General features: G+C 62.7%; 319 protein-coding genes and 10 pseudogenes (1 of these 329 only partly in view). 167 read left to right on the top strand and 162 right to left on the bottom strand.

Features of this window, described 5'->3' with window-relative positions; all coding sequences use genetic code 11:
- From IPM84_05370 to lepB, 10 genes are all read right to left on the bottom strand, one after another.
- Positions 1–352, bottom strand: the start of a protein-coding gene (locus IPM84_05370; protein ID MBK9092196.1) for a hypothetical protein. 353 nt of this gene lie to the left of the window's left edge; 352 of the gene's 705 nt are visible here — the first part of the coding sequence; the start codon lies at positions 350–352; its stop codon lies beyond the left edge, outside the window.
- Positions 353–373: 21 nt separating this feature from the next.
- Complete coding sequence (gene eutM, locus IPM84_05365) at positions 374–673, bottom strand: ethanolamine utilization microcompartment protein EutM (protein ID MBK9092195.1); 300 nt, start codon at positions 671–673, stop codon at positions 374–376.
- Positions 674–759: 86 nt separating this feature from the next.
- The gene (locus IPM84_05360; protein MBK9092194.1) at positions 760–1,143 is read right to left on the bottom strand and encodes a DUF2442 domain-containing protein; all 384 of its coding nucleotides are present in this window, start codon (positions 1,141–1,143) and stop codon (positions 760–762) included.
- Positions 1,106–1,360 carry a DUF4160 domain-containing protein gene (locus IPM84_05355; GenBank protein MBK9092193.1) on the bottom strand — a complete coding sequence of 85 codons (255 nt, stop codon included), beginning with the start codon at positions 1,358–1,360 and terminating at the stop codon, positions 1,106–1,108. The genes IPM84_05360 and IPM84_05355 overlap by 38 nt, the downstream gene beginning before the upstream one ends.
- Before the next feature lie 28 nt (positions 1,361–1,388).
- Complete coding sequence (locus tag IPM84_05350) at positions 1,389–2,903, bottom strand: aldehyde dehydrogenase family protein (GenBank protein MBK9092192.1); 1,515 nt, start codon at positions 2,901–2,903, stop codon at positions 1,389–1,391.
- A 10-nt stretch (positions 2,904–2,913) separates the two neighbouring features.
- On the bottom strand, positions 2,914–3,204 hold the full coding sequence (locus IPM84_05345; GenBank protein MBK9092191.1) for a EutN/CcmL family microcompartment protein: 291 nt from the start codon (positions 3,202–3,204) through the stop codon (positions 2,914–2,916).
- A 21-nt stretch (positions 3,205–3,225) separates the two neighbouring features.
- Entirely contained in the window at positions 3,226–3,477 is a 252-nt protein-coding gene (locus tag IPM84_05340; GenBank protein MBK9092190.1) for a hypothetical protein, read from the bottom strand.
- A gap of 107 nt (positions 3,478–3,584) precedes the next feature.
- Positions 3,585–4,247 (bottom strand): deoxyribose-phosphate aldolase, encoded by a 663-nt coding sequence (gene deoC, locus IPM84_05335; protein ID MBK9092189.1) that lies wholly within the window; start codon positions 4,245–4,247, stop codon positions 3,585–3,587.
- A gap of 209 nt (positions 4,248–4,456) precedes the next feature.
- Positions 4,457–5,170 carry a ribose 5-phosphate isomerase B gene (gene rpiB / locus IPM84_05330; GenBank protein MBK9092188.1) on the bottom strand — a complete coding sequence of 238 codons (714 nt, stop codon included), beginning with the start codon at positions 5,168–5,170 and terminating at the stop codon, positions 4,457–4,459.
- A 57-nt stretch (positions 5,171–5,227) separates the two neighbouring features.
- Complete coding sequence (lepB, locus tag IPM84_05325) at positions 5,228–5,929, bottom strand: signal peptidase I (GenBank protein MBK9092187.1); 702 nt, start codon at positions 5,927–5,929, stop codon at positions 5,228–5,230.
- Between the two features lie 304 nt (positions 5,930–6,233).
- Here lepB and sat point away from each other — a divergent pair, with 304 nt between their 5' ends.
- From sat to IPM84_05285, 8 genes are all read left to right on the top strand, one after another.
- On the top strand, positions 6,234–7,448 hold the full coding sequence (gene sat / locus IPM84_05320; GenBank protein ID MBK9092186.1) for a sulfate adenylyltransferase: 1,215 nt from the start codon (positions 6,234–6,236) through the stop codon (positions 7,446–7,448).
- Entirely contained in the window at positions 7,445–8,851 is a 1,407-nt protein-coding gene (locus IPM84_05315; protein MBK9092185.1) for an alkaline phosphatase family protein, read from the top strand. The genes sat and IPM84_05315 overlap by 4 nt, the downstream gene beginning before the upstream one ends.
- A gap of 70 nt (positions 8,852–8,921) precedes the next feature.
- A complete protein-coding gene (cysC, locus tag IPM84_05310) occupies positions 8,922–9,539 on the top strand; it encodes an adenylyl-sulfate kinase (GenBank protein MBK9092184.1) in 618 nt (205 codons plus the stop codon).
- Between the two features lie 79 nt (positions 9,540–9,618).
- Positions 9,619–11,010: an alkaline phosphatase family protein gene (locus IPM84_05305; GenBank protein ID MBK9092183.1), complete on the top strand. Its 1,392-nt coding sequence runs from the start codon at positions 9,619–9,621 to the stop codon at positions 11,008–11,010.
- Between the two features lie 186 nt (positions 11,011–11,196).
- The gene (locus IPM84_05300) at positions 11,197–12,810 is read left to right on the top strand and encodes a hypothetical protein (GenBank protein MBK9092182.1); all 1,614 of its coding nucleotides are present in this window, start codon (positions 11,197–11,199) and stop codon (positions 12,808–12,810) included.
- Positions 12,811–13,179: 369 nt separating this feature from the next.
- On the top strand, positions 13,180–16,188 hold the full coding sequence (locus IPM84_05295) for a right-handed parallel beta-helix repeat-containing protein (GenBank protein ID MBK9092181.1): 3,009 nt from the start codon (positions 13,180–13,182) through the stop codon (positions 16,186–16,188).
- Between the two features lie 204 nt (positions 16,189–16,392).
- Positions 16,393–18,969 carry a right-handed parallel beta-helix repeat-containing protein gene (locus IPM84_05290; protein ID MBK9092180.1) on the top strand — a complete coding sequence of 859 codons (2,577 nt, stop codon included), beginning with the start codon at positions 16,393–16,395 and terminating at the stop codon, positions 18,967–18,969.
- 156 nt (positions 18,970–19,125) lie between these two features.
- Positions 19,126–21,636 (top strand): right-handed parallel beta-helix repeat-containing protein, encoded by a 2,511-nt coding sequence (locus IPM84_05285; protein MBK9092179.1) that lies wholly within the window; start codon positions 19,126–19,128, stop codon positions 21,634–21,636.
- Between the two features lie 555 nt (positions 21,637–22,191).
- On the opposite strand, the gene IPM84_05280 is transcribed toward IPM84_05285, so the two are convergent.
- Positions 22,192–22,935: a class I SAM-dependent methyltransferase gene (locus IPM84_05280; protein ID MBK9092178.1), complete on the bottom strand. Its 744-nt coding sequence runs from the start codon at positions 22,933–22,935 to the stop codon at positions 22,192–22,194.
- Positions 22,936–23,482: 547 nt separating this feature from the next.
- Between IPM84_05280 and IPM84_05275 the strand changes: the two genes are divergently transcribed.
- Positions 23,483–24,763 carry a tRNA uridine(34) 5-carboxymethylaminomethyl modification radical SAM/GNAT enzyme Elp3 gene (locus IPM84_05275; GenBank protein ID MBK9092177.1) on the top strand — a complete coding sequence of 427 codons (1,281 nt, stop codon included), beginning with the start codon at positions 23,483–23,485 and terminating at the stop codon, positions 24,761–24,763.
- 140 nt (positions 24,764–24,903) lie between these two features.
- Here IPM84_05275 and IPM84_05270 read toward each other — a convergent pair whose 3' ends face one another.
- Entirely contained in the window at positions 24,904–25,995 is a 1,092-nt protein-coding gene (locus IPM84_05270) for a hypothetical protein (protein ID MBK9092176.1), read from the bottom strand.
- A gap of 257 nt (positions 25,996–26,252) precedes the next feature.
- Between IPM84_05270 and IPM84_05265 the strand changes: the two genes are divergently transcribed.
- The 15 genes and pseudogenes from IPM84_05265 (at position 26,253) to IPM84_05195 (ending at position 63,577) form a co-directional block, all read left to right on the top strand.
- Complete coding sequence (locus IPM84_05265) at positions 26,253–29,576, top strand: hypothetical protein (protein MBK9092175.1); 3,324 nt, start codon at positions 26,253–26,255, stop codon at positions 29,574–29,576.
- Positions 29,486–29,995: pseudogene (locus tag IPM84_05260) on the top strand (hypothetical protein). The gene IPM84_05265 and the pseudogene IPM84_05260 overlap by 91 nt, the downstream one beginning before the upstream one ends.
- 2 nt (positions 29,996–29,997) lie before the next feature.
- A pseudogene (locus tag IPM84_05255) lies at positions 29,998–30,144 on the top strand (hypothetical protein).
- A 300-nt stretch (positions 30,145–30,444) separates the two neighbouring features.
- A complete protein-coding gene (locus IPM84_05250) occupies positions 30,445–30,804 on the top strand; it encodes a hypothetical protein (GenBank protein MBK9092174.1) in 360 nt (119 codons plus the stop codon).
- Between the two features lie 162 nt (positions 30,805–30,966).
- On the top strand, positions 30,967–31,281 hold the full coding sequence (locus tag IPM84_05245) for a hypothetical protein (GenBank protein ID MBK9092173.1): 315 nt from the start codon (positions 30,967–30,969) through the stop codon (positions 31,279–31,281).
- Positions 31,269–31,610 carry a hypothetical protein gene (locus tag IPM84_05240; GenBank protein MBK9092172.1) on the top strand — a complete coding sequence of 114 codons (342 nt, stop codon included), beginning with the start codon at positions 31,269–31,271 and terminating at the stop codon, positions 31,608–31,610. Before IPM84_05245 ends, IPM84_05240 begins: the two co-directional genes overlap by 13 nt.
- A 261-nt stretch (positions 31,611–31,871) precedes the next feature.
- Entirely contained in the window at positions 31,872–34,976 is a 3,105-nt protein-coding gene (locus IPM84_05235) for a hypothetical protein (protein MBK9092171.1), read from the top strand.
- A gap of 514 nt (positions 34,977–35,490) precedes the next feature.
- Positions 35,491–45,828: a hypothetical protein gene (locus IPM84_05230; GenBank protein MBK9092170.1), complete on the top strand. Its 10,338-nt coding sequence runs from the start codon at positions 35,491–35,493 to the stop codon at positions 45,826–45,828.
- Between the two features lie 303 nt (positions 45,829–46,131).
- Positions 46,132–52,413, top strand: coding sequence for a hypothetical protein (locus IPM84_05225; protein ID MBK9092169.1), 6,282 nt, complete (start codon positions 46,132–46,134; stop codon positions 52,411–52,413).
- A gap of 4,178 nt (positions 52,414–56,591) precedes the next feature.
- A complete protein-coding gene (locus IPM84_05220) occupies positions 56,592–58,076 on the top strand; it encodes a hypothetical protein (GenBank protein ID MBK9092168.1) in 1,485 nt (494 codons plus the stop codon).
- 314 nt (positions 58,077–58,390) lie between these two features.
- Complete coding sequence (locus tag IPM84_05215) at positions 58,391–58,663, top strand: WXG100 family type VII secretion target (GenBank protein ID MBK9092167.1); 273 nt, start codon at positions 58,391–58,393, stop codon at positions 58,661–58,663.
- Positions 58,664–58,671: 8 nt separating this feature from the next.
- Positions 58,672–59,667 (top strand): ParB-like nuclease domain-containing protein, encoded by a 996-nt coding sequence (locus IPM84_05210; GenBank protein MBK9092166.1) that lies wholly within the window; start codon positions 58,672–58,674, stop codon positions 59,665–59,667.
- Positions 59,664–59,879: a hypothetical protein gene (locus IPM84_05205; protein MBK9092165.1), complete on the top strand. Its 216-nt coding sequence runs from the start codon at positions 59,664–59,666 to the stop codon at positions 59,877–59,879. The genes IPM84_05210 and IPM84_05205 overlap by 4 nt, the downstream gene beginning before the upstream one ends.
- Positions 59,880–60,091: 212 nt before the next feature.
- Positions 60,092–60,622 carry a hypothetical protein gene (locus IPM84_05200; GenBank protein MBK9092164.1) on the top strand — a complete coding sequence of 177 codons (531 nt, stop codon included), beginning with the start codon at positions 60,092–60,094 and terminating at the stop codon, positions 60,620–60,622.
- Between the two features lie 327 nt (positions 60,623–60,949).
- Positions 60,950–63,577, top strand: a complete 2,628-nt coding sequence (locus IPM84_05195) for a hypothetical protein (GenBank protein ID MBK9092163.1) — start codon at positions 60,950–60,952, stop codon at positions 63,575–63,577.
- 96 nt (positions 63,578–63,673) lie between these two features.
- Here IPM84_05195 and IPM84_05190 read toward each other — a convergent pair whose 3' ends face one another.
- The 4 genes from IPM84_05190 to IPM84_05175 form a co-directional block, all read right to left on the bottom strand.
- Entirely contained in the window at positions 63,674–63,895 is a 222-nt protein-coding gene (locus IPM84_05190; GenBank protein MBK9092162.1) for a type II toxin-antitoxin system HicA family toxin, read from the bottom strand.
- Complete coding sequence (locus IPM84_05185; protein MBK9092161.1) at positions 63,892–64,164, bottom strand: type II toxin-antitoxin system HicB family antitoxin; 273 nt, start codon at positions 64,162–64,164, stop codon at positions 63,892–63,894. The genes IPM84_05190 and IPM84_05185 overlap by 4 nt, the downstream gene beginning before the upstream one ends.
- 92 nt (positions 64,165–64,256) lie before the next feature.
- Positions 64,257–66,476, bottom strand: a complete 2,220-nt coding sequence (locus IPM84_05180) for a lamin tail domain-containing protein (GenBank protein ID MBK9092160.1) — start codon at positions 66,474–66,476, stop codon at positions 64,257–64,259.
- 231 nt (positions 66,477–66,707) lie between these two features.
- Positions 66,708–68,249 (bottom strand): long-chain fatty acid--CoA ligase, encoded by a 1,542-nt coding sequence (locus tag IPM84_05175; GenBank protein ID MBK9092159.1) that lies wholly within the window; start codon positions 68,247–68,249, stop codon positions 66,708–66,710.
- Between the two features lie 290 nt (positions 68,250–68,539).
- On the opposite strand from IPM84_05175, the gene ndk reads away from it, so the two are divergent.
- Positions 68,540–68,989 carry a nucleoside-diphosphate kinase gene (ndk, locus tag IPM84_05170; protein ID MBK9092158.1) on the top strand — a complete coding sequence of 150 codons (450 nt, stop codon included), beginning with the start codon at positions 68,540–68,542 and terminating at the stop codon, positions 68,987–68,989.
- Between the two features lie 49 nt (positions 68,990–69,038).
- Here ndk and IPM84_05165 read toward each other — a convergent pair whose 3' ends face one another.
- Positions 69,039–69,755, bottom strand: coding sequence for a Crp/Fnr family transcriptional regulator (locus IPM84_05165; GenBank protein MBK9092157.1), 717 nt, complete (start codon positions 69,753–69,755; stop codon positions 69,039–69,041).
- A gap of 23 nt (positions 69,756–69,778) precedes the next feature.
- On the bottom strand, positions 69,779–71,047 hold the full coding sequence (obgE, locus tag IPM84_05160; protein MBK9092156.1) for a GTPase ObgE: 1,269 nt from the start codon (positions 71,045–71,047) through the stop codon (positions 69,779–69,781).
- Between the two features lie 340 nt (positions 71,048–71,387).
- On the opposite strand from obgE, the gene IPM84_05155 reads away from it, so the two are divergent.
- Positions 71,388–74,018, top strand: coding sequence for a M36 family metallopeptidase (locus tag IPM84_05155; protein MBK9092155.1), 2,631 nt, complete (start codon positions 71,388–71,390; stop codon positions 74,016–74,018).
- A gap of 231 nt (positions 74,019–74,249) precedes the next feature.
- Here IPM84_05155 and nadD read toward each other — a convergent pair whose 3' ends face one another.
- Positions 74,250–74,858, bottom strand: a complete 609-nt coding sequence (gene nadD, locus IPM84_05150; protein ID MBK9092154.1) for a nicotinate (nicotinamide) nucleotide adenylyltransferase — start codon at positions 74,856–74,858, stop codon at positions 74,250–74,252.
- A gap of 420 nt (positions 74,859–75,278) precedes the next feature.
- On the opposite strand from nadD, the gene IPM84_05145 reads away from it, so the two are divergent.
- The 12 genes and pseudogenes from IPM84_05145 (at position 75,279) to IPM84_05090 (ending at position 88,704) form a co-directional block, all read left to right on the top strand.
- Entirely contained in the window at positions 75,279–76,253 is a 975-nt protein-coding gene (locus IPM84_05145) for a TRAM domain-containing protein (GenBank protein ID MBK9092153.1), read from the top strand.
- Positions 76,254–76,269: 16 nt separating this feature from the next.
- A complete protein-coding gene (locus IPM84_05140) occupies positions 76,270–77,742 on the top strand; it encodes a cysteine--tRNA ligase (GenBank protein MBK9092152.1) in 1,473 nt (490 codons plus the stop codon).
- 12 nt (positions 77,743–77,754) lie between these two features.
- Complete coding sequence (rlmB, locus tag IPM84_05135) at positions 77,755–78,501, top strand: 23S rRNA (guanosine(2251)-2'-O)-methyltransferase RlmB (GenBank protein ID MBK9092151.1); 747 nt, start codon at positions 77,755–77,757, stop codon at positions 78,499–78,501.
- A 125-nt stretch (positions 78,502–78,626) separates the two neighbouring features.
- Entirely contained in the window at positions 78,627–79,085 is a 459-nt protein-coding gene (locus IPM84_05130; GenBank protein MBK9092150.1) for a YbhB/YbcL family Raf kinase inhibitor-like protein, read from the top strand.
- A gap of 9 nt (positions 79,086–79,094) precedes the next feature.
- Entirely contained in the window at positions 79,095–79,916 is an 822-nt protein-coding gene (locus IPM84_05125; protein MBK9092149.1) for an FAD binding domain-containing protein, read from the top strand.
- Between the two features lie 8 nt (positions 79,917–79,924).
- On the top strand, positions 79,925–80,185 hold the full coding sequence (locus tag IPM84_05120; protein MBK9092148.1) for a hypothetical protein: 261 nt from the start codon (positions 79,925–79,927) through the stop codon (positions 80,183–80,185).
- A 151-nt stretch (positions 80,186–80,336) separates the two neighbouring features.
- On the top strand, positions 80,337–82,157 hold the full coding sequence (locus IPM84_05115) for a PAS domain S-box protein (GenBank protein ID MBK9092147.1): 1,821 nt from the start codon (positions 80,337–80,339) through the stop codon (positions 82,155–82,157).
- 125 nt (positions 82,158–82,282) lie between these two features.
- Positions 82,283–83,482, top strand: coding sequence for an AAA family ATPase (locus IPM84_05110; protein ID MBK9092146.1), 1,200 nt, complete (start codon positions 82,283–82,285; stop codon positions 83,480–83,482).
- A 15-nt stretch (positions 83,483–83,497) separates the two neighbouring features.
- A complete protein-coding gene (locus tag IPM84_05105) occupies positions 83,498–84,199 on the top strand; it encodes a hypothetical protein (protein MBK9092145.1) in 702 nt (233 codons plus the stop codon).
- Between the two features lie 164 nt (positions 84,200–84,363).
- A pseudogene (locus tag IPM84_05100) lies at positions 84,364–87,367 on the top strand (DUF1156 domain-containing protein).
- A gap of 705 nt (positions 87,368–88,072) precedes the next feature.
- A complete protein-coding gene (locus IPM84_05095) occupies positions 88,073–88,393 on the top strand; it encodes a type II toxin-antitoxin system RelE/ParE family toxin (GenBank protein MBK9092144.1) in 321 nt (106 codons plus the stop codon).
- Complete coding sequence (locus IPM84_05090; GenBank protein ID MBK9092143.1) at positions 88,390–88,704, top strand: helix-turn-helix domain-containing protein; 315 nt, start codon at positions 88,390–88,392, stop codon at positions 88,702–88,704. The genes IPM84_05095 and IPM84_05090 overlap by 4 nt, the downstream gene beginning before the upstream one ends.
- Before the next feature lie 101 nt (positions 88,705–88,805).
- On the opposite strand, the gene lpdA is transcribed toward IPM84_05090, so the two are convergent.
- Genes lpdA through IPM84_05070 form a run of 4 tightly spaced genes read right to left on the bottom strand, consistent with a single transcriptional unit; the run spans position 88,806 to position 93,667 of the window.
- On the bottom strand, positions 88,806–90,221 hold the full coding sequence (gene lpdA, locus IPM84_05085) for a dihydrolipoyl dehydrogenase (GenBank protein ID MBK9092142.1): 1,416 nt from the start codon (positions 90,219–90,221) through the stop codon (positions 88,806–88,808).
- 45 nt (positions 90,222–90,266) lie between these two features.
- The gene (locus IPM84_05080) at positions 90,267–91,637 is read right to left on the bottom strand and encodes a 2-oxo acid dehydrogenase subunit E2 (protein ID MBK9092141.1); all 1,371 of its coding nucleotides are present in this window, start codon (positions 91,635–91,637) and stop codon (positions 90,267–90,269) included.
- 21 nt (positions 91,638–91,658) lie between these two features.
- Positions 91,659–92,642 carry an alpha-ketoacid dehydrogenase subunit beta gene (locus tag IPM84_05075; GenBank protein ID MBK9092140.1) on the bottom strand — a complete coding sequence of 328 codons (984 nt, stop codon included), beginning with the start codon at positions 92,640–92,642 and terminating at the stop codon, positions 91,659–91,661.
- Between the two features lie 8 nt (positions 92,643–92,650).
- Positions 92,651–93,667 carry a thiamine pyrophosphate-dependent dehydrogenase E1 component subunit alpha gene (locus IPM84_05070; protein ID MBK9092139.1) on the bottom strand — a complete coding sequence of 339 codons (1,017 nt, stop codon included), beginning with the start codon at positions 93,665–93,667 and terminating at the stop codon, positions 92,651–92,653.
- Positions 93,668–94,117: 450 nt separating this feature from the next.
- Here IPM84_05070 and IPM84_05065 point away from each other — a divergent pair.
- Positions 94,118–95,933 (top strand): annotated as a pseudogene (locus IPM84_05065) (ABC transporter ATP-binding protein).
- Between the two features lie 5 nt (positions 95,934–95,938).
- On the opposite strand, the gene IPM84_05060 reads toward IPM84_05065, so the two are convergent.
- Positions 95,939–96,217, bottom strand: coding sequence for a hypothetical protein (locus IPM84_05060; GenBank protein MBK9092138.1), 279 nt, complete (start codon positions 96,215–96,217; stop codon positions 95,939–95,941).
- Between IPM84_05060 and IPM84_05055 the strand changes: the two genes are divergently transcribed.
- The gene (locus IPM84_05055) at positions 96,186–97,745 is read left to right on the top strand and encodes an ABC transporter ATP-binding protein (protein MBK9092137.1); all 1,560 of its coding nucleotides are present in this window, start codon (positions 96,186–96,188) and stop codon (positions 97,743–97,745) included. The genes IPM84_05060 and IPM84_05055 overlap by 32 nt on opposite strands.
- 41 nt (positions 97,746–97,786) lie before the next feature.
- Here IPM84_05055 and IPM84_05050 read toward each other — a convergent pair whose 3' ends face one another.
- Complete coding sequence (locus tag IPM84_05050; protein MBK9092136.1) at positions 97,787–98,272, bottom strand: hypothetical protein; 486 nt, start codon at positions 98,270–98,272, stop codon at positions 97,787–97,789.
- 480 nt (positions 98,273–98,752) lie between these two features.
- On the opposite strand from IPM84_05050, the gene IPM84_05045 reads away from it, so the two are divergent.
- Positions 98,753–99,445, top strand: a complete 693-nt coding sequence (locus IPM84_05045; protein MBK9092135.1) for a metal-dependent transcriptional regulator — start codon at positions 98,753–98,755, stop codon at positions 99,443–99,445.
- Between the two features lie 141 nt (positions 99,446–99,586).
- Here the strand turns inward: IPM84_05045 and IPM84_05040 are convergent, their stop codons facing one another.
- On the bottom strand, positions 99,587–99,952 hold the full coding sequence (locus IPM84_05040) for a toxin-antitoxin system HicB family antitoxin (protein ID MBK9092134.1): 366 nt from the start codon (positions 99,950–99,952) through the stop codon (positions 99,587–99,589).
- Between the two features lie 469 nt (positions 99,953–100,421).
- Here IPM84_05040 and IPM84_05035 point away from each other — a divergent pair.
- The 19 genes and pseudogenes from IPM84_05035 to IPM84_04945 all read left to right on the top strand — a co-directional run bounded on the left by IPM84_05035 (position 100,422) and on the right by IPM84_04945 (position 118,999).
- Positions 100,422–101,991: pseudogene (locus IPM84_05035) on the top strand (menaquinone biosynthesis decarboxylase).
- 153 nt (positions 101,992–102,144) lie between these two features.
- On the top strand, positions 102,145–103,359 hold the full coding sequence (locus IPM84_05030) for a CofH family radical SAM protein (GenBank protein MBK9092133.1): 1,215 nt from the start codon (positions 102,145–102,147) through the stop codon (positions 103,357–103,359).
- A gap of 8 nt (positions 103,360–103,367) precedes the next feature.
- Entirely contained in the window at positions 103,368–104,228 is an 861-nt protein-coding gene (locus IPM84_05025; GenBank protein MBK9092132.1) for a UbiA family prenyltransferase, read from the top strand.
- 34 nt (positions 104,229–104,262) lie between these two features.
- Positions 104,263–105,468, top strand: a complete 1,206-nt coding sequence (gene mqnE / locus IPM84_05020; GenBank protein MBK9092131.1) for an aminofutalosine synthase MqnE — start codon at positions 104,263–104,265, stop codon at positions 105,466–105,468.
- Between the two features lie 20 nt (positions 105,469–105,488).
- Positions 105,489–105,749: a hypothetical protein gene (locus tag IPM84_05015; GenBank protein MBK9092130.1), complete on the top strand. Its 261-nt coding sequence runs from the start codon at positions 105,489–105,491 to the stop codon at positions 105,747–105,749.
- Positions 105,746–106,159 carry a type II toxin-antitoxin system VapC family toxin gene (locus tag IPM84_05010; protein ID MBK9092129.1) on the top strand — a complete coding sequence of 138 codons (414 nt, stop codon included), beginning with the start codon at positions 105,746–105,748 and terminating at the stop codon, positions 106,157–106,159. Before IPM84_05015 ends, IPM84_05010 begins: the two co-directional genes overlap by 4 nt.
- 32 nt (positions 106,160–106,191) lie before the next feature.
- Positions 106,192–107,073 carry a menaquinone biosynthesis protein gene (locus tag IPM84_05005; protein MBK9092128.1) on the top strand — a complete coding sequence of 294 codons (882 nt, stop codon included), beginning with the start codon at positions 106,192–106,194 and terminating at the stop codon, positions 107,071–107,073.
- A gap of 4 nt (positions 107,074–107,077) precedes the next feature.
- On the top strand, positions 107,078–108,127 hold the full coding sequence (locus IPM84_05000; GenBank protein ID MBK9092127.1) for a s-methyl-5-thioribose-1-phosphate isomerase: 1,050 nt from the start codon (positions 107,078–107,080) through the stop codon (positions 108,125–108,127).
- Between the two features lie 128 nt (positions 108,128–108,255).
- Positions 108,256–108,669, top strand: a complete 414-nt coding sequence (locus IPM84_04995; GenBank protein MBK9092126.1) for a hypothetical protein — start codon at positions 108,256–108,258, stop codon at positions 108,667–108,669.
- Positions 108,666–108,956: a hypothetical protein gene (locus tag IPM84_04990; GenBank protein MBK9092125.1), complete on the top strand. Its 291-nt coding sequence runs from the start codon at positions 108,666–108,668 to the stop codon at positions 108,954–108,956. Before IPM84_04995 ends, IPM84_04990 begins: the two co-directional genes overlap by 4 nt.
- A 58-nt stretch (positions 108,957–109,014) precedes the next feature.
- Positions 109,015–111,726, top strand: coding sequence for a GAF domain-containing protein (locus IPM84_04985; protein MBK9092124.1), 2,712 nt, complete (start codon positions 109,015–109,017; stop codon positions 111,724–111,726).
- Complete coding sequence (locus tag IPM84_04980; GenBank protein ID MBK9092123.1) at positions 111,723–112,409, top strand: response regulator transcription factor; 687 nt, start codon at positions 111,723–111,725, stop codon at positions 112,407–112,409. The genes IPM84_04985 and IPM84_04980 overlap by 4 nt, the downstream gene beginning before the upstream one ends.
- A gap of 134 nt (positions 112,410–112,543) precedes the next feature.
- Positions 112,544–113,866 (top strand): amino acid ABC transporter substrate-binding protein, encoded by a 1,323-nt coding sequence (locus IPM84_04975; protein ID MBK9092122.1) that lies wholly within the window; start codon positions 112,544–112,546, stop codon positions 113,864–113,866.
- Between the two features lie 71 nt (positions 113,867–113,937).
- The gene (locus tag IPM84_04970; protein ID MBK9092121.1) at positions 113,938–114,804 is read left to right on the top strand and encodes a branched-chain amino acid ABC transporter permease; all 867 of its coding nucleotides are present in this window, start codon (positions 113,938–113,940) and stop codon (positions 114,802–114,804) included.
- Positions 114,801–115,772 carry a branched-chain amino acid ABC transporter permease gene (locus tag IPM84_04965; GenBank protein MBK9092120.1) on the top strand — a complete coding sequence of 324 codons (972 nt, stop codon included), beginning with the start codon at positions 114,801–114,803 and terminating at the stop codon, positions 115,770–115,772. The genes IPM84_04970 and IPM84_04965 overlap by 4 nt, the downstream gene beginning before the upstream one ends.
- Positions 115,769–116,581 carry an ABC transporter ATP-binding protein gene (locus tag IPM84_04960; GenBank protein ID MBK9092119.1) on the top strand — a complete coding sequence of 271 codons (813 nt, stop codon included), beginning with the start codon at positions 115,769–115,771 and terminating at the stop codon, positions 116,579–116,581. The genes IPM84_04965 and IPM84_04960 overlap by 4 nt, the downstream gene beginning before the upstream one ends.
- A 1-nt stretch (position 116,582) precedes the next feature.
- On the top strand, positions 116,583–117,293 hold the full coding sequence (locus tag IPM84_04955) for an ABC transporter ATP-binding protein (protein ID MBK9092118.1): 711 nt from the start codon (positions 116,583–116,585) through the stop codon (positions 117,291–117,293).
- Between the two features lie 57 nt (positions 117,294–117,350).
- On the top strand, positions 117,351–117,989 hold the full coding sequence (locus IPM84_04950) for a CBS domain-containing protein (GenBank protein ID MBK9092117.1): 639 nt from the start codon (positions 117,351–117,353) through the stop codon (positions 117,987–117,989).
- 221 nt (positions 117,990–118,210) lie between these two features.
- Positions 118,211–118,999: a hypothetical protein gene (locus IPM84_04945; protein ID MBK9092116.1), complete on the top strand. Its 789-nt coding sequence runs from the start codon at positions 118,211–118,213 to the stop codon at positions 118,997–118,999.
- Positions 119,000–119,149: 150 nt separating this feature from the next.
- Here the strand turns inward: IPM84_04945 and IPM84_04940 are convergent, their stop codons facing one another.
- Positions 119,150–119,335 (bottom strand): hypothetical protein, encoded by a 186-nt coding sequence (locus IPM84_04940; GenBank protein ID MBK9092115.1) that lies wholly within the window; start codon positions 119,333–119,335, stop codon positions 119,150–119,152.
- Between the two features lie 142 nt (positions 119,336–119,477).
- Here IPM84_04940 and IPM84_04935 point away from each other — a divergent pair.
- A pseudogene (locus IPM84_04935) lies at positions 119,478–119,795 on the top strand (DUF433 domain-containing protein).
- A gap of 326 nt (positions 119,796–120,121) precedes the next feature.
- Positions 120,122–120,913, top strand: coding sequence for an MTAP family purine nucleoside phosphorylase (locus tag IPM84_04930; GenBank protein MBK9092114.1), 792 nt, complete (start codon positions 120,122–120,124; stop codon positions 120,911–120,913).
- A 271-nt stretch (positions 120,914–121,184) separates the two neighbouring features.
- Here the strand turns inward: IPM84_04930 and IPM84_04925 are convergent, their stop codons facing one another.
- The 4 genes from IPM84_04925 to IPM84_04910 form a co-directional block, all read right to left on the bottom strand.
- A complete protein-coding gene (locus IPM84_04925) occupies positions 121,185–122,237 on the bottom strand; it encodes an alpha/beta hydrolase (protein ID MBK9092113.1) in 1,053 nt (350 codons plus the stop codon).
- Positions 122,234–123,460 (bottom strand): AI-2E family transporter, encoded by a 1,227-nt coding sequence (locus IPM84_04920; GenBank protein MBK9092112.1) that lies wholly within the window; start codon positions 123,458–123,460, stop codon positions 122,234–122,236. Before IPM84_04920 ends, IPM84_04925 begins: the two co-directional genes overlap by 4 nt.
- Positions 123,461–123,572: 112 nt before the next feature.
- Positions 123,573–125,267, bottom strand: a complete 1,695-nt coding sequence (locus IPM84_04915; protein ID MBK9092111.1) for a hypothetical protein — start codon at positions 125,265–125,267, stop codon at positions 123,573–123,575.
- A 12-nt stretch (positions 125,268–125,279) separates the two neighbouring features.
- Positions 125,280–126,197, bottom strand: a complete 918-nt coding sequence (locus IPM84_04910; protein MBK9092110.1) for a GNAT family N-acetyltransferase — start codon at positions 126,195–126,197, stop codon at positions 125,280–125,282.
- A gap of 261 nt (positions 126,198–126,458) precedes the next feature.
- Here IPM84_04910 and IPM84_04905 point away from each other — a divergent pair, with 261 nt between their 5' ends.
- From IPM84_04905 to IPM84_04890, 4 genes are all read left to right on the top strand, one after another.
- Positions 126,459–129,398, top strand: coding sequence for an AAA family ATPase (locus IPM84_04905; protein MBK9092109.1), 2,940 nt, complete (start codon positions 126,459–126,461; stop codon positions 129,396–129,398).
- Positions 129,395–132,241 (top strand): VCBS repeat-containing protein, encoded by a 2,847-nt coding sequence (locus tag IPM84_04900; protein MBK9092108.1) that lies wholly within the window; start codon positions 129,395–129,397, stop codon positions 132,239–132,241. The genes IPM84_04905 and IPM84_04900 overlap by 4 nt, the downstream gene beginning before the upstream one ends.
- 19 nt (positions 132,242–132,260) lie before the next feature.
- Entirely contained in the window at positions 132,261–135,614 is a 3,354-nt protein-coding gene (locus IPM84_04895) for a hypothetical protein (protein ID MBK9092107.1), read from the top strand.
- A gap of 118 nt (positions 135,615–135,732) precedes the next feature.
- Entirely contained in the window at positions 135,733–136,359 is a 627-nt protein-coding gene (locus IPM84_04890) for an NYN domain-containing protein (GenBank protein ID MBK9092106.1), read from the top strand.
- A 31-nt stretch (positions 136,360–136,390) separates the two neighbouring features.
- Here IPM84_04890 and IPM84_04885 read toward each other — a convergent pair whose 3' ends face one another.
- On the bottom strand, positions 136,391–136,903 hold the full coding sequence (locus IPM84_04885; protein ID MBK9092105.1) for a hypothetical protein: 513 nt from the start codon (positions 136,901–136,903) through the stop codon (positions 136,391–136,393).
- A 171-nt stretch (positions 136,904–137,074) separates the two neighbouring features.
- Between IPM84_04885 and IPM84_04880 the strand changes: the two genes are divergently transcribed.
- On the top strand, positions 137,075–138,892 hold the full coding sequence (locus IPM84_04880; GenBank protein ID MBK9092104.1) for a L,D-transpeptidase family protein: 1,818 nt from the start codon (positions 137,075–137,077) through the stop codon (positions 138,890–138,892).
- A gap of 182 nt (positions 138,893–139,074) precedes the next feature.
- Here the strand turns inward: IPM84_04880 and thrC are convergent, their stop codons facing one another.
- The 3 genes from thrC to IPM84_04865 all read right to left on the bottom strand — a co-directional run bounded on the left by thrC (position 139,075) and on the right by IPM84_04865 (position 144,115).
- Positions 139,075–140,664 (bottom strand): threonine synthase, encoded by a 1,590-nt coding sequence (gene thrC / locus IPM84_04875; protein ID MBK9092103.1) that lies wholly within the window; start codon positions 140,662–140,664, stop codon positions 139,075–139,077.
- 51 nt (positions 140,665–140,715) lie between these two features.
- Positions 140,716–142,761, bottom strand: a complete 2,046-nt coding sequence (locus tag IPM84_04870; GenBank protein ID MBK9092102.1) for a protein kinase — start codon at positions 142,759–142,761, stop codon at positions 140,716–140,718.
- 70 nt (positions 142,762–142,831) lie between these two features.
- A complete protein-coding gene (locus IPM84_04865) occupies positions 142,832–144,115 on the bottom strand; it encodes an FAD-dependent oxidoreductase (protein ID MBK9092101.1) in 1,284 nt (427 codons plus the stop codon).
- Positions 144,116–144,551: 436 nt separating this feature from the next.
- On the opposite strand from IPM84_04865, the gene IPM84_04860 reads away from it, so the two are divergent.
- Both IPM84_04860 and IPM84_04855 read left to right on the top strand, forming a co-directional pair.
- Entirely contained in the window at positions 144,552–145,697 is a 1,146-nt protein-coding gene (locus tag IPM84_04860) for a site-2 protease family protein (GenBank protein ID MBK9092100.1), read from the top strand.
- Positions 145,698–146,022: 325 nt separating this feature from the next.
- Positions 146,023–148,626 carry an ATP-dependent DNA helicase gene (locus tag IPM84_04855; GenBank protein MBK9092099.1) on the top strand — a complete coding sequence of 868 codons (2,604 nt, stop codon included), beginning with the start codon at positions 146,023–146,025 and terminating at the stop codon, positions 148,624–148,626.
- Positions 148,627–148,638: 12 nt separating this feature from the next.
- On the opposite strand, the gene IPM84_04850 is transcribed toward IPM84_04855, so the two are convergent.
- The 3 genes from IPM84_04850 to IPM84_04840 form a co-directional block, all read right to left on the bottom strand.
- Complete coding sequence (locus IPM84_04850) at positions 148,639–149,292, bottom strand: hypothetical protein (GenBank protein MBK9092098.1); 654 nt, start codon at positions 149,290–149,292, stop codon at positions 148,639–148,641.
- A gap of 152 nt (positions 149,293–149,444) precedes the next feature.
- Complete coding sequence (locus IPM84_04845) at positions 149,445–150,398, bottom strand: SDR family oxidoreductase (GenBank protein MBK9092097.1); 954 nt, start codon at positions 150,396–150,398, stop codon at positions 149,445–149,447.
- A 140-nt stretch (positions 150,399–150,538) separates the two neighbouring features.
- Entirely contained in the window at positions 150,539–153,514 is a 2,976-nt protein-coding gene (locus IPM84_04840; protein ID MBK9092096.1) for an O-antigen ligase family protein, read from the bottom strand.
- A 178-nt stretch (positions 153,515–153,692) separates the two neighbouring features.
- Between IPM84_04840 and IPM84_04835 the strand changes: the two genes are divergently transcribed.
- The 9 genes from IPM84_04835 to IPM84_04795 are packed head-to-tail and all read left to right on the top strand — an operon-like array spanning position 153,693 to position 163,518.
- Entirely contained in the window at positions 153,693–155,159 is a 1,467-nt protein-coding gene (locus tag IPM84_04835; protein MBK9092095.1) for an aspartate aminotransferase family protein, read from the top strand.
- Between the two features lie 18 nt (positions 155,160–155,177).
- Positions 155,178–156,680, top strand: coding sequence for a polysaccharide biosynthesis tyrosine autokinase (locus IPM84_04830; protein MBK9092094.1), 1,503 nt, complete (start codon positions 155,178–155,180; stop codon positions 156,678–156,680).
- Complete coding sequence (locus IPM84_04825; GenBank protein MBK9092093.1) at positions 156,677–158,146, top strand: O-antigen ligase family protein; 1,470 nt, start codon at positions 156,677–156,679, stop codon at positions 158,144–158,146. The genes IPM84_04830 and IPM84_04825 overlap by 4 nt, the downstream gene beginning before the upstream one ends.
- On the top strand, positions 158,143–159,789 hold the full coding sequence (locus IPM84_04820; GenBank protein ID MBK9092092.1) for a glycosyltransferase family 39 protein: 1,647 nt from the start codon (positions 158,143–158,145) through the stop codon (positions 159,787–159,789). Before IPM84_04825 ends, IPM84_04820 begins: the two co-directional genes overlap by 4 nt.
- Positions 159,790–159,815: 26 nt before the next feature.
- A complete protein-coding gene (locus IPM84_04815) occupies positions 159,816–160,301 on the top strand; it encodes a hypothetical protein (GenBank protein MBK9092091.1) in 486 nt (161 codons plus the stop codon).
- A 20-nt stretch (positions 160,302–160,321) separates the two neighbouring features.
- Positions 160,322–160,600, top strand: a complete 279-nt coding sequence (locus IPM84_04810; protein ID MBK9092090.1) for a hypothetical protein — start codon at positions 160,322–160,324, stop codon at positions 160,598–160,600.
- On the top strand, positions 160,513–161,508 hold the full coding sequence (locus tag IPM84_04805; protein MBK9092089.1) for a glycosyltransferase: 996 nt from the start codon (positions 160,513–160,515) through the stop codon (positions 161,506–161,508). Before IPM84_04810 ends, IPM84_04805 begins: the two co-directional genes overlap by 88 nt.
- A gap of 16 nt (positions 161,509–161,524) precedes the next feature.
- Positions 161,525–162,631 (top strand): DUF1972 domain-containing protein, encoded by a 1,107-nt coding sequence (locus tag IPM84_04800; protein MBK9092088.1) that lies wholly within the window; start codon positions 161,525–161,527, stop codon positions 162,629–162,631.
- 14 nt (positions 162,632–162,645) lie between these two features.
- Positions 162,646–163,518, top strand: coding sequence for a phosphodiester glycosidase family protein (locus IPM84_04795; GenBank protein MBK9092087.1), 873 nt, complete (start codon positions 162,646–162,648; stop codon positions 163,516–163,518).
- 21 nt (positions 163,519–163,539) lie between these two features.
- On the opposite strand, the gene IPM84_04790 is transcribed toward IPM84_04795, so the two are convergent.
- Entirely contained in the window at positions 163,540–164,442 is a 903-nt protein-coding gene (locus IPM84_04790) for a CHAT domain-containing protein (GenBank protein ID MBK9092086.1), read from the bottom strand.
- 940 nt (positions 164,443–165,382) lie between these two features.
- Here IPM84_04790 and IPM84_04785 point away from each other — a divergent pair.
- From IPM84_04785 to IPM84_04755, 7 genes and pseudogenes are all read left to right on the top strand, one after another.
- Positions 165,383–165,721 (top strand): DUF4143 domain-containing protein, encoded by a 339-nt coding sequence (locus IPM84_04785; GenBank protein ID MBK9092085.1) that lies wholly within the window; start codon positions 165,383–165,385, stop codon positions 165,719–165,721.
- Between the two features lie 192 nt (positions 165,722–165,913).
- The gene (bcp, locus tag IPM84_04780) at positions 165,914–166,375 is read left to right on the top strand and encodes a thioredoxin-dependent thiol peroxidase (protein MBK9092084.1); all 462 of its coding nucleotides are present in this window, start codon (positions 165,914–165,916) and stop codon (positions 166,373–166,375) included.
- An 11-nt stretch (positions 166,376–166,386) separates the two neighbouring features.
- Positions 166,387–168,276 (top strand): peptidase M14, encoded by a 1,890-nt coding sequence (locus IPM84_04775; protein ID MBK9092083.1) that lies wholly within the window; start codon positions 166,387–166,389, stop codon positions 168,274–168,276.
- A 493-nt stretch (positions 168,277–168,769) separates the two neighbouring features.
- Complete coding sequence (locus IPM84_04770) at positions 168,770–169,336, top strand: CoA pyrophosphatase (GenBank protein ID MBK9092082.1); 567 nt, start codon at positions 168,770–168,772, stop codon at positions 169,334–169,336.
- Positions 169,333–171,397: pseudogene (locus tag IPM84_04765) on the top strand (NAD(+) synthase). Before IPM84_04770 ends, IPM84_04765 begins: the two are co-directional and overlap by 4 nt.
- A gap of 363 nt (positions 171,398–171,760) precedes the next feature.
- Complete coding sequence (locus tag IPM84_04760; GenBank protein MBK9092081.1) at positions 171,761–172,471, top strand: ATP-binding protein; 711 nt, start codon at positions 171,761–171,763, stop codon at positions 172,469–172,471.
- Positions 172,458–172,853 carry a DUF4143 domain-containing protein gene (locus tag IPM84_04755; protein ID MBK9092080.1) on the top strand — a complete coding sequence of 132 codons (396 nt, stop codon included), beginning with the start codon at positions 172,458–172,460 and terminating at the stop codon, positions 172,851–172,853. Before IPM84_04760 ends, IPM84_04755 begins: the two co-directional genes overlap by 14 nt.
- A gap of 65 nt (positions 172,854–172,918) precedes the next feature.
- Here IPM84_04755 and IPM84_04750 read toward each other — a convergent pair.
- From IPM84_04750 to IPM84_04665, 18 genes and pseudogenes are all read right to left on the bottom strand, one after another.
- Positions 172,919–173,017 (bottom strand): annotated as a pseudogene (locus IPM84_04750) (hypothetical protein).
- A 243-nt stretch (positions 173,018–173,260) separates the two neighbouring features.
- Complete coding sequence (locus IPM84_04745; GenBank protein MBK9092079.1) at positions 173,261–177,220, bottom strand: hypothetical protein; 3,960 nt, start codon at positions 177,218–177,220, stop codon at positions 173,261–173,263.
- A 146-nt stretch (positions 177,221–177,366) separates the two neighbouring features.
- On the bottom strand, positions 177,367–178,308 hold the full coding sequence (locus IPM84_04740; protein ID MBK9092078.1) for a hypothetical protein: 942 nt from the start codon (positions 178,306–178,308) through the stop codon (positions 177,367–177,369).
- A gap of 173 nt (positions 178,309–178,481) precedes the next feature.
- A complete protein-coding gene (locus IPM84_04735) occupies positions 178,482–179,615 on the bottom strand; it encodes a hypothetical protein (GenBank protein MBK9092077.1) in 1,134 nt (377 codons plus the stop codon).
- Between the two features lie 8 nt (positions 179,616–179,623).
- Positions 179,624–180,661 (bottom strand): hypothetical protein, encoded by a 1,038-nt coding sequence (locus IPM84_04730; GenBank protein ID MBK9092076.1) that lies wholly within the window; start codon positions 180,659–180,661, stop codon positions 179,624–179,626.
- Between the two features lie 641 nt (positions 180,662–181,302).
- On the bottom strand, positions 181,303–183,810 hold the full coding sequence (locus IPM84_04725; protein MBK9092075.1) for a hypothetical protein: 2,508 nt from the start codon (positions 183,808–183,810) through the stop codon (positions 181,303–181,305).
- A gap of 230 nt (positions 183,811–184,040) precedes the next feature.
- Positions 184,041–184,781, bottom strand: a complete 741-nt coding sequence (locus IPM84_04720; protein ID MBK9092074.1) for a hypothetical protein — start codon at positions 184,779–184,781, stop codon at positions 184,041–184,043.
- Between the two features lie 986 nt (positions 184,782–185,767).
- The gene (locus tag IPM84_04715) at positions 185,768–186,511 is read right to left on the bottom strand and encodes a hypothetical protein (protein MBK9092073.1); all 744 of its coding nucleotides are present in this window, start codon (positions 186,509–186,511) and stop codon (positions 185,768–185,770) included.
- On the bottom strand, positions 186,468–187,970 hold the full coding sequence (locus IPM84_04710; protein MBK9092072.1) for an Ig-like domain-containing protein: 1,503 nt from the start codon (positions 187,968–187,970) through the stop codon (positions 186,468–186,470). Before IPM84_04710 ends, IPM84_04715 begins: the two co-directional genes overlap by 44 nt.
- On the bottom strand, positions 187,870–191,190 hold the full coding sequence (locus IPM84_04705) for an Ig-like domain-containing protein (protein ID MBK9092071.1): 3,321 nt from the start codon (positions 191,188–191,190) through the stop codon (positions 187,870–187,872). Before IPM84_04705 ends, IPM84_04710 begins: the two co-directional genes overlap by 101 nt.
- Positions 191,191–191,215: 25 nt before the next feature.
- The gene (locus IPM84_04700) at positions 191,216–191,362 is read right to left on the bottom strand and encodes a hypothetical protein (protein MBK9092070.1); all 147 of its coding nucleotides are present in this window, start codon (positions 191,360–191,362) and stop codon (positions 191,216–191,218) included.
- Positions 191,363–191,375: 13 nt separating this feature from the next.
- Positions 191,376–191,900, bottom strand: coding sequence for a hypothetical protein (locus tag IPM84_04695; GenBank protein MBK9092069.1), 525 nt, complete (start codon positions 191,898–191,900; stop codon positions 191,376–191,378).
- A 428-nt stretch (positions 191,901–192,328) separates the two neighbouring features.
- A complete protein-coding gene (locus IPM84_04690; protein ID MBK9092068.1) occupies positions 192,329–192,895 on the bottom strand; it encodes a hypothetical protein in 567 nt (188 codons plus the stop codon).
- A gap of 467 nt (positions 192,896–193,362) precedes the next feature.
- Complete coding sequence (locus IPM84_04685; protein ID MBK9092067.1) at positions 193,363–196,761, bottom strand: hypothetical protein; 3,399 nt, start codon at positions 196,759–196,761, stop codon at positions 193,363–193,365.
- Positions 196,762–196,776: 15 nt separating this feature from the next.
- Positions 196,777–200,160, bottom strand: coding sequence for a CHAT domain-containing protein (locus IPM84_04680; protein ID MBK9092066.1), 3,384 nt, complete (start codon positions 200,158–200,160; stop codon positions 196,777–196,779).
- A gap of 110 nt (positions 200,161–200,270) precedes the next feature.
- Positions 200,271–200,618, bottom strand: a complete 348-nt coding sequence (locus IPM84_04675) for a hypothetical protein (protein MBK9092065.1) — start codon at positions 200,616–200,618, stop codon at positions 200,271–200,273.
- Positions 200,513–203,050, bottom strand: coding sequence for a hypothetical protein (locus IPM84_04670; protein MBK9092064.1), 2,538 nt, complete (start codon positions 203,048–203,050; stop codon positions 200,513–200,515). Before IPM84_04670 ends, IPM84_04675 begins: the two co-directional genes overlap by 106 nt.
- Before the next feature lie 379 nt (positions 203,051–203,429).
- Positions 203,430–203,816 carry a hypothetical protein gene (locus tag IPM84_04665; protein MBK9092063.1) on the bottom strand — a complete coding sequence of 129 codons (387 nt, stop codon included), beginning with the start codon at positions 203,814–203,816 and terminating at the stop codon, positions 203,430–203,432.
- A gap of 321 nt (positions 203,817–204,137) precedes the next feature.
- Here IPM84_04665 and IPM84_04660 point away from each other — a divergent pair, with 321 nt between their 5' ends.
- Entirely contained in the window at positions 204,138–206,783 is a 2,646-nt protein-coding gene (locus IPM84_04660) for a helix-turn-helix domain-containing protein (GenBank protein ID MBK9092062.1), read from the top strand.
- A 178-nt stretch (positions 206,784–206,961) separates the two neighbouring features.
- Here the strand turns inward: IPM84_04660 and IPM84_04655 are convergent, their stop codons facing one another.
- A complete protein-coding gene (locus IPM84_04655) occupies positions 206,962–207,711 on the bottom strand; it encodes a hypothetical protein (protein ID MBK9092061.1) in 750 nt (249 codons plus the stop codon).
- 241 nt (positions 207,712–207,952) lie between these two features.
- Between IPM84_04655 and IPM84_04650 the strand changes: the two genes are divergently transcribed.
- Positions 207,953–208,450, top strand: coding sequence for a helix-turn-helix transcriptional regulator (locus IPM84_04650; GenBank protein ID MBK9092060.1), 498 nt, complete (start codon positions 207,953–207,955; stop codon positions 208,448–208,450).
- 2,223 nt (positions 208,451–210,673) lie between these two features.
- Here IPM84_04650 and IPM84_04645 read toward each other — a convergent pair.
- The 3 genes from IPM84_04645 to IPM84_04635 form a co-directional block, all read right to left on the bottom strand.
- Positions 210,674–212,557, bottom strand: coding sequence for a peptide ABC transporter substrate-binding protein (locus IPM84_04645; GenBank protein ID MBK9092059.1), 1,884 nt, complete (start codon positions 212,555–212,557; stop codon positions 210,674–210,676).
- A 426-nt stretch (positions 212,558–212,983) separates the two neighbouring features.
- Positions 212,984–213,358, bottom strand: coding sequence for a hypothetical protein (locus tag IPM84_04640; GenBank protein ID MBK9092058.1), 375 nt, complete (start codon positions 213,356–213,358; stop codon positions 212,984–212,986).
- Positions 213,359–213,460: 102 nt separating this feature from the next.
- Positions 213,461–213,847 (bottom strand): hypothetical protein, encoded by a 387-nt coding sequence (locus IPM84_04635; protein MBK9092057.1) that lies wholly within the window; start codon positions 213,845–213,847, stop codon positions 213,461–213,463.
- Between the two features lie 340 nt (positions 213,848–214,187).
- Here IPM84_04635 and IPM84_04630 point away from each other — a divergent pair, with 340 nt between their 5' ends.
- Positions 214,188–214,997 (top strand): XRE family transcriptional regulator, encoded by an 810-nt coding sequence (locus tag IPM84_04630; GenBank protein ID MBK9092056.1) that lies wholly within the window; start codon positions 214,188–214,190, stop codon positions 214,995–214,997.
- 461 nt (positions 214,998–215,458) lie between these two features.
- On the opposite strand, the gene IPM84_04625 is transcribed toward IPM84_04630, so the two are convergent.
- Both IPM84_04625 and IPM84_04620 read right to left on the bottom strand, forming a co-directional pair.
- A complete protein-coding gene (locus IPM84_04625; GenBank protein ID MBK9092055.1) occupies positions 215,459–215,974 on the bottom strand; it encodes a nuclear transport factor 2 family protein in 516 nt (171 codons plus the stop codon).
- A 349-nt stretch (positions 215,975–216,323) separates the two neighbouring features.
- Positions 216,324–219,620: an AAA family ATPase gene (locus tag IPM84_04620; GenBank protein MBK9092054.1), complete on the bottom strand. Its 3,297-nt coding sequence runs from the start codon at positions 219,618–219,620 to the stop codon at positions 216,324–216,326.
- Positions 219,621–219,837: 217 nt separating this feature from the next.
- On the opposite strand from IPM84_04620, the gene IPM84_04615 reads away from it, so the two are divergent.
- Positions 219,838–222,438, top strand: coding sequence for a helix-turn-helix domain-containing protein (locus IPM84_04615; protein MBK9092053.1), 2,601 nt, complete (start codon positions 219,838–219,840; stop codon positions 222,436–222,438).
- A 215-nt stretch (positions 222,439–222,653) separates the two neighbouring features.
- Here the strand turns inward: IPM84_04615 and IPM84_04610 are convergent, their stop codons facing one another.
- The 12 genes from IPM84_04610 to IPM84_04555 form a co-directional block, all read right to left on the bottom strand.
- Positions 222,654–223,397, bottom strand: coding sequence for a hypothetical protein (locus IPM84_04610; GenBank protein ID MBK9092052.1), 744 nt, complete (start codon positions 223,395–223,397; stop codon positions 222,654–222,656).
- A gap of 437 nt (positions 223,398–223,834) precedes the next feature.
- Complete coding sequence (locus IPM84_04605) at positions 223,835–225,232, bottom strand: MazG family protein (protein MBK9092051.1); 1,398 nt, start codon at positions 225,230–225,232, stop codon at positions 223,835–223,837.
- 309 nt (positions 225,233–225,541) lie between these two features.
- On the bottom strand, positions 225,542–227,890 hold the full coding sequence (locus IPM84_04600) for a hypothetical protein (GenBank protein ID MBK9092050.1): 2,349 nt from the start codon (positions 227,888–227,890) through the stop codon (positions 225,542–225,544).
- A gap of 227 nt (positions 227,891–228,117) precedes the next feature.
- Positions 228,118–232,374, bottom strand: a complete 4,257-nt coding sequence (locus IPM84_04595) for a hypothetical protein (GenBank protein ID MBK9092049.1) — start codon at positions 232,372–232,374, stop codon at positions 228,118–228,120.
- Positions 232,375–232,567: 193 nt separating this feature from the next.
- The gene (locus IPM84_04590; GenBank protein MBK9092048.1) at positions 232,568–235,828 is read right to left on the bottom strand and encodes a DUF11 domain-containing protein; all 3,261 of its coding nucleotides are present in this window, start codon (positions 235,826–235,828) and stop codon (positions 232,568–232,570) included.
- Positions 235,829–236,244: 416 nt separating this feature from the next.
- On the bottom strand, positions 236,245–236,760 hold the full coding sequence (locus IPM84_04585; GenBank protein ID MBK9092047.1) for a helix-turn-helix domain containing protein: 516 nt from the start codon (positions 236,758–236,760) through the stop codon (positions 236,245–236,247).
- Between the two features lie 219 nt (positions 236,761–236,979).
- The gene (locus IPM84_04580; protein ID MBK9092046.1) at positions 236,980–237,396 is read right to left on the bottom strand and encodes a helix-turn-helix domain containing protein; all 417 of its coding nucleotides are present in this window, start codon (positions 237,394–237,396) and stop codon (positions 236,980–236,982) included.
- A gap of 244 nt (positions 237,397–237,640) precedes the next feature.
- Positions 237,641–239,956 (bottom strand): hypothetical protein, encoded by a 2,316-nt coding sequence (locus IPM84_04575; protein ID MBK9092045.1) that lies wholly within the window; start codon positions 239,954–239,956, stop codon positions 237,641–237,643.
- On the bottom strand, positions 239,908–240,873 hold the full coding sequence (locus IPM84_04570; GenBank protein ID MBK9092044.1) for a hypothetical protein: 966 nt from the start codon (positions 240,871–240,873) through the stop codon (positions 239,908–239,910). The genes IPM84_04575 and IPM84_04570 overlap by 49 nt, the downstream gene beginning before the upstream one ends.
- Positions 240,874–241,158: 285 nt before the next feature.
- Positions 241,159–245,826: a carboxypeptidase regulatory-like domain-containing protein gene (locus IPM84_04565; protein MBK9092043.1), complete on the bottom strand. Its 4,668-nt coding sequence runs from the start codon at positions 245,824–245,826 to the stop codon at positions 241,159–241,161.
- Between the two features lie 252 nt (positions 245,827–246,078).
- A complete protein-coding gene (locus tag IPM84_04560; GenBank protein MBK9092042.1) occupies positions 246,079–246,477 on the bottom strand; it encodes a response regulator transcription factor in 399 nt (132 codons plus the stop codon).
- Between the two features lie 272 nt (positions 246,478–246,749).
- Complete coding sequence (locus IPM84_04555) at positions 246,750–250,892, bottom strand: DUF11 domain-containing protein (GenBank protein ID MBK9092041.1); 4,143 nt, start codon at positions 250,890–250,892, stop codon at positions 246,750–246,752.
- 100 nt (positions 250,893–250,992) lie between these two features.
- Here IPM84_04555 and IPM84_04550 point away from each other — a divergent pair, with 100 nt between their 5' ends.
- The gene (locus IPM84_04550; protein MBK9092040.1) at positions 250,993–251,148 is read left to right on the top strand and encodes a hypothetical protein; all 156 of its coding nucleotides are present in this window, start codon (positions 250,993–250,995) and stop codon (positions 251,146–251,148) included.
- Positions 251,149–251,325: 177 nt separating this feature from the next.
- The gene (locus tag IPM84_04545; GenBank protein MBK9092039.1) at positions 251,326–251,751 is read left to right on the top strand and encodes an FmdB family transcriptional regulator; all 426 of its coding nucleotides are present in this window, start codon (positions 251,326–251,328) and stop codon (positions 251,749–251,751) included.
- Between the two features lie 75 nt (positions 251,752–251,826).
- On the opposite strand, the gene IPM84_04540 is transcribed toward IPM84_04545, so the two are convergent.
- Entirely contained in the window at positions 251,827–252,126 is a 300-nt protein-coding gene (locus IPM84_04540) for a hypothetical protein (GenBank protein ID MBK9092038.1), read from the bottom strand.
- A gap of 149 nt (positions 252,127–252,275) precedes the next feature.
- Here IPM84_04540 and IPM84_04535 point away from each other — a divergent pair, with 149 nt between their 5' ends.
- A complete protein-coding gene (locus IPM84_04535; protein MBK9092037.1) occupies positions 252,276–254,258 on the top strand; it encodes a hypothetical protein in 1,983 nt (660 codons plus the stop codon).
- A gap of 225 nt (positions 254,259–254,483) precedes the next feature.
- Positions 254,484–256,865 carry a transglutaminase domain-containing protein gene (locus IPM84_04530; GenBank protein ID MBK9092036.1) on the top strand — a complete coding sequence of 794 codons (2,382 nt, stop codon included), beginning with the start codon at positions 254,484–254,486 and terminating at the stop codon, positions 256,863–256,865.
- A gap of 8 nt (positions 256,866–256,873) precedes the next feature.
- Here the strand turns inward: IPM84_04530 and IPM84_04525 are convergent, their stop codons facing one another.
- Both IPM84_04525 and IPM84_04520 read right to left on the bottom strand, forming a co-directional pair.
- Complete coding sequence (locus tag IPM84_04525) at positions 256,874–257,533, bottom strand: MBL fold metallo-hydrolase (GenBank protein ID MBK9092035.1); 660 nt, start codon at positions 257,531–257,533, stop codon at positions 256,874–256,876.
- Between the two features lie 233 nt (positions 257,534–257,766).
- Positions 257,767–258,147 (bottom strand): hypothetical protein, encoded by a 381-nt coding sequence (locus IPM84_04520; protein ID MBK9092034.1) that lies wholly within the window; start codon positions 258,145–258,147, stop codon positions 257,767–257,769.
- 253 nt (positions 258,148–258,400) lie between these two features.
- On the opposite strand from IPM84_04520, the gene IPM84_04515 reads away from it, so the two are divergent.
- The 10 genes and pseudogenes from IPM84_04515 to IPM84_04470 all read left to right on the top strand — a co-directional run bounded on the left by IPM84_04515 (position 258,401) and on the right by IPM84_04470 (position 266,728).
- Positions 258,401–259,087, top strand: coding sequence for an HTH domain-containing protein (locus tag IPM84_04515; protein ID MBK9092033.1), 687 nt, complete (start codon positions 258,401–258,403; stop codon positions 259,085–259,087).
- 119 nt (positions 259,088–259,206) lie between these two features.
- On the top strand, positions 259,207–260,061 hold the full coding sequence (gene sufC, locus IPM84_04510; protein MBK9092032.1) for a Fe-S cluster assembly ATPase SufC: 855 nt from the start codon (positions 259,207–259,209) through the stop codon (positions 260,059–260,061).
- Between the two features lie 24 nt (positions 260,062–260,085).
- Positions 260,086–261,503, top strand: a pseudogene (sufB, locus tag IPM84_04505) (Fe-S cluster assembly protein SufB).
- Positions 261,504–261,585: 82 nt separating this feature from the next.
- Positions 261,586–262,938 carry a Fe-S cluster assembly protein SufD gene (gene sufD / locus IPM84_04500; GenBank protein ID MBK9092031.1) on the top strand — a complete coding sequence of 451 codons (1,353 nt, stop codon included), beginning with the start codon at positions 261,586–261,588 and terminating at the stop codon, positions 262,936–262,938.
- A gap of 28 nt (positions 262,939–262,966) precedes the next feature.
- A complete protein-coding gene (locus IPM84_04495; GenBank protein ID MBK9092030.1) occupies positions 262,967–263,818 on the top strand; it encodes a sulfurtransferase in 852 nt (283 codons plus the stop codon).
- Positions 263,819–263,897: 79 nt separating this feature from the next.
- Positions 263,898–264,356 carry an iron-sulfur cluster assembly scaffold protein gene (locus IPM84_04490; GenBank protein ID MBK9092029.1) on the top strand — a complete coding sequence of 153 codons (459 nt, stop codon included), beginning with the start codon at positions 263,898–263,900 and terminating at the stop codon, positions 264,354–264,356.
- Positions 264,357–264,361: 5 nt separating this feature from the next.
- Positions 264,362–265,597, top strand: coding sequence for a cysteine desulfurase (locus tag IPM84_04485; GenBank protein MBK9092028.1), 1,236 nt, complete (start codon positions 264,362–264,364; stop codon positions 265,595–265,597).
- Between the two features lie 9 nt (positions 265,598–265,606).
- The gene (locus tag IPM84_04480; GenBank protein ID MBK9092027.1) at positions 265,607–265,993 is read left to right on the top strand and encodes an SUF system NifU family Fe-S cluster assembly protein; all 387 of its coding nucleotides are present in this window, start codon (positions 265,607–265,609) and stop codon (positions 265,991–265,993) included.
- 54 nt (positions 265,994–266,047) lie between these two features.
- Positions 266,048–266,362: a non-heme iron oxygenase ferredoxin subunit gene (locus tag IPM84_04475; GenBank protein ID MBK9092026.1), complete on the top strand. Its 315-nt coding sequence runs from the start codon at positions 266,048–266,050 to the stop codon at positions 266,360–266,362.
- 60 nt (positions 266,363–266,422) lie between these two features.
- Positions 266,423–266,728, top strand: coding sequence for a metal-sulfur cluster assembly factor (locus IPM84_04470; protein ID MBK9092025.1), 306 nt, complete (start codon positions 266,423–266,425; stop codon positions 266,726–266,728).
- A gap of 20 nt (positions 266,729–266,748) precedes the next feature.
- Here IPM84_04470 and IPM84_04465 read toward each other — a convergent pair whose 3' ends face one another.
- Together IPM84_04465 and IPM84_04460 are read right to left on the bottom strand one after the other, a co-directional pair.
- On the bottom strand, positions 266,749–267,198 hold the full coding sequence (locus tag IPM84_04465) for a D-tyrosyl-tRNA(Tyr) deacylase (protein MBK9092024.1): 450 nt from the start codon (positions 267,196–267,198) through the stop codon (positions 266,749–266,751).
- Positions 267,199–269,013, bottom strand: a complete 1,815-nt coding sequence (locus tag IPM84_04460; protein ID MBK9092023.1) for an AAA family ATPase — start codon at positions 269,011–269,013, stop codon at positions 267,199–267,201. It lies immediately after the preceding gene.
- Between the two features lie 323 nt (positions 269,014–269,336).
- Here IPM84_04460 and IPM84_04455 point away from each other — a divergent pair, with 323 nt between their 5' ends.
- On the top strand, positions 269,337–270,278 hold the full coding sequence (locus tag IPM84_04455; GenBank protein MBK9092022.1) for a hypothetical protein: 942 nt from the start codon (positions 269,337–269,339) through the stop codon (positions 270,276–270,278).
- A gap of 30 nt (positions 270,279–270,308) precedes the next feature.
- Here IPM84_04455 and IPM84_04450 read toward each other — a convergent pair whose 3' ends face one another.
- From IPM84_04450 to IPM84_04425, 6 genes are all read right to left on the bottom strand, one after another.
- On the bottom strand, positions 270,309–270,665 hold the full coding sequence (locus IPM84_04450; protein ID MBK9092021.1) for a hypothetical protein: 357 nt from the start codon (positions 270,663–270,665) through the stop codon (positions 270,309–270,311).
- 15 nt (positions 270,666–270,680) lie between these two features.
- Positions 270,681–270,965 (bottom strand): hypothetical protein, encoded by a 285-nt coding sequence (locus IPM84_04445; protein MBK9092020.1) that lies wholly within the window; start codon positions 270,963–270,965, stop codon positions 270,681–270,683.
- Positions 270,966–271,076: 111 nt separating this feature from the next.
- A complete protein-coding gene (locus tag IPM84_04440; GenBank protein MBK9092019.1) occupies positions 271,077–272,585 on the bottom strand; it encodes an acetyl-CoA carboxylase biotin carboxylase subunit in 1,509 nt (502 codons plus the stop codon).
- Between the two features lie 74 nt (positions 272,586–272,659).
- Positions 272,660–273,295 carry a Uma2 family endonuclease gene (locus tag IPM84_04435; GenBank protein ID MBK9092018.1) on the bottom strand — a complete coding sequence of 212 codons (636 nt, stop codon included), beginning with the start codon at positions 273,293–273,295 and terminating at the stop codon, positions 272,660–272,662.
- Positions 273,296–273,364: 69 nt separating this feature from the next.
- Positions 273,365–274,975 carry a methylcrotonoyl-CoA carboxylase gene (locus tag IPM84_04430; GenBank protein ID MBK9092017.1) on the bottom strand — a complete coding sequence of 537 codons (1,611 nt, stop codon included), beginning with the start codon at positions 274,973–274,975 and terminating at the stop codon, positions 273,365–273,367.
- A gap of 16 nt (positions 274,976–274,991) precedes the next feature.
- A complete protein-coding gene (locus IPM84_04425) occupies positions 274,992–275,435 on the bottom strand; it encodes a GatB/YqeY domain-containing protein (GenBank protein ID MBK9092016.1) in 444 nt (147 codons plus the stop codon).
- A 547-nt stretch (positions 275,436–275,982) separates the two neighbouring features.
- Between IPM84_04425 and IPM84_04420 the strand changes: the two genes are divergently transcribed.
- Together IPM84_04420 and IPM84_04415 are read left to right on the top strand one after the other, a co-directional pair.
- Positions 275,983–278,184, top strand: coding sequence for a DUF11 domain-containing protein (locus IPM84_04420; GenBank protein ID MBK9092015.1), 2,202 nt, complete (start codon positions 275,983–275,985; stop codon positions 278,182–278,184).
- A complete protein-coding gene (locus IPM84_04415) occupies positions 278,127–278,393 on the top strand; it encodes a hypothetical protein (GenBank protein MBK9092014.1) in 267 nt (88 codons plus the stop codon). Before IPM84_04420 ends, IPM84_04415 begins: the two co-directional genes overlap by 58 nt.
- Before the next feature lie 825 nt (positions 278,394–279,218).
- Here IPM84_04415 and IPM84_04410 read toward each other — a convergent pair.
- Together IPM84_04410 and IPM84_04405 are read right to left on the bottom strand one after the other, a co-directional pair.
- Positions 279,219–280,034: an ATP-binding protein gene (locus IPM84_04410; GenBank protein MBK9092013.1), complete on the bottom strand. Its 816-nt coding sequence runs from the start codon at positions 280,032–280,034 to the stop codon at positions 279,219–279,221.
- Positions 280,031–281,548: an IS21 family transposase gene (locus IPM84_04405; protein ID MBK9092012.1), complete on the bottom strand. Its 1,518-nt coding sequence runs from the start codon at positions 281,546–281,548 to the stop codon at positions 280,031–280,033. Before IPM84_04405 ends, IPM84_04410 begins: the two co-directional genes overlap by 4 nt.
- A 130-nt stretch (positions 281,549–281,678) precedes the next feature.
- On the opposite strand from IPM84_04405, the gene IPM84_04400 reads away from it, so the two are divergent.
- From IPM84_04400 to IPM84_04390, 3 genes are all read left to right on the top strand, one after another.
- A complete protein-coding gene (locus IPM84_04400; protein MBK9092011.1) occupies positions 281,679–285,233 on the top strand; it encodes an RHS repeat-associated core domain-containing protein in 3,555 nt (1,184 codons plus the stop codon).
- Positions 285,234–286,272: 1,039 nt separating this feature from the next.
- Complete coding sequence (locus tag IPM84_04395; protein MBK9092010.1) at positions 286,273–286,605, top strand: recombinase family protein; 333 nt, start codon at positions 286,273–286,275, stop codon at positions 286,603–286,605.
- A 406-nt stretch (positions 286,606–287,011) separates the two neighbouring features.
- Complete coding sequence (locus IPM84_04390; protein ID MBK9092009.1) at positions 287,012–287,182, top strand: hypothetical protein; 171 nt, start codon at positions 287,012–287,014, stop codon at positions 287,180–287,182.
- Between the two features lie 647 nt (positions 287,183–287,829).
- On the opposite strand, the gene IPM84_04385 is transcribed toward IPM84_04390, so the two are convergent.
- Both IPM84_04385 and IPM84_04380 read right to left on the bottom strand, forming a co-directional pair.
- Positions 287,830–288,900 carry a hypothetical protein gene (locus IPM84_04385; GenBank protein MBK9092008.1) on the bottom strand — a complete coding sequence of 357 codons (1,071 nt, stop codon included), beginning with the start codon at positions 288,898–288,900 and terminating at the stop codon, positions 287,830–287,832.
- Positions 288,888–289,910: a recombinase family protein gene (locus tag IPM84_04380; protein MBK9092007.1), complete on the bottom strand. Its 1,023-nt coding sequence runs from the start codon at positions 289,908–289,910 to the stop codon at positions 288,888–288,890. The genes IPM84_04385 and IPM84_04380 overlap by 13 nt, the downstream gene beginning before the upstream one ends.
- Before the next feature lie 302 nt (positions 289,911–290,212).
- Here IPM84_04380 and IPM84_04375 point away from each other — a divergent pair, with 302 nt between their 5' ends.
- The 4 genes from IPM84_04375 (at position 290,213) to IPM84_04360 (ending at position 294,009) form a co-directional block, all read left to right on the top strand.
- Positions 290,213–290,392, top strand: a complete 180-nt coding sequence (locus IPM84_04375; GenBank protein MBK9092006.1) for a hypothetical protein — start codon at positions 290,213–290,215, stop codon at positions 290,390–290,392.
- 47 nt (positions 290,393–290,439) lie between these two features.
- Entirely contained in the window at positions 290,440–291,156 is a 717-nt protein-coding gene (locus IPM84_04370) for a hypothetical protein (protein MBK9092005.1), read from the top strand.
- A 639-nt stretch (positions 291,157–291,795) separates the two neighbouring features.
- Positions 291,796–292,821, top strand: coding sequence for a hypothetical protein (locus tag IPM84_04365; GenBank protein ID MBK9092004.1), 1,026 nt, complete (start codon positions 291,796–291,798; stop codon positions 292,819–292,821).
- A gap of 3 nt (positions 292,822–292,824) precedes the next feature.
- Positions 292,825–294,009 carry a hypothetical protein gene (locus IPM84_04360; GenBank protein MBK9092003.1) on the top strand — a complete coding sequence of 395 codons (1,185 nt, stop codon included), beginning with the start codon at positions 292,825–292,827 and terminating at the stop codon, positions 294,007–294,009.
- Between the two features lie 33 nt (positions 294,010–294,042).
- On the opposite strand, the gene IPM84_04355 is transcribed toward IPM84_04360, so the two are convergent.
- Complete coding sequence (locus tag IPM84_04355) at positions 294,043–295,257, bottom strand: hypothetical protein (GenBank protein MBK9092002.1); 1,215 nt, start codon at positions 295,255–295,257, stop codon at positions 294,043–294,045.
- A gap of 193 nt (positions 295,258–295,450) precedes the next feature.
- On the opposite strand from IPM84_04355, the gene IPM84_04350 reads away from it, so the two are divergent.
- The 4 genes from IPM84_04350 (at position 295,451) to IPM84_04335 (ending at position 300,199) form a co-directional block, all read left to right on the top strand.
- Positions 295,451–297,439, top strand: coding sequence for a hypothetical protein (locus IPM84_04350; GenBank protein ID MBK9092001.1), 1,989 nt, complete (start codon positions 295,451–295,453; stop codon positions 297,437–297,439).
- Between the two features lie 146 nt (positions 297,440–297,585).
- Complete coding sequence (locus IPM84_04345) at positions 297,586–297,864, top strand: type II toxin-antitoxin system RelE/ParE family toxin (GenBank protein ID MBK9092000.1); 279 nt, start codon at positions 297,586–297,588, stop codon at positions 297,862–297,864.
- A gap of 13 nt (positions 297,865–297,877) precedes the next feature.
- Complete coding sequence (locus IPM84_04340) at positions 297,878–298,186, top strand: HigA family addiction module antidote protein (protein MBK9091999.1); 309 nt, start codon at positions 297,878–297,880, stop codon at positions 298,184–298,186.
- 201 nt (positions 298,187–298,387) lie between these two features.
- On the top strand, positions 298,388–300,199 hold the full coding sequence (locus IPM84_04335; protein MBK9091998.1) for an aldehyde ferredoxin oxidoreductase family protein: 1,812 nt from the start codon (positions 298,388–298,390) through the stop codon (positions 300,197–300,199).
- A 103-nt stretch (positions 300,200–300,302) separates the two neighbouring features.
- Here IPM84_04335 and IPM84_04330 read toward each other — a convergent pair whose 3' ends face one another.
- The gene (locus IPM84_04330) at positions 300,303–301,778 is read right to left on the bottom strand and encodes a hypothetical protein (protein MBK9091997.1); all 1,476 of its coding nucleotides are present in this window, start codon (positions 301,776–301,778) and stop codon (positions 300,303–300,305) included.
- A gap of 396 nt (positions 301,779–302,174) precedes the next feature.
- Here IPM84_04330 and IPM84_04325 point away from each other — a divergent pair, with 396 nt between their 5' ends.
- From IPM84_04325 to IPM84_04300, 6 genes are all read left to right on the top strand, one after another.
- Entirely contained in the window at positions 302,175–303,314 is a 1,140-nt protein-coding gene (locus tag IPM84_04325) for an acyl-CoA dehydrogenase family protein (protein MBK9091996.1), read from the top strand.
- 63 nt (positions 303,315–303,377) lie between these two features.
- Positions 303,378–304,514 carry a thiolase family protein gene (locus IPM84_04320; protein MBK9091995.1) on the top strand — a complete coding sequence of 379 codons (1,137 nt, stop codon included), beginning with the start codon at positions 303,378–303,380 and terminating at the stop codon, positions 304,512–304,514.
- A 268-nt stretch (positions 304,515–304,782) separates the two neighbouring features.
- Positions 304,783–305,124 carry a nucleotidyltransferase domain-containing protein gene (locus tag IPM84_04315; GenBank protein MBK9091994.1) on the top strand — a complete coding sequence of 114 codons (342 nt, stop codon included), beginning with the start codon at positions 304,783–304,785 and terminating at the stop codon, positions 305,122–305,124.
- Positions 305,108–305,497, top strand: a complete 390-nt coding sequence (locus tag IPM84_04310; GenBank protein MBK9091993.1) for a HEPN domain-containing protein — start codon at positions 305,108–305,110, stop codon at positions 305,495–305,497. Before IPM84_04315 ends, IPM84_04310 begins: the two co-directional genes overlap by 17 nt.
- Before the next feature lie 36 nt (positions 305,498–305,533).
- Positions 305,534–306,415: an S-methyl-5'-thioadenosine phosphorylase gene (gene mtnP, locus IPM84_04305; protein MBK9091992.1), complete on the top strand. Its 882-nt coding sequence runs from the start codon at positions 305,534–305,536 to the stop codon at positions 306,413–306,415.
- A 71-nt stretch (positions 306,416–306,486) separates the two neighbouring features.
- Complete coding sequence (locus IPM84_04300; GenBank protein MBK9091991.1) at positions 306,487–308,913, top strand: hypothetical protein; 2,427 nt, start codon at positions 306,487–306,489, stop codon at positions 308,911–308,913.
- A 28-nt stretch (positions 308,914–308,941) separates the two neighbouring features.
- Here IPM84_04300 and IPM84_04295 read toward each other — a convergent pair whose 3' ends face one another.
- The 3 genes from IPM84_04295 to IPM84_04285 all read right to left on the bottom strand — a co-directional run bounded on the left by IPM84_04295 (position 308,942) and on the right by IPM84_04285 (position 312,216).
- The gene (locus tag IPM84_04295) at positions 308,942–310,954 is read right to left on the bottom strand and encodes an amidohydrolase (protein MBK9091990.1); all 2,013 of its coding nucleotides are present in this window, start codon (positions 310,952–310,954) and stop codon (positions 308,942–308,944) included.
- A gap of 83 nt (positions 310,955–311,037) precedes the next feature.
- Complete coding sequence (locus IPM84_04290; protein MBK9091989.1) at positions 311,038–311,487, bottom strand: vitamin K epoxide reductase family protein; 450 nt, start codon at positions 311,485–311,487, stop codon at positions 311,038–311,040.
- Positions 311,488–311,502: 15 nt separating this feature from the next.
- A complete protein-coding gene (locus IPM84_04285; protein ID MBK9091988.1) occupies positions 311,503–312,216 on the bottom strand; it encodes a DsbA family protein in 714 nt (237 codons plus the stop codon).
- A 288-nt stretch (positions 312,217–312,504) separates the two neighbouring features.
- Between IPM84_04285 and IPM84_04280 the strand changes: the two genes are divergently transcribed.
- The 6 genes from IPM84_04280 (at position 312,505) to IPM84_04255 (ending at position 317,823) form a co-directional block, all read left to right on the top strand.
- On the top strand, positions 312,505–314,127 hold the full coding sequence (locus IPM84_04280) for an O-antigen ligase family protein (protein ID MBK9091987.1): 1,623 nt from the start codon (positions 312,505–312,507) through the stop codon (positions 314,125–314,127).
- A gap of 72 nt (positions 314,128–314,199) precedes the next feature.
- The gene (locus tag IPM84_04275; GenBank protein ID MBK9091986.1) at positions 314,200–314,640 is read left to right on the top strand and encodes a GtrA family protein; all 441 of its coding nucleotides are present in this window, start codon (positions 314,200–314,202) and stop codon (positions 314,638–314,640) included.
- Positions 314,641–314,661: 21 nt separating this feature from the next.
- Positions 314,662–315,801: a glycosyltransferase family 4 protein gene (locus IPM84_04270; GenBank protein MBK9091985.1), complete on the top strand. Its 1,140-nt coding sequence runs from the start codon at positions 314,662–314,664 to the stop codon at positions 315,799–315,801.
- 14 nt (positions 315,802–315,815) lie between these two features.
- Positions 315,816–316,280: an acyl-CoA thioesterase gene (locus IPM84_04265; protein MBK9091984.1), complete on the top strand. Its 465-nt coding sequence runs from the start codon at positions 315,816–315,818 to the stop codon at positions 316,278–316,280.
- Between the two features lie 9 nt (positions 316,281–316,289).
- On the top strand, positions 316,290–316,958 hold the full coding sequence (locus IPM84_04260) for a hypothetical protein (protein ID MBK9091983.1): 669 nt from the start codon (positions 316,290–316,292) through the stop codon (positions 316,956–316,958).
- Positions 316,951–317,823, top strand: coding sequence for a DMT family transporter (locus IPM84_04255; protein MBK9091982.1), 873 nt, complete (start codon positions 316,951–316,953; stop codon positions 317,821–317,823). Before IPM84_04260 ends, IPM84_04255 begins: the two co-directional genes overlap by 8 nt.
- 77 nt (positions 317,824–317,900) lie before the next feature.
- Here IPM84_04255 and IPM84_04250 read toward each other — a convergent pair whose 3' ends face one another.
- The 6 genes from IPM84_04250 to IPM84_04225 all read right to left on the bottom strand — a co-directional run bounded on the left by IPM84_04250 (position 317,901) and on the right by IPM84_04225 (position 324,299).
- A complete protein-coding gene (locus tag IPM84_04250) occupies positions 317,901–318,350 on the bottom strand; it encodes a hypothetical protein (protein ID MBK9091981.1) in 450 nt (149 codons plus the stop codon).
- A 17-nt stretch (positions 318,351–318,367) separates the two neighbouring features.
- Complete coding sequence (locus IPM84_04245; protein ID MBK9091980.1) at positions 318,368–319,663, bottom strand: LCP family protein; 1,296 nt, start codon at positions 319,661–319,663, stop codon at positions 318,368–318,370.
- 161 nt (positions 319,664–319,824) lie between these two features.
- Entirely contained in the window at positions 319,825–320,964 is a 1,140-nt protein-coding gene (locus tag IPM84_04240; protein ID MBK9091979.1) for an LCP family protein, read from the bottom strand.
- Positions 320,961–322,139 (bottom strand): LCP family protein, encoded by a 1,179-nt coding sequence (locus IPM84_04235; GenBank protein MBK9091978.1) that lies wholly within the window; start codon positions 322,137–322,139, stop codon positions 320,961–320,963. The genes IPM84_04240 and IPM84_04235 overlap by 4 nt, the downstream gene beginning before the upstream one ends.
- Before the next feature lie 14 nt (positions 322,140–322,153).
- Complete coding sequence (locus tag IPM84_04230) at positions 322,154–323,050, bottom strand: NAD-dependent epimerase/dehydratase family protein (GenBank protein ID MBK9091977.1); 897 nt, start codon at positions 323,048–323,050, stop codon at positions 322,154–322,156.
- Between the two features lies 1 nt (position 323,051).
- Positions 323,052–324,299, bottom strand: coding sequence for a CinA family nicotinamide mononucleotide deamidase-related protein (locus tag IPM84_04225; protein ID MBK9091976.1), 1,248 nt, complete (start codon positions 324,297–324,299; stop codon positions 323,052–323,054).
- Positions 324,300–324,558: 259 nt separating this feature from the next.
- On the opposite strand from IPM84_04225, the gene IPM84_04220 reads away from it, so the two are divergent.
- The 5 genes from IPM84_04220 (at position 324,559) to IPM84_04200 (ending at position 330,332) form a co-directional block, all read left to right on the top strand.
- Positions 324,559–325,671, top strand: a complete 1,113-nt coding sequence (locus IPM84_04220) for a response regulator (GenBank protein ID MBK9091975.1) — start codon at positions 324,559–324,561, stop codon at positions 325,669–325,671.
- 4 nt (positions 325,672–325,675) lie between these two features.
- Positions 325,676–326,143 (top strand): chemotaxis protein CheW, encoded by a 468-nt coding sequence (locus tag IPM84_04215; protein ID MBK9091974.1) that lies wholly within the window; start codon positions 325,676–325,678, stop codon positions 326,141–326,143.
- Entirely contained in the window at positions 326,140–327,609 is a 1,470-nt protein-coding gene (locus IPM84_04210; protein ID MBK9091973.1) for a hypothetical protein, read from the top strand. Before IPM84_04215 ends, IPM84_04210 begins: the two co-directional genes overlap by 4 nt.
- 84 nt (positions 327,610–327,693) lie before the next feature.
- Positions 327,694–328,251 carry a purine-binding chemotaxis protein CheW gene (locus tag IPM84_04205; protein MBK9091972.1) on the top strand — a complete coding sequence of 186 codons (558 nt, stop codon included), beginning with the start codon at positions 327,694–327,696 and terminating at the stop codon, positions 328,249–328,251.
- 80 nt (positions 328,252–328,331) lie between these two features.
- Positions 328,332–330,332 carry a methyl-accepting chemotaxis protein gene (locus IPM84_04200; protein ID MBK9091971.1) on the top strand — a complete coding sequence of 667 codons (2,001 nt, stop codon included), beginning with the start codon at positions 328,332–328,334 and terminating at the stop codon, positions 330,330–330,332.
- Here IPM84_04200 and IPM84_04195 read toward each other — a convergent pair.
- A complete protein-coding gene (locus IPM84_04195) occupies positions 330,297–330,515 on the bottom strand; it encodes a hypothetical protein (GenBank protein ID MBK9091970.1) in 219 nt (72 codons plus the stop codon). The genes IPM84_04200 and IPM84_04195 overlap by 36 nt on opposite strands.
- On the opposite strand from IPM84_04195, the gene IPM84_04190 reads away from it, so the two are divergent.
- The 4 genes from IPM84_04190 to IPM84_04175 all read left to right on the top strand — a co-directional run bounded on the left by IPM84_04190 (position 330,493) and on the right by IPM84_04175 (position 336,354).
- Entirely contained in the window at positions 330,493–332,832 is a 2,340-nt protein-coding gene (locus tag IPM84_04190; protein ID MBK9091969.1) for a hybrid sensor histidine kinase/response regulator, read from the top strand. The two genes, IPM84_04195 and IPM84_04190, sit on opposite strands and share 23 nt — an antisense overlap.
- 14 nt (positions 332,833–332,846) lie before the next feature.
- Positions 332,847–333,917 (top strand): chemotaxis-specific protein-glutamate methyltransferase CheB, encoded by a 1,071-nt coding sequence (cheB, locus tag IPM84_04185; GenBank protein ID MBK9091968.1) that lies wholly within the window; start codon positions 332,847–332,849, stop codon positions 333,915–333,917.
- A 143-nt stretch (positions 333,918–334,060) separates the two neighbouring features.
- Positions 334,061–335,830: a formate--tetrahydrofolate ligase gene (locus IPM84_04180; GenBank protein ID MBK9091967.1), complete on the top strand. Its 1,770-nt coding sequence runs from the start codon at positions 334,061–334,063 to the stop codon at positions 335,828–335,830.
- A gap of 155 nt (positions 335,831–335,985) precedes the next feature.
- A complete protein-coding gene (locus tag IPM84_04175) occupies positions 335,986–336,354 on the top strand; it encodes a DUF433 domain-containing protein (protein ID MBK9091966.1) in 369 nt (122 codons plus the stop codon).
- 458 nt (positions 336,355–336,812) lie between these two features.
- Here IPM84_04175 and IPM84_04170 read toward each other — a convergent pair whose 3' ends face one another.
- The 12 genes from IPM84_04170 to IPM84_04115 form a co-directional block, all read right to left on the bottom strand.
- Positions 336,813–339,584 carry a valine--tRNA ligase gene (locus IPM84_04170; protein ID MBK9091965.1) on the bottom strand — a complete coding sequence of 924 codons (2,772 nt, stop codon included), beginning with the start codon at positions 339,582–339,584 and terminating at the stop codon, positions 336,813–336,815.
- A gap of 243 nt (positions 339,585–339,827) precedes the next feature.
- Positions 339,828–340,418 (bottom strand): VTT domain-containing protein, encoded by a 591-nt coding sequence (locus IPM84_04165; protein MBK9091964.1) that lies wholly within the window; start codon positions 340,416–340,418, stop codon positions 339,828–339,830.
- 67 nt (positions 340,419–340,485) lie between these two features.
- Complete coding sequence (locus IPM84_04160) at positions 340,486–341,784, bottom strand: peptidylprolyl isomerase (GenBank protein ID MBK9091963.1); 1,299 nt, start codon at positions 341,782–341,784, stop codon at positions 340,486–340,488.
- 110 nt (positions 341,785–341,894) lie between these two features.
- Positions 341,895–342,911 carry an undecaprenyl/decaprenyl-phosphate alpha-N-acetylglucosaminyl 1-phosphate transferase gene (locus IPM84_04155; protein MBK9091962.1) on the bottom strand — a complete coding sequence of 339 codons (1,017 nt, stop codon included), beginning with the start codon at positions 342,909–342,911 and terminating at the stop codon, positions 341,895–341,897.
- Positions 342,908–346,240 (bottom strand): tetratricopeptide repeat protein, encoded by a 3,333-nt coding sequence (locus IPM84_04150; protein ID MBK9091961.1) that lies wholly within the window; start codon positions 346,238–346,240, stop codon positions 342,908–342,910. Before IPM84_04150 ends, IPM84_04155 begins: the two co-directional genes overlap by 4 nt.
- A 114-nt stretch (positions 346,241–346,354) precedes the next feature.
- On the bottom strand, positions 346,355–347,464 hold the full coding sequence (locus tag IPM84_04145; protein ID MBK9091960.1) for a glycosyltransferase: 1,110 nt from the start codon (positions 347,462–347,464) through the stop codon (positions 346,355–346,357).
- 5 nt (positions 347,465–347,469) lie between these two features.
- Positions 347,470–348,090 carry a DUF4276 family protein gene (locus IPM84_04140; GenBank protein MBK9091959.1) on the bottom strand — a complete coding sequence of 207 codons (621 nt, stop codon included), beginning with the start codon at positions 348,088–348,090 and terminating at the stop codon, positions 347,470–347,472.
- Complete coding sequence (locus tag IPM84_04135; GenBank protein MBK9091958.1) at positions 348,087–349,343, bottom strand: AAA family ATPase; 1,257 nt, start codon at positions 349,341–349,343, stop codon at positions 348,087–348,089. The genes IPM84_04140 and IPM84_04135 overlap by 4 nt, the downstream gene beginning before the upstream one ends.
- 166 nt (positions 349,344–349,509) lie before the next feature.
- Positions 349,510–350,727, bottom strand: a complete 1,218-nt coding sequence (locus IPM84_04130) for a hypothetical protein (GenBank protein MBK9091957.1) — start codon at positions 350,725–350,727, stop codon at positions 349,510–349,512.
- Positions 350,724–353,930, bottom strand: coding sequence for an AAA family ATPase (locus tag IPM84_04125; protein MBK9091956.1), 3,207 nt, complete (start codon positions 353,928–353,930; stop codon positions 350,724–350,726). The genes IPM84_04130 and IPM84_04125 overlap by 4 nt, the downstream gene beginning before the upstream one ends.
- A gap of 346 nt (positions 353,931–354,276) precedes the next feature.
- Positions 354,277–355,704 (bottom strand): putative DNA binding domain-containing protein, encoded by a 1,428-nt coding sequence (locus IPM84_04120; protein ID MBK9091955.1) that lies wholly within the window; start codon positions 355,702–355,704, stop codon positions 354,277–354,279.
- A gap of 205 nt (positions 355,705–355,909) precedes the next feature.
- Positions 355,910–356,206 carry a winged helix-turn-helix transcriptional regulator gene (locus tag IPM84_04115; protein ID MBK9091954.1) on the bottom strand — a complete coding sequence of 99 codons (297 nt, stop codon included), beginning with the start codon at positions 356,204–356,206 and terminating at the stop codon, positions 355,910–355,912.
- 237 nt (positions 356,207–356,443) lie between these two features.
- On the opposite strand from IPM84_04115, the gene IPM84_04110 reads away from it, so the two are divergent.
- The 5 genes from IPM84_04110 (at position 356,444) to IPM84_04090 (ending at position 373,327) form a co-directional block, all read left to right on the top strand.
- Positions 356,444–360,784, top strand: coding sequence for a hypothetical protein (locus IPM84_04110; GenBank protein ID MBK9091953.1), 4,341 nt, complete (start codon positions 356,444–356,446; stop codon positions 360,782–360,784).
- Positions 360,781–363,675, top strand: coding sequence for a hypothetical protein (locus IPM84_04105; GenBank protein ID MBK9091952.1), 2,895 nt, complete (start codon positions 360,781–360,783; stop codon positions 363,673–363,675). The genes IPM84_04110 and IPM84_04105 overlap by 4 nt, the downstream gene beginning before the upstream one ends.
- A 39-nt stretch (positions 363,676–363,714) precedes the next feature.
- Complete coding sequence (locus IPM84_04100; protein ID MBK9091951.1) at positions 363,715–365,916, top strand: hypothetical protein; 2,202 nt, start codon at positions 363,715–363,717, stop codon at positions 365,914–365,916.
- An 18-nt stretch (positions 365,917–365,934) separates the two neighbouring features.
- Positions 365,935–369,039, top strand: a complete 3,105-nt coding sequence (locus tag IPM84_04095; protein MBK9091950.1) for a hypothetical protein — start codon at positions 365,935–365,937, stop codon at positions 369,037–369,039.
- A 1,747-nt stretch (positions 369,040–370,786) separates the two neighbouring features.
- Positions 370,787–373,327, top strand: coding sequence for a hypothetical protein (locus IPM84_04090; GenBank protein ID MBK9091949.1), 2,541 nt, complete (start codon positions 370,787–370,789; stop codon positions 373,325–373,327).
- A gap of 42 nt (positions 373,328–373,369) precedes the next feature.
- Here the strand turns inward: IPM84_04090 and IPM84_04085 are convergent, their stop codons facing one another.
- The 10 genes from IPM84_04085 to IPM84_04040 form a co-directional block, all read right to left on the bottom strand.
- Positions 373,370–374,011, bottom strand: coding sequence for a hemolysin III family protein (locus IPM84_04085; GenBank protein MBK9091948.1), 642 nt, complete (start codon positions 374,009–374,011; stop codon positions 373,370–373,372).
- A gap of 112 nt (positions 374,012–374,123) precedes the next feature.
- Complete coding sequence (locus IPM84_04080) at positions 374,124–374,534, bottom strand: VanZ family protein (GenBank protein MBK9091947.1); 411 nt, start codon at positions 374,532–374,534, stop codon at positions 374,124–374,126.
- Between the two features lie 50 nt (positions 374,535–374,584).
- On the bottom strand, positions 374,585–375,955 hold the full coding sequence (locus tag IPM84_04075; GenBank protein ID MBK9091946.1) for a glycosyltransferase: 1,371 nt from the start codon (positions 375,953–375,955) through the stop codon (positions 374,585–374,587).
- Between the two features lie 52 nt (positions 375,956–376,007).
- Positions 376,008–376,568 (bottom strand): hypothetical protein, encoded by a 561-nt coding sequence (locus IPM84_04070; GenBank protein ID MBK9091945.1) that lies wholly within the window; start codon positions 376,566–376,568, stop codon positions 376,008–376,010.
- A 23-nt stretch (positions 376,569–376,591) separates the two neighbouring features.
- Positions 376,592–378,439, bottom strand: coding sequence for a glutamine--fructose-6-phosphate transaminase (isomerizing) (glmS, locus tag IPM84_04065; protein MBK9091944.1), 1,848 nt, complete (start codon positions 378,437–378,439; stop codon positions 376,592–376,594).
- Positions 378,440–378,906: 467 nt separating this feature from the next.
- Positions 378,907–379,665 carry a segregation/condensation protein A gene (locus IPM84_04060; GenBank protein MBK9091943.1) on the bottom strand — a complete coding sequence of 253 codons (759 nt, stop codon included), beginning with the start codon at positions 379,663–379,665 and terminating at the stop codon, positions 378,907–378,909.
- 5 nt (positions 379,666–379,670) lie between these two features.
- The gene (locus IPM84_04055; GenBank protein ID MBK9091942.1) at positions 379,671–384,095 is read right to left on the bottom strand and encodes an N-acetylmuramoyl-L-alanine amidase; all 4,425 of its coding nucleotides are present in this window, start codon (positions 384,093–384,095) and stop codon (positions 379,671–379,673) included.
- Between the two features lie 131 nt (positions 384,096–384,226).
- Entirely contained in the window at positions 384,227–384,514 is a 288-nt protein-coding gene (locus tag IPM84_04050; GenBank protein ID MBK9091941.1) for a hypothetical protein, read from the bottom strand.
- Positions 384,480–386,060, bottom strand: a complete 1,581-nt coding sequence (locus tag IPM84_04045) for a hypothetical protein (protein ID MBK9091940.1) — start codon at positions 386,058–386,060, stop codon at positions 384,480–384,482. Before IPM84_04045 ends, IPM84_04050 begins: the two co-directional genes overlap by 35 nt.
- The gene (locus IPM84_04040; protein ID MBK9091939.1) at positions 386,057–387,829 is read right to left on the bottom strand and encodes a DEAD/DEAH box helicase; all 1,773 of its coding nucleotides are present in this window, start codon (positions 387,827–387,829) and stop codon (positions 386,057–386,059) included. Before IPM84_04040 ends, IPM84_04045 begins: the two co-directional genes overlap by 4 nt.
- Positions 387,830–388,204: 375 nt before the next feature.
- Between IPM84_04040 and IPM84_04035 the strand changes: the two genes are divergently transcribed.
- The 8 genes and pseudogenes from IPM84_04035 (at position 388,205) to IPM84_04000 (ending at position 398,948) form a co-directional block, all read left to right on the top strand.
- Positions 388,205–389,224 carry a thiamine pyrophosphate-dependent dehydrogenase E1 component subunit alpha gene (locus tag IPM84_04035; protein MBK9091938.1) on the top strand — a complete coding sequence of 340 codons (1,020 nt, stop codon included), beginning with the start codon at positions 388,205–388,207 and terminating at the stop codon, positions 389,222–389,224.
- Positions 389,225–389,254: 30 nt separating this feature from the next.
- Positions 389,255–390,260: pseudogene (locus tag IPM84_04030) on the top strand (alpha-ketoacid dehydrogenase subunit beta).
- Positions 390,261–390,264: 4 nt separating this feature from the next.
- Complete coding sequence (locus tag IPM84_04025; protein ID MBK9091937.1) at positions 390,265–391,833, top strand: 2-oxo acid dehydrogenase subunit E2; 1,569 nt, start codon at positions 390,265–390,267, stop codon at positions 391,831–391,833.
- 264 nt (positions 391,834–392,097) lie between these two features.
- Positions 392,098–393,423 carry an AAA family ATPase gene (locus IPM84_04020; protein MBK9091936.1) on the top strand — a complete coding sequence of 442 codons (1,326 nt, stop codon included), beginning with the start codon at positions 392,098–392,100 and terminating at the stop codon, positions 393,421–393,423.
- Between the two features lies 1 nt (position 393,424).
- Positions 393,425–393,937: a type II toxin-antitoxin system VapC family toxin gene (locus IPM84_04015; GenBank protein MBK9091935.1), complete on the top strand. Its 513-nt coding sequence runs from the start codon at positions 393,425–393,427 to the stop codon at positions 393,935–393,937.
- 47 nt (positions 393,938–393,984) lie between these two features.
- Complete coding sequence (locus IPM84_04010) at positions 393,985–397,353, top strand: isoleucine--tRNA ligase (GenBank protein ID MBK9091934.1); 3,369 nt, start codon at positions 393,985–393,987, stop codon at positions 397,351–397,353.
- 9 nt (positions 397,354–397,362) lie between these two features.
- Positions 397,363–398,448, top strand: a complete 1,086-nt coding sequence (locus tag IPM84_04005; protein MBK9091933.1) for a CehA/McbA family metallohydrolase — start codon at positions 397,363–397,365, stop codon at positions 398,446–398,448.
- A complete protein-coding gene (locus IPM84_04000) occupies positions 398,448–398,948 on the top strand; it encodes a nucleotidyltransferase domain-containing protein (GenBank protein ID MBK9091932.1) in 501 nt (166 codons plus the stop codon). The genes IPM84_04005 and IPM84_04000 overlap by 1 nt, the downstream gene beginning before the upstream one ends.
- A 63-nt stretch (positions 398,949–399,011) precedes the next feature.
- Here the strand turns inward: IPM84_04000 and IPM84_03995 are convergent, their stop codons facing one another.
- Entirely contained in the window at positions 399,012–399,950 is a 939-nt protein-coding gene (locus IPM84_03995; GenBank protein MBK9091931.1) for a hypothetical protein, read from the bottom strand.
- Positions 399,951–400,234: 284 nt separating this feature from the next.
- Here IPM84_03995 and IPM84_03990 point away from each other — a divergent pair, with 284 nt between their 5' ends.
- From IPM84_03990 to IPM84_03965, 6 genes are all read left to right on the top strand, one after another.
- Positions 400,235–400,795: a PDZ domain-containing protein gene (locus IPM84_03990; GenBank protein ID MBK9091930.1), complete on the top strand. Its 561-nt coding sequence runs from the start codon at positions 400,235–400,237 to the stop codon at positions 400,793–400,795.
- A 157-nt stretch (positions 400,796–400,952) separates the two neighbouring features.
- Entirely contained in the window at positions 400,953–402,404 is a 1,452-nt protein-coding gene (locus IPM84_03985) for a DUF2079 domain-containing protein (protein MBK9091929.1), read from the top strand.
- A complete protein-coding gene (locus tag IPM84_03980) occupies positions 402,325–404,436 on the top strand; it encodes a DUF2079 domain-containing protein (protein MBK9091928.1) in 2,112 nt (703 codons plus the stop codon). Before IPM84_03985 ends, IPM84_03980 begins: the two co-directional genes overlap by 80 nt.
- Before the next feature lie 15 nt (positions 404,437–404,451).
- Complete coding sequence (locus tag IPM84_03975) at positions 404,452–405,504, top strand: NAD-dependent epimerase/dehydratase family protein (protein ID MBK9091927.1); 1,053 nt, start codon at positions 404,452–404,454, stop codon at positions 405,502–405,504.
- Between the two features lie 98 nt (positions 405,505–405,602).
- On the top strand, positions 405,603–406,721 hold the full coding sequence (locus tag IPM84_03970) for a DegT/DnrJ/EryC1/StrS family aminotransferase (GenBank protein MBK9091926.1): 1,119 nt from the start codon (positions 405,603–405,605) through the stop codon (positions 406,719–406,721).
- 27 nt (positions 406,722–406,748) lie between these two features.
- Positions 406,749–407,615, top strand: coding sequence for a glycosyltransferase (locus IPM84_03965; protein ID MBK9091925.1), 867 nt, complete (start codon positions 406,749–406,751; stop codon positions 407,613–407,615).
- Positions 407,616–407,626: 11 nt separating this feature from the next.
- Here the strand turns inward: IPM84_03965 and IPM84_03960 are convergent, their stop codons facing one another.
- From IPM84_03960 to IPM84_03935, 6 genes are read right to left on the bottom strand one after another with little or no spacing between them, the layout of a single operon-like run.
- Positions 407,627–408,340: a dihydroorotate dehydrogenase electron transfer subunit gene (locus IPM84_03960; GenBank protein ID MBK9091924.1), complete on the bottom strand. Its 714-nt coding sequence runs from the start codon at positions 408,338–408,340 to the stop codon at positions 407,627–407,629.
- The gene (locus IPM84_03955) at positions 408,337–409,278 is read right to left on the bottom strand and encodes a dihydroorotate dehydrogenase (GenBank protein ID MBK9091923.1); all 942 of its coding nucleotides are present in this window, start codon (positions 409,276–409,278) and stop codon (positions 408,337–408,339) included. The genes IPM84_03960 and IPM84_03955 overlap by 4 nt, the downstream gene beginning before the upstream one ends.
- Before the next feature lie 11 nt (positions 409,279–409,289).
- On the bottom strand, positions 409,290–410,717 hold the full coding sequence (pyrF, locus tag IPM84_03950) for an orotidine-5'-phosphate decarboxylase (protein ID MBK9091922.1): 1,428 nt from the start codon (positions 410,715–410,717) through the stop codon (positions 409,290–409,292).
- A gap of 22 nt (positions 410,718–410,739) precedes the next feature.
- Positions 410,740–411,912, bottom strand: a complete 1,173-nt coding sequence (locus IPM84_03945; GenBank protein ID MBK9091921.1) for an ATP-dependent 6-phosphofructokinase — start codon at positions 411,910–411,912, stop codon at positions 410,740–410,742.
- Between the two features lie 58 nt (positions 411,913–411,970).
- The gene (pyrB, locus tag IPM84_03940) at positions 411,971–412,912 is read right to left on the bottom strand and encodes an aspartate carbamoyltransferase (protein MBK9091920.1); all 942 of its coding nucleotides are present in this window, start codon (positions 412,910–412,912) and stop codon (positions 411,971–411,973) included.
- Positions 412,913–412,942: 30 nt separating this feature from the next.
- The gene (locus IPM84_03935; GenBank protein ID MBK9091919.1) at positions 412,943–414,031 is read right to left on the bottom strand and encodes an amidohydrolase family protein; all 1,089 of its coding nucleotides are present in this window, start codon (positions 414,029–414,031) and stop codon (positions 412,943–412,945) included.
- Between the two features lie 234 nt (positions 414,032–414,265).
- Here IPM84_03935 and IPM84_03930 point away from each other — a divergent pair, with 234 nt between their 5' ends.
- Entirely contained in the window at positions 414,266–415,711 is a 1,446-nt protein-coding gene (locus tag IPM84_03930; GenBank protein MBK9091918.1) for an alkaline phosphatase family protein, read from the top strand.
- Positions 415,708–416,073 (top strand): hypothetical protein, encoded by a 366-nt coding sequence (locus tag IPM84_03925; protein ID MBK9091917.1) that lies wholly within the window; start codon positions 415,708–415,710, stop codon positions 416,071–416,073. Before IPM84_03930 ends, IPM84_03925 begins: the two co-directional genes overlap by 4 nt.
- 25 nt (positions 416,074–416,098) lie before the next feature.
- On the opposite strand, the gene IPM84_03920 is transcribed toward IPM84_03925, so the two are convergent.
- The 7 genes from IPM84_03920 to IPM84_03890 all read right to left on the bottom strand — a co-directional run bounded on the left by IPM84_03920 (position 416,099) and on the right by IPM84_03890 (position 424,248).
- Positions 416,099–419,179 (bottom strand): hypothetical protein, encoded by a 3,081-nt coding sequence (locus IPM84_03920; protein ID MBK9091916.1) that lies wholly within the window; start codon positions 419,177–419,179, stop codon positions 416,099–416,101.
- Positions 419,180–419,291: 112 nt separating this feature from the next.
- Positions 419,292–420,962 carry a HAMP domain-containing protein gene (locus tag IPM84_03915; protein ID MBK9091915.1) on the bottom strand — a complete coding sequence of 557 codons (1,671 nt, stop codon included), beginning with the start codon at positions 420,960–420,962 and terminating at the stop codon, positions 419,292–419,294.
- Positions 420,955–421,686 (bottom strand): response regulator transcription factor, encoded by a 732-nt coding sequence (locus tag IPM84_03910; GenBank protein ID MBK9091914.1) that lies wholly within the window; start codon positions 421,684–421,686, stop codon positions 420,955–420,957. Before IPM84_03910 ends, IPM84_03915 begins: the two co-directional genes overlap by 8 nt.
- A gap of 190 nt (positions 421,687–421,876) precedes the next feature.
- Entirely contained in the window at positions 421,877–422,635 is a 759-nt protein-coding gene (locus IPM84_03905) for a hypothetical protein (GenBank protein ID MBK9091913.1), read from the bottom strand.
- Positions 422,632–423,585 carry an FAD:protein FMN transferase gene (locus IPM84_03900; protein ID MBK9091912.1) on the bottom strand — a complete coding sequence of 318 codons (954 nt, stop codon included), beginning with the start codon at positions 423,583–423,585 and terminating at the stop codon, positions 422,632–422,634. Before IPM84_03900 ends, IPM84_03905 begins: the two co-directional genes overlap by 4 nt.
- A gap of 2 nt (positions 423,586–423,587) precedes the next feature.
- Positions 423,588–423,887, bottom strand: a complete 300-nt coding sequence (locus tag IPM84_03895; GenBank protein MBK9091911.1) for a hypothetical protein — start codon at positions 423,885–423,887, stop codon at positions 423,588–423,590.
- Positions 423,880–424,248 carry a hypothetical protein gene (locus IPM84_03890; protein ID MBK9091910.1) on the bottom strand — a complete coding sequence of 123 codons (369 nt, stop codon included), beginning with the start codon at positions 424,246–424,248 and terminating at the stop codon, positions 423,880–423,882. Before IPM84_03890 ends, IPM84_03895 begins: the two co-directional genes overlap by 8 nt.
- 354 nt (positions 424,249–424,602) lie before the next feature.
- On the opposite strand from IPM84_03890, the gene IPM84_03885 reads away from it, so the two are divergent.
- Positions 424,603–425,748, top strand: coding sequence for a c-type cytochrome (locus IPM84_03885; protein MBK9091909.1), 1,146 nt, complete (start codon positions 424,603–424,605; stop codon positions 425,746–425,748).
- Between the two features lie 107 nt (positions 425,749–425,855).
- Here the strand turns inward: IPM84_03885 and IPM84_03880 are convergent, their stop codons facing one another.
- Together IPM84_03880 and IPM84_03875 are read right to left on the bottom strand one after the other, a co-directional pair.
- Positions 425,856–426,521, bottom strand: a complete 666-nt coding sequence (locus IPM84_03880) for a hypothetical protein (protein ID MBK9091908.1) — start codon at positions 426,519–426,521, stop codon at positions 425,856–425,858.
- Positions 426,522–426,576: 55 nt separating this feature from the next.
- Positions 426,577–428,454, bottom strand: coding sequence for a hypothetical protein (locus IPM84_03875; GenBank protein ID MBK9091907.1), 1,878 nt, complete (start codon positions 428,452–428,454; stop codon positions 426,577–426,579).
- A 523-nt stretch (positions 428,455–428,977) separates the two neighbouring features.
- Between IPM84_03875 and IPM84_03870 the strand changes: the two genes are divergently transcribed.
- Positions 428,978–430,621 carry an NAD-dependent malic enzyme gene (locus tag IPM84_03870; GenBank protein ID MBK9091906.1) on the top strand — a complete coding sequence of 548 codons (1,644 nt, stop codon included), beginning with the start codon at positions 428,978–428,980 and terminating at the stop codon, positions 430,619–430,621.
- Positions 430,622–430,710: 89 nt separating this feature from the next.
- Here the strand turns inward: IPM84_03870 and IPM84_03865 are convergent, their stop codons facing one another.
- Positions 430,711–432,048, bottom strand: a complete 1,338-nt coding sequence (locus IPM84_03865; protein MBK9091905.1) for a hypothetical protein — start codon at positions 432,046–432,048, stop codon at positions 430,711–430,713.
- 166 nt (positions 432,049–432,214) lie between these two features.
- Here IPM84_03865 and IPM84_03860 point away from each other — a divergent pair, with 166 nt between their 5' ends.
- Together IPM84_03860 and IPM84_03855 are read left to right on the top strand one after the other, a co-directional pair.
- The gene (locus tag IPM84_03860; GenBank protein MBK9091904.1) at positions 432,215–432,499 is read left to right on the top strand and encodes a hypothetical protein; all 285 of its coding nucleotides are present in this window, start codon (positions 432,215–432,217) and stop codon (positions 432,497–432,499) included.
- Between the two features lie 6 nt (positions 432,500–432,505).
- Positions 432,506–433,177 (top strand): nucleotidyl transferase AbiEii/AbiGii toxin family protein, encoded by a 672-nt coding sequence (locus IPM84_03855; GenBank protein ID MBK9091903.1) that lies wholly within the window; start codon positions 432,506–432,508, stop codon positions 433,175–433,177.
- A gap of 120 nt (positions 433,178–433,297) precedes the next feature.
- Here IPM84_03855 and IPM84_03850 read toward each other — a convergent pair whose 3' ends face one another.
- The 9 genes from IPM84_03850 to IPM84_03810 form a co-directional block, all read right to left on the bottom strand.
- Entirely contained in the window at positions 433,298–434,365 is a 1,068-nt protein-coding gene (locus tag IPM84_03850) for a hypothetical protein (GenBank protein ID MBK9091902.1), read from the bottom strand.
- Between the two features lie 540 nt (positions 434,366–434,905).
- Positions 434,906–435,259, bottom strand: coding sequence for a DUF5615 family PIN-like protein (locus IPM84_03845; GenBank protein ID MBK9091901.1), 354 nt, complete (start codon positions 435,257–435,259; stop codon positions 434,906–434,908).
- Positions 435,260–435,264: 5 nt separating this feature from the next.
- Positions 435,265–435,492, bottom strand: coding sequence for a DUF433 domain-containing protein (locus IPM84_03840; protein ID MBK9091900.1), 228 nt, complete (start codon positions 435,490–435,492; stop codon positions 435,265–435,267).
- 280 nt (positions 435,493–435,772) lie between these two features.
- Positions 435,773–437,014, bottom strand: coding sequence for a hypothetical protein (locus tag IPM84_03835; protein ID MBK9091899.1), 1,242 nt, complete (start codon positions 437,012–437,014; stop codon positions 435,773–435,775).
- Between the two features lie 66 nt (positions 437,015–437,080).
- Positions 437,081–438,415 carry a hypothetical protein gene (locus IPM84_03830; GenBank protein MBK9091898.1) on the bottom strand — a complete coding sequence of 445 codons (1,335 nt, stop codon included), beginning with the start codon at positions 438,413–438,415 and terminating at the stop codon, positions 437,081–437,083.
- Between the two features lie 639 nt (positions 438,416–439,054).
- Positions 439,055–439,435 (bottom strand): hypothetical protein, encoded by a 381-nt coding sequence (locus IPM84_03825; GenBank protein MBK9091897.1) that lies wholly within the window; start codon positions 439,433–439,435, stop codon positions 439,055–439,057.
- The gene (locus tag IPM84_03820) at positions 439,432–439,773 is read right to left on the bottom strand and encodes a hypothetical protein (protein MBK9091896.1); all 342 of its coding nucleotides are present in this window, start codon (positions 439,771–439,773) and stop codon (positions 439,432–439,434) included. Before IPM84_03820 ends, IPM84_03825 begins: the two co-directional genes overlap by 4 nt.
- Before the next feature lie 61 nt (positions 439,774–439,834).
- Positions 439,835–441,103 (bottom strand): hypothetical protein, encoded by a 1,269-nt coding sequence (locus IPM84_03815; protein MBK9091895.1) that lies wholly within the window; start codon positions 441,101–441,103, stop codon positions 439,835–439,837.
- A gap of 298 nt (positions 441,104–441,401) precedes the next feature.
- On the bottom strand, positions 441,402–442,427 hold the full coding sequence (locus IPM84_03810; protein MBK9091894.1) for a hypothetical protein: 1,026 nt from the start codon (positions 442,425–442,427) through the stop codon (positions 441,402–441,404).
- A 544-nt stretch (positions 442,428–442,971) separates the two neighbouring features.
- Between IPM84_03810 and IPM84_03805 the strand changes: the two genes are divergently transcribed.
- Positions 442,972–444,531 (top strand): hypothetical protein, encoded by a 1,560-nt coding sequence (locus IPM84_03805; protein ID MBK9091893.1) that lies wholly within the window; start codon positions 442,972–442,974, stop codon positions 444,529–444,531.
- A gap of 12 nt (positions 444,532–444,543) precedes the next feature.
- On the opposite strand, the gene IPM84_03800 is transcribed toward IPM84_03805, so the two are convergent.
- From IPM84_03800 to IPM84_03790, 3 genes are read right to left on the bottom strand one after another with little or no spacing between them, the layout of a single operon-like run.
- On the bottom strand, positions 444,544–445,980 hold the full coding sequence (locus IPM84_03800) for a ferrous iron transporter B (protein MBK9091892.1): 1,437 nt from the start codon (positions 445,978–445,980) through the stop codon (positions 444,544–444,546).
- A complete protein-coding gene (locus IPM84_03795; GenBank protein ID MBK9091891.1) occupies positions 445,977–446,843 on the bottom strand; it encodes a 50S ribosome-binding GTPase in 867 nt (288 codons plus the stop codon). The genes IPM84_03800 and IPM84_03795 overlap by 4 nt, the downstream gene beginning before the upstream one ends.
- Positions 446,840–447,868, bottom strand: coding sequence for a metal-dependent transcriptional regulator (locus IPM84_03790; protein ID MBK9091890.1), 1,029 nt, complete (start codon positions 447,866–447,868; stop codon positions 446,840–446,842). Before IPM84_03790 ends, IPM84_03795 begins: the two co-directional genes overlap by 4 nt.
- 184 nt (positions 447,869–448,052) lie before the next feature.
- Here IPM84_03790 and IPM84_03785 point away from each other — a divergent pair, with 184 nt between their 5' ends.
- Positions 448,053–449,561, top strand: coding sequence for a site-specific DNA-methyltransferase (locus IPM84_03785; GenBank protein ID MBK9091889.1), 1,509 nt, complete (start codon positions 448,053–448,055; stop codon positions 449,559–449,561).
- On the opposite strand, the gene IPM84_03780 is transcribed toward IPM84_03785, so the two are convergent.
- The gene (locus IPM84_03780; GenBank protein ID MBK9091888.1) at positions 449,489–450,739 is read right to left on the bottom strand and encodes a class I SAM-dependent methyltransferase; all 1,251 of its coding nucleotides are present in this window, start codon (positions 450,737–450,739) and stop codon (positions 449,489–449,491) included. The two genes, IPM84_03785 and IPM84_03780, sit on opposite strands and share 73 nt — an antisense overlap.
- Positions 450,740–451,022: 283 nt before the next feature.
- Here IPM84_03780 and IPM84_03775 point away from each other — a divergent pair, with 283 nt between their 5' ends.
- Complete coding sequence (locus tag IPM84_03775) at positions 451,023–451,736, top strand: methylated-DNA--[protein]-cysteine S-methyltransferase (GenBank protein ID MBK9091887.1); 714 nt, start codon at positions 451,023–451,025, stop codon at positions 451,734–451,736.
- 37 nt (positions 451,737–451,773) lie between these two features.
- Positions 451,774–452,898 (top strand): thermonuclease family protein, encoded by a 1,125-nt coding sequence (locus IPM84_03770; GenBank protein ID MBK9091886.1) that lies wholly within the window; start codon positions 451,774–451,776, stop codon positions 452,896–452,898.
- A 66-nt stretch (positions 452,899–452,964) separates the two neighbouring features.
- On the opposite strand, the gene IPM84_03765 is transcribed toward IPM84_03770, so the two are convergent.
- The 8 genes from IPM84_03765 to IPM84_03730 form a co-directional block, all read right to left on the bottom strand.
- On the bottom strand, positions 452,965–454,182 hold the full coding sequence (locus IPM84_03765; protein ID MBK9091885.1) for an MFS transporter: 1,218 nt from the start codon (positions 454,180–454,182) through the stop codon (positions 452,965–452,967).
- 20 nt (positions 454,183–454,202) lie between these two features.
- Positions 454,203–457,238, bottom strand: coding sequence for an excinuclease ABC subunit UvrA (uvrA, locus tag IPM84_03760; GenBank protein MBK9091884.1), 3,036 nt, complete (start codon positions 457,236–457,238; stop codon positions 454,203–454,205).
- A gap of 203 nt (positions 457,239–457,441) precedes the next feature.
- Positions 457,442–458,116, bottom strand: a complete 675-nt coding sequence (locus IPM84_03755; GenBank protein ID MBK9091883.1) for a 50S ribosomal protein L25 — start codon at positions 458,114–458,116, stop codon at positions 457,442–457,444.
- A gap of 1,193 nt (positions 458,117–459,309) precedes the next feature.
- Positions 459,310–459,534, bottom strand: a complete 225-nt coding sequence (locus IPM84_03750) for a hypothetical protein (GenBank protein MBK9091882.1) — start codon at positions 459,532–459,534, stop codon at positions 459,310–459,312.
- Between the two features lie 8 nt (positions 459,535–459,542).
- Positions 459,543–459,917 carry a hypothetical protein gene (locus IPM84_03745; protein ID MBK9091881.1) on the bottom strand — a complete coding sequence of 125 codons (375 nt, stop codon included), beginning with the start codon at positions 459,915–459,917 and terminating at the stop codon, positions 459,543–459,545.
- 86 nt (positions 459,918–460,003) lie between these two features.
- Positions 460,004–460,390, bottom strand: a complete 387-nt coding sequence (locus IPM84_03740) for a hypothetical protein (protein ID MBK9091880.1) — start codon at positions 460,388–460,390, stop codon at positions 460,004–460,006.
- Positions 460,387–460,779, bottom strand: coding sequence for a hypothetical protein (locus tag IPM84_03735; protein MBK9091879.1), 393 nt, complete (start codon positions 460,777–460,779; stop codon positions 460,387–460,389). Before IPM84_03735 ends, IPM84_03740 begins: the two co-directional genes overlap by 4 nt.
- Before the next feature lie 89 nt (positions 460,780–460,868).
- Complete coding sequence (locus tag IPM84_03730; GenBank protein ID MBK9091878.1) at positions 460,869–461,276, bottom strand: hypothetical protein; 408 nt, start codon at positions 461,274–461,276, stop codon at positions 460,869–460,871.
- Between the last annotated feature and the right edge of the window lie 97 nt (positions 461,277–461,373).

Below are 461,373 nucleotides of genomic sequence, written 5' to 3'. Positions count from 1 at the left end.
GGGATGGCGCTGCGCCCGCGTCCTTCGACGCCGGGGCCGTGGCCGTGGCCGTGGCCGTGCCCATGCGCTGGAGAACGGCGCTGACGATGCGGGCCACCAGGTCGTCAGAATGGGCCGGCGGCGCGGCGGCCGCCGGTTTTTCCCACAACGGCCCGCGCAACAGCGTGTCGCGCTTGCCCGCAGCCGACCAGGCGGGCAGCGGCTCGTAATTGACCAGCCGCAACCCCAGCTCACGCGCCGCGTCCAGCGCCAGCGCGGTCAGCACATCGCGTGGCTCCAACACCAGTTCGGACCGGCCCTCTTCTTTGACCAGGCGCCGAATGTCGGCCTCAGTGAAGAATCGTCGTGCCATGTTCTAGGCTGCGCCGGCCATTCAGGCGGCGTCTTCCGTTGCTTTGGGCAGAATCATCTCCACATCGCCGTGCGGTCGCGGGATCACATGCACGCTGACCAACTCGCCCACGCGTTGCGCTGCGGCCGCGCCGGCATCGGTTGCGGCCTTGACCGCGCCCACATCCCCGCGCACCATCACGGTGACGTAGCCGCCGCCGATGATTTCCTTACCGATCAGGCGCACATTGGCCGCCTTGACCATCGCATCGGCCGCCTCGATCGCGCCGACCAGGCCCTTGGTCTCGATCATGCCCAGGGCGATCATCTGAATACTTGCCATGCTGATTGTCTCCTTCTCACATGCGATACTTGTCTGAAAGCTCGACAGGGACGCTGTCCGGCCCGTGAAGCCTGGCACGCTCCCTGTCAGCGCGTAACCACCCGTTGTTCCCGGCGGTCATCTCCGTTATTTGGCCGCCGCGGCGCCGTCGCCAGTTTTACCTGCTGCCGCCTTTGCAGCCACTGCTCCAGTGATTCTCGACTCTCTCCCAACCCCCGCCCCAGCAGAAGCGTCCTGATGCTCACATCTTCGTCCAGGTCGGGCCAATGAATCCCGCGGCGTTCGATCTCGAAGTTCTCTCGTTCAGCAGGTGTGGCGTAGGCGAGACGCGGAAACCAGAGTATCGGAACCGAAATCGTACGCCCGTCGGCCAGATGCACGGTCAACTCGTCCTCGGTGATGCCAGCGTTCGTGATTTCTGCCTGCGCCAACTTAAGGTTGATCAGTTCTAGCTCTGTTGCAGTGTTCATCCCACCTATTCCTTAGCACCTCTACCTGATCGTTGATGATGCGCTCGATGTTTCGCAGTTCGCTCGGTCGAAAGCCATCATTATCGGCAAGCACAATTGGATCAAGCCAGAACTTCGCCGTTAAGCGATCGCGGGTTACGTGAACATGCCGCGGTTCTGAACAGTCGTATGACCAGATAAACAGCCGATATGGGCCGATAATCATCAGTGTTGGCATAGCTGCAAAGCAGGAAACCCCAATGCTCTCACTTCGTTTGCAAATCGCGTAGGACTCTTCGCACGATCTGTTCGATCTCGACGGCTGAGATTGCGCCCTGAGCTGCACCGCCGGCGGGCGCCGCAGGGGCGGCGGCGCTGCTCAGCGGCTGCACGCCAGGCGCCAGCGAGCTGGCGAGCGAGGGCGGCGCGGCGCGTTCGTAGGCCAGGCGCTTGATATTCAGCAGATGATGCACGGTGATGTTGTCGCTGACCGCCGCGCCGCCGATGCCGCCGGGCGCCAGGGTCATCGAAGGCATGACGCCGGTGGTCGCGCCGATGGCGCCCAGAGAGCCCCAGGTGTTGACGACGATGCGGAACGCGGGCTTTTCGATACCAAAGGCCAGGATCACCGCCTCGTCACGGCTGTGAATGACGAGCGAATGCCCGTCGCCGCCATACTTGAGCATCTCGATGCAGCGTTCACAGCCGGCGTGCCAGTCGTCCACCTCGTACCAGCCCAGCACCGTGGTCAGTTTTTCGGCGCTCAGCGGCTCCTCCGGCCCCACCTTATGCAGCGGGGCCACCAGGATGCGCGCCCAGGCCGGCACGCTGATCTTCGCGGCCGCGGCCAACTGCTGCGGCGTCTTGCCCACCATCTTAGGATTGATCAGTTGCCCGCCGCCGAACAGCGTGCGCCCCAGGGCCGCCGCCTGTTCTTCATTGACAAAATAGGCGCCGTGACGTTCCATCTCCGCCTTCAACTGGCTGGCAATGGGCTTGTCTGCCACTACTGCCTGCTCCGTCGCGCAGATCACCGAACAGTCGAACGCCTTGGAATTGACGATGTCCCAGGCCGCCTTGGCCACGTCCGCGCTGCGATCCACGTAGACCGGCACATTGCCTGGCCCCACGCCCAGTGCTGGTTTACCCACGCTGTGCGCCGCCTTCACCATGGCGGAGCCGCCGGTAGCCAGGATCATGCTCACCGCGTAGTGCCGGATCAGCTCCTGCGAGCCGGGCAGGGTGACGAACTGCATACAACTGACCAGGCCTTTGGGCATACCGGCCGCCTCGCCCGCCTCTGCCATCACGCGCGCCGTCTCGTAAGCGCAGGCCTTAGCCGCCGGATGCGGCGCGACGATGATGCCGTTGCGCGCCTTGACCGCAATCAGGATCTTGAACATGGTGGTCGAGGTGGGGTTGGTGCTGGGCGTCAACGCGGCCACCACCCCAACCGGCCAGCCGATCTCCACGATCTTGCGCGCCTCGTCGCGGCGCAGCACCCCCACCGTCGGCACATCTTTGATGGATTCCCACACCGCGCGGCTGCCAAATTGGTTCTTGACCGTCTTGTGATCGGGGACGCCGTAGTTGGTCTCGTCGTACGCCATGCGCCCCAACCGCGCCGCCTCGCGATAGGCCGCGTCGGCCATGGCCTGGCAGACTCGGTCCACCTGCTGCTGTGAAAAATGGAAGAAGGCGCGCTGCGCCTCGCGCGCGGCCACGGCCAACCGCCGCGCTTCTTGCATGGACTTCAGGTCAAGATCGAATTCTTCAGCCATGTTCCGCCCTTCAGTTCTTGACGTAGGTCAGCGCGCCTTCGACTTCCAGCGAGTCGAGGATCGCCATGATGACTGCATCCACCGGTTTGTTGTTGGTGATCGTGGTTTGCCGCGCCGAGCTGCCGCTGGCGATCAGCACTAACTCGCCTGCCCCGGCGCCCACGGCGTCAATGGCCACCAACGGCTTGCCCACCAGTTCATTGGCGGGCGTGACCTCGCGCACCACCAGGAGTTTCAATCCGATGAGCTTATCATCTTTTACGGTTGCCACGGCAGAGCCAACCACACGTGCAATCATCATGGTGCTATGTTCCTGCCACCCCTACAGATGGCGCAGCCGGCAGCGCGGGTTGTTCATGATTTCGTCCAGCGCATGACGGTCGAGATGCAGTGCCTGCGCCAGCGACGTCACCGTCGCAAAATCGGCGCGACTGAGCTTGCTCAAAGCCTGCTGTTCCTCCTCCATCAAACGGTGGCTGATCACCGCCTTGACAGGATCGGCCAATAGCTTGGTTTGACAGTCCAGGCATTGCCAGGCGTGCCCGGCGACGATGAGAAGATTTTCGCTGCGCATGATCTCACTTTCTCACTGGCGTTGGCGGTCGCCGCCCTTAGCGCCTATCCGAACAACCTGACATTCGCCTCGATCAGGCGCCCGACGGTAGTTATTCGGATAGGCTATTACTTTCGGTTTTCCTGCACGATCTTGACGCTGGCGCTGGCGCCGATGCGCGTGGCCCCGGCCTCGATCATGGTTTTGGCATCGGCCGCCGAACGAATGCCGCCCGAAGCCTTGATGCCAATGCCCGGCCCCACCACGCGGCGCATCAAGGCGATGTCACTGGCCGTGGCGCCGCCGCCGGAGAAGCCGGTCGAGGTTTTGACATAATCGGCGCCGGCCGCCTGCGCCAGCGCACACGCTTCCACCTTCTCTTCGTCGCTGAGCAGGGCGGTCTCGATGATCACCTTCACCAACACGTTGCAACTGTGCGCCGCCTGCACCACCGCGCTGATGTCGTGCGCCACCAGGCGGTAGTCGCGTGACTTCAGCGCGCCGATGTTGATGACCATGTCCACCTCGCGCGCACCGTCCGCAATGCAGCGCTGCGCCTCGAAGGCCTTGACTTCCGGCATCGTCGCGCCCAGGGGAAAACCCACCACCGTGCAGACCGGTACACTGCTGCCCCGCAGCTCACGTGCGGCCAGCGCCACCCAGCTCGGGTTCAGGCAGACGGAGGCAAACTGATATTGACGCGCCTCCTGACACAGTTGCATCACCTGGTCAGCGGTGGCATCAGGCTTGAGCAGCGTATGGTCAATCATGGCAGCCAGGTCAGGCGCAATCTGCCGGATTCCCAGCGGCGCGCTCAGGCGATCTGCGCCTGCGCTGACCACCACGCGGCAATCATCCGGGCATTGTTGCGCGCACATGCCCGCGCAGCCCCCACTGCAGCCGGCGCACGCCGTCGCGCCGGAAAAGTTTTGTAACACCTGCTGCGTAATCAAGCGAACCAGTTCTTCAGTGTTCACACGCAACTCCGCCTAGCTTTGCGTTACGATTTGAGAAAACGCTGTTCCACCTGCATGATCTTGGCCACGCGCTTGGCATGGCGCCCGCCGCCCCACGGGGTTTCCAGCCAGGTCTTGACGATCTGACGCGCCAGGCCAGGGCCGATCAAGCTCGCGCCCAGGGTCAGGACGTTGGCATGATTGTGCTCGCGGCTGTTGAGGGCGGAGGAAAGGTCGTAGCAGAGGGCGGCGCGCACCCCCGGCACTTTATTGGCGACCATAGCCGAGCCGATGCCGGCGCCGTCAATGATGATGCCGGCCGCGGCGCGTCCATCGGCCACCAGCCGCGCCACCGCATACGCCAGGTCGGGATAATCAACCGCTTCCGGGCTGAAGCAGCCCACATCGGTCACCGTGTAGGCCAGTTCGGCCAGGTAGGCTTTGAGCAAGGTCTTGAGTTCGAAACCGCCGTGGTCCGCGCCAACAGCCACGGTGCGTGACGCGTCAGGCGACGGCGCGGGAGCCGCAGCGGGTATCGCCGATGCAGCCGGTACGTCACCCACGCGCAGCGTAATGCGGCGGCGTTCGGCCTCTTCTCGGGCCAGGGGCGTAATCAGGGTGTCCGCTGCAACCCACAGTTCTGCACCCAGGGCCGTGCTCTGCACTGCGGCTGCGGAAAGCACAGCGCGACCGGCTCTGGTCGGCGCAACGCCGCCGTTGGGCAGGTCTGTCTGGTGTTTTGTCTCCGTGGCAACCATGGCACCTCGACATCTGAAAGTAGGGGCGCATCCTTGCGGTCGCCCACGCGGGCAGGCTCAGGGGCTGGCCGCAACCGGGTTACTGATGATACGCCACGCATTGGGCGGCCAGTACGACACGATGGCGCGACCGATGACCTTGTCCATCGGCAGCAATCCCCAACTGTGCGAGTCGCTCGAATTGTTGCGATTATCGCCCAGAACGAAGAGCTGATTGGCCGGCACCAGGGTGGGCGCGGCATCGTAGGAGCCAGGCGCCGGCCCGTACGGTTCGTCAATCGGTTTGCCGTCAATGATCACCTGGCCGCTCCGCACCTCAACCGTTTGGCCGGGCAGACCAATCACGCGCTTGATGAAATCCCGCGAGGGATCACGCGGGTAGTGGAACACGATGACATCGCCCCGCTGTGGCTCGCCCAGCCTGTAGGAGAGCTTGTTGATGATCAGGAACTGACCGTTTTGGAAGTTCGGCTCCATGCTGATCCCGTCAATGCGGTAATTCTGCATGACCGTCCGCACCAGGAAGAAGATGACCAGGGTCAGAACGACTGTTTCGACCAGTTCACGCAGGATACTGCCGAGGTTCGTGGCGGTATTACCCTCATTACCTGCATTACCTGCATTGCCTGCGTTGACCGCACTAACCGGCAACACCGCCGCGGGTGGTGGCGTGTCGTCCGTCACCGTGACCGGTGTCGGTTCGCTGACTGGAAATGACAACTGCCAGCCTGTGCGCCCTGCGACGGGTGCATCTGGCATCATAGCTCCTGTTTCTGCCACGGGCAGTCTGTCTTGAGCTTGTTCAGGTATATTTTCGGAAGTCACTAGTAAGCCTCGTTCAGAATCTGGGCTGAATTATAACACCCTGCCAGTGAAAAGCCAAAACCCTTCTCCCAACCTGTCCAATTGATTTGACAGCCCCTAGCCCCTTTGCTATACTGCCCGTACATGCGCCAGGCTGCCTGGCGTATTATTTTGGCCGCCGACCACCGGTTTATAACCGCTTGCTGACGGCTCTTGTTCCAAGGAGCTTTATCATATTATGCCTACTGCGATTCGCCAGATGACGCCCCACGGGGGCGTTTTGGTGGATCGGGTGCTGCGCGGCGTCGTACGCGAAGCTGCGCTTGAACGCGCCCAATCCCTGCCCAAAGTCTATCTTGCGCCGATGGCCGTCTCCGATCTGGAGATGATTGCCGTGGGCGCCTTCAGCCCGTTGACCGGGTTCATGGACAAGCTGACCTACCAGACCGTGTTGGACGACATGCGCTTGCCCAACGGCCTGGCCTGGACCGTCCCGGTGACGCTGCCGGTGACCAGCGAACAGGCCGCGACGCTGTCCGAAGGCCAGGAGATTGCCCTGGTTGAGCGCACCGAAGCGGGCGCCGACAACATCATGGGCATCCTGCAACTGGCCGAGAAGTTTGGCTATGACCAGCCAGAAGAAGCGGAAAAGGTCTACCGAACCACGGAGGACGCGCACCCCGGTGTGGCTCGTCTCTACGCCCAGGGCGACGTTCTGCTGGCCGGTGACATTTTCCTGCTGAACCGCCCCAGTGTGCTTGAGTTCCCGGAACTACGCCACGATCCCGCGCAGGCGCGGCGTCTGTTTGCCGCCAACGGCTGGCGCCGTATCGTGGCCTTTCAGACACGCAATCCGATCCACCGCGCGCATGAATACATCCAGAAGGTCGCGATGGAGATTGTGGACGGCCTGTTCCTGCATCCGTTGGTTGGCGAAACCAAGAGCGACGACATTCCGGCCGATGTGCGCATCGAGAGCTATCAGGCCATTCTGCGTGACTACTACCCGCCGGAGCGCGTGCTGCTGGGCGTTTACCCGGCCGCCATGCGCTATGCCGGCCCGCGTGAGGCCATTTTCCACGCCATCGCCCGCCAAAACTATGGCTGCACCCATTTCATCGTGGGGCGCGACCATGCCGGCGTCGGCCGCTATTACGGCACCTATGACGCCCACTACATCTTCGATGAATTCTTGCCCTACGAACTAGCCATTACGCCGCTCTTCTTCGAGCACGCCTTCTTCTGCACGCAGTGCGGCACGATTGTGTCGCCCAAGATCTGTCCGCACGACAAGAAGTATCATGTGTCCCTGAGCGGCACCCAGGTGCGCCAGATGCTCGAAGCTGGTCAGCAGTTGCCGCCGGAGTTTACACGACCGGAAGTGAGCAAGGTGCTCGTTGATGGGATGGCGCGCAAGCGCGAAGAAGAAATCCGCAGGGATGAAGCAAAAAAAGTGAGCGCGGCGCCAGCCTGACAGCGGTCGGGACTGGGCGCCGGGTATTAGTGATCGGGCTGGATTGTGCAGAGCCAACGCTGGTCTTCGAGCAGTGGCGTTCCGAGCTGCCAACCTTGAATCGTCTGTTGACCCACGGCACCTTCGGCCGCCTGCGCTCATCCGACCCGCCCATCACGGTGCCGGCCTGGGCCTCGATGCTCTCCGGCCTGGACCCCGGGCAGTTGGGCTTCTACGGCTTTCGCAATCGGCGTGACTATTCATATGAAGGCATGACGATCGCCAGCGGCGCCTCGGTCAAGGCTGACCGGGTGTGGGATGTGGCCGGTAAGGCTGGTAAACGCTCGGTCGTCGTGGGCGTGCCGCAAACCTACCCGGTCAAACCTATGGAAGGCTGGTTGGTCAGTTGTTTCTTGACCCCGCCGGGCGCTGAGAAATTCACCTGGCCGCCGGAACTGAAGGATGAAATCGGCCAGGTGCTCGACGGCGCGCCCTATGAGGTGGATGTTCATAACTTCCGCACCGACAACAAGGCGCAGTTACTGGCCGATCTGTATCGGATGACCGACAAGCGTTTCAAGGTGCTTCATCACCTGCTGCACAAGCCGTGGGACTTCGGCATGGTGGTGGAGATGGGCACCGACCGTATTCACCATGGCTTTTGGGCCTTCATGGACCCTCGCCATCGCAACTACGTGCCGGGCAATCCGTTCGAGAACGCCATCAGGGACTACTACCGGCATGTGGACCGCCTCATCGGTGAGCTGTTGGCGCAGGTGGGCGATGACACCCTGGTCATGGTGGTCTCCGATCATGGCGCCAAGCCGATGATGGGCGCTTTTTGTATCAACGAGTGGCTGATCGGGCAAGGCCTGCTGGTGCTCAAGGAATATCCGGAGGCCCAGGTTCCGCTGGAGAAGTGCGAAGTGGACTGGAGCCGCACGAAGGTGTGGGGCAGCGGCGGCTATTACGCGCGCATGCACTTCAACGTCAAGGGCCGGGAGCCGCAGGGGATCATCCCGCGGGCGGAATACAACGCCTTTGTGGACGAGATGATCCAACGGCTGCACGCCACCACCGATCAGCACGGCCGGCTGTTGGGCACCACGGCGGTGGCGCCAGCGCGCATCTACCGGCAGACCGTCAATATCCCGCCCGACTTGATGGTTTACTTCGGTGATCTCTCCTGGCGCGCGCTCGGCTCCGTGGGCGGCGGCAAAGTGCATACCTTCGAGAACGACACCGGCCCGGACGATGCCAACCACGACTGGCACGGCATCTTCATTATAGATGATCCGCGCCGCGACCTGGGCGGACGCAGGCTGGACGGGCTGCAATTACAGCAGGTGGCGCCCACCATCCTGACCGCGCTGGGTGTGCCCGTGCCGCCAACCATGACGGCGCCGGTCATCGCATGGGACTGACCCCCCCGGTTTGATCTGCAGAGGCCTGGTCAGGAGACCGGCCAAAATCGTTAGAAATTAGGAAGAAGCAATGTCTCAAAAAGGATTCACACTGTGGTTTACCGGCCTTTCCGGCGCCGGCAAGACAACCCTGGCCGACAGGGTTTACGATGAGCTAAAGGGGCGCCGCGTCCTCAAGGTGGAAAAGCTGGACGGCGACGTGGTGCGCACCAACCTGAGCAAGGGCCTGGGCTTTAGCAAGGAAGACCGCGACACCAACATTCGACGCATTGGCTTTGTGTGCGACCTGCTTTCACGCAATGACGTGATCGCCATCGCCTCGGCCATCAGCCCTTACCGTGCGGTGCGTGACGAAAATCGGGCGCTGATCGGTTCGGACCGGTTCGTCGAAGTCTACGTCGAGGCTACGCTCGACACCCTGGTGCAACGTGATGTCAAGGGACTCTACAAGAAGGCCCTGGCCGGCGAGATCAAGGAGTTTACTGGGGTCTCTGATCCCTACGAAGCGCCTTTGCATCCCGAGGTACACGTCAATAGCAGCACGGAGACCATTGATGAGAGCTTCGACGCCATCATCGGCTATCTGGAGGCCCGGGGCCTGATCGAACCGCTGCCAGAGCAGGCCGGTTATTCGGCCGCTGAAGAGCAGGCCGTCTCTGCGCACCTGGAGGCGCTGGGATACCTCTGAAAAAATCAGGCGTCAGGGCACAGCGGGAATCTTGCGTTTCCCTTTGCGCCCTGGCGCCTTTGCGTTCAAGGGGGGCTGGATGAGTTTTCTGAATCGTCTGCGGGGTAAGGACCCCAAGGCGCCGGCCAGGCCGGTGCGCAAGCGTGTCTGTTTCATCGGGCTGGATGGCACGCCCTATTCCCTGTTGCAGCGCATGATCCGTGAGGGCATCACCCCCAATATCGCGGCGCTGACACGCGCCGGCTCTCTGCGTCCGATGCACTCGATCTACCCCTGGGTCAGTTCGGTCGCCTGGTCAAGTTTCATGACGGGGCAGAATCCGGCCAAACATGGCATCTTCGGCTTCGTGGATCGCGACCCGGCTACGCTCAAGACCTACATCCCCACCGCGCGCAACATGCTTTCGCCCACACTGTGGGAGATCCTCAGCCGCGCGGGCAAGCGCGTGGTCGTGGTCAACGTACCGGTCACCTTTCCACCCAAGCCGGTCAACGGGGTGTTGGTGGGCTGTTTTCTCAGCCCCAGCCTGGACAAGACCGTCTATCCCGAATCGCTGTTACCCACGCTGCAGCGCCTGGAATACAGGGTGGATACCGATCCCTGGAAGGCCCGCGCGAGCCGCGAGGCGGGCATGGCTGACATTCTCGACGCGCTGGAAAAGCGTGTGCGCACCATGTTCTACCTGCTGGAAAATGAAGACTGGGACTACTTCATGCTGGTCATCATGGAGACCGACCGCCTGCATCATTTCTACTTCGAGCCGATGGAACAGAACGACCCGGTGTGGGCGCCGGCCTTTTTCGATGTCTATCGCCGCATTGACGAGGCCATCGGCCAGGTGCGCGCCAAACTGGACGCAGACACCACGTTGATGCTGATGTCGGATCATGGCTTTTGTTCGATCAAGCAGGAAGTTTTCTACAACCACTGGCTGGCGCAGGCGGGTTATCTGAAGCTGAGCAAGCCGCCGGAGCAGATCAAGGGGCCTGATCTGACCGCGCTGGCGCCGGCGTCGTTGGCCTACAGCCTGGATCCGGGGCGTATTTTCATCAACCTGAAAGGTCGCGAAAAGGATGGGCGTGTGGCGCCGGGCGCGGAGTACGAGCGCCTGCGCGATGAGCTGATTCAAGGTGCGGAGGCGCTGACCGATCCCGCCAGCGGCGAGCGCCTGCTGCTCAAGGCCTACCGGCGTGAGGAAATCTACCACGGGCCTTATCTTGACCGCGCGGCCGACATCATTCTCGCGCCGGCCAATGGCTACGACCCGAAGGGCGCCCTGGCCAAAGAGACGTTCACCTATAAGGACAAGATGATGGTCGGCATGCATACCTACGACGATGCGATGGTCTACATCGGTGGGCAGAACCTGCCGCCGCAGGAGGTGGACATCCGGGCTGTGATGCCAACCATCCTGCACCTGCTCGACGTGCCCGCGCCGCCCGACCTCGACAGTCATTCCTTGCTGGGCTGACCCGCCCATCCGCCATTTGCAGCCGCGAGTCGCCGGCCTGGAGGTCAAGAATCGGACCTTCAGGCCGGTTTTTGTTGGCGTCGGAGTTGCGGCTATTTTTGGGCGCCTTGTGACCTAGTTCCCATTGAGAAAGTGCATGGGCGCAGTTAGACTACGACCAGACAGAGGACTGGCGAGGTGGTCTGCATGCGCATCGAACTCAATCATGGCCCGCGAAAACAGCGTAGTCTGTGGGTGGTTGTGGCAACAACGTTGTTGTTTGCCGGCGCCCTGTCTGCCTTTGCAGAAGCGCCTGTTGTTCGCGAGGTCGCTGCGCAGCCGCGGTTGGCGCCCGCTTCAGCCGCGGATGATGTGGTCTATGTCACCAATCAGCAGCGTCTGGCCAATGGTCTGCTTCCTCTCAAGCGGGTGTCTGAACTGGACGCCTCTGGCACGACCCACGCCAATGATATGGCCACCCATGATTTCTTCAGCCACACCGGCTCCGATGGCAGCCGCGTGGGCGATCGGGTTGGCGTGGCCGGCTATTTCAATTGGGCGATTGTGGCCGAGAACATCGCGGCCGGCCAACCTTCAGCCGAAGCTGTGGTGGCGGCCTGGATGGCAAGCCCGGCGCACCGGGCGGTCATCCTGCGCAATGACCTGCGCGAAATAGGTGTCGGCTATGTCTTTCAGGCTAATGACCAGCCCAACGTTGTCCTGCCAGGCGGCGCCCTGGGCGGGCCTTACTACCACTACTGGGTGCAGAATTTTGGCGCACGCTACGATGTGTATCCGGTCATCATTGATGCCGAGGCGCTGGCGACTGAAAACCAGGATGTGCAGCTCTCCGTTTATGGCAGCGAATGGGCCACCCAGATGATGGTGGCCAACACCGCGGACTTTGCCGGCGCCACCTGGCAGGCGTATCAGTCCACACTCACATGGACGTTAGCGGCCGGCAGCGGTCAGCGCAGCGTCTATGTGCGTCTGCGTGACGCCTACGGCAACACGCAGGATAACCAGGACGACATCCGGCTCGATGCTGGCGCTGCCCCAACCGCCACGCCTACGGCCACAACCCTGCCGCCCACGGCAACTCCAACCGCGGCGCCGACCAATACACCGGCGCCGACCAATACACCGACGCCGACTGATGCACCGACGCCGACTGATACACCGACGCCGGACGTGACCTATCTGCAAGGCAGCGCTTTCTACGACGCCAACCAGAACGGCCTGCACGATAGCAATGAGGTCTTTGGCCTGCCGGGCACTCTCGTCATTCTGAAGAATCAGGACGGCCAGGTGGTGAGCACAACCACGACCGACGACAGCGGGGCGTATCAATTCGCGTTGACCGCGTTGGCAGGCGGCAATTACGCCATCAAGACCGTGCCCCAGACCTCGGTCATCCCTACCTCTCAGAACCCGACTTATGTGTATGTGGTGTCGGGTCAATGGGTTGACGAAGTAGATTTCGGGTTCGTCTCCGGCAGCGGCCCCATGATCACCGACATGGCTGCAGGGCCGCAGCCGGAGACGGCTATCGCTGTCACCTGGACGACCCAGGGTGAGTCAGGCAACGAACTGTATCAGGTGCAGCGGGCCGATCAACTGCGCGGTGTTTACCTGACAGTTGCCACCGTGGCCGCTCACGGTGATGGCGCCTATGCCGTCATGGACGAAACGGTGCAGGGCAATGTGCGCTACTGGTACCGTTTGCTCGTCTCCCCTTCTAATCGCCTGGCAGGCCCTGTGGATGCCATGTTGATTTCCTCTGACGGTTTCCGCGTCTCGCTGCCTCTACTTCTTCACTAAGGGCCTGCTTGCGATCCTATCACATTTGTATCGGTTTTTGTATCGGTCTGGGCTTGCATTCTGCGACCCAGTCTGGCATAATGGGGGCACTGTTTAGCCCGTGACCCCAAACCGTGACTGCCGCCGCATGACATGACCACGGACCTGCTTGTGGTGTACCAACTTGTGGGTCACATGAGCCATCCAGCCGCACAATCCCCGGCGCGCATGATCCCTGATGCTACCAAAGTCATATTGACCTGGACCGTGTGGAATCGTACAATGCAGGTGATGACGCCGCTTCGGCTGCTCACCAGGGACGTGAGCAATTCTGGCCGAACGCTATCGAAATTTCATACGTTAGCGGGCGTCTGTCAAAGGAAGTGTGGTATGAGCAACAAAACAACCGAGATACGAAAATTCTCATCCGCAATCGTCATGAAAAATCACCGTCGTGCGATGCAGCCGTCGCTGTGGCGCCTGTTCTTGCTGGCGGCCCTGCTTACCCTGGCTATTTTCCCGCTGGCCTGGGCCGCAGGAACTCAGATCGTAGTCTGTGCAACCGGCGGTGATTACACGACGATTCAGGCGGCCGTCAATGCCGCGAGTAGCGGCGATGTCATCACGGTCTGCGCAGGGCTTTACCAGGAAAATATCGTGCTGCACGCCGGCGTTTCCATTCAAGGTGCGGGCAGCGACGCGACGATCGTGGATGGCGGCGCTACTCAGAGCGTGGTGCGGGCGCTGACCGCGGACATTGGTGCAAGCACGATGGTCAGCGGGCTGACGCTGCGCAATGGACGCGCGACCAGCGGCGGCGGCGTTCAGGTGCGCCAGGGCGCCCCGGCCTTCAAGAACCTGGTCATCGAGAATAACGAAGCCTGGCAGGACCAGGGCGGCGGCGTCGCGGTCCTGGATGGCGGTCGTGTCACCCTGACCAACGTGGTGGTGCGCAACAACCGCGCGGTGCGCGGCGGCGGCGTGGCGGTGGCGGGGGCCAATTCGCAGTTGACGGTGGTGAGCAGCCAGATCAGCGCGAACAGTGCGAGCGTCAGCGCGGGCGGTGCGTTGGCCGGGCTGCGCGGCACGTTTAGCCTGGTCAATACTGCGCTGGAGAACAATGTGAGCGCCGGCGCGGCCGGGGGGGTGATGTTCGACATCCTGTCGGGCGGCAGCATCGAGGGCGGGCGCTTCTCGGGGAACCAGGCGCGTGATGGCGGCGCGGTGTACATTGTCAATGCTAACATTCCGATCAGCGGGGTCGAGTTTACCGACAACGTGGCCACGAGCCATGGCGGCGCGGTGGCCTTTGTGCAGCGCAGCAGCGGGTCGGTCGCTAATTCGGTTTTCACAGGTAACCGCGCCGTGAGCGGGCACGGCGGCGCGCTCCTCATGCAGGATGCGGCGACGGTCGTGGTGCGCGGAAGCACGTTTCGCAACAATCGAGCGGCAGCCGGCATCGGCGGCGCGGTGAAGGTTTTTTCCAATGCGAATGTCGCCATTGAACAGAGCCTGTTCGAGGGCAATCAGGCTTCCGATGCGGGCGCCATCCTGGTGCAGGCAGCCACCCTCAGCCTGACCGGCAGCACACTGCTGAACAACACCGCTTCGCAGTTTGGCGGCGGCATGGTAGCGAACGAGGGCAGCACCGTGACGATTACGGAGAACCGTTTCGAGGGCAATGTCGCGGCCGTAGATGGCGGCGGCCTGATCATTCAGAACAGCTCAACCGGCACCGTCAGCAACAACCTCTTTCGCTCCAATCGCGCCAGCCCGACAGCAGGCATTGCCGGCGCCCTGAAGATCTATAACAGTTCCTCGCCGACGGTGAGCCAGAACACGCTGGAGTACAATGAGGCGTATGATGGCGGCGGCCTGTATGTAGAACAATACTCTGCGCCGCTCGTCAGCGGGAACATCTTGCGTGCCAATCGTGCGCTGCGCTATGGCGGCGGTGTGGTTATCAACTCCGGGTCGTCGCCCACGATGAGGGGCAATACGATTAGCGCCAATACCGCGGCCAGCAACGCAGGCGGAATTTTCGTCAATGAGTCGCAGCCGGTGCTCGAACAGAATACCGTCAGTGACAATGTCGCGAGTGGTTCCGGCGGCGGCGTGGTCCTTCTCTCGTCTGGCGGCGCGTTGCGTGGCAATCAGATTCGGGGGAATCAGGCCGCGGTCAACGGCGGCGGCGTGCTGCTGAATGCCAGCAATCCCCAGGTGAGCCACAATGCCATCGAGAACAACACCGCGGCGCAGCTCGGCGGGGGATTGGTGATGCAGGCCAACAGCCAGGCGGCCGTGCATGACAACACGATCAGCCAGAACAGGGCCGCGACCGGCGGCGGGGTGTTCATGACGGGCGTATCCCAGGCGACGCTGAACACGAACCAGGTGGAACGCAATCAGGCCAGCCAGGGCGGCGGCGGCATCGCCCTGGCTGGCAGCCATCCAGCGCTGGTGAACAATGTGATTCGCTGGAACCAGGGCGGTCAGTACGGCGGCGGCCTGCTCATTCAGGGCGGCTCCCGGCCTGTGGTGAACGACAATGTGATTGGCTTCAACACCGCGAACGCGGGCGGCGGCGTTTCTGTGACGGACAGCACGAACCTGCTGTTCACCGGCAACCAGGTGACGCGTAACCAGGCGCTCAGCGGCGCCGGTGGCGCGCTGTTGATGTTCAACACGCACGGCCAGGTGAGCGGCAACCAATTTACGGCCAACAGCGCCAGCGGCGGCGGCGGCGCCATGACGTTCAATCAGAGCGATCCGGTGGTAGATGACAACCGGTTTCTGGGCAACACGGCCGGCGGCTATGGCGGCGCCCTGTTGGTGCAGGACAGTTCCGCACCCAACATCCATAACAACGAGATTCGCGGTAACAGCGCCGGCAGTCAAGGCGCGGGCGTGATGGTCTCCGCGGCCAACCCACGCCTGGTCAACAACACGATTGCCGATAATGGCGGCGCCGGCCCCGGCGAAGGGGTGCGCCTGTTCAATGTGAGCGGGGTCGAGGTGACCGGCAATGTCATCGTAGGAAATCGGGTCGGCATCAGCGCCAATGCCAACAACCAGGTGGATCTTGACCGCAACAACCTGTGGGAAAATACGGTGGATTATGGCGGTATCAATCGCGGGCCTACCGATCTGAAAGTGGACCCGCTGTATGTGACCGGGCCGTTTGGTGGGTTTTATCTTAGTCAACGGGCGGCCGGCCAATCCCAAACTAGCCCGCTGGTGGATGCCGGCCCTGTGACCGCGGCGTCACTGGGACTGAATGAGACAACCACCCGCACCGATGGGGTGGGCGACGCCGGGATGGTTGACCTCGGCGTTCATTACCCGCCATTTTTCGGCGCGCCGCGGCTGTGGATGCCTTTCATGCGTCTGGGGCAATAGCGGGCGAGTAGCCGCGTTGGCGCAGTGACGCACGGTCAGTCGCCGACGACGTTGTCACGCCGGAGGCGTGACCTAGTTTTTGGACACGAGCGACTCCTGGAGATGCGGATCTCCAGGGGTCGTTTTTGTGCGTGGTGGCCCGGTTGTGATGTGTATCATGGCTCACTGCGACGCGCCATCCGGCATTCTATAATGAAGGGCGTGATGATTGATCGAAAGCAAACGCCCATGAGCACACAGCCGTTTCATGCCCCCCTTCCATTCATCCTGATGCCCGGTCTCCAGCGCCGCGTATGGATTGCCTGCCTTGTTCTGAGCTTGTTGACTGCGTCCTTACCGGGATGCAGCCGCGCGTATCAGGCGATTACGGTTTGCCCCAGCGGCTGTATGTTCACCGCGATCCAGGAAGGTATCGCCCATGCCGCGGCCGGCGACGTGGTGATGATCGGCGCGGGCGTCTACCAGGAAAACATCGTGCTGGCGGCCGGGGTGTCGCTGCAGGGCGCGGGCGCGAGCGCGACGATCATTGACGGCGGCCAACGCAACAGCGTGGTGCGCGGTCTGAGCGCTGCCATTGGGCCGGATGTGGCGCTGACCGAGATGACCCTGCGCAACGGTCGCGCGGTGAACGGCGGTGGGATGTTGCTGCAGGGCGCCAGCCCCACCCTGCGCAACCTCATGATCGAAGACTGCCAGGCGGTGGCGCTCGGTGGGGGCCTGGCGGTGCTCAACAGCGGTGCGCCGGCGCTGCAAGGGGTGACCCTGCGCAACAATCGCGCCGCGAACGGCGGTGGCCTGGGCATTTCCGGCGTGACGGCACGCGCGCAGATGACCGCCGGCGCCCTCGATGATAACAGCGCCACCACCGCCGGCGGCGCCGCATATGTTGGTTTGCGTGGCTCCCTGCAACTGCTGGGTGTTGAGCTGACGAACAACCAGTCGTCACAGTCTGGCGGTGGTGTGCTGTTTGCCCAGCAGAGCACAGGCCAGATCGAAGACAGCACATTGACCGGTAACGTGGCCGTCGCAGGTCATGGCGGCGCGGTGATTATTCAAGACCAGGCGAACGCTGCCCTGCGTCGCAACACGTTCCGCCGTAACCAGGCGCTGGCGGCGAACGCCATTGGCGGCGCGGTCAAGATCTACGCCACCGGCACGGCAACCGTGACGCTGACAATGAATTGGTTCGAGAACAACCAGGCCGCGAGCGGCGGCGCGGTGCATATTCAAGGCGCGCATGTTGAGGTGCTGGCCAACACCTTCGTCGGCAACTCGGCGACCCAATTCGGCGGCGCGCTGGTAGCCACCGACAGCACGCAGATCCTGGTGCAAGACAACATCTTTGCCCGTAACAGCGCCGGTGTGGATGGCGGCGCCCTGGTGATTCAGCATGGATCGAGCGGGCAGGTCATCGGCAACAGCTTCACCGACAATCGCGCCAGCATGGTCAATGGCAACGGCGGTGCAATCAAGGTTTACAGCGCCTCATCGCCCCTGATCCACAAAAACCTGATCGAGCGCAATGAGGCAAGAGACGGCGGCGGTCTCTACATCGAAACCCTGTCGGCATCGGTTGTGACCCAAAACACCATTCGCGACAATCACAGCGCGGCTTACGGCGGCGGGGTGGGCATTCGCGAGGCCTCACCCACACTGCGCGCCAATGAGATCACTTTCAACCAGAGCGACCTGAACGGCGGCGGCCTGTTCATCACCGACGATTCGTCGGTGACCCTGGACGCCAACACGATCAGCCACAACACCGCGCGCGGCTCCGGCGGCGGCCTGGTCTTTCTGGCCTCGACGGGCGCAATGACCGGCAACGTACTTACGGCCAACCAGGCGTTGGGTACCGCGGCCGGCGGCCAACCGGGCGGGCATGGCGGCGGCATGTTGCTCAGCGGCAGCAACCTGTCGGCAAGTCACAACATCATCCAGGGCAACCGGGCCGCCAACCTGGGCGGAGGCGCGGCCATTCAGACCAACAGTCAACCCATTTTGAATCAGAACCACTGGGTGAGCAACGAAGCGACGCAGGGCGGTGGTATCTTTGTGACCGACGCTTCCTCAGTGCAGGTGCGCGGTAATGTCTTCTGGCGTAATCGCGCCAGCGACAGCGGCGGCGGTCTGTTGCTGGATGGCGGAAGCGCCGTCCTGGAAGACAACGACCTGGCCTTCAATCAGGCCCTCATCTACGGCGGCGGGCTGCTGATCCAGGCCGATGCCGTGGTGCGCCTGCGGAACAACCTGGTTCATGACGGCACATTCGGCAACGCGGTCGCGCTCGATCGCAGCGCGATCTATGTCGCCGACGCACACGTGGACATTGGCGGCCAGACGATCGTCAACAACCGCGGCGCCGGCTTGAGCCTGGGCGCGGGGGCCGTGGTGACGCTGACCGAGACGATCCTCACGGCCAATGATGTCGGCATCACGGCCGTTACAGGCAGCCAGGCCACTCTGCTGCGTAACGATTTGTGGGCCAATGCCACCGGTAACTACCGCGGCTTGGTTGCCGGCGCGACCGATCTGACCCTGAATCCGTTGTTCGCCACCGGGCCGTTGGGGAATTTCTATCTGAGCCAAATGGCAGCGGGCCAGGGTGCCACCAGCCCGCTGGTTGATACCGGCGCCCACACGGCGGCTGAGCTTGGACTGGATCAACTGACCACGCGCACCGATAGTATCCCTGACACAGGCCTGGTGGACCTGGGAATCCATTACCCGCCATTCACCGGCCGGCCGCGTGTTTGGCTGCCCGTGGCGCTGAGCGGGCATTGATGGTGACGACGCTGAGGAAGCGACTATGTGCATCATCGCCTGTTGTGTAATAAACTTCTCTGATCTGCCTCCACGTGTTATAATCCGTGCATTGTGCCCCTCTGTATATTGGAATTTAGATTCCATTTTCCCTGTTGCATTTGGAAGAGGTGGTTTATGTGGTGTTTCAAGTTGGCAGGCGGCGGACGTACGGCGTTGAGCGCCTTGCTCGGATTGCTGCTTCTGTGGCCGGGTATCGCCGTGGCCGTCGCGGGCCCGCGCCGGCGCGACGATCGCCCCCCGCCGCGCCGGGCGACGATTACCGTCTGTCCGTCCGGCTGTATGTTTACGCGTATTCAGGATGGGATCAATAATGCGGCCGCCGGCGATACCGTGTCTGTCAGCGCCGGCGTGTATAGCGAGAATTTGCAGTTGCGCGCCGGTGTGGTGGTCGAGGGCGCGGATGCGGCCACGACGATCGTGGACGCCGGTCAGCGCAACAGTGTGGTGCGGGCCACTCTGAGCAGCATTGGGGTCAGCACCGTGGTGCGCAGGTTGACCCTGCGCAACGGGCGCGCGCCGGCTGGCGCTGGCGTCTTGATTCAGGCGGCGGCGCCTACCCTGGAAGACCTGATTATCGAGAATAATCAAGCCAGCGGTACCGGGGGCGGCATCGCGGTGCTCGGCGGTGGCCGCGTGGTGATGACAGACAGCATCCTGCGCAACAATGTGGCGGGAACAACCGGCGGCGCCGCTTTCTTCGACGCGCTGACGTTTGGCGCGATCAGGAGCAGCGATCTGCTCAATAATCAGGCGCAGAACGGCGGCGGACTGTACAGCGCCAACGCCACTGTAACCATCAGTGACACGCTGTTCAGCACCAACCAGGCCGCGCAGCACGGCGGCGGCGCGGTCTTTGCGCAGGGCAGTGGCGGAGAGGTGCAGTTCAGCACGTTCGAGAACAATGTGGCGGTGGCCGGTCATGGCGGCGCGGTCGTGGCGCAGGATGGGGCCAGCACCGCGCTGCGCAACAATGTGTTTCGCAACAACCGCACGCAGGCGTCAAATGCCATTGCCGGTGCGGTGAAAATCTTCTCCGCGGCTACTTCACCGATCGTCAATAATCTGTTCGAGGGCAATCAGAGCGTGGATGGCGGGGGATTGATGGTGCAAGCTGCGAATGTCAGCGTCACGGGCAACACCTTCCGCAACAACCTGGCGACGCGTTTTGGCGGCGGCATGGTGGCTAACCAAAGCGCGCAAGTGAGCGTCAGTCAGAACGTTTTTGATCAAAATCGGGCCGGCGTGGATGCGGGGGCGCTGATTGTGCAGTACAGTTCGGGCGGCGACGTAACGCGCAACACATTCACCAATAATCGCGCCAGCACGACCAACGGCAACAGCGGCGCGATCAAGGTTTACAACCTGTCCAACCCGGTCATCAGCCAGAATGTGATCGAGAATAACGAAGCCAAGGATGGCGGCGGCATCTATGTGGAGCTGCTCTCGACGCCGCTCATCATGGGCAACGTCATCCGTTCGAATCGCAGCGCCGAGTATGGCGGCGGCATCGGCGTCACCTCCGGCTCGCGGCCGATCATTCGTGACAACCTGATTGACAGCAATACCAGCGGTCTGAACGGCGGCGGCGTTTTTGTCAACGACCAAGCCAGCGTTACCCTTGAACGCAACACGATCACCCACAATGTGGCGGCGGCATTGGGCGGCGGGGTGGTTTTTCTCTCGGCCGGCGGTCAGTTGCGTGCCAACAGCATCAGTAGCAATGAGGCAGGCACGCATGGCGGCGGCCTGGTGTTGAACGCCAGCGACCTCACCGCGCAAAACAACACGATCAGCCAGAATGTGGCTGCACAACTGGGCGGCGGCGTGCTGGTGCAAGGCGGCAGCACACCGACCATGCTGAACAACACGATCAACGGCAACCAGGCGGCCATCGGCGCGGGCATTGCGTTTTTCAGCAGCGGCGGCACCTGGGATGGCAACCAGGTGGGGGCCAATCACGCCAGCGGCGGCGGCGGTGGAATTCTGATCAATGCCGGCAATCCGCAGATCCTCAACGGTCAGTTGTTCAATAACACGGCTGTTACCTTTGGCGGCGGTTTCCTGATCCAGGCCAATGCCGCGCCAACGATCTCGAACAATGAGATTCGCTACAACACGGCCGCCAATGCGGGCGCCGGTGTGCATGTCGCCGCGTCGCAGCCGGTGATCCGCAACAACACCATCACGAACAATGCGGGGGAAGGGGTCAACATTGTGGCCGCGTCGGACGTTGATCTGACGGAGAACATCATCACGAGCAACGTGGTGGGTGTGCGGGTTGAGGCGTCGAGCCAGGCGGCACTGGTGCGCAACAATGTCTGGAACAACTCCGATGCCAACTACCGCGGCGCGGAGGGGGGCAGTAGCGATGTTTCGCTCGATCCGCTCTACATCCGCGGCCCGTTTGGACAGTTCTACCTGAGCCAGGTGGCGGCCGGGCAGGGCCGCAACAGCCCATTGGTGGACGCGGGCACGCAGACGGCCGCGTCATTGGGGCTTGACCGCTGGACCACGCGCACCGATGGCGTGGGCGACAGCGGCCTGGTGGACCTGGGGGTGCATTATCCGGTGTTCAGCGGCCGGCCGCGGCTGTGGCTACCGCGGCTGAACATAGATCAGCCGTAGCGATTGAAATCGCGTCTGGTGGGCCCACCTGCGTGGACGCGATGCTGGTCGGCGACGCCGGTTGGCGATTGAAATCGCACCTCACGGGCGTTCCGCCGGGCGTCCACCTGCGTGGACGCAATGCTGGTCGGCGGCGTCGGTTGGCGATTGAAATCGCACCTCACGGGCGTCCCGCCGGGCGTCCACCTGCGTGGACGCAATCCGGGTCGGCGTAGGCCGACCTGGCGGCGGAACGCCCCTTCGCCCCGAATTCGCTCGGCGGCGGCGCCGGTTGGCGATTGAAATCGCACCTCACGGGCGTCCCGCCGGGCGTCCACCTGCGTGGACGCAATCCGGGTCGGCGTAGGCCGACCTGGCGGCGGAACGCCCCTTCGCCCCGAATTCATTCGGCGGCGGCGCCGGTTGGCGATTGAAATCGCACCTCACGGGCGTTCCGCCGGGCGTCCACCTGCGTGGACGCAATCCGGGTCGGCGTAGGCCGACCTGGCGGCGGAACGCCCTTCGCCCCGAATTCATTCGGCGGCGGCCGTAGCGGAACGCCCCTTCGCCCCGAATTCATTCGGCGGCGAGGATCTGAAAGAAGTTGAGATGCTTGCTCTGGCCGTCCGCGTGGTAGGTTGTGGCGATCTGCAGGTCGGCGGCGGCCGCCAGGTCGTTGGCTTCGGCCGGGGTGACGTGATGCACGTAGCGCAGACCGTGCCCGTCGCGACGCCAATCGAGCAGCGCGTCGCCGGGATCCATCTCGCCGGCCGTGAGGCCGATGGTTTCCCAGGGGAGTTGGCGCTGGCGCCAGCGCGCTTCGTCCAGGAATTGCCAATAGGAGACGACCAGCACGCCCGCGGGCGCCAGCAGCCGCGCCGCCTGGCGCAGAACCGTGGCGCGCAAATCAAAGCCGGGCAGGTGATGCAGCAGCGCCAGCGCGTAGATGGCATCGAACCGGACGCCGGCCGGCAGCAGGGGCAGCACGGCCGCCGGCCAATCAGGCGCGGTGACATCGGCCAAGAGTAACTGCGCCCGCACCGTGGCTAACGAGGCCACCGTGCGGGCCGCCGCGTGCAGCAAGCCCGCGCTGGCATCCACACCGATGTAGGTCAGCGACGGGCGCTGATTCGCCAGCCAGCCAGCCAGGCGCGCCTGGCCGCAGCCCAGGTCGAGCACGATGGGCGTCGGCGGCAGAAAGGGCAGGCTGGGCAAAAGTCCAGCCTGATTGACGCCGCGTGTGCGGGCAAAAGCGCCCGCGCATGTGGTGTAGAACTGGCGATTGAGCGCCAGCAGACGTTGCGCGGTGTCCATCTTCATGCGGGCATTGTAGCATAAGAATCAAAGCGCATGATATAAGGCATGATATAATGTAGGCAATGTAGGCAATGTAGGCAATGTAGGCAATGTAGGCAATGTAGGCTCATGAACATGAGCATAAGAGCGCATAGAACACTGTCATGACAAACGACTCGTATTTGGGCGAAAAATCTGATCCGTTCGACCCTGCACGCCTGGCTCAATGGCGCCGTGCGCATGCCGATCCTCTGGATCTGACGGCGCATGAGGACGCGCTGTTGGCGCTGCTGGCTGAGGTGCAGACCGTGCGCACCTGGTCTCAGCGCACGCTCGACCGCCTGATTCGCCAGCACCTGGGGCCGGCGGGGGCGGCCCGGTTTACACGCGACCGCCTGGTGCAGGCCTATCAAGCCCTGGTGGACGCGGGCAAACTCGATTTTGAACGTGAGACGCTGACGCGGCTGCAGCGCAAACCGACGCGCACCATTTCCGGGGTGGCGCCTGTGGCTGTCCTGACCAAACCCTACGCCTGCCCCGGCGCTTGCATTTTTGTCCCACCGACGAGTGGATGCCCAAGAGTTATCTGCGGGATGAGCCGGGCGCGCAGCGTGCGTACCTGGAGCAGTTCGACCCTTTTTCGCAGACGGCCGGCCGCATCGCCGCGCTGGAGACGATCGGCCACGCTGCCGACAAGATCGAGCTGTTGATTTTGGGCGGCACCTGGTCAGCCTACCCGCGCCACTACCAGGAAACGTTCGTGCTGCGCTGCCTGGAAGCCATGAACGAGCAGCCGGCGGTCAACCTGGCGGAGGCGCAGCGCCACAATGAGTCCGCGCCGCATCGCAACGTGGGACTGGTCATCGAGACGCGACCCGATTGGATCACGCCGCAGGAGGTCCTGTGGCTGCGGCGCCTGGGCGTCACCAAGGTGCAACTGGGGATTCAGAGCCTGGATGACCGTATCCTGGCGTTGAACAAGCGCGGGCACACCGTGGAGCAGAGCCGCCGCGCGGTGCGTCTGTTGCGCGCGGCCGGTTTCAAGCTGCATCTGCACTGGATGCCCAATCTGCTGGGCGCGACGCCAGAGAGCGATCTGGCCGATTTTCAGCGCCTGTGGAGCGACCCCGCCTTGCGGCCGGACGAGCTGAAGATTTACCCCTGCTCGCTGCTGGAAGGAACGGAGTTGATGGCGCATTGGCGTGCGGGTCATTATCGGCCCTACACGCGGGGCGAACTGCTGGAACTGCTCATCGGCTGCAAGGCGCTAGTGCCGCCCGATTGCCGGCTCAACCGCGTGATTCGCGACATTCCGTCTGACCACATCGTGGCCGGCAACCGGACGGTGAACCTGCGTCAGGTGGTGCAGCAGGAGATGGCGCGCCGCGGGCTGATCTGTCACTGCATTCGCTGCCAGGAGGTGCGCGGCCATGCCATCGAAGCGCAGCATTTGACCCTGGACACCGTGAGCCACCCGACCGACATCAGCCAGGAGTGGTTCCTGCGCATGCTCACGCCTGCCGGGCGCCTGGCCGGTTTCTTGCGGCTGTCGCTGCCGCGGCCTTTCGATGCGGCCAATCCTCTGACGCCGGCCGACGTGAGCGCGGAGATTCAGGGCGCGGCGATGATTCGTGAGGTTCATGTGGTTGGGCCGGCCCTGGTGGTGGGCGCGGACAGCCGCGGCGAGGCGCAGCATGTGGGCGTGGGCCGCCGGCTTGTGGCCGCGGCGCAGGAGTTGGCGCAGGCGCAGGGCTTCAAACAACTGACCGTCATTGCGGCCGCCGGTACGCGGGACTACTACCGGCGCCTGGGCTTCGAGCTGGGCGATTTGTACATGCACCTTCGGCTGTAACCCGGTCTGAAGACCGGCGCCGCCGTAAGGAAGCGCGCTTTGAGACGGAGGGCGTCGTCACGCCGGAGACGTGACCTACGGTTCAGGCGAGCCGGACGAGGGCCGAGGCTGGCGCCGCCGGTTTATTTCTTGAATGTTCATCAACCGCCGGCGGGCGCAGAGGACCGGCCTTGCACCATACCCTGCCGTGCCGAGGCGATCGTATTGGCCAGGAAAAGGAGTATCGCAATCACGTTGAACATGCCACCCCAGGCGCGCAACGCTTGCTGAGGCGCCAGGTCGCCGGTCACGCGCAGCAGCAGGGAGAGGTGCAGCAGGAGCAGATGGGCGAAGAAGGCGGGGCGGAAGGGCATCTCGATGCGCAGCACGGCCGGCAGGATGATGGGGCCGTGGCCGAAGATCATGGAGAAGACGAAGCCGAGCAGGATCATGTGCAGCATGGCGTCATAGGGCGGCCCGGCCAGGAAGCGCTCGCCCCACACGGCCCAGGCGCCGCCGGCCAGCATCAGCCAGAGGTAGCCGGGGAGCAGGCAGGCCGCAATGAACTGCGCCAACCCCTGTTTGCGGATGGTGCGCCGGGCGATGTCGAAGCGCAGCAGCCAGGCGCCCAGTCCGCACAGCCCCAGTCCGGCCACGCGCACGCCCCAGGCCAGGTTGAACAGTGAGAGCGCCAGGCCGGCCACGAACAGCGCGATGATGAGCAAGAACGAGCGCATGATGCCGGGCCGCAGCATGAGCACGCGCGAGAGTTCCAGGCGCTCACCGGCCACGGTGACCACCAGGAAGCCGACCCACCAGGGCACCACAGACGCCAGCGGACTTCCCAACAGCCACAACAGATTGCCCACCACCCAGAGCGCGGCGCCGCTCCCCATGACCGCGCTGGCGCTGTCCGGGCGCAGGCGGTAGATCGCCACGAAGATGATCGTCAGGACCAGGCTGGCGAGGAGCAGGAGCAGCGGCGCAACCGGCATAGGCAGGCCGAGGAGCAGCGCCAGCCCGCCCAGCGCCGCGGCCAGCGGCGCAGCATAGGCCCAGGAGCGGTTCAACCCCACCGCGCGCTCCAGGCAGATGAGGGTGCCGAGGAAGCCGCAGATCATGAACGGGCCGTGATTGGCGGCCAGACCTGCGCTGAGCGGCGGCAGTTGCCAACCGATGCGCAGCAGGCCGGCCCACAGTCCGGCCAGCAGACTCAACGCGCCCAGCAGCAGGAAGGGCGGGCGCGAGCGCAAAGTAAAATGAGAGAGGAAGTTAGGTGATTTCATAGGGCCGCAGTATGCGGCAAGAAGGGCAAACTGTCAAGCCCGGAGAAACATAAATCACCATCTCATGTGCATCTCGCGCCGGAAAACCGAGGGTACTATTCGCAAACGGCCACTGCTGGTTTATCATGTTCCGGCAGTCATTCACGAAACTTCTGCAACCGATCTCCTGCATGTCTTGTGAGCAGTCTGACAGTCCGCCAGGTTCGGAAAAGGAGTACATCACCATGTCTACTACGCATTCACTCGTCACATCCCCTGCACGTCTTCTTCGATACGCCGCGCCTGCATTTCACACGGCCCGGCGCACCATACAGATCGTACTGTACGCTGCGCTGCTGCTGGCGATTGTGCTTGGCGCAGCGCCCGCCGCCGCGCTGTCTCAGGCCCAACCGGCTGCCATTTCCGCGGCCTCGCTGCTCAACCCCGACGGCACGCTGAGATTGGACGGCGCAGCCAGCGGCGCAATCAACTTGAGCGGGTGGAACGTGTCGCTGGATCCTCAGCGCGGGCCGGTCTTTGCCCCTGCCCTGGCGCCGGCCGGCGAGTGGGACAATGTTGGCTCGAGCGGATTGAATAACGGTTCGCTCAGCGGACAAGTCAATGCCATCGCCATCAGCGGGACGGATGTCTATGTGGGCGGCGCCTTTACGAATGTGAACAACGGCGGGACCTCGCTCCCCGAAGCCGATTACATCGCCAAATGGGACGGGACGAACTGGTCTGCGCTCGGCTCGGACGGCGCGGGCAACGGCTCGCTCAATAACAGCGTCTTCGCCATCGCCATCAGCGGGACAGATGTCTATGTGGGCGGCGGCTTTACGAATGTGAACAACAACGGGACCTCGCTCACCGCCGCCGATTTCGTCGCCAAATGGAACGGCAGTGCCTGGTCCGCGCTCGGCTCGAACGGCGCGAGCAACGGCTCGCTCGGCTTCTCCGTCTACACCATCGCCATCAGCGGGACAGATGTCTATGTGGGCGGCCTCTTTCTGAATGTGAACAACGGCGGGACCTCGCTCACCGCCGCCGATTACATCGCCAAATGGGACGGGACGAACTGGTCGGCGCTCGGCTCGGACGGCGCGGGCAACGGCTCGCTCAATTACACCGTCTATGCCATCGCCATCAGCGGGGCGGATGTCTATGTGGGCGGTTTGTTCACGAATGTGAACAACGGCGGGACCTCGCTCACCGCCGCCGATTACATCGCCAAATGGAACGGCAGTGCCTGGTCCGCGCTCGGCTCGAACGGCGCGAGCAACGGCTCGCTCAATAGCACCGTCTATGCCATCGCCATCAGCGGGACAGATGTCTATGTGGGCGGCGCCTTTACGAATGTGAACAACAACGGAACCTCGCTCACCGCCGCCGATTTCGTCGCCAAATGGAACGGCAGTGCCTGGTCCGCGCTCGGCTCGAACGGCGCAAGCAACGGCTCGCTCAGCGCCACCGTCTATGCCATCGCCATCAGCGGGACAGATGTCTATGTGGGCGGCAATTTTACCAATGTCAACAACGCCGGGACCTCGCTCCCCGAAGCCGACCGCATCGCCAAATGGGACGGGACGAGCTGGTCCGCGCTCGGCTCGGACGGCGCGGGCAACGGCGCAATCAGCGGCGTCAGCGTCGTCAACGCCATCGCCGTCAGCGGGACGGATGTCTATGTGGGCGGCTCTTTCAGTAATGGCGGGAGTGCGCCGACGGCCGACTATATCGGCAAATGGAACGGCAGCGCCTGGTCCGCGCTCGGCTCGAACGGCGTCGTGGAAGGTTCGTTCAACGGTGTAGTCAGAGCCATCGCGGTCAGCGGGACGAATGTGTATGTAGGCGGCTCCTTTACGAATGTCTTGAACAACGGGACAGTGCTTACCGCCGCCGATTACATCGCCAAATGGGACGGCAGTAACTGGTCTGCGCTCGGCTCAAACGGCGCTGGCAACAGCTCAATCAACGGCGCCGTCCAGGCCATCGCCATCAGCGGGACGGATGTCTATGTGGGCGGTGCGTTCTCGGATGTGAACAACGCCGGGACCTCGCTCACCGCCGCCGATTACATCGCCAAATGGAACGGCAGCGCCTGGTCCGCGCTCGGCTCGAACGGCGCGGGCAACGGCTCGCTCAGCGGCGCCGTCTATGCCATCGCCACCAGCGGGACAGATGTCTATGTGGGCGGCAACTTTACGGACGTGAATAACGGCGGGACGTCGCTCACTGCCGCCGATTATGTCGCCAAATGGGATGGCAGCGCCTGGTCCGCGCTCGGCTCGAACGGCGCGAGCGGCGGCTCGCTCAGCGGCGCCGTCAATGCCATCGCCATCAGCGGGACGAATGTCTATGTGGGCGGCAACTTTACGGATGTCAACAACAACGGGACCTCGCTCACCGCCGCCGATTACGTCGCCAAATGGAACGGCACAAACTGGTCCGCGCTCGGCTCGAACGGCGCGGGCAACGGCTCGCTCAATGGCTGGGTCTATGCCATCGCCATCAGCGGGACGGATGTGTACGTGGGCGGCCTCTTTACGAATGTCAACAATGGCGGGACCTCGCTCACCGCCGCCGACTGCATCGCCAAATGGGACGGGACGAACTGGTCCGCGCTGGGTTCGAACGGCGCGGGCGGCGGTTCGATCGGCAGCACCGTCTATGCCCTCGCGGTCAACGGGACGGATGTCTATGTGGGCGGAGGCTTTATAGATGTGAGCAACGGCGGGACGTCGCTCACTGCCGCCGATTACGTCGCCAAATGGGACGGGACGAACTGGTCGGCGCTGGGTTCGAACGGCGCGGGCGGCGGCTCGCTCAGTAGCAACGTCTATGCCCTTGCACCTGACAGCGAGGACCTGTACGTGGGCGGTCCATTCTTCAACGTCAACAACGGCGGGGCGGTCATCACGGACGCCGACTATTTTGCGGCGTATGGCTTCGCGTTCTCTGCCACCCCGACGCCAACCCCCACCAGATCACCAAACGCCAGTTCTCCGCCACCCCCGACCCCGACGGCCGTACCGCCCCCACGGACACGCCAGTTCCGTTCACCGCCACCCCCACCGAGACGCCAGTCCGCCTCCGCCCCCCCCCACACCCCCCCCCCGCCACGCCACCCCCCCCCCCCCCCCCCCCCCCCCCACACGCCAGTTCCGTTCACCGCCACCCCCACCGAGACGCCGACGGATACGCGTCAACGCCCACTCCCACCGATACGCCAACCCCAACGGCCATGCCGACGGATACGCCCACCAACACGCCCACCCCAACCGATACGCCCACGGCCACGCCGACGGATACGCCCACCAACACGCCCACCCCAACCGATACGCCCACGGCCACACCGACGGAGACGCCAACCAACACCCCAACCCCGACGGAGACGCCGACCGCCACCCCCACGGCCACACCTTCCATCCCCCTGCTCTTCAGCGCCGACGGCCTCGCCACCGGCGTCCTCACCTACACCATGGCCATCCCCGGCCAACCGTTCACCGTCAGTATCTACGTGTCCGAAGACACACTGCTCAACGGCGGCGATAAGCGCACCTCGGTGGTGACCATCCTCCCCACCGCCTCGGCCGGCCGCAAACGCTTCGCCCTCGGCGCCGAGATCGTGCTGCCGGTCGTGGACTCCAAGCAGGACTACTACCTCCTGGCGGTCTCGTCCCTGGGCCACACCGCCCTCTTCACCGGCGTCTACCACCTGCCCGCATCGCCCATCTACGTGCATGGCGATGAACTCACCGGCGACGCCGTCATCGTCAGCGGCGACGGCGGTACGATGACCGTGAATTTCAACGGCACAAGTTACAACTACTCAACCCCGGATGTCACCGCCCTCTCCGTGCGCACCCACGGCGGCGACGATGCCGTTGATGCCTCCGGGCTGACCGCTGCGCTCCCTTCGGTCCTGCTCGGCGGTGCAGGCAACGATCAACTCTCCGGCGGCATGGGCAATGACACCCTGCGCGGCGGCCCGGCGACGACTCCCTCAGCGGCGGCCCCGGCAGCGACTCCCTCAACGGCGCCGAAGGCAACGATGCCCTCTTCGGCGGCGCCGGCGACGACACCCTGTTCGGCCGTGAAGGCAGCGATGCGCTCGACGGCGGCGCCGACAGCGACACCGCCAACTACCAGGCCACCACAGGCCCCATCGCCCTCAACCTGGCCGTCGGCGTTGCCAGCAACGACGGCAACGGCAGCAGCGACACCCTGGCGCTCAACACCATCGAGATTGTCAGCGGCTCCAGCTTCGACGACGTCATCATCGGCGACGACAACGCCAATACCCTCAACGGCGGCGATGGCAACGACACGATCAACGGCGGCGCAGGTGCGGACACGATCAACGGCGGCAATGGCAATGACCTGCTCAACGGTGACGCGGGCAACGACACCCTCTACGGCAAGGCCGGCAACGACACCATGAACGGCGGCGATGACAACGACACGCTCTACGGCGGCACCGAGAGCGGCGCCAACGATGACATCCTCAACGGCGACGCGGGCGATGACTTCCTCTACAGCCAGACCGGCAACGATACAATCAACGGCGGCGCGGGCAGCGACAAGCTCAGCGGCGACGCCGGCAACGACACCCTGAATGGCGGAACCGGCGCGGACACACTGCTCGGCGACGCGGGCAACGACACCCTCTACGCCGGCGGCGGCTGCGGCGGCGACGGCGCCCTCGACACGGTCAAGGGCGGCAGCGGAACCGACACCGCCTACGACGTCCTCAGCGACCCCGACGCCATCAACACCGTGGAAAGCGTGGTCTGCTAAACCTGAAACACGCTCACCCTCTTCCCCCCTTCTCCTCTCCGCTGCGCGGAGAGGAGAAGGGGCCGGGGGTTGAGGTGAGCTGCACTACCGCCGTGAGGGAATGTATGTTATAATTTGGGCTGCCTTTGTAATGTCCAAATCAGCCTTCTCAGGAGTAGCCAGATGTTCGATACAACAGTAATGCTTCCCAAAGAAACGGCTCAGGCGCTTGTCGAACTGACAGGTGAAGCGAGGGTAGACACCGCCTTGACCAGGGTGATTCGGGATTTTGCTCGCCAAAAGCTCATGGAACTCGAAACCGGGTTGCGCCAGTTCGAAGCCAAGTACGGCATGTCCTTCGAGACTTACCGCCGTCTGTGGGAAAGCGAAGATCGCCCGGAGTACTACACATTCGAGGCAGAGAACGATTATCTCATGTGGGAAGGGCTGGTCACGCGGCGAAACCGACTTACGCGAAGTTTTGCATGGCTGCCATGACGACGATCCAACTTCTCCACGAATTACGCCGTGTCTGCTATGATTCTTCGCTGGTAGACCGCCTCGAAGAACGCATATTGGATGTTGATGTCTTGCATGTTCGGGTTCACCTTGCCCAATCTGATACTTTCATCAATGTCTTCTATAACCTGGCGACTGACAAAACTGCGTTCGCATTGGTTCGAGACGGACGACGAATTTACGGCGCCGATAACGCCAAGACGGGTTGGCATTATCATCCTTTCGCCGATCCGGATCAGCATGTTACGTGCCATGAGATGTCGTTTTCTGAATTCTTGCGATCAGTGGAAATTCACCTGAACCCTTAGTTAGCCAAAAACATTTTCGCTCGATGCATTTCATAGGATCAGAGCCGGCCATGTGGCCGGCTCTGTCCTTTTCCACCGCTCCAATCTGCCGCTGCAGAATACCAATCATCTCGCGCCGGAAAACCGAGGGTACTATTCGTAAACGAGTAATGCTGGTTTATCATGTTCCGGCAGTCATTCACGAAACTTCTGCAACCGATCTCCTGCATGTCTCATGAGCAGTCTGACAGTCCGCCAGGTTCGGGAAAGGAGTACATCACCATGTCTACTACGCATTCACTCGTCGCATCCCCTGCACGTCTTCTTCGATACACCGCGCCCGCATCTCACACGGCCCGGCGCACCACGCAGATCGTACTGCACACTGCGCTGCTGCTGGCGATTGTGCTTGGCGCCGCGCCCGCCGCCGCGCTGTCCCAGGCCCAACCGGCCGCCATTCCCGCGGCCTCGCTGCTCAACCCCGACGGCACGCTGAGATTGGACGGCGCAGCCAGCGGCGCAATCAACCTGAGCGGGTGGAACGTGTCGCTGGACCCGCAGCGCGGGCCGGTCTTTGCCCCTGCCCTGGCGCCGGCCGGCGAGTGGGGCAAGGTCGGCACGAGCGGCATGAACAACGGTTCGCTCGTCGGCCCCGTCTATGCCATCGCCATCAGCGGGACGGATGTGTATGTGGGCGGCAGTTTTCTGAATGTGAACAACGCCGGAACCTCGCTCACCGCCGCCGATTACGTCGCCAAATGGAACGGCAGCAACTGGTCCGCGCTCGGCTCGGGCAGTGCTGGCAACGGTTCGCTAGGTGGCGCCGTCAATGCCATCGCCATCAGCGAGACGGATGTCTATGTGGGCGGCTTCTTTACGAATGTGAACAACGCCGGGACCTCGCTCCCCGAAGCCGATTACGTCGCCAAATGGGATGGCAGTGCCTGGTCCGCGCTCGGCTCGAACGGCGCGAGCAACGGCTCGCTCAATAGCGGCGTCAAAACCATCGCTACCAGCGGGACAGATGTCTATGTGGGCGGCAACTTTACGAACGTGAACAACAACGGGGCCCCGCTCCCCACCGCCGATTACGTCGCCAAATGGAACGGCAGTGCCTGGTCCGCGCTCGGCTCGAACGGCTGGAGCGACGGCTCGCTCAACTCACAAGTCAATGCCATCGCCATCAGCGGGACGGATGTCTATGTGGGCGGCTTCTTTCTGAATGTGGGCAACAACGGGACCTCGCTCAACGCCGCCGATTACGTCGCCAAATGGGACGGCAGCAACTGGTCCGCGCTCGGCTCGAACGGCGCGGGCAACGGCTCGCTCAGCGGATCAGTCAATGTCATCGCCATCAGCGGGACGGATGTCTATGTGGGCGGCAGTTTTCTGAATGTGAACAACAACGGGACCTCGCTCCCCGCCGCCGATTACGTCGCCAAATGGAACGGCAGCGCCTGGTCCGCGCTCGGCACGGGCAGCGCTGGCAACGGCTCAATCAACGGCGTCGTCAGCGCCATCGCCATCAGCGGGACGGACGTCTATGTGGGTGGCAATTTCTATAATGTGAACAACAACGCGACCTCGCTCCCCGAAGCCGATTACGTCGCCAAATGGGATGGGACGAACTGGTCCAGCCTCGGCTCGAACGGCGCGGGCGACGGCTCGCTCAACAGCGGCGTCTTCGCCATCGTCGTCAGCGGGACGGATGTCTATGTGGGCGGCGGTTTCAGTAATGGCGGGAGTGCGCCGGCAGCCGACTATATCGGCAAATGGAATGGCAGCGCCTGGTCCGCGCTCGGCTCGAACGGCGTCGTGGAGGGTTCGTTCAACGGTACAGCCAGAGCCATCGCGGTCAGCGGAACGAATGTGTATGTAGGCGGCTCCTTTACGAATGTCTCGAACAACGGGACAGTGCTTACCGCCGCCGATTACATCGCCAAATGGGACGGCAGTAACTGGTCTGCGCTCGGCTCGGGCAGCGCTGGCAACGGCTCAATCAACGGCACCGTCTACGCCATCGCCATCAGCGGGACGGATGTCTATGTGGGCGGTACGTTCGCGGATGTGAACAACGCCGGGACCTCGCTCCCCGAAGCCGATTACATCGCCAAATGGAACGGCAGCGCCTGGTCTGCGCTCGGCTCGAACGGCGCGAGCGGCGGCTCGCTCACCGGCGCCGTCTATACCATCGCCATCAGCGGGACGGATGTTTACGTGGGCGGCGGCTTTTTCAATATAACCAACGGCGGGATCTCCCTCCCCGAAGCCGATTACATCGCCAAATGGAACGGCAGCGCCTGGTCCGCGCTCGGTTCGAACGGCGCGAGCGGCGGCTCGCTCAGCGGACAAGTCAATGCTATCACCATCAGCGGGACGGATGTCTATGTGGGCGGCACCTTTACGGATGTGAATAACGACGGGACCCCCCTCCCCGAAGCCGATTACATCGCCAAATGGGACGGCAGTAACTGGTCCGCGCTCGGCTCGGGCAGCGCTGGCAACGGCTCGCTCAGCGGACGAGTCAACGCCATCGCCATCAGCGGGACGAATATGTACGTGGGCGGCGGCTTTACGAATGTCAACAATGGCGGGACCTCCCTTCCCGAAGCCGATTACGTCGCCAAATGGAACGGCAGCGCCTGGTCCGCGCTCGGCTCGGGCATCGCTGGCAACGGCTCGCTTAACGGCAGCGTTCTCGCCATCTTGGTCAGCGGGACGGATGTCTATGTGGGCGGCGCCTTTACGAATGTGAGCAACGAAACCTCGCTCCCCGCCGCCGATTACGTCGCCAAATGGGACGGGACGAACTGGTCGGCGCTGGGTTCGAACGGCGCGAGCAACGGGTCGCTCAATTACGGCGTCTATGCCCTTGCACCTGGCAGCGAGGACCTGTACGTGGGCGGGGACTTTACGAATGCGAACAACGGCGGGATCGCCATCACAGATGCTGACTATTTTGCCGCGTATGGTTTCACGCCCCTGGCTGCGGGGCTGGCCGATTTCACCGTTCAGGTGCAGGAGCAAGGCATCCTCGTGGCCTGGGAAACTACCAGTGAACTGGGAAACCTGGGCTTCGACCTGTGGCGCGGGGAGACGCCGAACGCGCCCACGCAGCGCCTCAACGCCGCACTCATTCCCTCGCAGGCGCCGGGCAGCAGCCAGGGTTTCAGCTACGCCTGGCTCGATCAGGACAACCTGGTGATGGGCGTCACCTACTACTACTGGCTCGACGTGGTGGAGTTCAGCGGCACCCATGAGCGTCACGGCCCGCTGTCGGCCACCTGGCAAGCGCCCACCGCGCTGGGGGTGGATGTCTTCACGGTCAGCCCTGGCTCCCCGGGTCAGCGCCTGCTCGCCTGGCTGTGGAGGCTCTTGGCGCAGTAGGCGCATCACCGCGCCAGATTATTGGTACACGGATCAACACCGATTCACACGGACAGAAAATAAAGAATATCTGTGTCCATCTGTGCCAATCCGTGTACCTTTAGAATTGGTACACGGCTCAACACGGACATGAAAACGAACAGTGTGAATTTGTAAGACACTCGTACTATTCGCAAGCACACTGTCCTGGTATATCATGCTCACGCCAAACTGCCGCAGCGCTGATCCTCACCAGGCGCGGGGGGGGTCGCATCCTCAGCTCGCCCGAATGACCAAGTCAAAATCACGTCCATGCAAGACTTCTTTGCCATCTGAGTTGCCAACGGCAGGGGAGATTTCCAGATCTGCCCCGATGATTTCGGCATCCAGGTCAGTGAGCGCCAACCGGACAAGGCAACCTGGCTGAAGAAGGTGACCTGGTGACAAGGAGCGGGGCGTCCCACGCCCCATTTGCGATCGGTTATGCGAGCGCCTGTGGGCGCAAGGTGCAGTGATACGACGATTGGAGGCTTAGATGAGCGCTGGATTTATGCTTGTTTCAGGTCGTAATGCCCCGTTGGCCCGTCTCTCCCAGAAAATGCGCACGCCTCTGCTGCTGATCTTCATCTTGCTCCTGCTGGGCGGGCTGGCGCTGCCTGCGGTGACGTTCACTGGTCTGCCCGGCCGGCCAGGCCAGGCAGACACCGCCGGCCAGCCTGCCACGGTGCAAACCCTGGCAGATTTACCCACGCCGGCGCAGGCTGCCATCTCGGCCGCCATTGGCCGCGACCGGGCGACGTATCACACGGCAGTGCGAGACGACGGCAGTCTGACGCTCACCAACCCAGCCCAAAAGCTCGATGCCGTCTTCTCCGCGGACGCGGCGACGGTGCGCACCAGGGAGTTGGCCTGGAATCTGCTGCTGCGCGCCTGGGGCTTTGGCAATCAACTGCAAGCCGCTGCCCGCGTTGCGCCGCGCGCCACGGAGAACCGCGTGGAGTACGCGCGCGGCGCGCTCACCGAGTGGTATGTCAACGGCCCGCAGGGCGTGCAGCAGGGGTTCACCATCCACGCTCCGCCTCCCGCCCTCCAGGCGCCGCCCGACACCCTCACCCTGGCGCTTGCGCTCGACCCATGGCTGCAGGCGCAGCTCAGCGCAGACAAGCGCGGTTTGACCCTATCTGGCGCTGAAGGAACGACGCTGCGCTACAGCGGCCTGACCGCCTTCGATGCCGCGGGGCGTGAACTGACCGCGTGGCTCGAACTCCCCTCTCCAGCCAGGAGAGGGGCCGGGGGTGAGGTCCGCCTCCCCTCTCCAGCCAGGAGAGGGGCCGGGGGTGAGGTCTACCTCCCCTCTCCAGCCAGGAGAGGGGCCGGGGGTGAGGTCCACATCCGCGTGTCCGTCGCGGGCGCGCAGTATCCCATCACCGTAGACCCCTTCGTCGAGCAAGGCAGATTGATCGCGAGCGATAGGCAGAGTTACGATCTGTTCGGTTGGTCTGTCGCCATCAGCGGCGATGTCGTGGTTGTGGGGGCGTTCCAGGCCGATCCTGGCAGCGTGGGCGACGCGGGCGCGGCCTATGTGTTCGAGAAGCCGGGCGGCGGCTGGGCTGATATGACCCACACGGCCAAACTCACTGCCTCGGACAAGGCATGGAGCGACCAGTTCGGCTATTCCGTCGGCATCAGTGGGGATGTGGTGGTCGTAGGGGCGCCTTATGCTGACCCCGACGGCGCAGACGAGGCCGGCGCAGCCTACGTGTTCGTGAAACCCGGCATCTGGACGGGAACCCTGACTGAGTCCGCCAAGCTGACTGCATCGGACAAAGTGACCGACGACTTCTTCGGTTACTCCGTTGCCATCAGCGGAGACACGTTGGTGGTGGGGGCGCTCTACGCTGCTCCCGGCGGCGTATCAGACGCGGGCGCCGCGTATGTGTTCACCAGGCCTGGCATCGGATGGTCGGGGAGTCTGACCGAGTCTGCCAAGCTGACCGCATCCAACAAGGCGATAAATGACCAACTCGGCAACTCGGTTGCCATCAGTGGTGACGCGGTGGTCGCAGGGGCGCGTCTCGCGGATCCTGGCGGCACAAGCAATGCCGGCGCGGCGTACGTGTTCGAGAAACCGGGCGGCGGGTGGCTGGGAACTCTGACCCAGGCTGCCATCTTGACCGCCTCCGACAGGGCGGCAAATGACTATTTTGGCTACGCCGTCGCCATCAGCGGGGATGTGGCCGTCGTTGGGGCCTATGCAGCCAATCCTGGCGGTGTGACCGACGCGGGCGCGGCCTACGTTTTTGTCAAGCCCGGCGGCGGATGGTCAGACATGACCGAGGCAGCCCGGCTCACCGCCTCCGATAGAGCGACGAGTGACTACTTCGGTATGTCAGTAGCTGTCAGCGGAGACATCGTGATTGTGGGAGCACCCTGGGACAACGAGCGCGGCGCGTTCGACGCTGGCTCAGCGTATGAATACCTGAAACCCGGCGGCGGGTGGTCGGGCGATCTGACCCAGACATCGAAATTTCTCCCTTCGGCCTGGTTCAACGAAGACTATTTTGGCCATTCCGTTGCGGTCAGCGGAAACACCGTGGTGGTGGGAGCGCCCTGGCAGACCTATGGTCTTTTGGATGATGCAGGTTCGGCGTATGTATTTGGCTACGTGGCGCCCACGCCAACGCCGACGTCCACGCCAACGCCAACCGATACGCCAACGCCGACCAACACCCCGACGCCAACCGATACCCCAACGCCGACCATCACGCCAACGCCGACCATCACCCCAACGCCGACCGATACGCCGACACCGACCATCACCCCAACGCCAACCGCCACACTGATATCTACTCACACCCCCACGCCGGCTGTTTTCGGCTCTTTGCTGGCGTATTGGAGATTTGACGAAGGCGCGGGAAGCAGTGTGGCGGATGATGCGGGCAACGCGCATACGCTGACCTTGTATGACAGCCCGGCGTGGACAAGCGACAGCGCGCCCGTCGCGTTTGCCAATCCCTACGCGCTCACGTTCGATGGTTCTTCCCAATACGGGGCTGCGGCGGGAACGATTGACCTGGCCAACCGATCCTTTAGCGTGGCCATGTGGGTGAAACGTGCTCGCACGGATACAGGCGAATACTTTTTCAGCCAGGGGACCAGCCACAGCGCCAATCAAGCGCTTCACATTGGCTTCCGCTCCTCAAATTACTTCACCTGCGCATTTTATGCCAATGATCTGAACACAACGACGGCCACGGCCGACACTGACTGGCACCACTACGTCTGCACCTATGACGCGGCCAGCAACAGCCGCAAAGCATATAAGGATGGCGTGCTGGTGGGGAGCGATACTGCCACCGCGGACTTCGCCGGCGGCGGCGTTGTGTACATCGGACAGCGGCCGCTAGGCTTTGGATCACTCGCGGGCAGCATGGATGAGACGCGCATTTACAACGACGTTTTGACGCCAGATCAGGTTCAAGCGCTTGCCGAAGGCAATCCGACACACATCACCACACCAACCTCCTCGCCGACTACTACGCAGACCCCAACCATTACCCAAACCCCGACCCATACGCCAACGCCGACGCCGACCGTCACCCCGACCCACACCCCGACGCCGACGGCTACTTTGGCGGCCACCGCCATGTGCATGTATCTCACGAACAATGCCAACTCCTACCTGATCCGGGCCAACTCGGAGGGCGCGGGCGGCGTTAATTTGGGCAATCTCGGCGGCGGGTTAGGCATCGCGCTGGACACGGCGGCCGGCAAGATGTATATCGCCAATACAAGCAGCAACACCGTCACCCGCGCCAATCTGGACGGCACGGGCAGAGAGAATCTAGGCAATCTCAGCGGCACGCTGAACTCTTCGTCAGGTATTGCGCTGGACACGACGGGTGGCAAGATGTACATCGTGAACACGGGCAACAACACTGTCAGCCGCGCCAACCTGGACGGCACGGGCGGCGTCAGCCTGGGCAACCTCGGCGGCCTGTTGTACGACCCGCGCGGCATCGCGCTAGATGTCGCGGCCGGCAAGATGTATATCACCAACTATTTCACCGTCAGCCGGGCCAACCTGGACGGTACGAATCCCGAAAATCTGGGTACCCTCGGCGGCATGGTATTCGCACCGTGGGGCATCGCGCTGGATGTGGCCGGCGGCAAGATGTACATTGCGAACATGGACGCCATCCTTCGTGCCAACCTGGACGGCACGGGCGGTGTCAGCCTGGGCGATCTCGGCGGCTCGCTGAGTTACCCGCGCGGCATTGCGCTGGATGTGGCGAGCAGCAAGATGTACGTTGTGGACGCCAGTGACGACATCGTCAGCCGGGCGCATCTGGACGGCACGGGCGTCGTCAGCCTGAGCAACCCCGGCGGCCTGTTGAACAACCCGGTTGGCATCGCGCTGGCCTCGGGCGATTGCCCGCCGTTCGTCCCCACCCCCACCCCCTCGCATACGCCGACGATCACGCCGACCGCCACGCCGACGGCAGGCCCCACCGCCTCCGCCCCCGCGGCCTGTCTATACATCACCGACAACAGCAACAGCATCATCGTCCGCGTCAGTTCGGACGGCTCTGATCCCGTCAACCTGGGCGGTTTCGGCGGTTTGTTGTGGCGGCCCGCGGGCATTGGCCTGGACGCGACGAATGGAAAGATGTATGTCTCGAGTACATCCTACTACCAGAAAATTATCCAGGGCAATCTCGACGGGACGGGCGGCGTTAGCCTCGGAGTGGTTTCGTTCCTCGACTCCGACTACGATGTAGCGGTGGATACCGCGGGCGGGAAAGCGTACATCGTCAATTATGTAAGCAGCCGTATTGTGCGCATGAACCTGGACGGGACCAATGCGGAGAACCTGGGCGACCTCGGCGGCCTCGTGAACTGGCCGCGTGGCATTGCGCTGGACGTGGCCGCCGGCAAGATGTACATCACCAATGCTGGCAACTACGTCATCATCCAGGCCAACCTGGACGGCACAGGCGCAGTCAACCTGGGCGACCTCAACGGGACGCTGTCTCAACCGTCGGGCATTGCCCTCGATATCGCCGCTGGCAAGATGTACGTCACCAACACTTTCAACAACACGATCAGCCGGGCCAACCTGGACGGCACGGGCGGGGTCAGCCTGGGCAACCTGGGCGGCACGCTGAACCAACCGTTCGGCCTTGCCCTGGACACGGCCAACGACAAAATGTATGTCACGAACGCCGGCAACGAGACAGTCACACGGGCGAACCTGGACGGTACGGGCGGCACGAATATGGGCAATCCCGGCGGCCTGTTGAGCGGCGCCTTCCGCATTGCCCTGAATACGGGCAACTGCCCCCTGTTCGTTCCCACCTCCACCCCCACCATCACCCCCACGCCGACCGTCACCCCCACGCCGACCGTCACCCCCACCCTGGCGCCGACCGTACCCCCATCTGCAATGTGTCTATACGTCGCCAACTACGGCAGCCGCACCGTGGCCCGCGCCAACTGGGACGTCTCCGGCGCCGAAAACCTGGGCGGTTCGAGCGGCAGTCTCGATCAGCCGTATGGCATCGCGCTGGATCTCACAGCTAATAAGATGTACGTGACGAACTATGACAGTAACACCATCAGCCGGGGCAACCTGGACGGCAGCGGCGGCGAGAGCCTGGGCGACCTGAACGGCCTGCTGGACGGACCCTACGGCATTGCGCTCGATACGGCCGCGGGCAAGATGGTCGTGGTCAACTACGGCGACAGCACTGTGATTCGCGCCAACCTCGACGGCACGGGCGGCGTCAGCCTGGGTGATCTGGGCGGGCTGCTCGACTCTCCGCTAGGGATTGCACTGGACTTGAGCGCGGGTAAGATGTATATCGCCAACTACGGCGACAACAACATCATCCGCGCCAACCTGGACGGCACGAATCCCGAAGACCTGGGCGACCTCGGCGGCAACCTGGACGATCCCTATGACGTCGCCCTGGACGTGGCCGCCGGCAAACTCTATGTCGCCAACTACGACAGCAGCAACATCATCCGGGCCAACCTGGACGGGACAAGCCCCGAAGATTTGGGCGACCTGGACGGCAATCTGAGTTACCCGACCGGCATTGCCCTGGACGTGGCCGGCGGCAAGATGGTCGTCACCGATGAAGACGGCTACGTCGTGCGCGCCAACCTGGACGGCAGCGGCGGCGAATACCTGGGCGACCTCGACGGCCTGATCAGTTACCCTTACGATATCGCCCTGGATGTGACGAACGGCAAGATGTACGTTCCCGATTATTATGACGCCGTCGTCCGCGCCAACCTGGACGGCAGCGGCGGCGAAGACCTGGGCGATCTCGGCAGCCCACTGGCGAAAAACTACGGCGTCGCCCTGGATGTGGCCGGCGGCAAACTCTACGTGACCAACTACGACAACGATACCGTCAGCCGGGCCAACCTGGACGGCACGGGCGTGACCGGCCTGGGCGACCTGGGCAGCAACCTGAACAGACCCTACGGCATCGCACTCGATGTGAGCGCGGGCAAGATGGTCGTGACCAACTACGGCGACAGCACCGTCGTCCGCGCCAACCTGGACGGCACGGCCGCGGTCAACCTGGGCGACCTGGGCGGGCTGCTGAACAGTCCGCGCGGCGTCGCCCTCGATCTGGGCGCGGGCAAGATGTATATCGCCAATTACGACGGGACGAACATCGTACGCGCCAACCTGGACGGCTCGAACCCCGAAGACCTGGGCAATTTTGGCGGCAATCTGACCAGCCCGTATGACATCGCCCTCGACGTGGCCGCGGGCAAGCTGTACGTTGCCAACTACGGCAGCAGCAACATCCTGCGCGCCAACCTGGATGGCACAGGCGCCGAAGACCTGGGCAACCTGGGCGGCCTGCTGGGCTATCCGACCGGCATTGCACTGGACGTAGCGGCCAACAAGATGTACATCACCGATGATAATAACGTCGTTCTCCGGGCCGAGCTGAACGGCCAGGGCGGCGTGGATTTGGGCGATCTGAACGGAACCCTGGGCACGCCCTACGACATCGCCCTGGCCGATGGCTCCTGCGCCTCGCCCGGCACACCCACGCCCACCCCGCTGGTCACCAACACCCCGACGCCAACGGCAACCGCCACCCCGGCGCCGGCCACCGCAACGCCAACGGACACCCCGACGCCAACCGATACGCCGACGGTCACGGCGACTGCAACCCCGACTGACACCCCGACGGTCACGGCGACCGCACCCCCGACTGATACGCCAACCCCGACTGGCACCCCGGTTACGTTCACTGCGACCCCGACGGTCACGGCGACCGCGACCCCAACTGACACGCCAACCCCGACTGGCACCCCGGTTCCGTTCACTGCGACCCCGACGGCCGCGCCGACTGACACGCTAACCCCGACCGTCACCCCGCTGCCGCCCACCGCGACCCCGACCGCCACGCCTGTGCCGCCCACCGCGACCCCGACCGCCACCCCGCTGCCGCCGACCGCGACCCCAACCGTCACGCCTGTGCCGCCGACCGCGACCCCGACCAACACGCCGGTGCCGCCGACGGCCACCCCGACCGCCACGCCGGTGCCGCCGACGGCCACTCCGACCGACACGCCCGTGCCGCCCACCGCGACCCCAACTGACACAGCGACGGCCACGTCAACCGCCACCCCGACCGCCACGCCGGTGCCGCCGACGGCCACCCCGACCGCCACGCCGGTGCCGCCGACCGCGACCCCAACCGACACCCCCGTGCCGCCGACGGCCACCCCGACCGCCACGCCTGTGCCGCCGACGGCCACTCCAACCGACACCCCCGTGCCGCCCACCGCGACTCTAACTGACACAGCGACGGCCACCGCGACCCCGACCGCCACGCCGGTGCCGCCCACCGCCACCCCAACCAACACGCCCGTGCCGCCCACCGCGACCCCAACCAACACCCCCGTGTCAACGCCAACACCGACGGCCACCCGTACCGTGACCTCAACGGCCACACCAACCTCTACGCCGACCACCACCCCCACCGTTAGCCCAACGCCCGCGTCAACGCCGCCCGTCTGTCAGGTTAGCCCGCCCGGAACGTTTACGAGCAGGACGACGGCCCACGGCTTGGGCAGCAACCAGACCTGGGGCGCTTACGCCGATGGCGCCCTGGTGTATGTCGCAACCGCCAACGGTCTCGCCATCTCCACCAACGGCGGCGCTTCTTTCGTCAACCGTACCACCGCCAACGGCCTGGGCCACAATGATGTGCGCGGCGTCCATGCCCTGGGCAGCACGGTCTACGCCGCAACCCTGGGCGGCCTGGCGATCTCGACCGACGGCGGCGTCACCTTCACCAACAAGACCACCGTCGCGGGTCTCGGCCACAACAGTGTCAAGGGCGTGTTCGCCAACGGCAGCACGGTCTACGCGGCGACCGCGGGCGGCCTCGCCATCTCCACCGATGGCGGCGCTGCGTTCAGCAACCGCACCACCGCCAACAGCCTGGGCAGCAACGACGTCAACGGCGTGGCCGTCAACGGCAGCGCGGTCTACGTCGCCACCACCGCCGGCCTCTCCATCTCCACCGATGGCGGAGCGACCTTCAGCAACCGCACCACCGCTAACGGCCTGGGCAGCAACCTGGTGTTGGCCGCCGCAGTGCGCAACAACGCGGTGTATGCGGGTACCCAGTCGGGCCTTTCGATCACAACCAACGGCGGCGCCTCTTTTGTCAACCGGCTCGGCAACTCCGGCTCGACCAACAACGACGTCCGCGGCGTCTCGGCTATCGGCAACGCCGTTTACGCGGCCACCCGTCGCGGCGTCTATGCGTCAACCGACGGCGGGACGACTTTCACCAACCGCACCACCGCCAACGGTCTGGGCAGCAACGACGTTCGCGGCGTCTTCGTCAACGATATCGTCTATGCGGCCACCAATGGCGGTGGGTTGGCCGTTGGCAACTGCGCCACAGCCACGCCAACGCCCACAGCTACGCCGACCGCCGCGCCCGGCCCCATCGCCACTGTGGTGGTTGACGCCGGCGTCGCAGCCACCCTGACCTACACCGCGACCTCCGGGATGCAGATCACGGTGGAGGTTCCCGGCGACGCGGTGACGCAAACGACCACCCTGACCATGCAGGAAGTCGGCTCTCAGCCATCGGCGCCGGTCGGCTTCCAGTTTGCCGGTCATGCTTTCACCCTGGACGCCTCGGTCAACAGCGTGTTGCAGCCCGGCTTCGTCTTCCAGGCGCCGGTCACCGTCACCCTGGATTATGCCGACAGCGACCTGGTCGGGCTGGATGAGAACACCCTGATGCTCTCCTACTTCGACACCGCCGCTAACCAGTGGTCTTCCGCCGGCATCACACTCATCGAGCGTGACACTGTCAATAATCGCCTGGTTGTGACCATCAGTCACCTCTCGCTGTTCGCGGCTATCGGCGCCCCGCCGTTGCCCACCGCCACCCCAACGGCAACCCCCACGGCCACAGGCACGCCGACCCGCACCCCGACGATCACGCCAACCCCAACCGTCACGCCGACGGCTACCCCCACGGCCACACCAGGCGCGCCGCTGAGCTTCACGGCCAACGGCTTCGCCACCGGCATCATCACCTACACCACCGCCACGGCCGGACAGTCCTTCAGCGTGAGCTTCTACGTCTCGGACGATACCGTGCTGAGCAGCGGCGATGAACGCACGTCGGTGGTGACGATCGTGCCGGCCGCAACCGTGGGCAGCAAGCAGTTCGCCCTCGGTACCGAAATCGTGCTGCCGGTGGTGGACACGGACCGGGACTACTATCTGCTGGCGGTCTCCTCGCTGGGCCACACCGCGGTCTTCGACGGGGTCTATCACCTGGGCGCATCCCCGGTCTATGTGCATGGCGGAGACCTGACCGGCGACAGCGTAACGATCAGCGGCGATGGGACGATCATCAACGTGACGTTCAATGGCAGCAGCTATGCCTATGCGACCAGTGACGTGACGGCCCTGTCGGTGCGCACGCACGGCGGCGACGACAGCGACGATGCCTCTGGACTGACTGTGTCCCGACCTTCCATGCTGTTCGGCGGAGTGGGCAACGATCAACTGACAGGCGGGGCGGGCAACGACCTGCTGCGCGGCGGCGCCGGCAATGACACCCTGACCGGCGGCGTGGGCGATGATACCCTGGCCGGTGCAGAGGGCGACGATAGCCTGAACGGCGGTGACGGCAACGACACGTTGGTTGGCCGCGATGGCAACGACACCCTCGACGGCGGTGCGGGCAACGACACCGCCAGCTACCAGGTGGCGTCGGCGGGCATTGCCCTTGACCTGGGCGCGGGCGTGGCAAGCAACGACGGCTTTGGCAACAGCGATGTGCTGGTGGTGGGGACCATCGAGAATGTCAACGGCTCCAACTTCGACGATGTCATCAGCGGCGACGGCAACGCCAACCGCTTGAACGGCAACAATGGCAGCGACACCCTGGCCGGCGGCGACGGCGCAGACACGATCAACGGCGGCAATGGCAACGATCTGCTGGCTGGGGATGGCGGGGACGATGCCCTCTACGGCAACGCGGGCAACGACACCATGAACGGCGGCGACGGCAATGATACGCTGGTTGGCGGCACGGAAAGCGGGCCGAACGATGACATCATGAACGGCGGCAATGGCAACGACACCCTCTCTGGACAGGTCGGCAACGACACCCTCGATGGCGGCGCCGGCGCGGACAAGGTGTTTGGCGACGCGGGCAACGACATCCTCTACGCCGGCGGCGGCTGCGGCGGCGACGGCGCCCTCGACACAGTCAAGGGCGGCAGCGGCGCCGACACCGCGTACGATGTGCTCAGCGGACCGGATGCGGTCAATTCCGTCGAGAGCGTGGTCTGTTAGCGACGAATCCTTGGTAGCAAAGTTGGGGCGATCAGCGGTCGTCCACAGAGCCGGTCGCACGACCGGCTCTGTTTTTTGTGAGAAGCCGGTACTATACGTAAGCGAAAAGTCCTGGTTTATAGTATTGGTGTCAAGCCACGGAGCAACCGATGCTCTGCATGTTCCACAGTTGGTTTGATGCCTCCCGTATGTTTTTCAGCCAGCAAGCAAGTGAAAACGAGTCAATGCTGCCTGCCTGTCGGACTATTTTGTCTTCGCCACGGCAGCTGACCAGGAAGAAGAGTGCGACGATCGGAGATTCAGATGAACGCCAAATCTATGCAGTTTTCAACAATCTATACCCCGTTGGCCAATCTGCCCATGAAAATGAGCAAGCCTATCCTGCTGATCTGCACCCTCATCCTGGTGTGCGGACTGGCGCTGCCGGCGGTGGCTGTAGCGTCTTCCTATTCTTCACCCACCATTGACGGCATGGTGAACGATCTGACCGAGTGGAAGATAGACGATCGGCTTGGCGAAAACAACAACGTCGCCTATTTCGTAACGTGGGACGACAATTACCTGTACGTTGGCATTAGAGGCGGCGAAGGCGATGCCGACAAATACAATGTCCTGATTGACACGGACCCGAATGACACCGGCACCGCCAATGATGGCGCCGGCGGCAGCGCCGCGGCGTTTGCCGGCGCCTTCTTCGGTGACGATGGCAAGCCGGACTATGCCATCCAGGCCACCGTCGCGGGGATGCAGTACGATGCCAGCGGCTCGGGCAGTGGCTGGAACGGCGATTGGAATTCCGGCGCAACCGTGGTGGGCAATGGCGCGTGCAGCGGCGTCATGAATTGCGTCGAGTTTCAAATTCCGTGGAGCAACATCGGGCTGTGGTCTCGCAACGCTTCCGTGGGCCTGTATCTCTATGCCTCGTATGACGAATACCCGAACGAAAAGACCTACTCGGTCTGGCCGCCTTCCAACGCCACGCAGACCAGCGGCACGGCTGCCTATATGTCAACCCAGGTCTATTTTTTCACGACAGACGGCAATCGTTCAGCCCGCACCTACGGCGCACATAAAGGCAACGAGACCCAATTAAATGCCGACGGCAATTTTTCGCTGCTCGACTATTTTGTCCTGGTTACCGTTACCAGCGGCGGCGGCGCGGGTTGTAACGTCAGGGCGGATGTGCTGGGCAACTGGGACTCTGGCCAGAGCGTCGGCCGGCGAACCTATTCCCTCACCGCGAGCGGCTGCTCGCCCACCGCGAACATTACGCTCAAATATATGGATGGTGACTATCAGACTCTGAGCGAACTGAATGGACACAGCGAAAGCTCTCTGAAACTCTGGCGCTGGACCGGCTCTACTTGGGATACCGGGGGACTCACGTTCATGGATGCGCCTTACAACCGGCTCTCCAAGACTGGCGTTACGCTACCCTCGACCTGGGGGTTCGGCAGCGATGAGCAGGCGCGCGCCGATGCCTGCCAGACCTATACCCCATCATCTTTCACGAGCCTCTTGAGCACTGCCTTCGCTGAAGGCGTTTTTGTCAGCGGCAGCAAGGTTTACGTGGCGACCGGCTCCGACGGGGTTTATCTCTCCACCGACGGCGGCAGCACCTTCACTCACAAAACGACCGCCAACGGCCTGGGGCACAACCAGACTTACGGCATCTACGGCATCGAAAACACGGTCTATGTGGCGACGTTTGGCGGCCTGTCCATCTCCACCGACGGCGGCGCCACCTTTACCAATAGAACCACCGCTAACGGTTTGGGAAACAATACGATTGACGGCCTCTTTGTCAACGGCAACGCCATCTACGCCGCGACAGTCAGCGGCTTGTCCATTTCGACCGACGGCGGCAATACGTTTGTCAACCGGACGACCGCCGAGGGCCTGGGCAACAACTATCTCCGCGACGTGCATGCCGACGGCAATATGGTCTATGTGGCGACCTGGGGCGGCGGCCTGTCCATCTCGACCGATGGCGGCAGCACCTTTCGCACCAAGACCACGGCCGATGGCCTGGGTCAGCTTCACATCCTGTCGGTCTACGCCGATGGCAACACGGTGCTTGCAGGAACCTACAGTGCAGGTCTCTCCATCTCCACCAACGGCGGCAGCTCCTTTGTGACCGCTACGACCGCCAATGGCTTGGGGGGTAACGAAGTTGCCGGCGTCTACGCCAGCGGCAGTGTCCTATTTGCGGCGACAAATAATGGCCTGTCCATCTCCACCGATGGCGGCAGCAATTTCAGCAACCGGACCACCGCCCACGGCTTGGGGAGCAATTCGACCTACGGTGTCTATGGCCACGACAGCGCGCTCTATGTCGGAACCACTTCAGGGCTGTCCGTCGGCGCTTGCCAGGCGGCCACGCCCACGCCGACCAACACCCCTGTGGCAGTCCCACCGTACGCGTTGGTGAGCGAGGGCTTCGAGGGCGCCGCCTTCCCCCCCACCGGCTGGAGCGTTGACTCATCGGGCGCCTGCACGTGGAGTCGCGTCACGTCCGGCAGCAATCCCAACCAGACGCCTCACACCGGCGCGGCCGAAGCGCGCTTCAATTCTTATGACTGTGCGGCCGGCGCCGAAAGGCAACTCATCTTGCCCACACAAGATATGAGTGTATCTGGCGCCTACATCCTCTATTTCTGGATGTATCACGACCCCGGCTACGACAATTACGCTGATCGCCTGCAGATTCAGGTCTCGACCAATGGCGGTGGAACGTACAGCAACGTCGGCCCGACCTTCGCCCGCTACAGCGCGTCCACCGGCTGGAGCCAGCACAGCCTGAACTTGAATGTGTACGCCGGGCAAGCTGCGGTTGTGGTGGCGATCGAGGGCCTCTCGGAATACGGCAACGACATCTACCTGGACGATGTCGAACTGCGCGGGCCTGCGCCCAACACCCCGACGCCCACGCTGACACCCACGCCCACGATCACGCCCACGCCGACTAACACGCCCGTACCTCCTCCTTACGCGCTGGTCAGCGAGGGCTTCGAGGGCGCCGCCTTCCCCCCCACCGGCTGGAGCGTTGACTCATCGGGCGTCTGCGCGTGGAGCCGCGTCACCTCCGGCAGCAATCCCAGCCAGACGCCTCACACCGGCGCGGCCGAAGCGCGCTTCAATTCTTATGACTGTGCGGCCGGCGCCGAAAGGCAACTCATCTTGCCCACACAAGATATGAGTGTATCTGGCGCCTACATCCTCTATTTCTGGATGTATCACGACCCCGGCTACGACAATTACGCTGATCGCCTGCAGATTCAGGTCTCGACCAATGGCGGTGGAACGTACAGCGACGTCGGCGCGACCATCGCCCGCTACAGCGTGTCTAGCGGCTGGAGCCAGCACAGCCTGAACTTGAATGTGTACGCCGGGCAAGCTGCGGTTGTGGTGGCGATCGAGGGCCTCTCGGAATACGGCAACAACATCTACCTGGACGATGTCGAACTGCGCGGACCGGCGCCCGGCACTCCAACGCCGACGCGGACCCCGACGCACACCAACACGCCTGCACCTACAGGAACCCCGACGCCAACCAACACCGCAACCTCCACACCCACCGCCACCCCGACGGCCACGCCCACGACTGAGGCACCCAACTGCGACCTCTATCCGCCCGCCTCATTCATCAACAAGACGACCGACGACGGCCTGGGCGACGCCCAAGTGAATAATGTCTATGTCAGCGGCAATACGATCTATGCGGCAACCTTCAATGGCCTATCCCTCTCAACCGACGGCGGCGCCACCTTCAGCAATCGCACCACAGCTAACGGCTTGGGCAATAATGTTATAAAAGGGGTCTATACGGATGGCAACAACGTCTACGCGGCGACGTTTAGCGGGCTTTCCATTTCGTCCAATGGCGGCGCGAGCTTCAGCAACAAGACGACCGCCCACGGCTTGGGCAGCAATTACGTGTATGATGTTTATGCGGACGGGGGCAAAATCTATGTGGCGACCGGTTCGGGGGTTTCCATCTCTACGAACGGCGGCAGCACGTTCAACAACACGACCTATCACGGATTAGGCGGCAACTCTATTTCTGATATCTACGCTGACGCTAACGAAATCTACGCGGCGACCGATTATGGTCTGTCCATATCAATTGATGGCGGCAGCTCCTATCATAATGTATCCTACCTGTCAGGCGTAGCTGATGTGCATGGGAACAATGGCACGGTCTATGTGGCCTCCAATTATGATGTTTCTTTCACGAGCGACGCCGGCGTGAATATCGGATCGTACTGGCTACCGGCTATGTATGTCAACGGTGTCTATGGTGGCGGTAACACGATCTATGCGGCCGCCAGCAATGGTTTGTTCATTGTGGCCGCCAGCAACGGCAGCTACACCATGTTAACCACGGACAGCGGCCTGGGCAGCAACAGTACCCGCGCGGTCTATTCCAGCGGCAGCGCGCTCTATGTTGCGACAGTGAACGGGTTAGCGATCGGCGCATGTAGCGCGCCTACGCCCACGCCCACACCCACGGCCACCCACACCCCAGGGCCGCCGACCGCCACGCCGACCCCGGCGGTCCTGGACGCGCCGCTTCTGGCGTACTGGAGGTTCGACGAAGGGACGGGGAGCAGCGTAGCAGATTCATCGGGCAACGGCCGTGACCTGACGCTCTACAACAGCCCGAGCTGGACAGGCAGCAGTGCGCCCCTGGCCTTCGCCAACCCCTACGCGCTGGCGTTGAATGGCAGCAGCCAATACGCGGCGGCGGCCGGGACGATCAACCTGGCGAACCAATCCTTCACCGTGGCCGTGTGGGCACAGCGTACCCGCACGGGCACGCAGGAGTTTCTGCTGAGCCAGGGGACGAGCGGCAGCGCCAATCAGACCTTGCAGGTGGGTTTCCGCAGCAACGACAACTTCACCTGCGCGTTCTGGGCCAACGACCTGGACACGACGACGGCCACCACCGATACGAACTGGCATCATTACGCCTGCACCTATGACGCGGCGAGTAACAGCCGCAAGGCGTACAAGGACGGCGCGCTGATCGGCAGCGACACGGCCAGCGCGGACTTTGCCGGCAGCGGCGCGGTGAACATCGGCCGGCTGGCGCCGACCGCCAATAACTATTTTGCGGGCAGCGTGGACGAAACGCGCATCTACGGCGCAGCGCTGAGCGCGACCGAGGTGACCGCGTTGGCGCAGGGCAACCCCGCGTACACCCCGACGCCGACGGCGACCGTCACGCCGACAGCCACTGCCACCGCAACGGCGACGTTCACGGCTACGCCGACGATCACCGGCACACCGCCCACCGCCACACCTGCTCCTACGGCGACGCCGACGCCGACCCTCACGCCGACGCCATCCGCCTGTGAACTCAATCCGCCCACTTCGTTCATCAACAAAACCACCGCCAATGGCCTCGGCAGCAGATTCGTTGAAAGCATCTACGTCAGCGATAGCGTAGTCTATGCTGGGACCAGCGGCGGCCTGGCGATTTCTACCGACGGCGGCAATACCTTCGTCAACAGGAGTACGGCTCACGGCCTCGGTCACACCTATGTCGCTGACGTGTATGTCAACGGCGGCACGCTCTATGGAGCGACCGCTGGCGGCTTATCCATCTCGACCGACGGCGGCGCCAGTTTCATCAACAAGACTACGGCCAACGGCCTCGGCAGCAACAGTGTTGATGGCGTGCATACCAACGGCAGCACGGTCTACGCCGCGACCTATGCCGGCTTGTCCATCTCGACCGATGGCGGCGCCAGTTTCATCAACAAGACCACGGCCGATGGCCTCGGCAGCAACAATGTCTATGGCGTGTTCGCCAGCGGCAGCACGGTCTACGCCGCGACCTATGGCGGCTTGTCCATCTCGACCGATGACGGCAACAGTTTCATTAACAAGACAACTGCCAATGGTTTGGGCAACAACTGGATTCAGGGCGTCTATGCCAGTGGCAGCACGGTCTATGCTGCGGTATATGGCGGCCTGTCTATCTCGACCGACGGCGGCAACACCTTTATCAATAGGACGACTGCCAGTGGCTTGGGCAGTGGTATCGTTTACAGGGTCTATGCCAGCGGGAATGCTGTCTATGCCGCAACATCTGGTGGCTTGAGCATCTCGACCAACGGTGGCAGCACTTTCATCAACAGGACGACTGCCAACGGTCTGGGTGATAACTTCGTCAATGCCGTCTATGCCAGTGGCACTACAGTCTATGCTGCAACCGATGGCGGTGCGTCCATTGGCGCGTGTGATACCCCCGCGCCTACAGCGACGAGTACGCCGACGCCCATGTCCACAACGACGAGCACGCCGACTCACACGCCCACACCGACGGCGACGCCAACTCACACCGACCGTCACGCCGACGACGACGCCAACGCCCATGCTGACCGGGACCCCAACCGTCACGAACACACCGACGACGCCAACGCCTATGCCGACGGCCACACCGACCCTCACCCCGACGCCGACGAACACGCCGCTCCCAACGGTCTGCGAACTCATTCCGCCGACTTCGTTCGTCAACAAGACCACTGCCAACGGTTTGGGCTACAACAATGTCTACGGCGTCTATGTCAGCGGTAGTACGGTCTATGCTGCGACTTATGGCGGCGGCCTGGCGATCTCGACCGACGGCGGCAACACCTTCGTCAGTAGAACTACCGCCAACGGCTTGGGCAGCAACCAGGTCAGCGACGTTTACGCCAGCGGCAGCATGGTGTATGCCGCGACGAGGAGCGGCCTGTCCATTTCCACCGACGGCGGCAGCAGCTTCACCAACAGAACGACCGCCGGCGGCTTGGGCAACGACTGGGTGAGGGGTGTCTATGCCAGCGGCGGCACGATCTACGCGGCAACCTGGGGAGGCGGCCTATCGGTCTCGACCGATGGCGGCGCTACGTTCACCAACCGGACTACCACGAACGGCTTGGGCAGCAACCATGTCACAGACGTGTATGTGAGCGGCAGCGCGGTCTACGCCGATACCTATAACGGCCTGTCCATCTCGACCGACGGCGGCGCCACCTTCACGAATTACTTGATCAGTAAATACGTTACCGGAGCATATGCCGGCAGCGGTGCGATCTATGCGGTGACGTGGGGCAGCGGTTTATACATCTCGACCGACGGCGGTAGTACTTTCGCCAACAAGACGACTGCCAACGGGATGGGTGATAACTATCTCTATGGCGTTTATGCCAGCGGCAGCACGATCTATGCTGCGACGGCAATCGGCCTGTCTATCTCGACCGACGGCAGCAGCTTTGCCAACAAGACCACTGCGGACGGTTTGGGTCATAACCAGGTCTATGGCGTTCATGTCACGGCCAGCGCGGTCTATGTCGCCACGCAAGGCGGCTTGTCCATCGGCGGTTGCGGCCCCCCGACGCCCACGCCGACGAGTACGCCGACCGCCACGTCAACGGACACGCCGACGGCGACTCCAACTCGCACGCCGACACGGACGCCCATGCCCACAGCGACGAGCACGCCGACCCACACGCCCACACCGACGGTGACCCCAACCAATACGTCGGCGCTCGCTTGCGAACTCATTCCGCCCACTTCGTTCGTCAACAAGACCACTGCCAACGGTTTGGGCTACAACAATGTCCTTGGCGTCTATGTCAGCGGCAGTACGGTCTATGCTGCGACCTATGGCGGCGGCCTGGCGATCTCGACCGACGGCGGCAATGCCTTCGTCAGTAGAACGACCGCCAACGGCTTGGGCAGCAACCAGGTCAGCGACGTTTACGCCAGCGGCAGCATGGTGTATGCCGCGACGGGGAGCGGCCTGTCCATCTCCACCGACGGCGGCAGCAGCTTCACCAACAGAACGACCGCCGGCGGCTTGGGCAACGACTGGGTGAAGGGTGTCTATGCCAGCGGCGGCACGATCTACGCGGCGACATGGGGAGGCGGCCTATCGGTCTCGACCGATGGCGGGGCTACGTTCACCAACCGGACCACCACGAACGGCTTGGGCAGCAACTATGTCACGGACGTGTATGTGAGCGGTAGCGCGGTCTACGCCGCGACCTATGGCGGCCTGTCCATCTCGACCGACGGCGGCGCCACCTTCACGAATTACTTGGGCGGTAGGTACGTTACCGGAGCATATGCCGGCAGCGGTATGATTTATGCGGCAACGCGGAGCAACGGTTTGTACATCTCGACCGATGGCGGTAGTACTTTCGCCAACAAGACGACTGCCAACGGGCTGGGAGACAACTACCTCTATGGCGTTTATGCCAGCGGCAGCACGATCTATGCTGCGACGGCAATCGGCCTGTCTATCTCGACCGACGGCAGCAGCTTTGCCAACAAGACCACTGCGGACGGTTTGGGTCATAACCAGATCTATGGCGTTCATGTCACGGCCAGCGCGGTCTATGTCGCCACGGAAGGCGGCTTGTCCATCGGCGGTTGCGGCCCCCCGACGCCCACGCCGACGAGTACGCCGACCGCCACGTCAACGGACACGCCGACAGTGACCCCAACTCGCACGCCGACGCCCACGCCGACCGCCACGTCAACGAACACGGCGACGGCGACTCCGACTCACACCCCGACGGCGACCCCGACCGCCACGCCAACGAACACGGCGACGGCGACTCCGACTCACACCCCGACGGCGACCCCGACCGTCACGCCAACGAACACGGCGACGGCGACTCCGACTCACACCCCGACGGCCACGCCGACCGACACGCCTGTGCCGCCGACGGCCACCCCAACCGACACGCCTGTGCCGCCGACCGCGACCCCGACCGATACCCCGATGCCGCCGACGGCCACCCCAACCGATACGCCTGTGCCGCCGACCGCGACCCCGACCGCCACGCCTGTGCCGCCGACCGCGACCCCGACCGATCCCCCGGTGCCAGCGACGGCCACGCCGACCGACACGCCTGTGCCGCCGACCGCGACCCCGACTCGCACACCGACGGCCACGCCGACCGACACGCCTGTGCCGCCGACCGCGACCCCGACCGATACCCCGATGCCAGCGACGGCCACGCCGACCGACACGCCTGTGCCGCCGACCGCGACCCCGACCGACACGCCGACGCCGACGGCCACCCCGACCGCCACGCCTGTGCCGCCGACCGCGACCCCGACTCGCACACCGACGGCCACGCCGACCAACACGCCTGTGCCGCCGACCGCGACTCCGACCGATACACCGACGCCAACGGCCACACCGACCGACACCCCGCTGCCTGCCACTGCGACGCCAACGCCCACCCCGACGGCCGCGCCGACTGACACGCCAACCCCGACGCCAACGGCCACCCCGACTGACACATCTACGCCAACGGCGACGCGCACGCCGACCGCAACCCCGACGCGCACGCCGACAGTCACGCCGACGATCACCCCAACGCCGACGCCGACGCCGCCCGTCTGTCAGGCCAGCCCGCCCGGAACGTTTACGAGCAGGACGACGGCCCACGGCTTGGGCAGCAACCAGACCTGGGGCGCTTACGCCGATGGCGCCCTGGTGTATGTCGCAACCGCCAACGGCCTGGCCATCTCCGCCAACGGCGGCGCTTCTTTCGTCAACCGCACCACCGCCAACGGCCTGGGCCACAATGATGTGCGCGGCGTCCATGCCCTGGGCAGCACGATCTACGCCGCAACCCTGGGCGGCCTGGCGATCTCGACCGACGGCGGCAGCACCTTCATCAATAAGACCACGGCCGCGGGTCTCGGCCACAACAGCGTCAAGGGCGTGTTCGCCAACGGCAGCACGGTCTACGCGGCGACCGCGGGCGGTCTCTCTATCTCCACCGATGGCGGTGCGACCTTCAGCAACCGCACCACCGCCAACGGCCTGGGCAGCAACGACGTCAACGGCGTGGCCGCCAACGGTAGTGCGGTCTACGTCGCCACCACCGCCGGCCTCTCCATCTCGACCGATGGCGGAGCGACCTTCAGCAACCGCACCACCGCCAACGGCCTGGGCAGTAACCTGGTGTTGGCCGCCGCTGTGAGCGGTAACGCGGTGTATGCCGGCACGCAGTCGGGCCTTTCGATCTCGACCAACGGCGGCGCCACCTTTGTCAACAAGCTCGGTAACTCCGGCTCGACCAACAACGACGTCGGCGGCGTCTCGGCCACTGGCAGCGCTGTTTACGCCGCCACCCGTCGTGGCCTCTATGCGTCAACCGACGGCGGCGCCACTTTCACCCGTCGCACCACCGCCAACGGTCTGGGCAGCAACGACGTTCGCGGCGTCTTCGTCAACGATATCGTCTATGCGGCCACCAATGGCGGTGGGTTGGCCGTTGGCAGCTGCGCCACAGCCATGCCAACGCCCACGGTTACCCCAACGCCCACAGCTACGCCGACCGCTGCGCCCGGCCCTATCGCCACCGTGGTGGTTGACGCCGGCGTCGCAGCCACCCTGACCTACACCGCGACCTCCGGGATGCAGATCACGGTGCAGGTTCCCGGCGATGCGGTGACGCAGACCACCACGCTGACCATGCAGGAAGTCGGCTCTCAGCCATCGGCGCCGGTCGGCTTCCAGCTTGCTGGGCATGCCTTCACCCTGGACGCCTCGGTCAACAGCGTGTTGCAGCCCGGCTTCGTCTTCCTGGCGCCCGTCACCGTCACCCTGGATTATGCCGACAGCGACCTGGTCGGGCTGGATGAGAACACCCTGATGCTCTCCTACTTCGACACCGCCGCCAACCAGTGGTCTTCCCGCCGGCATCACACTCATCGAGCGTGACACTGTCAATAATCGCCTGGTTGTGACCATCAGTCACCTCTCGCTGTTCGCGGCTATCGGCGCCCCGCCGTTGCCCACCGCCACCCCCAACGGCAACCCCCACGGCCACAGGCACGCCGACCCGCACCCCGACGATCACGCCAACCCCAACCGTTACGCCGACGGCTACCCCCACGCCACACCAGGCGCGCCGCTGAGCTTCACGGCCAACGGCTTCGCCACCGGCATCATCACCTACACCACCGCCACGGCCGGACAGTCCTTCAGCGTGAGCTTCTACGTCTCGGACGATACCGTGCTGAGCAGCGGCGATGAACGCACGTCGGTGGTGACGATCGTGCCGGCCGCAACCGTGGGCAGCAAGCAGTTCGCCCTCGGTACCGAAATCGTGCTGCCGGTGGTGGACACGGACCGGGACTACTATCTGCTGGCGGTCTCCTCGCTGGGCCACACCGCGGTCTTCGACGGGGTCTATCACCTGGGCGCATCCCCGGTCTATGTGCATGGCGCGGATGCCACGGATGACAGCCTGACGGTCAGCAGCGATGGAACGATCAGCAACGTGACGTTCAATGGCAGCAGCTATGCCTATGCGACCGGCGATGTGACGGCCTTGTCGGTGCGCGCGCACGGCGGCAATGACAGCGTTGATGCCTCTGGGTTGACGGCGCCCCGCCCTTCCATGCTGTTCGGCGGAGTGGGTAACGATCAACTGACAGGCGGGGCGGGCAACGACCTGCTGCGCGGCGGCGCCGGCAATGACACCCTGACCGGCGGCGTGGGCGATGACACCCTGGCCGGTGCAGAGGGCGACGATAGCCTGAACGGCGGTGACGGCAACGACACGTTGGTTGGCCGCGATGGCAACGACACCCTCGACGGCGGCGCGGGCAACGACACGGCCACCTACCAGGTCGCGCCGGCGGGCATCACCCTTGACCTGGGCGCGGGTGCGGCGAGCAACGACGGGTTTGGCAACAGCGACGTGCTGGTGGTGGGGACCATCGAGAATGTCAACGGCTCCAACTTCGACGATGTCATCAGCGGCGACGGCAACGCCAACCGCTTGAACGGCAACAATGGCAGCGACACCCTGGCCGGCGGTGCGGGTGCGGACACGATCAACGGCGGCAATGGCAACGATCTGCTGGCTGGGGATGGCGGGGGCGATGCGATCTACGGCAACGCGGGCAACGACACCATGAACGGCGGTGATGACAATGACACGCTGGTTGGCGGTACGGAAAGCGGGCCGAACGATGACATCATGTACGGCGGCAATGGCGACGACACCCTCTCTGGACAGGTTGGCAACGACACCCTCGATGGCGGCGCCGGCGCGGACAAGGTGTTTGGCGACGCGGGCAACGACATCCTCTACGCCGGCGGCGGCTGCGGCGGCGACGGTGCGTTGGACACGGTCAAGGGCGGCAGCGGCGCCGACACCGCCTACGATGTGCTCAGCGGGCCGGATGCGGTCAGTACCGTGGAGAGTGTCATCTGCTAAACTTGGAATAGCGCCCCCCCACCCGTAGGTCACGTCTCCGGCGTGACGACGCCCTCTGCGGCAGGTCACGCTTCCCTGCGCCGACGCCGTCCGACCAGGAGGCCGGCCCTACAAAGACGCACCTCCTCTCCCCCCCTTCTCCTCTCCGCCGCGCGGAGAGGAGAAGGGGCCGGGGGTTGAGGTGAGGCCCGTATCTTCATCCTTGCGCCCGCAGCCCGGTCAGACTAAGCCTGATTTGCGAAATAAAAGAAACCAGCTACAATAGCGCCGCATCCAATCGTTCCTTTGCATCGCCTGAAAAAGGAGCATCCGCTGTGTCCCAAGCCATCGCTAACCCTGAAGAGCTAGAGCGCTTCGCGCGCGATCTCAAGCAGTTCAACGGCCAACTCAAAGAGAGCATGACACGTCTGAACGCCCAATTTCGCCAACTGGGCGACACCTGGCGCGACCAGGAGCACCAGAAGTACGGCCAGGAGTTCGAGCAGACGATGCGCGTGCTGGCGCAGTTCATGCACTCCTCTGACGAGCATATCCCATTCCTCTTGCGCAAGGCCAGCCGTCTGCGCGAGTATCTGTCGCAGCGCTAACACACACCATGTCCCCAACCGTCGAAGTCCGCGCCATTGACGCCCTCGAAGAGCTGCAGACCGGCCTGGTTCGCTACGCCGACCAGGCGCAGGCCACGCTGGCCGCGATCGCCCGCGAGGTGCAGCGCACGCTCGACTGGCTGGAGGAGCGCCAACGCCATTGGCGGGGCGAGGTGCAGCGCCGGCAAGAGGAGGTGCGACTGACTTTGGCGGCCTACCAGCGCTGCCTGAATTCCGGCGACCGCGACCATCCGCCCTCGTGCGGCCGTGAAGAACTGACGTTTCTCGACGCGCGGCGCCGCCTGGCACAGGCCGAGGCCGAGGAGCGCATGGCGACCCAGGCGCGGCAGGCGGTCCAGGCCGAAGCGGAAATTTACGCCCGCGATGCCAGCCGCCTGCGCGTCACCTTGCAGACCGAGACGGTCAAATCCATCGAAGTGCTGCGCAGCAAGGTCACCGTGCTGCGGTCGTACGCATCAGGCGGCATCACGGCCGGCGGTGTACTGGCCGGCGCGCTGGCGTTTGGCGCCGGGGTGGTCATCGGCGCCGCCATGAGGCGGGCAGGCGAGGACGGTTCCGCCGGAGCCGGGGCGCCAGACTCGTCTGGCCGGGAACTCACCCTGCAAGAATTCCATCCCGACATCCGCGACATTCTCTTGAACATGATTGACCTGGACGATTCGCCGGTGCGTGACGAAGCCGACTACCATAAAGTATCCAAGGCGGAGATGGTCGCAGGGTTTGCGAAGCTGACGCAGGTACGCCGCTGGATCAGCCAGGGTGCAACCGATCAATGGCTTTACGACGCGGCTCAGGAGGCGCGGGAGGGAGGCACGACAGAGGCGCAGAGCCACTACAACATCTACCGGGTTTTCTACGGTGACAATGCCATTGTCCTGGAACGAGTCGGCAACCGCTACCGGGTGCTCAACGGCTACCACCGGCTGGCGGTCGCACAGGAACTGGGCTGGACGACGATCCCGGCAAAGGTAATAAACTCATGACCACCCTTTCCGCCCACGCCGCCGATCTCGACGCCGCCTGGAAGCTGCTGCAGGCCCGTTGGGATGCCACCGGTGAAACCTGGAGCGACCAGGTACACGACGATTTTGCGGCGCACTATTGGCAGCCGCTGGAGCAGCAGACGCAGGCCGCGCAGCGCAGTCTGGAGCGATTGGCGCAGGTTGTCGCCAGGGCGCAGCGCGCGGTGAAGTGAGATGTTGGAGCACGCGGGCGTTTGGATCACGAAGACGCGAAGTGACACGAAGCACACGAAGCGCGAAGGACGCGAAGTGTATCCCCGTGGCAAACGCCTTCGCGCCCTTCGTGCTTCGCGGCCTTCGCGATCCTTCGTGGCTTCGTGCTCCAAACGCCCGCGTGCATTCATGCTCCAAACGCCCGCACCCCACAATCACTCGGAGGATACTGATGACCACACCCAATCTGATTGTTCAGCACCGTGAACTTGCCCGCTCGATACGCGAATTACGCCGTCAGAATGAGCAGTCGCTGGATGCCATGGCGGCTACACGGGCCCATGAGATAGCCGCCGCAGAACAAGCGCGTCTGCATGCGAACAGGCAATGCGATGCCCGTCTCGCAAAATTCCTCGCGCTTGAGCAAGGTGCTCGCGCCGTAGTCAAACACATGGGCGCTAAGGCATCCGACGCAGTCGTTGAAACCCCTCCGTTGATGCCGATTATAGATCCAGTACGGACACTAACAAAGTGCAAATCAGAGATAGAACGCATTCATGCTGGCTTAGTAGATAAGACAGTTCGCTTGAGGATCATGGATACTCCGCCCGATGTCAACCAAGCGGAAGTGAAAAAGATTCTAGGATTCAGCGGTGAAGGGCTGGTAGAAGCCGGAGACAAGGACATCTACAGTCTGCGGCTGGCCCGCGAGATAATCCCGAAGCTGAAAGAACTTGGCATCGAGGCGGAACTCGTGGTATGAGAGCCGTACTACCACAAAAGCAGTTTGTATCATGGCCCAGGAGACCACATCAATATGAACGATAGGGATCTATTTGCCCTTGTTTGCGTGGTTATTTCCGTTTGCCTTGTTGTTCTGTTTACCTATCTCCACAAAAAGTCAACAGAGAAAAAGAATGCCCTGGCTTCGGCAGTAACCGTCGTGGGTGCGCGTGCCAGGGCGGCGCATGCCCAAGCGCTGCAAAGCATCCAGGCAAACCACGCGCGCAGAGTTCAAGCGATTGACGCAGAGTACGAAACAAAAACGAAGACTGCCAATGCAGCCGTGTCGCAGCGAGCAGCAGGGCTGATGACTTCCCTGAAGGCGCTGCGTCTGCCGATTACGGGCCTGCCGTGGGCGCAATTCGGCGACGGCGCGCACCAGCCCGACGCGATCGGCATCACGCGCTTGGGCGACCTCGTGGCGCCAAAGCCGGTGCAGGACTTCCGCCTTCCCGCGCTCCTCCACCTCCCCGGCGCGACCTCCGTCCTTCTCAAAGCCGACCCCGCATCCAAGCCGGCTGCGGCCCGCGCGATTCAATCGCTCGCCACGCGGCTGCTGGCAACCATCCCGCCGGGCAAGCTGCGCTTCACCTTCGTGGATCCGGTGGGCCTGGGCCAGAACGTAGCGCCGTTCATGCACCTGGCGGACTACGACGAGGCGCTGGTGACGGGCAAGGCGTGGAGCGAGCCGATGCAGATCGAGGCGCAGTTGGCCGCGCTGGCCGAGCACATGGAGAACGTGATCCAGAAGTACCTGCGCAACCAGTTCGCGACCATCGAGGAGTACAACGCGCAGGCCGGCGAGGTGGCCGAGGCGTACCGCGTGCTGCTGGTCTTCGACTTCCCGGCCAATTTCACCGAGGCTTCGGCGCGGCGGCTGGTGAGCATCGCGCAGAACGGCCCGCGCTGCGGCGTCTATGCCATCGTCCTCGTGGACACGAGCAAGCCGCTGCCCTACGGCTTCAACCTGGCCGACCTGGAGAGTGCAGCGACGGTCATCGCCTGGGACGGCGCGGCCTGGCGCTGGCGCGATCCTGATTTCCAGGACTTCACGCTGACATTGGACGAGCCGCCGCCGGCCGCGCTGCTCGACCGCATCATCAAGGCCGCGGGCGAAGGCGCCAAGCAGGCCAGCGTGGTCCAGGTGCCGTTCGAGCGCATCGCGCCTCCGCGCGAACGCTGGTGGGACGCCAGCGCAACGACGGCCGAAAGTCTGCGCGTCAGGCTGGGGCCGTCGGGCGCGACCAAAGTGCAGGAGTTGGAGCTCGGCGCCAGGGGCACTGCGCATCACGCGCTGCTCGTCGGCAAGACCGGCTCCGGCAAATCCACCCTGATGCACACCATCATCACCAACCTGGCCCTCACCTACAGCCCGGACGAGGTGCAGCTCTACCTGGTGGATTTCAAGAAGGGCGTGGAGTTCCAGGACTACGCCCGCTGCCTGCTGCCGCACGCGCGCGTGGTCGCCATCGAGAGCGAGCGCGAGTTTGGCCTCAGCGTGCTGCAAGGCCTGAAAGCCGAATCCGACCGCCGCGGCAGGCTCTTCAACGCCACGGGCGCCAAATCCCTGGCCGACTACCGGGCGAAGCTCTCTCCCCCTTCCCCTCTCCTGCGAGGAGAGGGGAAGGGGGTCAGGGGGGATGAGGCGAGGTCGCTCCCGCGCATCCTGCTGCTGGTGGACGAATTCCAGGTCTTCTTCAGCGACGACGACGCCATCGCCAGCCAGGCCACGCAGCTGCTGGACGAACTGGTGCGCCAGGGCCGCAGCTTCGGCATCCACGTTCTGCTCGCCTCGCAAACGCTGGGGGGTTCGTACTCGCTGCCACGCACGACGGTGGATCAGATGGGCGTGCGCATCGCGCTGCAATGCTCTGACGCCGACTCGCGGCTGATCCTCTCCGATGACAATCCGGCTGCCCGCCTGCTGGAACGACCCGGCCAGGCGATCTACAACAACGCCAACGGCCGGCCCGAAGGCAACAACCCCTTCCAGGTGGCCTACCTGAACGATGAGCGCCGCGCGGTCCTGCTGGCTGAGCTGCAGGCTTTCGCCACGCAAAAACTGGGCCGCTACACCCCGCCCATCATCTTCGAAGGCAACGCGCCGGCGCAGATCGAAAAGAATGCCGCGCTCGCCGGACTGCTCGCCGGTAAACCGCTGGACGCCAAAGCGCCGCTGGCCTGGCTGGGCGACCCGATTGCCATCCGCGACCCGCTGGCCGCGGCCTTCCGCAAGCAGGCCGGCGCCAACCTGTTGATCGTCGGTCAAAACGAAGAAGCGGCGTTCGGCCTGTTCAGCGCGGCCCTGATGGCGTTGGCGGCTCAGACGCCAACCGGCGATGCCGCGGCCATCACCCTGCTGGACTTCAGCCAGGCCGACGAAGCCAACGCCGACTTCTATACGCGGCTGGCGACCCGGCTGCCGCGGCCGATCACGCTGGGCAAGCGCCGTCACCTGCCCGCGCTGCTGGATGAGCTGGCCGCGGAGGTGACGCGACGCATGGAGGATGAGGTCACGCCCCGCCGGCCGCGCTTCCTGTTTATCCACGGCCTGCAACGTGCGCGTGACCTGCGCCAGGAGGAAGGTCTCGGCAGCTTCGCCGCGTTCGACGCGCCGCCGGCCGCGGCCAGCCCCGCGCAGCAGTTCGCCACGATCCTGCGCGAAGGCCCGGATGTGGGCATCCACACGCTGGTCTGGTGCGACACGATGACGAATCTCAACCGCACGCTCGATCGCCGCATCCTGCGCGAGTTCGGCCTGCGCGTGGCCTTCCAGATGAGCACTGAGGACTCGTCCGCCCTGCTCGACACCCCGGCCGCCGGCAAGCTCGGCCCCTATCGCGCCTTATTCTACAGCGAGGATGAAGGACGCCTGGAGAAGTTCCGGCCGTACGGAGCGCCGGCGGACGCGTGGCTGACCATATCCACCGCTTGACGCGCACGAGGCTGGCGTCTATGAGACGCCAGCCTCGTGTGCAGTGATGAAATCATCTCAGTAAGATGGTGTTCATCTTGACGGGTAGCGTGCGCGCTATGCCAGGAAATCGTCCACCGACAGGCCGGCTTCTCGAATGATGGCGCGCAGCGTTCCTTTCGCGATCTCCCCGGGATGGTTCGGTACCGTGGTGCGCCGATGAGTCTCTGGGTTGTACCAGATCTCGTGACTCCCTTTGGCCTGGCGGTCGAACACGAACCCAGCCCGGCGCAGTCGAGCGATTACCTCACGATAGGTGAGCGAAGGCAGCCGGCTCATGCCCCAACTGCCTCAGGAGCAAAGCCCACCGGAATTCTGATCCTGGTTCGGCGCTGCGTTTGGCGAAGTGCAGCGGCGACCTTCGGAGGCAACGGATCCCCGTGCTCCAGATAAGACTCGATCAACTTGCGCGCCACATCCTGCGCGATTTCCAGGGTTTCCGCCATCGTGCGACCCTGGGCAATCAGTCCCTGTAGATCATCGCTGGTTGCGAGATAACCGCCTTCTTCCAACGGCTCGATACTAATGGACAAGATCAACTCGCTCATCAAGTGTACCTTTCAAACGCGACATCGAAATCGGATGGGACTCGATTGTACCATGATGACTTGATTCCTGACAACCGTCTTGCCGCGTCCGGCTAACGCCGCTCCGGCATAGTGGTGATGACCGGGGGCGGCGTGGGCAGGCCCGGGCTGTTGGCCGCGCGCGGCGAAGGCGCCCAGTCGCCGTGCCAGGCGCCGGCGTCGTCCCGACTGTAGCTGGCATCCGGGCCGAGCGCGGGGAAGTTGATGCTGGCAGCCACGCTGAGATCAGGCCGCAGCAGCCGCAGTGTACCGCCGCGATCGTTCAACGCCAGCCGCGTTGACCGGCGGAACAGCACGAGATAGCCGCCGGCCGGAATGCGAAACGCGCCCGCAAAACGGTAACGGGTGCTGTTGCGTCCCGTGTCCAGGTGCCAGCCGCTGAGATTGACCTCAGTCGCGCCGGGGTTGAACAGCTCGATCCACTCATCCTGGTCGTTGATGCGCCGATCGTGATTCCAATCTACCCGTCGCGGCGCGGTCAACAGCTCATTGAAAAGGGCCGGCGCTGCGAGCACCGGCGTGGCGGTCGGCGTCGCGGTGCGCGTGGCCGTGGGTGGACGCCTGGTCGGCGTGCGGGTTGGCGCACCAGGCATGGGCGTATCCGTCGGCGGCAGCGGGGTCGGCGTCTCGGTGGGCGCCTGGGTTGCCGTCGGCGTAGGCGTCTCGGTGGTCGGCAGCGACGTGGGCGTATCTGTTGGCAGCGGGGTCGGCGTGTCCGTCGGCCGCAGCGGCGTGGGCGTATCTGTTGGCAGCGGGGTCGGCGTGTCCGTCGGCCGCAGCGGCGTGGGTGTATCTGTTGGCGACAGCGGGGTCGGCGTGTCCGTCGGCCGCAGCGGCGTGGGCGTATCTGTTGGCAGCGGGGTCGGCGTATCCGTCGGCAGCAGCGGCGTGGGCGTGTCCGTCGGTAGGGGCAGCACGGTGGCGCTGGGCAGCGGCGTGAGCGTGTCCGTCGGTAGGGGTAGCGCGGTGGGCGTGGGGGTTTCGGTGGGCCGCATCTCGGCGGTGGTGGTGGGCAGGGGCCGTGGGGTTGGTGTGCGTGTGCGCGTGGGAGTGGCGCTGGGCCGCCGCGTCGGTGTGGCGCTGGGCCGCCGCGTGGGCGTGGCGCTTGGACGCCGCGTGGGCGTGGCGGTGGGCGGCGGTGTGCTGGTGACGGCCGGCCGCGCTTCCCACCACAGGACGATGAGGGCCTCGCCCGTGGCCTCGTAGTATTCGACGCGCAGCGCGTGGTTGCCCGTGGCCAGGGCATGATCCACGGTCAGTTCACGGCGGCTGCCGTCGCGCCATTCGTTGATGAGCAGCGCGCCGTCCACGAACAGGCGCGCGCCGTCATCTACGGTCATGTGGAAACGATAAACGCCGGCAGTGAAATCGAGACTGCGCGTCCAGCGCACGGAGAAATTGTCCGCCGGCAGGCCCGGTGCAATGGCGCCGCTGCCCCAGTTGAAATTGATGCTGGCATCGTTGCGCACCAGGAACGGGTTGTCCATCAGGTCCCGGTTGGTGTAATACTCCCCGCGCCAGTAGGACGGCCCAACCGTGGGCGAGGGCGGGATGGGGGTCGCGGTGCTGGTGGCCGGCGGCGGGGTGGTCGTCGCCGTAGCCGGCAGCGGTGTGGAGGTGGCCGTGACCGGCGCCGCAGTCGGCGTCGGCGTGGCGGTGATGACCCAGGGCGTCGGGGTGGCCGTAATCACCCAGGGCGTAGCCGTGGGCGTCAGGGTTGCGGTGACCAGGGGCGGAAGGCCGGTCGGGGTGGACGTTATCATCGGCGTCGCGGAAGCATCAGCCGCCTGTACGCGCCACACCATCGAAACGCGCTCGCCGGTGGCCTGCGATTGCGTCACGATCAGCACGCTGGGCAGGCTGTTCCAGGGCACTTCGTCGGGAAAGGTGAAGCCGGCCAGGAAGCGTCCATCGTCCTGCACCGTGGCGACGGCCATCGCCCTGTCGGGGATGCCGCCCTGGTCCGCCAGCGGATTTTGCAGACGAATGAAGATCGTGTCACCCGGCCGCCAGCGCTCGCCGCGCAGGGTAATGACTGCGCCGGGCGCGCCGGCGTCCGGTTCAACCAGGATCAATGGCACAGCTGTTGCGGTCGGCTGCACGGTGGGCGTTGCGCGCCGGCCCCAGATGTCACGCAGATTGCTGCAGCCGGTCAGGCTGAGCAGCGCCAGCAGCAGACTGGCCCACAAGGCCCAGCGCCGGTTCCTACGGGCGACCGGCCGTCCGGCGGACGCCGGCGGGGTCTGCTTGAATCTCTCTGTTTTCGCATTCATCTCTTCCCTCCTCCCCGTCACAGGCATGGCAGACTGCACCGTGTACCTGCACATACCGGTTTGCACTCATGGGACGGCAGATCGGCGCCGTAGGTTCCCTGCGCTTTCCCGGCGAAGAGCGCTGGCGCCTACCCCTGTGGCGCCGCGGGGAGGGGCATTTCAGTCCTGGGGCACAGCCCGCGCAGGCCGGGCGACTTGCAGTCGCCCGGCCTGCGTGGAGACATTTTTAGATCAGGACTCAATCAGCTCGCGCTTGAGAATCTTGCCCGTGGCGGTCATGGGGAAGGCGGTGCGAAATTCGATCTGACGCGGATACTTGTAGTCGGCCAGTCCGATCTTGGCAAACTCGATGATCTCCTCCGCGGTGGCGCTTTGGCCTTCTTTGAGCACGACGTAAGCCTTGACTTCTTCGCCCAGGCGTTCGTCCGGCACGCCAACCACAGCCACCAGAGAAACCTTCGGATGGGTCAGCAGATACTCCTCGATCTCGCGCGGGTAAACGTTGAACCCACCGCGGATGATCATCTCCTTCAGGCGATCCACAATGTAAAAGTAACCCTCGTCATCCATGCGGCCCAGGTCGCCGCTGTGGAACCAGCCATTGCGAATCGTCTGCGCCGTGGCTTCGGGGCGCTTGTAATAGCCGCGCATGACGTGGTGACCGCGAATGACCACCTCACCCACCGAACCGGCTGCAACGGGCTTGTCTTCGATGTCCACAATGCGCATCCAGGTGCCCCACACCGGATTGCCGATGGAACCCACCTTACGCGGGCGATCGGCATGGTTGAAGCAAGCCACCGGCGATGTCTCTGACAGACCGTAGCCTTCCAGAATCGGCACCTGGTACTTGCCCTCGAAGCCCTTGAGAACCTCCACCGGCAGGGCCGCGCCGCCGGAGACCGCAATGCGCAGGCTGCTCTTGATCTTTTCCAGGTCGAAGTCGGACGCCTTGGGGTAGGCGAGCAGCGCCCAGTACATGGTGGGCACGCCGGCGAAGACCGTCACGTTGTCGCGTTGCATGATGCCCAGCGTGGCGGCCGGGTCGAAGCGTGGCAGCAGGGTGATGGCCGCGCCACCCATGATGGCATTGTTCATGATGACGGTCTGGCCGAACGAATGGAACAGGGGCAGGGTGGCCAGGAAGACATCATTGGGACGCCAGCCCAGGAGTTGCTGGCTGATCCACGCGTTCAAGAAGAGATTGGCGTGCGTCAGTTCGGCGCCCTTCGGCTGGCCGGTCGTGCCTGATGTGTACAGGATGACCGCGGTGTCATCAGGCATGGTCTGCACGGTGTCGAATGTGGGCGAGCCGCTGGCGATGACGTGGGAAAAATGCTTGATGCCGTCACCGGTCACCGGCAGAGGCCCCATCGGGTCGGCGGTGGCGATGATCAGGTTCTTGCAGGAATCCACAGCCTGGAAACCTTCATACGCAGGCTGGGTAAACATCTCGAAACCGACCAGGGCGACGGCATCGCTATCCTTGAGGTGATAGGCCACTTCACGACCCTTGAAGAGCACATTGAAGGGCACCACGGTGGCGCCGGCTTTGAGGATGCCATAATAGGCGATGGGGAAGTAGGGGACATTCGGCATCATCAGGGCGACCTTGTCACCCGGATTGATGCCGAGCTGGCGCAGTCCGTCAGCAAATTTGGTGGCGGCGCCGTTCAATTCCCGGTAGGTCATCTTGCGGTCATTGAAGATAATCGCCAGATTGTCGGGGTTGCGCCCCAGGTTGAACTCCAGAATATGAGCGAGGTTGAGCATCGTTCGTTTCCTTTTTCCTGTTCTTCTGTTGTCTCGTGCGTTCTCAGCAGTCGGTCAGACGACCGCCGTTCATCGGTGTCGCGGGACTGCAATCGTGAGAAGATGAGAGATTGACACCGAGGAGGCAACGGCAAGTATAGCATGACTACGGGCAAAACTCCAAGTCAAGCGAATTTGCCTAAACAGGCATGCATGGCTACCATACGCTGGCAACGCGGCCGGGGGGCGGGGGTCAATGACGATCGCAGCGGCCGCACCAGGAGTAAAACCAACAAGAGAGGATGTTTGTCGTGGAACGTACTTTGATTATCATCAAGCCAGATGGCGTGCAGAGGGGATTGGTCGGCCCCATCATCGGCCGCTTCGAACAGCGCGGGCTGAAAATCGTCGGACTCAAGCTGATGCAGGTGAGCGAGGCCCTGGCCCGTCAGCATTATGCGGTGCATGAGGGCAAGCCGTTCTTCGCCGGCCTGATCGAATACATCACCTCCGGGCCGGTCGTCGTGATGGTTCTGGAGGCGAGGCGCGCTATCGAGGTGGCGCGCAAGACAACGGGCGCCACCAACCCGGTCAACGCCGAACCGGGCACGATCCGCGCCGACTTTGGCCTGGAAATCGGGCGCAACCTGGTGCATGGCTCAGACGGGCCGGAGACCGCCGCGGCCGAGATCGCCCTCTGGTTCGGCCCTGACGAACTGGCCGCGTATGGCCGTGCCAACGACCGCTGGATCTTCGAATAAGCCGATCAGAAGCCCGTTTCCTCGCAGGAAACGGGCTTCTGGTTTGTAGCTACAACATCGCCAGTTGTTTCAGCATCTCTCGATCCACAATCACGATGCGGTGCCGTTCGATCTGGATCGCGCCGTCATCCATCAGGGTGCGCAGCGCGCGACCGACCATCTCGCGCACCGTGCCCAGGCGAGCCGCGATCTCCTGCTGCGTCAGCAGGAGATCGCGGTCCAGTTCCCCCTGCTGGCTGCGCTCAGCTTCTTCCAACAGGAGCTTGGCCAGGCGGGCTTTGACCGGGCGCAGCCCCAGGTCCTCCACAATGCCGACCAGGAAGCGCGCGAGATGGGCGACATGTTCTAACAACACCCAACCCAACGCCGGATATTGAAACGCCAGAGCCTTGATATCTTCACGCGCCATCGCCCAGGTCACCACATCATCGAGCGCGACCGCGTTGGCCGCGTTCGGGCCACCATCCAGGGCAGCCACATGATTGAAGAAGTTACCCGGCAGCACGACTTGCAGGGTCTGTTCGCGGCCCTCGATCGAGGTCTTGAAGATCTTGCAGCGACCGCGATCGAGTATGTAAAGTCCGGCGCAGGGTTCACCTTCAAGAAAGATCATCTCGCCAGGCGCATAAGTCAAACGGTGCGCCACACAGGCCAGTTGCTGCAACGTGTTTTCGTCGAGGGCCGCGAAAAAGGATACCTCCCTGAGTAGGCCAACCAGATGCGTGTTGGGTGTTTGCCCTGCTGTTAAATCCCGGCGTTCAAGCATTGTGGTGTCCTCTGCGCGACCAACTACCAGGCGTCTTCCCAGGTCAATTCCGTGTTACCGATGCGCACAGTATCGCCCTCGTGTACTCCCTGGTCACGTAACGCATCGGTGATGCCGAGCGCCGCGAGGATGCGCTGGAAGCGCATGATGGCTTCGTAGTAGTCCCAATGGGTCATGGCGACTGCACGTTCAATGGCAACACCGCGCACCCGCCAGGCGCCGTCCGTTTCGCGTTCGACACTGAATTCCTTTTCACTGACCGGCGGTTTGAAGATGGCGCTATCAGCCTGCACCGGTTCCGCGGCCGGCAGCGCATCGAGCATGATCACCACCTGGCGCAATAACGTCTCGACTTGTTCGCCGGTGGCGGCCGAAATGGGCCAGGCCTCCACCTGCATCTGGCGCAACTCCGCCTGCAACGCAGGCCAGCGTGCGCGCACATCGGGCAGGTCCATCTTATTGAAGACGACGATCTGGGGTTTTGTGGCCAGGGTCGGATTGAACAGCTCCAATTCCTGGTTGATGACCACGTAATCGCCGATTGGATCCGGGCTGAGGCCATTGAGCAGATGGATGAGCACCCGGCAGCGCTCCACATGGCGCAGGAACTGATGCCCCAGGCCCACGCCTGTGTGCGCACCTTCGATCAGGCCGGGAATGTCGGCCGCCACAAAGTCACGATCATCCACGAGGACCGCGCCCAGGCTTGGCTCCACGGTGGTGAATGGGTAGTCGGCGATTTTTGGCCGGGCGTGGCTAATCACGCTGAGTAGGGTGGACTTACCGGCGTTTGGCACACCGACGATGCCCACATCGGCCATGAGCTTCAACTCCAGGCGCAGCCACAGCACTTCGCCCGGCTCGCCCTTCTCGGCGATGCGCGGCGCCTGGTTGAGCGCGGTCTTGAACGCCATGTTGCCGCGTCCCCCGCGCCCTGCCCGGGCCACCAGCGCCTTTTGCCCGTCCTGCACCAGGTCGGCCAGCAAGCGACCGCTGGCATCGTCGAAGGCCAGGGTGCCCAACGGCACTTGAACCTCGATGTCAGCGGCTTGCGCGCCGGTCTTGCCTTTGCCGCCGCCATGCCCGCCGCGGTCGGCACGAAAATGCAGTTGGTGCCTGAAAGCCAGCAGGGTGTTGACGTTGCGCGTCGCGACCAGGTAGACATCGCCACCCTTGCCGCCGTTACCGCCATACGGTCCGCCAAAACGGACAAACTTTTCGCGCCGAAAGGCTACGCAGCCGTTGCCGCCGTCGCCTGCCGTGACGCAGATTCGTGCCTGATCAATCAACATAGGAAAACTCAAATCCTCGTTCGTTACATCTTATCACAGACTACCTTACCCGTTTCAGGTCAAGTTGTCAAGTAAGTTATCCATGCCCGCGGGCACAACCGTGAACGAAAATGGTGCGCAAGCCGGCTGCTTGCCTCTGTGGGCGCTGCAATCCGGAGGATTGCGCTACAAGGCTATTTTCAGGTTAGATGGTTGAGAACTCTGCCGCTTGAATCCCACGAAGGTTACAGCAGGGTTGGCATCCATCCTTGTATAGTGTCAAAAAGCCTCCTTGCGCCGCAACCATCACCGACGACAATGATCTTGACAATAATCTTATGGAGGAATCGGGAGAATTTCGATGTCTGTCATCAAGCCTTTACTCACACTGGCCGCTGTGACCGCGCTCTGGTTGCTCGGCTCTCTTTTTGCCCTGGTGGCCGTGGCGGCACCGGCGCCTCCGCAGTTAGCGCAGACGTGCGCACACGTGGAAAAAGCCGACAACGCGACTCCAATCTACCTGCTCGCTTGCGGCCCCGCACCCGTCGCCCCTGACCCGCTCAGCGCGGCGCGTGGTCTCCTGGCGGCCAACGCGGCCTGGCTGGGCCTGCGCGCGGACCTGGGCGATCTGACACCGCTCAGCGTCACAGAAAGCCTGGGCGCAACCCATGTGCGCTTGCAGCAGACCTACGCGGGTCTGCCGGTCTGGCTGGCCGAAGTGGCGGTTCACATCAGCCGCGCGGGCGAAGTGCAGTTGATCCAGAACGGCTACGTGCCCCGGATCACGCTCGACACACAACCGCAGTTGACCGCCACGCAGGCAACCGCCATCGCTGCCGCGGCCCTCGACGTGCTGCGCGGCGAGCGCGGCCCTGTCACGACCCAGTTGCTGATCTTCCCGGCTGACAAGACGGGCGAGAAAGCGGGTGAAAAGGCGGGTGATAAAACGGGTGATAAAGCGGGTGAAAAAGCGGGTGAAAAAGCGGGTGAAAAAGCGGGTGAAAAGGCGGGCGAGATAAAAAGAGTGAACCTGGCCTGGCATGTGCTCATTCCCGCCCTGGAGCCGTTGGGCGATTGGCATGTCTTCGTGGACGCGCACAGCGGCGCTGTACTGCACCAGTTCAACGCGCTGCTGTTCGACAGCGGCGCCGTGTATGACCCCAACGCCGTGCAGGTGACCGGCAATCCCAATCTGACCGACAACAATAATGCCAACAGTGCGGCCCTGCAGGCGGCGCGCAGCAGCGTCACGCTGCAGGGCATCAATGCGGGGCAGGACAAGCTGGTGGGACCGTATGCCAATCTGTGCGCGCCGGGCATCAGCGGCTACAAGCCGGCCTGCCAGGCCAATGAACCGACCCGCATCTTCGACTACACGCGCGACAACGACAAGTTCGAGGAAGTGACGATCTACTACGCGCTCGATACGTTGCAGCGTTACATCCAGAGCCTCGGCTTCAACAACGTCAACAACCGTTCCATCTCGGTCCACGCCCACTACTACACGCAGGACAATTCCTTCTTCAGCACAGCGGACAACGGCCTGCACTTTGGCGATGGCGGGGTGGATGACGCCGAGGACGCCGACATCATTGCGCATGAATATGGACATTCCATCCAGCACAACCAGGTGCCCGGCTGGGGTCCCGGCGTCCACACAGAGCAGCGCGCGATGGGTGAGGGCTTCGGCGACTACCTGGCGGCGTCGTTCTACGCTGACCGCGGCGATGCCACCTATCTCGCCAACCATGCGCCCTGCATCGGCGAGTGGGACGCGGTCAGCTATGCGCCCCTGGTCAACGGCGCGCGCTGCCTGCGCCGCGTGGACGGCAAGGATGAAAGGAGCGGCGTGGACATTGGTCAATACAGCGGTGTGCCGTCGGAGGAGCACGATGATGGGCGCTACTGGTCGGCCGCGCTCTGGTGCATCCGCAGTCAGTTGGGACCTGAGGACGCTGACCGCCTGATTCTGCAAGCGCACTTCTATGCCACCCCCACCACCAGCAACCAGGCCTTCGAGCAGGGCGTAGATGCCTTGATCCTGGCTGATAGCACGCTCTACCAGGGCGCTCATGCTGAGGAGATTTACGCGTGCGCCCAGGCACGCGGCCTGGTCCCTGTGCAGCCGCTGGCCGCGCCGACATTGATCTTCCCCGCCGGCGGCGAGACGCTGTTGGCGAGCAGCCTGGCGTCCATCGCCTGGGAAACCAACCAGGCCCCCATCAGCGCCACCTACACGCTGGAATGGACCGCCGATTGCACGCCGGTCTCTGCTTTCGCCGATGACATGGAACTGGGCGCGTCGCGCTGGATCACCAGTCAGATGGGCGCGCCCGGCTGGTCTTTGCAGACCGCCAGCGCGCACAGTCCCACCCACGCTTGGTTTGCGGCCAGCAGTGCGACCGTCAGCAGCCAGTATCTGCAAACCAGCCAGCCGCTGACCCTGCCGGTGCGGGCGCTGCTGATTTTTTGGCACGCCTACAACCTGGAGCGAGGTTTCGATGGCGGCGTGATCGAACTGAGTACGAACGGCGGGACAACCTGGATTGACCTGGGCGCGTTGATGATCGCGAATGGCTACAGTGGCTACAGTAGCTACAATGAAACGATTTCAACCGGCTTCGGCAGTCCGATTGGCGGTCGCCGCGCCTTTTCGGGCGACAGCGCCGGCTATGTTGAAACGCGGGTTGATTTGAGCAGCTTCGCCGGGCAAAGCGTGTTGCTGCGCTTCGACAATGCCAGTGATCGCAGTTTGCTGCGGGTTGGCTGGACCGTGGACGATGTGCGCGTGGCGAGCAGCACGCCGTGGATCGCCCTGGGCACGTCAGCGCCCGGCGCGACGGCCTTTGCCTGGCAAGTACCCAATGTTCCCGGCGCCGACACCTGCGTGCGGTTGAAGGGCCAGGCGCCCGACTATGACGATTCACCCTGGGCCGCGGGAGCGCCGTTCACGATCACGCAGCCGCTCTTCCTGCCCCTGATGCCGCGTTGAGAGACGATCAGAGATCAGAGATCAGAGATCAGAGATCAGGTTGCGTGGGCGCAATGCCGGTCGGCGCAGCAGAGCGATTGAAATCGCGCCTAACGGGCGTTCCGCCGGGCGTCCACCTGCGTGGACGCAATTCGGGTCGGCGCAGGCCGACCTTGCGGCGGAACGCCCGTTCGCCCCGAATTCATTCGGCGGCTTTCGCCCCGAATTCATTCGGCGGCTTTCGCCCCGAATTCATTCGGCGGCTTCGCGGTACAGGCCTTCAGCCGCAATGATGGCCTCAACGGCTTCCGGCACCTGGTAGCGGATGGGCTGGCCGGTGCGGATACGCTCTTGCAGGATGTGCGAGGCGATTTCCAACTCCGGCATATCCAGCTGAATGACGCGTGCATGCAGACCGGGCAGCGCGCCCTCCAGATATTCCCAGTCCAGCGTCACATCATGGCGCGCCAACGCCACCAGGCGGCAGTTGGCTACCAGGCGATCGGCCAGGTGCCAGTTGGGCAGGTCACGCAGGGAATCGGATCCCATCAGGAAAAACAATTCGCTACCAGCCGGCAGGCTATCGCGCAGCAGGCGCACCATGTCAATCGTGTAGTGTGGGCCGGGGCGATCCACATCCACGCGTGAGAGTACGAAATGATCGTTGCCCACAATGGCCGCCTTCACCATGCGCACCCGGCTGGCGGCTGCGGACAGGCGCCGATTGCGCTTGTGCGGCGGGTCGCCGGCCGGCACGATGATGACGGCATCGAGCTTGAGTTGAAACCAGGCCTCTTCGGCCAGGATCAGGTGACCGATGTGCGGCGGGTCGAAGGTGCCACCGAAAATTCCTACACGCATGGTTACTCCGAGCAAATAGTGTTGGCGCAGGGCGCCCTAGCAGCCATCAAGTATAGGCAAATGTCAGAACCCGTCAAAACAGCCCGGTTGTTGCATAAAATACCGAATTCGTGTATGATTCACCTGTACACCGGGCGGATTGTTCGGCCTTATTCGTTTTTTCGTTTATTCGTTCATTCATTTCGTAGCGATGTCGAAGCGATGTTATTCGCTCACTTGAAAAAGCAAGAGGCAAAAAAGCAAGAGGTGAATTGTCAGAACCCATTGCATGGTTAGTAAAATATAACGTATACCATTCCGGTATCATTTCTATACCATTCCGGTATCATTCCTCTACCTGGGAGGCGATTCGTGAAAGTGGACTTATTGTTTCGTATCATTGGCGCTCTCATTCTTGGTATTTTTGGGTGGGAAATCGGCATGGAGTTGGCAGGAACGTCAGCGCTGACGGGTGAATCCATCCGCTGGGTTGCACCGTTGACGGCTGTTGGCGGCCTGATAGGGGCCTTGTTGGCGCCCTGGTTGACCACCGTGCCCGCTCGCTGGGCGCGGCTCAACGTTCGCCAAATCCCAGCGCAGCAGATTCTGGCGGCTGCGATCGGGCTGGTGGTCGGCTTGATGATCGCCGCCTTGCTGGCCTGGCCCCTATCGTTCTTGCCCTCTCCATTCGGAAAACTCCTGCCTGCGATTGGCGCCCTGGTTTTTGCCTACTTGGGCACTATCGTGATGGTCCTGCGCCAAAAGGACATCTTTGCGCTCTTGGGCGCACGCTGGTCAGCTTCGGCCGCGCTGCAGGAACATACCCCGGTGCTGCTCGATACCAGTGTCATCATTGATGGACGCATTGCCGACATCTGTCAAACCGGCTTCATTCGAGGCCCGATGATCGTGCCGCGCTTCGTCCTCAATGAACTTCAACACATTGCTGATTCAGCAGACCCGCTGCGCCGCAACCGCGGGCGCCGCGGGCTGGACATGCTCAACAAGATGCAGCACGAGTCCGCGGTGCCAGTCATCATCAGCGATCTCGATGTGGACGGCGTCCGTCAGGTGGATGACAAACTCGTGCAGTTGGGCAAACAGCTCGGCTGCCCGGTCGTCACCAACGATTTCAATCTCAACCAGGTCGCCGGGCTGCAGGGCGTGGTTGTGCTCAATATCAATGCCCTGGCCAACGCCGTCAAGTCGGTCGTATTGCCGGGCGAAACGATGCGCGTACGCGTCATTCAGGAAGGCAAAGAGAACAGCCAGGGCGTTGCCTACCTGGACGATGGCACTATGGTGGTGGTTGAGAACGGCTACCGCTACATGAACAGCAGCCTGGATGTGGTGGTGACCAAGGTGCTGCAAACCAATGCCGGGCGCATGTTGTTCGCCCAACCACACACGAATTGATCGGGACAGAATGACGATGGCTCTGCAAATCTATAACTCGCTCACACGGCAAAAAGAAGATTTCGTTCCCCTGCATGGCGACCATGTGGGAATCTACGTCTGCGGTCCGACCGTCTATGGCCTGGCGCACGTCGGCCATGCCAAGAGTTACATCAGCTTCGACATCGCAGTGCGCTATCTGCGCTACATCGGCTACAAAGTGCGCTATGTGCAGAACATCACCGATGTCGGCCATCTGACCGATGACGCGGATGAAGGCGAAGACAAGCTCGTGAGGAAGGCGCGCTTCGACCGCGTACATCCGATGGAACTGGCCGAAAGCTACACGCGCAGCTACTTCACCGACATGGACATGCTCAACGTGGGGCGGCCCGACATCGTTCCTCGCGCCAGCGGGCATATCCCTGAGCAGATTGTGCAGATCGAACAACTGATCACGACCGGCCATGCCTACGTGGTCAACGGTTCGGTCTACTTCAGCGTAGAGAGCGACCCCGACTACGGCAAACTCTCCGGCCGGCGTGTGGAAGACCAGGAAGAAGGCGCGCGCGTGGCCATCAACCCGGAGAAGCGCAATCCAGCCGATTTTGCCCTTTGGAAGCGTGCCGAGCCGGCGCACATCCTGCAATGGCCCTCGCCCTGGGGCGCGGGCTACCCCGGCTGGCACATCGAGTGCTCGGCCATGTCCACCAAGTACCTGGGACAGCCGTTCGACATCCATGGCGGGGGCCTGGAGAACAAGTTTCCCCACCACGAAGCCGAGATTGCCCAGGCCGAATGTGCCAGCAACGACACGCCGTTCGCGCGCTTCTGGATGCACAACAACATGGTGACGGTCAACGGCATCAAGATGGGCAAATCGCTGGGCAACTACACCACCATCCAGGACGCCTTCAAGATCGTCGAACCCCTGGCGCTGCGCTTCTTTGTGCTCAGCACGCACTACCGCTCCAGCACCGACTTCAGCACCGGCGCCCTGGAAGGCGCGCAAAAGGGCTACAGCCGCCTCCTGGGCGCGGTGCGCCTCGTCAAACAAAAACTGAGCGCGGCCGCGGACACGGGTGACATGCCGGCTGCTGTGGCCGGGCTGCTAGACGCGACACGCGCGCGCTTTCGCGCGGCCATGGATGATGATTTCAATACCGCGGGCGCTATCGCCGAGTTGTTCGATTTCAGTCGCGAGACGAACACGCTGCTCAATGCCGCCACGCTGCCCAACCGGGCCACGGTGGCGGCGCTGGACAGCCTGTATGCAGAACTGGTCGGCACGGTGCTGGGCCTGCTGCCCGCCGAGGGTGACAACAACAGCAGGCTGGCCTTGCTGGCCGTGACCGATGGCCTGGTCGCCTATCTGATCGAATTGCGCAACGAGGCCCGTCAGCAAAAGCAGTGGGCGCAGGCGGACGCCATTCGCAACCGACTCAAAGACCTGGGCGTGGCGCTGGAAGACGGTGCGCAAGGCACCGGCTGGCGCCTGGCCGCCGGCTGAGGCGGGCTGCAGATGGCAACTTTCGCCAGTGAATGGCTTTTTGGCCGTCAGGCAGTGCGGGAGATGTTGCGTGCGCGCCGGCGCCGGGTGCAGCGCATCGTGCTGGCCAAAGGCAGCCAGCGCAGCGGCATCATGGCAGAGCTGATCGCGCTGGCGCAAACGGCTCACTGCCCGGCGGCTGAAGGCGACCGCGCATGGCTCGACCAGATCAGCGCCGGCGCCAACCATCAGGGGGTCGTGGCCGAGGTGTCTGCCTATCCCTACAGCGAGATGGACGCCATCCTGGCTGACGCTGGTGAGGCGCCGCTGCTGCTGGCCCTGGATCATGTGCAGGATCCACAAAACCTGGGCACGTTGTTGCGCACGGCCGAAGCGGTGGGCGTGCATGGCGTGCTGCTGCCCGATCGCCGCGCGGCGGGCATCACGGCCACGGTCAGCAACGCGTCGGCGGGCGCGGTGGAGCATCTGCACATCGCCCAGGTCGTCAACCTGACGCGGGCCTTGCAGGATCTGAAGGCCCAGCGTTTGTGGGTGGCCGGGCTGGAAGTGGATGCGCAGGCCATTCCGTTCGATCAGGCCGACCTGGGCGGCCCGCTTGTCCTGGTGGTGGGCAGCGAAGGCCAGGGGTTGAGTCGCCTGGTGCGTGAAACGTGCGATTGGCTGATCAGCCTGCCCATGGTCGGCCAGGTGGAATCGCTCAACGTGGCCGTCGCCGGCTCGATCGTGCTCTACGCCGCCCACAGCGCACGACGCCTGTAACGCAAGCCCCCGGCTTGCTTTATTTTGCTTGATTGGCGCACCAAAGCGTGATTTGTCGCCGGGGGCGTCGTCACGCCGGAGACGTGACCTACGGTTGAGTGGACAGGAAAGTTGCGAGGTCTATCATGGCGTTTATCTTGGAGACAAGTGCATTTCGCGATGGCGATATGATCCCCGCGCGGTGTACCTGCGAGGGGGCCAATGTGTCGCCGGCGCTGACCTGGCGCGGCGCGCCGCCTGGCGTGCAGAGTTTTGTGTTGATTGTGGATGATCCCGATGCGCCGCGCGGGACTTGGACCCACTGGACGCTGTTCAATTTGCCGGTCACGCTCGATCAATTGGCGGAAGGCTGGCAACCCGGCGGCCCAGGCGTCAGCGGTCGCAACGACTCTGGCGAAACGGGCTACAGCGGGCCTTATCCCCCGCGTGGACATGGCCTGCATCGCTACTACTTTCGCCTGTATGCCCTGGACGCGGCCTCCTTGCCTCTGCATGCAGGCGTTGCGCGTGCCGAACTGGAGCGCGCGCTCGCCGGTCATGTGCTGGGCCAGGCCCAGGTCATGGGCAAGTACGAGCGCAAGTAAGGAGTCGTCATGCATCTTGCCGAATACCATCGCCCCGTTGATGTGATGACCGTGCGCCGCCTGCTGGCGCGGACCCCGGCCGTGGCCCTGCTGGCCGGCGGTACCACCCTGGTGCCAGAATTGATGGCTGGCGCCGCCGACACCGTGGTGGACCTGTGCGATTTGCCGCTCGCTTTCGCCGACATCCACCCGGATGGTCTGCATCTCGGCGCGCTGCTGACGCTGGCCAGCCTGACGCCTGCCTCCGCGGCCGCTAGTTGGGCCAACGGACTGCTGGCGCGTGCGGCGCAGGCTGCAGGCCCCATCAATCGCCGCAATGTGGCGACCGTCGGCGGCCTGGTCGCGCGGGCCGATTCCACATCCATCTTCTGGCTTGCGCTCCTCGCCCTGGAAGCGCAGGCGATTGTCGTGGCTGCCGACGGCCCGCCGCGCCAGGTTGCCCTGCGCACCCTGGCCGACATGCCGGCCGACGCGTCGGCGCTGCAAGGACATCTGCTGTTGGAGGTGCTGCTGCCCCAGCGCCTGGCTCAAGCCCGGTATGGCCTGGCGACGGTGGCGCGCACGCCGCGCGATGAGGCCATCGTGGCCGCGGTCGCGGTCGTCACCCCCACTCGGACCACCGTCACCGTTGTTCTGGGCGGCGCGACCGGCCAGCCCCTGGTACTCAGCGGCCTGCAGGAGTTCACACCGGATCCGGCCCGGCTGCCGGAGGCGCTGGCTGATTTGTTGGCCAGGCAGGAGATGGTGTCAGACTTTCGGGGCAGCGCCGATTACCGGCGCCAGATGGCTGGCATTCTGGCGCGGCGCGCCCTGTCGCAGGCGCTGGTCTGAAGGGCGTGTTGACACCCATTCGCAGCGCATGGCCTGACCTGCAACTGATCTGGAGCCGGCTGCAGGGACATCGCTGTGCAAATTGCTGCTTCGGCGAGACGTTCCGCAGCAACGGCGACGGTCAGGTGACGCGTGTTCACCTGTTCTGCCGGGCCGCGCAATCTCGCCATTTCAATCGCCCGGCGCCTCCGGAGCGCTGGTGCGCAAGCTGGACGGCGGGCGAACCTGGCAGCCCTCCGCGTGTCGGCGATCCCGATTTGACCGTTTGAGTCGCCACCGATTTCAATCGGCGGCTCAAATGGCAGAAACCTGCATCTGCTCTCCCGACCGACCGTAGGGTCAAAATCAATCCTGTTGCTCCTGGCATCGTTGCCACATGACATCGTCACGACCACCCGGGGCCGATCATGAGGTTGTGCCGTGAAATTCACAAAAGACCTGTTTCCTCCGGAGACTTCGCCTCTCATCTTGCGCGAAGCAATGACTGCCGTTCTGGCGACCCTGGTCATCATCAGCCTGGGCCTCTACTTTCGCGGGCTGGGCTTGATCTCCGCACGCGCTTTTTTCATCTTGATCGCCGCCTTCGCTCTCGTCAATCTGCTGACCATCCGCCTCAGCTTCTACCTGGTGCGCCGGCGTGAAATGCGCTTGCAGTATCATCGCCAACTGCTGCGCGCCCTCAACCAGGTCAGCGATGTGCTGATCTCCTCGCTGCCCGTGCAGGAAGTGCTGCAGACAACGGCCGATCAAATTGCGCAAGCCTTCGATGTACGTACGGTGGCGATGTATGTTCTCGACAGCAAGCGCCAGACGCTCGAGCTGCCGGTGGTGGTCGGCGCTTCGGCCCCGCTGCGCCAGCGCCTGCACGAACATCCCTTGGCACAGCGTACCCTGGCCGAAAATGGCCCGGTCATCAACACGCTGCTTGCCGATAACGAGGCGTCCGCAGCGCCGGGGGCAGCCAGCGTCCTGTTCTGGGCTATGAGTGTGCCTATGGCCGCGGGCAGCAATCTCCTGGGCGCCATCCTGGTTGCTAATCACACGCCGCCACGCCTGCCCGACGAGTTGGGCGAGATTCTGCAGACGCTCGGTCGCCAATTGGGTACGTGCCTGGAACGAGCTGAGGCGTATCAACGCCTGCAAGCTGAACAACAAAGTCTGGCCCAACGCATCGCTGATTCGGCCGATGCCATCTGGGTGCTCGATCACAACGGCCACTTGCTGCAGTTCAACCAGAGCGCCAACGCGTTGACCGGTTATGTCGCCGCGGCCGTCATCGGGCAGCCGTGGACCGATTTCGTGCCCCTGGAGCAGCAGGCCAACTTCCAGCGCATGCTCGATTCGGTGCTGGACGGCGACCACCAGATTTGGGAAAGCAGTTGGCGACACCGCGACGGCGCCTGGCTGCTGTTGGAGCTTGGGGCCACGCGGATGGCGGGCATGGCCACTGAACCCGGCGTGCAGTTGATCGCGCGTGACGTGGGCGCACGCACCGCCGCGCAGCGCATGCGTTCGGAGTTCATGGCCGCGGTCTCGCATGAGCTGCGCACACCGCTCTCCTCGGTGATGGGCTATGCGGAACTGCTCACCACCGGTATGGCCGGGGATTTGACGGGCGAGCAGACAGAGTACGCCGGCATCATTCTGAAGAACACGCAGCGCATGCAGCGCCTGGTCAACGACCTGTTAGAAGTATCCAAGCTGGAGGCCGGCCAGTTGGCGTTGACCATGGAGACGGTGGACCTGAGCATGCTGGCGAGCGGGGTCGTAGATGCCCTGAGGCCGTTGCTGAACGCCGATGGGATGCAGATCGAGGTTGACCTGGCGCCCGACCTGCCCGCAGTACACGGCGATCAACCACGCCTGGAGCAGGTGCTGACCAATCTGCTGGCGAACGCTTCCAAGTACAGCCCATCCGGCGGCCTGATTCGCCTGGTGGGGTATCGCCACGCGCCCGCCGCCGACCCGCTGCGGTTGCAGTTGGCTCTGCCGGCCAATGCCAGCGGTTGGGCCATCATCGCCGTGATTGACCAGGGCATGGGGATTCCGCCCGCAGAAATACCGGGGCTTTTCCACCGCTTTCATCGCGGCCAGACCGCACGCGCCCAGCGCGTGGATGGCAGCGGCCTGGGGCTTTACCTGGCGCGCAGTATTGTCGAGGCGCATCACGGTCACGTTGGCGTCAGCAGCGAGGTTGACAAAGGCAGCATCTTCTGGGTTGCGCTGCCGGCATCTGGATGAACCCATTTTGGCGCTCGTCGAATTTCTGAGCGATAATACGCCGCGAGTCTACCGCCGACGCCGACCGTTCAACGATGAATGGCATCCAAGACCGGTCTGTGCGATGAGGGTTCGAAGAGGCAAACATGTTGACTTCGATTACGGTTCGTGGGTTCAAGTCACTAGAGCAAGTGGAGGTTCCGCTCGGCTGCGTCAATGTCTTCATTGGCGCCAACGGCAGCGGCAAGAGTAATTTGCTTGAAGCACTCGGGTTTGTCAGCGCCGTTGCTGAAGGCCGATTAGATGACCAAGCGTTAGCAAGACGCGGTGTAAGAACCAGCGCGCCAGCGCTCTATCGGTCCTCTTTCGCCAAGACCCAGCCCGTAACAGAAACCAGGATCGAGACACGGTTCGATACACCTGACTGCCAGTTGGACTACACACTTCGGTTACTTATGGAAACAGATGAACGTGAGCGACCGTGGCCATTTACTGAGACACGCCTGGTGCGCGATCCAAATAGTCAGGCTGTCCTCTATGAACGTGACACTGGCATACCGGGCATGTTCGCAGCGCCGTCATTGGCGGACGGAATAGCGAATCAACCTATCGGTGACGCGACCAGACTGCGCACGGATGTGTTGGCAGACTATGCTGTCTTTGCACCCAACACACCCACGCTGCGTGGCATGGAAGCGGACATCAGACAACGCATTCCGGTCGGCCTGGCCGGCGGCCAACTGGCTGAAGCGGTTCAGGAATTGCTCGAACCCAGGCAAGGAAAGTTCGGCGCCCTGGACCTGGACAGACTGCTTGAGTTGCTCGATTGGGTGAATGAAATCGCTGTGGTGCCGCCATCGCGTGAGTTGACCTCGGCCAGTGTGCCAACAACGCGCAGCATCATCCGCTTCACGGATCGCTGGATGGGACGCGATCGCAACCAACTCTCGGCTTACGATGCCAGCGAAGGAGCGCTTTACGTGCTTTTTGCCCTGGTGCTGGCGTTGCATCCCCATTCACCGCGGTTATTCGCCATCGAGAACCTGGATCAGAACATGCACCCCAGATTAGCCCGAGCTACGGTCCGTCTCTTCTGCGAATTGATGCTGAAGGCAGAACCTGAACGACAAGTGCTTCTCACAACACACAATCCATTGGTGCTCGACAGCCTGAACCTGCGCGACGACCGCATCCGGCTCTTCACCGTGGAGCGCGACGTCGAGGGCACTACGCGGGTAGACAGGGTGCCGGTGTCGGATGAGATGCTCCGCGTCATCGAGAATGGGCTGTCGCTCTCCAATCTATGGGTGATGGGCCGGTTGGGTGGTGTACCAGATCTGTTCTAAAAAAAAGGACTGAGTATGATCATTGGCACCGTCGTCGAAGGACCAACTGACCGGCTTGTGCTGAAAGCCGTGCTGGGCAAGTTGATCCCAGGCCAGCATCGCTATTTGCCTCTCCAGCCCACCCCAACGTTCGGTGAAACGGGGAGCGGCTGGAAAGGGGTGCGTCGCTGGTGTCGAGAGACGTGGCGCCGGGAAGGTCTTACCCTGGATGCCATCCTTTCGGGCGCAACCGGACCGGCCCTAGACCTGCTCGTCATTCACGTGGACGCCAGTATTGCCGCAGAAGCAGATCTGCAAGAAGGCGATGACGACCCTGTTGCCGATCTCCAACAACCGTGTCCACCCGTTGCTTCGACCGCTATCAGGCTGCGGCAGGTCATCGCGCATTGGCTGCGACAGGACACCCTGCCGTCGAAGGTCGTGCTGGCGATTCCCGCTCAGGACACCGAGAGTTGGACCTTTACCGCACTCTTTCCCGACGACGAGTTATGCACGCGATCCGTATACGAGTGTTTGCGGTCGGGTGCAAACCACCCTGGCTACCGGCTGACGCTCAAGAAGTACGGCAAACTGTTGCGTCGGACCGACGGCCAGATCAAGAAGCCGGAACGCGTCTATCAGACCATCGCACCCCAAGTGGCGGAAGCATGGAAAACCGTTCGCGAACGGTGCTCCCAGGCCGAGCAATTTACGCAGGATGTTGAGCAACACGCATGATTCAGCACCCCAAGAAGAAACTCATCGAAGTCGCCCTCCCTCTTGACGCGATCAACATCGCGTCGGCGCGGGAGAAATCCATCCGCCACGGCCACCCCTCCACGCTGCACCTGTGGTGGGCGCGGCGACCGCTGGCCGCGGCGCGCGCGGTGATCTTCAGCCAGATGCTGGACGACCCGTCCGAACATGCCGAGCTGCTGCTGAGCGACCCGGACAAGCGCCGCGCGGCCAATCGGGAGCTGACCAAGCGGCGCAATGCCTGGGCCAAACGCCAAGCCGCGCACGATGAAGCGCGCCGCGGGGGCAATCACGCCGCGCCCGACCCCGGCCCGGAGCCGACCCTGCCAGAGTGCGTCGCCGACATCGAGCGGGAGCGGCTGTTCGAGATCATCCGGCAACTGGTGCTGTGGGAGAACACCACCAACGAGACGGTGCTGCAGCAGGCGCGCGACGAGATCTGGCAGAGCTGGCGCTACACCTGCGCGGAGAACGCCGACCACCCGCGCGCCCGCGAGCTGTTCGACCGCCACAAACTGCCCGCGTTCCACGACCCCTTCGCCGGCGGCGGCGCGCTGCCGCTGGAGGCGCAACGCCTGGGCCTCGAAGCCTACGCCAGCGACCTCAACCCCGTGGCGGTGCTGATCAACAAGGCGATGATCGAGATTCCGCCCAAGTTCGCGGGCAAGCCGCCGGTCAATCCAGAGAGTCGGCAAGGGCTTTTTGGACAGGATTTACAGGATGAACAGGATATTCGGCGCGGCAAACAAAAACATCCTGTCAATCCTGTTCATCCTGTCCAGAATGGCCTCTGGCGCGGCGCGGCGGGCCTGGCGGAGGATGTGCGCTATTATGGGAAGTGGATGCGCGATGAGGCGGAGAAGCGGATCGGGCATCTGTACCCGAAGATCGAGATCACGGCGGAGATGGCGCAGGAGCGGCCCGACCTGAAGCCGCTGGTGGGGCGCAAGCTGACCGTGATCGCCTGGCTGTGGGCGCGCACGGTGAAAAGCCCCAACCCCGCCTTCAACCAGGTGGACGTGCCGCTGGCCTCGACTTTCATGCTCTCCACCAAGCCGGGCAAGGAAGCGTATGTCGAGCCGGTGATGGTAGGAAATAGGGGTGAGGAGGTAGGAAATAGGGCGGACGGCGCTTCCCCTACTTCCTATCTCCTATCTTTCTACCCTCGCCTGGCTACCGCTTCACGGTCAAGGTGGGCAAGCCGAAGGCTGCGGAGGCGGCGAAGAATGGCACCAAGTTGGCGCGGGGTGCAAACTTTCAATGCATCATGTCTGGCACACCGATTTCCGGTGATCACATCAAGAGTGAAGGCATGGGCGGCCGCATGGGGGCACGGTTGATGGCGATTGTGGCGGAAGGCGAGCGCGGCCGGATCTATCTCTCGCCAACCGTGGCAAGACGAGGCCATTGCGCGCCAGGCAAAGCCAAGTGGAAGCCGGAAGGCAAACATGCCGATTGATCGGCGCTGGTTCTCCCCGCCTTTGTACGGTATGCCAACCTATGGCGACCTCTTCACCCCGCGCCAACTCGTGGCGCTGACGACCTTCTCCGACCTGGTGGGGGAAGCGCGAGAGTTGGTGAAGCGCGACGCGCTGGCTGCCGGCCTGCCCGATGATGGCAAACCCCTCAACGTTGGCGGCATCGGCGCCACAGCCTACGCTGATGCGGTGGCGGTGTATCTGGCGCTTGGCGATCAACGGTGCCAACTACTGGTCTTCTCTCTGCGCGTGGGACCGGACTAGCGAGGTCCGATCAGCGACCTGTTTGGACGGACAGGCGGTTTCGATGGTTTGGGACTACGCTGAGACAAACCTTGTCTTTGCGACTCATCTGGAAATTTAATGCTTGGCCTCCAGACCAAGTCGCAGTGATCGTCGCCCTCGGTTTGGACTCCAGGCTCGTTTCGCATGGCGGATGCGCAGAACCAATCCTTAGCTGGCAAAGCTGTCTCCACCGATCCGCCCTATTACGACAATATTGGCTATGCCGATCTGTCGGATTTCTTCTATGTCTGGCTGCGCCGCTCCTTGAGGCCCATCTTCCCTGATCTCTTCACCACCCTCGCCGTGCCCAAGGCCGAGGAACTGGTGGCGCCCCTACCGTCACGGCGGCAAGGAGAAGGCAGAGACCTTCTTCCTTGACGGTATGACACAGGCAATGCACCGCCTCGCCGAGCAGGCACATCCGGCCTTCCCGGTCACTATCTACTACGCCTTCAAGCAGTCGGAGACCGAGAACGATGAAGAAGGCGGCACCGCCAGCACCGGATGGGATACATTTCTGGAGGCAGTTATCCGCGCCGGCTTCGCCATCACCGGCACCTGGCCGATGCGGACGGAGTTGAAGACGACACGCAGCGCTCTCGCCTCCAGCATCATCCTCGTCTGCCGCAAACGGCCAGCCGACGCGCCCACTGCCACGCGCCGTGAGTTCGTCAACGCGCTCAAGGCTGAGCTGCCCGTCGCGCTGGTGCATCTCCAGCGCGGCAACATCGCGCCGGTGGACCTGGCGCAGACGGCCATCGGGCCGGGCATGGCGGTCTACACCCGCTACGCACGGGTGCTCGACGCCGCGGGCCGGCCGCTCACCGTACGCGAGGCGCTGGCGCTCATCAACCAGACCCTCGACGAGGCGCTGGCCGAACAGGAGGGCGACTTCGACGCGGACACGCGTTGGGCGCTGGCCTGGTTCGAGGGGTCCGGCTTCGCCGAGGGCGAATTCGGCGTGGCCGAAACCCTCTCTAAGGCCAAGAACACCAGCGTCGCCGGCATGGTGGACGCGGGCATCCTGAAATCGAGCCACGGCAAGGTGCGCCTGCTCAAGCCGGTTGAGCTGCCCGCGGATTGGGACCCGGCCACCGACAAACGCCTGACCGCCTGGGAAGCGGTGCATCAGCTCGTGCGCGTGCTCGAAACCGGCGGCGAGTCGGCCGCGGCCGCGCTGGTCAGCAAGCTAGGCAGCCAGGCCGAGCCGGCCCGCGAGCTGGCCTATCGGCTCTACACGATCTGCGAACGCAAGAAGCGCGCCGCCGAGGCGCTGGCGTATAATGGGCTGGTGCAGAGCTGGCCGGAGATCACGCGGCTGGCGCGCGAGAGGGGTGCGCCGCGCCCCGAGCAGGGCGAGTTATTCGGACAGGATGTACAGGATTGACAGGATAACGAAGAATCCATCCTGTTCATCCTGTAAATCCTGTCAAAGATGGAATAGGACACGCTATTCGGACAGGGTGAACAGGATTGACAGGATAACGAACAACCCATCCTGTTCATCCTGTCAAAGACGGAATAGGAGACGCTATTCGGACAGGATGAACAGGATTGACAGGATTACGAACAACCCATCCTGTTCATCCTGTCCATCCTGTCCAGAAGGGGAGATCTGATGGCGATCACTAACCACGAACGCGTCGGTAAGGCGAGGACGAGCCGCAGATGGGTGCGGCCGTGCTGCTGCGCATGATGTCTGGACTTCCATCCTGGACGAGAAGGTCGCTCTCGATCTCGCGCCGCTGCAGGTCAAGCAAGCGGAGACGCAACGGGCCGCGGCCGACACCACGGTCACCGCGGCCCCGGAAACCTACCAGTGGTTGCCGTGCCCGTGCCCTGAAATTCAGCAGCCAGGGGCTTGAGAGGAGTAGGGGCAACATTGCCATTGTACCGGTGGCCGTGTGTGGTAAAATACGTATCGCGCCGATCACGCGGCGGGCGGCGCGATGAATGGCGGTTATGACCGATCCGTCATGCAATAGTGACCATGTCATGTTCCCAGAATGGTATTTGACGAGCATACGCCAATGGCGTATAATATCGCGTACTATCAGCGTGACTGCGAATCACTCGTGAGGCACTACATCGTATGGCCGTATTCTTCGAGACATCAGTTTTCACCCGGCGCGTAACGAAACTGTTATCGGATAGCGAGTATGCCGATTTGCAGAGGATGCTGATTGTGAATCCCGATGTGGGAGACGTGATTCCTGGCAGCGGTGGGCTACGCAAGCTGAGGTGGGCAATGCAAGGCCGCGGCAAGCGCAGTGGGGCGCGTGTGATCTACTATCATCTCATCAGCCGCAATCAGTTCTACATGTTGCTGATCTACGGCAAGAACGAACAAGACGATCTTTCTCCTGAGCAGTTGCGCATGTTGAAGAAGGCAGTGGAAGTACTATGGCAATGAATGACCATCTGTTTACGGAGCTTATGGCGAGCGTTGAAGAGGCCGGACGCATCGCGCGTGGAGAAGCGGCACCGGCCCGCACGTTCGTCGTGGAGCGCCAGCCTCTGAACGTAACAGGCATCCGGGAAAACTACCGGCTGTCGCAAACACGGTTTGCAGCGCTGCTGGGTATTAGCGTCAAGACGCTGCGCAACTGGGAGCAGGGTCGCCGCGCTCCGGTTGGGCCTGCGCGCGTTCTGCTGCTGGTAGCGGCTAAACATCCAGATGCCGTTTGGGACGTTGTGCGAGAGGCCAGTTACGCCGAAGGGTGAGCACGTGTAAGTCGGCCCATCAAGAAAAATACCCCGCCGCGCCGGTGTGATCTGCACCGGCGCGACGGGTGTTTCTACCAGCGGTCGCAATCTCGCCTCACCTACATATGAATCGCTGCGCCGAAGACGCCGTGGCTGGCTTCCATTATTACCTCGGACAGCGTCGGGTGCGCGTGGACGCTGCGTGCGATCTCCTCCGGCGTCAGTTCCCAGGTCTTAGCCAGCACAAGTTCCGGCAGCAGCTCGGTCACCTCCGGCCCCACCAGATGCGCGCCCAGGATTTCGCCGTATTTGGCGTCCGCGATGATCTTGACGAAGCCCTCGCGCTCGCCCAGGCCCAGCGCCTTGCCGTTGGCGATGAACGGGAACTTGCCCACCTTGATCTCCAGCCCCTTGGCCCGCGCCTGTTTCTCGGTCAGACCCAGGCTCGCCACCTGCGGATTGCAGTAGGTGCAGCGCGGCATGTCCGTGTACTTTTCGTCGCTCAGCGGCGTTGTCTCATGCCCGGCGATGTGCTCGACCGCCACGATGCCCTGCGCCGAAGCGACGTGCGCCAGCGCCAGCTTGCCGGTCAGGTCGCCGATGGCGTAGATACCCGGCACATTGGTGCGCAGATACTCGTCCACTTCCACGAAGCCGCCGCGGTTGACCTTGACGCCGACGCTTTCCAGGCCGATGTTCGCACTGTTGGGGAGCACCCCCGTCGCCACCAGCATCAGGTCCGCCTCCAGGCTGGACTCCGCGCCGCTGTCAACGTGCTTCACCTTGACCCTGACTCCGTCGCTTGCGCGCTCCGCGCCCTCGGTGCGGGTCGAAGTCAGCACGTTGACGCCCATCTTCTTGAACGCCTTCGCCACCTCGGCGCTGACCTCATCGTCTTCCAGCGGCAGCACCTGCGGCAGCATCTCGATCACCGTCACCTCCGCGCCGTAGGAACGCCAGACATAGGCGAATTCCATGCCGATGGGGCCGGCGCCCACGATCAACGCCCTCTTGGGGGCCTGCTGCTGCACAATGGCCTGGCGATAGCCCATGATGCGCTCGCCGTCCAGCTCCAGGCCCGGCAGACCGCGCGCACGCGCGCCGGTCGCCAGGATGATGTGCTTGGCCTTGACCACCTCGCTGCCGCCCTTGTTCAGGGTGACGTCAATCTCGCCCGCCGAGCGCAGCACGCCGCGGCCTTCGAAAACATCAATTTTGTTCTTGCGCATCAGGCTGCCGATGCCCTTGACCAGGCGCTCCGACACCTGGCGGCTGCGTTGATAGGCCACGGTGAAGTCGAGCGTCAGGTTCTCGAAGGCAAAGCCGAACTCCTTACCGCGCTGCAGGGTGTTGACCACCTCCGCGTTCTTGAGCAGCGCCTTAGACGGGATGCAGCCCCAGTTCAGGCAGACCCCGCCCAGCGCCTCGCTCTCGATCAGGGCCGTCTTCTGCCCCAACTGGCTGGCCCGAATCGCCGCCACATATCCGCCCGGCCCCCCGCCGAGCACCACGACATCGTACGTTACATCAGACATGCGTCACTCCGTTAATAGTGCAAAGTGCAAAGTACAAAGTGCAAATCACCGCCACGTTTCCAGGTGTTTGACGACTGCCGCGGCAAAGTGATCGGCCAGCGCGCCATCCAGGGCGCGATGATCGAAGGTAAACGATAGATAGCACATGGGCCGGATGGCGATGGCGTCGCCGACGACCACCACGCGCTTCTGAATCGCGCCCACGCCCAGGATGCCCACGTTGGGCTGGTTGATGATGGGCGTCGCGAACAGGCTGCCGGAAACGCCGTGGTTGGTAATCGTGAAGGTGCTGCCGGCCAGCTCGTCAGGCGTCAGCTTGCGCGTGCGCGCCCGCTCGGCCAGATCGGCGATCGTGCGCGCCAGGCCCTTGAGGGTCAAGTCATCCGCGTCCTTCACCACCGGCACCAGCAGGCCATCGCCGATGTCCACCGCCACGCCGATATGCACGCGCTTCTTCAGGATCAACGCCTCCTCGCTGAACGAGGCGTTGACCTGCGGATGCGCCTTGAGCGCCGCGACCACCGCCTGCACGAAGTACGGCGTGAAGGTCAGCTTGACGCCCAACCGCTCGTAGTCCGCCTTGACCGCGTTCCGGTGCGCGACGACCTGGCTGAGATCGGCCTCGAACACGGTGGTGACGTGCGGCGCCGTGAACTTGCTGGCGACCATGTGCCTGGCGATGCTGCGTCGCATGGCGCTCAGCGGCATGAGCTCTTCATCGGCCATGCCCGCCCTGCTGACAGCCGCAGGCGGGCGTGAAACGACGGGCGCGGCCGCGGCCGGCGGCATGGGCGCAGGGCGTTCGCTGGCGGTCGCGCTGGCTGCGGGTGCTGACCAGGGGGCGGCCGGCTTGAACAGATCACCGCTGCCCGGCATTTCCCAGGGCATGAGCGTGGGCAGGGCGGGCGCCGGCTCGGCCAGGTCACGTCGCTCAAGATAAGTCAGCACGTCCTTTTTGGTGACGCGGCCGCCAAGCCCGGTGCCTGGGACTTGCGCGATGTCAATGCCATGCTCGGTTGCCATCTTGGCGACGACCGGCGACAGGCGGCGTGATTCGTCCAGCGCCGCGACGGCCAATGCGTTTTCGGAAAAAACGCAGGGGGGTGCGCCATCTGCCGAGGTTGCGGCCCGATCCGCCGCTTGGGGCGCGGGCGCGGGCGCCGCGCCGATGTCCTCGCCTGGCTGGCCGATGAGGGCAATCAGCGCGCCGGCCTTGACGGTCTCGCCGTCGGCCGCGACGATGCTGAGCACCGTGCCGGCGACGGGCGAAGGAATTTCGGTATCCACCTTGTCGGTGGATACTTCCAGCAGCACGTCATACTGCTTGACCTGGTCACCCACCTGCACGCGCCAGCGGCTGACGGTGCCTTCGACCACGCTCTCGCCCAGTTGGGGCATCAGGATTTTAGTTGCCATGTTCGGTTCTCCCCGCGGCGCTCAGTAGGCCGCCAATTGGCGAATGGCCGCGGCGATCTTGTTCGCGTTGGGCATGTAGAAGTCCTGCATCGGATGGCTGAAAGGCACGCCGGGCACGTCGGGCGCACACACCCGCGTGATGGGGCCGTCCAGGTGCTCGAAGGCCTCTTCGGCGATGATCGCCGAGATCTCGCCGGCCAGACCGCCGGTCTTGGTGTCTTCATGCACGATGACCACCTTGCTGGTCTTTTTCACCGAGTCCAGGATCGTCTGTTTGTCGAGCGGGGCCAGGGTGCGCAGGTCAACCACCTCGACCTCGATGCCTTCGGGCGCAACCATCTCGGCTGCAGACAGCGCCTCGTGCAGCATCAGGCCATAGGCGATGACGGTCAGGTCACGGCCGGGGCGCTTGATATCCGCCTTGCCAATCGGCACCACGTAATCGCCCTCCGGCGCCTCGCCTTTGATCAGGCGATAGGTCTTCTTGTGTTCCAGGAACAGCACCGGGTCGGGCGAGCGCAGAGCGGCGCGCAGCAGCCCCTGCATGTCGTAGGGGGTGCTGGGCGCCACCACGTACAGGCCGGGCATGTGGCAGAAAAAGGCCTCGATGGACTGCGAATGATAAAGCCCGCCGCTGATACCCCCACCATACGGCGCCCGTATCAGCATGGGCACGGGGAACTCGCCGTTGGAGCGGTAACGAAAGCGCGCGGCTTCGCTGACAATCTGATTGAACGCGGGAAAGATGAAATCGGCAAATTGAATCTCGCAGATGGGGCGCAGACCATTCAGCGCCATGCCGATGCCAACTGCGATGATGGAAAGCTCGGAGAGCGGGCTGTCAATCACCCGATCAGGGCCGAATTCAGCAAACAGGCCCTGGGTGGCGCGAAAGACGCCGCCGCGCGGGCCGACGTCTTCGCCGGTGATGATGATGGTCGGATCACGGCGCATCTCTTGCGCCATGGTGTCGCGGAGGGCTTCGATATTTGTTTTGATCGCCATGGGTTGCCTCACATCCTGCCAAAGACGGGGAAGAGCGCGTCTTCCGGTTTGGGATAGGCTGCGGCCATGCTGTACTCGGTCGCCGCATCTACGCTGGCCGCCACGCGGGCCGCCATCTCATCACGCTGGGCCGCGGTCAGCGCGCCGCGGGCCAGGAGCGTCTTCTCGAAGCGCTGGATCGGGTCCTTGTGCTTCCACTCCTCCACCTCTTCACGGCTGCGGTAACTGCGGTCGTCATCGTCGGACGAATGGGGCACCGGCCGGTAGGTCTTGGCCTCCAGCAGGGTTGGCCCGCCCCCGCGGCGGGCGCGGGCCACGGCTTCGGCCGAGACGTTGTACGCTTCGAGCAGGTCGTTGCCGTCGTAGATGACGCCGGGCATGCCATAGGCGTAGCCGCGATCGGCCACGTTTTCCACCGCCATCTGCTTGGACATGGGCACCGAAATCGCGTACTGATTATTCTGGCACAAGAAGATCACCGCCAGCTTGTGGATGCCGGCCCAGTTCAGGCCCTCGTGGAAATCGCCCTGGCTGGTGCTGCCCTCACCAAAGCAAGTCACCACCACCTCGTCGAGTCCGCGCAGTTTGGCGGCAAAGGCCATGCCTGCCGCCTGGGGAATCTGTGTCGCCACAGGGCTGGAGCCGCTGACGATGCGCAGTTTGCGGTTGCCAAAGTGCGCCGGCATCTGACGGCCACCGCTGCTCGGGTCTTCAGCCTTGCCAAAGAGCGGCAGCATGAGATCGGTCGGGGTGGCGCCCAGCGCCAGGTTGAAGGCAATATCCCGGTAGTAAGGGTGCAGCCAATCGTAGCCTGGCCGCATGGCGAAAGCCATACCAACCTGGCAGGCCTCGTGGCCCATGCCCGAAATGTGAAAGGGGACTTTGCCCTGGCGATTCAGCACCCACATGCGCTCGTCGAGTTTGCGTGAGAGCACCATGCTCTCCAGCATCGCCAGCAATTGGTCGCTGCTCAAGTCACCAGCATAGTCGTGGGTGACAAACTGGTCTGGCAGTAACGCCGCCATTACGGTACCTTCCTCGGTCATTCTGTCTTCCTCATTCTATCTTCCATCCGTCTTCTTCTGATCGTCGTTGATGCTGTCCAGGCGGTCGCCCTGGACGGTAGGCACGTCTTCGGTGACGTGCGGGTCGAATGTCCTCCCGCGGCCTGCGCGCTCCGGCGCAGCCAGCGCAGAAGTATATCACACATCGCCGTGTACGATTGTAAGCCCTATTGCCTCTTGCGCAAACAACCAGTAAAAACCCCAAGCATCGCCAGGAGTTTTGCCGTGTCTGTGGCAACAAGAGACTTCCGAAGTCTGCGAGACTTCGGAAGTCTGAGCGGACCTCTTGTCCAACGTTGCCCGGCGTGCTATACTGCCGCCTGTGACCGGACAAGGATTGACCCAACCTCTGCATATGGCGCAGTGCGGCAAGCGGCCCGCTGTGTGGCAAATAGTCACGGGATGCCTGGCATGATCATAACCACGAATCCGCCTCCTGCGTCGGGCCTACCGCCTGGCGCCGTGCGCATCCTGATGCGCTGCATGGGCTATCTTCGACCCTACGGGAAACTGACGGGCGCGGCTTACCTGGTCTTGCTTGTCACCAGCGCACTGACCCTGGTGACGCCTCAGATCATCCGCATCGCAATTGACCGCGGGGTGCGCGGCGCTGAACTCGACGTCTTGCGCTTCGCCGTCTTTGCCATCCTGGGCTTGACGGCGATCAAGAGTATCCTGGCCTTTCTGACCGGCCGCTGGACCGAGATCGCCTCGCAGGGTGTGGCCTACGATCTGCGCAACGCGCTCTATCGGAAGCTGGCGGCTCTTTCTTTCTCCTATCACGACCGCGCCCAGGTAGGGCAGCTCCTCTCCCGCGCCATTCAGGATGTTGATCGCATTCGCTTCGTGACCGGGCGCGCGTTCCTGCGGCTGGCCGAAGGGCTGATCCTGCTGTTGGGGGCGATCGTTTTCCAGGCCCTGATGAACCCCTACCTCACGTTCTTAGCTTTGTGGACGATGCCGCTCCTGGCCTATTGGGCCATGCGCTTTGGCCGTGCCTTTCGACCTGTCTCCCTGGCCGTTCAGCAGCAGTTGGCTGTCCTGACTACCTACCTGGAGCAAAACCTGCGCGGCGCACGCGTGGTGAAAGCATTCGCGCAGGAGCCGGCCGAAATGACCCGTTTCGACGTCGAAAACGATCGTTGGTTTGACCTGTCGGCCCGGGCTGCCCGCATGCAGGCGCTCAACATGCCCTTTCTCGATCTGGTCGCCAACCTGGGCACGGTATTCATCATCTGGTACGGCGGCTCGTTGGTCGTCGGTGGGCGACTGACGCTTGGGGAACTGGTGGCTTTTTCCACCTACATGGGTCTCTTGATCCAGCCGGTGCGCCGCCTCGGCATGATCTTGCCGGCCCTGGTGACCGCGGCCGCCGGCGGTGAACGCATTTTTGAAATCCTCGACGCCCGCTCAGAAGTGACTGATACGCCGGGCGCGCCGGCTCTCCCGCCCATCCGCGGTCATGTGCGCTTCGAGCACGTCTCCTTCAGCTACTTCGGGCGCCACCAGGTGCTCAACGATGTTTCATTCGAAGCGCGGCCGGGGCAGGTCATTGCCCTGCTTGGCCCCACCGGTTCTGGCAAATCGTCCATCATCAACCTCATACCCCGTTTCTACGACCCCACGCACGGGCGAATCACCGTGGACGGCCATGACATCCGCGGTGCAGCTCAATTCGTTGCGCGATCAGATCGGCATCGTGCTGCAGGAGACGACCCTCTTTGCCGCCACGATGCGGGCGAACATCGCCTTTGGCCGGCCAGACGCCAGCGAACAGGAAATCATGGCCGCGGCCCAGGCGGCCCAGGCTCACGACTTCATCATGGAAATGCCGCAGGGCTACGACACGACCGTGGGCGAGCGGGGCGTCACCCTCTCTGGTGGCCAGAAGCAGCGCGTCGCCATTGCACGCGCGTTGCTCAAAGACCCGCACATCCTCATCTTCGACGATGCTACCGCCAGTGTGGACTCGGACACCGAACGGCTGATCCAGGTCGCGCTGGCGCGTCTAATGACCGGGCGCACCTCGTTCGTCATTGCCCAGCGCCTGAGCACGATTCGCATGGCCGATCAGATCCTGGTGCTGGACGGCGGACGAATCACGGCGCGCGGGACACACGACGAGTTGCTGCGCACGTCCGAGTTGTATGTGGCGATTTACCAACGCCAGTTCAGACCGCAGGAAAGGGCCGCCGGTGTTGAAACCGGGGCGGCGGTGACCCCATGAGTTTTTCAATTGGCGCGCCTGGCCCACGGATGGGACCTGGCATGGCGCTTGAACGCTTCGGTGAACGCGCGGAAGGCCGCGCCTTCGACCGCCGCGTGGCCCGGCGGCTGCTCGCCTTTTTGCGCCCGTTTTGGGCGCACATGGCGGCCGCGCTGCTGTTGATGCTCGTATCCTCCCTCTTGAGCCTGGCAGTACCCTACTTGGTCAAGACTGCGATTGACGTGAACATGGCCCAGGGCGATCTGGCCAGGCTTGGGGCGCACCGCGCTGGTGATTGCGGCCACGTTTATCGGGACCTACCTGGTATCGGCCGGGCAGCGCTGGCTGCTTTCCTGGGTTGGCTTGCGCGTCCTCACCAATCTCCGCCGCGCCCTGTTCGGCCATTTACAGGCCCTGCCGCTCGGTTATCATGACACGCACATTGTGGGCGTCACCATTTCGCGTGTCATGAATGACGTGGGCGTGATCAACGACCTGCTCTCACAGGGCCTGGTGACTCTATTGGGTGACAGCGTCCTTCTGATTGGCATTGTGGTCATCATGGTGTCGCTTAGCCCGCGCCTCGCCCTGCTGGCTTTTGGCGTACTGCCCATCATGCTGCTCGTGACGCTCCTCTTCACCCGTCGCGCCCAGGTTGCCTTTCGCCAGACGCGCAGCGGCATCGCGGCCGTGGTCGGTGACCTGGCTGAGAATCTGTCCGGCATGCGGGTGATCCAGGCGTTCGCCCAGGAAGATGCGACCCAGGAGCAGTTTGACCAGGTCAACCGCATCAACCGGGACGCGCACGTGGCGGCCATGTCTCTCTCGTTTGTCTTCTTGCCGACCGTGGAGTTCCTGGGCATGGTGGCGACGTGCGTCGTGCTGTTCTTCGGCGGCGCTTTTGTCGTCAGCGGCAGCCTGACCCTGGGTGTGGTTGTGGCCTTTCTGGCCTACGTGACCCGTTTCTTCGAGCCAATCCAGGAGCTGAGCCAACTCTACACCACCATGCAGGCCGCCATGGCTGGCGGCGAGCGCGTGCTGGAGATTCTGGACACCGCTCCCCAGGTGACCGATCGGCCGGACGCCCTGGAGATGCCGCCCATTCGCGGCCTTGTGGAACTCGATCACGTTCACTTTGCCTACCGTGAGGATGTTGAGGTGCTGCACGATATCAGTCTGCGCATCGAAGCTGGGCAGACGGTGGCGTTCGTCGGGCCGACCGGGGCCGGCAAGTCCTCGATCGCCAACCTGGTGGCCCGCTTCTACGACGTGACCGCCGGCGCCGTGCGGATTGACGGCCTGGATGTGCGGGATGTGGGCCAGCGCTCCCTACGCAGCCAGATGGGCCTGGTGCCGCAGGACCCGTTCCTCTTTCCTGGCACGTTGGCCGAAAACATTGCCTTTGGCCGGCCTGAGGCGCCGTTGGCGGCGATCCAGGCTGCGGCCAGCCTGGCGCGGATTCACGATTTCATCATGAGCCTGCCTGATGGTTATCAGACTAAGGTCTCCGAGGGGAGCTCCAATCTGTCGCTGGGCCAGCGCCAACTGATCTGCATGGCGCGGGCGGCCCTGGCTGATCCGCGCATCCTGATTCTGGACGAAGCCACAGCCAGTGTGGACACGGTCACTGAAGCCTTCATTCAAGACGCGATTGATCGCCTGCTGACCGGACGCACCGCGCTGGTGATCGCGCACCGCCTGAGCACGATCCAGCATGCCGATCTCATCTGCGTGGTGCAGGATGGCCGCATCGTCGAACAAGGGCAGCACGCGGCGCTGCTGGCGCAGGGCGGGTTGTACCGGGAGATGATCGTCCAGCAGTTTGTGGCGTAGCACGCCGGCGTGACCCCGGCCCCGCGACGCAGGGAGACGGCTTAGACCGGGGGCCAGGGAATGTTGCGGTAGGAAGGGTGTTGAGAGGGAAAGACAGGATGGGCGAGCAGAGCCTCGGTGCGGCGACGCAGGGCGTTGAGCTCGCCGGGGCTCATCAACTTGCCCAACTCCGCGCTGAGAGGTTCGCCCTTCTGCAGATGACTCAGGAGGTGGCCGCAGTCGGATACGATACCGGCGGGCAGGGGCTGACCGGCGAAATCCCAAATGACGGTGCGCAGCTTGTACTCGGTGTGAAACGTCAGGCCGTGGTCAATGGCCCACAGGCGATTGCTGCCCCGGTCGCGCAGGACGTGCCCGCCCTTGCGATCGGCGTTGTTGGTCAACACGTCGAAGGCGGCCATGCGCATCAACTGCTCGTCAAACTGATCGTCGCGCAGATCGAAGTAGGTTTCGTTAGGGTCGGCATCCACGAACAACTGTGCCATTCCCAGGCCGTGCGGGCCATCGCGCAGCACCGTGGGCGGCACCAGCCACCAATCGAGCGCGGCGCTGACCAGGTAGCCACATATTCGCGATAGCACAGCGTGCCAGGCGCGAAATCCGATAGGGGGGCTTCGCCGCGCTGCGGTTTGTAGATGGCGAGGGCGCGCAAGGGCGCCTTCTCGATCTGCACCAGGAAGGTGTAGTTCGATCCCCAGGGGATGTCCTGGCGTCCGCGGATGCTGCCGTGCGCCAACAGGTCGAGCAGGCCAGGCAGGTCAATGCCCTGGGCCGCGCCGTTGGTGGGCGCCGATGGGTTGTTTTTTGTCAGCGATGGCATAGCGATCATCATTTACCTCGACATCCATCCAGCACAAGCGCCGAGCAACGCGAAGAATGAATGTGGATTGTCTATACCACGTCAGGCCTGTGCGGCAATGTGAGCCGAATTCCAGTCAGGCAATTTGACAAAACAGTCACGTCTATCTAAAATTTAGTTAAGTCTAAATTTGCGGAGAAAAGGCCACATGCTCAACGAGACAGTTGCCAGCCATGCCATCGAAGACTACCTGAAGACAATCTATCTGCTGCAACAGGATGAGGGCCGCGTGACGACGTCGGCCCTGGCACGGCGACTGGGCGTGGCCGCCGCCTCAGTGACCAACATGGTCAAGCGTCTGGCAGAGATGAACCTGGTGCGCCATGCGCCCTATCACGGTGTGGAGCTGCTGCCGGCCGGCGAAAAGATCGCCCTGGAAGTCGTGCGTCATCATCGCCTGCTGGAGCTTTACCTGGCGGAGGCGCTGGGCATGCCATGGGACCAGGTACATGCCGAGGCCGACCGCCTGGAGCATGTCATCTCCGAGGATTTGGAGGAACGCATGGCCGCGGCGCTGGGGCAGCCGACGATGGACCCGCATGGGCATCCCATCCCCAGCCGTGATTTGACCGTGCCGGAGCGTTCGCAGATCGCCCTGGCCGGCGCGCAGCCCCGCGACGTGGTGAAGATTGAATGGGTGAGCGACCTCGATCCCGCGCATCTGCGCTACCTGGCCGCCATTGGGTTGGTGCCTCAGGCCACGGTGGAGGTGCTTGACGTGGCGCCGTTCAACGGCCCATTGCGGTTGCGCGTGGGCCGCAGCGAGGTCAGCCTGGGCCGCGACCTAGCCGCGGAGGTGTTCCTCAGCCGGGCGACCGCGGTGTCCCTGCGGGACACGTGACCTTAACCCGTCACCCGTGATCGCACGATCCGCGTCCGTCCCAGCGGGACGGTTGAATTGATCCCCGGTGGTCGCGACAGGCGCGCCCGGGGTGGTACAATTATGTGCATCGGCCTATTGCACCAGGGTTCTAAGAGAACTTCAAGCCCTAATTCGTTGGTTGGGCTTGTGTGTCGCTTCATGGCGTTGAGCTACAATACGACTTGTTATCGCTTGGATGACCTCAGGCGTTAAGCCATCTTCCGGTTCAGCCTTCTCACGCGCGGCCATCACCTGCTCGATCTCAGCAAACGATGCCTGTCCTAAGTCCTGCAGCAAAGTGGTGAAGCTCGCCTTCTGTTCAGCTATCGCCCTATCCGATAATGGTTGTATGGTATAGGCCAACGTCACCTGGCGCGTGAGGGCATAGACAATACACTGATTCAGCGACGTTTCTTCGGTTTGAGCCAGGGTTTCTAGCTGCCGATGTAATGTTTCAGGTAAACGCACATGGTCAAACCGACTCATGTCACCCCCCCCCCCCCCCGCCCGCCCGCGCCCCCCCCCCCCCCCCCCGCCGGCCCCCCCCCGCCCGCCCGCGCCCCGCCCCCCCCCCGCCCCCCCCCCGGGCGCGGCCGCCGGGGTCTCCCCCGTGCCCCACCACAACATGACCAACCAATCCGTTCTGCCGCCTTGTTTTGTCAGACCCTCGAACACCACGTTTGTATCAATGACGACACGGAGAGAGGTTTGAGTTGGCATGACACTATTATAGCACTGAATACGGTGTCATTCAAAAACCTTGCAGGAAACTTTAGAAAAACTCAAACTCCTTTCTCATCTGGCGATATCGGTTGACGCACGCGGCCCTTTTGCCGTCTAACGAGAGTCAAAAGTCCTTTGACGAACCTTGACCTGTGAAGTACAATCAGGCGTTGAGACGACAGGCAATGTAGAAATGTAGAATGTAGAATGTACATGAAAAATTGGGAAACATATGGCGTTTAGAGACTTACGCGAGTTCATTGCGAAACTGGAAGAGATCGGCGAGCTGCAGCGCATCACCGCGCCGGTCAGTGCGGAGCTGGAGATTGCGGAAATCACCGATCGGGTGTGCAAAGGCCCGGCCGGCCAGAACAAGGCGCTGCTGTTCGAAAATGTGAAGGGGGCGTCCATGCCGGTGCTGACCAACGCGCTGGGGTCGGGCCGGCGCATGACGCTGGCGCTGGGCGTGGATGACCTGGATGAGCTGGCCGCCAACCTGGGCGCGCTGCTCAAACCGGAGCTACCCAAGGGCCTGGGCCAGATGATGAATCGCGCCGGCGATTACTGGGACGCGCTGCGGAGCATCGGCCTGGGCCCGGCCATCGTCAAGAAAGCGCCGGTGCAGGAAATCGTCCTGCTGGGCGCTGACGCGGACCTCAACCGGCTCCCCATCTTGCAGTGCTGGCCGCAGGATGGCGGGCGTTTTCTCACCATGACCACCATCATCAGCCGTGACCCGGTCAAGGGCATTCGCAACGTGGGCATGTACCGCTGCCAGGTGTATGACAGCCACACCCTGGGCATGCACTGGCAGTTGCACAAGGGCGGCGCCGAGCATGAGCGCAAGGCGCAGCAGGCCGGCGTGGGCCGCATCCCGGTGGCGATCAGCCTGGGCGGCGATCCCGCGGTGATGTGGAGCGGCTCCGCGCCGCTGCCGCCCGACATTGATGAGTTCCTGCTGGCCGGCTGGCTGCGCGGCAAGCCGGTGGAACTGGTGCGCTGCGTGACGCAGCCGCTGGAGGCGCCGGCCGAGGCGGAAATCGTCATCGAAGGCTATGTGGACCCGGCCGAGAAGCGACCCGAAGGCCCGTTTGGCGATCACACCGGCTATTACACGCCGGTGGACAGCTACCCGGTGCTGCACGTGACCGCGATCACCATGCGGCGCCAGCCCATCTATCCGGCCACGGTGGTCGGCCTGCCGCCCATGGAAGACTACTGGATGGGCAAGGCGACCGAGCGCCTGTTCCTGCCGCTCATGCGCCTGTTCCTGAGCGAGATCGTGGATGTCAACATGCCCGCGGAAGGGGTGTTCCACAACCTAATCCTGGTCAGCATCAGGAAGCGCTTCCCCGGCCATGCGCGCAAGGTCATCAACGGGCTGTGGGGCCTGGGACTGATGATGCTCACCAAAGTGCATCGTCATTGTGGATGAGGCCGTGAATGTGCAAAACGTGAGCGAGGCGATGTTCCACGCGCTGAACAACGTGGATTGGAGCCGCGACATCATCGTGCAGGAAGGGCCGGTGGACGCGCTGGATCACGCCAGCTATCGCTTTGCACTGGGGGGCAAGATCGGGATTGACGCCACGCGCAAATGGGCGAGCGAAGGCTACACACGTGAATGGCCGGAATTGGTCGCCATGAGCGAGCCGATCAAGCAGCAGGTGAGCGAGCGCTGGCGCGAATATGGCTTTGCAGCCGAGGCAGCGCCCGCGAACAGCGCGGGGCCGGGCAGCCGCAGCCTGTTGAGTCGCCCCGCGGCGGTTGTGCGGCGCCTGGCGCGTCGCGGCAATAATTAGATCAAACGTAACTGCTCACCCTGCAAGTTGATTTGACAGGATGAACAGGATGAACAGGATCTCTCTGTGGTGGACTCCGCCACGAGCGAATTCCTGCCCCAATCAGGCTGAATTTCAATCTGAGCAGTGACGATCAAACAGTGAATTGATGTGATGAACATAAATGATATTTTGGCGAAGGCGGCGCAAGGCGAGCGCCTGACGCCCGCAGAAGGGTTGATCCTGTACCAGGACGGCGATCCGGAGGCGACGATGGCTGTGGCGCATCAACTGCGCCTGGCGCGCACCACGCCCGGTCAGGTGACCTACCTGGTGGATCGCAACATCAACTACACCAACGCGTGTACGACCGACTGCCAGTTCTGTTCGTTCTACCGCGTGCCGGGGCATCCCGAAGTCTACGTGCGCACGAAGGCCGAGATTGGCGAAAAGATCGAAGAACTGATCGCCTGGGGCGGCACGCGCATCCTGATGCAGGGCGGGCACAATCCCGACCTGCGCATCGAGTGGTACGAGGAGATGCTGCGCTGGTTGAAAACCACCTATCCCGAAATCGAGCTGGACTGCTTCAGTCCGTCGGAGATCGAGGCGATTGCCAAAATCGAAGGGATGACGATGGCGCAGGTGCTGCAACGCCTGCAGGCGGCCGGTCTCGATGGCCTGCCGGGCGGCGGCGGCGAAATCCTGGACGATGAGGTGCGCAAGCGCATCACCCCCAAGAAGACCCGGACGGCGGAGTGGCTGGAGGCCATGCGCATCGCGCAGCGCCTGGACATGACCACCTCGGCCACGATGGTCATCGGCTTTGGGGAGACGCTGCAAAACCGCATCAACTCGCTGACCAACCTGCGCAATCTGCAGGCGGAGAGCCTGGCGGCGCACGGGAATGGCTTCACCGCGTTCATCATGTGGACGGCGCAGCTCAGCACAACCAACAGCCTGGGCCGCAGCCGCCATCGGGCCAAATACGGTGCGAACTATGACGAATATCTGCACACCAACGCCGTGGCGCGCATCTACCTGGACAATTTCCAGAACTTCCAGGCCAGTTGGCCGACGCAAGGGCTGGAAACGGCGCGCCGCGCGCTCTACGCTGGCGCCAATGACTTTGGCAGCACCATGCTGGAAGAAAATGTGGTCAGCGCGGCCAACGCCTACACCGAAGAAAACCCGCGCATGACCATCTACGACCTGCATGCGCAGATTCGCCAGGCCGGCTTCACCCCCGCGCAGCGCGACAGCCGTTATCGCCTGGTGCGCACGTTCGATCGGGCCTACAGCGAGACCGAGCTGGCGCCCACACCGATTCCTTCCCGGCTTGGGGCGTTGACGCGGTCAGATTTCGTTCCAGTGGCCGTGCTGGCCTGAGGGATGTCATGAAGCAAGTGCGCACGTTTCTCGAAATGATTAAATTCGAGCACACCATCTTCGCCCTGCCCTTCGCCTATTTGGGCATGGTGTTGGCAGCCGGGGGCTGGCCGACATGGTGGCAGTTCATCTGGATCACGCTGGCCATGGCCTCCGCGCGCACGTTGGCCATGGCGGTCAATCGTGCGGTGGATGCGTCGCTCGACGCGGCCAATCCGCGCACGGCCAACCGCCCCATTCCACGCGGCGAATTCTCCTTGCAGCGGACCTGGCTCTTTGCCGCGCTCTCCCTGGCCATCCTGACCCTGGCCGCCTGGATGCTCAACGCGTTCGTGGTGCGTCTGCTCCCCTTCGCGGTCATCGCGCTGATCGGCTACAGCTACACCAAACGCTTCACCTGGCTGAGCCATTTCGTCCTGGGCATCACCGACGGCGCGGCCGCGGCCGGCGCGTGGGCCGCGGTGGCCGGCAATCTGTCCGGCCCACTGCCCTGGCTGCTCTGGTTTGCGGTCACGGTCTGGATCGCCGGCTTCGATCTGATCTACGCCTGCCAGGATGTGGAGTTCGACCGCCGCGAAGGGCTTTATTCCATTCCGGCGCGCTTTGGGGTGGCCGCGGCGCTGCGCCTGGCGCAACTGTGTCATCTGTTCACCGTGCTGACGCTGTTCCTTGTTGGCCTGCTGGCGCCGCTGGGCTGGCCCTTCTGGCTGGGACTGGCGCTGGTCTGCGTCCTGCTGGCCTATGAGCACAGCCTGGTCAGCCCGGACGACTTGAGCAAGGTCAACCTGGCCTTTTTCACCGTCAACGGCTACATCAGCGTGATCGCCTTCGTCGCGACGCTGGTCGCGCTGCTGGTGCGGTCATCCTGATTGGTGTTTTTCTTGAACGAACTGGAGTGAGATGATGATTGTTACTGAACGAACGACTGAGCTGGCAGACCTGGTCGTCAAGGTGCAGGCGGGCGAGCGCCTGGGCTTCGACGATGGGGTGCGCCTTTTCCAATCGCACGACCTGTTGACCATCGGTCAGATGGCTGACCTGGTCAATACGCGCCTGAATGGCGGGCGCTATGTCTTTTTCAACCAGAACCGCCACATCAACCCGACCAATGTGTGCGCGTTTCACTGCAATTTCTGCTCGTTCCGCCGTGATGAGGGCGAGGCGGGCGCGTACACCTGGCACGCGGACGAGATCGTGGAGCATGTGCGGCCGGACGCCCTGCCCAACGTGAGCGAATTCCACATCGTGGGTGGGCTGCACACCAGCGAGCCGTTCACCTACTATGAGGATTTCCTGGCCGCGCTCAAGAAGGCGTATCCCTGGATTCATCTCAAGGCTTTCACCGCGGTCGAGATTGACTTCTTCGCGCAGATGACCGGCATGAGCCATGAGCAGGTGCTGCGCCGGCTGATGGCCGCGGGGCTGGACTCGATGCCGGGCGGGGGCGCGGAGATCTTCCATCCGGACATCCGGCGCAAGATCTGCCCGGAAAAGGCGGACGGCGCCACCTGGTTGGCGATTCACCGCACCGCGCACCGCCTGGGGCTGCGCACCAATGCCACCATGCTCTACGGTCACATCGAAGGCCCGGAGCACCGGGTGGATCACCTCCTGCGCCTGCGTGATCTGCAGGACGAAACCGGCGGCTTCCAGACCTTCATCCCCCTGCGCTTCCATGCCGACAACAACGCGCTGGGTCAGCGCGCCAACTGGACCACCGCGCACGACACGCTCAAGACCCTGGCGGTCAGCCGCATCCTGCTGGACAATTTCTCGCACATCAAGGCTTATTGGATCATGCTGACGCCGCCGATTGCGCAGTTGGCGCTGCACTTTGGCGCAGATGACATAGACGGCACCGTGGTGGAGGAGAAGATCTACCACGATGCCGGGGCCACCACCGAGGAGCAGTTGGACAAGCTGGAACTGATGCGCCTGATCGTGGCGGCCGGCAAGCTACCCGCAGAACGCGATACGCTGTATAATATCGTCAAGGTGTACGATCAGCCTATCGAACAGCTCGAAGCCGAACTGGTGGCCCGGCGCAAACAGACCCGCCTGGCCGCCAAGCAGGCCCGGCGCGCGCAGCCGCAACCCGTTCCCAATTGAAATCGCAAAGGACGGTAAAGATGATAACACGTGAATTGCTCAAAGACGAGATCGAAAAAGTACGAGACGATTACCTGGACATGTTGTACCAGATCATCAGGGTCTTCGAATGGCCGGCTAGAACGATGATGCCGCCAGCGCCGCAGAACGCAGGTGTTCTCGTGCTAAGAGAACGATCCGAATGGTACAGTTTTGTTCAGCGGACCTATGGCGCATTTGCCGATGATGCTATTGAGCGTGGCAGTGAGGGACAACTCGAGATTCGCGAGGACATCGAATGATCTACCTACTCGATACAAACACATGCATTCAATACTTGAACGGGAGATCTCAAACTATCAAGCAACGGCTGCATGATACGCTTCCGTCCCAGATCAAGCTCTGTGCGGTCGTCAAAGCAGAATTATTCTACGGTGTCATGAAAAGTGCCAGAGTAGACAGGAATCTCGCGACACTACAAGAATTTGTCAACCGGTTTGAGTCGTTGCCCTTCGATGATTCAGCAGCCGAATCCTACGCACGCATCCGACTACACCTGGAAAGAGCCGGCACTCCCATCGGGCCAAATGACCTGTTGATTGCCTCCACAGCGGTAACGTACGGGACCGTTCTGGTCACACACAACACGCGTGAGTTCAGGCGGGTGCCGGACCTCAACTATGAGGACTGGGAAACTAGCGTTCCTGGATAGGGCCGTACAACGAGGTACGAAAAGAATTAACGATGACCTTAACCATTGGTGTCATTGATTACTTGAACGTGCAGCCGGTTTACTACCGCTTGCAGGAGCGCCTGGCCGGGCGCGATGTGCGCTTCGTCTACGGCGTGCCGACCACGCTCAACCGGATGCTGATTGACGGCGAGATTGACCTGGCGCCCATCTCGGCCATCGAAACCGCGCGCCATGCCGATCAGTTGGCCGTCATCCCCAACCTGGGCATTGCCACGCTCGGCGCGGTCAAAACCGTGCTCCTCTTCAGTTGGATGCCCGACCCGGCCGAGCTGGATGGCTGCACGGTCGCGCTGACCGATCACTCGGCCACCAGCGTGGAGCTGCTCAAGGCCCTGTGCCGGCAGCGCTACAGCATCGCCCCGCGCTGGCGGGTGACGCCACAGAACCTGGAGGAAATGCTCAGCCGCGCGTCCGGCGCGCTGCTCATCGGCGACGAAGCGTTGATCGAAGGCTCGCTGCACCGCAGCATTGCGCGGCGCGGGGTGCCGCACGTCTTCGACCTGGGCGACGAATGGCTGAAATGGACCGGCCTGCCGTTCGTCTTCGCCCTGTGGACCGTGCGCCGCGACCGGCTGCACGAGCTGGCTGCCAGCGGCATCGTTCCTGCGCTGCACGCGGCCAAGGCCGATGGCCTGGCGCACATCGAAGCGATTGCCCAGGGCTACGCGCCGCGGCTCAATCTGCCGCCCGGTCTGCTCACCAAGTACCTGCGCGACCTGCGCTACGACCTGACCGGCTGGGACCTGGCGGGCCTGGAGCGCTTCCTGGGCCTGGCGCTGCCGGACATGACGCCCGACGCGCTGCTCGCCTGGCAAGATGAGCCGCAAGCGCTGGCGCCCCTCTTCGCCGCCGCCCTGGCGCCGGCCGGGTAAGAGCATGGTCACACCGCCAACGCCAGCCATCCCCCCCTGCCCGGCCGTTCTGGCCGACCGCTTCAACACCCTGCGCTTCGACGAGGCCCAGCAGGCGGTCGTTCTGCTTGACCGCCGCGCCTATCCGTTCCGCACCGCGTATGTGGTCTGCCGCACGGTGGAAGAGACCGCGCAGGCCATCGAGCAGATGGTGGTGCAGGGCGGGCCGCCGCTGGCCTACGCGGCCGGCCTGGGCCTGGCGTTGGCCGGGCCTGACCTGGCCGATTTGCGCCGGGCCAGTCAGCGCCTGCTTGCCACCCGCCCAACGGCCGATGATCTGCACGCCATCGTGCCGCAGGCCCTGCAGCGGGCAGAAGCGGCGCTGGCCGCGGGCCAGGATGCGCAGGCGGCGATCCTGTCTTATGTCAATGGCGAGATCAGCCGCGGCAACCAGGTGAGTCAGGCTTGCGGCAGCCACGCGGCCAGCCTGCTGGCTGACGGCGACCGTGTCCTGACCCACTGCCTGGCCGGCGCCGCGCTCTGCTGGATGCTCTGGATCGCCAAACAGCAGGGCAAGCGGGTGACGCTGATCCCGACCGAGACGCGCCCCTATTTGCAGGGCGCGCGGCTGACCGCCCAGTGCGCGCTGGAGATGGGCATTCCAGTCCGGCTGATCACCGATGGCATGCCCGCACACCTGATGAGCCAGGGCATGATTGACAAGTTCATCTGCGCGGCCGACCGCATCACCCTGGATGGGCACATCACGAACAAGGTGGGCACGCTGCACAACGCCATTGCCGCGCATTATTATGGCATCCCCTTCTACGTCCTGGGCTACGATGGCCCGGACCCGCAGACGCCAACAGCCAGCGCCATCGAAATCGAGCAGCGCAACCCACAGGAGCTGTTCTACGCGCGGGGTCGTGAGGGCACGGTGCGCACGGCCGTAGAGGGCATCGAAGGCTATTATCCGGCCTTCGACATCACCCCGCCGCACCTGATCGCCGGCATCGTCACCGACCGCGGCATTTTCCCGCCGACATTGGTGGCGCGCTATTGGCAGACACCCTGACCGAGGAGGCATTTCCGCGTTTACGACTTAAGTCGTTACCTTGACGGAGAGAAGCGGCTATACTCAGCCCAGTCGTATGACTTCAATTGACTTCAATTGACTTCAAGCTCAAGCAAGGAGACGAACGCATGAACATCACGTTCAACAAAATCGCATCTGCCCTCGCCTTTCTCATCGGAGTCATGGCCATCTTCGCTGGCGGGCAAGTTCTGCTGGGTAAAGATCCTGGATACCATGTGATCAACTGGTTGGTGCTCTACAACTACACGATCGGCATCCTGACCGTCTTCACCACCGCGGTACTCATCTGGACGCAGCACAAGTATGCCCTACCCGCCGCCATCGGCACGCTTGGCGTCCACGCCCTGGTCATGCTCATCATCCAGACCGCCTACCGCGGCGTTGTCGCGTCAGATAGCCTGCGGGCCATGACGATACGGATCGTGGTTTGGCTCATCATCCTGACGCTGATGTTCGTGGGATCACGGCGTCAGCGACCGGCCCAGGCAACATTTCTGAGAAAGAGAGGAGTTCGACGATGACGAAGTTCTTGACCAAATGGTCGCGTAAATTTCACCGCTGGATCGCGGTGCCGACCGCGCTGCTCATCCCGGTAGCGGTGATCATCAAATTGATTGGCGACCCCCAGACCGTGGCAGCCTGGGAACAACTGGACAAAGTACCGTCCATTCTGATGCTGGTCATGGCGATCAGTGGGACTTATCTCTTCCTGCTCCCCTACATCGTCAAAGGACAGCGGAAGAAAAAGGTGGCGTCAGAGGCAGCCGAGACCAGTGCAGTCAGGCGTAAGTGGCCCGCTGGTTCGTAGTGGCGACTTCAGTCGCTCCGTGTTGTGGAGTCTCCCGAAGAGTCAGGCAAACAGGGGCATGGTTCGTTGGTTTCGTTTCCGCCGTGATCTGGGGCTGCAACTGCTGGCCCTGTACCTTCTGCTGATCATCCCGTTCCTGCTGACGCTGTGGATCTTTGACGGGCTGGTGGGGCAGCGTATCCGCGCGGACGTGCAGACCGGCGATCTGGCCCTGGCACAGGCGATTGCCCAGGGGACCGATCTCTCGCTCGGTAATGCCCTGGGTATCGTAGCAGGATTGACCCGCTATCCCGAGGTGATCGCCGCGGACAAGGCCGCGATGGCGCCGCTGTTCGAAGCCATTCTGAACACGCACCCCAACATCAACCTGGTCTACCGGCTCGATGCCAGCGGCGTCATGGTGTATCACAACCCGGAAAACCCCACTTCCACGGTCGGCACCGATTTCTCCTTCCGCGGCTATTTCCAGAGCGCGTTGGAAACCTGCGCGCCGCTGGTGTCGCAGGGGCGCATCTCACCCACCACCAACCAGGCGGTCGCGACCGCCGTGCAATCGCTCTGCTCGCCCGCTGGCGATTTTCTGGGACTCGTCGGCGCCAACATCCGCCTGGAAAGCCTGAGCCAAACGCTTTCGACCATCGCGTCCAAGCATCAGTCAGAGACAGGGTTCCAGGTGGTGATCCTCGACTCGGCCGGACAGATCATCGCCTTCCCCGATCCTGCCCTGCTGCTCCACCCCGCCGCAGACCTGCTGCCGCGAGACTACCTGGACAGCTTCACCGGCGAGACCCATTCGCAAATTCTGCGCTCGCCGGACGGAGAGGAGCGCCTCTACACCCACACCCACATCGAAACCATCGGTTGGGAGGTCGTGGTCAGCCGGCCCACGGCTGAGGCCTTTGCCACCCAAATCGTCCTGCAGCAGATCGCGCTGGTGGCCGCGGTCACGTTTCTGCTCATCGGGCTTTTCTTCTGGGTGGCGCTTGCCAACCGCGTCATCCGGCCCATCGAACTGCTGGCGCCGGTCAGCGAAGCGATCGGGCTGAATCAGCCCATTCAGTCGAAAGAACGTGCGCGTCTGCTCAGGCTGGCTGAGCGCAGCGACCAGATCGGGCATTTGATCCGCAGCGTCATGAAGATGGAAGATTCGATCAAGGCGCGCATGAAAGAACAAGCCACCCTGCTCGACACCAGCGCCGCGGTCATCTCCACGCTCGATGTCGAAACCGTGCTCGATCGCATCCTGGAGCAGATGGGCCGCCTGCTGGCGGTGCAGATGTACGCCATCATGCAGTTGAACGAAAAGGAGGGTTCGTTCCGCATTCGCGCCGGCCGCGGCCTGTCGCGGCATTTCACCGAGCAATTAGCCATCCAGCCCAGCGAGCCGGATTCTGTCACCATGCGCGCCCTGCACAGCGGCGAACCGATTCAGGTGAGCGACACCGAGGACGATCCTTCCTACACCATCCGCCGGGCGCGCGCCCGCGCGGAAGGCTACCGCGCGCTCCTGGCCGTGCCGCTCAAAACCAAGCACGCGCCGCCCACCGCCCTGCTGGTCTTTCACCCCACCCCGCACATCTTCACCAGGAATGAAATTCAACTGCTGGCAAACTTTGCCAACCACGCCACCATGGCGATCGAGAACGCCATCCTGTACGAGCGCAGCGACATGCAGTTGGAGGAGCAAACGCGGCGCCTGGAAGCGCTCGTGCAGTCGCTGCATGACGGCCTGATCCTGAGCAACCTGACCGGTCAGGCCATCTACGCCAACCGCCGCGTGGGCGCGCTGGCAAACCTGCGGCCGCACGAGCTGGCGCGCATGCAGGTTGGGCAAATCCTGGCGCGCATTCTCTCCCGCTCCAACGAAAGCGAAAGCGGACGCCAGGCCGTGCAGGAAATTTACGAGCCGGGCGGCGAACGCAATGCGGAAATTTCGCTGCCGGGCGACGGCCGCACCATCTACCTGCGCCTCGAGGCGTTCGACGTGTCCGATTCGCGCGGCGACCTGATCGGCCGCGGCCTGCTCCTGCACGACATCACGGCCGATCGCGAGTTGGATCGGATGCGCGCCAGCCTGATCTCCACCGTGTCCCATGAACTGCGGACGCCCCTGGCCGCGATCAAAGGCTACGCCACCACCCTGCTGGCCGACGACGTGCAGTGGGACCGTGAATCGCAGAACGAATTCCTCAAGATCATCTCCGATGAGGCGGATCGGCTGCGCGACCTGGTCAACAACATCCTCGATCTGTCACGGCTCGACGCTGGGGTGATCAAGCTGGAGCGGATCGAATGTGACATCAAGGAGACGATTCACCGGGCGGCGCGGCGCGTGCGGGCGGGCGAGGCCGGCTTCCAGGTGCAGGTGGCGCCGGGCCTGCCGGCCCTGTACGCGGACCCGTTGCGGCTGGAGACCATCCTGCGCAATCTGTTCGAAAACTCGCTCAAGTACGGCGGCGAGGATGTGGCAATTCGCGTGGAGGTTGGGGAGCAGGATGCGAGATGCCTGTTCCGCGTGTGCGACGACGGGCCGGGCATTCCGGCCGCAGAGGGCAAGCGCATCTTCGAGATGTTCTATCGTGTGGATGACCGGCTGTCGCGCGTGGTCGGCGGCGCGGGCCTGGGACTGGCGATTTGCCAGGGCCTGGTTCATGCGCATGGCGGCCGCATCTGGGTGGAAACGCGGGAAAAGGGCGCCTGTCTGGCCTTCTCGATTCCATTCTCCGCGGCCGCGCCAGGGGCAGCGCAAGCGAAAGGAGATTCTGGATGAGCATCACCGTGTTGGTCGTTGACGACGAAAAGTCCCTGCGCGACTTCGTGCGCCGCAACCTCGAAGCACGCGGCTATAAGGCCATTTGCGCGGCCAACGGCCTGGAGGCGCTGGCGATTTTCGAACATGAACACATTGACCTCGCCATTCTGGACATCATGATGCCGCACATGGACGGCCTGGAGGCCACGCGACGGATGCGCGAAAGTTCCACTGTGCCTATCATCATTCTGACCGCCATGGGCGAAGAGACCGACAAGGTGCGCGCCTTCGACCTGGGCGCGGACGATTACCTGACCAAACCCTTCGGCGTCGGTGAACTGATGGGCCGCATCAAGGCGGTCATGCGCCGCGCCCAATGGGCCGAACCCTCACCAAATCGGGAACGCATCAGCCGCGGGGAGATCAACGTGGACCTGGCGCGACACGAGGTCTCTGTGCGCGGCCGGTCGGTAGGCCTGACGCCCATCGAGTTCGATCTGCTGGTCCACCTGATGCGACATGCAGGCAAAGTGTTGTCGCATCACGACATCCTGCGCAGCGTCTGGGGGCCTGAGTACGGCAACGAGGTCGAATACCTGCGGGTGTACATGGGCCGCCTGCGCCAGCGCATCGAACCCGATCCGCTCAAGCCGTGCTACATCCTGACCGAACGCGGGGTCGGCTATCGGTTCGGCGAGTGAGTTTTTACGTATTTTTTATCTTACCGCCTCTTTCTTTACCCTATTTTTGTGCTCGCCTTGTAGAATAGAACGTAACAGCAGTGTTTTTGCAACCTGCTCTCACGATTTCAGTTCTTTGCAAGGAGGAGCAACCAATGAAGCGTAAACTGTTCGTTCTACTGACCGTGCTGGCGATTGTCAGCATCGCGCTGGCGGCCTGTGGGTCCGCCGCGACCCCTCAAACGGCCCCAACCGCTGCGCCGCAGGCAACCGAGGCCCCCCCCAAGCCGGCTGCCGCCGAGAAGACGGTGACCATCGGCTTTACGTCATCGCTGACCGGCTCGCAGGAAGTGTCATCCAAGCGACAGGTGGCTGGCTTCAACCTGTGGATGAAGCAGGTGAACGACGCCGGCGGCCTCAAGCTGAGCGATGGTACGGTGGTCAAATTCGCCGCCAAGACCTACGACGACGAATCGAACAAGGAACGTGTCCAGGAACTTTACACCCGCCTGGCGACCGAAGACAACGCCGATTTCCTCATTAGTCCCTACTCGTCCGGCCTGACGGCCGCCGCATCCATCGTGGCCGAGCAGAACGGCAAGATCATGATTACCGCCGGCGCGGCCGAGGATGACGCCTACAAGACCGGCAACACCAGCCTCTATCAACTCTACACGCCCGGCAGCCAGTACCTCCTCAGCACCGTGGACATGCTCAAGGGTCTGGCGGCGGGCGCCAAAGTGGCCGTTGTGCATGAAAATGACAAGTTCTCCACCGCCGTGGTGAACGGCCTCAAGCCGTACCTGACCGCGCAGGGCTTCGAGATCGTCCTGGAAGAGGGCTACGCGTCCGACACCACCGACTTCGGCCCGGTCATCAACAAGGTCGTCCAATCCGGAGCCACCATTCTGCTGGGCGGCGGCCATTATCCTGATGGCAGCACCTTCGCCCGCCAGCTCTACGAGCGCAAAGCGGGCCTGAAGTTCACTTCCCTGCTGGTGGCCCCGGCCGACTCCAAGTTCCCTGAGCTGGGCGACGCCGCGCTGGGCGTCTCCACCTCCAGCCAGTGGGAGATGAGCGCCACCCACACGAAAGAAGAAGCCGCGGCGATGGGCAAGGCCTGGTTCGGGCCGAGCGGCAAGGAATTCGCCGACGCTTACCAGGCCGCCACAGGCGAAAAACCGACCTATCACGTGGCCGGCGGCTATGCGGCGGGCCTTGTCCTGCAGAGCGCCATCGAAACCGCCGGCTCGACCGATGCGGGCAAGGTGAAAGCGGTCCTGGAAGCGATGGACATCTTCACCTTCTGGGGCGGCGTCAAGTTCGACACCTCGCCCAACGCGCATGGATTGCAGACCGGCCACACGATGGTGGTTGCCCAGTGGCAGAAGAACGCCGAGGGCAAGCTGGCTCGCATGGTGATCTGGCCGGCCGACGTGGCCGTTGCCAAACCCCTCTACCCGATTCCCGCCCCTTGATCTGAGTCTCGACCATTGATCCGCATGGGCAGGCAACCCCTGCCCATGCTCTGCACCGACCGGGAGCTCAGATGGACCAAATCAACCTGTTATTGTCTTCCCTCCCAGACGGAATCTTGTTGGGATTTGTCTATGGGTTGGCGGCCATGGGCCTGACTTTGATCTGGGGGGTCATGAATGTCATCAACCTGGCGCACGGACCGATCATCGCCCTGGGCATGTTCGGCACCTTCTTCCTCTATTCACGGCTCGGGATCAATCCATACGTGGGCCTGGTCCCGGTCGCCATCGTGGGATTGCTTCTCGGCGTCCTGATCTACGCCGTGGCCGTGCATCGTGTGATCAACGCGCCCCACCTGTCGTCGCTGCTGGCGACTTTTTCTGTCAACATGATCATCATTGGCCTGGGTACGGCAGCCCTAACCACCTCCCCCTACAACGTGGACTTCACCGCCGGCAGCATCAGCATCGGCTCCACCACCCTGCTGGGCACCCGCCTGATCGCGGCGCTGATCACATTGATCTTCACCGGCGGCTTGTATCTGTTCCTGTACCGCACGCGGCCCGGCAAGTTCATCCGCGCCGTCGCCAATAACCGCGCCGCGGCCGAACTCATGGGCATCCCCTCCACGCGCATCCTGGCCCTCAGCTTCGGCCTGGGCACCATGCTGGCAGCCGTCTCCGGCGCGCTCATCGCCACCTTCTTCCCCTTCAGCATCCTGGCCGGCAGCGGCTACGAACTCAAGAGCTTCGTCATCGGCGTGATGGGCGGCCTGGGCAACCCCATCGGCGCATTATTGGGTGGCCTGATCCTCGGCGTTCTGGAGGGCGTCATTCCGGCCTTCCTCGAAACGTCCTGGGTGCCGGTGATCGAATTCGGGCTGTTCATCGTCATCCTCCTGGTACGGCCCGGCGGCCTGATCGGAGCGAAAAAATGAAACTCTGGCCTAGATACCGTGGCTTGGTCGTACCGGTGCTCGTGGTGGTCGCATTGACACTCTGGCCGATCATCTCAGGCAGGCCCGCCAATCGCGAGACCGCCTTCACCATCTTGAAGGCCATTGCGCTGGCATCCAGCCTGAACATCCTGCTCGGCTACACGGGCTACGTCAGCTTCGGGCACATCGTCTTTTACGGATTTGGCGGTTACGTAGGCATCTTCCTCCTGACCGCCATGGGCTGGTCGCTGTACACCGCGATCGTGGCCGGTGGAATCGCCGCGGGCGTGCTGGCCTTTCTACTCGGCTCCGCCATTCTGCGCCTGCGCGGCGCGTACTTCGCCCTGGCCACCATCGGCATCAACGAGGCCATGAAGGCTTTCATCAGCAACTTTCCCCTGTTCGGCGGCCCCACAGGCATCACCCTGAACTTCAGCGTCTACAGGACCTACGGCGGCGCGGCGCAGGCGCTGCAGACCTCGTTCTTCATCGGCGTCGTCCTGGCCCTGTTAGCCATCATCGTGAGCTACGCGGTGCGCACATCCAAATTTGGTCTTGGGCTGCTCGCCATTCGCGAGAACGAAGACGCCGCGGAGGTGATGGGCATCGTCACGCCTCGCGCCAAGACCTGGGCCTATGTCCTGTCGGCCATCGTGCCCGGCATGATCGGCGTGCTGTTCTTCTTCAAGAACGGCAACGTGGAGCCGCACGACGCCTTCCCCCTGCATGCTTCCATCGAGCTGCTGGTCATGGTGATGCTCGGCGGCCAGGGCACGGTGTTCGGGCCGCTGCTGGGCGCGTTCGCCTACCAGGGCATGCGCGGCTTCCTCGTCACCAGCCCCATCTTCAAGGACATTCAGTTGTCGGTCTCCGGCGTGCTGCTGCTGATGATCGTGCTCTTCATCCCATCCGGCGCAGTGGGCTGGCTCATCCAACGCATTCCGCCCCTGAGGAGGGTACTCGCATGACCATCCTGCTTTCTCTACAGGGCGTGTCCAAACGGTTCGGCGGCTTGCAGGCCCTGACCAAAGTAACCTTCGACGTGCCGGAAGGCCAGATCATGGGGCTGCTCGGCCCCAACGGCGCAGGCAAAACCACCCTCTTCAACGCCATCAACGGCGTGTTTCCGCCCGAGGAGGGGCGCATCGTCTTTCGCGACCGGGATGTGACGCGCATGAAGCCCTACGACCACGCGCGCATGGGCATGGCCCGCACGCACCAGATCGTGCGGCCCTTGAACGAGCTGACGGTGCGCGAAAACGTCATGGCCGGCGCCTGCTTCGGGCACGAAAACCATACACTCGCTCGCGCCGGCGAGATTGCGGACGAAGTGCTGGAATTTGTCGGCCTGGCGTCGCGGACCGATCAACTGGCCGGCAGCCTCAATGTGGCGCAGAAAAAACGCCTTGAAATGGCAAGGGCGCTGGCCGCACGACCGTATCTGCTCCTGCTCGACGAGGTGCTGGCCGGCCTCAACTCCACCGAAATTGATGGCATGATCCAGACGGTGCTGAAGATTCGTGAACGAGGCGTGACGATCCTCATGATCGAGCACGTGATGAAGGCGGTCATGAACGTTTCCGACCGGATCATCGTGCTGGATTACGGCACGCAGATTGCGGAAGGAACGCCGCACGAGGTGGCCAACAACCCGCGTGTGATCGAAGCCTACCTGGGCGATCCACGACTGGCTGAGACTTTGATGGCTGACAGTTCGCTGGCTGACAGTTCGATGGCTAAAAGTTCGATGGCTAAAAGTTCGATGGAGGAGGCGTAACATGGCTCTGCTTGAAATCCGCGATCTTGTTTCGGGGTATGGCCAGGTGCAAATCCTGTGGGGCGCCAACCTCTCGTTGCAGGAGAAGAAGCTGACCTGCCTGGTGGGCGGCAACGGCGTCGGCAAGACGAGCATGCTGCGCACGGTCATGGGACTGCTGCCTCCGTGGAGCGGATCGGTCTGGTTCGAGGGCAAGGATGTCAGCCGTCTGCCCGCGTATGTCAAAGCCGAGATGGGGCTGACCCTGGTGCCGGAGGGGCGCCAGTTGTTCACCGACATGACCGTGGAAGAAAACCTGGAAATGGGCGCGACCAACCGCCGCGCGCGCCCCAAGATGAAGCAGAACCTGGAAAAGGTCTACACTATGTTTCCCCGGCTGCAGGAGCGCCGCGCCCAGAAGTCGGGCACGATGAGCGGCGGCGAGCAGCAGATGCTGGCCGTGGGCCGCGGCATCATGGCCGACCCGGTCGTGTTGATGGTGGACGAGCTTTCTCTCGGCCTGGCGCCGGTGCTGACCCTGAACCTGTTCCAGAGCATGCGCCAACTGCGCGACGCCGGCATCACCGTCCTGCTGGTCGAACAGAACGTGCAGATGGCCCTGGCGATCAGCGATTACGGCTACGTGCTGGCCGAGGGCAAGGTCGAGATGGAAGGCCCGGCCCGACAGTTAGCCAGGAACGAACACATCCGCGCTACCTATTTGGGGCTGTAAACCCAACAATCGAACGCAACCCGGCGCCTTTTTCTTGATGACGCCCAGGAGGCACTCATGCTGGTTGGTGAACGCATGTCGCACCCCCCCATCACAATTCCGCCCGAAATGAGCATCCACGATGCGCTTGCTCTACTCAAGAAGGAACGCATCCGCCGCGCCCCGGTGACCAGGGGCGACAAGATGGTCGGAATTATTTCGGACAAAGACCTGTTGAACGCCTCACCCTCGCCCGCCACATCCCTGAGCGTTTGGGAATTGAACTACCTGCTCAGCAAACTGACCGTGGGCGAGGTGATGACCCGGCAAGTCATCACGGTGGCAGAAGACACGCCGATCGAAGAAGCGGCGCGCATCATGGCCGACAACAAAATCGGCGGCCTGCCCGTCATGAAGGGTGAACGGATCGTCGGCATCATCACCGAAACCGATCTGTTCAAGATTCTCCTCGAACTGATGGGCGCGCGCGAGCGCGGCGTGCGCGTCACCGCGCTGATCGAAGATCAACCCGGCGCGCTCGCCCGCATCACCCGGGCCATCGCCGAAGCGGGCGGCGATTTCGTCGCCTTCGGCCAATTCACCGGCAACGCCAGCGGCACCAAGCTGCTCACTTTCAAGGTGACCGGGCTGAAAAGGGACGCAGTCGCCCACGTCACAGCCGGGATTGTCAAGGAAGTGTGGGACATTCGCGAATAACTCGATCGAACCATCGCTTCAAGCAGGACTCTTTCATCTTCGGCGGCATGTAGACCCCCGCATTCGATAGCCGCTCGACGCACCGGCCAGGGTTTGCCCCCTGACGCGTCGAGCGGTTATTCGTGTTGTTCACCCAAAGCGACGTTTGACAAGGCGTGATTTCGGGGTTAGACTCCTGGCCGTTACCGCGCAGGGCAAGACGAGCAAGGAGATGGACAACGATGAGCAGCAGACAGCGACCCTGGACAATCATCACTTCGATACTGATTGGTCTCTTGCTGGCCGGGTGTGCAAGCCAGGCCACGCCGCCAACCGACGGAGGACACACAGGCGTCACACCCAAACCCCCCGGCGTCATTAGTACAATGCCCGCGCAGTCAACGCCCACGCCTGTCGCAATCCAGCCCGCCACGCCCCAACCGCCGCAGGACCCGGCGGCCATGGTGCAGGCCGAATTCTCGCGTCTGGCCGCGGGCCGCATCCTGTACAACCCACCCGAAGAAATGACCGAAGGGGAACGGGAGCGGGTGGAGGTGCGCATCACCCAGAACATGACCGCGTCCCTGACCGAGGGATTGAAGGGCAGCGGCGCGCCGAGAATCGAGCAGATACCGGTTGCCAGCTTCATGAAGGTGCGCCTGACCAGCGACAGTTTTGACATTACCCCAGTAAGTTCCGAAGAGCAGATCGTGGCGGGGGACACCTACACCCAATGGGCGTGGGATGTCGTCCCTCAACGGTCGGGCACCCACGCGCTGATCCTGGTCGTCACCGCGCGCGTCAAACTGGCCGGCTTTTCGGACGAACAGCGAGACCTGGACATCATCGAGCGCACGATCAATGTACGCGTCAACCCGGTCTATTCCGTGCAGTCGTTCATCAGCAACAACCGGGATTGGCTCTTTCCCACGGTGCTCGTCCCACTCATTATAGCCCTGGGAGGCTGGGTTTGGAAAAATTACTCGAAGCGCAAGAATTCAGGTTCGGAGACAAACAATCCGCCTCAATAGAAAGGGAGGATACTATTCAACGCAAGGACGCCAGGGCGCGAGGACGCAAAGGGTTTTCAAGGTGACGCTTGCGTCTCTTGCGCCTATGGCGTTCAGCGAGATTCCTCTCAACGCAAGGGGCGCAAGGGGCGCAAACGACGCAAACGGCCTTCATGAATGATCTCCCTCGGCCACCGCAATCTCTGCGTCGGTCAAGCCGCACAGTTCGTATACAAGCGCATCAATCTGGCGGTCCGTGGACGCGATCTGGCGCTGCACGACGGTCTTCGCATGGGGGATCTGCTCCGCAGCCAACTGCTTGTGCAGGTCCAACATGCGCGTCACCAGGGCCACCACCTGGTCGTGGCGAGCCACGTCGGCCGGCATTGCGTCCACGCGGATGGACGCCCGGCCGCCACGCCCATCAACGCGTGACTTTGATTCGTAAACGTAGTATAATCAACTCAACCGAAGTTCAATGCCGTTGTTGGAGGCCAGAATGACAATTCAGGAATTGGAAGTCCAGATCAAACATCTCGATGCCCTGGAAAAAACGCGCCTGTACTACCGCCTGATTTTCGATCTGAGCCAAACATGGCCTGGCATCGAGAAGTCGCCCGGCATCTGCGGCGGAGATGCACGCATTGTCCGTACCCGCATACCGGTATGGGCATTGGAGAATTTCCGGCGCCTGGGATCCACTGACGCCGAACTGCTGGAAAACTACCCTACCCTGGTGCCAACCGATCTCATCAATGCCTGGGCGTATGTGGCGACTCACCGCGATGAAGTCGAAAGTGCCATCCAAGAGAATGAATTGCCGTCTATATGGCCTCTCCCGCCTTGTTTTTCTGCCCCGCCCCCCGCTCGCGGTCCCGCGCCGGGCGGGCCGGCTCGGGTTCCTTTCCCCCCCCCCTTTTCCCCTCGCCCCGGGGGGAGGGGGCGGCCGCCCCCCCCCCCTCTCCTCGTTTTTTTCCCCGCCCGCGCGGCCCGACCCCGCCCCCCCCCGGCCCTTCCGTTTGCCCCGGGGCCGGGACACCAGGTGGCGCCCGAATCCACCAGGCGATTGTTGACAACGAACCGCTGGCCGGAAAGTTGGTTCGCGTGATTCGACCTCAAGTTTGATATTTTGGCGGCACGCGCGTGACTTCTGATTCACCCTCACGCCCCACAACCCTCATTTACGGCGGCACGGCGGCCTACTGGCTCGACCTGACGGAGTTTGGCGCGGTTGGCGATAGCCTCACCCCGGAAACTCCCTTCGGCCCGGCCGCGCCCATTACCTGGCTGAGCGGTCGCGATGGCATGACCGTCGGCTTCAGCTCGCGGCACGGCGTCGGCGAGTTGCAGCGTTCGGCCGGCTTTGTCAATCACCGCGCCAACCTGTGGGCCGCCCAGCAGCTCGGCTTCCGCGCCATCCTCAGTTGGAACGGCGTCGGCGCCATCAACCCGGCGCTGGCCGTGGGCGACCTGGTTGTGCCCGCGGACCTGCTCGATTGGACGAGCAGCCGCCGCGCTCACAGCTTCGACCGCTGGCATCAGCCGACCGCCGGCCCGCCGTTCGACCCCGGCCTGCGCGAAACCATCCTCCACGCGCTGACCGTTGCGCGGCCCGCCGAAGCCGGCGCTGACCTGACGCACCACGCCGCGCCCGTCACCTACGTCTGCACCGAAGGCCCGCGGCTGGAGACGCAGGCCGAAATTGCCCTCTTCGCCCGCGCCGGCGCCGATGTGGTGGGCATGACCCTGGCGCCCGAAGTCTGGCTGGCGCGCGAACTGGGCCTGCGCTACGCCTCGCTCTGTTTTGTCACCAACTACGCCACCGGCATGGCCCGCGGCCGCGAGCCAACGCGCGAGTTTGGCCCTCGCGTCGCCCGCACCTGTTTACCCATCCTGCTGGCCGCGGCCGGCCGCCTAGCGCGGGCATCCCGGTAATTCCAAGCGTAATTGCATTTCTTTCAGGACGATTCTTCTCAACGCAAGGACGCCAGAGCGCAAGGGCGCAGAGGATTCTTGGGATAGCGCTGGCGGGGCTTGCCAAAGGCCCGAAACTGGTAACTGCTCACCCTGCAGGCCGATTTGGACAGGATGAACAGGATGTACAGGATTCTTGCTCTGTGGTGTGCAAAACTACCGCCACGAGAGTTCGAATATCCTGTCAATCCTGTGAATCCTGTCTGAATTCCAGGCAGACCCAGCAGTTACCTCAAGGGACAGAAACTGAAGGCTGGATTTCGCTGATACGCTCCGCAAAGAGTTTGATCCGCTCCCAGGCTTCGATGCTCTCTGGCAAGAGATCGCCGAACGCCTGGAAATCGTGATTCATGGACTCCCAACAATCGAATGTGATGTCTGCGCCCTGCGCCTGCGCCCGCTCGACGAAGCGGATGATCTGATCGGCCAGGATTTCCAGCTTGCCCGCCTGCACGTACACCGGCGGCAGGCCGCGCCAGTCCGCGTAGATCGGCGACACCAGCGGATCGCGCACATCGGCCTCGCGGCACAGCCAGCCGGCCCAGCGCAGCACCATGCGGCTCTGCGGAAAGTCGAAGGGGTCGTTCTGCGCCATCGCAGAAACCGGCGAAACCGTGTTGCCCACATCGGTCCAGGGGCACAGCGCCACCGCGCCCGCCGGCAAGGGCCATCCCAGGTCGCGCAGTTTCAGGAGCAGCGCCAGCGTCAGGTTGGCGCCGGCCGAATCACCCATGAGGATGAGCTGGCGCGGCGCGACGCCGGCGTCCAGCAGCCAGCGGTAGGCCGCCACCGCATCCTCCAACTGGGCCGGGAAGGGATGTTCAGGAATCAAGCGGTAGTCCAGGGCAAAGGTGCGGGCCGGCAGCGACAGCGCGGCCAGCGCGATCAGGTTCGCATGGCTCTTGCTGTAATAGGCGTAGCCGCCGCCGTGCAGGTAGAGCAGGGTCGCGGCGCGCGCCCCGGCTTTGGGTGTGAACCAATGCCCCTTGACCGGCGCCGTGACCGGCTCGATCGTCACCTGCGACAGCACGGCCGACGGGAACAGCACCGCATCCTCATAGGCGCGGCCTTCGGCCATCGAAGGACAATCGAAGGCGATTTCGGTTTGCCGGCGCACGAACGCCGTGATCACTTCGAATATCGCTGTCCAGCCCGGCGCCCGCGGCCCATTGATCGCGCGGCGGGCCGACACCGCCAGCAAAGCCGCTATCAGATTCCAAAGCCCGCGGCCGCGGTGCGACCAGCGGCCGGCCAGGATCAACCCTGGCGGCGAGGACTGACTCATTCCTCTTCCTCCAGATCTTGTTGAACAGACGGCCGCGCTCCCGCTTCATCCAGCACATCCTGACGCCGTTTCGCTTGCTCCAGCAGGACCAGGGTGATCGAATAGGCGGCCGCGGCCAACGGGACGCCGAAGACGAAGCCCCAGAAGCCCATCAACTGCGAGCCGACCATCAGCGAAATGACGATCAAGAGCGAGGGCATGCGCAGCGACCCGCTGAAGATGGACGGCATGACCACATTGAACAGGATGACCTGGAAAACGAGCAGCGCCAGCAGGAGCCAGAGCGTGTTGGGCGAGCCTTGCAGGGCCGCGACCAGTACCGGCACGATCGTGGCGACAATGCCGCCGACGATGGGCACCAGTACGACCAGGCCTGTGGCTACACCAACGACCAGGGCCGAGTCAATGCGCAGGAGGAACATCAGCAGGGAGACAGCGATGCCAAAAATCAGCCCCTGCAGAACGGTACCGCGCAGGAAGCCGCCAAACGTGCGGTCAATCGTCTCGGCGGCCATCTGGTACTCGTCTTCATAGCGCTTGGGCAGCACGCTCAAGATGGCGCGCGCAATGGCGCCGCCATCCAGGGTGACAAACAGACTCAGGAAGATGATGATCAGGAATTGGCTGAACGCGGTGGCAATACCGCCGGCCAACCCCAACCCAAATTGCAGGAGGTTAGCGCCCACGAGGGGTACCTGGTTCAGCAGGTCGGCCGGCTGCGGCAAGACGATCAGGTTGGGGTCAAGGTCCAGGCGGGTGATCAGCAGCGTGCGCACCTCATCGAGCCAGTCCGTGGCCTGCTGCAGCCACTGCGGCAGATTGCCGGCCTGGGTCTGCATCGAACGCGCCAATTGGTCGAGCTGATGAACCAGCACCGGCGCCAGGGCCAGCAGCGCCAGGCCCAGGCCGGCCACCAACACTCCATAGACGATGGCCACCGCCAGGGCAAACGGGAGTTGAGAAGTTTCTGGCAAGCGTGCAGCAAGTTGCCGCGGCAACAGGCGCCGGACGCGGCGCAGGCTGAGCTTCCTGCGCTGCAGCCAGGTCACCAGCGGTTGCAGGGCGAAGGAGAGGAGCCAGGCCAGCGCCACCATCAGGATCAGGCCGCTGAACGAGCTCACGAACGTGGTCAGTTTCTCGATCAGGTAGATCGAAACCGCCAGGGTCAGCACGATAATGAGCGAACGGGGTAGCAATTCGGTTGGACGATGATGATCTGGCATGAACAATCCTCCTGATGCGGGGATATTTTAACGCGAAGACGCCAAGATGCAAAGGCGCCCGGCTAAAGCCTCCATTCCAGATGTCTTCAGCAACCACATTTGGAATTCCTGCTCAACCCGGGCTGACCTGGTAGACGCGAAACCACTGATTGCGATAAACAACCGGGAAGGGCAACTCCCGCTCGATGAAAAAAACGATGAAATCGGCCTGATATTTCTGTGCGATCGCGGTCACCTCTGCGGCGCTGAGGTCGTTGTAACGGATGTCGCTGGCGCCGGCCGCGTGCAGGTCCTGCATGCGCTGCCACCACACGGCGGTGAACGGCACGCTGAAGTACTGCTGCGTGCCGTCCTTCCATTCACCCACCACAGGCCGTTGGCTCTCCACGCGGAAGCCGTAGTAGTAGGGCGGCGTGATGAACGCGGCATCCACCGGCGTATTCTCACGCGCCCAAATCTGCACATCACGCCAGGCGGCCAGCAGATCGGCCGGAACGCGGGGCTGGGTCAGGGCGGCCGCGCCGGAGACGAGCAGCGCCAGGAGCAGCGCGGCGGTTGTCCAGCGCACCGCGGCCGGCCAGGCCAGGAAGCGGCCCAGGCGCAGGCGCCTTGTCCGCACGATCTGCGCGGCGATCGCCCGCGCCAGACCATCCAGCGGCGCCCAGGAGGCGAGAGCGGTCAGCAGTCCCCCTGCCAGCACGCCTACGATCCACACGATGGGCCACGGCGCGAACAGCGCCAGCAGCGTCACCAGGCTACCGGCGCGCGCCAATCCCCCGCGGTCCCAGGTTGTCAGGAACCAGCGCACCACCAGCGGCAGGGCCAGCACGGTCAGGAGCCGTGTGCTGCGGAAGAGCTGCCAGCGCAGGATCGGCCCCAGCGGCCAAACCTCCGCGCCCATGAAGCCGATTGCGGCCAGCAGGGCCACTGCCAGGGCCGCGCCGGCCAGCCAGCGCCCCTGCTCGTTGCGCCGCAAGGGCCACCACGCCAGCCCGGCCAGCCAAATCCACAAGCCAAAGGCGACAAAATCGGTCAGCGGCCAGGTCAGCGGGAAGCTGTGCTGGGATGAGCGCAGGCGCAGGAGATCAATCCAGGCGGGCGTGAGCGGTTCGGCCGCCTGCCATGACCAGATGAGCGTGGGCAGCGCCAGGAGCAGACCGAGCGCGGCAGCCAGCAGGGGCGCGGCCCAGCGGCGCCAGGGCAGGCGCAGCAGGTCGCCGGCCAGGAGGAGGGCCAGGGCAAAGCCGCCGCTGAGCGCATGCAGGTTGATGCTGAGGCCGGCCAGGGCAAAGGCCAGCAGGCGCCGCTCCAACAGCCCAGCCAGCAAAGCCCACAGCGCCAGCGCCAGGCCCACATGGCGCGGCAGCGCGGAGCGCAGGACGAGATCATCCCCGCCGAGCACCGGCAGCGTGGAAAGCGTGAGCAGCAGGCCGATCAACAGGGGCCGCAGGGGCAGGCGGTCCGGCGCCAGGCGCAGGCTCAATCCCGCGACCGCGGCCAGGTAGGCCAGCAAGGTGAGCAGGTGGACAATCAAAAAGAGGGTGGGAATGGGCGCCAGGCGCGTGGCGAGGGCCAGGAGCAGGAAGTAGAAGGAAGGGTAGCCGCTGCGCGTGGCGAGCATGGGATCGCCGGGGAAGAGGGCTGGGTCGAGCGTCTGTTCGAGGAACGGCAGGTGAACGGCGTGCGCATCCTCGGTGAGGCCAAAGTGGTAGCCGTGCGCCAGGAGATGCAAGCCGGCAAAGAGGCCGATCAGGAGCAAGCCTCCTGCGATGGGCAGCCAGCGGCGGCGGATCATGGTCAGGAACATGCAGCACCCCCCTCAACGCGCCGGCGAAAGGCGCAAGGTCATCACCGGCGTGCGCTTGCCCAGCAGGCGAAAGCCATGCTGGCTGTACAGGCGCTGACTGGCCGGGTTGCCGGCGTTGGTGTTGAGGCTGACGCTGGTCGCGCCGCTGCGCCGGCAGGAGCGCAGCGCGTCGGTCAGCAGTTGGCGGCCGAGGCCCTGACCCTGGGCGGTCGGATGGACGGCCAGCCGCGCCAGCACGCCTATTTCCCCGCGCACGTCGCTGACCGCATAGCCCATCGCCTGACCTTCCACCTCGGCCACCACCGCATGGCTGCTCATGACCAGCAGTCCGGCCAGGTCGGTCGCGGTCGCACGCCAGGGCGCCGCGAAGGCCGCGCTGTCCACCGCCAGCAGCGCGGCGACCTCGTCGGGTCGCGCGGGGCGCAGCGTGGCCGGCCCCACGCCGTCGCTGGCATGGTCAATCCCCACCCCGCGCTGCATCACCTCCAGATGATCGCTGATCTGAAAACCGAGGCGCAGCAGCGGCGTGTGCAGCCATTCCGCATGAGCGATATGCACCACCGCCTGAGCACGCCGGCCTCTGAGCGCCGCGGCCACCGGTTCCCAGAGTGCGGGCAGGGCTTCTTCGGAGCGCCAGCCGCCCAGCAGCGCACAGCCACGCAGCACAGCCCAGCGCTCGACTGTTTCGCCTGGCAGCGCCGGCTGCGCCAGCAGGGTGGTCAACAGAAAGCCCCACAGCAGCGGCCCGGTTTCCGCGACCGTGCCGCTCGTCTGCTCCGAGGTCAGCAGCCCGGGCAGGTCCTCCGCGCCAAAGTTCAGCGCCCGGCGGCGTGACTGATCGAGCAAGGTCAGGATACGCGCCCCATCCGCCGGCTGCACCGGCCGCACCGCAACATGAAAGGTGTTGGCTTGCGAGTCATGGTCGTTCATGAGGCCAGATTATAGCACAGAAGCCGTTGGCAGACGATTGGGCAGCCCGTTTTATTTGGGCATTTGGACGCGCAGGACCTTTGCGCTATAATGCACCCCATTGACCTGTCAATCATGTCTGCAACGCGTCGCCGATCGAGCCTGTGGCCGGTGATGCGCTTTCATCCAAACCGACCCCCGAACCAACCGTCTTGTTGACCTGACCGATCCTATTCCTGGCGAGCATTCGAACCGTTATTGCTGCGTACCCGGAGAACGCCCATGGCCGCCCAATTCATCACACTCAGTCGCCTGCTGACCAAGGCCCTCGATAAAGATGATTTCGAGGCTCTCTGTTTTCAGACCTTCCGTCCTGTCTATGACCAATTTACCGACGGCATGACGCGCGGGGCGCGGGCGCGCCTGCTGCTCGATTACGTGGAGCGCCAGCGCCTGACCGCCGACCTGCTGCGGGAAGTGCGCGGCCTGAACAACGCCCGCTATGAGGAATTTACCGAGAGCCTGGCGATCACGCTGCTGACGCAGTTGACAGCGGCGCCCGGCGCGCGGAGCGACGGCAACGCCCTTTGGCCCGCGCTGCAGCCCCTGGTGGCCGGGCAGCCTCGCCTGCGCCTGGCCCTGGAAGACCTGGCGCAAGCGCCGGGCGATGCTGACCTGCAGCTCATCCTGCGCACCCAGGTGCGCCGCCAGGCGCTGGCCGATGAGGCGCTGGCCGCCGACCTCTATGCGCTGCTTGCCCCGCTCCGACCTTCCGTAGACGCCATCGCGCCGCCCCCGCGGCCGCAAGCGCCGCCCGCGGTGGACGACTTCGTGGGCCGGGCCGACGATCTGGCCTACTTTGGCGAGATTCTGCGCACGAAGCATTTTGCGGTCATCACGGGCATGGCCGGCATGGGCAAGACCACGCTGGCCGCGCGCCTGGCGCGGGACTTTGCCGGCGCGGCGTCGCGCATCTTTTGGTACGAGTTTCATGAACCGCTGGATGTGGACGCCGTCATTGTGCAGTTGGCCGGCTTCTTGTACTACCAGGAGCGCCCCGGGCTGTGGGAAATGCTGGAAAGCGCCCGCCAGCGCGGCACCCGTACGCCCCAATCCGACGTACTTTTCAACTACGTGTTTCAGGAACTCCGCGGGTTGGGCTGCCTTCTGTGCCTGGACGATTTTCACCGGGTAGATGAGAGCAGCCCGCTCATCAAGACATTTGTCGAACGCCTGGCAACGGTGGTCCACGCCGGGGATGTGTCGCTGATTCTGATTGCGCGGCGCGTCCCCGATTTTGTCCAAACCGTGCAATTCCGTGCATTGGACGGCTTGTCAGCCGCCGATGCGGGCGTGTTGCTGGCCCAACGCGGCATCAACTTGCCGCCTGAGTTGCTGGCTGCGCTGCACACGCAGGTTCAGGGCAACACCCAACTGCTGAGCCTGGCGGCCGAGCTTCTGCGTCACAGCCACGATCCTGCGACCTTGATTGCCCGTTTGAGCGAACAACAGGACGTGGAACGCTTCCTGGTTCGCCAGATTGATGAATCATCCTCGGATGACGAACGCACGGTTTTACGCGCGGTATCCGCCTTGTTGGGCTATCCCGCGACCCTCGCGGCCCTCAGCGCCGTCCTCAACCGCAGCGGTTTGCGGCGCACCATTCAATCGCTGACCGATCGTCATTTGCTGAGCGGTCAAGAAACCGCAGAGGGACGCGTGATCAATCTCCACGTGATCCTGCGCAGTTACTACTACGCCGATCTTGGCCCGGATGACCGCCGGACGCTGCACCGTCGCGCCGGCGCCTTCTACGAAACAGAGCAGCCCGATCCCCTGCTGGCAATCGAGCATTTCCTGCGCGCAGGAGAGATCGAACACGCGGCTGAACTGGCGACCGCCGACGTCATGGCGTTCATCAATCGCGGCCAGGCCCATGCCCTGCCGCGGCTGTTGGTCCGGTTTGCGGATCACCCCCTGTCGGACTTCCTGCGGGCGCGGCTGATCTTGACGGCCGGCGAAATCCATCAGTTCGACAGCGCCAGCGAGGCCGCTCAGGTCAGCTACCGTCAAGTCCTCGAGCTGGCCCAGCGCCTGCCGCCCACGCCGGCGCGGCGCAGCCTGATCGTGCGCGCCTGTCAGCGCCTGGGCGACCTGCTGTCGGATCAGGCGCCCGATGAAGCCAAAACCTGGCTGGATCGTGGCCTGGAGGAGGTGGGGGCCGACAGCGGATTGGAACGAGCCGACCTGTTGGTGACGCTGAGCACCGTTCAAATTGCGGCCGGCGCCTGGGCTGCGAGCCGGGAAGCGGCCCAGACCGCGCTGCAAGAGACGCCCAATCTGCCCGATCAACTCTGGATGCGGGCGCAGCTCAACCTGGGCATTGTGGCCAGCGCGTTGGGCGACCTGGACGGCGCCATCGGCCATACCAGCCAGGCTGCGGCGCGGGCGCGGCAGACGCACGACGATTTTTGGCGCGTGACTGCCGAGATGAACCTGGGACTCGACATCTTCACCCAGGGCGACTGGGACGGCGCCATCCAGAGGCTGACCGAAGCCAATGAACTGGCCGGCCGGGTGGGCAGCGGCACCCAGCGCACCCAACTGGCCGTCAATCTGGGCTACCTGCTCTTGCGCCGCGGCGACGACGCCGGGGCTGGGGTGCAGTTGCAGGCCGCGGTCAACCTCGCGCGCCAGCATCAACTCGTCCGGCAGGAGATCGCGGGGTTGCTCAACCTGGCCGAATGGCAGCAGCACCAGGGAGAGTTCGACGCCGCGCTCGCCCAGGTGACCGCGGCCGAGCGCCTGGCCTCGACCACGCATATCCACGGGTTCTTGCCGGAGATCTATCGGCGCCGCGCCCAGATCGGGTTGGCGGCCGGCGACCCGGTCGCCGCGCTGGCTGCCGTCGAGCAATCGCTGACCGCGGCCGTGGACGCGCCGCTCGAGCAGGGCATGAGCCTGCGGGTGCAGGGCCGCGCCCTGGCCGCCAGCGGGCAGTTCGCGGCCGCCGCGGCCGCCCTGGCGCGCAGCCTGGAGCTCCTGGACGGCGCGGACCCGTACGAGGCTGCGCGCACGCAGTTGGCCTGGGCACGGCTGCACCTGGCGCAGGGCGACGCCGCGGCCAGTCAGCCGCTCTTCGACGCGGCCGCCGAGTGCTTCGAGCGGCTGGGCGCGCAGCGCGATCTGCAAGAGACATGGACTGCAAGGAGGGACGCATGAACACCTTGAACCTTCGACGACGGCTTCGCCTTGTGGGCGCACTGGCCGTTTCCACCGCGTTGACCCTGGCGCTGCTGGGGGCCTTGTTTCTGGCCTTGCGACCGCCCGCCGCTTCGGCCTCTGGCCCGGCGCCCATCGCCGCATGGGGCACGGGCAGCGAGCCGACGACCAGCCTGGCCGTGGGTGATATGGACAACGACGGCGACCTCGACCTGGTCGTGGGCAACCAGGGTGAGGACAACCGTATCTACCTCAACAACGGTCGCGGCGGCTTTCCCACCGAGGTTAGGGGGACGATCACGCTCACCAATTCATCCCGGACCAGCGTGATCGCCGTGGCCGACCTGAATGGCGACGGATGGCTCGATGTGCTGGCGCTGGCGCCTGGGGCGCCGGCGCAGCTGTATCTCAATGCGCACCGGGGAACGTTCACGTCCAGGTTGCTGCTGACCATCACGTCACCCCTGACGCCTGCTCTGGTCATTGGCGACCTGGACGGGGACGCCGATTTCGACCTGGTCGTGGGCGGCGCCAACGCCATGACCCGCGTCTACCGGAACGACGGCCACGCCGGTTTCAGCCCCGCGCCAGCCTGGCTGACCGCGACCGAGGCCATGAGCGCCACGGCCATGACCCTGGCCGACGTCAATGGCAATGGCGATGGGCGGCTCGACCTGGTGCTTGGATTCGATGGGCGGCCGGCGCAGGTGTTTCTCAATCGCAATGGCGCCGGGTTCGCGCCGGCCGCGACGATCGGCGCGGCGCGCGGTCGCGTCGTCGCGCTGGTCGCCGGCGATCTGAACGGGGATGGAACGCCCGATCTGGCGATTGCTTATTTGAAGGGCATCACCACATCACAGGCGCTCATCATTTACACTAACACGGTCGCCGACGATCAAGCCGCGTTCAGCAAATCATCGTCCCTCTCGTTCACCAATAACGACGCGCCCATGACCCTGGCGCTGGGCGATGTCAACAACGACGACGCGCTCGACCTGGCGGTGGGCTTTGGCGAGCGCAGCGGCAGCGCCGCCACCCGCAACCGCGTGCTTTTCAACGACGGCCGGGCGCGCTTCGCGCCGGACGACGTGCAGTACTTTGGCTCTGGCGCTGATCGCACCTACGCCGTGGCCCTGGCCGATCTCGATGACAATGGCTCGCTCGATTTCATTGCGGCCAATCACCAGGAACGGCATCGCATCTACTTTGCCCAGGCCGGGACGCCCCAGCTCGTCTTCGCCCAGGCCCAAGGCGGAGAGTCGCGCGAGTATTTCAGCCTGGCGCTGGGCGACCTGGACGGCAACGGGACGCTCGATGCCGTGGCCGGAGTCAGCCCAGACAAGTACGAAGAAGGCAGGCTCACCTATCTGGGCGAGGTTCAGAAACGCTTTGGCATTTCTGCCACCACCACGAGCCTGGCCCTGGCCGATCTGGACAACGATAAGGATCTCGACATCGTCGCCGGTAATGCAAGCGGTCAGCCGAATCATGTTTACTACAACGACGACGGCGGCTCTTTTTCCAACGATCCCCTGCAACTGGGCAACGCCTTGAGCGACACGTGGAGCGTGGCCGTGGGCGACCTCGATGGGGACGGCTGGCCCGACATCGTGGCCGGCAGCAAGAATCAGAGCGCCATTTATCTCAACGATGGTCGTGGCGGCTTTGTTGTTACTCCTACCCAGGCCCTGGGCGGCCCCACCGATCCCACCACCAGCGTGGCGGTTGGGGATCTCAATGGCGATCTCCGACCGGACATCGTCGTCGGCAACGAGAACCAGTTCAATGCTGTCTATTTCAACGATAAAACCGGGCATTTTGCCCGCGAGCCAGACTGGCGCTTTGGCAGCGAATTCGAGGCTACCAAAGCGCTGGCCCTGGGCGACCTCGACAGGGACGGCGACCTGGACCTGGTGGTTGCCAACTTCTTTGCGCCCAATGTGGTCTATTTCAATGACGGCAGTGGCTCGTTTTCCACGGAACGAGCCGCCTACCTGGGCACGCTCGACAACAAGACCTACAGCGTGGCCCTGGCCGACTTCGACGGCGATGGCAGCCTCGACATCGTGGCCGGCGTCTGGGCAACGTCCAGCGACATCGGGATGTTGGCGCTGGACAACGTCATCTACCTGAACGATGGGCGGGGCGGTTTTGCGGACGCCAGGACAGTGATTCTGACCCGCGGCAAGCACTACACGCGCGCCGTCGCCGCGGGAGATCTCAACGGGGACGGCAAGCCCGACATCGTGTTCGCCGATCGCTACAACCCCAACGATGGGACGGGGCGGCTCATGTTCTTCACCAATCGGCGTCGTGTTGAGCGGGCCGACGCGCAAACGATTCGCCTGAAAACCACGGAGCGGATACCCGATAAGCAAGCGCTCGCAGCCGTTCATCCCTTAACCTATTCGTTGGCGGTGCCTAACGGCGGCTGCTACTTCAATCGAGCGCCGGAAATCTCCTTCGACAGCGGCAGGAACTGGCGTGCGGCCGCGGTTGTCGACGACCCGAAGGAGATCCTGGAAAGTCCCAATGCCACCTCCATGACAGCCACGCGAGTCCTGAAGTGGTATCTGCCATTCGAGCAATGGGAGCAATGGCGCGACGACATAGATCTGCGCATGCTGCTGACATCCACGGTGAAGCCGTGCCAGAATCGGCCTCCTGGCCCTTATCAATACAGCAGTTTTCGTCAAGGCCGGGTGAGCATCCCCATTCTGACTCCCCTGCAAGTGGAGAGCAAAACGCTGAGCGGAACGACGACGATCGCGAACGCGCAGGTGTATCGCTGGGCGGCCGGCGAGCGCCTGGCCGCTTCTCAGCGGCCCTATCGAAAGCGTTGATCTGAATCATGACGATCGCTTGTTTGCCCTGTGGCCGGTCCCAGAAACGCACCAGTGGGTCAGTCTGTCGCCGCTCAATCCGACCGGTCTGTTAGCCGAACCTGCGCCGGTCGCACAGGCCGCTCAGACAGAGGCCGCGGCGCTGGCACAACAGACCGAACAGTTAGCTGCTTCCGCGCCGGCGACGCGGACCAAGATCCTGTCCGTCACGCGCGCCAGCCTTCTCTACACCAGCGTGCCCATCATTCCGGCCAGCGACTCGAGCAGCCAAAACGCCATGCCGCGCGTCACAACCGGCATCATCACGGTCTCCGCGCCGGGCACGCAAACGCTGACCATCGCATCGAGCAATCCCTTGCTGCTCTTCAATCTAAGCGTGGCCCTGGAATGGGACGCGCACAATGACCGCCAGTACGTGGAGCGGCTGACGGCTGACCTGGTGCGCGCGTCGGAACTGCTGTATGACTGGACCAACGGCCAGGCGGCGTTAGGCCAGATCTCGCTGACTCACGATGCCATGCAGCAAACCGCCAACGGCAGCAACGCCTGGCTGGATGCGGATGTGCGCATCCATGCTACCAACCGCCTGCGCCCCAACGCAACCCAGGGCGGCATCGTCAGCGCGGTCATCAGCGACCCGCTCAAGTCGGACATTGCCTACGGCCCTGGGGCAGTGGAGATCGGCGCGGCCTGGAACCGCTTTGGCGACGCTGCGGCCGGCAACCTGGACGAAGATTGGCCGCGCGCCCTGGCGCACGAGCTGGGGCATCTGCTTTTCTTCCTGGACGACAACTATCTCGGCCTGGATGATAAGGATCTGCTGAAGCCGGTCGGGAGCTGCACCGGCGTGATGGCCGATCCGTACAAGGAAGACGATGACAAGGGCAACGGCGAGTTTCACCTGACAGGCGACTGGAAAATAAAATGTGGGGAAACCCTCTCTGAGAAGGGCGCCGGCCGGTCGGACTGGGCGACGATTCACGCGTTCTATCCCTGGCTGCAGGAGCCAACAACGGACACGGCCGGGCCGGATATTCTACCGTTCCGCGTGACGCAGATCGCCAGCGAGACATGGCCTGCCGACCCGGTCGCCACCCTGGCAAGCCCCAACTTCTACCTGTTGGATGTCGCCGCACGCCCGGTTCAGCCCGGCCCCGGCGCACGAGCGTTCCTGTACAAGCAAGACGACCGGCGCATCGTGGATCTCGGCCGGCCGCAGCTCGACCAGGTGCAGGCGCGCGGCGCGCAGGCCGACGATACGCTGTGCGTGCTGGATCCGGACGCCAACCGGCAGGGATGTACGACGGTGCAGGAGCGGGGAAACCAGGAGATTGTGCTGAGCGAACTGGATAAGAAATGGAGCCCGGAGGTGACGGTCAACCCTGGGGTGATAACTAGTTCTGTCAACTCAACAACGATCATCACCACAACCGTCATGACGATCACGCTGAGCGGCGTCCCCACCACCGGGCACTACAGCGCAACGATCGTTCCGAGCGACGCGCCCTTGATGGCGACCGGGCCAATCACCATGGAACGCAACGGCGACGACTTCACGGCCAGTTTGCCGTTTACAGGCAGCGCCGGGTTCATTGACATCACAACAGATGACAGCAAACTTTGCCTGACAAACCAGGTAACTCAGGCCGGCGCGGAGACTTGCCGCATCACGCTCGATCTGACGGTGAACGGCAGCCTGGCGAAGATCGCGGGCACCGGCCGCCTGGCGCCGGTGCTCTCCAACGACGGGCAGGCCATGCTCTTCGGCCAAAATCTCGATCTCGGTAAAGACCGCCTGATGATCCTACAGACGGCAGTCACGATTCCGAGCTTGCCTCCGCAGACGGCAGTCACGATTCCGAGCTTGCCTCCGCAGACGGCAGTCACGATTCCGAGGAGCTTGCCTCCCTGGGCCACGCTCATCGGCCATGCCTATCGCCTGGCAGCCACATCGAATGTCATCCTGTCCAAGACATCGCTCAGCATTGGCTACCTCGGCAACGAGGTGCCGCCCGGCGAGGAGCCATTCTTGCGTATCCACCATTGGGACGAGAAGAATAGTAAATGGCAGCCGTTGACGACCACCCTGGTCATGGCTTCCAACAACGCCGTCGCCGCCATCCAGGAACAGGGGCTGTACGCGCTGCTGTCGAGCACGGAGATCAAGCTGGACGGGGCCGGTTGGCATGCCTTTGGCTATCCTGTGTTGGAGCCGCCGACCCGAACGATTACGGCTGCGCTGGCCTACCTGCCGGACGACGCGTTCACCCTGGTCTACGGCTACACCCCAAACCTGGAGACCGATCCCTGGCAGGTCTACGCGCCCGGCGCGCCGGCCGGGTTCAACACCCTGCAGGAACTGCGCTTCGGTCAGGGCTACTTCATCCATACCACCGGCGATGCCGTCCTGCGCTTCAAGGGATTATCGCCTTTTGCCGAAACCGCATCGGGGTATCGCACCAACGCGTCCTCTGAAAGCCCGGCGCTCCCGCTCCCATCGCTTCTGCCGCCGCTCGTCCGCAGCCTGGTCAGCCCACCCGCGCTGATCACCGGCACGATCGAGCCGGGCAGCAGCTTCTCCCCCACGGCCGGCCTGACCCTCACCGCCTGGATCAAGGGGCGGGCGTGCGGAGATGGCTCAACATTGGTGATGACCAACGGCATTAGCTACATTGGCTACAGCGTCATGGTGCGGGCGGCCGATGAGGACCCCTGGTCAGGGTGCGGCGTTCCCGGCGCGGTCATCACCTTTTCCCTGGAATCACCCGCGCTGGCGCTGAGCGCGCCGACGCCGGTGACCTGGAACAACAGCCAGGCGACGGCCGTTACGCTGACGGTTGCGACCGCAAAACAATCGAACCCTGAAGAGCCGTCTGCCTGCGCCAACCTCCTGCGCAACGGAGATTTCGAACAGGCGGGCGACTGGACGCTCACGACCACGGACAGCACGGCCCGCTACACCACCGCTGAGGTGCATGCGGGCAGCCGCGCCTTGCAGTTGGGGCTACTGCCCAACGGCAGTCCTGGCTCTCATCCTGCCGTCCCAACCCTTTCGACCGCGTACCAGGATGTGCGCCTGCCAGCCAACGCGCAGAAGCTCACGCTGACGCTGTGGGTCAAGCCGGGCACGCGGGATAGCAGCGGCGACTATCAGCTCCTGCTGATTTTCGACCTGACGAGAGGAGGATCACGCGAGCTGTGGCGCAAGCTGGAGAATCAGAACGACTGGCAGCAGCTCAGTTTCGATCTCACGGCCTACCGCGGGCGCGCCGTGCGTGTTTACCTGGAGGTGCGTAACGACAACCAGCGCCTGGGCGACCGCACCTGGATGTTTGTGGATGATATCAGCCTGAGCAATTGCCGAACGCCGTAACTTGACCCGTGTCCGGAACTCATCTATAATTCATTCATCAAACCCCCTGTCCCTTCGGGAGCAGGCTGCGAGACCGTACTCTCTGAGTACGGTCTCTGCTTATTCAGAAGGAGACAAGGTGAAAACCTGGGTATACATCGATGGTTTCAACTTGTACTACGGTGCAGTCAAAGATACACGTTACAAGTGGCTCAACCTACACGCGATGTGCGCGTTGCTTCTTCCAAATCACCAAATCGGCAAAATCAAATACTTTACCGCTCGTGTGAGTGCTCGTCACGACGATCCCGATAAGCCAACTCGTCAACAAATCTACCTTCGAGCATTGAGAACACTTCCCGATATCGAGATCATCTTTGGCAGATTCCTGTCCCATGACGTCATGATGGCATTGGCGCAGCCGGCGCCAGATGGCCCAAGGTTCGTAAGAGTCGTCAAAACGGAAGAGAAAGGCTCCGATGTCAACATTGCTGCTCATCTCATCAATGACGGATACAAGAAACTATACGAGACGGCTGCGATTGTAACGAACGATTCTGATCTCTTGGAGCCGATCAAGATCGCACGTCAGGAACTTGGGATACCCGTTGGCATCCTCAACCCGCACAAGAATCCGACGAGTAGAGTGCTGGCGCAACACGCCTCATTTGTGAGACAGATTCGTCAAGGCGTCTTGGCTGTTAGTCAATTCCCTGAAGTGCTGACCGACGCCCATGGTGTGTTTCACAAACCAACTGGCTGGTAGTCGTTCGTAGCCTGGACAATTTTCGTGCAGTTCAGGAAGACCGCCGGCGCCTGGCCGACTGCTCATCCTGGCTGATTCCTCCATGTCCGTTGGTCTCGACCCAGAACGCCTCGACCACCGCTCGCACTTCGGGCAGTGACAGTTGGTTGCCTTCGAGATGGTTGGTGTGATAGATCGCCTCGACAATCAGCTCGCGGCGCTGACGTTGGTCATTGATCGGGCTGCGCACCTGTTGAGCCAACTCCGCTCGCAAGCGATCAATTCTCGCCAGAATGTCCTCCAACTCCGGCGTCATGGTCACCTCCGCCCACGCTGCGGATTGAGCACGTGGACGCCCACGCGTCTCGCCGGCCAGTTCGACAATCAGCACCTCAAGCGCAGCGCGTGTAGTGAGCCAGGTTCCACCGCTCTTGCGCGCGACGAGCCGTCCCGTGCGAGCATAACGCAGCAAGTTGCTGCGATCGAGTCCATGACCCATTCCCGCAGCCAGAACAGACGCCTCGGGCAGGGTAATAACCTCTTGTAACACATTCTGAGTGAGCATGTTTTCATGACCTCCGTTATGAGAACATTTTACATCAATTGTTGTAAAACAGCAAGGCCGGCATCTGCTCCATTTCCGCTTTGTCCCTGTCCCATGCTAAACTACGGCGCAGGACAGACAACGCCTGTCCGACCGCACCTGGCCCTTGACACATTCAGAAAGGAACCAACCATGCCAACTCCGATCCGCCTGCTTGTCCAGCCTGGACAGGAACCCCAGATGGTGCATTTTCAACTCGCGTTCAGCGCCGCGGCCCTGGATGAAGCGCACGCGTGGGCGCCGGCCCGCCTGGAAACCGGCGACGGTCACGAGTTCGACCTGGGGATGGTGGCCGCGCCCGCGCCCACGACCTGGCGCGAACAGCGCATCCTCGACCTGGCCGATCATGCCTATGACCAGGCCGCGCCCGCACGCGCCCGGCTGACCTGGGGGGAGTTCAGCGCGGAGGCTGAGGTGACGCCGACCGCGGCCCGCGCGGCGTCTGCAGCCGCGGCCACGCCGACCGTCACGCTGACGTTGCGGCCCGATGACCAGGAGCCGCTGCGCGTGCGGGCTGAGGTCGCGGTCCACGGGCTGGCCGCCGATCATCGTCTGCGCCTGGACGCCGGCGCCGAGCAAGTCCATTGGCTGACAGGCGTGCTGGGCACACAACAAACGGGCGCCTGGACCGTGGAATACCCGAAACCGGGTATCTACTGGGTGGCGGTGGATTGGCTGGATCATGACGGCTTCTGGCTGGGCAATCTGACCGCGCAGGCGCTGACCATTGCGGACCCGGTCACAGCGCCGGAGATGGCGATCCTGGAACCGCTGCTGGCCGCGGCGCCGCTCAGCGCGCTGCCAGAGGTGGCTCAGACCAGCACGCCCTGGCAGCCCTATCGCTACGCCCGGCCGGCCTGGAACTGGGCGCGCACCTACGCCGCGCCCGGCAGCAGCCGCGTGGTGCGCAGCCTGGCGGCCGGCACTTACCTGGCGATTACGGCCGAAGCCTGGGTGCATGATGCGCTCTGGTACCGTTCGGCCGGGCAGGATTGGGTTCCGGCCAGCGCGGTGACGATCATGACGCCATCGAGCCTGGCCGGGGTGGAGTTGGGCAGTGCGACTACGCCGCCGCCGCCCCCACCGCCGCCGTCAGGCCGCCGCGGGGTCGTCACCGCCAGTGTGCTGAACGTGCGCGCCCGTCCTGGCGTCTTTGCCGACAACCCGGTGATTGACCGCCTGCTGGCCGGCGCGGAGGTCAACATTCTGGAACAGGCCACGGTCAGCACCGCGGTGTGGTATCGCATCGGCGAACGGCGCTGGGTTCACAGCGGTTGGGTGCGCCTGCTGCCGGCCGCGGCCGAACCGGCCAGCGCGGTCAGCACGGTCGCGAGCGCGGCGCAGTTGCCCGTGGGATGGGTGGTGTCCACAAGCATCTACGTGCGCAGCGGGCCGGGTACGAACTACGCGCAGGTGGGCGAAGTCACCCACAACCAGCGCCTGGACATCCTGGAGAGCGCCAGCGTCGGCGGCGCTACCTGGTATCGCATCGGCGAGCAGCAGTGGGTGTACGGGCAGTGGGTTGGCGTGGCGCGTGGGCGCACACGCCCGGCCGCGATTCGCAGCAACGAGTATTGGGTGGCGGTCAGCCTGCGCGATCAGACGGCAGTGGCCTATGAGGGCGACCGGCCGGTGTACGCCGCGTTGGTGGCGACCGGCCTGCCCGGCACGCCGACCGTGCAGGGCATTTTCCGCACCTGGCTGCGCCGACCCGGCGGCCGAATGGCGGGCGGACGCCCCGGCGCGGGCTACTACTACCTGGAAGAGGTGGTGTGGACCGCGTTTTTCTACAGCGGCTACGCGCTGCATTCGGCCTACTGGCATGACGCGTTTGGCCGGCCGCGCAGTCACGGCTGTGTCAATCTCAGCATGTATGATTCGTGGTGGCTCTACAACTGGAGCGCAGCCGGTGGTGCGCGCAGTCCGGCTGTGGTGGTGACCGCGGCTTGATGCATCGGGCCTCACCTCACCCCCTGCCCCCTCTCCTCTCCACGTAGTGGAGAGGAGAGGGGGTGGAGAACCCGGCTATTCTGTCCGCGGAGAGGAGAGGGGGTGGAGAACCGCGTTAATCTGTCCGCTGCGCGGAGAGGAGAGGTGAGGAGAGGAGAGGAGAGGAGAGGAGAGGAAATCCCTCACCTGCCCTGCGATGTTCCGATCGCCTTCTTCACTGCGGCCAACGTCGGCTCGATGATCGTCGCCTGACCACTGGCCTTCATCGCGCTGCTAATGTCCTTCAGCCCATTGCCTGTAATCATCAGCACCACCGTCGCCTCCGGCGCGATCCCCGCTCCCCGCTCTCCAATCTCCGCTCTCCGATCTCCGATCTCCGATCTCCGATCTCCGATCCCCGATCTCCGATCCCCGATCTCCGATCCCCGATCTCCGCTCTCCGATCTCCGATCTCCAATCTCCGATCTCCGATCTCCGATCTCCAATCTCCAATCTCCAATCTCCGATCTCCGATCTCCAATCTCCAATCTCCAATCTCCAATCTCCGCTCTCCGCTCTCCGCTCTCCGATCTCCGATCTCCGATCCCCGATCTCCGATCCCCGATCTCCGATCCCCGATCTCCGATCCCCGATCTCCGCTCTCCAATCTCCGATCTCCGCTCTCCGCTCCCCAATCCCCGCTCTCCAATCTCCGCCAGCAGCCCTGCCAGCGCCGCGGCTCCGGCCGGCTCCGCGAAGACGCCGGTCAGCCGAGCCAACAGCGGGATCGCGGCCAGGATTTCGTCATCCGTCACCTGGATGGCCTTGCCGCCGGTCTCTCGAATGGCGCGCAGGCCGCGCAGGCCATCGCGTGGCAGGTCGGCCGCAATGCTGTCGGCCACGGTGGTCGCCTGCACCGGGGTGATGGTGTCCGCGCCGCTGGCCCACGCGTTGTAGATGGCAGATGAGCCGCTGGCCTGCACCGCCATCAGCCTGGGCAGCTTGTCAATCCAGCCCAGCGCCAGCAAATCCTGCAAGCCGCGGTGCAGCCCGGTGATGATGTTGCCGTCGCCCACGGAGACGAAAATGGCGTCCGGCGCCTGCCACCGCAACTGCTCGCAGATTTCGTACGCGGCCGTCTTCTTGCCCTCCACCGTGTAAGGATTATAGCCGGTATTGCGGCAGTACCAGCCGAACTCTTTGGACGCGGCCAGGCAAAGCTCGAACGCGGCGTCATAGTTACCATCCACCAGGAGGACCGTGGCGCCGTAGGTCAGCAGTTGCGCCACTTTGGCCGGCGGCGCGGTTTTGGGCGCAAAAATCACCGACGGTTGACCGATGCTGGCGGCCAACCCGGCCAGCGCGGCGCCGGCGTTGCCCGTACTGGCCGTCGTCACGATGGCCGCGCGCTGCTCCTGCGCCTTCAGCAGCACCAGCGCGCTGGCGCGATCCTTGAACGACGCGGTAGGGTTGCGACCATCGTCCTTGACGACCAGGTTGGGCAGGCCAAGCTGCGCGCCCAGGGCCGCCGCGTGATAGAGCGGCGTGCCGCCGACGTGCAGCGGCGGCACGGGAGCGTCACCCGCGACCGGCAGCAGCGCCCGGTAGCGCCACATGGACGTGTCCCGACTGGCCGCCAGGGTTCGCGGCGATGCGGCGGCCGCAATGCCGGCGTAGTCATAAACGGCATCCACGATGCCCGCGTCGCCGTGCTGCGGGCAGACATACTCGATCTCATGCGGTGCATAGGTCGCGCCGCACAGCGTGCAGCGCCAGCCGAGTAATTGGTTCACAGGTCGTTACTTTCCCCACTGCCCTTCACCTGGGTTCGTCCCGCCAGCCGCTTACGGCTTGGTCAGAATGATGTCGGCCATGAACTGGGCGTGCAAATAGGCGGTGATGACGCCGCCCTCGTTGGGAATCGGATCTACGCTCTCATTACCGTTGATGTCCTGACCATCCAGAATACGTTTGGTCAGCGTCGCGGCCTCACGCACCGCGGCATTCACCGCGCCCAGGTCGGTTGTCTGGGCAATTTGCAGCGACAGAGCACGCAGACTGACCACCCACTCACTCACGTTCTGGATGGCAACTTGCACATGCTGTACGTGCTGCCTGATGGCGTCTGTGGAGTCAGGCGTGCTGCCGGCGAGGCTGGCATGTTCCAGGGTTCCCTGAATGTAGCCCACGTGCGTGCTGTTGGGCAGAAGGCCAAAGCCATCGCCGAGATTGGACACGACCCCGTCGCCGTTCAGATCGCCTGCGTGCTCGCCCGCGCCCCCTTCGATCAGGCCGATGATGCCCTCCGCGATCTGCCTGACCTGCTGCAGGTCCTGCGCCTGCAGCGCAGCCATTTGGGCAGCGCCGGCCTCCTGCAGAAGTTCCGCCTGGACGCGCAGGCCCACGGCGTAACCGATGCTGTCCGGCGTGTCTTCACGAGCCACGAGGACGTGGCCGATATGCATCAGGGCCTGCGCGGGCAACTGGCCCTGCCACAGGACAGTCGCCCCCGGCATCGGGTTGTTGTCCGGCGCCGATTCAATGGTGACCGCGACCGCGTCGAAATCGGCCAGCAGGATGCCGCTGTTGGGATCGGCGAAACTGAGCGTGCCCTGGCCGTCTGTGATCGGAATGATGCCCATGCTCTGGCGTCGTTCATCGCCGCGCAACAGCCAGACTTCGTACTGCGTCCCGGGGGCTGGTGCGGGGACGCCGTTCAACGTCGCGGTGGCCTGATCGGAAAGCGCCGCGCCATCGCTGAAGCGCACGAGGGACAGGTCAACCGTTGGCATCCCCATCTCGCTGACTTGACCGGCGCGCAACAGCAAGAAGACACTCACGACCGCGATCAGCGCCAGGGCCGCCAACGCGGGCAGCAGCCAGCCGCGCGCGGCACGGCCGGCCGGAGGGCTGGCGGGGAGCGGAGCGGGCGTCTGGCTCGGCGGGGTTGACCTGCTCGCCGTGGGCGCAGCCGTGGCCGCGTGTGCCGTCAGCTCGCCTGACACCATCGTGGCCGCCGGATCGCGCACGAACAGAGCGTTCACCAGCGTGATCTCTGAACTGGTCACGGCCGCCTGAAACGCGGCCGCCAGTTCGCTCACGCGGTTGAAGCGGGCCGCGGGGTCTTTAGCCAGCGCCTTCTGAATCACCGCTTCGGCGGCCGGCGGCAACTGTGGGTTGAACTGGCGGGGCGGCGGCGGCGGCTGCGAGATATGCTGCATCATGACGGCCGTGGGGGAATCGGCCTGGAAAGGCACACGACCGCTGACCATCTCGTACAGCACAATGCCGAGCGCGTACAGGTCACTGCGCGCATCCACCGGCTGACCCATCGCCTGCTCCGGCGCCATGTACGCGGGCGAACCCATCACGCTGCCGGTGGCGCTCAAATGCGCCACCTCGCTCAGGATTTTCGCGATACCGAAATCGGTCAGGACCGGCTCGCCCTCGGCCGTGAACATGATGTTGGACGACTTGATGTCGCGATGGATGGCATCGCGCTCGTGTGCATAGTCCAGGGCCGAGCCTAACTTCGTCAGCAGGCGCGCCGTTTCATCCAGCGGCATGATGGCGCCCCGGCTGCGCCACTGCAGCAGGAGATCGTGCAAAGTGCCGCCATTGAGATACTCCATGACCATGAACGGCTGCTCGTTTTCGATGCCGAAGTCGTAGAGTTGAACGATGTGAGGATGGCGTAGCGAAGCGACGAGTTGCGCTTCACGGCGAAAGCGCTGATCGAAGCCATCTTGACTGGCCAGGTGCGCGTAGATGACTTTGATCGCCACCGGGCGATTGAGAAGCGGATCGTTGGCTTCGTAAACCTCGGCCATTCCCCCGCGGCCCAGGCGGCGGGTGACAACGTAACGACCAAAAGATTGGTTTGGCGGCATGAGCCGGCGTCCTTTCATACTTCATTAATAGACTACGAGGATGCCATTGTAACATCAGAACCATCTCCGGTCAAAGACCCTGCAAAGCTGACGATAGCACCGCCTGCGCGACGCGTTGGCCCCCCAGCGCAGTCGCCAGGATGGATTGGCCGGGGAAGATGCTGTCGCCCACCAGCCACAGGCGCCGCCCCAACCGCGGTCCCCAGGCCCGAAACAGGTTCGTCTGCGGGAAGCCGCCCACCCAGCCTCGGCTGCGCCGCGTAAAGCGCTGAAAGCTGACCGGCGTACCGGGCAGGATCAGGCGAGCGGCTGCAGCCAGCCCAGGGATGGCAACCTGAGCCGCGGCCATGACCCGCTCGGTGTATTCGACCTTGCGCGCCTCGTACGCGGCGCGGTCCTGCTCGAACAGGCGCCACCACGCGGCCAGGTTGGTGTGCGTACTGATCGTCAGAGTGCGCTGCCCGGCCGGCGCCCGGCCCGCGTCACCGGGCAGGCTCAGCGACAAGAAGACGCTGTTGCCTTCGCCCAGCGGCTCACGCACCAGCACCTGGTGATGCAGCGGAAGATCGGCCGGTAGCCCGGCGCCGTCCAGCCCAACGTAAACCATGAACGCGCCCCACCCATCTGCGGGCAGGCTGGCCCGTCGCAGCCGGCTCGGCGCGTCATCGCCCATCAGCGCGGCGGCGTCGTGTGGCGGCAGGTTGAAAATGACCGTTTCGGCCTCGAAACGAGCGCCCTTGTTGGTTTCCACAGCCGAACCGCCCCCGGCCCGCGGCGCCACACGGGTTGCCTGCTGCCGGTAATGCACCTGGCCGCCGGCGCGGCGGACTGCGCCGGCCAGCGCTTCGGCCAACTGGCCGATGCCTCCCCGCACATGAACCACCCCGCGCCGCGGCATGTCGAGCGCAGACGCGCCATACAGCGCGTTGGCGCGATCCGAAGCAGCCTGGGCCGCAATCAGGAGCTGCCCATCCACATACTGGCGCAGGAGAGTCGGTAGGCCGGTCAGCCGGGCCGCCACCGGGCGCACACTGTCCAGCGCCAGGCCGGGGAGCTGCGCCTTCGCCGCGGCGGCCACTCCCAGCCCCACGCCGGCCAGACGGGCCAGATCGGCCGCGGACTGCGGCGGCCAGGGGACGCCGGCAAGCGCCGCCTCCCACATGCGGTCGCCCGTCGTCTCCTGCCAGCGCCAGAACCGCTCCGCAGCCGGACCGAACACGGCCAGGCGCTCTGCCTGCCAGGCCGCGGGGTCGGTCCAGCGCGTCACCTGCCCGCCCGCCAGGTGAACGCGCATGGCCTCGCGCGCCGGCTCGACCGGCCAGGTGATGTTCAGCGCCTGGCCCAGCCGCGTCATCCCGCCCTCCGGATCGAACCCGGCCGCCAGCGTCGCGCCTGCGTCGAAGCGGTAGCCCTGGTGAAAAAACGTCCCCCCAACCCCCTCGCCTTCCGCACGGTGACATCGGCCCCGCCGCCAGAGCGTGCCGTCAACCCACCGATGCCCGCGCCAATAACGATGATTCGATGCATCATGAAACCTCGCATGCGAGCATTACCCGTAACGCAAGCCTCCGGCTTGCCTCTTCGACGCACCAAAGCGTGATTTGTCGCTGAGGGAGTCGTCGCGCCGGAGGCGTGACCTACGACTGTTGTCAGATACCCCTTTTGACCGGACCCGAACGATGGAGTCACAGTGACAACAGACCTGTTCTTGCAGTCCAATAATTGACGTAAGTCAAGAACTTCGTACAATTCAGTGAGTCAGAAGCTCACCATTCGCAGGAGGTCATGCCATGAAGTGGTCATTTCGGATCGCCCAGGTCTTTGGGATTGATATCAAGATTCATATCACCTTTTTCCTGATTCTGATTCTGGGAGCGGTTCAGTGGGGCGGGCCGGCCGGCCTGAGCGGCGCGGCTTTCGGCGTTCTGTTGATGTTACTGCTCTTCACCTGTGTCACCCTGCACGAGTTGGGGCACAGCGTGGTGGCGCTGCGTTTCGGCATCCCCGTGCGTGAGATCATCCTGCTGCCGTTGGGCGGCGTAGCCCTCATCGGCCGCAACCCTGACAAGCCGTTGCACGAGCTGCTCATTGCCATCGCCGGGCCGTTGGTCAACTTCGCCATTGCCGCCATCCTGCTCGTCATCACCGGCTTCGCGGTGGGGCCGAACGTCCTCGATGGCCGCGGCCTGTTGACCGACATGCAGATGACGCCGTCCCTCTCCACTCTGCTGGTCTGGCTGCTTGCGGCCAACCTCAGCCTGGCGCTCTTCAACCTGATCCCGGCCTTCCCGCTGGACGGCGGCCGCGTGCTGCGCGCCCTGCTGGCCATGGGCCTCGGTTATCCGCGCGCCACCGCCATCGCTTCGGTCATCGGCCAGTTGGCGGCTGTTGCCCTGGGCCTGGTGGGGGTTCTCAGCGGCAACTTCATCCTGGTGTTGATTGCCATCTTCATCTTTACCGGCGCAGGCCAGGAGAACTCCGAAGCGCAAGCGCGTACGGTGTTGGACACCCAGCGCGTGGGCGATGCTTACAACCGCCACGCCACTTCCCTGGCTGTTGGTGACCGCATGAGCAAGGTGGTCGGCCACATCCTGACCAGTTACCAGCCCGATTTTGCCGTCATGCAGGGCGATCGGCTGTTGGGTATTGTCACGCGCGGGGATGTGCTGCGTGCGCTCAACACCGAATCCAACGATCTCTACGTCACCCAGATCATGCAGCGCGAGGTCGTGCGCGTCACCGCGTCGCAATCGCTCGATGAGGTGCGTGCCGTCATGGGCGAAAAGGGCGCTCGCACCGTGGCCGTCTATGACAATGAACAGTTCCTGGGCCTTGTGGGCCTGGAAGACATCGCTGAGGCATTCACCGTGCTCAGCTTCATGCAGCGCTTCGAACAGCGGCGCACCGTCGCCGACTCGCAGCCAGCATCGTTGTGAAGGCCGCCGCCGAATGGAGTTCGGGGCGAAGGGGCGTGACGCCGCCAGGTCGGCTTGCGCCGACCGACATCGCGTCCACGCAGGTGGACGCCCGGCGGAACGCCCTTTAGGCGCGATTTCAATCGCTCTTTCGAGCCGACCGACATCGCGTCCACGCAGGTGGACGCCCGGCGGAACGCCCGTGAGGTGCGATTTCAATCGCTCGATGCAGCCGACCGGCATCGCGTCCACGCAGGTGGACGCCCGGCGGAACGCCCGTGAGGCGCGATTTCAATCGCTCTTCAATCGCTCGCCTGCAACGGCTTTGTGATCATCCGTAGGCGCCATGAGCCAAACCATACCCGATCCACCGGAAGAAATCGAGGAGAGCAGCCTTGCCGGCAGCGACTACGAGCGCGCGCTGGTGCTGCTGGCTGACCTGCGTGAGCGGCCCGGCACGCCGGACGAAAGCCTGCAGTTGTGGCGCCTGGCCGTGGCCGCAGCCGCCTCTGCTATGACCCGCCGCGGCGAGCGCGCCGAAACGGTATCAGGGATGGTGGCGACGCTGTCCCTTGCGCGCGCCGATCAGCTCATCCAAACATCGCGCGATCTGTTCAAGCAGGCTAATTCACGCGCCTGGCGGGGCGTGATCCTGCTGGCTGAGGCGCTGGCGTTGCGCGCCCGCGTGCTGCGTCTGCCCATCGCCATTGCCGAAGCGCCGGCGCGGCGCGAGCAGGCCATCGGCTTTGCCCTCTCGCAGGCCCAACGCGCGCTCAAGCGCCGCCAGTATCAGCGGGTGCTCAACATCCTGCGCGACCTCCTGACCCTGGCGCCCGACAATCTGGAGGCGCAGGCGCTGCTCGACACCCTGGCGCAGGCGGCCGAGGCGCAGGCGCAACCGCCGCGGCGCCGCGAGCCAGCGCTTACGCTCCGTGAAGAGGACGACGGCGCGCTCATCACGCCGCCGCTGGCGATCTGGGACGAAATTGCGCTGCCGGACGCGGAGCCGGAAGCCGAGCGCACCCCAACCCCCTGGCACGAGGTGGATCTGCGCCAGGTGCTCGGCCCAGGGGGACCGGTGGCGCGCTACCTGGGCGATCGCTACTATTTTCGGCCTGGTCAACTGCAAATGGCCGAGACGGTCATGCAAGCGATGCGCAGCGCCGGGCACGCGCTCATCGAAGCGGGCACCGGTTCCGGCAAGTCGTTTGCCTACCTGGTGCCGGCCATCTGGTCCGGCCAAAAAGTCCTGGTGGCCACGGCCAACAAGCTGCTGCAAGATCAGCTCTGGCTGAAAGACATCCCTGCGCTGCAGCAGGTGGCGCCGCGTCCCTTCAAGGCCGCGCTGCTCAAGGGGCGCAGCAACTACATCTGCAATCGCAAGCTCGACCAGATGGCAAAACGCCCGACCGCCGAACATCAGAATGCCGGGTTCAGCGCCGCGCGCTTCATCGAATGGGCGCAGTCGGATTCGGGCGAAATGGACGCGCTCAACCTGTCGGAGCGCCTGCGGCCGCATCTGACCATCGAAAATCACGAGTGCCTGGGCAATCGCTGCCCGCTGATCCGCCTCTGCTTCTACGAGCGAGCCAAGCGGCGCCTGGATCAGGCCGATGTGGCGGTTGTCAACCATTCGCTGCTGGCGCTCGATCTCAATAGCGAGGCGCCCTTCTTCACTATGCCCGATGTCGTGGTGGTGGACGAAGCGCATGAACTTGCGAGCTACACGGCGACGGCCCTGCAACTGACGCTGACCTATGGCAAGATGCAGGGCATCATCAATTCCAATCACGTCAACTATTACCTGGCCGGCGCACTGCGCGGCCAGTTGCAGAGCGACAACAATACCCTGTTTGCTGATTTGACGGAGAATGCGCCGCGCGAGGCCTTTGGGCGCTGGGAGCTGACGGGCGCCCAGCCAGAAATGGCCCGCATGGCGCTGCATCTGCAAGAGGCCGCCAAGGCCATGCAGGCGATCAAAGCGCCCTACGGCAGTGAGGAGATGAATGCGGAGTTCCGGCGCTTCGTGGAGCACCTGGCGCTGTCGCAGTTCGAGCTGCAGATGATGGCGGCGGAGGTGCCCGCGGGCCGGGTGCGCTTCGTCGAACGCATGAACGCTGGCGACCCGCGCTCGCTTTTCGTCATCCAGCGGCCGCTGGAGGTCAGCGATTTCCTGGCCGAGCACCTTTTCGACAAGGTCAAAACGGTGATCTGCACCTCGGCCACGCTGCGCACGTCGGACGGCTATGAATTCTTCCGCCGCCAGGTGGGTGCGCCGACCGACTGCGTCACGCTCGATGTCCCCAGCCCCTTCGACTATTTCAACAACGTGCTTATCTACACCGCGCCCCATCTGACGCCGCCGGACCGCAACGGCGACGAGGAGACCTATCAACTCGAACTGGCGCGCGAGGTCTACCGGCTGATCACCTACAGCGGCGGGCGCGCGCTGATCCTCTGCACCTCGCTGGCGCGCATGCGCTATCTGTACGACACCGTCAGCCCGCACGTCAAATTTCCGCTGCTCAGGCAGGGAGATGCGCCCCGCGCCGAGCTGATTCGCCAGTTTCAGGCCGCGGGCAATGCGGTGCTCTTCGCCACGCGCTCCTTCTGGCAAGGGATAGACATCCCCGGCGAGGCCCTGAGCCTGGTGGTGATTGACCGCCTGCCCTTCCCTGTGCCTTCCGACCCGGTGGTGGCCGGCCGTGATCGCTTGCTGCGCGCCAGCGGCGGCGAACCGTTCTCCCAACTGATGCTGCCCGAAGCCACCCTGGCCCTCAAGCAGGGCGTCGGCCGCCTGATGCGCTCCGAATCCGATCGCGGCGTCATTGCCCTGCTCGACTCACGCCTCCTGCACAAGTTCTACGGCCGCAGCGTCCTGGCCGCCCTCCCTCCCGGCCGCGTCACCAGCGATCGGCTGGATGTCAAGCGCTTCTTCGATGCTGGATGAGGAATGTCAAATTCAGAAATGGCCTACGCCCGGCGGAAGAATCTCCCGCACGGCCGATTTGACCTTGGGCGTGGGGAAGCGTTTGCTGCGCACGAAGCGCAGGTTGGCGTCGCGCACTTCATAGAAGAGTAGGGGATGCCCGTAGGCGTAGGGGTTCTCCTGCAGCGCCTCTTCGAAGTCCAGCCAGGTGTCGGCAAAGAGCAGGCTGTTGCTGACCATCTGCCAGTGGCCGGCCCGGCGAAAGAGGCAGATCACGTGCGGCGCCATCAACAACCCCTGCTTGCCCCAGGAGAAGGGGTCGGTGATGACCGTCACCACGTAAACCTCAGTGGTCGCGTCGGCAAATGGCTTGATCTGGTTGGCAGCCAGGTAGGCCAGGCCATCGCAATCGTCGCGGAAGGTGCCCCCGCGCGCCCATTGCCACTCGGCGTGCGACAGGCTGGGGAAAATGTCGAACGCGCCGTTGAACGGGTCGGCTCGCCATTCGGTGTGCTGTTCCCACCACTGGGCAAAATCGCGCAGGTCGCCCAGGCCATGCAGGGTGGGCGGCAATCCCGGCCGCGTCAAATTAGCCAGCTTCGACAGCGGCACCTTACCCAGCCGAAACCATCCGCTCAAAACCACAGCGTACAGGGTCAACAACAGTCGTTGCCACGTTGAGTACACGACACCTCCGTAACTACAGAGTACAAAACATCGTCCACTCTAGATTTTAGATTTGTACTTCTGCACTCTGCACTTTGCACTTTGCACTCTGCACTTTGCACTTCTGCCCTCTGCCCTCTGCACTTTGTACTTTGCACTTTGTACTTTGCGTGTTACCCCACCAGGAGACCGCGCGCTTTCATGCGGCGTCTGAAGTCCTCGATCGTGTGCGTCACACCCTCGCGCACTTCGATGCGCGGCTCCCAGCCCAGCACGCGCCGGGCTTTCGAGATGTCTGGCTTGCGCTGCTTGGGATCGTCCACCGGCAAGGCTTTGTAGATGACCCCGGCTCGATTACCGGTCAGCTCATTGACGATGTAAGCGAATTCCAGCATGGTGAACTCGTTGGGGTTGCCGATGTTGACCGGCTGCACTTCGGCGGACATGAGCAGGCGGTAGATGCCGTCCACCTCATCGCTGACAAAGCAGAACGAGCGCGTCTGGCTGCCGTCGCCGTAGACCGTCAACGGTTCCCCGCGCAGGGCTTGCGTCAGGTAATTGGGCACCACGCGGCCATCGTCCAGGCGCATGCGCGGGCCGTAGGTGTTGAAGATGCGCACGATGCGCGTCTCCACGCCGTGATGGAAGTTATAGGCCATGGTCAGCGCCTCAGCAAAGCGCTTGGCCTCATCGTAGACGCCGCGCGGGCCGATCGGATTGACATTGCCCCAGTAGGTCTCTGGCTGCGGATGCACCAACGGGTCGCCGTACACCTCGGAGGTCGAAGCGATCAGGAAGCGCGCGCCCTTGGCCAGCGCCAGGCCGAGCGCATTCAGGGTACCCAGGGAGTTGACCTTCATGATCGGAATGGGAATTTTGGGGAAATCAACGGGACTGGCCGGCGATGCCAGGTGGATGACCGCGTGCAGCGGCCCGGCAAGATAGATGTACTTGGTGACATCATGTTTGATGAACTCGAAATCAGGCCGCCCGTTCAGGTGGGCGATGTTATCGGTGTTGCCGGTGATGAGATTGTCCATCGCGATGACGCTGTGCCCTTCGGCCAACAGCCGGTCGCACAGATGTGACCCGATGAACCCGGCCCCGCCGGTGACAAGAATGCGCATGAATGGTTTCCTTTCTGGTATTCAGGAGATCAGAGATCAGAGATCAGAGATCGGGTGACGATGATTGATTGTTCTGCCGCGAATGGCACGGATGGACAGAAAAAATTCGTGAAAATTCGTGTAATTCGTGGCAAAAAAAATCAAGATTTTGTTTGCGGGGGGGCGCTGAACAGACCGGCGCACAGGCAGAAGAAGAAGGACAGGTCCATCAGGAAGAAGGAATTGTCCACCAGGCCGTGGGCCAACGCGGCGCCCAGCCCGGCCAGCAGGCCCAGGACGGCGGCGCGTTCATTGCCATCTGGCAGCGCCCGATAACAGCGCCAGCCCGCCCGCGCCGCGGCGGTCAGCAGCCAGGCGCCAACCGCCACGCCAGCCAGCCCCAAGCGCGTCCAGAAGTCGAGCAGGATGTTGTGCGGGTGACTCAGGTTGAGTTCCTCCCAGGCGTTGGGCAGCACGTAACGCGTGCGATAAGCGTACAGGAAATTATCCGGGCCAACCCCCAGCCAGGGAAAATCGAGCGCCATCTGCCAGGCGCCGCGCCACAGCTTCAGGCGCAAGAAACTGGTGCCGGTCTGAAAATCGAACAAGCCGGCGAAACGCGCCGCGCCGGTCGCCAGAACGGTGACGAGGCCCACCGCGCCGGCGCCCAATCCGGCGCTCACCACGCGCAAGGTGCGACCGCGGCGCAGCAGGCCAATCACGAGCAGGCCGGCGGGCAGGCCAAGCATAAGCGCGCCACGCGAAAACGTCAAAATCAGGCAGGGCAACACGAGAGCCGCCAGTCCTTCGTAAACCCAGCGCCGGCGCCCCGCGCCAAAGACCGCGACCGCTAACAGCATGGGCAGCACTCGTTCCAGGTAGAGGGCTAGGTTGTTGGGCGAGCCGTAGAAGGCGCGCACCCGGCTCACCCCCTCCGCGCGGATGATGTCCGCACCCAGGATGGCTTGCCCCAGACCCACCAGCGCCACCGCGGCCGCACCCAGCGCCAACCCATCCAGCACGAGCCAAAACGGCGATCCCAGTCCACGCCGGTGGACTTCGCCCTCGTTGCTGCGACTTGCAGTCGCCTGGCCATCCCCCGTCAACAGCCTGCTGACCAGGAAATAGAAGATCGCCGCATCCAGAAATACCGTGCGAAACTCGCGGCTGGCGACGCCGAAATTCGCAGCCTGCAAGGTGCTGAGCAGCGCCACAGCGAGGAACGCCAGCAGGGGAAGGTCGAGGGGGGAGGGAGGAGAGCAGAGACCGGAGACCAGAGACCGGAGACCGGAGACCGGAGACCGGAGATTGGAGACTGGGGAGCGGCGAATTCCCGCCTTCCACGTGCCCGATCTCCGATCTCCGATCCCGAATCTCTCTCCTGCCACCAGGAGGATGAGGCGAGAAAGGATGAAGAACGCCAGGCCCAGCCAGGTCAATAATTCGGGCGAATGTAGGGGCAGGGTGAACGCGATCAGAAACAACATCAACTGCGCGGCCCATTCCAGGAGGATCGCGGCGGTCGTCGCCAACCCGACCATCACGATTGGGTTCACCGTCAAGGCGCGCAGGCGGTTCCAGGACAGCGCCGCAAGACTCCCCAGCAGGCCCCCAATCAGCAAGAGCCAGTCAAATGGACGCGAGAGGCCCGGCGACGGCAGTTCGTCATAGATGGTCAGCGCCAGCAGCGGCCATTGGCCCCAGCCACCCACCGGATGCACCGTCGCCTGGTGCTCGCCGGGCGCCAGGCGGTCGGCCACGGTCACGGTGGCGCGGGCGGCCAGGGGATCGTAGAGTACCAGGATCGCATCGCCGTTTTCCTGGCGGGGCAGCGCGTTGGCGGGCTGGCCGTCCACGCTGATGATCAGGTAGGCCCAGTAGTTGCCCCGTTGCACCTCCAGGTCAAGGCGACGACCGGTGAAGCGGAAGGTCAAGGCGTCGTCAGGGGAGCGCGCCGGATCGGCCGCCAGGGACGTCACGCGCCAGGCGCCGCTGTAGTGCAGCGCAGGGGCCGTTGGCTGATGGCGACCGGGCGCCAAAACGTCGCTGCGCGCGGTCGCGGCCTGGGCCAGGGCAGCCGTCAGCGGGCGCTCGGAACCATCAGGCCGGTGCAGGGCAAAACCCCAGCGCACATCGTCGGCCTGCGCCGGTTGCTCGCCGGCCCACAGCCAGCCGTGCAGCCAGGGCCACGACCGCGCCAGATCGAGCGCCTGCGCGGCGTAAGCGCCCTGCTGCTCCTCAGTCACCGCGGGCCAGGGCGCGGGCGGCCCATTCCAGCCAGCCGGCGGCGCGTACCAACCGGCGGCCGTCGCCCACATCGGCATGGCGGTCAGGCCGCGGCGCGCCAACACGTCGTGCAGCAGTTCCGCGCGGCGGTAGTTGAGCCTGTCGGCCGACGGGCGAGCGTCCGGCGCCTGATCGAAACCATACGGTGCAATCGCCACCGCATCGAACCAGCCGCCAGCCCCGGCCGCCAGCAGTTGCTCCAGGAAGGCGATGTCGCTCAGATTGGCGCCGCCGGTTTCCAGGGTCGGCGCCAGGCTGGCTGTCAGCACCACGGCATTCGGGTCGGCGGCCTTGATCTGCACGTAACCCTCACGCAGCAGGCCGGCGTAAGCGGCGGGGTCAACGAAACGTGCGCCCCAGTGCGGCGCGATGTTCGGCTCGTCCCACACCTGGTAAAAATTGATTTTGCCTGCGTAGCGCGCGGCCACGTGCGCCGCAAAGCGACCGAAGTCGGCGCGTTCCTGCGGCGGCGCCAGGGGATTGGCGCTGTCCACCGCGGCCCGCGCCCAGGCCGGTGAGCCGTCGAGCACCGCGAGGAGTTCGAGGTCATTGGCGTTGGCCGCGGCCACGATGCGATCGTAGGCATCCCAGGTGAACTGACCGGCCGCCGGCTCGATCCGATTCCAGTCGAAGCGTTGGCGCACGGTGGTAAGGCCAAGCTGAGCCAGGCGGCCCAGGGTGCTGTCGAGGGCAGCATCGTCGTGCGTGGTCAGATCCACATTGATGCCGAGGTGCAGGCGCTCCGGCGCCCAGGGCAGCGGCGGCGGCATTGGGCGCGGTTGGCTGAACAGCCAGAGCGCGGCCAGAACCGCGGTGATGCTGACCGCCAACACCACGGCGCGCCAGGGCACGCGAACTCCGGAAATAGTCACCGCTCACCCCGCACCGGCCCCGCCGTGTTGAAAAAACGCATGATCCCCCCGTCACCTGCCTGCGTGACCGGTATTATAGCATTGGAATTCTGAATTCAGCATTCCGCCCGCTCTCTCACTTGGCACTGACGCGCATCTCGGCTATAATCTCGCGGCTATGAGTGAATCAGCACACCTGCCCACCCACGGAAACACGAAAGAAGCCATTCTGGCCCGCATGGCGTCGTTGCGCGACCATGATGTGAACTGGCGCGCGGGACGGGCCTGGAGCCTGGTCTTCAGCGCGGGCGACGAGGTCAGCGAACTGCTGCAGGCGGCGTACACCATGTTCTTCGCCGAAAATGGCCTCAACCCCACCGCGTTCCCCAGTCTGCGCCGCTTCGAAACCGACGTCGTCGCGATGACCGGCCATCTGCTGGGCGCGGCGAACGCCGGTGATGACATCGTCGGCAATATGACCTCCGGCGGCACCGAGAGCCTGCTGCTGGCGGTCAAAACGGCCCGTGATTGGGCGCGCAGCCGCCGGCCCGCCATTCGCACGCCAGAGATGGTGCTGCCGATCACCGCGCATCCGGCCCTGGCCAAAGCCGCCCACTATTTTGGCGTGACCGCCGTCTATGTCCCGGTGCGCGCCGACTTCCGCGCAGACGTGGCCGCGATGACCGCTGCGATCACGCCCAACACCATCCTGCTGGTCGGTTCGGCCCCGTCGTATCCCCAGGGCGTGGTTGACCCCATTCGTGAGCTGGGCCAGGTCGCGCTGGCGCGGGGGCTGCTGCTGCACGTGGATGCCTGCGTGGGCGGCATGATGCTGCCGTTCGCCCGCCGCCTGGGCTATGCCGTCCCGCCCTTCGATCTCAGCGTGCCCGGCGTCACCTCCCTTTCGGTTGACCTGCACAAGTATGGCTACGCGGCCAAAGGCGCCTCGGTCATTCTCTATCGCGGCGCTGACCTGCGCCGCTTTCAGTTCTTCGTGCAAACCGCCTGGCCCGGCGGCATCTACCCGTCACCCACCATGACCGGCACGCGACCGGGCGGCGCCATCGCCGCAGCCTGGGCGGTGATGAATTACCTCGGCGAATCCGGTTATGTCAATCTTGCCGCACAGGTGATGGCCGCCGCGCGCAAACTCAAGCAGGGCATCAACGCCACGCCTGGTCTGCATGTGCTGGGCAGCCCCGATATGAGCGTCCTGGCGATCGGCTCCACGCGCCTGGACATCTACGACGTTGGCGATGAGTTGACCCTGGCCGGTTGGCACCTGGACCGCCAGCAGTCGCCGCCCAGCCTGCACATGACCGTGAACATGGCGCACGTGGCGGTCACCGATTCATTCTTAGCCGATCTGGCCCACGCGGTGCAGCAGGTCAGCCAGCCGGACGCCCGACGCCGCCTGGCCGCCGGCGGACTGCGCGTGGCGCAAAAGGTCGTTCATGCCTTACCGCCGCGCCTGGTCACGCGCCTGACCAGCGTGGCCTCACGCACATTGGGACAGGGCAGCGGCCTGTCCGGTCGCACCGCGCCGATGTATGGCCTGATTGGCTCCCTGCCCAGCCAGGACAACGTGGATGACCTGGTGCTCGACCTGCTCGATCAACTGACCAGGCCCACCCTGGAATCCTAAACAACCTGAAAGAGTCCGGTGCCTGATTTCATCTTTTTCGCTCATTTTCTGCGCCGGCGAGCCTGGCTGCTGCTGGCTGCGCCGATCCTGTACGGCCTGGTCGCCTTTGGCTGGAGCCAGCGCCTCGCCCCTGTCTATCAAGCCCAAGCCATGCTGCAGGTCAGCCCAGCCAGCCTGAGCAGCGGGGACATCGGCGCCATTGCGGCCAGCGAACGCCTGGCTTCCACCTACGCGCAGATTATCGTGCAGCCGGCCACCCTGGAGGCCACGATTGCCCGCCTGAGCCAGGACGGCGCCGCGCCCACCTGGCCTTTGGCTGTGACCGCCGAACCGATTCGCGAGACACAGTTGATCCGTCTGCGCGTCGAAGGCCCGTCACCGGCCGCGGCCGCGCAGGTGGCTGATGCTGTGGCGCAGACGTTCATCGAAACCAACCGCATGCGCCAAGTGGCCCGCTTTGCCGCGTCCAAGACCAATCTGGAGCAGCAGATGGCGGCGCTGGAGACGCAAATCAAGCAGGAGGCGGCGGGCAGCGCCAGCTCGGAGGTGCTTTCACGCCTGCGCCAGTCGCTGAGTGCGCTGACTGCCAGCTATGAGACGGTGCGCCTGGCCGAGGCGCAGGCCAGCGATAACGTGACGGTGGTGCAACCGGCGCGTGCCTCGGCCCGACCGCTGCGCCCGCGCCCGCTGTTCAATGCCCTGGCGGCCGCGATCGTGGGCCTGACGATGGCCCTGGCCGCCGCGCTGCTGTTGGAAGCGCTGGATGATCGGCTCAACAGCGCCGAACGAGTCACTGCGGCCATTGCCCTGCCCGTTCTCGCCGCCGTGGGGCGCAGCAGCAGCCTGGACCAGAGCGGACTGGTGGTCAGCCAGGCCCCTCATTCGGCGGCGGCCGAGGCCTACCGCATGTTGCGCGCCAATTTGCGTTTCACCAGCCTGGACCGGCCCCTGCGCACGCTCAGCGTGGTCAGCGCGGAGCCGGGTGAGGGCAAAACCACCACGGCCGCCAACCTGGCCGTGGCCCTGGCGCACGCGGGCCAGCGCGTCATCCTGGTGGATGCCGATCTGCGCCGCCCGCGCCTGCACACCGTGTTTGGCGTCAGCAACAACCTGGGCCTGACCACCGCCTTGCTGCCCGACGGCGGCCCGCTGACAGCCCATCTGCAGCCGACGGCCGTGCCTGGCCTGCACCTGCTGACCAGCGGACCGCAGCCGCCCAATCCGGCTGAACTGATCGGCTCCGAGCGCATGGTTGCGCTGCTGTCTGACCTGCGCCAGGCGGCCGATGTGATCGTACTCGATACGCCGCCCGTGCTGGCGGTGGCAGATGCCGCGCTGCTGGCGCACGCCAGCGACGCCACCCTGCTGGTCGTGGATGCCCAGGGCACCCGGCGCCGGTCCGCACAGCGCGCCATGGCTCTGCTCACGACGGCCGGCGCGCACGTGGTGGGCGCGGTACTCAATCGGCTGCCGCTGCCCGCTGGAACCTATGGGCAGTATTACGGCCCGACCGCCCCTTGAACGCCATGCTGCACCAGGTCAAGCAATCCTCCTCCATCATGCACCCTCCGCTCGTCTACGCGCTGCTGGCGTTGGCGAGCCTGCCGGTGGCTCTGCTGCTGACGTGGCTTGGCCCCATGTGGGTGTTGGCCGCCGCGCTGGCCGGCCTGGGGCTGATCGTCGCCCTGTTGACGTGGCCGGCGTCCGGGTTGTGGGTCATCATCCTGGCCGCGGGCGCCAACCGCTACGAGCTGACGATTGGCGGCTTCAGCCTTTACGCCGAATACCTGGCGCTGGCCCTGGTCGGCACGCTGCTGGCCGTGGATGTGGTCGCAGGGCGCCGGCGTTGGCGCTGGCCGTTGACCGGCTGGCCCTTGCTCGCCTGGCTGGTCATCGGGCTGGCCGCGTCGCTCATGCACGCGCCCAACGTGACCAACAGTCTGGCGCTTTGGACCAAACTGGTGCTGGTCGTGACGATCTACCTCGTCACCGCTAACCTGGCGTCGGCGGAACCGGCGCCGGGCGCGCCCGGCCGCTGGCGCAACCTGGACGCCAACCAGGCAGCGTGGGTGCAGATGCTCATCGGCGCGGGGGTGGCGGCTTTCGGCCTGCTGAGCGCGGTCGCCTGGCCGCTCCTGCACCTCAACCTGGGCGTCGTCTTCAAGACCGATGGCGGCTTCGTGCCCACCGGCAGCCAGTGGGAGCCAAACATCTACGGTTCCTACTGCCTGGCCGTGGCGCTGCTGGCCCTGCCGATCAGCCTGCTTACGGAGCGACTGCCGTGGCGCTGGCGCCTGGCGGCCTGGGCGGCGCTGACGTTGGGCCTGGGCGGCCTGGTCGCCAGCCTGACGCGCACGGCCTGGCTGGGATTTGCCCTGGCTGGCAGCCTGGCGCTGATCGCCTGGGCCTGGCGGCATCCGCGCACGGCGCTGGTCGCGGGCGCGGGTCTGGGCCTCGTCGGTCTCTGCCTGGTCGCCCTCTTCGGCTGGTCCGACCTGCGTTTTCTCGTGCCACAGGTGGATTTGAGCAGCGGCGGCGCGCTGGCCCAGCGTCTGGCGACCTTCGGCAACCTGGCAGACGATGGCAACGTGTGGGTGCGCGGCGAAATCCTGCGCCACGCGCTCAGCGTGTGGCCGCAGCATCCCTGGATCGGTTGGGGCATCGGCGCGTACAGCCAGGTTTACTACTATCCCAACGCCAACACCACCTCCTGGATTCCCAACCTGTTCATCCATCAACTGTACAACACCGGCATCCTCGGTCTCGGCGCTTTTGTGCTGGCATTGGCGCTGGCCGGCTGGCGCGGTTTCCAGGCCTGGCGTCGCAGTCAGGGCCTGTCGCGTGCCGTGCTAGGAGGACTGCTGCTAGCGCTGGTGGGCCTGCTGGTGGCGTTTCAGGCCACGGAGGCCAGTTGGCTCGCCTACTTCTGGATCTACCTGGGTCTGCTGGAGTCGGCGGCCGCCCCGATCCTGGAGCGCGCCGCATGAAACTACCGGGTTCAGGGCCAGCGTGGATGCGACGCGACGCGGCGTTTCTCTTCATCCTCCTCCTGGCTGCGTTCGTGCGCAGCATTGGGTTGAATCGGGGCTTGTGGCTGGACGAGATCGCCAACGTCGGCATGCTGACAAGGCCGGCTATTGCGGCGCTTTTCAATGTCGAGATTACGACCGCACGCTCGCCGCTCTTTTTTGCGCTCTATCGGCCCTGGCTGGCGCTGGCGGGCGACAGCGCGGTCGCCGCGCGCTGGCCGGCGCTGCTGTGCGGGGTGCTGAGCGTGGCGTTGATCTGGCGCGTGGCGCGGGCGTGGGCGGGGCCGCGCGCGGGTTACGCGGCGGCGCTGCTGCTGGCGTTGAACCCGCTGCACATCTGGTACAGCCAGGAAGCATCGTTTTATACTTTTGTGGGCGCGTTGGCGCTGTTGGTGGTGTGCCTCTCCTCACCCCCGGCCCCTCTCCTCTCCGCACGGCGGAGAGGAGAGGGGGGAGACCGCACCTCACCCCCGGCCCCTCTCCTCTCCGCACAGCGGAGAGGAGAGGGGGGAGACCGCACCTCACCCCCGGCCCCTCTCCTCTCCGTACGGCGACGCCTCTCCTCACCCCCGGCCCCTCTCCTCTCCGCACAGCGACGCCTCTCCTCACCCCCGGCCCCTCTCCTCTCCGCACGGCGGAGAGGAGAGGGGGGAGACCGCACCTCACCCCCGGCCCCTCTCCTCTCCGTACGGCGGAGAGGAGAGGGGGGAGAGGTATGGGATGGGGAACCTGGTGGGCGCTGGCGGCTGTTGGGGCTTGGCCTGGCGCTGCTGCTGGCCGCGTCGCTGTGGACGGTCTTTCTCGTGGCGGCGCTGGGGTTGTGGGTGCTGATCTGGCAGCGCGAGCGCGGTCGCTTTTTTCTGACGGCGTTGGCGTTGGCGCTGCTGCTGAGCGCGCCCGCGCTGGCCGTTTATCTGGCTGGCGCGGCCGCAGGTTGGTCAACTCCCGTCACGCGGCCGGGGCTGCCGTTGGCGCAGGTGGCCTACTCGCTGCTGACCCTGAACTGGGGCTTTGCGGTTGGCCCGCCGCCGGAGGCGCTGCGCCAGGCGCTCGCCAACGGCGCGGGGCTGCGCGACCTGCTGCTGCAACACCTGGGCTGGCTCTTCCTCGCCGCGTCACCCTGGATCATCCTTCCCCTACTCGCCTATCGCGCCCGGCTGCCTCGATTCTCGATCTCCCCTCTCCGCTCTCCAATCTCCCCTCTCCAATCTCCGGTCTCCAATCTCTGCTCTCCGTCCTCCGATCTCCAATCTCCGTCCTCCGATCTCCAATCTCCGTCCTCCGATCTCCAATCTCCGTCCTCCGCTCTCCGCTCTCCGTCCTCCGGTCTCCAATCTCCGTCCTCCGGTCTCCAATCTCCGTCCTCCGGTCTCCAATCTCCGTCCTCCGGTCTCCAATCTCCGGCCTCCAATCTCCGCTCTCCCTCCTCCGATCTCCAATCTCCGGTCTCCCCTCTCCGCTCTCCACTCTCCACTCCCCCCTTCTCCCCCTCTCCCCCTCTCCCCCTCTCCCCCTCTCCCCTCTCCCCTTCTCCCCTTCTCCGCTCTCCGCTCTCCTCCTCCTCTGGCTCACCATCCCCCTGCTCGGCGCCAATCTGCTGACTTGGTGGGCGCAGACGAACTTCAATGTGCGCTATGTGCTGTTTGCTCTGCCGGCCTTGCTCTTGTGGCTGGCGGTGCAGGATCGGCGACTGGTGGGGATGGCTGTGGCGCTGTCGGCGGTTTTTTGGCTCAGGGGCGTGAGCGATCCGGCTTTTGCGCAGGAGGATTTGCAGCAGCCGGCGCAGTTCCTGCAGAGCGCGGTGCAGCCTGCGGACGTGCTCCTGCTGCGTGCGCCGGAAGTTTATTTGCTGGCGCCGTTGGCGTTCTACGGCACACCACCTGGCGCGATCGCGTGGTACAATGGCGACACGGCGCAGCGCCAGACGCCCGCGGTGTTTGTCGCTCAACAGGCCGCCGGGCATTGCCGCATTTGGCTCTGGTCCGCTCGGGCCTGGCTGGTGGATCGCGACGATGCGCTGACCGCCGGCCTGGCCGCATTCTCGACGCCGGTCATGACCTGGCGCTGGCCGGGCAGCGAACTGACGCTCTTTCAGCGTGCGCCATGTCTGTAGCGAAGAGGACTTCCGCGGTCTTGAAAATTCCGGCGGCCGCCGGTCGCCGCGTCGTTTTCATCAACGCCACCGGCTACTGGGCGGGCGCGGAGGCGATGCTGCTCGACCTGGCGACGCATCTGGACCCGGCGGCTTGGCGACCGCTGGTGCTGCTGCCCTTTGCCGGGCCGTTCAGCCAGGCCCTGACGCAGGCCGGCGTGCCCTGGCGCGTGTGGCCGTTGGCCGCGCCGCGCACCAGGCAAGATTTACGCTCCCGCGGGCGTTGGCGGGCCTGGCGCTGCGGCTGCCACCGTCGGTGATGCGCCTGGCCGCGTGGCTGCGAAAGGAGCAGGCGGCGCTGGTGCATACCAACAGCAGCGCCGCGCTGGACGGTGCTCTGGCCGCACGGCTGGCCGGCCTGCCGCACGTCTGGCACGTGCGCGAACGCCTGCCGGTGGGCAACCGTCTGCGTGACCTGCTTTGCCGGGCCATGCTCAGCCTGTCTGTCGCGGTCATCGTCAACAGCCGGGCTGTGGCCAGCCAGTGGGGTCGCCGGCGGACCGACCCTCGCCTGCATGTGGCGGCGGATGGGCTGGATCTGGCGGCATTTACCCCGCGACGACCTGCGGCTGCGGTGCGCGCCGAGTTGGGGCTGGGCGCCGCGCCGGTGGTCGGCATGGTCGGCCGCATCGCCCCGATCAAGGGGCAGGCGGTTTTCCTGGACGCGGCCGCCCGCCTGAGCAGCCAATGGCCCACCGCGCGCTTCGTGCTGGTGGGCGGCGCACTGCCGGTGTATGAACCGCTGCGCCAGGCCCTGCTGGCACAGGCCAACAGCGGGCCGCTGGCCGGCCGCGTGATTTTCACCGGTGAGGTGCCGCGGGCGCAGGTGCCGGAGATCATGCAGACCTTTGATGTGCTGGCCGTGCCGACCACCACGATGGAAGGCTTTGGCCTGACCGTGCTGGAAGGCATGGCGCTGGGACTGCCGGTGGTGGCGACGCGGGGCGGGCCGGAGGACTTGATCATGGAAGACGAGACCGGCTACCTGGTGGCGCCAGGCGACGCGGCGATGTTGGCCGCGGCGCTGGCCCGCCTGTTGGGCGATCCGGCGCAGGCCCGGCGTCTGGGCGCTGCCGGGCGGACGCGCGTCGCCGGCCAATTCACGCTGGCGCAGCACGTGCAGCGCATAGAGGCGGTCTACGCCGCGCTGACTGAACTAAATCCGTAAGAGCTGGGAAGAACGTATGAGAATTGCACTGATGGGCGGCCGCGGTATTCCCGCGAACTACGGCGGCTTCGAGACGATGATGGAAGAGTTGAGCGCCCACCTGGCCGGCCGCGGGCATGAGGTGACGGTCTACTGCCGCGTGCCGCATATCCAGGTCGCGGGCAACCGCTACCGCGGGGTGCGCCTGGTCAAGCTGCCCACCCTGCGCCACAAGCACCTGGATACCATCGTTCACACCACGCTGAGCGCGCTGCATGCGCTGGGCCAGGGTTATGACCTGGTGCTGATGGTCATCGCGGGCAACAGCATCGTGAGCTGGATTCCGCGCCTGGCCGGGCAGAAGGTCATCCTGCATGTGGACGGCCTGGATTGGCGGCGGGCCAAGTGGGGCGCGTGGGCGGCGCGCTACATTCAGATGGCCGAACACCTGGCGCTGCGCCTGCCCAACGCCTTCATCACCGATTCGCAGGTGGTTGCGGCCTACTATCAGAACCGCTTTCAGCGCGCGCCGGCCGCGGTCATTGCCTACGGCGCGGACATCGGCCGCCTGCCGCCCGGCGAAACCCTGAGCCGCTTCGGGCTGGAGCCGCAGCGTTATGTCCTCTTCGTGGGACGACTGGTGCCCGAAAACTGCGTCCATCACCTGATCGAGGCCTGCCAGGGGCTGGACAGCGGCTACCGCTGCGTGGTGGTGGGCGATGCGCCGTACCAGGCCGACTACATTGCCCATCTGCACCGCCTGGCCGGGCCGAGCACGTTGTTCACCGGCTATGTCTTCGGCCAGGGCTACCGGGAGCTGTGCAGCAATGCCTATCTGTTCGTCGAGCCATCGGAGGTGGGCGGCACCCACCCGGCTCTGCTGGAAGCGATGGCCCTGGGCAACTGCGTCGTTGCCAACGACATCCCCGAAAATCGGGAGGCCATCGGTGATGCGGGGCTGGTCTACGATGGCCGTCAAGGCAGCGCGGGGCTGAAACCGGTGCTGGATCATTTGCTGGCCTCGCCGCAAACCGTGGAGACGTACCGCCGCCGCGCTCTGGCGCACGCGGACGCGCACTACCGCTGGGAACAGATCACCGATCGCTACGAAGAGCTGTTCACGCGCATCCTGCACGGGGCCTAAGGCGGCACATCAGCATGTCACACCCATCGGCCAACAGGTTCATTGAACTTCACAGCTTCCGCCGCGTGCGCACGATGCCAGGCGTGGCGACTCAGCTCATCCTCTGCCTTCTGTGCATCCTGCTCGCTGCGTGCGAGGTTCCCACGCCCCAACTCCAGGACCCCACGCCGGCGCTTCTCACGCCCATCACGGCCCCGCCGACGCGAGGGGATCCCAACCTGGACAGCGGTTGGCAGCCGCTCTTCGCCGGCGCAGAGATTCGCCGCAATCTGGGCCAAGCGGCGCGGTTGGCCTTGCGCCTCGATCCGACCGTGGTGCGTTTCGATATCGCGTTCAGCGCCAATCCCGATCAGATGCAAACGGTGGGGGCCTGGCTGAACGAACGGGACGCGCTGGCGGCCATCAACTGCGGCTTCTACCTGACCACCGACCAGAATGAAAATCGCCACATCGGTCTGCTGGCCGGACCGGAAGGGGTGCTGGCGCCGCTGCGGGCCGGTTGGGGCGGCGTGCTGCTGGTGCGCGGCAACAAGGCCAGCCTGGCCGCGGCGCCGGGCAGCGTCAGCGATGCTTTGCGCCTGGGCTTGCAGGGCTGGCCCATGTTGGTGCGCGGCGGTCAGCCGGTGTCCGGCCTGAACGACAGCGACCCTGCGGCCCGCACCGCGGCGGGGGTGGACAGCCAGGGCCGCGTCATCTTCATCGCCGATGTCACCTCCGCCACCCTGGCCGGGTTTGCGGCCTTCCTGGCCGCGTCCGACCTGGGCCTGGTGCAGGCCGTCAACCTGGACGGCGGGTCATCCACCGGCCTGCGCTACCGCGCCGCGGTCAACGCCCCATCGTCCGGCTACGACAGCTTCTTCGTCCCCTGCGCGGTGGTGGTCAGGTGATGTAGAGGAACCGATTGACGACTAAACCTCACCTAGCGAGCCCATCGCACAGAGGCGACGCCGTCGCGAAGGGGGCCACTCAGATGTTGCCGCACCGGCGCGAGCGGATCTTGCTTGGTGCTGACCCGCAGTTCGCCCTTGCCCGTGTGGCACCGTGCGGTGCTGTCGGACTCGCAGAGCAGGCGCCGAACCTGTCCCCATTGCTGGAACCGCTGCACTGACCGTTGGTGTAGTGAAAGCAAGCGCCGGCGTGGGGGCAGTTAGGGTTGCCAGCGATCTGGTTGCGGTGATGCTGCTGGCCGTAGAGGTCGAAGAGCGGTCAACTCCACGCCATGGCAAGAATTGCCAACCGATTACACCTATGAGAGCGACCAGCGCCAGTGTCAACCCAAACCAGGCCCATGTACGACTGCGCGCTGGCTGCCGGGTGGAATCTGCAGGTTGCGCCGGTTGCGCCTGGGCGTTCGCAGGTTGAATGTGCGGAACTACTGGGGGTGCGATCGCTGTCTGGGTCTGTGGAACGCGTTCAGGCAATGCTTGGGCGGCAAATGGATCAGAGGCCGCGGCGCTCACCACCGGCCCTCCGGCCCCCCGGCGGGCCCCATTCAGATCGTTGCTGATGAAGATTGACTTGCGGGCCTCCGCCAGCGCAGCGTCAACCGGGTATCCGTCTGCCAGGGCCTGATAGAATGAATGCGTCAGAACGATGGCGGTCTTATCTGTTACTTCGAACTGCATAGCAATGACAGCGGGGATGCCTTGTTGTAGTAGACTTTGACAAACGCCGCCAAACGGATCGCTGCGAGAGGCTCGTCCCCCTTCACAGGCATTCAACACGGCGAGACGCAGTGACTTGTGGTCGTGTAAAAGGGTGCCGAGGCGAAAGGCATTGATTGCCTGGCTGTGACCTGTTTCGTCTTCCATGAAAAGAATGCCGCTGCCGGCAGCCGGATCAAAACCGCCGCCAGGGGGGGGGGAGGTTGGGGGGGTGCGCTGACCCAGAGAGAGGGGAAATTGGGGGATGCTGGGGTGCGCTGCTGCATAGTGGTGAGTGTACAAGTCTCGAGACGGTCCATCACCAGTAGGCCCTTTTGTTCCAGGTCAGAGACAGCTTCTTTGAGTTTTGCCCATTCTTGTTCTGTGTCAAGTGGATTGAGGTCGGAAGGGCTGGCGATCATGACTAACGCGGAGAGCGGAGGATGCACTGTCAAAGGCGTGATTGCCTCTGGCAGATCGAGGTAGCGGACGATGGGTGTATCAATAGAAAGTGCAAGGAAACGGTTTGTCAGGCTGTCGAAGAGATACTCCCAGGGAATGTCAATGAGAGATGGTGAGGCGCAGTCGGACCCGTCCGCGGCGGGCGAAAACTGCTCGGGAGGGCCGATTGCCAAAACCCGACGAGGGCCGGCAGCGTGGTCGCCGGGCGCAGCGGTGGGGCGCCCCAACCGACCGGGCCCCCCCCCCCGCCCCCCCCTGGGGTGGGCCGCCGCCTTTGTTCTCTTTTTTTCCCTCTTACAACAAAAACGAAAGCGACTGTGAAAAGTTTTTTTTTTTTTTTTTTTTTTTCTTGTTGTTTGGGTTCCACCTTTTTTTTTCTCCCCCCCCCAACCGGGGGGGGGGGGCGCCCCGTTCTAACAGCCCACAACCCCGAAACAGGTTACCTGTTCCAGGCGGCGGAGCCGAATCTGGTTAGAAACATCTGTGTCGGCAACATGCACAACATGATTGATTTGGTCTTTCTGTGCATACCAAAAGTATACGTCAGCATGCACGAACCGACATCCCGACGCAAGGTGCGATTCCTCTGCGCTAAAAAATGTGGTTACGTTTGGGATTTCTTTTCAATAATTCTTCATCTTGACTTATACTTTTATCTGGTGTAAAGTGTAGGTATACTTATATTTTTCTTCTGGCCGCGCAAAGCAACAATCTGCTCAACATCGCCGAGCTTTCGAACACCTGCGATCTGTCACGCCCTACCGTCGAACGCTATCTGTTTCTCCTGGAACAGACCTATGTCATCAAGATCGTGCGGCCCCACAGTCGCAATCTCCGCGCCGAACTCACCAAGACTCCGAAGGTCTTCCTCTGCGACACCGGTTTGATGCAGATGCTTTGGCTGAAGCGGCTGCAGCAAGAGGTGCTTGGCCCGGTTTTCGAAACGAGCGTGTTTAGCGTACCGGGTTGTGGGGCTGTACGGTAAGCCGGCGGGCGAGCGCATGATTTACCCCTGGCAGTTGGGCAGCCCCGACGCCGCTCAGTAGTCCCCAACCTATACCTGTTCGCACTTGCCCTCGTTCGCTGCCTGCGGTACAATCTGCCCCGCGTCGAAGACGATTCTGTTTGCGATGGCTGTCTCCCGCCAACATGTGTCCAGAAAGGCTCGAAAGAATTGATGACAATCCTCAAGATTGGCGACCCCGCTCCCGATTTTGCACTGCCCGGCGACAACGGCGAGACCGTGCGCCTGGCTGACCTGGCCGGCAGGCGCGTGGTGCTCTACTTCTACCCCAAGGATGATACCCCAGGCTGCACCGCGCAGGCGTGCGGCTTTCGTGATGCCTATCTGCAGATCGAGGAGCGGAACGCCATCGTCCTGGGCATCAGCCCGGACGGCGTCAAGTCGCACACCCGGTTCAAGACCAAGTTCGATCTCCCCTTCCGCCTGCTGGCCGATGAAGACCACGCGGTGACAGAGGCCTATGGCGCCTGGGGCGAGAAATCCATGTACGGCAAGAAGGTCATGGGCGTTGTGCGCAGTCACGTCGTGATTGACGAGAACGGCAGGCTGGCCGATATCCAGATCAAGGTCAGCCCGAGCGAAAGTGTGGAAAGGGCGTTACAGGCTCTGAAGTAGGGAGAGGTTCGATGAAGCAACGGTGGTTGGTGTTGTGTCTGATCGTGGTGTTGGCGCTGCCTGCGATGACGCTGGCCGCGCCGCCTGATGTGTCCCCGGCGGGTGCGCTGACGCTCCCGCCCGACCCCCCGGCGCGCTTTCGCAGCCAGGTTGTGGTGCAGTCGGTGGCCGATTTTGCCGACCTGGCGCGGCGACTGCCGCTGTACGATGAAGCCTTCGAGGCCGGGCAGACCGAGTTGAACCTGACGCAGGCTGAGATTGATGGCCTGCGCCAACTGGGCTACACGGTGGTCGTGCTGGGCGAGGCGCCGGCGCAGCCAGACGTGTGGCCGAGCTGCTATTCCAAGCTGGCCGATCTCAACAGTTGGCTGGCCGGCTATGTGGCGGCCAACCCCAACCTGCTCGAAACGCAGACCTACGGCAGCAGTTGGTGTGCGAACCAGGGCGGCTGCACCAACCCCGGCGGCCAGACCATCCCCGGCTACGACCTGCAGGTGACGCGCATCACCAATGAGCTGGGCGCGCCGACCAAAGCGGGTCGCTTTTTCGTAGATGGCGGCCTGCACGCCCGCGAGATTCCTGGTCCGGAACTGATGAAGAGTTTCATCCAGACCCTGGTTAGTAACTACGGCGTTGACCCGGACATCACCTGGCTGTTGGACAACCGTGAGGTCTACGTGGTGCTGGAGAGCAACCCGGACGGCCGGCGCATGGTCGAGCTGGGCACCGAGCCGCCTTACAACGGCAGCCCCTGGTACTGGCGCAAGAACACCAACAACAGCGCGGGCAGCTGCGGATGGCCGCCCAGCAGCTCCAGCCAGTACGGCGTTGACCTGAATCGCAACCACATCTTCAAATGGGACGTGGCCGGCGGCTCCACTGCACCCTGTGACCAGACCTACCGCGGGGTCGCGCCCGGTTCCGAGCCGGAGATCCAGGCCTACGAAAACCTGGTGCGCAGCCTGATCCCTGATCAGCGCGGGCCGGGCGACACCGATCCCGCGCCGCCCACCACCACCGGCCTCATGATCAACATTCACAATTACACCTCACCCGGTTCGATCCTAGTGCCCTGGGGCTGGACGACCGTGCTGCCGCCCAACAACACCGAGTTGATGGCGATCGGCAACAAGTTCAACACGCTGACCGGCAACACCTACGAAGTCAGCCATTCGCTCTACCCGGTCAGCGGCAACACACGTGACTGGGGCTACGGCGAGTTGGGCGTTCCGGCCTACGTCATCGAGCTGTACGGCAATGATTTCTTCACCTCGTGCAGCCTGCTGCCGGGCGTCATCAACACCATGCTGCCGGTGCTCAAGTACGCGGCGCGCATCGCCGATCGCCCCTACATGCGGGTGTTTGGCCCGGACGCCGCCAACCTGACCGTCTCGCCGGCCAACGTCGTCTCCGGCTTCTCCTTCTACCTGAATGCGCAGATCAACGATACGCAAAATGGCAACCAGACGATTGCCGGCGCCGAAGCCTACCTGGTGGCGCAGGGCGCTGTCCCGGTCGGCGATCCAGGCACCGGCGCGGCGATGACGGCCGTAGATGGCAACTTCAACAGCACGACCGAGAACGTCCGGGCGTTGATGAACACCAACGGCCTGGCCGCCGGCAAGTACCTGGCGCTCGCGCGCGGCCGCGACAGCCTGAACAACTGGGGGCCACTCAGCGCGCAGTGGATCAACGTCTGTTCCTGGGCCAACGCCAATTGCAGCGCCAATGGCGTGGATGTGCTCGACATTCAGCTCGCCGCGCAGGCCGTGCTGGACTACTGGAACGAAGGCTCGTACGCAGGGCTGTACGATGTGGACTCCAACGGCGCCGGCGACGGCGATCTGGATGTGATTGATGTCATGATCATCGCCGGCTACTTCGGCGCCACCGGGCCGTAACGCAAGCCGCCGGCTTGCGCCGTCAACGCACAGAAGCATGATCTGTGGCCGACGGCGTTGTCACGCCGGAGGCGTGACCTACGGGTGCTGTGACGCAAGCCGCCGGCTTGCGCCGTCAACGCATAGAGGCATGACCTGTGGCCGACGGCGTTGTCACGCCGGAGGCGTGACCTACGGGTGCTGTGACGCAAGCCGCCGGCTTGCGCCGTCAACGCACAGAAGCATGATCTGTGGCCGACGGCGTTGTCACGCCGGAGGCGTGACCTACGGGTGCTGTGACGCAAGCCGCCGGCTTGCGCCGTCGGCGCACAGAAGCATGATCTGTGGCCGACGGCGTTGTCACGCCGGAGGCGTGACCTACGGGAAATGGACATGGCACGTGAATAACAGTCAGCCAGACCGAGATCAGATCAGTGACATCCGGCAGGCGCTGCGGCGACCGCTGCCGGGGCTGGCAGGTCAGATGCAGATGATGCCGCAGCCGCGGCCCGGCATGGAGCGCGGCTTCGACCCCGGGCACTGCCCGCGCGAGGGCGGCGTGTTGCTCCTGCTCTATCCCAAAGCGGGCGAACTGACGCTGGTGCTCACCAGGCGCGCCGACACACTGCACCATCATCGCGGGCAGGTCTCCTTTCCCGGCGGCGCGTGGGAGCCAAGCGACGCCGATTTCGTGCAGACCGCGCTGCGCGAGGCGCAGGAAGAGCTGGGCATCCAACCGGAAACCCTGACCATCCTGGGCACGCTGACGCCGCTCTACATCCCGCCCAGCGACTACCGCATCTACCCGGCGGTGGCGTACACGCCGCAGCGGCCCGATTTCCGTCCTGACCCGTGCGAAGTGGCGCTTGTGCTCGAAATGCCGCTGGCTGAATTGACCAGCGGCCGCAACATCCACACTGAAACGTGGGAACTGCGCGGCTACCCGGTCGAAGTTCCCTTCTTCGAGGTGGACGGCCACAAGGTGTGGGGCGCCACCGCCATGGTCCTGGGCGAATTCCGCGCCTTGATGTGCAGCGCCGCCATCCCCTCCCCCCAGCCTTTGGCCGAGCAAACGCCATGACCCAACCATTTCATTCCCTTTACACCCACGGTTTCGCCCGCGTCGCGGTCTGCCTGCCGTTCGTCAAGGTGGCCGACCCGCAGCACAACCTGGAGCGCACCCTGGAACTGGCGCAGCAGGCGTCGGACGCACACGCCAGCCTGGCGCTGTTCCCTGAACTGAACCTGACCGCCTACACCAACGATGACCAGTTCCAGCAGGACGCGCTGCTGGAAGCCGCGCTGGACGCCGTGCAGCGCCTGGCGACGGCCAGTTTTTCCCTCGCGCCCGTGCTGCTGGTCGGCGCGCCGCTGCGCTTCGAAGACAAGCTCTTCAACTGCGCGGTGGTGATCTACCGCGGGCGCGTGCTGGGGATCGTGCCCAAGAGCTACCTGCCCAACTATCGTGAGTTCTACGAAAAGCGCCAGTTTGCGCCGGCCCGCGCCGCGCTGGCGCGGGAGGTCTCCTTCCTGGGGCAGACCGTGCCGTTTGGCCCGGACCTGATCTTCGAGGCGACCACCCTGCCGGGCCTGCGTCTGCACGTGGAGATTTGCGAAGACCTGTGGGTGCCCATCCCGCCGAGCACCTGGGCGGCCCTGGCCGGCGCCACCATCCTGGCCAACCTGTCAGCCAGCAACATCACCGTGGGCAAGGCCGACTACCGCCGCAGCCTGGTGGCCACGCAGGCGGCCAAGTGCATCGCCGCATACCTCTACTCCGGCGCCGGGCCGGGCGAATCTACCACCGACCTGGCCTGGGACGGCCACGCGCTGATTGCCGAAAATGGCGAGGTGCTGTCCGAGTCTGAACGCTTTGCCGGCCGCCAGCAGGTCATCCTGGCCGACATTGACCTGGAACGGTTGCGGCAGGATCGTATGCGCACGACCAGCTTCACCGACGCGGTGAGCGATGAGCGGGAGCGCCTGCGCCAGTTGCGCCGCATCCCGTTCAATTTCGAGGTTCCGGCCGGCGAGATCGCCTTGCAGCGCCAGGTGGAGCGCTTCCCCTACGTGCCGCGTGACCCCCGCGTGCGTGATGAGCGCTGCTTCGAGGCGTACAACATCCAGGTGCATGGCCTGATGAAGCGGCTGAACGCCACCGGCATCCAGCGGATCGTGATCGGCATCTCCGGCGGGCTGGATTCCACGCAGGCGCTGATCGTCGCCGCGCACGATGGACCGCCTGGGGCTGCCGCGACAAAACATCCTGGCCTACACCATGCCCGGTTTTGCCACCAGCACCCGCACGCGCACCAACGCCTGGGCGCTGATGAACGCGCTGGGCGTCAGCGGCCATGAGATTGACATCCGCCCGTCCTGCCTGCAGATGCTGGCTGACATCGGCCACCCCTTTGCCCACGGCGAGCCGCTCTACGACGTCACCTTCGAGAATGTGCAGGCCGGCGAACGCACCTCGCATCTGTTTCGCCTGGCGAACTTCAACAACGCCCGCGTGCTCGGCACCGGCGACCTGAGCGAACTGGCGCTGGGCTGGGCCACCTACGGCGTCGGCGATCACATGTCGCACTACAACGTCAACGCCTCCGTGCCCAAGACCCTCATCCAGTACCTGATTCGGTGGGTCGTCAGCAGTCAGCAGTTCGACCCGGCCACGCACGAGACGCTGCTCTCCATCCTCGATACCGAAATTTCGCCGGAGTTGGTGCCTGCCAGCGGCGGATCTTCCGATAAACCGGCGCAGAGCACGCAGGCCACCATTGGGCCATACGAATTGCAGGACTTCAACCTCTACTACATCACGCGCTTTGGCTTCCGGCCGAGCAAAGTGGCCTTTCTGGCCCTGCACGCGTGGGGCGACAAGGCGGCCGGCGATTGGTCCGACCTGCTGCCGCCCGAGAAACGTCACGCGTACGACCTGGCCACCATCAAGCGCTGGCTCGGCGTCTTCCTCTTCCGCTTCTTCAAGATCAGCCAGTTCAAACGCTCGGCCGTACCCAACGGTCCCAAAGTCGGCTCCGGCGGCTCCCTCTCCCCACGCGGCGATTGGCGCGCGCCCAGTGACTCCGAGGCCGTGGTGTGGCTGGAAGAGCTACAGGCCAACGTGCCGGCGGGCGTGGGCTAATCGTCACCGCAGATGCTGATGGCCGCGCGTTGGCCGAGGGCCACTTGCAGCACCAACGGGATCAGGTGCGACTGCGGGTGACGCACCAGCGGCGTTGCCGGCCCGCGGGCGTTCTACCTGCAATCATCGGTAACTGCTCAGGCGGCCCCCCTGCCCCCCAATCCTGGGGGGAAAAGCATTCGGCTCCCCCACGATTGGGGGGTAGGGGGGCACTCCGGGCGCTATCGAGACCATTCTCACTGCCTGGCTGAGCAGTTACCAAATTTGCGCAGATTCGTTGCGTAATTTATAATAATACTGGGATTAGAATCCCTGGATTTCTGATATTTTCAAGATCAGCATGTTACAGTTCGCGGAGCCGACATGATCCCACGTTTACTTGAACCTTTGATTACCAGCTACCTCTTCCGCGGGCGCACTGTGGTGCTCTATGGTGCGCGCCGCGTCGGCAAAACGACGTTGGTCAACAAAATTCTGGCAACCCACACCGATAAACGCACGCGTTACTTGAACTGCGATCTGCTTTCAGTACAGCGTGCCCTGGGTGTGGAAGAGGCAGTGACGCTCAAGACCTTCTTGGGCGATCAAGATCTGGTTGTGCTCGATGAGTCGCAACAGGTTGCGAACATCGGCCGCATTCTCAAAATCCTGGTGGATGAATTTCCAGCCATGCAAGTGATCGCAACCGGTTCATCCTCGCTTTCTCTGGTCAATCAGGCATCTGAACCGCTCACCGGGCGCATGGTTCGTTTTGAGCTTTACCCCCTGGCGTTACAGGAACTGGCTGGCGATCAAGGCTATAGCGCAGTTGATGCGCGCCTTGATTTCTTGTTGCGCTTTGGCGCTTATCCTTCCATCATCAACCTCTCTGAACACGAGGCGAGAGTCCAACTGGATGAACTCGTCTCCAATTACCTCTACCGTGATGCGCTGGCCTACGCGGGAATGCGTAATTCAACCGTGCTCATCAAATTGCTCGAATTGTTAGCCCGTCAGATCGGCCAGGAAGTCTCCTATCCCGAATTGGGACAGATCTTGGGCATTGATCGCCGCACATCGCCTGGGCGCGTTTAGTCGTAATCTGCGCAAAGAGGTGGCGAAATCAGTCAAGATTTACTTCTATGATCTGGGGGTGCGCAACAGCCTGATCCAGAATTTCTCCCCGCTATCCGTGCGCAACGACACGGGCGCCTTGTGGGAGAATTTCTGCATCGTGGAACGACTGAAACTCCTTCACTACCGCCAACAATTCGCCAATCGCTATTTTTGGCGCACCTATGACCAGAAGGAAATTGACTACCTGGAAGATGCGGACGGTCAGTTGCGCGGCTACGAATTCAAGTGGAACCCGGCGGCGAAAGTGAAGGAACCGACCGACTTTCTCCAGGCTTACCCGGGCAGCACAGTGGAGCGCATAGATCGTAGTAATTATTGGCGGTTCTTGTTGGAACCTTGATTGAATGCTGTTGTCTGTGGGAAATAAGGCAGCCCTACCCGTGATTCGGGCAGGGCTGCTTGTTACTGGATCAACCGCAGCACCGCCGGGTGATAGGGGCTGGCCAGCGCAGCCACGCGTTCATTGGTGCGATCCACCGCCAGCGTGTACTGGGCCAGATCCGACCATCACCCAGGCCGATTTCGACGCCGCGCTGGCCGCCGCCCGGATTGCGCTGGATGCTGACACCCTCGAATCCGCCTGGACAGCAGGCCGGTCGCTCAGTCCGCAGGCGGCGGTGACGTGGGGGCTGCAGGCGATTCGTGCCCCCGAGCAGCAGATGTCTGTCTAGCCCGATCGCCAAGGTGACGCGTGTTGCTCGACCAGTAACGCCCGCGGTGTGGCAGCCATGGGAATCTCATTGTGACTTATCTCGTTACCCTTATCATCGGCAAGTACCCTCTCCTCGACACGGACTGAACCGTGGCTTCATATGCGCCAATGTCACAGTGCGCGCCCTGGGGACGGGTGACGCCGCGCTGGTCGAGACCGTTGACCGGCACCGCCGCGCACGCGGCGTCATTGGCTACGTCAATCGCCGCGCTGCCGGCGCCCAATGCCATTGTATAGGTAGGGCCGCCGTTGTCCTGCAAAGGACCGAGCCTGGGCTCCCCGTTGATGCCGGGGCAAGTGGTGTCGCCGAAACTCAGGTTGCCGCCGCCATCGGAGATTGGCAATTGGGCGTCGCAGTTATGTCCCGACGAGCTGTTGGCGATAATGGTGTTCTTTAGCGTCATATACGGGCCGGCGTTATAGATGCCGCCGCCGCTGGTGGCGCTGTTGCCGGAGAACGTGCTGTTGCTCACGGTCGCTCCCCCCATATCGTGATAGATGCCGCCGCCGAAGCCGCCATAATCGTTAGCGGTGTTGCCAGAGAAGGTGCTGTTGCTCAGATCAAGTCCACCGAAGTTAAAGATGCCGCCGCCGCGGCCCCGGGTAGCGCTGTTGGCAGAGAAAGTGCACCTGCGCATATCCAACGTTCCGCCGTTTAGAATGGCACCACCCAACCCGCCATCTGCGGAGTTGTTGAACAGGCTCGAGGCGGTGACAAAGGCCGTGCCTTCTACGTTGTTGAGGATGCCTCCGCCACGCACTGCCGTGTTGTGGGAAAGACTGCTCCCATCCACCGTCAGTGTACCATCACTGTATATTCCGCCGCCCCAGGTAGCGCTATTGTCGGAGAAGGTGCTGTTGCGTACTTCCAGATAGTTGTCATTGTAGACGCCGCCGCCATTCCTGCCTGCGCTGTTCTCGGAAACGTTGCTCGCCAAGACCTGCAGTTCGCCGCTGTTCTTGATGCCACCGCCCACGTCCTGCGCCGAGTTGAGCTGCATGTCTGAGGTCTGGATGAAAGCATTGCCGCCATCATTGACCAACCCACCGCCGTACCCACTGGAGCGATTGCCACCAAAGAGAGTCTCTTCCACCGTGATCGTGCCCAAGTAGTTATTGACCGCTCCGCCGCGGAATCCTGCGATGTTTTCGACGAACCAGGATCGATGGATGCTCAACTGGACGGTGCTGTCGATGGCGCCGCCATTGATGCCAGCTTCGTTGTCAAAGAACATCGTATCGCTGACATCCGCAGTACCATAATTGAGAATGGCGCCGCCATGAAACTCCGCCGAGTTGCTTTCGAGGTCGATGCCGGCTACGGCCAGATTGCCCAGGTTGTAGATTGCGCCGCCCGAGGCACCGGCGGCACGGCCGTTGACGAGATTCAAGTGGCGCAGGGTCAGGCTGCTGCCAGCCGGAACGTAGAAAAGGCGCACGGCGTGGTTGCCGCTGATCACGATGTTCTGCCCGCTGCCGTCAATGGTCGTGTCAGCCACAATCGTAATCTCATTTGTCAAGGTGATCATGCCGCTACACGAGAAGGTCACCGTACCGCCGCCGGCAAGCGCGGCCAACAAGTGCGCTTCATCGCAGATACTTACGATGTTACCCAGGTTACCCAGCGCTTCATATGCGCCGATGTCGCAGTGGGCGCCCTGGGGACGGGTGATGCCACGCTGGTCGCGGCCATTGACTGGTGCGGCCGCGCAGGTTGCGTCATTGGCTGCGTCAATCGCCGCGCTGCCAACGCCCAGCGCCATCGTCTCGGTGGGACCGCCGTTGTTCTGCAAGGGACCCAGCTTAGGATCGCCGTTGATGCCGGGGCAGGTGGTATCGCCGAAGCTCAGGTTGTGGTCGTCATGAATGATGACGTAGCCATAGACGGCGCAGTTGCCTCCTGCCGGGCTGCTAGCGACGATTGTACTCTCAAGGTGTGTGTAGTTTTGCACGTTAGTGTTGTTAGTGTAGATGCCTCCGCCCTCACCGCTTGCGCTATTGTCGGAAAGAGTGGAAAATGACAAAGACAGAGTGGACTCCAAAGTGTAGATGCCGCCGCCGTACAAGGCGGCCCTATTGCCGGCCAAGGTGCTGTTGAACACGATCGCCCCTCCCCAACTGTGACCGTCGTTGGCGATGCCGCCGCCTTGCTGGGCGCGATTGCCTGAGAAAGTGCTCCTTTCTATCCACGCAAACCCGTCGTGCTGGATATTTGCGAGGCCACCGCCCAGAGTGCCGGCGTTGTTGGCCAAAAAGGTGCTGTCCCGAAGATCGAGGAAATCACTGTTGTAAATGCCACCGCCCGCGCCCTGCGCCGAATTTTGCACTATGAGCGAGCTCTGGATTTCGGCGCGGCCGCCGTCGTTGACCAGCCCCCCGCCATAGCCCCCGGAGCTATTGCTGTCGAAGACGCTCTCCTCGACCGTCAGTGTGCCCAGGTAGTTGTTGATCGCTCCTCCGCGGACACCGGCCGTGTTTTCGGTAAACGTGGACCGATGGACGCTGAGCTGGACGGTGCTGTCGATGGCGCCGCCGTTGACGCCGGCCTGGTTGCTGAAGAAATGGCTATCGCTGACATCAAGTGTACCGTAGTTGACGATGGCGCCGCCGTGGGAGCCGGCCGCGTTGCTGGAAAAGCCGGTATCGCTGACATCCAGCGTGCCGTAGTTGAGGATGGCACCGCCGTTGGAGGCAGCCGCGTTGTCGACGAAGGAGCTGCTGACCACAACCAGGCTGCCCAGGTTATAGATCGCGCCGCCCGAGTCGTTGACGGCCTGGCCCCCAGCTAAGGTCAGGCGGTCCAAGGTCAGGTTGCTGTCAGCCGGGATGAAGAACATGCGCACCGCGCGGCTGCCGCTGATGGTGACATTCTGGCCGCTGCCATCCACGATCGTGGCCGCCGCCGCAGTCGTAATCGCGGATGACAGCGGGATCGTACCGCTGCAGCTAAAGGTCACCGTATAGCCGCCGGATGATAGCGCTGCCCGCAAGTGCGTTTCATCACAGATGCTGACGACAACGCGAGCGAATTCATATGCGCCAATGTCGCAGTGTGCACCTGAAGGACGAATGTAGCCGCGCTGGTCGAGGTTGTTGATCGGGGATGCGGCGCAGGCGGCGTCATTGGCCGTATCAATCGCCGCGCTGCCTGACTCGAGTGCCATCGTTAGGCTAGGACCGCCGTTATTCTGCAAGGGACCGAGTTTGGGATCGCCGTTGATGCCGGGGCAGGTGGCATCGCCGAAACTCAGGTTCCCGCCGCCGTCTATGATGGACCCGGAGCAGTTACCCCCTGTCAGACTGTTGGCGACGATGGTGTTTTGTAGCGCAATTGTTCCGCCATCGCTTTTGATGCCGCCCCCTGTGTTCCAGCCAGAATTGCCGTAAAACGTGCCGTTGCCCACTGTCACCATGCCGCTGGAGGTGTAGATGCCGCCGCCGTCCCATTCGGCGATATTGCTGGAGAAGGTGCTGTTGCTCACTGTCAGCGTACCTCCGGAGTTGTAGATGCCGCCGCCTCGCTGGCTGCCATTGCCGGAGAAGGTGCTGTTGCTCACGATCACCGTGCCACCGGAGTTGGAGATGCCGCCCCCGTTTTTGGCGTTATTGCTGGAGAAGGTGCTGTTGCTCACGATCACCGTGCCACCGAAGTTGGAGATGCCGCCGCCGGAGTCATAACGGGCCCCGTTGACGATCGTCAGCATATTCATATTAAACATAACCCCTGCGTTTACCTTGAACACTCCCACCACCCGATTGCCATCCAGGATGACATTCTGCCCGCTGCCGTCCAGGGTCGTGGCAGCCGCAATCGTTATGGTGGATGAAAGAGTGATCGTGCCGCTGCAGCCAAAGGTCACCGTGCCGCCGCCGGCGAGCGCTGCCTGCAGGTGCGCTTCGTCGCAGATGCTCACAACGCCACCGGCGTGCGCGGGCGATGCTGGCACAACAAATGCCAGCAAAACGAGGATGGTAACGAGATACTTAGGTTGCATAGTTGCTCCTTGGAGTAAACGAAAGCACGCAGAGATCGGGCGAGTTCAGGCGTCGCTGGCAGTGGCACTCAGGATAGAGGCCGAAGGCGTTCACTCGCTGACCGGCACAAGGATTGATATCAGCAAACAGAATGCTCTCCTCATAACTAGTTCGGCACAGTCACCATCACGCCCTCCGGCGCCAGGATGAAGGTTCGCCCATCGGCAAAGACGACGCCGGCCGGACTAAGCGAAAAACTTCTGATACCTGGCGGCACCTGAACCAACACGTCTGTACTCAACCAGCTGCGGATTCCTAAATCGCCGAGGTTGACCGGCAGATTCAGATCGACAAAGGTGACGCCATTTGATCCAGTAAGCTCGCCAAGATGCAGTGCGTCGATACGCAGACTCCCTCGATTCTTGAACTGAAGCGAAACGCGCAGAATGCGCTGGCTGGGGTTGTCCCAAGTTGCTTGACTCACTTTGCGTTCTACCGTTGCCTGCCCAGGATCCTGCAAGACTAAATGATAATGGTTGGCTTCGTTCAAGAGCCGCCATCGGCCCTGATCTCTGACCACAGATTCGAATACGAGATTGGGGGGATCGGCCACCAACCCAATATCCACTTGGTTTCCCCAACGGTGTCCACCGTGCGGAGTTCTCCAGAGAGCGGCAGGGGTTGCTCCAATGTCAAACAGGCCACCCCACGGAAGCGACATGTCGTTTACCCTAAGCGGTTGCGTTGTCTGATCGTAGTAGTTTACTGCCAGGGCAACTAGCGCATCAATCATGTTCTCCGTGCCGTAGTGGTTGTCGGCATGCTGAACGGTTGCCCCAATCGGCGTGATGGCTGGATGACCCGGTAGAAGTTGGAAATCGAGACCGCCATCCTGGTGCTTGATGAGCAAGCTGAAATCGACCGAGAGCCCTGGCTGATCCAACGAACTGACCCGCACTGTCTCCAATCCGCCAAACTCCGGCGCAATAAAGTAGAGCAGAACGCGACCATCCGCGCCAGTGCGGACCACCGGAATTTGAAGATCGACCAATGTCCCTGAATCACTGTTATCGGGTGGAAAGGCGGCCGATGGTGGACTGGTCAGCACCCAGCCGTGTGGTCGAGCGGGGGGATTGTTGCCATGAGTGTGCGCGCCGCTTGTGGGATCTGCCGTGACCGCGACTTGGAGGCGATGCCCTGCTAGCCCTGACCCATTGTGATCAACGACGCACCTGAAGGGGCGCAACACTAACCGACCGGTTTAGGACATACGGAGCGCGGCTAAAGACGGTTGGCGCGATGGTGTGAGCATCGGCGCTGAGTAATACGCGCGGTACTGAATCGCTGTTGAATAGCATTTGCGGGATCGTAACGTAGTCGAGGAGGCCCAGCATTCAGTCCATCCACATGCGAGAATTCGCCAGACCGTGTACTGTAGGTCATCAGCGTGTAAGTCGCTCCGCTCGGTAGGACAATGCCACCAAGAGGAGTGAGCTGCAGAATGCCATCGAGGGTCACCTGCCCGCTAACGGCGACCTGGTCGGAGAGACCAGGGTGAACACTGGCTATGGGGTTCGTCTCTGCCACTGGTAAGAAGACGCGAAACGCCAAGTTAGCAGGTTGAGGCACCGCTGTTTGCATCAGGTTGGCGGCAGTTGCGTTCGCTTGAGCCGTGGCACTGGCAATGTTGCCCAGTTCTAGCTCAAGGATGCCGTCGGCGCGTTGAACAAGATCACCGGTGATCGTAAGCACACCCAGTGGCGCGCCTGGTGCAATTCGCCCTTTGTTGATCACTGTCCCGATGATCGTACCAACACCGGTCAGCGAACCGCCCCGAAGATCGATGTTGGTTGTCGTCGAAATAGCCCCCCCTACCAAGTTGGTTGTGCCGCCAAGCTGTAAATAACCTGCGTCACTGTCGAAGACAAGGGCACCTTGTGTTAGCTCGACTGTCCCGCGGTTTTGGAAGACGAGGTCATCGCTGAAGTGGTTAGCGCCTTCGGCGTTGCGCCTAAATGCACCGACGTTGCGAAACAGATTTCCAGTCCCGTCCCCGACCATCGATGCGTTGCTTTCTGCGACGAGCGTTCCTCGGTTGGTGAACTGCGCACCATGCACACCACTCTCGAGGCGGATCGCGCCTGTTCCTGCCCATCTACCCGTGCCAAGGAGATCGAGACGGCCCGTCCCTGCGCCCGTACTGATGACCTTAGCATCCGGACCATCGATGCGCAAGGTGGTCTGTGGGCCGACGACAACCGCGCCTGCGATTTCTCCGCCGGTCCAGAGGAACGTGCCAGTGCCAGTGATGACGCCTGCTCCGATGATCTCCCCGCCACGCAGTGTGGCCGCATCTGTCGGCGCCGCAGCCAACTCCAGGGTGCCACCGGCATCAATTGCCAGCGTGCCCCACAAATCGACGCTCAGCCAATCACACGCAGCCGCCCTGCGCCGCGCAGTACACTCCCTTGATCTAGAATGTGAGCGCTGTCGTCAAGGTCGATTGCCCCTGAACGGATGTCAAGCACACCTGAATTCACAAGCCCTACCCCTTGGAAGGTCGAACTGCCGGTCCCAGCAGATTTGATCAACGTACCAGCGTTTTTGAAGGTGGCTACGGGCGGTAGGCAGCAGCGATTGGCCTGCAGGACCGAGTCGCTCTGAATAGTAAACGTTCCGGCGTTAACCAAAAGCGGCTCGAAATCGAACTTCAATCGCCCGTTCTCCCAAAACACATTCCCTTCATTGGTCAGCACACCACCGTCGTAACCAGCATCGAGTGTTTTGTCGGCGTCCCCTCGAATGATCATCGTCGTTTCCTGCGCAATGGTCAAGTCCGCGCGCAAGGTCCCGCCTGTCCAGAGCAGCGTCCCTGGGCCATTGATTGTGGCGGTCCCTGCAAGAATTCCGTGTCTCGAAGGGATGCTCGCAAGTTCTAGCGTGCCGCCAGCCGCGATCGTTACGATGCCATCAAGGACGGCCGATGGGCCGGTCAAGCGAGTGCGACCTGAGCCGGTAAAGACGCTACCGTCATGAAAGAGATGGTTGGCATATTCCAGCTCAAGTGTGGTTCCAACTGCTTCCACCGTCCCACTGTTGATCAGCGCCGCGCCTCGAAAGGTCACCTGGCCGGGTGGAAACGGGAATGGTGTGATGACTCGCAGCAAGCCTTCGTTGACGAACACGTTGTTGACTGTGCAGCAAGTGCCACCGACCAAGATCGTACCCGCCTCGGCTACGAAGGTACCTGCGTTAACAATCGATGCTTCGGTCTGCAGGGTCAGCAGGCCGGTACCACGCCAGGTTGCATCGCCGTGATTAGAGATCATCCCCATGCCACCGCTAGCCTTGGCGAGCGTCTTTGGATCCGTTCCTTGGATTGTCATGGCGGCCCCAGCGCGTACATTGATCGTGTTGTAAAGCCTCCCGCCAGACCACGTGAAGTCCTCTTTGATATCCACCACGCCACCGCGCAAGGTACTGCCCTCTGCCACGGAGAGTGAAGCAAGCGTAACGCTTGTATTCAGAGTAACGTCCGCTGGCCCGCCACCAAGCCGAACAATTGTGGCCGAGTCGTCCTCACCCTCTGCGCCTGGGTACCCATTGCTAGGATTCCAGTTGCTGGGATCAGTCCACGTGCTGCCATCTCCTGCTCCTGTCCATGTGAATGATCCGGCGTGCGCAATGGTTGGCGGCCGTAGTAGGGCATAGAACACCAGCCATAGACAAACGACCGTGAGGATTCGCAGAATGTGTTGGATCGGCGCTCGATGATGGGTTAGTTCACGCATGGTTTCACACTTCCTTGTTCAACGATGACTCAACAACAAGAATCGAGCAAACGGCCAAGCTGACACATAGTCGGTTGAGTGTAGAAGTACGCATATGTCCTCGCTGGGTGGCTAGTTTCAGGTGGGCTCTCCAAGCAGACGTCATTTCCAGGCACAGCACCGACTCCATCGCTCAGGCGGTGAGTGTGTGCCAACCTGCTTGCAGATAGTAAACAGCGGGAACACCCACTGTACAAGCCTCTGACCGATACAGAAGCGATACAATTGTGAAGACATAGGCGGCGCCGTGCCCGCGGCGAGCCTTCTGGGGCTTATTGCGCCCGGCTGATGATCGGCAAGAACACCCTCCCTGGCACGCGCGGGTCCGTGACCTCAAACGCGCCGATGTCGCAGTGGGCGCCCTGAGGACGGGCGACGCCGCGTTGGTCGAGTCCGCTGATTGGCGCGGCTGCGCAGGTGGCGTCATTAGCTGCGTCAATCGCAGCGCTGCCGGCGCCCAATGCCATCGTATAGGTAGGACCGCCGTTGTCCTGCAAAGGACCGAGCTGGGGGTCGCCATTGATGCCGGGGCAAGTGGAGTCGCCGAAACTCAAGTTGCCGCCGCCATCGGTGATGGAGTTCACGCTGTCGCAGTTGTCTCCTCTGGGGCTGTTGGCGACGATGGTGTTCTTGAGCGTCAACGTACCATTATTGGAAATGCCACCGCCGCAATTGAAATAAGCCCCATTGCCAGAGAACGTGCTGTTGATCACGCCCATCGTGCCGCCATCGTTGAGGATGCCGCCGCCAAATCCGGAAAATTCCATGACGCTATTGCCGGAGAATGTGCTGTTGCTCACGGTCACCGTTCCGCCTTCGTTAAGGATTCCGCCGCCTCCCCGGCTGCGATTGTCCGAAAGAGTGCTGTCGAAGACGTAGAGGATGCCGCTGTTTTTGATGCCACCACCACGGTCCGACGCCGAGTTGAGTGCTATGCGTGATCCCCGGATGAGAGCGTTTCCGCCGTCGTTGACCAACCCGCCGCCGTAGCCGCTGGAGCGATTGCCACCAAAAAGACTCTCTTCCACCGTGATCGTGCCCAAGTAGTTATTGACCGCTCCGCCGCGGAATCCTGCGGTGTTTTCGATGAACCGGGACCGATGGACGCTCAACTGGGCAGTGCTGTCGATGGCGCCGCCATTGACGCCAGCTTCGTTTCTAAAGAACATCGTGTCGCTGACATCTGCGGTGCCATAGTTGAGAATGGCGCCCCCGTATAACTCCGCCGAGTTGCTTTCGAAATTGCCCCCAGCCACAACCAGGCTGCCCAGGTTGTAGATCGCGCCGCCCGAATCGCTGTCCGCCTGACCGTTGACCAGGTTAAGGTTGCGCAAGGTCAGGCTGCTGCCAGCCGGGATGTAAAACAGCCGTACGGCGTGGTTGCCGCTGATGGTGACATTCTGGCCGCTGCCATCGATGATTGTGGCCGCCACCGGAGCCGTAATCATGGATGAGAGCGTGATCGTCCCGCTGCAAGTGAAGGTCACGGTGCCACCGCCGGCAAGCGCGGCCAACAAGTGCGCTTCATCGCAGATACTTACGATGTTACCCAGGTTACCCAGCGCTTCATATGCGCCAATGTCACAGTGTGCACCCTGGGGGCGAGTGACGCCGCGCTGGTCCAGGTTGTTGACCGGCGCGGCCGCACAGGTAGCGTCATTGGCTGCGTCGCGTGCGGCGCTGCCTGCGCCCAGCGCCATTGTCTCGGTAGGGCCGCCATTGTTCTGCAAAGGACCCAGCTTGGGATCGCCACTGATGCCGGGACAAGTGTTGTCGCCGAAACTCAGGTTCCCGCCGCCATCGACGATAGGACGGCTGACGTAGGCGTAACAGTTGCTTCCCGATGGGCTATTGGCGACGACAGTGTTCCTAAGAGTCAGGGAGCTATCGACGTTGTTGAAGATGCCGCCGCCGCCATCGGCACTGTTGCCGGAAAGAGTGCTGTTGGTCAAGACCGCCGTTTCAAAGTTAAAAATGGCACCGCCATACCCGGCGGCGCTATTACCGGAGAAAGTGCTGTTACTCACGGTTAACTCGTAGGCATTGAGGATACCGCCGCCGCCATCGGCACTGTTTGCGGAAAAGGTGCTGTTGCTCACGATAGCTTCGCCAGTATTATAGATGCCGCCACCAAAGATGCTGGCGCTGTTGCCAGAGAAGGTGCTGTTGCTCACGGCCAATGTGGAGGTGCTTACGATTCCGCCACCACTGCCGAGAGCGCTATTGCCGGAAAAGATACTGTTGCTCACCATCACCGTGCCGCCGAAGTTAGCGATGCCACCTCCATCATTATCAGCGCTATTGCCTGAGAAGGTGCTGTTACTTACGGTTACCGTCCCGTGGCGATAGGGATGGTAGTTGCTGATGCCGCCGCCACTCCATGCGGCAGTATTGCTGGACAAGGTGCTGTTGCTTATAGTTACCAAGCCGCCGTCGTTTTGGATGCCGCCACCATCGCCGACTGATCTCCCATTGGCGATAGTCAGCATGTTCAGGTTTAGGGCAATCTCCGGGTTCACGGTGAATACCCTCACTGCGTGGTTACCGCTAATAATGACATTCTGCCCACTGCCGTCGACGGTGGTGTCGGTCGCAACTGTAATCGTGGATGACAGCGTGATCGTCCCGCTGCAGCTGAAGGTGACCGTGCCGCCGCCAGCCATTGCCGCCAGCAGGTGCGGTTCGTCGCAGGTGGTCACGACGCTGCCAGCGTGCGCGGGAGAGGCCGGTATGGAAAGCGCCAGCAGGACAAGGATGATTATGATGTGTTTGGGACACATATCTCGTTCTCCTCTGATCGAACCAACGTCAAAACGAAAGCGCCCCCGTGGGACTCCTCTACGTTTGCTCAAAGACGCTATACTCATCTATGCTCCGTAATCCTAGACCATCACTGAATAGAAATGGCCTGTTACCGTACAAAATAAGGTGTCAGTCCTGCTCTAGCAGGCGCGCCTGAGTAGATCCGTTCACCACTGACGATCCTTCGCCACTAGACGAAACCACCAATTCACTGAAGAATGATCACCGTCGGCGCAATCGTGCCATTGTTGGTAAACTGCGCATCGCGGATATCCAGGGTCCCGGTACCCTGGATGACACCGGTGGCAGCGTTGGTGTAAGGCCCGTTGATGTCCAGCGTCCTACCGCCCGCGATGTCCATCACGCTGCTGTTGTTGCCGCCGCCGCCGTTGATCTGGAAGGTGCCGGCCCGGAGATTGAGCGTGCCGGTGTTGTTGAAGATCATGTCGATACGCGACGTGCCTGCACCTGCCGACTTCGTGACGGTGCCGGCGTTGTTGAACGTAGGTCGCTGGCCGCCGTTGTAGACAAGCGCCTGGTCATTCTGAATGTCGAAGGTGACGCCCGGCAGCACGTTGATCACGGCGCCGGTGCTTGTCCCGATGGGGTTGGCGCCCGACCACGTCGCGCCAGACGCAATGTCCAGGGTGCGCCTGTCCAGGTACTTGACCTGGCCGTCGAGGGTCAGCGGGCCATTGGCCACCGTCCGCCCGCTGCCGCTCATGGTTCCACCGCTCCAACTCAACGCTCCGTTCACCGTCACCGTGGCCGCTCCGCCCAACGTGCCATTGCTTTGGGTGAACGTTGGCAAGCTGACACCGTTGGGGGTGTTGAAGATCAGGTTGCCACTGCTGAGGGTGACGGGACCCGTGGCGGTGTACGCACCGGCGAAGGTCGCCGTGCCGCCGTTGACCGTGACGGAACCTGCGCCGGAGAATGCGCCGTTCACCGTGACTGTGCCGCTGGAGAAACGAACTGCGCCGGCATTGGCGACGGTGGCGGTCGCCGCGAAGGTATACGTGTCTACGCTGGAAGTTCAGCGTTGCCCCCGCCTGCACCTGGAAAGGACCGGAACTGCTGCCGCCGCTGTTGATCTGGAAGGTGCCGGCCCGGAGGTTGAGCGTGCCGGTGTTGTTGAAGATCATGTCGATACGCGACGTGCCTGCACCTGCCGACTTCGTGACAGTGCCGGCGTTGTTGAACGTAGGTCGCTGGCCGCCGTTGTAGACAAGCGCCTGGTCATTCTGAATGTCGAAGGTGACGCCCGGCAGCACGTTGATCACGGCGCCGGTGCTTGTCCCGATGGGATTGGCGCCCGACCACGTCGCGCCAGACGCAATGTCCAGGGTGCGCCTGTCCAGGTACTTGACCTGGCCGTCGAGGGTCAGTGGGCCATTGGCCACCGTCCGCCCGCTGCCGCTCATGGTTCCACCGCTCCAACTCAACGCTCCGTTCACCGTCACCGTGGCCGCTCCGTCCAACGTGCCATTGCTTTGGACGAACGTTGGCAAGGTAACGCCCGCGGGGGTGTTGAAGATCAGGTTGCCACTGCTGAGGGTGACGGGACCCGTGGCGGTGTACGCACCGGCGAAGGTCGCCGTGCCGCCGTTGACCGTGACGGAACCCGCGCCGGAGAATGCGCCGTTCACCGTGACTGTGCCGCTGGAGAAACGAACTGCGCCGGCATTGGCGACGGTGGCGGTCGCCGCGAAGGTATACGTGTCTACGCTGAAGTTCAGCGTTGCCCCGCCTGCACCTGGAAAGGACCGGAACTGCTGCCGCCGCCGTTGATCTGGAAGGTGCCGGCCCGGAGGTTGAGCGTGCCGGTGTTGTTGAAGATCATGTCGATACGCGATGCCTGCACCTGCCGACTTCGTGACGGTGCCGGCGTTGTTGAACGTAGGTCGCTGGCCGCCGTTGTAGACAAGCGCCTGGTCATTCTGAATGTCGAAGGTGACGCCCGGCAGCACGTTGATCACGGCGCCGGTGCTTGTCCCGATGGGATTGGCGCCCGACCACGTCGCGCCAGACGCAATGTCCAGGGTGCGCCTGTCCAGGTACTTGACCTGGCCGTCGAGGGTCAGCGGGCCATTGGGCCACCGTCCGCCCGCTGCCGCTCATGGTTCCACCGCTCCAACTCAACGCTCCGTTCACCGTCACCGTGGCCGCTCCGTCCAACGTGCCATTGCTTTGGGTGAACGTTGGCAAGCTGACACCGTTGGGGGCGTTGAAGATCAGGTTGCCACTGCTGAGGGTGACGGGACCCGTGGCGGTGTACGCACCGGCGAAGGTCGCCGTGCCGCCGTTGACCGTGACGGAACCCGCGCCGGAGAATGCGCCGTTCACCGTGACTGTGCCGCTGGAGAAACGAACTGCGCCGGCATTGGCGACGGTGGCGGTCGCCGCGAAGGTATACGTGTCTACGCTGAAGTTCAGCGTTGCCCCCGCCTGCACCTGGAAAGGACCGGAACTGCTGCCGCCGCTGTTGATCTGGAAGGTGCCGGCCCGGAGGTTGAGCGTGCCGGTGTTGTTGAAGATCATGTCGATACGCGACGTGCCTGCACCTGCCGACTCCGTGACAGTGCCGGCGTTGTTGAACGTAGGTCGCTGGCCGCCGTTGTAGACAAGCGCCTGGTCATTCTGAATGTCGAAGGTGACGCCCGGCAGCACGTTGATCACGGCGCCGGTGCTTGTCCCGATGGGATTGGCGCCCGACCACGTCGCGCCAGACGCAATGTCCAGGGTGCGCCTGTCCAGGTACTTGACCTGGCCGTCGAGGGTCAGTGGGCCATTGGGCCACCGTCCGCCCGCTGCCGCTCATGGTTCCACCGCTCCAACTCAACGCTCCGTTCACCGTCACCGTGGCCGCTCCGTCCAACGTGCCATTGCTTTGGACGAACCTGGCGTTGATCGTCGATTGGTCGGCAATGCTGAGCGTGCCGCCGGTCAGGCGGATCGGCTCCTGGCTCTGCAAGCTGAAGATGCTAGTAGTGCCCGAAGCGTGGGTCACCGTCACCGTGCCGGCCACGTCAATGATCACGATGTCGTTGGGCCCGGGCAATGCGTTGATGCTCCAGTTCAGCGGGTCGCTCCATGCCGTACCATTGCCGCCGCCATCCCAGTAGACGGGGATGGCGACGTCAAACGACCAAACTCGGCTTGCTGTCAGGGGATTGCCGGCGAGGTCGGTGATACCGGTCGTCAAGATAGCGCGATACCGTTCGGAACCCAGCGGCGCACTGAAGGTCAGGAATGCCGTTCTCGTGTCAGAGTTGAACGAGAGAACACCACCGGTCACTGGGACGTCGTCCGCTGTACCTGGCTGCCCATCCGGGCCGGCTGAGAACAACTGGAAGGTGTTAGCGGTCAGGGTGGCTGGATCGATGGGCTCGCTGAAGGTGGCTGAAAGTGTTGTGACCGTGTTCAAGCCAAAACGGCTGCCATCTGGTGGCGAGGTACGCGTCGCTTGCGGTGGGGTGGCGTCTACGGTCAAGGTGACGGTCGTGATGCTTGTCTCGGCGATATTGCCGCCGGTATCGCTGGCGCGAGCCCGCAGCGTAAAACTCGGCTGTTGGGCGATCAGCGGGGTCACGAAGCGGTGCTCGAAGGGGAAGTTGCCGTCGGCGACCTGTCGCACGCCGTCGACGTAGAATTCGACATTGCGCACCTGCACGTCGTCGTCGACGTTGGCCGACACGCGCATGATCTGGCCTTCCTCGGCCACACCCGGCGCGAAGTTGGTGGAAAGGCTGATCGTAGGCGCTGCGCCCTGGTTATCGTAAGCCAAGTAGTTGATGACCTGCAGGCCGGCCTGGCTGTCGGCCACGAAGGCCTGGCCATTGTAGATCGAAACCGCGGCCGCCAGGCCTGGCGTTGGAAACTCCGTGAGGAAGACGTTGGTCTGCGCCGGATCGCTGACGTCGTAGAGTGAAACGTTGTGCGGCCCATCGTTGGTGCTGTTGGGGCCGACGGCTGCCACACCCAGGCCAGAACCGCTGGCTACGATCTGTTTCCACCCAAACTGGTTCGTACCGCCATTAGCTATTATGACCGGATGAGCTGGGTCGTTCAGGTTGAAGGTGTTGTAGCCACGTGTATGCACCGCGTAAGCCACGTCTCCGCCGACAAACAGACGCAATCGCCGGCCTCCGGCGCCCACGTAGCCCGGGGGAGTTAGCCTCACCCATTGTTTGGAAAGTGCGCAGATCGACGGCGTAAAGCTTGCCGACAGTCAGCGCGTAAAGGTAATCTCCACCCAGGGCCACGTCCTGCACGGCACCCGGCACTGTTAGCGAAGCTAGCACTGCGCCGCTGTTCATATCGACGGCTACAACCCGGCCGGTGCTGGTACTGGCATAGACCAGGTTGCTGGCTGTTGCCACGGCGGTGACCGGGCCGCCCAGGTCGACCTGGTGTAGGATGGAGGCTGCCGGCGGGTCGGCAGTGTCGATGATCGCCAGGCCAGTGGCGCCGTCGGCCACGGCGATTCGGTTTGGTGCGCAGGCCACCGCGGTCGCGCTGCCCGGTGTGTCGACTTGGGCGATGATCGTGGGATCCATGCCGCTGAAGACATTGAACACCGAGACGCCGGCAGCCGAATCGGCCACAGCCGCGATGTCGTTGAGAGCGCAGACGTCCACGGCGGTGCCAGGGGTGTCGGCTGTGGCGATGATACCAGTGATGGCCGAAACGCCACTCAATGGGTCCTGGCCTTGCCGCACTTCGGCGCCGTCGGGCACGCCGTCACCGTCAGAGTCGGCTTGGAATAGCTCGGTACCCATGATGTATTCACCCACATCGTGAAGCCCGTCCCCATCTAGATCCCAACTGTTCGGATGCTTCAACCAAATTGTCGATAGCGTAGTCCGGGAGCCATTGAAACCTGTCGTGAAGTCAAGTGTGCCGTAGCGCAATGATGCAGCCTGCAACACATCCAAGGTGTAATTGGTGTTCGGCGCCAGGATCAGGTTGTCAAAGGCAATGCCCTGGCGGCCGGTGATGCCCCGGCGCACAACTTCGCCCGTGTCTCGATTCGTGACACTGTAGTAATGCAATCCTGTCTCCAATTGCATGGGCGCAGAATCAGGGCTACAGGCTGACTTGTCTACGCCCAAGGCCACGCCGTTGATGCCTGCCAGTGAATCCAGTGTGCACTCCAACTCTGCCCCGCCAGAAACGCGGCTGGAGATGATATCTAGTCCGATATGTTCATCATCACCCGCACCAACCTGGCAGTGCCCGTCGTCGGGTGGTGTACATTCACATGCGTCGTTCTGTGCGTCTCGATAAGCATCTGTACCACCATTGCTAACAGCCGCGTGGTACGCGTATGCCAGAACGACGCATTCGCCATAGGATATCGGCTGCGGTAATGGTAGAGCTAAGTAACACTGGCAAGCTGCCAGCATGTTCGACAAGAACTCAGAGTCGGTGTTGCCTTTGGGTTGGTTGCAAGTTGAATATCCGATGTCATGGCCTTTGCAGGCGTCGAAGAAGGAGGCCTGCCAAGCAAAGCCAGTACAAGCCGGATTACCGAGGGAACCGGGATTCACGACAAGCATGGGATTGTCCGGGACTGCGTAGTCCCAACCGTCGGGGCCGCAACCGTTAAAATGCTCGTTAGGATCCCAGCCGGGCCTTGGCTCACAAGTCTCACCCCCTGCGCCGCCATTATCATTACCACAAGGCGGGGGGCCGCCGTCGCCTAGCGGACCTCCGTCGGCAGACGAGCCGGGTTGGGTACCGTGCCAGCCTGGCTGAAGGATACCATAGCCAGAGTCGGTACAAACCAATGTGCCGTCCGCACTGACGGTCATGGAACCAGCGATGGTCCAGTCACCGATATCATGACTGAAGCTCCACAGAGCGCTCTTGGAGCCCGGTGGCAACGGCTGTCCGCTGATTGGGTCAGGCAGGTTGGGGAAGCAGATCGGTACCGGCAGGTCGAAGTTCTCCGGAGCATCCGTCTGGACCGTAATGACAATCGGGAAATTCAGGTCTGGCGGCAGCGGGCTTGGCAGGCGATCCGGCGGCACAGGGGCTATGCCCACTTGGCCGCCTCGCGTGCCGTTATTGGCGAAGAGGTTGTTGGCCGGGACGACGATCTCTATGCCGGCGAACTCGGGATGCTGCGCCAACACCGACGGCGCAAAGGTGATCGTGACCGGCTGCGTGGCGCTGACGTTTTGCAGCGTGCCCTGCGGCACCAGTGGCAGATAGATGTCGCCGATGTTCGAGCTCTGGCCGGGCACGGACTGCCATTCCTTGCCGACGTAGGGATAATAGCTGCCTGGGGGGATCGGATTCGTGGCCTCGCGACCGTCGATGTGCACGAAGAAGCTGCCGGCAGGCGCAGGATCGAGGCAGAAGTTGCCCTGGTTGTCGGTGAAGGCATCCATGGCGCCGTTGCTGCCGTCGACGGTGATCCGGGCGCCTTCCAGCGGAACGTTGATCGACCCGCCACCTGGTACAGGCTCTAATTCTGACGCAAAGACGCGGCCACAAACCACAGTGCCGGGGATGGTGGTCAGAGTCAGCGTATCGAAATCGATGATGCCTGTGCCGCCGAGCACGCCGTCGCCGTCCACGTCGATGGCGTAGCCCTGCGCGTCAGCCAAGGCGTCACCGTTGATCGTCACGCGCACGCGGGCGCTGGCCGGCAGCACCTGGTCGTAAAAAATCGTCACCGTCTTTTCGTCGGCCGACAGGTACAGGCGTCGCGCGATCGACTGGCCGCCGAATTGCACGGCAAAGTTGGACTCGACCACGCCGGCTGGGTCCAGCGGCGCGCTGAAGCGCAGGATCGTCTCCCGCAGCACACCCACGCCGGTCTCGCCGTTCATGGGACTGCTCTCCACCAGGCGCGTGAAAGAACGCCCCCAAGCCCCGGTCACCAGGCTGATGTCGAGCATGTCGATGGCGCTGTCGTGGTTGAGGTCGAGCGCCGATCGGCAACTAGGCGTGCCGGGCGCGAGCATCCAGCAGGCGGCGACCTGCTGGACATCGTCGACATCCACCTGGCCGTCACCAGACACGTCCGGGTTGATGGGGGTCAGCGGCGCAGCGGCCAGGCCGGTCAACACAAAACCCTGGACCATCCACTCCGGCACGAGAGAGCGCCAATTGCGCAGGTCATGGGGTGACGGACGCATGACGGGCCACATCAGGATCGCCGACAGGATCGGAATCAGCGCGATCAGCATGAGGCCAATGCGCTTCGACGGCGAACGTCGCGCCGAGGGTCGGAGCGACGCAACCTTGGGCAGGCGCAGGGCCAGGAAGAGGATCAGCAGGCTTGCGACCAAGATGCCGGCGATGATCCATTGTGCAAGAGGACGTGTGACAGGTAGATGATCCATGGTATCCTCCAGGACGGGAGAGACGCTATTGGTCCCGCTCTTGGTATTGGGGCAGGCGCGGGGTGCGCAACGCTGCCAGTAGCGCGATGATCGCAGCTACCAGCAGAAAGATGATGACGACAACGCCCAGCGGACCCTGTTCGCCGGCGTGGAGTAGGGTCGAGTAGAGCATAGCGATTTCCTCGTCAAGCTGTGGGTGCCGCCACGGTTGGCCGGTGTAAGAATGGACGCCAGGGCTGGAACCCCAGGTAGGCCATTAGAATGGCGATGGTGACTACAGCATTGAACCAAAAGTGCAGTTCCAGGATGGGAAACAATCGGCCAAGGATGCCGGGCGTTGGGATCGGCACGTGCTGGAGATACTGACTCACGCGCACCACGTGCTCCAATGTGTGGTACCCCTGAAAGATGAGCACAAAATACAGCATCGTCACGGCCAGATCGCTGTGGCGCCACATGCCAGGGTTGCGACGATAGACGACCACCACAGCTATCAGGGCGACCAGGAGCGCCGTATTGTAGATCAGATGGACCCACTCCAGGTCGAACCATGCGCCCAACAGCCCAGGCGCGCGATTGAGATGTAGGACATAGCGCTGCACCATCTGCGCCACGTGCTCAGACGCGTGAAAGGTCTGAATGAGCAACACAGCAGACAACGTCACAAAGCCCAGTAAGGCGGGGTTGCCGCTGGGAGAATGCTTGAACATGGTGTGTATCTCCTGTCGATCTGATATCAAGCAAGTAAACAACGGAACTCTCGATTGGAAGCCCATGACCGATACAAAGGTGATACAGATTATCACCGTACGGCTTGAGTCGGGAGTCGTCAACTGCAGCGGCTGGTTAGGCGCCAGTCCCGCGGGTCGGCTTGAGGCCCGAGTGGAAACTTCCGCCAACGGCGGTACGCGTGCCTGTCCCCAGATAACGTTGTCTTTTGCCGCCTCTGCGCGTGGTCAATTGGCGAAGGTGGAGTAGGGAACCGCGCCTGAAAGCTTGCGGCATTTCCGTTAGACAGATCGATGGGTTGGTGAATGACGACATGGTCACAACCCACCGTAAGACAAACGTGCTAGACATGAGCCTTTTGTCTTTTCGCGCAGGCGTTCTCAGTCAACATAGGGCGCGCGTGCTGCCGTCACACGGTCTTGACGAATTTGCCCTTGGCGGTATCCCACGCCACCTGGTTGACGTGCGTGCTGATGGCGGACGGGAGTGTCTCGAAGGCGCGGCGCATATCATCTTCGGTCTCCAGTTGCAGGGTCATTGGCTTCTGCCCGCGCAACTGCAGAATCCAACGCCCCAGGTGCCGACCGTGACCACCAAGCGCAGGAGCGGCCTGCAGGCTGGAACTCTCGAGGTCCGAAATAAACGCGCGGAAGTTATGCTTCCCCGCGGCCAGGAGCGCGCTCGGCGGCTGCATGTCGAGGTCTCTGATCTTGGCCTCGAGTTTCGCTTGTGCTCTGCGTTGGAAGGGAGCATAAATCAACATGCCCAGCAGGCCGAATTGGACGGCGATTGCCTGCCCAAAACTTTGGCCGCCAATCTGGATGAAGAAGGCCTCGCCCTGATCGAAAAACACACGGTACAACCGATCAGAAGAGAGCGCAGAGATCTGTCTACCATTGAAAGCGTTCATATGTCCTCCATTGTCCTCCATTGTCCTCCATTGTCCTCCATTGTCCTCCATACACTGCTGCGCCATTTTGGAGACGGCGCCTAACGTGCTACAGGTTCTGGAACTTACCCGATGATGGCTGCGCTAAGTAAACCCCAAAGGCGCCCGCGTGTCAAGCCCCTGACCGATATAAAACCGATACAAGTATGGTAACTGCTAACCCGGCGCGCCAGTTTGGACAGGATTGACAGGATGAACAGGATTCTCGCCTTGCGGTGCGCACGACAATCGGCATAAAGGGCCAAAAATCCTGTGAATCCTGCCTATCCTGGGTAGCCTGCGCAGTCACGATTTTGTCACCAGAATTCACATTTGTGCAGCGTCTTTGTTCCATCTATGAACAGGTCAATCAACGTCTCTTGCTCATCGAGGGCGACAACGACAAACGCCGCGCCGACTAGCAGCAGCCTCCGCAGGGACGCTCTGCACTCGTTGCAGCGACCTTTTGCGCTGCTCCGCAGCGCAAGAGGTCGCCCGGAGGCTGCATAGTCACCTTACTTCTTCAACAACGGCAGATACGTCCATCTTACCAAAAGTGGGCCAGGTCGGTAATTGGGATCCAAGGGTTCTGGCGTGGTCCTCGGCGGTTGCGCGGCCGCAATCATCGTTCGGATGAACTCATCCCATGCGGTATCGGCGGCAAAGGTGAGCTCAGTGGCGTTATAGTAATCGAACAGCCATTCGTTTCGGCCTAGCGGCAAGTAGATGGACAGGCCATGTGCCTCCTCCAAGTCCCAGTATGCGCCGTTGTAAAACCCGCTGGCATGGCGTTCGTGCATCATGAGCTGCGCGCTGATGGCGTCCATGACGCCTTGTGCGGCGGCTTGCACCGTGTCGCTCGGAACGTTCTGCTTGACCAACCGTGCAAAGTCATAGGCATCAACGTAGCCATCGGTATCCGTCAGCCTTAAGTCCACGTTAGAGTCAAACCGCTGCGAGGAGACAAAACTCGTCATGATCTGGTAGCGGTAGGCGCCCACGGCCTCGTTTAGGGCGCGTGCCAGGACATCTACCGCGTGGGCCACCGACCCCATGGCATCCAGATTGTAGGCCGCCATAGTGCGTGGATAGCCGACCAACGATTCGTGGTATTGATCCACCATGCGAATCGCCAACTCCCTGGGCTGCATGTCGGCCGTCATCGCCGTCAGGTAGTTGGCATAAGGGTAGCTGGAGAAGGTTTCGTTCTCAGAAGCAATCAGGTAGTTCACAAAGGAGCGGATTGGGTAGAGGTTTTCTGCCATACTCATCAGGCAGGCGTCGAAGAAGACCAGGTCTATCGGCCGTCGGGCGCCATTATTGTTGGTGATGACGCCCAGTGCATTGGCGAGACTCGTGGTAGACAGGTAGGCGCCGCCGCTGGAGTCATCGAAGCTCATGCCGCCGTGGATCCAGTTTTGCGGGCCAGGCGGAATACTGGGTGACCAGCCGTTGCCGTGATCTACCAGGGCCAAAAAGGTATAGGTGCTGCTGTAAGTCGCGCGGGCGTCAGTCACGAAGTTGACCAAGGTCTGTGGGTCGCCCATGTTTCGTTCGCCGAGCGGCCACCGATTGACATTATCCGTGTAGGTTGCAAGCACGTAGGGGTCAGTATCCGGCTGCACCAGGTAGCGGACCGTGTCGCCGACCTGGCTACGATCCCACAACGCCAAGATTCGGATACAAGGATTGTCGGCGGCGTCTTCCAACTTGTTGAACAACTCGAACGTCATGAAATCCAGGTTGTTATCGCCGTTGAGATAGATCAACACGGTCCACACGGGGGCGCTGCAAGGAATTGGCATGATGGTGGGGGTAGGCGTTGGTGTGCGGGTGGGGGTATCCGTAGCAGTCGGTGTATGAGTCGGCGTTGGCGTGATGGTGGGAGTTGACGTTGTGGCTATGGGTGTCGGCGCCGAGCTGACGATGGTCTGCCAGACGCCGCTGTCGCGTGTGCCAGCGAACAGGATGGGCGGCGAGGCAAGCCCCCAGGCCAAGACGCGAATGTCCACGGCTTCCAGGCCATCGTTGTATTCCGTCCACGAGCTTCCACCATCGGTCGAGCGGAGGACGCCGCGCCACCGGGTGCCAATATAGAGGGTGTGATCGGCTGCATAATCTAGCGAAAAGGCCACCGTCCGCACGGGTACCCCCATGTTGTTATCGGCTTGTGCCCAGGTTTCCCCGCCATCGGTAGACTTGAACAACGCATCATAGGTGACTGCAAACAGGGAGTGGTCAGCGCTGTAGCCTGGTGAAATCGCCAGGCTATCCACGCTGCGAGTCCCCAGCCCCGTGTTTGACGATTGCCACGAAGCGCCGCCATCGGTGGACCTGGCCACACCGCCGGTATGCATAGCGGCGAAGAGGGTGCGCGGCGCGACAGCGTCCGGCACGAAGGCCAACGCATTGATCTCCAGGTCGGCCAAGCCGTTGTTGGCCTGTGCCCAGGAGCCTCCGCCGTCGGTAGAGCGATAGACGCCCCCACAACAACTTCCGGCAAACAGGGTATGATCGGAGGCGAAATCAGGGGAGATCGCCAAAGCAGGCACAGCAAGCGCCCCCAATCCGGTTCTGTGCCAGGTGTCAGCCCCGTCGGTGGACCGGAATACACCCTGCGATGCCATGCCGGCGAAGAGGGTGTGATCGGTGGTGAACGCGGGTGAAAGGCCCAGGGCTTGGACGGATTGACTCTCAAGCCCTGCGGTGGTCACTTGCCAGGAAATGCCGCGGTCACTCGATCGAAAGGCTCTTCCGTCTTGCGTGGATGCAAAAACGATCCCATCGGCGGCGAAGTCCGGCGAAGCCGCCAACTGCTGCACCGCCACGTTAGTGATGCCGTTGTAGGCCGGGTTCCAGAACGCGCCTCCCGTGACCGACTTGTAGACGCCGACGCCGTAGTAAAACCCGGCAAACGCTGTCGCATCGCTTTCATAAGCAGGCGAAAGCGCCAAGGAGGCCACGGCGCGCCCCGACAGATTGCTTCCGACGGCGCTCCACGACCCGCCGCCATCCGTGGACTTGAACAGGCCGTTCCACTGCGTGCCTGCATAGATCGTCTGGTCGGTTGCGTAGCGGGGTGAGATCGCCAACTCGCTGACCAAAGTCGTCGGTAATCCAGTGTTGCTCGGCTGCCACGAAACACCGCCGTCGGTAGATCGGAAACCGCCATACCAGGTACCCACGAACACGCGGCGATCTGCGGTGAAGTTCGGCGAGATGGCCAGGCTTTGTACCGTCAGATCGGTCAGTCCATTGTTGGCGGCGTGCCAGGTGCTGCCCCCATCGGTGGACTGAAAAAGCCCCCCGTTAAAGGTGCCGGCATAGAGGGTGGCATCCACGGCATAGTCAGGTGAAATCGCCAGGGCAGTCACCCAGGGATCGGTCAGGCCATTCACAACGGCGTTCCAAGATGCGCCGCCGTTAGTAGACTTGAAGGCGCCGCCCTGATTCGTGCCTGCGAACAGCGTCTGATCGTTGGCGTAGTCAGGGGAGAGCGCGATCGCCTCGATGCACCAATCAGTGATGCCGGCGTCGCTTTCAGCCCAGGTGTCGCCGCCGTTCGTGGACTTGAAAACCACGGCCCCCGTGCCGGCGAAGATCGTCTGGTCGCTGGCATAGTTCGGCGAAATCGCCAGCGATCTGACCTCGTGCGCCCACAGGCCGGTGTTAATCTCGCGCCAGGAACCGCCGCCGTCCGTAGAACGAAAGACGCCGGCCCCGTCTGTGCCGGCGAAGATCGTGGCATCGTTGGCGAAAGCCGGAGAGAGGGCCAGCGCTTGTACATCGCCGCCATACATTCCTTGATGCCCGGGGGTCCAGCGGCCCATGCCCGATTCAAGTGTAGGGGCTGACGCAGCCGTAGCAGCAGCCAGCAGCAGGACAATCAAACTCAAGAGTGCTTGCCTAGACATAGTGCCTCCCAAAAATCAACTTACCCATTTCGCTAAGAGCGCCTGCGCTGTGTCAAGCGCTGATCGGTTCTCGGTCTGCTCCGCCAATTTGACTGCCTCGGTCAGGCAGTCCTTTGCCAAGGCGGCATGACCCAGAAACGCGTGAGCCTGGCCCAAGAGAACGAGGATTGCTGGCCGATATTCCTTCTCGCCCACAGCCTCGCTCTCACGCAGCGCCCGATTGAGCATCATCAACGCATCCTCGTGCTGCCCGCGATCGAGGTTTAGTTCGCCCAGGTTCGAGCAACTCGCGACAAGGCCAAGAACGTTGCCGAGATCCCCGAACGTTTGCAGCGCGACCTGGTAATGAATAGCGGCCGCGTCGAGTCGCCCTAAAACATGCAGTGCAACCCCCAGGTTGAGGCTCGCGCCGGCGATGCCCGACTGCTGCCCTGCGGCCTGGAAGTGCTGCAAGGCCCCCTCGTGATATTTGATTGCTTCTTCGTAATTGCCCAAGTTGCGTTGAGCAACGCCCATGTGATCGTAATCCTCATAGGCTCGATAGGTGAGTCCAAGCTCGCTATGGATGCTGTAAGCAAGTCGGTGCTGCTCATACGCATCCGCGAAGCATCCCAAACCGTAGAGCGCGCTGCCAAGGTTCCTGTGCAAACCGGCTGCGTCAATACGGCTTTCAACATCGGCCTCGCGTGCAATGAGCGCCAGGGCGCGCTTGCATCGCGCAGCGGCCTCACGGTTATTCCCCAAGCGATACAGTGTCAAGGCAGACTCGGCCAGAAGGCGCGCCAGTTCGCGTTCGCCATCCGGCGTCGTCAGCAGAGCGATTCCTGCCTCGCAGGCAGCCAATGCGCGCGGGTAGTCGTTCAGCAGCCTGGCGCATTTGCCGATCAACCGGCGCAGTTGCGCCTGCGTCAAGGCGTCTTGTGTAGCCGTGGTCAGCCTTGCATAGCCCAAATCCGTCAGGTATTGCACGTAGGGCATGCCAGCAGGCGCCTGACCAAGGGTTTGGCGGCTCAGCATGATTAGCAGGTCTTGCGCGCCCCATCGTTCCAGGTAATCAGGCAACGCATGATCGAATAACACAGCCGCTGCTTTGGCGATCTCTCCGGCTTCGATGGCGTGATAGTGCGCCTCCACCAGTGACGTCACATCGGTCAGGCTCTGCCATCTGGCCTGCAGCGGGAGCCGCAAGGAACGGTAGTGGTCGTAGGCGGCCAGATGGGCCGCGCGATGGGCTTCAGGATATACTTCCACTTCCAGCAACTCCTTTGCCAATGGGTGCAAACGGTAGAAGCGAGTGACGCCTGCCACGTGGCCGTTGAGCAATGACCGATCAACCAGGCTGCGCACGACCGGGAGACCCACTTGGGGGCCGCCGGCCAGGGTAACCAGGAACGCCACCGGCTGCGGCCGGCGATAGACAAAGAAAAGCGTCAGGAATGCCTGTTCAGCGGGGCGTAGCCGACCGAACAGGCGTCGCGCAAACGAGGCAATGCTGCCATGCCATAGACCAGCATCTGCCAGAAGCTCGGTCAAGCCCCAAGTCTGCGCCTCGCTTGCCAACAGACGCAACGCCAGAGGATGCCCGCCAAGGTCCGCGACGACCCGCGTCAGCATTCCCCGTGCGTCTTCCTGCAGACCAGACTCCTGCAACAGCGAAACGCCTTCAGGTACGCCCAGGCCGGCCAGCTCAAGAGACGACTTGTCCAGACCAGCGCCCAAGGCTCGACTATCGCGGAATTTCGGCGGCACACGGCTGGTTGCGATCAGGCTGGCCGAGTGCTGGCGCGCCAGCAGCGTTTGAAAGAAATTCTCCACGCCCGCGTCACGAAAATGACCATCGTCGTCCAGGAGGCTTTCCAGATTATCAAACACGAGCCACAAGGGAGGCAGTTGGAACAGGCGGCCGGTCAGGCGTAACAGATCATCTTGGCCCGGCAGTCGTTGATCCGTGCGATAGGCCAACAGCGCAGGCCAGTTCAGATAGGCCGCGAACTTAGCCAGCAGGCTGTCCAATGTCGCATCTGGTTCCGTGCAAAAGTCCAGCCATAGCGGCGGCGGCAGTTCGGCGGGGGCCATTTCCAGCAGAGCGCGCACGAGGGTTGTCTTGCCGATGCCGCCAATGCCGGTGACCAGCGTTGCCCGGTGTGCGCGCACGTGTCGCAGCAAGTCAGCCAACTCGTTGCGCCGGTTGGCCAACGTCTGTGTGCGCAGCTCGGTGGGCAGATCGGGCAACGCTGAGGCGTTGTAGACAGCCTGGATGGCGGGTGTTCCGATGTCAGATGGCGAGTCGCCGGCATTGAAGATCCGGCCATCGGCCGATCGCAGGTAAAGCACGGGTGAGGAGAAGCCTGCATCATTGGGAAACTTGAGATGACAGGCGTTGCGCGCCAGCGTTGCCGCGGCATCTACCTGCCCGGCCCATGTGCCTACTGTCAGGCGCCGATAGAAGGTCTCCGCGAACTGCAGTGCCATATCGTCGCGCACGACATCCTGCATGGCGACGACCGCGGGAATACCGGCTCTCAAGATGGCCGGCGCCATGCCGATAAAACCGTGGCCGCTGCGCCGCCCCTCAACAGCCGCGCCCTTGCATGCGTTCAAGACAACCAGCTTGATGGTTGCATGATTGCCAAGCAGCGACTGCATCTGAACCTCATCCACCCATTCCTCATCGTACCGTGCATCGGCAGGGGCCACGGCCGCGTTGAAACGAAGCAGGCCCCGCGATGTGGTGTCTATGTCCCTCTCGAAGCACCCGTGACCAATGAAATGCAAAATATGATAGCTAGACGCCGATAGCGCATCATCCAATCGCTGGATGGAAACTCGGCCCGTGAGCAGATCGTAGGGCAGCCGAGCATTCTCCAGAGCCAGGGTGATAGTCCGCTCTTCCTCGTCTGTAGCCAGCCCTGAGCCATGCGGAATGACGATGAGCGCTTTTAGCCCCCCCAGCACGGCCAGCGACTTCATGCTGCCGTAGTTCAGGCTCAGAAGCTGCCGGGTCACCAACGTCTTGACCTGCGTCGCCAGGTAAGTGTCGTTCCAGGCCAGTAATTCCCACGGCAGCGTGGCGATCTCGGGAGCAGTTTCGTCGAAGTCGAGCCGTAGGCGCAGCGCAGCTCCTTCGACCGGTTCGATTCGTTGCCTGTAGACGCCCAGAAAAAGCTCGCGTACCTGACCACTAAACAATGTGTCGAAGAGTGTATTACCGATCTCGCGCAGCAACGCCTGATCGGATGCGCTCATCCGCTCGAGCTGCACCCTGAACTCAACCGCTGTTAACCTGGCCCAATCCAGCGAACCGCTGGCCAGACCACTGCCAGGCGCCTGTGCGGTTACCCGGTAGGACCCTGGGGCGTTCTTGATGACGCGGAGGTCGAAATCAATGACAAGAGACATGGCGCGCCTCGCGACAAAAGGGTTTTCTGCACCAATGGCAACAAATGCTCACCCGCACCTGCTCGGGCGCAAGTGCGGGCCGTCAATCACGGCAGTCTTTGCGTCGTTTGTTAGTGGATCGAATTCATGCTACCCCCGGCAATCGGAACCGTCTGGTTCGGGCTCCCATCGTTGAAGTGGAACGGATACGACATGGGCAGAAGCTGCATATCCTGCGCAAAGTTGCGCCAGCCGCCCGCATAATACTGGATAGCAGACCCGCTGTCAGAATGCACCAGTCCCGTCTGGAAGGTGACGGTGGGACTGGTCGCGGTGTTTTGACCGCCCTTCTCCTGGCGGGCAAACGCGTAGCTCATGCTGAAGCTGTAGGTGAGCGGGAGCAGCTCTTTGCTGGCCTGCCCGCCCGCGGTCGCGCCGAAGGTGCGCCAGCCGCCCGCGTAGTACTGCACTGTGCCCACGCCCGCCCGTCCGGCATCAGGTTGCCCGCGCTGTCGCGCAGCTCCACGGTGACGTGCGCCGTCTGGAAGGTGACGGTGGGACTGGCCGCGGTGTTTTGACCGCCCTTCTCCTGGCGGGCAAACGCGTAGCTCATGCTGAAGCTGTAGGTGAGCGGCAGCAGCTCTTTGCTGGCCTGCCCGCCCGCGGTCGCGCCGAAGTCACGCCAGCCGCCCGCGTAGTACTGCACTGTGCCCGTGCCCGCACCATCTGGCATCAGATTACCGGCGCTGTCGCGCAGCTCCACGGTGACGTGCGCGGTCTGGAAGGTGACGGTGGGACTGGTCGCGATGTTTTGGCCGCCCTTCTCCTGGCGGGCAAACGCGTAGCTCATGCTGAAGCTGTAGGTGAGCGGCAGCAGCTCCCTGCTGGCCTGCCCACCCGCAGTGGTGCCGAAGGTGCGCCAGCCGCCCGCGTAGTACTGCACCGTGCCCGTGTCATCCGGCATCAGGTTGCCCGCGCTGTCGCGCAGCTCCGCGGTGACGTGCGCCGTCTGGAAGGTGACGGTGGGGCTGGCCGCGGTGTTTTGGCCGCCCTTCTCCTGGCGGGCAAACGCGTAGCTCATGCTGAAGCTGTAGGTGAGCGGCAGCAGCTCTTTGCTGGCCTGCCCACCCGCGGTCGCGCCGAAGGTGCGCCAGCCGCCCGCGTAGTACTGCACCGTCCCCGTGTCATCCGGCATCAGGTTGCCCGCGCTGTCGCGCAGTTCCACGGTGACGTGCGCGGTCTGGAAGGTGACGGTGGGACTGGTCGCGGTGTTTTGACCGCCCTTCTCCTGGCGGGCAAACGCGTAGCTCATGCTGAAGCTGTAGGTGAGCGGCAGCAATTCTTTGCTGGCCTGCCCACCCGCAGTGGTGCCGAAGGTGCGCCAGCCGCCCGCGTAATACTGCACCGTGCCCGCGCCCGCACCATCCGGCATGAGGTTGCCCGCGCTGTCGCGCAGCTCCACGGTGACGTGCGCGGTCTGGAAGGTGACGGTGGGACTGGTCGCGGTGTTTTGACCGCCCTTCTCTTGACGGGCAAAGGCGTAGTTCATGCTGAAGCTGTAGGTGAGCGGCAGCAGCTCTTTGCTGGCCTGCCCGCCCGCGGTCGCGCCGAAGTCACGCCAGCCGCCCGCGTAGTACTGCACCGTCCCCGTGTCATCCGGCATCAGGTTGCCCGCGCTGTCGCGCAGCTCCACGGTGACGTTCGCCGTCTGGAAGGTGACGATCGGGTTGCTGGTCACGTTCTGGGCCATGTCCTTGGATGCGTGGGCGTAAGTCATGCGGAAGGTGAGGTTTCCCCTGGTCGTGGGGATACCGGTGACCAGGGTGCCACTCGCATCGGTGCTGCCGGGGATGGTCTGCCAGCCAGCGTCGTAATACTGCGCCGACGCGCCGGCCAGGCCGTGCCCCTGGCTGTCTAGCAGCTTGACGATCACACCCTGCGGGGGAGGCGGGTTTTCCGTCGGCCACGCAGGCAGTCCGGACAGGTAGGACGCGTTGTAGCGATGAATGGCGAATCCGCCAAAGCTGATGTGCCCGCCAAAGTGCGTGGCGACCAGTTGCGCTTCGCTGTTCAGCGCGGCTTGTCCCTCTTCGTAGAAGGTCACTTTTTCCGGGCCGCACTCGCTGGGCGCGCAGTTCGCTGTCTCAAGCCCCACCAGAATGAGGTTGGGTCTGAGCAGCGTGTCCGCATAGGCGATCTCATCCTGGTCGAGGCAGATGAGGCCGTCGCCTTCCGCGCAGGCCGCTGTCCCTGCGAAATCCCGGTAGCCCATGACCACGATGTGGTCGAGGTTGAGATCGGCGATGTGCTGATACACCGGCTTGACTGACCCTCCCACCGGGAACGCCACCGCCGTGTCCCAGAAGAAGCGGATGGCGGTCGCGAGCTGCAGGTTGCCGGGCAGGAAGGCGCGGGTGCATTGGTAGAGCGTCAGGAGGCTCTGGTAGGCAGCCTCGCTCTGCGGCTCCGGAGGCTCCACATCGAGGATCACGCCGTCGAACTGAGCCGTGGGATTGGCGGTGTCGTAGGCAACAACTTCGGCCATGCGCTGCAAAGGCCAGGACGATGGGCTGCACCCGATCGCCGGCCAATCGGTATTTCCATACGCCGCCCAGACGGCAAGGCCGTGGAGGTGAGCCTTGCCGATCAGGTCCGCGATGTCGCTGTCCTGGTACATTCTGCGTCCCGCGCTGTTGAGGGCAGAGCGGTAGACGCTGAGATAGAGATCTGTCACCCCGCTCGCGGCGCTGCGCTGGACAAGGGTATCCCGCGCGGCCGGCGTGCTGACCTCATCGGAGAAGATCCAGAGCGCATGCACGCTGGCCTCGGCACTGACTGGGAGATGGCTCGCGAGGCCGACGCTCCCGAGAACGACCACAGCCACGAGCATAAACACCATTGAACGCTTCATACTAAAACCTCCTTGCGGAACGCAGACGCGGCATCTGCCGTTCGTACGGCAGATGTTGGTAGGGACAATCTCAGGGGCTGCGCTAAGTAAACCCCAAAGGCGCCCGCGTGTCAAGCCCCTGACCGATACAAAAGCGATACAAGTATGGTAACTGCTAACCCCGCGCGCCAAGCTTGGACAGGATTGACAGGATGAACAGGATTCTCGCCTTGCGGTGCGTAAAACCATCGGTACAGGGGGCCAAATAGGGCGATGGTTGAAGATCGCCACGCTCACGGCGCGGGTAGGCTGAAATAGGAAGGGGCCGCCTGCATGGGCAAGCAACCCCTCGATCCGTGTCGGCATTTCCTACCCTCGATGGAAAAAGTTCATCGCCCAGCTAGTGGACATGAAACACGCAACTGATCTCAGCGGCGCCGTTTGGCAGCACGATGGCGACATACGCGTCTGAGAACAGGGTATCCTCTGCGTATTGAGTGACACAGGGGATCTTGGTTTCCTGGTAGCTCAACTTGACCGGAAACCGGGGGAGGACTGCGCCGGGCGGCAACACGCCAACGCAATCCACCTGGATGATATTGACGGCCGGATCGGTGATCTGCACCTTCGATTGCGTTGTTAGCTGCGGTTGTGCGGCGCCATCGGGCAGCAGGCATGGCCGGCCCATGGTCACCACGTAGAATGGCGCCGATGGTTTGGCGCTGACCGCCATCGCGGTCACGCTGAACACAACGATCAACAACGAGACAATGAACATCTTTTTCATACGGTGACTCCTTCGTGTGCGTGTGTCTTTTCAATAATCCGGGGTAGGGGCATGGCCTTGCGCCTGCCCGCGTGGGCGACCGCAAGTGGGCGACCGCAAGGGTGCGCCCCTACAAATTGAGGGTAGGGGCATGGCCTTGCGCCTGCCCGCGTGGGCGACCGCAAGGGTGCGCCCCTACAAATTGCGTCGGCCAGTGACTCTATTAAGCCACTGCCGTGTCCCGGATGACAGCCCTGACCGATAGTCAAACCGATACAGATGTGATACAATCACGGCGACTGACTATCGGTGGCTGTGCGAACCATGCGAATAGGTGACTCGATGATCTCGACTCAGACCTTTGGACAGTGGCTCAAACAACGGCGCAAGGCGCTGGGCCTGACGCAGAAAGACCTCGCGCAGCAGGTCGGCTGCGCTGAGGTGACGCTGCGCAAGATCGAGGCGGGCGACTCTCACCCCTCCGCGACGTTGGCCGCGTCCCTGGCCAGGGCCGTGGGCGCGGCGGACACGGATCTGCCGGCAATCGTGGGAGTTGCGGTCGGCGCGGGCGGCGCGCAATCGTCGGCAAGTCATTGGCGCATGCCGAGCCGTCCCCACAACCTGCCGCTTCAGCTCACGCCGCTGCTCGGCCGCGACCACGACATCGCCGCGCTGCGCAAGCGGCTGCGCGCCGGCGAACGGCTGATCACCCTGCTGGGGCCGCCCGGCGTGGGCAAGACGCGCCTGGCGCAGGCCGTGGCCGAGGAGGTGCTTGAAGAGTTCGAGGATGGCGCCTTCTTCGTGCGCCTGGCGCCGGTGTCCGATCCCGACCTGGTGGCCGCGGCCATCGCCCAGGCCCTGGAACTACAGATGAGCGGCTCGAACTCAGCGGCCTTGCAGTTGCGCGCGTACCTGGAGGAGAAGCACCTGCTGCTGGTGCTGGACAACTTCGAGCAGATCATCGAGGCCGCGCCGCTGGTGGATGACCTGCTGCGCCGCTGCGCCTGGCTGCACGTGCTGGTGACCAGCCGCCAGCCCTTGCGCGTACGCGGCGAGCGCCAGGCGCCGGTGCGTCCGCTGGCCCTGCCCGCTGAACTCCCCGGCGCCAGCCAGCCCACCGCCAGCGATGTCCTGCGCTATTCCGCGGTGGCCCTCTTCGCGGAACGCGCCGGGATGGTGCAGCCCGACTTTGCCGTCACCGATGGCAACGCCGCGGCCGTCGCGGAGCTGTGCCGCCGGCTGGATGGCCTGCCGCTGGCCATCGAGCTGGTCGCCGCACGCGTCAGGCTGTTGTCGCCGGCCGAGCTGCTGGCGCGGCTGCATGGGCCGTGGCTGCTCTCGATGGACGGTCTGCGCGACGTGTCGCCGCGGCAGAAGACGCTGCGTAACGCGATCGGTTGGAGCTACGGCCTGCTGACCCCGACCGAGCAGACCCTCTTCACGCGCCTGGCCGTCTTCGTCGGCGGCTGCACGCTGGCCGCAGCAGAGCTGCTGTGCGGCGCTGACGCCGCGCTCTCCCCGTCGCTCCCGTTCTCCCTCTCGCCCCCGCAGGTTCTCGACGGTATCGCCTCGCTTCTGGACAAGAGCCTGCTGCACCGCCAGGCCGGAATCCACGGCGCGCCGCGCTACGTGATGCTGGAGACGGTGAGAGAGTATGGATCAGAACGATTGGCCGCTAGTGGCGAAGAGGAGGCCCTACAGGAACGGCACGCGAGGTGGTGTGTGCGCATTCTAGAGAATGCCAACAGCAATGACCTCAACCCAAGACTTTTGCAGCAGAATCGTATCATCGACGACGAGATCCACAACATACGGGCTAGCCTTGCCTGGGCTGTGGACCGCGACGTTCAAACCGCTCTGTTGTTGACTGCATACCTGGCATATTGGTTTTTCCGGCGAGGTCCATATGAGGAAGGACTTCGTTTGGTCGACAAAGTTCTGGCTTTGCCCGGCGCCTCAGCTCGCACGATTCCCCGGGCAAAGGCTTTGTCAGAAGCAGCTCAGTTGATGCTTAACAGCGGCGAACTCCGTTATGCCCGGGCATTCCTGGACGAATGCCTAGCCCTTAGCCAGGAACTGAAATATGTCAAGGGTGAAGCTGACGCTCTGGTCACCCTAGGGCGCATGGCGATTTGGTGGCTGCAGGATCAGAATGCAGCAAACCGATATCTGAAGAGAGCTCTGGCCCGTTACAGGGAGATCAACCACCCAGGAGGCATGTCGATGGCCCTGAACATTCTAACGAAAATCGCCCTGTTTCGAGGGGAATTCGATCGGGCGCAAGCGCTAGGTGAAGAGAGTTATGCCATTGCACAGCAAGCAGGCCTGCAATTTACATGGCCACTAGACCGGTTGGGCGAAATCGCCTACGCGACCGGCGACTTGGTGCGCGCACGATCGCTCTTCGAGCAGAGTCTGACGATGGAACGACAAGGTGGCGACAGTGACATTAGCCAGGAAACGATCATTGGCATGGTCCTCACCACTATTCGCCAGGACGATTTTGAAGCCGCTGACAAATTCCTGAATGATTGGCTGCCCCTTGCCAAGAGATTTGGCAACGACAGAGACCCCAACCTGTGCGGCTGTTTTCTGTACCTGGCAACGCTTGCTCAGAAAAAGGGAGACTATGATGCCGCAATCCGCTGGTATCGAGCGAGCCTGCCCGGCATTCCAGTCGACAGAGACGAATGGAGTTCTTGGGGTATCGGCCTGGCTGGCTTGGCAATGGCACAGGACCGCCTCGATCTAGCTGCCAGGTTGTTGAGCGCAACCGAAGCTGCAGATATCGAAACCAATCGCATGTGGCCGATCTACCAAAACGACTGCGCTCGACTGGTGAGTGAGGTCCAGAGCAAGCTCAGTGCAGAGCGCTTCGACGCCGCGTGGGCGGAAGGCCGGGTAGCCCCATTTGAGCAGGTCGTAGAAGAGGCGGTCTCGATCCTGGAGGCAACGCTGGCCGTGAGGGGCCAACTTGCGCCTACCTGACAAACTTGTGAACGTGGGGGTCGCTGCTCAGCCTTCCCCATTTCAAGGGTTGGCAATCCCTATCGCAGCATCGCAGGGTGCCAGGGCGTTCGCTCACCGGCTGGCTCGGACAGGTGGCTGGGAGGTCGTTCGGCAAACCCAGCCACCCGTCCCCAACGGGGTCACGCGCGCATCGCCATCAGGGGCCTACGCTGAAGCGGGCCTCGATGCGCCAACCATTGCCTGACGCGTCGGTCATCGTGATGTGCCAGTTATAGCTCCCGCGCAGCTGGGCGCCCGGCGGGCCGAAGTCAGCATTGTCCATGAAGAACATCGGAAAGTGGCTGTGGCCGTCAACGTTGAAGGGTGGGTTCAGGTTGGCATCCAACTTTGGCACATCCGTCGCCCCCAGGAAGGAAAACGGCGTGCCATTGTGCGTTGATGATCCCTCAACATGGATCGGAAACAGCGAGTTCGGGATGATGGGGCCAGAGGTGAAATCAGGCGAGGAACCTGTCGTACCCGGGGCCGGCACATTCATCCATACCAGGTACACACCCATACCGTTTGAGAACTCCGACCTATTGAAGCGCACACCCTGGTGGAAGCCTTGAGCAGCCACGCCTGACGCCAGCTCGGAGGTGTATGGACGCGCATGTGGATCACCGGGGCCAACAAAGAGGGCGGGGTGGAAGCGGTGGTTCGGCTCTGGCAGCAGGGCCAGGGCTGTTTCTAAGAACTCGGCGTAGCCACTGGCCGCGGTGCCGATGGGCGCCGCGAATAGGTGGAAGTCGGCCACCGTCCACCTGGGATGGCCGATCATTCTGAGTCGTACACCTTGGGTGGGCGGTGGACCGGCCGCTAAGCCGGAAGCGGGCAACAACGCCATGGCGACCGCCACAAAGAGCAGCAGCGCAAAACGTAGATGCTTCGGGTGTCTCATTGTCATGGTAAACCTCCAAATCCGAAAAGATGTGGCTCCTAACCAGTCGTTCCTGGTGTGCCGATAGTAAACCCCAAAGGCGCCCGCTCGGCAAGCCTAAAACCGATACAAAAGCGATACAAATGCGGCAAAATGTGGTAAAATGAGGCAACGTGAACACAAAGCAACAGCAGATCAACCGCTGATCGGCAACATCTCTGTGTTCTTTGTGCTCTTTGCGGTTGAATAGCGTGGCAACGATAACCTGATGGGTCAGACGATGATCTTCAACCAGTGGCTCAAACAACGGCGCAAGGCGCTGGGCCTGACGCAGAAAGACCTCGCGCAGCAGGCGGGCTGCGCTGAGGTGACGCTGCGCAAGATCGAGGCCGGCGACTCTCACCCCTCCGCGACGCTGGCCGCGTCCCTGGCCAGGGCCGTGGGCGCGGCGGACGCTGATCTGCCGGCAATCGTGGGGGTTGCGGTCAGCGCGGGCGGCGCGCAATCGTCGGCAAGTCATTGGCGCATGCCGAGCCGTCCCCACAACCTGCCGCTTCAGCTGACGCCGCTCCTCGGCCGCGACCACGACATCGCCGCGCTGCGCAAGCGGCGCCGCCCGGCGTGGGCAAGACGCGGCTGGCGCAGGCCGTGGCCGAGGAGGTGCTGGAAGAGTTCGAGGATGGCGCCTTCTTCGTGCGCCTGGCGCCGGTCTCCGATCCTGACCTGGTGGCCGCGACGATTGCCCAGGCTCTGGGCTTGCAGGTGAGCGGCTCGAACTCAGCGGCCCTGCAGTTGCGCGCGTACCTGGAGGAGAAGCACCTACTGCTGGTGCTGGACAACTTCGAGCAGGTGGTCGAGGCCGCGTCGCTGGTGGACGACCTGCTGCGCCGCTGCGCCTGGCTGCATGTGCTGGTCACCAGCCGCCAACCCCTGCGCGTGCGCGGCGAGCGCCAGGCGCCGGTGCGACCGCTGGCCCTGCCCGCCGACATCCCCGGCGCCAGCCAGCCCAGCGCCAGCGATGTTCTGCGTTATTCCGCCGTGGCCCTCTTCGAGGAACGCGCTGAGATGGTGCAGCCCGACTTTGCCGTCACCGACGGCAACGCCGCGGCCGTCGCGGAGCTGTGCCGCCGGCTGGATGGCCTGCCGCTGGCGATCGAGCTGGTCGCCGCACGCGTACGGCTGTTGTCGCCGGCCGAACTGCTCGCACGGCTGCACGGGCCGTGGCTGCTCTCGATGGACGGTCTGCGCGATGTGTCGCCGCGGCAGAAGACGCTGCGCAGCGCGATCGGTTGGAGCTACGGCCTGCTGACTTCGACCGAGCAGACCCTCTTCACGCGCCTGGCCGTCTTCGTCGGCGGCTGCACGCTGGCCGCGGCCGAGCTGCTGTGCGGCGATGACGCCGCGCTCTCCCCGTCGCTCCCGTTCTCCCTCTCGCCCCCGCAAGTCCTCGACGGCATTGCCTCCCTGCTGGACAAGAGCCTCCTGCGCCGTGAGACCGGCCTGCACGGCGAGCCAAGGTATATCATGCTGGAGACGGTGCGCGAGTTCGGTCTGGAACGCGTGGCGCTGAGCGGCCAGGAAGCGGCGCTGCGCGCGCGGCATGTGAGCTGCCTCTTGCGGCTGATCGAGCATGCTGAGCAAGCGGAGCTCAATATCTTCCCTGTACAACTACGCCGCGTGATTGACGACGAGATTCACAACATGCGCGCGGCGTTGGCCTGGGCCACAGAATACAATGCCCAGGTCGCCTTGCTGCTGACTGCGGCGCTTGTGAACTGGTTGTGTGGGCGAGGCCCGCAGATGGAAGGAAGGCTTCTCATCGAAAGTATTCTTGCGCTGCCCGGCGCCTCCGCCCACACGATCCCCAGGGTCAGGGTGCTGAATGAGGCAGGGCTTCTTCTGCTAGCCGCCACCAACGAAACTGATCGGAGTCAAGCCTTCGAGGAGGAGAGCCTGGCTATTAGCCAGGAACTTGGGTACCGAAAAGGTGAGGCCAAAGCCTTGCTCGGCCTGGGGCGAATCGCGCAACTCGACTGGTGTGATCTGATCGAAGCCCAACATTGTTTCGAAAAGGCCCTCGTTATCTACCGGGAGTTAGATGACCTGCGCGGCATCTCCCACGCCACCGTATTCCTGGGCCAGATCGCTGCCGAACGAGCAGACTTGTCGCAGGCGCGTGCGCTGGCCGAGGAATGTCTCACCATCGCGCGACAGGCCGGTATTGAGAATCCATATGCGTTGGTGCTCCTGGCCGAATTCGCCAGGAATCATGGCGACTTGGAAAGGACGCGATGGCTGCTGGAACAAGCGGTGGCCGACCTGGATGCCTATGGATCTATCGCAGATGTGCTAGAGGGGCTGGGGTCCGTTGCCACCCGTCAGGGTGACTTCGCAGCAGCCCACGCCTTCCTGGACGAATCGCTTAGCTTGTGGAAGAAACTAGGTAACGAGAGAGCATTAGCTGCCTCTCTGCCCATGGCGGTGCTGGTTCAGGCAGAAGGAAACTACCGCGGTGCAATCGGGTTGTATCGGGCAGGTCTGCCAGGTATAAAACTCTACAGAAACCCCAAGTGTCCCTGTGGGCTGGGTCTGGCCGAGCTGGCCACGGTCTTCGATCAACACGAGGTGACGGCCAGGTTGCTGGGGGCAATCCATTCTGTGGATGAGGCCCTGCATCAACTCGCGGGCTACGAGCGCGACGACTACAACCGCCTCGCGGGCGTGGCCCGCGTCCCCTGGGCGCCGCACCCTTCGACGCCGCGTGGACACAGGGCCGGACGTCCCCATTTGAAGCAGTCATCGAGGAGGCGGTCTCTACCCTGGAAGGCGTGCTGCGCGTCGATGACCAGCCCCTATCCGCCTGACAGATTGGCGCCATGGCGTGCAAGGACCGGACGCCTGGAGTCGAACCGTTTGCGGGTCTATCCTCCTGACCCCATGGGGCTCTCGACTCCAGTCTCCGCCTCAACGGACGACGGCCGTCCTTCGTCTACTGACCGCGCGCCTTCTGCTTGGCGTTCCAGTCCAGCACCCAGGTGTACCACTTCTCCCCGCCCAGGCTGGGGTAGGTGCGCTGCAGGTAAGGCTTCGTGACGCCGGCGTTCACGCTGTAGTAGAGAGGCGCGAAGGCCGCAGCATCATCGCTCAAGATCTTCTCGGCCGCATGATACAGCGCCTGGCGCTGCGTCGGATTCTCGATCTCCTGCGCCTCTTTGGTCAACTGATTGAAGCTCTTGCCATCCGGCCCCAAGGGCGCGTTGGCATCCTTTTCCCAACTCAGGTAATTGACGCCCTCGTTGGTATTGAACACCTCATGCACCCAGTTGTTCTCGTCCGGATAGTCGGCGCACCAACCCAGGTACCAGACTTGTGACCGCCCTTGCAGGGGCGTTGAGGGTTGGATCGTGGTGAGGAAGACCTTCAGTTCCTGATTCGCGAGCTCCACGTTGATGCCCAACCCTTGCTTCCACATGGCCTGGATGGCCTCGGCAATCTGGCGGGGTCGGTCCGAGGCCGAATGTAAGAAGGTGATGGTCGGAAAACCCTTGCCGTCCGGATACCCTGCCTCCGCCAGCCATTGCCTGGCCTGTGCCAGCGCCTTGTCATAGCCCCAGCCGCCCATCTCTATCGGCAGTGTCCACGGCGCAATGTCCAGGGCGCCCGCGGCGTTGCCAAAAATGGAGCTCGGGGCGAAGGTGTTGGCGGGAATCTGGCCGCCCTTGAGCACGTTCTCGATCAAGCCCTGGCGGTCAATGGCGGCCGAGAGCGCCTTGCGCACCAACACGTTGTCCATCGGCGGCTTGCTGTTGGTGAAGCCCACAAACACACTGCATGCAGCCGGCACGCGGTAGAACTCCTTGCTCAACACAGGATCGGTCTTGACGCGCTCGATATCTCCCAAGGGCACGCTCTCCGTGTCCAGCTTGTCGGCCTCGTACATCGCGAAGGATGGCGCTGAGTCAACCAGCATGCTCATCTCGATGCGTTCGATATTGCCGGACACATTGCTCCAGCCGTACCAGAATGGGTTCTTCTCGAGCACCATGTTATCGTCGTGGAACCAGCTCACCAGCGTGTAAGGGCCATTCGTGACGATGAAGCCAGGCTCGGTCCAGCGTTCGCCCTTCTCTTCAATCACGGCGCGATATTGCGGCCGGTTGACCCACATGCCGGCGATGGCCAGGAAATAGGCAGCCGGGGTATTCACGGTCAATTGCACGGTATAGGCGTCGGGAGCGCTGGCTCCGACACCATCCACCAGGGCCTGCAGCTCGGCCGCGCTTAATTTGGCAGCGTCCGCGGTGTTCAGCGCCTTGCAGCCGGCGATGATGTAGTCCACGTACGCGTAGGTCGAAGCCGTGCGCGGGTCGCACGTGCGCTTGACGCCATAGACCACGTCGGGGGCCGTCACCGGTCCCAGCTTCTGCACCCCGCCGGTCGGGGTGTAGCGCACCCAGGAGACGTCGTCACGCAGCTTGAACGTGTAGGTCAGTCGGTCCGCGGAGAGGCTCCACGCCGTCGCCAGTTCCGGTGCGACGCTGCCGTCCGCCTCGATGTCGGTCAGGCCCAGGAAAAGATTCTCGATGATATCAACCGCCGACACCTCTGCGCCCAGAGAGGGGTCCAGGGTATGTGGCTCGCCGCCCCGGTTGATATGCAGGGTTACTTTGTTGCCGGCCTGGGGCGCCGGGGTGATACCCGTTGGCTCGGTCGGCGCCGCGGTCGGCGCGACCACCGTCGGCGCCGCGGTCGGCTCAAGCACGACGGTCGGCACGATCTGGGCAACCGGCGGGGTTGGCGCGGGGCAGGCCGTCAGCGCCAGGCTCGCCACAATCAGCACGACCAAAGGCATGGCCCATTTCTTGTAAGACATTTTCGGTTCCTCCTTGTGATATGGCGTACAGGTCACTCACGTCTGTTCCCGACGATCGCGCGATGATTCACCGTGAACATGAAGTGCGGTGACGATAAGCGGGGTTGCTGATAACAACGACTGCGGATAGTAAACCCCAAAGGCTCCCACATAGCAAGCCCCTGACCGATACAAAACCGATACAAGTATGGTAACTGCTAACCCCGCGCACCAGTTTGGACAGGATTGACAGGATGAACAGGATTCTCGCCTTGCGGTGCGCAAAACGTATCTTCTCAATTTGTAGGGGCGCACCCTTGCGGTCGCCCACGCGGCCACGCTCACGGCGCGGGTAGGCTGAAATAGGAAGGGGCCGCCTGCATGAGCAAGCGACCCCTCGATCCGCATTGGCATTTTCCACCCTCGATGGAAGAAACTCATCTCAGGTCAAGGCACGATTTCTGGCCAGTACCAGACGAACCATTCCGCCTTGCTCTCGGCCTGACCGTCGCTGACGACGTAGCCGCCGTGGGCAATCAGACCTTGCGCGTTCCCCCCTGCGGGCCAGTCAATGAAGACCCGCACTTCCTTGCCGTTCACAATCTCGGCTTTGCCGCCTTCAACCAGCGGCAGGCTGGAGATCGTGAGCACGTCCCCATCGGGATCCACGTCGTTTTCCAGGACCGGAATCGTGAGGACCTGGACGGGATGGTACAACAGGATGACCTCATCGTCGTTGGCGATGGGCGGCTGGTTGCGCGGGCCTAACGCCGGCAGACCAGACATCAGAAACAGGGTGACAATCAGCGTAATCAATCGCATCGTAGATCTCCTCGCATTATAAAGTAGTCGGAACGGAGCGCACAGGGCCGGGCAGGAGGTGGGAGTGCTGGCAGCCTGCCCGGCACATCGGGTATCGCCCATCTAGTGGATATGGAACACACAACTGATCTCGGAGGTGCCGTTTGGCAGCACGGTCGCAGCATAGGATTCTGAGAACAGGACGTCCTCTCCGTAGCGAGTGACACAGGGGATCTTGGTTTCGTGATAGCTCAACTTGATCGGATACCGGGGCAGGACTGCGCCGGGTGGCAAGGTGCCGACACAATTCACCTGGACGATATTCTCGGCCACATCGGTGGTCTGCACCTTCGATTCCGTCGTTTCTTGGGGTCTTGCGACGCCATCAGGCAGCCGGCATGGCCGGCCCATGGTCACCACGTAGAATGGCGCCGATGGTTTGGCGTTGACCGCCATCGCGGTCACGCTGAACACAACGATCAGCAGCGAGACAATGGACAACTTTTTCATACGGTTACTCCTTCGTGCGTCATCAAATGGCTTATACTGGGGTTGGCAAGCTCGTGATATGTCGTGACCACCTCCTCTACAAAGAACCACACGGGCGGTTGAAACCGCTGCAACCATTACGAAGTCGGCCGTCGCCGACTCTAGTCAGCCGCCGCAGGGCGGCTTCGCAATCGTTGCAGCGACCTCGGTCGCCCGGATACGTTGGTCGGCCAGTGACTCTATTAAGCCACAGTCGCTCCCCGGATGACAGCACAAACCGATAGTCAAACCGATACAGATGTGATATAATCGGGGCAGCTGATTATCGGTGACTGTTCGAACCTTGTGAATGGGGAACCCGATGAACTCGATTCAGACTTTTGGACAGTGGCTCAAACAACGGCGCAAGGCGCTGGGTCTGACACAGAAGGAACTGGCGCAGCAGGCGGGCTGCGCTGAGGTGACGCTGCGCAAGATCGAAGCAGGCGACCTGCAACCCTCAGGACAACTGGCCGCCTCCCTGGTCGCGGTCGCGGGTGTGGCAGACGCTGATCTGCCCGCGAGGGTGGGGTTTGCGCTGGGCGGCGGCGAGAGGCGTGCGCCGGCCGGCCGCTGGAGCAAGCAGCGGCGTCCGCACAACTTGCCGGCCCAGCTCACCCCGCTGCTTGGCCGTGAGCTCGATATCACGGCCGTGCGCAGTCGTCTGCGCGAGGGCGCGCGGCTGATCACCCTGCTGGGGCCGCCCGGCGTGGGCAAGACCCGGCTGGCGCAGGGCGTGGCCGAGGAGGTGCTGGAAGAGTTCGAGGATGGCGTCTTCTTCGTGCGCTTGGCGCCGGTCTCCGATCCCAACCTGGTGGCCGCGACGATTGCCCAGACCCTGGGCTTGCAGATGAGCGGCTCGAACTCAGCGGCCCTGCAGTTGCGCGCGTACCTGGAGGAGAAGCACCTGCTGCTGGTGCTGGACAACTTCGAGCAGATGGTCGAGGCCGCGCCGTTGGTGGACGACCTGCTGCGCCGCTGCGCCTGGCTGCATGTGCTGGTGACCAGCCGCCAGCCCTTGCGCGTGCGCGGCGAGCGCCAGGCGCCGGTGCGGCCGCTGGCCCTGCCCGCCGAACTCCCCGGCGCCAGCCAATCCACCGCCAGCCGGCTGAATCGTAACATCAAGCACTAACTGCGGATGAACAGGATTCTCGCCTTGCGGTGCGCAAAACCATCGGTACAGGGGGCCAAATAGGGTGATGGCTGAAGATCGCCACGCTCACGGCGCGGGTAGGCTGAAATAGGAAGGGGCCGCCTGCATGGGCAAGCGACCCCTCGATCCGCATTGGCATTTTCCTACCCTTGATGGAAGAAACTCATCTCAGGTCAAGGCACGATTTCTGGCCAGTACCAGGCGAACCATTCCGCCTTGCTCTCGGCCTGACCGTCGCTGACGACGTAGCCGCCGTGGGCAATCAGACCTTGCGCGTTTCCGCCGCTGGGGGGCCAGTCAATCAAGACCCGCACTTCCTTGCCGTTCACAATCTCGGCCTTGCCGCCTAGTGGATATGGAACACATCAAGGTCGGAAATTAGTGTGCGGGCTTGAGGTGCTGGCGGCTCCGCGAGACAGGCAGAGCCAGTTGGAACCCTATCAATTCCCTGCCACCGGCGTGAACTCCACTGTGCGTATCTGCTCGACCAAGAAGATATTCTGCCACTTGCCCTCGCGGTTGACCCAGAGTGAGCCAACTGTGCGTGGGTTCGAGAAATCTGCGCCGTCGTACGAGCCGTTGAAGTTCAACGGATAGGTGACCATGTAGGCATCGGGCGTGATCATCTCCACGCGTATCTCACCCAGATCGGGCTTGCGAACGACCAGTTTCTCATCTGCGATGCCAGCTAACGCGGCGGCCCGCTCGATGTACGCTCCATCGGGGCCAATCTGGTAAAAGTTGGGGTCTGTTTCGGCATCCAGCGTCTTCCAGTCGCGATTGATGTAGAGGTCAAACGTTCCAAGTTCATGTTTGACCGCCTCCGCCTTCATCTGCTCGATCCATGCTGCAGATTGTGAATTGGCCCCGCTGGGTTGGATCGCTTGACAGCCGCCCAAAAGTACACCTACGATCAACAGAACACAGACAATGATGCGATAGAATTGACTTGGCATGGTTTTCTCCTTAGTATAGGTCACTTGGCATAGAACATTTAGATACAAACGTACAAACAGGACAAAAGAAATTGCTTTTCAGATCGGCTCATTGATCATGAACAGACGATGGCAACCCCGGGTTGGCAGTGATTTCTGTTTGCGCGCCAGGCGGCCTTGGCATGGACTTGAGCCATAGCATAGCAGACGGAGCGTTCTAAAAGCGTTCTTTGGGGCGTTCTTTGGTAACGAATTTGCGGAGAAAGAGGTAGGTTTAGTGAGACAGTGCGTCAGTGCGTCAGTGGGTCAGTATGGACAGTGCGACTGTCTTACTGATCCACTGTCCCACTGCTTTTCTGTTCTGTATAACTCAGTCAATCAGCGCGGCCAATTCTGCCAGCAAATTTTTTGCCGCTTGCAGATCGGCCGTGTCAAACCCTTCGCTGAACCAGGCATAAACCGTTGCCAGTTGTTGATAGGCGTGCGTGTGCATGTTTTGGCTTTGCCACAGGCGCGCTAGGCTCATACAGGCGCGTAGCTCCAATGCTTTGGCGTGCTGCTGGTGGGCGATATCAATTGCCTGCTTGTAACAGCTTGCGGCTGCCACGGCGTCGTGCTCCGTTTTCCACAGGAGTTCGCCGCGCAAACGCCACAATTCGGCTTGCCAAAAATGCTCGGCAATCCGCTCCGCAAAGGCGAATGCCTCATCCACCACAGCCAGGGCCTCAGCATAGTAGCCAGCCAGCAACTGGGCTTCGGCCAACACGGCGAGGTACCAGGTGATTTCAATATAGACGCCAGCACGCTTCATGCTCGTCAAGCCTTGCTGTATGCGCGCAAAGCCCAGCTCGGAATTGCCTTGGCGAACCAAAGACCAGCCAGAGAGGATCAGGCCACATTCAAGAAAGACCATCAATTCGTATTGGGTGGACAGCCTAATCAGCTCGTCGGCCAATGCCTGAAGTGCGGCAACCGAATCAAGGAAGTAATCAATCCACGCCAGAAATTCGAGCGAAATCGCCAGGCTGAAGCCTTGGCGTGTTTCACGCGCCTGGATCATGCCGGCCGCGTAACGGCTGCGCGCTTGGTCAGGATAGCCCAGCATCCACAAAATGGAGGCTTCAGTGCCAATATGATTGATCGCCGGCGGAAAGCCAGAAAGTTGGCAAAAGCGTTGATAGCCCTCATTGTCAGGTTTAGTCACCGGATAGGCAAGATCAGCGTAGGCCGCTTCCAACTCACCATAGAGCCATTTTGTCAGGGCGAGCTGGTTACAGGCATCTTCAATCATGGCTGGTTCTTGCAACTGGTAGGCCATTGTTGTGAGACTTTCGGCAATTTCACGAGTCTCTCGCCATCTTCCTGTATGTGAATAGGACGACCACAGATTCCGTTGTGAAAGATAAAGTTCCCATTTTCGCCCAAGTTGGCGGCTCAATTGTTCCGTTCGCCAATATAATTGTTCCAATTCTTCATCGCTCCCACCGCGCAGCGCCAGCAAACTATGGCCGAGGGGAGCCAGTAAGGAAAGTTCTTGCTCTTGGCGCGCCCTGCTATCTGGCAGCGTCATGAGTAAGGCCACGGCGCGGCGGGCATAATTTATCGTATCATGGATGGCATACTTGGCGTGAGCAGCGGTCGCGGCCTGTTGATAATGACCGATCGCCTGTTTGACCAAGCCGGCTTCTTCGCAATGTACAGCTATTTGCGCCCTCACCAGAGCCAGTTCACCGGCATAGACTTGCTCTAAGGCCTGCGCCACGTGGCGGTGTAAATGCCGCCGCTGCGCTGGGGGAATCTGTTGATAGGCCACCTCGCGTATGCGATCATGGCTAAAGTCATAGTCCTGCACGCCCTGCTCACGCACAACGCGCCGCTGCCACAATTCATCCAGATGGCGGACAAGCGTCTCTTCGTCCCAACCGCTGGCCTGGGTCAACACCGGCAAGGTAAACGAGCGGCCAATGGTGGCAGCCAGTCTGGTCAATTCGAGCGCGGGTGGCGAAAGCTGGGCCAACCGAGTCTGGATGACCGCTTGCACCTTGGGCGGGAGGGATTGGAGACTAGAAATTGGCGACTGAAGATCAGGGCTTGCTGACGGGTCTCCGCTCTCAACTCTCGGCTCTTGCTGTCCAGCCCGCACCATCTCTACAATGAACAGTGGATTGCCTTCGGTGGCGGCATAGAGTTTGGTTAACGCCGCGCTAGCCAACGGCTGCTCTGCCACCGCCGTGGCTAGCGCGGCAGTTTCGGCAGCATCCAACGGCCCTATGGCGATTTCCGTCAACTGTTCGGCGACGCGCAAGGCCAGCACCAAGGTGGACAATGGGTGATCGGGCGTTGCTTCTTCTGTACGCACCGTACCCACAATGAGCAAACGGGCCTGCGGGTCAAAGCGCAAGAGAAAGTGCAACCACTCCAGGGTTTCCTGGTCACACCACTGGAGATCGTCAAGCACCAAGAGCAATGGTTTGGCGGGAGCCAGCAAGGTACGGGCGAGAGCCTCAAAGAGCCGCTTGCGTTGCCAGCTCTCGCTGAGCGGTCCTGGCAGCGACAAATCGGGCCGTTCAATTAGGATCTCGGGCAAGATGCGCGCCACTTCGCTGAGCCAAACGACCGGTAGTTGTTGGCGCGCGGCGGCCAACGTCGCGTTGCGCAGCCAGTCGGCAATCGGGACATAGGCCAGCCTACCCTCAGCAGCATAGGCGCGTGTGTGGGCAGTGAGCTGCCCCTGCGCGCCGACCCAATGCGCCAATTCTTCGGCCAGCCGCGTTTTGCCAATGCCCGCTTCTCCCGCTACCAGCACAAAATGGGCCTGCCCCGCAGCAGCCAAACGCCAGGCAGCTACGAGCTTGTGCCATTCCAACTGGCGCCCGACCAGCGGTGTGGCAACCGTCAACCTGGCTGCTGGCCTCTTGTTCGTGACCGGTGCACCGTCTGTCTGCAACAGGCCTTCGTAGAGCTCACGCGTGGCTTGGCTGGGTTCGACCCCCAGTTCGCGCAACAAGGTAGTGGCACAGGTGTGATAGACACGTAAGGCAGCAGCCCGCTCACCCACCAATCCATGCAGTTGCATTAGGCGGCGATAAGAAGCCTCGTGGAGGGGGTCGTGGTGCAACAGACGCAAAGCATGAGGAATGGCCGCCCCATACGCACGCTGATCTTCGAGTTCGCCAATCAACCGTTCCATGGCTTGGGCAAATTGTTGGCGCAATCGTTCGCGTTCGGGCAGAATCCAATCGTCATAGCAGCCGGGCAAGAGTTCACCCGCATAGAGGGCAACCGCTTTTTCCAGCCTTGCAAGCGTGGCTTGGCCGATGGCCGGTTCGGTTTGTGTACACAGCGTTTGAAAAGCGGCTACATCCAGCGTAAAGGGCGCGTCATGGCGCCATTGGAGCGTTGCATGGTCAATGCTTACATAGTGATCAACCTGGGGCAAATAGTGGCGCAAATGGTACACCAACTGGCGCAGATTGGTTTGTGCTTGTTTGTCGGTCGTATCGGGCCAGAAGAGAAAGGCGAGCTGACGGCGGGATTGGGGTACGTGACGATGAAGAAGCAGGTAGGCCAACAAGGATTGCAGGCGCGGCTGATTGAGGCCCGTTACGGGCTGATCCCCGTAGAGCAGGTGAAAATCGCCCAGGAGATGGATGTAGAGGATTGGCATTGGGGTCTCTTGGTCGCTGCATACTGCACGTATCAAGGTGAATTTTGAGTATTGCGTCAGTCGCTTGTGACTCTCTCCACCGATTATGGCGATTGTATCACAGCGAAGCGAAAAAGGCACGCTCTCCACAAACCAATAGTCAAACCGATACAGATGTGATATAATCGGGGCAACTGACTATCGGTGGCTGTTCGAGCCTTGTGAATGGGGTGACCCGATGAACTCGATTCAGACTTTTGGACAGTGGATTAAGCAACGGCGCAAGGCGCTGGGTCTGACGCAGAAGGAACTGGCGCAGCAGGCGGGCTGCGCCGAGGTGACGCTACGCAAGATCGAAGCCGGCGACCTGCAACCCTCAGGACAACTGGCCGCCTCCCTGGTCGCGGTCGCGGGTGTGGCAGACGCTGATCTGCCCGCGAGGGTGGGGTTTGCGCTGGACAACGGCGAGGGATATGCGCCGGCCGGCCGCTGGAGCAGGCCGCGGCGTCTGCACAACTTGCCGGCCCAGCTCACCCCGCTGCTTGGCCGTGAGCTCGATATCACGGCCGTGCGCAGTCGTCTGCGCGAGGGCGCGCGGCTGATCACCCTGCTGGGGCCGCCCGGCGTGGGCAAGACCCGGCTGGCCCTGGCCGCCGCGGAGTCCGTGCTGGACGAGTTCGAGCACGGCGTCTTCTTCGTGCGCCTGGCGCCTGTCTCCAATCCTGACCTGGTGGCCGCAACCATCGTGCAAGCCCTCAACGCCTCGTCGAGCGGGCCGAATCCACCGGCCTTGAAATTGCGCGCCTACCTGGAAGAGAAGCATCTCCTGCTGGTGCTGGACAACTTCGAGCAGGTGATCGAGGCCGCGCCGCTGGTGGATGGCTTGCTGCGCCGCTGCTCGTGGCTGCACATCCTGGTCACCAGCCGGCAGCCGCTGCGCATGCGCGGCGAGCGGCAGGTGCCGGTGCTGCCCTTGACCCTGCCCGCGCAGTTCCCAGGCGCCATCCGCCTCACCGCTGACGAAGCGCTGCGCTATCCGGTTGTAGCCCTGTTCGCGGATCGCGCCGCCGCGGTGCAGCCCGACTTTACCGTCACGGACAGCAATGCCGCGGCCGTGGTTGAACTGTGCCGCCGGTTGGACGGCCTGCCCCTGGCCATCGAGCTGGTCGCGGCGCGCGTCAAGCTATTGCCGCCGGCCGAGCTGCTGGCGCGCGTGCGCGGGACCTGGATGCTTTCGGTGGATGGCCTACGTGACGTGTCGCCGCGGCAGAAGACCTTGCGTGGCGCCTTCAGTTGGAGTTTCGACTTGCTCTCCCCATCCGAACAAACCCTTTTCACCCAGTTGGCCGTGTTCGCCAATGGCTTCACCCTGGAAGCGGCGGAAGCGCTGTGCGGAGATGAGAGTACAAAATCCCAGGTTGTGGACGGGATCGCGTCGCTGCTGGACAAGAGCCTGCTGCGCCGTGAGATCGGTCCGCGCGGCGAGTCGCATTACAGCTTGCTGGAGACAATGCGCGAGTATGCCCTGGAACGATTGGCCCTGAGCGGCCGCGAAGCAGAGCTGCTTGCGCGCCATGCGGGCTACTTTGTACAGCTCGTGGAAAACGTCGAGAGGATAGACCCGGACCCCGGACGCATCCAGCTTCACCGCCTGCTCGACAATGACATCTACGACATCCGGGCTGCCCTGGCCTGGGCAATGACTCATGACGTGCAGGCCGCCCTGCTGCTCACCGCCGCCCTCTTGGAGTGGCTCTCCGCACGCGGGCCTTTTGTCGAAGCGACGCGGCTGATCCACGAGGTTTTCGCCCTACCCGGCGCCGCGGAGCGTACGATGGCGCGGGCGAATGCGTTGTGTGAAGCGGGATTGCTGCTGCAATTTGTGGGTGAGAATGTCGAGGCCCAGGCCTTTGCCGAGGAGAGCCTGGTTCTCAGTCACGAGCTGGGGTACGTCGAAGGCGAAGCCGATGCCTTGCTCGCGCTGGGGCGCATTGCCACCGGGTGGGGCGACCGGGACGCGGCCCAGCGGCATCTGGAAAATGCCCTGGCACGCTACCAAACCCTGGACGCCCCCGGCGGCATCTCCCAGTCGCTGGCACTGCTGGGTGAAATCGCACTTGAACAGGCATACCTGCCGCGCGCACAGGCGTTGTGCGAAGAGTGCCTCGCCGTCGCCCAGCGCGCGGGTTTTGCGTACCCCTGGCCGCTCGGCATTCTGGCCAACCTGGCCTGGGCTGAGGGTGATCTGGCGCGGGCGCGCTTGCTCAACGAGCAGAGACTGGCAGGCGAACGCCAGCGCGGCGTCAAAGGCAGCATTGCGCACACCCTCTTGGAACTGGGGACCGTGGCGACTCGCCAGCGCGACTTTCCGGCAGCCCACCTCTTTCTCGACGAGGCCTTTATCCTACTGAAGGAACAGGGCCACGAAAACTATCTACGTGCTGGCTACCTGCGCCTGGCCGCGCTGCTGCAGGCCGAAGGCGACTACGGGCAAGCGATCCAGTGGTATCGGGAGGGCCTGGCTGGCGCAGCACACTACCCAGCGACGTGGGGTCCTTGCCTTCTGAACCTGGCCTCGCTGGCCGCAGCCCTGGACCAGGACGAGTTAGTCGCCAGGCTGCTGGGCGCGACGGAGACCGTGAATGAGACAGGCACGCGTCTGCTGCCCATCGAGCGCAGCGACTACAACCGGCTGGCTGACTCAGCCCGCGCGCACCTGGGCGCCGCGGCCTTCGACGCGGCGTGGGCGCAGGGCCACGCGCTGACATTCGAACCGGCCGCGGAGGAGGTGGTGGCACGGCTGGAGGCTGCGCTGCAGGTTCAACCACGATCTACCTGAAAGATCCGAAATTCGGGTTAGCGGTCGTCGCGGAAATTCGGACAGGCGGTATCGTCGAAATCCACGTTCTCGCCATCATCGCTGATAGGACTGCAGGCGTCGCAGTCGCTTCCTGTTGGTCTGTTGACGACGATGGTGTTCTCAAGCGTCACGGCGCCATCGTTTTTGATGCTGCCGCTCTCGACGCCAGTGCTATTGCCTGCGAAGAAGCCCCGTCACTTCAAGAACGCGAAAGTAGCAATGACGGTCTCCCAGACCGCCTTGGCATCTGGTTGCGACTTCGGGTATGCCAGATCAAGATGTGATGGGCTAACCATCAGAATGTAGAGTCGGTCATCATGAATGATGAAGGTCTGAGAGGTTGTCAGTCTCCCTGGAAGGCCCTCGACGATTTCCGCCGGCTCGCCGCCGATGGTCGTGATAGTGCGCGTGAAGGGCGCGCTGGCGATGAGCGTTGGGGCGATAGGTCGCGTATCAGTGATGGGTACGATAGCCCACCAAATGACCGCATCCACAGCTTGCGCGAGGGTTTGTCCGGCTGCGATAGGCGAGCTACTGATCGACATATTCGCCTGGTCCGGTTCAGGGACACCACTCTCCAAGAACGGTCCATCAACATAAGTCGTACGATTCTCAGGGTTATCAGGGTAATGGATGCTAAAGCGTGACGGATAGTGGAAACAGTAGTCGGCGTCCCGACTGATATGGACCAGCGTATCCTGAACGGCGCTGCGGCAGCCAATGGGCAGATTGGGGGTCGAGGTAGTGGTAGCCGCGGAGGGCGTGATGGGAACCGGAGTCCACAACTCCGGGGGGGAGGCAGGCGGTGTGCTTTCGTCCACGGAAGGGCGCGGCGACGCCGTATAAGGCGGAACAGGTGTTGCAGTCGCCCCATCCCGTGGCGCCATACAGGCTGAAAGAACCAATAACAAGCAGAATGCGACGATGATCTGTTTCATTTCACAATACCTTCGCCAAAAAGATTGAGTCCAACACCTTTGTCAGTCAATTCACAGCAGGAGCCGTCGCCCAAGTGGAGCAATGGTGAAGTCCGCCGACACGGGCGTTGGTGCAAGAGACAACGCCGGGGGCAGGACCGCGCTCGACAGCAGCGCCACCGATACGAACAGAACAAACCAATGCTGCACTTTCATTTGACAGCGATGCATGCCGGCAGTACAATGCCGCCCGTTGTCTGATCCCCGACCGATACGATCAAGCTATCTCACCGCCAGCGGCAACGCTGCACGGTATTCCAGCGGGGCGCCAGTCTCACCCACGGGTCCGTGAGGCTGCAACAGATTCTGTGCCAGCTCCAACGACTAGTGCAAGCAGAGAAACTCAAAGGCGAGTTTGTCTACCTGCACTCTTTGTTTCTGGGGCCAGCGTTCCTTGCTCACTCCCACCAGGTTACCCGCTCGGCTGGCACCAGCGCGCTGAGCGTGACGCCGGCGGCCTGGGCGCGGGCCTCCACCGCGCGCACCTGCGCGGCAAAGCGCGCATTGGCCTGGCGTAAGGCCCGTTCGGGGTCGACGCCGCGCGCACGGGCTTGGGCCACGAGGGCAAAGAGCAGGTCACCAAACGCCTCCTCGTCAGCCGGGATCACTCCGGGATCTGGTGCGGGCGCACCGGGCCAACCGAGGCGTGCCACGCGGCGCTGATATATTTCGGCCTGCATCAGGGCCGGCAGCGCAGACGGCACGCTGCCCAGCGTGGATTCTACCTCGCCCTTCGTCTGGCGCTCGGCCGCTTTGATCTTCTCCCAGTTCTGCAACACCTCATCCACATTCTGCACGTCCAGCCCGCTGAAAACGTGGGGATGGCGCCGGATCAACTTGGCGATGATGTGACTGAGCACATCGGCCAGGCGGAATTCGCCTTCCTCGGCCGCAATCTGCACCTGCATGGCAAGATTGAGATACAGATCGCCCAGCTCTTCAGACAAGAGGTGCGCATCCCCGCTCTCGATGGCCGCTATCACCTCGTAGGTTTCTTCCAGCAGCGGGCTGACCAGCGATTCGTGCGTCTGCTCGCGGTCCCAGGGGCAGCCGTCGGGCGCGCGCAGGCGAGCCACGATCTCCTGCAGCGCGTCATAGCCGCCCGCATGGGGCAGTGGCGGAATGTACAACGCGGTCAGGTGATCGAAGAAGCTGCCGGCATGGTCCAGTTCGTGCAAGGGAAGCTGCAGCGTCTGGCTGGCCTGCGTGCCGGCCGCCTGCACCAGGGTCAGTGGATGATCTTCCGGGTAGGTGTTGAGCAGCACCAGCTTGACTTCGCCGGCCAGCAGGCGGCTGTAGAGTTGACCCAGGATCGCCGGGCGGTCGGGATCAAGCGGCGCGTGGTGTTTGTTGGCAAGCAGCATGGCATCGGCAATTTGCAGGCCGTCCAGGGCATCCACACGCAGGGCGGTCAACAGCGGCTCGATGAAGCTCAGGCCCTCGACGATGCGCACGCTCAAGCCCTGCGCCGCCGCGGCCCGCTGGATGAGTTGGGTGGTTGTTTCGCCCACGGCCGGATGGCCGGGCACCGCGTAGACCACGCCCTGTGGCCGTGCGGCCAGTTCCAGGATGCGGGCGCTGATGGTTTGGTAGACATCGGCAAACGCGTCGGTCTGTTCATAGACCTCATCGAAGCTGACCAGGTGCAGTCCAGGCACAGCCCGCAACGCGTCCACGGTCGGATGACGCGCCGTACGCAAGCAGACTTCAGACGCCTGCGTCAGGATTTCCCAGGCCTCGCGGGTCAGGAGACGCGGGTCGCCAGGCCCCAGCCCCACAATCGTGATGTTGTTCATGGCAACGGTTTCGACCTCAGCAGAATGGCAGGCGCAAAACGCCCGCGCCCAACCATACCACAAGCAGCCCGGTCAACCAAATGCGCAAAGGGCGCCGCCATTCCAGATTCGAGACATCCTCAACCACAGGGACAGAGGAATCAATTCGTGAAATTCGTGGCGGAGCGCATCCTCAGACTCTTGCCACGAATGACACGAATTCACACGAAAAACGCAGAGAGCACAAAGAAGCGGCAGGTTCGCCGCCCGTGGGCGACTTCTCTGTGCTCTTTGTGCTCTCTGTGGTAAAGAATTCGTTCAGTCTTAGCGTCAGCGATAGGTTCGACGAATCTCGGCCAGGGCCGGGAAGTCGTAGAAGACGCTGATGGTGTTGCTCAGGCGGTTGCCCACATAGACCAGGTTGTTGGCCGGGTTGACCACGACAGCCAGCGGGAAATCGCCGGTCATCCGCAGACTAATCGGCTCGCGCAGCACGCCGCTCAGGCGAGTCACGCTGTCGTCGTTGGCATTGACCGCCATGATATGGCCGTTGTTGGGGTTGACCGCCAGGCCCGCGCCGCCGTCGCCGCTGCTGCCCACCAGCACCGACTCGAGTTGGGTCGCGCCGCCGCCGCTCAGGCCATAGAAGCGCACCCGCTGATCCGGCTCTCCGCGTACAGCGTAGGAGACCACCATCTGGTTACGCGTGGCATCGAGGGTCATACCAAACGGTTCGCCGCCCGGGTACAGCGTGAGCAGCGGCTCGATCAGGTTGGTGTTCCCGTTCACCGACATGACGCGGTCAATGTCACGCAACCCGACGTAGATGCGGTTGAAGTTCGGGTGTACGGCCAGTCCCCATGCGCCGGCGCCAACGCCAACCGTGGTCAAGAGGGTGTCGTTGACGCTGTCAATCACGGCCAGACGTCCATCGCCGTGCAGCGTCACATAGACGCGGTTGGTGATGGGGTTGACGGCCACCCAGCACGGCTCGCGGTAGGGCGCCATCGAGATGGTGCGGATCACGGTGTTGGTGGCCGGGTTGATGACCGATACGCTGTTGCTGTCGAAGTTCGCCACATAGACCTTGTTGGTCGTGGCATTGTAGGCCACACCAAAGGGGCGGGCGCCCACCGGAATGGTCGTCACGACATTGTTGGCCGCGGTGTCTATCACATAAACCCAGTTGTGGGCCTGGCTGGCCACGTAAAGGCGCTGGGTGCTGGGGTGCAGGGCCATGCCCTTGGGATGGTCAATGCCGGTGATGTCAGGGAAGATGACCGGCGTGGGCGTCGGGGTCGGCGTCGCGGTCGGCAACAGGCGGTTGCGGAAGCGCACTTCGATGCAGGGGCCGGTCTGTGCCAGGGTCACGTTGAATTGAGCCGGCGAGAGCGGTTCCCAGCCAGTCTGCATCTCTTCCCACAGGGTGTAGGTGCCCCAGGGCAGGTTGTCGAAGCGGAAGCGGCCGCTGGCATCGGTGACACGCGTGTAAACCGGCTCCGCCTCATCACTCAGGCGGACGCGGATGGTCCATCCGCCCAGGCCGGCATAGGCCGCGTTGACCTTCGTGCCGGCAATGCAGCCGCGCGGGACCAGGTAGTAATCGTTGGCGCCCAACGGGAGATAGCGCGGGGCCGGGGTGCGGGTCGGCGTTGGCGTGCGCGTTGGCGTACGCGTCGGGGTGGCTGTAGGCGTTGGCGTGTTGGTCGGCGTCGGCGTCGGCGTGTTGGTCGGCGTCGGCGTCGGCGTGTTGGTCGGCGTTGGCGTCGGGGTGTTGGTCGGCGTTGGCGTCGGGGTATTCGTCGGCGTCGGCGTGTTGGTCGGCGTCGGCGTCGGCGTGTTCGTCGGCGTATTCGTCGGTGTGGGCGTATTGGTGGGCGTGGGCGTCCACGGCCAGTTGCCAAAGAACAGCGTGGCGGTGACGTTGTTCTGAATCTGCACCAACTGCTGTGCGGGCGAGATGCTTGGCTCATAGCCAGACGGCCAACTGATCTCGCTCACGGTGTAGGTGCCTACGCCGAGGTGTGTGAACGAGAGGATGCCGCTGCTTGTGGTGGTGCGTGTGAACACCTCAGAGAAGGGAGGCGGGAAGCGCAGGGTGAAAATTGCGCCGGCCAGCCCATTCTCGCCCGGCTCCTGGACGCCGTTGCCGTTGGCATCCACGAATTTGACGATGCGCAAATCGCCCGTGTCCTGGGTGACAAAGAAGACGACCTCGGCCGCCGCTTCGAAGCCGTTGTCGGAGAAATACTCGACCCGTGCGATGTAGCGTTCGTGCGTCAACGAAATGGGCACGGTATAGGTCATCGGAAGTTGGAACGTGCGGGTCACGCTCAGCCCACTGGTGTTCAAGTAGGTGGCTGTTTCAATGACCTGGCTGGAGTCAAAGTTACGCAGAGCGTAGGTGACGTGGCTGGGCGTGGCGCCACCATAGCCCAGAACCTCCCAGTGCATCGTTTCCAGTTCGCCTGGGCGCAGGGCGGATGGCGGCGCTGGCGAACGGGTGAGGAGCACCGAGCCATCGGCCGGGTCCAATGCCGGTTGCGCGGACTGCACGAGCAATATCTGCGCAGCGGGTAGGGCTGGCGGCGCGCTGGCGGCCACGCCGATAGCCAGCAAAGCGATCAGGCTGATGCCCACAAGCAGGGCCAGGGTCAGGGTCAGGTGTCGAAGTCGCATTTTGTCGTCTCCTATGTGGAACAGGGGGAATCGAACGGGGGAATGGTGACGTCATTGTACACAACATGACGCCCTGAACCAACTCAGGTGACGCCGCGCCTGTGCTTGCCCCAAAAACAAAGCGGAGGTCGCACAAGTCAGAAAACTCTGCTCGTACAACCCCCGCCTGACTGTTGTGCTTCGACACCTGCCATCGGAGGCGACAGGTGTCGAAGTGATGAGTGACGCTAGTTGTCGGTGAAGATGGTCACCTTGGCCTGGTCACGAGAACCGACATAGACCCGGTTGTTGGTCGGATTCACGTCCAGCATGAACGGGTTGCGGGCCGTGGCTACCGTGCGCAGCAAGGTGAAGGCGTTGGTGGTGCCGTTGTAGCTGTACACCCGCACCTGGTTCAACTTACTGTTGACCAGCAAGACATGGCCTGTGGTCGGGTTGACGATCAGGCCGCCGCCGCCATCTGCTTGATCCTGCGGCATATCCACCTGGCCGGCCGGGGTGAGACCCTGCGCGGTGGTGCGGTAGGCCATCAGGCGGAACGGGATGTCGCCTTCGCCGATGATGACGAAGACCCGACTGAGCGACGGCGCGTAGTGGATGGCGTACGGGATGGCGCCCACAAACGGCGACACCGACTGGTCTTCGAAGGTGTTGCCGGTCACACCGTCAAGCGTGGCGATGTTACCGGTGTCACGGTTAGTCGTGTAGATGCGGTTCAGGGTTTCGTTGACGGTGGCGCCCCATGCGCCCACGCCACCGGACCACTTGAGTGCCAGGCGCCGCTCATCCACGCCGCTGATGATCCCCATGACATCCCAGGCGTGGCTGATGCTGTAGATGCGATTGGTGGTCTGGTTGATGTCCAGGAAGGTGGTTTCAGGGCCAATCTGCACCGTGGCAATGACGCTGTTCGTGGCGCCGTTGATCACGGAGACGGTTCCGTCCACATAGTTGTTGACGTAGACCTTGTTGGTCGCCGTGTTGACCGCGACACCGAATGGCTCGTCGCCGACACGAATCTTGATGATCGTCTGCAAGGTACTGGCGTTGACCACGAACAGTTCATCGGTGTCGCGGCTCGCCAGGTACAGGCGGTTGGTCAGCGGGTTGATCGCCACACCCTTGGCGTGCGTCAAGCCCGGAATGTCAATATCACCACCGACGGGCGGCGTCGGCGTGCGCGTTGGGGTACGCGTTACGGTCGGCGTCGGCGTGCGGGTTGGGGTGCGGGTTGGCGTCCGGGTCGGAGTGGCCGTCAGCGTTGCCGTTGGGGTTGGCGTCGGCGTACGCGGCAGGATATTGATGATGCCCGGGACATACTGGCGGAACGGCCCTGGCTCGGCCTTGATGGAGTAACCGAGACAGTCACCACGGTTGTAGAAGTCGCGCACCATCAGATAGTATGTCGCCTGAGCAGGCGCCACGAACACGATCTGCGAAGCTACGCCACCGCCGGTGTAATCATCGTTGGTGATGAGCAACGTAGTGCCATCCGTGTCATAGAGGCGCATGATGGTATCGGCGCCCAGCATCAGGTTGAACGTGGTGAAGGTGTAGGCGCGATTGGCCTGCAGATTGACACGGAACCAGTCCTGGTCACCGGTGACATGGAAGTTATGTACCTGAGCCGAGCCGTTCGTGGGTAGGAGGGTGGCACTGGTGTAACTGTTGTCCGGCTCATACTGATCCGGCTGGCAGAGCGGCGTCGGCGTTGGGGTCGGGGTATTGGTCACAGTCGGCGTCGGTGTACGCGTCGGGGTATTCGTCGGCGTGTTGGTCGGCGTCGGCGTACGCGTCGGGGTATTCGTCGGCGTGTTGGTCGGCGTCGGCGTACGCGTCGGGGTATTCGTCGGCGTGTTGGTCGGCGTCGGTGTACGCGTCGGGGTATTCGTCGGCGTGTTGGTCGGCGTCGGCGTCGGTGTGTTGGTCGGCGTCGGCGTCGGCGACGGTGTGTTGGTCGGCGTCAGCGTCGGTGTGTTGGTTGGCGTCGGCGTCGGTGTGTTGGTCGGCGTCGGCGTCGGTGTGTTGGTCGGCGTCGGCGTCGGCGTCGGTGTATTGGTCGGCGTCGGCGTCGGCGTGTTGGTCGGCGTCGGCGTACGCGTCGGCGTCGGCGTCGGTGTGTTGGTCGGCGTCGGTGTTGGCGTCAGCGTCGGCGTACGTGTCGGGGTGTTGGTGGGCGTCGGCGTCGGCGTATTGGTGGGCGTCAGCGTCGGCGTGTTCGTCGGCGTTGGCGTACGCGTCGGCGTGTTAGTCGGCGTTGGCGTCGGCGTTGAGGTATTCGTCGGCGTGTTAGTCGGCGTCGGCGTCGGTGTGTTGGTCGGCGTCGGCGTCGGCGTGTTGGTCGGCGTCGGCGTCGGTGTGTTGGTGGGCGTCGGCGTCGGCGTGTTGGTCGGCGTCGGCGTCGGCGTCGGCGTGTTGGTCGGCGTCGGGGTATTCGTCGGCGTCAGCGTGACCGTGGGAGTATTCGTTGCAGTCGGGGTCGGTGTGGCAGTGGGGCCGCCCGGCGTCCACGTTGGCGTCGCGGTGGGGGTGATGGTCGGCGTCGGGGTATTGGTCGGCGTCGGCGTCGGGGTCGGGGTGTTCGTCGCCGTCGGCGTCGGGGTGTTCGTCGGCGTATTGGTCGGCGTCGGCGTCGGGGTATTGGTCGGCGTCGGCGTCGGGGTCGGGGTGTTGGTCGGCGTCGGCGTCAGGGTTGGGGTGTTGGTCGGCGTCGGCGTCGGTGTTGGGGTGTTCGTCGGCGTCGGCGTCGGCGTCAGGGTTGGGGTGTTGGTCGGCGTCGGCGTCGGGGTTGGCGTATTGGTCGGCGTCGGCGTCGGGGTGGGCGTATTAGTCGGCGTCGGCGTCAGGGTTGGCGTATTGGTCGGCGTCGGTGTCGGCGTTGGCGTATTGGTCGGCGTCGGCGTCGGGGTTGGGGTGTTGGTCGGCGTCGGCGTCAGGGTTGCCGTACCGGTGTTCGTGGGGGTCGGGGTTGGGGTGTTCGTCGGCGTCGGCGTCGGCGTCGGGGTATTAGTAGCGGTCCCCGTCGGCGTATTGGTTGGCGTCGGCGTCGGGGTGTTGGTTGGCGTATTGGTCGGCGTCGGTGTCGGCGTCGGTGTACGCGTCGGCGTGTTCGTCGGCGTCGGTGTCGGCGTTGGGGTATTCGTCGGCGTCGGTGTCGGCGTCGGCGTGTTCGTCGGCGTCAGGGTTGGCGTCGGCGTCGGCGTCGGTGTACGCGTCGGCGTGTTCGTCGGCGTCAGGGTTGGCGTCGGCGTATTGGTTGGCGTGTTCGTCGGGGTCGGCGTCGGCGTATCCGTGGGCGTCGGCGTCGGCGTCGGCGGCTTGGGTGTGTCCGTCGGCGTTGGCGTCGGCGTCGGGGTGTTTGTCGGCGTATTGGTCGGCGTCGGCGTGCGTGTCGGCGTCGGGGTGTTCGTCGGCGTCAACGTGGGCGTCGGCGTTGGCGTCGGCGTCGAGGCGCAGCCGCTGAGCGGAATCTCAAAAGTCTGGACGATCCACTCCAGATCGGGCGAATTGGTGTCCTTGGATTCTGCCTGCAGCAACTGCCAGGTGGTCGTGACAGGCACGGTGATGGTTGTGCTGTAAACATCCATATAATTGCCGCGATTGGCAATGTACGGATTGTTGGCGATCAACGTTCCGGTAATGAAGAGGTCGGACGTGATGGGCAAGGTGCCGGTAATACCTTGCTGACCCCACAGGCCAGAACCCTGTGTGGGCTGGACACCGCCAACCACGGACCAAGTGAGAGCCTGGCGCGCGCTGCCAGGAGGAGTCTGATCGTAGGCATCCACACCGGAGAACTCGGTCGGGTCGGTTCCGGCGGCCAGCGTCGGTGGGCCGAAGTGGCCACGGGCGATGTCCAAACCCTCGTTCAGCCAGACGTGGTACGGCAAGCGGCCAGTCTGCTTGTAGACAACAACCAGCGCAGCACCGTTGCTATAGGACCCGATGGTTACGCCGGAGATGAGATAACTGGACGCGCCGGGGCCGGTGACCAGGGCTGTAACGTCGGCCCAATAGGCATGGGCGTAGAGGACACTGCTCCACTTGCCAAAGTAATCTCCGTCGGACGTGACCGGTATACTATTGAGCGTCACATTGAAGTTGGAGCCATTGATCAGTGTCGTGGCGTTGTTCCAATACAAATAGGCCTTGAACACGTTGCCAGGAATGGTGATATTGATCGTTCCTGACGTCAAGCCATCGAGGCCAATTCCGGAGGCAACCACGCCGTAGCCACCGTCCAGTTGGTCAAAGCACGTGCCCCACTCGCGCGCGGTTTGGAGTGGTGCGTCATCAATGCCAATGGGCGCCTCCCGATCGGCGCCTACCGAAGTAACGCCGGGTTGCAGCACCAGGCCAAGCAAGAGCAGGATGATACCGCAAAGCAGCAGCCAGGGCTGAGAGCGGATTACCTGCCGGGCAGATCCGCGGGCGTGCGGCGCAGCCTCCGGATGAAGTTGCAGGGGAGAACGCGGGTGAGTCATAAGCCACCTCCTGTGTCGCGCAATGTCAGTCTGCCTGTGGCAGACCGCAAAAAAGGGCAAAGGCGAGTGTCGGCTCGGCCTTACCGACAATCGCCATTTGTCTGTCAGATTACAAAACGATCCAGTGCCTGGTAACGATGCAAGGCCACGATGCAGTACCGATATTACCTCTTTCTAAGACGCAGGCAGGGCGCTAACGTTGCGCAACAGGCAGAAAGACACGGTGCCAATTCTGCGCTTGCGCCGCCGTGGGGCCGTACCAGGTGCTGCCATCGGGGGCAACTGCTTCGATCCAGTAGAACTCGCCGCTGTTTCCAGCCGGATCCAGGGCCACATAGCTGCTGGCGTTGCCCTGGGCTGGAACGATTTCGTTCGTGATCCGGGTTCGCAAGCCATTTGCTGTGGGGCTATTATACACGTAGTAGCCAACAAGGTTCAACTCACGCAGCGAGGTCCATGCCACACGCACCTGGGCGCCCTCCACACTGGCCGTGAACGAACTCAGTCCAACCCCAGTGGGCACGACATAGCCGAAGTTGAGATTGAGCAGGTTCTGACCGGGTGTCGCAATGGCGATGCGGCTGGTCGGCGTGGTCGGAATGAAGCCAGACAGCGATTGAATCACAACGTTGTAGGTGCCGGGTGGCAACCCATTGATGCGCCACTGCCCGCTGCTGTTACTGAGGGTAGTGGCGACGGTGGCGCCGCCCTGATCGAGAACGGCGATGACAAAGGATTGCAGACCCATCAGTGGGTTTTCGTTGGGTGAGCCATCACCGCTGATGTCGGCCCACACCAGGCCACCCAGATCCGAGGCGCCTGTCGCCACCTGGGTTGTCACCGTGGCGCTGTTATTTGTTGAGCGCCGGTCGGGCGGGTCGCCGCTCACCTGGGCGGTGTTGGTGATGATCGTGGTTGACGTAATCGTGTTGGTGACGGCGCCGTTCAGGGTGATGGTGCGCTGTTCCCCGGCTGCCAGCGCAGCGACGGTCCAGACCAGGTTGCTGCCCGTTTCAAGGATGACATCGCCATGGCTGGCGCTCCAGGCCACATTGCTCAATTCAGAAGGCAGCGTCTCGGTGATGCGCACACCACTGGCGCTCAACTGTCCGGTATTACTCACGGTAATCGTGTACGTCAGCGGCTGTCCTGGCGCTACAGAGCCGGCCGGCTCCACAGATTTGCTGATGCCAAGATCGGCCGCGGGCAACGCCAGGGTCAGCGCAGGGTCGCCGAAAAGGATGTAGTTGTCCAACAGTTCCTTGAATGGGCTGCTGGTATTGAAAAGCTTGAGCTTGCCGGCGGTGGTGGCCGGCCCGAGCTGTAAGATGCCCTGTTCGAAAATAGCCTCATAGAAGCCGGTGTAAAGCTCGGTGTGGCCGGTTGCCACGCCCAGGCCCGTGGGCGACCAACTGGCAATGGCGCCTCGCCCCAGGGTGCGCACGACCGTCTCTCCCTGCGACTTGTACCCGGGCACGATGTAGTACCCTTCGAGGCAGGTCATGGGGAGCATCACCGGCCAGCGTCCGGCGTTGGTCAGCGTCGCCACGTCACTGGTGCGGAAGTAGCGCTCACCGCCCCAGTAGGGAATGGAGGAGTGGCCGTTGTAGTTGACGAACAAGGCGCCGCTGTTGATGCCATTGAGCAGTGCGGTACGCAGGGCGCTGGCGCTGGTGTAGTTGATACGGAAATAGAGCTTGGATTGGGTGAAGGTTGCGGGCAAGATATGATCTGCAACCAGGTTGCTGTGTTCGGAAAAGTTGCCGGCGCCATCGGCGTCGTCGGCTACGAAGATCACACGGCGATTCCACGCTTGATCGGGCGCCTGGGCTTCGTAGCTCACGACGCGATCCACCATTTCTTGAGCTTCAGCCACGGTGTTGACCGGGAAGCGTCCCAGGTGCATATCGGGCATCTTGTTATTGTCTACGTCCACGTAGCGATTATCCGCGGCCGTTTCTCCCATGAAGGAATCGCTCATGGCAAGAAAAGCGGGAACAAAGACCTGATCGGGTATTGCACTGAAGCCCTTCGGGTCGTAGGTTGCGTCCCCCATCAAGAGGACGAACTGCGGGCGGGGCTGCCAGTTGTTGTAGGCAAAGGTCAGAAAATCTTTGATCGCTTGCTGGCTCATCAGGCCGAAGCTAAATTCATCATAGATATCCCGCACATCAACCACGGCCGTGGCGTACTGATTGTGACTGGCACGATAATTGGCCAATTGGGTTGCCTGGGCCAGGAAGTCATGGTGCGTGATGACGAGGTAATCGGCGCCATTCGTTAACGCTTTCAGATTCGAAGGGGTGTCCAGGGTGATGCTGAGGGGCGTCAGAAAGGCGGCGTCGGCCAAACTGAGGCAACGGCTGTTCGGCGCCGCGCGCACATCAGAGAATTCCAGGGTAAAGGGTGCCAGCGCTCCGGTGACAGCGGCGTTGACCAGGCGTGTGGGGTGGTTTGCATCGGTCACATCGAAGGCGTGAATGTTGGAGTCCGTAAAACCGCCAATCGCATAAGCCAGCGTGCCGGCGCTATCGGCGTCACAACGGGCCACATCGCTGCGCGCTGCAGGCACATCATGATACGTCAGTTCAAACCAGTCGGGGTAGATTTGGTCCTGAACGCCGCTGCCAACGACCACAGCCGTGGCGGTCACGGTGTTCGTGATCTGCAAAATGGACTGATCGAAGGCGAGGGTGGTGTTACTTAGTTCGTAATCGTCCCAGGAGACGTCGCCAAGCAACGTGCCATTCAGATAGAACGTAACGAGGTGATCGGGATTGACAAACGGGTTCGACCAGACCCCCCGCAGGGCGACATGCAGGCTGGCAGGAAAGGAGCCGCTGGCCAGGCCGGGTAGGTTCATTGGGTAACTCAGCGTCTGCGTTGGGCAGGTGCTGGGCGTAGAGCAGAGCAGGAAGAAGTAGTTCGACGAATACCAGTGGTCGCCGCCTTCGGTACTTGGTATTTTGCCATCGTACAACTGGTTGTCCTCGAAATGCATCGTGGTGGCAAAGGCGGACTGCGGCACGCCGCCGGCTGGCGTCACATCGCGTTGGGTCATGCGCAGGCCGTTGGCTTCGCCAAACGCGAGCCAATAGGTGTTGATATCGGTGTACAGCGTGTGAACTGGCTTGCCGTAGAAAGCCACATAGTCGCTGGAATCAAAGATCCCGTCGCCCTCACCGGCCACGAAAATGGCAATTTCTGAACCGCCTGCGAAGATTTGCAGTTGCGCCGGGTTGAGTGTGTCAACCGGCAAACCGGCTGTTTGCAAATCGGTGTAGGTTAGCCGATACATACCTTCCTGAGCCACCTGGAGTTTGTAGCTGACTCCGATAGCCGGGGTCGCAGGCTCAACAGGCGCCGTCATGGCCTCAGCGCCGACAGCAACCGGCGCCATCGCACCGATCACAAAACACAACATGAAAATCACATAGGCTGATTTTCGTATCATCTGTAAGTATCTCCAAACAGCTCTCGAAGAGCGGCTCTCTCATGCAGGTAGGGCGTCAATCCGGGGGGGGCGGCCTGGCTGCTTATGCCTGGTAGCCGAACAATTTAATTGTAGGCTACTTTACCAGTGAAGTCAACGTCTTTACCTTACCTTTGGCTTACAGATCGTTGATTTTGGCAGGTGGCTTGGGAAAACTTACAGAAAGAGGTGTCGGTGCTATCGGAGGTCTCGAACACGGAAATCGAAGGGGACGGTCAGCGCGAGCCAGCAGGGGCAAGGCGTTGATGCGGGGACGACAACCGCCTGGCGCCAAAGGCTGGCACGCACTAGCGCCTGGGGGTGAAGACTGGCACGCACTAGCGCCTGGGGGTGAAGACTGGCGCGCACTAGCGCCTGGCGGTGAAGACTGGCATGCACTAGCGCATGGCGCCCACGCGCACGCCTTCGAACTCTTCCAGCCAGGCAAACGTAAATGGTGTTCTCCACTCTTGCCGCATGTTGTAGCGCAAACCATGCGACCAGAGAATCAAGCGCACGGTTTCGGCGCTGATGGATGGCACCAATTGCCTTTCTATCAAGTAATCACGCAGTCTTTGCAACGACCAGCGGTCAAATGGAAGCCCTAAGTCACGCGGGTTCTTGCGCGCCGTGGAGAGAACCCGATCGCGGTGTTCTTCGGAAAATACGGGCGGGCGACCGGGCGATTTGCCAGATTGCAGTCCCTCGACCCCATACGCGTTGAAACGGTGAATCCATTTGCGGACGTTGATCGGGTGCAGATTCACTTCGTCGCCGATCTCTGGTACTGAACGCCCCTGGGCCGAGAGCAGTACGATGCGTGCGCGCTGTGCCCAATCATAGGCGGCATGGGAGATTGCGACATCCGCCAATTTTTGACGCTCATTCTCCGTGAGCTTGCGTACAAATAACATGGTTCCTCCTGAGGTTGGGAGCGTGAATTGAAAAGAGATAATCATCTCCTGGTATTTCACATAGTACGAAACTCCATGCCCAAACTCAATAGCGCGGTGGTACCAAGAAACGCTGGAGGGGTTTTGGGCGCCGATCGCTCTGCCCAGATGCCAGGCAACAAGAAGCCCTGCCTTGTGAGCAGGGCTATGGATGGTCGTGAATTGAGGTTAGCGGGTGGTTCAGTCGAGAAGAATTTGACGAACGGTCTCGGCGCTGATTGACCCTACGATGTTGTGCGTCATGAGATGTTCACGGAGGCGTTGTAACGACCAGCGATCGAAAGCCGAACCAACCTCCCTCGGGTTGGCGTGGGCCAAATCGGCGATCTCCTGGCGCTGTGTCTCCGAAAATACCGGCGGGCGCCCCGGTGACTTGCCAGAACGCAGGCCTGCCAAGCCGCGCATATTGAAGCGGTGGATCCACTTGCGCACGTTAATGGGGTGAAGCCTCACTTCTGCACTAATGTCAGGAACCGTCTTGCTGGCCGCCGATAGCAAGATGATGCGTGCGCGTTGTGACCAATCCAGGGAGGGATTGTTGGCCGCTTGGTCAAGAGCCTGGCGTTCATCTGTTTGGAGTTCACGCACGAAAAGCATGGTCCGTACTCCTTTCGTAACCCCTGTAATCTAATACTGTCTGTCTATGTTGTTGAACGATACCAACCGGATTTAGTTTTGACAACATGATTCTATATTATAGCCAAAGCCCTTGTCACGTCAATTTTTCGCTATTCCCGTTGCAGATCGCGACGAAAAAGCCCACAAAAAACGGGTGGGATCCGTGGATCAACCACCCGTTCATCTCGTTCGTCATGCGGCTTGTTGGGGCCTGCGTGTTTGCTCAGCGGCTAACCAGGGGGATAAACAAATGCTGGCCGCCCGCATAGCCGGCCACCGGGCCTACGATTGTGTTTCCAGGCTGGATTACGAGTCTGTACCAGTAAACCTGACCGGCTTCGACCTGGTCATCCTCCCAGGTAAAACGGCCATCGGGGTGTGTTGCACTGGCAAGCAGCGGGCTGACCGGAACATAGCCGTCTTCCGCCTGCAACGAGCGTTCCACCTGGTACAGTTCATCGCCACGCTGTGAAATCGCCTGCCAGCTGACAAGGATGTTGTCATCGTTGGCGGCAGCCTCGAAGCTGACAATCATGACAGCCGTGGGCTGCAGGAACCCGAAGTACACATCCAGGATCGAGGCGCCGGCCTCCAGAGTTACCGGTACGTGGCTCGGTGTTGTGATTACCAGCCCCTGTGGATCAACGGCTGCGCTGTAGGCGCCTGGGTCAAGCCCGTCCACGCGCCAGGCGCCCATTGGACCCGACGTGGTCAGCCTGACCACCGCCCCGCTGCCGTTCAGGATGGCCACCGGGATGCCGGCGAGGCCCGCAATTTCGTCGCCATCGCGCAGCCCGTTGCCATTCGTATCAACAAAATTGACGCCGCCCAGGCTTCCTTGTATCTGACCAACGGTAACGGTCAGGTCAAAGGCGTTATTTTGCGGGTTTCCGTCGGGATTGACCGATCGGGCCTGCGCCGCCACACTCAGGGGGGTCCCAGGGTTGAGGATGGCGGCCAGGGTGCCAACCACGTGGAGCGTGCCGGTTTGACCAGCGGCCAGATCGCCCAGGGAGTAGGTCAAGGTGGACTGCGCGCCGGCGGAGCGAACCTCGCCCAGGTTGCCCTCTGTGAAGAAATGTCCACCGATCACTTCGGACGGCAGCGTCACCGTCAGTTGGCTGCTGCGGGCCACCAACTGCCCCTGGTTGGCAAAAGCAACCGTGAGAGTAATCATCTCGCCGGCCCTGGGCTGTGTCGGGGTGGCTGTCATCGTGACGTTGGTCTCTGCCCGCGGCATGGGGAAGCGCAGCGCCGGATCCCCAAAGAGATGAAAGGTGTGAACCAGGCTGACCCACTGGGGGGCATTCGACAGGAGATGCTGCTTCGCCAGGTCAAGCGCCACGCCGAGTTCATTGACGCCCTGCTCGAACACGGCGCTTAGAAAACCCTTGTAGAGCCATTGCTGACCGATCGAGGTGCCCCTGCCGCTGCCGGCCCAGGTGGCGACCGCGCCCCCGCCTGCCTGGGTGACGAGCACCTCACTCAGCGCATCGTAATACGGAAAGATGAAGTAGCCGACCTCACAGCCCATGGTGGTGATGACGGGCAGGCGGTTACCGTTGACCATGTTGCTGACGTGCAGGGAGCGCAGGAGCGAGCCGCCCCAGGAACGGCTGTCGCCATGACCGGTATAGTTGACCAAGAAACGCCCGTTGTTGACCGCGCCGAGGAGCGCATTGTAGACCGTCTGCGCCGTGGGATAGGAGGCCGTGCCGTAGTAGATGCGATCCACGCTATATTCCGGGGGAAAATAGGCCAGGCCCTCATCGGACAGCGCCGCAAAATTGCCGGCCAACGGATCGTACTTGTCGGCAACCAACGTGGCTTTGCGCATCCAATCACTGGTGACAGGCGTTGCTTCATAGGCCAACACCTTGTTGACGATCGTGCTGGTTTGGGCCGCCGTCTTGACCGGGAAGCGCCCGATTGCCATTTCTGGCAGGGGATCACTGTCGAAGTTGACGTAGTCATTGTCGGCCGCGGTCTCGCCATTCAGGGCATCTACCAGCGCCAGATAGGGCGGGATGAAGGTCTGATTGCCACGGCCGGCCACGTCCTTGAAATCGTACGTACCGTCACCCACCAGGAGCACATAGCGGGGCGCGGGAGGTGTCCATTGGGAATAGGTGAATTGCAGGAAATCATGTAGGGCTTCGGCGCTCAGCAGGCCGCCGCCGAACTCGTCATACACGTCCTGAACATTGACCACCTTGACCCGCAGACCGGTGGACGCTCGATAATCGGCCAATGGCTGCACGGCGCTGAGGAAATCGGGGTAGCTGATCACGATGTAATCGGCGCCATTCGCGCTGTTGTGCAGGTCGGACGGTGTGTCAGCCTGAATCGCACGCGGCGTCAGCCAGCCGTTGTCGCCGACGGCTATATAGTGCGTCTCGGCGGTGACCACATCGCTGAAATCAAGGGTGAAGGTGCTGCCGGCCGGCTGCACGCGCACCTGGCTGATGGCCTGGGGCGTGCCTGCATTGGTCACATCGTAAACGACAACCTGGCTGCTGCCAAAACCGGTTGCCTGCAAATGCCAGGCGCCGGGACCATCAGCATCGAATGGAGGCCAGCGCCGGCGCTGGCAAAGGTGCGCTGATAGGTCAGGGTCATGAAATCAACGTAGCCGCTCTCAACCGCCAGCCCGGTGTCGCCAAAGGCCGTGATCGCCACGGTGTTATCACCCCTGAGCAACCAGCCTCCATCGAAGTTGAAGGTCTTGTTGAAAGGCAGGGCCTCATCCCAGGTGGCTTCACCCAGGAGATGGCCGTTCAGGACAACCTGCACATGATGATCGGGCGATACGATGTAGGAGAAGAACTCGCCCTGGTAGGCCACCAGGAGGCTGGCCGCGGCCGCGACGGGGTTGGTTACCGAAAGCGTGAAGGAGATGGTCTGACTGTGGCCGGCTTCAACCGCCCAGCCATCCCAAAACCAGTGATCGGCCTGGTCCAGGAAAGGGAGTGAGGAGCGGTAGAGCAGGTCTTGCTCGAACATCGCTGTGGTTTGGAAGGCTGACGGCGTCGTACCATTCGCGGGGGTACCGTTGCGCACGGCCATGCGCACACCGTCAGTATTGTCGTAGGCCAGCCAGTACGTATTCATGGCGCCATACTTGCTGTCGCGCGCCTGCCCGTAAAAACGGATCTCGTCCGTCGGGTCGAAGCGTCCGTCGCTGGCGCCGGTGATCTCGCTGGCAACTTCAACCGCCGGGTAGCCGGAAGTGAGATGCAGATGCTGCGGCGCCAGGTCTGCCACGGGCACGCCGGCATTGACCAGGTCAGAATAGGTGAGGCGGTACATGCCGGTGCGATCCACAGTCACCCGGTATGCGCTGCCAGACTGCGGCGCTGCAGCAGTGACGGGTAGTGGATGAACAACGGCGGTCAGCAAACTCAGCAGGAACGTCGCGGTAACACAGGTTCTGATCCGGTATGTGACTGTGGCCATGAGGCAATCTCCAACAAACGTGAGCGTAGACGCTCGAATCTGGTCACAGTTTAGATGTCGGAACGCCCTTTGACAATGGTACCCCCGGTGTTTTGGTTTTGCCAGCGCGTAGTACCTTTGATGAACCATGCCCAAAAAAGGGCGTTGCTTGTTTTGTGGACTGAAAATCAACGGCTGAGGATGCAAACGCCGGGGATGTTGAGGCTCGGATGGTCTGGCGCAGAAAAAAAGACACCCGGAGTTCTTGCGAACTCCGGGTGTATCTGGTTGAAGGTGAGCGCTGTGTTAGCGCCGAATGCCGGGGAAGAACATGCGCGGGGCGATGGTAGGCGCAAGGTGCCAGGGACCAAGAACCTCATCGCCCGGTCGGGTGACCAGCCAGTAGAAGTAGTCCTTGGACGGGATGGCCGAGGTGTCAACGAAGGTGTAGACAGCGCCGGCGCCTTGCACCAGGATCAGGGCGTCGTTGACGCGTTCGCGTTCGCCGTCAATCGCCGGCGCCCGGTAGATGTCGAAGCCATCCACGCCGTTTTCACTCACGGTCTGCCACACCAGGGTGGCGGAGCCGTTCTGCCAGGCGGCGTCGAAGCGCTGCAGGTTGATGCCGGTGGGGCCAATGTAGCCGAAGTCAACCGACAGGTCGCACTGCCCAGCCGTGAGCGTGATGACGCGCGGGCTGGCCGTGGTGCGGATGAAGTTCGGGCTGATCGCAGCCGGCACACTGATCGTGTAGGTGCCGGGCAGCAGGTTGTTCAGACGATAGACGCCCGCTGGGGAGCTGCCGCTCAGGAAGGAGGCGCTAAAGCCGTTGGGGCCTGAGACGATAATGGGCACGCCACTGATACCTGTGGACTCCGCGCAGCTCAGCGGGTTGTTGGGATCGGCGCAGCCATCCTGGGTACCATTGCCGTTGGAATCGGTGTAGATGATGTCGCCCAGGCAGGAGGGGTTCCAAAAACCGAAGTCAATGGTGGTGTTCGTCTGCGCCGGCGCCAGCACCAACGGTGCGATATGCGTGATGGGGTTGCCGTCCGAGTCCTTCGTATCGTCGCCGCCCTGATCTTGCGGGCTGGCGTTCCAACCAATCAAGACACCGGTCGCCGTGACTACTTCGATGCAGTAGTTGCCGGCCGGCAAGTTGGAGAAAGTATACAGGCCGCTGGGGCTGGTCGTTGTGGTGGCCTGCGGCGATCCGGTGCAGGTTGAATTGGGATAGAGACGCACGGTGGCGTTCGCAATGCCCACTTCGCCCCCATCCTGCACGCCGTTCCCGTTGATGTCGTTCCACACGAAGTCGCCGATCTGACCGGGCTTCCAGAAGCCGAAGTCAATGGTCGGGTTATCGGTGCCAGCCGGCAGCGCAATGGCCGGGCTGTTATGAGTGATGGTGTCGCCGTCGGAGTCCTTGGTGTCGTCGCCGCCCTGGTCCTTGGGGCTGCTGTTGAAGCCCACCAGGACGCCGGCGCCGGAGAAGTTGGTTCCGACAATCTGTACACAGTAGGTGCCGGGCACCAGGCTGCTGAAGCCGTAGATGCCGCTGGCATTGGTCGTGGTGGTGCTTTGGGCTGCGCCGGTGCAGGTGCCGTTGGCGAACAGGTTGACCGTGACATTGGCCAGGCCCGGCTCGCCCACGTCCTGGATACCATCGCCGTCATAGTCGTTCCAGACGAAGTCGCCCAGGCTGCTCGGATCCCAGAAGCCAAAGTCAATCGTCGGGTTGTTCGTGCCGGCGGCCAGGCTGATGGCCGGCGACCGATGGGTCACGATGTCGCCATCCGAGTCGCGTGTGTCATCGCCGCCCTGATCCTTGGGGCTGCTGCTCCAGCCGACCAGGACGCTCGCGCCGCTGAAGTTGCCCGAGGCTACTTCGACGCAGTAGGTGCCAGGCACCAGGTTGCTGAAACCGTAGACGCCGCTGGCGTTGGTTGTGGTCGAACTCTGTGCGCTGCCCGTGCAGGCGCCATTGGCATACAGGTTGACGGTCACGCCACTGATGCCCACTTCGCTGCCGTCCTGGATACCGTTGGCATTGACATCGTTCCACACGTAGTCGCCCAGGCTGGATGGATTCCAGAAGCCGAAGTCAATCGTGGTGTTGGTTGCGCCCGCGGGCACGGTGATGGCCGGCGACCGATGATTGACGTCGCCGTCGGAGTCCTTGGTGTCATCGCCGCCCGCATCCTTGGGGCTGTTGTTCCAGCCGACCAACGGCCCGGCGCCGCTGAAGTTGATGCTGGCGACTTCGATACAATAGGTGCCGGGCACCAGGTTCGTGAAGCTGTAGGCGCCGCTGGCATTCGTCGTTGTCGAGTTGATGGGGCTGCCGGTGCAGGCGCCGTTGTTGTACAGGTAGACGGTCACATTGCTGACACCGGTCTCGCCGCTGTCCTGGATACCGTTGCCGTTGATGTCGTTCCACACGAAGTCGCCCAGGGTGGACGGATTCCAGAAGCCGAAGTCAATCGTCGGGTTGTTGGCGCCGGCGGCCAGGCTGATGGCCGGGCTGTTGTGGGTGACGGTGTCACCGTCCGAGTCCTTGGTGTCATCGCCGCCCTGGTCCTTGGGGCTGCTGTTCCAACCCAAGAGCACGCCCGCGCCGCTGAAGTTGGTGCTATCCACCTGAACGCAGTAGGTGGCTGGGATCAGGTTCGTGAAGGAATACAGACCGCTGGCGTTGGTGTTGGTGGTGGCTTGCGCCGTGCCGGTGCAGGTGCCATTATTATAGAGATTCACCTTGACGTTGCTGATGCCAACCTCGCCGCTGTCCTGGATACCGTTGGCATTGACATCGTTCCACACGAAGTCGCCCAGACTGCTGGGGTTCCAGAAGCCGAAGTCAATCGTGTTGTCGGTTGCGCCCGAAGCCAATGTCACCGGGGCATTGTGTGTAGACACATCGCCGTCGGAGTCCTTGGTGTCATCGCCGCCCTGGTCCTTGGGGCTGGTGTTCCAGCTGACCAGCGCGCCGGCGCCGCTGAAGTTGCTGGCGGCCACCTGCACGCAGTAGCTGCCGGGCAGCAGATTGATGAATTGATAGAAGCCACTGGCATTGGTGGTCTGTGTGGCCGACGGGGTGCCTGTGCAGGTGCTGTTCGCATACAGATTGACCAGCACATTGGGCAGACCGGTTTCGCCGGAGTCTTGAATACCGTTATTATTGAGGTCGTTCCAGACAAAGTCGCCGATCTTGCCGGTCACACGGACATTAGCCGGGTCGGTGTCGGTGACATTCGGGATGTTGGGCAGAGGGGTGCCGCCCGACGTGCTGGGCGTGCCGGTCGCGGTGCCGGTGTTCAGCGTATCCGCGTTGATCACGGCTGTGGCAGAGACAAAGGTCGAGGTTGCGCCGGGCGCCAACGGACCAGGGATGGTGCCGATCGTGCCGGGAATCTTGTCGTCAGTGATGACAATGTTGACCAGGTAGGTGTCGCCGGTGTTGGTGACGCGGTAGCAGTACTTGACCGTGGAACCCATCGGTACGTCCAGGTTTTCGGCGCCGGGGCAGATGCCAGCCTGGGTTGTTACGGTCTTCTCCAACAGGATCGAGGGCTTGACGATAATGACCTGGGTGGTGCTGGTGCTGGGCGGTGGGTTGCGATCATTCTCGTCTTTGGTCGTCGAGGTGATGATATTGGCCGTGTTGAGAACCGGGATCAACCCGTTCGCCACGGCCGCATTGAAGGTGACCGTCACGGTGAACTGCTGACCCGGCATCAGGTCCTGATTGAAACCGTTGGGCGCTACGCCGGTCAAATCGGTCCAGTCAATGGTGCCGAGCGGCTCGCTGAAGGTGTTGGGCGTGGGCGTCGCCGTGCTGTAGTTGAGATGCACGGTGTCGAAAGCGTCATGCAGGTGGACAACGGTCAGCTTGGTGTTACCGGTGTTTGCCACGTTGATGCGGAAGGTAGCCTGGCCGCCCTCAAGCACGTAGCTGTTACTGGTGAGGGTCTTGGTCACCTGAACGGTCGGGCAGGCCAGCGGGATTTCCACCGTCTGCGCAATCCATTCCAGCGCTGCGCCGTTGAGGTCCTTGGACTCAACCTGCACCGCCACAACCTTGTCGCCAATCGGTAGGCTGGCGGTGCTGGCGTGGCTGTCCCAGTAATTACCCTGGGCGCCGACGAACGGGTTGTTGGCAATGAGCGTTGCGCCGTAGATGTCGCCTGGAGGCACTACGAGGCCGGAAGAGTACCACAGCGCAGATTCGTTGCTCAGCGGGTTCAGGTTGCCGCCGCCCACGATGGTGTTGAGTTTGACGGTGCGCACGACGGAAGCCGTGTCAAAAGGTCCAACCACCACGGGAATCGAGCCGGCGCCCGCGGGCGGGCCGCTGCGTGTCTGCACCATGTCCATGCCAGCGTAGAGATAAACTGCCTGGGCGCCGGCGCTGACATCCTTGTAGACGACTACCAACTCGGCGCCTTCGGTCTTCAGGACGGGCGACGTAAAGGCGTTCAAGCCCGCGACCGTGTAGGTGTGGGCGCCAGCCGCAATGAAGCTGGTGACGTCAGCGCGGAAGGCCCAGGCCCACTTGGATGTTTGCCAGAAGGCCGGGCCGCCCTGGTCAATGGCGACAATCGGATTGATCGCCAGGGCGTCGCGCTGGAAGGTGATGTTGGGGTCGCCGCCGCTGGTATCAGTGGAGTCGTAGCCCACGTAGAACAGATAGGCCTGCACCACCGTGGCGGTGGCAGGGATGGTCAACGACATGGCGCCGGAAGTGGCGCCGTTGAGACCCACGCCAGCAACGGCTATGGCGTAATTTGGATCTTCGCAGGTGCCGGCCTGGTACAAGATATCGAGCGGCGTGTCGGGATTGCCAGCCAATGCAATCGGCGCCGCGGGGAGCAGGAAAAGAGCGCCGGCAAAGGCGAGCACCAGCAGCGTGCGCACCATCAAGGTGAGCGGCTTGCTGGCTGTCTGTCGGTTGGCTGTGTCAATCATTCGATTCATGTGTGATCCTCCTGAAATACGATCTGTGCTGCGGCCCATGCCCATGCACAGAAAAAAACGATACTCTCTTGTCGGGGTGATTGTAACACGGTGGCATACGCCCAACAACTGTTTTTCGTTTACGGTTTGCTTACAAGAACCGGCGTGGGTGATGCAACAGGAGTTGGTACGCGGATTCACAAGGGTGGACACGGATACACGGATAATGGAGTTCGGTCAGCGGAGCTGATATCTGGGGATGAAAGCCAACTACTAGTGGCGCGCTTCGACGCGGAGTTTTCCCTGTGAACGGCGCAGAAGCGCCTCGGTGCGCGCCATGACCACACGCATGTTGCATGGGTAAGGATAATGTCCGTCAGCGCCCATCTGGTAGACGCGCACGACATCCGCGTTGGCGAAGGCTGAGGTGAGAATGAGCAAAGGCCCTGTCCAATGGGCACGCAGATATTCGCACAGCTCGAACATAGGCGAATCATCGCTGCGCAGTTCAACGACCGCAATTTGACTATCCCCGGCGGCGCGCAAAATATCTTCACGGGGCAAGCTCGCTGTGACAGCTTCCACCAAATATCCCCGGTCGCGATAGGTCTGGATGAGTAATTCCGAAGTCAACGCTGGTTCGGAGCGGATGATGAGAACACGGTTATGCACTGGATGACGCCCTTCCCAATGACCATATGACAGAATATCGGTTGAGGTACGGATTGGCATGAGTGTGGAGGGAATCTGCCTGGTAGCGAGCGAAAGATGTCGTGACATGACCAACCTACACGAATATACGATTCTTGCATGCGCGATTCCGAACGAGCCGTCCAGATCGTATCATGCATGGCTGCAATGCTTGTCGGGTGTACTGAAAATTCTAAATGATCAGTACACCCGACAGTATAGCTTCACGACAGGCAGGGTCAAGTAAGACGACCTTACGGTTGGCTTACAAGTCTCGTTGCGGGCGCCAGCTTGCCTATGGTTGGCAGAAAGGTGACGAGCGAGGTGGTGATACGCACATCGTAGCGGAAGCCGCACCACGGTTCTCCACTGCCAATGATGCGCATGAAGTATTTACCGGTTATCGCGGCCGTCCAATCAATCCCTGACCACCGGCTTCCCGGCAGATAGTCGTCATTCTTGGCTAACTCGTTACCCAAGCTGTCATGCAGGGAGATGACAGTGTCGCCGCTCCCGGTCAGGTTGAATGTCCGCAGGTAATAGGCGACGCCCGACCTGGCGTCGAAACGAATCCAGTCCACATCACCGGCGCGGTGACAGGTGTGATTCATCTGTACGCCAGGCGCCAGCAGGTAACTGGCCTGCAGCAGGCCGTCGTCCGGCTCGTAGGCGTCAACCACATTGACCAACAGCGAGGCGCTGGCCTGGTTGTTGGCCGTGTTGCTATCAAGCCAGGCGGTACTCAGGTGTACGACGCCCGCGATGACGCTCTGACCCGGCGCCAGATTTGGATCTACCGTGACCGCGACAATGACCTGGCCTCCGGCGCCCAGCGGCAGATCGGGCAGACGCCAGGCGAACGCTGAGCCAGGCACGGCGGTCAACGCAGGGCCGCTGAAGGTGATCACCGGCGCCAGCACGCCGGCGGGCAGCGGAAAGGTCAACAGGCCCTGCGTCGCAATGCCCGCGCCCTGGTTGACATAGCCAATGGTGAAGGTGACCCGATCGCCGGGTTGAATCACACTGGCCGGCGCCGTCAGCAGGCTGACGGCCGGATCGGCCGGCGCCATCTGCAGCGTGTAGGACTGGCCGTTATTGGCCTGGGTGCGCTCGCGCCACGTGGTCCGCAAATGGCCGCCGATGATCAGCGGCAGGTCGGCCGGGGTGATGTCTGGGGCGATCTGCGCGGTGACTGTAACGACGCCGGTGGCGCCGGCCGCCAGGGCGCCCAGGGACCAAACATGAGGCGTGATGGGGTCGGCCATGATTGGCGCCGACGATTCAATCGAAACAGCGAGCAGCGACTCCGGCAGTTCCAGGGTCAACTGCGTGTTGGCAGCGGCGGCCGGCCCCGCATTGGTGTAGTGCATGGTGTAGGTCACTCGCTCGCCCTGCGTCAACGGGCCGGCAGGCGCCACCTGATCGCTAACCTGCAGGTCGGTGTCAATCAGCGCGACGTTCATGGCCGGGTCGCCAAAGAGGAGATAGGTGTCAACCAGGTCAAGGAAACGGGGGTCACTGGTGTAGAGGTTCACCTTGCCGACCGTGGTGGCATCGCCCAGGCTGGGGTTACCGTTGATGAAGACCGATGTGTAGAAGCCCCGCTCCAGGTAGTCATGACCGTGAGCCACGCCCAGCCCGGTGGCGGACCAACTGGCAACTGCGCCCCGTCCACTGACACGCACCACGGTCTCCCCCAGCGACGGGAAACGCGGATCGTGGAAATAGCCATCGTAACAGGTCATCGGCAGCATGATCGGGGTTCGCTCCTCGTTGTTCAACAGAGGCACCTGGGTGGTGCTGAACAGGATTTCGGCTGCCCACCAGGGGATAGACGAATGACCCACGTAGCTGACGATGAGCGCGCCCTGGTTGTAAGCATTCAAGATGGCCTGACGAGTCGCCAGCGGCGAAGTGAAAGGCGGCTGCCCGAAATAGATTTTGTTGGCCACATACGGCGCATGCACCAGCACATCGGCCACGGCGTTAGAAAGATTCCAGAAATTACCGGCGCCGTCCGGATTATCGGTGATGAACAGATGCCGCAAATACCAGTCGCCACTCAGAGGCACTGTCTCGTAGTTGACGATCTTGCTCACCAGGGCGTTGATTTCGTCGTAGGTGTTTACCGGCAGGCGCCCGATGGCCATGTCTGCCAGCACGTCACTGCCGGCAACCGTGACCAGGCGATTGTCCGAGGAGGTTTCGCCCAGGTAGGGATCAACCATTTTCAGGTAGGGCGGCATCGGGTTGGGCGCGTTCGTTCCCAGGAAATTCTTGAAATCGTAGTGCCCGTCGCCAACGAGGAGGACGAAGCGCGGCGGCGGCGATTGCCAATTGTAGTAGGCATAGGCAAGAAAGCTGTGCAGCGCCTCCGCGTCGAAGACGCCGCCGCTGAATTCATCGTATACATCCTGGACGTTGATGACCGACACCCGCAGGCCCTGGCTCTGGCGCAGGCTGACCAGGGGCGCCAGTGAATCCAGGAAGGTCTCAGGGCTGATGATGATCATGTCGGCCTGGTTGCTCGTGGCGCCGAGGCTGGAAGGCGTATCCGCGCTCACCGCCCGCGGCGCGGACGCCAGGGCGCTGTTCTGCGCCACATAGCGCGCGGCGCGGCCGCCATCGCTGAAGCGCACGCTGACCAGGCTGTCAGCCGGCTCCAGTGTGTAATCGGTCAAACGCACAGGCGCCAGCGGGTTGCTGATGTCGAGCAGCAGCAGGTTGTTGCCGCTGAAGTCTGCCAGTTGATACACAGGAGAAACGCCGGCGAATTCGATGTGGTCATCCAAAGCTCGCGCCGCCTGCCAGTAGCCCACCTCATACCACTGCACGTGACCGGACTCTTGCTCCATGCCGATGTCGGACACGGCGTTGAGCTGAAAGACGTTGTCGCCGGTCTGCAGCAGACTCTGATTATAGATGTAGGTTTGTTGAAACGGGCTGAGGCCATCGAAATAGGCATTGCCGACAAAGATGCCATTGACCAGAAAGCGCAGATGATGGTCGGGATTGATGAAGTAATCGCTGCTTTGACCGTAAACGTTCGGGCGCAGGGTGGCCGTCAGCGTTCCGCCCGCATCAGGCAGCAGACCAGGCAGCGTGACGGTGATCGTGTGGGTGGGTGCGGCCCCGCGGCGTCCTGTTGACCAACTTGCCCAGTACCAGTGATCGGCGCCTTCCTCGCGTGGGAGGTCACTGAGATAAAAGTGGCTCTCTTGAAAGTGAATCGAGCGCCAGAAACCGGCGGGCGGCGTGCCCACCTGTGGCGGCGCGCTGCGTGTGGTCATGCGCAGGCCGTTCGCGCTGGCTTGCGTCAGCCAGTAGACGTTGATCGTGGTGTAACGCGATTGCGTCTGCTGGCCATAGAAGATGATCCGATCGCTTGCATCGAACCGGCCGTCACTCTCTCCTTCAACCAGGAGTGCCACCTCCTGTTGATCGCGCCACAGGCGGAAATGGCGCGGGTCAAGGCTGTCAACCGGCACGCCGGCGTCACGCAGGGTGGCATAGTCGAGCGCCACCAGGCCATCATGATCTACCTCCACGCGCCAGCGTTCGCCCGTGTCCTGTGGACGGCGAATCTGTGCGGCGGCCGGCCGGGCGGCCAGTGGAACCTGGGCAGGCGTCACGCGCCAGGCCTTACCCTGCTCATAGTTCAACAGTTGGCTGCGCAGAATAGGCTCGTACGGGGAGACTGCCGAGGCGTCTGCCGCCAGGACCGGTTGGCCGACGAAGTCAATCCTGACGCGCAAATGATGTACGATGCGCAGGCTCTGCTGCCCTGGGTTGACCTGGAATGGGCGCAGAGAGAGGCGCACGACGCGCTGCTCACGCAGGTAGCTGTCGCCGTCCACGCTGGCCAGGACAGCGGGCAGCCAGGCATCTTGTTGGGAAAGGTCCGGGTCCTGCAAATAAACATAATCCAGGCCGTCCGGGCGGGCATCGAAGGTGTCATTCGCCGCGGTCGGGCGCGGTGAGGCCGATGGCGCCGGCGCCAGGGCGCCAGTCAGCGGTATCGTCTCGCTCTCCGCCGCCAAGACCGTCAATTTGACGGTGGCGCCAACGGGCACGGCCAACAGGACGTTGCGCACGGGAATCTCAGGAGTGCCGGGGTCCCCCATGGGCGTGGTATCGGGCGCGGACAGGCGCACAAAGGGGGCGCCATCCAGCGTTACCGATTCCAATTCGTAGGCGTTCGTGCGGAGATCAACCGTCAGCCCGCGGCCATCGGTGGTCAACGTCAGGGAATTGTCGCCCAGGGCGGCTGGCGGTTGAGGCGCCGCGACAGGGCCAGGCGGTGGAGCGGCCGCCGTGGCGCCCGCGAGTAGCACGAACAGGAGGCTGGCGGCCAACACGACGGCCACACTCAGCCCAGGGGCGAGTCGTGTCAACATGCCTCCGATTAACCGGCTAGTCGCAACCGATGAACGCGTGCCGGGCGGGCCAGATTGTATAGTCATGATCGAACCTTTCTTTCTGGGAGCCATATACAGAGTGTCAAGCAATCACACCACCCCGAACGGTAAGACGAATACCCATGTCGAAGGAAACGCCGTTCGCTTGTCTGCCATCACCGTCGTGACGAAGACCGATTTTGTAGGGGCATTTGTCAAAGGGTTGCGCTTCGTGTATAATGACGCCCGTTTGTGACCCATAAGACGCTGATGCCAGTCTATTTGGGCCTACGTGAGCCACAGATTTTTTGCGCCACCAGGCATTGGAAATTACCCACAAGACCATTGGTAGATTCAGGCTTAATTGTACCAGCCAGACATGAATATCGGAATAACATCGGAATAACATTGAAATCAAGCCGCGGAGTAGTTTATGCCACTGTATGAGTATGAATGTCGCAACTGCAAAATTCGCTTTGAGCGCGTACAGCGTATGGTGGATGCTTCGCTAACGCTGTGCCCGGAATGTGGCGAAAACGCGCTGGCGCGCGTCATTCAGCCGGTTGGTGTCATTTTCAAAGGCTCAGGCTTTTACGTAACCGATAATCGCAGCAGGAGCAGTACCGGCCCGTCCGCTGCAAAGGCCGAGAGCGGCAAAGATGCGGGCAAAGAAAGCGGCAAAGAAAGCGGCAAAGAGAGCGGCAAAGAGAGCGGCAAAGAGACCGGTAAAGAAAGCGGCAAAGAAAGCGGCAAAGAGACAGGCAAAGAAAGCGGCAAAGAAAGCGGCAAAGAGACGACCGGCAGCGCCGCGGCGCATGAAAAAGCAGAGCGCAGCTCGACCCAGCCTGCCTCCGGCTGAGTCATCGTGCAAAAAAGAGCCTCATGGCAGGCGCCACAAGGCTTGTGTGTGCGACGAAGCTATGGCAATTTCAACCTACAGTTGAAAACGCCCGCTGGCCTCTACCACCTTTTGCTGATAATTAGTGACATACGTAGTCAAACGGCTGTGCAGACGTTGCCAATCGTGACCATTCAGAATATGCTGCATCGTTTCCATATCCTCGGTGACGCCGCCGGTCAGGATTTGGGGGCCATTACCATAGATGGTATACCAGGCCTCCGTCGGTTGGATGCCGAGGCGCATGAGACCGGGGGCAAATTCCCGCACGATGAACTCGAAGTACGGCTGCTCGCGCCCCATCTTGATATCCCAACTCATTAGTAGCTTGATCATGGTGTTCACCTATCTCCTGAGGTGGCATTAGGCAGGTCATGGTAAATCATAGCATACCAGATTCCAGGGCTTTAGGCAAGTTCCCTTTTTGGCGCCGGTTTTCCGCGGCGCCAACAGCCAGACAAACTGCGCCCGTCCATGCCGGCCTGTTGAGCATTTTGCTGCTTGCCCTGCTGCTCTGGCCCCAGACGGGCGCAGCCGCGCGTCTGCCCCAAGCCGCGGCGCCGGCTGACACGCTGAGCGCCAACGCGACCATCACGCTGGGGCCGCGCACATCCACGCGCATCCGCCTGGATGCCATGCGCGTGGATGTGGTCATCCACAGCGACCAGGATAGCACCTGGGCCGACATCACCACCTGGCTGCGCTTTCAGAACCCGCTGACCCGCACGCTGACCCTGGACGCCCTGGTGCAGCCCGCCGACAACACGCCGCCGGCTGAGAGCCTGCAACTGAGCGTGGCCGGCGTCCCGCAGGCGCTGGCCGCGGAGGATGACCGGCGCTGGCGCTGGACGGCGCCGCTGGACGGTCAGACGCGGCTGGAGGCCACCCTGACCTACCGCGTGGCCCTGGGTCGCGGCGCGGCTGCACGGCTGCGCTACGAGCCGGTGCGGGCCTGGGGCGGGATCGGCAGCGTGCGCCTGACCGTTCGTTTCCCGGAACAGCCGGCTGCAGACCAGTTGCTTGACGTGCGCCCGAGCGGTTATCGCCAAGATGGCGCCCTCTTGACGTGGAGCTATGACAACGCCCCGGAAATCGCCCCGCTTGACCTGATCTTCGTAACCACACCCGCCTGGCGCCAACTGCAAGCCGCGCGTCAGGGCGCTCAGGCTGAAACGCTGGCACTCGCGCGCTGGTACGACCGCCTGGCTCACATCGAAGCGCCACAACAGGCGTTCTTTGCGCGCTTCTACCCGCAGGCTGTGGCCGTGCTCGATACCGCCTGGCGGGAGGCTCCCGCGCAGCCTGAAAGCGCGCTTTTGCTGGCCGACCTGTACCAGCGCCAGGCTGAGCAGGCGACGGAGCCTGCGACCCAGGCTGCCTATCGCACCCTGGCGGCCGAACTGTTGGCCGCGGTTCGCGCCGGCGGCGGCGATACCGAGCTTGACCGCGCCCTGGCCGCGCTCTATTTCGAGTTGGCCCAACAGGCGCAGCACAGCGGCGCGTGGCCGGCGTCCGCCCAGTTTCTCAGCGCGCTGGCGCAACTGCCGGCGGCCGCGCAAGCTGCACTGCCCGCCGGCCCGGTGCTTGCCCTGCGTCAGGAAGTGGCCCTGGCGCTGGCCGCGCAACAACTCAGCGACGGCGACCTGGCCGCGGCGCGGCTGACTATCGAACAGGTCTGGGGGCCGACGGCGCTGACAGCGCCGGACGCTGCACGCGCCGCGTTCGATGTCCAGGTTGCCGACGTGAGCATGGCAAGCCAGCGCCAGCTCATCACCATGACCCTGCCGCTGCGCCAGGAGCAGGCGCCGGGAGCGGTTGACGCGCTGCAATCCGCCCTGAGCGGATTGGGCGAGGAAGCGGGCGTGCGCGTACACGTCACCGCGACCGGCTCTGCGCTGATTTTGCAGATGCAGTTGGTCTTCAGCCGGCTTGACGAGCTGCCGGCCCTGCGCGCACGCCTGGCCGCGCGCGTGGCCACTATGCCGGATCTGGCCCTGCTGCACGCCCTGCTCCTGCCATCCGGCGTAACCCTGCAAGAAACGGAGTCCCTTTTCTGGCGCACGCGCCAGATCAGCGAGACCCTGGACCTGCCGCAGGCGCAGCGCATCTGGCAGGCGCAGGCGCAGCGCTATCGCCAGGCCAGCAGCACGTTGGCTCCGTCTCCGCAGCCGGCCGCTACCGCTACCCTGACCACCACCATCTCCCTGGCCCTGATCCAGCGTAGACTGTGGCAGGAGGAGGCAACGGCCTGGGAAGCTCTGGCCCAAGCCAGCGAAGTGCGCTATCGGCTGACGCTGGACAGCGATCTCAGCGGCGCCATTACCCAGACGACGCTTGGGCGCCCAGAGCAGCCGCTGCGCGTCAACCTGGCCGTGCGCGATTATCGCCTGGAAACCATGGCCGCGGCCGGCGGCGCGTTACTGCTCCTGGCCCTGCTCACCGCGTGGCTGTGGTGGCGCGCCGGTTAGCCGACCGGCAGATTAAAAATTCATGAAGAAACGGTCTGATTTTCCGGGCCACAGCCTGAACCGTAGGAGATCGTACTTACGGCCGTGCGCGCTCGCGGTAGACTGCAACGAGAATCGTGAGCATGCTCGGTCATACCCGCGCCACAAGCCGCGACATCAGGCAGTTCAACAATTCTCACTCCCATCATCACGTCTGCATGAGCAGCGAAAAGCGAGAGCACCGCAATGCAAGCACCAGCGAGTTTGACCCTGCGCCCAGCCGCAAATACCACCGCCTTGGACGAGAACCAACGGCTGGCGATTTATGCCAGCGGCGGATGGGTGGCCTTTGTGCTTCTGTCGGTCATGGTTCTCAACCTGGCGTGGTCGGTCAACGCGGCCGGGTGGGCGGCCGGGCTTTCGATCGTGAAATGGGCCGCGCTGGGCGGCATCCTGGCCGGCACCGGGCTGGCGCTGACACGCTGGCCGGGCGCGTTCAGCCGGCTCTATGCGCTGATTGTGGGCGCGGCCTGGATCCTGTTTGTGACGTCTACGCTGGCCCCTGCAGAGCTGACCCTGTTCCAGAAGGTGCAGGTGATCTGGGAACAACTCCTATCCTGGACGACTGGCGCCCTGAGCGGCAATCCGGTTGCCAACAACATGGTGTTTGTGCTGCAAGTGGCGCTGCTCAGTTGGTGGCTTGGCTACCTGGCAGCCTGGGCCATCTTTCGACAGGGGCGCGTTTGGCGTGCGGTCATTCCGGTGGGTCTGGCCATGCTGGTCAACGGCTACTACGGCCCCAGCCACCTGCGTACCTACATGCTCATCTTCCTGATCAGCGCCTTCCTGCTGATCGTGCGCGCCAACCTGACGCGGCAGGAAGAGGCCTGGCAGGAGAACGGGATTCGCTACGCCCGCGACATCGGGTTTGATTTCCTGCGTGACGGCGCCATTTTCACAGTTCTGGTCATTCTGTTGGCGTGGGTTACGCCGACTGCCGCGGCCGGTGGACAGCTCAGTTCGCTATTCGAGCCACTGGAACGACCATGGGAAACGGTGCGCCAGGAGTGGGGACGCCTGTTCAGTTCATTGAACTACCAGCCCAGCTCATTGGCGAGCGCGTTTGGCCGCAGCATGACGCTGTCTGGCCCGCGCACGCTGGGCAACGGCGTGGTGATGGACATCAAGGCGCCCAACGGTAACTACTGGCGCGGCGTCACCTTCGACACCTACAACGGCCGCCAATGGATCAACAACGACCAGAGTACAACCACGATCGGCATGGATATACCGCTCAATGCGCCGGCCTACAGCGCCAGACGCGTCATCACGCAGACGGTGACAACCTATCTGCGTGGCGAGTCGGTGCTTTTTGCGGCGCCGCAGCCGATCGGCGCATTGGTGGCCGGCCGGGCGGATGTGACCGTTCTCCCGCGCGCACCGGGCGCGGGACCGCTGCCTGAGGCTGGGGCGCAGCCGGTGGACATCTCGCGCATGCGCAGCCGCCAGCAGTTCAAAGAGGGCGATTCCTACCAGGTGGTGTCGTCCATCAGCACCGCCGATGAAACATCGCTGCGACAGGCCGGCGCCGCCTATCCGGTCACGATTCAGCAGCGTTATGTGCAACTGCCGGAGAATGTGCCCCCACGCATCAAGGCGCTGGCGATGCAGGTCACCGCCAACGCGGCCAATCCATATGACAAGGCCGTGGCGCTGGAGCAGTATTTGCGTACGACTATCCAGTATAATGAAAAGATCGCCGCACCGCCCGCAGGCGTGGATCCGATTGACTATGTGCTGTTCGAGACCCGCGAAGGCTATTGCGACTATTATGCGTCAGCCATGACCGTGATGGCGCGCAGCCTCAACATCCCGGCCCGCTTTGTGGCCGGCTACTCGCAGGGCGATTATGATGCGGAGGCGGGTGTGTACCGGGTACGTGAAGCCAACGCCCATTCCTGGGTTGAGGTCTATTTTCCCAACTACGGTTGGGTCGAGTTCGAGCCGACGTCCGCGCAGCCCACCGTCGTGCGCCCGGCGCAGCAGACCGCTCCGCAGGACAAGCAGGATACAGCAGATGATGAGGCGCTGAAGGAAAAGCGCGACCTGCGCGCAGAAGAAGACAAATATGGTGAGGGTCAGGATGTGGCTGGTGGCGACTTGCCCGCCGGACAGGACTTTGTCAGTCTCCCGTTTGCCGGCCAGGTTGGCGTGGGGATTGTCCTGCTGGCGGCGATGGGTGCGGCCGTGGGCCTGCTGTCGCGCCGTTCGCGCCGCCAGCAGCCGGCCGTTCTGGCGCCCGACATCACCCTGCGCATTTACGAGCGCCTGGAACGCTGGGCCACGCGTGCCGGCCTGGGGCGACGCGCGTCGCAGACGCCGTATGAGCATGCCGGCGTGCTGATCAACGCCCTGCCTGAAGGGGAAACACCGATTCGGCGCATCACCGACCTGTATGTGCAGGAATGCTTCAGCCCGGTGGCCGTGACCTCGCGCGATCTGCAGACACTCTTCGTGGATTGGCAGTCCTTACAGCCGGTGCTGCGCCGCTACTGGAGCACCTATCAGCGCACGCTGCCGCTGCAGAAACGCTTCGACGGTCTGCGGCGCCGCGGCCAGCCGCGCTGAACGGCGGATCAGGTCTGTTTACATTCCAGCAGGATGACCTGGGTTTCCTCCGGCAGATCGGCCGCGGTGATTTTGAGCATCTCCTGCGCAGGTGGTTCGGGCAGCCCCATGGCCTTCAGGAATTTTTCCACCGGATCGAGTTTGCCGTTGTAGAACGGGGTCTGATAATGCATCGGGATGACGATGCTCGGCTCTAACAGGCTGATCACCTCAGCGGCGCGCGCGGCATCAAGCGTGGCGCCGCCGCCCACAGGCACCAGTAGCACATCCACCTTGGGCATCGCTTCCACTTGCCCCTGAGTGGGCACCTGCCCCAGGTCTCCCAGGTGGCAAACCGTCAGCTTGTCGAATTCAAAGACGAAGATCGTATTCTGTTCCGGCAGCGCAGGGCGGTCACCCTTGTCTGATTTGGCGGCCGCGTGCAGGGTGGAGATGCCGGTGATGAAAATGCCGCTGATCTCGTACTCGCCTGGCCCCACAAGCTCTTTCGGCTCCCCTTTGACGGCCTCGATGGCGTTATGTCCCGGGGAATCGTGACTGACCGTCACCACGTCGGCGCGCAGTCGTGGCAGGGTGTAGCCGATTGATTTCTCATAAGGGTCGGTCATGATGGTGACCTGGCGTTCGCGCAGGCGAAAACATGAGTGACCGTACCAGGTGATTTCCATGTGCTTGAGTTCTCCTCATTCTCATCATTCTCATCATTCTCATCATTCTCATTCTCATCGTCTTCATCATTTTCATTATCAACGATCAGAGGCCGCATTATACTCGAAGATGAGCGAAAAGAAAAGACGTTCTAGCGGAGTTCGCGGCGCTTGTGGTCGCGACGAGGCGCCGGCAGATTGACTGCTGGCGCCTCGTTGTTGCGTTGGCCGGGGATGCAGGCATGGGCACGGCCCTAACGCCGGCTGAAACGCCGGACTGTGGCTTGCATCTGCGGATCTGGGCGGAGTTGATAGACCAACTCGCCATGCACGCGGCTGGTGATGAGCAGCCCATTGAGCACAAGATCACCCAGGACCGGACGCACCGTCTCGATGGGGCGGCGCACGGCTGGCGCCAGCAGGGCCAGGCTGATGACCTGATCGGGATGCTGCCCAAACCAGTCTACCAGTTGAAAATGAAGCAGATCGGAGGCAAAACGATGAATGAACACCAGTAGTTCGAGGTCAACGCAGGTGCGTGTCTCAGGTTCTGGCGCATGAATGAGAAACGGCCCCACGGGTGACCCATCGCCTGGTTGGTAGGGCGTTACAGGCTGCGGCACTTGAGCTTTCATGATACTCCTTGATACTCCTTTGGCATCAGCGACCAGCCTCTCTGCACGTCCGGTTTTGGGTCGCTGCCCCTGCAAGCAATGTGCTGGAAGGGTAGCAAAACTGACAGCCCAAAACAATGGTACCCGCCTCCCAGCAGGTTGCCGTACAGGAGAATTTAATTTTAGCAGATAGATTTGACAAAATTGTCTAAAGCAGATACAATCGCCTTAGCACGTAGTGCTTATCGCAACGCCGTACGAAAGGAGCCAACCCATGGCGTTACTGCGAACCTTGCAGGACAGCCCGGCCGGACATATCGTGGAGATTTTGCAGCGACATGGCCCGCTGAGCATCAAAGCCATCGAAGAACAGGTGGGCGTGACTAAAACGGCCGTGCGTCAGCAGTTGACTAGTTTGATGGCCAGCGGGATGGTGACCACACAACTGGTGCGCGAGGGGGTGGGCCGTCCGCATTACGTCTATCTCCTGACCGAAAAGGCGCGCGAGGTCTTCTCCTGTTATTGCGACGAACTGGTGCTTTCGCTGTATGAGGAATTGCTGGCCGAAGTTGGCAGCGCCCGGATTTCTCTGTTACTCAATCGGGTCGGCAGCCGTTTAGCCACCAAGTATGATGAGCAATTGCGCGGCAGTCGCCTGGGAGAACGGGTGCGCTCGTTGGTCTCGGTCATGGAGGATAGGGGCATGCTGACCGACCTGCGCCCCACCAACCAGGGCTTCGTCTTGAAGTCGTACAATTGCCCGTATCACGAGCTGGCCCAGGAGCATCGCGAGATCTGCGAGATGGAGCAGACGATGATGTCGTCAGTGCTGGCCGCGGATGTGGAGCTGACACAGTGCATGATGGACGGTCACCGCGGTTGTGAGTTTACGGTGCTGCCGCGGTCGGCTGTCATCCAAATGGACGAGCAGGGGCTTGGCCTTGCGCCTGCCCGCGTTTGAGCGGATGAGTCGAACCAACACCGATGCCGGCAGGGTCCCCGGACCGTGCCTGAGCGCGACGCAATTTCCTGTGAACGTTTGGAAAAGAAGTAAACATGAAGGGGGCAATCAAGCCACATATGACGTCCGAACTTGTAATCAATAATCTGCATGTCACGGTAAACGACAAAGAAATCCTCAAAGGTGTCAATCTGACCGTGCGCCAGGGCGAGACCCATGCCCTGATGGGGCCGAACGGGTCCGGCAAGAGCACACTGGCCTATGCGATCATGGGCCACCCGCGCTACGTGGTCACCGAGGGTGACATTTTGCTGGATGGTGAGAGCGTGCTGGCGATGGAGCCTGATGAACGGGCCAAGGCAGGGCTTTTTCTGGCTTTCCAGTACCCAACGGCCATTCCCGGCGTAAGCCTTGCGAATTTCCTGCGCACCGCCGTCAGCAATGTGCGGGGTCACACGGCCAGGGCCAAGGCACAAGCACTGGCGGACCGTAGCAATGGCAACGGCCAAGCCAAGCCGATCGGCTCGGAACTGATGCCGATGAAGGAGTTCCGCAAGGACATGCGCGAGAAGATGGCGATGCTGGGGATTGAGTCCTCTTTCGCCAATCGTTATCTCAATGACGGCTTCTCCGGCGGCGAAAAGAAACGCGTGGAAATCCTGCAGATGGCGATGCTCAGCCCCAAGATCGCCGTGCTCGACGAAACCGACTCCGGCCTCGACATTGACGCCCTGCGCACCGTCGCTGAAGGCGTGAGCAAGTTGATTGGCCCCAACATGGGCGCGCTGGTCATCACCCACTACCAGCGGTTGCTCAACTACATCAAACCGGAATTCGTGCATGTGTTCTTCAACGGCCGCATTGTGCTCTCTGGCGGGCCTGAACTGGCCCTGGACCTGGAGGCGCGTGGCTATGACTGGGTGCGCGAACGTTTTGGCGAAGATGTCGCCGCGTACCTGGCGCGTCACGACTGATGATATCCACAGGGAGGTGTACCGATGGCAACTGAATCTGATCGCGCGATACTCGGTGACGTTAAGCAAGAGTATGAGTACGGTTTCTCCGATCCTGAAAAATACGCATTCAAGTCGGGCCGCGGCCTGAACCATGCGTTGCTTGACACGATCGCAGACTTCAAGAATGAGCCAGACTGGATGCGCCAGTTCCGGCATCAGTCGCTGGACATTTTTCTGTCCAAGCCGATGCCAAACTGGGGCGCAGATTTGAGCGGGATTGATTTCGACAACATTTTCTACTACGTGCGCCCGTCCGAAAAACAGGGCAAGAGTTGGGCCGACGTGCCGTCCGACATCAGAAACACGTTCGACCGCCTCGGCATCCCGGAGGCCGAGCGCAATTTCCTGGCCGGCGTAGGCGCGCAGTATGAATCAGAAGTCGTTTACCATTCGCTGCGCGAAGAATGGCAAAAGCTGGGCGTGATCTTCCTGGACACCGACAGCGGCCTGCGTGAGCATGAGGATGTCTTCAAAGAATATTTCGGCACGATCATCCCGCCCTCAGACAACAAGTTCGCCGCGCTCAACAGCGCAGTCTGGTCAGGCGGATCGTTCGTCTATGTGCCGAAGGGCGTCTCACTCGACATCCCGCTGCAAGCCTACTTCCGCATCAATGCCCAGAACATGGGCCAGTTCGAGCGTACGCTGATCATCGTGGAAGAAGGCGCCAATATGCACTATGTGGAAGGCTGCACGGCCCCGATCTATTCCAGCGACAGCCTGCACAGCGCCGTCGTCGAGATTATCGTCAAGAAAGGCGGCCGCTGCCGCTACACCACGATCCAAAACTGGTCGAACAATGTTTACAACCTGGTGACCAAGCGCGCGATGGCGCACGAAGATGCGCGCATGGAATGGATTGATGGCAACCTCGGCTCCAAGGTGACGATGAAGTACCCGGCGGTCTACATGGTGGGGCCGCGGGCGCACGGTGAAATCCTCTCGATCGCCTTTGCAGGCAAAGGCCAGCACCAGGACGCCGGCGCCAAGGTGGTGCATGCCGCACCTGACACCACCAGCCGCATCATTTCCAAGTCAATCAGCAAGAACGGCGGCCGCGCCTCGTATCGTGGCCTGCTCAAAGTGGCCAAGGGCGCGCGGTGGGTTCCAAGTCCAACGTGGTGTGCGATGCCCTGCTGCTCGATGAAGAGTCCCGTTCGGACACCTATCCCTACATCGAGATTGACGAAGACGATGTCAAGGTGGGTCACGAAGCCTCGGTGAGCAAAATTGGCGAGGAGCAGCTCTTCTATATGCAGAGCCGCGGGCTGAGCCAGGACGAAGCCTCAGCCATGATTGTGGCCGGTTTCATCGAGCCGATGGTCAAGGAACTGCCGATGGAATACGCGGTGGAAATGAACCGCCTGATCCAATTACAGATGGAAGGCTCCATCGGTTGAGCCGCCCGGTTGTGGCTGCGGCGGGTCGCATGACGTGACCGGCCGCAGCCAGGGCCGTGTCGAGGACAAGAGGTATTGAACTGTGACTGTGATAGCCAAAGAATTAACCGTTCCCACGAATATCAGCCGCGAAGCGGTGGAAACGCTGGCCGCGCTGAAAGGCGAGCCAGATTGGATGCTCGACCGGCGCCTGCTGGCCTGGCGCTTTTTTGAAGAGATTCCCATGCCTACGGGCGCGGAAGAAACCTGGCGCCGCACGCGCCTCACCGGCTTCAAGTTGGACGCGGTGCAGCCGTTTGTGCCTGAGCGTGATAGCCGTGTGGCGAAACAGACCGACTTGCCGGCTGCCATTCAAGCCGAACTGGCGACGTTGAGCACCAACGCCGGCGCCGTCGTTCACCGCGACGCGGACCTGCTGTTCTCCAGCCTGCGCCCCGACCTGGCGGCCAAAGGCGTCATCTTCTGCGACCTGCACACGGCCGTGCGCCAACACCCCGACCTGGTGCAAAAATACTTCATGACCCAGGCCGTGACGCTGCCCGACGATGACAAATTCGCCGCGCTGCACGCCGCCCTGTGGAACGGCGGCACGTTCCTGTATGTGCCGCGCGGCGTCGTCATTGACACCCCCTTGCAAGGCTTGATCGCCCTGGACCAAGCCGGCGTCGGCAACTTCTCGCATACGATCATCGTGGCCGAGGCCGGCGCCGAGGTCACCTACCTGGAAGAAATGGTCTCGTTACAGAAGCGCGACAGCCAGGATTTTCACAGCGGTATCGTTGAGATCATCGCCCAAACCGCAGCCCGCGTCAACTACATCAGCCTGCAAAGCTGGGGTGACCAGGTCTTCAATTTCTCGCGCGAGCGCGCCGTGGTCGGTCGCGATGCCCATGTGCTCTGGGTGACCAGTCAGTTGGGCAGCCGCTTGACCAAGACCTTTCAACAGGCCGATCTGCTGGGCGCGGGCGCGTCCAGCGAGATGCTGGGCGTTCTCTTTGCCACCGGCCGTCAGCACATTGACCTGGATACCTTCCAGCGCCACGTCGCGCCTAACACCGTCAGCGACCTGTTGTACAAGGGCGCGCTGCGTGACCGGGCGCGCGCGGTTTGGCGCGGCATGATCCGCGTGGAACCCCACGCGCAGAAGACCAACGGCTATCAGAAGAATCAAAACCTGATCCTGAGCAAGCAGGCGCGTGCAGATTCCGTACCGGGTCTGGAAATCCTGGCCGATGATGTGCGCTGCACGCACGGCGTGACGGTGTCACAGGTGGAACCTGAGTACGTCTTCTACCTGATGAGCCGCGGTCTCAACAAGGAGCAAGCCGAGCACATGATCGTCGCCGGCTTCTTCGAGGAAGTGCTGGCGCGTATTCCGCTGGAAGGGGTGCGTGAAAAGCTGGAGGCGGCCATCGGCGAGCGCATCGGCGTTTGACGAGCAACGTTTGGCAGAGGAGCTAACGATGAACGAAAAAGGTTATGTCCATCCAGAGGTGCTGGTGAGCACCGCCTGGGTGGCAGAGCATCTGAACGATCCCGCGGTGCGCCTGGTCGAATCGAACGAAGACATCATGCTGTACGACATCAAGCACATTCCCGGCGCGGTGCAGATTGACTGGCAGCGTGATCTGAACGACCCCCTGACGCGTGACTACCTGGGCCGCGCCTCCTTCGATGCGCTGCTGTCGCGGCACGGCATTGGCAACGACACGACCGTGGTGTTTTACGGCGACAAGAACAACTGGTGGGCCTGCTACGCTTTTTGGGTGTTCCAACTGTTCAGCCATGCGAACGCACGCGTGATGGACGGCGGCCGCGCGAAGTGGGAAGCGGAAGGCCGACCCATGGTGCGCGAGGCGCCGAGTTACCCGACCGCCAGTTACAAGGCGCCGGAGCGAGCCGACTACCCGATTCGAGCCACACGTGACCAGGTGCTGGAACACGTGCATCAGAAGCGACCCCTGGTAGATGTACGCTCGCCGGGCGAGTATTCGGGTGAGATGCTGCACATGCCTTCGTATCCGCAGGAAGGCGCGCTGCGCGGGGGGCACATCCCCGGCGCGCGCAGCATTCCCTGGGCGCGCGCCGCCAACGCCGACGCAACCTTCAAGACGGCCGCGGAACTGCGTGCGATCTATGAACAGGAGCAGGGGCTGCGGGCCGCTGACAACGTCATCGCCTACTGCCGTATCGGCGAACGCTCTGCGCACACCTGGTTCGTGTTGAAGTACTTGTTGGGCTACCCCCACGTGCGCAATTACGATGGCAGTTGGACCGAATGGGGCAATCTGGTTGGCGTCCCCGTCGAACGCTAGAAGATAGACTTCCGAAGTCTTGCCGTTTTTACTGAATCGCAGTACAATCGGGCCGATTTTGGCAGCAAAGAGGTAGGCCGTGGATCGGCAAGAAAGAATTGATTTCATCCTGGAGCACTACGAATCGCCGCGCCATTACGGGCCAACCGACCCGGCGGACATGGTGATGCAGGGCGGCAATCCGGGGTGCGGCGATATCATTACCGTCTACTTGAAGGCCGATGAAAACGACGCCATCGCCGGACTCAGCTTCGAGGGCGCCGGCTGCACGATCAGCCAGGCAGCCACCTCCATGGTGATGGAAATGTTCGAGAGCAAAACCCTGACCGACATCGAGAACACCGCCCAAGACACGATCATTGACCTGCTTGGCCGCGAAATCGCCGCCACCCGCCTGCGCTGCGCCACCCTGGGACTGACCACGGTGCAGAACGCGGTGCGCGAGCTGCGGCGCCAGCGCCTGGCGCGGGAGTATGGCGTGATCCTGCCGGAGACGCGCTCGCAAGGATTTGTGGCAATGAGTGAGGTGACAGGGTGAGCGGCCTGCCTGGACGGCCTTTCGATGTGGAAGCTGTGCGCGCCCAGTTCCCCATTCTGACGCGCCAGGTGCATGGCAAACCACTGGTCTACCTCGACAGCACCGCCAGTTCACAGAAACCGCAAGCCGTCATCGAACGGCTGGCGACCTATTATGCCCAGGGCAACGCGAACGTGCATCGCGGCGTGCATACCTTGAGCGAGGAAGCCACCGCCGCGTTCGAGGCCAGCCGCGCCAAAGTGGCGCGCTTCATCAACGCCGCCAGCAGCAAAGAGATCATCTGGACGCGCAACGCCACGGAGGCCATCAACCTGGTGGCGTACAGTTGGGGCAGCGCCAACCTCAAGCCGGGCGACGAAGTGCTCATCACCGAGATGGAGCATCACTCCAACATCGTGCCCTGGCAACTGGCCTGTCAGCGCACCGGCGCCACGCTGCGCCATGTGCCGGTGGATGACGAGGGCTTTCTGCGCCTGGACTTGCTCCCCACCCTCCTCACCCCGCGCACCCGCCTCTTCGCCTTCACCGCCATGTCCAACGTGCTGGGCACCATCGTCCCTGTGGCCGAGCTGACCGCGGCCGCGCATGCCGTAGGCGCGCTGGCGCTGGTGGACGGCGCGCAGAGCGTGCCGCACCTGCCGGTGGATGTGCAGGCGCTGGGCGCCGACTTCCTCGTCTTCTCCGGGCACAAGATGTGCGGGCCGACCGGCATCGGCGTGCTCTACGGCCGCCGCCAACTGCTGGAAGCCATGCCGCCTTTCATGAGCGGCGGCGACATGATCAAAGAGGTGCATCTGGACGTCTCGCGCTGGAATACCCTGCCCTGGAAGTTCGAGGCCGGCACGCCCGCCATCGCAGAGGCGATTGGGCTGGGCGCGGCCGTGGATTACCTCGACAACCTGGGCATGCCCGCCATCCAGGCGCATGAGCATGCGCTGGTGACTTACGCCATGCAGCAGTTGCAGCAGGTAGAAGGGCTGCGCATCCTCGGCCCAGACGCCGATCACCGCGGCGGCGTGGTGGCCTTCACCCTGGGGGACATTCACCCGCACGACCTGGCCGCCATTCTCGACGGCGAAGGCATTGCCATCCGCGCCGGTCATCACTGCGCACAGCCCTTGCATGACCGTTACGGCCTGCCCGCCAGCGCCCGCGCCAGCTTTTATCTGTATAACACCGCGGCCGAGGTAGATCAATTGGTCGCGGCCCTGGACAAAGCCAGAGAGATGTTCGCCTTGTAGGAGAGTCGTATGGACGCACTGTATCGGACGGAAATTTTAGAGCATTATCGGCGTCCGCATCATTTTGGGCACCTGGAAGACCCAGACATCACCCATCATGACGCCAACCCGTTCTGCGGCGATGACATCACGATTGATCTCAAGATCGCGGATGGCAAGGTGGTGGACGCGGCGTTTCGCGGTCACGGCTGCGCCATCAGCCAGGCTTCGGCTTCGATGCTGATGGATGAGATCATCGGTGCGCCGCTGGATGACCTGAAGAAGTGGAGCAAGGACGATGTGCTTGGCCTGCTTGGCATCGAGATCGGACCGGTGCGCCTGAAGTGCGCACTGCTGCCGCTGAAGGTGATGAAAGCGGGCGTGTGGGGATTGGAAGACACCGATCAAGAGGATTAAAGCACAGAGGATCGAAGAATAGAGGATCGAAGAATAGAGGATCGAAGAACACGTATGGCGAAGTTCGTGAAAGTGGCTGCCCGGGCCGATATCCCGGTGGGCGGCAAGAAATTGGTGGAAATTGACGGCGTGGCCGTGGCGGTGTTCAACGTCAACGGCGCGTTTTATGCCATCGAAGACGTGTGTACGCACGATGGCGGTAACCTGGTGGCAGGCGATCTGTTCGGCAACGAGATCGAGTGCCCGCGACACGGCGCCCGCTTCGATGTGCGCAGCGGAGCCGCCACCAAGATGCCCGCGTTCGCGCCCCTGCCGACCTACGCCGTCAAGGTTGAGCAGGACAACGTGCTGGTGGAAACGCTGGATTAGGGCAAGACGACAGGGAAGAATTGCCAGAAAAGAAAATGATAGAAAAGGAAAGCGAGAGTCATGCCAACGCCTGAAGAAATTCGAGAAGTGCTGAAGATCAATGTCAAAGACCCAGAGCTGATGTTGAACGTGGTTGACCTGGGGCTGATCTATGATATTACGGTGGAGGACAAGTCCGCCACCATTGCGATGACCCTGACCAGCCCTGGCTGCCCGGTCGGGCCGATGATCCTGGGCGACGCGCAACGTTATGTTCACCAGGCGTTCCCTGAGCTGGAGGAAGTCAACATTGACCTGGTGTGGACGCCGTTCTGGAACCCCAGCATGATGAGCGAGGACGCCAGGGAGGAGCTGGGGATTTTCTAAGCGGCCTCTGGTGGTCGTTCTCAGATCAAATCTGCCGTATCCAGCCACAAAGTCACCGGCCCATCGTTGACCAACGTCACTTCCATGTGCGCCTGAAACTGGCCGGTGGCGACGGCCAGGCCCTGTTCGCGCAGCCGCTCGACGAAGTAGGCGACCAACGGTTCGGCCTGCTCGGGACGGGCGGCCCGGGTGAAATCTGGCCGCCGCCCTCGGCTCGCATCCCCGTAAAGCGTGAATTGCGGGACGACCAGCAGCGCGCCGCCGACCTCCCGCAGCCCCTGGTTCATCTTGCCCGCGGCATCCCCGAACAGCCGCAGTCCGGCCACTTTGCGCGCCAGCCACTCAGCCTCGACGCGGGTGTCGTCATGGGTGACGCCCACCAGCGCCAGGAATCCCCGGCCAATGGCGCCAACCTCCTGTCCCGCCACGGTAACGCTGGCCCGGCTGACGCGCTGGATCACCGCGCGCATCTATTCTTCTCCTTCCAAGCTCCGCTCAACATTCAGCTCTTGCCACACCAACCGGTCGAACCCCAGCGAGACGACCGCGAAAGTGCGCAGGCGCAGGCGCTCGCCGTAGCGCGCCAGCAGACCGGCGCGCGTCTGCGGCAGGATCGCCAGCGCTTCCGCCAGCCGGGCCTTGACCAGCGGCAGTTCAGCCACAGCCGCCGCGCTGAGCGCGCGCGCGGCCGCGCCGGTCAGCTCCGCCTCTTTCAGGGGCACGTACTTGAACTCCAGCAGGATGTCGAGCAGCTCATACTGGCGCATCTCCGGCCGCACGATCATGGTCAGGTCCGCGTAGGTGCGCGCCAGCGCAGTCTCCGAATCCATGATGTAGGCGATGTCGTTGAAGAGCAGGGTCAGGAAAGCCGTCTTGACCGTCAGCTCGTTCGCCCAACGGTAATCCCGGTTGTCGAACACGGGATAGTAGCGCTGCTCGATGAAGTTGCACAGCGGCTGCAGATTGCCGGTTTGCCACAGGCCGCGCGCCGCTTGCCGGCCTTCGTCCAGGAGATGCCGATCGGCCAGCAGCATGTCCTGGATACGCTCCACGTACAGCCGACGCACCACCAGGTTTGGAATCGTCAGCATCAACTCGCCTGACGGCGTGCGTCCGCCGAAGGTGAGCACGCCGAAGTAGGTGAGGAACGAGGCCATGAACGGCGCGTCCTTGACCGCCATCAGCATGTCCTCCACGCCAAAGCGGTCAGCCAGGGCCGAGACCGCCAGGGTTGGTGCGCCGTTGACCGCGTCGAGGATGATCTGACCGCCGCCGGGCAGGCTGGCGATGTACGCGATCTTGCCGCGGTCCATGGCCAGGTTGCTGTCGAGCATGTTTTCGGGATAGCCGCAGGCGCGTTGGAAATGCTTGAAGAAGTAGAGCGCCAGGGTGGGGTTGTAGATGCGCTCGGCCGCCATGTTCGTAGTGAAGCGATAGCCGTTGTAGAAGGTGCGCACCATCTCCAGGGCCTCATCCGCCTGCGCCGCGGCCCACCCGCAGGTCGCTGTGATCTGGCGCAAGGTGACGGCGATTTCGTCCTCGCGAAAGCCGCACAGGTCGTTGAACTCCGGCTGCAGGGTAATCGTCTCCGAGACGTTGTAACCGCTGGTGAGATCGCTGAGGACCACGGGCGAGACGCCGGTGATGAAGACGCGGTCCACGCCAAAGCCGCTGGCCCCGCCCTTGACCGCCTTGAAGAGAGTTTTGAGCGTGCCTTCCCCGCGCAGCAACGCGTCGTAGCGTTTCTTGCCGGCCGGGTGACCGCCCATGGCCAGTTCATTGGCGAAGTTGTCGTACTCGTCAATCAACAGGTAGAGCTTGTAAGGAGTGTGGCGCATGGCTGTCAGCGCTGACTCGAAGGATGCCACCGCGTCGGTAGGGAAGATTTCGACGGGAGATGACAAGCGATCCTGGTAGCGGACAGCGAAATCGTGAATGCGGGCATTGACGTGCCGATACAGGGCCTGGGTGATGTCTTCGGCGGTGCCCTGGGCGGCTACCAGCGAAAAGTCCCAGCGCATGACAAAATACTGATTGTGCAGCGGGGTGGGCGCGCGACCAATCGCCAGGCGACCGAACAACAGCTCGAACTGATCGGCCCTGGCCACGTCGTAATAGTTCGCCAGCATGGAAAGCAGCAACGACTTGCCGAAGCACCGCGGGCGCAGGAAGAGCAGTTGCTTGCCCAGGTCTTCGAGCAGCGGGATGCAGTCGGTGCGATCCACATAGAAATAGCCTTCGCTCATCACCTGAAGGAAATCACTGATGCCGTACGGAAACTTCATCGCCCCCTCCTGAAAACCATGCAACCAACAAGCGATCAGCCATCGAAATCCCGCCTGCGGTTGAAATTTTACCCCTGCCTGCGCCTGGCGTCAAGCCACCCAGTCGCTGAGCAGGAATTCCAAATGTGGTCGCTGAAGGCATCTGGAATGAAGGCTTTAGCCGGTTATTGGGCGCTTGAGAACCCTGTGGCAGACCGGCTGAAGCCTCGATTCCGGGTACATTTGGAATTCCTGTGTGCGCGCGGACGCACTTGCGTAAGCGGGCAGCCTGGCGTAAACTTACGCCGACCCCCACAATCAACCGCAAAGGAACAATCTCGAACATGAATTCCGCACGACCCACACCGGTGTTTTTACCATCCGTCGTTGACGGCCTGCCGGCCGTTATCGGACGGTCGCCCTTCGTGACGCTGACGGTCATTCCGGCCTGGGGCGCCAAGATCGCCTCGCTGCGCGCGGCCGACGGTCATGAGTGGCTGTGGCGCAATCCCCACCTGCCCTGGCGGCTGCCCACGGTCGCTACGTCGTACATCCGTGAAGCCGATGTGGGCGGGTGGGATGAGTGCTTTCCCGCGGTGGGGCCAGGCCCCTATCCGCTGCCGCCCTGGCAGGGTCGCCCGATTCGGGATCATGGCGAGGTGTGGGCGCAGGCGTGGGAAGTCGAGGAGGCCGCCGATTGCCTGCGGCTGGCGACTACTGGCGATCAGTTCCCCTATCGCCTGGTGCGGACGATCCGGTTGGCGGCCGCTGAGCCGGCCTTCGAGATGACCTATGAGCTGACCAACCTCAGCCCGGCGCCGTTTGCCTTTCTCTGGTGCGCGCACCCGCTGCTGGCGATTACGCCGGGGATGCACCTGCGCCTGCCTCCCGGCAGCCCGGTGCGCAGCGACGGTCATCTGCCTGGGCGCTTCACCTGGCCGGCCGCCGGCGCGCTGGACTTGACACACGTTCCTGGCCCGGAGGCTGCCTGGGCCGCCAAGCTGTATGTGGGGCCGTTGACGGAGGGTTGGGCCGCGCTTTACGATCCTGCAACCGGCCGCGAGCTGCGCTTCGAGTTCGACGTGCGTGTGACGCCGTTCGTGGGGCTGTGGCTCAACTACGGCGGCTGGTCAGGCGCGGGCAGCGCGCCCTACTACAACCTGGGACTGGAACCATGCAGCGGCATGCCTGATGACCTGGCGAGCGCGGTGGATCCAGCCTGGAACGCGTTCTCCACCGTCGCCGCCCACAGCACGCTCACCTGGCGGCTGCGCGTGCATGTGTAGTAGGGGCGCACCCTTGCGGTCGCTCACGCTTCAGTAATTTTCCAGCGGCGTCTGCTCGTACCACCAGAAGCCGTGCGTCAGGACGTAGAGACGATCCACACGGCCCAGCCAGCCGCAGACGCACCCTTCACGCCAGCGCGCGCTGCTGTCGCTCAGATACTTCAAGCCGCCGAAGAACTGCGGCGCATAGGCCTGGTAGCGAAAGCCCGCCGCGCTGACCGCCGCCTCCGGCAGCACCATCGTGTTGGTGCGCACCACCTCGTGCGGACAAACGCCCTGCACCGTGATCGCCAGCCCCGTCTCCAGGATCAGCTTTTCGCGGCGCAGCCCTTCCTCGTCGTCGAAGCCCAGCGCGGCCACGTAGGGCGCTTCATAATACAACCCCAACTCGCCGCCCAGGCGCTAAATCTCGTGCAGTTGGCGCATGGTGGCGAGCGCCAGGGAGTTGTAATGCACGGCGTGCAGGCGCACGAAGTAGGTGGCGGTGGCGCCCAACTCGTGCTCGATCTGCGCGAGGCGCAGCGCGTTGTTCACGGTGAAATCAATGTCGTGACGCAGCAGGAGCACGCGCGCCGCGCCGTCCGCCTTGCCGTCGAGCAGGTCTTGAAAACTGACGCAGGCAAAGCCCAGCGCCCGGGCCTCGCTCAGAATTTCCCGGTAATGGGCAAAGGTGAAGTTGCAGGGCATGATGTTCCGTTTCTGCTCAGCCGCCGAATGAATTCGGGGCGAAGGGGCGTTCCGCCGCAAAGTCGGCCTGCGCCGACTGGCGTCGCGTCCATGAGCCGTTATCCGTTTCTCTCAGCGGCCGTGTCCCAGGCGGAAGTGATCCGCCTGGCGCCAGGGATTATAGGGATCGAAGGGGTCGCCGGTCGGCGCGGGCGCGCCAGCGAGCGCCTGACCTTCCAGGAAATCGGACAGCGCGGCGGCGATCAGCGCCTCGTCGGGCAGAGGATCGGCGGCCGGCTGCCAATCGCTGAAGTGCTCTTCCACGAAATGGGTGGTGGCCTCGCCCGCCTGAAAGACCGGGTGCCGGATGACGGCCAGCAGGAAGGGGATGTTGGTGGCGACGCCCAGAATGACGTAGTGCTCCAGCGCCCAGGCCATTTTGCCCAGGGCCTCGGCGCGATCCTCATCCCAGACGATCAGCTTGGCGAGCATGGGGTCGTAGTGCAGCATCACCTGGCTGCCGGTGCTGATACCGGCGTCCACGCGCACGCCGGGGCCAACCGGCTCGACCGCAGTCAGGATGCGGCCGATGCTGGGCAGGAACTGGTTGGCCGGGTCTTCCGCGTAGATGCGGCATTCGATGGCGTGCCCGCGCTGGCTGATCTGCGCCTGGCTGAAGGGCAGCGGCTCGCCGGCCGCGACGCGCAGCTGCGCCTTGACCAGGTCAACGCCGGTCACCGCTTCGGTGATCGGATGCTCCACTTGCAGGCGGGTGTTCATCTCCAGGAAGTAGAAGTTGCGCTCCTGATCCACCAGGAACTCGATGGTGCCCGCGTTGGTGTAGTTGACCGCGCGCGCGGCCTGCACGGCGGCCGCGGCCATGTTGGCGCGCAGCGCCGGCGTCAGGCAGGGCGACGGCGTCTCTTCGATGATCTTCTGATGCCTCCGCTGCACCGAGCATTCGCGCTCGAACAGGTGGATGACCTGGCCGTGATGATCGCCCAGCACCTGGAATTCAACGTGGCGCGGCGCGGTCAGGTATTTTTCCAGGTAGATGCGGTCATCGCCAAACGCGTTGTGCGCCTCGCGCCGCGCGGATTGCAGCGCGTCGGCCAGGTCCTGCGGCCGCGGCACGATGCGCATGCCCTTGCCGCCACCGCCCGCCGCGGCCTTGACCAGCAGCGGGAAGCCGAGCGCCTCGCCCGCTTCGATCAGATCGGCGTCGGCGTCGCTGGCCTGGAAACCGGGCACCATGGGCACCCCGGCCGCGGCCATCGCGGCGCGCGCTGCGGTCTTGCTGCCCATCGCGGCCATGGCCTCCGGCGTGGGGCCGATGAAGACCAGGCCGGCCCGGCGCACGGCCGCGGCAAAGTCGGCATTTTCGGAGAGGAAGCCGTAGCCGGGATGAATGGCCTGGCAGCCACGCTCCACCGCAGCCTGGATGATCGTGTGGGCGCGCAGGTACGATTGGCCGGGCGCGGGCGGCCCGATCAGCACCGCCTCATCGGCCAGGGTGGTGTGCAGCGCCTGCGCGTCGGCCTCGGAATAGACGGCCACCGTGCGGATGCCCATCTCCTGGCAGGCGCGGATGATGCGCACCGCAATCTCGCCCCGGTTGGCAATTAGAACCCTATCGAACATACGGTTTTCCTCCCGAAAAGCCCCTGCGTCCTGGCGCCCCTGCGTTGAAACCCTCTGCATCGGGACCTCATCCATCAATGGCTAAACTCTGCGGCTTCTTCTCTGATGACCCGGAAGCGCGCGGGGCTGCTGGGCGAAATCAGTTCGATCTTGTCGTAGACCTCGGCCAGGCTCAACCGACACTGAATGGATGGGATGTGTACCTCGGCGTCGGGTCCGCTGCTTTCCGCAAACAGCCAGGCGCCATCCGGCTGGCGCGTAAAATGCCCGATGCGCGCAATGTCCTGCGCAATCAGGAGATAGTCCTGCAGCGATTCCAGCGTGCGGTAGTGCGCAAACTTCTCCCCGCGATCGTAGGCCTCGGTGGACCTGGACAGCACCTCGATGATGACCGTGGGGTTGAGCAGCGTGTCCTCGACCTGGTCATCGAAATGGGGCCGACCACAGACGACCGCCACATCCGGGTAGGTGTACAGTCCGCTGGCGCTGACCTTGACGCGCATGTCGCTGGTAAAAACCTGGCATGGCCGGCCCTTCAATTGACCGATCAACAGGTAAGCGAGATTGGGCACGATGGCGCTGTGATTGCGACTGGCGCCGGCCAGGGCATAGACTTTGCCCGCGTAGTATTCGCTCTTAGTCGCGGCCTCACGCTCACGCGCCAGGTACTCCTGGGGGGTTAGTAAGGGTTGGCGTTGCGGCAGACTCATGAGTTATCCTTTTCTGCACTCTCCGCGTTCTCAACGGTGATTTCCATCTCGCTTTGGCGCCAGCCGCTCCTACATCCTGAACACCCCATACGTCGTTTGCGGCACGGGCGCGTTGAGGCAGGCGGAGAGGGCCAGGCCGAGGGCGCGGCGGGTCTCCGGCGGATCGAGGATGCCGTCGTCCCACAGCCGCGCGGTGGAGTAATACGGGCTGCCCTCCTTTTCGTATTTGTCCAGGATCGGCTGTTTGAACGCGGCCTGCTCCTCCGCGCTGAGCAGCGGCTTGCCCAGCCGCGCCAGTTGATCCTGCTTGACGGTCAGCAGGACGCTGGCGGCCTGCTCGCCGCCCATGACGCTGATGCGGCTGTTGGGCCACATCCACAGGAAGCGCGGGCCGTAGGCGCGGCCGCACATGCCGTAGTTGCCCGCGCCAAAGGAGCCGCCGATGATGACCGTCAGCTTGGGCACGGCCGCGTTGGCGACGGCATGCACCAGTTTGGCGCCGTCTTTGGCAATGCCGCCGGCCTCGTACGCGCGGCCCACCATGAAGCCGGTGATGTTCTGCAGGAAGAGCAGCGGAATGCCGCGGCTGGTGCATAACTCCACGAAATGCGCGCCCTTGAGCGCCGATTCGCTGAAGAGGATGCCGTTGTTGGCGATGATGCCCACCGGGTAGCCGTAGATGCGGGCAAAGCCGCAGACCAGGGTCGTGCCGTAGAGCGCCTTGAACTCACGCAGGCGGCTGCCGTCCACCAGGCGGGCGATGACCTCGCGCACGTCGTACGCGGTCTTGAAACTGGCGGGAATGACGCCGTACAGCTCGGCCGGATCGTAGAGCGGTTCTTCGGGCGGCGCCACCTCCAGCCCGATGGACTTGGGGCGGTTGAGCGTCTCCACGATGCCGCGGCAGAGATCCAGCGCGTGCTCGTCATCCAGCGCGTAATGATCGGCCACGCCGGAGACGCGGGTATGCACATCGGCGCCGCCCAGATCCTCCGCGCTGACCTCTTCGCCGGTCGCGGCTTTGACCAGCGGCGGGCCGCCCAGGAAGATGGTGCCGGTGCCCTTGACGATGATCGTTTCATCACTCATCGCGGGCACGTACGCGCCGCCGGCCGTGCAGGAGCCCATCACCGCGGCGATCTGCGGGATGCGCGCCGCGCTCATCAGGGCCTGGTTGTAGAAGATGCGGCCAAAATCGTCCACATCAGGAAATACTTCGTCCTGCATGGGCAAGAAGGCGCCGCCGGAGTCCACCAGGTAGATGCAGGGCAGGCGATTTTCCAACGCGACCTGCTGCGCGCGCAGGTGCTTCTTGACCGTCAGGGGGTAGTAGGCGCCGCCCTTGACGGTGGCGTCGTTGGCGATGATGAGCACTTCGCGGCCGCTGACCAGGCCGATGCCGGTGACGATGCCGGCGCCCGGCGCTTCGTTGCCATACAGCCCCTGTGCGGCCAGTGGGGAAAGCTCCAGGAAAGGCGCGCCGGGGTCGAGCAGACGCTCCAGGCGGTCGCGCACGGGGAGTTTGCCCTGTTCCTGGTGGCGCTGATGGGCCTTGGCGTCGCCGCCCTGCCGGGCATCGGCCAGCCGCGCGCGCAGTTCAGCGGCCAGCGCCTGGTTGTGCGCCTGGTTGTGCTGAAAGACGGGATCGTTGTTGTTGATTTGAGATTCGAGAACGTCCATGTTAGTCCTCAGTTGATCACTTCAGCAATTCCTGCACCACCTGGCTGACCAGCTTGCCGTCCGCGCGGCCCTTGAGCTGCGCCATCAGGTGTTTCATCAGCAGGCCAGACTGCGCCTTGCCGCTGACGCCCAGCTCCGTGATGGCCTGGCGCACCAGGGCTTCGATCTCGGCGCGGCCCATCTGCTGCGGCAAATAGGTTTCCAGGATGTTCAGTTCCGCCTGCTCCTGATCCACGAGGTCCTGGCGGCCGCCCCTGCTGAACTCTGCAATGGATTCACGCCGGCGCTTGGCATCGCGGCGAATGACATCGAGCACCTCGGCATCGTCGAGCGGGTGACCGACCTCCATTTCCGCATACTTGATGCTGGTGATCACCAGGCGCAGGGTATCGCGCAGGAGCACACTGTGCGACTTCATGGCCTGGTACATTTCCTGGGTCAGTTGTTCTTTGAGTGACATGTTTGCCTCCGTTGCCAGGGGATACTTCTATTTTACCCTGTGAACGAACGAATCGGCAAACGGCCGGGCGAGTGAATGCAGCGGATGGAGCATCAAGTCAACGCAAGGGCGCAGGGACGCAAAGGAGTGTTCTCTGGCGCCTTTGTGTTCTTTGTGTCCCGGTGTGAGGTCTCTTTCTTGCTCACACAAATTAGTGGAATTCGTGGGAGAGAAAGATGGGCGGATTTTTGCCACATAGAACACAAAGAGCGCAAAGACGCCGCCAATCTGCGAATCTGCTGCCGTTGCTTTGTGTTCTATGCGTTCCTTGTGGTCAATCGTCCACCCAATTCAGAATTGCTGCGCCCAAATTTTGACTCTTGACAGATCGCTGCGCGCGTGATATGCTGTAATAAGTTACAAGCCTGCCCCCCGCCTTCCGAGTCGTCTCCCGCCTTCGGGAGTCCCTGGCGAGAGTGCTCTCTCCCGCCCGCGACCTCCTTCAGCAGTCAGGAAAATGTCCCTGACCCCATCCGTTTCGATTGCTGCACGAAAGGAGTCCGTTGTCATGTTACGCCGTTCTTCTAGTTTCTCTTTTCTCTCTGCTCGACATTCTGCTCTCGGCCGGCTCGCGCCGCGCCTGCCGTCGTTGGTTCATCTGTTGGTGGTATTCAGCCTGCTCTTTTCCACGGCGGCTGCTACCCCCCCCCCCCAGATAAATACCGCTACTAAACTCATGTCCCCTGATCCCAATTTCGATCTCATTTCCGATCCTGGTGCGATGCCCGCGCCTGCGGTCGTGCAGTTGACGCTGGCCGCGGCGCCGCGGCAGGTCGAGCCGGCGGGCGTCGTCACCTACACCGTGGTCATCACCAACACCCTGGCCGATCGCGGCTTGAGCGGGCTGGTGGTGAGCGATACCCTGCCGCTGGAATTGGCCTACTGGCCGGCCGGGGAGGGGGAATTCAGCTACCTGGAGGTGGAGCGCCGGCTGGAGTGGGCCATCGGCCAACTGGCCGCAGGCGCGACGCTGACCGGCACGTTCCAGGCGCAGGCGCTGGCGGAGGTCAGCGGCCAGGTCATCACCAACACCGCGGCCATCGTGAGCGAGGAGGTGGGCACAGGGGTGGCGGCCAGTGCGGCGATCACGATCACCGCGGCGCCGTGCCTGGGCGAGGACTGTGCGCCGACGCCCACGCAAGAACCGCCGACCGCCACGCCGACGGCGACGGTCGAGCCGCCGCCCTGCCAGGATGAGGAGTGTACGCCAACGCCAACGGCCACGGCGACGCCCACGGCCACATCGTCGCCCTGCCAGGATGATGAAGAGTGTACGCCGACGCCGACGGCGACGCCTGGGCCGGATGAGGTGTGGTTGACGCCGGGCGAGGGCGGGGTGCTGCTCAGTGCGGATGGACGGGTGCAGGTGGAGGCGCGGCCGGGCGCGGTGAGTGCGCCGACTTTGCTGCGCTATCTGCCGCAGCCGCGGGTGGAGGAAACGCCGGCCTGGCTGACGATGCATTTTGGCCTGGAGGCGCAGGATGGGCAGGGCGCGGCGGTGACAGCGTTCGAGAGCCTGGTCAGCCTGACCTACCGCTTCGCGCCGGACATTGCGCTGACGGAGACGATCCGCCTGTACCGGTGGGAGGATGCGGCCGAGACGTGGCAGGCGCTCGACAGCGAGATGGACGTGGTCGGTCGGCAGTTAACGGCGCGGCTGGACGGCCCCGGGCTGTTTGGTCTGGGTGCGCCGGCGTCGTTGAGCTATGGCGCACAGCATCTACCGACGGTGCATGGGTTCGTGACCGACGAGTGGAGCGGCAACAGCAGCCTGGGCTATCCGCTGGCGCTGCCGCCGGGGCCGGGCGGGCTGGGACTGAATCTGAGCCTGGGCTACAGCAGCGAAGGGGTGAACAGCATCCGCCAGGGGTTGTCGTCGTACGACATTACAGCAACGGTAGGACCCACATCAATACCGGGGAACACGCCAACGCCAACCGCAACGCCACAGCATGTGAATCAGGATGCATTGAATGCGATCACCTTCAATCGCCAGGCCAGTTTCGTCGGTTGGGGGTGGAGCTTGAACGGCCTGGGGCAGGTGACGATCGCGCTGGCGCACGGAGGGACCCCGGCCAAGGCATACCTGGGGTATGCAGGCGGCGGCTTCGAGCTGAAGCAAACGACGGATGGTTGGCAAACGGAGCCGCAGAGCTTCGTGCGCATTGCGCATGTGGGGAACATGGATAGTGGGAACAAGTGGGAGGTGTGGTCGCCAGACGGCACGAAATACACTTTCGGTGGCTTCAGCGACACCACGACCGAATGGAATAATGGTTCGGCCTGGATTCGGACGCGCAACTGCGGCCAACGCCCTCGGGAAATGCATCTGACGGAGGTGCTCGATACACATGGGAACCGGATCAAAGTAACATACAGTGACGAGAAGCTAAACGTGTATTGTCCGGACAGCGGCACAAGCGGGGATTACGTACGAGCACTGCAACCGGCTCGGATCGAGTATTTTGCTGCAGGAGTGAATACAGCGACGGTACAGATTGATTTCAACTACCTTGCTGACCGTGCCGACTGGAACGTGCCGGGGGCATATGCTACGGATCACGAAGCCTTTTCAGCTTGCGGCGCCTGCGGAGCATCGTGGTTGGAGTGCGCAGTAGCGGGAGTGGCTTCACCACAGCGCGGACATACGCTTTGGCGCAGGACTACGACTGGTTCGACCAAAGCAACAATAAAGGGATCATGCGGCTGACGAGCATCACGGAGCAGGGCAAGAATGGGGGTGCGCTGCCGGCGTGGACGTTTGGCTATCGGATTGGTGCGGTCGGGACGCAGAACGGCTGGAAGAACCATACGCTGCTGGAGACGGCCAACAACGGGCAGGGCGGGAGCGTCACCTACAGCTACGCGAATGTGTGTTTTTGTCAAACGAAAAGTAGGCCAAATGATGAACGAAAATAGGGCCAGTCGTGCTACTGGGGTGTAGCGGTTGATAATTGAAAACAGGGCCGTTTGATGATGACAAACCAGGCCATTTGACAATCGAAAAATAGGCCACCCCTAGATTTCGGGTGTCATGAATCTCGGGATGGGTTGGTCAACCCACTGTGCCAATGAAGCGTGAGACACTTCAGCGGCTGAATTTAGTGTACAATTCAGATAGGGAGAATTGTACATGTCAGACGAAAAAACCGTTCAAGCCAGTCATGACGACCAGCGTGGGGGCGATGCAGTCAACACGCCAGACCCGGAAGTAGTGCCGAAGGCCGAGCGGCGGCGTCGAGTCGCTCGTCACGCCTGACGCAATCGCTCTCCCACTTGCGCCTTTGCCGCCCTTAAGCTACACTGCTGTGAGCGGGACGGAGGATAGTGCGCCGCTGGGGAGCGACACGAGCGCCGATCCCGTTGACGGTGTAGCTGGGCAGAGTCGCATGAATGTGGCTCTGCCTGCATCGCCCCCAAGCAGGGAGCTACACTGTCAACAAAGCGAAAAACCCTGACGTTCGGTGCGGCGAGCTCCGCTCCAGTCGGCGCCAACTGGCTCTGCCGTCTCGCGGAGCCGCCAGCACCTCTAGCCCGTACACTAAATTCCGACCTTGAGTTGTCTCAAAGCTATTGGCACATTCCGGTGGAATTTGACCGGCCCTGCAGTTGGGCCGGTCAAATTCCACGGTTCATCTTGACCATTGACGAGTTGGCGGGCTGTGCTACACTGCGCGTGCGATGGCGACGGCGAGCAGGACCAGCCCTGCTTTCAGACTCCTGAGTCGGAGCCAACGGTTATGGTCAATGCTCAGTGGGTGGTGGGTCCTCCTTTATGGGGCGAGATGTCAGGTTAGGGGGCGGGGGAGCGCCAGTGACCACTTGGAGGCGCTGACGGAAGCGATAGGATTCGCCGACGAATTCGAGGATATGGGCGCGATGGGTCAGGCGATCCAAGAGGGCGGCCGTGAGGCGTTCATCACCAAAGACCTGCGTCCATTCAGCAAAATGGAGGTTGGTGGTGATGATGAGAGCGACTTTTTCATGCAAGGCGGAGCAGAACTGAAAGATGAGTTGTGCGCCGGTGGCTGAGAAGGGGATAAAGCCGAGTTCATCCAAAACGACGACCTGAAAGCAAGCGGCGGTCTTGATGAACTTGGTCAAGGAATGTTGGTCTTGGGCCTGGATCAGTTCATTGACCAGGCCGGCGGCATTGAAGAAACGGACTTTGTGACCCTGGCGACAGGCCAGCAGAGACAAGGCAATGGCCACATGGGTTTTTCCTAAGCCTGGATTGCCAACCATGAGAATAGGTTCGGCTTTACGGATATAGTTGCCCTTGCTAAGTTCGAGGAGTTGCGCCTTGTTGAACTGGGGTAGCATCGTGAAATCAAAGTCTGCCAGTTCCTTGATGACTGGAAGACGGGCTTCTTTGATGAGGCGCATTTGGCGATTGCGTTCGCGTTGAGCTATCTCTTGCTCGGTCAAGGCCAAGAGATAGCGTTCATAGTTGAGGTTGGCGCTGGCCGCATCCTCGGCGAATTTGTGATAGTTGCGCCGGAAAGTACTGAGTTGGAGCTGTTTGAGGTAGGTATCCAGCAGCATGGTTGATTGCATCATTGACCTCCCTGTAACAATTGATTGTAGCGACCCAGATCAACTTGTTGCGTATGAATCTGCTGCAAGTGGGGTTGGCTGGTCAAATCAACGGTCGGGACAGGGGTATCAGGATGGGCCAAACGGTGCAAGCAGAGCGTGACGCCGTCCGCATGGATACAACCGAGTTGAAGGGCCGCATGCATCGCTTGTTCGATAAGGGTCTCGGGATAATCTCGGTGTAATTTGAGCACCTTAACAAACTCGCGAATTTCCTGACCATCCGACAATCGTTCTTTCAGTTTGGCTAAGAACTTCTCGTAGACCGCTGGCCACCGGGAACGCCACTGACGCAAAGGTTTGGCATGTTCGAAGGCGCCGGGTCGTTGTTCCAGGAGAGTCAAATAGTGCAGCGGATCGTAAATATCCTGTTCGCGTGCATAGCAGCGGGCATGGTTGGCAATGACTTTATCCAGGTGCAAGACCTCCATGTGAAATGGGTAGGCCCTTACAATCAGGTTGCGATAGCTGTCATCAACGGGAACTGAGTAGCGGTTGGTCTGGAAAGCAACCTGGCTGTACGGGGTCAGCACCACCGGCACGGTGACGCAACATGCCACATCGCAGGTGGGCAAGGGGCGCAGAGCGGAGCATTCCTGCTTCCACGCCTCGCCAATGGTGTGAGGTTGTCCTTTGATCCGGCGTTTATCTTCGGCTTGACACGCTGCTAATAAGTGATTGTTCAGTTCCTCGAAGGAGGTGACCTTGGGCAGTGGCACCATGAAATTGCGGCGCCCATATCCTACGGCGTGTTCGACCCCTCCCTTCTCATGCCCTTCGCCGGGCGTACAGAAGTGACTCTCGAACAGATAGTGACTGCGAAAGACCGTGAACGCGCGTTGCTCTTCGCGCTTGTGACCCTGCAAGATACGCAAGACGGCCGTCTTGAGGTTATCATAGCTCAATCGCTGCGGAACTCCACCAAAGAAGTGGAACGCTTGCACATGAGCCTCCAGGAATGATTCCTGGTTTTGCCGAGGATAGGCCCGAACGAAGGTTCGGCGGGAGTAGTTCAAGCGCATCGTGAACACCTGAACGGTGATCTGCTCTCCGTTCATCATCACATCCGCTTCGCCCCAGTCAACCTGGGCATCCCGGCCCGCATCGAACTCTAGCGGCAAGAATGTCGCCGGTCGTTTGTGCTCATTCCGCCATGCACTGATGTAACCGCGCACGGTTGATTCTGCACCGCTATACCCTTTCGCTTGCACCGCCTCGAACATCTTGTGCGCTGTGTAACGTTGTTTGCGTGGTAGTTTCTTGTTCCCTTCCAGCAACTCGTCAATCATCGCCTTGTACGCCCCCAATACCGGCGCTGGCCGAGGCTCTGTCAACTTGTATCCTGTTGGCTTTGCCTCGTCAATCGCCTTTTCGACCGTTGTTCGTGAGCGTTTCAACTCACGCGCAATTTGCCGAATCGTCTTGTGTTCCAAGTAGTACGCTCGTCGGATGATCTCGCGTTCGTCCACTGTGACCATTGCTCCCTCGCTATCATTAGAATTGGTGCTCTTCGCACCCCCCAATGATAGCAATTTTCGTCCAAGTGGCTCTCTTTTCGATCATCAAATTCATCTCCCCTGGCCTACTTTTATATTATCAAAAACAAATGTGCCCTATATCTGGATGGAAGGATGTGGCGGCAATACCAGCCGCTACCGGGTGAGCCAGATGGAGGTGAGTGATGGGATGGGCGGTGTGCAGCGCACGGTGTACGACCATCAGAACCCGCGGGCGTGGATGACGGGAACGGAATGTGATAACTTCGAGTTTGGCGGCTACAGTTTCGTGCGCAGCCAGGTGCAGGACGGGACGGGGACGCTGTACCGGGTGGTGGAGAACAGCTATCACCAGCGCAACGGCAACGCGCTCGATCCGCGCAAGGGCAAAGTCTACCAGCAAGTGACGAAGTCGAGCGCCGGGACGACCCTGGCGCAGGTGGGGATGCTGTGGAATAGTGTGACGACGAAGGGTACCAACTGGGTGCGCAGCGACATCGTGACCAACACGCTAGGGGCGAGCAGCCAGGCGACGACGTACGAATACCAGGTGGCGAGCCAGAGTAATGTGCAGTACGGCAACGTGACGGCTGTGCGCACTTACAGCGACACGGTGGGAACGCTGTACCGCTCGCAGGAGATGATCTACTTCCCGGCCAACGCAGGCAGCGTCTACATTGTAAACCGGCCGGCGCAACAATTCCTGAAAGACGCAACGGACGCGTGCAACGGGGAAACGCGCTATTTCTATGACAACAAGACATCCTACGCACAGACGCCGAGCAAGGGGGATGTGACGAAGGTGCGGGTAGCGCAGACGAGCTGCGGGGGCAGTTGGGCGGACACGGGCTACTTCTACGACGACTGGGGCAATTCGACGATCGTGACCGACACGCTGGGCCACATGACCACGACCGCTTACGACACGACGGCCGGGGCCTGGCCGATGCTGTACGCCTTGCCGACGAGTGTGATCGCGCCGCTCGTCGGGACAACCACCTACACCTGGGACAAGGTGCTGGGGCAGGTGACGAGCGTGCGCGACCCGAACCTGGCGACGACCAGTTACAGCTACGACCAGTGGGGGCGGCAGACGCAGGTGATCGAACCGGGGGACGATGCGACCAACCCGACGCTGCGCTTGACTTACACCCACTACGCCGGCGCGGGGTCGCCGTACTGGATGAAGCAGGAGCAGAAGGAGAGCGGGAGTTACTACCTGGAGAGTCGCACCTTCTACGACGGCATGGGGCGGGTGGTGCAGACGCAGGCGGAGGCGGCGAGCAGCAGTCAGAGCATCATCGCCAACACGCAATACCAGCCGTTGGGGGTGCTGCGAACGAGCGTACCCTACACCTACACCGCGGCGTTGGGCGGGTACCGGGCGCCGGACTGGGCGCAACCACAGGCGGCCTATCAGTATGACAGCCTGGGCCGGGTGACGCAGGTGACGCAGGCGGACGGCACGACGGTCAAGAGCTTCTACCAGGATCGCAAGACGGCGGTGCTGGATGCGCTGAACCGGCAGACGATTTCGGAGACCGACGCGGTGGGGCGGCTGTACCGGGTGCAGCAGTACCTGGCCACGGTCAATGGGCAGCCCGACTGGGGCGCGACGGCGTATGCAAAGGCGACCTACTTCTATGACATCGGGGATCGGCTGGTGCAGATGATCGGGCCGGACAACGCGGTGACCGATATCACCTACGATCTGTTGGGGCGCAAGACGCGCATGAAGGACCCGGACATGGGCATTTGGAGTTACACCTACGATGCGGCGGGCAACCTGGTGACGCAGACCGATGCGCGGGGTTGCGTCATCACCTTCAGCTACGATGGCCTCAGCCGGGTGAAAAACAAGACCTACAGCGGGTCGAGTGGCTGCAGTGCGACGGCGGTGAGTTACACGTATGACAGCGGCGCCAACGGCACGGGTCGGCGCACAGGGATGAGCGACGGTTCGGGCAGCGCGAGTTGGACCTACGACGCGCGCGGACGAGTAACGCAGGAGAGCAAGGTCATCAACGGAACCGGCGGCGGGACATTCGTCACGCAGTGGAGTTACGATTCCGCCGATCGGATGACCAGCCTGACCTACCCCGACGGTGAGGTGGTCAACTACACGTACGCGGCACAGGGTTTGGTGAAGACCGCCATCGGTAAGAATACCTACGTTGGCGACACAGCCTACAATGTGCTGGGCCAGGTGGAACTGCGCAGGCTTGGGAGCACCGCCGGCATCCTGACCACCGACTACAGCTATCGCAGCGATAATTTTCGCCTGCAGTGGCTGAGGACGGGGACAGCCAGCCCGTACGAGAGCCTGCAAAAGCTGGAGTATGCCTATGATGCGGCCGGCAATGTGGACTGGATCAAGGATTACAAGATCGGCAATCCACAGTTGCAGGATTTCACCTATGATGCGCTGAACCGATTGACCAACGCGGTGGCGAGCGGCGGCACGAATGGCAATTACAACAGCGAAACCTATGGCTTCGATCCCAACGGCAACCTGACGAGCAAGGCGGGCGTGAGCTACACCTACGGCGCGCAGGCAGCGGACTGTCCCGATGGCATCTTGACCCTGCTGGGCAAGCCGCATGCGGTGGTGACGGCGGGGAGCAACAGCTATTGCTACGACCAGAATGGCAACATGCGACGGCGCAAGATTGGGGCCAGCACTTACACCCTGGGCTACGACGCTGAGAATCGGCTGACGAGTGTCAGCGGTGCGGCCACAGCCAGCTTTCTCTACGATGCAGACGGCGCCCGCGTGCAGGCGACATTTGGCAGCGGCGAGAGCGCCAGCATCACGAACTATGTGGGTCAGCTGGTGGAGGTCAGTCCGGTCTATCGTGAGGACTTCAGCGATGGGTTGGCGCAGGGCTGGACGGCGAGCAGCGGGACGTGGGCGGTGACGACTGGTGGCTACCGGCAGAGCGGAACCGCCAACAACACCAACGCGTACCGGGCGCAGACGCAGAACCAATTGCTGGTCTACCGGTGGCAAGCGACCTTTACCAGCGGCGCGAATGCGGGGATGTACCTGTTGGCGAGTGCGGCCGCGGGTGCGGAACGCGGGAACAGCTACCGGGTGTGGCAGGATGCGACCTCAGTCAAGATCTACGAAAGCACCGGCAACACCGCCACGCAGCGGGCCAGTTTCACGGCGAGCAATACGGCCGGGCAGACGCACAGCTACCAGGTGATCTACGATCCGCTGACGGGCAAGGTGCAAGTGTGGCGGGACAACGTCTACCTGGGGAGTTGGACTGACACGACGCCGCTCCTCAGCGGGAGCTACCTTTCGCTGCGCACCGATGCGTCCAACGTGCTGTTCGACAATTTGGTGGTGTCGGAGGTGGTGAAGTATTATGAGGCGGGTGGTCAGCGGGTGGCGCTGCGCAAGAACGGTGCGGTGAGCTACCTGTTCGGGGATCACCTGGGCAGCACCAGCGTGACGGCGGACGCGACCGGGGTGCGCACGGGGGAGTTGTGGTACAAGCCGTGGGGGGAGAATCGAGGGACGCCCGTCGGCGCGACGCCGACGACCTACCGGTTCACGGGTCAACGTGAGGATGCCAGCATCGGGCTGTATTTCTACAACGCGAGATACTACGACCCGGCGCTGGGACGGTTCGCCAGCGCGGATACGCTGGTGCTGTAACCAACAAACTACACCCCAAGCATCGCAACCTGTTTTCTCTGCGGACGTTATTACCGTCACCGACCCGCGCCACCCCCTGTGCGGACGGACGATGCCGCTGCTCGCGACCCAGACAATTGCTGGCACACTACACGGCGATCATCGCCGGGCCAGAGGAGGACGCGGATGGATGCCCAGATGAGAGGAGAAGACGGAACTGCGGCCGGTGCCATCGAGTCTGATGGCACCGGCCGCAGTGTGGGGAGTATGACGGAGGCGCAACAGGAACGCGCGCGTCGGATCGTGGCGCAGGTCTGCCGGGGAGCGGCTGGACGAGGAGCGGTGCGATGAGCCAGCGTGAAGGTCCAGCAAAGTGAGCGAGAAGCACTTGGCGCGGATGGCTTACGTCTATATTCGGCAATCCACGCTCCAGCAAGTGGTACGCAACCCGGAGAGCCAGGTCAACCAACGGCAGATGGTGGGGCGGGCGATTGGGTTAGGGTGGTCGGCAGAGCGCATCGAGGTGATAGACGAAGATCAGGGGGCGCTCAGGCAGCGACAGCGCAGCCGGGAGCGGATTCCAGCGACTGGTGACGGAAGTCAGCATGGGGCGGGTCGGCATCATCATCGGCTACGAAGTGTCGCGCCTTGCGCGGAACAACGGAGACTGGTATCATTTGCTTGACTTGGCGGCTGTATGCGACACGCTGATTGCCGACCCACGACGGCGGGTCACCATCCGCCGCAATTCAACGACCGGCTCTTGTTGGGACTGGAAGGGGACAATGAGTGAGGCAGAACTCCGGCATTCTGGAAGCAACGATTGGAAGAGGGACGGTGCGGCAAGTGGAACGGGGAGCGTACCGCCAGGTGTTGCCGACGGACTGGGACGGGCCGCCGACGGGCGGGTGGAGAAAGACCCGACGAGCGGGTGCGGGAGCATCGAGTTGGTGCTGGCAAAATCGCCGAATTGGGGAGTTGCGGGCAGGTGTTGCACCACCTGCGGCGCGGAGAACTGCTGCTACCGCGCCGCCAGCCGTAGGAGCAGTGCGCGGAGATCGTGTGGAAGCCACCAACAGACACGGCGATCTACGAGATCGTGCGCAATCCGGCCTATGCAGGTGCGTTTGTATGGGCGAAGGCGCCACACGCCGGGGCAACCGCCAGCCGTGCGGGGGCGTCGGCGGCAAGAGAATGGATCGCCATTGTGGGCGACGTCTACCCGGCCTACATTACGTGGGCGCAGTACGAAGCGAACCAGGCGCAGTTGGTCCGAATGGAAGCGCACCGGCGGTGCCAGATCTTACGCGCGGTGGGCGCAACACGGGAAGGGCCTGGTTTGCTGCAAGGACTGGCGGTGTGTGCGGACACTGCGGCTACCATCGTCAAGTGATGTACAAAGAAGGTTATCACCACTACCCGTGCCAGAACATGCGGCGCCGGTACGGCGGCGGCCTGTCCCACGATTCACGGGCCCAGGGTGGACGCGGCGGTCACACAAGCCTTCTTTGCGGCCCTGCGCCCGGCCAACCTCGACGTCACTGGCAGAGGTATTAGCGGCACAGCGCACAGAACAGGAACAGCTGACGGCGCAATGGGCCGCACAGGTCAAGCAAGCCGAGTACGAAGCGCAGCGGCGCAGCGGCAGTACAGCCAGGTCGAGCCGGAGAACCGACTGGTGGCGGGCGAACTGGAGCGGCGCTGGGAGGAAAAGCTACGCCAGTTACGCAACGTCGAGGAAACGGCGCAGCGCTGGCGTGAACGCAACAGTGCGCCGCAGAAGATCACGCCCGAGCTGCGTGAGCACTTGTCACCTCTCGGCGCACCTGCCCGCAGTATGGGAAGGTTGCACACCCGCACAGCGCAAAACCCTGCTGCACAGCCTGGTCGAGCGGGTGATCCTGAGACGAGACATAGCCGACCGGGTGCATGTGCGCATCGTGTGGCTCTCCGCCACTACACCGACTTGAAGTGCAGACGCCGGTCGGCGTACAAACGACCGTCAACGGCTATGCGGCGATGGTGGAACGAGTGGGCGCATTGCATGCGCAGGGCCTGGACGACACCCAGATTGCGGCGCAACTGAGTCGGGAGGGCTTCCACTCAGCGCGGCGCAGCGATGTGGCGGAGGATGCCGTAACGACGATTCGGCATGCATACAGGTGGCTCGACCGAACCGGTCCTCTATCGGTCGTGCGAGGGATATCGTACCGTCCCCGCACTGGCGCAACGCCTGGGCGTCAGGCCCTAGTGGTCTACCGCCGACTGCATACCGGTCAGATCGAAGCCGAATACGGACCCGCGACCCAGATGACAACAGCATGGATTCAGGGATGATCCAGCATTGAGATCGCCCTGCAGATCCAGGCGTGATACTAATCTGCAAGGTTAGGAGGGCATTGTGATGATACGATCGTGCCGAGTCCGCTCGCGCCGCAGTCGTTTAACAGGTACGCCTACGCCGGCGGGAATCCGCTGACGTCAGCATAATGCACCTCAAGTGAGTGTGGGATTGGGGATGGGTTGGGGTGGCCGCTGGATGTACCAGCGCCAGACGTGATTGTGCCAGATACGATAGGTGAGCAGGGTACCCGCCTGCGCCTGCTGGCGAATCTGCTCAGGACTGAGGCCCAAAGGCGGACGGTGCGTCGGCCTCGAGGATCAAATCCGGGGTCAGGGGTGCGGCGCCGCTGTAGCGGTGGTGATCCGCCTCTGTCAGGCGCACCCAGAGCGGGGCATGGGGTTGACGCTGTTCACCCACCAGTCGGCCGCGGCGATACCAGTCGCAGATCATGCCCGGCGAGACGTTGAGTTGTTGCGCCGCCTCGGCTGCCGAGAACAACCCATCTCCACGCGGGCCGGGTTGCCTGGCGTAGGGGCCGCACGCGGTGGGGATGCGATACTTGATGCGCGTCTGACGCACGTTCTCCTTCGTCCAGGCGTGATGCGTCGCCGTCTGCCGCGCTTCGGCGTTCAGGATTTCGGCGATCCGATAGTCCGGCTCCGTCGCGGCAAGCTCCCGTAGCCGAGCCAGCACCGGTTGGGGCGTGCGACAGCCGGGACGCGGGCGTGGGACTGTCACCTCGGTGGCGGCGCCGGTCTGCCACAGCACCTGGATGCGGGTAAAGCCAACCTGACTGAAGCTGTCGAGGGTCACGGTTTTGATCAAGCAGCGCAGCAGGCGTTTGCGGTCGGCGTTCGTTGTGGTCGGCGCATGCCAGAGGGCAGGCAGATCTGCGGCCAGACGGCGGATTTGTGCCTGTTCAGCGCTGCTGAGTGGCAGAGGCGCTGTGGCTTGCAGTTCGGTCCAGGCCCGCTCGACCATTCGAACAGCGACGAGTTGTTCTTCCCACCGTCGTTCCAACTCGGCGGCGACCAGGCGGTTGTCTGGGTCCACCTGTTCGTAGCGCCGACGGGCGAGGGTGGCCTCGTAGCGGGCGTGTTCCAGGCGCTCCAGCCAATGGCGCTGTAACTGTTGACGTTCAGCCTCGGCCTGTTGGCTGGCGACCAACGCCAATTCGAGTTGAGCCGGTTGCACGGCGGCTAACAGAAGCTCGGTGACGGCGGCATCCACGTGCGTCACGCCGAAACGTTGGCAGCGAGGCTGGGCCAGGGCTTGGCTGAGCGCCTCGCAGACGTAGATCGGCTTGTTGCGGGCACGGGCGCAGCGGGCGGCTAGCGAGCGCACAAGACGATGCCTTGCAGCAAGGCCAACCCTTCCCGCGCCGGTCCGGCGGCAGCCATGGGCGACAACTGACGATTTTCGGCCAGTTGTTTTTGATTCTCCTGGTACTCAGCCCAGGTGATGTAGCCCTCGTGAGCGTCGGGTTTGAGCACAATCCACTTTTCCTGCGGCAAGCGCTGCCGGCGCACTTTGCCCTGACTGCCCGGCAGGTGTTGACCCTGCGTACGACCATAGGCATAGACGCCAGCATAGATGGGACGTTTCAAGATCTGGTAGATGGTGGTGAAATCGGCCGGCCGCCACGCCACCAGGCGCCCCCCTAACCCATCAGATGTCAGGTACGGCAGGGTCAGTTGGTGGTCGTGGCAGTAGTGCAGGATGCGGTGCGCACTGCCCAATTGGCGAAAGAGCGCAAAGACCAGGCGGATGGCGTCCTGCACCTGGCGGTCGGCGGCCAGCACGACTCGGCCATCTGCAAGCCGATCATACCCCACCGGCAGGCGTAAGGCAAGTTCGCCGCGTCTGGCTTTGTTGAAGAGTGCGGCGGTCAGATGGGTGCGCATGTTGTACCACTGGGCTTCGGCAAAGGTGCCCTTGAGGCCGAGCAGCAGACGGTCATCGAACAGGCGCGGGTCGTAGATTCCGGCGGAATCGGAGATCAGGGTGGCGCAGAGAGAGGCCAGATCGAGAAGCCTATACCAGTCAGCGCAGTTGCGGGCCAGGCGCGAGACATCGGTGACCAAAATGATGCCAACCTGGGCGAGACCAACGGCGCTAACCAACGTCTGAAAGCCGGTGCGCTCGGCGCTGGAGATGCCGGATTTGCCCAGGTCATCGTCAATGATCTGCACCTGCTCTGCGGGCCAACCGAGGCTGACAGCGCGTTGGGCGAGCTGGTATTGCAGGTCCTGACTCTCCAGGTGCTCTTTGACCTGACCGGGAGTGGACTGGCGAATGTAGACCACGGCTTGACGAGCCAGATGGCCGGGTTGAATCTTAGTCGGGCTGGTCATGGCTGGCCTCCATCTGCTTGACCTTGACAAGGATTTGTGCCAGAATCAGCACAGCCTGCTTCTGCCGGCAATGAGGCAGACTCAGCCAGACATCCTGACTCCTGATAGAGGGAGGAGGTTGTTGGGGTGAGGTGGACTGCGGGGCTAGTGAGTGTGACTGGGACATGGTGCGTTTCCTCCTTACGAGAGAGTTCGCACACCATGATAGCCAGTTGGCGCAAGATTGTCACGTGTACAGGGGGGAGGTCGGCCGAGATTATCGGCGAGAAATTCACGCTGTCCTCAACCGCACGACACCAGGCTTGTGGCACAAGCTGCCGGGCGCCTGCGTCCGTCTCGATGAGCCAGCATGGTTCATCCGCATGCGGACGCCGACCGTTTCGCAGCACCTTGACGATCTGTCCGCGCAAGGGGTGATGTGGCTGCACGATCCGCACATGCCGCAGATCTGTAACCGCTTCGGGGGTAGTATGTTGATGTAACTCCGCTGCGGTACATCGATCCGACGGGTCATAGCGTGGATTGTGGATTGGCCGACAGCAGTTGTCGGCTGGGGAGCAAACCCAACAACTACACGATCCAGTATGTTGCCCAGCGATACACACTCAAGACAAGCATTATTACTGAGCAGTTTATCCGAGCAATCGGACGAGAGGCCACGCGGTTCAAGCTGCCACCTCAACTGCTCGCAGCCAGCATGTACGCAGAAATGAACAGCCGTACGGTGAAGGACGATGTAGAAGATGGCGCAGTGGCAACCGCTGGACGGTGTGCTCAGAAATGTGGGCTTTTTGACAAACTGATGGCGGCGATAGGGCAGAAAATGATAGGGAGAGATCAGAGTTTTGGTCCTGCTAAAGTCAAGCCGAGTGCGGTACTCAACCCCAGCATCACCGTGCCCACGCTCAGAGCGGCATCGGTCTCGGTGCCTTCTACCGCGTTTGATGCTGCGGTGCAGTCTCTTGACTTCGACAGGAGCGTACAGTTTGCTGCCGCATACCTCAAGGGGTTAGCCGACTTGCGCATGGGTGACACACCGGGCAGCGGGAACTCACGTAGCTCCGACATGCTCAAAGTTGACATGCAGATCGTTCGGGCGGCGTACAATCAAGGTCTTGAGCCATTTCTGAAAAAGAGTAATGGCACGCTCGAATACTACCAGACGAGCACCTATATTGATGCGAGGGGCGTAGGGGAGGAAGCTTCACCGTGGCTTGACGCCTTTTCAGAAATCTTCACGCCTTGATTTCGCTCTGTGTAAAGGAATAATTGCGTAGGAGTAGTGCAATGCGTAAACTCCAATGGATAAGCCTGACTGTAGTGGCAGTGTTGGTAGTAGTGCTAATACTAGCACGTAACTGCTTACGTGAAGAAAGTGCGCGGTATGAGGTGATGCAGCTACTGAGAATAGCCTTCCCCCCACAGAGTGTCTGCATGAGTGAGCCGTATTTTTCTGGAGGCGGCAATAACGCCAAGATTTGTGTAAGTGCTTCGATAACGTGCGTAGTCGGCTCATCCCTTAGCAGACCAGAAATCCAAGACTACTACACTCAACGGCTTGGCTCTAAGTGGAAGATCATCGACGCGCGGGAGTCAGGGGCCTTTTCATGGCAAAGAAGCGGATTAGTACTTGACAAAATGGTTGCAATCGAATATGAACCCAAGTATCTGCCGGCCGACTCCAAGCCGGGAAAGGACTTTCAAGAAGCACGCCAGAGTCGCGCTACGGCCTACGTGCTCACGATCATGGCCAATAAATGTACCGGTCCTTTCCCGTAAGAGTCGTCCGTGCGGGGCATTTTCCGCTGCCCAATCACAGTCGTATGGTTGAGATGGCCGAGCCAAGTGGAAGCTTTCCACGCGTCCGATGCTGGGACGATCCAAGATGAGCGGTATTTGGCCCAGGCACGGCCCGCTGATGGAGTTTGCTGCAGCCTTGTTGGTGGTCTTGATGCTGTTAAGGTATGTCTGGGTCCCAACCAACTGCACGATGCCTGGATATCCTCTGCACGAGAATGCTGCCTGGCTGAGTGTGGATTGGACATCGCGCGTCACCGATAGCGAAGTGGTAGGGCAACTGGCAGCCGACACGACAGCACGGCATCTGCGCTACCTGTTTCCCTTCGTTTCATACGTCCGCCCTGACGGCACGTTCAGCCCCTCCTTCTCGCACGCTGCCGAATTCGTAAGCACCTTTCGCCGCTTCGATAAGCATATCCGTTTACTTGCCTGGATCGGCATACCTGTGCGCAACACACTACCTCTTGGGATGCGTGGTTGTGTTAACCTGGCAGACCCGAGCGCGCGGCAGAAAGTCGTGGACTTCGCAACCTACTTGACAGCAGAAACCGGATTTGATGGTGTCCATCTTGACATTGAACCCGTGGCCAACGGCAATACCGACTACTTGCGACTGCTAGAGGAGGTCAGGACGGCTATCGGCACATCACGTCTTCTGAGTGTAGCAGGAAACCACTGGCAGCCCGCGATATTGAGCCGGCTGCCGTTGGTTCGAGAGTACGGGTGGAATGGCGAATACTTGCGAGCTGTAGCCATGCGTGCGGACCAGATTGTGGTCATGGCCTATGACAGCACTATGCCTAGCACTGCGCTGTATCGGTTCTGGATGCGGGAGCAAGTGCGCGGCTTAAACAAGGCGCTTGTCAACTCGCCAACTCAGTTGATACTTGGGATATCCGTTTCGCGGGAAGTCACGCGAACTCATAGCCCGAGGGCTGAAAACCTGCGCGCTGGGCTGGCTGGAGTTTGTGCTGCGCTGACGGAAATCAACCTGACCGAACGCAAGGTGGCAGGGATAGCCATGTATGCCTCTTGGGAAGCCGATACTTTGGATTGGAAAACTTGGGAGGAATGGCAAAATCAGACAGAAGGAAGGGGGAGCCTTCCATGAGGAGTGGCTTCGAATTACGACTGGCTGCACCAGCTAACATCGGCCGCCACCAGCGCGGCGGGCGTGGGTCAATACAGCCACACCTACGCCTACAACGCAATCGGCAACCTGACCAGCTACAATGGCGCCGCCTACACCTACGGCACGAAGCCACACGCCGTGACCGGTGCGTTCGGCAACGCGTATGGCTATGACGCCGTGGGCAACCAGACCAGCCGTACCATTGGCGGAATTGCCTACACCCAGGCCTTCGACTATGACAACCGCCTGCTGGGCGTGGCCGGCGGCGCGGTGAGCGCCACGTTCCTCTACGACGCCGACGGGAACCGGGTCAAAGGGACCGTCGCAGGTGTGACGACCGTCTACATCGCCGGCATCTACGAATACCAGAACGGCGCGGTGACGAAGTACTACGAAGGTGGGGCCATCCGTCGCACCGGTTATGCCTCCGACAATGGTGTGTTCTACACGCTGAGCGACCAGTTGCACTCGACGAGCGTGCTGGTGAATCAGAACGGCACGGTGAACAGCCGCAACTTCTACTATCCCTACGGTGGCAATCGCGGCGGGAGCGCGTTCAACGGCATCACGACCAAGCGGTTCACCGGTCAATATCACGAGCAAGGCCTGCCCGGCGGCGAAGGGTTGAGCTACTACAATGCGAGGTGGTATGATAGTCAGGTCGGCATGTTCATCAGCGCGGATACCATCGTGAGTGGTGGGACTGTGAACTACGTACACTCTCCTATTTTCGCCGCCGACTGGCAGCGGTATGCACTGCGCCAGATGCTTACCCGCCAAGGCAAGCCATCGGCTGTGTCAGTGCAGGTGGCCTACCTGTGCATGGAGCGTGATTGTGGTGATCCCCTCTATCGGCTGTTCCTGGTCTTCGAACAGGCCGGCATTGCAGTAAGCTACTTCGGTACAGCCGAACGGACAGACCCCATACGGATTTGCCCCAACCCCGACAACGTACACGCTATCAGCCTTGACTTGCAGGCGCCAGATGACCCACGGCCCGTCTTGGAATTGGAGCATCTTGATCCGGCAGAACTTCCGCTGATCCACCCGTTAACCGAAGTGTCCACGCTGACGCTCGACAGCTTCCACGAAACCTTCAAGGCGTCGGACACAGCCTGTTTCACGGTCCCGGCGAAGTACTGGGAGGAACTGCCTGCTGGCCCCTGATGAAACGCCCCGGGCAACGAACCCGCTGGCCTGTCAACCGCGCGGCGGGTGGACCGACAGGTACTGGTGCAGAATCTGGGCAGCCTCGCCCAACAGCTCGTACGATTCCCAGCCGCCAGACGCGGCCAGGGCATAGATGGCGGCGCCTGCGACGTACTCATCCAGGCGCAGTTCGGCGTCATACCAGGCCAACTGCTCGATGTAATTACCGGCGCCATCGTAGCCCATGCCCAGGTCGGTGGCCCAAAAGTCCACGAAGTCGCGCCAACCGTTTCCCTCCGGGCCGGGGCGATTCTGCACCAGGCCATCCACTCCACACTCGGTGATCAGCAGCGGCACCGCCAGGCCGGCCGGCTCCAGGTAGGTGCGATAAACCTTGCGATAGCGCAGCGTCAGCCAGCCTTCATCTGCCTGATCGGCCGTGGCCTGGCGCTGGCTTTTGCCCGTGCCAAACCAAATGTCAGGCGCAGAGTACTCATGCAGTCCCAGGTAGCCGTGATGGGTCGCAACGGCCTCCAGCGCGGGGAAAAAGTGCGGCCACAGTTCCAACGGGGGCTGACCGACACCAAAATTGCCCACCACCGAACGAATGCCTTGCTCGCCCAGCAGGCGGGTGCGCTCCGCCTCGAAAACGGCCAGGCGCTGCATCTGCTCGATGCTGTTGGGGACCGGTTCGTTGAAGGCTTCCCAGCCGGCGTAGGCCGCGCGGCGTCGTTCGTCCGTGGCCAGGGGCAGCAGTTGCTCCACGAACTGACGAGCGGCGGCCAGCGGATCCATGTTGTCCAGGTCAGCCTGCCCCAGGAAGGTCGGGCGCCCCACAATCAGCGTGTTGGCCGAAAGTTTCTTCAGATCCGTGACAAAACCAGCATCGTGCTCTAACGTCTTGATGAGCGCGACGTTACCGGTCTCCAGCAGGCGGAAGATCTCAGGGTCATTGCGCGTGACAAAGAGGCCCAACTTAGAGGGCGGGCCAGGTGGGAACGGGGTGGCGGGTGGCGTCGGTGTCGCGGTCGGCGGGGCGACAGGCCGGGTTGCGGTGGGCGCAGGGGTGACAGACGGCGGCAGCGTAGGGGTAGCGGTGACCGCCGGCGCGGCTGGCGTGCCAGGACGGGGGGTCTTGGTGGGAGTGGGGGTGGGAGGCGGCGTGCCACGCGGGCGGCACGCTTCGAGCAGGGCCAATCCGGTCAGGGCCATACCCCCAAGCAGGAAACTGCGGCGGCTCATGGGGCGGCGGTCGTCAATGCTCATCGTTGGCTCAAAGGTCCCTTCTGGCAGCCCATGGGGCGACTGCTGCCACGGCCATCATAGCATAGAGCGCCCGCGACGCCAAGTGCAGTTGCCATCCCCGCACGAATCTGTTAGAATCGAGGTAATGAACCATCAACGCCATGCCCGGCCACCCCACGCGGCCGGGTTCCTAAGACGACAGAATTCACCCAGGATGCCTGCGCAGCCCAGGCGTGCCGCTTGGCGTCCTGTCCTGGCTGTCCTGACCCTGCTGCTGTTGGCGGCCTGCAATCGAGCACCGGCGCAGACCCCGCTGACGCTGCCGGCGGAAATTCTGCGCGTGGCCGACGACTTCAGTGTGCGTCTGGAGACGCGCGCCGACAACGCCGCGGTCGCCGTTGCCTATTTTGATTCGCAGGGCCGCAGCCGAACGACCACATTCGAGCGCTTTGCCGTTACGGTCGCACCGGAAAACAGTGGCCGCGGGAACACCGACAGTGGCCCCATCGTGCTCGACCCCAAGCGTGCGGCGCGACAGGCGCTGGGGCAGGCTCCACTGCCCACGGAACGTGGCACGATCCACGTCAAGCTGGTGATCTATCGGGGCGCGACTGAAATCAGCGCCAGTGTTGACCTGGTCATCCTGCCGCGCAACGGCGCCTATGCCTTGCTGCCCGAAACACTCCAAACTGACGAACGCCAGGTCCCTGTTGCCGAACGCACGGCGGCGCCGACGTCGCGCGCGCTGGAGCAAACTCCGCCGGCGCTCTCCATGCAGGCCGGCGATCGTCGTTTTCAGGGTGTGCAGAGCGATTATTGCTGGGACATCGGCTGCGTCAGCCTGAACTGGGTGACACCGGCCGAGGTGGCAGCCATTCAACGCGGCGCCGCCCTCACCTTCACCACAGCGGCGACCATCACCCCCACCGCGATCCTGCTCACGATCTCGGAGCCGCGGCAGCGTGCGCCGCTGGACGAATTTCCGCTGACGCCGGCCGCTTCTGCCTCCTGGCGTGCTGACCTGCCGGCCGGCAGCTACACCCTGATCGTCACAATCACCTGGGGCAGCCGCGGGTCCACGTCGCGCCTCTTCAGGGTGGATGTCAGCGACCCGGGCGCTATCGCCACCGCAAGCGCCCAGCGTTATCGTCTGTTCGTCATCGGCGATGATGGCAATCTGTGGTCAACCATCACCGATGGGCGCCAAACACAACTCACCGACCTGCCTGCCGTTTCGACGATCAACAATGCCGCAGTAGCTGGCCTGACCGACTTTGCTCTTACAGCCGACGGCAAACAGGTTGCCATTGCCTGGTATGAGATCGCGCCGGGTGCGGTCATCACGGCCCACCTGGACCTGCTCGATTCGAACAGCGGGCAGAGCCGTGCGCTCGATCGCCTGGATAATCTTTCTCAGGAGGATTTCGGGCCGGCGTCCGGTCAGCACGCCTTCGCCGACCTGGTCTGGTCAGCAGAAACCGATGCGCCACGTCTGGCCTACGCACGCGCCACCGGTCAGGTCTGGCACAACGGCAACACCGACACCGCCGTCACTCAAATCTGGCACGTGGGGCTGGGGCAAGAATTCCCGGAGCCGCTCCTGAGCACGCCCGTTGAGACGCGTGACCTGGAGCCGACCTGGCTGGCCGCTGACCGCCTGCTCTTTTTGCGTCAGCGGCGGTCGGAACGGGCGCCCGCCCTATGGCGCCTGGAGAAGGACGGCAATCCCGCGCTTGTGCAGCGCAACGTCGTGGCCTACGACGTTGCACCTGCCAGCGGGCGCCTGGCTTGGCTTGGCCTGGATACGCGCCCCCAACCGTTCGGTGCGCTGGGCACACCGTTCGCCTTATGGACCGCGCCCGATCTGGACGCGTCCGGCCAGGTGATCACCGAAGTCGGTTGGACCTTGCGCGAGCTGAGCTGGAACCACGCCGGGGACGCCCTCATCTTCGATGGCGGGCGCCTGGCCGATGTCAACCTGGCCATCTGGCGTTGGGACGCCAACCAGGGCCTGACGCGTGTCAGCAGTGGCCCGGCCGATGGACAGGCCGTCTGGCTGCTGCTGGACCAGGGCGTGATCTTCGCCCGCCGCCGCGGCGCGGGAAACTCCGACCTGTGGCTGGTTGATCCGGATGGCGGGCACCCGCGCCTCCTCTTCACCGGCGGCTCACGCGCCCGCCTCGTACCGGCGCCTGCATCGTAACTTCTTGTTGGACCGTTCTATGCGACACTGTGACACTGTGGGTAAACCACCAGGACAACCCACGACTCGCCGCTGAAGTTCACATGCGGCCGTTGCGCGTAACCCGTCGAGTTGCAGTTCGAGAAGTGTTAGGTTACAATAGTCTCATGATCAAGAGCTTCGCGCACAAAGGGCTAGAGCTATTTTTCCTCACCGGTAACAAAGCAGGCATGCAGCCGCAACATGCCAACCGCATTCGGCTGATTTTAGCCCAGTTGCAGCAAGCCCGAACCATTGAGGACCTACGTATCCCGACGCTGCGGCTCCATGAACTCAAGGGCGATCGCAAAGGCACTTGGTCAGTTACCGTGCAAGCCAATTGGCGCATCACGTTTCGTTTTGCGGCGGGTGATGCCGAAGTTGTGGATTACGAGGACTATCATTGAGGGTTGAGAGATGATGAAAATGGTCAATCCCCCCCATCCCGGCGAGATCATCAAGGGGTTGTGGCTCGATCCGATGGGTGCCAGCATCACGGATGCGGCACAGGCGATGGGCGTGAGCCGCAAGACCTTATCGAAGATCGTGAACGGCCGCGGGCGCGTGACGCCGGAGATTGCGTTGCGCCTGTCTATCGCTCTGGGCAGCAGTGCTGAAAGCTGGCTGGGGCATCAAGCCGTGTATGATCTGTGGGAGCTTGAGCAGCAGCCTAACGATCTGCGCGTGGTGCCATTGTTCGCATCAGCGCCTGCCTTCGCCTCCGCCTAACACACGCGGTGTGTTGCGGCAGCGGGTGGTCGAGTACGGCTCGGGGCCTAACACCACGTCCACCTGATCGCCTGTGGCGGGGAAGCGTGGGGTGCGAGCGTAATCTGACCGCAGGCGCAGATGACGTTTTCCGTTCAGGCGCGTTCAGGAGTCCGAAGCTTGTTCAGGGGCTACCATGATGACAGCAGGAGGAAAACCAACATGACTCAACCTTACGCCGGGCAGTATCTGCGCATTGATCTGACCGCGGGCAGCGTCAGTCGCCATCCCATCGCGGAGACCGACGTGCGTCAATGGCTGTTGGGCAGCGGCTACGCAGCCTGGCTCTTCAGCCAGGAGATGGACCCCACACGCGACCCCTATGACCCGCACAGCCCACTCTATATTTTCAACGGTGTGCTCAGCGGCACCTTTGCGCCCACCGGCTGCCGATCTTCCTGGTGCGGTCGCTCACCGCTGACCGGCATCTGGGGCGAGGCCAACATGGGCGGACACTGGGGCGCGGAGCTGCGCTTTGCCGGGCTGGATGGCCTGGTGATCAGCGGCCGCGCCGACCAACCGGTCTATCTCTACATCCACGATGGTGGGGCTGACATTCGGCCTGCCGGCCACCTGTGGGGCAAGAACCATTATGAAACCTATGACCTCCTGCGGGCAGAGACCGACCCGAAGGCACAGATAGCCAGCATTGGCGTGGCCGGCGAGAACCGGGTGCGTTTTGCCGGCGTGATGCAGGGCGGCATCGAACATGCGCGCACGGCCGGCCGCACCGGCATGGGCGCGCTGTTGGGTTCCAAGAACCTCAAGGCCATCGTCACACGGGGCAAGGCGCGACCCGGCTATGCAGACGAGGCCGGCTTCAGGGCGACGGTCAAGGCGCAGAATGCCAGCATCAAAGAGTTTGCCATTGGCCTGAGCAAACTGGGGACAGCGGGCGGGGTGCCAGGCGCGGAGCGAGTGGGCGATTTGCCGCTGCGCAACTGGCGGGATGGCACCTGGCCGGATGCGGCGCAGATCAGCGGCCAGAAAATCTCCGAGACGATCCACGATAAACACACCTTCTGCTTCGCCTGCCCCATCGGCTGCGGTAAGACGGTAAACATCCAGGAAGGCGCCTATGCCGGCACCGTGGGTCACGGGCCTGAATACGAAACCCTGGGCGGCTTTGGCGGCCTGCTGCTCAATGGCGACCTGAACAGCATTGCGCACATCAACTATCTGTGTAATGACTACGGTCTGGACACCATTTCCACCTCGGCGGTGATTGCCTGTGCGGTCGAGGCCTTCGAGCGCGGCCTGCTCACCCTGGCTGACACCGATGGCCTGCGGCTCGCATGGGGCAACGCGCCGGCGATCGTCGCCTGTGTCCACGCCATTGCGCAGCGAACCGGCTGCGGCGACCGCCTGGCCGAAGGGGTGCAGCGCCTGGCCGCGGCGCTGGCCGCACCCGATCTTGATATCACGGTCAAAGGCCTGGAGCTGCCCTACCATGATCCCCGCGCCTTTCTTTCCATGGCGGCGAACTACGCCACCGCCAATCGCGGCGCCTGTCATATGGAATCGTGCTCCTACTGGCCGGGCTACGGGCAGCGCATCGAGGGATTGGACTTCCCTGACGACCCCGACCGCCTGAGCCAGGTCGGCTCAGGCGCCCTTGCTGTCCGCTACCAGGATTATGTGAGCGTCTACAATCCGTTGGGGTTGTGCAAGTTCATCATCAAGGGACACGTGGGGCCAGCGCAGATTGCCGCGATCGTCAATCCTGCCACCGGCTGGAGTTGGACAGCGGACGATGTGATGGCCGCGGGTGCGCGTTTGTTCAACCTGAAGCGGCAGATCAACACCCGCTACGGCATCCGCGCAGCCGACGACACCCTGCCCGCGCGCCTGCTGACGCACGCGCGCCCCAGCGGCGGCGCGGCCGGATCGCTGCCCGACTTTGCCCTGATCATGGATGAATACTACGCCGCGCGCGGCTGGGACCGCGAGAGCGGCCTGCCGGTCACGGGGTAAGGCTGGAAACCAGTAGGTCACGCCTCCGGCGTGACGACGTCCTCTGCCACAGAGGTCGCTTCCCTGAGCCAACGTCGTCCGGCCAGGAGACCGGACCTACGAATCAATGGTAATGTACCCGCAGGGCCACGTAATCCAGGCTGAAGTCGCGATCCACGGCCGCGGCCACCATGGTGAGGCGCATGCGGAAACTCGCGTTGCTCAGGTTGGCTACGGTCCAGGTACGACCCCAGGTGTTGGCGCTGCCGCCGACGGTGAATGTCGCCTCCGTCGCGCCCAGCGTGCCAGTACCCTGCGGCGTGGTCCAGGTGACACCGCCATCGGCTGACAACTGCACGCACAGGAAGGGCGCACCCACGCTGCTATCGGCCTTGGCGTCCAGGCGTACCTCCAGGCCGCTGATGGTCGCGCCGCCTGGCAATGCCACATCGAAGTTGTAGTAGAGGTGCCGATCCTTGCGCGGCGACGTGCAGCTCGTGCTGGTACCGGTGCCGCTGTCCATATCGGCGGCGAACAAACCGTCATCGGCGTAAGCGTTGGTCGGACTCACCTCGAAACCGTTCGCGTCGCCACCATCCGTGGGCTGATTGGCCGTCGGACTGAGGAAACCGGTGTTCAGCACCGGCACCGTGGCGGTCGGCGTGGGCGTCGGCCCGTCGGTGGGGGTGGCCGTCGGCGTCGCGGTGCGGGTGGGGGTCTTGGTCGGTTTGGGCGTGCGCGTCGGCGTGACCGTAGGCGTGGGCGATGGCCCGGCCGTGGGGGTCAGGGTGGGCGTGGCCGACGGCGCCGGCGATGGCGTGGCTGTTGACGTCGCGGTGGGCGGCGGGGGGGTGCCCGGAGTCGCTGTAGCGGTCGCTATGGGGGTGCGCGTCGGCGTCCTGGTCTTGGTCGGTTTAGGCGTGCGCGTTGGCGTGCGGGTTGGCGTCGCGCTCGGCGCAGGCGTGAGGGTGCTCGTTGGCGTCGGCGTGGCCGTGGCTGCGACCGTTGGTGTTGGGGTGGATGTCGGCGGTATCGTTGGCGTTGGCGTCGCGCCAGACACAATGATCTGGCCGGGCTGCGTCGTCACCGCCTGAACAGTCGCGAGGCGATCGGTGATCAGGCTGTGGGTAAAGACAAGGTCGCTGCTGCCGAGGCCCAACGCGTGAAAGGTGATGGTAGCCAGCACGCCAGCGCCGTTGGGGCCAGACGGCGTTGCGCCCAGCGTGTAGCCGCCGAAGGAGACCGTGCCGGCGTTGTTGTCAATGTGCGGGCCGAGGGCATAGGCCGGGCGACTGCTGCTGCCCAGGAAGGCGCCAAGCTGCACATCGGTGACGGCAACGACGGCCGGTGCATAGGACAGAGTGAACTCGAACGCGCCCAGGTCAGCGGCATCGGTGATGACCACATCCACCGTGATCGAGGCGTTGAGCGAGGTGGTGGTGACGGCCGGTTGCAGGCCGATGGAGAGAGCGTGGGGCGCGGCAGCCAACAACATTGGCGAACGCGGCGACCAGAGGCCAGACCAAAGGGCGAACAAGGTGAGCACGCAGGCGACAGCCAAGACGGCTCCGAGCGCAACGAAAGCAGATTTCCTCAACATAGGTTTTCCTTTTCGACAACCTTCCGACAACGATGATCCAGCTGGGAGCCGCCCATCCGCAGTCACAACAGGGTGCGTTTCAATTTGGATGCCTGGTCCACGAAGGTGGGCATCGCAATCGTCGCAGCGACTTGCAGTCGTCCGCTCTGCGCAGATGGTGAGGCGTATTGTAGCATGTTTGCCCAGAAGTAAAAATAGGCCGTAGGTCGGCGGGCAGAGTGTCGCAGATCATGACCTTTGGAATTCTGGCGGCCCGAAGTTGCCAAATGCGCGCGTTGTATGGTAAACTGATGACGCGGGGCGTCATCAAAATGCCGCGTGTTACCCTTCGTTTTTTGCCCACCGTGTGATCTTGCGATCAACGGCGATCTATGACACAGTTGTGGAGGCTTCACCATGATTGACTTTACCCTGACCGATGAGCAGCGCATGCTGCGCGACCTGGCGCACGACTTTGCGGTCAAAGACATTCTGCCCGTTGTCGAACACTTCGATAAGAGCGGCGAATTTCCCTGGCCGATCATCAAGAAGGCCCAGGAAATCGGTCTCATGAACCTGAACGTGCCCGAAGCCTATGGCGGGCCGGGCGTGGGCGTCCTGGAGGAGTGCATCGTGGCCGAGGAACTGGCCTGGGCCTGCTCCGGGATTCAGACGGCAACCATGCTCAACCAACTCGCCTGCCTGCCGATCATCATCGGCGGCAGTGAAGAGCAAAAGATGCAGTACCTGGGCGGTTGGGTGATGGACAAGCAAAAAATGCCTGCCTATTGCGTCACCGAGCCAGGCGCCGGCTCTGATGTGGCCGGCATCAAGACGGTGGCCGCGCGGCGCGGAGACACGTATGTCCTCAACGGCACCAAGACCTGGATCACCAACGGCCCGGTGGCCGATCTGTTCGTGGTGCTGGCCAAAGTGGACCCATCCGGCGGTCACCGCGGGCTGAATTTCTTCATCGTCGAACGCGGCTGGGGCGTCAAGACGAGCAAGCCGATCGAGAAGATGGGCCAGCACGCCAGTTGGACGAGCGAAGTGATTATGGAAGATGTGGAAGTGCCGGCGGCCAACCGCATCGGGCCTGAGGGCGCCGGTTTCAAGGTGGCCATGGAGGTCTTCAATAAATCACGCCCGCCCGTGGCGGCCGGCGCGGTCGGCGTGGCACGCCGGGCCATGGAGGAAGCGATCAAGTATGCCAAGGAGCGCAAGGCGTTTGGTCATGCCATCGCCAGCTACCAGGGCATCAGCTTCATGGTGGCCGATATGGCGATGAACATCCATGCTGGCCGTCTGTTGACCTGGCAAGCAGCCTGGCTGGCCGATCAGCACCAGCCTAACGCCAAGGAATCGGCGTTTGCCAAGGCGTTCTGCGCCGACATGGCGATGAAGACCACCACCGACGCGGTGCAGGTTTTTGGCGGCTACGGCTACAGCGCCGAATACCCGGTGGAAAAACTGATGCGCGACGCCAAGATCTACCAGATCTACGAAGGCACATCGCAGATTCAGCGTACCATTATCGCCCGTGAGTTGTTCAAGTAGATCAACTGAGTTGTTCAAGTAGATCAACGCCCAGGCCAAACGAAAAGATAGCGGGAGGAAATAATGCGTGACGTTTACATTGTCTCCGCCGTGCGCACACCGGTCGGTCGCAAAAATGGCGCCTTGAGCGGTCTGCATCCGGTGGCCGTAGCCAGCCTGCCCCTGCAAGAGGTGGTGCGTCGGGTGGACCTCGACCCGGCCGCCGTCGAAGATGTGGTGATGGGCTGTGTGACCCCCATCGGTGAGCAGGGCGCGAACATCGGCCGCCTGGCGGTCCTCAACGCAGGCTGGCCCGTCTCCGTGCCTTCGGTCACACTCAACCGCATGTGCGGCTCCAGTCAACAGGCCATCCACTTTGCGGCCCAGGCCATTGCCGCCGGAGACATGGACATAGCCGTGGGCGCCGGCGTGGAGTGCATGAGCCGCGTGACCATGGGCTCCGACTATCCGGAGCAGTTCTATGCTGGCATCCCCTACGACCTGATTCCGCAGGGCATCTCGGCCGAGTTGATATGCGACAAATGGAACCTCAGCCGTGAGGATCTCGATCGCTACAGCTATGAAAGTCACCAGAAGGCCGCCGCCGCCACCGCCGCCGGCTACTTCAAGGCTGAAATCATGCCGGTAACGGTGGCGCATAACGGCAGCCAGGTCACCCTGGACTACGATGAGGGCTTCCGCAGCAACGTGGATCTGGTGAAGATGGGCCAACTGCGCCCTGCGTTCCGCGCCGATGGTCGCATCACCGCCGCCAGCAGCAGCCAGATCAGCGACGGCGCCGCGGCCGTGCTGTTGGCCAGCGCAGAGGGCCTCAAGCGCCACAACCTGACGCCGCGCGCGCGCATCGTCGCGCGGGTGGTCGTGGGCAGCGACCCGCTCATCATGCTGGATGGCCCCATCCCGGCCACGCGCAAGATTCTGGCCCGGGCCGGCCTGACCATCGAAGACATGGATACCATCGAGATCAACGAGGCCTTCGCCTCGGTGGTACTGGCATGGCTAAAGGAGATCCAGCCGGACCCGGCACGCGTCAATCCCACGGGCGGCGCCATTGCCATCGGTCACCCCCTGGGCGCCACCGGCGCCAAGCTGATGGCCACCATGCTGCACCGCCTCGAACGCACCGGCGGCCGCTATGGCCTGCAAACCATGTGCATCGGCCACGGCATGGCCACTGCCACCATCATCGAGCGCATCTGAGCCACCGTCCTAGCCCCATCCTGTCCCCGGCCCTGACGATTGCGCATCTTGCCACGCACAAGTCGCCCGTCAGGGTCGGGGACATCTTTTTGTACGCCGCGCCAGACTTGCGATTTTGGCGGAACTGGAGAAGCGGTTATAATCGTCATCCTCAAGGCTTCACTGCACAAGCACAATCTGAATGCACCAGGGCGTTTAGCGTATGGACACGCAAATCGCGACAAACGAACAAACAACGATTGAACTGGCCGATATCACTGATCTGGTCATGACGCCGATCGGCTGCGCACTGCCGGTGGCGCGCGCGCTGCCGCTGGCGGTACGCCGTATCGTCGAAAGCCTGCACCCAGAAAAGATCATTCTTTTTGGTTCGTACGCCTACGGCAAACCAACGCCAGACAGCGATGTAGATCTGCTCGTAATCCTTGACACAACAGCGTCGCGCAGCGAGCGCAGTTGGAGTGTCTCGCGCTTACTCATTCCACGCCCTTTTCCAGTTGACATCTTGGTTCGTACTCCCGCTGAGATAGAACAATCGGTCCTCAAGCGCGACTATTTCATCCTGGAGATCCTGTCACAAGGTAGAGTCCTTCATGAGCATCGAAACTGACATACGCGCCTGGGTTGAATTTGCTGAGGCAGATTATGACGCAGCCTGCGCCATGCTGCGTCGTCGCCGACCACTGAATAACCACGCCTGTTTCTGCAGTCAACAATGCGCTGAAAAGTACCTCAAAGCCTTACTCGTTTCCAGGGACGTTGTTGTCCCCAAGACACATGACTTGATTCGATTGAGCGAGTTGTGTGCTAATGTCGGCATTCTGGTCGGTATGGACGATGAAAGATTGAACACATTGGCAGAATATGCGATCACTGCCCGCTATCCCGGTGATGCACCAACTCTGGAGGAGGCGCGTGACGCGCTAACGGTCGCCAAAGCCGTGCGCCGTTTTTCACGAAAATTTCTAGGCCTGACAAAATGAGACCGGCAATCAACATTCGAGAGGTAATCAAGATCAATGACTGACTCATTTCGCATTGGCATCATTGGCGGCAGCGGCGTCTATCAGATGGAAGCGCTGCAAGAGATGCGCGAGATCACCCTGGACACGCCGTTCGGCGCCCCCTCGGACGCCTACATCACCGGGGTGCTGGATGGCACGCCGGTGGCCTTTCTGGCCCGCCACGGTCGCGGGCATCGCATCTCCCCGACCCAACTCAACTCTCGCGCCAATATCTGGGGCTTCAAGGCGCTTGGCGTCGAGTACCTGATCTCCATTTCGGCCTGCGGCTCCTTGCAGGAAGGGATCGCCCCCGGCCACATCGTTGTGCCGGATCAGCTCTTCGACCGCACGCATCTGCGCCCGCTTTCCTTCTTCGATGACCCCACGGCCGGCACCGGTGGCCTGGTCGTGCATGTCTCGCTGGCGGACCCCTTCTGCCCCTTCCTGAGCGACGTGTGTTTGGCCGCGGTGCATGAGACCGGCAATCCGGTACACCAGGGCGGCGTGTTCATCACCATCGAAGGCCCGCGCTTCAGCACCAAAGGCGAAAGCCGCATCTTCCGCCAATGGGGTTGCAGCATCATCGGCATGACGGCCGTGCCCGAAGCGCAGTTGGCGCGTGAGGCCGGCATGAGCTATGCCACGATGGCGCACGTGACCGATTACGACGTGTGGCACGAGACGGAAGAGCCGGTCACGGTGGACGCGGTCATCCGGGTGCTGCTGCACAACGCCGAGGTTGCCAAGACCGCGGTGCGCAATGCCGTGCGTCTGTTATCCACGGCCGGCCCCAGTCCGCAGGCTGACGCGCTCAAGGATGCCATCATCACCGACCGCAGCCGGATTCCGGCGCAGACGAAAACACGCCTGGAGATGCTGATCGGGAAGTATTTGTAGACGCGAACGGACTTCGGAAGTCTGAGGGAAATGAGGGTCCGGGAGACTTCGGAAGTCTGAGGGTTGAAGCGTTGCCCACACCCAAGCACCTGGACTGGCAAATTGGTGAAGAGACCTGGGGACAGCGCGTGACGGAAGCGCCGCGACGCCGCCTGCCGCCTCTCCGCCCCTGGCTGCTGATCCTGCTTGCGGTTGCATTGGTTTGGGGCTGGTGGCGCGTGATTCGCCCGGCCGATGTGTACCCCGCGTCCACGCCGCTGCCGGCCACGGTGACGACGCCGACTCCGGTCGCCACGCCGACGCGGCTGCCGCGGGCCAGCAGCCGTCTATACCACATTCTACAGACCGAAAAAGGCACGCGCAGCCTGGTGGTGTTCAATCCCCTCCTGGGCAGTGTGGTGCGCCGGCTGCCGGTCGGCAATACGCCGCAGTTCACCCTCTCGCCTGACGGCGCCACGCTCTATCTGGCCGATTTTGTCACCACAACCGGCGGCACGACGAGCCGCCTGCGCATTTTCGACACCCGTTCGTGGTCCATGCTGCGCCAGACCGAATTGCCCAACCGGGTGCGCTGGCCGCGCAACGCCGGCCCGCCCGCGTTGATTATGGCGCCCGATGGCCTGGCCATTTACGCCCAACGCCTGATCAGCCAGACCTATACCGTTGACCGCCTTGATCCCATGACCGGGGAGTTGGCCGCTTCTGGCGTCGCTGAGCCGCTGGCGAGCACTGAAACCTGCGGCGAGGTGCGCTTTGTCTTTGCCGCAGCCAACGGCCGCTGGCTGTATGACCTGTGTCGCAACGGGGTGCTGCACTTCAACGATCTGCAGCGCCGCACCGTGAGCCGCAGCCTGAGCCTGCCGCTGGCGCCGTCGCCACAGAGTCAGGCGCCGGTGACGCACAGCCTGGCCGGCGCGGTGATGTCGGCCGACAGCCAATTTTTGTACACCGTGACCGAAGATGGCATCCTGACCGAGGTAGATTTGAGCGCTGGCCGGGTGGTGAGTGAGGTGCTGTTGCCGCTGCAGGCCGGGCATCGCGTGATGCCCTTCCAGGTGGCACAACTGGAGACGCCGCACAGCCTGGTGTTGGGCTTGAGTCATGGCAGCGAAGGCGAGGCGGGGCTGGCCAGCGAAATCTGGTTCTACAACCTGGAAACGCGGGAGCTTGCCAACCAGTGGGTGGTTGACCCCCCATTCGCCAACCTGGCCGTCAGCCCCGATTTGTGGGAAGTGGAGACTCCTCTCTCCAGCCTGGCCCTGCACAGTAACGACCAGGTGCTGGTGACCAGCGACCCGTACGGGCAGCAGTTGGTGGTATACAACCTGCTGACCGGCGCCAAGCTGCGCACCATCACCGACAGCGGCAGCGCGTGGTCCAGCCTGGTGCTGGCGCCCGCACCGGCCACAGCACAGTCAGCCCAGGCTACTTCGCACGAGCGCCTGTACCTGGTGGATGCCGGCGGTCCGGAGCTGGGGGCGAGCGTCCATGTGATTGACGCCGACAGCAACCAGCAAATGTACGCCATCACCGTCACGTACGCGGCGGCGATGCAAGCGCCTGAGGTGGCCGTCACCCTGATGGGCGATCGGCTGTGGCTGCTGGACGGGGCAGAGCAAGCGGGGCAGAATCGCCTGCATCTGCTCGACACAGCATCCGGTCTTGAGTTGGCGCAGATGACGATACTCAATCGGTTGACGCGACGCACAGCGGGCGGCTGGCCGCCGCTCATCAGCAGCGATCTCGGCAGCCATGTCATGGTGCAGCACGCCACGCCGGTCAGTTCGGCGGTGTGGCTGGAGAATTACCTGGCGACGCCGCCAGGAATCAGTCAACAGGTGGAGGCGCCCTTCTGGTACAAGACGCCGTTGTGCGGGCCGTCGCACTTGCTGTGGCGCGCGTCGGCCCAGCAACTGCTGGTGCTGTGCCAGCCAGAGACAGGCCCGGCGCGGCTCACCGTACTGCCGCTGGACACCCGCCGCCCGATGCAGACGCTGACCTTGCCCGCGGTGCTGCAAGTGCGCAGCGGTGTGCTCTCACCCGATGAATCCATCCTCTACGCGCTGGCCGATGGGCCGGCGGTGTTGCCCATTCACCTGGAGCCGCTGCTGGCTGACGCACCGGTCCCTCTCGCCATTTTTGACATTGTGGGCCAGCCGTTGGGCCAGCCGGTGCTGAGCGCCGACGGCAACACGCTCTACCTGGCGCTGACCTTCCCGGCCGATCCGCTGGCGTTCAACACCCTGTTGGGTACGGCCTGGGCGGTGGACACGCAGAACTGGCGGCTCAAGACACGGCTCGGCATGGAGCGCACCTTCATTGATTTGGGCCTCAGCCAGGACGGTCAACGCCTGTACGCGTTGGACGCCACTATTGCCCTGAACGCCTACACGCACAACATCTTCGTCTTCGACACGCAGCTCAATGTCCTCATCCGTAAAATTCCGAACGAAGCCGTCAACCCGGTGCGCCTCATCGTCGCCCCCGCGCCGCCGTGAGCAGGTTACCGAGCCCGCGTGGGCGACCTCACCAGGCCAGGGAGGTGTACTCGCCCAGGCGCCGGCTGCGCAGGTTGATCTTGAGCAGGCGCAGAATCTCGCCGATCAGATCGGCCTTCTTTTCCGCGTCCGCGCGTGACCAGGTGCGACTCTTGATCTCCAGAAACGGTGTGCTGACCATCGGCTTGCTCAGGCGGTCGAAGTTCAGCGCAAATTCCTCACCCTTGTAGCGCACCCAGTAGCGCGTGCGCCACTTGATGATCTCACGCACACGGTCGGGCTGGAAATACTCCTGGTAGAAACGCAGGGAATGGACCGCGGCCGCCAGGTAGTGCGAACGCGAGAGAATAACCGAATCGGCATACTCGCGCTCCTTCGTCTCCCCAATCACCGTCAGGTAGTAGTGCGGCTCGATGGATGGCCCTGGCCCCATGCCCTGGCGCCCATCCTCCGGCTCCACGATCTTGTTGTCCTCGCGGTAGCGCACATAGCCGCCCATCTTGCCCTGGTCGAACAGGAAATAGGTGTCGAACTGCTGGCGTACGCTGCGCCGGATGATTTCGAACGGCGCCTGGTGCAGCAGCTCCTCGAGCGGGCGCAGGTCATCCACTTCCACTTTCACCTGCACCTCGAACGACTCCTGCAAGGACTGCTGCATGTCGAGATCGCTCACCGCCAGCAGCTTATCGAGCAGGCTCTGCTCGCGCTGGCTAATGAAGGTGTTGATGCGGGCGGCAAACTCGGTTGCCTTCTCGATCACGAGAGGCACGTCAATCGTCAGATACTGACCGTCACGTAGCAGCCATTGACCATCTACCATCACGTGGCAGACATCGCTGGCCTTGGCCGCGTAAACCAGGTGCGAATAGATGTGAGCCGGGCTGAGTTGGTAGCGTGGGTTGAGGTGTGGCGCCTTCATGTCCACCACGGTCAGGTCTGCGCGCTTGCCTACTTCCAACGAGCCGATCAGATGATCGAGATGGACTGCGCGCGCCTCGATTGTGGCCATGGCAAAGACATCACGCGCTGGCAGCAGCGTGGGGTCGCCCATCGTTCCTTTGGGCAGGAAGGCCGCCAGGCGCATTTCCTCGAACATATCCTGGTCGTTGTTGCTGGCCTGACCATCGGTGCCCAGACCCACGTGTACGCCCAGGCTGCGCAGGCGCACCACAGGCGCCACCCCGCTGGCGAGCTTCATATTGCTCGACGGGTTGTGCGCGACGCCGGTGCGTGTGTTCGCCAGGATGCGCATTTCGCCATCGTCCAGGTGTACACAGTGCGCGGCGATGACTTTGGCCTGGAAAAGGCCCAGGCGATTGACATAGGCGATAGGCGGATCGCCATGCTCCTTGCGGCTGTTCATCACCTCCAGCGACGTCTCGCAGAGGTGGATGTGCAGCGGCACGTTGAACTCCACCGCCAGGTTGACGCAGGCCTCGAGCATTTCCGGCGTGGAGGTGTACGGCGCGTGCGGCGCCACCGACGGCACGATGCGCGGATGGTGGCGCCAACGTTCGATGAACTGCCGGCAGTAGGCCAGGCTCTCATCGTAGCTGGCTGCATCGGGCGACGGGAAGCGCAGAATCGTCTGCCCCAGAATGGCGCGCATGCCGACCGCGTCCACCGCGCGGGCCACGGCATCCTCGTAGTAGTACATATCGTTGAAACAGGTGACGCCGGAGCGAATCATCTCGGCACACGAGAGCAACGTGCCCCAATGACAGAAGTCCTCGCCCACGTACTCCCGCTCCACCGGCATCATGTAGCCGAGCAGCCAGACATCCAGGCGCAAGTCATCGGCCAGGCCGCGCAGCAGGCTCATCGGCACGTGCGTATGCGCGTTGATCAGCCCCGGCATGATCACTTGCCCGGCACAGTCAACCATCTGCGGCGCCACGTAACGGCTCAAAATCGTCGCGGCCGGCCCCACCGCGACCACCTGCCCCTCGCGCACCGCCACGGCGCCATCGGCCACGATTTCCTCTTTGGCGTTCATCGTAACCACGATGCCGCCGTGTACAATGGTGTCCACGCTGATCATTAGCCCGCTATCCTTTCACGAGACAACCGATGAGCTTTCTCAGTCCTGCAGGGTCGTTTGCGTTGGCCATGGTTCCTGCTCCTTTAGCTGGCGCTGGTCAAAGCCTGGCGTGCGCTGATGAACAGCAGCACGGTCATGAGGATGGCCGAGGCCACGCACCAGGGACAGATCGCCTTGATAACGAACAGTTCCAGGTAGGTCAGATAGGCCGAATAGAGAAAGCCAAACAGGATGATGCCGAAGCTAAGCATCGGCGCCAGGTCCGCGTACGGTCGCTGCTCATCCTGGCTCCACCACCAGAGAGCGATGATCGCCAGGTAGCTCAGCAGGCCCAGGATAGAGATCGGAATGCCCAGGATGACCGAATAGGGGCTGTTCTGCACCGCTTCGCACTCGCCCAAGCCCAGGCAGACCGCCTGCGTGGCACTGAGCTTGACGTAGGCCAGGTAGCCAGAAATGCCCGCGCCCAGCAGGGCGAGGATCGGTGTCGCCAGGCCCCAACGCCGGGCGGTTACAATTGCTGTGTCTGACATTGCACTCCTGTGGCCTCAATTGCCCAGCGCGGCTTCGATCGCCGCCTTGACCTGCTGATAGTCTTGCCCGTTGTCCAGCTTCTTGTCGTTGACAAAAACCGCCGGCGTGCCGGTCACACCCTTGTCCGTGCCCTCTTGCATCTCGCGGTAGATCTGCTCGACGTAGTTGCCCGTATCCACACAGGCGTCGAACTGGCTCAGGTCCAGCCCTGCGATACGCTTGCCCAAGGCTTTGAGATTGGTCTTGCTGACCGTGTCGCGGCCTTGCAGCCCCTGCTGCTCGAACAACAGGTCGTGGTAGGGCCAGAAGAAGCCCTGCTCGCCGGCGCACTCCGACGCATTGGCCGCGTCGTACGATTCCCGGCTGATGACGATGAAATGCCGATAGTCATAACGCACCTTGCCGGTATCCACAAACTCAGGCAGGAGCGATGACTCCACGGCCTGCATGTAGGACTTGCAGTGCGAGCACTGGAAATCAGAGTAAACGGCCACGGTCACCGCGGCGTCGGCCGGGCCGGCTTCTGATCCCGCTTGGGTGGCAGGCCCGCCGCTGACTGCCGCGTTACTCCCACGCAGGAGTGTCTGCTGCAGGATGATGATCAGCGCAACGGCCAGGACGACCCCGGTTACGATCAGCAGCAACGCATTGCGCGAAAGTCCACCCGCGCTGCCTGCACGCACGGCGCCCTCGCTGCTCTGTTTGCCAATGGTTGATTTCTTCGCCATTCGATTTTCTCTCCTGTCTTGATGTCCACGAGCAACCGGGTTCCTGGGCAGGGGGCGTGAGAATGAGCAGCAGGAAGACCTGGTTTGTTTCGTGTTTACGGCCAGGACCACACGATCATGACCCATAGCGCACAGTATACCGTCAAACGGCAGCTTCGTCAACGAAAGCAGCGACCAAAAAAATGAGAGAAACTTAAACTGTGACCCCGCAGGCATTTTGACGGGAAGCTCACCATCGGAGTAGAATGCAGACCGCGCGGCAAGGAGCGCCTTTCCAGAAGAAATCTCATGCTACACTTGGTTGCACGACGTGTCTCGATCATTGGCCTGCTGGCGCTGTTGGCGCTTCTGCTGGCGCGGGCGCCGCTGACCGGGCTGAGCGTGGCGCTGGTCGCTCTCAGCCTCGGCCTGGCCGTTTTCATACGCCCGGCGCTGGGACTGCTCCTGCTGGCGTTCAGCGTGCCCTTCAGCACGGTCGGTGAGATCACCCTGGCCGGCGCGGCCGTTGGCCCCAGCGAAGCCCTGCTGGCGCTGACCCTGGCCGCGTGGCTGGCGCAGCGCCTGGCCGCCGGCCGCCTGGTTCTGCCGCGCCCCTGGCGTCGCCTTGATCCTCGCGCGGCGTCCACCGGTGAGGCCGCGGTCGCACCACTGCTGCTGCCCCTACTTCTGTACTGCGCCGCGCTGGCCTTCTCGCTGCTGCCGGCCACCTCCCTGGCTGACGCCGCGCCTGAATTGTTCAAATGGCTTGAAACCCTCATTCTCTACCTGGTCGCCGTTGACCTCCTGACCCCGATCGGCCACAGAGCGGTTGAAGAAGCGATTGAAATCGCCCCGAATTCATTCGGCGGCCCGGTCGCCCCGAATTCATTCGGCGTTCTTCTGATCGTCGCGCTGCTGCTGGCCGGTGTCCTGCAGGCCGCCGTGGGGCTTTATCAGTTCATCACGCAGAGCGGGCCGCCGGCCTTTCAGATCTTGGGACGCTTTCTACGCGCCTACGGCACCTTCCGCCAGCCCAACCCCTACGCCGGCTACCTGGGGCTGATCTTGCCGCTGGCGCTTTCGTTGTTCTGGTGGGCGTTGGCACAGATGGTCGCAGCCTGGCCAGGTCGCTTCACGCCGTCCCCCCGCGCTGAACCACCGCGTCGTTCATTCGCGGCAGCCAGCGCACTGGCCGCCGCAGCCCTCGTCGTGACGGCGCTGATTGCGGCCGGCGCGTTGGCCAGTTGGTCACGCGGGGCCTGGCTGGGCATTGGCGCCGGGGTTGTGACGGTCACCGCGCTGCGCAGCCGCCGCACCTTTGGCCTCAGCCTGGCCCTGGCCGGCGCGCTGACCGTGCTGCTGCTGGCCCGCGGCGGCTTCGACACGGGCGCGCTCGGTGGGCGCCTGGCGCAGGTCGGCGACTATCTCGGCGGTTTCGACGTGACGACCGTAGAGGTCAACGATGACAACTTCGCCGTCGTCGAGCGGGTTGCGCATTGGGTCGCCGCCCAGCGCATGATCGCACAGGCGCCCTGGCAAGGCGTCGGCGTGGGTAACTACGCCGCGGTTTATCCACAGGTGGCCTTGCCGCGCTGGCAGGACCCGCTGGGCCATGCGCACAACATCTACCTCAACACCTGGGCCGAAGCCGGTCTGCCCGGTCTGCTGACCTACGTCCTGCTGTGGCTGCTGGCGGCCTGGCAAGCCGTCCGCCTGGCCTACGATCGCCAGACTGACGCCCTGGGCCGCGCCGTGGCGCTGGGCGTCCTCGGCGCCATCGTTCACCTCTCCATCCACAACCTGTTCGACAATCTCCTCGTGCAACGCCTCTATCTGCACATGGCCCTGCTGCTGGCCTTGCTGGCCTCGCCGCCGGCCGCGCCCCTCAATCAGGGGCCAGCGGACACCGCAACGCGTCAGCGGTCTGTTTGACAAGCCATCGAGAAACCCTATACTAGCGCCTGCATGTATTCTGACCGATGATCTGCGTGTTCGAGGGTGTGCATGGTTCCTGATTCAACTCTGCTGGCGCGTGCCAACCGCAAGGAAATGGGACGCTTTCTCAAGTTCGCCGTGGTCGGCGCCATTGGTGCGGTCGTTGACTTCGGCGTGCTCAATTTCCTGGTGCTCGTGGCGGGCCTGGCCCCCTTGCAGGCCAACCCGTTCAGCTTCAGCGCGGCCGTCATCAGTAATTTCACCTGGAATCGCCTGTGGACCTACCCCGAAAGCCGCAAATTCAAGAAACGCGCCCAATTGCCCAAGTTCATCCTGGTCAACCTGGTCGGTCTCGGCATCAACCAACTGGTGCTGGGCGTCGTGCTGCACCTGGTCGAGCCGCTCATCCCGCATCCCTGGGATTACAACTTCGCCAAAGCCTTTGCCATCGGCGTCGTGCTCTTCTGGAACTTTGGAGTCAACCGGCTGTGGACCTACCGCGATATCTGAGCGGCGACGAAAGCCATCATCATGCGTATCGCGCTTGACTACACACCGGCCCTGCGCCAGGGCGCCGGTATTGGCCGCTACACCCAGGGGCTGGTTTCCGGGCTGGCTACGCTGACGCCCCGGCCTGACATCACCCTGCTGCTGGCAGCCGACGTTGCAGCGCCCGCGCCTGACCGCGCCAACCCCGCGCTGCCCTTTGCTCAGCGCCGCCTGCCGCTGTCTTCCCGGCAGCAGGCCATTCTCTGGCACCGGCTGCACGTGCCGCTGCCGCTCGAATGGCTGGCTGGCCGCTTCGATCTGTTCCATGCGCCCGATTTCGTCCTCCCACCCTTGCGCCACGCGCAGGGCGTGATCACCGTGCATGATTTGTCGTTCCTGCGCGTGCCAGAGTGCGCCGATGCGCGCCTCGTTGCCTATCTCACCCACGCCGTGCCGCACGCGCTGCGCCGCGCCAGCCGCATCCTGGCCGATTCCCAAAGTACGCAGCGTGACCTGAGCGCGCTGCTGGATGTGGACCCGGCGCGCATTGATGTCGTCTATCCCGGCATCGGCCCGCGTTACCGGCCGGTGACCGATGGGGATCAACGCCGCGCCGTGGCCGCACGCTACCAACTCGACGGCCCCTTCATCCTGAGCGTCGGCACGCTGGAACCGCGCAAGAACTACCCGCGTCTCATCAGCGCATTTGCACAACTGCGCCGCCAAAGTGGTGCGCCGCACACCCTGGTCATCGGCGGCGGCAAGGGTTGGTTGACGGAGAGCATCTTCGCCCAGGTTGAACGGGAGGGAGTGGCGTCGTTCGTGCGCTTTCTCGGTTATGTCAATGAGGACGACCTGCCCACGCTCTACAGCCTGGCCGATCTGGTCGCCTTTCCCAGTCGTTACGAAGGCTTCGGCATCCCGGTCATCGAAGCGATGGCCTGTGGCGCCCCGGTGGTCTGCGCAGATAACTCGTCGCTGCCGGAAGCAGCCGGCGATGCCGCCCTCCTGATCAACGCCGATGACACCGCCGGCCTGGCCGCGGCCCTGGAACGCGGGCTGACCGACCGCGCCTGGCGGGAGACCGCGCAGCACAAGGGATTTGCCCAAGCGGCGCGCTTCACCTGGCACGCCTCGGCCACCCAACTCCTGGCCGCCTACGCCCGGGCTAACCTGACCTGAAACAGGAAAAAATCATGGACCCACGCTCACCCAAAGATTCGCAAACTGAACTCAGCAGTTTCATGCATCCGGAAGATGCCAACTCGCAAGGCAACGTCCACGGCGGCTCCATCATGAAACTGGTGGATGAAGCCGGCGCGTTGGCCGCTATGCGCCACTCCCGTCGTCCCTGCGTCACCGTCGCCATTGATTCGATGACCTTCGACGCACCGATGCTGGTGGGCGATTTGGTCGTCCTCGAAGCGTGCGTCACCTACGTGGGACGCACCAGTATCGAGGCGATGGTCACGGTGTACGCGGAAAAAATCCTGACCGGTCAGCGCATGTTGACCAACACCGCCTTCGTGGTCTACGTAGCGCTGGACGATCAACGGCGGCCGACCGAGGTAGCGCCGCTGTTGTTGGTCAGCGAGCAGGAGAAGCGGCGTTTCGATCAGGGGCGCGCGCCAACAGGAGCGCCTGGCGCGGGCGCGCCGTGACAAGGAATCATGAGACCACCGCCGCGGCAACGGCTGCTCGCCCGCCTGCTGCTTCTGCTCGGTTCGATCGGCCTGGCCGGCGCGACCTGGGGCCCGTGGGTGGCGTTCGCCAGCCCTGGTCTGACCCTGCTGGGGATTGACCTGGCGGAATATGTCAAGTTCTTGCCCGAGGTGCGCAGCGGCGCGTTACACGTGGCGCGCGAGCAGTTCTACCTGCCGCTCTTCACCCTGAGTGTGGGATTGAGTCTGCTGTCGTTGCTCGGCGCGCCCTGGCTCCGTTACCGTCCTGCGCGCCTGCTGCTGGCCTTGCTGGCCATACCCTGCGCCCTGGCCCTGCTGCCGCCCGCCTGGTCACCCGCAACCTTCGGCCAGGCTGAATTTCAACCTCAGATCCGCATGCTGATCGTGGCGCTGGTGTTGGCGCTGATCGGGCTGCTGACGCCAGGGTGGCGGCAGCGGTACGGACGCCAGGCGCTCGCCATCCTGCTGGCCGTGTTGACGCTGGCTGCAACGCTCCTGCCCCTGTGGCAGTGGTCACGCGTGCGACCGGCCATCGAGGTCGTCTACCAGCGGTCATCGAGCCTGGGCTGGGGCGGCTGGGCGCTGCTGCTGGGCGGGATGGCCCTGACCGCCGGTGCGCTGCTGCTGGCCTGGTCAGAACGGGCGCCCGATGCGTAACCGGGCGCCGCGCGGTCTCCTCATCGCCCTGGCCGCCAACATGGCGCTGGGTCTCAATTCAGCCTTTGCCAAGTTCGCCTACCGCGCCGGCCTGGACCCAAACACCTTGACGATGCTGCGCCTGGGCGTGGCCGCGCTGGTGCTTTGGGCCATCTTCCTGACGCGCTGGCGGGCGTTGATTCCGATCCCGCGCCGGGCGCTGCTGGGCTGCATCATCATGGGCGCGGCGAATTTTGTCGCGCAAATCAGCTACTACTGGGGCCTGACCCGGATCAACGCCTCGATTGCCACGCTGATCTTCTATCTCTACCCGGCGGTCGTCATTCTGCTGTTGCGCCTGCGCGGCGAGGCCATGACCACACGCCGCCTGGCGCGCTTGGGCGTCGCGTTGATCGGTGTGGCCCTGCTGGTGGACATCAGCGGCGGGAGCGTAGACACGATCGGAGTTCTGTTGGTGTTCGTCACCATCTTCACCTATTCCCTGCACCTGGTGATCGGTCAGTTCGTGGTGCGTGACGTGGCCGCGCGCACGGTGGTGCTGTACGTCATCAGCACGATGGCGCTGCTGGCGACCGGCGTGCGCCTCGTCATGGGCGGCAGTCCGCCGCCGGTGACGTGGGCCGGCTGGTGGCCGGTGCTGGGCATTGGCCTGTTGGGCACCGTGGTGGCGCGCCTGGCGATGTTCACCGCCATCAAGCGCGTGGGCAGCACGCAGTTAGCCTTGCTTGGAGTGGTCGAGCCGCTGATGACCGTGGCGGTCGCGCGTGGTTTCCTGGGTGAAACGCTGACGCCCATGCAATGGATCGGTGGTGGGTTCGTGCTGGCCAGCCTGCTGCTGGTTGATCTGCCGCAGGCGACAGGGTAGGGGCATGGCCTTGCGCCTGCCCGCGTGGGCGACCGCAAGGGTGCGCCCCTACAAATTGAGAAGATCAAAAATCGCCCTTACTTCAAGAACGCCAGGGCGCGGTAGAGGTCTGGTTCGCGGCGGGCGGTGGGACCGGCGGGGATACGCACGGCCAGCAGGTGGTCGCTGGCGTCGAAATCAAAGCTGGCGGTACGCACCAGGTTCTGGGCAATCGCGCTGTCCGGTGTGGGAAAGAGGAAGATCGTGGCGACCCGCGTCGCCAGGTCATACCCGATCAGGCCGCTCGACACGGGCTGTGGGGGATTTTCGACAACGGGCAACCCGGCCAGCCGCTGGCCCAGGTGCAACACCTTGCTGTCAGCCAACAGCAAGCGCACCAGGCGTCCGCCGGTGTCCAGGCAGGCCTGCACATCGCCGTTGCGCGTGCTTGCCGCGACTCGTGGCCGGCGTCCGCTGCCCAGGCGCACCGCGACTTCGTCCGTGTTGCTGAGATAGGCGGGGCGGATCGTGATTTCGTAGTAGGTCATACCGTCGGTCTCTCTGCTCAATTTGCCAGCGTGGGCGTCAGGGTTAGCGTCGCGGTGATGGTCGCCGACGGGAGCGGGGTGGCCGGCGGCTTGGGTGTGGGCGTGGCTCTGCAGCCGGCAATCGGCCGCGCGGACGATTCCTGCATGGGCGGTGTGTCAAAAATCCCATTGATCGCGGCGGCAATCTCGGCCGTCTTGGGCTTCAATACCTGCGCGCCGCCCCTGGTGGTGTAGGGTGTCACCAGCCGGTAATCAAGCACGCGACCATGCACGTTCTTCATGTCGAGGCGCAAGCCAAACGTCGCCAGGTCAATGATCTCTTTGAAGCCCAGGTCGGTCTGAATGGCGCCCTTAAAGGTAAGCCACAGCGAGGGGATTTTGGGAATGATATTGAACGACAGCGCCTGTTGCCGGATCGCTAACAGCACCTGCTGCTGACGCCGCGAACGGTCCCAGTCACCGGTGTAGTAGCGGTAGGAGGCGTACATGCGAGCCTCATGCCCGTCGAAGTGATAGGACCCCGGCTCGAAATTCACCTCAAGCAGTTGATCGGGGTTGTTCGGGTCCGGTGTGGCTTCGCGAAACGCGCAATCCAGGGTGACGGTGACTCCACCGATCGTGTCAATGGCCTGCTCGAAGGCCAGCAGGTTCATGCGGGCAAAACGGTCGGTGCGGATGCCCAACGTCTCTGAGATGACGCGACCCAGCAGGGCCGGCCCGCCGCCAGGGTATTTGATCTCTTTCTCGCCGACGAAATCGGCCATATTGATGCGCGATTCACCGTAGCCGGGAATGTCTACCCACAGGTCACGCGGGATGCTGAGGACGCCGATGCGGTCGTGCTCCCAATCCACCGCGGCAATCATGATCGTGTCGGTGCGCCAGGCGTGTTCGCCCGGGCGCTGATCAGAGCCGAGCAGCAGGATGTTGAACGTGGCGTCAAGCGCGTGTGGCCGCAAGCCGTCGGTCATGACCGTCGTCGCGGTAATATCCACGGTGGCAGAGATCTGGGCGGTGGCAACTGGCTGCGGCGGCCTCGTGGCGGTGGGTGGTGGTGGTGTAGTGGGCGTGTCCGTCGGGGCCAGGGTAGGCGTCGCCGTAGCCGGAGTGGCCGCGGTGGGTGTAAGCGAAGGGATCGCCGTGGCCGGCGCCAGCGTCGTCGTCGCCGTTGGTTCCGGCATCATCGTCGCCGTCGGCACAGCGGTTGGCGTGGGGCCAACGCCAGGCACGCAGGCGACCAACAGGGTCACCACCCAAAGTAATGGCACGAGGCGTGTGATGGCCGCGTGCCTGTTTTGCAAAAAACTCATCATGCTATCTTCATTCCCGGTCATGCTACAGGGAAGACACCGTCCCCCTGAAAAACGAATGACGGAGGGTGCAGGTTACGCAACGCGGCGCTCCTTCGTCAAAAAAATACTGTCAGGCTGCGAGTCACGTCCGTGCGACCCATGTCAGCCCGCCCGGCGGCCGTTCATGGGCAGCGTTGTTGGTGATCGGTTGACGTGATGACATCCGGCGCCTCCCAGATCTGGTCGAACGCCGCTTGAATGGCCGCCTTGTTGGGCAGAAGCACGGCTGCACCGCCGGGCGTAGTATACGGCTGAGCCATGTGAAAGTCAAAGACACGGCTGTGGATGTCCGCACGATCGAGTTCAACGCCCAGGCGCGCCAGGGCCAGGACATCGAGCAGGCCCAGATCGGTATCTATATTGTCGTGCAAGGCGCTGAACAAGTCTGGCACTTTGGGCAGCAGATTGACCTCCTCTGCCCGCCCCTTGAGCGCCAGCAGGACGCGTTGTTGGCGGCGGGCGCGGTCCAGGTCATTGCCGCGACGTCGCGTGCGCACGTACCACAAGGCGTGCTCGCCATCCAGGGCATGGTCGCCCGGCTCATAGTCGAGGGTAACAACGCCGTCGGGCGCGGCCGGGTCCGCCCAGCGTTCGTGCAGCGGGCAGTCCATCGTCACCGTGATGCCGCCCAGGGTGTCCACAATCTGCACGAAACCGCCAAAATCAACCCGCACGAAATTGTCAACCGGCAGCCCCAAGTTGTCCTGGATGGTACGTTTGACCAGGTCAATGCCTCCGCCTGGCTTCTGACGTTCGCCATAGACGTCCGCGGTATTGATGCGCTCGCGGCCCACGCCCGGAATTTGCACGTACAGGTCACGCGGGATGCTGATGACGCCCACCCGTTTTTGGGCAAAATCAACCGCCACCAGCATCATGACATCGGTGCGTCCGGCGCCCTTGCCGCGCCGGTCCGAGCCGAGGATGAGGAGATTGGCGGTCTGCTGCAAGGGGCGCGGGGTCGCGCCTGGCGTGGGCGTGAAGGTCGGCAGGAAGGGACGCGTGGCCGTGGGCGTTGCCGGCGCGGTCAGCGTCCCTGTCGCCTGCGGCGCCGGGATGCCGGACTGATCGCCTGGCGTCGCGTCCGCGGGCGTGAGGGTGAGCGCGAGGGGCGGCGGCGCGGGCTGGACGCAGCTTGTCAGCAGGAGCAGCGCAACCCAGAGCAGCAACCAGCGGCGGCCGGCCGTCTGCCTGGCGAACCCCTGCGCCTCTCGAGCGGCCGGGCCGGTCAGCCGTCGCGCCTGGAGCGTGGGCGCGGTCATTGTGTGGGTGTCATTTCTTCGATGCCCGGGCAATACCACGAACGATCGCTGCTCTCCAACAGGGGTTGGGTTGCCGGACTGAACAGCGTGGCCAGAGCCTGGTGAATGGAGACCCAGTCTGGAATGAGCACCTGATCGCCGAGTGGCAATGTGGCGAACGAGGTCATGTTGGCGTCTATGACGAACCCCTTGAGCTTGGCCAGATCCATATTGATCAGCCAGCGTGCAAGCGAAGCCATCTCCAACGGGTTCATGTCGGTCTCAACCGTGTTCAGAGCCGCGGGCAGCAACTGTGGCAGGCGTGTGATCAGGTTCGCGGAGACGGCGCGGTTGCGCACGGCCATCAGCAGGCGCTGCTGGCGGCGGGCGCGATCGAAATCACCGCCCTGTCGTCGCGTGCGCACGTAGGCCAGGGCCATGTCGCCATCCATATGCTGCTTGCCCGCCTCGATGCGATCCACACCGATGGCCTCTTGCAGATACGGGTCCTGCAGGGGGCAGTCAACTTCCACGTCAATTCCGCCTAGCGCATCAATGACCTGTTCGAAGCCATCGAAATCAATGCGCACGTAGTTGTCAATTTCAACGCCGAAGTCACGCTCGATGATGTCTTGCATCGTCTGGATACCGGTCTGTGGCGACTGGCCCTGGCTGCTGAGATAGTCCGCCGTATTGATGCGCCCTTTGCCGTTGCCGGGAATGTCAACGTAGAGATCCCTGGGCAGGCTGATGACGGCCGCATGCCCGCTGCTGCGGTCAATGGCCGCCAGCATGATGACATCGGTACGCCACATGGCCTCATCCGGGCGCTTGTCCGATCCCAGGATCAAGATGTTCTGGGTGCTGGTGAGGTACGCGGTGGCGTGCAAGAATTGACGCGGCGCCACATCATCCACACTGACGCCGGTCGCCGTCCGGCCAGGGGCGGCGTCAAGCAGGGCGCGGGCGCTGCCCACCACGAGCAGGAAACCGATCACCACCAGGAGGGGCGCCAAGACCAGGCCGAAGCGCTGCAGATAGGCCGGAGGAATCGGCAGGTTACGCCCCAGGCGGCGGGCAGGCGTTGCGCCCGCTTGCGACCTGGCGCCTGGGACCGCTGCACGTTTGGCCGGCGGCCGCGCGCTGCGCTGTGGTTGACGGGACTGCGGATGGGGTGATGCTGATGATGGCGGCATGAAACCTCGCTTGACTAGGCCGTAGGCGCCAGGGCTGTCAGCGCCTGGGCCGATGTGTACCGGTAGGTGAAGTCGAACGCTTGCTTGAACTTGCCATTGTGGGCCAGCCACCCACTGCGCCAGGTCTCAAGTTGCCCGGCCGGCAGACGCTGTGCCAGTTGAAGCAGCGCCGCGCCCAAACCGGGCGGCCTGGTTCCCAACTGTTGCCAGGCCTCGCGCAGGGAGATACTGTCGTCCGCGGCGATGTTGTAGGTGTCGCTGGCATCGCTCCCGATGAGGCAATGCAGGGCGCGGGCGGCATCTTCCACATGCACGAACTGCAAAGCCGGGTTGATCTGCCCCAGGGCGGCCGCCGGTGTGCGCAAGCCCTGCCAGACAAAATGCTCCGGCTGTGCGCCCGTCACCGGGGCCAGGCGAGCCACATTGATCTTCATCTGGGGGTAGCGGTCGCGATAGGTCTGGCACTGGCGCTCGATCTCCTGGCAATGCTGCGCGAACGGCAGCGCGTGCGGGCGCAGCGGTGCGTCTTCGCGCATGGGGATCGGGTCGCCAGGCTGTCCGCCGTAGACCAGGGTGCTGGACAGGAGGATCGCCATCTCCACGGTTTGTGCGGCCAGGCACGCGGTCAGAAAACTGACGCTGCCGCCCACGTTGTGACGGCGCAGGGCCGCTTCAGTGGGCGCCGCGCAGAGCAGATCAAGATGAACCACGCGCGTCACCTTGTACTTTTCCAAACCACTGCGCAGCGGGCCTTGACTGTCGGCCTCGAAGAACTTCAGCTTGGGCGATTGCAGGCTGGGCGGCTGCGTGTCCAGGGCGACGATACGTGTCACCGCCGGGTCAGCGTCCAACAGGCGCAGCAGGGCCAGGCCCAGGGGCGCCGCGGCTTGGGTGACAGCAATGGTGCTCATGTCAGCCGCCGCTTTCTGTGGCAAGACCCAGGATGACCCGCCGCAGCAGATCAAGGGCGCGATTGCCGATCCAACGCTGCGTCACCTCGCCGGCGCCGCCCAAGGGGAAGCGCCGCGTCAGCCGGCCCTCCGGGTGCAGCAGGGCGATGAACGACTCCCCGCGCTCATCGCTGTACATGGTTTCGTGCCCCTGCATGGTGCCGATGATTGCCAGGGTGAAATCGGCGCCCGACGCGGCCTGCATGGCCTGGGCAGCGGCCAGGGCCAGGGCGGCCGACGGCCAGGCGTCGTCCGCAGTCAGGGCGGGCAAAGCGCTTTGCAGATGCGGCAGGTCTGCGGCAACCAGGGCACTGTGCAAGGCCGCGGCAAAGGGCGTGGCGCGCAGCCAGGCGGCCACTGCGCCGGCTGTGTTCGTTTCGACGAGAGCCAGGGTGTAGTTATGTTGCAACAGCAGGCGAGCCGTCACTTCTTCCAGCGATTCGTCGTCCACGCCATAGATGTAAACGCCCAGGCGCTGGCGAATCTCGGTCTCAAGGGGCGCGATCATGGCGTCAGCCTCAGCCGCACTGGTCGCCTTGGCCGTGATGCGAATATCGGTCTGAGCCGGATGGGCCAGCAGGCCGACGGTTGGGTTGGTCAGGGTCTCCAGGTCGCCGATGAGGGTATCTACGTTACTCTCGCCGATGCTGCAGGTGCGCAGGACACGCGACTTGATGATGGGCGCCTGATCGCCCAGGCGTTGGCGCAGATAGGGAATGACCGCAAATTCCATGAGGTGCTTCAGCTCGCGGGGTACGCCGGGCAGGCTGATGATCGTGCAGGCGCCTGTTTCCAGGATAAAGGCGGGGGCTGTGCCCACTGGATTCGTCACCTTGAGGCTGCCGGCGGGCAACAACGCCTGCCGGCGATTGTTCTCATCGGGCCGGCGCCCCCAGCGGGCAAACATGGCGCTGATCTCGTCCCAGGCCGCGGGCATAAATTCCAGACCACGGCCTGTGGCCAGCGCAATGGCCTCACGCGTCATGTCATCCACGGTCGGCCCCAGGCCGCCGCTGGTGATGATCAGATCGCTGCGCTGGCTGGCCTGCTGAAGGATGCCGGCAATGCGCGGGATATTGTCGCCGACCGTGGTCTTGAAGAAGAGATCAACGCCGATGGCCGCCAATTGCTGTGCCAGGTAAGCAGCATTGGTGTCAACGATCTGTCCGAGCAGCAGTTCCGTGCCAATGGTGACGATTTCGGCTTTCATGAGAGGCGATTTTACCACAGCGCGCCAAAGTTGACGAAATTGGCAGACAAAGGCTGCAATCCCAAATGTCACGCGTCATTTTCCTGTAAACTGCGCGCTAAAATAGGCTTTTGGTATGATTGTTTGCACCTCTGACCGCGGCTAAGCTAGGGCCTACAGCAATTCTTACGTAGAACATGAGGTCAGTCACAACAGGGTCTCACCCCATCCATCGTTGTTCCCATTTCAAGTTCGTGACAGCCAAGGAGTAGGTGAACGGATGTTTAGCAACAAGCGTGTACTGACGGTGGATGATTCGCCCACGATTCGAACTTTTCTACATGGCCTGCTGAGCCTGCACGGCGCTCAAGTAGAGGAAGCCGGTAGCGGCCGTGAGGCGCTGGAAATGTTGGCGAAGGGCAAGTATGACCTGGTGCTCCTGGACCTGCTGTTGCCTGATGTGGATGGCATCCAGGTGCTACGCGGCCTGCGTGAGCGCGATGGGGAGACCGCGGTGGTCATGCTCACCGGCATGGGCGGCATCAAATCGGCGACCACCGCGGTGAGCCGTGGGGCCGACGGCTACATCGAGAAGCAGGATTTGTCGTTCGGTGGTGACTTTACCGAGTTCTTCTATGCCCTGGAGCAGGCGCTCGAACACCGGGCCGGCCTGGTGGCACAGAAACAGTTGCAAGAGGTTAAGGCTGACTTCTACTCGATGGTGACGCACGACCTGCGCAACCCGACCAGTGCTGTCTGGTTGTCACTGCAACTGCTGACAGATGAATCCACCGGCCCGCTCAACGCGGACCAGCGCGAACTGATCGAATTGGCCCAGGGCGCCAGCCAAAAACTGCTATCCCTGATCAACGACTATCTCGATTTCGCCAAGATTGATGCCGGGTACCTGCGCCTGGATCGCAGCGAGACCAATCTGTGCGCCATCGTCGAAGAAAGTGCCCGCCTGACCTCCATTCAGGCCAACGCACGCCATCAGACGCTGACCTTTGATCTGCCCGAAAAACCGATCGTCGCCTTCGCCGATGCCGAACGCTTGAAGCAGGTGCTGGACAATCTGATCTCGAACGCCATCAAGTACACGCCAGAAGGGGGTCATCTTGGCGTGCAGTTGCGGATGGAAAACGACATGGCCGTCTTTCGTGTCTCTGATGACGGCAGCGGTATCCCCCCCGCCGAAGTGGGATCACTCTTCACCAAGTATCACCGGGTGCCGGGGCAGGCTGTGCGCGGCATCCGCGGCACCGGCCTGGGACTGCTGATCGTCAAGGAAATTGCCGAAGCGCACGGCGGCACCGTGACGGCCGAGTCGGATGGGATTGCCGGTCACGGCACTCAGTTCATCGTTCGCCTTCCCCTGGCCCATGAGGCCTGACGCCATGCACAACCAGGACGCAGCAGTTCAACTCGTCGTGTTCGAAGTCGGTCAGCGCGCCTATGCCCTGCGGGTCGAGCAGGTGATCGAGGTGCTGCGCATGGTGGCGATCTCCCCGCTGCCAGACACGCCGCCGTGGCTGGCCGGCATGCTCAACTTCCGCGGCCAGGTCATCCCCGTGATGGACCTGCGCACACGGCTCGGTGCGCCGCGGCCGCAGCCTGACTTGAATACACCGATCATGGTCGTGACGACCGGCGAACGCATGGCCGGCCTGATCGCCGACGTGGTACGTGAAGTGATCTCACTGCCGGTCTCGGCTGTCCGTGCTCCTGATACGCTAACGGGACAGGCGCAGGTGGTGGCAACCATCGCACGAGTGCGCGAGCGCCTGGTGGCCCTGCTCGACCTGGAACGGCTCCTGTTGACCCACGCGTTAGATTTGCCCCTCGCCCTGGAGGCAGCCCGATGAGAACCCTGACCGATCCCGAATTCAACCGCTTGCGCCACGTGATGCAAACCCAGACTGGCCTGGAATTTCCGGCCCCGCGCCGGCCTGACCTGGAAGCCGCAGCGGCACTCGCCATGCGCTCCCTGAGCGTCACCGCGACGGACGACCTGTTCACGGCGCTCAACGATGTCCTACGGGGGCCGACCGTGCTCGATCTGTTGGTCAGGCAGCTCACCGTGGGTGAAACCCATTTCTTCCGCAATCGTCCCCAGTTTGCCGCGCTGGAGAGCGTCATCTTGCCGGAACTGATTACCCGCCAGCAGTCGCGCCGGCGCCTGCGTTTGTGGAGTGCAGGCTGTGCCAGCGGCGAAGAGGCCTATTCCCTGGCCATTCTCGTGCGCCGGCTGCTACCTGACTTGCCAAATTGGGATGTCCGCATCCTGGCCACGGATATCAACCGTGATGCCTTGCACAAGGCCGCGCACGGGCTTTACGGCGACTGGTCCTTCCGCGAGGTTCCGGCGGGTATGCAACAGACCTACTTCACACGACAAGGGCGGCAATGGGAAATTGCGCCCGCCGTGCGCGACATGGTCACGTTGCGCCACCTGAACCTGGCCGATCAAACCGGCTGGTCTGACTTCCAGGACATGGATTTGATTCTCTGTCGTAACGTTTTGATCTATTTCGAGGCATCCGCCATGCGTGCCGTGGTAGAGCGCCTGCATGACAGCCTGACGCCAGGGGGTTGGCTGATGGTCGGTCATTCGGAACCGAACCAGACCGTTTTTCAACAATTTCAGACCCACAACTTCCCAGACACGGTGGTGTATCGAAGGCCGGCCAAGCCCGTGAGTGTGGCCCGATCGTCCCCGGTCACGTCGCCCAGGGCGCCGATCGCGCTGCCGCGGTCAGCGAACCATCCCGGCGCGGAGTCAGCGCCGGCTGCCGCGCGACGCGATCCAACCCCGCGTGCGCCGGCCCGAGCTGCGCCGCAGGGCGCAGCCGACGCGACCGCGACCCACCGCGACCTGCTGCGGTTGCTGGAGGCGCATGCCAGCGCAGGCCCGAAAGATCATCAGACCGCCTTCGCCATTGCTAAATGGTACGCGGATCAGGGCCAGATCGTATTGGCCGACTCATGGCTACGCCTGGTGTTACAGCAGGCGCCGCTGTCTGCCCCGGGACACTACTTGCACGGCTTGGTCCTGCAAGCGGATGGCCGCCTGGACGCAGCCCTGGCCGCTCTACGGCGCTGCGTTTTCGCCGACCCGGAGTTCGTACTGGGGCATTTTGCCCTGGCCAACCTGTGTGTACGTCTCGGCCAGGCGCCACGCGCAGCCAAAGAGCTTGATCTCGTGGCGCAGTGGGCACGCACCCGTGCAGGTCATGAAATCGTGCCCGAAGGCGACGGCTTGACCGTCGGCCGCTTGCGTGAGATGATGACATCCCAGGCTGAGCTGATCTGTCAACTGACGCAAGCGTAGCCACGAAAGGCAGCAGAAACATGCAGAAGCATAACGTGCGTCAGTCTCGCCAGCCTGAAGAGCGTGGAAGAGCGGGAAGAGCATATGAAAAGCCAGCAAGACATCTTCGATCCCCACACGCAGGAGATTCTGGAGGCGCGCGCGCGTGCGCTGGCCCAACCGCCGCCGACCGCGTCCGCGGATGATGTGATGAGCCTGGTCGTGTTGACGCTCGGTACGGAGCGTTACGGTGTTGACATTCGCGCCGTTGTCGAGATTCAACCGGCTGGCCCGATCACACGATTGCCGGGCGTGCCCCCCATGTGGCTCGGCCTGACCAACCTGCGTGGTCGCCTCTACCCCGTGCTGGACCTGTGCCGCTACCTGGCGCTTGACCGGCCGGTACAGGCCGCGGCCGCGCGCCGCCTGGTGCTTGTGGCCGGCACCGGCGAAGGCGCTGACCTGGAGGTCGGGTTTGTCGTAGACGATGTGCCGCAGGTGCGCCAGGTGAGTCTGGCCGATCTTAGTGCCCCGTTAGTCGAACCCTCCTCCGGCCAGCCAGGCGTGTTGATCGGAATCACCGCGGACATGTTGACCGTGTTGGATGTGGACAAACTCCTGCGCGACCCACGCCTGGTCGTGCAGGAAGCCTTCAGTCAGTGAGTGTCAAAACCGCGACCGGCAGAGAACATGGCCGGCGCGAACGATAAGGGCAAGATAAGGACAAGAGGGAGGAGATAGTCATGTTTTCCTGGTACAAGAACACCAAATTGATGGTCAAACTGGTGACTGCGTTCCTCGGCCTGGCGATAGGGGTTGGTAGTCTGGTTGGCCTCACCAGCTATTTCAGCGTGGAAGAAATCAACAAGGTCATTGATGATCTGGCAGCCCGGCGGATACCAACGGTCAAACAGGCCACCGTCGTTGAGCGCAGCACGCTGCGCTCCCTTGTGGAGGCGAAGAACTATCTCCTCTCGCTGCATGACGCGTCTCTCGACCAGGCAGCGGCATCAAGCGCGGTCAAGGACAATCTTGATCAGGCTCTTGCGGCGCTGAACAGCGTAGACACCCTGGTGCAAACCTATGATGACCATGACCTGAACAAGCCCGTCACGGCCGCGCGCGAATCGCTGAACGAATATCAGGGTTTGTATGACGACACCCTCGCAACCGTGACTGCAGCCGAGAAGGCGCGAGCCGGCATGGTCGAATTGGCCGACAGCCTGGTGGATGAAACCATCACCTTCTTCGATGGGGTGGTGGCCGGTACTGGATCCAATTCGAAAGAGACGCTCACGATCATCGGTGATGTCTGGCAAACCATCACCGACATGCGCGTGCGCGCCCTGCAGTATGTCAATTCGCGCAATGCGGCCGACCTGGCGGCAGTAGAGGACGCCATCATCAGCCTGGGTAAGTTATACGATAGCCTGGAGGAAGGCGCGACTTCGGCCGCGGACCGCCAGCAGGTGACGCGCCTCCGTTCAGTCACTGAAGACTATCGTCGCATGGTTCGAGAGCTTGCCACAAACAGCGACAAGTTGACCACGCTGCTCGGCAGTTTGGATAGCGCAGCCGAGGAGGTGCAGTTGCGGGTGCGTGAGGTACAGGATGCCGGTTGGGTGCAGATTGACGAAGGGCAACAGATGACCGACGACCTGGCGCACCGCTCGATGAACACGACCGTGATCGTTGTGAGCATAGCCATCCTACTCGGCATGATCGCGGGTGTACTAATTGCGCGCTCGATTGTCCATGCCCTCGACGCCTCCGTACAGTTTGCGCGTCGAGTGGCGCAGGGCGACCTGACCGCCCGGCTGAAAGTCGCCGGCAGTGATGAGTTGGGCGTCCTGGCAGCCACCCTCAATGACATGGCGGGCAACCTGGCGGAGATGTCCAGCCAGGTGGGCGCGGGCGCACACAGCATGGGGGCGGCCAGCACCGAGATCCTGGCGTCGGTCAGCCAACACACCGCCAGCGCCAATGAGCAGATGGCCGCGGTCAACCAAACGGGCGCAACCGTCAACGAGGTGCGCGCCACCGCAGAGCAGACGGCGCAGCGCGCCGAAGATGTCGCAGCCCTGGCGCAGATGTCAGTGCATGTCGGGCAAGATGGCAGCGCGGCCGTGGCCGCGATCCTGAAGGGCATGTTGGAGATCAAGGCCCGGGTCGAAACCATCGCCCAGGACATTCTCGCCCTCTCTGAGCAGACCCAGCAGATTGGCGAAATCACCGCAACCGTCAATGACCTGGCCGATCAATCCAACATCCTGGCGCTGAACGCGGCCATCGAAGCGGCCAAGGCGGGCGAACAGGGCAAGGGCTTTGCCGTGGTGGCGACGGAAGTGCGGAACCTGGCCGATCAGTCGAAACAGGCGACGGCCAAAGTGCGCATCATTTTGGGAGACATTCAGAAAGCCACCAACGCGGCGGTGATGGCTACGGAGCAGGGCACGCGCGGGGTGGAAAGCGGCATGACGTTGGCTCAACGCGCCGGCGAGGTGATCGGGCAGTTGGCCGACAACATTCGCAACGCGGCGCAGGCCGCGCAGCAGATCGCCGCATCCGCACATCAGCAGAGCGCGGCCATGGATCAGATTGCCCAGGCCATGAAGGAAATCAACCAGGCAACCATGCAATCAGTGGCAGGCGCGCGCCAATCGCAGGCTGCAGCCGAAGGATTGACCAGTCTGGCCCGCCAGTTACAGTCAATGACCAGCCGCTTTCAGGTCAGCGCCGGTTGAGCGCACCCGACCGCGCAGGCGCCAGCCAGTCCGGTGAAAGCACCAGGCCCTCACCAAATCCCACCAGGGTGAGGGCGCCTGGGCCACGTTGATTTGCAGACGCACGGGTGAGCCATCGAAGGTTCCCCGCTGATCCAGGACACGCGAGAGGAAAACGCCCATGCCGCTGCCCGCCGATTTCATGCAGCAGTTACTTGCCACCTTTACCCAAGAGGCGCGCGAGCATCTGCAGACTATCGTTCGTCTCCTGTTGGTTGTGGAGCGTCACCAGGACCCCGCCGCGGACGCCCAGACCTGGGCAGACATCTTTCGCGCCGCGCACAGCCTCAAAGGCGCGGCGCAAGCCGTCAGCCAGGAACGCATCGGCACGCTGGCCCATCACCTGGAAACGCTGTTTGGCCGGGTCAAGAATCGGGATGTGCAACCGACTCCCACGCTGTTCGATCTGAGCTACCAGGCGCTCGACGCGGCAGGCTTGTTGTTGGATGAGGTCGTCAATGGCACGCCTGCGCCCGTCAGCCTGATGGATCTGTTCACGCGCATCGAGACGCTGGCGCTGCAGCCGGCGCCGGTCGCACGCTCAGCGGGGGTAGGGACGCCTGGGCCGTTGCTCGAACCGGCCGCACCCTCCAGCGCAGCACCGGAAACGAACCCGCCAGTCATTGCGCCAGCCGCCGAAGTAGCCGCCGGTAGTGTCATACGTGATGACACCGTGCGCGTGGCCGTCTCCAAGCTCGACACCCTGTTGAACGAAGTGGGCGAGTTGCAGGCGGCGCGCCTCGGCACGGAACAGCGGCTGGCCGAGCTGACGCAAGTCCTGCAGGAGATCGAGGTCTGGGAGAATGACTGGCGCAAGCAGCGGTCCCAAATCATGGCCGCTGTGCGTAGATGCCTGCACGAAGAAGGAGAGGCTCAGCAGATCACCACACAGGCCGCCACGCGCGTCAATGCCTATCTGGAGCGGCAGGAGGCGCATCTGCACCGCACCGCTTCCGGCCTGCGCGACGTGCGCCGGCGCTTGCAGGCTGACAATCGCCGCATGACCCAAGTGGTGGACAGCCTGGAGGAGGATGTGCGCCGCACGCGCATGTTGCCGGTTGAGGCGGTTCTCAGCCTGTTCCCGCGCATGGTGCGAGACCTGGCCCGCGCGATGCAGAAACAGGTCACGCTGGTGATCGAAGGCGCTGACACCGAAGTGGATCGCTCTGTGCTCGAGCAGATCAAAGACCCGCTGACCCACCTGCTGCGCAACGCCATAGACCATGGCCTCGAACGGCCAGAGCAGCGCCAGGCGGCCGGTAAGCCGGTGGAAGGCGTGATTCGCATGGTGGCTGCCCAGCGCGGGAACAGGCTCGTGATTTCTGTCGCCGATGACGGTCGCGGGATTGACCTGGCGGCCGTACGCGGCGGTGCTGTGCGCCACGGCCTGATGACCGCCGACGAAGCAGCCGCCCTGGATGATCGCGAGGCCCTGGCGCTCATCTTTCGTTCTGGCTTCTCCACCACCACTCACGTCAGCGACCTGTCAGGGCGGGGCGTGGGGCTGGATGTGGTGCGGGAAAATGTGGAGCGCCTCGGTGGCATGGTGGAGGTAGAGAGTCAGGTGGGCGCCGGGACATGCTTCGAGCTGCAACTGCCGCTGACCCTGGCGACGACCCTGTGCCTGTTGGTGCGATGCCGTGAGCAGACGTTTGCCATCCCCGTCGCCAATGTTGCGCGCGTCGTGCGCAGTGCCAGCGATCAGATTGCGCAGGTGGCGGGGCGCCAGGCCCTGGTGGTAGATGGGCGGCCGCTGGCCTTGCACCACCTGGCAGACATCCTCGGTCTGCCAGGCGCAGCCGCAACGCCCAGCAACGGCGCGCCGCGGCGCCTGGCCATTATCGTCCTGGGGATTGCCGAGCGCCGCCTGGGGTTTCAAGTTGACAGCCTGATGGGTGTACAAGAGGTTGTGACCAAGAGCCTGCCCAAACCGCTGCTGCGCGTGCGCCATGTGGCTGGCGTAACCATTCTTGGCACCGGAGAAATCGTCGTCGTGCTGAATGTGACCGACCTGGTACGCGACGGCATACGCGCCGCGGCGCCGGCGCCGACCCCGGGCGCGACCGGTCGTGCATCCCAGGTCAACCCGCGGCCCGAGGCGCCGCTGATCGTGGTGGCCGATGATTCGTTCACCACGCGTACTTTGGAAAAGAATATCCTGGAAGCGGCGGGCTATCGGGTACGCGTGGCGGCCGATGGGATGGAAGCATGGACGCTGCTGCAGAGTGAGCATGCCGACCTGTTGGTGTCTGACATCAACATGCCACGCATGGACGGCTTCGAGTTGGTGACGCGCGTGCGCCAGGACGAGCGGTTCAAACATCTACCGGCCATCCTGATTACATCGCTCGATTCGCGCGAGGATCGTGAGCGCGGTATCCAGGCGGGCGCCGATGCGTATTTCATCAAGAGTGCTTTCAATGAGGAGAGCCTGCTGGCAGCCATTCGACGGCTGCTTTGAGCAGGCAAACACCAATGATCAGGATTTTAATTGTTGACGACTCTGCGACGATCCGCACGCTCCTGAAAGCCATTTTCGAGAGCGATCCTGAGATGCTCGTGGTCGGCATGGCCAGCAACGGCGTCGAAGCAGCCGCACAGACCGCCCTGCTCAAACCAGACGTGATCACGATGGACATTCTGATGCCTGTCATGAACGGCTTCGAAGCCACGCGGCGCATCATGGCAGAAAATCCAACGCCGATTGTCGTCGTCACCAGTCACGTAGATTCGGTGGAACTCAACACCACATTCAATGCCATCAAGGCCGGCGCGCTGGACGTGATCGCGAAGCCCGTGGGGCAAGCGTACCATGAATTCGAACCTATGCGCAGCCGCCTCATTGACACGGTCAAGCTGATGGCCGGGGTCAAAGTGGTGCGGCGTCGCTCCGTGTTGCCATCATCTGGAACCGCGCCTGTGCAGCACAACGGTCAGCCCATCGCGCCTGGCGCTCACCCCGGTGTAGCGGTGATCGTCATTGGCGCTTCGACCGGCGGGCCAGCCGCTCTCAACACCCTCTTCAAGATGTTGCCGGCCAGTCTGCCGGCGCCCGTCGTCGTGGTGCAACATATGACGATCGGCTTCACCGAGGGCCTGGTATCCTGGCTGCGCCAGGAGAGTCACCTGCCGATTGTGCTTGCCACGCACAATCAGCGCGTGCGGCCAGGCGAAATCTACTTTGCGCCTGACGACCAGCACCTGGAATTTGCGGTCCGTGACGTCATGGGCCTCAACCGCGGGCCACTGGTCAGCCACGTGCGCCCCTCTGTCACCCGGCTCTTCGACTCAGCGGCTCGCGTGTATGGCAGCGAGGCGATCGGCGTTCTCCTGACCGGGATGGGCGATGACGGCGCGATCGGCCTGGCCCACTTGCACGAGCAAGGTGCGCCGACGATTGCCCAGAACGAAGCCAGCGCCGTTGTTTTTGGTATGCCGAAAGTTGCGGTAGAATTGGGCGCGGCCGATTTCGTGCTTCCACTGGAGCGCATCAGCCCGACCCTGCTCTCCTTGCTTGATAAGCGGGGGGCGCGGTTGCGGCGCTGACTGATGTAGGTCATGGCAGACAATTCCCCCCATGTCGTATGATGACCTGTGCAGGAGATGTGTCATGCAGAAGCCGTAGGCTGACAAGACAACCTTTTTCGCACATCACAACGCAACGACGCGAGCGTCCACGGAGGGACAGAATGCCAGTTCGAAAAGTAAAACCGGTGCCGAGCGATCTTGAGATTGCGCAGTCGGCCACCATGCTGCCCATTCTCGATATTGCCGAATCGCTGGGCTTGACGATTGATGATATTGATCTGTACGGAAAGTATAAAGCCAAAGTTCATCTCAGCGTCCTCGACGATCCACGCTTCAAGAATCGCCCCAACGGCAAATATGTGGATGTGACCGCCATTACGCCCACGCCGCTGGGCGAGGGCAAAACCACCACCACCGTCGGTCTGACGCAGGCGCTCGGCCTGTTGGGCCAGCGCGCCATTACCTGCATCCGCCAACCTTCGATGGGCCCAACCTTCGGCATCAAGGGCGGCGCCGCGGGCGGCGGCTACTCGCAGATTGTGCCGATGGAAGATTTCAACCTGCACCTGACCGGTGACATTCATGCGGTCACCGCGGCCAACAACCTGATGGCCGCGGCCATTGATGCACGCATCCTGCACGAAGATAACTACGATGATGCCAAGCTGGCGGGCATGGGGCTGCGACGCCTGGCGATTGACCCCTACGCCGTCACCTGGCAGCGCGTCCTGGACGTCAACGACCGGGCGCTGCGTGACGTGATCATCGGCTTGGGCGACAAGGCTGACGGACGCCCGCGCCAGACCGGCTTCGACATTGCGGTGGCGTCGGAGGTCATGGCGATTTTGGCCCTCACCACCAGCCTCAAGGACATGCGCCAGCGCCTGGGGCGCATGGTCATCGGCTACAGCAAGCAAGGCAAGCCGGTCACCGCGGAAGAATTGGGCGTGGCCGGCGCGATGGCCGTCATCATGAAGGACGCCATCATGCCCAACCTGATGCAGACGCTGGAAGGACAACCGGCCTTTGTCCATGCCGGGCCATTCGCCAACATTGCGCACGGCAATTCCTCCATCCTGGCCGACCAGATTGCGCTCAAGCTGGGCGATTATGTGATCACAGAGTCAGGCTTCGGCGCGGACATCGGCATGGAGAAGTTCATGGACATCAAGTGCCGCACCTCCGGCCTGCGTCCCACCTGCGTCGTGCTGGTCGCCACCATCCGCGCGCTGAAGATGCATGGCGGCGGGCCAAAGGTGGTGGCCGGACGCCCGCTGGACAAGGCCTACACCGACGAGAACCTGCCGCTGCTGACGAAGGGCGTGGCTAACATGCAGCGCTGCATCGAAATTGCGCGGCTGTACGGCGTACCGGTGGTGGTGGCGGTCAATCGCTTCACCTATGACACGACCGCGGAGGTCGAGATGGTCGAGCGGACTGCGCAGGAGGCCGGCGCGGTCGCCGCGGTCATGAGCAATCACTGGGCCGAAGGTGGCGAAGGCGCGAAAGAACTGGCGCAGGCAGTCATCGAAGCGTGCAACCATTCCAATCCGGAGGACTTCCGCTTCCTCTATCCATTGGAGATGACGCTCAAGCAGAAGATCGAAACGATTGCGACCAAAGTCTACGGTGCGCGGGACGTGGCCTATGAACCAAAGGCTGAGCAGCAGTTGAAAGCCTACGAAGAGGCCGGCTTCGGCAATCTGCCGATCTGCATGGCCAAGACGCACCTGTCGTTGTCGCACGAGCCGACCTGGAAGGGCGTGCCGAAGGATTACACCCTGCCGATCCGCGAAGTGCGCGCCTCTGTCGGCGCCGGCTTCATCTATCCACTGTGCGGCGAGATGCGCACCATGCCCGGTTTGCCCTCCAAGCCCGCATTCATGAACGTGGACCTGGACGAACAGGGCCGCGTGGTGGGTCTGTTCTAGCAACCGTACAGCCCTCACAGGTTTCGACTAACCTGTGAGGGCTGTTTCCGTATGGGTTCCCTCCTTGCTTGAGTTAGTTGCTTGTGCTAGAATCCAATCGAACGGAGTTGATCTTGCTGGAACAACTCCCGAATTCGATGCGCGGGAGCTTTGCCATGTCTGAACTAGTCGCCGATGTTCAGTCGGTCGTGGGTCGTCTGGGCGCCCTGGAAAACGAGTTGCGCCAACTGCGCAACCTGGTGTCATCGCAGTGGCGGCCGACGACGCCTGCGACCTCTGTTGACCATCCGTATGTGACGCGAGTGGAGAACATCCTGAGCGGTGAGCCGATCATCGAAGGGACGCGCACGCCTGTACGTGCAATCGTCGAGTACTGGAAATTCGGTGATGCGCCGGAAGAAATCGCCCGCAAGCTGCCGCACCTGCGTTTGGCGCAGGTCTTCGACGCGCTAGGTTACTATGACGACCACCGGAGCGAGATCGAGCGTGCGATTGCGTTGAACCGGATGCCAGCCGATGACTGAGCGCAGCGACCCGGAGTTGCAGGCGCTTTACTTGCGTCTTTACTTCGACGAAGATGTGTCGGCCAGCATCGTTGAAAACCTTCGCCAGCGTGGTTTTGATGTGCTGAGGATGAGAATTAAATAAGTGTCATTTGTGCTGGTATTGCTCGAAATGACGGTTAACTCATTCCTGAGCGCCCGCGACGCCAGCCGCCTTCACCTGGACGATGACACCCAACTTCGATACACCTGACCCTTCGTGTTTTTCGGTAACTGCTGGGTCTGCCTGGAATTCAGACAGGATTCACAGGATTGACAGGATATTCGAGCTCTCGTGCCGATAGTTTTGCACACCACAGAGCAAGAATCCTGTACATCCTGTTCATCCTGTCCAAATCTGCCTGCAGGGTGAGCAGTTACGTTTTTCGTCTGGTTTCATCGTTCCGCTCTGACCATGTCGTCCGGCCAGGAGGCCGGACCTACGAGGCCCAGGCTGCGAGGCGGGCGGTGAGGCTGGCCTGCTGCTGCTGTAATTCGGCCAGGCGGGCGCGCTCACGCGCCACCACGTCGGCCGGGGCGCGGCTGACAAAGCCGCTGTTCGCCAGGGTACGCTCCACACGCTCGACATTGACCATCACCTGTTCCAACTCCGCCTGCAGGCGCGCCCGTTCGGCGCCCAGGTCAACCAGGCCCGCCAACGGCAGGTAGCAGGTGATGCCGCCGGCCACCAGGGTGACGGCCTGCGCGGGGACGGGTAGAGTGGGCGCAATCACCAACGTGTCGGCCTGCAAGCGCGCCAGGTTGACTAACACGTCGCGCTGCGCGCTGAACAGTTCGTTGAACTCGCCGGCGGCCAGGAGCGCGGTGACGCGCCGGCCCGGCTCCACCCCGGCCTCGGCCCGCGCGTTGCGGATGGCGCGCACCACCTCTTGCAAGTGCGCAAAGTGATCGGCGGCCGCGGCATCCATCTGCGCCGGGTCGGCCTGCGGCCACGCCTGCACGATCAGCGCAGGAGGCCAGGCCGTCAGCCCAAAGGCCGGTTGCTGCAGGCTGAAGGTGCGCAGATGCTGCCAAATCTCCTCGGTGACGAAGGGAATGAATGGGTGCAGCAGGCGCAGGGCGTTTTCCAGCACATCCAGCAGGGTGCGCCCGGCGCTGAGCGCGGTCGCGGGATCGTTCAGTTCATTCTTGGCGATCTCGATGTACCAGTCGCAGTAGTCGCCCCACAGGAAATCGTAGGCCTGACGCCCGGCCTCGCCATATTGGTACGATTCAAAAAGGCGCGTTGCCTCGGCAACCACCATCTGCAGGCGGCCACGAATCCAGCGCTGCGCCAGCGTGGTTTGCGGCGCGACGGACAGCGCGCTGGCGGGAAGGCGTTCCAGGTTACTGAGCACAAAGCGGGCCGCGTTCCAGATCTTGTTGGCAAAGTTGCGGTTGCCACGCACGCGCTCGATGCTCAGGTTCATGTCGTTGCCGGGCGAGGAGGCGGTCAGCAGGGTGAAGCGCAAGGCGTCGGTGCCCATCTCATCCATCACTTCGATGGGATCAATCACGTTGCCGAAGGTCTTGGACATTTTACGGCCGATCTCATCGCGCACCAAGCCGTGCAGATAGACCGTGGTGAAGGGCACTTCGTTGGTCAACAGCAGGCCCATCATCATCATGCGCGCCACCCAGAAGAACAGGATGTCATACCCGGTCTCCAGCACCGCGGTGGGATAGAAACGGCGCAGGTCATCGGTGTCCGCGGGCCAGCCCAGGGTGCTGAAGGGCCACAGGCCGGAGCTGAACCAGGTGTCGAGCACATCCTCGTCCTGCGTCAGGTCAACCGGGTAGCCGTAGTGGCGACGGGCGAGCGCGGCCGCGCCCTGCGCATCACGCGCACAGAATGGCTGCCCGTCCGGACCATACCAGATGGGAATGCGGTGCCCCCACCAAAGCTGGCGGCTGATGCACCAGGGGCGCAGGTTCTCCATCCAGTGGTAGAAGACCTTGTTGAAGCGCTCCGGCACAATCTGGATGCGGCCGCTGCGCACCGCGGCCAGGCTCAACTCGGCCATGGCCCTGGTGTTGACAAACCACTGTTTGCTGACCAGCGGCTCGATCACCTCACCGCCGCGCTGCGAGCGGGGCACCTGCATGGTGTAGGGTTCGGCCTTGATCGTCAGCCCCGCGGCTTGCATGTCGGCCCACAGGCGTTTGCGGCACTCGAACCGGTCCAGGCCGGCATAAGGGCCGCCATTCTCGTTGAGGGTCGCATCCCTGTTCATGACATTGATGATCTGCAAGCCGTGGCGTTGGCCGATGTTGAAGTCGTTCACATCATGGCCGGGAGTGATCTTGAGCGCGCCGGTGCCGAATTCGCGATCCACGTAGGTGTCATGAATCACGGGGATGGTGCGCTTGAGCATGGGCACCAGGCAGGTGGCGCCGATCAGGTGGCGGTAACGTTCATCCTCTGGATGCACGGCCACCGCGCTGTCGCCCAAAATAGTCTCCGGCCGCGTGGTGGCGACGGGGATGTAACCGATGCCAGGGCCGTCGTCCAGGTGCGCGTCGGCAATAGGGTACTTGAAGTAGTAGAGCGTACCCTGTTCTTCGCTGTACTCCACTTCAACGTCTGACACCGCGGTCTGCAAGCCCGGCGACCAGTTGACCAGGTATTCGGCCTGGTAGATCAGGCCCATGCGGTAGAGGCGGACGAAGGCTTCGCGCACGGCCGCGTTGAGTCCCTCATCCATGGTGAAGCGTTCACGTTCCCAGTCGCAACTGGCGCCCAGGCGGCGCAGTTGACCGGTGATGCGACCGTGGTATTTGGCTTTCCAGTCCCAACAGGCCTGCACGAAGCGCTGGCGGCCGATTTCCTGACGACTCGTGCCTTCGCTGCGCAGTTTGCGCTCCACCTGCAATTGGGTGGCAATACCGGCATGGTCGGTGCCAGGGACCCACAAGGCCGCCTTGCCAGACATGCGGGCATAGCGGATCATCAGGTCTTCCAGGGTGACAAAGAGGGCATGGCCCTGGTGCAGTTCACCGGTCACATTGGGTGGCGGGATTGAAATCACAAACGGTTCGCCGTCGGGCTGGGGCGCGTTTTCAGGCTTGAACCAGCCGCTGCTCTCCCACCAGGCATAGAGGCGTTCTTCGGTGGCCTTGAAATCGTAGGTCTTGGGTAATGAAGAAAATGAGGGAAATGAGGGAAATGAAGAAAATGAAGAAAATGAGAAATCGGGCGCTTCGCTCGTCATACGTCCTTCTTCCTAATCGAACAGATTAATTGCCACGTTTGCCGTTGCCGCACAGATTGAACCCTATTGTGCGCGCTTGGGCGCCGGCCAGGGTGACATTCTGACCACAAACCAGAGGCAAAAGGCCTTCTGCGGCCATTTTAGCACCGCAGGCCCGGCGACTGCAAGTCGCTGCAACGGCTGCGAAGCCCACCTGCGTGGGCTGGCTCCAGGGCTGAAATGCAGGCCCAGCAGTTCCCACTTTCAGCGCAGCCACTGGGTGACAGCGCCCCAGGCGCCGGCGCCGGCCAGGGCCACCAGGATGGTCTTGATCGTCTTGCCCAGCCAGCAGGCGATAAAGAAACGTAGAACTGAAAACTTCAACATACCTGCGGCGATGCCCGCCAGGTCGAAAAACGGATTGGGGATCACCGAGAGTATGAAGATGACCCATACGCCATAGCGACGCTCCAGGCGCTCCAATTGGGCATAGCGTGCGCGGTCCTCGATGACGGCGCTGCCGCTGTAGCCGGCCAGGTAGCCGACCAACTCGCCCAGCGCCTCGCCCAACCCGGCCGCGAGGCCGACCAGCACAGGATTGAGTGAACTGCCGAGGGCAAAGACAACGGCCAGACTAGGCGCCGGGAGGACGATGGTGGCGCTGGCGAGCACACTGATGAGGAAGACACCGGGGTAGCCATAGGCGCCGATCTGTGCGATGCGATCACGCAGGGCGAAGATGGTGATGCTGATTGCCAGAGCCAGCAGCAGCGCCAGCACGCGCGGCGTCCAGCGTCGCCAACGCGAGGGCGCCGCAGCCGCATCGCCGTGCGGAGGCTGGTTGCCGGCTGTCATAGTGACTCCCCAATTCTGAAAGAAACCCGGTTCCTGGGAGAAACCGGGTTTCTTTGGTTGCGATCCTTTACTTCTCAGTAATCTCGATCATGACGATCTTGTCTTCCATCGTCAGCGCGATCGCGACATCGGTGCCTTTGGTGATCCTACCCATCACGCTGAACTGACCGTCATACTCCGGCAGGTCGCCCAGGGCAAAGTAGAACTGACTGCCGCTTGAGCCTTTCTTGTCAGCCAGGTAGTAAAGACCCATGACACCCAGGGTGTGCGTGACCGTGGTGGATGCCTCCAGCGGGAGGGTGTAGCCCACATCACTGGCCGGTTGGCCGGCCGGCGAACCGGTGAGCACGAACGCGCCCGGCTGCGTGAAGTTGATCGGGAATTCGTCGTAGTAGCCCAGTTTGGACAGCAGCACGAAGCTGTTGACGCTCTGCGGGGCGCTGTCGGCAAACAGTTCAACCTCGATGTCGCCCTTGGAGGTCTTGATGGTGGCGCTGTACTTCTTGGCCTTGTCAATCAGCAGGGCGGGCGCGGAGTTGTACAGCTTCTCGCGGTCGGCCACGGCCTTCTTGGCTAACGGGCGCCCGTTCTCCATGACCGGTGGGTAGGGCGTGGGGGTGGCGGTGGGCGGCGGCAGCAGGCTGACCGCGCCCTCGCTGATCTCCACGGTCACCAGGGCATCGCCCGGGGTGGCGGCATCCTGCTGCGGGTCGCGCAGCGTGAGCGATTTGACCACATCCATGCCTTCGACGACCTTGCCGAAGATCGTGTGCGCGCCGTTGAGCCAGGGGGTTGCCGCGGTGGTGATGAAGAACTGGCTGCCGTTGGTGTTGGGGCCGGCGTTGGCCATGGCCAGATAGCCGGCCTCATCGAACTGCTTGGAGATGTCAATCTCGTCTTCGAATTGATAGCCGGGGCCACCGGTGCCGGCGCCGGTGGGATCGCCGCCCTGCGCCATGAAGTCCGCGATCACACGATGGAAGGTGGTGTCATCGTAGAAGCCCTCTTTGGACAGAAAGACGAAGTTGTTGACCGTGATGGGCGCGGTCTTGGCGAACAGTTCAACCTTGATATCGCCCTTGGCCGTCTTGAAGGTGGCAAAGTAGAGCTTGGTGGGATCAATGGTCATGGCCGGGGCCACGGTCCACTGCTGGGACGGAACCGGCGGGACCGCAGGCGTGCCGCCATCCACCGGTGGCAGCACCGGAGTCAGCGGCGCGGGCTGGGTCGCAATGGCGGGGCCGGTCGGGGTCGCGACCGTGATGTCAGGCGCTGGAACTCCGCTGCATGCGGCTAGTAGAACGGCCAACAGGACGCCAACCAGGGTTAGCGACAGGGCGGTCTGCATACGACGATGAATCTGCATGAACTAACTTCTCCTTGAAAATCTCAGGCGCCGCGGCGCCTGTCTGCGGAAACTCAACCAGGCGCGGCGCTTCGAAGGCGCCGCACGCGGTTTTGATGTGAATGGGCGCCTTAGGGCGCCGGTGGGTCGCTGACCGGCACCTGTTCCAGGCGCCAAAGCGCCCACAGACAGATGCCAAGCACAGCCAGGGCCACAGCATAGGCTTCGGCGACCGCCGCCTGCGTGAGGAAGATGGCGATCAGGCCGAAGGCGCCGGCCAACAGATAACAGGTCAACACCGCCTCCCGCCGTGAGCCGTGCATCAGCCGCACCAGGCGATGGGAGATGTGATCCTTGCCGGGCGTGGTCAACGGGTTGAGGCCGCGCCGCAGGCGTGAGACGAAGACCAGCGTGGTGTCAAAGATGGGCAGTCCCAACACCAGCACCGGAACCATCCAGGTGACAAAAACAACATTGCTGGGGAAACGCAGCTTGATGGCGGTTGCGGCCAGGACGAAGCCCAGGAAAAGGCTGCCGCTATCGCCCATGAAGATGCTGGCCGGGTTGAAGTTGTAGCGCAGAAAGCCGATGCACGCGCCCAAGAGCGCGGCGGCCAGCGCGCCAACCAGGTACTGGCGGCTCAGGCTGGCCAGCACCATGAAGAACGCGGCCGCGATGGCCGCCAGACCGCCGGACAGCCCGTCCATGTTGTCGAGCAGGTTCATGGCGTTGGTGATACCAACTACCCAAACGACGGTCAGGGCGATGTCCAGGCCGTCGCCAGGGAAGACGTCGGCGGTCACACCAGAGAGCACCAGGATCAACGCGGCCACCACCTGGCCGCCCAGTTTGATGAGCGGGCGCAGCCCGCGGCTGTCATCCACCAGGCCCAGGAAAGAGACGAACGACGCGCCGATGAAGATGCCGATGACCTGGTTGACATAGAAGAGGTCGCCGAGGAAGAGCAACGCCAGCACAAACGCGATGTAGATGGCGACACCGCCCAGGAGCGGCGTCGGTTTGACATGGACCTTGCGGGCGTTGGGCTGGTCCAGCACGCCAAACTGATGCGCCATGCGCCGGGCGACGGGGGTGATGCCCAGGGCCAGAACCAGGGCCGCGGCCACGATCAAAATTTCACGCGTCATTGGGGTAACTGCGCCTGTAACTGTTGCACGAGGGCCTGCAATGCCGGCTTGTCGGCCTCGGGGGCGTATTTCAACGCCTCCTGCGCCGCGGCCAGGGCCAGTTGAATCTGATTGGTCTGCTGGTAAAGGATGGCCAGATTGCGCCAACTGGAGGCGTCACTCGGGGAGAGCTGCGTCACCTTCTGATTGGCGCTGATGGCTTCGGTGAGATTGCCCTGCTGCGCGTAGATGTAGCCGAGCGCGCTCCAGGCCAGCGCCTGGCCCGGGCTGAGCTTGAGGGTCTGCTGGTAGGCTTCGATCGCCTTTGCGTTGTCCCCGCGTGAGCGGTAGACGTCGCCCAGGAAGAGGTAGGTCTGCGGGTAGATTTGATCCAGTTCCAGCGAGCGGCTGAGTGCAATCAGGGCATCTTCGAAGTAGTCATCGGCGACCTCCGGCTGCTGCTGATCGCGCGCGAGGTTGGCGAGCAGGAAATAGACCAGTCCCTTCTCGTTGAACAGATGGGCCGCGTTGGGGCTGAGTCGCGTGGCGGCCTGGTAGTAGGTGAGCGCGGTCTGCCAATCCCTTTCGCGCTCGGTCGTGCTGGTTTGCAGCTCCCCGCGCGAGCGATAGAAGCGCGCCAGATTGGCGGTATGATCGGTGTTGAGCGGGTTCAGCGTCTGCGCGCGCGTCAGCACGCTGAGCGCGTCGTCCAGCCAGCGTTGCCGTTCCGTGGCATCGGTGTCCACTTTGGCCTGCTCCAGGGCAGAGCGGCCCAGGAAGAGGTAGTAGTAATCTTCATCGGGTGCGATGGCAAGCGCCTTCCGATAGAGAAAGATAGCGCCCTGCCATTGCCCCACGCCATCGTAAGCCTGGCCTTGCTTGTAATAGGTGTCTGCGCGCACCAGGCCAATGTTGACCGTGCTGACGAACGTGATCACGATCACGCCGATCAGCGCGGCGCTGAAGCTGGTCACCAGGCCGCGCGCGGTCCAGGTCAGCAAGCGCCGGCTGCTGCTGCGCCAGAGTGCCCAACCCAGGATCAGAATGACCACGAAGGCCGCCACGTAGTAGTCCACGATGTAGCTGGCCACGAAATCGCTCAACTGCTCCACGCTGACGCGGCTGCCCTGCAAGACGGCGCCCTGCGCCACGCGTGCGCCGTGAATCAAGCTGAAGATGAGCCACATGCCCCAGACGACGGCGCTGTAGAGGCCCAGGCCGCGCAGCCACCAGGCGCCGGTTGGGGCCTTGCGTTGATTGGCGGCCACATCGCCCAGGGCAATGATCCCCGCGACGAGCCAGGTGAAGAGGTGCAGCCACCAGATGCCCAGGCTGACCGCGGGCTGACCGTTGCGATTTTTGAAGAACAGGGCGTTCAAGATGACATCGAAGGCGTTCGTGTCGCGCCCCTGGTTGGCCATGAAGTTCCAGATGAGGGTGACAAAGACGATGGCCGCCAGGAAGGCATAGGGCAGCAGGTGGTCAATCCAGGAGGTGGTTACGCCGCTGCGCGCTGCGGGTGAGCGGGCGCCGGGCAGTTCACGCGTCAGCGAGGCGCCGCTGCGCCGCTTACGCGGGGTCGCGGCCGTGCGCATGGGCGCCGCAGACGGAGAAGGCATGTTGAAGGACGACGGCATGGCGGCCGCCGCAGACGTCACCTCGACCGGTTCCTCGTCCGAAAGGTCGAGCCAGCCCAGGCCAGTGACGAGCAGGACGGCGGTCAACGTCCAGAAGTAGGTGCGCGTGGCGGCGATGGCGATGCCGAAGTGGATTTCGACAAAGTGCGCGGCGATGGCCGAGAGGATGGCGAGCAGCAGGAGCGCCCGGCTGCCGGTCATCTGCAGGGTGAAGTCGCTGCGAAACGCGCTGATGGTCAGGTAGACGATGAAGCCAAGAATCAAGCCTGCCGGGATGGCTACCCCCAGATAGCGCAGATCGCCCAGGGCCAGCCAGGGGATGAGCGCGCCGCCGAGGCCGCCGAGCAGGGTCAGGGCCAGGAAGAGGATGGCATCCTGACGATTGCGCACCCAGCCCAGCCAGCGCAGGGTCCAGTAGAAGATGCTGCCGAAGAGGACGACATAGGCGATGAAGCCCCAGGCGCCAGTGATGATGAGGGCGTCGAAGGTTTCATTGTGCGAACGATCGGGCGAGGCGTTGCGCGCCTCGTAGTGCGCCAGGTCGGGCGGGTAGAAGGGGTTGTAAGCCACCCACATCGCCTCCGGGCCGTAACCGAAGATGGGGCGCAGGGCGTTGAGCGGATCGGGCGTGCCATCGGGGTAGGTGATGGCCGCGTGGGGCAGGATCATCTGGCTGGCGCCTTCCCAGATCAGGACGCGCACCTTGCCGGTGCCTTCTTCGGTTTCAAAGATCTGGCCCAGGCGGCCCACGTAGGGAACGCTGCGCAGGGCGGCCAGCGGCGAGTTGGGCAGGTTGAAGCTGATGAGGAATGCCACGCCCGCGACGGCCAGACCGATCCAGCCGAGCCAGGCCCAGTGGAAGAAGCCGGCGCCGCGTCGCGTCGCGCGGCTGCGCAGCGCGATCAAGCCCAAGAGCACGAAGATGTAGATGCCGGCAAACCAACCGAGCCAGGGGCCACGACTCTGCGAGAAGATGATGGCGACGCTTTGCACGACCAGCACGAACACATACGAGCCGACGAGCAGCGCATCGGCAATCTCCCCACCCTGTTCGGCCAGCAGGCGCCCGGCCGAGCGCAGAAAGCGCTCCAGGGTGACGAAGAACGCGATGATCAGGTAGGCTGCGATGAAGATGGCGTTGCCCATGTTGCCGGCCACGCGCAGCTTGACATCGCCGCCCCAGGGCAGCGGATCGAGACTGTAGTGCTGCAGGATGCCGTAGAGCGCCACGGGCAGCGAAGCGATGACGATGGCGTGCAGCAGGCGGTTGAGCTGCACACGCGAGCGCAGATGAGTCAGCGTCAGGAAGAAAATGACGATGTAGGAGAAGGTCGAGTAGGTGCCCTGCATGCGCTGATAGCTGCCCCAGAAGCTGATGCGCGGGGCCACCGACAGGGCGGTGCTGATGAGGTAGGCGCTGACAAGCAACAGGGCGGGGATGATGAGGGGCGTCTCGCGAATCTGACGCCACAGATTGCCGCGCGGGGTCTGGGTGGCTGAGGCTGGCAGGGGAGCGGCCGCGCCGCCGCCGTCAATCAGCTTGATGAGCCAGGCGCCGATCATGACGAGGGCGATGGAGCGCAGCAGGCTGATCTTGTCAGGCTCGAAGACGCGGCTGGAGTAGACATTGAAGAAGACCGGCACGATGATGAGGGCGGCCAGCCAGCCGGCCTCGATGATCGCTTCGCACAAGCGGCTGATTTTCGACGACATGAAAATTCCTGTGGTGTGGCGTTGAGTTAGGCACTCTGCAGACGTAGCTCGAACTGACCCGGTGCCCTGACAGCCTTGACCAGGGGCGTATCTTACCCGACATAGTCCAAAAGATCAAGTAGCCAGCAATTCCCGGTAGAGGGTTTCGATGCGCGTCACCATGAGGGGCAGGCTGAATTCGGCCGCAGCGCGCTGCCGGGCGGCTGCGCTCATGGCCTGCAGGCGAGCGGGATCGGCCAGCAATGCACGCAGGGCCGCGGCCAGGGCCTGACTGTCGCTGGCCGCGACGACGCGGCCGGTCACGCCATCCTGGTTGACATACGAGGTGCCGGTGCCGACTTCGGTGCTGAGGATGGGGGTGCCGCTGGCAAGCGCTTCGAGCTGCACAACGCCGAAGGCTTCGCTGCGCGCGCAGGCCGGCAGGACAAAGAGATCGGCCGCGGCGTAGTATGCGGGCAGGTCGGCGTCGCTGATGTCGCCCAGGAAGTGGACGCGGTCGGCCAGGCGCAGGCCGAGGGTCTGGGCCTGCCACGGCTCAGCCATGGGGCCGGTGCCGATGATGAGCAGCCGCGCGGCGGGGACCTGGGGCAGGGCATCGAGCAGGAATTGCACGCCCTTGTAGTAGCGCAGGCGGCCGACGAAGAGCAGCAGCGGGCCAGGGAAGCGCGCCTTGAGCGCGGCCACCTGCTGCGGGTCAGGCTGCCGAAAGCGCGCCAGATCCAGACCGAGCGGGATGACGCTGACGCGGTCCCCCAGCGGCTGCAGGTAAGGCGAGCTTTGCACGTACTGAGGACTGGTGGCAATCAAGCGGTCGGCGCGGCGCAGCACACGGCGCAGGAGCGGATCGTAGAGGCGCAGGATGCCGGCCTGGCGCACGACATCGCTGTGGTAGGTGATGACGGTGCGGCGGCCGCGGCCGAGCAGGTAGTTGCTCACCTCGCCCAGGGGATAGGGGAAATGCAGGTGAGCCACATCGGGCCGTTCGCGGCGCAGGAGCCAGGGAAAGGCCAGGCTGAGCGGCGTGGAGGCGATGTTCGCCAGGCGCGCCGCGCGAATCACGCGCACCCCGTTTTCCCAGCGCACACTGCTGCGGCGATCCAGGCTGGTGACGAGCACGCCCACCCGGTGCCCGGCCGCCGCCTGCGCCTCCGCCAGCCACCTGATATGATTCTCCATCCCGCCGAGGACCGGGAAGTAGTCTTTGTAGAGGTGAAGGATGTTCAGTTGGATCACAACCGACCGCCCAACTCCAGGATCGCATCGCGTAATACGCAAAAGCTGTGCGACACATTGCGCATTGGATCCATTTGAAGGCCGATGCTGCGCGCGACTTCCAGCTTGCGAAGCCCTGTCTTGAAGTAGCCAGCTCGCTGCAACACTCTCTCGAACGCCTCCCAGGTTCCGCCGACAACGCTGTCTGGATTGCGGAAGCTACGCTGCTGCGGGATAGTGGCCGCGACGCGCGGAAAAGCAGCACGTACTGCCTCCCAGTCCCCAAAATACCATGCCTCCAATTCCTCAATAGCGATGCGATTGATCACCGAGAAGCGATCTCCGCTCGCGTGACTCCGGGTTGACAGACCTGCGGCCTGGGCGTACGCCTCGAGCCTAGCTTTCAGCACCAGACAATCATCATCGTCTCGATCTACGATGACTACGACCCGATGATTCTCCGGCAACCAATGTGCATAACCCCTGAGCCGGTCAGGCAAGCGTTCGAGCAATTCGTCCTTACCTTGGAAAGAATAAATCGAGAAAGGCACGTCCGGTATGAGACGCGGCAACAGCGCGCGCAACAGCGCCTCCATGGATGGCTCTTCGACGATAATGTCTACATAGGTCACGCTCATCGTCGCACTTTGATGACCCCTGGCGCACCAGCATTGGTGAGCGGGTCTCCCAATCCAAAGCGCCCCTCCAGCCATAGGTGACCGAGAGAAGCTCCTGCTTTCATGAAATCCGGTATCCCAGGAATGTCAGCAGCGCGCACGACTTGGGTATAGCCGTGTTCATCACGATAGAGCACGCGCACTTCCTCGGGACGTATGCTATTGAGGAAGAAGGGTGAGTGTGTCGTCACAAGCAGTTGGGTGCGCTCACTGGCGGCCCGACATTCCTCGGCCAATTCTGGCAAAAGACGCGGGTGCAGGTAGTTCTCCGGTTCCTCAATGCCAATGAACTGCGGCGGTTCGGGGTCATACAGCACCACGAGGTACGACAGCATCTTGAGGGTGCCATCCGAGGTGAAACGCGAGAGCACCGGCTGCTCAAACGGAGCATCTTTGATCTGCAACAGTAACCTGCCGTCCGGCATCGGCTCGGCGTCGACACGCTCCAGGCGTGGCACACGTTGGCGTAACTGCGTAAAGATTCGTTCGAGGCGATTGGGGTGCTGTTCCTTCAAATACTGGATGACGTTGGCGAGGTTATCGCCGGTGCGTGAAAGCCGCTCCTGCGGGCCAGCTTCCGGCTGACCACGCGTCTCTTCGATGGAGAGATAGGACACATACCAATCGGTGATGAATTCGCGCAGTGCTGCCACCCGCGGGTGCTCGGCGAACTGACCTAGTGTGTTGACGGCGATGAGATCCGGCGAGCGCAAGGGGATTTCAACGCGCCGGTCCTCGATATCCGGCATCTCACCGCTGACTGCGCGCCCCTGACCTTCTCGATATTCCATGAAGCGAAACGGCTTACCCGTAGACCCGCGCCGCCACTGCAGCCACTCTTCTTTGACCAGCGGCCCTCTGCCCCCTTCGTCAATAGCCAGGTGATAGGTGATCACCGGGAGCGTTGGCCGCTCCCGATATTTTAGTTCGAAGACGATTGGGCCGACGCCGCCACGCGTCTTCAACTCCCTGGCCTTGCCCCGCCGATCCCAGGCGTGACGCAGCCCATACTGAAAACACTCCGCCAAGAAGCTAAAGACGTCGAAAACGGTGGACTTGCCGCTGCCGTTGGGGCCGAGCAGCACGGTCAACGGCGTCAATTCCTTCAGTTCTACCGTCTTCAGCGCCCGATAGTTTTCCACGCGCACGTATTCGATACGGGCCGGGCTGCGCGCCGGCACGATTGCCTGGACAAGGCGATTGGGTTGTTGCATAAGAACCTCTATCTGGGTCGCGTAATCGAAGGCTGCATCCTGCAGCGGTTGTTTAACACACATGTGGTTTCTTCCATTGTACTGATTCTCCGATGTTTTGTCAGCTTCATCAACCAATCTCGCCACCGCCATCCGCTGAGCAGGTCTTGCAGACGGCTTTTGTTCATCAAATCCCTTCCGCAAACTGCAAAGCAAACTGCTGGCAGCGTTCCTTGAACGTGTCCAGACTGCCATGCAGGGCCAAGGACTGTGCGCGCAAGACGATGCCTTTGAAGTCAGCACGGTGATTGATGGTGTGGTCGTCGGCGTAGATTAAGATGCCGCGAGGCAGGCCCAGGGTGTGGCAGTAGGTTACCATCTGATTACGGTCTGCCTCCTCGGGCTTGCCCTGGAAGGTCTTGTACTTGGTATCCAACACCAGATAGGGGCGGCCATCCCGTCGAAGCACGATGTCGGGAATGCCCTTCTCCTGGCGGTCCATGTCCAACCAGATATCGGGCTGGATTTCCACCTGGATGGCCGGATCGTCGGCAAAATGGCTGGCCAAAAAGCAAGCCACAAACAACTCAAAAACCTTGTTCATGTCCAACAGATAGGCGGCGAACTGGGTCGATCCGGCCTGCCCTTCCAGAGAGAGGTGCTGCATCAACAGGCGAGCCAGGTTGATGCGTGGACGATAGGCGGCGTTCAGGCGCGTGTAGACCAAACGATCACAGTCGGCCGACGCGATGGGCGCAGGGCTGACCTCGGCAAAGGCTGATGCCACTCGGCGAATCTGCTGACGCAGGCCCGGCTCCCGGTATTCCAGCCGGGCGAGCAACCCCAGGGTATAGCGCAGGATACGATTCTCCAGCACGTCGGCCGTGAACTCGCTGATCCGTTGGTAGAAGCGCTGCATATGCAGGGCGTTGCGCTGGAGATGGTCGGCCAGCAGCAGTCGTCCGCGAAGATAGGGCTGGTTCTCCTCTTCGGTGACGTAGGCGCGGTAGATGCCCCGTCGCACGAGCTGCTCCACCTGGCGCAGGAAGATGACCACGATGAACTCGAAGATATTCTCGCTAGACGCCAGCGCCACGGCCTCTCGACGAAAGTCGGCCAGATCGTATGCATAGGTCAACATGTAGAAAAGATTTTGCAGGTTGACTTTTGGCTCGATGTGGATGCGCAGATCGTCCAGCACGATGATGCCTACGTACTGTTTGGCCGATAATTCCCAGGTCTGCAGCTGCCAGTTCCAACCCATGGTTAGCTGACGAGCAAACCGTTCACTCAACGCTGTGGCTTGCTCAACGCTCAAGTTATTGCATTGGCACTTTTCGTACTCTCGCAGATAGATCGTCGCCGGTCCCTCGGCGTTGGCGGCCATGAAACGGCAGTCGCTCACGTCTCCCTCCGGATTTCCCGCATGAAGTCGCTATCCCACTCCCAATTCTTCACTCGCGCCCGCTGCTCCACATGGTACTCGGCCAGGTAAGGAAGAATGCTGTACTGCCAGATGAGCGCCAGCTTGGTTGGGGTCAGTTCTTTATCCATGAAGTAACTGAAGCCCACGGCATAGTCCGGATCATCAATCGCTTCCTGGCTCAGCCGGCGATAGAGATTGGCCAGATAGGGGATGGTGGGCAAAGGGTTCTGGACCAGCCAGCGATCCAGCAGGTCGGGATCGGCCATGAAGTGGAAGAAATGAAAGCGGCGGCGCAGGGCGAAGTCAACCAGGGCGATGGAGCGATCAGCGGTGTTCATCGTGCCGATCAGGTAGACGTTGGGCGGAATGCGGAAACGCTCACCGGAATAGGGCAGAGGCACGTCCCGCTTGCGATATTCCAGGAGCAGCATCAGCTCGCCAAAGATGCGCGGGATGTTGCCACGATTGATCTCGTCAATGATAAAAACATGGGGCTGATCTGGATTCGCCTGGGCAACCTTGCAGAAACGGCGAAAGACGCCGGCTCGCGGCGGATAGTCCACCGTGAAGCCGCCGTTGCCGGTCGGCTTGCTCTCCGGGCGAATGCCTTCGATGAAGTCTTCATAGCTGTACGCAGGATGAAACTGCACCATCTCCACCCGATCTGCAGGCGGCTGAGCCAGGCCAGTGATCCATTTGGCTAGCTCCTGGGCCACGTGGGACTTACCCGTGCCCGGCGGGCCGTAGAGAATGATCTGCTTCTTGTCCAGCAGCAGATGGTACAGATCGTCGGCCTGTTTATTTTGCAAGTAGGTACGGGCCAGGAACTTCTGAAGATCATACGATGCAGGCGGCTCGATATCCGGTTCGTCCGTGGCAAAACCAACTGCCTGCAGATAACGATGAATGGCCGGCAGTGGATCGTCGTCGGTCGCTAACAGCACGAGCGGGAAGAGCTTGGCGTACGTCTCCGTAATCCGGGTCACCAGTTCCTCTTCGGAAAGCGCCAGGAGTTGTTGGCGAGGCACGATGACAGACACATCGTTTTTGGCTTGCGCCGGGTCTTTCAAGAATTCTTCCCAGGTCAGTGGCGTCTTGATGGTGATCGCACCGTCTGCACTGACCTGGAAATCGTCGCGATCCGCAAAACGGACGAGGGTCTCCGGCAGGGCGTGACGCAGGTAGGGCAGTAACGCGGAGCCGAATGTCTGGCAATTGCGTTGAAAGCGCTGGCGCTGCGTGCTGGCATAGTCCCCGATGAAGAAGCCATACTCTAGCAGACGGTAATCTATCCACATAGAAAGCTGGGCATCCTCAGTGCGTTTACCCTCTTTGGGATAGAACGCGCCCCAGTAAAACTCCCAGGCGCCCCCCTGTCCCCAATCGTTCTTGAGAAAACGGGCAAAGATATGGCTCTCGGTTTCCATCACCGCCTTAACTGGAGCACGCAACCGTTCGGCCACTTGATGCATGACGCGCTGGAATGGTTCCTCGACGAACTTTTTGAACGCCTCCTTGTTCGCCTGGTAGTAGCCCTTGGTCGGTGTGGCGTGGATGCCTTCGAGCAATTCAAAGGTGCGTGAGGTGAAGGGGGAGCCTACAACTCCAGGCTGCGGTGGATGCGCCTCCGGTTGATCCACCAACGCATCCAATTCGTCTTTACCCTGGTCAATGACATCCTCGAATTGAGCGTCCTTGGGCGGCCACCCTTGACCGAGCAATTTGGCTCGGGCTGTGGGATCGAAAACCGCAGCGATGATGGCATCTTTCGTGTGGATGCGATACGGACAGCGTACCCAGTGGGCAAACTTTGCCTTTACATGCTGAAGGGTTGCCTCAAAAATTGGTCGAACTTCGCCATCAAACGGTCTGAGCTGCGATACTGAATACCAGTAGAGTGAAACGGGTTGTTCATCAGGCCCTTGTTTGAACTGTTCTACGCGAAGTGGCTGAAGCAGCGACTGCCCGCTGAACAACGCCAGGATAACTTCTTGCAGCGCCCCATCAGCACCGGCAAACCCAAGCAACAGCCACCAGCCATAGCTGAGGCGCAGCTGATGCTTCCCGTCTTTGTAGCGTAGATTGACAGCGATGCGTTCATCCGCCGGGTCGGTGATACCAAGTTGGTGCGCGGCAACGGCCAGGGTATCGAAGGCCGACTCCGCCTCCTCCCAACTTGCGAACATCTCGCTGAATGGCTTTGCCAGGGTACGCTGAGTATCCTTCTTCAAATCCACCTTATCAATTACATTGTAGAGCTTGTCGATCTCCAGGTTGAGGGGCAAATCTGGACGTAAATAGCCCACCTGCTGCTGATAGACCTGCTTGAACTGCTCATGGGCGGCGACAAAGGCTGCGTAATCCTTATCGTTGAAGGTATAGCCCAGATAGTGCAAGGCCGCCGTGGCGCAACCGTTGTAGAGCGGTGCAGTTTCGGCGTTGGCCCAACCGTAGAGTTCGCCCAACATGTTGTAACTGGCAAACTTGAGCGATTGATCGGCTACGGCGATCTTGTCTGCTGGCGTTCCCGGCCCATCGATCAGGGCAAGCAGAGCCTCTCGCAACACCGGAAGCGGGTTCTTGTCGGCTACCCGATTTTTCATGCGGTGGCCGCTGTTAAGCATGCCGAACAAGGCGATGACATCACCGCTGCTGAATTCGTCAGGGGTTGTGCGCAATTTCTGTAACAGTGGGGAAACCTTAGCATAGATGTGAGCCGCATGGTCCAGGTCGGCGTGATGGTGGTTGGGGTGTGCAGTATCAGTGGCTTCCTGGCGCCACCGAGCTAGCCGCTGAGCTATGTCCAGATTGGGTTCGTCGCTGAGTTCGTCGTCTGGCTTTTTGGTATCGATCTTCCCCTGCTTAATGAGTTCTTGAACGAAGGTAGATACCATCTTAGGATCCACCTGCTCGGTTGCTCGCCCTTGCTCGGTTAGTGTCCATACGCCGCGTTTGGGATTGTCGATCAGCCCATAGTGCTTGAGGTAGGTACGCGCCCAGGCCAAACGATACTCCAACTCTGTCTGCTTCGTGTCGCCGTGGCGCAGAGCGATCTCTTCAGTTGCCAGCGGCAAAAAGGAGATAACGTGTCTGTTGATCGCCGTGATAGATTGAAAACCGCTCAGTTGGCGAAGGGCTTCCAAGATTGGCTGTAGAAGTTCTTCATAGGAGGGAACAGACATGACAGTCTCCTGTAAGATGGATGTCGTATTCGTGGTGAATCCGCCTTCGCCGTGATGGCCCCGCTCAGTTGGGTGCTCCTAATTCTACCACATCTTTGCCATGACCATCCAACATGAACAATTTATATGGTCATGGTGCTGTGAGGGCGACCGTGGCGCGCCTACGGCACCAGCCGGTACGCCGGCGACATGTGTGCCGTCAGCCAGGCGCCGTTGGCCGACAAGTAGAATTCGAGAAATTCGTGCAATTCGTGGTAAGACACTGACGCCGTAGAAATTCACACCGTGCATGGCTGTCTTTTCTCATCCAGGCGCATGGCGGGGTTGGCTTTGTCGTTGGAGCGGATCATTCGATCACCTCCCAATGGCCGCCCTTGTCCGGGCCGATGCGCCGGATGCGCCCTTGTGCTTTCAGCTTCTCGATCTGTTTCTTGATAGCCCGATCCTTGACGCCTACGTTCTCAACAAGTTGTGCAATGGTGATTGTCGGGTCAACCCGCATGAGTTCGATGATTTTCTGTGCACTTTTCTGTGCACTTTTCTGTGCACTTTTCTGTGCACTTCTTGTTTCGACCGCACTTTTCTGTGAACTAATCTCGAGTTCAACCAAACCAATATCCTCCTTTCGGTGAACCGTAGCGGTGAACAAGCACCCATCTCGATCATCGGTGAAATCAATCTCCGGCCAGTCTTCCAGCGCTCGTTTGATCCCCGAACCGAGTCCCCGGTAGGGCAGCAGCCCTTTGGCGATGTACGACACCAGGATCGGGTTGCGGATGATGGAATTGCCCGTGCGGATTTTCGCCACCGTCAGGTTGTTGGGCAGGTGGCCGGGACTGATGATCTCGATGCGGTTGTCGAAGATGAACAGCCGGATGGGCGCGTTGATGAAGTAGTCGCGGTGCGCCAGGGCATTGACCAGCAGTTCCTCGAAGACAGAAGCTGGAATTTCCGGCGTCCCCAGCGCATTGACCCCCCGCCCGGCCTGCACCTTGCGCAGATTGCGCATGACAAAGGCCAGGGCCCCGGTAAACTGCTGGGGCAACGGCCCGACGAAATCCTCGCTGTCCAGGTAATCGCTGACGTGAATCGCGTTGCCCGGATAGCGAATGGCCTTGACGATGAACTGCGGTTTGATCCACTCAGGCCGCTCGGCGAAGAGCAGCACCCCGGCCAGGTTGAGCATGCCGCTGTCGGTGGCCAGGTTCATGTTTTGCAGCAGCGTCAGCCGCTCCTCGGCCGCGTCGGGAAACTCCTGCTTGTAGAAATCGCGCAAGAAGTCGCGGAAGCGCAGCCGGTCCAGTTTGTCAATGCCGGCCTTGGTGGGCAACTCGTCAGCGTGAAACTGATCCACGCTCTGAAACAGGCGGCGCAGTTCCTCTTTGGAGTTGATGCGGCGCTTGTCTGCACCGCTCTTCAACCAGATGACGCCGTTACGGTCGAAGTAAGGCTTGTCAATCCCCTTCGGCACGGTGAGTACAATCACCAGCCGGTTGCTGTCGAGCTCCAGGTTCTCCGTCAGCACTGTGATCGGGCTGCGAATGTGCTGGGAGGCTGTATTACTGATCAACTGGTTGATGCGCGCCACATCGGCCAGGCTCAGGCCAGGCAAACTGCCGTCGTCGGCCACGCCGAGGTAAATCACGCCCCCTTCGGAGTTGGCGAAGGCCGCCATCTCAGCCGCCAGGCTGTCGGCGTTGGTCACGTCGCGCTTGAACTGGCGGCGGCTGTCCTCACCGAGGGCTGCTTGGGATTTCAGGTCGTTCAGATTCATAGCAACAGTCTCCTGACGAACCGTTCCGATCTCAGGCGCAACATTGCTGACGCAAGGTCGGGTTGGCTTTGTCGTTGGAGAGGATCATCATCTGATCTTACGATCATCGCTCAACTCCTCACATGCCGGCGATTGGCTTCGCACTCGAACACAATCGAATTGTATCATCGCGGCTGGATTCGAGCAATTGGCCCGCTGGACGAGATCAGCCGGCGATCTCCCAGTAGCCGCCTTTTGTTGGGCCGATGCGGCGCAGGCGATTCTGTTCGCGCAATTTGCGGATGGCGCGCTCGACTGCGCTTTCTGATATTTCGATGCTGACTGCAAGATCAGCAATGGCCAAATGCGGATTCTCCTTGAGCAGCGAAAGGATCCTTCCCGGCGTTTTCACCGGCGTTTTCACCGGCGTTTTCACCGGCGTTTTCACCGGCGTTTTCACCGGCGTTTTCACCGGCGTTTTCAATGGTCTCGATAGCGCCCGGAGCGCCCCCCTGCCCCCCAATCGTGGGGGAGCCGAATGCTTTTTCCCCCAGGATTGGGGGGCAGGGGGGCCGCCTGAGCAGTTACTTCACGGGTTACAAATTATTGTAGTGAAACTGCCCCCAAAGCAGATTGATTCTTGTCTATCGCCGCAGGGAGAATGGGCGTAAAATGGACGTAAGATAAAGGTGTAAGATTGTGACCTGCTCGCCGATGATCGCATACCGAAAAGAGGCATAAGTTGCAAGAAGCTAACGGTTTGTTTGTACCCATACACCTCGATGCACTCTTTCTGGAATCCGCGCAGACCGTGCTCGAGGCGATGGCCGACTTCTCCAAACTGCCGTATTACGACGGCGAGAAGGGACAGAACGCCAACGCCGACGTCCCCTACATCAGCGAAGAGATCGTTTCCCATCCGTTTCGTGACCAGAGCCTGCGACTCAGCCGTGGCGTACACCTGCATTGGGCGTTACCCGACGCGCTCACCCAGGGGGTGAACAGCGCCACAGGGGTGGTGTTTCCACCGGCGCCCGACCGATGGCTGGTGACGCGCTGTGGCCCCGATGGTGTGCCGCAAAAGCAGTGGATGATCGAGAGCGATTACTTGCATCCGGAAGGCGCCAAGTCGGCTGGCACGGTCAGTTTTCCGCTGCCGCCAAGACCTGATGAGGGGAAGTGGCAGCCGTATCGCTACTTGGGCCGCAAATGGGTCGTGGGCGAAGGGAGGCCCGCAGACGCGCCAGGCGCCGAATACCTGAACGCCCTGGTGGATGATGTGGCGGAAGAAGAGAAGACGAACTGGCACCGGGTCGTCGCGGCCGGATTGACTGCGCTGGGTTATGGCGAGCCTGCCTTCGCGGCCTTCTATCCGAGTTGCCGGAGTGTGTTCGGCCTGCACGATGATGAGATTACCAGTCGTGAAGCATTCAAGAGCGTTCGCTATGACGTGATTGGATGGTATGACCAACCGCAAAAACGGGATTGCCTGCGCCATACGCCTCTGCAGCAAACCCGCGAGGCCATCGCGCAGCGAATCCATCACGAGTACGAGGCGAGCGGTCACGATCACGAAACCAACAGTGCCCCGGTGGAGGTTTGGGACGAGGCCGTTGCCCATCATTTTGGCTGGACTGTGTCCCGGCAGCCCAACGCCGAGAAACAGGAGGCAGAGCGAATTTTCTGCTACGCCAGGCTGACCCCTGACGCCGAGGCGGATTTCGAGAACGATCCCGCGCTCACTTCCGGCCCGGTTGATATCGCGGTCGGTAACAGCGCCAGTGAAGCTCTCTCCGCCTACCTTGCCCACAGAATCTCCGGCGACAAGGCGCTGATCGAAGAACAGTTGGAAGGACTCGACCTGGGCGATCGCCTGGAACACCGTCGCCTGGACATCGGCCCCAAGTTTCGCGAGGCGCGACACGGCAAAGGCTTCAAATCGCTGCGGGCCGGCATCCTGTGGAACGTCCGCCTGGAACGAGACACCAGTTTGGCCGCGGCCCCCGATCCGACCACTGCGCATGCGGGCGGGCAAGCTGTTCACGCGCAGACGACGGGAACGCTTCCGGTCTATCTTGCCCACGCCCTGAACGACCTTAATGTGGCCCAAGGCGTCTTTCAACGGTCGCAAGAGGATATGGACTCTCTGCGCCAGCAGATTTACCATGACTGGACGCTCTACATGCAGGCCCTGCGTCCACCGGAAGGGTTGGCATCGGGCTATCCGGACCCGGTTGAAATCGCCAGATTCATCGAAAAGACCGGGCTGAGAGCGTTGAGGCGCAAGCTGGCGGCGACGGGCAATTTCAAGACGGAGCGGGAGGCGATCGGCGGTCAGAAGGGGCGTGACACGCCCATCATCGGCGCGACGGCGCCGGCGCATACCGCTGACACCGCCCTGGCCTCTCGCGTTGCGGTCTGCATCAATGACGTGATTGACGGCCTGAAGACCACCAACGATGTCCTCGACGCGCTCAGGCGTCTCGACCTGGTCATCGCTGAAGCCCACAAGTCCGGTGCGGGAGGGATCGGATCGGATGGGGAGCACGCCCTGGAAATGCTGCCTGTCTCCCTGGAGGCGGCGCTGAGGGCCTTCCTCGATCGCCGCAGGATTCCCTTCAACAAGCGGGACAGCCTGCAAGCGTTGCGCAACTGCATCCATCGGGAAACGGCCGGATTCTCCGCAGCGGATCAGCACAAAGCCTTCCGGGATGATCTCGCCGGCCTGCTCGAGAGCTTGCCCCCAAGCCGCGATAGCCAACCGCAAGTAGCCAGGATGCGCTACGTCCTGCGACAGATGGATGCGCCACGCTACTACCAGCCCACCGACCCGGTTGTGTTGCTGGCGGCGAGCGACCTGAAGCCCACCGAGCGGCACGGGATGGATGGGAAGAACAGCGAAGACGGTAAGCTGGTGTGCAAGATCATCTCGATTGCGGATTTCGCTGCGGTCAGCCAGTGGACGAACTCGGCGCCCGAACCGCTCGCGACGATCCGCACCACGCTCCTCCAGGAGGCGCTGGACGATGACCAGATCGGGGCGCGGCTTTGGCGCACGCAGCCCTGGCATCCGTTCATGCTGGAGTGGCAGGTCGAGATGCTTCCGATCAGCGCAGGGAGCAATCGGGAGGGAGATCGCCAGTCCTATGCCGTTTCTTTCGTGGCGCAGAATTACAGTCTGCAGGAAACGGCCGTGGATCTCGATCTCAAGCCTGGAGCAAGTGCAGGGCCGCGCCGCGCGGACACGGGCATCTACAGCGGGAGTTGCGTGCTGACCGACCATGCTTCGGACTTGCTCCTGGACAAACTGGATCGGTATCTGCAGCGGGTTGAAGAGTCCAGGGACGGGCAGACAGAGGTGTTGGCGGAAACCGTGGAAACACTACGAGCCGTCAGGGACTTTCTGTCTGCCAGGCCCAATACCTTGTCCCAGGCCCTGGACGGCTTTCACGAAGCGCTGCTGCAGCGCCATCAGATCCTGCAACTGCCTGTCGCAGACCCGATCGGTTTTTCCGACATGAAACCGCTGACCGAGGCCGTGCGCGAGGCGACCCAGGGCCGCCATGCGAGCTCACCGCTGCGCGACAACGATTTTACGCCGATCCGCTCCGGCAGGATGAAGCTGCGCCAACTGCGTCTCGTTGATACCTTTGGCCGCGTCAAATCGGTGCTCGGCCCGGACCAACAGACGCCGATCATCACCAGCGAACTGTTGCGTGTGGCGGACGCGCCGAACGACATCAACCTGCCGCCCCGCCTGCTGCAACCGGCCCGGCTCAACTTCCGCTGGCTGTCGGCTGATCATGCCCCTGGCACGGCGATGAATGAGCCTGAGACGAACGCCCATCCCGCGTATACACCCGTCTGCGGCTGGATTCTGCCCAACAACCTCGACGGCAGCCTGCTGGTCTACGACAACACGGGCGAGGCCCTGGGCACGATTCTTGGCGTCAACGGTCGCACGGCCTGGCAGCCGGCGCCAGGCAGCGGGCTGCCCCACTGGGAGATCGAGAGAGCCGAATCAACGATGAACCCGCATCTGCGCAAGCTGGTCAACACTATCGTCAACGATCTGGGCAAACGGGACGCGGCGTTCTTCGATCAATTCCTGTCCACGCTGACCAGCGCGCTTGAAAACATCGCACCCGAGGACTTTTCTCACCACGAAAGCCTGGCGCTGCTCATGGGACGGCCCATCGCCGTGGTGCGCGCCCTGGTCAACCTCGAACTGCGCGGCCAACCTGCCGTGAACCAGTCGCTCAGCGCGTTCTTGCCGGACATGATGCGCGGCGTAGACTCGCAGGGCGACCGCACCAGCGACGACTTCACCCATGTACGCTTTCCCATCCGCATCGGCGAGGATCAGCAGCTCAACGACGGGCTTGTGGGCTATTTCCTGGAAGAGGGCGACGGCGAGGACTACCACTACAAGAACAACATCTTCTTCGCTCCTCAAGCGGCAACCCCGCTGCCGTTGAACCTTGCGACACCATCTGCTTCTGTCCAGAGTCTGGCCGACCAACTGGACATGCGGGTGGCGCCAGCAGAAATTGGCGACCATCTGGAGCGTCCCTGGAGCGCTGCGGTCACCATCGAGGAGTCCGGGCAGCGCTGGCGGATTGACACAGAGGGGCATGTCTACACCCTCGTGCGAGGCGAGAGCGCCATCGAGCTATTCGAGATGCTCAATTCCTCATCCGAGCAGATCCAGATCCATTGGAAAGAGCCTATCAATCTGATGCAGTCGCTCGACGACCCGCCCCAGAAACTGACCATGCTGGTTGATCCCCAGGGATCGGTGCATGCGGTTTCCGGGATTCTGCCGACCAAGTCCATTACCATCCCCACGGACCAGTACGCCGCGGTCCTGCGCAAACTCGAGGTCACCTTCCTCTCGACGCCGATCCTGACCGAGCGCGAGAAGACGCGACTGCCGCTGGCCGCGGAGGCCGGCTACGAGTGGGCCTGGCTCAGGCGCCAGGGCGAGGCCTGGATCGAGACTGATACGATCGGCCGCACCGACACACGGGCCACATTTCCCGGCCAGCAACGGATCGTCGAGGGCTGGCTCAAACTGCGCAAGGCAGAGGATAGACCATGAATCAAACGCAAACGATCCCACTAACTATGAATACACTCATGGTCCATCTGAAGCTGGACTCGGTTCGGGAATCCGCCAAACCCGACCATCCGGCCACGACTCCAGATGCTTCGGGCAACAGCCGTGGAGCCGTTATTCACGGCAGTCCGAAACTGGTGGTGGACGAGCAGTTTGGCAGTTGCCTGCGCTTGAATCGCAGTGGCTCCGGGGTGGTTGATTATCTGGAACTGCCGATGGCCGACGACATCTCCACACAAGGCTGGACCTTTTCGAGCTGGCTATTTCTTGAGTCAGACAAGGCGCAGATCCTCTACGCCAACGGCGTTGCAGATTTCTACCTCGACGGGAGCGTTCTCACGCTGAGGAATGTGGGCGAAGCACTGAAATGTGAGCCTTCAGTTACGCGCAACCAGTGGGTTCATGTGGCGGTCGCCGTCCAGGCCAGCGGGGATGCATCGGTTTGGATAGACGGACGCCTGGCGGGGCAAGGCAACATCGGGGCGGCCACGCTTCCCGATCCCGCAGTTTGGCGAGTGGGGCGCTATGCCGACGACGATACGAATTGGATATTTACCGGCAATCTGGCTCACGTCAGGTTGTATGGCAAGGCGCTGGCCACGGCGGAGATTCAGCGGCAGCGCTCGCTCGACTGGGCGCCGACTCAGGACTTTCGCGTCAGTTCTCCCTTGGAGTTTGCCCTCTGGGACGAGCAGCAGACGCCGGCAATCTATGTCGCAGGCGGCGAAATCGCGCACAAGCTGACCGTGGCGATCTGGAACAAGGATGCGCACAGACGGCCGGTGACTTTCAATGCACCTGAGGAGATCGCCAAAATAGCCGACGAGAATCGGAATGACTTTTTCCGCCGCAACCATCACCTGGAACTGCGTTTCCCCACGGGTACGCTCTCGAAGAATTCGGGCGCCGGCATGAACGCCGACCTGGAGCGTCACCTGGCGAAAAAGGGGCCGTTGGGGGAGGAGATCTGGTACATCTACTATCAGGACGATCCGGATGCGAACTCCGAATCGCTCTACCTGCTCTCCCCGGCCGAGAAGACGATCGAGATGAGCGACGCAGCGAATGACGCCCCCGCTCTGGAAATCGTCCTGCCGCGCATCGCGGCCGATGCTGAGGCCGAGGCGCAGGTGTTACCGGTCGAGCTACGGCCTGGCCCGCTGGCGCAACGCCAGGGTGACCCGGCAACCCTTCTCGGCCCGCGCATCCGCACCGTCGAGGTGCTGAGCCAGCGGGGACGCAAGAGCATTCCCCTGCATTTCGATGTCGTCGGCTCCGACATCGTGCTCAACGACGGCTCATCGAAGACGGCGCTGCTCTTGCGCATCACCAACGTTGATCGCGAGGTTGCGCTGCCCATCGTTCGGACCGGCAACCTGCAGACGCGCTTGATCCTGGCCTGCGAGATCACGGACCAGGGCGGGCATCAGGAGTGGGCGCTGACCGATGAGCCGGGCAAAGTTACCGTCCAGGTGCAGGCCGTGGCGGGCGTCGGGTCGGTGGAACCCGATCCGGATGTAGATGACAACTGGCATAGCGATCCGATCATGGCGTCCCCGAACGGTCGCATGGTCGAGTGGGTGATTGACGGGGAGCAATTGGGCGCCGACAAGCTGCAGCCGAACGACTCGGTCTATCTGCGCCTCACCGTCCAGACCGGGCTGCGCACCGGGCCTACGGATGTGCATTTGTACTACCGCCACATCCCCGGCTATTGGGACGGCAGCCGCGCCTGCACGATCCAGAAATCGCCGCTCGTCTTCCATCATGCGGGCAGCGGTCTCGACTATGTCGGCATTGGCACCAACCAGCCCGCCAGCAGGCTGGCGGTGACCGATGGGCTGACCATCGGCAGTGATTGGGCGCATTTGTATAAAGCGCCGGTTGACGGGCTGTTGGTTCAGGGCAACGTGGGCATTGGGACATTCCAGCCATCGGCAAGTCTGCACGTCAAGCAGGAAGGCGAGGGCAAAGCCGCACAATTCGAGGGTGGTAGCGGCGTAGCCATCGGGGGCGTCGCAGGCGCGACGAATGCGCTGACCATCTATAACAATACCACTTCATCTCCAACCTTGGCCGTAGTCAACAAAGGCGCTGGAGCCGCCCTGTATGCCAGGCAGGAAGGCACGGGCAAGGCCGCGGAATTCGAGGGTGGCGGTGGCGTGGCTATCACTGGCGTCACCGGTGCGAAGAATGCACTGAACATCTCTGGCAATACCACTTCAGTTCCAACCGTGGGCGTTGTCAACAACGGCGCTGGAGATGTCCTGTATGCCAAGCAGGAAGGCGCGGGCCTTGCTGCGAAATTCGAGGGCGGAGGTGGCGTGGCTATCACTGGCGTCACCGGTGCGAAGAATGCGCTGAGCATCTCTGGCAATACTTCAGCTCCAACCGTGGCCGTTGTCAACAACGGCACTGGAGTCGCCTTGGTTGCCAAGCAGGAAGGCGCGGGCAAGGCCGCCTGGTTTGTGGGGCCTGTGGATATCGAAGGCGATCTGGATATTCATGGCAAGACAATATCCAATTATCATGGATTTCCGACTGCTGATGATATTGACGTTATCGATAATGTTATATGCAATCAACAATGGACTCATACGCATAACTTTGGCCATCTTCCTAGTTTGGTTCAGGTCTGGGTGAGGAGCGACGGGAAGAATGACTCAACTGGAGTCTACAAAGAAGATGTCCAGGAATGGAAAATGGCCGGTGTATTGTCTCTCTGGGCGGATGGAGCATCTTATGGTGTGGTCATAGAGAAGATAGGCATAGACACGGTCGTTTTTAGCACAGGGAACAGCGGGCTTTTTCACGGTACGAGAGCCGGGAACTTTTTCCAATCCGGGCAGGTCAGGTTGATGCTATGGAAGTAGCTCAAGAAGTAATACATACAGCGAAAGGAGCATAAACTAATGCCAACGCCAGAAGAACAAGCAAAGTTAGCAAAGATGCTTGCCGAACATAAGTCGCCGCCAACACGACGAAGCCCCCAGCGCGGGCTCATTCCTTTGACTCATTCGCCCCAGTTGGCCGCCTTTATCGGGATGGAGGTGACCGAAGAGATCGTGGACCGCTGGCTGGTCGCTACGGCGGAGAAGTTCTCACCTGGCTTGATTGCTGATTTGGAAACACTTCGGAAAGAGGGCTTTCCCGAACTGCATGCCAGGGCGTTCCAGGATACGGCAGACCGCACAAATTGTGTCATCGCCTGTCGTGTCCCTGGAGCCGACAAGACCACCGTCATTGAGGCGGGCTACGATCTGAAATCATTCCTGATCAAGCCCAAGTCGTGTGACTGGGGGCCTATGGCCGGCTTCCTGTGCCAGTTGACTTGCTTCAACAAAAAAGGCAGCAAGAAGATAGACTACAACGACGAGAATTTTGTGAAGTATTTCAATTATATCCGCGACAAATGCGACCCCAAATCCCCGCTTAAGCCGAATGCCGTAAAATTTGACTCGGAATTGGCTAAGGCTGTGGAAGCTGGACAGACACCGTTCATCCCATTAAAAATCACCAACACCCGGAAAGACGAGCAGCTAAAGCTCATCCCCAATCAATGGAGATCGCTACCCGATGAAAGTAATCCGACGCAGATCGTTGGGTACGCCCTCGACACAGACAAGACAGTGCTGATGGAATTCTTGCTCAACAAGGAGCAAGGAACTGGAGCCGAGCCGATATGGGGTGTCTATCATGGCCGCGTCTTCTTTCGAACAGTCGCTGACTCGGGGGAAGGCGGTGCAGTGACCTATGGGGAGTGGACTGACTTTGCAAATGAACAACTCTCCTATCTTGACCGCAATGCCGAGGGGAAGCTTGAGGTAAGAGACAAGACAAAGGACCAAGGACGCACCGTTGCGGAACTGCTAGAGACTCCCCCTGCTTCGCTGGTCGCGCCCACTGTCCCGGCGACGATCAGTCCGCCCGTGGGGGGCGATGACTATCTCAATGAAGCGCTTAGCAAAGCGCCCTATAACAGGCCGAGCGTTGCCAACCGCACGTTCTATCCGGTCAATGTCGCCCAGAATCCGTTCCCCCCGTACTTTGTTAGAGATCAGGCGAAGAACGAGAGTGACGATGCGTACAAGGCCAACAAGGAGCGTGACGAAAAAGAACTGGAATTATACAAGAATGCCGTGACGGGCGACTACGATCTATTCGCTATTTGGCCGGTGCAGCCGGTGGTCAGTTGGCGAGATTTGGTCAGGTTGAACGATATGCGGGCGACGCCTGCTCCTGCCACGTCGATCTTCTTACCCGTCGGGGCAAAACCCTTTGCCCTGGAGATCCGAGCAACGCCCGATGTGTATATCGAAGTCATTCCCGGCTTCACCGAGATCGACCCCTACGAGAACCAGGAAATCGGCAACATTACCAACGGCACCATTACGGTTGCCCAGTATTTGAACGATCGCGTCACCATCCAGTCCAAACGAGGGTTCCGTTCTGCGAACGCATCGTTCCACAGCGATGAGGGCGGGCGGCCCGGCATTGACGAGATTGACTACGACTTTGCCGTCTTCCTGCCGTCCGATCTTGCAGAAAGCCTGCTACCGAAGCAGGCGACCGGGGGGCCGATATCGGCCCTGTTGATCACCAACCACATCCAGTTTGTAGAACTGATCGGACTCTTGGCTGACCACTGTTTCGTGATGCTAAATCACGTTTGGCTGACCCATCTATTTACAATGCTACATCCGACCCTGGCAACCTTGGGTGATACTGTCACCACGAAGAAAGAAGCCGATAAACCCGACAAAGCGGCTAAGATTGTCAAGAAGCGCAAGGACTTTCTGAAAGACCGTGTCAGGGAAAAGAACAAATTGGGGCAAAGTGAGATTGATGCCATCAATAAGGGACTGGCCTCGCTCTTTCTGGGGAAGACGCGGGCACAAAAAATGCTTGACAACGCGCCCGGCAGCCTGCCTTGGAAGAATGTGTGGAACACACTAGTGGACGCATTTGTCTCCTTGGCCATCCGTGATTTTGAGAACGCCACGGCACAAGTAGCCGCCCTCATGCTCATGCAGGTTGTCCTTCCGACGCCACCAGCGTCCCCTCCGCCTGCTGGAGGCACGAATTCGCCCCGGACTAAACCCGCAAGCGGGTAACCAGAAGCGAGATCACGTATGAGTTTGAAAATCCTTAATTCAGATTGTCTGCCGGACGGTTGCGTGCGGTTGATGCGCGCCTATTTGCAGACCACGGAGATTCCCGTCACGGTTGACGGAAGCGGAGATGGCGCGCTCGATTTGGGCGCTCTGACCGGCGAGACGACGTTGCTGGGCGTAATGAGCAACATCGAGGTCTCTGGGGCGACAAAAAATTCTCCCCTGGTCATCATCTGCGCTCAGCCCAAAGAATCCTGGAGTTTTGGGGGCTGTTTCCCTCGTATGCCAGGGGCCTGGGAGCCGGATGGGAACGCGGATGGGGCCTTCCACCTGCGCTTCATGACGTTGGTAGATCCCTTGTGGGTGTTTGTTTATAGCGCAGACGGTAATCTGGATAAGGTCCAGGATCGGCTCAAAGAGATTTCCCTGTTTGCAGGATGGCTGAGCGCTTCGGGAAAATCGTACGACGAACTCGGCGTGACACTGGCCGACGATCCGTTTGCAGGCCCCCTCGCCTCGACGTTGAGGATTGAAGCGTTTGCCCGACGCAGCTCACCGGGCAAGGACAATGCGAACAGTATCGTCAGAGGCGGGTTGACCATGTGGGGCCGGCTGATGCCAGACGTGGGCAACGGGCTGGGCGTCTTCGATCAACTCGATTCATTTCTGAAGACCGGGCAAGAAGGCGAATCCTTAACCGGTGCGCTGATGGTCAAGGCCAGTGTCAGATATGAGAGTCCGTTTCCCGATTTGGTCGTGCAGATGCCGCCTCGAGGCTGGGATTTTGGATTCCTCAAGAATGCGAACGTTTTCTTTACATCACCACTGCAATTCGCGGCCGAAGGGTCCGAGATCGGCATCACCGGTGATTTCCACCTATCCGATGACAAACGGATTCATGTCGAACTAGATTACCCCATTGTCGGCGATGTCATCCGGGCGAACGGCAAGTATATCGGCGGCCCGGAACATCTGTTGGGCGATTCGGCCTCCTTTGGATTGCCCGGTCCCGCCCCTTCCTTCGGGGCCGACACCGAGATCTCCCTCGAACTCGAATTCTCCAAGTCCCGCAAAACCCTGACCCTGCTGAGCTTCGATCTCGAATTGCGCGAGAAGGAGTGGATCCTCCTGCCCGCACCGGTTCGGCTTACATTGGAGGGGCTCTCCTTCCATGTGGACGTGTACGATCCCCTTGGAACAAACCGCATGGTCATGGCCCAAATTGCCGCCCAAGCGGCCTTCGGTGACGACAGCAACGGGGGGCACGCGCTTCAACTGGTGTGCGGCGGTTCCTATCCGAGCGGGGATCTCTATTTGCAGGCCAGTAACACTATCCCGGTCGGCGCCCTGTTGGAGAAAATGGTCGGGCCAAGCAGCGCGTTGGAGAAGTTGACGGTCGAAGATCTGCGCCTGGAATACAACTATCGCCGCAAGCACCTGGCCCTCCAATTTGATGTCCCGGAAAGTTGGACAATCGTCAAAGGGTTTGATGTCGGCAACCTGCAATTCCGTATCCAGGGCGGGGAGTCCTATTCTGGGGGGCTTGCCGCCAGTTTGCAGATCGCTGGGGTCCATGTCTATCTGGCCGCCCTCTACGATCAGGGCTGGCAGTTTGAGGGCAGCACAGGGCCGGGCCAGGAGATAGCGATCGGCGAGCTCCTCAGCGATCTGGGCAAGAAGTTTGGCGTCGCGGCGGATCACCCCGCTGCTCTCGAAAGCCTGGTCTTCAAGAATCTCCACATTGCCTTCAACTCGGCGACCCGAGACTTCACGTTCAAGGGGGAGGCGGACTTTGATATTCAAGATACGCCGGTGGCCATCGTGGTCACAGTTGATATTGCGCACGACAGCAACGGCCTGGCGCAGAAGCGGTTCAGCGGGGTCATCACATTCAGTACAGGGGACACAACGCACGAATTCGATGTGGTCTTCGCCGACGAGAAGACGGTGCTGGCCGATCACGAGCAGGTTGAGGTGAGCACGCTGTTGGCCGCTTACCGCAGCACTGCCGGCGATCCGCCCAGCATGCGCGATCTGGCGCCAAGCGGCTACAATGACCTTGTGCCGGACATCAAAACCCGCGGCGCCTTCCTTGCCAAGCAGTGGAAGAAAACTCAAGCAGGCGAGTCCTCGAAGTGGTTAATCGGCCTGAGCCTCGAGGCCGGCCTGGATCTCTCCAATGTGCAGTTGCCCAATCTGCCGCTGATGGGTTCCGGCGGCCCGCCCAAGTCGCTCAAGCTCGATCTCCAGATTCTGGTGCCGACGCAACCGTTCGACGAAGCGGATGTGGCGATCATCGGCCGGCTGAACACCAGCGGCGGCGTCAACGTGCCGAGTCATGCCGTAGAAGCCGTGGCGGTGGCCACCGTGCTGCTCCTGGACGGCCAAACCGTGACCCTGAATCTGCCCATCAAAGCAAATCCGAGTCCGGCAGAAGGCCAGGCAGCCTTTGATCATGATCCCACACCTCCCGCGATCAAGACGCCCGCAACGGCGGGTGCAGACCAGGCGGTTGCGGTGACGCCCGGGGTTGCGGTCACGGCCGACGATACGAAGTGGGTGAAGATCCAAAAGAACTTCGGCCCCATCCACATCGAACGTGTCGGTCTCAAATACAAGGAGGAGAAGCTCTTTATCTTCCTGGACGGCGGTCTGACGGCTGCCGGGTTCACCGTCTCCCTGCAGGGGCTAGGCGTTGACACGCCGCTCACCAAATTCGACCCCCACTTCCACCTCAGCGGCATCGGGCTTGATTACAAGGGTGGCGGGGTGGAACTGGGCGGCGCATTTTTGCAGCAGGAAATGCAGGATCCGGACACAGGCGAGAGCTACACCGCCTATGCCGGCCAGGCCGTTCTCAAGACAGAGCAACTGTCGCTGTCGGCCATCGGCTCGTTCTTCAAATACCGGGGTGAATCCTCGCTCTTTGTCTATGCCTTGCTGGAGTACCCGCTGGGGGCCGCCGTTCTTCTTTGTGACCGGGCTGGCGGCCGGTTTCGGCTACAACCGGCGGGCGATCGTGCCGCCAGTCGAACAGATCCACACCTATCCGCTGGTAACCAAGGCGATTGCGGGGCCGGCCGCAAAAGGAGCGGCGGGGGCCAAGACCGATTTGGCCGCTGAACTGGCGGCGCTGGCAGCATACGTCCCGCCGGAGCTGGGCGAGATCTTCCTCGCCGTGGGGGTCAAGTTCACGTCCTTCGAGCTGATTGATTCCTTCGGCCTGATCATCGCCCAATTTGGCGAGCACAACCAGTTCGACCTGGTGGGTGTGTCTCACCTGCAGATTCCGGCCCAGAAGGCTGGCGGTAAGCCTGGCTCCCTGCTGGCGGAAATCTACATGAACTGGGAGGCGAAATTCCACGCGGACGAGGGCGTTGTGGGGCTTAGCGCCAGCCTGGTCCCGGGGTCGTATGTCTTCAGCCCCGACTGCCATCTGACCGGCGGATTCGCCTACTACGCCTGGTTCGGCGGCGAGCATGCCGGCGACTTCGTTTACACGGTGGGCGGCTACCACCCAGACTTCCACAAGCCCGACCACTATCCGATCGTGGCGCCCCTCGCCCTCAACTGGTTTATCGAAAAAGCAAACCTGAGTCTCAAAGGTCAGCTCTATTACGCGCTCACCGCTCACGCCTTCATGGCTGGCGGCAAGCTCGACGCCTCGATCCAGGGCGGTTTCGATATTGGCATCGCCGGAGTTGATTTTAGCGCCGACCTGCACATCGCCGCCGATTTCCTCATCACCTGGCAGCCCTACCATTACGATGCTGCGGTCAAACTCGACCTGAACATCGCCATTTCGGCGCATCTGCTCTTCTACTCCACGAGCTTCTCGCTGAACGTGGGTGGGGACATGCACATCTGGGGGCCGGAGTTTGCCGGGGAGGCGCGGATTTATCTCAAGGTGTTGGGGATCAGCCACGCGCTGGATGTCACCTTCGGCGCCGGAAAGCCGCAGTTGCGGCCGATCACCTGGGAGAAATTCAGCACGGCATTCCTGCCGCAGATAGCGCCGCCTGCCGACGACAAGGGAAAAGCGGCCGACACGGCAGCCACGCCCGTCCCGGCGAAGACGGACCCTCACGCGATCTGCGGGGTGTCGGTGAAGCGGGGACTGATCCGCGCGAGCGGGGACCGCTGGGTCATCAACGCCAGGGAGTTTTCCCTGGTGACCGACTCAGTGATCCCAATCAAGCAAGCAAACCGGGGTGAGATGCCACTCGTTCGCGGGACCAGATTTTCAGATCCCGGGGGCCAGGGTGCAGCCAAAGCATACGAAGTCGCCACCGATTTTGGCATTGCTCCCATGGGCGTCAACCCCGGAGAGTTGACCACCGTTCACACGATCAGGATGACACGTGACGGCAATGCGGGCGCTGAGGTCTTCTTCCGCTGCGAGCCGATTTTCAAGAAAGTGCCGTCGGCCCTGTGGGATGAACCGCGGTTCGAGGGTCCGGGAGAAGAATTTCTCAGGAAGCCGGAGGTCAACCCGGAGCGGCAGCTTGTGTCTGGCGTGCTGGGTGGGCTTGAGGTGCTGCCGGCTGTGCTCCTCCATCCCTCAGTGACGCTGCCGGTGGAGCGCGGGGAGCTGCAATACGACACCGACCGCATTGCGGACGCCTACCAGTGGCAGTCGATCCCCATGTTCAGGGCCGACGAGCAGGCGGGCTGGCGGAAAGTCAACGAAACGATCCAGAAGACGACAGAAACAGATGCAGGCAGCGCGCACAGGGAGCAGCCCTGGCAAGTGCGCCAGCGTCTCCTCAGAGAACTGGGCCTTGGCGGTGAGACGGTTATCTTTGGCCAACCGGCCGATCAATATGCGCTCGATGCGCCCCAAATCGAGATGGTGTGAGGATTTTCACCTATGTCTGAAGATAGCAAACCAACGAAACCAACCGGCAAGATCGAGTTCATCGAGAATCATCGGCCGGCACTGCCGAGCGGCGATTACGAGATTACAGTCACGCAATCAATTGTAGCGACGAAACCGCCGCCCGCGGCGCCCGCCGGCCAGGACAGCGCCGCTGGGAAGCAGCCGACCGTCCTTGTACACGAGGAATTCGCCTCGCAGACACGGCAATTTTCTGTGCTGGGACCGCGCTTCACCGTGGAGCCGCAGGTGATCCGGGCGGTCTTTCCACCGGCCGGCAGCCTCGGCGAGCACTCCAACGTCCTGCCCCATATCAACTTCAACCGCAGCACCCTGCCTTGGGAGCGAGTTTCGAACCCACTCACCCCAGCGGAGAGGCAGGCGCTGGAAACGCGAGCCGAGAACCGCAGCGAGACGGAAAAGGAACTGGCAGACTCGCCGAAGCTCAAGACTCCATGGTTGGCGCTGCTTCTGTTCGACCAGGACGAGTTGGTCGAGAAACAGCTGAGTGCTGGCAATCCAACGGTCACCGAAGCAGAATTCACACCCGGCAAGGTCTCAGAGCCGAAGGCCTGCACGTTGCACGGGGATGGAGACACTTGGACCCTCGCGCCGGGCGCCCAGGCCAGCACGCCCGATGGGCTGCTTTCGCCGCTGTTCACCCACGAATCCGGACAGCAGGAAGGCGATCCGGTGGCCGTTATTGACGTCGCGGGAGACCTGCTCCAGGCGATCCTGCCGTCGCTGGAAGACGTGCGACTCTTGGGTCACGTGCGCCAGCCCACCGACGATCTGGGCACGCTGGTCGGAGACCAAGTGGCCACATTACTCGCCAACCGCTTGCCCAGAGCCGGTCACATGAGTGTTGTGCACCTGGTGTCCCTGGAGGGGTTGTACGAAGAAGAGGGCCAGGAAAAGAGCGACATCTGGTCGTTGGTGGAGAGGTGGAGGGCGGCTTCGCCGACGCAGGCGCCAGCTTTTGTCCGCCTTGTCAGCCTGCAAAGCTGGCGCTTCACCTGCCTGGCCGAGGAGCACAGCTTCAAGGGCCTGCTCAATGGGCTGGGCCGCTCTCCAAGTACGCTGCGTCTCCCCGCGGACAAGCTCGATGCCGCCAGGCCATACGCCGAACAGGGCTACGTGGCGCTACCCCACGAGATGCGCCAGGGCAATCGTTCCGTGTCGTGGTACCGAGGCCCGCTGGCTCCCGGACGCGTGGAGGCCTCCGAGGGCAGCCTCTGCGCCCGCAGCGCCGATCAACTGGTGCGCTACAACCCCGCCAACGCCATGTTCGATGTCTCCTACGCAGCCGCTTGGGAACTGGGTCGCCTGCTTACGTTGCAGAACGAGAAGGTCGCCGTCAGCTTGCTGGACTGGAAGCGGCGGCACCGGCACGCGCAGGAGAGGCAGCAGGCGATGAAGGCGTTGGAACACCTGCCGATCGTCGGTCAGCCCGTCGCGACTGATCTTCCCGTTGATGTGCGGCGCTGGTTCGAGGGCCTGGCTCTGCTTCGGGGTGTGCCCTTCAACTATCTGGCGCCCAGCGAACGCATGCTGCCCCAGGAATCGCTGCGCTTTTTCTGGATTGATCCAGAGTGGATTCGCTGCCTGCACGACGGCGCCTTCAGTGTCGGTCGCGTGCTGCCGTCAGACCACGAGCGCGACGCTGCCCACGATCAGCATGCGCTCGCCAAACCGCACGCCATTGTGACCGGCTTTCTGCTCCGTTCTGAGGTCGTCTCTGGCTGGCCCGACCTGCAGGTGGATGGCTACGACGAGGCCGTGCCGCATGAAAACTACGAGCACGAGACGCTGTCTCCCCCCAGTCCGGTCAAAGCGAGCATCGCTTCCGATCGGGCATTGCAGGAAGCCATGAATCACGGCGACGCCAGTCTGCTCGCCCTGCGGTTCGGCCTCGCCACGGGTTCCTCGGTTGCGGTAAGCCCGATCGTGGCAGACAGCCGCTGGCTCGTGAATGTCAACGAGAACGAGACCTTGTACCTGATCGCAGGGACCAAAGACGGCCTGCAGCTCAGTATCGAAAACAAGCTGCCGATGCTCAGAATGGAACGATTGTCACCCAGCGTGCTTCTCTGCCTGTTTGCCGGAGATGTCAAGACCGTGGATATTCACCAGAAACCAGAGGCGCTGCACTTTGGCCTGAATCATTCAGGCGAAGGCGACAGCATCCGCTACTCCAGAGAACTCAAGAGCCATAGGGGCGGGGAATTACCGAAATGCGAAGTAGATATTCCCTGGGGGCAGGATGCGGGCAGCGAGAAGGGCAGCCAGAAGGAAGAGCGGGAGACTTCGAAGCGAGTGATAGCCGTCAGTGGTCTCAGCAGCATGATCCAGAAGAAACTCAGAGACTTCCCCCCTGACGAACTGGAGAAGATCGCGATAGATGCGGTGGGAGAGCAGGGCGTCACGGACTTCGAAGTCAAATTCAACGAAGCGGCCCAGAGCGGGACTTCGGCCCAGTTCGCGCTGCAGATGGCCGAGGGTGTGCAGAAGGTGCGCTTCGTGGTGAGGGAATAGCCGAGTTTGACAGACAGTCCAACGTTTTTTGATCAGCCCGCTTCACGGCGCGACATAGGCCGCCATCAGCACGAAATGGCTGAACGCGCCCAGAATGACGAAGATGTGCCAGATCTCGTGGAACCCGAAGACGCCGGGCCAGGGGTCAGGCTTCTTGAGCACATAGATCACGGCGCCAACCGTGAAGAACAGCCCGCCCAACACGAGCCAGAACAGGCCGCCGGCGGGAAGCGCGGCCAGAATCTGGCGGATGGCGGCGATGGAAAGCCACCCCATCAGCAGGTAGATGCCCGCCGTCAGCCAACGGGGCGCATGGATGACGAAGATCTTGACAACAATGCCGATGAGGGCCAGCGACCAGATGATCGCCAGCATACCGCCGCGCCAGAAGCCGGTGAAGAAGTACAGGCAGATGGGTGTGTAGGTTCCCGCGATGAGCAGGTAGATGGCGGAATGATCCAGTTTGCGCAAGAAGAGAAGCGCCCTGGGGCTGACCTGGGCCATGTGATAGGCCGCGCTGGCAGAGAACATCAAAATCAGGGTCAACCCGTACAGGCTGAGAAAGGCAGCTTTCGCCGCATTGTCCCGTGCAAGGTAGGCCAGGACGCCGAGACCGACGGCCGCCACCAGCGCGGCGCCCAGGTGGGTCAGACCGTTGACCGGTTCGCGCAGTTTGTGAAGCATAAGTCCTCATTGATTCGTAAATTGGATGTGGTCCTGAGACCACAGGCCCGGCGACTGCAAGTCGCTGCTACGATTGCGAAGCCCACCTTCGTGGGCTATGCCCCAGGGTTGATCATTCCGCAGGGTTAGGCATGACATCGGGCTGGGCCGCCCTGGTGCGCAACCGGCGACGCCAGAGCCACAGCGCCAGCGCCGCGCCGACCATGTCGGTCGCGACATCGAACAGGTCGGGGTGACGGTTGGGTACGAAGGACTGATGGAACTCGTCCGACAGGCCGTACAGCACCGCGAGAGCAAAGGCCCAACGCCAGGGATGGCGCACCCCAGGCGTGCGACGCAGGGCCAGCGCCAGCCAAAAGGCCAATCCGGCGTACGCGGCCAGGTGCCCGGCAATGTCCTGCAGATCAGGCAGGCCGTGCGTCAGGTCCGGCAGCGTGGACTGCGCCGAAAACCCAAAGATCAGCGCAGCCCAGGCAATGACGGCCAGCCATGCGGCCGCCAGCGAAAGACGTTGGTGAGTCATGAAGTAGTCCAAAGGTCAGAGACCGGAGACCGGAGACCGGAGACCGGAGATCATCCGCCTTCCACGTACCCGATCTCTGATCTCTGATCTCTAATCTCTGCTCTCAAAAGCCTTTCGATCAGCGTGTCCCAAAGAAAGTTGCCAGCCACGCGCCGTGCCGCGGCCAGTCCCAGGCTGCGGGCAAGCGGGCGATCGGTCAGGAGCTGGCAAAGCGCCTGCGCTGTCAGCGCATCCGCAGCGGGCGAGATCAACAGTCCATTGACGCCAGGGGTCACGTAGGTGGAGGCCTCACCCACGTCATCGGCCACCAGGGGCAAGCCGGCCGCCAGCATCTCCACCAGTTTGACGGAGCAGCGCGCCCGGTTGATGGCGGTGTCGGCCGCGGGCGCCCAGGCCACGTCCGCGGCGGCAAAGATGCCGGGCAGCGCGGCGGCCGGCGTCCAGCCCAACACGACGATCGAACTCGCCAGCCCGGCGGCGGTCGCCAGGGCTTGCAGGGCCGCGGCCGGGGAAAGGGTCAAGGGGCGCTCGAAACGCCCGGAAATTCCAAATGTGGTCGCTGAAGACATCTGGAATGGAGGCTTTAGCCGGTTATTGGGCACTTGAGAACCCTGTGGCAGACCGGCTGAAGCCTCGATTCCGGGACCATTTGGATTTGCTGCGAAATGCCCGACCGGGGTCGCGTCGCCAATCACGATCAGCCGCGCCGCGGGCACCTGGCGAACCACCTGCGCCCACACGCGCACGATGCGGGCCGGCGTCACTTCCACAAAACGGGTGTACAGGAGGGCGGTCGGCGGGCCATGTGGCGCGACGGTCAGGTCGCCGGTGAGGGCGGCGCGATCCATGCCATTGGGCAGATGAACGATGGGGGCGGGCGCCGAACAAGTTCGGCGGTCCGATTGAGCCGGCGCAGAAGCCGAACGAGTTCGGCAGTCCGGAGAACGGGGGGATTGCCGGCGAGCGGCGGTTGCGTAGGCGGTCAGCCAACGGCTGGCCGCGGTGACGCGATCGGCGTGCGCCAGGCACCACGGCTCCTGCCAGGCGAAGAAGCGCGCCAGCGGCCGCGGGTAGGCCAGACGCTCATTCCAGCCGGTTTCCCAATCGTCCATGTCGAGCCACAACTGCCCGCGCCAGCCGCCCAACCGTCGCTGCCACCACAGGCACCAGAGCACCAGGCCGCTGTAACCCTTTGGCTTGCAGGCAACCAGCACCGTCGGTCGGCGTTGCCAGATCGCCAGCAGCAAGCGGATCAGAATCGCCAGCGGGCCGCCGTCCACGCGCACCTGCACGATCTCGACGCCGCCAACCCATGCGCGGCGTCCGGCATCGGCCGGCCAGTCCCACGGCGGGGCCAGCAGGGTGACGGTATGTCCCTGCCGCGCCAATGCCTGCGCCCACGGCAGCGCGCGGCGGCTCATCGTCCCCTTCGGCCGCAGCCCAAACGTACCGACGAAAAGAAAGTGCTGAATGCTAGTCTCCGCTCCGCTGCAACGCCTGCCCGCTGTCCTGCAGCGCCCGGCCCAGGTGATCGAGGTCCTGACCCGCGCCTTGCAGGGCGCTGCGCAGACTGCGCAGATGGGTGGCACTGGTGTCGAGCGCCTGGCCTGCGTTGCGTAGGCTGCCGGCCGCCGCTTCCAGTTCATGATCCACCGAGCCAAAGGGGCGCATGGTCGTCGGTTTGAGGCCCGTCACCACGTCAATGCCCAGAATCTTGGTCGTGGTTGGTTCGATGACCGGGATGGCGACTTGGTTGAGGAAATTGCCGGCCGACTCCAGTTGCCCGGCCACCGCGTCAAGTTCGCGGTTGCAACTGGCCACGGCCGCTGCCACTGCCTCGAGCATCTGCTGCACGCTGGTCGCCGCGGCGCCGTTGAAGGCCTGGCCCGCGCGCAGCGCGCCCTCACCACCGATGACCATGGCATCGCCGGCGACGGCCAGGTTGCGCGGTAATGCCTCGAAAAAGGGCGCCAGTTGATCGCCCCACGTCCACAGCACCTTGAGAGTGCGCCAAAAACCACTGAAACTGCCCATATTTGTCCTTTCTGGTGACTGCTTTACTCCACCGTTACGCTCTTCGCGAGATTGCGCGGTTGATCCACGTCACAGCCGCGCCAGACGGCCATATGATAGGCCAGCAACTGCAAGGGGATCACGCTGAGGATCGGCGCCAACAGCGGCGGGGTCGGCGGGACATAGAGCACATAGTCCGCCTTGGTCCTGATGAACTCATCGCCCTCGGTCGCCACGGCGATGACAATGCCATTGCGCGCCTTGACCTGCTCGATCTGGCTGACCATCTTGTCGTACACTCGGTCCTGCACGGCAATCGTCACCACCGGCATGCGCTCGTCAATCAGGGCAATCGGCCCGTGCTTCATCTCGCCGGCCGGGTAGCCCTCCGCGTGGATGTAGCTGATCTCCTTGAGCTTGAGCGCGCCTTCCAGGGCGATCGGATAGTTGATGCCGCGGCCCAGGAAAAGGAAATTATTGAAGTCATGAAAGCGCTGCGCCAACTGCTCGTAATGAGGTTGCTGCGCCACGTCGAGCACGCGGCTGACCAGCGCAGGCAGGCGCGCCAGGTCATCCAGCAGTTGGCGGCGGCGGCGGGCGCCCAGTGCGCCGCGCAGGGTGCCCAGGTGAATGGCCAGCAGATACTGATCCACCAGCGATGCCGTGAACGCCTTGGTCGAAGCGACGCCGATCTCCGGCCCTACCTGCATGGTAATCAGGCTGTCGGCCAGGCGCGCGGCCTGGCTGCCAATCACGTTGACGATGGAGGCCAGGTGTGCGCCCTTATTGCGCGCTTCCTCCAGGGCGGCCAGCGTGTCAACCGTCTCGCCCGACTGCGTGATGGCAACGAAGAGCGTCTTGTCATCCATCACCGGGTTGCGATAACGGAACTCTGAGCCGTAGTCCACTCGCACCGGCAGGTTTGCCAGTTCCTCGAACATGAACTGGCCGACCAGGCCGGCAAAGTACGACGTGCCGCAGGCGACGGTGATGATCTGCGAGAGCGCCTGCGCGCGCGCGGCAGTGAGCGTCACCTGGTGCAGTTCCACATCACCCGTGCTAAAGTCTACGCGGCCGCGGATCGTATCGGTCAGCGTTTGGGCCTGCTCGTAGATCTCCTTCTGCATGAAGTGGCGATACTCGCCTTTGGCCGCGGACACGGGGTCCCAGGCCATTCTGTGAACCTGCACGGTCAACGGGACGCCGTCCAGGTCGAAGAAGTGCGCGTCGTGCTGCGTCACCACCGCCATTTGCCGCGGTTCGAGAAAGGCGATGCGCTGCGTGTGCTCCAGGATGGCCGTCATATCGGAGGCAATGAACATCTCGCCCTCGCCATAGCCGATGCTGACGCCGCCGGCGTTGCCCAGGCGGGCGGTGATCAGCCGGTCTGGCTCACGGCTGCTGAGAACGACCAGCGCGCTCGGCCCGCGCAGGTGCGTAAGCGCGAGGCGCGTGGCCTCGGCCAGATCGCGGCCATCCTGGTAATAGAGGCTGATGAGATGAACGATGACCTCGGTGTCGGTGTCAGAGCGGAATTCGACCCCTTCGCTCTCCAGCTCGGCGCGCAGTTCGCGGAAGTTTTCCACGATGCCATTTTGCACGACGACGATGTCGCCGTTGCGGTTGGGATGCGGATGGGCGTTGCGGCGGCTGGGCTTGCCGTGCGTGGCCCAACGCGTATGCCCCAGCGCCACACAGCCATCGGCCGGCTGCGTGTGCAGCATCTCGATCAGGCCGCTCAACTTACCGACTTCGCGACGAATTTCAATGTGACCGTCTGTCAGGACGGCCAGGCCGGCCGAATCATACCCGCGATATTCCAGCCGCTTCAGCCCCTCGATGACGATCGGGGTGGCCGCGCGCGACCCTACATAGCCAACAATTCCACACATGGTGAGAGTCCTCCTGAGTGCAGAGTGCAAAGTGCAAAGTGCAAAGTGCAAAGTGCATAACGTGCGTTGACCCGCCCAGGGCGCGATGGCCCTGGCGAGCCGGATTTGCCACTGCGCTTCCCATTTGTGGCCGCCGTCGCCGCCGGAGTTTGTGTGGGTACGCGATGGATTACAGGAGGAAAGAATCCTGGCCGGTTTCGTGGTGAAAAGGGGTACTTCTTCAAGAAGTACTTCCTTAATGTAGAAACCTGGCCGCAGGACCGTGGTCAGGCTCTGGAGGCATCCGCTGATCTTTCGATTTTCCCAGGCGCTGTGCGCCTGGTTAGCTCCTCCTCGCGGAGGAGAACCTCTTCCTCGTCAACTGCGCGCTGTCGGGCGTCGTGCAGTCCATGCGCTCTCTTTCCTACGTTGGGTCTAACATGGCGTTGATTCGCCGGGCACACCCTCCTTTGCTGAAGATAGCCGCATTATAGCGCCGGCAGGGGGTCTGTGGCAAATCTGATCGTAATTTGCCCAAACAAGCTCTCCTGTTCGACGCGCGCCTGGCGTCGTTTCATCAATTCCAGCACGGCCAGCAGGGTGATGACGATTTCCACCGCGGAGTTGGCGGTCTCCAGCAGTTCGCCGAAGGTGATGCCGTGCGAAGCCGGGGTGAGCGCGTCCAGGCGTGCCAGAATCAGGGCGATCTTGTCATGCACGGTGAATAGCAGCGGCGTGACGATTGTGCCCGCCGGCTGGGTGGGCGGCAGGCTGACGAGCGCCCGCTGCACCGCCTTGAGCAGCGCCGCCAGGTTTCCTTCGCCTGGCCCCGGCGGCCGCAGCAGCACCGGCGCCAGCGCAGCACGCGCATACATCGGCTGGTGTGCTTCTTCGCGCTGACGCAACGCCAGCGCAGCCAACTTGAAGCGTCGGTACTCGCGCAACTGTTGGGCCAACGCCTCTGCCGGATCTTCCTCATCTCGTTCAGGCGCCGGCGGTTTGGGCAGCAAGGCCCTTGACTTGATCCACAGCAGCTTGGCGGCCACCACCAGGAAATCGGCCAGCGCATCGCCCTGCGCCTCATCCAGGGCCGACTGCATCTGAGTCAGATATTCCAGGTACTGTCCGGTGACCTGGGCCAACGAAACAGCCGTGATATCCAGCTCATCACGCTCGATCAGATGCAGCAGCAGATCGAGCGGGCCTGCGAACACCGGCAGCGACACGTGATACGAAGGATTCGGCATTCCTCTTACCCCACATCCCCCACATCAAAGCTGCGAAAGCGTCGTCCGCTCTCGGCCAGGCTGTCGAGTTGGCGCTTGGTATCGGTGAAATCGGCGCCGGCGATGCGCTCCACCTTGACGCCCGCGGCTCGCAGCTTGTCGTCCACATCGCCCGGTGTGCCGCCCGGCCCGCCGATGATGGTGACATAGTCGGCCAGCTTGGCCTCATCCGGTGAGAAACCGACGGTCGGTTCGAAGCGTGCAATGTACTTCGCCGCGCCCTGGTAATCTGGCTCGGCCCACATGGTCGGGCTGCGCCACCACAGCAGGAGGTAATGGCGGATGAACTTGGCCGGCGCCTCACTCTCGCCGCTTTGCAGGCTTTGGATGCGCTGGAACAACAGCTTCTTCCACTGCTGGCCGCCCGTCCATTGATTGCCGGGGCAGGCGGTCTGCTGTTCGGGCATTTCCTTGTGCCCCATGATCTGACTGTTGGGCACCTTCAGATCCTGCGCCAGCCAGGCGATCAGGTGCGCGCCGCGCTCGATCTGAATCGGCGTCGGTGGCACGTCGGTGAAGTTGCCGGCAAAGACAATGCCCATGCTGTGGTTGTTCTGGCCGCCGGTTTGATAGGAAACGGTCTCCAGGTGGTTCGTCTGATAGAGCGTGCCATCCGCACCCACGAAGAAATGATAGCCAATGCCCGGCCAGCTCCGGCTGTTGACGTGATAGGCTGCCAGGCGGTCCGGTCCTACCTCGGCCGGCGCGGCCGTGTGATGCACCACGATGTGCGTGATGGCCGACTTCTGACGCTTACCGTAGACATTGCCGGGCGTCGTGCTCAAAGGCAGCTTGTCCGCAAGAACTTCGAACTGCGGCTTCTCGACGCCAACCGGCTTGGGCGTGCCCCCACCGCCAGCCAGCAGGTCCTGAATTTGCTTCTGCAACGCGCCCACCTGCTGTTGCAACGTGGTCTTGTCCTGCTGCAAGCCGCCAACCTGCTTCTGCAACGTGGTCTTGTCCTGCTGCAACGTGCCAACCTGCTTCTGCAGAGTGGTCTTGTCCTGCTGCAGCACGCCAGCCTGCTGTTGCAACGTAGTCTTGTCCTGCTGCAAGCCGCCAACCTGCTTCTGCAGAGCGGTTTTGTCCTGTTGCAGAGGGCCAACCTGACCTTGCAGGGTCGTCACCTGGCCCTGCAACGTCTGCGCCTGCGCCTGGGACTGCGTCAGCGCGGTTTGCAGGCGCGTGGCGTTCTGCTGCGCCGCGGTCAACTGCGCCTGCGTGGTATCGAGCGTCGCTTGCGTGGTGTTGAGCGTGGTCTGCGCGGTGTTGAGCGACGTTTGCGTTGCGGCCAGGTCCTGCTTCAGGCGCTCGATCTGGCCGCGCAGCGCGGCCGTGTCCGCGCCGCCGCCGTCGGGCGGGGCGCTGGCCTGCACCGCCTTGACCTTGGCCACCAGGGTGTTCTTGTACACGGCGCCCTGCAGCCACTGCGCGCCGGGGGACGCGGTCGCGACGAATTCGCTCACGCCCTTGAGCGCCTCGATCGGCAGCTTGAACTGCTGCAGGAGCCAGGCGCACAGCCGCGCGCCGGCGTCGAGCTGCGCATCGGTGGGCGTCACGACTTTGAAGTTGCCGGCAAAGCAGACCTGCACGCCGGTGAACAGCCACGCCTGCAGGTCGTCCACGCTTTCGGTCAGGCGCCCGGTCTGCAGAATGGCGCCATCGGCCTGAATGTAATAATGGTAGGTGATGCCGGGCCAACGGCCCATGTGCGCCTGCGCAATCCGTTCCGCCGTCACCGACGGGTCTACCGCCGTGTGATTGATGACCACCAGCTTGACCTGGGCCAGATCGCGTGACTTGAAACCCTCTTTGCGCGGCAACTGCGCGATCACGTCCCTGATGATGGGCGCGGGCAGCAGGCCAGGGCCATGCGGGCCGCCGCCGGCCGCCAACGCCGCCTCCAGTTGGGCGCGCAGGTCGTCCGTTTCCATCTGCAGGCTGATGATCTGGCCGTTCAGTTCATCCACCAGGCCATCCTTCTCCTGCACTTGGCGCGTCAAGGCATCCACCTGGTCCTGCCGCGCCTTGATCTGACCGGCCAGCTCCTGCACCTGGCGCGTCAAGGCATCCACCTGGTCTTGCCGCGCCTTGATCTGGCCGGACAGATCCGTCACCTGGCGATTGAGGCCATCGAGCTGCGCCTGCCGCGTCGCCAGTTGAAGGTTCAGTTCCTTGACCTGGTTGCGCAGCGCCTCCAGTTCCGCGCTGGGGATGGGCGATGCGCCGTCACCCTCCGGCTTGATGGCCTGAATCCTGGTCAGCAGGGTCTGCTTGTAATTCTGTCCGCTCAGCCATTGGCGGCCCGGCGACCCGGTGACGATGAACTCGCTGACCCCCTTGATCGCCTCCACGGGCAGCTTGAGTTCCTGCAGCAGCCAGGCCATCAACGCGGCCGCGGCATTCAGTTGCGCCTCATTGGGCGCCACGTCGGTAAAATTGCCGGCAATGGCAATGTTGACTGCGTTGTAGATGTAGGACTCGGCGCGCGACACGACCTCGGTCAGCGGGTTGGTTTGCTGAATCGCGCCGTCCACCGTGATGAAATACTGATGGACGATGGCCGGCCAACGTTTGCGCTGCGCCTCGGCCACGCGGTCTGCGCCGATCTCCGGCCGCACGGCCGTGTGATTGACCACCAGGTACTGAATGTCACTCTGCGGCCGCTGAATCAGCGCGCTGGCATCACGTGGCAGGCTGTTGGCGATGTCCTGGATGGTCGGTTGCGGAATGCGGACGCCCACGCCGTTGCCCCGCTTGATCTGATCTTCCAGTTGCTTGATGCGCGCCTGCAACTGCCCGATCTGCTGCTGCGCCTCCAGGGCCTGGACGCCGGCCAGGCGCAGGCGCACGGTGTTCTGTTGCAGTTCCAGCGCCACGCGCTGGAAATACTGCGTCTGCAGTCCGCTCTGCGTGTCCCGGTATTCATCGGTGATGGGATAGCCGGCCACATCGAGGCCAAAGCGTCGGAACCAATCCAGGAAGGGGCCACGCACCGTCTTTTTGGTCTCCGGGAAGAACTGCTCGACCGGCGGCGCCGGGTCAGATTGGCCGGCCTTCACCTCCACCGCCACGGTCAGCGGCTGACTGCCCCGTGACCGGAACCAGGCAACACCTTCCTCCACCAGGTCCCAGCGCAGGGTGTACTTGGCGGCTTGCGTGGGCACGGCCAATTTCGCGGCCGCAAAGGTGACTTCGCCATTCGCCGGCACATCGTTGGGCAGTTCGGTGCGCAGATCGCCGTTGGTGAAGGAGACTTCGGCGCCGCTGGCGTTCAGCCAATGGTAGCCGAGGCGCACCGGGTTGGCGCCGGCTTTGGGCCAGGTCTTACTGCCCTCGTTGCGTATGCGCAGCTTGACGCTGCTGACGCTGCCCGCGGTCAGTGCCGCGGGCACGGTGTGTTCCACAAAGCGGGCCTGGATTTCCGGCCGTTGCTGCAATTTATCGGGCCAGGTGTAGCGCCACTTGAACGTCTCACGGAAGTCTTCGATGACGCCCTGCTTGCCGTCTATGCCCCAGCGGTCGCCGGCCACCTGCGGCCAGCGATACAAGATCAGGGCGCGAATCACCTGGTTGCCGGGCTGCCGGTTCCACCAATCAATTTCGCCGTAGGCGCGCTGCACCCATGTCGTGTTGCGATTGGTCCAGGCAATGTCTCCCTGGTCCGTTTCGGTGATGTAGCAGGGCAGGCTGCGCATGGAAGCAGGCACGGCATTGAGAAAATCCTGGTACGTCCGGAAGTTGTAGCGCCGATTTTGGAAGGGGGCGTTCATCGTCGCGTCGCTGGCAATCAGGTTGGGGTCATCGCCGTGCGTGTAGGCGTGCAGGGTAAAGCCGTCGCAGTTGGTCGGGCCAATCAGCTTGAGGATGTCGGCAAAGTAGAGCACCCAATCGCCGTTGGGGTTGCCGGGATAGGTCGTGGAAGGGTTCCAGGGCGCCGCGCCGCCCACCAGCACCTGGGCCTGAGGCTGCACCAGGTGCATGGCCTCGCGACACTGGCGGTAGCAGCGGGCATACAACTCCGGTGTGATGACCTCGCCGCCCGCGCCGCCGGCCCGTTCCACCGGGTGATTCATCTCGTTGCCGATGATCCAGATCGTGCAGCCACGCGAGTTCTGCACGAAATTGGCGCAGCGACGGGCAAAATCGTTGTAGCGATCCGAGCGCGGGATCGTACCGGCCGGCTCGTAGCCGTTGTTCAAGCGCACCATGACGCCGAAGCCCCGGTTGCCGTAGTCGCTGTAGTCGCGCCCGCCGCGGTCGTTGGGATCCGCGCCGATCGCTTCGGTGAAGAGAATCCAGCCTTTAGCGCCGGCCTGCTCCATCACCCATTCGCCGCCGGGATCATGGAGACCGTAGATAAAATCCGATTGATAGGAATCGCTGGGCATGACTGCTGCCTCCCCGGCGCCCGACAAGGCGCCGCTGTGGTTGAGTGTTCGATGTAATCGTCGCACCGAGGCGGATGCGTTGGCGCCTATTATACACGAATCAGAGCCGAATGTCGAAGAGTTCGCGGGTCTCAGCGCAGCCGTTGGTTGCGGTCGAATTCCTGGCGCGCCTGGGCGAGCAGCGTCTCATCGCGCCAGCACGAGGGCAGAATGAACACAGCAGGTTTCGTCACCTGCTGGCCGCGCAGGTAGTAGTAGTTGACGCGCTTCGATGGCAGAAAGTACTCATGCTGCAGCGCCGACAGGAAGTCCGCGATCTGCTGTTGAAGCCCAGCGACCAGCGCTGGACGGTGTATCCAGCCGTTGGCCGGGCAGGGCGATTTCTCACATTGGCACTGGATGAGAATGCCTCGTTCCATCAGGCTGATCTCGCGGGTCGCCAGCACCCGACTGGTTGAGCGCATCACGAAGGCCACGATGCGCGGCGTATCTTCGTAGATCTCCAGGTTGATCTCGACCGCTTTGAGCACAGGGACGGCCGGCGCGGCTGGCCGCGTCGGCTTGGCGGCGGGGCGCTTCTGCCCAACGGGGCCTGACGCCGCAGGTTTGGCGCTCGCTTTGGGCGGCGGGGGGAGGCGGCGGCGGCGGCGGCGGAGGAGGAGGAGGAGGAGGCGTCCCTTTCAGCGTCGCCGGCTGGCCGGCATCCGCGTGGCACAGCGTCTGATGCTCTCCACAGGCGCCGCGTCCGCACACCGGGCACACGCGCAGGCTGGCGCGGCAGACTGCCTGCCCACACACCACGCAAGTCTGCATCTGATCGGTACACAGTTGGCAGTAGGTGCGATTGCACTCGATGCAGCGAGGGGCCAGGCAGTGGTCATGTGCGAGATGGCCGCCGGTGCAGAGATGGAGGTTCTCGCCTGGCTGGCCACAATAATCGCACAGCAATGGCTCCAGGCGATGCACCAATGGGTTCCAAACGGCAAAGCGGGTAACCGTCGCGCGGCGATTGGCGATGGTCACTGGCAGCACCACCTTGGGTTGCACGATGAGCAGCATGTTGATGAGATCCAGCTCAACCCGGATCTGGTGGCGGGCCAGGGCGTCGGCCAGCTTGGCGCTGCGTTCTGCGGCCAGGGCTTCGAGCTTGGATTCGGCGTTTCGGCGCCGCTCGACCTCGGTAGTCTCCGTCCGCGCCAGGCGCTGCTTCAGATCATGCTCCAACGAATCGTAGTAGTCTTCGAGGCGCGCCCGATCCAACTCAAGAAAGCGCTGCGTGCGCGTCTGCAAAGTCGCCAGCCGGTCGGCCAGGGAAGCCTCGGCTGCGACCGTGGCACGAGAAAGCAGCGCCCGCAAGGTGGCAGGAGCCAGCGCGTCGCCGGCGCCTTGCCAGTGGGGTTGCGCCACCGCCAGACGGGGAAAAGCCGTCTCGGTCTCGAAGGATACCAGCCGCTCCAGCAGCTCGGCGTCACGCACCGCATACCCACCCTGCACATCGAGCATCACGGAAATAATCTGCTCCTGCTTCTCGTCGCTGAGAAAGGTGGCCTTGAAATTGAAGCGCAGATAGTGATGCAGGGCGGCCTGCTCCGCCGCGTCGCGCTGCGGGCTGAGGCGGGCGTTGGGAAAGCCCCAGGACTTGGCCGCCATGTCGAAGAGGCCCCGCTTCTCCAACCGCACGTGGTTGACTGCCACCTGGGCGTAGCCAACTTCGCCCAACAGACGGCTGGCAATCGCCTCCACCAGGGGGTGGTTCACCGAAACGCGCAGGGCTTCGGCGTTTCCACTGGCATCGAAGATCAGTTTCAGATAGGCTTCGACGTGCAGTCCCGCCGCCAGTGCATCGGGCAACAACACCTCATGCATGCCGTAGGCGGGCGCGGCAAGAATGCTGCCTTCGTGTTCGAGATAACCTAACACAAAGCGAGCCAGATCGAAGTGCTCGGCCGTGCTCTGATCACTCATTCCGAGTTGAAATCCTCTCCAAACAAGGCTTCATCGTACTCCTGGGCGTGCCGATAGGCCGCGCGCGCTTTCACCAGGTCCTCGCCCAGACCCGTCATACCCTGCTGCATGTCCTGGTGTGACCGCGCCTGCGCCCAAATCTCCAGGATGATCTCCTCGAAATCGCGCTCGTCACCCATCTGCCCCAGGATCATATCCATCTCGCCAATGACCAGCTCGAACATGTTCAGTTTGCGATCCAGGATATCCAACACGAAATCTTCGATGGTGCCTTCGGCGGCCAGGTTGAAGATGTCCACGGGGCGGTCCTGCCCCACGCGATGAATGCGACCGACCCGCTGCTCGATGCGCATCGGGTTCCAGGGCAGATCGAAGTTGACCATCGCCCGGCAGAATTGCAGGTTGCGCCCCTCGCCCGCCGCCTCGGTCGAGAGCAGGATCGGTTGGTTGTCCTGAAATTCGTGAATCGCCGCATTCTTTTGCGCCGTGCTGAGGCCGCCGTGGTAGACCACACAAAACATGTTCTCCCCGCGCAGGCGCTCAGCCAGCATCTCCTGCGTGGCGCGGAACTGAGTAAAGATAATCACCTTGTCCCCGCGACCGTCAGCCAGCTGAGCGGTCAACAGCTTGTGCAGGGCGTCGGCCTTGGCCGCGGCGACCACGGTTTCGGCCTGCGCGATCAGGTGCAGCAGTGTGGCCCGGTAGGGCGCCAGGGACGCGCTGCCGGCCAGCGAGCGCAAGGTGGAAATGGTCGCGGCGGCGCTGCTGCCCGCCTCGCGCAACAGGGTCATCACCCCGAAGCGGTGCGCGGCCGTGATCTGGTCCGCGATCATCTGGCGGGCCAGGGTCGCGATGCCATCGTAGAGCGCCTGTTCGTCGGGATGCAGCTTCAAGCGAATGGTGTGGGCGCGGCGCGGCGGCAGCTTCAGGCTGATCTGGCTGCGGGTGTGGCGCACCATCACGTCGGCCAGCAGATCGCGCAGCAGCGCACGGTTCCTGGGCAGGCGCGGATCGCCGCGCACCACGAACTGCTGGCTGAACTCCTTGGGGCTTTTGAGCTGGCCCGGCTTGAGCACCGTGACCAGGTTATGCAGCTCCGTGAGCCGATTTTGCACCGGGGTCGCGGTGAGCAGCAGGATGTATTTCTTCTGCAGCGCGTTGACGAGCTGCCAGGAGGCCGATGAGCGGTTCTTGAGATGATGGGCCTCGTCTACAATCACCAGGTCGTATTCTTTGGCCGTGATGGCGCTGGCATGTTCGGCGCGGCGCGCGGTGGCCAGCGACGCGATGACGCGGGGGTAACGTTCCCAGGCGCCTGCCCCCAGGCTGCGAAACTCCGGGCTGTTGCTGGTGACAAAATCGGTCAGATCGAACTTGACCGCCAGTTCTTCCTGCCACTGCTCCACCAGACCGGGCGGGGTCAGGATCAGGACCCGAGACACCATCTGGCGCAGCAGGTATTCCTTCAGCACCAGGCCGGCCTCGATCGTCTTGCCCAGGCCCACCTCGTCGGCCAGCAGACCGCGGCCGCGCAAACGCCGCAGCGCGGTGCGTGCGGCGCGAATCTGGTAATCGAAGGGCTGGAAGGGAATCACGGCGAGCGCGAGAAGCTCTTCGAACCCCGTCACCAGTTGCAGGTGCGCGGCCATGAGCTTCAATTGGTAGAGGGCAAGGTCGGCGCGCGGGTCTATGGTCAGGTCCGCGACCGGACGCAGACGAATCTCCGGCCGAATGAGCAGCGAGTTAGGCGAGTCCGTGGTTTTTGCCATACCGGTGTATGATAGCCGGGCGCGTGACTCACGTCAAGCGCGGGCATGAGAGCGCAGAGCTTGCTTCTCTCGTCCAACGTTGTCCGACCAGGAGGTCGGACCTACGGCAATGCAAACATGCCACCGGGTAGCTACCTACCTACCCGAACGGGTAGGTGCATTTGCCATCCGGCCCGGCGTGTGTATAATAGTCCCCAACTTCGAATCATTGTCGTGAAGACACAGGCGTCTTGACGCACTCGATGCAAATGATAGACGCCTGTGTCTTTTTTGTTGCCCGATCCAGTTACGTCTGATGGCAATCAACCGTCAAACTTGAATCACGCGCACCCGATGCGCGACGAACCCATGTCACAGAACGGGAAGGAAATGTTTATGTCCAATTCGTTGACCACGAATCTTTGGTCATCTGGCGCGGACACCAAGCTGGAGGTCATCCAGTTGCCCACCGAGCAACTGAAAGCGATGTTCCACACCCTGGTGCTCATCCGGCGAACCGAGGAATCGCTGCTTGAGATGGCCGTCTCAGGCAAGATTGGCGGCGCCATGCACACCGCCATTGGCCATGAGGGCAGCGCGGTTGGCATGGCCGCGGCCCTGCGCCCTGACGACTACATCACTCACACCTATCGCGGCCACCATCACGCCCTGGCGCGCGGCATGAAGACGACGGTCGCCATCGCCGAGGTGTTGGGCCGCGCCACCGGCTTTGCCGGTGGCAAGGGCGGCTCCATGCACTTCATCGAGCCGAGCCTGGGCCTGTATGGCGGCAACGGCATCGTGGGCGGACAGGTGCCGCACGCGGCCGGCCTGGCCCTGGCCAGTTACCTGCGCGGCGAGGACCGCGTCGCCATCACCTTCTTTGGTGAAGGCGCCATCTTCCAGGGCGTCATGCACGAGACACTCAACATCGCCAGCAAGTGGAAGCTGCCGATCATCTTCTACTGCGAGAACAATCGCTACTCCGAAATGACGCCGACCTATCGCACCGCCTCGCCGCCCGAACTCTATCTGTTTGCCCGCGCCTATGGCATGGCCAGCGTGCAGATTGACGGCAACGATGTCGAGGTGGTCTACACCGCGATCTCGCAGGCCGCGGCGCGGGCGCGGGCCGGCGAAGGCCCCACCTTCATCGAAGGTCTGACCTATCGGCTGTCAGGGCATATGGCGGGCGATTTGGAGACCTACCGCACGCCTGAGGAGATCGAGTATCAGCGTCAGCATGAGCCATTGGTGGTGCTGACGCAGAAGCTGGTCGCACGCGGGGTCAGCGAGGCTGAGATGCAGCAGGTGCGCGACGAGGTGGAGGCAGAGGTCAAGGCGGCCGTGGAATTTGCCGAGAAAAGCCCGTGGCCCGATCTATCCGAGGCCTACACCGACGTCTTTGCCCCCTGAGGCGGCGTAAGGAGTATACCAAAAATGGCGATGCGAACAACAACTTATATTCAAGCGATCAACGAAGCCTTACGCGAAGAGATGCAGCGTGACAGCAACGTCTTCCTGATGGGTGAAGACGTGGGGCAGTACGGCGGCCTCTTCCGCGTCACACGTAACTTATTCGATGAATTCGGCCCCAAGCGCCTGCTGGACACCCCCATCAGCGAGCAGGCCTTCATTGGCATGGCCGTGGCGCGCCATGCCGGCTTGCGACCGGTCTGCGAACTGATGTACATGGACTTTTTCCTGGTCTGCCGCCGATCAGATCCTCAACCAGGCCGCCAAGATGCACTACATGTACGGCGGCCTGGTGAAGGTGCCGATGGTCATTCGCGGGCAGCAGGGCGGCGGCAAGCGCTATGGCTCACAGCACAGTCAGTCGGTGGAAAGCACGCTGGCGCAGTATCCTGGGCTGAAGGTGGTGGCGCCATGCACGCCTTACGACGCCAAGGGCCTGCTGCTGGCGTCCATCCGTGATAACAACCCGGTCGTCTTCCTCGAACACAAGCTGCTCTACTTCACCAAGGGCGACGTGCCCGCGGCTGGCGTGGAATATGTCGTGCCGATCGGCAAGGCTGAGGTCAAACGGCCCGGCCGCGATATCACCGTGGCGACCTTCAGCTTCTGCGTGCTGCAGGCCCTCGAAGCCGCGGCCGAGCTTTCCAAGCAGTACGGCATCGAGGTCGAAGTGGTTGACCTGCGCAGCGTCGTGCCGTTGGACATGGAGACGGTCCTCGATTCGGTCGCCAGGACCGGACGCCTGCTGGCAGTGCATGAGTCGCATGCCATGAACGGCATCGGCGCGGAACTGGTGGCGCGCATGTACGAAGAGGCGCCGGAATTGCTGAAAGCGCCGGCGCGGCGCCTGGGCGCGCCGCCGGTCTCGATCCCGGTCTCGATGACGCTGGAAGAAGAGATGCTGCCGCGCAAGCGCCAGATCAAGGCGATGATCCTGGAAATGTTGGGCGTGTCCGCCGCGGCGCGCAAGGAGTAAGGCAATGGCGACAGAACTGCGATTTCCTGAGAATCTGTCAGGCGTAGATGGCATCATCGTCACCCGTTGGCTGGTGAAGGTGGGAGACACGGTGCAGCCGGGCGATATTCTGCTGGAAGCGGCGACCGACAAGGTGGATACCGAGGTTCCGGCCACGGTGGGTGGCGTCATCCTGCAACTGAACTACAGCGACGGCGAGATTCTGCCGGCCAATCCGCTGCTGGGGATTGTGGGACAGCCAGGCGAAGCCGTGGTGGAATCTGCGGTCGCGGCGTCGGCAGAAACTGTGGCGCCCTCTGCAGCGCCCGCGGCCGAAACCGCGCCGGAGGTACCCCCCGCCACTCCCGTGGCGCGACGGATGGCTGAGCAATTGGGCGTTGACTTGAGCGGCGTCGAAGGCTCAGGCCCGCGCGGTCAGGTCACGAAAGAGGATGTTCTGGCCCAGCAGGCGGCGCAGAAGAACGCGCCGGCGGCTGCGCTGGCTCCCGCCCCAATGCCTGCGCCTGGGCCGATCCCCGCGGCCACGGCTGTCAGCGCCGATGCCGATCTGCGCGACCTGGCATCGCTCACCGTGCGGCGCCTGGCGGCGGAGAACAGCATCAACCTGCGCGAGGTGGCCGCGGGACGGCCGCTGAGCGCGCTGACCAAGTATGATCTTCTCAGCGCCATTGCCAGCCGCAGCGCGGGCAAGCCGGTGGTCGTGCCGCCGCGCGTGGCTCCGACCAGCGCACCGGTGGCGGCGCCAGCGGCCCAAAAGCAGCAGGCAGCGCCGGTTGCTTCACCGCCACCGCTGGCGGCGCCGCCCAAGCCGGCCGCCGCCCCGACGCCCGGCCCAGCCAAACTGCAGGCCGGCGAGGAGTTCGTGGCGCACAACCGCATGCGCCAACTGGTGGCCCGCAACACCACGCAGGCCGCGTTCAGCATTCCGCATGTCACCACCATGTGGGATGTCAACATGGTCGCGGTGCTCGAACACCGCAAGGCGCACAAGGCCGAATTTGCGGCCGCGGGCGCCAACCTGACGGTCACGGCCTATTTGATTCAGGCCATCCTGGCCGGACTCAAGGCTGTGCCGGCCGCCAACTCGACCTGGACCGACGACGGGCTGATCATCAAGCGCGCCTACCACATCGGCATGGCGGTGGCCCTGCCCGCGGACTCGTATGGCGTCGGTGGCCTGATCGTACCGGTCATCAAGAATGCCGGCGATCTGAACCTGCTCGGCGTGGCGCGTGCGGTCAACGATGTGGCCGAGCGGGCGCGCAAGAATCAACTGCGCGCGGATGAGATGCAGGGCGGCACCTTCACCCTGACCAACTATGGCACCTCCGGCAGCCGCTTCCAGACGCCGGTCATCGTCAATGGGCAGGCCGGCATCCTGGGCGTCGGCGCCATCGAGAAGCGGCCGGTGGTGGTGAGCAAGGGTAGTCCCCTGGAGGCCAGCGCGGGCGACTACCTGGCCTTCCTGCCCATGACCACCTTGGGCTTCAGCTATGACCACCGCATCCTGGACGGCGCGACGGCCGACGCCTTCTGCGCGGCGGTCAAAGCGGCGCTGGAGAAGTGGCAGTAGCGTTTGCGCCCATCAGGCGCGATCTCAATCGCTCGCCTGCTGAACAGGTCGGAGTCTTGTATGAGACTCCGGCCTGTTTTTTTCTGGCAAACCAGCGCAATTGTGCTATACTTGCCTGGTCTGTGACCACACACAGAGCAAAGTTCTGTGCAGAATGGGAAAAGAGACAGTCATGCGCGAGTTCAACACACTGGGACCGGTCAATCCGCGTGAGCACACAGATCAACTCATGTGCCTTGTCGAGCAAGCAGGAGGAAAGCATCAGTGAGTAATTGGCTATATCTAGACAATTTCCGGGGTTTCCAAAATACGCTGATTCCGCTCACGAACGTCAATTTTCTCGTCGGAGAAAACAGCACGGGAAAGACATCGGTCTTGTCATTGATTTCTCTACTTGGATCACCCCAATTCTGGTTCAGCCAAAATTTCAATAGCGACGTCGTGAACCTGGGCCGTTTTAGGGACATTGCCAGTGCGCATTCTGGAACAAGAGGGCGCTTTAGGGTTGGATATATTGTACCTGACTCGGCGAGCGATGAAAACAGGTCTCAATACTCTCAATACTATGAAGCAGTATTAATGACTTTCGAAGAAGTAGACAACAACCCTCTCATTTGTCAATACGACTACATTGGATGGCAGGGAGAAGCTAGAATCGAATTCAATGGTAAGGGAATTCGTTACCAGTTCCGGCACGTAGAGAAAGAGAGTTTACTTCCCGAATTCGTTATGGGGGTTTTCCAGAGATGGATATCGGCCCTGACGGAGGACAAGGATTTCAAGCAATTGCAAAGGCAGGACTCCTTCAATCGGCGGATGGCCCTCATGTTCGTTGACCAATTGATACAACAAATACATGATGAAAGCGCCATAGAATACGACAAGCATCAATTCAGCATTCGTATGCCAAGATTCACTCACAACATGACTTGGTTGGCCCCTATAAGGAGCAAACCTAAGCGTACCTACGATGAATATAAACTGGACTTCACTCCAGAGGGCGAACACACCCCATACCTGATTCGAAGATTGCTCAAGAGCAAGGGGTCTACTGAGTTTCGAGAATTCATTGAGAGATTCGGCCTGGAAAGTGGTCTGTTCGAAAAACTGGAAATCAAGGGTTTTGGCAAGGAGGTAGCATCTCCCTTCGAACTAAGAGTGGTGTTGAGCAACCTACATATAGCCCTGGTAAACGTTGGCTACGGCGTTTCACAGGCACTTCCAGTTGTCGTCGAGATGTTTGCGCGCCCAGAAGGCAGCAAATTCGCTATCCAACAGCCAGAAGTGCATTTGCATCCAAGAGCTCAAGCAGCTCTCGGCGACGTAATCTTCCGGTTAGTCGTCTCTGAAAAAAAACAGTTTTATGTTGAAACCCATAGCGACTATCTGATTGACAGGTTTCGGTTGAATTATCGCAGCATCAACGGCGATTCCTGTCCAGACTCGCAAATCCTATTCTTCAGCAGGAACCGCGATGGTAACAAAGTTACTCCGATCCCGATAGAAAAAAACGGAGAGTACTCAGAGGATCAACCAAGCGATTTTCGGGAATTCTTTGTTCGTGAGCAAATGAGGATTCTGGGACTGTAATATGTGTATTGTGATTGACACAAATTCCCTTGCTTCGGTATTCGACCAGAAATCTGAACATCATGCTGAATTCAGACCGGTCCTCGAGTGGATTGTTCTTGGAAACGGGAAGATCGTTTACGGCGGGACGACATACAAACGAGAGCTTGCCAAGGCAACCAAATACTTCAGGTTGCTCGTTGAGTTGAAGAAAGTGTCAAAAATCGTTGAGATAGATAGCGTTAGAGTGGGTGAGATTGAACAACGATTGGCACAAACGCTATCTCATTCGGATTTCGATGACCCTCACATTGTGGCAATCATCATTGCATCCGGTTGTAGACTTATCTGCTCGGCCGACGCAAGAGCTTTTCGCTATTTTCGGCTTGCGGAGTTCTATCCCAAGCATGTGCAGCGCCCACACATTTACAGCCGGAAACTGAATAGAGGTCTGCTTCAAGATAAGAATATCGCAGATTGTTGCAGACCGCTATCGAAGTTACCGAAAGCTGTCGGTCTCAACCTGCACGTTTGATTTCACTTTTCTTATGTCCTGATACAATGCTTTTGGGGAGAGAAAGAATGGCGTTCAAAGACGTACCAAACCAGGTAGATTTCGTGGCCCTGGAACAAGAGATCCTCAAGTTTTGGCGGGAGACCGACGCGTTCAATGCGCTGCGCCGCCTGCGCGCGACCAGCGACAAGCGCTGGAGCTTCCTCGATGGCCCCATCACCGCCAACAACCCGATGGGGGTGCATCACGCCTGGGGACGCACCTACAAAGACCTCTATCAACGTTTTCACGCGATGCAGGGCTACAATCAGCGCTGGCAAAACGGCTTCGACTGCCAGGGCCTGTGGGTTGAGGTGAACGTCGAAAAGGAGCTGGGCTTCAAGAATAAACGCGACATCGAGGCGTTTGGCCTGGCCGAGTTCGTCAAGCTGTGCAAGATGCGCGTGCTCGAATTCTCTGCGGTGCAGACCGACCAATCCATCCGCCTGGGCTACTGGATGGACTGGAACGACCCGGTCGAGCTGCGTCGCCTGCGCAGCCTGCTCAGTGAAGATGCCGAACAGCCGGTGACCATCCAGGGGGCGAACGGCCCTGTGACCGGCACGGTGGAACAGGTGGTGGGGCGCCTGGGCATGCCGGACGTGGGCGGCTCCTACTACACCTTCAGCGACGAAAACAACTACATGATCTGGAGCTTCCTCAAGAAGTGCCATGACCAGGGCTGGCTCTACAAGGGCACCGACGTGATGCCCTGGTGCCACCGCTGCGGCACCGGCATCAGCCAGCACGAGATCGTCACCGATGGTTACAAGGAAGTGACACACGAGTCGGTCTATCTCAAGTTCCCGCTGGTGGGCCGCGAGAAAGAAGCGCTCCTGGTGTGGACCACCACGCCCTGGACGTTGACCAGCAACGTGGCCGCGGCCGTGGGGGCCACATTGACCTACGTCAAGGTGACGCAGGATGACGGCTGGACCTATTACCTGGCCCAGGGCGCGGTCAAGAGCACGCTCAAGGGCAAATTCGAGATCGTGGGCGAGTTGAAGGGCGCAGAGATGCTCGGCTGGGAGTACCGCGGCCCCTTCGACGAACTGCCGGCGACGGAGGCGGCGCTCAGCGGCGCGTATCGCCATCGGGTCATCGCCTGGAAGGATGTGGGTGAAGAAGAAGGCACCGGCATCGTACACATTGCGCCGGGCTGCGGCGCGGAGGACTTTCACCTGAGCAAGGAGCACAGCCTGCCGGTGATTGCGCCCCTGGATGAAAACGGCATCTACCTGGATGGCTTCGCCTGGCTGACGGGCAGTCATGTGGCCAACGTGGCCGCGCCGATCTTCGACAGCCTGCGTGCCAAAAATGTCCTTTATCGCACCCAACGCTACAGCCATCGTTACCCCACCTGCTGGCGCTGCGGCGAAGAGCTGATCTTCCGCCTGGTGGATGAGTGGTTCATCAGCATGGGCGCGCTCTACGACAAACCGCGCAGCGAAGTGACTGCGGCCGAAAAGGACGCCAGTTTGCGCTACCAGATCATGGATGTGGTGGATGAGATCAACTGGCACCCGGAGTTTGGCTACGACCGGGAGATGGACTGGCTGCGCAACATGCACGATTGGATGATCAGCAAGAAGCGCTACTGGGGCCTGGCGCTGCCGATCTGGGAGTGTGCTGACTGCGGTCATTTCGATGTCGTCGGCAGTGACCATGAGCTGCAGGAACGCGCCGTCGAAGGCTATGAGGTCTTCGAGGGCCACACGCCGCACCGTCCCTACATTGACGCCATCAAGATTCGCTGCACGCAATGCGGCGCGCTGAGTGCGCGCATCAAAGACGTGGGCAATCCGTGGCTCGACGCCGGCATCGTCGCCTTCAGCACCATGCACTACCGCGAAAAGCCGGAGGAATGGGCGCGCTGGTTCCCGGCCGATTTCATCACCGAGAGCTTCCCCGGCCAGTTCCGCAACTGGTTCTACAGCCTGTTGGCGCAGAGCGCCGCGCTGGTGCGCCGACCGCCCTTCAAGAACGTCCTGGGCTTCGCCACCCTGCTGGCCGAAGACGGTCGCGAGATGCACAAGTCGTGGGGCAATGCGATCGAGTTCAACGAGGCGGCCAACGTGATGGGCGCCGATGTCATGCGCTGGCTCTATCTTCATCACCGGCCGGAACAGAATATGCTCTTCGGCTACAAATTGGGCGATGAAACCCGCCGCCGCTTCCTCATACCACTGTGGAATGTCTACAGCTTCTTCGTCACCTATGCCAACCTGGATGACTGGCAGCCCGGGCAAGCAGCGTCACCGACATCTTCTTCTACGGCCAACGCCCAGATGGACGCCTGGATCAGCGCCCGTCTGCACGAAACCGTGGTCGCAGTCACCGCGTCGCTGGCGGCTTTTGACTCGCTGCAAGCCACGCTGGTCATCGAGGCCTTCCTGGACGATCTCTCGAATTGGTACGTGCGCCGGGGGCGTCGCCGTTTCTGGAAGAGCGAACGCGACGCGGACAAGCTGGCGGCCCTGGAGACCCTTTACGAGGTGCTGGTGACGCTGACAAAGTTATTGGCGCCATTCGTGCCCTTCACCACCGAGGCGATGTATCAAAACCTGGTGCGCAGCGTGGACACAGACGCGCCGGTCAGCGTGCATCACACCGATTGGCCGGTCGCTGATCCCGAGCGGGTGAACCGACACCTGCTCGACAAGATGGGCCTGGCAATCGCCATCGCCGCGCTGGGGCGCGCCGCGCGCAGCAGCGCCGACGTCAAGCTGCGCCAGCCGCTGGCGACGGCGCAGGTCCACGTCGCCTCCCAGCAGGCGCGCCGCGATGTGATCGAACTGCTCGACGTGCTGGCGGAGGAGATCAACGTCAAACAGATTAAGGTGGTGGCCGAGGTGGGCGCATTAGTCGCCTATAAATTGCTGCCGAACAACCGGGTGCTGGGGCCACGCCTGGGCAAGCTCTTCCCACTGGTGCGCGGCGCCCTGGCCGCGCTCGATCCGGTGGCCGCGGCAACGACCCTGCAAGATGGCGGCGCCATCACCCTTGACCTGGGCGGCGTTCCCATCAGCCTGGCCGGCGATGACATCCTGGTGCAGACCGAATCACGCGGCGGCCTGGCGGTTGCCAGCGACAAGGGCGTGACCGTGGCGGTTGACACCCATCTCACCGCAGAACTGGTGGCGGAAGGCTACGCGCGCGATCTGGTGCGAGCCATCAACACCCTGCGCAAGGAGGCCGGCTTCGCGATTGATGATCGAGTGCAGATCGCGTATGAAGCCGCAGGAGAAAGCGCAGCAGCCTTCGTCCTCTTCGCCGATTTCATTCAGCGTGAGACGCTGGCGGTCTCGCTGACGCCAGGCAACGCCCCGGAGGCCGCGGTGCATCAGATGGTCAAGATCGGTGATGAGCAGATCGCCATCGCCTTGCAGAAGGTGTAGGAGGAAATCGTGAGTGACGTAGGAACATCTCGGGCAGGGACCGATTGGCAGGAGTTGGTGGGTAACCTGCACATGCACACCATTCATTCGGATGGCACGGGTACGCATCAGGACCTGGTGGCGGCCGCGCAGGCCAACCAACTCGATTTCATCATCGCCACCGACCACAATGTCCTGGTCTCGCAGGAAGAAGGCTGGCACGGCCGCGTGCTGCTGCTGGTGGGCGAAGAAGTCAACGACGCCAGCCTGCAGCCAGAGATCAACCACTGCCTGGTCATGGGCGTGCAGACCGATGTCAGCGCGCACGCGGCCGAACCGCAGGCCCTGATCAACGCGGCGCACAGTCAGGGCGCGGTCACCTTCCTGGCCCATCCCATCGAACGCGCATCGCCCTTGCTGTCAGACACCTACGAGTGGCATGCCTGGGAGGTCAACGGTTTCACCGGCATCGAACTGTGGAATTTCATGTCGGAATTTCGCTACTACGCCTGGAGCAAGCTGCATGCTTTGCCCATGCTCTATCTGCCACGCTTCTTCACCACCGGCCCCTGGCCGGAGATGCTGGCAAAATGGGACGAACTGCTGGCCACGCGGTCGCAGCCCATCGTCGCCATCGGCGGCTCCGACGCTCATGCGCACACCTATCACCTCGGCCCGTTGCAGCGGTTGTTTCTCTCGTACAGGGACTGCTTCGCCGCGGTCAACACGCACCTGCTGGTGACGGCGCCGCTCAACCGCGATGTGGCGCATGACCGGGCGCTGATCTACGACGCGCTGCGTGCCGGCCATGCCTGGGTGGGCTATGACCTACCGGGCGCCACACGCGGCTTCCGCTTCACGGCCAGCAACGGGCAGGAGACAGCCATCATGGGCGATGCCCTGGCGGCCAATGGGCAGGCGGTGCGCTTCGAGATCGTCACGCCCGGCCAGGCGCACCTCAAGCTGCTGCGCAACGGGCAGGTTGTGGCGCAAGCTCGCGGAACCAGCCTGAGCTACGCATCGCCGCAGCCGGGCATCTACCGCGTCGAGGCCTGGCGCCGCGCCTGGGGCAAAGCCCGCGGCTGGGTCTTTAGCAATCCAATTTATGTAAAGTGATGGGCGCCCGTGCGACATCGGATACAGAGGGTCAGGGTGGCAGCAGTTTTCAACCATGCCGAAATAGCGAGCGGAGAGGTGCAAATGTGAACAAATATGACAGCATTGTGCGCATCATTCTACAACACTACCCTACCACCCAGGCGATCTATCTCTTTGGGTCATTTGGCACCGCCGATGAATGGCCCACGAGTGACGTGGATATTGCGGTGTTGCTCCCTCCGACAGAAGCTCGACATCAGTCTCAGTTAATGCTAACGCCCTGTCATTACGCCCTGGAGGGTGCGCTCAATAGATCGGTGGACTTGGTCAATGGTCGTGAAGTCTCGACTGTGTTCCAGAAGGAGATCATCAGATCAGGGCGCAGGATCTACACCGCTGACGATAACGCCGTTGCTGAATTCGAAATGCTGACGCTCTCGTACTATCAAAAACTGAACGAGGAACGTGCCGCGATTCTCCAGGTCTTCCGTGAGACGGGGAAAGCCTACGCAATATAAACGATCTGCTGGTGTTTGCGGATATGATTCGGCAATACGTCGAAGGCGAATAGATCATGGGAATCAACGCAGGAAGCGCCGTCGCCTGAGCAGGCCGCCCACGCCAACGGAACCGACCAGGGCGGTAAAACCAACGGGCAGCAGTAACGGACGCCGTGCGCGGGCGATGCCGCTAAGCCCGGTCGGCGCGATGGTTGGGGTGGCTGTGGCCCGCGGCGGTCGCGTGGCTGTGGGCGTCGGGGTCGGTGAAGGGGTGGCGCTGGGGCTTGCTGTGGGTGTTGGCGTCGGCGTGGCGGTTGGGGTGCCCGTGGGCGTGGCTGACGCGGTTGGCGTCGGCGTCACCGTCGGCGCGGGGGTGTTGGTGGCTGCAACCGCCTTAGGCCGTGATTCGGCCAGGGCCGGAGGACGCGGGGTATCGGTGGGAGCCGGCGGCGCGACCGGCTGACTGTCGTCGCGCACCAGGCTGATCGCGTCCACAAAGATCATGTTGGCGCCTGTGCTGTAGTTGTGATCCACGAAGAAGAAGATCGTGAGCGTATCGCTCCTGGCCACCGCGCGTACATCCAGGTTGGGATCGCCGGGCGTCGAATAGTTGCCAAAGCGCCCCGGCCCGTAATGCGTCGCCCCCCAGATCACGTTGGCCGAGGTGGGATCGGCGCCGCCGCTGGGATCGAGACCGAGTTTGCGACCGAACGCGTCCGGCTCATTGGGCGCGGCCCAGCCGACTGAGGCCAGGTAGGTGGCGCCAGGCGTGAGATTGCGCACCTGTTGAAAAACGCCGGCCTGAAACGTGCCGCCGTCGGACCAGATCTGCAGCGAGGGCGGGCCGAAGTAGGTATCCACCGCTTCGACGAACGCGGCCGAGCCACTGAGCACAAAAGGCGCCCAGCCGTCGGGCGCGGAGCCATAGGGCGTCGAATAGAAATTGTTGAAATTGCAGTTGTAGTTGACATCCGCACCGGTGCAGCCGTGTGGATCAGCCTGGGCCGCCGGGGTCAGCACGCTGAGCGCGAGTAGAGTCAGGCTGAATATGGAGGCAACCAGGCGGCGCTGAGGTCCGCATACCGAGCGGGAGGTGTCCTGGATTGACCGAACGCCGGGAAAATAATGAGAGCGAAACCAATTATTGACACGTATCATAGGCTTTGAGTATAGTTGACGGTAGAACATTCGACAAATCTGGCTGTGACCAGTAGGGGCATGGTCTTGCGCCTGCCCGCGTGGGCGACCGCAAGGGTGCGCCCCGACAAATTGAGAAGATACAGCACAAGAAAAGGAGATTCACAATGAACGAGAATAACAGTTCGCGTAACAGGATTGTGCTCATCGCAGCAGTGGCGGTGATTGCGTTGTGCCTGGTGGCTGCCGTGTCCGCCGCCATTGGCGGCGTGGCCGGCTTCGCCATCGGTCGAAATCGGCAAACCATCGAGATTCAACGAACACTGACGCCGGACGATTCACGGCGGCCGAATCAGCAAACGCCGATCCCCGGTTTGCCCTACGTGCCCGTGATGCCTGACGATCAGATGCCGATGGGGCCAGGCGTGATGGGCATGAACGGCGCCATGATCCGCGAGGTCGTCGCCGACGGCCCGGCCGCCAATGCCGGCCTGCAGGCGGGCGATCTGATCACCGCAGTCGGCAACAAGAAGCTCGATCAGGGCTTGACCCTGGCCGAAGCCATCGCCGCGTACAAGCCGGGCGATCAGGTCGAAATCACCGTCCGTCGTAGTGCGGACGAGCAAACGGTCACGGTGACGCTGGGCCAGCACCCGGACGATGCCGCCAAGCCGTACCTGGGCCTCACCTTCATCACCATGCCCATGCGCCAGACGCCAGGGCAGTGAGCAAAAAGCCATTCCCCGGCCAATTTGCTGACGGCGTCAGGGCGGTGTTATACTGACCGGCATGAGTCAGCCACCAGTATCAACCAACGGAAACCAGGTTTCGCCCGCGGAACCTGGTTTCTTTCCGTCTCCGCCTGAACCGGGGCGGAGACGGCGGTTGGCCCGCCTCCGTCCCTGGCTGCAAACGGGCATCTTTGTCCTGGCTGTCGTGTTTCTGGGCGCGCTGATCGCAACCCAATGGCAGCAACTGCAGGCCTACCCCTGGCAGATCGAGATTGGCTGGCTGCTGCTGGCCCTCGCCTTGCTGTGGCTCACCTGGCTCCTGGAACTGAACCAGTGGCGCTTCATCCTGGGGCGCCTCGGTGGATCGCTGCGCTTTGGCGAGGCGGCCCGCATCTGGTTCCTGTCCAACATCATCCGCTACATCCCCGGCAACGTCTGGCAGTTCCTGGGCATGGCCGAAATGTGCAGCCGGCTCGGCATTGCGCGCACCGCCACCTTCACCAGCATCGCGCTGCATCAGGCCATCTCCACCCTGGCCGGGCTGCTGCTGGCCGCGGTCTACTTTGCCCTGGCCGGGCAGGGCGCCTGGTTCGATCGCCTGCGCCCGGCGCTCTGGCTGGCACCGCTCGGTTTGATCTTTCTGCACCCGCGGGTGCTCGAAACCACCTTGAACTGGGCGCTGACCCGCCTCAAGCGCCCGCCTCTGCGCATCACCCTGACCGTCGTTGACCTGGCGCGCCTCCTGCTCACCTACGGCCTGGTCTGGCTTGGCTTTGGCCTGGGCTTCAGCGCCCTGGCGGCCGGACTGGCCCCGGTTGCATCCGCGCAAGTGCCCTGGCTGATTGCCGGCTATGCGGCCGCCTACGTGATTGGCTACCTCAGCCTGTTGACGCCCAGCGGCCTCGGCGTGCGCGAAGGCGTGCTGGTCCTCCTGCTGCAGGGCCTCTTCAGCGCGCCGCTGCCCGCCATCATCGCCATCGTGGCCCGTCTGTGGATGATCATCGGTGAAATCGGCGGCGCAGCCGCGGTCGCAACCTGGCAATGGGCAACGCAGCGGGGACCGCCGCCAAACGTCAGTTCCCGCCCATCTTCTGACCGGCAGGGTTCCCGCCTGAGCAGGGACCGGGTACGGGCGGCCGCCCTCGCGCTGTTCGTGCTCTACGTCGTCGGCTTCTCCCTACTGTCCATCCGCCCCCACCAGGCGCTGCGTACCCACATGGCTGACCTGGGCCAGATGGACCTGGCGATCTGGAACACGAGTCAGGGGCGCTTCGTGCAAGAAATCAAGGACGATTTCGTCAGCACCCGCCTGACCGATCACGTCGAACCGATCTTCCTGCCCCTCTCGCTTGTTTTTCACCTGTGGAACGATGTGCGCGCCCTGCTGATCGTGCAAACGCTGGCGCTGGGCAGCGGTGCCCTCGTCATCTTTGCCCTGGCCCGCGCCATGCTGCGCTCGTCGAGCGCCGGACTGGCTACATGGACGCCGTTAGTCCTGGCCCTGGCCTACCTGCTCTTCTCCCGCGCTGCAGGCCGCCAACCTGGCCGAGTTCCACGCCATTCCCCTCGCCGTCACGCCGGTTCTGCTGGCGTTTTGGTGCAATGAGCGCCGTCACTGGTGGGGATTCGTCCTCGCCTGCCTCGTCCTCATGAGCGTCAAGGAAGAAGCGGCTCTGCTGGCCTTCATGCTGGGGCTGTATGTCCTCAGCCAGGCCTGGCTGGCGCGGCGGCGCGACCGTGAAGCGATCAGTCCAAACCCGCCATCCCGCGACCGGCAACCTGGATGGCGCGCCCGCCTGCCGCGCCTGTCCGCAATCACGGCCGGTCTGCTGGTCATGCTGCTCAGCCTGGGCTGGTTCTATCTCGCCACCTTCGTCATCATCCCCCGCTACGCCGCGCAGGTCTACGGCGTGGATCAATCGGTCTACTTTGCCCGCTACGGCGCCCTGGGCGATTCCCCCCTTTCCATCGTCAGGAGCTTCTTCACGCAGCCGGCCCTGGTCTGGAAAATTGCCACCGAACCGTCACGGCTGACCTACCTGGCCGGCCTGCTGGCTCCGTTTGGCTTTCTCAGCCTGCTGGCCCCGGAGATTCTGCTGCTCAGCGCCCCCTTGTTGATCGCCAATCTCTTCAGCGCGTATCCGGCCCAGTTCAGCGGAGAATTTCACTATTCGGCGCCGCTCGTGCCCTTTGTGGCGATGGCTGCCCTGGTGGGCGTGCGCCGCCTGCTCGCCGTTCGCCCCCGTGCCGGACGCCTGACCCTGGCCTGGCTGCTGCTGTGGGCATTCGCCTACCAGATCATGGCGGGCTACACCCCCCTGGGCCGTGAGTTCCGCTGGCCGGATGTGACACCGCACGCGGCCCTGCTCGCCCGCTTCAGCGCACAGGCGCCAACCGCCGCGCCCGGCAGCGTCACCACCGCGCTCTACCCGCACTTCAGCCATCGCACCAAGCTCTACAAATTCCCCATCCTGGGCGACGCCGCCTGGGCGCTGGTGGATGTCACCGGCGCCACCGACCGCCACCCGGCCGAAATTCAACGCGCGGTGCTCGACCTGATCGCGCAGGGCTGGCAGATCACAGACGCAGCCGATGGCTTCGTTCTCCTGCAGCAGCCCGCGCCCGACGCACCCCCTCGCACCGAATGTTCATTGCCTTCCCATGAGCCAGACTATGCGAAATGTGTGCTCCCGGACGCTTTCTTCGACTTTGCCCGCGCCGACCGCTCCGGGCTGCTCACCCAACCACCCGCCCTGCAATCCGCGCCGCTGGTGTTCGGCGAACGCGTGAGTTTGCTCGGCTATGAGCTGGTGGATGACGGCAAATGGGGCCTGACACGCTGGCGCAGCTTTTGGCAGACGCAAACGCCACTGCCCGCCGACCTGCATCTGTGGCCGTTTGCCGTGACGCCGGATGGCAGCCTGGCCGATGATCCCAGCCAGCGCCCGGCCATCGCAACCCTCTGGTATCCGCCAGGCCGCTGGCAGCCAGGCGAGCTGATTGTGGTCGAAACGCTGCCCTGGTACCTGCCGCAAACCTGGGCGCCAGCGGTCGGACTGTTTCAGGGCAACACCTGGGCGGACCTGCAGCGCCGTTGGCGTGTGCAAGGCGCGGCGACGTTGTTCGAGCAAGACACCTGGGCGCGCCTGGCCGCCGTGCGCCGCGTCGGGCGTCACTTGATTCCCCTGGCTGACGACCCGCCGGCGCCCGCCAATGCGCCGCCCATCGCCACCTGGAACACGCCCGCGGGCACGACCTGGGGCGACCTGCGCCGCGTGGCCGGCCTACCGCCGACGCTCAGCCGCCAGGGGATCACCATCACCCTGCCATTGACGCTGACCTGGCAACTGGCCGCGCCGGCGGCTCTCGATCTCAACGTTTTCCTGCATCTGCGTGACGCCGCGGGGCACAACGTGGCGCAGGCCGACGGCCAGCCGGTTTGGTTTGGCCCACGGCCGTTCAGCGCCTGGGCGCCGGGCCAAGCGGGTGCAGACCGGCGCAACCTGGAGGCGCCGGCAGCGTTGAAAGCCGGCGTCTACACACTGCTGATCGGGCTTTATAGCCCTCAGACGGGCCAGCGGCTGCCCCTGGCCGCGGGCGGCGACGAGGTTGTGGTCGGAACCATCGCCGTAAAATAGAAAAGAGGTGAGGAATTGACAACCGTCAACAGCCAGCCAGGGGGCCAGAAACCGGATTTCTCTGGCGCCAATCAGCCAGATTTCGCCCGGCATTACGACGGCGCGCGCGTGCTCATCACCGGCGGCCTGGGGTTCATCGGCTCCAACCTGGCGCTGCGCCTGCTGGACCTGGGCGCGGCGGTCACGCTGGTAGATTCGCTGATTCCCGCGTATGGCGGCAATTGGTTCAACATCGAGCCGGTGCGCCAGCGGGTGCATGTCAACCTGGCCGATGTGCGCGACGCTCATGCCATGAACGCGCTGGTTCCCGGGCATGATTACCTGTTCAACCTGGCCGGCCAGGTCAGCCATCTCGATTCGATGAGCGATCCGTTCACCGATCTGGAGATCAACGCGCGCAGTCAGTTGAGCATCCTGGAAGCGTGTCGCCTGCACAACCCCGCGATCAGGATCGTTTACGCGGGCACACGCCAGCAGTACGGCAAGCCCGATTACCTGCCGCTGGACGAACAGCATTTGCAGCACCCCACCGATGTCAACGGCGTCAACAAACTGGCGGGCGAGTGGTATCACATCGTCTATCACCAGGTCTACGGCCTGACCGCCAGCTCGCTGCGCCTGACCAACACCTACGGCCCGCGGCAGCTCTTGCGCCACAACCGGCAGGGCTTCATCGCCTGGTTCGTGCGCCTGGCGTTGGAGGGCGCGGAGATTCAGGTCTACGGGGATGGCCGCCAGCGCCGTGATCTGACCTACGTGGATGATGTGGTAGAGGCCTTCTTGCTGGCGGGCGCCAATCCGGCCGCGGCCGGGCAGGTCTTCAACCTGGGTGGGCTGCAGCCGGTGGCGCTGGGAGACCTGGCGCAGATGCTGGTCGAGATTACTGGGCGCGGCCGCGTGCGCCTGGCGCCCTGGCCGGCCGATCGCCAGAAGATTGACATTGGCGATGTCTACTCGAGCTACGCCAAGATCGAGGCTACGCTCGGTTGGCGGCCGACGGTTCCCCTGACCGAGGGTCTGCGCCGCATGGTGGACTACTACGAAAAGTACGGACACCACTATTGGTAACAATGGCTCACACTAAGACACCAAGAACACAAAGAAGTAAACCGATTGCTGCGAGGCTGCGAGGCTTTGTGTGAGAATTCCTTGATGAGATACCGATCATGCACATACCGTTCAACGACTTGAAGACTCAGCACGCGGCGCTGGCAAAGGATCTGGAGGCCGCGGCCTTGCGCGTGCTGCGCGCGGGCTGGTACATTTTGGGGCCTGAGGTGAGTGCGTTCGAGGCCGAATTTGCCGCCTGGTTAGGCTTACCCGCTGCGGCCAATGCGGTCGGCGTCAATTCCGGCACCGATGCCTTGCTCCTGGCCTTGCTGGCCTGCGACATCGGCCCCGGCGCTGAAGTCATCACCGTCGCGCACACGGCCGTGGCCACGGTGACGGCCATTGTCAACAGCGGCGCGCAGCCTGTGCTGGTGGACATCGAAGCGGATACTTTCACCCTGGATCCGGCGCGGCTGGCCGCGGCGCTGACGCCGGCCACCCGCGCCATCATCCCCGTGCATCTCTACGGTCAACCGGCCGACCTGGCGCCCATCCTGACCTTCGCCCGCCAGCACAATCTGCGCGTGATCGAAGACTGTGCGCAGGCCCACGGCGCCCGCTATCAGGATCGTCCGGTGGGCGTCTGGGGCGATCTGGCCTGCTTCAGCTTCTATCCGACCAAGAACCTGGGCGCGGCCGGCGATGGCGGCATGGTGGTCAGCACGGACGCGGCGCTGGCCGCCCGCGTACGCAGCCTGCGTGAGTATGGTTGGCAGCCCGGCGCCCGTTACATCAGCCAGGAGCATGGCCTCAACAGCCGCCTGGATGAACTGCAGGCCGCGCTGCTGCGGGTGAAATTACCGCACCTGGACGCCTGGAACACGCGGCGCCAGGCGCTGGCCGCGCGCTATGATCGCCTGCTGGCGGGCAGCGGTATCGCAACGCCGCGGACCGGCCCGGGGCGGAGCCATGTTTATCATCTCTACGTGGTTCGCCATGCGCGGCGCCATGACCTGCAGGAGGCGCTGAAGGCGGCTGGCATCGGCACGCTGATTCACTATCCGGCGCCTATCCATCTGCAGCCGGCCTATCCGCACCTGGCCGCGGCCGGTGCGTTGCCTGTCAGCGAACAGATCGCGCAGGAAATCTTCTCCCTGCCGCTCTACCCGGAGATGACCGACGCCCAGGTAGATGAGGTGGCGGCAGCGGTGCGTCATGCGGTCGCCAGCCTCTGAGCCGCGGCAGAACCGCCTGGCAACGACATGCGCAACCTCACCTTTTCGATCATCATCCCCACCTTTGGACGCCAGCAGGCTTTGAGTGCTTGCCTGCAAGCGCTCGCCCGGCTCGATGCTGCGCGCGACGCTTGCGAGGTCATTGTGGTCAACGATGGTGGGTCATGGGATGCGCCTGCGCTGGCGGCCGCGTGGTCAGGGCAGCTCAACCTGCGGCTGCTTGCGCAATCGCACGCCGGGCCGGCCGCCGCCCGCAACCTGGGGGCGCGTCACGCGCAGGGCAATTTTCTCGCCTTCATGGATGATGACTGTCAGGCTGACCCCGGCTGGCTGGCCGCGCTGGCTGATCATCTGACCGCCGCGCCTGATCACCTGGTGGGCGGACGCACCGTCAATGCGCTGGCCGACAACCGGTTTGCCGCGACCAGCCAGGCCATTGTCAGCTACCTCTACGCCCATTACAACGCCGATCCAACGCGCGCCCGCTTCCTGGCCTCCAACAATCTGGCCGTATCCGCCCGGCGCTTTCGCCAGCGCGGTGGCTTCGATACCGCTTTTCCCTGGGCTGCAGGTGAAGATCGTGAATTTTGCGCGCGCTGGCTGGCGCACGGGGGCGGCATGATTTACGCGCCACAGGCGATCGTCTATCACACCCAGGCCTTGACCGCGCGCAGCTTCTGGCAGCAACAGTTCAACTATGGCCGCGGCGCCAGGCGCCTGCGCCGGCGCGTGGATCTTGCGCCGGCCGCCGAGTCATGGGCGTTCTATGTGGGATTGCTCGGTCTGAGAGGCAGTCAGATGCCGGTCGCCACGGCGCGCCCGCTGCTGCTGTTCGCACAACTGGCCCATGCCGCGGGCTTTCTGGTCGAGCTGGGTAGAGCTGCGGAGTCGTAGGTCACGCCTGTTCAAGTCCTTCGCACCGGCCCCTCGCTGCACACCAGCCAGCCATCCTTTGCGCACGTGCCGCAAATGCCCATGCCGCAGCGCATCCTGTTCTCCCAACTGAGCTGCGCAGGCAGATGATGCACGGCCGCCAGGCGTTCCAGGGCTGTCAGCATCGGGCCTGGCCCGCACGCAGCCAGTTGATCTATCGGTGTGGTGGCCGTAGCGAGCAGATGCTCCACGCCGGCGGTGACCAAACCCGGCCGGCCGGCCGAGCCATCATCGGTGGTGGTGATGACCGGCACCCCCAGGGCAGCGAAGCGATCCATAAAGAGCAGATCCGCGGCGGTACGCGCGCCAATGACCACGCTGACCTGCGCGCCGGCAGCCAGCGCAGCCCGCGCCAAAAAATGCAGGGGCGCGACACCGTAGCCGCCGCCCACCAGCAGCAGATGGCGGCCGCGCACCGTGAAGCCCTGGCCCAGGGGGCCGCGCACCCACAGGCGGTCCCCCAGCCGCAGATCGTGCAGGGCGGCGGTGAACGCGCCCACGCGCGCCACCGTGAAGCGCACGGGGTCAGCGTCCAACAGGCTAAGCGGACGTTCGTTCACATTTGGCAGCCAGACCATGGCGAATTGACCGGGCCGCGCCGCCGGCAGGGCCAGTTCGAGCGTGAGGGTCTTGACCCGATAGTTTTCCTCGCTGATGCCGGTGATGCGAGCCGCCTGGTGGATCATGATCCTGCCATCCCTGCGGGCCAGTGTGCCAGGCCGACCAGTTCAGCGGCCCGGCCAAAGCCCTCTGCCAGCATGAACTGCGCCAATTCATCACGAATCTGCCCCAGGGCAGCGATGCCGCGACTGTGGACGGCCGACCCCACGCCAACCAGTGTGGCGCCGGCCAGCAACAGCTCGGCCGCGTCCTCGCCGCAGCTGACGCCGCCGATGCCCAGGATCGGAATCTTGACCGCCTGGTAGCACTGATAGATGCAGCGCACCGCAATGGGTCGGATGGCCGGGCCGCTCAGGCCGCCCTCGCGGTTCGCCAGGATGGGGCGCCGCGCGCGGATGTCAATCACCATACCGGCCACGGTGTTGATGGCCGCAATGGCATCGGCGCCGGCATCTTCCACGGCGCGCGCAATCTCGGCGATATCGGTGACGTTGGGCGACAGCTTGACGATCACCGGCGCGGCGGATACCCGTTTGACCGCGCGTGTGACCGCGGCGGCGGCCGGGCAACTGGCCGCGAACGGGCGTGCCATCTCATCATGCACATTGGGACAGGAGATGTTGATCTCCAGAAAATCGGGCCGCGCCTCGTTCATTCGTTCCGCCAGGTACGCGTAATCCTCGACCGCGGTGCCAAAGATGGACGCTACCAGTTTGACGCCCTGGCCGGCTTGCGCCAGGCGACGGCGCGTCTCCTGCAAAACGGCAATTTCCTCATCCACGCCAGGGTTGGCCAGGCCCACGGCATTGATGAAGCCCGCGCCCCAGGCGAGCACGGTCGGGTTGGGATGACCGGGCCGCGGCGCGCGACTGCATGATTTAGCCGTGACCGCGCCCGCGCCGCCCGCGGCCACCCGCGCCATCAGCGCCGCGCTGGCGCCCAGAATGCCGGAAGCCAGGACGAGCGGGTTGGGCAGGGTGATGCCGCAGAAGGTGGTGGTCAGATCAGGAGCATTCATGCGTTGAGGTAGGCCCGCACCTCGGCCAGCACAGCGGCGTCAAGCAAACCGGCGCGGTGCAGGCTGTCCAGCACCTGGCTCAGAGAAAACACGGCGTGCAAATTCAGGCCGGCGGCCGCCAGGTTGGCGCGGCCGCCCTGCTCACGATCAATCAGCACCACCACATCTTCAACCAGCAGGCCCGCCGCGCGCAGCAGTTCCACCGTCTTCAGGGTGCTGCCGCCACTGGTGACCAGGTCTTCGATCACGACGACGCGCTCGCCTGGCTGCCAGGCGCCCTCGATGGACTTGCCCAGACCATAGGTCTTGGCCTCCTTGCGCGGGTAGAGCAACGGTTTGCCCACGTGCAGGCTCAGCGCGGCGCCGATGGGCAGCGCCGCATACGGCACACCGGCCAGGCGGTCGTAGGAGAGGCCGGTCAACGCCTGGGCGTAGGCGGCCGCGGCCTGCTGCAAGAGCGCGGGATCGCTGACGAGCAGGCGCAGGTCAATGTAGAGCGGCGAGGGCAACCCGCTCGCCAGGGTGAACTGCCCGAAACGGATGGCGCCGAGCTGATAGAGGCCGGTCAGGAGGGATTGGTGCTCAAGGGCCGCGTCGGGATCAGAAGAATTGACTACGCCGGTTGGCTTGGCCGTTCGGGCCGCATTGATGGCCGCGCGCAGCGCCGCGGCCGCCTGGCGCGGATCGCTCGCACCCGACACTCCACGGCTGACATTGATGATGGCCCCCAACCCATCGGGGCGCATGGCCGCCTGCACGGCCGCGGTCAGGTCGCCGCCCTGCGTGCCGACGCCGGGCACCAGGAACCAGGCCTGCGGCGCGATCCGGCGGACATGCGCCAGGGCCGCGGGGAACGTGGCGCCGACGACCAGCCCGATGTTCTGGTGTTTCGACCAGGTTAGCGCCTGCTGCGCCACCTGCAGATAGAGCGGCGTGCCGTTTGCCGTGGGCAGCTCCTGGATGGTGGCCGCGCCGGGATTGGAGGTGTGGCAAAGGATGAACAGCCCGCGGTCCGCGTAGGCGGCAAATGGCGCGATGCTGTCTGCGCCCAGGTAGGGGCTGAGCGTCACCGCATCCACGCCCAACTGGTCGAAGATCACACGGGCGTACGCGGCCGCGGTGGAGCCAATGTCCCCGCGCTTGGCATCCAGAATGACCGGGGTGTCAGGCGGGATCAGGCGCAGGGTGGCCTTGAGAGTCGCCAGGCCGTCGTCCAGGGCCTCGTAGAAAGCGATGTTAGGCTTGAACGCGCAGACCAGGTCAGCCGTGGCCTCGATAATGACCCGATTCCAGGCCAGGATCGGATTGGCGGCCTGGCGAAACGCGGCCGGAACCGCTTCCGGCGTGGGGTCAAGGCCGACGCAGAGCAGAGAGTCGTTCTTGCGTGCCGCGGCGGTCAGTTTAGAAAAGAAGTCAGTCGCCATATCGAATTATGCTTCCGTATTCCTAATACAAGAACATTGGCTTGCCCAGTACGTGGCGCACTTTGGGGCGATATTCGTTGATGTCATACAGTTCGTCCACATCCACGCGCTTCTTGCCCTGCATGATGGTGCTGATGGGGATGTGCGTGTAGGTGCCGCCCTGCAAGGCCACCATGCGACCCGACGTGCCCTCGGCCACCAGGTCCATGGCCATGTTGGCATAGTTGAAGGCGACCATCAGATCGAGCGAGTCAGGCGCGCCGGAGCGCATCAGGTATAACAGGGGTTGATAGATCATGTGCGAGCCGGTGAGCGCCTGCAGGGCCTCGGCCATCATCTCACCAATGCCGCCTAGCTTGCGATGACCGTAGGCATCCTCCTGCCCGTATTCGATCACTTGACCGCCGAGCATCGTCGCGCCCTCAGAGATCGTGACCATCGCGTAGTTACTTGGATTGGACGCCTTGTCATGCGCCAGCATCTGCGCCAGCCGCTGAATATCGAACGGCACCTCCGAGATGAGCGCGCGGTCTACGCCGGCCAGGTAGGCCGAGATCAGTGACGTTTCGCCCGAATTGCGGCCGAACAGTTCGACAACGGCGATGCGCTCGTGCGATCCCGCGCTGGTGCGCAGGTTGTGAATGAAGTTGACGCTGCGCGTGACCGCCGTGGAGAAGCCAATGCAGTAGTCGGTGCCATAAACGTCGTTGTCCATCGTCTTGGGAATAGCCACCACCGGGAAACCTTCGCGATGCAGGCGCTCGGCATAGCTCAGGGTGTCATCGCCGCCGATGGGGATCAGCGCATCAATGCCCAGCTTCTCCAGGTTCGACAAGACATGCGGCGTGAAGTCATGTTTGCCAGTGGCCGCGGGGTCATAGTTGGCGCCGCGTAAGAAATCAGGCACTTCATTGTTGCTGACCCGCGCCGGGTTGGTGCGACTGGTGTGCAGGAAGGTGCCGCCCGTGCGATCTACCGTGCGCACGGTCTGGCGGTCGAGGGGAATCAGGTGTTTTTCACGGCTGGCTGGCTCGTTGGCGTCGAAGTGAAGCAGGCCGCCCCAGCCACGGCGCACACCAACCACGCGGCAGTTATCGTCTGCCGCGCGATAAACCAGGGTCTTCAGTGCGGGGTTCAATCCGGGAACGTCTCCACCACCGGTTAAAATACCGATGGTCTTCTGTCGGTTAGGCATCGTCGTATCCTCTCTGCGCAAACGATTGACTGGGGGTCATGCGTCATCGAACTTTGCCCTACGCCTTGCCCAGAACCGCGGCCAGCAGCGCCATGCGGATGTACATGCCGTTGCGCATCTGGCGGAAATAGGCGGCACGGGGATCATCGTCCACGGTGTAGGCAATTTCACCCACGCGCGGCAGCGGGTGCATGACGATCATCCGCTCCCTGGCCCGCGCCATGAGCGCATCGTCAACCACGTAATGCTCCTTGACGGAGTCATAGAGCGTCAGATCGGTAAAGCGCTCCTTCTGCACCCGCGTCACATAGAGCACATCGGCCTCGCCAATGATGTTATGAATATCATCGGTTTCACGAAAGGAGAGGCCGGCGCTGTGTACTTCTGCGGCGATCTCGCCCGGCAGCCGCAGCATGTCAGGCGAAACAAAAACCAGTTCCACCTGATACTGCGTGAGCAAGCGGGTCAAGGAATGAACCGTGCGCCCATATTTGAGGTCACCGACCATCACCACTTTCAGTCCGTCCACACGGCCCAACTCTTCTTGAATCGTGAAGAGATCAAGCAGGGCCTGAGTCGGATGCTCGCCCACGCCGTCGCCGGCGTTGATGATCGGGACGTGCGCGTAGCGGGCGGCCGTGGCCGCGGCGCCCACCTCAGGATGGCGCAGCACGATGGCATCGGCATAGCACTCCAGGGTGCGCACGGTGTCGGGCAGTGACTCCCCTTTGCTGACCGAGGAGTAGACCACTTCGTTGATGCTGAGCACGCGACCGCCCAGGCGCACCATGGCCGCAGCAAAGGAGGACGAGGTGCGGGTGCTTGGCTCGTAAAACAAGTTGGCGAGCACATGGCCGTGCAGCATGTCAGCCGTGCCGAAGCGCTCCACCATCGAGCGCATACTGTGGGCCACTTCGAAGATGTGCTCCAGCTTGGGGCGATTGAACTGTTTGACTGACAACACATGCTGGCCGAACCAGCCGTTGGATGAGTGCGGCATGAAAAAACCTCTTCATTCTCTCGATTTCTTTCATTCGACAACCGGCGCCGCCAGCACGCGGCCGGCGCCGGGCGCGGCCAGCACAACGCCATCAGCAAAAACCACCTGGTTGCGCAGGACGACGCGGCGCACCGCGCCATGCACCGTGAGGCCGCTGAACGGACTCCAGTCGCACAGGGTCTGGTAGCCGCTGGCGGGCAGGTCGTAGACAGCAGCGGCGTCCACTTCGACCCAGGTTTGCGCTTGCTGGCCGCCGGCAGGGAGATGAAAGATACGGGTCGGATTGTGATGCAAGCGGGCGACGAGATCGTCCAGGGTCAGGCGACCTTCATGCACCGCGGTGAGCAGCAGGGGCAGCATGGTCTCCAGGCCGGGCACGCCGGGCGGCGGCTGGGGGCCGGCCTTTTCAGCCGCGGTGTGCGGCGCGTGATCGGTGGCAAAGCAGTCAATGACATCCAGGTTCGCCCAGAGCGCGGCCCGGTCGGCGGCCGTGGCCAGGGGTGGCTTCATCTGACCGCGGGCGCCCAGGCGGGGCAGGTCATCCTCGCACAGCCACAGGTGGTGTGGCGTGACCTCACAGGTGACCGCCGCGCCATGCTGCTTGGCCCGGCGAATCAGCTCGATCTCGCTGCGCCGGCTGACATGGCAGACGTGCAGGTGCTGGCCGTAGAGCTGTGCCAGCGCCAGGCAGGTTGCCAGCAGCAGCCCTTCGGCATGCACGGCGATGGGGCCGGGGCCGGGCCAGGTGCGGAAAAAGGCCATCAACTGGGCCAGGTCTTCCAGGCGCAGGGAGCCAAACGTCTCACTGACGTAGATCTTCAGACCGCAGGCGTAGGGCGCGGCAGCCGCGGTGATCAGCGGGTCCGTGTCGCGCGTGGCGCCCAGAAAAAGGCCGACATCGCACACGGCCGCGGCCGCAGCCAGGCGGGCTTTCGCGGCCAAACGGTCGAGCGTCGCCGTCGGCGGCGATGTGTTGGGCATGTCGAGAACAGTGGTGATGCCCCCGGCCAATGCGGCGCGGGTGCCGCTGGCCAGGGTCTCTTTGTGTTCGTAACCGGGTTCGCGCAGATGGACATGCACATCCACCAGACCCGGCAGGCGAATGGCGTCCATGCACATCCTGCAATGAGGTATACTTCCAAACCATGACCGGTTCGGCGGCTCAAGCGGGGTGAGCCGCGTTATTCTACCATTGGCAAACCGTTTTGGCAAAAGGGCTTTTTTGGGATTTTCTCTGCGCCTTTGCGTTGCATAACGATCTTTACACAGGTGTCTGACCAGTGCAGATCATGCCCCTTTTCGTCATGCCAGTTGCAAAGGCCGGTTTTGCTCAAAAAGGCGTTTACGCCCATAATGCCACTCATGCAAGTGGCCTGGCTCGTACAACGCCTGATTGACTGGTTGACTGCGCTTGCCACGTGGTATTACAACCGTAAATACGGTGCGCTGGCCTCGCGTCTTGGCGGCGGCGTGATGCCGGGCGATGGTCGGCGTGGATTTCTCATCGTTCAGATTGACGGGCTGGCGCATCGCTATCTGTTGGATGCGCTGGCACGCGGCGCCACGCCCTATCTCCAGCGGCTCATCGAGCGCGAGGGCTGGCGCGTGCAGCGCTGGCACTGCGGTCTGCCCAGCAGCACGCCGGCCGTGCAGGCCGGTTTACTGTTCGGCAACAACTGGGACATCCCGTCATTCCGCTGGTATGAAAAAGAGAGCGGCCAAACCATTGTCTGCAAGGTGCCAGCGCACCTGCAGCGCCTGCAAGAACGCCTCAGCGCCGGGCGCTACGGCATTCTGACCGGCGGCTCCAGTTACTTCAACCTGTTCGACGGTCACGCGCGCACCTCTTTCCTGACCCTGTCCGCGCTCGATCGCCAACATTTTAGCCAAAATGTGCGCGGTTCGTTCTTCTTCCTGCTCTTTCTCCTGACCCCGCGCCGTTCGCTGCGCGCCCTGTGGCTGTCCCTGAGCGAATATGCCCGCACCCTGCGGTCGCGCCTGCATGGCACGTCCAAGCCAGGACCGCCCGTCGCGCGCCTGCGCCGCCTGCGCGCCAGCCTGACCGCGCCCCTGGCCACCCTGCTTTCACCCCTGGCGCCCGTGACGCTCAACGTCATCTTTCGCGAGATTCAGACCTTCGCCGTGGCGCTGGACATCTATCGCAGCGTCCCGTCCATTTACACCGATTACTACGGCTACGATGACCGCGCCCATCATCATGGCCCTCTGTCCGATGAAGCCCTGGCTGCCCTGCGCAGCATTGATGCCTGCATCCGCGAGCTTGACCAGGTGCGCCGCCAGTTCCGCCACCGCCGCGCCTACGATCTGTTCATCTTTTCCGATCATGGGATGAGCCGTTGCCGGCCCTTCGCAGAGCTTTTTCAGCAGACGCTGGGGGACTTCGTGCGCACGCATGTCGGCCAGGCCGTGGTGGATGTGCAAGGCGGGCAGGCGCCCTGGGCTTCCATGCAGGATGAACTGCTGCACAGCGAACTGCAGGCCGCAGAAGCGCGGGCGTCGCCGCGCAGTCAGCGCCTGCTGCGCCTCTTGCGGCGGGCGTTACGTCGCGGCTTGCCCCAAGACCCGGAGATTCAAGCCGACTATGACCTGACCCGGCGCAGTGATGTGATCGTGCGCGTGGCCGGCAGCCTGGCGCACATCTATTTCAAGGTCACCCCCGCGCAGATGGACATCAGCGAGATCGCGATCCTCTATCCCGACCTGCTCAGCGCCCTGCGCGCCCACAGTGGCTTTGGGTTGGTGCTGGGACGTGAGCAAGGCAACGCGGTCTGCGCGTGACGCCGCGCGGCGTGCTGCGCCTGGATAGCCCACAGCTGGCGGCCACACTGCCGCATCTGGCCGACCCGCAGGCCGCGCTGCAGCAAGTTGACCGCCTGGTACGCTTTCCGCACAGCGGCGACCTGGTGCTGCTGGGTACCTGGTATGCGGATGGGTCGGTGGTGGGCTTTGAGGAGCACGTGGCTACGCACGGCGGTCTGGGCGGGCCGCAGGATTACCCGTTTTTCATCACAGCGCCGGGCGTGGATTGGGATCTGTCAGGCGTGACTAATGCGACGCAGTTACACGATTTCTTCGTCAACTGGTACGGCGATGCAGCCACGCGGGCCGCGCGTGGCCACATCGTCACGGAAGCCCCTTAGCTTCGCTGGTCGTGACCACTGTTTCCTAATAGCACCCCACCTGTCCCCAGGCCGACGCGGCCGCGGCCACATCGGCCGCATCTATGACCCCATTCGACACCAGGTCATACAGCCGGTTCCAGGCGGGATTGCCGCTGTCAAGGCCCCAGTGCGCGGCCACGGCTTCCACATCGTTGATTGCCACCTGACAACTGCAGTCAATGTCGGCCGCTCGGCAGACCGCATAGCTGATGCGCAGGCGCGCGGCCGAGGCCGGGTTGCCTTCATAACTAACGGCGTCCAAATAACCGGTGTTACCGGTGTCGCTCCTGAGAAGGAAAGCCAGCGCGGCGTTTGGCTGCCAGTTGGGGCGATCCACCACCTCTTGCACCATCGCGGCCAGGTTGGGTGATGAAATCCACCCCAGCGGCGTGATGGCCGCAAAGCTCCAGGCGCTACTGGCCGTTGTGGTCGGCATCGCTAATGGCGCCAGCGTCTGAAAGTCGGGCGCATCGTCCAATGCCGCGCCACGCACGGTTAGATTGACGGCGCCAGACGCCTGATGGTAGGTGCGGTTGATCTCCAGGCCGGCGTCCATGATTTTGACGTGAAACGGCACCGCGACGTCCTGAAAGCGCAGGCCGCCCAGCAGTTGATTGCTGTTGGCGTAACCCAGGCGCACGACGATGGCCGAGAGATCGTTGTAGCCGCTGCTGATGCGCTGCGACGTGTCATCGAGGCCAGAAATCACCTGGAACTGGCCCAGGTTCGGTGTCGAGGTGGGGGTTGGCGTCGTCGTTGGGGTTGATGTGGCCAGGAGCAGATCCGCAAAATCGTGCGCCGTCGTTTGCCCGGCGCTGACCGCGATGTTGACCAGGTTGCTGCCCGGCGCGGAGGTGAACCCGGGCGGGTCTGTTTCTTCCAGCCGGTACGCACCCGCGTCGATGTCGCGGAAGCCGTAGAGACCATCCGCGCCGGTGGTCATGTCGAGCAGGGGCGTGCCGTCGGCCTGTTGCAGCCAGATGACCGCGCCGGCCAGGGGCGGCTCGCCCGCCTGATAGGTGCCGTTGCCGTTCAAGTCGTGAAAAACCAGGCCGGCGACATGCCCGCGACCGGCCTGCGGCGTTGGCGTGGCCGTGGGTGACGCGGTGGGCGTTGCTGTCGGCGTGTTCGTCGGCGTGGGCGTCTTGGTGGGCGTGACCGTGGGCGTTGCGGTGGGGGTGGGGGGCGCAACCTGGTAATGCAGAATCGCGCCGTTGTCACCAACCGCCCAGCCGCTGGTGCTGTCGAGCATGTCAATCCATTTCAGGGCGTCGGTCAGCGGGTTGGTCTGCGGGGTCCAGGTTGTGCCGCCGTTGGTGGTCCAGAGGATCGTTCCCACATCGCCGACGATCCAGCCGGTCTGGTAATCAGTCATATCCAGGTTGAACAGATGCAACGTGGTGTTGCTCGCCTGGGGCGCCCAGGTGGCGGCGCCGTTGGTTGTGTGAATGATGACGCCCCCACTGCCGGAGACCCATCCGTTGTTCACATCCAGGAAATCAATGCCGTCCAGGAAATCGGCGTTGGTGCCGGGGTAGGTGCGTGTCCAGGTTGCGCCGCCGTTGTGGCTCGTCACGAAGGAATCCCATGCGGCCACGCCAAACACGTCGTTGGGCGTCGCGTAGCTGGCATCGCGAATGTTGATGCTCATGTCGGCCGTGGAGAACAGCCAGGTCGCGCCGCCGTCGCTGGTGCGGAAGACATAGCCGTCTCTGCCCGCGGTCATCGCGTGCTGGTTGTCATAGCCTTCCACGAACCACAAGAAGCCGGTGTGCATGTCGCCGTTGGCCAGGCGCGCAACCTGGCGCGTCCATGTCTCGCCGCCGTCGGTTGTGCGGAAGAGGGCGCCGTAACGGCCGGACACCCAGCCGGTGCTGGCGTTGACCGGGAATTTGACGCCGCGCAACCAGGGGTTGTCAATGCCAGGCTCAGACTGCAGAGCCACGCCATCCAACATGCGCCAACTGACGCCGCCATCGGTTGTCTTGAGGATTTGCGCGTAATCGCCCACCGCGTACACGGTGTTGGCATCCACGGCATCCACCCCTTTGAGTTCCGTCACCGCGGGCGGCGCCGCGACGGCAAAGGCGCCGGAACCCTGCTTGTGCAGCACCAGGTGCCCCATGCCGGCTGCCCAGACATCGCCATCCGCGGGCAGCGCCAGCGCCAGCAAGGATTGGGCCTGTCCTGAATTGCCCGGCAGCCAGCTATTGGCGCCGTCGAGCGTATACCAGGCCACGCCCCCATCGCCCACGAGCCAGCCCTGCTGGGCGGAAGAAAAGGCGATCGCACGCAGCGCATGCGCTTCCGCCAGGGCTTGCGTGGTCCACACCGCGCCGCCGTTGGTGGTGCGCAGGAGGGCGCCGTTGTCGCCGACCGCCCACCCGTTCTGGCTGCTGGTGAAGGTCACGGCATGCAGCCAGGAAGTGGTCACACCAACGGCTTGGGGCGTCCAGGTCGCGCCGCCGTTCGTCGTGGCGATGACCGTGCCCAGGTTGCCCACGGCCCAGGCGCGGCTGGCATCCCAGGCAAACAGGCCGTCCAAGTGATTGCTGGTGCCGCCAGACTGCACGGTCCAGGCGCCGCCGCCGTTGGTGGTGCGCACGATGGCGCCGCTGTAACCAGCGGACCAGCCGGTGCTGGCATCCACCATCGCCAGGGAAGTCAGGCGCAACGAGGTGGGTGACCCCTGGCTGGCCCAGGTGAGACCCGCGTCGGTGGAGCGCCAGATCGCGCCATTGGCGCCGACACGCCAGCCCGTGGTGGCATCCACGAAATCCACGGCGCCGAGATCAACGGCCGGCGCGGCCAACTGATAGGCCCAGGTGTAGCCGCCATTCGTGGTGCGCATGAACTGGCCGTTCTTACCCACGGCCCAGCCCAATTGGCTATTCGCGAAGGCGATCCCCGTGAGGTCATCGGCGCCATGCCATTGCGCCGTCCAGGCGCCTGGCGTCGGCGGATGGCCGGACGCCGCGCGCCCACGCCGGGGACGCGGACGGTTGCCGTCAGAACCACAAACAAAAGCGCGCCGCAGAGCAGGAATGCACCCACGCCCCGGCGCGCACGCGAACTCAACTTCCACATACGACGTTTACTCCATGCCAGATTCTACTTACCGGTCGCCAAGCCGGTCGCAACCGCGGCTTTTCACCGGCAACTGGGGCAGTATAGCATGGAGAAGTAAAAGCTCAAACTCATGCCTGCGACACGCAGCGGGCATTTGCAGCGTCCGCTGTCAACGGCGCGGAAGCGGGGAATTCAAGGGTAAAGGTCGTGCCTTGACCAACCGCACTGGTCACGCTGATCTGGCCCCCATTTTGCAGCACGAGCGCCTGCACGATGGAGAGACCCAGGCCGACGCCGTGCTGTCCCGACCGCCGGCTGCGCGCCTTGTCGACGCGGTAAAAACGATCGAAGATATGAGGCAGATCCGCCTGGGGAATGCCACTACCGGTATCGGCCACCCGCAGTTGACAGCGGTCAGGCATGGCCGCAGCCGATAAGTAGATCTGGCCGCCCGCCGGCGTGTACTTGATGGCATTGTCCAGCAAATTGAGCAGGATTGCCTCGATCTGCTCGGGCCAGACGCGCAATGGCGGCAGGGATGGCGACAGTTGCACCTGCAGGGTCAACCCTGCACTCCGCGCCCGCAGCGTCATGGTGGCGACGACGGCCGACAGCACAGGTCGCACGTCAATGGGCGTCAGCGGCTGGTGCTGCACCGCCTGGCTGCTCTCCAGGCGTGAGAGATCGAGCAGGGTGCTGGCCAGGCGCCCCAGGCGGTCCGCCTCGCTGTCAATCTCGGCCAGGTACCGACCAGCCAATTCTGGATCATCCAGGCCGCTTTCCAACAGCAGCTCACTGCGCAGCTTGATGTTGGTCAGCGGCGTGCGTAGTTCATGGCTGGCATTGGCCACAAATTGGCGCTGCTGCTCCAGGGTCTGGCGTAACTGCGCGGCCATGTGATTGAAAGCAGCGGCCAGCGCGCCCAATTCGTCGGCCGATTCCGTGGGCACCTGTTGGTTCAAATCACCGGCCGCAATGGCCAACGCTGCCTGTTCCAGCGCGCGGATGGGCCGCACCAAGCGGCGCGCCGTCCACATAGAGAGCAGCGCAATCAGGACCAGGGCCAGCAGGCCAGCGATGGCGAAGCCGAGCAGAGAGGTGCGGATCGGCTGCAAGATCATCTCCAGCGGCTGCGCCAACTGCACCACCCCCACGGTCCTACCACTCTGCTGAATGGGCGCCGCCGCATACAAGGTCGGTTGGCCGTCGTGTGGATCGGTGCGCACATCATGCTGCGTATGGCCTTGCAGGGCAGCCTGCACCTCGATGTGCGCAGACTGATTGCCAATCTGCGTGATAGACAGCGCACTATCGGCCAGCGCGTTGCCCAGCGGGGTGAGGATCGTGACGCGTGTGCCTGTGTCAGCCGCATACACCGAGGCTATTTGCTGAAGACGCGCACTCGACGGGGGCGGCTCGACACCTGACATGGGCGCTTGTGTCCCAACTTTGTCCTTCTGATCCTCTTGGCCCTCGTGGTCATCTGTCCCGGCAGAAGGCTTCTCCCTCTTCTCGTCCCCCTGCTCAGCTTCCCAGTTGGCAAAGCGCTCGAATTCGGCCTCGTAGCCGCTGAGCGGGTCCTCCAGCGCGTTAGCAGCGAGAAAAGCGGCAATCTCCAGATTGTGCGTGGAGGCTTCGAGCTGCGCCTGGTAGATGGACTGACTGACGCGCAGCATAAGCAGGGCCAGGACAACGAGAAAGAGCAGGGTGAAGGTGAGAACGATGCGCGTCTGCAGATTGCGCTGCCAGGGCCAACGGGCAGCCGTCTGCTGAACGGGTGACAACACCGGACTAGTCATGGCGCTGGATCTCATCGGGCGACAAAAGACGATAGCCAACTCCGCGCACGGTCAGGATCAAGACTGGTCGGCTCGGGTCCTGCTCCAACTTTTCACGCAGCCAGCGGATGTGTACGTCCAACGTGCGGGGATCGCCAAACCAGGTTTCACCCCAGACGCGATCCAGGAGATCGCTCCGCGACACGACGGCGCCCTGCGCATCCAACAGTACCATGAGCAAATCATACTCGCGCTGGGTCAGCGCCAGCGGCCGGCCGTCGCGGGTCACCTGGCGGCGCCGCCGGTCAATGCAAAGGCGCCCCAGATTCACCAGGGCGGCGGCTGGCGGCACAGGCGCGGCCTGATCGAGCGAGACCCGGCGCAGCGTAGCGCGCACGCGGGCCAACAGCTCACGAAAGCTGAAGGGCTTGACGATGTAGTCATCAGCGCCCAGTTCCAGCCCCAGGATGCGGTCCATCTCCTCGCCACGCGCGGTCAACATCAGAACCGGCACCGCGCTCTCCCGACGCAATTCACGCACCACATCCCACCCTTGCAGCCGGGGCATCATGACATCGAGCAGGATCAGATCAGGTGAGGTGGTGCGCGCCTTACTCAGCGCCTCCGCGCCATCGAAGGCCACCTCGACGGCGTAGCCCTCGCGCATAAACTGGCGCTGCAGCACCTCCACGATCATCTCGTCATCGTCAGCCAGCAGAATAGTCGTCTTGCTCGCCTGCACCATGCACCCTCACCTCAGCGCCACAAATCGGCATCCACAACGTCCGCGGCCAAAGCGGGTCTGAAACCCCCTCCGCCACGCGGAACTTTCGCACGCCCGTGTCAGGCATTGTAGCACGCTGCGCCTGCCTTCGACCAATCGGGGGCGCGGATGCAACAGCGTGCGATCTCCCCAGGCTGCGAAGCGGCCCGGCTCAGCCCGCCGCCGCCTTGCGCGACCGGCCTTCCGTGGCCAGCAGCCGGTAGAGAGTCAGAAACAGCACCGCGCCGGCCGTTACCAGGTAGAGAACCTGCACGCTGCTCTGCTGCGAGTCGCTGCCGAGCATGACAGCATGCAGGAGCACTCCCCAGTACGCGATGAAGCTGGTGTAATGGAGCGCCCGCCACTGGGCCTGGCCCAATTGCTTGCGCGTATGGGAACTGAGCACCAAGAGCAGCAACAGCCAGAAGCCCAACTGCCCGGCTGCAACCAGGGCCGGTTCATAGGTCCCGGCGAAGGGGACTAACACCGCCCGCAGGGGAAAGCTCAGGTAGCGATCGCCCATCAGGATCAGGCCGTGAAAGAGAGTAAAGCCCACGGCCACATGGCTCAGGAATTGATGGGCGTCGAGCAGGACAGGCGGTCGCAGCTTGCCCTTGCCAATTTTGGAGCTGAGCAGCATGCCCCAGACCACCGAACCCCACAGGAGCAGGTAAGCCACAAAGCCGGCCGCGCGGCTCAGGTACCAGTACGACTTGGTATCTGCCGCCAATCCGGTCGCGCCCAAGCCGATGGCCAGGCCAGCAGTTGCCAGGCCCAGGCCGGCGAGCGATCCAAGCACGGCGCCCCAGAAGGTCTCAGAGTCGTCGGGCACGATGGCCTGCTGTTGACGGTGCGGCGCAGCGCCGGCGGCCGATTCCCCAGGCCGCAGCGCGGGATAAGCCGGCTGACGTTCGATGTTTGTGGTCATCATGCGTACTCCTGCAAAATTGTTGTTGGCCGGGGGTTCAGATGGCTGAGCGGCAAGCGGCCGACTGTCTGTTGCTGACCCTCGCGACCGATCAGCAGGCCGCGCAAGTTGCGCTTCGCCAGGTAAGCGCTGCCCTGCCGGCTGCCCAGGATCAACGCGACCTTGGCGGCCACCTCGGCGCTGGCGGCCGTGGGCGCCAACACCGTGACGCTGTGCAGGTCACTGACGCTTGGTTGACCGGTGCGCGGATCGAGCAGATGATGCATGGCGCGCCCGTTGCTGGCCCAGCGCCGTCCGCCGATACTGCTGGTCGCTACGGCGCCGCTGCTCACAGCCAGGGTGAACAGGTCGTGCTGCGCGTGAAACGGATTCTGCACTGCGATGGGCCACGGCTCCCCGCGCACGGCGCCGACGATACGCATGTCGCCGCCGGCATCCACGAGCACCGGGCCATGCGCAGCCAGCGTCTGCGCGACATCGTCCACCGCCCAGCCTTTGCCGATGCCGCCCAGGTCAAGGCCCAGACCGGCCGGCAACTCCACCATCATGGCGGCGGGATCTGTACGCACACGTTGATAGCCCCAATCCAGCGCCGCGGGCGCGGCCGGCGCAGCGGGGGATGGCGGCGGCAGTTGTTCAAAACTGCGATCATAGCCAGCCCGGCGCAGCGCATGCAGCAGCGTCGGGTCGAACAGGCCGTCACTGCGACGCGCGGCCTCGAGGGCGGCGGTCAGCACGGTCCACAAGAGCGGCGACACCGGCTGCGGTCCGCTGCCCGCGGCGGCGTTCAAGCGGCTCAGGCCCGAATCAGGCCGAAAGCGGCTCAGTTCAGCCTCGATGGCGGTGAAGCGTTGCGACGCCTGCTGCAACCACTCGGCGGCCTGGGCGGCAGGTTGCCACAGCCAGATACCGACCTCGGTGTTCATGGCGCGCAAGTGGATCTGATGCAGCATCTTCACGACCGCCGCGTGCGGGTGACCGGTTGCTGAAACAAAGGCCTGGCGGGCAGCGGCGCCAGGCGCGCGGGCTGTTGGCCCTGGGTCTGCACCTCAGTTTGGGTCGGCGCTGGGGTGCTCGTCGCTTCTACGGTCCGGGCGGTCTGGGCGCCCTGGGCCGATTGGTCGAAACGAGCGACAAGCGCACTGCCGGCCATCACAACAGCCAAGCTGACAGCCAGCAGCCCGCTTTTCCAGGTCAGACTGGCGCTGGCCGACGGCTGACGTTGATTCGCAGGGGACTTCTGCGGATCAGTCATGGTCATGTTCCCCTTCGTGTTCGCTCTCATGCTCGTGTTCGTACCCGGGCCCAAAGCCAGAGATCGGCTGATTCTGGCCGGCCTGCAGCGCGTTGATCTGCGCGTAGGCATCCTGCAGCGCCTGGTAGGCCTCCTGCAACTGCGCCTCGTAGGCCGCAATGGTTGCATTGCTGTCGGCCGGCTGCACGGCGGGATCGGCGGCTGGTGTCACGGCGGCGGCCACGGGCAGCGCCTGCACAGGGGCAGCAGCACTGGCCGCCAACCGGTCGGACAGCAGTATCCCGCCGGTGACCAGGGTGAGCACAAAGGCGGTCAGCAGGGCAGAGATGATAATCGCTTTACGGTTCGTCTGAGATCGCATCGGTTTACCTCCTGAGGGTCATCATCGTTTTGCACGGGTGGCGCCTGGTTGCTGTCAGCAGCAGGTTCGTGACAGGCGCCTCAGCCTTGCATGTGCTGATGATACTCCCAACGGCGGCCTCGTGGGTGAAGCGCGCAGGGTGAACGCGTTAAGCGCGCGTTAAATGCAGTTGACGCCGCGGCCAGCGGGGCATATAATCAGAGAAGCCGCCCATGTTGTGAGTGAGTTTGACTGTCGTAAGAATGTTGTAGTCGTACACAAACGGGCAACGCATCGCTTCATTTATATCGGGGGCCATCGGGGGCCATCGGGGGCCATCGGGGACCACGGTTGCCAACTCAAGGGAGAACAAGGATGAACATCACACGAATAAGCGACCGAAGTTGCCAACTTTCGCAAAAGTTGGCAACTTTGCTTGCGACGCTGTCGCTGCTTGCGCTGCTGACAGCGTGCGCGCCGCGCCCCACGCCTACGCCGACCCTGCCTGACCCCCCCACCGCTACCGTCCAGGCGACTGAGGTGGCCCTGGCGCTGCCGCGTGCGGCCCAGGCCCGTCCGTTCCCGATCCAGGCCATCCCCACCGATAATCCCACGACGCCGGCCGCGGTCGAGTTGGGCCGACAACTGTTCTTCGACCCGGTACTCTCGACCAGCCGCGCCATGTCATGCGCGACCTGTCATCAGCCCGATCTTGGCTTGTCCAACGGGCAAGTGGTCAGCACGGCGCGGCCGGGCGCACCGGGCCGCAATGTGCCGACCTTGTGGAATGCGGGCTTCAAGCGTTTCCTGACCTGGGATGGTCGCGAGACGGCCCTGGAATCACAGGCGCGGCTGCCCCTGACCCTGCCCCATGAAATGGCTGCCATCCCCGCCGAGGTGGAGGCCAAGCTGCGCGCGATTCCTGAGTATGTGTCGTTGTTCAGCCAGGCGTTTGGCGGCGGCGCAGAATCGGTGACTTTCGACAATGTGACGCGCGCGCTGGCGGCGTTCGAACGCACCCTGATCAGCGATGACAGCCCCGTGGACCGCTTTCTGGCCGGCGACGCCACCGCGCTAACCGCGCCACAGCAGCGCGGGCTGGCGGTGTTCTTTGGAGAACGAACGCACTGCGCGGAGTGCCATCAGCCACCCACCTTTGCCATGGAGACCTTTCGCGTGGTGGGCGTGGACAGTGTGGATGCCGGGCGTGCTGGCGTGACTGCCGACGGCGTCCGCGGCGCATTCAGGGTGCCCACGCTGCGCAACATCGCCACCACGGGGCCTTACATGCACAACGGCTCCCTGGCAACGTTGAACGCGGTGATCGAATTCTACGCCGCGGGCGCCGGCCGGCCACGCGGCGTGCCCTACGTTGATCCTTTGCTCAAAGGTTTCGAGCTGAGCGATCAGGAGCAGGCTGACCTGGTAGCCTTTTTGCAGGCGTTGACTGACGAGAGCCGGCTGCCGGTCGCGCCCTCGCCGGCGCTCTCCGGCCTGCCGACCATACAGCGCCAACAGTAGCGCTGACACGCTTCGACCAAAGGCCTTGAATAAAACGAGCACTGCCAAGTTGGCAGTGCTCGTTTTGTTTCAGGTTCCGGCAACGGGTATCGCCGCCGACAGCGGGGTCAGCGCAGGGGCTGCGCTCGGCGCCGCCAGGCCACACCGAGGCCAACCAACCCGACGAGCAGGACGACAGCGACGGCGCGGGCAGCCGATGGGGTTGGGGTAGTCGTCGCGAGGCTCGTCAACTCGACGGCCGAGGGATCAACGACATCAACGCTCAGGATCGTGTTGGCATGATGGTCGCCGCCAGGCGTCCCGTCCAGGTTGACAGAGTTGCCCGCGGCGTACAGCACCACGGTCTGCGGTGCGGACATCGGCGCCGTCCATCCGAAGCTGAAGGTAGCCATACCCGCCCCCGTATTGTTCTTAGGGCTGGTCTGCGTCACCTCACCGTCCATGACCTGCGTGTCGCCCCCCAGGCTGGCCAACGTGCCGCCGGTCGCGGACACATCGAGCCCGGCTGCGGTCTGCAGCGTCAGGGCGGTGCTCTGCACGTGCAACGTGTAGACTACGCTTTCACCCGCGAGTACCGTCTGTGGGCCGGTGAGGCTAACGACCGGCTCGCTGCCGCCGCCGTGGCAAGCGTTACACGACATGCCAAAGTTGGTGGCCGGGTTACCGGAATGGCCAGAGATCCCAGTGCTGGAAGCCCAGGTGGGCGTTGCCAGCCAGGGCAGGGCAAACAGACCGCCGATGACCACGAGCATCAGGATGAACGCGTTCTTCATGCGTTGTCTCCTCCGTCGCGCAACGCGCCAGCCCAGGGTACAGAAGCACCAGTGCTTACTGGGAGTAGCATAGCTCACCCAACGCACAGCCCCAACGCGCCGCGTTCATTCCGATGTCCTTGATACTAACGATGCTGTCGTTGTTGAAGTCGAAGCGCGCTTCATAGCAACTGTTTAGCACCTCATCCATGCAGTTCCAGTGGCTGGCCACGGCGATCAGGTCATTGGTGTCCACGATATCATCGCAATTCAGATCATAGCGTGAGCAGGAGGTCAGCGTGGTCGGTACGAACATCGGCCCGGAGAAGCAAGGCCAGGTCGCGTTCACATTGTCGGTCCAGCAGTACTGCATGGGGTAAGGCGGCAGGTTGTGGCGCCAGGTGGTGATCGTCTCGCTCTGCGGAATGTACCAAAGCACGATGTTCTGGTTGTTCACTGCCTCGCCGTTGATGAACTGCTCAGGGCCTTGCACGTAGGTGCCGGTGCAGCACTGGCCGATGGCCGGCATATCCGCGTCGCCTTCCGCTGCTTTGTGCTGTGTCACGTAGAGCCAGGCATTGTCGCCCGTGCCGCCGTCATTGTACTGACCCCTCGCCGGCTCGATGTAGTAGCCGGAACCAGATTGATCCATGACCCGGTAGCGGTAGCCTTCGGGTGTATAAGGCGCGCTCTGCAGCCACCAACCTTCGGTAGTCTGATCAACCCACTGCGCGCCGTCCCACAGGGCCAGGGTATCGTTACTGTCACCCTTGACGGCGATGTCAATACGCACCAACGGCCGATAGGTGGCCTCCTGATCCTGGTTGTTGCCGCAGCCCTGGCCGTAGGAAACGGTCACGACACGAAAGCGTCCGTCGTTGAAGAACTGGAAGTGCTGCTCGTAGCGATAATTGCACGATGCGCCCCAATTGGACATGCGGAAGTCCTGCACCACCGCAAAACCGATGATCGCGTTCGCTTGATCGAGCAGGTCGCGTACCTGGGTGACGCCGTAGGGGTAGATGGGAAAACCGCCGCCGCCGCCACCGCAGCCCGTGTAGTCACGGTAGCCCCAATTGCCTGGATAGTGAGCGTGCCACTCGATCAGCTTCATGCGCGTGGCCACGGCTTGCGGCGCGCCGTTCACGTCATAGGTTAGGCTGGTAATTTCCAGCGCGTCGGTCGGCGTGGTGCGGTAATCCAGGTTCCAACCGTTACGATTGACGTGAATGGTGGTGTTACAGTCGGTCGGCACCTCTTGCGGTCTGAGGCTGTAGGCTGAGCTGCGCAAGTCCTGCGGACGCTCCGACCACCAAATTTTCTCGATCTTGTCCTCGGTCAGATTCACGAGCACCCAGACCGTGCCGCTATCGGTGAAAAAGGTTGTACCGGCGCAGAGATGACTGCCGTCGCAAGCCGTGCCCATGTTGTGTTGATCCATCACGCCGATCTGGTCCACCGCAGGAGCGAAACCCAGGGCCGCCTCCACGTCTGCGCTGGTGCGAATCAATTCAACGGCCCGATTGTAGAGACGCTTGTTGATCAGCGGGAAGGTGTTCGCCACTTCGAACACGTCCAACACCAGTCCCTGGCCCTGATGCACGAGTGCCGTAACCGTAGCGTTGCGGTCGAAATCGTAAACATCTACCTGGTAACAGGTGCCGTCAGAACACGCGCGATAGCCAGGCGCATAGGGGCCGAAGAAGGGGAAAATCTCGAACACCTCGGCGCGGTGACCGGCGACAAGCTCCTGCACCCGGGTTGATGCCACCGCCAGGGTCTGGGCCGCCTGTTCCTGAGTCGTCATGGCCTGTTCGGCCGGGTTGAGGGGCGTGATGGGGCCATTCGCGACGGCGGCGGTCGGTAGCCAGAAGCTACTCAAGATCGCCAGCACAGCGACGATAGCCGACAGATGAACGCGAAACGACGGACGGTTACTGATCCTGTTTTTCATGCTTTTCTCTCTTCTACAACGTACGCGACACGCAGAGGTGGGATAGGCGCCTGGCCAGAACGACCGCCAGGTGCAGCGGTCAAGACCGGTGGTGCAATATGGAGGGCAGAAGCCACAACCGATCATGCACTGGTGCAGTCTCTCCGCCAACCCGCAAGGGCCGTAGTTTAGCACAAAGACTTTTGACCTGTCAAAAGATGCCGGGCGCGGCGCGGCTTTTCGCCCGTCGCTCAGGTCACCTAGCCCTTCATTTATCCGGGCGGGCATGCTTTGCGCCTAGCGGGGCGACCGCCTGGTTCCCTGGAATTACCGGGGTAGGGGATGTGCCGCTGGCGACCGGTGAAATTGCCGCTGGCGAAAGGTCCGTAAATGGCCAGAAACGCGCCTTTGTGCTATGATGTACAATGAGAGTAAATAGAGTGTGATGGCGAGTAAATGCCGTGGCCGCCGTGCCGGCTTGGCAGCACCCTGAAAACTTCATGCGCGCCCATGAAAATGCAAAGGCAGTCAGAGGAAAACAGCGATGAATCCTACAAAACCTCGTCTGTATCCGCGTGGCGCGGACCTTCTTCACAATCCGCTCCTCAACAAGGGTACCGGTTTCACAGAGGCTGAACGCGAGGCACTCGACCTGCGCGGTCTCCTCCCTTCACGTGTGGCGACGCTTGCCCAACAGACAGAACGTGTCTTGCGTAACGTGCGCGGCCAGCCAACCGCGCTGAGCAAGTATCGCTATCTCACCGGTCTCCTCGATCGCAACACCACGCTGTTCTATCGGCTGGTGGTTGACAATCTGGATGAGATCATGCCGATCATCTACACGCCCACCGTCGGTCAGGCGTGCCAGCAGTACGGGCATGTTTTTCGCCAGGCCCGCGGCCTGTTCATCGGCATCAACGATCGTGGTCGCGTCGTGGACATTCTGCGTAATTGGCCTTACACCGACGTGCGCATCATCGTCGTCACCGACGGCGAACGCATCCTTGGCCTGGGCGACCTGGGCGCTAACGGCATGGGAATTCCCATCGGCAAGTTGGCGCTCTACACCGCCTGCGCCGGTGTGCATCCGGCTTCCTGTCTGCCCATCACCCTGGATGTTGGCACCAACAACCAGGCCCTGCTCGACGATCCGCTCTACATCGGCCTGCCGCAAAAACGTGAACGCGGCGAGGCCTATGATGCCTTCGTCGAGGAGTTCATTCTGGCGGCGCAGTACCTTTACCCGCGCGCGATTGTGCAGTTCGAAGATTTCGGCAACATGAACGCCTTCCGCTTGCTGCGCAAATACCGCGAGCGTATCTGCACCTTCGATGATGACATTCAAGGCACCGCCGCGGTCGCCCTGGCCGGCGTCTATTCGGCGCTGCGCCTGACCGGCGGCCGTCTGGCTGACCAGCGCTTCGTCTTCCTGGGTGCAGGCGAAGCCGGCATCGGCATCGGCGATCTGATCGTGACGGCCCTCGAAAATGAGGGCTTGTCAGAGAGTGAAGCCCGGCGCTGCTGCTGGTTTGTGGATTCCAAAGGATTGGTCGTCGCGTCGCGTGGCGACCTGGCGGAGCACAAACGCCCATTCGCACACGATCATGCGTTCATACCCGATCTGCAAGCGGCCGTGGAAGCGATCAAGCCCACCGCGCTGATCGGCGTGTCCGGCGTTGGCAGCACCTTCACGCGGCCGATCGTCGAGACGATGGCACGCATCAATCAGCGGCCAATCATCTTTGCCCTCTCCAACCCCACGTCGAAGGCGGAATGTACCGCCGAACAAGCCTACACATGGACGGACGGCCGCGCCGTGTTTGCCAGCGGCAGCCCGTTCGACCCGGTGACGGTTGCGGGCCAGACCTTCGTGCCCGGGCAGGGCAACAACGCCTACATCTTCCCCGGCGTCGGCCTGGGGGTCATCGCCTGCGGCGCCACGCGCATCACCGACGAGATGTTCTACGCGGCCGCCAAGACCCTGGCCGGCCTGGTGAGCGAGGGCGATCTGGCGCTGGGGCGCATCTACCCGGCGCTCGACCAGATTCGCCAGGTGTCCGCGGCCATCGGCGTCGCCGTGGCGCGCGTGGCCTATGCCAATCACCTGGCCACCATCCCCGAACCGGACGATTTGCTTAAGGCCGTCCGTGCCCAGATGTACGACCCAATTTATGAATCGTACGTCTGACCTGTAACACCCCTGCGCAGGGAAGGCGCGAAGACACGAATGCGCACAAACGCCATTCGTGTCTTCGCCACCTTCGCGCCTTCGGATAACTACTGCGGATTGACCAACACCCAGACCAGGCCATCCTTGGCGGCTTCCAACGCCACACCGAGAAACGGTGCATTCTCAGGAAGGTCGGCCGTGCCTGCGTCGCCGGCCAGTTGCACCTTGATCGTGCCCAGCGGTCGCACCCGGCCACCGGCGGCCGCGGTCAAACGCGTCCCGGCGGCGATGGCGCTCTCGCCCGGTGCAATCCTCACCTGCATCGGCCCGCTGTAGACGATGGTGACGTACTCGCCCGGCTCGGCCGCACCCTCGCGTGGCACCAATCGTTTCCCGGTTTCGCTGGGCCGGTGGTCTTCATCGGTGACCAGCTCAGCCCGGCCGGCCACTACGCCGACGACGGCCTGGCCTGATTGAGCTTGAACCACCTGCCACAGGGCGGGCGCGGTGTCGAAATCGGTTGGCGTGATGGCTTGGATGCTCACCACGTCGCCGGGCTGCAGGGGACGATCCCCGGCGTTGACGGCAAAGTTGGCCTGCAGGCAGCCGACGCAGTTGCCGGTGACGTTGATGTTGCCCGAAAAGTAACCGGCATATTGAGCGCCGTAGGCGTTGATGCCATTATAGGCCGCATCATACACATCTATCCCGTCATTTCCTGCGTGTGCGACGTAAACAGCGTCGTTGTTCGTCGAAAGCCAAGCACCCGTGTTGACATTCGTAGCCGCGACGAAACCTACATTCGCCTGATGCACAACCACGCCCGATGAGCCGGCTGAGTTTACATACAGGCCAGTAAGGAAGGCCGAACCCACGTAAAAACCATACTCGCCGGCCGAGGTCACATTCACGCCATGACGATCCGTTCGGCCGACGTACAATCCGTCACCCTGGGCGCCCGCGACCTCGAAGCCGTTCGATGACGCTGAGGCCACAGCGGATGATGGACTACCCGCGGCGCCCACATAGACACCGTCTTGACCCGCGGCGTTCACGACCATCCCGTAGTAGCCCGCACTGCCCACGTAGATGCCGTCAATCGCCACCGAATTGATGGCGAGGCCATGGCCGACGGTGTTGTTCAGCGTCATGACCGCATAACTCGGCGCACCAAAGGCCCCTTGGATCGTGAGCGGGTTGTTACTGCCCGTCCACGTCTGGCCCAGGTGGTTGTGATTGCTATCGCTGACGAAGGCGCCGTTTTGGTTCCAGTGGCCGGCGGTGAGTTGGATATCGGTTACGGTAATCTGTCCGTCCTGGTTCGCGTCGCACGCGGCGTTGTAGGCGGCCCCGGGCACGCAGGGGCCGGCCAGGGGCGCCGCCGCCGCGGTAGAAGCGAGCAGCCCAAAGATCAGGGTCAGCGCGAGTAGTCTGCGAGTGTTCACGAGTGTTCTCCTAGCTCAAGTGTGGTACAAGTAATGCACAAATTAACTGGAGAATTGTAGCACACAACAGCGCGCGCGTCAACGTGAGGATGTTCTGGAGGGTGAAAGCGGTCTTTCGGCTGCGACCTTTCTTGCCAGGGTTGCTAGAAGGCAGTAAAATCAGCCTATGACCACACGTTTACCGTATCTCTGGGATTATGATATTGATGAGGCGCAATTCCGTGCGCTGCTCGCAGGTGAATTGACGCTGGGTCGGCTCGATCGCGACTGGGCTGCCGTACGCCTGCTTGAATATGCCTCCTACGCAGAAGTCGTGCAGCTATTAGGGTTTGGGCCATTTGTGGAGGGATGGCCGGCCTGGCGTCAACGTATTCGCGCGCAGACGCGCCAGCGTGCGTTCGATTTTCTAGCCAATTGGCTGCTGCACAAGCACCCAGATCTGCTCCAATGATGAACCGTGGCTTCTGAAAACAGCACCTTCTACTTCGAACACCTCTATCCGTTGCAGAACGAAGTCTTACGGCTCACCACTGGGCTGGACACCGGCTTCTATCTCAGTGGTGGTACCGCGGCCTCGCGCGGCTACCTCCATCACCGATTTTCGGACGATCTTGATCTCTTCGTCAACGACGACGAGCGCTTTGGTCTGTGGTCAGCGCGCGTGATCCAGGCATTGCTAACACAACCAGCCTGGCAAGTTAGCGTTACGCTGCGCGAGCAGCGTTTCACACGTCTCAGTGTTCTCCGGCCAGATGCGACACTGAAAATCGAACTCATCAACGATGTCCCTGCGCATACAGGTCTTATTCGACAGCACCCGCAACTGGGACGCCTGGACAGCGCCGAGAACATCCTGGCGAACAAGATCACCGCCGTGGTCGATCGTGAAGAACCCAAGGACCTGGCGGACATCTGGGGATTCTGCTGCCAAATGGGTCTTTCGCTGGTAGATGCCATTGAGAATGCAGGCAGCAAGGCCGCCGGCATCTTCGTGCTCGATATCGCACGTATTCTCTCCTCGGTGACCGTCGCGGACTGGGAACTGGTGCGCTGGATTCAGGCACCGCCGCCACAAAAGTTCGTGGCTGACTTGGAGGCGCTCGGCGAAAGTCTGATTCTGGAGCCTTGATCAGCATTCAGCATTGCGTGGGCGACACCGTCATCACCTGCCATCCATGAAGACTGGCACGAAGACACGAATCCGCCCAATGCCCTTCGTGCCTTCGTCACCTTCACGTCTTCGTGATGACTATTGCGGGTTGACCAGCACCCAGATCAACCCCTCGCCAGCCGCCAGAGACTCCAGCGCCGTCCCGATAACGGGAGTTCCCTCGGTGACTACCATACCCTCGACGGTGCGGGTCTGGAGCGGCCGCACCCGGCCACCGGCTGCTGCGGTCAGGCGCGTCCCGGCGGCGATGGCGCTCTCACCCGGCGCAATCCTCACCTGCATCGGCCCGCTGTAGACGACAGTGACGTACTCACCTCGCTGCGCTGCACCGTCACGTGGCACCAGGCGTTTGCCGGTTTCGGTGGGCCGATGCTCTATTTCGGTGACAAGCTCAGCCCGCCCGGCTACCACGCCGACAATGGCTTGGCCCGGCTGAGCCTGAACCACCTGCCATAGGGCTGGCCCGGTGTCGAAGTCGGTGGGCGTGACGGCCTGGATGCTCACCACGTCGCCGGGTTGCAGGGCACGATCCCCGACATTGACAGCGAAGTTGGCCTGCAGACAGCCGACGCAGTTGCCGCCGACATAGATGTTGCCGGCAAACACGCCGGCGTAGAGGTTACCGGCCACATCCACGCCGTGGACGGCGGCTGTGGCCACGAATAAACCGGTGCCGCCCGCTGAATCAACGTGTACACCATCTGTGCCGGCTGTGCTCACTCGCAGGCCATCGTGGGCCGCCGAGTATACCCATAGCCCGTGATAGCCCGTCGAGTCGATGAATACGGCGCTGTCAGCGGCGGCAATGCGAAGACCCACACCAGTTGAGTTGTTCAACACCAGCGGAGCAAAATCCGGCGCGCCGTATGAACCCTGGATCTTGAGCGGATTGTCCGTCCCCGTCCAGGTCTGCCCCAGGTGGTTGTGGTTGTTGTCGCTAACATAGGCGCCGGTCTGGCTCCAGTGGCCGGCGGTCAGTTGAAGGTCGTTCACCGTGATGACGCCGTCCTGGTCAACATCACACGCGGGATCGTAACCGGTGCCGGGGACACATGGCCCAACCAGCGGTGTACTGCTAGCCGCACCGGTCAGGGTGGCCAGCAGGATTAGGACAAGAATCAGGGAGAAAAGTTGACGAGCGTTCATGATTTGTTCCTTCTGTTTTGTGGCGCAGGATGATCTTGTGGCTGGCAGGATCCGCTGAGGGAGCCGCTTGCGCGTGGCTCGCACCCCCATCCAACCTGGGCTGCCGTTCATCGCCGGCCGGGAGATGGCTCACCGCAGGCCGCGCCCTTAAGAACGCGCGCGGGAGGTCGCCTGAGCCGCCCGGGATCGGGGCTGTTTCGTGAATATCAGTTGAGCGTGATACAACCGATGTGCGGAAGTCGGCGTTGATGCCGGCTCATGGGGCAGAGGTAAAAACGGAGGCAGGTGGATGACGATCTGCCGCGGGTCAACGAGACTCGCAGCCGGTGTGTTTCGTAGCTCTTCTTCCTTTCAGTGCTGCCTATGGTATCTCAGCGCTTTGTATTGTATCACAATATGAGGCCGTTAGTCAGACGGCTTCGCCGAGAGGGTGCATTTTAAGAAGTACTGGGTCTGGTCCTGTGTTGACACCTGCCCTCCGGGATGAGAAGCGAGTTTCCGCCCGTTGACGAACGGACGGCGATCGCTAGCCCGAAGACCTCACTCTCGAATTCTGATGCGTTGCTCGTCCACGATCCACAGCGCTTGGGTGATCGGTTCGCTCTCCAGGGCCTTGACCACGCGCGCGACCATCGCCATGACAGACCACTTATCTTGATGTTTGCTGCGCACGATGATGATGCCTGTATAATGTTGCGGAGGGTAAGTGCGAATGTCGGCAAAATCCAGGTCAAGCGTCAGTAACACGCGTTGCTCTTGCTGGCAGACCCGGGCAATCGTGCCATCAATCTCGCCGATCAACGCTTCGTCAAAGACGGTCAGAGCATCATGGCCGGCGCGCATCAGGATGTCGGCTACTTCGACTGGTAGGTTCTCGTCAATCTTGAATTTCATGGTAGTCAGGCCGGCATTAGGACGACGCGTTCACGCGCCAGTTCAGCCGCGTAACCAATGGTGGCTTGCACGGCCTCGCGAGACACAGACGGATAGCTGCGCAAGATCTCGTCAATTGACACACCTGCAGCTAAGTTGTCGAGTACCACCGACACTAAGACGCGTGTGCCTGCAATACAGGCCTTGCCATGACATACCAGCGGGTCAACCCTAACGTAATTCCACCAATCCATGGCTTCCTCTTCATTTCTGCGCATACATAGGCTTGAATGAACGTCGCAGGCCGAACACATTATACTCGTGTGCTCCGTACGCCCCAAATGAATCGCTGGCGTCGCCCCGAATTCGCTGACAGACGTTCAGGCGTAGCACAACAAGCGACCGCCTATCTGGTGAAGCAGTAAGACTGGTTGCGTCGCAGAAACCTTCCTAACCAGCAGATATGCGCTATCCACGACGAGTGGCGAAGACACGAATTCGCACCGGCGCCCTTCGCACCTTCGTGATCCAGCATTACTGCGGATTAACCAACACCCACACCTGACCGTGTTCGGCCGGACCGAGGGCCAGGCCCAGGCTCGGCGCAAACTCAACGATATCGGCGAGGCCGCCATCCGTGCGCTGGACCTGAAAGGTGGACAGGGCGCGCACACTGCCGGTCGCTTCGGCCACCGTCAGATGGTCGCCCACTTGGACGGTGCCGGCTGCCTTGACCCGCACGGGGCCGAAGATGACTACCGACAGGAATTCGCCGGGTGCGGCCGGCTGTCCAGGCCGCGGCGCCAGCGTGGTGCTGCCATCCTCCTGACCGATATAAGGTTCGGCGCGGCCGCTGACGACGCCCAGCAGCGGGCTGCCCGGTGTGGCCCGGCGCACGCGCAGCAGCATCTCGGCGCCGGCGAAGGAGCTGGCGGCGACGCCGTCCACGGCTACGATCTCGCCCGCTTGCAGGGTCTCACTCCCGGAGTTGATGGCCAGCCGGGCGATGAGACAGCCGGTGCAGTTGCCGGCGACGTTGATGTCGCCGCCAAAGTAGCCGGCCCAATTGGTGGCGTCGGCCACCCAGACTCCGCTGTCGCCGGCTGTGGACACATACAGCCCGTTAGTGCCGGAGTCGTCACTACGGAAGGCGGCGCGGCCGGCGTAGACTACTTTAGCGCCGTAGTCCTCGGCGTTGGCGACCTCGAAGCCGTTGGCGTTGGTGATGTCAGAAGTGCAGTTGGAGACGCTTCCGGCGCATGTGACTGCAAACCCGTCCGAGCCCGCTGAGTACACTCTCACGCCATGGGCGCCCGCCGCCCCTACCTGCACGCCGTCGTTGTTGGCCGAGGCCACATATACGCCGGTGCCCGCCGAGTTCACAAACACGCCGATGCCGCCCATCGAGTCCACGAGCACGCCGTGGGCGCCCGAGATGATGCGCAAGCCATTACCGTTGGTGTTCAACACCAGCGGTGCATAGTCGGGGTAGCCGAAAGAACCAGTCAGTGTGAGTGGATTGTTGTTCCCCGTCCACGTCTGGCCCAGGTGGTTGTGGTTGTTGTCGCTGACATAGGCGCCGGTTTGGCTCCAGTGGCCGGCGGTTTTCTGGATGTCGAAGATGTCCGCGTCCCCGTCGTGGTCTACATCACAGGCGGGGTCATAAACGCCACCTGCGGCACAGGGACCGGCCTGCGGCGTGGCGCCGGCTGCGCTGGTCAGGGTGGCCAGCAGGGTCAGGATGAGAATCAGAGCGAAAAATTTGCGTGCGTTCATGGTTTACTCCTTACGTTTAGTCGCACAGAATGCGCTCGTTTCGAACCGAAGTTGCGACGTCTTTCATCAGTCTGCTCGTGCGGCAAAGGCCTCCAGGCGCTGACTTGCCGACCCCTTGCGCAGCGCCACGATCCGATAGTCGAACGCGACCGCGCACGACTTCCCATCTATGGCACGCACCGTGAACCCGGCCGGCGTCTTTGCGGCCACATACAACGTACAGTCACCCAAGGGCGTCAGAAAGACATGATAGGATGGGGTGGTCTCAATCGTCGCTGCGTAGATCGGTTCAAGCAACACCACGGCCTCGCCGTCCACGAGTTGACCTGAGCCAAAATCCTCAAACCAGGGCTGCGGGCTATGAACGGCGTAGAGCAGCCGTTGGTCGTGCTCGTCGGTCGTGACCGCCGTCGCACTGGCGCCAGCCGCCACCGCCAGGCCTGTTTCGCTCACAGTCCAGACGACTGTGTTTGCGCCGTTGCGAATATTGAACGCGCTCGTACTGTTGTTGTCCTCGTCCAGGTCAATCTGCACCACATCGTTGCTGTACAACAGAATGTCGCTGCCGGACAGGCTCGGCTCTGAGTAGATACGGCCATCATCCTCGGCGCCCACGCCGCCCAAGACCAGGTCCGGCGCCTCATTGCTGCCGCCTTCCGCGCGGACGCCGCCCCCGCCGTTCACCTGGTTGAGGAAGTGCCCGCCGAAATGCCCTGCGGACGCCGATTGTGCTTGCACGCCGTCCCAGCCCGCCGAGGCCACGTACACGCCGTAGTGGTCAGCCCGGCCTACATACAGTCCATCACCCTGGGCCCCCGCCACCTCGAAGCCGTTGTTGTTCCCGGAAGAGAACTGGGTAGTCGGACTACCCGCCGCGCGCACGTATATACCGTCATCGCCCGCCGAGTCCACATACACGCCGGTGCTTGCCACCGACTCCACGTAGACGCCGCTGCTACCCGCCAATAACACAGCCACGCCATTGATGCCCGCCGAGCTAACCTGCACACCAGCGTCCCCCGCCGAGTCCACCTGCACGCCATTGTTCGTAGCCGAGGTGATACGCAAGCCCGTACCGGTACTGTTGCTCAACACCAGCGGCGCATGGTCGGGCGCGCCGAATGCTCCTTGGATCTTGATCGGGTTGTTCGCGCCCGTCCAGGTCTGGCCCAGGTGGGTGTGGTTGTTGTCACTGACAAAGGTGCCGGTCTGGTTCCAGTGGCCGGCGGTGAGCTGGATGTCGTTTACGGTGATGGTACCATCCTGGTTGGCGTCACAGGCCGGATCGTAGGCGGCGCCAGGGACACAGGGCCCAGCCAGCGGCGCACTGCTGGTCGTACCGGTCAAGGTGGACAGCAGGGTCAGGACGAGAATCAGGGAGAAGAGTCTACGAGCGTTCATGATTTGTTCCTTCTTTTTCGTGGCGCAGGATGGTTGTTTGGCCGGCAGAATCCGCTAAGGGCGCCGCCTGCGCGTGGCGCGCCCCCAACCTGGGTTGCCGTTCATTGCCGGCCGGAATCTGGCTCGCCAAAGGCCGCGCCCTTAAGAACGCGCGCAGGCGGTCGCCTGATGTCGGCGGGTTGACCCGGCCGGCCCAGACCACCTATGATCGGGACGGGGAGGCGTCGTCGCCAGAACGAGCCAGATGCAGCTGACTGCCCGGCCGGCCTTGGCCGCCCGAGATCGGGACTGTTGCCTGAATGATCAGTTGAGCGTGGTGCAACCGATGGGCGGAAGCCGGCGTAGATGCCGGCTCATCTGACAGAGGAAAACGGATGCCAATGGATGGCGATCTGCGTGGGTCAACGAGACTTGCAGCCGGTGTGAATAGTAGTTTTCTCTCCTTTCAGTGCTGCCTGTGGTAGCTCAGCGTTGCGTATTATATCAACAGCCTGAGGCCGCTAGCCAGACGGCTACGCCTGGGGGGCCAGCGAGGGGCTGAAGCTCACTGGTACTAACTTTTGGCTCGCGGGCGCACTGTGATCGCCGTTTGTCCCAACAGGCGTATCTCAGGCTGGAGCAGTACCGACAACTTTAGGATCACATATGGTCCAATATCTCCGCAAGCACATCCAGGATATTCAGGGCACGTCCTGGTGCCACCGAGTTGTCCGCGCCATCATGGATGTGATGGGGAAATCCGGGTAGATCGGGGTAGTGTGGCGTATTATCCCAACGACGAATGAGATGGTCTTCCTGACTGGCCCAATGGTAGCTGTAGGTCACCACCTCAAGTCGCCCGTCGGGCGTGCGCTGGACATACTCGGAGAACTCAAGTTGGCTGCGATCGGCAAATACCACAGTGGCTCGCAAGTGGGCATCCGCGACGCTCACACGCTCGCGTATGACGGAAAAGCGTTCAACACGGCTATCGCCCAGGATGTATTCCTTGAAGGCGACAAGGTATTCGGCCGGGCTCATGCGGGAACCGGTTGGCCCAAGATGTTCAGGCGACGCTTTGCATTCTCCGCCATCTGCACCAGCGATGCCCACTCAACGAAGTCCATGCGATCATCAGTCTGGCCGGTCATGTAACGATGGTAGAATGTCGAAGAAGTGAGATGATGCTCTTCCTCGAACGCACGCAAGTCAGATGTCAGTTGGATCAATAACCGGCGATTCTCCTCGGCCTCATAATCCAGGAGTTTACGCAGGCCGCGCTCCAACACCAGGCTTGTCGGACCTGATTGATAGAGTTCAGCCAGGCGCTGCAGATATTGAGATGTCAGGTTCTGAGGACTTGCCTGGGTTGCGTTCATCGCTCGTACTCCTTTCGACGATGCCCATAGTATCACAATCTGGCGCCGCTGACAAGAGGGCCTATTGCACGTTGACCAGCACCCAGATCAACCCTTCGCCGGCGGCCAGCGGCTCCAGCGCCGTCCCGATGACGGGCGCGCCCTCGCTGACGATCATGCCTTCGAGGGTGCGCGTGCGCAGGGCGCGCGCGTGGCCGGCCAGGTCCGCGGCGGTTAGCCGTTGACCCACCGTCACCGGGCCATCCGCAGCCGAAACCTTCACCCGCGCCGCACCTGCCACCGTCAGCGCCACATAGTCGCCCGGCTGAGCCGGCCCTTCGGCGCGATGCAGTTCGGACGCCTGCGCCGCGCTTTCGCCCAGCGCGGACGCCGGTCTGGGGCGGGATGTCAGGGCCAGGCGCCCTTCCACAACCCCGATCACGCCGCCAGGGGCGCCGGCCGCGGCCTGCACCTGAGGTAGATGCACCGTGCTGCCCAGCAGCGGGTCGGCTATCCCGGCCGCCATCACCAGGTCGCCAGCCGTCAGGCTTTCGGCGCCGCTCACCTGCGCTACCAGCGAGACAGACTCCAGGAGCACGTTACTGCCATGAATCTTATCCGGCGTGTAGAAGCCCCATTCACCACTGGCCTGAGCTGAGTTGGCGTATACCCCGGTCGTGCCTGCCTGGTTCACATAAACGCCGAAGTCGCCCGTGAAACCCACGTATACGCCGTCGTCGCCCGCCGAGTAAATGTTCATACCATCGTAGACTGTCGAGTCCACAACAACGCCTTGGCCCGCCGAGACTACGTACACGCCATTGCGGTCAGCTCGACCAACGTACAGGCCGTCACCCTGGGCGCCCGCAACCTCGAAGCCGTTCGATGCCGCTGAGGCTGGGTTGGATGACGGGTTGCCCGCGGTGCCCACATAGACGCCGTCTTGACCCGAGTGGTTCACAACCATCCCGTAGTAGCCCGCACTGCCCACGTAGATGCCGTCAATCGCCACCGAATTGATGGCGAGGCCATGGCCGACGCTGTTGTTCAGCGTCATGACCGCGTAACTCGGCGCACCAAAGGCTCCCTGGATCGTGAGCGGGTTGTTACTGCCTGTCCACGTCTGACCCAGATGGGTGTGGTTGCTGTCGCTGACAAAGGCGCCGTTCTGATTCCAGTGGCCGGCAGTGAGTTGGATATCGGCTACGGTAATCTGTCCGTCCTGGTTCGCGTCGCAGGCGGGGTTGTAAGCAGCCCCGGGCACGCAGGGGCCGGCCAGGGGTGCCGCCGCCGCGGTAGAAGCGAGCAGCCCAACGATCAGGGTTAGCGCGAGCAATCTGCGAGTGTTCATGTCTATCCTCCTGGTTCAAGTGTAGTGCATATCATGCACAAATCGGCCAAGAGGGTTGTAGCACAGGATCGCGCGCGCGTCAATGGGATGGGCGTGTGAGACCCTTATAGTTCTTGTGCATAGTCTGCGGCTTCATGTTCAGCCTGCGCAACCGTAGAAGCAACGATGTTGGATTGATCCAGCCTGGTAATCAGCAGCCCGGAGTGGCGGATCCCCGCCATCCACGAAGGCTGGCACGAAGGCACAAATCATGCCCGACGCCCTTCGTGCCTTCGTCCCCTTCGTGCCTTCGTGCTAACTACTGTACGTTGACCAGCACCCAGATCAACCCTTCGCCGGCGGCCAGCGGCTCCAGCGCCGTCCCAATGATGGCCGCGCCCTCGCTAACGATCATACCGTCGAGGGTGCGGGTGCGCAGGGCGCGCGCGTGGCCGGCCAGGTCCGCGACCGTCAGCCGTTGACCCACCGTCACCGGGCCATCCGCGGCCGAAACCCTCACCCGCGCCGCGCCTGCCACCGTCACCGCCACATAGTCGCCCGGCTGAGCCGGTCCTTCGGCGCGCTGCAGTTCGGCCGCCTGCGCCGCGCTTTCGCCCAGCGCGGACGCCGGTCTGGGGCGGGCTGTCAGGGCCAGGCGGCTCTCGACAACCCCGATCACGCCGCCAGGGGCGCCGGCCGCGGCCTGCACCTGAGGTAGATGCACCGTGCTGCCCGGCAGCGGGTCGGCTATCCCGGCCGCCATCACCAGGTCGCCAGCCATCAGGCTTTCGGCGCCGCTCACCTGCGCCACCAGCGAGACGGACTCCAGGAGCACGTTACTGCCATGAATCTTATCAGGCGTGTAGAAGCCCCATTCACCACTGGCCTGCGTCGTATTGGCGTAGACGCCATTATAGGTCGCCGACACAACCCGCATGCCGTCGCCGCCGGCTGCCTCTACCACCATGCCGTTCCAACCGGCCGACGCGACATAGGCCCCGGTTTCCGCCAATTGCACATTCAGGCCAGTGCTGTCCGCCGAGACGATGAACACACCATCGTACGCGGTATGGCCAACGATCAAGCCGTAGCCGCCCGCCGAACTGATACGCACGCCGTTCTCACCGGCAGAATAGATGTAAACGCCATCGCCGCCGACTGTGCCCACCAATACGCCGTCGTCAACGGCCGAACTCACGTTGAGGCCGCCCGTTCCCACGCGCAGGCCAAGGCCAGCGCTGTTGTTCACGGTCAGGGCAGGCCCGGCAAATGATCCTTGAATCGTGATGGGATTGTCCGCGCCGGTCCAGGTTTGCCCCAGATGGTTGTGATTGTTGTCGCTCACATAGACGCCATTCTGACTCCAATGGCCAGGCGGTCAGTTGGACATCGAAGATGTCTACATCGCCGTCATGGTCCACATCACAGGCGGGGTCGTAGGCGCCGCCAGGGATGCAGACCCCGGCCAACGGCGCCCCGCCGGCCGCGCCGGTCAGGGCGGTCAACAGAACCAGGAGAATGGTCAAAGAAAAAAGTTTGCGCACACGCATTGTTCGCTCCTTATGCACCATCGCACAGAGTGTCCCTGTTGCAGGCAGGGTTGGGTCACAGAGGTTGCTCGGCTTGCATCATACAACGAAACGCTAAAGTCATCAATAATGGACGCGCACAGCTTGCAGTATATCTGCGTTCGCAATCTTGATCTTCCCATTTGGCATTGCGCGGCAAACGGTTTATGATGGGCGGGCGCTAAACCGTCAGGCGGGGCGCGGCGATCTATTCTCAAAGAGGCTGGCTGGTAACGTGGCTATAACACATTCCGAACCCGGTGCGGGCCGTCATGGCATCCTGCGGAATTGGGCCGCGGTGACCGCGGCGAAGAGGATGATGTGAAGGGCAGTCGTCTGTTGATCTGGGGCATGGCCCTGTGCGTCGCGGTGGCGTTTGCCGGCGCCATCGGCGTCATCCTGACCGTGTTCGACCATAACGAGCACATGTACCTCGCGGCCGGCGTCCAGGTGGCGCAGAACAAGGTCATCTACCGCGATTTCGCCTATCTGCAGATGCCCTATCTGCCCCTGTTGTATGGCAAGCTCTTGCAGTGGCTGCCCATCCAGGCTTACTATCTGCTCGCCGGCAAGGTGGTCAGTTGTTTCTTCCTGGGCCTGTCGGCCGCGACCCTGTTTCTGATCGGCCGCCGTGTCCTGGGGCAGCTTGCGCCGGCGCTCGGCATCGTCGCCCTGTTCTTGCTCAACATGACCATCATCGGGCCGGCCGCGGAGGTGTCCAACTACATCGCGCCACTGGCCCTGTCACTGCTCAGTTTCTACGCTTTTCTCGTGTCAACCGACCAGGCGCGGGTCAAATCCCTCGGTCTGGCGCTCTCCGGCTTTTGCCTGGCATTAGCCATCGGCAGCAAGCTGACCTACGCGCCGACCGTCGTGCCATTCCTGATCGCCATGAGCCGGCTGCCGGTGGAAAATGGCACGCCGGCCGCCGCGCTCAGATACCGGCTCACACACGGCCTGGCGCCGTTCATGGGCGGCCTTGCGCTCGGCTTGCTGCCGTTGGTGGGCTACCTTTTCGATTGGGATCGGTTTCTCTTCAACAACCTGGGCTACCATGCGCTCAACACACAGTGGCGCCTGCTGACGGGTTATGCCGGAGCCATGTCGGTTGCGGCCAGGCTGGACTTCGCCCGCCAGATTCTGACACGCACCGATAACCTGATCTTGATCGCGGGGGTTTTGCTGGCAATCGGACTCTCGCTCGGCCGCTTTGCCGGCCAACGACCAACCGGCAGACGCCTGCCGTCGGGCGCGCTGCTGGCAATGCTACTATTCCTGGTGGCCGTGCCGACGGCGCTGGCGCCGGCGCCCTCTTTCTTTCAATATTTTGCGCTACCCGTCAGTTGCCTGTTTCTGCTCCTGATCTACGCCTGGGCGCCACACGCCGCCGCTGACTTCCGTTGGCGCCGCGTCCTGCTGCCCATGCTGGTGCTGGTGTCTGTTGCCTTCAGCGGCCCTGGCTTACAGCGATCAATCACGCGCTTGGTTGATCCTCAGACCTGGAGCGGTGTCTACGCACACCAGGTCGCCATGAGCATACGCCAGGCCCTGGAAACGGCTGGCGTTGGCCCAACCGGCAAGATAGCTACCCTGTCGCCCGTCTACGTCATCGAAGCCAATCTGCCGATCTATCCGCAGTTGGCTACCGGGCCGTTCTTGTTTCGCGTGGGCGATCTGCTCACGCCGGCCCAGCGCCAACGTTTCGTCGGCGCCTCCCCGCAGACGGTGCATGAGCTGCTGGACGCTGATCCCCCGGCCGCGATCCTGGTTGGCTTCGAGGGCGACCTGGACGCGTCGCTGCGCGATTACGCCAAACAGCACAATTACGCTCAACAGGACACCCTGGCGGGCGGCGCCGAGTTGTACATCCGCCCGCCATGAGTCTTTCCCGGCTTATCCTCCGCCCAGCAAACGCCAGACCTGAGCGACCAGGAAGGTCACGCCAAAGCCCATAGCCAGCGGCAGCAGCGAAGCGATGACGGTCCATTTGACGCTGCCCGATTCCTTGTAGATCGTATAGATGGTTGTGCTGCACGGGTTGTGCAGCAGGCTAAAAAGCATCAGGTTGACCGCGGTCAGCAGGGTCCAGCCGCCGGCCTGGAAAAGCGCAGCGGTTGACTCCACCGTGTCGGTCTGGAACATGACGCCCGCGCCCTGCCCTGCGCCGGTCATGCCGGTGACCAGGACGGTCAGCATCAGGATGGTGGGTACGACGATCTCATTGGCCGGAATGGCGACGATATAGGCCAGCATGATGACGCCGTTGAGGCCCAGGAGCAGCCCGAGCGGATTCAGCAGGTTGACCAGGTGCTCGGCCAGGCTGGGCTGGCCGAGGTGGATGTTCGACACCAGCCAGATGACCGCGCCGGCCGGCATGGCGAAGACGACCGCGCGCCACAGCACCGACATCGTGCGGTCAATCATCGAAGTGTACAGCGTTTGCAGGATACGCGGCGGGCGATAGGGCGCCAGCTCCAGGCTGAAGGTGGAGACCTGGCCCTTGAGCACGGTGCGCGAGAGGCTCCACGACGCGACAAACGTGAACAGAACACCCAGGGTGGCGACTGCCATCACCGCCAGCGCAGAGATGATGCCGCCGAGATAGGCGGGCACCAGCGCGCCGATGAAGACGGTGGCAATCAGGATTTGCGTGGGCCAGCGACCGTTGCACAGGGCGAAGTTGTTGGTCAGCATGGCGATCAGGCGCTCGCGGGGGCTGTCAATGATGCGCGTGGCGACGACGCCGGCCGCGTTGCAGCCAAAGCCCATCATCATGCTCAGCGCCTGTTTGCCGTGCGCGCCCGATTTCTTGAAGATGTTGTCCAGGTTGAACGCCACGCGCGGCAGATAGCCAAAATCCTCCAGCAGGGTGAAGAGCGGGAAGAAAATCGCCATCGGCGGCAGCATCACCGCGACTACCCAGGCCGTCGCCAGGTACATGCCGTCCAGCAGCAGCCCGCTGAGCCACCACGGCAGGCGAATGGCATCGGCCACCTGGTGCAGCCAGGGGTAGACCTGGCCGATGAGGAGCGAATCGAGCATCTTGGAAGGGACGTTCGCGCCGGTGATCGTGATCCAAAAAACCAGTGCAAAAAGCAAGAACATGATGGGTAGACCCCACATGCGACTGGTGACCAGGCGGTCAATCGTCTTGTCCAGGGTGGGGCGCGCCTGCCGGTCCGGCCGCGTCACGACACTATCGGCCAGGTTGGCAGCCTCGGTGAACGTGGCCTCCACAACCCTCTCGTGAAAATCACTCCCAATCTGCCAGCGCAGCCGATTGGCATTGGCAATGATCTCTTCGGCTGTCAGTTGCATCGTGCTGTTCATGCGGCCTCCAGGCGTAATTGCAGGTTACCGGTCATGGCTTCGGCCTCGGTGCGGGTCAAATCGCCCAACTCACCGCGACGCAGGGCCTGGATGATGCGCTCATCGCCATCGAGCAGGCGCCTCGCCACCCAACGTGCATTGGGCAGGGCCGGGTAGAGGCTGTGAATCTGCGCGACGAGCGCGTCCACCGCATTTTTCAGCTCTGCAGGCTCGGTTGTGATGCGATGGGGTCGGCAAACGGTGCGTCCCGTTGCCACCTCACTCATGGCCTGCAACAGGTCTTGCAGACCCTTGCCATAACGGGCAGTCGTGGGCACCACCGGCACTCCCAGCCGTCGCGCCAGGTGACGGGCGTCCACGCTGACCCCGTGCCGCTGCGCCTCATCTATCAGGTTGAGGCAGACCACCACCCGATCGGTAATCTCCAGCACTTGCAGCACCAGGTTCAGGTTTCGCTCCAGGCGGCTGGCATCCGCGACCACCAGGGTCACGTCCGGCTGTCCAAAGAGGATAAAGTCGCGCGCCACTTCTTCATCCAGGCTCGTGGCCAGCAGCGAATAGGCGCCGGGCAGGTCTACCAGCTTGAAGCGTTGCCCGCCGTAATCGAAGCCGCCCTCCGCGCGCGTCACGGTTTTGCCAGGCCAGTTGCCGGTGTGCTGACGCAAGCCGGTCAAGGCATTGAAAACGGTGCTTTTACCCACATTGGGATTGCCCGCCAGGGCGACGACGAAATCCCAATTGGTCATGTCCACGCCCAGTTTGAGCAGATTGGCCGCGTTATGCACAGGGCACGCCTCACAACTGGCGTGGGCGGCCGGGATGGGCGGGATGGGCGTGGGGCGATAGTTGGACGATTCACTCATAGTGTGGCCTCCGCGGCCGGGCTGATGGCAATCAGCGCGGCCTGTTCACGACGCAGCGCAATCAGCGCCTCACGAATGCGATACGCGGTGGGATCGCCGCTCAGGCTGCGCATCTCGGCCCCGATCAAGGTGCCGGGCAGGATGCCCAGGTCAAGGAAGCGCCGGCGTTCGGCCCCGCGGCAGCGTGCGGAGATGCGCACCACGCGGCCCTGCTCGCCAGGCTTGAGATCGGCCAGGGTTGGTTCGACCGCGGCAGTCAGCGCCACCTCCAGCGGCCGCACATTGATGTTGGCCGCCACGATGGGCGCCAGGATGTGCTCATTGCCGTCGGCCCACAGACGCACGCGCTGCGGCGTCATTTCCAGAAGTTGAGCCTCCATGCCGGGGTAGAAGCCTTCGGCCACCAACTGCGCATAGACCACAGCCGGTTCGTCTTCCAGGTGTACGATGCGCACGGCCTGCTGCGGCTGCATCGCGGTCAGCGGTTGGCTGCCGTTGACCAGCACATCACCTTCGGCGCTCGGAATCGGATCGCCGTGCGGGTCGTAGGTTGGATTGCCGAGGGTGGCGGCCAACGCGTTGGCCGCGGCCGGCGTCAGGCGGTGTTCCATCTGGTCGGCCAGCTCATGCCAGGCCAACGGCTGGTAGCCGGTTTCATCGGCCAGATAGCGCTCCCACAAACGGTGGGCGCGCACCATGTGCAGCGCGTACTCCATGCCGGCGGTGGTCAACTGCAGGCCGTCAGGCCGCACCTCCAGCAGGTTGCGATTCTGCATCGCCGTCAACAGGTCGGCGGTGCGGTTTTCGGAGATTTGCAGGACGCCCGCCAAGCTGTGAATGGTGGGCTGCTGCTGGTTGACTGCACACCAGTGCAAATGCTTCAGGGCATCTTCGGTCAAGACGCGCGTCGTGGCGCGACGTGCCTGCCGCCAGCGGCTGATCAGACCATGCTGCGGCCACAACAAGCCCGACGCCAGCGCCATCAGAACGGCGGCAAACAACAAGGCTCTCGCCGGTTCAGACATAGGTTCCTCCATAGTTTCTCATTAGTAAAAACTAATTTTAGTCAAGACTAAATCTAGTGTACCAGACAACATGGCCGTTGTCAAATGATCGTTTTCAATCAGAACGACGGAGCGCAATGGTTTGACAGGCAGATCGTGTGGTATACTCTGGGTACATGGATTCAACTGACAAAGCAACTTGGCAATGAACAAAGAAAGCCCACATCAGACAGCAAACATGACGATCGTCCTGGACGACATTGCACGGCTCGATCACGAGTTGGAGCACCATTTCAGGCAGAAGTTTCAGGTTCAGCCGGCACTCACGCGCGCGTTGGTTAGTTTTCAGGCCAATAAGACGCGCCCGGTGTATCGCTGGTACAAGTACAAAGAGGCGTTCTCGGCCGCTTTGGTCGAATACCTGTTTCAGAAATACGGCGTCATGCAGGGGAAAATCCTCGATCCCTTTGCGGGCAGCGGCACGACGCTGTTTGCAGCCAGCGCGCTCGGGCTTGATTCAGAGGGCATTGAACTCCTACCCATCGGTCAGCAGATCATTGCCACCAAGACCTTGCTGGAAGCCGATTTTACGCCGGAGGATTTCGAGACATTGCGCCGGTGGGTGACAGATCGCGTTTGGCAAGCGAACGCAAACCACACGCCTTTACCCGAATTGCGGATTACAAAAGGGGCTTATCCAGATAGCACCAAGACAGCTATTGAAAAATACCTTGCCGTCAGCCGGTGCGAAAACCCTCAGGTGCAAACTGTTCTACGCTTCGCCTTACTGTGCATCCTCGAAGCCATTAGCTATACGCGCAAAGACGGGCAGTATTTGCGCTGGGACTATCGTTCCGGCCGCAAGCAGGGCGCAAGGCCATTCGACAAAGGCATCATCCTGAGTTTTGACCAGGCGATTGCCGAAAAAATCAACGAGATGGTTGAGGACCTGCAGCCGGTCACAGCGCAAATGAGTTTTTTCCCAACCACAACGGCGCAAGGTGGAATTCACCTATACGATGGCTCATGTTTGCACGTGATGCCCACCCTTGGCCGGGGCGTTTACGATGCGATCATGACATCTCCGCCTTACTGCAATCGGTATGACTACACGCGCACCTACGCATTGGAGTTGGCATTACTGGGAACGGATGAAAAGCAGTTATCGCATTTGCGCCAGGAGATGTTGAGCTGCACCGTCGAAAACCGAGCCAAGGACTTGCTGGCGATGAACCCGGGCTGGACGGCGGCTGTTGCTGCCGCCGATGGCACGGAACTCCTGCAAGCCATTCTGGAACACCTTGAAGATCAGAAAGCGCGCGGCCTGCTGAACAACAACGGCATTCCACGCATGGTCAGGGGCTATTTCTACGAGATGGCCTGTATTATTGCTGAGTGTTCACGCGTGCTGAAGCCCGGTGGCGCCTTGTTCATGGTCAATGACAACGTCAGGTATGCCGGCGCCAGCATCGCCGTGGACATGATACTTTCCGCCATTGCGGAAAAACTGGATTTTGGCATCCATCAGATCCTGATATTACCCAACGGCAAAGGCAACAGCAGTCAGCAGATGGGTGAACACGGGCGCGAGGAACTACGGAAGTGCATCTACGTTTGGAGAAAAGCCGGCATGCCTCGGGCTCACCGCACCGTGGCAAACAGGCATTTGAGATACGCGCCCTCTGCGAAGCCGATGGGGTGGTCCACGGCGTGACCGGAATGCGCAAAGGGTTGCAGTGGACGACCAGCTTCGACCGCGGCCTGCTCCACGGTGGCGTAGAAGTCCGCGGCGCTGATTCGGCTGGAGCACGAGGCCATGACCAGCGTGCCCGCGGGCGCCAGCACCCCCAGGGCCAGGTGGGTCAAGCGCCGATAGGCACGCAAGGCCCCGTTCACCTCACTCTCCTGCTTCGCCAGGGCCGGTGGGTCCACGATCACCAGGTCGAAACGCTGCCCGCGTTGGCGCAGGTGGGTCAGGGCATCGAACGCATCGGCGGCTAACACCGTGTGCGTCGCCGCGGCCACGGCCGGCAGATGCCGGTTCAACTCGAAGTTGCGCACGGCCGCGGCCAGGGCCGGCGCGCTGAGGTCCAGGCTCACCACCTCCGGCGCGCCACCGGACGCGGCGTAGAGCGAAAAACCGCCGGTGTAGGCAAAGACGTTCAGCGTGCGGCGATCCGCGGCCAGCGTGGCGACGCGTGCCCGGTTTTCGCGTTGATCGAAGAAGAAGCCGGTCTTCTGGCCGCGCAGCACATCGGCCTCGAAGCACAGTCCATTCTCATGAAAGCGCACAGCCGCATCGGGCAGATCGCCGGCCAGGGTCATGCCATCAGCCAGGCCGTGCAGCCACACCGGTTGGCGTTGCAGATCGCGGCTGAGGCGCAACACCACGGCCTGCGCCGGGATGACCTCCGCCAGCGCGGCAAGCACAGTCGTCAGGTGGGGAATCCAGGCCAGGGTGTAGATCTTCAGCACCAGAACCGCGTCGTAACGGTCAATGACCAGGCCGGGCAGGCCATCGTTCTCGCCGTGCAGCAGCCGATAGCCGGTGGTGCCCTGACCGGGCAAGGCGGCGCGGCGGGCCGCGGCCGCGGCCAACTGGGCGGCAAACCAGGTTTGATTGATCGTGGCCGGTGCGCCGCGCTGCAAAATACGCACCCGAATCAGCGAGGTGGGGTCATAGAGGCCGATGGCGAGGAAGCGCCGCTGATCGTCGAAGATGACAGCCAGATCGCCTGGATTTCCCGGCGTGTCCGGCTGCTGGATCACCGCTTGCTCGAACAACCAGGGATGCCCCTGCCGCAGGGCGCGCTGCGCAGCCGGCCTGACCCGCAAGGCCAGGCGCCGCACAGCCGGCGGTGGAATGTGCGCCAACAAATCAGTCACGCCCATGGTCATACTGTAGAAAGTCTCCTCGTGTCCCGACTTGGGGCAACAGCCCACGCAGGTTATACTGAGTTATCAAATTGGTGGGCTTCGCAGCCGTTGCAGCGACTTGCAGTCGCCGGGCGCCTCTATTGTAGCGCACAGCACACACATGTCAAAGCACCTTGCGTGCAACCGCCACGCCCTCGGAATGATTTTGGAAGAAGATGAACTTGACTAGCCGCGCATGCCAGGCTATCATCTGTTTTCGGACCCGAATCAGTCAACTGAAAGGCAGTCGGTTCATTCCATGAATTTGGCCTGGAACTGTGTAGATTCACCCCTGGGGCGGCTGTTGACGGCCGGCACGAGCAACGGTCTGAGTTTCGTCGCCCTCGACGATCATGACGCCGCCCTGCTTGCCGCGCTGCAGGCAGAGTATCCCACGGCCACCCTGTCACCGGCCACAGATACCCTGGAAGCCTGGTCGCAAACCCTGGTCGCCTTCCTGACCGGCGCCGTGCAGGACATCGCCCTGCCGCTCGACATCCCCGGCACGCCCTTCCAATGGCGCGTCTGGCGTGCGCTGCAGGCGATTCCTTACGGCGCCACCTTGAGCTACGGCGAGATCGCCAGCGCATTGCAGATGAAGAATGGCGCCCGCGCAGTGGGGCACGCCTGCGCCACAAATCCAGTTTCACTGGTCATTCCCTGTCACCGGGCGCTGCGCAGCGATGGCGGCCTGGGGGGATTTCGTTGGGGGTTGTGGAGAAAGGAGAGGCTGCTGGGGTTGGAGATTGGAGACCGGAGATTGGAGACCGGAGACCGGAGATTCGTGGAGATTGGTGAAATTCGTGGCAGGGAGCGGAGATTTGAGACCGGAGATTGGAGATTCGTGGAAATTGGTGAAATTCGTGGCAGGGAGCGGAGACCGGAGATTGGAGACCGGAGATTGAAGACTGGCGACCTGAAACTCCAGTTCACACAACTCCCTTTTTCCACAAACCTGGTCTCTATTCTCTGATCTCTAATCTCTGCAAAGAGCAGATAGGAGTTTGATTGTGGATTTGATCGGTTTTGTGCGGCGATGGGCGCCGGTGGTGTTGATTGTGGCGCTCAGCGCCTGTCAGGCGCGCACCCCGGCCCCCAAGGGATTGCCAACGCCAACGGCGTCGCTGGCAGCGACGGTGAGCGTGGTCACGCGGACGCCAACGAGGCAGCCAACCGCGACGATAAGCGTGGTCACGCCAACGCCGCTGCGCCTGCCCAACTATCCTGACCAGCCACTCAACCTGCCGCAAGGGAAGGTGCTGAGCGTGATTGATGGCGACACCATTGATGTACGCATTGACAGTCAGACGGTCAGCGTGCGCCTGTTGGGCATCAACACGCCTGAAGTGGTGGGACCCTATCGGACGGCGCAGTGCTTCGGCAATGAGGCTTCGGCCAACGCCAAGCGCCTTCTCGCCGGCGCAACCGTTTATCTGCAGGATGACCCGCAGCAGGACGACAAAGATCAGTACGGGCGCTGGCTGCGTTATGTGTGGCTGAGCGATGGCCGTCTGTTCAATCTGGAGGCGATTGCGCAGGGCTTTGCGCTGGAGTACACCTACTACAGGGACCGGCCCTATTCTCTGAATCGTGTCTTTCGTGAGGCGCAGCAGCTGGCGCAAGAGCAAGGGCGTGGCCTCTGGTCACCGCAAACCTGCGCTGGTGACATCAAACGGCCGCCGCTGTCAGCCACGACCGTGGCGCGCACGCCTACTGCACGGCCGACACTTGCCGCCACTGCCCTGACGCGTACGCCCACCCCGGCGCCGGCGGCCACGCGCAGCGTCAATAGCTCGATCGCCATCACCGGCATGATGTACGCCGGCGACGATGAGGTGGTCACAGTGACGAACCAGAGTACCGCGCCGCAGTCACTGGCCGGCTGGCGTTTGCAGAGCTACGGCGGCACTCCTTGTCGCTTGATCCCTGAGCAGGTCTTTGTTCTTCCGGCTGATCTAACCCTGGCGTCTGGCGCCAGCGTGCGCATCCACAGCGGCCCGCAGGCGCTGAACAAACCGCCGACCGATCTCAAATGGACAGAAGATACCGTTTGGAACAACGGCGGCGATCGCGCCGACCTGCTCAGCGCGGACGGAAAACTCGTGACCTCACTCGCCTACGGCGCCTGCCAGTGACCTCACCTCATCCCCTGCCCCTTCTCCTCTCCGCTCTGCGGAGAGGAGAAGGGGGTGAGGTCGCACTCAATCGAAACGGCGCACCGCGGGATGCAACAGGCCGAGCGCGGTAATCAATGCCGTCAACAGACCGCCAGCGATAAAAACCAGGGCCGGCCCCAGCGCCTCGGTGGCCCAGCCGGTCAGTCCGTAGCCAATCGGCAGCAGCATGAAGGAGCCGAGCATGTCAAAGCTCGCCACACGGCCCAGCTTGTCGCCCGGCACCACAGTTTGCAGGATGTTCGTCCAGATCAGGCCAAAGACCTCCAACGCCGCGCCGTTGATGAGGGCCGCCAGCAAGATGACAGCCAGCGGCACGTTGGCGCCCAGTACGGCCAGCCCCAGCCCCGCCACGATGGCGCCGCCGTAGGACACCAAACCGCGCCAACGTAAGCGCGGGTAACGCCCCATCCACAGCCCGCCGAGGACATAGCCGATGGGAAAGACAGCATAAAGCAGGCCCAGGGTGCGCACATCACCGTGCAGGTGATCTTTGACCAGGAAAGGCAGCGCCACCGCAAACGGTGCGGCCAGCGTGATGTTGGTCAGGGAAAACAAGAGGATTGTCACCCACAGAATGGGGCTGCCGGCGACCACGGCCAGCCCTTCGCGCAGGTCGCGCACGATGCCATGCATGCCCTGGGACGCAGACGGCGCCGGCGCGGTGGACAGGCGCAGGAGCGGCAGCACCAACAGCGCCGCGGCAAAAAACGAGAGCGCATTGCCGGCAAAGGCCAGCGTGGTGCCACCCAGGCCCACGAGAGCCGCGCCCAGGGCCGGCCCCACGATGCGGCCGGCCTGCATGCTGAGGCTGGTCAGTGAATTGGCGCTGGTCAGCGCGCTGACCGGGGTCAACTCCGGTACCAGGGCCAGATACGCCGGTTGAAAGAAGGCGTCGGCCAGGCCGAAGAGCAGGCTGGCCCCGTAGATGTGCCAGATTTCCAGGCGCCCGCTGAGGGCCAGCCATGCCACGCCCGCCGCCGCGATGCCCCGGCCCAGGTCAGAGATCAGCAGCAGGCGCACCCGCGGCAGGCGATCCACCGCCACGCCGCCGATGAGGACGAAGAGCAGCATCGGCACCATCGAAAAGGTCAGCACGGTGCCCATCGCCAGCGCGGAGCCGGTCTTTTCCAGCACCCACCATGCCAGTGCCACCTGATAGAGATGATCGCCGACGCGCGAGATCGTCTGCCCGACCCAGAGGAGGGCAAACGATCGGTGCGTCAGAGCACGAAACAGCGCCATCAGCGGCCTCCGAGGAGCGGCTAGTTCACAGGGGTGGACGGGTCGAACGCTGCCGAGACTGGCAGGCGCCCGATCTGCGGCAAGACATGCTGCAAGAACTGGCCGGTGTAGGAGGCCGACACCTGCGCCACCTCTTCCGGGCGTCCCTCGGCGATGATGCGGCCGCCGCCGTTGCCGCCCTCCGGCCCCATGTCAATCACCCAGTCGGCCGACTTGATGACATCCAGGTTATGCTCGATGACCACCAGGGTGTTGCCGCGGTCGGCCAAGTCGTGCAGCACCTGCAGCAGGCGCCGCGTGTCCGCGAAGTGCAGGCCGGTCGTCGGTTCGTCCAGGATGTAGAGCGTATCGCCGGTGTCGCGACGGCTCAGCTCCTTGCTCAGCTTGATGCGCTGCGCCTCGCCGCCGCTCAAGGTGGTGGCTGCCTGCCCCAGGCGGATATAGCCCAGACCCACCGCTTCCAGGGTCTTGAGCTTGTTGCGAATGGCCGGGATGTTGTTGAAGAACTCGTGCGCCTCTTCCACCGTCATGTCGAGCGTGTCGGCGATGGATTTGCCCTTGTACAAAATTTGCAGCGTGTCCCGGTTGTAGCGCTTGCCGTGGCACACTTCGCATGGCACCCAAACATCGGGCAGGAACTGCATCTCGATGCGAATGGTGCCATCGCCCTGGCAGGCCTCACAGCGCCCGCCCTTGACATTGAACGAGAAGCGCCCCGGCCCATAACCGCGCAGTTTGGCGTCCGGCAGGCGGGCAAAGAGATCGCGCAGCGGGCCGAAGAGAGCGGTATAGGTGGCCGGATTGGAGCGCGGCGTGCGTCCGATCGCGCTCTGGTCAATGTCAATCACCTTGTCCAACTGCTCGATGCCCAGGATCGTCTCATGCGCGCCCGGCTTGTCCTTGGCCCGGTAGAGGCTCTGCGCCAGGCGCTTGTAGAGCACCTCGATCACCAGGCTCGACTTGCCGGAGCCGGAGACGCCGGTCACACAGATGAACTTGCCCAGGGGAATGCGCACATCCACGCCTTGCAGGTTGTTCTCCGTGGCGTGTTTGATGAGCAGGGTCTTGCCGTTGCCGTCGCGGCGCTTGGTCGGCACCTCGATCCGCTCTTCGCCGCGCAGATAGCGGGCCGTCAACGAGTCGGGACACTCGATGAAGCTATCGCGCGGCGCGGAGCAGACCACCTGACCGCCGTGCTCGCCCGCGCCTGGCCCCATATCCACGATCCAATCGGCCGCGCGCATCGTTTCTTCATCATGCTCAACCACCAGCACGGTGTTGCCCAGGTCGCGCATGGCAATCAGCGTGCGAATCAGGCGCGCGTTGTCGCGCTGATGCAGGCCAATGGACGGCTCGTCCAGGATGTAGAGCACGCCCATCAACTGCGAGCCGATCTGCGTGGCCAGGCGGATGCGCTGCGCCTCGCCGCCAGACAGCGTGGCGGTGCCGCGCTTGAGCGACAGGTAGTTCAGGCCCACATCGGCCATGAAGCCGAGCCGGGCGCGAATCTCCTTCAGAATCTGGCGCGCGATGGTCCACTGGCGCTGCGTCAGCGGTGAGGCCGCAGGCACCTCCAGGGCATCGCCATACTTCGCCACGCGCTGGCTCTCGGGCGCGCCGTCGCGGCCATTGGCCGCGACCGTGATGACCGGCGCCGTCTCTCCTTGCAGCAGGCGCACCCATTCCAGGGCTTCGATCACTGAGAACTGCGTCACCACATCAATGTTCTGATTGATGATCGTCACGGCCAGGGCTTCGGGGCGCAGGCGCTTGCCGCCGCAGACCGGGCACGGGCGCGAGGTCATCAATTCTTCCATCTCGGAGCGGATATAGTCAGAGGTGGATTCACGGTAGCGCCGCTGCAAGTGCGGGATGACCGCCTCGTAAGTCGTTTCGTAGGTGCGCAATTGGCCGGCGGTGTTGTGGTACGTAATCGCAACCGACTCCGCCTGGCCGGCGCCAAAGAGGATGATCTCGCGCTGGCGGTTGCTCAATTCCTTCCACGCAACCGTGAAGGGGATATGGTGCTTGGCGCACAGGGCGCGCAGGAGCTGGCGATAGTGATTCTCCTCGTCCTTTTGCCCTTGCTTGCCCCAGCCGCTGACATTGAGCGCGCCCTCTGCCAGCGACAGATCAGGATTCGACGCGATCATCTCAGGGTCGAACTCCATCTGCACGCCCAAGCCGCTGCAGGTCTGGCAGGCGCCGTGCGGTGAGTTGAACGAAAAGGTGCGCGGCTCGATCTCCGGCAGGCTGATGCCGCAGTGGACGCAGGCAAAATGCTCGGAGTAGAGGCGATCGGTCGCAGCCGCGTCCCGCTGACTGACATCGCTGACCAGGATGGCGCCGCCGCCCAGACGCAGCGCGGTCTCCACCGAGTCGGTCAGGCGGCTAAGATCGAGCGCGCCCTCGCCGTCCTTCACCACTACCAGGCGATCCACCACCGCTTCGATGGTGTGATTCTTGTAGCGATCGAGCTCGATCTCCTCATCCACATCATGCACCTCGCCGTTGACGCGCACGCGTACGAAGCCGGCCTTGCGCACATCCTCGAAGATGCCTTTGTGCTCGCCCTTGCGCGCCTGGATCAACGGCGCCAGGATCAGGATACGGCTGCCGGCTGGCATCTCCAGGATCGAGTCCACAATCTGTTGAGCGCTCTGCTGGGCAATCTCGCGGCCGCAGTTGGGGCAGTGCGGTGTGCCCACGCGGGCATAGAGCAGGCGCAAATAGTCGTAGATCTCGGTGGTGGTGCCCACGGTGGAGCGCGGGTTGCGGCTGGCGCCCTTCTGGTCAATCGAAATGGCCGGACTGAGGCCCTCGATCTGATCCACGTCGGGCTTTTCCATCAGGCCCAGGAACTGGCGTGCGTAGGCCGACAACGATTCGACGTAGCGGCGCTGGCCTTCGGCATAGATCGTATCGAAGGCTAACGACGACTTGCCCGAACCGGAGAGGCCGGTGATGACCACCAGCTGGTCGCGCGGCAACTCGACGGTGATGTTCTTCAGGTTGTGTTCGCGTGCTCCGCGAACAATCAATTTGTCATGAGCCATGATCTGGTTCTCCTGACAGCGCGCGCCACGCGCAGTCGCATGACCCGGCGCTTTGTTGCATTGATCCTTGCGGTCGTGTCGAGCGTGGACTTCACGCGCACAAAAGGCTGAATTCTAACATAAAAAAGCACTAAGAAACCGGGTTTCAGTGATGAAACCCGGTTTCAGCATAAGCAGAATCGGCCAACAAGCAGCGAGGTTGCTTACTTCCTCTTCGTATCCTCGGGCGGGAGTTCTTCGCCCTTGGCGGCCTTGCCCTTGATCACGACTTCCGGTTCGGCAGCCGTGCTCGTCGTGGCGGCCTCACCGGTATCTTCAGAGACGGCGGCGCGGGTACGGCTGACCATCACCACGGCATCGTCAGCCGAGATTGCCAATTTAACGTTGGCCGGAATGACGAGGTCTCTGGCGTGCAGGATGTGGTGCTCGGCTGTGAGTTGGCTGATGTCAATCGTCAGCGCATTGGGAATGTTGCTGGGCAGACAGGAGACCATGACGGCCTCCAGGTTATGCACCAGCACATAATCACTGCCCAGGCTAGATTGTAGTGCGCCAACCAGCCTGATCGGCACCGCAATCTCAATCACTTCCGTCATGGAGACCTGGTAGAAGTCCACGTGCAATGGATTGCGCTTGACAGGATGGCGCTGCAGTTCCTTGATAAGCACGGCCACCTGGCGGGTGCCCAGATCGAGCGTGGTCAGGTGGGTCAGAGCGCCCTGCTTGACCGCCTTATCGAGGCTGATCCGTTCGATCTGAATGGATTCGGCCGGGATATTGTGTCCGTACATTACCGCAGGCACCAGGCCCTGCTGGCGCAGTTGGTTGACATGGGCAGATGGGTCGCGCTGCTGCGCCGCTAATGAAATTTGAGCCACGATTCTACGATCTCCTTTTTACTATCTTACTTTACTATCTTACGATGAACGTCTTGCCGCGTATTTTTCGTTAATCATTTCGTTTCTTGCACCATCGGCGTTGTCTGCGCTGGCGCTTGATGTGGATGCATTCTTCATACCGCGCAAATAAAGGCGCCTGTAAGCAGGCGCCGGACTATTGTACCTGAGGCCGGGCAATTCGTCAAAGCCAAGCCTTGAACTGAAGTTCAGGCTGTTATGGGAAGTCCGCTGAAGCGGACTGGGGGCATGAGCGAATCTCGGCGATGCGCGTCGGTCTCGATGGGCCTCAATTCCCTGCCACGAATTTCACTCATTTACACGAATCGAGCTTCTGTCTTCGTGTCAATTCGTGCAATTCGTGGCAAAAGTCCGACCAGATTTCCCTGCCACGAATTTCACTAATTTGCACGAATTTCAGGGCCTTGTCGTGTCAATTCGTGCACTCGGAGAATCCGCCTCGCTTCCCGCTGCCACGATTTTCACTAATTTCCAAGTTGGCTCTGCCTTCGTGTCGATTCGTGCAATTCGTGGCAAAATCTGGCGCAGGCGGGGACTGACCGCGGCGTCCGCTTGCGGTATGATTGCCTGCGCGCGGTCTCCTGGCCGAACGTCCTCTGCTCTTGACGATCATGGCGCGGCTCCCCGCCCTTCACCGGGCAGTTGCCCTAAGACCCCCACCCCAACTGTACACCGAGGCGGTGCAATTGCTCCTGGAGCGATGGGCAAATCCAACCGGCGCCGGCGCCGGTATCGTGGAGCACCCGGCCATCCCCTACCCTGAAATGAGCGATCTGCGAGCCGCCTGTACGCGGTGGCCTTCAAGGCCCACAGCCGGCACAGCGGTGATGGCGACACGGCGGACATCGCCGAAGGCGAACTGCGCGCCTGGCTGGCGCCCTTCTTGAACAACGACTGGAACAAGGCCGGCGTGTTCATTGATTACATTCGTGAGCGAGCCGGTCTGCTCATCCGCCACAAGACCGAAGCCTACACCTTTCCACATCGCACCTTTCAGGAATTTCTGGCCGCGTGTCACCTGGCCAGCTTGCCCGATTATGCGAGCGAGGCGGCGCGACTGGTCCGTGCAGAGCCAGACCGCTGGCGCGAGGTTTTTCTGCTGGCAGCCGGCTATTCTACTCGCATCAATCTGTTGGGTCAGGCGCTCAACGCCGTCAACGCTCTTCGCCCTTCGAACCGGATCGCGCCGCGGTCGGCAGCGCCGGGTCGTGGTATCTGGCGTTGTAGAAATACAATCCGCCCGCCACCTCGTCCAGCACCTGCCCGGTGAAGCGGCGCTGCGTCGGGGTCGCGTCGAAGGTGTAGCGGCTCTCGCCCCACGGCTTGTAGCGAATCTCCGACAGCCGGCCGCCGGTCTCGTTGACCGTTTTCTCTGCCACGAATTTCACTAATTTACACGAATCGAGTTTCGTCTCGTGTCAATTCGTGCAATTCGTGGCAAAAGTCCGCCCGTCGTGTTGCTCCCCATCACCGCCTTCACCCGGTTGCTGCCGTCCGCAGTGCCAGTGGGTGAAGCAACAGCGCCGTGCTTCCCTGCTTTACCGGTTGGCAGCCGGTTCTCCGCATCGTAGACCAGGGTGTAGGTCACGCCGCCCACCGTGCGCCCGGTCATGCTGCTGCAGCCGTAGTTGTAGACGTTGCTGCTGCCCGCCTGCAGCACCGCATGTGGCTTCGTCGCCTGCGTCCCCGCCCGGCAATTCCCCGGCGACGACGCACCGTACACATAACTCCCCACACTGGACTTACTCGCCGTGGCATTCACCCTGCCTGGACTGCACATTAGATTCGGCCACGGAAGTATCTCAGGCTTCATCGGCACAATGGGATACCAGTGCTTGCAGTTCACCTTCACATTGATGAACACTGAACATTGTTCTGGAGCATACGTTCCAGCCCAAATCGAAGTGAGGTGATAACCGTCATCGGTACTAGAAGGTAACATTCCAACGCTTCCCCCAAACCTAGGACAGATCCCGCTGGTTGAGAGAATTCTATCCTCAATACGCGACCGCGAAGAATGCATGAAGTAATCCCGCCGTAGTGCGACGCACCGGTATTGGTTGTAACACAGTAAGTATCCAACCCAAGTTGCTGATCCTGTGTGTTAAGAGTCAGGGGTTGCTGGATTTCAATCCAACTCATTGGCATTTCCTTCTGATCATACAGCGCGATTACAAAAGCATTCAGATCCTCCAATTCTTGTACTGAAATTGCTCGAACTGTTAATCTCTTCATTGCACCTCATTTCGGAGTTGACCATTCTCCCCAGGCCAACGATAAATGATGATAGTGCCGTTGACTCTTGCCGCAACGTTCATGGCCCCTTTGCATGATGGACAAGGTGGATACTGACCCATGATAATCATCGTGTCACCAGATAGCATGGGGATTTGCTTCACAGCGCGGGCCTCAGTATGCGTTGCCAACGATGAGCGAGGAAACCCAAGAGCAGCCTCCTCGTTCGTCATATTCCCACTCGTCATCGTATATTGGGATGCAACTTCGCCATTGCGAGTAATGGTCACAGTCGCTTGGTGGAGAGCTTTCCCGGAACCAAATGTCCCGAAAACTCCAACAGCATAGAGCCCTACGCCGAAAGATGCATTCCCCCCATAACCGGACATCGCCTCGAAGATTACGCCATTGGTGGTCGCTGCGCTTCAGTGCTAACTCCGCCAAGATTTCTGCGCCCAACTCCGCTTGAGCTTGCGCATTACCCGGTCGAGATGATGCCGTTGAATTCTTCGGTTGCGGGAGTGGCTGATAGGCGCCTGCGTCCTCGCCAGGGTGCGCCAGGTAATACTGATACGCTTGCTTGGCGCCGATTGATCCAGTCTTCTCGCCGCAGTTGCAATTCAATGCTGTGGAGCGCATCTATGCCGCCACAACCATCATCTACGCTTGTTCCACATATGGTTGCATGTCCGCTTGATCGATGAACCCGGAGAGGTTGATTCCCGAGGTAGCTGTAACGGTTCAGATTCTGCGGATTTTCCGGCTGGGGAATTACCGTATCCGCGGCGAGAAAATCGCCCGATGATCGATCGTACCAGCGGGACTGGTAGAAATACAACGCCGTGCCGCTGTCCCATCGCTGCCCGGTGAAACGGTAGGTCGTCACCTGGTTGTTGCGCGAAGCGTTGCGCCAAAGCGGGATAGTAGCGCAGTTCGGTTTGACGCGCCGCTGTTGTTCAGGTCAGCGCGGTGGAGCCGAGATG

Origin of the sequence: Candidatus Amarolinea dominans, assembly GCA_016719785.1 — a bacterium.
In the GTDB taxonomy this organism is placed as follows: Bacteria; Chloroflexota; Anaerolineae; order SSC4; family Amarolineaceae; genus Amarolinea; species Amarolinea dominans.
The sequence above is the reverse complement of the archived record's forward strand: the minus strand, read 5'-3'. Positions and strand labels throughout refer to the sequence as shown.

Excerpts from the sequence above, each read along its gene's own strand:
- IPM84_03945 (MBK9091921.1), bottom strand. The coding sequence starts at position 411,912 with ATGCCTAACCGACAGAAGACCATCGGTATTTTAACCGGTGGTGGAGAC.
- IPM84_05275 (MBK9092177.1), top strand. The coding sequence starts at position 23,483 with ATGCCCAAGAGTTATCTGCGGGATGAGCCGGGCGCGCAGCGTGCGTAC.
- IPM84_04610 (MBK9092052.1), bottom strand. The coding sequence starts at position 223,397 with ATGAAACAGATCATCGTCGCATTCTGCTTGTTATTGGTTCTTTCAGCC.
- IPM84_04545 (MBK9092039.1), top strand. The coding sequence starts at position 251,326 with ATGCCACTGTATGAGTATGAATGTCGCAACTGCAAAATTCGCTTTGAG.
- IPM84_04955 (MBK9092118.1), top strand. The coding sequence starts at position 116,583 with ATGGCTCTGCTTGAAATCCGCGATCTTGTTTCGGGGTATGGCCAGGTG.
- IPM84_05030 (MBK9092133.1), top strand. The coding sequence starts at position 102,145 with ATGAACATAAATGATATTTTGGCGAAGGCGGCGCAAGGCGAGCGCCTG.
- IPM84_03815 (MBK9091895.1), bottom strand. The coding sequence starts at position 441,103 with ATGAACACTCGCAGATTGCTCGCGCTAACCCTGATCGTTGGGCTGCTC.
- IPM84_05185 (MBK9092161.1), bottom strand. The coding sequence starts at position 64,164 with ATGAGCGAGTTGATCTTGTCCATTAGTATCGAGCCGTTGGAAGAAGGC.
- IPM84_04475 (MBK9092026.1), top strand. The coding sequence starts at position 266,048 with ATGGCGAAGTTCGTGAAAGTGGCTGCCCGGGCCGATATCCCGGTGGGC.
- IPM84_03910 (MBK9091914.1), bottom strand. The coding sequence starts at position 421,686 with ATGGTGCAGGCGAGCAAGACGACTATTCTGCTGGCTGACGATGACGAG.
- IPM84_04950 (MBK9092117.1), top strand. The coding sequence starts at position 117,351 with ATGCTGGTTGGTGAACGCATGTCGCACCCCCCCATCACAATTCCGCCC.
- IPM84_04100 (MBK9091951.1), top strand. The coding sequence starts at position 363,715 with ATGCCAACGCCAGAAGAACAAGCAAAGTTAGCAAAGATGCTTGCCGAA.
- IPM84_04000 (MBK9091932.1), top strand. The coding sequence starts at position 398,448 with ATGGGCGCCCGTGCGACATCGGATACAGAGGGTCAGGGTGGCAGCAGT.
- IPM84_04860 (MBK9092100.1), top strand. The coding sequence starts at position 144,552 with ATGAAGTGGTCATTTCGGATCGCCCAGGTCTTTGGGATTGATATCAAG.
- IPM84_05125 (MBK9092149.1), top strand. The coding sequence starts at position 79,095 with ATGCATCTTGCCGAATACCATCGCCCCGTTGATGTGATGACCGTGCGC.
- IPM84_05205 (MBK9092165.1), top strand. The coding sequence starts at position 59,664 with ATGACCACCCTTTCCGCCCACGCCGCCGATCTCGACGCCGCCTGGAAG.
- IPM84_04900 (MBK9092108.1), top strand. The coding sequence starts at position 129,395 with ATGAACACCTTGAACCTTCGACGACGGCTTCGCCTTGTGGGCGCACTG.
- IPM84_05245 (MBK9092173.1), top strand. The coding sequence starts at position 30,967 with ATGTTCGATACAACAGTAATGCTTCCCAAAGAAACGGCTCAGGCGCTT.
- IPM84_04480 (MBK9092027.1), top strand. The coding sequence starts at position 265,607 with ATGGACGCACTGTATCGGACGGAAATTTTAGAGCATTATCGGCGTCCG.
- IPM84_05195 (MBK9092163.1), top strand. The coding sequence starts at position 60,950 with ATGACTTCCCTGAAGGCGCTGCGTCTGCCGATTACGGGCCTGCCGTGG.
- IPM84_04885 (MBK9092105.1), bottom strand. The coding sequence starts at position 136,903 with ATGCTCACTCAGAATGTGTTACAAGAGGTTATTACCCTGCCCGAGGCG.
- IPM84_05345 (MBK9092191.1), bottom strand. The coding sequence starts at position 3,204 with ATGATGATTGCACGTGTGGTTGGCTCTGCCGTGGCAACCGTAAAAGAT.
- IPM84_03765 (MBK9091885.1), bottom strand. The coding sequence starts at position 454,182 with ATGGCGCTGTTTCGTGCTCTGACGCACCGATCGTTTGCCCTCCTCTGG.
- eutM (MBK9092195.1), bottom strand. The coding sequence starts at position 673 with ATGGCAAGTATTCAGATGATCGCCCTGGGCATGATCGAGACCAAGGGC.
- IPM84_05280 (MBK9092178.1), bottom strand. The coding sequence starts at position 22,935 with ATGAAGATGGACACCGCGCAACGTCTGCTGGCGCTCAATCGCCAGTTC.
- IPM84_04435 (MBK9092018.1), bottom strand. The coding sequence starts at position 273,295 with ATGAGTCTGCCGCAACGCCAACCCTTACTAACCCCCCAGGAGTACCTG.
- IPM84_04420 (MBK9092015.1), top strand. The coding sequence starts at position 275,983 with ATGTTACGCCGTTCTTCTAGTTTCTCTTTTCTCTCTGCTCGACATTCT.
- IPM84_04190 (MBK9091969.1), top strand. The coding sequence starts at position 330,493 with ATGCCGCTGCCCGCCGATTTCATGCAGCAGTTACTTGCCACCTTTACC.
- IPM84_05070 (MBK9092139.1), bottom strand. The coding sequence starts at position 93,667 with ATGGCGGCGTTACTGCCAGACCAGTTTGTCACCCACGACTATGCTGGT.
- IPM84_04745 (MBK9092079.1), bottom strand. The coding sequence starts at position 177,220 with ATGCAACCTAAGTATCTCGTTACCATCCTCGTTTTGCTGGCATTTGTT.
- IPM84_03965 (MBK9091925.1), top strand. The coding sequence starts at position 406,749 with ATGCGCAACCTCACCTTTTCGATCATCATCCCCACCTTTGGACGCCAG.
- IPM84_03820 (MBK9091896.1), bottom strand. The coding sequence starts at position 439,773 with ATGAACGCAACCCAGGCAAGTCCTCAGAACCTGACATCTCAATATCTG.
- IPM84_04650 (MBK9092060.1), top strand. The coding sequence starts at position 207,953 with ATGGGTCAGACGATGATCTTCAACCAGTGGCTCAAACAACGGCGCAAG.
- IPM84_04295 (MBK9091990.1), bottom strand. The coding sequence starts at position 310,954 with ATGATCAGCGTGGACACCATTGTACACGGCGGCATCGTGGTTACGATG.
- IPM84_04525 (MBK9092035.1), bottom strand. The coding sequence starts at position 257,533 with ATGGAAATCACCTGGTACGGTCACTCATGTTTTCGCCTGCGCGAACGC.
- IPM84_04265 (MBK9091984.1), top strand. The coding sequence starts at position 315,816 with ATGGACCCACGCTCACCCAAAGATTCGCAAACTGAACTCAGCAGTTTC.
- IPM84_04925 (MBK9092113.1), bottom strand. The coding sequence starts at position 122,237 with ATGAGTCAGTCCTCGCCGCCAGGGTTGATCCTGGCCGGCCGCTGGTCG.
- IPM84_04570 (MBK9092044.1), bottom strand. The coding sequence starts at position 240,873 with ATGGCCACAGTCACATACCGGATCAGAACCTGTGTTACCGCGACGTTC.
- IPM84_05340 (MBK9092190.1), bottom strand. The coding sequence starts at position 3,477 with ATGCGCAGCGAAAATCTTCTCATCGTCGCCGGGCACGCCTGGCAATGC.
- uvrA (MBK9091884.1), bottom strand. The coding sequence starts at position 457,238 with ATGGCTCATGACAAATTGATTGTTCGCGGAGCACGCGAACACAACCTG.
- IPM84_04180 (MBK9091967.1), top strand. The coding sequence starts at position 334,061 with ATGCCAGTTCGAAAAGTAAAACCGGTGCCGAGCGATCTTGAGATTGCG.
- IPM84_05130 (MBK9092150.1), top strand. The coding sequence starts at position 78,627 with ATGGCGTTTATCTTGGAGACAAGTGCATTTCGCGATGGCGATATGATC.
- IPM84_05000 (MBK9092127.1), top strand. The coding sequence starts at position 107,078 with ATGGTCACACCGCCAACGCCAGCCATCCCCCCCTGCCCGGCCGTTCTG.
- IPM84_04685 (MBK9092067.1), bottom strand. The coding sequence starts at position 196,761 with ATGTCTAGGCAAGCACTCTTGAGTTTGATTGTCCTGCTGCTGGCTGCT.
- IPM84_05075 (MBK9092140.1), bottom strand. The coding sequence starts at position 92,642 with ATGGCGATCAAAACAAATATCGAAGCCCTCCGCGACACCATGGCGCAA.
- IPM84_03915 (MBK9091915.1), bottom strand. The coding sequence starts at position 420,962 with ATGACTAGTCCGGTGTTGTCACCCGTTCAGCAGACGGCTGCCCGTTGG.
- bcp (MBK9092084.1), top strand. The coding sequence starts at position 165,914 with ATGACAATCCTCAAGATTGGCGACCCCGCTCCCGATTTTGCACTGCCC.
- IPM84_04440 (MBK9092019.1), bottom strand. The coding sequence starts at position 272,585 with ATGTTCGATAGGGTTCTAATTGCCAACCGGGGCGAGATTGCGGTGCGC.
- IPM84_04205 (MBK9091972.1), top strand. The coding sequence starts at position 327,694 with ATGAAAAGCCAGCAAGACATCTTCGATCCCCACACGCAGGAGATTCTG.
- mtnP (MBK9091992.1), top strand. The coding sequence starts at position 305,534 with ATGACTGACTCATTTCGCATTGGCATCATTGGCGGCAGCGGCGTCTAT.
- IPM84_04600 (MBK9092050.1), bottom strand. The coding sequence starts at position 227,890 with ATGCGACTTCGACACCTGACCCTGACCCTGGCCCTGCTTGTGGGCATC.
- lpdA (MBK9092142.1), bottom strand. The coding sequence starts at position 90,221 with ATGTCTGATGTAACGTACGATGTCGTGGTGCTCGGCGGGGGGCCGGGC.
- IPM84_04995 (MBK9092126.1), top strand. The coding sequence starts at position 108,256 with ATGAACATCACGTTCAACAAAATCGCATCTGCCCTCGCCTTTCTCATC.
- IPM84_04790 (MBK9092086.1), bottom strand. The coding sequence starts at position 164,442 with ATGGAAGACGAAACAGGTCACAGCCAGGCAATCAATGCCTTTCGCCTC.
- IPM84_04605 (MBK9092051.1), bottom strand. The coding sequence starts at position 225,232 with ATGAACAACATCACGATTGTGGGGCTGGGGCCTGGCGACCCGCGTCTC.
- IPM84_03785 (MBK9091889.1), top strand. The coding sequence starts at position 448,053 with ATGAACAAAGAAAGCCCACATCAGACAGCAAACATGACGATCGTCCTG.
- IPM84_04055 (MBK9091942.1), bottom strand. The coding sequence starts at position 384,095 with ATGCCCAGCGATTCCTATCAATCGGATTTTATCTACGGTCTCCATGAT.
- IPM84_04980 (MBK9092123.1), top strand. The coding sequence starts at position 111,723 with ATGAGCATCACCGTGTTGGTCGTTGACGACGAAAAGTCCCTGCGCGAC.
- IPM84_04460 (MBK9092023.1), bottom strand. The coding sequence starts at position 269,013 with ATGAAGTTTCCGTACGGCATCAGTGATTTCCTTCAGGTGATGAGCGAA.
- IPM84_04520 (MBK9092034.1), bottom strand. The coding sequence starts at position 258,147 with ATGAAAGCTCAAGTGCCGCAGCCTGTAACGCCCTACCAACCAGGCGAT.
- IPM84_03775 (MBK9091887.1), top strand. The coding sequence starts at position 451,023 with ATGAATTTGGCCTGGAACTGTGTAGATTCACCCCTGGGGCGGCTGTTG.
- IPM84_04775 (MBK9092083.1), top strand. The coding sequence starts at position 166,387 with ATGAAGCAACGGTGGTTGGTGTTGTGTCTGATCGTGGTGTTGGCGCTG.
- IPM84_05005 (MBK9092128.1), top strand. The coding sequence starts at position 106,192 with ATGACCTTAACCATTGGTGTCATTGATTACTTGAACGTGCAGCCGGTT.
- IPM84_04515 (MBK9092033.1), top strand. The coding sequence starts at position 258,401 with ATGGCGTTACTGCGAACCTTGCAGGACAGCCCGGCCGGACATATCGTG.
- IPM84_04105 (MBK9091952.1), top strand. The coding sequence starts at position 360,781 with ATGAATCAAACGCAAACGATCCCACTAACTATGAATACACTCATGGTC.
- IPM84_04250 (MBK9091981.1), bottom strand. The coding sequence starts at position 318,350 with ATGACCTACTACGAAATCACGATCCGCCCCGCCTATCTCAGCAACACG.
- IPM84_04015 (MBK9091935.1), top strand. The coding sequence starts at position 393,425 with ATGTGTATTGTGATTGACACAAATTCCCTTGCTTCGGTATTCGACCAG.
- IPM84_05010 (MBK9092129.1), top strand. The coding sequence starts at position 105,746 with ATGATCTACCTACTCGATACAAACACATGCATTCAATACTTGAACGGG.
- IPM84_04615 (MBK9092053.1), top strand. The coding sequence starts at position 219,838 with ATGAACTCGATTCAGACTTTTGGACAGTGGATTAAGCAACGGCGCAAG.
- rlmB (MBK9092151.1), top strand. The coding sequence starts at position 77,755 with ATGGCAACTTTCGCCAGTGAATGGCTTTTTGGCCGTCAGGCAGTGCGG.
- IPM84_04855 (MBK9092099.1), top strand. The coding sequence starts at position 146,023 with ATGAGCCAAACCATACCCGATCCACCGGAAGAAATCGAGGAGAGCAGC.
- IPM84_03860 (MBK9091904.1), top strand. The coding sequence starts at position 432,215 with ATGACCACACGTTTACCGTATCTCTGGGATTATGATATTGATGAGGCG.
- IPM84_04680 (MBK9092066.1), bottom strand. The coding sequence starts at position 200,160 with ATGTCTCTTGTCATTGATTTCGACCTCCGCGTCATCAAGAACGCCCCA.
- IPM84_03990 (MBK9091930.1), top strand. The coding sequence starts at position 400,235 with ATGAACGAGAATAACAGTTCGCGTAACAGGATTGTGCTCATCGCAGCA.
- IPM84_04920 (MBK9092112.1), bottom strand. The coding sequence starts at position 123,460 with ATGCCAGATCATCATCGTCCAACCGAATTGCTACCCCGTTCGCTCATT.
- IPM84_04430 (MBK9092017.1), bottom strand. The coding sequence starts at position 274,975 with ATGGACGTTCTCGAATCTCAAATCAACAACAACGATCCCGTCTTTCAG.
- IPM84_05045 (MBK9092135.1), top strand. The coding sequence starts at position 98,753 with ATGCTCAACGAGACAGTTGCCAGCCATGCCATCGAAGACTACCTGAAG.
- IPM84_04690 (MBK9092068.1), bottom strand. The coding sequence starts at position 192,895 with ATGGCGCAGCAGTGTATGGAGGACAATGGAGGACAATGGAGGACAATG.
- IPM84_04975 (MBK9092122.1), top strand. The coding sequence starts at position 112,544 with ATGAAGCGTAAACTGTTCGTTCTACTGACCGTGCTGGCGATTGTCAGC.
- IPM84_04445 (MBK9092020.1), bottom strand. The coding sequence starts at position 270,965 with ATGCCCTGCAACTTCACCTTTGCCCATTACCGGGAAATTCTGAGCGAG.
- IPM84_04260 (MBK9091983.1), top strand. The coding sequence starts at position 316,290 with ATGAGACCACCGCCGCGGCAACGGCTGCTCGCCCGCCTGCTGCTTCTG.
- IPM84_04345 (MBK9092000.1), top strand. The coding sequence starts at position 297,586 with ATGATCAAGAGCTTCGCGCACAAAGGGCTAGAGCTATTTTTCCTCACC.
- IPM84_05095 (MBK9092144.1), top strand. The coding sequence starts at position 88,073 with ATGGCCGTATTCTTCGAGACATCAGTTTTCACCCGGCGCGTAACGAAA.
- IPM84_05180 (MBK9092160.1), bottom strand. The coding sequence starts at position 66,476 with ATGAATGCGAAAACAGAGAGATTCAAGCAGACCCCGCCGGCGTCCGCC.
- IPM84_04965 (MBK9092120.1), top strand. The coding sequence starts at position 114,801 with ATGAAACTCTGGCCTAGATACCGTGGCTTGGTCGTACCGGTGCTCGTG.
- IPM84_04405 (MBK9092012.1), bottom strand. The coding sequence starts at position 281,548 with ATGGTCACAGTGGACGAACGCGAGATCATCCGACGAGCGTACTACTTG.
- IPM84_04700 (MBK9092070.1), bottom strand. The coding sequence starts at position 191,362 with ATGCTCTACTCGACCCTACTCCACGCCGGCGAACAGGGTCCGCTGGGC.
- IPM84_04140 (MBK9091959.1), bottom strand. The coding sequence starts at position 348,090 with ATGAGCGTGACCTATGTAGACATTATCGTCGAAGAGCCATCCATGGAG.
- IPM84_05285 (MBK9092179.1), top strand. The coding sequence starts at position 19,126 with ATGTGGTGTTTCAAGTTGGCAGGCGGCGGACGTACGGCGTTGAGCGCC.
- IPM84_05190 (MBK9092162.1), bottom strand. The coding sequence starts at position 63,895 with ATGAGCCGGCTGCCTTCGCTCACCTATCGTGAGGTAATCGCTCGACTG.
- IPM84_04665 (MBK9092063.1), bottom strand. The coding sequence starts at position 203,816 with ATGAAAAAGATGTTCATTGTCTCGTTGTTGATCGTTGTGTTCAGCGTG.
- IPM84_03825 (MBK9091897.1), bottom strand. The coding sequence starts at position 439,435 with ATGAGCCCGGCCGAATACCTTGTCGCCTTCAAGGAATACATCCTGGGC.
- IPM84_04355 (MBK9092002.1), bottom strand. The coding sequence starts at position 295,257 with ATGAGCATTGACGACCGCCGCCCCATGAGCCGCCGCAGTTTCCTGCTT.
- IPM84_05350 (MBK9092192.1), bottom strand. The coding sequence starts at position 2,903 with ATGGCTGAAGAATTCGATCTTGACCTGAAGTCCATGCAAGAAGCGCGG.
- IPM84_04705 (MBK9092071.1), bottom strand. The coding sequence starts at position 191,190 with ATGGATCATCTACCTGTCACACGTCCTCTTGCACAATGGATCATCGCC.
- IPM84_04215 (MBK9091974.1), top strand. The coding sequence starts at position 325,676 with ATGCACAACCAGGACGCAGCAGTTCAACTCGTCGTGTTCGAAGTCGGT.
- IPM84_04530 (MBK9092036.1), top strand. The coding sequence starts at position 254,484 with ATGCAAGCACCAGCGAGTTTGACCCTGCGCCCAGCCGCAAATACCACC.
- IPM84_03790 (MBK9091890.1), bottom strand. The coding sequence starts at position 447,868 with ATGTCTGAACCGGCGAGAGCCTTGTTGTTTGCCGCCGTTCTGATGGCG.
- IPM84_03880 (MBK9091908.1), bottom strand. The coding sequence starts at position 426,521 with ATGAAGAACGCGTTCATCCTGATGCTCGTGGTCATCGGCGGTCTGTTT.
- IPM84_04235 (MBK9091978.1), bottom strand. The coding sequence starts at position 322,139 with ATGCCGCCATCATCAGCATCACCCCATCCGCAGTCCCGTCAACCACAG.
- IPM84_04090 (MBK9091949.1), top strand. The coding sequence starts at position 370,787 with ATGTCTGAAGATAGCAAACCAACGAAACCAACCGGCAAGATCGAGTTC.
- IPM84_05025 (MBK9092132.1), top strand. The coding sequence starts at position 103,368 with ATGAAGCAAGTGCGCACGTTTCTCGAAATGATTAAATTCGAGCACACC.
- IPM84_04425 (MBK9092016.1), bottom strand. The coding sequence starts at position 275,435 with ATGTCACTCAAAGAACAACTGACCCAGGAAATGTACCAGGCCATGAAG.
- mqnE (MBK9092131.1), top strand. The coding sequence starts at position 104,263 with ATGATTGTTACTGAACGAACGACTGAGCTGGCAGACCTGGTCGTCAAG.
- IPM84_04285 (MBK9091988.1), bottom strand. The coding sequence starts at position 312,216 with ATGGCGAAGAAATCAACCATTGGCAAACAGAGCAGCGAGGGCGCCGTG.
- IPM84_04230 (MBK9091977.1), bottom strand. The coding sequence starts at position 323,050 with ATGAGCACCATTGCTGTCACCCAAGCCGCGGCGCCCCTGGGCCTGGCC.
- IPM84_04945 (MBK9092116.1), top strand. The coding sequence starts at position 118,211 with ATGAGCAGCAGACAGCGACCCTGGACAATCATCACTTCGATACTGATT.
- IPM84_03885 (MBK9091909.1), top strand. The coding sequence starts at position 424,603 with ATGAACATCACACGAATAAGCGACCGAAGTTGCCAACTTTCGCAAAAG.
- IPM84_04220 (MBK9091975.1), top strand. The coding sequence starts at position 324,559 with ATGTTTAGCAACAAGCGTGTACTGACGGTGGATGATTCGCCCACGATT.
- IPM84_04075 (MBK9091946.1), bottom strand. The coding sequence starts at position 375,955 with ATGAGCCGCCGCGCGCTGCCGTGGGCGCAGGCATTGGCGCGGCAGGGA.
- IPM84_04820 (MBK9092092.1), top strand. The coding sequence starts at position 158,143 with ATGAAACTACCGGGTTCAGGGCCAGCGTGGATGCGACGCGACGCGGCG.
- IPM84_05200 (MBK9092164.1), top strand. The coding sequence starts at position 60,092 with ATGACCACACCCAATCTGATTGTTCAGCACCGTGAACTTGCCCGCTCG.
- IPM84_04970 (MBK9092121.1), top strand. The coding sequence starts at position 113,938 with ATGGACCAAATCAACCTGTTATTGTCTTCCCTCCCAGACGGAATCTTG.
- IPM84_05210 (MBK9092166.1), top strand. The coding sequence starts at position 58,672 with ATGTCCCCAACCGTCGAAGTCCGCGCCATTGACGCCCTCGAAGAGCTG.
- IPM84_04200 (MBK9091971.1), top strand. The coding sequence starts at position 328,332 with ATGTTTTCCTGGTACAAGAACACCAAATTGATGGTCAAACTGGTGACT.
- IPM84_03935 (MBK9091919.1), bottom strand. The coding sequence starts at position 414,031 with ATGTGCATGGACGCCATTCGCCTGCCGGGTCTGGTGGATGTGCATGTC.
- IPM84_05015 (MBK9092130.1), top strand. The coding sequence starts at position 105,489 with ATGATAACACGTGAATTGCTCAAAGACGAGATCGAAAAAGTACGAGAC.
- IPM84_04620 (MBK9092054.1), bottom strand. The coding sequence starts at position 219,620 with ATGCCAATCCTCTACATCCATCTCCTGGGCGATTTTCACCTGCTCTAC.
- IPM84_04630 (MBK9092056.1), top strand. The coding sequence starts at position 214,188 with ATGAACTCGATTCAGACTTTTGGACAGTGGCTCAAACAACGGCGCAAG.
- IPM84_04565 (MBK9092043.1), bottom strand. The coding sequence starts at position 245,826 with ATGAATCGAATGATTGACACAGCCAACCGACAGACAGCCAGCAAGCCG.
- IPM84_05105 (MBK9092145.1), top strand. The coding sequence starts at position 83,498 with ATGATCATTGGCACCGTCGTCGAAGGACCAACTGACCGGCTTGTGCTG.
- IPM84_05240 (MBK9092172.1), top strand. The coding sequence starts at position 31,269 with ATGGCTGCCATGACGACGATCCAACTTCTCCACGAATTACGCCGTGTC.
- IPM84_04455 (MBK9092022.1), top strand. The coding sequence starts at position 269,337 with ATGAATTCCGCACGACCCACACCGGTGTTTTTACCATCCGTCGTTGAC.
- IPM84_03795 (MBK9091891.1), bottom strand. The coding sequence starts at position 446,843 with ATGAGTGAATCGTCCAACTATCGCCCCACGCCCATCCCGCCCATCCCG.
- cysC (MBK9092184.1), top strand. The coding sequence starts at position 8,922 with ATGTCTCAAAAAGGATTCACACTGTGGTTTACCGGCCTTTCCGGCGCC.
- IPM84_04590 (MBK9092048.1), bottom strand. The coding sequence starts at position 235,828 with ATGATACGAAAATCAGCCTATGTGATTTTCATGTTGTGTTTTGTGATC.
- IPM84_05295 (MBK9092181.1), top strand. The coding sequence starts at position 13,180 with ATGAGCAACAAAACAACCGAGATACGAAAATTCTCATCCGCAATCGTC.
- IPM84_04540 (MBK9092038.1), bottom strand. The coding sequence starts at position 252,126 with ATGATCAAGCTACTAATGAGTTGGGATATCAAGATGGGGCGCGAGCAG.
- IPM84_04255 (MBK9091982.1), top strand. The coding sequence starts at position 316,951 with ATGCGTAACCGGGCGCCGCGCGGTCTCCTCATCGCCCTGGCCGCCAAC.
- IPM84_04010 (MBK9091934.1), top strand. The coding sequence starts at position 393,985 with ATGGCGTTCAAAGACGTACCAAACCAGGTAGATTTCGTGGCCCTGGAA.
- IPM84_04470 (MBK9092025.1), top strand. The coding sequence starts at position 266,423 with ATGCCAACGCCTGAAGAAATTCGAGAAGTGCTGAAGATCAATGTCAAA.
- IPM84_04990 (MBK9092125.1), top strand. The coding sequence starts at position 108,666 with ATGACGAAGTTCTTGACCAAATGGTCGCGTAAATTTCACCGCTGGATC.
- IPM84_04165 (MBK9091964.1), bottom strand. The coding sequence starts at position 340,418 with ATGACAGCCGGCAACCAGCCTCCGCACGGCGATGCGGCTGCGGCGCCC.
- IPM84_04245 (MBK9091980.1), bottom strand. The coding sequence starts at position 319,663 with ATGATGAGTTTTTTGCAAAACAGGCACGCGGCCATCACACGCCTCGTG.
- IPM84_04240 (MBK9091979.1), bottom strand. The coding sequence starts at position 320,964 with ATGACCGCGCCCACGCTCCAGGCGCGACGGCTGACCGGCCCGGCCGCT.
- IPM84_04640 (MBK9092058.1), bottom strand. The coding sequence starts at position 213,358 with ATGCGATTGATTACGCTGATTGTCACCCTGTTTCTGATGTCTGGTCTG.
- IPM84_05360 (MBK9092194.1), bottom strand. The coding sequence starts at position 1,143 with ATGAACACTGCAACAGAGCTAGAACTGATCAACCTTAAGTTGGCGCAG.
- IPM84_04585 (MBK9092047.1), bottom strand. The coding sequence starts at position 236,760 with ATGTTATTTGTACGCAAGCTCACGGAGAATGAGCGTCAAAAATTGGCG.
- IPM84_04760 (MBK9092081.1), top strand. The coding sequence starts at position 171,761 with ATGATCCCACGTTTACTTGAACCTTTGATTACCAGCTACCTCTTCCGC.
- IPM84_03895 (MBK9091911.1), bottom strand. The coding sequence starts at position 423,887 with ATGACTGATCCGCAGAAGTCCCCTGCGAATCAACGTCAGCCGTCGGCC.
- IPM84_04225 (MBK9091976.1), bottom strand. The coding sequence starts at position 324,299 with ATGAAAGCCGAAATCGTCACCATTGGCACGGAACTGCTGCTCGGACAG.
- IPM84_04025 (MBK9091937.1), top strand. The coding sequence starts at position 390,265 with ATGGCGACAGAACTGCGATTTCCTGAGAATCTGTCAGGCGTAGATGGC.
- IPM84_03780 (MBK9091888.1), bottom strand. The coding sequence starts at position 450,739 with ATGGGCGTGACTGATTTGTTGGCGCACATTCCACCGCCGGCTGTGCGG.
- IPM84_03960 (MBK9091924.1), bottom strand. The coding sequence starts at position 408,340 with ATGATCCACCAGGCGGCTCGCATCACCGGCATCAGCGAGGAAAACTAT.
- IPM84_04340 (MBK9091999.1), top strand. The coding sequence starts at position 297,878 with ATGAAAATGGTCAATCCCCCCCATCCCGGCGAGATCATCAAGGGGTTG.
- IPM84_04555 (MBK9092041.1), bottom strand. The coding sequence starts at position 250,892 with ATGTTGACACGACTCGCCCCTGGGCTGAGTGTGGCCGTCGTGTTGGCC.
- IPM84_03800 (MBK9091892.1), bottom strand. The coding sequence starts at position 445,980 with ATGAACAGCACGATGCAACTGACAGCCGAAGAGATCATTGCCAATGCC.
- IPM84_03835 (MBK9091899.1), bottom strand. The coding sequence starts at position 437,014 with ATGAACGCACGCAAATTTTTCGCTCTGATTCTCATCCTGACCCTGCTG.
- IPM84_04670 (MBK9092064.1), bottom strand. The coding sequence starts at position 203,050 with ATGAAGCGTTCAATGGTGTTTATGCTCGTGGCTGTGGTCGTTCTCGGG.
- IPM84_04350 (MBK9092001.1), top strand. The coding sequence starts at position 295,451 with ATGCCTGCGCAGCCCAGGCGTGCCGCTTGGCGTCCTGTCCTGGCTGTC.
- IPM84_04915 (MBK9092111.1), bottom strand. The coding sequence starts at position 125,267 with ATGTTCCTGACCATGATCCGCCGCCGCTGGCTGCCCATCGCAGGAGGC.
- IPM84_04330 (MBK9091997.1), bottom strand. The coding sequence starts at position 301,778 with ATGTTGAGGAAATCTGCTTTCGTTGCGCTCGGAGCCGTCTTGGCTGTC.
- IPM84_04335 (MBK9091998.1), top strand. The coding sequence starts at position 298,388 with ATGACTCAACCTTACGCCGGGCAGTATCTGCGCATTGATCTGACCGCG.
- IPM84_04800 (MBK9092088.1), top strand. The coding sequence starts at position 161,525 with ATGAGAATTGCACTGATGGGCGGCCGCGGTATTCCCGCGAACTACGGC.
- IPM84_03905 (MBK9091913.1), bottom strand. The coding sequence starts at position 422,635 with ATGATGACCACAAACATCGAACGTCAGCCGGCTTATCCCGCGCTGCGG.
- glmS (MBK9091944.1), bottom strand. The coding sequence starts at position 378,439 with ATGTGTGGAATTGTTGGCTATGTAGGGTCGCGCGCGGCCACCCCGATC.
- IPM84_04880 (MBK9092104.1), top strand. The coding sequence starts at position 137,075 with ATGCCAACTCCGATCCGCCTGCTTGTCCAGCCTGGACAGGAACCCCAG.
- IPM84_04170 (MBK9091965.1), bottom strand. The coding sequence starts at position 339,584 with ATGACGAGCGAAGCGCCCGATTTCTCATTTTCTTCATTTTCTTCATTT.
- IPM84_04125 (MBK9091956.1), bottom strand. The coding sequence starts at position 353,930 with ATGTCTGTTCCCTCCTATGAAGAACTTCTACAGCCAATCTTGGAAGCC.
- IPM84_04725 (MBK9092075.1), bottom strand. The coding sequence starts at position 183,810 with ATGTGTCCCAAACACATCATAATCATCCTTGTCCTGCTGGCGCTTTCC.
- IPM84_05290 (MBK9092180.1), top strand. The coding sequence starts at position 16,393 with ATGATTGATCGAAAGCAAACGCCCATGAGCACACAGCCGTTTCATGCC.
- pyrB (MBK9091920.1), bottom strand. The coding sequence starts at position 412,912 with ATGCCGCACTCATCCAACGGCTGGTTCGGCCAGCATGTGTTGTCAGTC.
- IPM84_03850 (MBK9091902.1), bottom strand. The coding sequence starts at position 434,365 with ATGAACGCTCGTCAACTTTTCTCCCTGATTCTTGTCCTAATCCTGCTG.
- IPM84_04150 (MBK9091961.1), bottom strand. The coding sequence starts at position 346,240 with ATGTCGTCGAAAATCAGCCGCTTGTGCGAAGCGATCATCGAGGCCGGC.
- IPM84_05090 (MBK9092143.1), top strand. The coding sequence starts at position 88,390 with ATGAATGACCATCTGTTTACGGAGCTTATGGCGAGCGTTGAAGAGGCC.
- IPM84_04095 (MBK9091950.1), top strand. The coding sequence starts at position 365,935 with ATGAGTTTGAAAATCCTTAATTCAGATTGTCTGCCGGACGGTTGCGTG.
- IPM84_03875 (MBK9091907.1), bottom strand. The coding sequence starts at position 428,454 with ATGAAAAACAGGATCAGTAACCGTCCGTCGTTTCGCGTTCATCTGTCG.
- IPM84_03930 (MBK9091918.1), top strand. The coding sequence starts at position 414,266 with ATGCCACTCATGCAAGTGGCCTGGCTCGTACAACGCCTGATTGACTGG.
- IPM84_04040 (MBK9091939.1), bottom strand. The coding sequence starts at position 387,829 with ATGGCAAAAACCACGGACTCGCCTAACTCGCTGCTCATTCGGCCGGAG.
- obgE (MBK9092156.1), bottom strand. The coding sequence starts at position 71,047 with ATGTTGATTGATCAGGCACGAATCTGCGTCACGGCAGGCGACGGCGGC.
- IPM84_04280 (MBK9091987.1), top strand. The coding sequence starts at position 312,505 with ATGCTACACTTGGTTGCACGACGTGTCTCGATCATTGGCCTGCTGGCG.
- IPM84_04210 (MBK9091973.1), top strand. The coding sequence starts at position 326,140 with ATGAGAACCCTGACCGATCCCGAATTCAACCGCTTGCGCCACGTGATG.
- IPM84_04085 (MBK9091948.1), bottom strand. The coding sequence starts at position 374,011 with ATGCTTCACAAACTGCGCGAACCGGTCAACGGTCTGACCCACCTGGGC.
- IPM84_04035 (MBK9091938.1), top strand. The coding sequence starts at position 388,205 with ATGTCCAATTCGTTGACCACGAATCTTTGGTCATCTGGCGCGGACACC.
- IPM84_03900 (MBK9091912.1), bottom strand. The coding sequence starts at position 423,585 with ATGCTGCATCAGATCCACTTGCGCGCCATGAACACCGAGGTCGGTATC.
- IPM84_05355 (MBK9092193.1), bottom strand. The coding sequence starts at position 1,360 with ATGCCAACACTGATGATTATCGGCCCATATCGGCTGTTTATCTGGTCA.
- IPM84_05305 (MBK9092183.1), top strand. The coding sequence starts at position 9,619 with ATGAGTTTTCTGAATCGTCTGCGGGGTAAGGACCCCAAGGCGCCGGCC.
- IPM84_05165 (MBK9092157.1), bottom strand. The coding sequence starts at position 69,755 with ATGCTTGAACGCCGGGATTTAACAGCAGGGCAAACACCCAACACGCAT.
- nadD (MBK9092154.1), bottom strand. The coding sequence starts at position 74,858 with ATGCGTGTAGGAATTTTCGGTGGCACCTTCGACCCGCCGCACATCGGT.
- IPM84_04320 (MBK9091995.1), top strand. The coding sequence starts at position 303,378 with ATGCGTGACGTTTACATTGTCTCCGCCGTGCGCACACCGGTCGGTCGC.
- sufC (MBK9092032.1), top strand. The coding sequence starts at position 259,207 with ATGACGTCCGAACTTGTAATCAATAATCTGCATGTCACGGTAAACGAC.
- IPM84_05250 (MBK9092174.1), top strand. The coding sequence starts at position 30,445 with ATGAACGGCGGCGATGACAACGACACGCTCTACGGCGGCACCGAGAGC.
- IPM84_04410 (MBK9092013.1), bottom strand. The coding sequence starts at position 280,034 with ATGATGCAATCAACCATGCTGCTGGATACCTACCTCAAACAGCTCCAA.
- IPM84_04380 (MBK9092007.1), bottom strand. The coding sequence starts at position 289,910 with ATGACCAGCCCGACTAAGATTCAACCCGGCCATCTGGCTCGTCAAGCC.
- IPM84_04910 (MBK9092110.1), bottom strand. The coding sequence starts at position 126,197 with ATGAACGACCATGACTCGCAAGCCAACACCTTTCATGTTGCGGTGCGG.
- IPM84_04595 (MBK9092049.1), bottom strand. The coding sequence starts at position 232,374 with ATGACTCACCCGCGTTCTCCCCTGCAACTTCATCCGGAGGCTGCGCCG.
- IPM84_04645 (MBK9092059.1), bottom strand. The coding sequence starts at position 212,557 with ATGTCTTACAAGAAATGGGCCATGCCTTTGGTCGTGCTGATTGTGGCG.
- IPM84_04070 (MBK9091945.1), bottom strand. The coding sequence starts at position 376,568 with ATGGGCAGTTTCAGTGGTTTTTGGCGCACTCTCAAGGTGCTGTGGACG.
- IPM84_03870 (MBK9091906.1), top strand. The coding sequence starts at position 428,978 with ATGAATCCTACAAAACCTCGTCTGTATCCGCGTGGCGCGGACCTTCTT.
- IPM84_04310 (MBK9091993.1), top strand. The coding sequence starts at position 305,108 with ATGAGCATCGAAACTGACATACGCGCCTGGGTTGAATTTGCTGAGGCA.
- IPM84_05230 (MBK9092170.1), top strand. The coding sequence starts at position 35,491 with ATGAGCGCTGGATTTATGCTTGTTTCAGGTCGTAATGCCCCGTTGGCC.
- IPM84_05175 (MBK9092159.1), bottom strand. The coding sequence starts at position 68,249 with ATGCTCAACCTCGCTCATATTCTGGAGTTCAACCTGGGGCGCAACCCC.
- IPM84_04155 (MBK9091962.1), bottom strand. The coding sequence starts at position 342,911 with ATGACGCGTGAAATTTTGATCGTGGCCGCGGCCCTGGTTCTGGCCCTG.
- rpiB (MBK9092188.1), bottom strand. The coding sequence starts at position 5,170 with ATGGTTGCCACGGAGACAAAACACCAGACAGACCTGCCCAACGGCGGC.
- IPM84_05265 (MBK9092175.1), top strand. The coding sequence starts at position 26,253 with ATGTCTACTACGCATTCACTCGTCACATCCCCTGCACGTCTTCTTCGA.
- IPM84_05110 (MBK9092146.1), top strand. The coding sequence starts at position 82,283 with ATGTTGACTTCGATTACGGTTCGTGGGTTCAAGTCACTAGAGCAAGTG.
- IPM84_03830 (MBK9091898.1), bottom strand. The coding sequence starts at position 438,415 with ATGAACGCTCGTAGACTCTTCTCCCTGATTCTCGTCCTGACCCTGCTG.
- IPM84_04845 (MBK9092097.1), bottom strand. The coding sequence starts at position 150,398 with ATGCGCATTCTTGTCACCGGCGGGGCCGGGTTCATCGGGTCACATCTG.
- lepB (MBK9092187.1), bottom strand. The coding sequence starts at position 5,929 with ATGCCAGATGCACCCGTCGCAGGGCGCACAGGCTGGCAGTTGTCATTT.
- IPM84_03890 (MBK9091910.1), bottom strand. The coding sequence starts at position 424,248 with ATGCGATCTCAGACGAACCGTAAAGCGATTATCATCTCTGCCCTGCTG.
- IPM84_05140 (MBK9092152.1), top strand. The coding sequence starts at position 76,270 with ATGGCTCTGCAAATCTATAACTCGCTCACACGGCAAAAAGAAGATTTC.
- IPM84_03840 (MBK9091900.1), bottom strand. The coding sequence starts at position 435,492 with ATGGATTGGTGGAATTACGTTAGGGTTGACCCGCTGGTATGTCATGGC.
- IPM84_04655 (MBK9092061.1), bottom strand. The coding sequence starts at position 207,711 with ATGACAATGAGACACCCGAAGCATCTACGTTTTGCGCTGCTGCTCTTT.
- IPM84_04695 (MBK9092069.1), bottom strand. The coding sequence starts at position 191,900 with ATGTTCAAGCATTCTCCCAGCGGCAACCCCGCCTTACTGGGCTTTGTG.
- IPM84_04625 (MBK9092055.1), bottom strand. The coding sequence starts at position 215,974 with ATGCCAAGTCAATTCTATCGCATCATTGTCTGTGTTCTGTTGATCGTA.
- IPM84_04985 (MBK9092124.1), top strand. The coding sequence starts at position 109,015 with ATGGTTCGTTGGTTTCGTTTCCGCCGTGATCTGGGGCTGCAACTGCTG.
- IPM84_05080 (MBK9092141.1), bottom strand. The coding sequence starts at position 91,637 with ATGGCAACTAAAATCCTGATGCCCCAACTGGGCGAGAGCGTGGTCGAA.
- IPM84_04135 (MBK9091958.1), bottom strand. The coding sequence starts at position 349,343 with ATGCAACAACCCAATCGCCTTGTCCAGGCAATCGTGCCGGCGCGCAGC.
- IPM84_03845 (MBK9091901.1), bottom strand. The coding sequence starts at position 435,259 with ATGAAATTCAAGATTGACGAGAACCTACCAGTCGAAGTAGCCGACATC.
- IPM84_04770 (MBK9092082.1), top strand. The coding sequence starts at position 168,770 with ATGGAGCGCGGCTTCGACCCCGGGCACTGCCCGCGCGAGGGCGGCGTG.
- cheB (MBK9091968.1), top strand. The coding sequence starts at position 332,847 with ATGATCAGGATTTTAATTGTTGACGACTCTGCGACGATCCGCACGCTC.
- IPM84_03740 (MBK9091880.1), bottom strand. The coding sequence starts at position 460,390 with ATGAAGAGATTAACAGTTCGAGCAATTTCAGTACAAGAATTGGAGGAT.
- IPM84_04365 (MBK9092004.1), top strand. The coding sequence starts at position 291,796 with ATGAGCGGTATTTGGCCCAGGCACGGCCCGCTGATGGAGTTTGCTGCA.
- IPM84_04050 (MBK9091941.1), bottom strand. The coding sequence starts at position 384,514 with ATGGAACGAGGCATTCTCATCCAGTGCCAATGTGAGAAATCGCCCTGC.
- IPM84_05300 (MBK9092182.1), top strand. The coding sequence starts at position 11,197 with ATGCGCATCGAACTCAATCATGGCCCGCGAAAACAGCGTAGTCTGTGG.
- IPM84_04660 (MBK9092062.1), top strand. The coding sequence starts at position 204,138 with ATGATCTCGACTCAGACCTTTGGACAGTGGCTCAAACAACGGCGCAAG.
- IPM84_04795 (MBK9092087.1), top strand. The coding sequence starts at position 162,646 with ATGTCACACCCATCGGCCAACAGGTTCATTGAACTTCACAGCTTCCGC.
- IPM84_04195 (MBK9091970.1), bottom strand. The coding sequence starts at position 330,515 with ATGAAATCGGCGGGCAGCGGCATGGGCGTTTTCCTCTCGCGTGTCCTG.
- IPM84_04635 (MBK9092057.1), bottom strand. The coding sequence starts at position 213,847 with ATGAAAAAGTTGTCCATTGTCTCGCTGCTGATCGTTGTGTTCAGCGTG.
- IPM84_04465 (MBK9092024.1), bottom strand. The coding sequence starts at position 267,198 with ATGCGCGCGGTGATCCAGCGCGTCAGCCGGGCCAGCGTTACCGTGGCG.
- IPM84_04325 (MBK9091996.1), top strand. The coding sequence starts at position 302,175 with ATGATTGACTTTACCCTGACCGATGAGCAGCGCATGCTGCGCGACCTG.
- IPM84_04120 (MBK9091955.1), bottom strand. The coding sequence starts at position 355,704 with ATGAATCTGAACGACCTGAAATCCCAAGCAGCCCTCGGTGAGGACAGC.
- IPM84_03735 (MBK9091879.1), bottom strand. The coding sequence starts at position 460,779 with ATGTCCGGTTATGGGGGGAATGCATCTTTCGGCGTAGGGCTCTATGCT.
- IPM84_04905 (MBK9092109.1), top strand. The coding sequence starts at position 126,459 with ATGGCCGCCCAATTCATCACACTCAGTCGCCTGCTGACCAAGGCCCTC.
- IPM84_04290 (MBK9091989.1), bottom strand. The coding sequence starts at position 311,487 with ATGTCAGACACAGCAATTGTAACCGCCCGGCGTTGGGGCCTGGCGACA.
- IPM84_03970 (MBK9091926.1), top strand. The coding sequence starts at position 405,603 with ATGCACATACCGTTCAACGACTTGAAGACTCAGCACGCGGCGCTGGCA.
- pyrF (MBK9091922.1), bottom strand. The coding sequence starts at position 410,717 with ATGGCGACTGACTTCTTTTCTAAACTGACCGCCGCGGCACGCAAGAAC.
- IPM84_04835 (MBK9092095.1), top strand. The coding sequence starts at position 153,693 with ATGAGTGAATCAGCACACCTGCCCACCCACGGAAACACGAAAGAAGCC.
- IPM84_04580 (MBK9092046.1), bottom strand. The coding sequence starts at position 237,396 with ATGCTTTTCGTGCGTGAACTCCAAACAGATGAACGCCAGGCTCTTGAC.
- IPM84_04960 (MBK9092119.1), top strand. The coding sequence starts at position 115,769 with ATGACCATCCTGCTTTCTCTACAGGGCGTGTCCAAACGGTTCGGCGGC.
- IPM84_04865 (MBK9092101.1), bottom strand. The coding sequence starts at position 144,115 with ATGACGCGGCTGGGCCAGGCGCTGAACATCACCTGGCCGGTCGAGCCG.
- sat (MBK9092186.1), top strand. The coding sequence starts at position 6,234 with ATGACGCCCCACGGGGGCGTTTTGGTGGATCGGGTGCTGCGCGGCGTC.
- IPM84_05235 (MBK9092171.1), top strand. The coding sequence starts at position 31,872 with ATGTCTACTACGCATTCACTCGTCGCATCCCCTGCACGTCTTCTTCGA.
- IPM84_05040 (MBK9092134.1), bottom strand. The coding sequence starts at position 99,952 with ATGAGTCGGTTTGACCATGTGCGTTTACCTGAAACATTACATCGGCAG.
- IPM84_04275 (MBK9091986.1), top strand. The coding sequence starts at position 314,200 with ATGGTTCCTGATTCAACTCTGCTGGCGCGTGCCAACCGCAAGGAAATG.
- IPM84_04270 (MBK9091985.1), top strand. The coding sequence starts at position 314,662 with ATGCGTATCGCGCTTGACTACACACCGGCCCTGCGCCAGGGCGCCGGT.
- IPM84_04315 (MBK9091994.1), top strand. The coding sequence starts at position 304,783 with ATGACGCCGATCGGCTGCGCACTGCCGGTGGCGCGCGCGCTGCCGCTG.
- IPM84_05225 (MBK9092169.1), top strand. The coding sequence starts at position 46,132 with ATGAACGCCAAATCTATGCAGTTTTCAACAATCTATACCCCGTTGGCC.
- IPM84_04175 (MBK9091966.1), top strand. The coding sequence starts at position 335,986 with ATGTCTGAACTAGTCGCCGATGTTCAGTCGGTCGTGGGTCGTCTGGGC.
- IPM84_04495 (MBK9092030.1), top strand. The coding sequence starts at position 262,967 with ATGAACGAAAAAGGTTATGTCCATCCAGAGGTGCTGGTGAGCACCGCC.
- IPM84_04045 (MBK9091940.1), bottom strand. The coding sequence starts at position 386,060 with ATGAGTGATCAGAGCACGGCCGAGCACTTCGATCTGGCTCGCTTTGTG.
- IPM84_04080 (MBK9091947.1), bottom strand. The coding sequence starts at position 374,534 with ATGACTCACCAACGTCTTTCGCTGGCGGCCGCATGGCTGGCCGTCATT.
- IPM84_05155 (MBK9092155.1), top strand. The coding sequence starts at position 71,388 with ATGTCTGTCATCAAGCCTTTACTCACACTGGCCGCTGTGACCGCGCTC.
- IPM84_04160 (MBK9091963.1), bottom strand. The coding sequence starts at position 341,784 with ATGCAGATTCATCGTCGTATGCAGACCGCCCTGTCGCTAACCCTGGTT.
- IPM84_04870 (MBK9092102.1), bottom strand. The coding sequence starts at position 142,761 with ATGCCGCCAAACCAATCTTTTGGTCGTTACGTTGTCACCCGCCGCCTG.
- IPM84_05145 (MBK9092153.1), top strand. The coding sequence starts at position 75,279 with ATGGAGTTGGCAGGAACGTCAGCGCTGACGGGTGAATCCATCCGCTGG.
- IPM84_04060 (MBK9091943.1), bottom strand. The coding sequence starts at position 379,665 with ATGCCGAATCCTTCGTATCACGTGTCGCTGCCGGTGTTCGCAGGCCCG.